At 35.3% G+C, this 461373-nt stretch carries 401 protein-coding genes, 8 tRNA genes, 4 rRNA genes and 1 pseudogene (1 of these 414 cut by a window edge); 175 read left to right on the top strand and 239 right to left on the bottom strand.

The genetic code is table 11. The annotated features are described in order from the left end of the window. Positions 1 to 166: 166 nt before the first annotated feature. Positions 167 to 367, top strand: a complete 201-nt coding sequence (locus LZQ00_RS17210; protein ID WP_234510490.1) for a hypothetical protein — start codon at positions 167 to 169, stop codon at positions 365 to 367. A gap of 60 nt (positions 368 to 427) precedes the next feature. Continuing rightward, positions 428 to 2446, top strand: coding sequence for a hypothetical protein (locus LZQ00_RS17205; protein ID WP_234510489.1), 2019 nt, complete (start codon positions 428 to 430; stop codon positions 2444 to 2446). 202 nt (positions 2447 to 2648) lie between these two features. Here the strand turns inward: LZQ00_RS17205 and LZQ00_RS17200 are convergent, their stop codons facing one another. Next, complete coding sequence (locus LZQ00_RS17200) at positions 2649 to 4385, bottom strand: RagB/SusD family nutrient uptake outer membrane protein (protein WP_234510488.1); 1737 nt, start codon at positions 4383 to 4385, stop codon at positions 2649 to 2651. A gap of 12 nt (positions 4386 to 4397) precedes the next feature. Then, positions 4398 to 7640 carry a SusC/RagA family TonB-linked outer membrane protein gene (locus LZQ00_RS17195; protein ID WP_234510487.1) on the bottom strand — a complete coding sequence of 1081 codons (3243 nt, stop codon included), beginning with the start codon at positions 7638 to 7640 and terminating at the stop codon, positions 4398 to 4400. A gap of 345 nt (positions 7641 to 7985) precedes the next feature. Between LZQ00_RS17195 and LZQ00_RS17190 the strand changes: the two genes are divergently transcribed. Further along, complete coding sequence (locus LZQ00_RS17190) at positions 7986 to 8267, top strand: hypothetical protein (RefSeq protein WP_234510486.1); 282 nt, start codon at positions 7986 to 7988, stop codon at positions 8265 to 8267. A gap of 146 nt (positions 8268 to 8413) precedes the next feature. On the opposite strand, the gene LZQ00_RS17185 is transcribed toward LZQ00_RS17190, so the two are convergent. From LZQ00_RS17185 to LZQ00_RS17155, 7 genes are all read right to left on the bottom strand, one after another. Further along, the gene (locus LZQ00_RS17185; protein ID WP_234510485.1) at positions 8414 to 9259 is read right to left on the bottom strand and encodes an SDR family oxidoreductase; all 846 of its coding nucleotides are present in this window, start codon (positions 9257 to 9259) and stop codon (positions 8414 to 8416) included. Positions 9260 to 9304: 45 nt separating this feature from the next. Beyond that, positions 9305 to 9715, bottom strand: coding sequence for an Rrf2 family transcriptional regulator (locus tag LZQ00_RS17180; RefSeq protein WP_234510484.1), 411 nt, complete (start codon positions 9713 to 9715; stop codon positions 9305 to 9307). Positions 9716 to 10168: 453 nt separating this feature from the next. Then, a complete protein-coding gene (locus LZQ00_RS17175) occupies positions 10169 to 11815 on the bottom strand; it encodes a PepSY-associated TM helix domain-containing protein (protein ID WP_234510483.1) in 1647 nt (548 codons plus the stop codon). A 9-nt stretch (positions 11816 to 11824) separates the two neighbouring features. Beyond that, complete coding sequence (locus tag LZQ00_RS17170) at positions 11825 to 12103, bottom strand: hypothetical protein (RefSeq protein WP_234510482.1); 279 nt, start codon at positions 12101 to 12103, stop codon at positions 11825 to 11827. A 9-nt stretch (positions 12104 to 12112) separates the two neighbouring features. Next, positions 12113 to 12445 carry a hypothetical protein gene (locus tag LZQ00_RS17165; protein ID WP_234510481.1) on the bottom strand — a complete coding sequence of 111 codons (333 nt, stop codon included), beginning with the start codon at positions 12443 to 12445 and terminating at the stop codon, positions 12113 to 12115. A 25-nt stretch (positions 12446 to 12470) separates the two neighbouring features. Then, a complete protein-coding gene (locus tag LZQ00_RS17160; RefSeq protein ID WP_234510480.1) occupies positions 12471 to 14888 on the bottom strand; it encodes a TonB-dependent siderophore receptor in 2418 nt (805 codons plus the stop codon). Positions 14889 to 15019: 131 nt separating this feature from the next. Next, on the bottom strand, positions 15020 to 15736 hold the full coding sequence (locus tag LZQ00_RS17155; protein ID WP_234510479.1) for a DUF4198 domain-containing protein: 717 nt from the start codon (positions 15734 to 15736) through the stop codon (positions 15020 to 15022). Positions 15737 to 16668: 932 nt separating this feature from the next. On the opposite strand from LZQ00_RS17155, the gene LZQ00_RS17150 reads away from it, so the two are divergent. Then, entirely contained in the window at positions 16669 to 16848 is a 180-nt protein-coding gene (locus LZQ00_RS17150; RefSeq protein WP_234510478.1) for a hypothetical protein, read from the top strand. Positions 16849 to 16908: 60 nt separating this feature from the next. After that, on the top strand, positions 16909 to 18651 hold the full coding sequence (locus LZQ00_RS17145) for a hypothetical protein (RefSeq protein WP_234510477.1): 1743 nt from the start codon (positions 16909 to 16911) through the stop codon (positions 18649 to 18651). 145 nt (positions 18652 to 18796) lie between these two features. Here LZQ00_RS17145 and LZQ00_RS17140 read toward each other — a convergent pair whose 3' ends face one another. The 3 genes from LZQ00_RS17140 to LZQ00_RS17130 all read right to left on the bottom strand — a co-directional run bounded on the left by LZQ00_RS17140 (position 18797) and on the right by LZQ00_RS17130 (position 22097). Next, complete coding sequence (locus tag LZQ00_RS17140) at positions 18797 to 20515, bottom strand: fimbrillin family protein (protein ID WP_234510476.1); 1719 nt, start codon at positions 20513 to 20515, stop codon at positions 18797 to 18799. Between the two features lie 34 nt (positions 20516 to 20549). After that, on the bottom strand, positions 20550 to 20735 hold the full coding sequence (locus LZQ00_RS17135) for a hypothetical protein (RefSeq protein ID WP_234510475.1): 186 nt from the start codon (positions 20733 to 20735) through the stop codon (positions 20550 to 20552). A gap of 1158 nt (positions 20736 to 21893) precedes the next feature. Then, positions 21894 to 22097 carry a sialidase family protein gene (locus LZQ00_RS17130; protein WP_234510474.1) on the bottom strand — a complete coding sequence of 68 codons (204 nt, stop codon included), beginning with the start codon at positions 22095 to 22097 and terminating at the stop codon, positions 21894 to 21896. Positions 22098 to 22549: 452 nt separating this feature from the next. Between LZQ00_RS17130 and LZQ00_RS17125 the strand changes: the two genes are divergently transcribed. Next, positions 22550 to 22720: a hypothetical protein gene (locus LZQ00_RS17125; protein WP_234510473.1), complete on the top strand. Its 171-nt coding sequence runs from the start codon at positions 22550 to 22552 to the stop codon at positions 22718 to 22720. A gap of 15 nt (positions 22721 to 22735) precedes the next feature. Beyond that, positions 22736 to 24346 carry a fimbrillin family protein gene (locus LZQ00_RS17120; protein ID WP_234510472.1) on the top strand — a complete coding sequence of 537 codons (1611 nt, stop codon included), beginning with the start codon at positions 22736 to 22738 and terminating at the stop codon, positions 24344 to 24346. Between the two features lie 77 nt (positions 24347 to 24423). Here the strand turns inward: LZQ00_RS17120 and LZQ00_RS17115 are convergent, their stop codons facing one another. The 28 genes from LZQ00_RS17115 to LZQ00_RS16980 all read right to left on the bottom strand — a co-directional run bounded on the left by LZQ00_RS17115 (position 24424) and on the right by LZQ00_RS16980 (position 51983). Further along, positions 24424 to 25224, bottom strand: coding sequence for a tyrosine-protein phosphatase (locus LZQ00_RS17115; protein ID WP_234510471.1), 801 nt, complete (start codon positions 25222 to 25224; stop codon positions 24424 to 24426). A gap of 232 nt (positions 25225 to 25456) precedes the next feature. Next, positions 25457 to 27850 carry a GumC family protein gene (locus LZQ00_RS17110; RefSeq protein ID WP_234510470.1) on the bottom strand — a complete coding sequence of 798 codons (2394 nt, stop codon included), beginning with the start codon at positions 27848 to 27850 and terminating at the stop codon, positions 25457 to 25459. A gap of 8 nt (positions 27851 to 27858) precedes the next feature. Beyond that, on the bottom strand, positions 27859 to 28641 hold the full coding sequence (locus LZQ00_RS17105; protein WP_234510469.1) for a polysaccharide biosynthesis/export family protein: 783 nt from the start codon (positions 28639 to 28641) through the stop codon (positions 27859 to 27861). A gap of 210 nt (positions 28642 to 28851) precedes the next feature. Continuing rightward, entirely contained in the window at positions 28852 to 29988 is a 1137-nt protein-coding gene (locus LZQ00_RS17100; protein WP_234510468.1) for a DegT/DnrJ/EryC1/StrS family aminotransferase, read from the bottom strand. A 192-nt stretch (positions 29989 to 30180) separates the two neighbouring features. Continuing rightward, the gene (locus tag LZQ00_RS17095) at positions 30181 to 30825 is read right to left on the bottom strand and encodes an acetyltransferase (RefSeq protein WP_234510467.1); all 645 of its coding nucleotides are present in this window, start codon (positions 30823 to 30825) and stop codon (positions 30181 to 30183) included. Then, complete coding sequence (locus LZQ00_RS17090) at positions 30803 to 31540, bottom strand: SDR family NAD(P)-dependent oxidoreductase (RefSeq protein WP_234510466.1); 738 nt, start codon at positions 31538 to 31540, stop codon at positions 30803 to 30805. Before LZQ00_RS17090 ends, LZQ00_RS17095 begins: the two co-directional genes overlap by 23 nt. 4 nt (positions 31541 to 31544) lie before the next feature. Next, positions 31545 to 31775 (bottom strand): acyl carrier protein, encoded by a 231-nt coding sequence (locus LZQ00_RS17085; protein WP_234510465.1) that lies wholly within the window; start codon positions 31773 to 31775, stop codon positions 31545 to 31547. A gap of 12 nt (positions 31776 to 31787) precedes the next feature. Beyond that, positions 31788 to 32798 carry a 3-oxoacyl-ACP synthase III family protein gene (locus LZQ00_RS17080; protein WP_234510464.1) on the bottom strand — a complete coding sequence of 337 codons (1011 nt, stop codon included), beginning with the start codon at positions 32796 to 32798 and terminating at the stop codon, positions 31788 to 31790. A gap of 1 nt (position 32799) precedes the next feature. Beyond that, entirely contained in the window at positions 32800 to 33405 is a 606-nt protein-coding gene (locus LZQ00_RS17075) for a sugar transferase (protein ID WP_234510463.1), read from the bottom strand. Beyond that, on the bottom strand, positions 33398 to 34609 hold the full coding sequence (locus tag LZQ00_RS17070) for a glycosyltransferase family 4 protein (RefSeq protein ID WP_234510462.1): 1212 nt from the start codon (positions 34607 to 34609) through the stop codon (positions 33398 to 33400). The genes LZQ00_RS17075 and LZQ00_RS17070 overlap by 8 nt, the downstream gene beginning before the upstream one ends. 2 nt (positions 34610 to 34611) lie before the next feature. Then, complete coding sequence (wecB, locus tag LZQ00_RS17065) at positions 34612 to 35751, bottom strand: non-hydrolyzing UDP-N-acetylglucosamine 2-epimerase (RefSeq protein ID WP_234510461.1); 1140 nt, start codon at positions 35749 to 35751, stop codon at positions 34612 to 34614. 14 nt (positions 35752 to 35765) lie between these two features. Beyond that, complete coding sequence (locus tag LZQ00_RS17060) at positions 35766 to 36884, bottom strand: NAD-dependent epimerase/dehydratase family protein (protein WP_234510460.1); 1119 nt, start codon at positions 36882 to 36884, stop codon at positions 35766 to 35768. Continuing rightward, the gene (locus LZQ00_RS17055) at positions 36881 to 37303 is read right to left on the bottom strand and encodes a WxcM-like domain-containing protein (protein ID WP_234510459.1); all 423 of its coding nucleotides are present in this window, start codon (positions 37301 to 37303) and stop codon (positions 36881 to 36883) included. The genes LZQ00_RS17060 and LZQ00_RS17055 overlap by 4 nt, the downstream gene beginning before the upstream one ends. Before the next feature lie 27 nt (positions 37304 to 37330). After that, positions 37331 to 38365 (bottom strand): polysaccharide biosynthesis protein, encoded by a 1035-nt coding sequence (locus LZQ00_RS17050; protein ID WP_234510458.1) that lies wholly within the window; start codon positions 38363 to 38365, stop codon positions 37331 to 37333. Then, complete coding sequence (locus LZQ00_RS17045) at positions 38362 to 39429, bottom strand: glycosyltransferase family 4 protein (RefSeq protein WP_234510457.1); 1068 nt, start codon at positions 39427 to 39429, stop codon at positions 38362 to 38364. Before LZQ00_RS17045 ends, LZQ00_RS17050 begins: the two co-directional genes overlap by 4 nt. Then, the gene (locus tag LZQ00_RS17040; protein ID WP_234510456.1) at positions 39429 to 40886 is read right to left on the bottom strand and encodes a hypothetical protein; all 1458 of its coding nucleotides are present in this window, start codon (positions 40884 to 40886) and stop codon (positions 39429 to 39431) included. The genes LZQ00_RS17045 and LZQ00_RS17040 overlap by 1 nt, the downstream gene beginning before the upstream one ends. Further along, entirely contained in the window at positions 40886 to 41212 is a 327-nt protein-coding gene (locus tag LZQ00_RS17035; protein ID WP_234510455.1) for an acyltransferase, read from the bottom strand. The genes LZQ00_RS17040 and LZQ00_RS17035 overlap by 1 nt, the downstream gene beginning before the upstream one ends. A 190-nt stretch (positions 41213 to 41402) precedes the next feature. Beyond that, positions 41403 to 42809 (bottom strand): hypothetical protein, encoded by a 1407-nt coding sequence (locus tag LZQ00_RS17030; protein WP_234510454.1) that lies wholly within the window; start codon positions 42807 to 42809, stop codon positions 41403 to 41405. After that, the gene (locus LZQ00_RS17025; protein WP_234510453.1) at positions 42809 to 43702 is read right to left on the bottom strand and encodes a hypothetical protein; all 894 of its coding nucleotides are present in this window, start codon (positions 43700 to 43702) and stop codon (positions 42809 to 42811) included. The genes LZQ00_RS17030 and LZQ00_RS17025 overlap by 1 nt, the downstream gene beginning before the upstream one ends. Then, on the bottom strand, positions 43699 to 44865 hold the full coding sequence (locus LZQ00_RS17020; RefSeq protein ID WP_234510452.1) for an EpsG family protein: 1167 nt from the start codon (positions 44863 to 44865) through the stop codon (positions 43699 to 43701). Before LZQ00_RS17020 ends, LZQ00_RS17025 begins: the two co-directional genes overlap by 4 nt. After that, entirely contained in the window at positions 44862 to 45719 is an 858-nt protein-coding gene (gene rfbA / locus LZQ00_RS17015; protein ID WP_234510451.1) for a glucose-1-phosphate thymidylyltransferase RfbA, read from the bottom strand. The genes LZQ00_RS17020 and rfbA overlap by 4 nt, the downstream gene beginning before the upstream one ends. A 30-nt stretch (positions 45720 to 45749) precedes the next feature. Next, the gene (gene rfbD, locus LZQ00_RS17010) at positions 45750 to 46601 is read right to left on the bottom strand and encodes a dTDP-4-dehydrorhamnose reductase (RefSeq protein WP_234510450.1); all 852 of its coding nucleotides are present in this window, start codon (positions 46599 to 46601) and stop codon (positions 45750 to 45752) included. Between the two features lie 11 nt (positions 46602 to 46612). Further along, complete coding sequence (rfbC, locus tag LZQ00_RS17005) at positions 46613 to 47158, bottom strand: dTDP-4-dehydrorhamnose 3,5-epimerase (RefSeq protein ID WP_234510449.1); 546 nt, start codon at positions 47156 to 47158, stop codon at positions 46613 to 46615. A 22-nt stretch (positions 47159 to 47180) separates the two neighbouring features. Continuing rightward, positions 47181 to 48230, bottom strand: a complete 1050-nt coding sequence (gene rfbB / locus LZQ00_RS17000; protein ID WP_234510448.1) for a dTDP-glucose 4,6-dehydratase — start codon at positions 48228 to 48230, stop codon at positions 47181 to 47183. Between the two features lie 5 nt (positions 48231 to 48235). Next, entirely contained in the window at positions 48236 to 49519 is a 1284-nt protein-coding gene (locus tag LZQ00_RS16995; protein WP_234510447.1) for a nucleotide sugar dehydrogenase, read from the bottom strand. Between the two features lie 57 nt (positions 49520 to 49576). Further along, positions 49577 to 50545, bottom strand: a complete 969-nt coding sequence (locus tag LZQ00_RS16990; RefSeq protein WP_234510446.1) for an SDR family oxidoreductase — start codon at positions 50543 to 50545, stop codon at positions 49577 to 49579. Between the two features lie 24 nt (positions 50546 to 50569). Beyond that, positions 50570 to 51097, bottom strand: coding sequence for an ArsR family transcriptional regulator (locus LZQ00_RS16985; RefSeq protein ID WP_234510445.1), 528 nt, complete (start codon positions 51095 to 51097; stop codon positions 50570 to 50572). A gap of 418 nt (positions 51098 to 51515) precedes the next feature. After that, a complete protein-coding gene (locus tag LZQ00_RS16980; protein WP_234510444.1) occupies positions 51516 to 51983 on the bottom strand; it encodes a hypothetical protein in 468 nt (155 codons plus the stop codon). Between the two features lie 309 nt (positions 51984 to 52292). Here LZQ00_RS16980 and LZQ00_RS16975 point away from each other — a divergent pair, with 309 nt between their 5' ends. Then, entirely contained in the window at positions 52293 to 52676 is a 384-nt protein-coding gene (locus tag LZQ00_RS16975; protein ID WP_234510443.1) for a transposase, read from the top strand. Further along, on the top strand, positions 52673 to 53548 hold the full coding sequence (locus tag LZQ00_RS16970) for an IS3 family transposase (protein ID WP_234509244.1): 876 nt from the start codon (positions 52673 to 52675) through the stop codon (positions 53546 to 53548). The genes LZQ00_RS16975 and LZQ00_RS16970 overlap by 4 nt, the downstream gene beginning before the upstream one ends. Before the next feature lie 529 nt (positions 53549 to 54077). On the opposite strand, the gene LZQ00_RS16965 is transcribed toward LZQ00_RS16970, so the two are convergent. From LZQ00_RS16965 to LZQ00_RS16945, 5 genes are all read right to left on the bottom strand, one after another. Continuing rightward, entirely contained in the window at positions 54078 to 55076 is a 999-nt protein-coding gene (locus LZQ00_RS16965) for a mannose-1-phosphate guanylyltransferase (RefSeq protein WP_234510442.1), read from the bottom strand. 72 nt (positions 55077 to 55148) lie between these two features. Continuing rightward, positions 55149 to 55577, bottom strand: a complete 429-nt coding sequence (locus tag LZQ00_RS16960; RefSeq protein ID WP_234510441.1) for an adenylyltransferase/cytidyltransferase family protein — start codon at positions 55575 to 55577, stop codon at positions 55149 to 55151. A gap of 30 nt (positions 55578 to 55607) precedes the next feature. Next, positions 55608 to 56054, bottom strand: coding sequence for an adenylyltransferase/cytidyltransferase family protein (locus LZQ00_RS16955; RefSeq protein WP_234510440.1), 447 nt, complete (start codon positions 56052 to 56054; stop codon positions 55608 to 55610). A gap of 135 nt (positions 56055 to 56189) precedes the next feature. Then, a complete protein-coding gene (locus tag LZQ00_RS16950) occupies positions 56190 to 56717 on the bottom strand; it encodes a 3'-5' exonuclease (RefSeq protein ID WP_234510439.1) in 528 nt (175 codons plus the stop codon). A 297-nt stretch (positions 56718 to 57014) separates the two neighbouring features. Next, positions 57015 to 58295, bottom strand: coding sequence for a replication-associated recombination protein A (locus LZQ00_RS16945; protein ID WP_234510438.1), 1281 nt, complete (start codon positions 58293 to 58295; stop codon positions 57015 to 57017). Between the two features lie 169 nt (positions 58296 to 58464). On the opposite strand from LZQ00_RS16945, the gene LZQ00_RS16940 reads away from it, so the two are divergent. After that, positions 58465 to 60048, top strand: a complete 1584-nt coding sequence (locus tag LZQ00_RS16940) for a DUF3843 family protein (RefSeq protein WP_234510437.1) — start codon at positions 58465 to 58467, stop codon at positions 60046 to 60048. Positions 60049 to 60093: 45 nt separating this feature from the next. Here the strand turns inward: LZQ00_RS16940 and LZQ00_RS16935 are convergent, their stop codons facing one another. Both LZQ00_RS16935 and LZQ00_RS16930 read right to left on the bottom strand, forming a co-directional pair. After that, positions 60094 to 60285 (bottom strand): hypothetical protein, encoded by a 192-nt coding sequence (locus LZQ00_RS16935; RefSeq protein ID WP_234510436.1) that lies wholly within the window; start codon positions 60283 to 60285, stop codon positions 60094 to 60096. Positions 60286 to 60357: 72 nt separating this feature from the next. After that, positions 60358 to 60567, bottom strand: a complete 210-nt coding sequence (locus LZQ00_RS16930) for a sulfatase-like hydrolase/transferase (RefSeq protein ID WP_234510435.1) — start codon at positions 60565 to 60567, stop codon at positions 60358 to 60360. A gap of 228 nt (positions 60568 to 60795) precedes the next feature. Between LZQ00_RS16930 and LZQ00_RS16925 the strand changes: the two genes are divergently transcribed. Next, positions 60796 to 61899 (top strand): tetratricopeptide repeat protein, encoded by a 1104-nt coding sequence (locus tag LZQ00_RS16925; RefSeq protein WP_234510434.1) that lies wholly within the window; start codon positions 60796 to 60798, stop codon positions 61897 to 61899. 58 nt (positions 61900 to 61957) lie between these two features. Here the strand turns inward: LZQ00_RS16925 and LZQ00_RS16920 are convergent, their stop codons facing one another. Beyond that, positions 61958 to 62695 carry a dienelactone hydrolase family protein gene (locus tag LZQ00_RS16920; protein WP_234510433.1) on the bottom strand — a complete coding sequence of 246 codons (738 nt, stop codon included), beginning with the start codon at positions 62693 to 62695 and terminating at the stop codon, positions 61958 to 61960. 196 nt (positions 62696 to 62891) lie between these two features. Between LZQ00_RS16920 and LZQ00_RS16915 the strand changes: the two genes are divergently transcribed. After that, positions 62892 to 65036, top strand: a complete 2145-nt coding sequence (locus LZQ00_RS16915; RefSeq protein WP_234510432.1) for a carboxy terminal-processing peptidase — start codon at positions 62892 to 62894, stop codon at positions 65034 to 65036. Between the two features lie 111 nt (positions 65037 to 65147). Here the strand turns inward: LZQ00_RS16915 and LZQ00_RS16910 are convergent, their stop codons facing one another. The 5 genes from LZQ00_RS16910 to LZQ00_RS16890 all read right to left on the bottom strand — a co-directional run bounded on the left by LZQ00_RS16910 (position 65148) and on the right by LZQ00_RS16890 (position 70498). Further along, a complete protein-coding gene (locus LZQ00_RS16910) occupies positions 65148 to 66854 on the bottom strand; it encodes a glycoside hydrolase family 3 protein (protein ID WP_234510431.1) in 1707 nt (568 codons plus the stop codon). A gap of 123 nt (positions 66855 to 66977) precedes the next feature. Next, the gene (locus LZQ00_RS16905; RefSeq protein WP_234510430.1) at positions 66978 to 67520 is read right to left on the bottom strand and encodes a TetR/AcrR family transcriptional regulator; all 543 of its coding nucleotides are present in this window, start codon (positions 67518 to 67520) and stop codon (positions 66978 to 66980) included. Between the two features lie 267 nt (positions 67521 to 67787). Beyond that, positions 67788 to 68378: a bifunctional nicotinamidase/pyrazinamidase gene (gene pncA / locus LZQ00_RS16900; protein ID WP_234510429.1), complete on the bottom strand. Its 591-nt coding sequence runs from the start codon at positions 68376 to 68378 to the stop codon at positions 67788 to 67790. Positions 68379 to 68387: 9 nt separating this feature from the next. Then, entirely contained in the window at positions 68388 to 69062 is a 675-nt protein-coding gene (locus tag LZQ00_RS16895; protein ID WP_234510428.1) for a response regulator transcription factor, read from the bottom strand. A gap of 5 nt (positions 69063 to 69067) precedes the next feature. Further along, positions 69068 to 70498, bottom strand: coding sequence for a sensor histidine kinase (locus LZQ00_RS16890; protein WP_234510427.1), 1431 nt, complete (start codon positions 70496 to 70498; stop codon positions 69068 to 69070). A 121-nt stretch (positions 70499 to 70619) separates the two neighbouring features. Here LZQ00_RS16890 and LZQ00_RS16885 point away from each other — a divergent pair, with 121 nt between their 5' ends. Further along, entirely contained in the window at positions 70620 to 71987 is a 1368-nt protein-coding gene (locus LZQ00_RS16885; RefSeq protein WP_234510426.1) for a DUF4270 family protein, read from the top strand. A gap of 6 nt (positions 71988 to 71993) precedes the next feature. Next, positions 71994 to 72998 carry a Kelch repeat-containing protein gene (locus LZQ00_RS16880; protein WP_234510425.1) on the top strand — a complete coding sequence of 335 codons (1005 nt, stop codon included), beginning with the start codon at positions 71994 to 71996 and terminating at the stop codon, positions 72996 to 72998. Between the two features lie 263 nt (positions 72999 to 73261). Here LZQ00_RS16880 and LZQ00_RS16875 read toward each other — a convergent pair whose 3' ends face one another. The 8 genes from LZQ00_RS16875 to LZQ00_RS16840 form a co-directional block, all read right to left on the bottom strand. After that, entirely contained in the window at positions 73262 to 74254 is a 993-nt protein-coding gene (locus LZQ00_RS16875) for an aspartate-semialdehyde dehydrogenase (protein ID WP_234510424.1), read from the bottom strand. A gap of 268 nt (positions 74255 to 74522) precedes the next feature. Continuing rightward, positions 74523 to 74954, bottom strand: coding sequence for a hypothetical protein (locus LZQ00_RS16870; protein WP_234510423.1), 432 nt, complete (start codon positions 74952 to 74954; stop codon positions 74523 to 74525). A gap of 169 nt (positions 74955 to 75123) precedes the next feature. Further along, complete coding sequence (locus tag LZQ00_RS16865) at positions 75124 to 75474, bottom strand: hypothetical protein (RefSeq protein WP_234510422.1); 351 nt, start codon at positions 75472 to 75474, stop codon at positions 75124 to 75126. A gap of 137 nt (positions 75475 to 75611) precedes the next feature. Beyond that, the gene (locus tag LZQ00_RS16860) at positions 75612 to 75965 is read right to left on the bottom strand and encodes a hypothetical protein (protein ID WP_234510421.1); all 354 of its coding nucleotides are present in this window, start codon (positions 75963 to 75965) and stop codon (positions 75612 to 75614) included. A gap of 721 nt (positions 75966 to 76686) precedes the next feature. Beyond that, complete coding sequence (locus LZQ00_RS16855) at positions 76687 to 77079, bottom strand: hypothetical protein (protein ID WP_234510420.1); 393 nt, start codon at positions 77077 to 77079, stop codon at positions 76687 to 76689. 36 nt (positions 77080 to 77115) lie between these two features. Next, on the bottom strand, positions 77116 to 77454 hold the full coding sequence (locus LZQ00_RS16850; protein WP_234510419.1) for a hypothetical protein: 339 nt from the start codon (positions 77452 to 77454) through the stop codon (positions 77116 to 77118). 120 nt (positions 77455 to 77574) lie between these two features. Beyond that, the gene (locus LZQ00_RS16845; RefSeq protein WP_234510418.1) at positions 77575 to 82266 is read right to left on the bottom strand and encodes a DUF6443 domain-containing protein; all 4692 of its coding nucleotides are present in this window, start codon (positions 82264 to 82266) and stop codon (positions 77575 to 77577) included. Positions 82267 to 82280: 14 nt separating this feature from the next. Continuing rightward, positions 82281 to 85376 (bottom strand): hypothetical protein, encoded by a 3096-nt coding sequence (locus LZQ00_RS16840; protein ID WP_234510417.1) that lies wholly within the window; start codon positions 85374 to 85376, stop codon positions 82281 to 82283. An 870-nt stretch (positions 85377 to 86246) separates the two neighbouring features. On the opposite strand from LZQ00_RS16840, the gene LZQ00_RS16835 reads away from it, so the two are divergent. The 10 genes from LZQ00_RS16835 (at position 86247) to LZQ00_RS16790 (ending at position 95157) form a co-directional block, all read left to right on the top strand. After that, on the top strand, positions 86247 to 87197 hold the full coding sequence (locus LZQ00_RS16835) for an NAD-dependent epimerase/dehydratase family protein (protein WP_234510416.1): 951 nt from the start codon (positions 86247 to 86249) through the stop codon (positions 87195 to 87197). A gap of 2 nt (positions 87198 to 87199) precedes the next feature. Beyond that, positions 87200 to 87925, top strand: coding sequence for a YebC/PmpR family DNA-binding transcriptional regulator (locus LZQ00_RS16830; protein WP_234510415.1), 726 nt, complete (start codon positions 87200 to 87202; stop codon positions 87923 to 87925). Positions 87926 to 88060: 135 nt separating this feature from the next. Further along, entirely contained in the window at positions 88061 to 88933 is an 873-nt protein-coding gene (locus tag LZQ00_RS16825; RefSeq protein WP_234510414.1) for a hypothetical protein, read from the top strand. Positions 88934 to 89005: 72 nt separating this feature from the next. Next, on the top strand, positions 89006 to 89749 hold the full coding sequence (locus LZQ00_RS16820) for a DeoR/GlpR family DNA-binding transcription regulator (protein WP_234510413.1): 744 nt from the start codon (positions 89006 to 89008) through the stop codon (positions 89747 to 89749). 19 nt (positions 89750 to 89768) lie between these two features. Continuing rightward, a complete protein-coding gene (locus LZQ00_RS16815) occupies positions 89769 to 91229 on the top strand; it encodes a lipopolysaccharide biosynthesis protein (protein WP_234510412.1) in 1461 nt (486 codons plus the stop codon). Continuing rightward, entirely contained in the window at positions 91216 to 92115 is a 900-nt protein-coding gene (locus tag LZQ00_RS16810) for a glycosyltransferase (RefSeq protein WP_234510411.1), read from the top strand. The genes LZQ00_RS16815 and LZQ00_RS16810 overlap by 14 nt, the downstream gene beginning before the upstream one ends. After that, positions 92115 to 93029 (top strand): glycosyltransferase, encoded by a 915-nt coding sequence (locus LZQ00_RS16805; protein WP_234510410.1) that lies wholly within the window; start codon positions 92115 to 92117, stop codon positions 93027 to 93029. The genes LZQ00_RS16810 and LZQ00_RS16805 overlap by 1 nt, the downstream gene beginning before the upstream one ends. A 1-nt stretch (position 93030) precedes the next feature. Further along, positions 93031 to 93786: a glycosyltransferase family 2 protein gene (locus LZQ00_RS16800; RefSeq protein WP_234510409.1), complete on the top strand. Its 756-nt coding sequence runs from the start codon at positions 93031 to 93033 to the stop codon at positions 93784 to 93786. Between the two features lie 2 nt (positions 93787 to 93788). Continuing rightward, positions 93789 to 94001, top strand: a complete 213-nt coding sequence (locus LZQ00_RS16795; protein ID WP_234510408.1) for a DUF3820 family protein — start codon at positions 93789 to 93791, stop codon at positions 93999 to 94001. Positions 94002 to 94170: 169 nt separating this feature from the next. After that, positions 94171 to 95157 carry a rhodanese-related sulfurtransferase gene (locus LZQ00_RS16790; RefSeq protein WP_234510407.1) on the top strand — a complete coding sequence of 329 codons (987 nt, stop codon included), beginning with the start codon at positions 94171 to 94173 and terminating at the stop codon, positions 95155 to 95157. Positions 95158 to 95229: 72 nt separating this feature from the next. Here LZQ00_RS16790 and LZQ00_RS16785 read toward each other — a convergent pair whose 3' ends face one another. The 7 genes from LZQ00_RS16785 to LZQ00_RS16755 form a co-directional block, all read right to left on the bottom strand. Continuing rightward, positions 95230 to 96750 (bottom strand): DUF5689 domain-containing protein, encoded by a 1521-nt coding sequence (locus tag LZQ00_RS16785; protein WP_234510406.1) that lies wholly within the window; start codon positions 96748 to 96750, stop codon positions 95230 to 95232. Between the two features lie 23 nt (positions 96751 to 96773). Further along, a complete protein-coding gene (locus LZQ00_RS16780) occupies positions 96774 to 98303 on the bottom strand; it encodes a SusD/RagB family nutrient-binding outer membrane lipoprotein (protein ID WP_234510405.1) in 1530 nt (509 codons plus the stop codon). An 11-nt stretch (positions 98304 to 98314) separates the two neighbouring features. Further along, a complete protein-coding gene (locus tag LZQ00_RS16775; protein WP_234510404.1) occupies positions 98315 to 101563 on the bottom strand; it encodes a SusC/RagA family TonB-linked outer membrane protein in 3249 nt (1082 codons plus the stop codon). 188 nt (positions 101564 to 101751) lie between these two features. Further along, positions 101752 to 102408, bottom strand: a complete 657-nt coding sequence (gene trmB / locus LZQ00_RS16770) for a tRNA (guanosine(46)-N7)-methyltransferase TrmB (RefSeq protein WP_234510403.1) — start codon at positions 102406 to 102408, stop codon at positions 101752 to 101754. Between the two features lie 261 nt (positions 102409 to 102669). Further along, complete coding sequence (locus LZQ00_RS16765; protein WP_234510402.1) at positions 102670 to 103176, bottom strand: hypothetical protein; 507 nt, start codon at positions 103174 to 103176, stop codon at positions 102670 to 102672. Next, positions 103151 to 103585 (bottom strand): phage holin family protein, encoded by a 435-nt coding sequence (locus LZQ00_RS16760; RefSeq protein ID WP_234510401.1) that lies wholly within the window; start codon positions 103583 to 103585, stop codon positions 103151 to 103153. The genes LZQ00_RS16765 and LZQ00_RS16760 overlap by 26 nt, the downstream gene beginning before the upstream one ends. A 90-nt stretch (positions 103586 to 103675) precedes the next feature. Further along, entirely contained in the window at positions 103676 to 103945 is a 270-nt protein-coding gene (locus LZQ00_RS16755; RefSeq protein ID WP_234510400.1) for a YtxH domain-containing protein, read from the bottom strand. 229 nt (positions 103946 to 104174) lie between these two features. Here LZQ00_RS16755 and LZQ00_RS16750 point away from each other — a divergent pair, with 229 nt between their 5' ends. After that, complete coding sequence (locus tag LZQ00_RS16750; protein WP_234510399.1) at positions 104175 to 105713, top strand: YifB family Mg chelatase-like AAA ATPase; 1539 nt, start codon at positions 104175 to 104177, stop codon at positions 105711 to 105713. A 1-nt stretch (position 105714) separates the two neighbouring features. Here LZQ00_RS16750 and LZQ00_RS16745 read toward each other — a convergent pair whose 3' ends face one another. The 4 genes from LZQ00_RS16745 to rsfS all read right to left on the bottom strand — a co-directional run bounded on the left by LZQ00_RS16745 (position 105715) and on the right by rsfS (position 109545). After that, positions 105715 to 106338, bottom strand: a complete 624-nt coding sequence (locus tag LZQ00_RS16745; protein ID WP_234510398.1) for a rhomboid family intramembrane serine protease — start codon at positions 106336 to 106338, stop codon at positions 105715 to 105717. 3 nt (positions 106339 to 106341) lie between these two features. Further along, on the bottom strand, positions 106342 to 106989 hold the full coding sequence (locus tag LZQ00_RS16740; protein WP_234510397.1) for a lactate utilization protein C: 648 nt from the start codon (positions 106987 to 106989) through the stop codon (positions 106342 to 106344). Positions 106990 to 107051: 62 nt separating this feature from the next. Continuing rightward, positions 107052 to 109127 carry an ATP-dependent zinc metalloprotease FtsH gene (gene ftsH / locus LZQ00_RS16735; protein WP_234510396.1) on the bottom strand — a complete coding sequence of 692 codons (2076 nt, stop codon included), beginning with the start codon at positions 109125 to 109127 and terminating at the stop codon, positions 107052 to 107054. Between the two features lie 43 nt (positions 109128 to 109170). Further along, a complete protein-coding gene (gene rsfS / locus LZQ00_RS16730) occupies positions 109171 to 109545 on the bottom strand; it encodes a ribosome silencing factor (protein WP_234510395.1) in 375 nt (124 codons plus the stop codon). Between the two features lie 50 nt (positions 109546 to 109595). On the opposite strand from rsfS, the gene LZQ00_RS16725 reads away from it, so the two are divergent. From LZQ00_RS16725 to pfkA, 4 genes are all read left to right on the top strand, one after another. Continuing rightward, entirely contained in the window at positions 109596 to 110366 is a 771-nt protein-coding gene (locus LZQ00_RS16725; protein WP_234510394.1) for a biotin--[acetyl-CoA-carboxylase] ligase, read from the top strand. 217 nt (positions 110367 to 110583) lie between these two features. Beyond that, complete coding sequence (locus LZQ00_RS16720; RefSeq protein WP_234510393.1) at positions 110584 to 111033, top strand: protein-disulfide reductase DsbD domain-containing protein; 450 nt, start codon at positions 110584 to 110586, stop codon at positions 111031 to 111033. A gap of 494 nt (positions 111034 to 111527) precedes the next feature. Continuing rightward, the gene (locus tag LZQ00_RS16715; RefSeq protein ID WP_234510392.1) at positions 111528 to 113219 is read left to right on the top strand and encodes a protein-disulfide reductase DsbD family protein; all 1692 of its coding nucleotides are present in this window, start codon (positions 111528 to 111530) and stop codon (positions 113217 to 113219) included. A gap of 25 nt (positions 113220 to 113244) precedes the next feature. Beyond that, positions 113245 to 114219, top strand: a complete 975-nt coding sequence (pfkA, locus tag LZQ00_RS16710; RefSeq protein ID WP_234510391.1) for a 6-phosphofructokinase — start codon at positions 113245 to 113247, stop codon at positions 114217 to 114219. 76 nt (positions 114220 to 114295) lie between these two features. On the opposite strand, the gene pgi is transcribed toward pfkA, so the two are convergent. Continuing rightward, positions 114296 to 115945, bottom strand: a complete 1650-nt coding sequence (pgi, locus tag LZQ00_RS16705) for a glucose-6-phosphate isomerase (protein WP_234510390.1) — start codon at positions 115943 to 115945, stop codon at positions 114296 to 114298. Positions 115946 to 116046: 101 nt separating this feature from the next. Between pgi and prfB the strand changes: the two genes are divergently transcribed. Then, a protein-coding gene (prfB, locus tag LZQ00_RS16700) for a peptide chain release factor 2 (protein ID WP_234510389.1) occupies positions 116047 to 117130 on the top strand; the annotation gives its coding sequence in 2 pieces (ribosomal slippage) (positions 116047 to 116106 and positions 116108 to 117130; 1083 coding nt in all). Between the two features lie 114 nt (positions 117131 to 117244). Here prfB and dcd read toward each other — a convergent pair. Continuing rightward, the gene (gene dcd / locus LZQ00_RS16695; protein ID WP_234510388.1) at positions 117245 to 117781 is read right to left on the bottom strand and encodes a dCTP deaminase; all 537 of its coding nucleotides are present in this window, start codon (positions 117779 to 117781) and stop codon (positions 117245 to 117247) included. Positions 117782 to 117917: 136 nt separating this feature from the next. Here dcd and LZQ00_RS16690 point away from each other — a divergent pair, with 136 nt between their 5' ends. Together LZQ00_RS16690 and LZQ00_RS16685 are read left to right on the top strand one after the other, a co-directional pair. Next, positions 117918 to 118559: a 4'-phosphopantetheinyl transferase family protein gene (locus tag LZQ00_RS16690; RefSeq protein WP_234510387.1), complete on the top strand. Its 642-nt coding sequence runs from the start codon at positions 117918 to 117920 to the stop codon at positions 118557 to 118559. Between the two features lie 134 nt (positions 118560 to 118693). Beyond that, positions 118694 to 118765, top strand: a tRNA-Glu gene (locus LZQ00_RS16685). Between the two features lie 779 nt (positions 118766 to 119544). Here LZQ00_RS16685 and LZQ00_RS16680 read toward each other — a convergent pair. From LZQ00_RS16680 to LZQ00_RS16540, 29 genes are all read right to left on the bottom strand, one after another. Continuing rightward, positions 119545 to 121302: a RagB/SusD family nutrient uptake outer membrane protein gene (locus tag LZQ00_RS16680; protein ID WP_234510386.1), complete on the bottom strand. Its 1758-nt coding sequence runs from the start codon at positions 121300 to 121302 to the stop codon at positions 119545 to 119547. Positions 121303 to 121321: 19 nt separating this feature from the next. Beyond that, positions 121322 to 124528, bottom strand: coding sequence for a SusC/RagA family TonB-linked outer membrane protein (locus tag LZQ00_RS16675; protein ID WP_234510385.1), 3207 nt, complete (start codon positions 124526 to 124528; stop codon positions 121322 to 121324). Between the two features lie 217 nt (positions 124529 to 124745). After that, positions 124746 to 126128: an alpha-L-fucosidase gene (locus tag LZQ00_RS16670; RefSeq protein WP_234510384.1), complete on the bottom strand. Its 1383-nt coding sequence runs from the start codon at positions 126126 to 126128 to the stop codon at positions 124746 to 124748. 650 nt (positions 126129 to 126778) lie between these two features. Continuing rightward, positions 126779 to 128854, bottom strand: a complete 2076-nt coding sequence (locus LZQ00_RS16665; protein ID WP_234510383.1) for a hypothetical protein — start codon at positions 128852 to 128854, stop codon at positions 126779 to 126781. 58 nt (positions 128855 to 128912) lie between these two features. Continuing rightward, entirely contained in the window at positions 128913 to 129095 is a 183-nt protein-coding gene (locus tag LZQ00_RS16660) for a hypothetical protein (protein ID WP_234510382.1), read from the bottom strand. A 624-nt stretch (positions 129096 to 129719) separates the two neighbouring features. Then, positions 129720 to 130493, bottom strand: a complete 774-nt coding sequence (locus LZQ00_RS16655) for an enoyl-CoA hydratase/isomerase family protein (protein ID WP_234510381.1) — start codon at positions 130491 to 130493, stop codon at positions 129720 to 129722. Positions 130494 to 130500: 7 nt separating this feature from the next. Continuing rightward, on the bottom strand, positions 130501 to 133035 hold the full coding sequence (locus LZQ00_RS16650) for a DUF5686 and carboxypeptidase-like regulatory domain-containing protein (protein WP_234510380.1): 2535 nt from the start codon (positions 133033 to 133035) through the stop codon (positions 130501 to 130503). A 131-nt stretch (positions 133036 to 133166) separates the two neighbouring features. After that, positions 133167 to 134546 carry an NADH-quinone oxidoreductase subunit N gene (locus LZQ00_RS16645; RefSeq protein WP_234510379.1) on the bottom strand — a complete coding sequence of 460 codons (1380 nt, stop codon included), beginning with the start codon at positions 134544 to 134546 and terminating at the stop codon, positions 133167 to 133169. Positions 134547 to 134582: 36 nt separating this feature from the next. Beyond that, positions 134583 to 136028 (bottom strand): NuoM family protein, encoded by a 1446-nt coding sequence (locus tag LZQ00_RS16640; RefSeq protein ID WP_234510378.1) that lies wholly within the window; start codon positions 136026 to 136028, stop codon positions 134583 to 134585. A 25-nt stretch (positions 136029 to 136053) separates the two neighbouring features. Continuing rightward, the gene (gene nuoL, locus LZQ00_RS16635; RefSeq protein WP_234510377.1) at positions 136054 to 137973 is read right to left on the bottom strand and encodes an NADH-quinone oxidoreductase subunit L; all 1920 of its coding nucleotides are present in this window, start codon (positions 137971 to 137973) and stop codon (positions 136054 to 136056) included. A gap of 31 nt (positions 137974 to 138004) precedes the next feature. Beyond that, complete coding sequence (gene nuoK, locus LZQ00_RS16630) at positions 138005 to 138334, bottom strand: NADH-quinone oxidoreductase subunit NuoK (RefSeq protein ID WP_234510376.1); 330 nt, start codon at positions 138332 to 138334, stop codon at positions 138005 to 138007. Continuing rightward, positions 138334 to 138831: an NADH-quinone oxidoreductase subunit J gene (locus tag LZQ00_RS16625; protein ID WP_234510375.1), complete on the bottom strand. Its 498-nt coding sequence runs from the start codon at positions 138829 to 138831 to the stop codon at positions 138334 to 138336. Before LZQ00_RS16625 ends, nuoK begins: the two co-directional genes overlap by 1 nt. 10 nt (positions 138832 to 138841) lie before the next feature. Next, positions 138842 to 139354 (bottom strand): NuoI/complex I 23 kDa subunit family protein, encoded by a 513-nt coding sequence (locus LZQ00_RS16620; RefSeq protein ID WP_234510374.1) that lies wholly within the window; start codon positions 139352 to 139354, stop codon positions 138842 to 138844. Between the two features lie 12 nt (positions 139355 to 139366). Continuing rightward, a complete protein-coding gene (gene nuoH / locus LZQ00_RS16615; RefSeq protein WP_234510373.1) occupies positions 139367 to 140407 on the bottom strand; it encodes an NADH-quinone oxidoreductase subunit NuoH in 1041 nt (346 codons plus the stop codon). A gap of 1 nt (position 140408) precedes the next feature. After that, positions 140409 to 141422: a 2Fe-2S iron-sulfur cluster-binding protein gene (locus tag LZQ00_RS16610; protein WP_234510372.1), complete on the bottom strand. Its 1014-nt coding sequence runs from the start codon at positions 141420 to 141422 to the stop codon at positions 140409 to 140411. A gap of 27 nt (positions 141423 to 141449) precedes the next feature. Then, positions 141450 to 142805: an NADH-quinone oxidoreductase subunit NuoF gene (gene nuoF, locus LZQ00_RS16605; protein ID WP_234510371.1), complete on the bottom strand. Its 1356-nt coding sequence runs from the start codon at positions 142803 to 142805 to the stop codon at positions 141450 to 141452. Between the two features lies 1 nt (position 142806). After that, positions 142807 to 143325 carry a complex I 24 kDa subunit family protein gene (gene nuoE / locus LZQ00_RS16600; RefSeq protein WP_234510370.1) on the bottom strand — a complete coding sequence of 173 codons (519 nt, stop codon included), beginning with the start codon at positions 143323 to 143325 and terminating at the stop codon, positions 142807 to 142809. Beyond that, a complete protein-coding gene (locus LZQ00_RS16595; protein ID WP_234510369.1) occupies positions 143318 to 144553 on the bottom strand; it encodes an NADH-quinone oxidoreductase subunit D in 1236 nt (411 codons plus the stop codon). Before LZQ00_RS16595 ends, nuoE begins: the two co-directional genes overlap by 8 nt. 20 nt (positions 144554 to 144573) lie before the next feature. Next, positions 144574 to 145077: an NADH-quinone oxidoreductase subunit C gene (locus LZQ00_RS16590; protein ID WP_234510368.1), complete on the bottom strand. Its 504-nt coding sequence runs from the start codon at positions 145075 to 145077 to the stop codon at positions 144574 to 144576. Further along, positions 145070 to 145621, bottom strand: a complete 552-nt coding sequence (locus LZQ00_RS16585) for an NADH-quinone oxidoreductase subunit B (RefSeq protein WP_234510367.1) — start codon at positions 145619 to 145621, stop codon at positions 145070 to 145072. The genes LZQ00_RS16590 and LZQ00_RS16585 overlap by 8 nt, the downstream gene beginning before the upstream one ends. A gap of 101 nt (positions 145622 to 145722) precedes the next feature. After that, positions 145723 to 146100: an NADH-quinone oxidoreductase subunit A gene (locus LZQ00_RS16580; RefSeq protein ID WP_234510366.1), complete on the bottom strand. Its 378-nt coding sequence runs from the start codon at positions 146098 to 146100 to the stop codon at positions 145723 to 145725. A gap of 119 nt (positions 146101 to 146219) precedes the next feature. Beyond that, positions 146220 to 147938, bottom strand: coding sequence for a tetratricopeptide repeat protein (locus tag LZQ00_RS16575; RefSeq protein ID WP_234510365.1), 1719 nt, complete (start codon positions 147936 to 147938; stop codon positions 146220 to 146222). A 26-nt stretch (positions 147939 to 147964) separates the two neighbouring features. Then, complete coding sequence (locus LZQ00_RS16570; protein ID WP_234510364.1) at positions 147965 to 148906, bottom strand: PstS family phosphate ABC transporter substrate-binding protein; 942 nt, start codon at positions 148904 to 148906, stop codon at positions 147965 to 147967. Positions 148907 to 149210: 304 nt separating this feature from the next. Beyond that, positions 149211 to 150098: a TonB family protein gene (locus LZQ00_RS16565; protein WP_234510363.1), complete on the bottom strand. Its 888-nt coding sequence runs from the start codon at positions 150096 to 150098 to the stop codon at positions 149211 to 149213. A 37-nt stretch (positions 150099 to 150135) separates the two neighbouring features. Then, a complete protein-coding gene (locus tag LZQ00_RS16560) occupies positions 150136 to 150690 on the bottom strand; it encodes an ExbD/TolR family protein (protein ID WP_234510362.1) in 555 nt (184 codons plus the stop codon). A gap of 24 nt (positions 150691 to 150714) precedes the next feature. Next, positions 150715 to 151374 carry an ExbD/TolR family protein gene (locus tag LZQ00_RS16555; RefSeq protein WP_234510361.1) on the bottom strand — a complete coding sequence of 220 codons (660 nt, stop codon included), beginning with the start codon at positions 151372 to 151374 and terminating at the stop codon, positions 150715 to 150717. Positions 151375 to 151471: 97 nt separating this feature from the next. Beyond that, on the bottom strand, positions 151472 to 152302 hold the full coding sequence (locus LZQ00_RS16550) for a MotA/TolQ/ExbB proton channel family protein (protein WP_234510360.1): 831 nt from the start codon (positions 152300 to 152302) through the stop codon (positions 151472 to 151474). Positions 152303 to 152765: 463 nt separating this feature from the next. Next, positions 152766 to 153116: a translation initiation factor gene (locus tag LZQ00_RS16545; RefSeq protein WP_234510359.1), complete on the bottom strand. Its 351-nt coding sequence runs from the start codon at positions 153114 to 153116 to the stop codon at positions 152766 to 152768. Positions 153117 to 153124: 8 nt separating this feature from the next. Further along, positions 153125 to 154003: a diacylglycerol/lipid kinase family protein gene (locus tag LZQ00_RS16540; protein ID WP_234510358.1), complete on the bottom strand. Its 879-nt coding sequence runs from the start codon at positions 154001 to 154003 to the stop codon at positions 153125 to 153127. 316 nt (positions 154004 to 154319) lie between these two features. On the opposite strand from LZQ00_RS16540, the gene metK reads away from it, so the two are divergent. After that, on the top strand, positions 154320 to 155573 hold the full coding sequence (metK, locus tag LZQ00_RS16535) for a methionine adenosyltransferase (RefSeq protein WP_234510357.1): 1254 nt from the start codon (positions 154320 to 154322) through the stop codon (positions 155571 to 155573). 115 nt (positions 155574 to 155688) lie between these two features. On the opposite strand, the gene LZQ00_RS16530 is transcribed toward metK, so the two are convergent. Genes LZQ00_RS16530 through LZQ00_RS16505 form a run of 6 tightly spaced genes read right to left on the bottom strand, consistent with a single transcriptional unit; the run spans position 155689 to position 161860 of the window. Continuing rightward, positions 155689 to 157017: a DUF58 domain-containing protein gene (locus LZQ00_RS16530; protein ID WP_234510356.1), complete on the bottom strand. Its 1329-nt coding sequence runs from the start codon at positions 157015 to 157017 to the stop codon at positions 155689 to 155691. Beyond that, positions 157017 to 158006 carry an AAA family ATPase gene (locus tag LZQ00_RS16525; RefSeq protein ID WP_234510355.1) on the bottom strand — a complete coding sequence of 330 codons (990 nt, stop codon included), beginning with the start codon at positions 158004 to 158006 and terminating at the stop codon, positions 157017 to 157019. Before LZQ00_RS16525 ends, LZQ00_RS16530 begins: the two co-directional genes overlap by 1 nt. Next, complete coding sequence (locus LZQ00_RS16520; protein WP_234510354.1) at positions 158006 to 159211, bottom strand: DUF4350 domain-containing protein; 1206 nt, start codon at positions 159209 to 159211, stop codon at positions 158006 to 158008. The genes LZQ00_RS16525 and LZQ00_RS16520 overlap by 1 nt, the downstream gene beginning before the upstream one ends. Next, positions 159208 to 160002, bottom strand: coding sequence for a DUF4129 domain-containing protein (locus LZQ00_RS16515; protein ID WP_234510353.1), 795 nt, complete (start codon positions 160000 to 160002; stop codon positions 159208 to 159210). The genes LZQ00_RS16520 and LZQ00_RS16515 overlap by 4 nt, the downstream gene beginning before the upstream one ends. Continuing rightward, positions 159999 to 160907 (bottom strand): ABC transporter permease, encoded by a 909-nt coding sequence (locus LZQ00_RS16510; RefSeq protein ID WP_234510352.1) that lies wholly within the window; start codon positions 160905 to 160907, stop codon positions 159999 to 160001. The genes LZQ00_RS16515 and LZQ00_RS16510 overlap by 4 nt, the downstream gene beginning before the upstream one ends. Beyond that, the gene (locus LZQ00_RS16505; protein WP_234510351.1) at positions 160898 to 161860 is read right to left on the bottom strand and encodes a stage II sporulation protein M; all 963 of its coding nucleotides are present in this window, start codon (positions 161858 to 161860) and stop codon (positions 160898 to 160900) included. The genes LZQ00_RS16510 and LZQ00_RS16505 overlap by 10 nt, the downstream gene beginning before the upstream one ends. A gap of 33 nt (positions 161861 to 161893) precedes the next feature. Here LZQ00_RS16505 and LZQ00_RS16500 point away from each other — a divergent pair, with 33 nt between their 5' ends. Next, on the top strand, positions 161894 to 162619 hold the full coding sequence (locus LZQ00_RS16500) for an RDD family protein (RefSeq protein ID WP_234510350.1): 726 nt from the start codon (positions 161894 to 161896) through the stop codon (positions 162617 to 162619). 46 nt (positions 162620 to 162665) lie between these two features. Here LZQ00_RS16500 and fabD read toward each other — a convergent pair whose 3' ends face one another. The 4 genes from fabD to LZQ00_RS16480 all read right to left on the bottom strand — a co-directional run bounded on the left by fabD (position 162666) and on the right by LZQ00_RS16480 (position 168324). Further along, positions 162666 to 163556 carry an ACP S-malonyltransferase gene (gene fabD / locus LZQ00_RS16495; protein WP_234510349.1) on the bottom strand — a complete coding sequence of 297 codons (891 nt, stop codon included), beginning with the start codon at positions 163554 to 163556 and terminating at the stop codon, positions 162666 to 162668. A gap of 50 nt (positions 163557 to 163606) precedes the next feature. Beyond that, positions 163607 to 164836: a M16 family metallopeptidase gene (locus tag LZQ00_RS16490; RefSeq protein ID WP_234510348.1), complete on the bottom strand. Its 1230-nt coding sequence runs from the start codon at positions 164834 to 164836 to the stop codon at positions 163607 to 163609. Between the two features lie 18 nt (positions 164837 to 164854). Beyond that, entirely contained in the window at positions 164855 to 165310 is a 456-nt protein-coding gene (locus LZQ00_RS16485; RefSeq protein ID WP_234510347.1) for a GNAT family N-acetyltransferase, read from the bottom strand. 170 nt (positions 165311 to 165480) lie between these two features. Further along, entirely contained in the window at positions 165481 to 168324 is a 2844-nt protein-coding gene (locus LZQ00_RS16480) for an outer membrane beta-barrel protein (protein WP_234510346.1), read from the bottom strand. A 419-nt stretch (positions 168325 to 168743) separates the two neighbouring features. Between LZQ00_RS16480 and LZQ00_RS16475 the strand changes: the two genes are divergently transcribed. The 3 genes from LZQ00_RS16475 to LZQ00_RS16465 all read left to right on the top strand — a co-directional run bounded on the left by LZQ00_RS16475 (position 168744) and on the right by LZQ00_RS16465 (position 170969). Further along, positions 168744 to 169127 carry a transposase gene (locus LZQ00_RS16475; protein WP_234509243.1) on the top strand — a complete coding sequence of 128 codons (384 nt, stop codon included), beginning with the start codon at positions 168744 to 168746 and terminating at the stop codon, positions 169125 to 169127. After that, positions 169124 to 169999: an IS3 family transposase gene (locus tag LZQ00_RS16470; RefSeq protein ID WP_234510345.1), complete on the top strand. Its 876-nt coding sequence runs from the start codon at positions 169124 to 169126 to the stop codon at positions 169997 to 169999. Before LZQ00_RS16475 ends, LZQ00_RS16470 begins: the two co-directional genes overlap by 4 nt. A gap of 373 nt (positions 170000 to 170372) precedes the next feature. After that, on the top strand, positions 170373 to 170969 hold the full coding sequence (locus LZQ00_RS16465) for a ribonuclease HII (RefSeq protein ID WP_234510344.1): 597 nt from the start codon (positions 170373 to 170375) through the stop codon (positions 170967 to 170969). Positions 170970 to 171005: 36 nt separating this feature from the next. Here LZQ00_RS16465 and LZQ00_RS16460 read toward each other — a convergent pair whose 3' ends face one another. The 4 genes from LZQ00_RS16460 to LZQ00_RS16445 form a co-directional block, all read right to left on the bottom strand. Next, positions 171006 to 173489: a YfhO family protein gene (locus tag LZQ00_RS16460; RefSeq protein ID WP_234510343.1), complete on the bottom strand. Its 2484-nt coding sequence runs from the start codon at positions 173487 to 173489 to the stop codon at positions 171006 to 171008. 125 nt (positions 173490 to 173614) lie between these two features. Continuing rightward, entirely contained in the window at positions 173615 to 174301 is a 687-nt protein-coding gene (locus LZQ00_RS16455) for a potassium channel family protein (protein ID WP_262910916.1), read from the bottom strand. A gap of 10 nt (positions 174302 to 174311) precedes the next feature. Next, a complete protein-coding gene (locus LZQ00_RS16450; RefSeq protein WP_234510341.1) occupies positions 174312 to 176099 on the bottom strand; it encodes a TrkH family potassium uptake protein in 1788 nt (595 codons plus the stop codon). A gap of 69 nt (positions 176100 to 176168) precedes the next feature. Beyond that, positions 176169 to 178049, bottom strand: coding sequence for a hypothetical protein (locus LZQ00_RS16445; RefSeq protein ID WP_234510340.1), 1881 nt, complete (start codon positions 178047 to 178049; stop codon positions 176169 to 176171). A gap of 129 nt (positions 178050 to 178178) precedes the next feature. Here LZQ00_RS16445 and LZQ00_RS16440 point away from each other — a divergent pair, with 129 nt between their 5' ends. Together LZQ00_RS16440 and LZQ00_RS16435 are read left to right on the top strand one after the other, a co-directional pair. Further along, positions 178179 to 179213, top strand: a complete 1035-nt coding sequence (locus LZQ00_RS16440; RefSeq protein WP_234510339.1) for a hypothetical protein — start codon at positions 178179 to 178181, stop codon at positions 179211 to 179213. Next, the gene (locus LZQ00_RS16435; protein WP_234510338.1) at positions 179179 to 181593 is read left to right on the top strand and encodes a hypothetical protein; all 2415 of its coding nucleotides are present in this window, start codon (positions 179179 to 179181) and stop codon (positions 181591 to 181593) included. Before LZQ00_RS16440 ends, LZQ00_RS16435 begins: the two co-directional genes overlap by 35 nt. A 1-nt stretch (position 181594) precedes the next feature. On the opposite strand, the gene rsgA is transcribed toward LZQ00_RS16435, so the two are convergent. Then, positions 181595 to 182515 carry a ribosome small subunit-dependent GTPase A gene (gene rsgA, locus LZQ00_RS16430; RefSeq protein WP_234510337.1) on the bottom strand — a complete coding sequence of 307 codons (921 nt, stop codon included), beginning with the start codon at positions 182513 to 182515 and terminating at the stop codon, positions 181595 to 181597. 109 nt (positions 182516 to 182624) lie between these two features. Between rsgA and polA the strand changes: the two genes are divergently transcribed. The 11 genes from polA (at position 182625) to LZQ00_RS16375 (ending at position 196064) form a co-directional block, all read left to right on the top strand. Further along, entirely contained in the window at positions 182625 to 185411 is a 2787-nt protein-coding gene (gene polA, locus LZQ00_RS16425) for a DNA polymerase I (protein ID WP_234510336.1), read from the top strand. 25 nt (positions 185412 to 185436) lie between these two features. After that, complete coding sequence (locus LZQ00_RS16420; RefSeq protein ID WP_234510335.1) at positions 185437 to 186540, top strand: toxin-antitoxin system YwqK family antitoxin; 1104 nt, start codon at positions 185437 to 185439, stop codon at positions 186538 to 186540. Positions 186541 to 186576: 36 nt separating this feature from the next. Further along, positions 186577 to 187230: a phosphatidylserine decarboxylase family protein gene (locus LZQ00_RS16415; protein ID WP_234510334.1), complete on the top strand. Its 654-nt coding sequence runs from the start codon at positions 186577 to 186579 to the stop codon at positions 187228 to 187230. Between the two features lie 69 nt (positions 187231 to 187299). Then, on the top strand, positions 187300 to 188334 hold the full coding sequence (locus LZQ00_RS16410; protein WP_234510333.1) for a sensor histidine kinase: 1035 nt from the start codon (positions 187300 to 187302) through the stop codon (positions 188332 to 188334). Between the two features lie 88 nt (positions 188335 to 188422). Next, positions 188423 to 189070: a DUF47 domain-containing protein gene (locus LZQ00_RS16405; protein WP_234510332.1), complete on the top strand. Its 648-nt coding sequence runs from the start codon at positions 188423 to 188425 to the stop codon at positions 189068 to 189070. A 32-nt stretch (positions 189071 to 189102) separates the two neighbouring features. Next, complete coding sequence (locus LZQ00_RS16400) at positions 189103 to 190113, top strand: inorganic phosphate transporter (protein WP_234510331.1); 1011 nt, start codon at positions 189103 to 189105, stop codon at positions 190111 to 190113. 248 nt (positions 190114 to 190361) lie between these two features. Further along, on the top strand, positions 190362 to 191738 hold the full coding sequence (locus LZQ00_RS16395; protein WP_234510330.1) for an OmpA family protein: 1377 nt from the start codon (positions 190362 to 190364) through the stop codon (positions 191736 to 191738). 179 nt (positions 191739 to 191917) lie between these two features. Further along, positions 191918 to 193324 (top strand): tetratricopeptide repeat protein, encoded by a 1407-nt coding sequence (locus LZQ00_RS16390; protein WP_234510329.1) that lies wholly within the window; start codon positions 191918 to 191920, stop codon positions 193322 to 193324. A gap of 4 nt (positions 193325 to 193328) precedes the next feature. Then, complete coding sequence (locus LZQ00_RS16385) at positions 193329 to 194081, top strand: shikimate dehydrogenase family protein (RefSeq protein ID WP_234510328.1); 753 nt, start codon at positions 193329 to 193331, stop codon at positions 194079 to 194081. A 106-nt stretch (positions 194082 to 194187) separates the two neighbouring features. Next, on the top strand, positions 194188 to 194829 hold the full coding sequence (locus LZQ00_RS16380) for an MBL fold metallo-hydrolase (protein ID WP_234510327.1): 642 nt from the start codon (positions 194188 to 194190) through the stop codon (positions 194827 to 194829). Positions 194830 to 194834: 5 nt separating this feature from the next. Then, a complete protein-coding gene (locus LZQ00_RS16375) occupies positions 194835 to 196064 on the top strand; it encodes an ABC transporter permease (protein WP_234510326.1) in 1230 nt (409 codons plus the stop codon). A 3-nt stretch (positions 196065 to 196067) separates the two neighbouring features. Here LZQ00_RS16375 and LZQ00_RS16370 read toward each other — a convergent pair whose 3' ends face one another. Continuing rightward, a complete protein-coding gene (locus tag LZQ00_RS16370; RefSeq protein ID WP_234510325.1) occupies positions 196068 to 196715 on the bottom strand; it encodes a hypothetical protein in 648 nt (215 codons plus the stop codon). 62 nt (positions 196716 to 196777) lie between these two features. After that, a complete protein-coding gene (locus LZQ00_RS16365; RefSeq protein ID WP_234510324.1) occupies positions 196778 to 197059 on the bottom strand; it encodes a NifU family protein in 282 nt (93 codons plus the stop codon). A gap of 238 nt (positions 197060 to 197297) precedes the next feature. Here LZQ00_RS16365 and LZQ00_RS16360 point away from each other — a divergent pair, with 238 nt between their 5' ends. The 4 genes from LZQ00_RS16360 (at position 197298) to LZQ00_RS16345 (ending at position 200449) form a co-directional block, all read left to right on the top strand. Next, complete coding sequence (locus tag LZQ00_RS16360) at positions 197298 to 198230, top strand: outer membrane protein assembly factor BamD (RefSeq protein ID WP_234510323.1); 933 nt, start codon at positions 197298 to 197300, stop codon at positions 198228 to 198230. Then, positions 198214 to 198543 carry a DNA-directed RNA polymerase subunit omega gene (locus LZQ00_RS16355; protein WP_234510322.1) on the top strand — a complete coding sequence of 110 codons (330 nt, stop codon included), beginning with the start codon at positions 198214 to 198216 and terminating at the stop codon, positions 198541 to 198543. The genes LZQ00_RS16360 and LZQ00_RS16355 overlap by 17 nt, the downstream gene beginning before the upstream one ends. Positions 198544 to 198564: 21 nt before the next feature. Further along, positions 198565 to 199776 (top strand): bifunctional phosphopantothenoylcysteine decarboxylase/phosphopantothenate--cysteine ligase CoaBC, encoded by a 1212-nt coding sequence (coaBC, locus tag LZQ00_RS16350; RefSeq protein WP_234510321.1) that lies wholly within the window; start codon positions 198565 to 198567, stop codon positions 199774 to 199776. A gap of 283 nt (positions 199777 to 200059) precedes the next feature. After that, positions 200060 to 200449: an SRPBCC domain-containing protein gene (locus LZQ00_RS16345; RefSeq protein WP_234510320.1), complete on the top strand. Its 390-nt coding sequence runs from the start codon at positions 200060 to 200062 to the stop codon at positions 200447 to 200449. A 35-nt stretch (positions 200450 to 200484) separates the two neighbouring features. Here LZQ00_RS16345 and LZQ00_RS16340 read toward each other — a convergent pair whose 3' ends face one another. The 9 genes from LZQ00_RS16340 to LZQ00_RS16300 form a co-directional block, all read right to left on the bottom strand. After that, complete coding sequence (locus LZQ00_RS16340) at positions 200485 to 201792, bottom strand: TolC family protein (protein ID WP_234510319.1); 1308 nt, start codon at positions 201790 to 201792, stop codon at positions 200485 to 200487. A gap of 1 nt (position 201793) precedes the next feature. Further along, positions 201794 to 204871: an efflux RND transporter permease subunit gene (locus tag LZQ00_RS16335; protein WP_234510318.1), complete on the bottom strand. Its 3078-nt coding sequence runs from the start codon at positions 204869 to 204871 to the stop codon at positions 201794 to 201796. A 9-nt stretch (positions 204872 to 204880) separates the two neighbouring features. Then, positions 204881 to 205939: an efflux RND transporter periplasmic adaptor subunit gene (locus LZQ00_RS16330; protein ID WP_234510317.1), complete on the bottom strand. Its 1059-nt coding sequence runs from the start codon at positions 205937 to 205939 to the stop codon at positions 204881 to 204883. Positions 205940 to 206121: 182 nt separating this feature from the next. Further along, positions 206122 to 206233, bottom strand: a 5S ribosomal RNA gene (gene rrf, locus LZQ00_RS16325). 81 nt (positions 206234 to 206314) lie between these two features. Further along, a 5S ribosomal RNA gene (gene rrf, locus LZQ00_RS16320) occupies positions 206315 to 206426 on the bottom strand. 210 nt (positions 206427 to 206636) lie between these two features. Continuing rightward, positions 206637 to 209524, bottom strand: a 23S ribosomal RNA gene (locus LZQ00_RS16315). Positions 209525 to 209798: 274 nt separating this feature from the next. Then, positions 209799 to 209872 (bottom strand) — tRNA-Ala (locus LZQ00_RS16310). Positions 209873 to 209957: 85 nt separating this feature from the next. Then, positions 209958 to 210034, bottom strand: a tRNA-Ile gene (locus LZQ00_RS16305). A gap of 128 nt (positions 210035 to 210162) precedes the next feature. Beyond that, positions 210163 to 211692: ribosomal RNA gene (locus LZQ00_RS16300) — 16S ribosomal RNA — on the bottom strand. Together the 16S, 23S and 5S rRNA genes with 2 tRNA genes alongside form the textbook arrangement of a ribosomal RNA operon. 856 nt (positions 211693 to 212548) lie before the next feature. On the opposite strand from LZQ00_RS16300, the gene LZQ00_RS16295 reads away from it, so the two are divergent. Together LZQ00_RS16295 and LZQ00_RS16290 are read left to right on the top strand one after the other, a co-directional pair. Then, entirely contained in the window at positions 212549 to 213517 is a 969-nt protein-coding gene (locus LZQ00_RS16295) for an SdiA-regulated domain-containing protein (RefSeq protein ID WP_234510316.1), read from the top strand. Between the two features lie 79 nt (positions 213518 to 213596). Continuing rightward, the gene (locus tag LZQ00_RS16290; RefSeq protein ID WP_234510315.1) at positions 213597 to 214208 is read left to right on the top strand and encodes a trimeric intracellular cation channel family protein; all 612 of its coding nucleotides are present in this window, start codon (positions 213597 to 213599) and stop codon (positions 214206 to 214208) included. Between the two features lie 19 nt (positions 214209 to 214227). Here the strand turns inward: LZQ00_RS16290 and def are convergent, their stop codons facing one another. Beyond that, on the bottom strand, positions 214228 to 214809 hold the full coding sequence (gene def / locus LZQ00_RS16285) for a peptide deformylase (protein ID WP_234510314.1): 582 nt from the start codon (positions 214807 to 214809) through the stop codon (positions 214228 to 214230). Between the two features lie 94 nt (positions 214810 to 214903). Between def and LZQ00_RS16280 the strand changes: the two genes are divergently transcribed. Genes LZQ00_RS16280 through miaA form a run of 3 tightly spaced genes read left to right on the top strand, consistent with a single transcriptional unit; the run spans position 214904 to position 217819 of the window. Further along, positions 214904 to 215692 carry a hypothetical protein gene (locus LZQ00_RS16280; RefSeq protein WP_234510313.1) on the top strand — a complete coding sequence of 263 codons (789 nt, stop codon included), beginning with the start codon at positions 214904 to 214906 and terminating at the stop codon, positions 215690 to 215692. A gap of 55 nt (positions 215693 to 215747) precedes the next feature. Then, positions 215748 to 216920: a Gfo/Idh/MocA family protein gene (locus LZQ00_RS16275; protein ID WP_234510312.1), complete on the top strand. Its 1173-nt coding sequence runs from the start codon at positions 215748 to 215750 to the stop codon at positions 216918 to 216920. Next, positions 216917 to 217819, top strand: a complete 903-nt coding sequence (miaA, locus tag LZQ00_RS16270) for a tRNA (adenosine(37)-N6)-dimethylallyltransferase MiaA (protein ID WP_234510311.1) — start codon at positions 216917 to 216919, stop codon at positions 217817 to 217819. The genes LZQ00_RS16275 and miaA overlap by 4 nt, the downstream gene beginning before the upstream one ends. Positions 217820 to 217887: 68 nt before the next feature. Here the strand turns inward: miaA and LZQ00_RS16265 are convergent, their stop codons facing one another. From LZQ00_RS16265 to LZQ00_RS16225, 9 genes are all read right to left on the bottom strand, one after another. After that, positions 217888 to 219441 carry a ribonuclease E/G gene (locus tag LZQ00_RS16265; RefSeq protein ID WP_234510310.1) on the bottom strand — a complete coding sequence of 518 codons (1554 nt, stop codon included), beginning with the start codon at positions 219439 to 219441 and terminating at the stop codon, positions 217888 to 217890. Between the two features lie 319 nt (positions 219442 to 219760). Further along, positions 219761 to 220591 (bottom strand): tetratricopeptide repeat protein, encoded by an 831-nt coding sequence (locus LZQ00_RS16255; protein WP_234510309.1) that lies wholly within the window; start codon positions 220589 to 220591, stop codon positions 219761 to 219763. 18 nt (positions 220592 to 220609) lie between these two features. After that, positions 220610 to 220894, bottom strand: coding sequence for an HU family DNA-binding protein (locus LZQ00_RS16250; RefSeq protein ID WP_021189241.1), 285 nt, complete (start codon positions 220892 to 220894; stop codon positions 220610 to 220612). 278 nt (positions 220895 to 221172) lie between these two features. Continuing rightward, positions 221173 to 222216, bottom strand: coding sequence for an aminotransferase class I/II-fold pyridoxal phosphate-dependent enzyme (locus LZQ00_RS16245; RefSeq protein WP_234510308.1), 1044 nt, complete (start codon positions 222214 to 222216; stop codon positions 221173 to 221175). A 148-nt stretch (positions 222217 to 222364) separates the two neighbouring features. After that, complete coding sequence (locus tag LZQ00_RS16240; protein ID WP_234510307.1) at positions 222365 to 222826, bottom strand: hypothetical protein; 462 nt, start codon at positions 222824 to 222826, stop codon at positions 222365 to 222367. 10 nt (positions 222827 to 222836) lie between these two features. After that, entirely contained in the window at positions 222837 to 223313 is a 477-nt protein-coding gene (locus tag LZQ00_RS16235; protein ID WP_234510306.1) for a hypothetical protein, read from the bottom strand. A gap of 52 nt (positions 223314 to 223365) precedes the next feature. After that, the gene (locus tag LZQ00_RS18475; protein WP_262910915.1) at positions 223366 to 223494 is read right to left on the bottom strand and encodes a hypothetical protein; all 129 of its coding nucleotides are present in this window, start codon (positions 223492 to 223494) and stop codon (positions 223366 to 223368) included. A gap of 53 nt (positions 223495 to 223547) precedes the next feature. Then, on the bottom strand, positions 223548 to 224195 hold the full coding sequence (locus LZQ00_RS16230; RefSeq protein WP_234510305.1) for an HAD family hydrolase: 648 nt from the start codon (positions 224193 to 224195) through the stop codon (positions 223548 to 223550). Between the two features lie 134 nt (positions 224196 to 224329). Continuing rightward, positions 224330 to 224402 (bottom strand) — tRNA-Lys (locus LZQ00_RS16225). A gap of 234 nt (positions 224403 to 224636) precedes the next feature. Here LZQ00_RS16225 and LZQ00_RS16220 point away from each other — a divergent pair. From LZQ00_RS16220 to LZQ00_RS16205, 4 genes are all read left to right on the top strand, one after another. Further along, positions 224637 to 226781: a TonB-dependent receptor gene (locus LZQ00_RS16220; protein ID WP_234510304.1), complete on the top strand. Its 2145-nt coding sequence runs from the start codon at positions 224637 to 224639 to the stop codon at positions 226779 to 226781. Between the two features lie 94 nt (positions 226782 to 226875). Next, the gene (locus tag LZQ00_RS16215; RefSeq protein WP_234510303.1) at positions 226876 to 227493 is read left to right on the top strand and encodes a hypothetical protein; all 618 of its coding nucleotides are present in this window, start codon (positions 226876 to 226878) and stop codon (positions 227491 to 227493) included. A 10-nt stretch (positions 227494 to 227503) separates the two neighbouring features. Then, positions 227504 to 228550: a sensor histidine kinase gene (locus tag LZQ00_RS16210; protein ID WP_234510302.1), complete on the top strand. Its 1047-nt coding sequence runs from the start codon at positions 227504 to 227506 to the stop codon at positions 228548 to 228550. Next, entirely contained in the window at positions 228547 to 229296 is a 750-nt protein-coding gene (locus LZQ00_RS16205; RefSeq protein ID WP_234510301.1) for a LytR/AlgR family response regulator transcription factor, read from the top strand. Before LZQ00_RS16210 ends, LZQ00_RS16205 begins: the two co-directional genes overlap by 4 nt. A 134-nt stretch (positions 229297 to 229430) precedes the next feature. Here LZQ00_RS16205 and LZQ00_RS16200 read toward each other — a convergent pair whose 3' ends face one another. Then, positions 229431 to 229904 carry a helix-turn-helix domain-containing protein gene (locus LZQ00_RS16200; protein WP_234510300.1) on the bottom strand — a complete coding sequence of 158 codons (474 nt, stop codon included), beginning with the start codon at positions 229902 to 229904 and terminating at the stop codon, positions 229431 to 229433. A gap of 1570 nt (positions 229905 to 231474) precedes the next feature. On the opposite strand from LZQ00_RS16200, the gene LZQ00_RS16195 reads away from it, so the two are divergent. Then, a complete protein-coding gene (locus LZQ00_RS16195) occupies positions 231475 to 232554 on the top strand; it encodes a hypothetical protein (RefSeq protein WP_234510299.1) in 1080 nt (359 codons plus the stop codon). A 143-nt stretch (positions 232555 to 232697) separates the two neighbouring features. Then, on the top strand, positions 232698 to 233879 hold the full coding sequence (locus tag LZQ00_RS16190) for an MFS transporter (protein ID WP_234510298.1): 1182 nt from the start codon (positions 232698 to 232700) through the stop codon (positions 233877 to 233879). A gap of 204 nt (positions 233880 to 234083) precedes the next feature. Here the strand turns inward: LZQ00_RS16190 and LZQ00_RS16185 are convergent, their stop codons facing one another. Next, positions 234084 to 234284 carry a PepSY-like domain-containing protein gene (locus tag LZQ00_RS16185; protein ID WP_234510297.1) on the bottom strand — a complete coding sequence of 67 codons (201 nt, stop codon included), beginning with the start codon at positions 234282 to 234284 and terminating at the stop codon, positions 234084 to 234086. A 254-nt stretch (positions 234285 to 234538) separates the two neighbouring features. Between LZQ00_RS16185 and LZQ00_RS16180 the strand changes: the two genes are divergently transcribed. From LZQ00_RS16180 to LZQ00_RS16120, 13 genes and pseudogenes are all read left to right on the top strand, one after another. Next, positions 234539 to 234904 carry a hypothetical protein gene (locus tag LZQ00_RS16180; RefSeq protein WP_234510296.1) on the top strand — a complete coding sequence of 122 codons (366 nt, stop codon included), beginning with the start codon at positions 234539 to 234541 and terminating at the stop codon, positions 234902 to 234904. Between the two features lie 154 nt (positions 234905 to 235058). Beyond that, a complete protein-coding gene (gene ureA / locus LZQ00_RS16175) occupies positions 235059 to 235361 on the top strand; it encodes an urease subunit gamma (protein ID WP_034714126.1) in 303 nt (100 codons plus the stop codon). Between the two features lie 14 nt (positions 235362 to 235375). After that, positions 235376 to 235681, top strand: a pseudogene (ureB, locus tag LZQ00_RS16170) (urease subunit beta); the annotation flags it as partial. Between the two features lie 64 nt (positions 235682 to 235745). After that, the gene (gene ureC, locus LZQ00_RS16165; protein ID WP_234510294.1) at positions 235746 to 237467 is read left to right on the top strand and encodes an urease subunit alpha; all 1722 of its coding nucleotides are present in this window, start codon (positions 235746 to 235748) and stop codon (positions 237465 to 237467) included. Positions 237468 to 237534: 67 nt separating this feature from the next. Then, on the top strand, positions 237535 to 238191 hold the full coding sequence (locus LZQ00_RS16160) for a hypothetical protein (protein ID WP_234510293.1): 657 nt from the start codon (positions 237535 to 237537) through the stop codon (positions 238189 to 238191). After that, a complete protein-coding gene (ureE, locus tag LZQ00_RS16155) occupies positions 238191 to 238703 on the top strand; it encodes an urease accessory protein UreE (protein ID WP_234510292.1) in 513 nt (170 codons plus the stop codon). The genes LZQ00_RS16160 and ureE overlap by 1 nt, the downstream gene beginning before the upstream one ends. A 1-nt stretch (position 238704) precedes the next feature. Next, a complete protein-coding gene (locus tag LZQ00_RS16150) occupies positions 238705 to 239394 on the top strand; it encodes an urease accessory protein UreF (protein WP_234510291.1) in 690 nt (229 codons plus the stop codon). A 30-nt stretch (positions 239395 to 239424) separates the two neighbouring features. After that, the gene (ureG, locus tag LZQ00_RS16145) at positions 239425 to 240063 is read left to right on the top strand and encodes an urease accessory protein UreG (protein ID WP_234510290.1); all 639 of its coding nucleotides are present in this window, start codon (positions 239425 to 239427) and stop codon (positions 240061 to 240063) included. Then, positions 240064 to 240852 carry an urease accessory protein UreD gene (locus LZQ00_RS16140; protein ID WP_234510289.1) on the top strand — a complete coding sequence of 263 codons (789 nt, stop codon included), beginning with the start codon at positions 240064 to 240066 and terminating at the stop codon, positions 240850 to 240852. It abuts the gene before it with no gap. Between the two features lie 77 nt (positions 240853 to 240929). Further along, entirely contained in the window at positions 240930 to 241631 is a 702-nt protein-coding gene (locus LZQ00_RS16135; protein ID WP_234510288.1) for a hypothetical protein, read from the top strand. A gap of 20 nt (positions 241632 to 241651) precedes the next feature. Continuing rightward, positions 241652 to 242563, top strand: a complete 912-nt coding sequence (locus LZQ00_RS16130) for an urea transporter (protein WP_234510287.1) — start codon at positions 241652 to 241654, stop codon at positions 242561 to 242563. A gap of 14 nt (positions 242564 to 242577) precedes the next feature. After that, positions 242578 to 244800, top strand: a complete 2223-nt coding sequence (locus LZQ00_RS16125; protein WP_234510286.1) for a TonB-dependent receptor — start codon at positions 242578 to 242580, stop codon at positions 244798 to 244800. A 67-nt stretch (positions 244801 to 244867) separates the two neighbouring features. Continuing rightward, the gene (locus LZQ00_RS16120) at positions 244868 to 245743 is read left to right on the top strand and encodes a helix-turn-helix domain-containing protein (protein ID WP_234510285.1); all 876 of its coding nucleotides are present in this window, start codon (positions 244868 to 244870) and stop codon (positions 245741 to 245743) included. A gap of 560 nt (positions 245744 to 246303) precedes the next feature. On the opposite strand, the gene LZQ00_RS16115 is transcribed toward LZQ00_RS16120, so the two are convergent. Together LZQ00_RS16115 and LZQ00_RS16110 are read right to left on the bottom strand one after the other, a co-directional pair. Then, positions 246304 to 246375 (bottom strand) — tRNA-Arg (locus LZQ00_RS16115). Between the two features lie 89 nt (positions 246376 to 246464). Continuing rightward, positions 246465 to 246545 (bottom strand) — tRNA-Tyr (locus LZQ00_RS16110). 239 nt (positions 246546 to 246784) lie between these two features. On the opposite strand from LZQ00_RS16110, the gene LZQ00_RS16105 reads away from it, so the two are divergent. The 6 genes from LZQ00_RS16105 (at position 246785) to LZQ00_RS16080 (ending at position 253193) form a co-directional block, all read left to right on the top strand. Beyond that, on the top strand, positions 246785 to 247420 hold the full coding sequence (locus LZQ00_RS16105) for a peroxiredoxin (protein ID WP_234510284.1): 636 nt from the start codon (positions 246785 to 246787) through the stop codon (positions 247418 to 247420). A gap of 92 nt (positions 247421 to 247512) precedes the next feature. Continuing rightward, positions 247513 to 247827 (top strand): thioredoxin family protein, encoded by a 315-nt coding sequence (locus tag LZQ00_RS16100; RefSeq protein WP_234510283.1) that lies wholly within the window; start codon positions 247513 to 247515, stop codon positions 247825 to 247827. Beyond that, positions 247808 to 248062, top strand: a complete 255-nt coding sequence (locus LZQ00_RS16095; protein WP_234510282.1) for a DUF6952 family protein — start codon at positions 247808 to 247810, stop codon at positions 248060 to 248062. Before LZQ00_RS16100 ends, LZQ00_RS16095 begins: the two co-directional genes overlap by 20 nt. 646 nt (positions 248063 to 248708) lie before the next feature. Continuing rightward, positions 248709 to 251162 (top strand): PIG-L family deacetylase, encoded by a 2454-nt coding sequence (locus tag LZQ00_RS16090; protein WP_234510281.1) that lies wholly within the window; start codon positions 248709 to 248711, stop codon positions 251160 to 251162. 24 nt (positions 251163 to 251186) lie between these two features. After that, complete coding sequence (locus tag LZQ00_RS16085; RefSeq protein WP_234510280.1) at positions 251187 to 251387, top strand: hypothetical protein; 201 nt, start codon at positions 251187 to 251189, stop codon at positions 251385 to 251387. A 105-nt stretch (positions 251388 to 251492) separates the two neighbouring features. Beyond that, on the top strand, positions 251493 to 253193 hold the full coding sequence (locus tag LZQ00_RS16080; protein WP_234510279.1) for a sodium:solute symporter: 1701 nt from the start codon (positions 251493 to 251495) through the stop codon (positions 253191 to 253193). A gap of 2 nt (positions 253194 to 253195) precedes the next feature. On the opposite strand, the gene LZQ00_RS16075 is transcribed toward LZQ00_RS16080, so the two are convergent. The 8 genes from LZQ00_RS16075 to LZQ00_RS16040 form a co-directional block, all read right to left on the bottom strand. Next, complete coding sequence (locus LZQ00_RS16075; protein ID WP_234510278.1) at positions 253196 to 253981, bottom strand: N-acetylmuramoyl-L-alanine amidase; 786 nt, start codon at positions 253979 to 253981, stop codon at positions 253196 to 253198. 92 nt (positions 253982 to 254073) lie between these two features. Further along, positions 254074 to 255102 (bottom strand): DUF3078 domain-containing protein, encoded by a 1029-nt coding sequence (locus LZQ00_RS16070; RefSeq protein WP_234510277.1) that lies wholly within the window; start codon positions 255100 to 255102, stop codon positions 254074 to 254076. 28 nt (positions 255103 to 255130) lie between these two features. Then, a complete protein-coding gene (locus LZQ00_RS16065; protein ID WP_234510276.1) occupies positions 255131 to 255844 on the bottom strand; it encodes a hypothetical protein in 714 nt (237 codons plus the stop codon). Between the two features lie 102 nt (positions 255845 to 255946). Next, a complete protein-coding gene (locus LZQ00_RS16060; protein WP_234510275.1) occupies positions 255947 to 256777 on the bottom strand; it encodes a glucosaminidase domain-containing protein in 831 nt (276 codons plus the stop codon). Between the two features lie 14 nt (positions 256778 to 256791). Beyond that, complete coding sequence (locus tag LZQ00_RS16055) at positions 256792 to 257319, bottom strand: glucosaminidase domain-containing protein (RefSeq protein ID WP_234510274.1); 528 nt, start codon at positions 257317 to 257319, stop codon at positions 256792 to 256794. A 22-nt stretch (positions 257320 to 257341) separates the two neighbouring features. Further along, on the bottom strand, positions 257342 to 257977 hold the full coding sequence (locus LZQ00_RS16050; RefSeq protein WP_234514826.1) for an O-methyltransferase: 636 nt from the start codon (positions 257975 to 257977) through the stop codon (positions 257342 to 257344). Between the two features lie 232 nt (positions 257978 to 258209). Next, the gene (gene folE, locus LZQ00_RS16045; protein WP_234510273.1) at positions 258210 to 258839 is read right to left on the bottom strand and encodes a GTP cyclohydrolase I FolE; all 630 of its coding nucleotides are present in this window, start codon (positions 258837 to 258839) and stop codon (positions 258210 to 258212) included. A 27-nt stretch (positions 258840 to 258866) separates the two neighbouring features. Beyond that, positions 258867 to 259280: a 6-pyruvoyl trahydropterin synthase family protein gene (locus LZQ00_RS16040; protein WP_234510272.1), complete on the bottom strand. Its 414-nt coding sequence runs from the start codon at positions 259278 to 259280 to the stop codon at positions 258867 to 258869. Positions 259281 to 259386: 106 nt separating this feature from the next. Here LZQ00_RS16040 and mqnB point away from each other — a divergent pair, with 106 nt between their 5' ends. From mqnB to LZQ00_RS16025, 3 genes are all read left to right on the top strand, one after another. Further along, complete coding sequence (gene mqnB / locus LZQ00_RS16035) at positions 259387 to 260016, top strand: futalosine hydrolase (RefSeq protein WP_234510271.1); 630 nt, start codon at positions 259387 to 259389, stop codon at positions 260014 to 260016. Positions 260017 to 260156: 140 nt separating this feature from the next. Then, positions 260157 to 261143: a pyruvate dehydrogenase complex E1 component subunit beta gene (locus tag LZQ00_RS16030; RefSeq protein ID WP_234510270.1), complete on the top strand. Its 987-nt coding sequence runs from the start codon at positions 260157 to 260159 to the stop codon at positions 261141 to 261143. Positions 261144 to 261229: 86 nt separating this feature from the next. Then, the gene (locus LZQ00_RS16025; protein WP_234510269.1) at positions 261230 to 261973 is read left to right on the top strand and encodes a DUF6263 family protein; all 744 of its coding nucleotides are present in this window, start codon (positions 261230 to 261232) and stop codon (positions 261971 to 261973) included. 62 nt (positions 261974 to 262035) lie between these two features. Here the strand turns inward: LZQ00_RS16025 and gcvH are convergent, their stop codons facing one another. After that, on the bottom strand, positions 262036 to 262416 hold the full coding sequence (gcvH, locus tag LZQ00_RS16020; RefSeq protein WP_234510268.1) for a glycine cleavage system protein GcvH: 381 nt from the start codon (positions 262414 to 262416) through the stop codon (positions 262036 to 262038). Between the two features lie 115 nt (positions 262417 to 262531). Here gcvH and LZQ00_RS16015 point away from each other — a divergent pair, with 115 nt between their 5' ends. Continuing rightward, positions 262532 to 263719 (top strand): anhydro-N-acetylmuramic acid kinase, encoded by a 1188-nt coding sequence (locus LZQ00_RS16015; RefSeq protein ID WP_317259284.1) that lies wholly within the window; start codon positions 262532 to 262534, stop codon positions 263717 to 263719. Positions 263720 to 263721: 2 nt separating this feature from the next. Here LZQ00_RS16015 and LZQ00_RS16010 read toward each other — a convergent pair whose 3' ends face one another. The 9 genes from LZQ00_RS16010 to LZQ00_RS15970 all read right to left on the bottom strand — a co-directional run bounded on the left by LZQ00_RS16010 (position 263722) and on the right by LZQ00_RS15970 (position 273482). Further along, a complete protein-coding gene (locus LZQ00_RS16010; protein WP_234510266.1) occupies positions 263722 to 264393 on the bottom strand; it encodes a DUF2461 domain-containing protein in 672 nt (223 codons plus the stop codon). 10 nt (positions 264394 to 264403) lie between these two features. Next, positions 264404 to 265204 carry a phosphatidate cytidylyltransferase gene (locus LZQ00_RS16005; protein WP_234510265.1) on the bottom strand — a complete coding sequence of 267 codons (801 nt, stop codon included), beginning with the start codon at positions 265202 to 265204 and terminating at the stop codon, positions 264404 to 264406. Then, the gene (locus LZQ00_RS16000) at positions 265194 to 265421 is read right to left on the bottom strand and encodes a DUF2007 domain-containing protein (RefSeq protein WP_234510264.1); all 228 of its coding nucleotides are present in this window, start codon (positions 265419 to 265421) and stop codon (positions 265194 to 265196) included. Before LZQ00_RS16000 ends, LZQ00_RS16005 begins: the two co-directional genes overlap by 11 nt. After that, positions 265396 to 266325, bottom strand: a complete 930-nt coding sequence (locus LZQ00_RS15995) for a CPBP family intramembrane glutamic endopeptidase (protein ID WP_234510263.1) — start codon at positions 266323 to 266325, stop codon at positions 265396 to 265398. The genes LZQ00_RS16000 and LZQ00_RS15995 overlap by 26 nt, the downstream gene beginning before the upstream one ends. 230 nt (positions 266326 to 266555) lie before the next feature. Then, positions 266556 to 269855 carry a S41 family peptidase gene (locus LZQ00_RS15990; RefSeq protein ID WP_234510262.1) on the bottom strand — a complete coding sequence of 1100 codons (3300 nt, stop codon included), beginning with the start codon at positions 269853 to 269855 and terminating at the stop codon, positions 266556 to 266558. Positions 269856 to 269996: 141 nt separating this feature from the next. After that, positions 269997 to 270749, bottom strand: coding sequence for a zinc ribbon domain-containing protein (locus LZQ00_RS15985; RefSeq protein ID WP_234510261.1), 753 nt, complete (start codon positions 270747 to 270749; stop codon positions 269997 to 269999). Beyond that, on the bottom strand, positions 270749 to 271849 hold the full coding sequence (locus LZQ00_RS15980; RefSeq protein ID WP_234510260.1) for a Nif3-like dinuclear metal center hexameric protein: 1101 nt from the start codon (positions 271847 to 271849) through the stop codon (positions 270749 to 270751). The genes LZQ00_RS15985 and LZQ00_RS15980 overlap by 1 nt, the downstream gene beginning before the upstream one ends. Then, positions 271839 to 272342: a hypothetical protein gene (locus LZQ00_RS15975; protein WP_234510259.1), complete on the bottom strand. Its 504-nt coding sequence runs from the start codon at positions 272340 to 272342 to the stop codon at positions 271839 to 271841. Before LZQ00_RS15975 ends, LZQ00_RS15980 begins: the two co-directional genes overlap by 11 nt. Before the next feature lie 432 nt (positions 272343 to 272774). Then, on the bottom strand, positions 272775 to 273482 hold the full coding sequence (locus LZQ00_RS15970) for an SAM-dependent methyltransferase (RefSeq protein ID WP_234514825.1): 708 nt from the start codon (positions 273480 to 273482) through the stop codon (positions 272775 to 272777). Positions 273483 to 273618: 136 nt separating this feature from the next. Between LZQ00_RS15970 and apaG the strand changes: the two genes are divergently transcribed. From apaG to LZQ00_RS15950, 4 genes are all read left to right on the top strand, one after another. Then, on the top strand, positions 273619 to 274005 hold the full coding sequence (apaG, locus tag LZQ00_RS15965; RefSeq protein WP_234510258.1) for a Co2+/Mg2+ efflux protein ApaG: 387 nt from the start codon (positions 273619 to 273621) through the stop codon (positions 274003 to 274005). 480 nt (positions 274006 to 274485) lie between these two features. Continuing rightward, positions 274486 to 276345 (top strand): ABC-F family ATP-binding cassette domain-containing protein, encoded by a 1860-nt coding sequence (locus tag LZQ00_RS15960; protein ID WP_234510257.1) that lies wholly within the window; start codon positions 274486 to 274488, stop codon positions 276343 to 276345. A gap of 101 nt (positions 276346 to 276446) precedes the next feature. Then, a complete protein-coding gene (gene mnmG, locus LZQ00_RS15955; protein ID WP_234510256.1) occupies positions 276447 to 278306 on the top strand; it encodes a tRNA uridine-5-carboxymethylaminomethyl(34) synthesis enzyme MnmG in 1860 nt (619 codons plus the stop codon). A gap of 78 nt (positions 278307 to 278384) precedes the next feature. Continuing rightward, complete coding sequence (locus LZQ00_RS15950; RefSeq protein WP_234510255.1) at positions 278385 to 280067, top strand: Ig-like domain-containing domain; 1683 nt, start codon at positions 278385 to 278387, stop codon at positions 280065 to 280067. On the opposite strand, the gene LZQ00_RS15945 is transcribed toward LZQ00_RS15950, so the two are convergent. Next, on the bottom strand, positions 280064 to 280573 hold the full coding sequence (locus LZQ00_RS15945; protein WP_234510254.1) for a gamma carbonic anhydrase family protein: 510 nt from the start codon (positions 280571 to 280573) through the stop codon (positions 280064 to 280066). The two genes, LZQ00_RS15950 and LZQ00_RS15945, sit on opposite strands and share 4 nt — an antisense overlap. A gap of 5 nt (positions 280574 to 280578) precedes the next feature. Continuing rightward, positions 280579 to 282171 (bottom strand): L-aspartate oxidase, encoded by a 1593-nt coding sequence (gene nadB, locus LZQ00_RS15940; RefSeq protein ID WP_234510253.1) that lies wholly within the window; start codon positions 282169 to 282171, stop codon positions 280579 to 280581. Positions 282172 to 283899: 1728 nt separating this feature from the next. Between nadB and nadA the strand changes: the two genes are divergently transcribed. Both nadA and thiL read left to right on the top strand, forming a co-directional pair. Continuing rightward, positions 283900 to 284895 (top strand): quinolinate synthase NadA, encoded by a 996-nt coding sequence (gene nadA, locus LZQ00_RS15935; RefSeq protein WP_234510252.1) that lies wholly within the window; start codon positions 283900 to 283902, stop codon positions 284893 to 284895. A gap of 18 nt (positions 284896 to 284913) precedes the next feature. Further along, positions 284914 to 285960 (top strand): thiamine-phosphate kinase, encoded by a 1047-nt coding sequence (gene thiL / locus LZQ00_RS15930; protein WP_234510251.1) that lies wholly within the window; start codon positions 284914 to 284916, stop codon positions 285958 to 285960. Positions 285961 to 286010: 50 nt separating this feature from the next. Here thiL and LZQ00_RS15925 read toward each other — a convergent pair whose 3' ends face one another. Next, the gene (locus tag LZQ00_RS15925) at positions 286011 to 286805 is read right to left on the bottom strand and encodes a segregation and condensation protein A (protein ID WP_234510250.1); all 795 of its coding nucleotides are present in this window, start codon (positions 286803 to 286805) and stop codon (positions 286011 to 286013) included. Positions 286806 to 286971: 166 nt separating this feature from the next. Here LZQ00_RS15925 and dxs point away from each other — a divergent pair, with 166 nt between their 5' ends. Further along, entirely contained in the window at positions 286972 to 288900 is a 1929-nt protein-coding gene (gene dxs / locus LZQ00_RS15920; protein WP_234510249.1) for a 1-deoxy-D-xylulose-5-phosphate synthase, read from the top strand. A 405-nt stretch (positions 288901 to 289305) separates the two neighbouring features. Beyond that, positions 289306 to 290730, top strand: coding sequence for a chromosomal replication initiator protein DnaA (dnaA, locus tag LZQ00_RS15915; RefSeq protein WP_234510248.1), 1425 nt, complete (start codon positions 289306 to 289308; stop codon positions 290728 to 290730). Positions 290731 to 290894: 164 nt separating this feature from the next. On the opposite strand, the gene LZQ00_RS15910 is transcribed toward dnaA, so the two are convergent. From LZQ00_RS15910 to LZQ00_RS15885, 6 genes are all read right to left on the bottom strand, one after another. After that, positions 290895 to 291314 (bottom strand): hypothetical protein, encoded by a 420-nt coding sequence (locus LZQ00_RS15910; protein WP_234510247.1) that lies wholly within the window; start codon positions 291312 to 291314, stop codon positions 290895 to 290897. Positions 291315 to 291516: 202 nt separating this feature from the next. Next, a complete protein-coding gene (locus LZQ00_RS15905; RefSeq protein WP_234510246.1) occupies positions 291517 to 291909 on the bottom strand; it encodes a hypothetical protein in 393 nt (130 codons plus the stop codon). A gap of 105 nt (positions 291910 to 292014) precedes the next feature. Then, on the bottom strand, positions 292015 to 293070 hold the full coding sequence (gene lpxK, locus LZQ00_RS15900) for a tetraacyldisaccharide 4'-kinase (protein WP_234510245.1): 1056 nt from the start codon (positions 293068 to 293070) through the stop codon (positions 292015 to 292017). Position 293071: 1 nt separating this feature from the next. Then, positions 293072 to 293536: a gliding motility lipoprotein GldH gene (locus LZQ00_RS15895; protein WP_262910914.1), complete on the bottom strand. Its 465-nt coding sequence runs from the start codon at positions 293534 to 293536 to the stop codon at positions 293072 to 293074. A 73-nt stretch (positions 293537 to 293609) separates the two neighbouring features. Further along, positions 293610 to 295001: a stage 0 sporulation family protein gene (locus tag LZQ00_RS15890; RefSeq protein ID WP_234510243.1), complete on the bottom strand. Its 1392-nt coding sequence runs from the start codon at positions 294999 to 295001 to the stop codon at positions 293610 to 293612. A gap of 6 nt (positions 295002 to 295007) precedes the next feature. Continuing rightward, entirely contained in the window at positions 295008 to 296150 is a 1143-nt protein-coding gene (locus tag LZQ00_RS15885) for an ATP-binding protein (protein ID WP_234510242.1), read from the bottom strand. Positions 296151 to 296374: 224 nt separating this feature from the next. Here LZQ00_RS15885 and dnaN point away from each other — a divergent pair, with 224 nt between their 5' ends. From dnaN to nadD, 6 genes are all read left to right on the top strand, one after another. Further along, complete coding sequence (gene dnaN, locus LZQ00_RS15880) at positions 296375 to 297499, top strand: DNA polymerase III subunit beta (RefSeq protein WP_234510241.1); 1125 nt, start codon at positions 296375 to 296377, stop codon at positions 297497 to 297499. An 11-nt stretch (positions 297500 to 297510) separates the two neighbouring features. Then, entirely contained in the window at positions 297511 to 298170 is a 660-nt protein-coding gene (locus tag LZQ00_RS15875; RefSeq protein ID WP_234510240.1) for a DedA family protein, read from the top strand. Positions 298171 to 298370: 200 nt separating this feature from the next. Then, positions 298371 to 298940: a CAP domain-containing protein gene (locus LZQ00_RS15870; protein ID WP_234510239.1), complete on the top strand. Its 570-nt coding sequence runs from the start codon at positions 298371 to 298373 to the stop codon at positions 298938 to 298940. Between the two features lie 58 nt (positions 298941 to 298998). After that, positions 298999 to 299874, top strand: a complete 876-nt coding sequence (locus LZQ00_RS15865) for a YicC/YloC family endoribonuclease (RefSeq protein ID WP_234510238.1) — start codon at positions 298999 to 299001, stop codon at positions 299872 to 299874. A gap of 2 nt (positions 299875 to 299876) precedes the next feature. After that, complete coding sequence (gmk, locus tag LZQ00_RS15860) at positions 299877 to 300446, top strand: guanylate kinase (protein WP_234510237.1); 570 nt, start codon at positions 299877 to 299879, stop codon at positions 300444 to 300446. Positions 300447 to 300448: 2 nt separating this feature from the next. Further along, positions 300449 to 301024, top strand: a complete 576-nt coding sequence (nadD, locus tag LZQ00_RS15855; RefSeq protein WP_234510236.1) for a nicotinate (nicotinamide) nucleotide adenylyltransferase — start codon at positions 300449 to 300451, stop codon at positions 301022 to 301024. Positions 301025 to 301478: 454 nt separating this feature from the next. Here the strand turns inward: nadD and LZQ00_RS15850 are convergent, their stop codons facing one another. Together LZQ00_RS15850 and LZQ00_RS15845 are read right to left on the bottom strand one after the other, a co-directional pair. Continuing rightward, on the bottom strand, positions 301479 to 302354 hold the full coding sequence (locus tag LZQ00_RS15850; RefSeq protein ID WP_234509244.1) for an IS3 family transposase: 876 nt from the start codon (positions 302352 to 302354) through the stop codon (positions 301479 to 301481). Beyond that, complete coding sequence (locus LZQ00_RS15845; RefSeq protein ID WP_234509243.1) at positions 302351 to 302734, bottom strand: transposase; 384 nt, start codon at positions 302732 to 302734, stop codon at positions 302351 to 302353. The genes LZQ00_RS15850 and LZQ00_RS15845 overlap by 4 nt, the downstream gene beginning before the upstream one ends. Before the next feature lie 152 nt (positions 302735 to 302886). Between LZQ00_RS15845 and LZQ00_RS15840 the strand changes: the two genes are divergently transcribed. From LZQ00_RS15840 to LZQ00_RS15830, 3 genes are read left to right on the top strand one after another with little or no spacing between them, the layout of a single operon-like run. Next, positions 302887 to 303645, top strand: coding sequence for a hypothetical protein (locus LZQ00_RS15840; protein WP_234510235.1), 759 nt, complete (start codon positions 302887 to 302889; stop codon positions 303643 to 303645). Position 303646: 1 nt separating this feature from the next. Continuing rightward, entirely contained in the window at positions 303647 to 304411 is a 765-nt protein-coding gene (locus LZQ00_RS15835) for a hypothetical protein (protein WP_234510234.1), read from the top strand. A gap of 7 nt (positions 304412 to 304418) precedes the next feature. Further along, positions 304419 to 305237 carry a formylglycine-generating enzyme family protein gene (locus tag LZQ00_RS15830; RefSeq protein ID WP_234510233.1) on the top strand — a complete coding sequence of 273 codons (819 nt, stop codon included), beginning with the start codon at positions 304419 to 304421 and terminating at the stop codon, positions 305235 to 305237. 40 nt (positions 305238 to 305277) lie between these two features. Here LZQ00_RS15830 and LZQ00_RS15825 read toward each other — a convergent pair whose 3' ends face one another. The 4 genes from LZQ00_RS15825 to LZQ00_RS15810 form a co-directional block, all read right to left on the bottom strand. Beyond that, a complete protein-coding gene (locus tag LZQ00_RS15825; RefSeq protein WP_317259283.1) occupies positions 305278 to 306048 on the bottom strand; it encodes an SDR family oxidoreductase in 771 nt (256 codons plus the stop codon). Then, positions 306048 to 307172, bottom strand: coding sequence for a DUF4861 family protein (locus tag LZQ00_RS15820; RefSeq protein WP_234510232.1), 1125 nt, complete (start codon positions 307170 to 307172; stop codon positions 306048 to 306050). The genes LZQ00_RS15825 and LZQ00_RS15820 overlap by 1 nt, the downstream gene beginning before the upstream one ends. 7 nt (positions 307173 to 307179) lie before the next feature. Then, the gene (gene kduI / locus LZQ00_RS15815; RefSeq protein WP_234510231.1) at positions 307180 to 308025 is read right to left on the bottom strand and encodes a 5-dehydro-4-deoxy-D-glucuronate isomerase; all 846 of its coding nucleotides are present in this window, start codon (positions 308023 to 308025) and stop codon (positions 307180 to 307182) included. 94 nt (positions 308026 to 308119) lie between these two features. Further along, on the bottom strand, positions 308120 to 309031 hold the full coding sequence (locus tag LZQ00_RS15810) for an AEC family transporter (RefSeq protein WP_234510230.1): 912 nt from the start codon (positions 309029 to 309031) through the stop codon (positions 308120 to 308122). Positions 309032 to 309183: 152 nt separating this feature from the next. Between LZQ00_RS15810 and LZQ00_RS15805 the strand changes: the two genes are divergently transcribed. From LZQ00_RS15805 to LZQ00_RS15750, 12 genes are all read left to right on the top strand, one after another. Beyond that, complete coding sequence (locus LZQ00_RS15805; RefSeq protein ID WP_234510229.1) at positions 309184 to 309372, top strand: CsbD family protein; 189 nt, start codon at positions 309184 to 309186, stop codon at positions 309370 to 309372. A 76-nt stretch (positions 309373 to 309448) separates the two neighbouring features. Next, the gene (gene surE, locus LZQ00_RS15800; RefSeq protein ID WP_234510228.1) at positions 309449 to 310222 is read left to right on the top strand and encodes a 5'/3'-nucleotidase SurE; all 774 of its coding nucleotides are present in this window, start codon (positions 309449 to 309451) and stop codon (positions 310220 to 310222) included. A gap of 1 nt (position 310223) precedes the next feature. Further along, on the top strand, positions 310224 to 310484 hold the full coding sequence (locus tag LZQ00_RS15795) for a hypothetical protein (RefSeq protein ID WP_234510227.1): 261 nt from the start codon (positions 310224 to 310226) through the stop codon (positions 310482 to 310484). Next, on the top strand, positions 310481 to 311353 hold the full coding sequence (locus LZQ00_RS15790; RefSeq protein ID WP_234510226.1) for a 1,4-dihydroxy-6-naphthoate synthase: 873 nt from the start codon (positions 310481 to 310483) through the stop codon (positions 311351 to 311353). Before LZQ00_RS15795 ends, LZQ00_RS15790 begins: the two co-directional genes overlap by 4 nt. 142 nt (positions 311354 to 311495) lie before the next feature. After that, entirely contained in the window at positions 311496 to 314795 is a 3300-nt protein-coding gene (gene secA / locus LZQ00_RS15785; RefSeq protein ID WP_234510225.1) for a preprotein translocase subunit SecA, read from the top strand. A gap of 24 nt (positions 314796 to 314819) precedes the next feature. Continuing rightward, positions 314820 to 315278 carry an SPOR domain-containing protein gene (locus LZQ00_RS15780; RefSeq protein ID WP_234510224.1) on the top strand — a complete coding sequence of 153 codons (459 nt, stop codon included), beginning with the start codon at positions 314820 to 314822 and terminating at the stop codon, positions 315276 to 315278. Between the two features lie 11 nt (positions 315279 to 315289). Then, a complete protein-coding gene (locus tag LZQ00_RS15775) occupies positions 315290 to 316480 on the top strand; it encodes a M20 family metallopeptidase (protein WP_234510223.1) in 1191 nt (396 codons plus the stop codon). Positions 316481 to 316488: 8 nt separating this feature from the next. Next, positions 316489 to 317058: a thiamine diphosphokinase gene (locus LZQ00_RS15770; protein ID WP_234510222.1), complete on the top strand. Its 570-nt coding sequence runs from the start codon at positions 316489 to 316491 to the stop codon at positions 317056 to 317058. Continuing rightward, the gene (locus tag LZQ00_RS15765) at positions 317055 to 317552 is read left to right on the top strand and encodes a GNAT family N-acetyltransferase (protein WP_234510221.1); all 498 of its coding nucleotides are present in this window, start codon (positions 317055 to 317057) and stop codon (positions 317550 to 317552) included. Before LZQ00_RS15770 ends, LZQ00_RS15765 begins: the two co-directional genes overlap by 4 nt. A gap of 149 nt (positions 317553 to 317701) precedes the next feature. Beyond that, positions 317702 to 318016: a rhodanese-like domain-containing protein gene (locus LZQ00_RS15760; protein ID WP_234510220.1), complete on the top strand. Its 315-nt coding sequence runs from the start codon at positions 317702 to 317704 to the stop codon at positions 318014 to 318016. 141 nt (positions 318017 to 318157) lie between these two features. Further along, on the top strand, positions 318158 to 318448 hold the full coding sequence (locus tag LZQ00_RS15755) for a hypothetical protein (protein ID WP_234510219.1): 291 nt from the start codon (positions 318158 to 318160) through the stop codon (positions 318446 to 318448). Between the two features lie 4 nt (positions 318449 to 318452). Continuing rightward, positions 318453 to 318674: a DUF6358 family protein gene (locus tag LZQ00_RS15750; protein WP_234510218.1), complete on the top strand. Its 222-nt coding sequence runs from the start codon at positions 318453 to 318455 to the stop codon at positions 318672 to 318674. A 39-nt stretch (positions 318675 to 318713) separates the two neighbouring features. Here LZQ00_RS15750 and gcvT read toward each other — a convergent pair whose 3' ends face one another. From gcvT to LZQ00_RS15720, 6 genes are all read right to left on the bottom strand, one after another. Continuing rightward, entirely contained in the window at positions 318714 to 319793 is a 1080-nt protein-coding gene (gcvT, locus tag LZQ00_RS15745) for a glycine cleavage system aminomethyltransferase GcvT (protein WP_234514823.1), read from the bottom strand. A gap of 85 nt (positions 319794 to 319878) precedes the next feature. Then, the gene (locus LZQ00_RS15740; protein WP_234510217.1) at positions 319879 to 320697 is read right to left on the bottom strand and encodes a DUF6929 family protein; all 819 of its coding nucleotides are present in this window, start codon (positions 320695 to 320697) and stop codon (positions 319879 to 319881) included. Then, entirely contained in the window at positions 320694 to 321383 is a 690-nt protein-coding gene (locus LZQ00_RS15735) for a pseudouridine synthase (RefSeq protein ID WP_234510216.1), read from the bottom strand. The genes LZQ00_RS15740 and LZQ00_RS15735 overlap by 4 nt, the downstream gene beginning before the upstream one ends. Position 321384: 1 nt before the next feature. Next, complete coding sequence (locus LZQ00_RS15730; RefSeq protein WP_234510215.1) at positions 321385 to 321756, bottom strand: DUF4359 domain-containing protein; 372 nt, start codon at positions 321754 to 321756, stop codon at positions 321385 to 321387. A gap of 72 nt (positions 321757 to 321828) precedes the next feature. After that, positions 321829 to 322314 (bottom strand): DUF4112 domain-containing protein, encoded by a 486-nt coding sequence (locus LZQ00_RS15725; protein ID WP_234510214.1) that lies wholly within the window; start codon positions 322312 to 322314, stop codon positions 321829 to 321831. Then, positions 322314 to 323027 (bottom strand): SIMPL domain-containing protein, encoded by a 714-nt coding sequence (locus LZQ00_RS15720; protein WP_234510213.1) that lies wholly within the window; start codon positions 323025 to 323027, stop codon positions 322314 to 322316. The genes LZQ00_RS15725 and LZQ00_RS15720 overlap by 1 nt, the downstream gene beginning before the upstream one ends. A 156-nt stretch (positions 323028 to 323183) precedes the next feature. Here LZQ00_RS15720 and LZQ00_RS15715 point away from each other — a divergent pair, with 156 nt between their 5' ends. Next, the gene (locus tag LZQ00_RS15715; protein WP_234510212.1) at positions 323184 to 323375 is read left to right on the top strand and encodes a cold-shock protein; all 192 of its coding nucleotides are present in this window, start codon (positions 323184 to 323186) and stop codon (positions 323373 to 323375) included. Between the two features lie 367 nt (positions 323376 to 323742). Beyond that, a complete protein-coding gene (locus LZQ00_RS15710; RefSeq protein WP_234510211.1) occupies positions 323743 to 323928 on the top strand; it encodes a quinol oxidase subunit 4 in 186 nt (61 codons plus the stop codon). Positions 323929 to 324004: 76 nt separating this feature from the next. Here the strand turns inward: LZQ00_RS15710 and LZQ00_RS15705 are convergent, their stop codons facing one another. The 3 genes from LZQ00_RS15705 to LZQ00_RS15695 all read right to left on the bottom strand — a co-directional run bounded on the left by LZQ00_RS15705 (position 324005) and on the right by LZQ00_RS15695 (position 325518). Next, positions 324005 to 324496, bottom strand: a complete 492-nt coding sequence (locus LZQ00_RS15705; RefSeq protein ID WP_234510210.1) for a DUF805 domain-containing protein — start codon at positions 324494 to 324496, stop codon at positions 324005 to 324007. Between the two features lie 72 nt (positions 324497 to 324568). Beyond that, the gene (gene recO, locus LZQ00_RS15700; protein WP_234510209.1) at positions 324569 to 325291 is read right to left on the bottom strand and encodes a DNA repair protein RecO; all 723 of its coding nucleotides are present in this window, start codon (positions 325289 to 325291) and stop codon (positions 324569 to 324571) included. 2 nt (positions 325292 to 325293) lie between these two features. Further along, a complete protein-coding gene (locus LZQ00_RS15695) occupies positions 325294 to 325518 on the bottom strand; it encodes a signal peptidase (RefSeq protein ID WP_234510208.1) in 225 nt (74 codons plus the stop codon). A 215-nt stretch (positions 325519 to 325733) separates the two neighbouring features. Between LZQ00_RS15695 and rpmB the strand changes: the two genes are divergently transcribed. From rpmB to LZQ00_RS15650, 9 genes are all read left to right on the top strand, one after another. Continuing rightward, entirely contained in the window at positions 325734 to 325967 is a 234-nt protein-coding gene (gene rpmB, locus LZQ00_RS15690; protein ID WP_038695079.1) for a 50S ribosomal protein L28, read from the top strand. 81 nt (positions 325968 to 326048) lie between these two features. After that, positions 326049 to 326231, top strand: coding sequence for a 50S ribosomal protein L33 (gene rpmG / locus LZQ00_RS15685; protein WP_002998409.1), 183 nt, complete (start codon positions 326049 to 326051; stop codon positions 326229 to 326231). Positions 326232 to 326281: 50 nt separating this feature from the next. Next, the gene (locus LZQ00_RS15680; RefSeq protein ID WP_234510207.1) at positions 326282 to 326449 is read left to right on the top strand and encodes a DUF4295 domain-containing protein; all 168 of its coding nucleotides are present in this window, start codon (positions 326282 to 326284) and stop codon (positions 326447 to 326449) included. Between the two features lie 165 nt (positions 326450 to 326614). Then, positions 326615 to 327577 carry a signal recognition particle-docking protein FtsY gene (gene ftsY / locus LZQ00_RS15675; RefSeq protein ID WP_234510206.1) on the top strand — a complete coding sequence of 321 codons (963 nt, stop codon included), beginning with the start codon at positions 326615 to 326617 and terminating at the stop codon, positions 327575 to 327577. A gap of 14 nt (positions 327578 to 327591) precedes the next feature. Next, positions 327592 to 328926: a 30S ribosomal protein S12 methylthiotransferase RimO gene (rimO, locus tag LZQ00_RS15670; RefSeq protein ID WP_234510205.1), complete on the top strand. Its 1335-nt coding sequence runs from the start codon at positions 327592 to 327594 to the stop codon at positions 328924 to 328926. Between the two features lie 185 nt (positions 328927 to 329111). After that, the gene (bshC, locus tag LZQ00_RS15665) at positions 329112 to 330701 is read left to right on the top strand and encodes a bacillithiol biosynthesis cysteine-adding enzyme BshC (protein WP_234510204.1); all 1590 of its coding nucleotides are present in this window, start codon (positions 329112 to 329114) and stop codon (positions 330699 to 330701) included. A gap of 264 nt (positions 330702 to 330965) precedes the next feature. Then, positions 330966 to 334157, top strand: a complete 3192-nt coding sequence (locus tag LZQ00_RS15660) for a TonB-dependent receptor (protein ID WP_234510203.1) — start codon at positions 330966 to 330968, stop codon at positions 334155 to 334157. Positions 334158 to 334481: 324 nt separating this feature from the next. After that, positions 334482 to 337355 carry an aminomethyl-transferring glycine dehydrogenase gene (gene gcvP / locus LZQ00_RS15655; RefSeq protein ID WP_234510202.1) on the top strand — a complete coding sequence of 958 codons (2874 nt, stop codon included), beginning with the start codon at positions 334482 to 334484 and terminating at the stop codon, positions 337353 to 337355. Positions 337356 to 337507: 152 nt separating this feature from the next. Continuing rightward, on the top strand, positions 337508 to 338338 hold the full coding sequence (locus tag LZQ00_RS15650) for an N-acetylmuramoyl-L-alanine amidase (protein WP_234510201.1): 831 nt from the start codon (positions 337508 to 337510) through the stop codon (positions 338336 to 338338). A gap of 39 nt (positions 338339 to 338377) precedes the next feature. Here the strand turns inward: LZQ00_RS15650 and LZQ00_RS15645 are convergent, their stop codons facing one another. From LZQ00_RS15645 to LZQ00_RS15620, 6 genes are all read right to left on the bottom strand, one after another. After that, the gene (locus LZQ00_RS15645) at positions 338378 to 339691 is read right to left on the bottom strand and encodes a nicotinamide mononucleotide adenylyltransferase (RefSeq protein WP_234510200.1); all 1314 of its coding nucleotides are present in this window, start codon (positions 339689 to 339691) and stop codon (positions 338378 to 338380) included. Between the two features lie 143 nt (positions 339692 to 339834). After that, on the bottom strand, positions 339835 to 340377 hold the full coding sequence (locus tag LZQ00_RS15640; RefSeq protein WP_234510199.1) for an NUDIX hydrolase: 543 nt from the start codon (positions 340375 to 340377) through the stop codon (positions 339835 to 339837). A 9-nt stretch (positions 340378 to 340386) separates the two neighbouring features. Continuing rightward, positions 340387 to 342120, bottom strand: a complete 1734-nt coding sequence (locus LZQ00_RS15635; protein WP_234510198.1) for a phospho-sugar mutase — start codon at positions 342118 to 342120, stop codon at positions 340387 to 340389. An 82-nt stretch (positions 342121 to 342202) separates the two neighbouring features. Next, positions 342203 to 342883, bottom strand: a complete 681-nt coding sequence (locus LZQ00_RS15630) for a hypothetical protein (RefSeq protein ID WP_234510197.1) — start codon at positions 342881 to 342883, stop codon at positions 342203 to 342205. Positions 342884 to 342979: 96 nt separating this feature from the next. Beyond that, positions 342980 to 343750 (bottom strand): enoyl-CoA hydratase/isomerase family protein, encoded by a 771-nt coding sequence (locus LZQ00_RS15625; RefSeq protein ID WP_234510196.1) that lies wholly within the window; start codon positions 343748 to 343750, stop codon positions 342980 to 342982. A gap of 14 nt (positions 343751 to 343764) precedes the next feature. Then, a complete protein-coding gene (locus LZQ00_RS15620; RefSeq protein ID WP_234510195.1) occupies positions 343765 to 346431 on the bottom strand; it encodes a TonB-dependent receptor plug domain-containing protein in 2667 nt (888 codons plus the stop codon). A 126-nt stretch (positions 346432 to 346557) separates the two neighbouring features. On the opposite strand from LZQ00_RS15620, the gene purD reads away from it, so the two are divergent. The 3 genes from purD to LZQ00_RS15605 all read left to right on the top strand — a co-directional run bounded on the left by purD (position 346558) and on the right by LZQ00_RS15605 (position 348871). After that, a complete protein-coding gene (gene purD, locus LZQ00_RS15615; RefSeq protein WP_234510194.1) occupies positions 346558 to 347832 on the top strand; it encodes a phosphoribosylamine--glycine ligase in 1275 nt (424 codons plus the stop codon). A gap of 89 nt (positions 347833 to 347921) precedes the next feature. Next, a tRNA-Glu gene (locus tag LZQ00_RS15610) sits at positions 347922 to 347993 on the top strand. Positions 347994 to 348349: 356 nt separating this feature from the next. Continuing rightward, positions 348350 to 348871: an STM3941 family protein gene (locus tag LZQ00_RS15605; protein ID WP_234510193.1), complete on the top strand. Its 522-nt coding sequence runs from the start codon at positions 348350 to 348352 to the stop codon at positions 348869 to 348871. A gap of 693 nt (positions 348872 to 349564) precedes the next feature. Here the strand turns inward: LZQ00_RS15605 and LZQ00_RS15600 are convergent. From LZQ00_RS15600 to LZQ00_RS15545, 12 genes are all read right to left on the bottom strand, one after another. Beyond that, positions 349565 to 350989 (bottom strand): TlpA family protein disulfide reductase, encoded by a 1425-nt coding sequence (locus LZQ00_RS15600; protein WP_234510192.1) that lies wholly within the window; start codon positions 350987 to 350989, stop codon positions 349565 to 349567. Positions 350990 to 351019: 30 nt separating this feature from the next. After that, positions 351020 to 352468: a RagB/SusD family nutrient uptake outer membrane protein gene (locus tag LZQ00_RS15595; protein WP_234510191.1), complete on the bottom strand. Its 1449-nt coding sequence runs from the start codon at positions 352466 to 352468 to the stop codon at positions 351020 to 351022. 11 nt (positions 352469 to 352479) lie between these two features. After that, positions 352480 to 356088 (bottom strand): SusC/RagA family TonB-linked outer membrane protein, encoded by a 3609-nt coding sequence (locus LZQ00_RS15590; RefSeq protein ID WP_234510190.1) that lies wholly within the window; start codon positions 356086 to 356088, stop codon positions 352480 to 352482. Between the two features lie 206 nt (positions 356089 to 356294). Then, the gene (locus tag LZQ00_RS15585; RefSeq protein ID WP_234510189.1) at positions 356295 to 357467 is read right to left on the bottom strand and encodes a FecR family protein; all 1173 of its coding nucleotides are present in this window, start codon (positions 357465 to 357467) and stop codon (positions 356295 to 356297) included. 86 nt (positions 357468 to 357553) lie between these two features. After that, entirely contained in the window at positions 357554 to 358147 is a 594-nt protein-coding gene (locus LZQ00_RS15580) for an RNA polymerase sigma-70 factor (RefSeq protein ID WP_234510188.1), read from the bottom strand. Positions 358148 to 358856: 709 nt separating this feature from the next. After that, positions 358857 to 359630: a GLPGLI family protein gene (locus tag LZQ00_RS15575; RefSeq protein ID WP_234510187.1), complete on the bottom strand. Its 774-nt coding sequence runs from the start codon at positions 359628 to 359630 to the stop codon at positions 358857 to 358859. A gap of 4 nt (positions 359631 to 359634) precedes the next feature. Continuing rightward, a complete protein-coding gene (locus LZQ00_RS15570; RefSeq protein WP_234510186.1) occupies positions 359635 to 362451 on the bottom strand; it encodes an outer membrane beta-barrel protein in 2817 nt (938 codons plus the stop codon). Positions 362452 to 362480: 29 nt separating this feature from the next. Further along, positions 362481 to 363191 carry a LytR/AlgR family response regulator transcription factor gene (locus tag LZQ00_RS15565; RefSeq protein WP_234510185.1) on the bottom strand — a complete coding sequence of 237 codons (711 nt, stop codon included), beginning with the start codon at positions 363189 to 363191 and terminating at the stop codon, positions 362481 to 362483. Beyond that, positions 363188 to 364747 carry a sensor histidine kinase gene (locus LZQ00_RS15560; protein WP_234510184.1) on the bottom strand — a complete coding sequence of 520 codons (1560 nt, stop codon included), beginning with the start codon at positions 364745 to 364747 and terminating at the stop codon, positions 363188 to 363190. Before LZQ00_RS15560 ends, LZQ00_RS15565 begins: the two co-directional genes overlap by 4 nt. A 220-nt stretch (positions 364748 to 364967) precedes the next feature. Beyond that, a complete protein-coding gene (locus LZQ00_RS15555; RefSeq protein WP_234510183.1) occupies positions 364968 to 365471 on the bottom strand; it encodes a hypothetical protein in 504 nt (167 codons plus the stop codon). Between the two features lie 383 nt (positions 365472 to 365854). Continuing rightward, positions 365855 to 366298 (bottom strand): hypothetical protein, encoded by a 444-nt coding sequence (locus tag LZQ00_RS15550; RefSeq protein WP_234510182.1) that lies wholly within the window; start codon positions 366296 to 366298, stop codon positions 365855 to 365857. A 17-nt stretch (positions 366299 to 366315) separates the two neighbouring features. Next, positions 366316 to 367308 carry an ankyrin repeat domain-containing protein gene (locus LZQ00_RS15545; protein ID WP_234510181.1) on the bottom strand — a complete coding sequence of 331 codons (993 nt, stop codon included), beginning with the start codon at positions 367306 to 367308 and terminating at the stop codon, positions 366316 to 366318. A 448-nt stretch (positions 367309 to 367756) separates the two neighbouring features. Between LZQ00_RS15545 and LZQ00_RS15540 the strand changes: the two genes are divergently transcribed. Both LZQ00_RS15540 and LZQ00_RS15535 read left to right on the top strand, forming a co-directional pair. After that, complete coding sequence (locus LZQ00_RS15540) at positions 367757 to 368497, top strand: aspartate/glutamate racemase family protein (protein WP_234510180.1); 741 nt, start codon at positions 367757 to 367759, stop codon at positions 368495 to 368497. Positions 368498 to 368645: 148 nt separating this feature from the next. Beyond that, positions 368646 to 369359: a pirin family protein gene (locus LZQ00_RS15535; protein ID WP_234510179.1), complete on the top strand. Its 714-nt coding sequence runs from the start codon at positions 368646 to 368648 to the stop codon at positions 369357 to 369359. Positions 369360 to 369638: 279 nt separating this feature from the next. Here LZQ00_RS15535 and xseB read toward each other — a convergent pair whose 3' ends face one another. Both xseB and xseA read right to left on the bottom strand, forming a co-directional pair. Continuing rightward, complete coding sequence (gene xseB, locus LZQ00_RS15530) at positions 369639 to 369854, bottom strand: exodeoxyribonuclease VII small subunit (RefSeq protein ID WP_234510178.1); 216 nt, start codon at positions 369852 to 369854, stop codon at positions 369639 to 369641. Continuing rightward, a complete protein-coding gene (gene xseA / locus LZQ00_RS15525) occupies positions 369844 to 371112 on the bottom strand; it encodes an exodeoxyribonuclease VII large subunit (RefSeq protein WP_234510177.1) in 1269 nt (422 codons plus the stop codon). Before xseA ends, xseB begins: the two co-directional genes overlap by 11 nt. Before the next feature lie 104 nt (positions 371113 to 371216). Between xseA and LZQ00_RS15520 the strand changes: the two genes are divergently transcribed. Beyond that, a complete protein-coding gene (locus LZQ00_RS15520) occupies positions 371217 to 372986 on the top strand; it encodes a serine hydrolase domain-containing protein (protein ID WP_234510176.1) in 1770 nt (589 codons plus the stop codon). Positions 372987 to 372991: 5 nt separating this feature from the next. Beyond that, on the top strand, positions 372992 to 374155 hold the full coding sequence (locus tag LZQ00_RS15515; protein WP_234510175.1) for a dipeptidase: 1164 nt from the start codon (positions 372992 to 372994) through the stop codon (positions 374153 to 374155). Here LZQ00_RS15515 and LZQ00_RS15510 read toward each other — a convergent pair. Genes LZQ00_RS15510 through LZQ00_RS15500 form a run of 3 tightly spaced genes read right to left on the bottom strand, consistent with a single transcriptional unit; the run spans position 374152 to position 375582 of the window. Continuing rightward, positions 374152 to 374433, bottom strand: a complete 282-nt coding sequence (locus tag LZQ00_RS15510; protein ID WP_234510174.1) for a DUF1294 domain-containing protein — start codon at positions 374431 to 374433, stop codon at positions 374152 to 374154. The genes LZQ00_RS15515 and LZQ00_RS15510 overlap by 4 nt on opposite strands. A gap of 37 nt (positions 374434 to 374470) precedes the next feature. Further along, positions 374471 to 375082 (bottom strand): hypothetical protein, encoded by a 612-nt coding sequence (locus LZQ00_RS15505; RefSeq protein ID WP_234510173.1) that lies wholly within the window; start codon positions 375080 to 375082, stop codon positions 374471 to 374473. Then, a complete protein-coding gene (locus LZQ00_RS15500) occupies positions 375082 to 375582 on the bottom strand; it encodes an RNA polymerase sigma factor (RefSeq protein ID WP_234510172.1) in 501 nt (166 codons plus the stop codon). The genes LZQ00_RS15505 and LZQ00_RS15500 overlap by 1 nt, the downstream gene beginning before the upstream one ends. Before the next feature lie 96 nt (positions 375583 to 375678). Between LZQ00_RS15500 and radA the strand changes: the two genes are divergently transcribed. Next, positions 375679 to 377064 (top strand): DNA repair protein RadA, encoded by a 1386-nt coding sequence (gene radA, locus LZQ00_RS15495; protein ID WP_234510171.1) that lies wholly within the window; start codon positions 375679 to 375681, stop codon positions 377062 to 377064. Between the two features lie 52 nt (positions 377065 to 377116). Here radA and LZQ00_RS15490 read toward each other — a convergent pair whose 3' ends face one another. Further along, on the bottom strand, positions 377117 to 377797 hold the full coding sequence (locus LZQ00_RS15490; protein ID WP_234510170.1) for a peroxiredoxin family protein: 681 nt from the start codon (positions 377795 to 377797) through the stop codon (positions 377117 to 377119). Positions 377798 to 377997: 200 nt separating this feature from the next. Between LZQ00_RS15490 and LZQ00_RS15485 the strand changes: the two genes are divergently transcribed. The 3 genes from LZQ00_RS15485 to nagB all read left to right on the top strand — a co-directional run bounded on the left by LZQ00_RS15485 (position 377998) and on the right by nagB (position 383671). Continuing rightward, on the top strand, positions 377998 to 380451 hold the full coding sequence (locus tag LZQ00_RS15485) for a DUF5686 and carboxypeptidase regulatory-like domain-containing protein (RefSeq protein WP_234510169.1): 2454 nt from the start codon (positions 377998 to 378000) through the stop codon (positions 380449 to 380451). Positions 380452 to 380467: 16 nt separating this feature from the next. After that, positions 380468 to 381610 (top strand): methionine aminotransferase, encoded by a 1143-nt coding sequence (locus tag LZQ00_RS15480; protein ID WP_234510168.1) that lies wholly within the window; start codon positions 380468 to 380470, stop codon positions 381608 to 381610. Between the two features lie 141 nt (positions 381611 to 381751). Then, positions 381752 to 383671 (top strand): glucosamine-6-phosphate deaminase, encoded by a 1920-nt coding sequence (nagB, locus tag LZQ00_RS15475; RefSeq protein ID WP_234510167.1) that lies wholly within the window; start codon positions 381752 to 381754, stop codon positions 383669 to 383671. A gap of 104 nt (positions 383672 to 383775) precedes the next feature. On the opposite strand, the gene LZQ00_RS15470 is transcribed toward nagB, so the two are convergent. Both LZQ00_RS15470 and LZQ00_RS15465 read right to left on the bottom strand, forming a co-directional pair. Then, positions 383776 to 385680: a heavy metal translocating P-type ATPase gene (locus LZQ00_RS15470; RefSeq protein ID WP_234510166.1), complete on the bottom strand. Its 1905-nt coding sequence runs from the start codon at positions 385678 to 385680 to the stop codon at positions 383776 to 383778. Positions 385681 to 385798: 118 nt separating this feature from the next. Continuing rightward, a complete protein-coding gene (locus LZQ00_RS15465; protein WP_234510165.1) occupies positions 385799 to 386149 on the bottom strand; it encodes a phage holin family protein in 351 nt (116 codons plus the stop codon). A 197-nt stretch (positions 386150 to 386346) separates the two neighbouring features. Between LZQ00_RS15465 and LZQ00_RS15460 the strand changes: the two genes are divergently transcribed. The 8 genes from LZQ00_RS15460 (at position 386347) to LZQ00_RS15425 (ending at position 398346) form a co-directional block, all read left to right on the top strand. After that, on the top strand, positions 386347 to 386775 hold the full coding sequence (locus LZQ00_RS15460) for a DUF2147 domain-containing protein (protein WP_234510164.1): 429 nt from the start codon (positions 386347 to 386349) through the stop codon (positions 386773 to 386775). 139 nt (positions 386776 to 386914) lie between these two features. Further along, positions 386915 to 388162: an ABC transporter permease gene (locus tag LZQ00_RS15455; RefSeq protein WP_234510163.1), complete on the top strand. Its 1248-nt coding sequence runs from the start codon at positions 386915 to 386917 to the stop codon at positions 388160 to 388162. Positions 388163 to 388278: 116 nt separating this feature from the next. Continuing rightward, the gene (kbl, locus tag LZQ00_RS15450) at positions 388279 to 389469 is read left to right on the top strand and encodes a glycine C-acetyltransferase (protein ID WP_234510162.1); all 1191 of its coding nucleotides are present in this window, start codon (positions 388279 to 388281) and stop codon (positions 389467 to 389469) included. 78 nt (positions 389470 to 389547) lie between these two features. After that, positions 389548 to 391353 (top strand): translational GTPase TypA, encoded by a 1806-nt coding sequence (gene typA / locus LZQ00_RS15445; RefSeq protein WP_234510161.1) that lies wholly within the window; start codon positions 389548 to 389550, stop codon positions 391351 to 391353. 265 nt (positions 391354 to 391618) lie between these two features. Next, a complete protein-coding gene (locus LZQ00_RS15440) occupies positions 391619 to 393223 on the top strand; it encodes a M20/M25/M40 family metallo-hydrolase (protein ID WP_234510160.1) in 1605 nt (534 codons plus the stop codon). A gap of 130 nt (positions 393224 to 393353) precedes the next feature. After that, positions 393354 to 396155: an excinuclease ABC subunit UvrA gene (gene uvrA, locus LZQ00_RS15435; RefSeq protein WP_234510159.1), complete on the top strand. Its 2802-nt coding sequence runs from the start codon at positions 393354 to 393356 to the stop codon at positions 396153 to 396155. A gap of 34 nt (positions 396156 to 396189) precedes the next feature. Continuing rightward, positions 396190 to 397830, top strand: a complete 1641-nt coding sequence (gene pafA / locus LZQ00_RS15430) for an alkaline phosphatase PafA (protein WP_234510158.1) — start codon at positions 396190 to 396192, stop codon at positions 397828 to 397830. A 66-nt stretch (positions 397831 to 397896) separates the two neighbouring features. Beyond that, complete coding sequence (locus tag LZQ00_RS15425; protein WP_234510157.1) at positions 397897 to 398346, top strand: RrF2 family transcriptional regulator; 450 nt, start codon at positions 397897 to 397899, stop codon at positions 398344 to 398346. A 78-nt stretch (positions 398347 to 398424) separates the two neighbouring features. On the opposite strand, the gene metG is transcribed toward LZQ00_RS15425, so the two are convergent. Beyond that, positions 398425 to 400494, bottom strand: a complete 2070-nt coding sequence (gene metG, locus LZQ00_RS15420) for a methionine--tRNA ligase (RefSeq protein WP_234510156.1) — start codon at positions 400492 to 400494, stop codon at positions 398425 to 398427. Positions 400495 to 400593: 99 nt separating this feature from the next. Here metG and LZQ00_RS15415 point away from each other — a divergent pair, with 99 nt between their 5' ends. Together LZQ00_RS15415 and LZQ00_RS15410 are read left to right on the top strand one after the other, a co-directional pair. Further along, the gene (locus LZQ00_RS15415) at positions 400594 to 401499 is read left to right on the top strand and encodes an LD-carboxypeptidase (RefSeq protein WP_234510155.1); all 906 of its coding nucleotides are present in this window, start codon (positions 400594 to 400596) and stop codon (positions 401497 to 401499) included. 4 nt (positions 401500 to 401503) lie between these two features. Further along, entirely contained in the window at positions 401504 to 401911 is a 408-nt protein-coding gene (locus tag LZQ00_RS15410; protein ID WP_234510154.1) for a DoxX family protein, read from the top strand. A gap of 65 nt (positions 401912 to 401976) precedes the next feature. On the opposite strand, the gene LZQ00_RS15405 is transcribed toward LZQ00_RS15410, so the two are convergent. Beyond that, the gene (locus LZQ00_RS15405) at positions 401977 to 404487 is read right to left on the bottom strand and encodes a family 20 glycosylhydrolase (protein WP_234510153.1); all 2511 of its coding nucleotides are present in this window, start codon (positions 404485 to 404487) and stop codon (positions 401977 to 401979) included. Between the two features lie 125 nt (positions 404488 to 404612). On the opposite strand from LZQ00_RS15405, the gene LZQ00_RS15400 reads away from it, so the two are divergent. Next, a tRNA-Glu gene (locus LZQ00_RS15400) sits at positions 404613 to 404684 on the top strand. Between the two features lie 555 nt (positions 404685 to 405239). Next, the gene (locus LZQ00_RS15395) at positions 405240 to 406352 is read left to right on the top strand and encodes an acyltransferase family protein (protein WP_234510152.1); all 1113 of its coding nucleotides are present in this window, start codon (positions 405240 to 405242) and stop codon (positions 406350 to 406352) included. Positions 406353 to 406743: 391 nt separating this feature from the next. Here the strand turns inward: LZQ00_RS15395 and LZQ00_RS15390 are convergent, their stop codons facing one another. Together LZQ00_RS15390 and LZQ00_RS15385 are read right to left on the bottom strand one after the other, a co-directional pair. Continuing rightward, positions 406744 to 408564 carry a histidine kinase gene (locus LZQ00_RS15390; protein ID WP_234510151.1) on the bottom strand — a complete coding sequence of 607 codons (1821 nt, stop codon included), beginning with the start codon at positions 408562 to 408564 and terminating at the stop codon, positions 406744 to 406746. 2 nt (positions 408565 to 408566) lie between these two features. Further along, a complete protein-coding gene (locus LZQ00_RS15385; RefSeq protein WP_234510150.1) occupies positions 408567 to 408884 on the bottom strand; it encodes a hypothetical protein in 318 nt (105 codons plus the stop codon). Between the two features lie 706 nt (positions 408885 to 409590). On the opposite strand from LZQ00_RS15385, the gene LZQ00_RS15380 reads away from it, so the two are divergent. The 6 genes from LZQ00_RS15380 (at position 409591) to LZQ00_RS15355 (ending at position 414341) form a co-directional block, all read left to right on the top strand. Beyond that, complete coding sequence (locus LZQ00_RS15380) at positions 409591 to 410346, top strand: hypothetical protein (RefSeq protein WP_234510149.1); 756 nt, start codon at positions 409591 to 409593, stop codon at positions 410344 to 410346. A 37-nt stretch (positions 410347 to 410383) separates the two neighbouring features. Then, positions 410384 to 410857, top strand: a complete 474-nt coding sequence (locus LZQ00_RS15375; RefSeq protein WP_234510148.1) for a hypothetical protein — start codon at positions 410384 to 410386, stop codon at positions 410855 to 410857. 37 nt (positions 410858 to 410894) lie between these two features. Next, positions 410895 to 411635 carry a hypothetical protein gene (locus LZQ00_RS15370; RefSeq protein WP_234510147.1) on the top strand — a complete coding sequence of 247 codons (741 nt, stop codon included), beginning with the start codon at positions 410895 to 410897 and terminating at the stop codon, positions 411633 to 411635. Between the two features lie 51 nt (positions 411636 to 411686). Beyond that, complete coding sequence (locus tag LZQ00_RS15365) at positions 411687 to 412742, top strand: cellulase family glycosylhydrolase (RefSeq protein ID WP_234510146.1); 1056 nt, start codon at positions 411687 to 411689, stop codon at positions 412740 to 412742. A 49-nt stretch (positions 412743 to 412791) separates the two neighbouring features. Further along, on the top strand, positions 412792 to 413451 hold the full coding sequence (locus LZQ00_RS15360; RefSeq protein ID WP_234510145.1) for a porin family protein: 660 nt from the start codon (positions 412792 to 412794) through the stop codon (positions 413449 to 413451). Positions 413452 to 413618: 167 nt separating this feature from the next. After that, a complete protein-coding gene (locus tag LZQ00_RS15355) occupies positions 413619 to 414341 on the top strand; it encodes a LytR/AlgR family response regulator transcription factor (RefSeq protein WP_234510144.1) in 723 nt (240 codons plus the stop codon). 207 nt (positions 414342 to 414548) lie between these two features. Here the strand turns inward: LZQ00_RS15355 and LZQ00_RS15350 are convergent, their stop codons facing one another. From LZQ00_RS15350 to LZQ00_RS15335, 4 genes are read right to left on the bottom strand one after another with little or no spacing between them, the layout of a single operon-like run. Further along, a complete protein-coding gene (locus LZQ00_RS15350; protein ID WP_234510143.1) occupies positions 414549 to 415529 on the bottom strand; it encodes a DUF5777 family beta-barrel protein in 981 nt (326 codons plus the stop codon). Next, entirely contained in the window at positions 415501 to 416061 is a 561-nt protein-coding gene (locus tag LZQ00_RS15345; RefSeq protein WP_234510142.1) for a YceI family protein, read from the bottom strand. The genes LZQ00_RS15350 and LZQ00_RS15345 overlap by 29 nt, the downstream gene beginning before the upstream one ends. Before the next feature lie 9 nt (positions 416062 to 416070). Further along, positions 416071 to 416481: a hypothetical protein gene (locus LZQ00_RS15340; protein WP_234510141.1), complete on the bottom strand. Its 411-nt coding sequence runs from the start codon at positions 416479 to 416481 to the stop codon at positions 416071 to 416073. Positions 416482 to 416520: 39 nt separating this feature from the next. Beyond that, entirely contained in the window at positions 416521 to 417369 is an 849-nt protein-coding gene (locus LZQ00_RS15335; RefSeq protein WP_234510140.1) for a hypothetical protein, read from the bottom strand. 149 nt (positions 417370 to 417518) lie between these two features. Between LZQ00_RS15335 and LZQ00_RS15330 the strand changes: the two genes are divergently transcribed. Both LZQ00_RS15330 and LZQ00_RS15325 read left to right on the top strand, forming a co-directional pair. Beyond that, entirely contained in the window at positions 417519 to 418094 is a 576-nt protein-coding gene (locus LZQ00_RS15330; protein WP_234510139.1) for an RNA polymerase sigma factor, read from the top strand. After that, a complete protein-coding gene (locus tag LZQ00_RS15325; RefSeq protein ID WP_234510138.1) occupies positions 418094 to 419293 on the top strand; it encodes an outer membrane beta-barrel protein in 1200 nt (399 codons plus the stop codon). The genes LZQ00_RS15330 and LZQ00_RS15325 overlap by 1 nt, the downstream gene beginning before the upstream one ends. Before the next feature lie 64 nt (positions 419294 to 419357). Here LZQ00_RS15325 and LZQ00_RS15320 read toward each other — a convergent pair whose 3' ends face one another. Then, positions 419358 to 420665 (bottom strand): hypothetical protein, encoded by a 1308-nt coding sequence (locus LZQ00_RS15320; protein WP_234510137.1) that lies wholly within the window; start codon positions 420663 to 420665, stop codon positions 419358 to 419360. A gap of 509 nt (positions 420666 to 421174) precedes the next feature. Between LZQ00_RS15320 and LZQ00_RS15315 the strand changes: the two genes are divergently transcribed. Then, positions 421175 to 421711, top strand: a complete 537-nt coding sequence (locus LZQ00_RS15315; RefSeq protein ID WP_234510136.1) for a toxin-antitoxin system YwqK family antitoxin — start codon at positions 421175 to 421177, stop codon at positions 421709 to 421711. Between the two features lie 183 nt (positions 421712 to 421894). Here the strand turns inward: LZQ00_RS15315 and LZQ00_RS15310 are convergent, their stop codons facing one another. Beyond that, complete coding sequence (locus LZQ00_RS15310; protein ID WP_234510135.1) at positions 421895 to 423256, bottom strand: Gfo/Idh/MocA family protein; 1362 nt, start codon at positions 423254 to 423256, stop codon at positions 421895 to 421897. 97 nt (positions 423257 to 423353) lie between these two features. Here LZQ00_RS15310 and LZQ00_RS15305 point away from each other — a divergent pair, with 97 nt between their 5' ends. Next, a complete protein-coding gene (locus tag LZQ00_RS15305; protein WP_234510134.1) occupies positions 423354 to 423500 on the top strand; it encodes a hypothetical protein in 147 nt (48 codons plus the stop codon). 295 nt (positions 423501 to 423795) lie between these two features. Here LZQ00_RS15305 and LZQ00_RS15300 read toward each other — a convergent pair whose 3' ends face one another. From LZQ00_RS15300 to LZQ00_RS15275, 6 genes are all read right to left on the bottom strand, one after another. Beyond that, the gene (locus tag LZQ00_RS15300; protein WP_234510133.1) at positions 423796 to 424761 is read right to left on the bottom strand and encodes a transporter; all 966 of its coding nucleotides are present in this window, start codon (positions 424759 to 424761) and stop codon (positions 423796 to 423798) included. Positions 424762 to 424770: 9 nt separating this feature from the next. Then, on the bottom strand, positions 424771 to 426495 hold the full coding sequence (locus LZQ00_RS15295; protein WP_234510132.1) for an amidohydrolase: 1725 nt from the start codon (positions 426493 to 426495) through the stop codon (positions 424771 to 424773). 308 nt (positions 426496 to 426803) lie between these two features. After that, a complete protein-coding gene (locus LZQ00_RS15290; protein ID WP_234510131.1) occupies positions 426804 to 428252 on the bottom strand; it encodes a TolC family protein in 1449 nt (482 codons plus the stop codon). Continuing rightward, positions 428245 to 431412: an efflux RND transporter permease subunit gene (locus LZQ00_RS15285; RefSeq protein WP_234510130.1), complete on the bottom strand. Its 3168-nt coding sequence runs from the start codon at positions 431410 to 431412 to the stop codon at positions 428245 to 428247. The genes LZQ00_RS15290 and LZQ00_RS15285 overlap by 8 nt, the downstream gene beginning before the upstream one ends. Positions 431413 to 431432: 20 nt before the next feature. Then, positions 431433 to 432521 (bottom strand): efflux RND transporter periplasmic adaptor subunit, encoded by a 1089-nt coding sequence (locus LZQ00_RS15280; protein ID WP_234510129.1) that lies wholly within the window; start codon positions 432519 to 432521, stop codon positions 431433 to 431435. Positions 432522 to 432694: 173 nt separating this feature from the next. After that, on the bottom strand, positions 432695 to 433090 hold the full coding sequence (locus LZQ00_RS15275; RefSeq protein ID WP_234510128.1) for a hypothetical protein: 396 nt from the start codon (positions 433088 to 433090) through the stop codon (positions 432695 to 432697). Between the two features lie 450 nt (positions 433091 to 433540). Between LZQ00_RS15275 and LZQ00_RS15270 the strand changes: the two genes are divergently transcribed. After that, complete coding sequence (locus LZQ00_RS15270) at positions 433541 to 434596, top strand: MBL fold metallo-hydrolase (protein ID WP_234510127.1); 1056 nt, start codon at positions 433541 to 433543, stop codon at positions 434594 to 434596. A 2-nt stretch (positions 434597 to 434598) separates the two neighbouring features. Here the strand turns inward: LZQ00_RS15270 and LZQ00_RS15265 are convergent, their stop codons facing one another. Continuing rightward, positions 434599 to 435837, bottom strand: a complete 1239-nt coding sequence (locus LZQ00_RS15265; protein WP_234510126.1) for a glycosyltransferase — start codon at positions 435835 to 435837, stop codon at positions 434599 to 434601. 156 nt (positions 435838 to 435993) lie between these two features. On the opposite strand from LZQ00_RS15265, the gene LZQ00_RS15260 reads away from it, so the two are divergent. From LZQ00_RS15260 to LZQ00_RS15245, 4 genes are all read left to right on the top strand, one after another. Beyond that, positions 435994 to 438585: a phosphatidylglycerol lysyltransferase domain-containing protein gene (locus LZQ00_RS15260; protein ID WP_234510125.1), complete on the top strand. Its 2592-nt coding sequence runs from the start codon at positions 435994 to 435996 to the stop codon at positions 438583 to 438585. 10 nt (positions 438586 to 438595) lie between these two features. Beyond that, positions 438596 to 439270: an AcvB/VirJ family lysyl-phosphatidylglycerol hydrolase gene (locus tag LZQ00_RS15255; protein ID WP_234510124.1), complete on the top strand. Its 675-nt coding sequence runs from the start codon at positions 438596 to 438598 to the stop codon at positions 439268 to 439270. A gap of 91 nt (positions 439271 to 439361) precedes the next feature. Further along, positions 439362 to 440402 carry an LLM class flavin-dependent oxidoreductase gene (locus LZQ00_RS15250; RefSeq protein ID WP_234510123.1) on the top strand — a complete coding sequence of 347 codons (1041 nt, stop codon included), beginning with the start codon at positions 439362 to 439364 and terminating at the stop codon, positions 440400 to 440402. 79 nt (positions 440403 to 440481) lie between these two features. Continuing rightward, on the top strand, positions 440482 to 441063 hold the full coding sequence (locus tag LZQ00_RS15245; RefSeq protein ID WP_234510122.1) for a tRNA-(ms[2]io[6]A)-hydroxylase: 582 nt from the start codon (positions 440482 to 440484) through the stop codon (positions 441061 to 441063). Positions 441064 to 441129: 66 nt separating this feature from the next. Here LZQ00_RS15245 and LZQ00_RS15240 read toward each other — a convergent pair whose 3' ends face one another. Next, positions 441130 to 441612, bottom strand: coding sequence for a GNAT family N-acetyltransferase (locus tag LZQ00_RS15240; protein WP_234510121.1), 483 nt, complete (start codon positions 441610 to 441612; stop codon positions 441130 to 441132). Between the two features lie 341 nt (positions 441613 to 441953). Between LZQ00_RS15240 and rlmN the strand changes: the two genes are divergently transcribed. Then, positions 441954 to 443018, top strand: coding sequence for a 23S rRNA (adenine(2503)-C(2))-methyltransferase RlmN (gene rlmN, locus LZQ00_RS15235; protein ID WP_234510120.1), 1065 nt, complete (start codon positions 441954 to 441956; stop codon positions 443016 to 443018). Positions 443019 to 443055: 37 nt separating this feature from the next. Beyond that, complete coding sequence (locus LZQ00_RS15230) at positions 443056 to 443754, top strand: ComF family protein (RefSeq protein WP_234510119.1); 699 nt, start codon at positions 443056 to 443058, stop codon at positions 443752 to 443754. Between the two features lie 103 nt (positions 443755 to 443857). Here LZQ00_RS15230 and LZQ00_RS15225 read toward each other — a convergent pair whose 3' ends face one another. Further along, entirely contained in the window at positions 443858 to 444238 is a 381-nt protein-coding gene (locus tag LZQ00_RS15225) for a VanZ family protein (RefSeq protein WP_234510118.1), read from the bottom strand. Positions 444239 to 444416: 178 nt separating this feature from the next. On the opposite strand from LZQ00_RS15225, the gene LZQ00_RS15220 reads away from it, so the two are divergent. The 4 genes from LZQ00_RS15220 (at position 444417) to LZQ00_RS15205 (ending at position 449670) form a co-directional block, all read left to right on the top strand. Beyond that, positions 444417 to 444770, top strand: a complete 354-nt coding sequence (locus LZQ00_RS15220; protein WP_234510117.1) for a PadR family transcriptional regulator — start codon at positions 444417 to 444419, stop codon at positions 444768 to 444770. Between the two features lie 12 nt (positions 444771 to 444782). Continuing rightward, complete coding sequence (locus LZQ00_RS15215) at positions 444783 to 446450, top strand: PspC domain-containing protein (RefSeq protein WP_234510116.1); 1668 nt, start codon at positions 444783 to 444785, stop codon at positions 446448 to 446450. 124 nt (positions 446451 to 446574) lie between these two features. Continuing rightward, entirely contained in the window at positions 446575 to 448983 is a 2409-nt protein-coding gene (locus LZQ00_RS15210) for a TonB-dependent receptor domain-containing protein (protein WP_234510115.1), read from the top strand. A 105-nt stretch (positions 448984 to 449088) separates the two neighbouring features. After that, positions 449089 to 449670 carry a TIGR00730 family Rossman fold protein gene (locus LZQ00_RS15205; RefSeq protein ID WP_234510114.1) on the top strand — a complete coding sequence of 194 codons (582 nt, stop codon included), beginning with the start codon at positions 449089 to 449091 and terminating at the stop codon, positions 449668 to 449670. An 82-nt stretch (positions 449671 to 449752) separates the two neighbouring features. On the opposite strand, the gene LZQ00_RS15200 is transcribed toward LZQ00_RS15205, so the two are convergent. Together LZQ00_RS15200 and LZQ00_RS15195 are read right to left on the bottom strand one after the other, a co-directional pair. Further along, a complete protein-coding gene (locus LZQ00_RS15200; RefSeq protein ID WP_234510113.1) occupies positions 449753 to 451372 on the bottom strand; it encodes an NADP-dependent glyceraldehyde-3-phosphate dehydrogenase in 1620 nt (539 codons plus the stop codon). A 39-nt stretch (positions 451373 to 451411) separates the two neighbouring features. After that, the gene (locus tag LZQ00_RS15195; RefSeq protein ID WP_234510112.1) at positions 451412 to 452848 is read right to left on the bottom strand and encodes an MFS transporter; all 1437 of its coding nucleotides are present in this window, start codon (positions 452846 to 452848) and stop codon (positions 451412 to 451414) included. Positions 452849 to 453414: 566 nt separating this feature from the next. On the opposite strand from LZQ00_RS15195, the gene LZQ00_RS15190 reads away from it, so the two are divergent. Both LZQ00_RS15190 and LZQ00_RS15185 read left to right on the top strand, forming a co-directional pair. After that, positions 453415 to 454317: an alpha/beta hydrolase gene (locus tag LZQ00_RS15190; protein WP_234510111.1), complete on the top strand. Its 903-nt coding sequence runs from the start codon at positions 453415 to 453417 to the stop codon at positions 454315 to 454317. A gap of 224 nt (positions 454318 to 454541) precedes the next feature. Further along, a complete protein-coding gene (locus LZQ00_RS15185; RefSeq protein WP_234510110.1) occupies positions 454542 to 455843 on the top strand; it encodes a UDP-N-acetylmuramoyl-tripeptide--D-alanyl-D-alanine ligase in 1302 nt (433 codons plus the stop codon). Positions 455844 to 455918: 75 nt separating this feature from the next. On the opposite strand, the gene folP is transcribed toward LZQ00_RS15185, so the two are convergent. From folP to LZQ00_RS15170, 3 genes are all read right to left on the bottom strand, one after another. After that, complete coding sequence (gene folP / locus LZQ00_RS15180) at positions 455919 to 456761, bottom strand: dihydropteroate synthase (protein ID WP_234510109.1); 843 nt, start codon at positions 456759 to 456761, stop codon at positions 455919 to 455921. A 193-nt stretch (positions 456762 to 456954) separates the two neighbouring features. After that, positions 456955 to 457533, bottom strand: a complete 579-nt coding sequence (locus LZQ00_RS15175) for an L-threonylcarbamoyladenylate synthase (RefSeq protein WP_234510108.1) — start codon at positions 457531 to 457533, stop codon at positions 456955 to 456957. Between the two features lie 26 nt (positions 457534 to 457559). After that, a complete protein-coding gene (locus LZQ00_RS15170; RefSeq protein WP_234510107.1) occupies positions 457560 to 458378 on the bottom strand; it encodes a 2,3,4,5-tetrahydropyridine-2,6-dicarboxylate N-succinyltransferase in 819 nt (272 codons plus the stop codon). A 97-nt stretch (positions 458379 to 458475) separates the two neighbouring features. On the opposite strand from LZQ00_RS15170, the gene LZQ00_RS15165 reads away from it, so the two are divergent. Further along, positions 458476 to 458898: an RNA-binding S4 domain-containing protein gene (locus tag LZQ00_RS15165; protein ID WP_234510106.1), complete on the top strand. Its 423-nt coding sequence runs from the start codon at positions 458476 to 458478 to the stop codon at positions 458896 to 458898. An 87-nt stretch (positions 458899 to 458985) separates the two neighbouring features. Here the strand turns inward: LZQ00_RS15165 and ytxJ are convergent, their stop codons facing one another. The 4 genes from ytxJ to LZQ00_RS15145 form a co-directional block, all read right to left on the bottom strand. Further along, positions 458986 to 459318, bottom strand: a complete 333-nt coding sequence (ytxJ, locus tag LZQ00_RS15160; RefSeq protein WP_234510105.1) for a bacillithiol system redox-active protein YtxJ — start codon at positions 459316 to 459318, stop codon at positions 458986 to 458988. Between the two features lies 1 nt (position 459319). After that, positions 459320 to 460063, bottom strand: a complete 744-nt coding sequence (locus LZQ00_RS15155; protein ID WP_234510104.1) for a hypothetical protein — start codon at positions 460061 to 460063, stop codon at positions 459320 to 459322. Positions 460064 to 460254: 191 nt separating this feature from the next. After that, positions 460255 to 460743 carry a 6,7-dimethyl-8-ribityllumazine synthase gene (ribH, locus tag LZQ00_RS15150; protein WP_234510103.1) on the bottom strand — a complete coding sequence of 163 codons (489 nt, stop codon included), beginning with the start codon at positions 460741 to 460743 and terminating at the stop codon, positions 460255 to 460257. Positions 460744 to 460813: 70 nt separating this feature from the next. Continuing rightward, a protein-coding gene (locus LZQ00_RS15145; RefSeq protein WP_234510102.1) for a tetratricopeptide repeat protein crosses the window boundary here: on the bottom strand, positions 460814 to 461373 show its 3' portion. The gene runs 118 nt beyond the window's last position; 560 of the gene's 678 nt are visible here — the last part of the coding sequence; its start codon lies beyond the right edge, outside the window; its stop codon occupies positions 460814 to 460816.

The following is a 461373-nucleotide window of genomic DNA, read 5'->3' as shown; positions in this document are numbered from 1 at the left end:
CAACCATGTAGACGTACAACTACTTTATGTAGCATGTTTTCTACAAAAAATTATATAATTAAGCGTAACTATAATAACAACAAGCATTTATGAAACATATTTAATATTTTCGCAAATCGGTTTTGTTAACCTTATTTAAAACTGCTTAACTATACAATATTTAAATATGAATAAAAATAATAATAATCTCTCCAGAGGATATGTCGCTCCTAAAGTAGAGATTTTGTTCTTGGAGATGGAACACAGCCTGGCAACAGGGTCTGGCACCGTTACATTTGTTGGCCCTGCAGCCACAGAAAATACACCTCAGGTAGATGCTTGGGTATTCGATGGTACGAATTCAGGGGGAGATGTTTTCGATTGGTAAGATCTACATATCTTTATCATTTTACCCAATTTTTATATATTAATTTTTGAATTATAAGTTATGGAACTGTTAATTGTTCGACGAATAAAAAATATACTCTTAGGACTTCTATTTATAGGAGCCTTAATTACTAACCAAAGTTGCTCAAAAGATGAACAAGATTTGGGATCTGCCGGTGTTTCGGAGATGTCCTTTGTCGTAGATTCAGAGATAGGCTTTGATGGAGGAAGTGCAAATACCACGCAATCTACCTCAAATATGAATACATCCAGTTTAAAAACTGTCCTTGCAAAACAAATATTCGATAGCAAAGACAATATGATGTATCAAGTTTCACAGCAAGAGCTGGTTACTAATAATTTAAAAGCCACCGTCTCTGCTTCAAATAGTAATGCATCTGAAAATTCTTCAGCACTCAAAGCTGTGGCTCCTGTCTACCCAAATAATTATGCTCCTGCTGGCTTTCCATCAGGAAGAGCGATGACAAAAGATGTTACGTTTCGTGTTTTGATCTACGATGCAAACGGAAATTACGTGAATGCCATTGACGGTGTTGTTGGAAGTGCTACTTTACCAAAACTCGTGATTGATCAAGGGAAGTCGTATACCTGGTATGCCTATTCTTATTATTCGACAGATCCACTACCAGCTATACCTGTTAGTGAACGCAACAATCCAAAACTTGCTGTTGAAAATGAAGACTTTCTCTTTGCTACAGGTAATTTTACTGCAGCTCAGGGAACGGGTATTGTGGATAATAAAGTGACCGTAAAGTTTAAGCACACAATGGCAATGATTGAATTGACCACATATACTACAGGATTTAATGCTAAAGCTGACCTGACGAAATTTGTGGGAACAGGTGCCAGCAGACCTTTTATCCAAACGCAGGCAAATATGTTGCAAGGTGGTAAATTTAGTCTAAAAACTGGCGCTTTCGATCCAGCTTCCACCTATACAATCAATACAGCTGTTGATGTCAATCGTCGCGATAACTATGCTTTCAGCACAAGTTATAATAATACCTCTTATCATGGTTTTCTGTTTACAGTGCCTGGCGCGGACAATGATGTGATTAGTAATTTTAAATTCAATATTTCAAATTTTTTAACATTGGATTATTCTGCTACTCCAAAAGTAATGAACAAAAATGATTTCACCTTTACAGTCAGTAAAGGAAAAGGTAAATTTACGCGTTTTAGTGTTATGCCTATTGATGCTGGAATTGTGGTTCCATTGACGGGTTCAGCAGTTGGTACTGGTCCCACCAATTGGGCTCGAGGAGATCTATATTATGACGACACTGCATTTGGATTTTTGGCTGCTGAAGGATTTACAAGATATCAGCATAGACCGAAATTGGCCAGTACTTATATGTATCCGAGTACCTATAAGCCCAATGGCGTAACAACCCCAATAACTACGGCGAATTATGGTGCTACTTATTACATTCCTAATTACAAACAACCGGTTGGTTCTGGATCAACATCATTAGGGAATCCTTGTACCGATATTATGCCAAATTTGACGTGGCCAGATCAACCAACAGGAACCAGCACCACGCTAAATTCTACTTGGGTACGAGCAACGGTTCAGAATGCGATGAGCTTAGCAAACCTTATTAATACTTTTCCATCTCGTGTATCGTATAATTTCAACGCTGCGACAAAATCTATAGTGGTAAACGTTGTTCCAAATGGCGGTACAGTAACGGACGACTGGTCTCAGGTGCTTACTTTTGAATTAAAAGGATATGCGCAGCCGATTAACGCAACAGTGAATAATAATTATGCTATGGTAGCGGCAAGTATACCTTATACTACTTCTAGTACGGTAACAGGATACGGTTATTTTTGGTTAGATATAGGAGGTTCTTATACCAACCCAAGTGGTCAAACTGTTCCAAGTGTAAACTATTATTTAAAACTAGCACTAGATAATACAGGTAAAGTTACCGCTTCTGTACATACAGATTATCAAGGAACTCCACAAAGTGGTATTCAAGCTTTTGAGGCTGGTATCACGACTCGTACAGCTATGCCGATTCGCTGTGTACGTTCTAGACTATATGGTAGTTAATATTATCCTTGGATAGAAGTTATATATTTTAATTGTTGAATAGCAATAGTGAAATAAAATGGGAGCCTAAGTAGCTCCCATTTTTTGGTTGGAATTAACGGACTGCCCTACTTCTTGAGGTGAGCAAAGCTGACAAGCCTATATACAAAGGGAGTATGTGTAAATACACATACTCCCTTTGTATGATCCTATTTGAAAATTGTTACCAATTTGGATTTTGTTCCAATTTTGGATTTTTGGCAATTTCAGTCGTTGGTAATGGCCAAAGATAGTCTTTACTTGGATCAAACTTTCGCAAGGAGGCATTCTGCAAAATGATATAGTTTTTATCATTTACTGGAGTCTTGGAAGCATCCCATTTTTGCCCAGGATCTGTTAAATATTCGCTAAACAAATAGCTCCCCAGTAAAGTCTTCGGCAATTCGATTTCAGCGGTTTTCCAGCGAATCAGATCCCAATACGCTAATCCTTCAAAAGATAGTTCTACTTTACGTTCTCTTCTGATTTCATTTCGCATATTCAACCCATTGGCATTAACAAATGCATTCGTTAATTTAGCCATCGATACAAAATTAGGATTTGCATCTGTACCGATATTGATCTGCGGTAATCTATTTCTTAACGCATTGATCGTCTTATCCAAATCTGCGTCGGAGATGTTTTCATTCAATTCGAAAACAGCCTCCGCATAATTCAATAAAACTTCAGCATAACGGAGTACCGGACGGTCTATATAAGATGCTTGTAAATTCCAAAAATTCTTATTGGCGTATTTACGTATGCCATACCCACTTCTTTGTTGTGACGCATTCGGAATAGTATAATTACTACTTGAAATAAACTCATCTCCTCTTTTAAATAAAGTAAAACTCATCCGCGGATCTTTCTTATTAAAATACTGGGCATGCGTCATCGATTTATCAGGTGCTTGATACAAGGGTGATTTATCAATAGGAAGACCATCAGCCATCAAATAATAATCGACAAAGTTCTGTGTAGGAACGATCGAATTTCCTTCATAATAACGTTGAACAGGGGTTGAAATCACACTATTTTCTCTACTGATTCCATAAACTTTTGCGATGATATTCTCTTTATTAGCTCGACCATCACCTGCTTCTTGAAAAAGATTGAAATAAGCATCATTCATTATATTTCCATTCGTACCCGTTGTTTGTTGGGTAAACAATGTATGTACTCCCGAATTGATAACCGCCTCAGCTGCTTCTTTAGCCATTGTCAGATGTTTTTTATAATTTCCATACTGATGAAATTTCTCACGGGTACCCTCAAATAATGCCACACGCGATTTAAAAGCTAAGGCTCCTGTTTTTGATATACGGCCATACTCTTTAGCGGTATTCAATTCGTCTGCCGTACGTAAAACACTCGCTGCGTAATCAATATCATCAAAAATTAATTGTAGTACTTCATCACGACTCGCCCGTGGTAAATAAACATCTGGATCGTTAACTTCCATTGTTTTCGTAATCAACGGTACACCGCCAAATCGCTTCAACATTTCAAAATAATACATCGCTCTAAAGAATCGAGCTTCTCCAACATACCAATTCACCTGAGTGACATCTCCTCCCTTGTCAAGTATCTGTTGTGATTTTTCAATCAATTTATTTGCTTGATATATCTTGTAATAATCATAATCATCACTAGTTGCTGGTGTCACTCGAGATCCATCACTAATACTATTACCTGTTGTATTGGGGTAGGCATCTGCAGACCAATTGTCCATGGAAACTTCACTAGAGGTCAATCCTGGTAAAGTGCTGTAAAAATAATTTGCGGCCATACGGAGATCTGTTACCGTATTCCAAAAATTGGCATCACTCATCGATGTTTCTGGAATCTCATCTATTTTACAAGAAACAATCGAACTAAATGACATCGATACCAATAATATATATATAAATCTTTTCTTCATGATTATACTTATTTAAAAATCAATATTTAAACCAAATGAAATAGAGGTCGTAAATGGATATGGATTTGAGATTGTTCTGGTACTATCATACTTATCCGTTGTTTTCATTTCGGGGTCGATGACACCTTTGAATACACCCATATTAGAAAAGGTTAGCAAATCTTCACCTGAAGCATATAATCTTAACCTAGAAAATGGTAGTTTTGGCATCTTCTCTTTTGTTAAAGAGTAACCAATCTGAATATTTTTCAATCGTGCATATGCTCCGTTCAAGAACCATTTGTCTGAATTTTGAAAATTTTGATTTCCCTCCAAATAAGGCCTTGGAAACGCGGCATTAGGATTCTCTGGAGTCCAATAATCTGCATGAAAACTTACCGGAAGATAATATGAATATAACTGTGGTTGAATCAATTCATTGCTTGGTTTAAATTTACGTTTTCCAATTCCTTGGATAAACATGCTAAAATCAAAATTCTTGTAACCTAAATTGACATTGAAACCATATTGATATCTCGGATTGATATCTCCCAAATATACAAGATCTCCCTTATTACCTATCCTGTTTTCTCCCGCACTAATCACACCATCACCATCTGTATCTATATAACGAATATCGCCTAATCCTGGTACTCCGGTTTTGTTTAACAGTTTAGCATAACTAGGTGCATTTTTCAAATCGTCTTCATTTTGAAAGTAACCATCTGTTTTATAAGCCCAAATCGAATTTAAAGCATATCCCTCAACTTTATCATTTACCCCGGAGTAAACAATATCATTCGCTCCCCCATACTTAACAAGTCTATTTTGATTGTCAGCTAAATTAAAGGATACTCCGTATGTAAAATCTGTTCCAATTTTATCATTGTAGGCCAAAGCAGCTTCCCATCCCCAAGTTTTCAACTTTCCTTCATTGGATTTTGGAACTCGGATACCAAGTGTCTCAGGTAAACTCACTTCAACCAACATATTTTTATTATACTTGTTGTAATAGTCGAATGATCCTTTTAATTTGCGGTTTAACAAACTAAAATCTAATCCAAAATTTTGAGTTTCAACAGTTTCCCAAGACAATCCTTTGGCAAGTAACATATCTTGATAGAGATATGTCTGTCTTGCGTCTCCTAAAACGACATCTGTTTTTGTCAGCAATTGCGCAATATAATCATAGTAGCCGATTCCTTGTTTGGATCCCACTTTACCCCAAGAAATGCGTGGTTTCAATTCATTGACCACATTCGAAATACCATCAAACCAAGTTTCTTTTGACATGTTCCAACCAGCAGAAAATGAAGGGAAAACTTTTACACGATCACCTGCAGATAAACGGGAACTCTCATCACTTCGTACTGTTGCTTCAAAAAGATATTTTTCTTTGTAATTGTAATTAAAACGTCCAAAATAAGACTGCATTTTTTCTCTAGCTGCATATTGATTGTTGGATTTATTAACCGGATCTGAAGTAAAATTCAAACTTGGGTTATCATTCACATAGAGATTTTTCGTACTCGCTGTGATATACTGATAATCGTAGGAATAAAACTGATATCCCCCCATGACATGAAAGTTATGATCTGAAGCAAGCTTAAAATCATAATCTACTATCGCTTGATAATTTTGAGATAGTGTTTTATAATCTGTGATCGAATAGTTATTTGGATTATTCAACTGACTGGCTGTATTAAGAGTCGGACCAGAATAATACGTCACCGTTCTTCTAAAGTTTCTATTTTGATTGGTAATATCTTCACGACTATACATCAATTTCGCACTCAATCCTTTCACAAAGTTGTTAATCGTTGCTGTTGCTGTATTAAAATACGTATTGCTACGATCACGATTAAATCCACCATCTTTTAATAAAGCATAACCAAAGGCAGAAGAAGTTCCGCTTCTGTAATACGTCCCATCTTCATTGTAGATTGGAAAGCGCATACGGGATGAGAAAAACTGTCTCAAAATCCCGTTACCTCCTCCATCTATTCCATAACCTCCATCTTGTGGATTGTCCGTCGCTTGATTAATAAAAGTACTACCAAAATCTAATTTTAGGTATTTATTAACTTGAGCAGATAAGTTTATACGCGCATTCCAACGTTCAAAATGATCTTCTCCTACCTTGAACATTCCTTGCTGTGTCATATTTCCTAAGGATGCCAAGTAGGTGATGTTATCGCTACCTCCAGAAAATTGCAGATTATGATTATACAGGTTATATGTTTTCTTTACCACCTGATCGATTAGGCTCTCTTGATTGTACGTTCTCCATTGTCCATTGGAACCCAATACGAATGTTGGTCCATTGACAGCATAATTTAGATCTTCATCGTTGTATTCAGGTGCAATTCCTGCATTTGCCCGAGCGACATTCACGTACTTCATCTCATCAATCAAGGACATTCTTTCAGGTATATTCGCGGGTCGTTGCCAAGCCATATTACTTATCAGGGAGATCCGAGATTTTCCTTTTTCACCTTTTTTAGTCGTTACCAATAATACACCACCTGCAGACTGTGCTCCATAGATTGCCGTTGCGCCACCATCTTTCAGCACGCTAATACTCTCGATATCATTTGGGTTTAATGCGGTGAAAGTACCTTCTGAACTAATCACTCCATCGATTACAATCAAAGGGGATACACTACCATTAGCAGAAGTAGCACCACGTACCTGAATATCTAACCCCTGTGCACCAGGTCTACCTGACTGTCTAGAAATAACCAATCCAGGAGCTGCACCTTGTAACATATTGACAACTGTTGGAGCAGGTCGATTCTGTAATGTTTTTGCATCAATCTGTGAGACGGCACTGGTCAGATTGGTCTTCTTTTGGTTACCATATCCCACGACAACAACTTCATCCAACATGTCTTCGGTCGCTCTCAGCGTAATTGTGCTCGCGTTGGAAGCGGATAATTCCTGCGTGATATAGCCAATCGAACTAATCACCAAAATTGAATTTGGGGATGTTACATGGAGGATATATTTTCCATCTGCATCTGTTGAGGTAGAATTTTTTCCTCCTTTTTCTTTTACCGTCACTCCACTTATTGCCTTGCCTTCTGCATCTGTAATTTTACCAGAAATGGTTTGTTGCGCTTGCCTATCCGCGAACACAATAACCTTATTTTTAGCATTATACAGCGGATGAGCAACTGCTGGATTTAGAAAAATAAAGGAAACGGGAGTTAAAAATGCTAGCTGACAGTATAATCGTGACCAGCTCTTTTGTTTCAAGTAATTGATTTTACCCATATCGTAATTATTAGGTTTTGAAAGTATAATTCGTTAGTATGAACTAGGGCAAGTTTAAAGAAAAAAAAAGCAGATGATCTATTTTGAAATACGCACAATCGATTGCACGGAATACGAAAACGATGTAGAATTTTTGTTAATATTTTATTAAGAATTATAATCATGCATAATTAATTGCATAACAATAAACGATCAGTATTTATTTGTTTTTCTTTGATTATCTTTATTCTCACCGATAAAATCTCATCATTTACCGAAATTGCAGCTTGGTTGACCTAATTGCTATCAATCTGTCTCTAGATTCGTGCTACATTTGGACTATACAAAACATAACAAATAAACATCATGGCAACTAAAACAACATTTAACATCGATAGCAAATCAATTACTTCTGTTTTTGAAAAAGCTTTTAAAACAATTCAGGATTCTAAATTGAAGGTGGGAACTCCGTCAGGAAAAGTGTATATACATATTTCTTTAATCCTTGCAATCATCATTGCTGTTATCTTTCCTGTAGCGCTGATCTTACTTCTTGTATCAACTTTATTTTCTAGCATCAACATCGCTATTGAAAAAGAGATGCCTGAGACAAGTATGAAAACTCAAATGATTGAATTGAATAAATAATTTTCGATTGTACTGCTGACATATATAAAATCTAAACTGTTAGTTTCGGCAGCTATATTGGAGGATAAATTTTCACTATATAAAAAACACCACGCTCCGCTTGACGAGAAACGTGGTGTTTTCTTACCATTTGTTTTCATAAAAACTTATGCGAGTGCTTCTTTTACAACTTGCGATAATGTTGTGGTAGGGTGACCAATCAGCTTCGAAAGGATATAGCTATTATCATACAGATCGCCTTTGGACGCACCGATATCAAAACTTGCAAAAGCTGTAGCCAATCCTTCTGGTAAACCGACTGTTTTTAATGCAATAGCATATTCAGATTCTGATAAATTATTGTAGGGAATGATCTTGCCAGCTTGTTTAGAAATTTCTGCTGCCAAATCTGCCAGTGTATAAGACTCGTCACCAGCAAGTTCGTATACTTTACCTTCTTGCTCTGGACTAGTCAATACAATTGCTGCCGCCTCAGCATAATCTACGCGTGCTGCAGAAGAAATTTTTCCTTCTCCTGCGCTGCCAATCAGTGCTCCTCCGGCTAATGCTCCAGGTATGGATGCGGTATAGTTTTCTGTATACCAGCCATTGCGCAAGATGGTGTAGGCAAGTCCAGATGCTTTTAATACAGCTTCAGTAGCAAGATGCTCATCTGCTAAGATCAAAGAAGAAGTGTCTGCATGAAGTAAGCTTGTATACACGATCCATTGCACTCCTGCTACTTTGGCAGCACGAATGACATTTTCATGTTGGACTTTACGTTGTCCAATCTCATTGCCCGAAATCAATAATAAATGATCAATACCTTCTAATGATTTGGTTAAAGTCTCTGGTTGGTCATAATCAAACATCCGAGATTCTATTCCTAAATCTGCTGCTTTTTGTGGATTACGAACCAAGGCAACTAAACTGTCTGCTACCCCTCTTTCTCTTAATTTTTCTACAACTAAACGTCCTAGATGTCCAGTTGTTCCTGTAATTCCTATTTTCATAAATCTATACTGTAATAAAATTTGTTACATTTAAGGCCAAAAAAACTAGCGAAATTTCTTCGCAAAATTTTCAAGTGTTTTACCTTTGAGTGAATCCATGACTACTTCCTCTGTTTCGGAGAACAATATTTCCAGTTCCTTATTGATATTTTTACCCACAGAACATTGTGAATTGGTATTTAAATTTTTCTTACCCAATACTTCTGTATTCTTTACTGCCTTATAAATATCGGCGAGTGCTATCTGATGACTGGGTATATTTAATTTGGAACCTCCTTCTTTGCCTTTACGACCAATGACAAGGCCAGCTTCTTGAAGAGCACTCAACTCTTTTCTTACCATAGCCGCATTGATATTGATGCTACCTGCTATCCAATCCGAATTCACCCATTCCTCTTGACTATCAGCTAGCATAGTTAGAATATGGATTGCTGTTGAAAATCTCGTATTGTTCATATTGACAGCAAAGATACAAAAGTATTTTTAATTGTAATAATGTTTATTACAATTAAAAACTACTATTCTTTTTTCATTTCCACGGATCCGATTATAGACCCTTGAAGATTGTTCCCTTACCTGATTTAAGTTTTTGCTCTGTCAGCGCCTATTTAAATCCACTATAAAACCGAAGACTCTATCTGAAAAAAGAGCAGAGAGATAATGGTTGAGAGCATAAATTCTGTAGTAGAAAAGGAATGGAAGTACATGTAGTACTGTATTTCGGTGTGGAGACCTTTGTTTTCAAAAGAGGATTGAAGTGATTCTTTGGCACACTTAAACCAAAAAATATAACATTGATGAGAAAAAAATTGGTCTTTATAAAAAAGGGATAGAAAGTATGTTGCTTTCTGTCCCTTTTCCTGATTCACCAGTATTTAGCTCTTTTTACAAAAGAAAAAATAACTAAAATTAAGCAACCTTTCTAAAAAACTTTTTGGTTTTAATATAGGCAAGCAAACCAATAATGGCAATACATAACCACAATAGATCAATTAACAAAATATCGGTTTTCCCTTGTTGAAAACTATTCCATATCCAGGCATTACTTTTCCATCCATTTGCAATCGGAACAAAAAAGGCCAATACACTCCCCAATAATAATGTTTCTCGATTGGTCCTATTGATGCTTTTTCGAAACGTATAATACAGTGTCAAGATTAGCCAGCTGTAAAAAAATATGGTATAGATAAATTTTTGGTCAACAGTTGTTCCAAACTTAAGCGCAATAAACGTTAATGCAGTAACAGGTAATAAGGTTAAACAAATAGCCATAAAAAAATTAGCCATCCAAAAATTGAACTTTCGCTTCCGAGGAATGACATTATTTTTATCACGAGCCACTAACCAAATCAAGATTCCAGAAGTAATGACCAAGCAGCCCATAATTCCCAAAATAAAATAGATCGCTTTTAAAGGATAACCTCCATAATCGCCATAATGCAGTCTATATAACAAACTTTTAACCTTGTCACTATAGGATGCATTTTGAATAGGGGATTTTTGAGCAATAATTTTTTGATCAGATACCCGAATATCTATGTATCCCGATCCAGCAAAACTTTTGGAGTAATGCGGTTCGGTTTCAAGAATAATATGCATATTGGAATCACCATAATTCTTCATCACAATACGAGTAAATTCACTTTCTGGCCATTTTTCTTTGGCAAGATCCAAATAGTTTGCCAAACGAATCGGTGTATCTAGTGGTTTGTAAGCATAAGGATATATTGCAGCTCCTGCATTACCAAGATCTTGATACATTTTTTCTTGATTCCCATCATACAATAGTTTACTGAATGGGATAGTCAACACAGAATTGATAATTAAAAAGATTCCTGTAACGGCAAATATAAACTGAAATGGAAACCCAATCACTCCCAAAGCAGTATGCATATCGGTCCATACGGTTTTCCATTTATTGAATGGTCGGAAGATGAAAAAGTTGGATACGATCTTATCCCAATGCAGCATCAGTCCTGTAATCAATGCAAATAGAAATAAAAAAGCAGTTAACCCTGCTATAAAATAGCCAAATGGTGCAATACCAACCCGAATAGGTACTTGGTTGAGTTGTGCAAGAAAATGCAAACGAAAGAGAAACTCTCCCATATCATAATTCTTCGTGTATTCACCTGGTTGTTTATTAACAAAGTCGTAAGTAAAATTCTTCGAATCTTCTCCTCCGCGTCTTCCCCTTCGACCTTTAGTTTTTGGAGCATTTTTATCTTCTTTTAATTTAGCCAGATTTTCTTTGTTCAATAGGGTATCATTGGAGGCACTTAAGCTGACGTAGGAAGCTGCTCCTCCATGGTGCATATAAAATGTAATATCACGACCATGTAAATTATATTCTCCTTGAAGAGAATCAATCAATTGATCATAAGTTCGATGATCTTGTTTAAAATTTTTAAAAGAGGTATTGTTTTGCCAAGCAGCAATTTCATCTCTAAAAAAAGCAAAAGAACCAGCAAAAAATATGACATATAGGATAGCGCTAATGATAATGCCACTGATTGTATGGGTATGAAAAAAGATATTATAATTCCGAATATTCATCACACAAGTTTATAATTTGAATATATAGGGTAAAGAAAACAGCAAAGTTAGCAGTAGGTAGAATCCCCAAACTTTCCATCCGTTACGTGATAAAAAAGCCAGCAGCAGCAGCATAGCCCATAAGATATACCCTGAAAAGCTAGCTGTAATGATCATATCTTTCTTATCAAAGATTGATGTTAACAATACATGAAAAGAAAGCATAACTGCATAACCCCCAATAAAACCAGCTGTAATCTTTAAAAATCGCTGTGCTGGCGTACTTAAATATTTTTTATTTGCAGGCATAATGTATGATTAGAAGATAAAAATCTCAAAGAACAGACAGATGAGATACAGTCCCAAGATATGCTGCCATTTCAAGTAAGTGTAAGGTCGAAGTAAGATAACCAAACTCATCATGGCCATCACATAGGCAAATAAAGCAAAGAATCCTGCTCCTGCACCTTGCAAATACATGCTCATATATCCCGCAAGCAGAAATAACACAATACTGATTATGCGCGCAAAAGTTTTTTGCGCGCATAATTTTTCAAGCCAGGTCGATCTATTTTTAAATTTTACTTTTTTACTCGTATGATAAAAAAGCAAACAGGCCATTAAAATGATTAATAAAAGTGAAGTATACATCTATTTGATACTTAATTTTAAATAATTAGAATTTGTACATAACACCTAAACGCATATTACGCCTCGCTTCTACAATATAAGTGTAATAATCAACCCCTCCTTTTGCAATAGTAGCTGCATTTGCTTTACTTGTTGATCCTGCAGTCAACAATTTACGATTATCAAAGAGGTTATTGATTACTAAGGAAATATTGAATTGTCCTTTTTGATAACTCAGACCTCCATCGGTACGCACATAGTTTTTAAAATTAGATTCTTTTGTGGTTCCAATCGCTCTGTCCAACATCGTTTGTACACTACCCGTTAAACCAAATCCTCGTAGCATACCTTTGTGTAAACGATAGGTCAGCCATGCATTTGCAGTATGCTTTGTCGTATTGGGAGTAATATTCCCAATAGTTGTTTCATCTGTAGCTTTTGAAATTTTTGAATCGGTAAACGCGTAGTTAGCATTCACATTCAATCCTTTAATGATTTCTCCTGTGATATCCAATTCGATGCCTTTAGTTTTGGTCTCTCCTAACTGTGCCTGAAAAGTTTTTCCATTGATCACATGATCGGGATTCGGATCCGTCACTAATGCATTTTTTCGCGTGATGTTATAAGCACTTACTGAAGATCCCCATTTACCGTTGAACCATTCTTTTTTTAATCCGACTTCCATATCATTTCCTCGAATCGGTTTGAAAGCATTTCCTTCCCAATCTGTTCCAGAAACAGGAACAAAAGATTGATCATATAATGCATAGATGCTCGACGATTTGTCTATGGAATAACTCAAGCCAACACGTGGACTGAAGACATCATCTTTAACGTCTGCGACATGGGTTGCTCCAACAATTTGAGAACTTGTAAATCTAAGTCCTAAAGAAAGACGAAGTTTATCTTCAAGAAATGCCATTTCATCATGAGCATAAAAGGACATGTAGGATAATGATGTCACATATCCCCCCGCACCTGCTCTTGTTTTCACATCTTTTGATCGGTCAATAGAGGGTAACACAGCTCCAGGGATACCGTACTTCGGATCATATACATTAAGAGGTGCTGTTGGTATCGAGTCCAATAAAGTTCTAAAATCTCCCCAAAACTTTTTAGTTCCAAAATCAGCCCCTATTAAAATACGATGTCGAACACCACCTGTCCGCTCTTCGCCTGTAAATGATAATTGTCCAAAACGATTTTCTCCAGCTTCATCTGCTATACTCAAGTATCTTGGCATATCGCCATTTGCTTTCATGTAATTTAACCAAGTGCTATTAGCAATCATATTGAAATTAAAATAAGCCAATTGCGCATGGAATTTCCAGTTTTGGTTTAATATACGATCAAAATAGACATAAGCACTATGATCTCTAAGTTTGTTCGGTTCAAACGATGGATCACCATAGAAAAAGTCATTGGCAATACCTGGGTCAGCAAATTGTTTCGGTGAAAATGTGTAGTTTCCATTGGTTAAATAAGTTGCACCTTGATAGGTGTACTCAAAAGTCAATGTTGTCATTGTATCAATAACATAAGTCAATACGGGAGCGATTACAATTCGATTGTTATAATTATATTTAGTAAAGAAATCTTTTTGCTGTGCTGCTAAATTAAGACGATATAGCAGTTTTCCATCTTTTCTAAGTTTTCCATCCAAATCTAAAGCACCACGATAGGTACTGAAACTACCGACATTGAAACTAGCAGAACCTTTGGTACGTCCTGTAGGTTTTTTTGTGACAACATTATAGAACCCTCCAGGTTCACCGTTGGCTAACATAAATCCAGCTGGCCCTTTTACAAATTCGATTCGCTCGATCATAGACGCATCCTCGGCGGTAGGTCCCCAGGAAGCTTCGATGTTCATGCCATTTCGAAATGCAGGAATCTTGGATCCACGCATCCGAATATTCGCATACTGATTATCCCAATGACCCTGACGGGTTGCTCCGCTAATATTACGTGTGATCCCATCAACAATATCGAATACCTGTTGGTCGGCCATCAAATCAGACGAAATAACTTGTATATTTTGAGGTAACTCCAAAATAGGTGTTTGTAACCTTAAAGACCCTGAGATGCTATCAAATTTATATTTTTCATAATACTTCCCGTACACGGCTACTTCCTCGATCGATTCAGATTTAGAGAATAATTTTATTTTATTTAAATGTTGATCCTGATTATTCACCATGACTTTCAATTGAAGTTTATCATAACCAATTGCCTTGATAACAAACTGATGCTCTTTTGGAGTTATATTAGAAAACACAAAATAACCTTGATCATCTGTTGATATAGCTTTTTCGGTGGATTCCAATTTAATGGTTGCACCAGATATAGGATCATTTTTTTCATTGACCAGAAAGCCATCAATTGTAAATCCTTGCTGTGCTGTGGCCTTACCGCCAACGACAGTCATGATGGTTAAAAATAGAATAGATAAAAATTTATGCATAATAGAAATATTTCAATTCATCCCTCAAGAGAAAGATTTTAAATAGTTATAAATTATATTGTTGTGAGCATTTAGTAGTCATATCAGCTTATTGAAGCTAATAATCTATCGTATAGTAGCTATTTACTTATTTAATTAACAGTCAAATAAGTCGTTGCACCTTGCCAGGTAGAGGTATAAGCTTTTCCAGCATGTTCTCCTGTTGTTTCAACAAAACGAGACACTTCTAGGACATAAGGTCCCGACCAAAGAGCATCAAATATCAATACCCCATGTTCATCTGCTTCAAATTCTTTACTCCAACCTGCAGCGGAAAAAACAGAAACTTTAGCTTTGGCAAATTTTTGACCATCAAGCAGCACGTTCACTTGAATTTTGGATCCTTTTTTATATCCTTTATTGCTTTCTAATTGGAGTTGCAAGGGGTTTTTAATTGGTGTATCATATAGATTGTTTACTTTGCCAACACGAACAGGAACTAAGGAAGAAAATTCATATTTAGTTTTACCTCCAAGATCTTTCGGCTCCTTAATGATTGCTAAATAATAAATACCTTCTACTGTTGGTGTAAAAGTGGTGGAGAAATTATTCTCAGAGGCATGAACTTCTAATTTTTTAACTTCCTTACCAGGTTCATAAAGCCAAAGTGTAAAATCCTTTACATCAGAGTACCACTTATCGATAGCCTCTCGTTCATTGTTAGCGAATTCACCATAAAAGATCTTAACTTCTTGGGGTTTATGGCGCTGTCCAGTTGCTTGAGTCTCTATCCATAAGGCATGGGCGCTACTCGTTTTACCATATAACAATAATAGGGCAAAATAAAACATAGTCATTACATTTTTCATAATATGTTGTCTGTTTTTATACATTGTTCAACTTTATTATGAAAGGATATATAAGATTTTTTTTATGAGAACCTCATTTTTACTATCTTGTACATCCTTCCATATATCACATGATCGGGAGTGGATTTTTTAGTTTGCTAAAGAATCCTCTTATGATCAGTTATAGCTGATCATAACAAATGGCCATGTAGTAGATTGCCGTCTACTGCATGGTTTTTAATTTTAATGCGTTTTATTTATTGAGCCTATTTTATTACACTTCTCAATTACATTTTGTATTTCTTATTTAGACTCATTAAAAACAATGCAAATATATAACGAATATTTTCTCTTGCAATATTTTTTTTTATTTATGTGTATTTTAGGGCCGCAAGAGATAATCTTTTACTAAAATCATATCTTGCTAATACAACAAAAGTCTCCGATCAAGATCAATTTTTAGCATTCTTTACAGTTGACTCTGATGAAGATGATGTACAGATACTATTTAGGTGTTGAATACGGAGGTTGGACCCCTGATTTATTTTTAATGCTTTGATATCCTTTTTTTGATTGATCAATATCTTTCTTTCATTGAACTATTTTAACATTGAAAGTGGATCTTCAACATAAAGGATACAGCAAGAATATATAAGCATAATAAGTAACATTAATTTTGAAACATAATTCTATTTATAATCGAAAAAATTGTTGATCAAAAAATATTTTTTTGATTCATATTATGTGCTATTTAATAGCAATTATCGCATACTTAATACTACTCAATATTACTCATCATATAGCATGTAGTACTCAAACTACAAAAAAAACTATATATGATAAATTACATATGTTAAAGATTAATAAACACTTAACTTTACATCGATAAGTAAAAACACTTAGAAAATACATCTAGCAAAAACATTATAATAAGATAGCATGTTATTATGAAAATGAACAAATTAAAAAGATATTATACTGTACCTAGCATTGTGGCTATTGGGGTAGAATTGGAACAGGGTATTGCTGCTGCATCAGCAAATATTAATCCTGGAAATTCCAGCACACCTTATACACCACAAGTGACTGATTGGACAAATGCTGGTTCTCAAAATAAAGATTTTGATTTATAGCATTTTCTTTGTTTTACGAATAAAAACAAAGAATAGATTATATTATATAAACCTAAAAAGATGAATTTATTTTTAAAAAAATATACATTAAAAATGGCTACAACATTCGTTTGTTTGGTCATTTTTGCATCATGTTCTTCAAAAAATGATCCCGTTACTCCCGCAGTAGACGGCACGGTTCTGAATGTTACCGTTAAGGGTATAGAGGAGGTTATTCTTATTAAAGACTCGGATGCATCAACAAGCAACCTCAGAGCCTCGAGCAATAACAGAATTTCAGGAGAATCTTCAACAACAACTAATGGGACTAGTTTAGTTTCATTGGGTGACGTAGACGCATTTATTGATGTAAAAGAAAATGCAGGCACGAGTAACCTCGTACAATCAGCAATTGGCACAAATACTACCATAAGTACTACAGCTAACAACAAGAGTATTGCTTCTTCCAATTCTCCCTTACGCGCTGCGAATGTGCTTATGGGAACTGGCGTCCAATATCGGCTACTTATTTACAACTCGTCTAATGTATTAATTGTCAATAAATTAGCTATTTCTGGAACGAATCCTTTGATCAAAATCGATGCTGGTAAAAACTATACTTGGTATGCAGTTTCTATTAACGAGTCAACAGGTACAATGCCGGACATCAACAGCTCAGGTATCATCGCAAAAAGTAGCTTAACTAACAAGGATGTTTTGTATGCTTCTGGCTCGATCAGTACTGTTTATGGAGAGAATTATCTGAATATCATCTTCAGACGCAATACAGCAAAGATTCAAGTAGAACTAAATGTAAGAGGCACATTTGGAACGATTGATAATGCAACAAGTATCTCCGTTGTGAAAAATAGTACCAATACCAATGTTATTCAAATTGGGGATTTAGACATTAAGACGGGCAATTATTCCAGCTTAGTCGATGTAAATCCTATCTTAGGATCAAGCATGGTTGCTGTAGCAGGCAATCCAAGCAATACAGTAAAAACAGCGACGTTTTATACCGTCAATCCAGCTGCCATAACAGCTAACAATTTTAAGATAAAACTGAACGAACTAAAAATTGCTATAGAGGATGCTCGGGTACGTTCATTTGCTTCTAATAAAATCTATACTTATCCAGCAGCTTATACTCCTACCCAAGGCTCTTCTTATGTGATCACCATGAGAGTTATCGATTCACCAGTAAAGGTGAAGGGGATATATTGGGCAAGAACTAATTTAAGGTATAATGCTGCTCATATGGATCAATATCGCTTAAAACCGAATCCTGGCGGCTCTACAAGTGCCGAAGTGAATACAGAATTTTGGAACTGGAAATCAACGACTCCAACAGGAGCAACAGGTAGCTTTGACCCTTGTGCAGCTGCATATCCAGCAGGAACTTGGCGTATGCCAACCGCAGCAGAATGGCAATTACTTGCTCAGCCAAATGAGAAAAGATCAGAGGCAGGATTCTTCTTTGGCGTGCAGTATGCTTATGTTTGGACTCGTGATAGCGATAACCCAATCAATTCAGCTTATGATGACCCTGATTTATTCGTTGCTTTAGGAGGTTACCGTACAACATCAGGGACTGTTACGGGTAGTCCTGCAGGGATTGGCCTGGGAGGTCTTGCAGCAGGAACCTTTAGCTACTGGTCAGGCACCGGTATAAATGCCACCACTGCTACTGAAGCCAGAGCATCATTTGCCATTGTTTTCTTTGTACCTGTATGGACCAATGTTACTTATCCTAGCGCACCTAAAGCAGAAGGAAAAAATATTCGATGTGTGAGACAAATTACTAACAGTACAGGGGTTTAGTTATAAAAGAGAAGACAAAATAATTCGTATAATAAGAAAGAGGTTTGACATGATGTCAAACCTCTTTCTTATTATACCTAAATAAATACAAGTCCATCAAGATCTCCTCTAGGAAAGATTCAACAGCTTTAAAGTAGCTTTTGTGTTAATTCCGAACACAACGAACATTCATAAAATTTGATTTCACTACATTTACAGCTCCCAATAGCTGTAGATCTAATATATCCGTTACTAAGCCATGGGTAGTACCCGTTGCTTCATAATGAATCGCTCCAAGACTTACAAGAGGAGGAAGGCTTATCAATGATGTACTTGTCCAAACCTCCGCATTTTGTCCATAAAATCCAAAATTAAGATCAATTAGACCTACGACTAAAGATACACCTACAGCAGAACCGTTTAGATTAAAACGTACAGCATTCGTAGGATAAGGTGAAGCTGTACCCACTGCAGCATATTCGAGATATTGTCCTGCAACCCGTGTTGGTGTCTTTGCGGATATAAAACCTCCTTCCAAGATGCTTCGTCCTACTAAACCTTGATAATCCGATCGTGTAGCTTGCCTCCAAACACCTGTAGGATATACCAATGCACATGGATCAGCCTCAGCACCTTCAGTTGCATAGGTTTGTGGATGTATAGCACCAAACGCAAAAAAGGTATTGTTATCTTGTGTCTTCTGATTAAGATGATGGAAACGATAAGGATTATGATCTCCAGAAACATAGTATAGATTGGCACGCGCCCATCTAGTTACAACAGCACCACCATTATTGGATGTGGTTGTAATAGGTGATTCAAGCAGGTCAATTCTAAATGTTTTACTTTGCCCCAATACAGGTACAAAATTAGGTGAACTGTATACAGTTGATAAGACCCCAAAGTTGCGAGTCGCTTGACTTTGCGAAACTGCATAAGCATCCAGTTTAATACTAAGACCTGTTAATTTAATATTTAGATTTGGCAATGAAGCTGGGTCTGCTGTATAAAAATAAGCAGTACTGCGATCATCAAAACCATAAGCTGTCGGGCGTGTAAAAGTAGAAGTTGAAGCTGTAGCGATCGTAGTTAGCGCTCCTGTTACAGTTCCAGTCAATAAATTAAAGTTACCTGTTTTTAATTGGTTTTCATTAACAACAGTCGCTGTATTTAGGTCTGCAAACATACCCATTGTATTCAGTTCAACCCCAATACGAGCTAATTTATGACTAAATACTATTCCTAAAGGTGTATTCAAAGAATTGACAGTAATAGTACCACTCGCATATAAGAAATCTTTATTTTGACCCATAGACACCACTGGTGCTGCTGGATCAGCCACTGCTGGTAAATCTGCGGCCACAGCTGTATTATACGAAAATGCAACCCATTTGTATTGTACTCCACCATCAACTATAATTTGAACCGCATCACCCGATCTCATTACTTGACTAGCTACAACAGAATTGTCTGACACTTTATAAACGATCAGATGATAGTAGATACCATTAGACATACTTTCCGCACGCACAGTTGTAGCTGTTCCTTCCTTATCATTATTGGAAATAGATACCATTCTATCTCCCTTGAATTCATCTTCAACGACCGAGAACCGAGAATCAAAACCTTCTATGTGGCTTACAATTTCACTTGCTATTGCAAGACCTGGTTTAACCGCAGCCTTAGTTGCTAAAGATTGTCCTTTGTTCCCAATGACACCACCTTCAACTATCCCCAAGACACTAACTGTCAACCGTGTCTTATCTCCCAACAAGAGCTCTCCTCCATTTGTAGACTTCGAACAGCCTTGCATTAATAGGACAGCATATAAAAATAACAATATGACAGCTTTATAGCTCCATATCATTTTGAATTGCTTATTCATGATTTCTTTATATTAAACTAATAAAATAATAGATTTATAAATCTCCACTGGTTGATCCACCAGGTAATTCGGCACCCCAAGCATCTACTCCAGGGTTATTTGGATCTGGGCCAATACCTCCAGTAAATGAAACAGAACCAGCAGCGACTCCTTGTTCCAATTTGACACTTACCTCCTGAATAACAGGGGTATTGTAATTCATTTTTTTTCTTGTTTTCATAGTTAATGTTGGTTAATTTTTTATACTATCCAAATCACCATTTCTATTATGCATCTGGTTTGGTTTGAGAGCATATTAGTCTATTTTTTAGATTAAAAATACACAAAAAGGATAGTGTAAAAATCTTGTTTGCAATAATTTAATTAATAATTACTACAATAGTAAGCAATATATTTTGCATTTGTAATGGAAACACTACTAATATTTTGTTTTTTAAAAAAATATTTGCTAAATAGTCTTATTACATTTACTTTTTATTAAATACTAAATTAGTATATTAAATTATTTGGTGTTTAATGCAACTTTATAAAAACATATTAATTAAAGATATTGTTTCGACAGATAAAAGAAGATTATTTACTTGCTAAATCACATTTTACTCACTAAAAAAATGATTATTAACAACTTATGTATTATTAATTCTCGCATACCTTATTTATAAATTAACTTATGAAAAATTCATAATAAATCACAAAAATTGACTATACAACTATTTAAAACAAAGGGTTGAAAAACATCTAATTCCTCTTTAGTTGCCTTTTCTTTGCGTAAAATATTCCAATCTTCTGCAATCTTATTTGTAATATTTCAGAAGATTTTTTCGCGATGTTCTTGTAAAAGATTTAAAATAGATAAAAAGCACACCTTTACCTTCGTCTACTTAATGAAAAATTAATGATTTCCTTCTTTTCAGGAAAGTACAAATCTTTGATTGACATGATCACTAAGGTTCTGATCATAAAAGATCTTATCCCATGCTACCCCCTATTGTTGGAGTAAGAAACAATGCTTGCTTTATGTTTCCCCCCTGCTGGTTACAAGTGAATTCATGTATAATCCTATAGAGGAAATCTGTGTTGCCATGGTTTCATTGACCCTTCAAAAGGCATTTGTTTATCTAACTTTAAGATTTCCCCATGATCCTCCGAATAATAGGTATGTGCAAAATAATCTTTATCATTTGGTTTTCGGTCTCCTTTAGAATGAGTAGCATGAATATAAATCCGTCTTTTATACTTGCCTGAATCGAATTACAAAACATGTCCAGGGGTACTCGCATAGCTCTCCAATTTTCTTATCATCCATGCAACTTACACATCAACACTCTCATATTCCATTTCTATTCCTTATTTCTCCTTCATGATTATTTGCAGTATTTTAGAATATCAGTAAACAACTATTTGGATACCGAGTATCTAAGAGATCGACCGCTGGAGCTAGATTGCCAACCTGCAGATTATCATTATCCACTGCGACTTGCAGTCTACACCAAGACTTGCCGTTATATCTGCTAATTTTATAGACAATATCTACATTTCCAAAATTACCAACATGGTCTACCCTAGCTTTGGCAAATGCCATCAATTGTTCTATTTTATCTTTAATAATGCGAGTATCCGATAATTTTTATAACTGACCTGACACAAATATATTTACTTCTTACCCTTTGACCCGTATGCTAGTCATTGCCACAAAAAACAAAACTCTACTTAATTTTTCATTTTGTTATATGGCTTAATATTACTCATAAATTAATGAGTAATACTGAAAACAGCTGAGTAACATTTATTATGCGGTTCTTCATCCTAATAAATCAATGACAATTCTAGTATTTTAATTTATATTTTCGAAACACCCCTTAGCAAACATACAAGCATGCAAATGTAGTTCAACAACTGCATTTACAACTTAAAGCCTTCTGATTTAAAAGAATTAATGTTATAACTTATATTTTTGTGCTGTCTTAATAAAATTTATTTGTTGCAAGATATTTAAAACTGCAACAATTCTTTATTTAATTAAATAACACAAAAATGAGTGCTCCAAAGAAAAAATATTTCCCACCTGTAATCATACTGACATATGTAGAACTTGAGGAAGCAATTGCTGCTGGATCAGCAACAGTACACACACCAAACGTTTATAATGAAATTAAAGATCAATGGATTGTAGAAGATACAGATTACAAAACCATTGATTGGTAAAGGAAGATTAAAACTATGAAAACTAGAATAAAAAAACTGCAAAACACCCTATTTATACTATTGATGATAGCACTTTTAGGCAGTATACAATCTTGTCAAAAGGAAACAAGTGATAGCACATCTTCCACTGGTGCCATCGTCAATATTAATATGCTTGCTGCTGAAACTTCTGAAGAATATGATTTACCCACCACGAATAGCACCAATCCTTCTTCCTTAAATGCACAACTGGTCCTGGATAGTACCATAGCCTTTGCTAAGGGTAATACCATTGACGTAAAATTAAATAATAATACCAGCTCTGAAAATGAGACTAAATTGTTAGCATCAACCAATAAAGCAGCTTCCCAAATCGTCAATACCGTATTGGTTAAGGGTATTCAATATAAATTATTGGTTTACGATAGTAACGGAAATTTTGTTGTCGAAAAAAATTACACCTACGGCAATGAGGCTCAAACACCAGGTGTACCCCTAGATGCTGGTAAAACCTATACTTTTGTCGTTTATTCCATCAATAGCACCACGACCGCTCCTACAACAAGTAATCAAGCTAATCTGTCAACCGCAACTATTGCCAATGTAAGTGCAGATCTGATGTACTTTAAAAATACGATTAAGCTAAATTGGGGAAACAATAACCTGAATGTTATATTAAAGCATCAGTTCAGTCAGGTTACCACGGTTCTACACATGGATCCCAATATGACAGGTAATATTAACGCCATCATTGCCGCCGTTGCCAAACCAACCAGGACAGGTGCAAATCTGAGGCTTGCCGATGGTTCCATTACCTATAATACCGTAAACACGGCAGGTGCCAATATCATCTTCCCTAGCTTGGGAACTGGAGTGCGTCAAGTCACAAGTAGCCCCACTTTATTGATCAATCCTGTTGAAAACGCAGGTACTATAAATTTGGGCAGCATTACGATAGACGGTGAGACAAAGATCAATTTTCCCATAAGTGGTTTGAAAATAAAACCAGGAAGTCGTTATACATTAGATCTTACATTCAAAACCTGCACACAAGATGTAGCGGGTGCAGATGGTTTGGACTGGAATTATCCAGAAGTTATCCTGGGTGGTAAAAAGGGGACTATGATTGATAATGTTTTCTATGTGAATGGGACAACAATAAGTAAAACCATTACTGCGCCAGGGGCAGATTATGGATTTGTATTTGACATTGTTGATATGGACAATGCTTTTAACATGGAAGTGAATGGTGTTAAGTTAGCGACTCAAGAAATACAGTTTCAAAAAGTTGGGGGATCCTCAATCCAGAACATCAAATTTGCTGACGGAAGTATTTATGAAGGTGTCAATGCAGCTGGAGGATCAAATATAGGAGCTATCTATAATTTACAGGGCACCACATTAAAGCCCTTAGTAAAAGTTGTTATCAGTAGAACAGGGGTAGTAACGATGTTTGGGAGCAAAACTTCTGGAGGTACTTTATATCCATTGGTATTAACGAATGGCAATACATTTAATACTTTTCCATGGAATAGTAGTATTGTTGGTACAAATACAGTTAAAATAACACAACTAGTGGACGGAAGAACCGTATTAAAAGGATATGGATCTGGAAAGAAAAAGATCAGCTGTTCTACAGGGGGTTAATCATTTTCTATGACAGAATATAAAAAAGGCTTTTTCATTTAAAATGAAAAAGCCTTTTTTATTATAGAATGATCAGATTAGCCTGTTGCTATAATATTATTTTGATTATTAATATGATCCACTAAAGTTGGATTTAAGATCGGGCATGTTTGTAACAGTTCTCGAATAGGATATTTTGCAACAACATTTTCCAAAGCTGTCAAATGGCGCTCATGGTGCAAATCCGTACCTACAAAATCGTACATCCCAGATTTGATCATCGTTAAAGCCGCAGATTTAACTTCTACACCATAATAACGGCTTATAGATAATAAGTTCAATTGTAATAAACAACCTGCATCTTTAATCTGTTTATAGACATTAAAATTATAATGATAATAATTATAACGCTCTGGATGAGCAAGAATAGGTTGATAACCTAAATTCTGAATATCCAAAATCGTTTGAAATAATGCTTTAGATTCTTGAAGATAAGACATCTCAATTAATACATAACCTCCAGGCATCACACAAAGCTCGTTATTCTGCACTAATCTTTCTAAATTATCATCAATCATATGCTCAGCTGCAGCAAAGAGAGTTGTCGCATCGGTTCTTTCATTTAACTCTTTTTGTAGCTTCTCTTTGGTTTGTTGAATAATCTGACGATTATTAGGATACATACCATCCATAATATGTGGTGTACAGATAAACTTATCAAAGCCCATCCGATTCAATCCTTTCAATAGATCAATAGACTGTTCTATTGATTGGCTACCATCATCAATACCAGGTAAGATATGATTGTGCATATCGACTTCTAAAAAAGCCAATTTGCCTAGTACTCTCAATTTAGAATCTTTCGGCTTACCTTTAAATATATTTGAAAAAAAACCCATTCTTGTTCATTTATTATTATCCATCCCCAAACCTTTAGATATAACGTGAAAACAGCACAGAATGCCACAATTTTTCACATTTACTTGCAATAACCAAGTAACAATTCTCTTACTTTTTATTTGAATCGTTTATTGGTGTTTAATACATCTAATAGTTAAAACATCTATAACAAGAACGATACCAAAAAAGCCAACTCGATTGAGTTGGCCTTCAATATTTGTAGCTAAAATCTTACTTCCTTGAAAATAAAGTAAAAAACTTTTTCAAATCTTTCTTCCAGCGAGACTCTTTTTTATCTTGATCTCCATAACCGTAGCCATAACCATAACCGTAACCATAGCCTCTTGCAAAATCCACGTCATTAATCACCATAGCCATATTCTTCAACTTACCCTCTTCGTACAATTCTTTCGGAACATTCAACAGGCGTTTATCAAGGTAATTCGCACGAGAGACATAGATCGTCAAATCCGCATTATGAGCAATCAATAGCGTATCTGTTACCAGACTTACGGGTGCGGTATCGACCAATACATAATCATAATGCTGACGCCCATATTCGACCACATCATCAAAATGACCATTCATCAGCAACTCTGCTGGATTAGGGGCAATGTAACCCGAATAGATGATATCAAAATTATAATTACCCGGTTTTTTAATGATCGTATTGTCAATATCCATATCGGGGTTGATCAGATATTGGGTAATTCCCACATTAGTATGTTGTAAATGAGATAATCCAAGATAATCCAATACTTTAGGGCTACGAATATCTGCCCCAATCAAAAGTACTTTTTTACCCGACATACTTAATATCTTAGCCAAATTAGTCGTCACAAACGATTTACCTTCTCCTGATGTTGTTGACGTAACAAAGATCACTTTCGATTCATTCTTTTTAACTCCTAACATAAAGGACATATTAGTCCTCAAGATACGGAAAGCCTCTGCAAGAGAAGAGCGATCATTATCTTGAATAATTGGATGCTCTGAGCTTGGCACTTCTCCTAATATAGGTGCATTCAATGCATCCTCGATATCTTTACGTGAGTGAACCTTATTATCCAACAAGAATTTCAGATAAATAATAGCAAAAGGGATAAGTAGTCCCAGTATCAGTGCTCCTAATAAAACAATACTTCTTTTAGGTGACACTGGAATATTCGAACCATAGGCCGTATCAATCACCTTTAAATTATCTGGTGTTGCTGCTGATTTGATTTCGTTTTCTTCCCGCTTTTGCAGCAATAGGAGATATAAGGATTCAACAATCTGTTGTTGTCGAGAAATCTGCTTAAAACCTTGTTCTTGATTTGGAATCCGATTAATTTTACCTTGAATTTCGTTTGATTTTCCCTGCATACTATTTAATGCCATCTCCGTTACTTTACGGTAATTTTCAAAAGATTGACGAATATTGCGATTACTTTCTTCAATACTTTCATTCAAGGCAATCACTGCAGGGTTTTCATTGGATGCTGATTTCAACAGATCATCACGTTCTAACACTAATTTATTATAAGTCTCAATAGAGGCTGTAATAGAAGCATCTTCTAAACCAATATTGGATGGTATCAAACCATTCTTTCCTTCTTTTTTTAAGAAGCTATTCATGTGGTTTACCAATTCCAATTGTGTTTTATACTCTAAAACCTTTTTATCATTATCTGTTGCCGAACTTAAATAAGTACCAGCTTCCGCTCCCATATCTACCATGGAATTCGAAGATTTATAATCAGCAACCTTTTGATCTGCACCTGATAAGTCTTTGCTAATCAGCATAAGACGATTATTAATAAAATCGGACGTCGCACGTGTCATTCTCATCTTATCATTCGTAACATCTTCATTGTAAACACCTACTAAAGAGTTTAAAATTAATTCTGCTTTCTCTTTTGTAGGAGAAACCATACTAAAATTCACAATATAAGATTGTTTTTCTTTATTCGGTGTAATATTTATTGAAGATAAAAGATCGTCAATGACAATATTTTTAGGCCGAATAATCACATCAAATTTATTTCCTTCAATTAATTTTACGCTTGTGTTTCGACGAAATACAAAATCCTTTCCTGCTATTTTAATTGGAGTTCCAAAACTACATTCTCTTTTTGTTCCAGATGACACATCCGTAACAGACAATTTATTTCCATCTAGAACAGTTATTGATAAGCTGAAGTTAATGCTATCCTGATTCGTTATTGGAGTAATATTGAAAGGAGATTTTTTTGCTACTGTTTCAGTAGTTTTCAAATTTCCCTTATTAAAATATGTGATGTATAGTTGATTCTTATCGATCACCTTACGCATCAACCGTCTAGAACCAAAAACATCTATTTGATCAGAAACAAAAGCTGGCGTACCACTAATTCCAGTTAAACCAGCTAATTCGGTCAATCCTGCTAATTCACCAGTACCTGACTTTTCATCTTTCAATAAGATTTTGGCATTAACACTATAATTTTTCTGTGCATAACGCAAATAGAAAAAGCCAGCAACAAGTGCAATTATGACACTTAAAACAAACCATTTCCAGTAATAGGCATATTGTTCAAAAAGCTGTCGAAGGTTAATTGACTCTTCGTTTTCTTCTTTAATTTGAATATTATTAGTTTTCTCCATTATATGTGTTAACGTGTCAGTACTGAAATTACGGTAATAAGAAGCCCTGCAATCGAAATTATAATATTTGTATTTGCTCCTAATTTAGAATTATTAATCTGAGATTTATTAGGTTCAATATATACCACATCATTTTGTGCTAAATAATAAAAAGGCGAATTCAGAACATCCTGTTTTGTTAAATCTAACCGATTGATAGTTTTCGTACCATTTACTTCTCTAATTACAACAACATTACTTCTTACTCCTCGAATGGTCATATCACCAGCCATTCCTAAAGCCTCTAAAATAGAAACTCGTTCAGTTGGCATAATAAATGACCCTGGACGTGCCACTTCTCCTAAAACTGATATTCTAAAATTATTAAAGTTCATATTTACACCAGGTTCATTAATATAAGTGCTTAATCTTTTTCGGAGAACTTCAATAGCTTCTAAACGAGTTAACCCTCCTATATGAACTTTGCCTAACATTGGGAAAATTATATCACCATCATTGTCAACAGTATATGTTGGTCTCAAAGCTAGATCTGTTTGTTGCGTCATATTACTGTTGGACATAGCACTTGTCAAATTGAATGGGGCAGTCACTTTGGGATCAGCAGCTGTTACAGATATCGTGAGAATATCATCGGGTTGGATTTTAGGAACAGACTGTTGATAAACGGTATTAATTATTGAAGAATCAGGTTGAAAATAGACCATATTTTTCCTACTTCCACATGAGCTCATTGACAGAATGACTCCTAGGATTAGAAAAACATTCAAAATTCGAAAATGGATGTTATTCATTATTATATTTTTTTATATCAAAAACTATTCAATTAATGGAATTTCACTCTTTTAAGCTGAATTAATAACAAAAAAATTATTTAGGCTTTCTGAAATAGAGTAAATTTCATCACATCTATGTCAAACACCGATAGATCAAATACCGAGCCACTTTCAATCTTTAAATGACAGAAACTAATACAATTTTTTCAAAAAAGCATAAATAGTAACCTATTTCTTTAAGGTATTTTGAATACTATCTGTGATTCTAGTTCGCTCATCTTCGGACAAATTAGATCCAGAAGGTAAACATAATCCATTTTCAAATAATTTCTCAGCAATTTTACCTCCATAATAAGGTGCACCTTCAAAAACAGGCTGCAGATGCATTGGTTTCCATAATGGACGGGATTCGATATTTTCAGCTAAAAGAGCCAATCTTAGATCTTCTCTAGTTATTCCAATCTTTGCTGCGTCAATCGTTATTGCAGATAGCCAATGATTGGAATAATAATCTGCATTTGGAGCTACAAAAACATCAATACCCTCCACATTTTTAAACAAGTCAACGTAAAAATCACACATTTTACGACGAGCATCCACACGCGATTTTAACACTTCCATTTGTCCACGACCAATTCCTGCACAGATGTTGGACATACGGTAATTATAGCCAATATGTGAGTGTTGATAATGAGGGGCATCATCGCGAGCTTGCGTTGATAAAAAAACTGCTTTTTCTTTATCCTCTTCAGAATGGCAGACTAATGCACCCCCTCCTGATGTTGTGATAATTTTATTTCCATTAAAACTTAATACACCGAATCTTCCAAAAGTACCACAAGATTTTCCTTTGTATGTAGAACCTAATGCTTCTGCTGCATCTTCAATAACAGGGATATCATATCGATTTGCAACAGCCATTACCTCATCTACTTTGAATGGCATTCCGTACAAATGTACAGCGATAATAGCTTTTGGTTTTTTTCCTTTAGAGATTCTATCTTTAATACCATCTTCCAAAGCAACGGGACACAAGTTCCAAGTATCTTTTTCAGAATCTATAAAAACTGGTGTGGCACCTTGATAGGCAATGGGATTTGCCGATGCAGAGAAAGTCATGGACTGACAAATTACCTCATCACCAGCTCTTACACCACATTCTATTAAAGCCAGATGTAGTGCTGCAGTGCCAGCTGAAAGTGCTGCTACTTGTACATTTTCATTTAAAAATGTTGCGAGATCTTGTTCGAGTCCATTTACATTAGGACCTAGTGGTGCTACCCAATTTGCATCAAATGCTTCATGGATGTACTTCAACTCTCCTCCTCCCATATGTGGCGAAGATAGCCATATTTTATTTTTCATGATAGTTGTATGTTTATTCAAAAAACATTTAATACTGATATTCAAATAGTTGAAAAATCAACTCTAAACTTAGTCATTAATGCAAATTTCCAATTATTAAGAACATAAATTAAATTATTTGAGGAATTTCAGTAATCACCGTTGCTCTTCCATTTATTCTAAATATGTCAATATTTTATATAAGCTTATAAATCAAAATATTTTCTTAGCAGGATTTCCAAAATAGGTTCCCTCCTTTTTTATAGATTTAATTACAACAGACCCAGCTCCAATTCTTGAATTTGATGCAATTTTAATACCTGGTAAAATTGTAGCACCAGTACCAATAAACACATTGTCACCAATGACAACCCCGCCTCCGAGATCAACATGTGGCATAATACTGACGTAATCGCCAACGATGACATCATGACCAATTTGTGTGCCTAAATTCACAAAACTACCTTTTCCAATTTGCACATCACATGATACAATCACTTTAGGAAATAAGACAACGCCTACCCCTATTTGAGACCTTAATCCAATCATAACAGATTCGTGAATATAAGATGAAATCGTAACCCCTGGGATTAATTCAAGTTTTTTATAAACTTCTTGCTTAAATTTACAGTCCATAATACCAATCAATATCAATCCTGAAATTCGTTCATCATTAAGATTTCCTAAGACTTTTTTTTCGCATCCATAATGGTCTAATGCATTCAAATTATCATCCCAAAACCCGCAAACTTCAAAGGATGTCGTACTGTCTTCAGTAATCCATGAATCTACTTCTCGAGCCAAACCGCCGGCACCAATAATGGTAACAGTTGTTTTATTGTATTGAATATCCGCCATCAACTTTGAAATTTTGACCAGTAACCCACTTCGACTGATCGGATAGTAAAAACGTTAACATACCAACAACATCATCCACTTCTCCTACACCAAGAGGATGCATTTCTTTTATTTGCTTCACATTATCCGCATCAACCTGTTCAAATAATAATTGAGTAAGCGGTGTATTGACTATTCCTGGCGATACTGCATTAACTCTAATCTTTCTCTTGGATAGCTCTAAAGCAAGAGATTTCACTAAACCTAAAATTGCTGATTTAGAGGCACAATATCCGATTTTACCAGGTTGTCCTAACTCTCCCATTACAGAAGACAATAATATAAAGCTAGCTTGATCAACACTATGTTTCTTCTTTGAAAGAAAACGTAACAATTCAATTGCCGAGAAAACATTTAACTGAAAGATCTTTTCTACTTTTTGTGGATTATAAAGTGTAATTGGTAACGTTTCTTCGATACCCGCACAATGTATAAACCCAGAAAATTTAATATCAGAAAACTTACTTTTAAATAAATTCTCAATCTCATCAATCTGGTATAAGTCAAATGTAATGAATCTAAAATTTGGGTGTCTTTGTAAAGATTCCACTTTAGTCGCATCTCTACCTATACCATAAACAATATTGTTAGAATTTTTTACCAATTCTTCAACAACTCCTTTTCCAATTCCAGATGTTGCACCAGTTACAAGAATGTTGCGATTTAATTCTTGCATGCGATTAAGAAAAATGTTGAACTCCAATTTTATCTACCAAAGATTGAACAGTAGTCAGTTCTTTAATGTCTTCTGCTGTTAACGTTTTCCCAAACTCATTAGAAACAACTCCGATTAATAACATTGCTGTCATTGAATCCCACTCATCTAATTCTTTCAGATTAGATGCTAATGTTAAGGGATTCTGTAATTCCAAATCTTCTACTAATAATTCCAAAAAAATTTCCGCTTTCATATTTTCTAAATTTTATATGTTTGTATCAATTTCAATCACCCCTCCTGCCCAAGATAATCCCACACCAAAGCCGACAATCATCACTTTAGCTTTTCCATTCCATGATGCCTTTTGAGCTAATCTCTTTAATGCAATAGGAATGGTATTGGAGACAGTATTACCACCATCTTCAAGATCAATATAAAATTTATCCTTTTCTGCTTTTACACGTTTTCTTAAAAATTCCAACATAAAAGCATTTGCTTGGTGAAACACTAGATAATCCAAATCATCAATCCGCAAATCATTCTTTTCCAATACTTTACTTGTGAAATTTGGTATATTTTCAGCTGTAAAGTTAAAAATTTCAGGTCCATTCATATAAAGATGGTTATCCGTATAATGATTATTACTTCCATAAGTTAATAAAGTAGCATCCACATTAGTCGCATATTTACCCGCACCATTCTTGATGATTAATTTTTCTGCCCCACTTCCATCTGTACCAAACGAAAATTTTTTCAAACCATCGATTGTATCTTTTGATATTAATGTGGCCGTTGCACCATCGCCAAAAATAGCTCTATTTGATTTATCGTCTGGATGCAAATATTTAGAATAAGTTTCTGCCGTCACAAGAAGAACATGTTCACTTTGCCCACTCTCGATCAAAGCTTTAGCTAAACTTACACCATAAACATATCCTGAACACCCTAAATTATAATCAAAAGCACCAACATTAGTTGGTAATCCCAGCCTTTCCTGCAAAATACATGCCGTAGTTGGTAAAAAGTACTCTGGACTTTGTGTACAATAAATCACATAGTCAATTTGATCCTTTTCGATCTTAGCGAAAAGCTTATAACACGCCTTTACAGCTAAATCTAATGCTGTTTCCTCTTCGGACACCCAATATCGATTCTTTATACCAACCTTCTTTTCAAATTTATCAAAATCATAATCTGGAAATTTCGCTAAAAGATCCTTATTACTAACTTTGTTAGTTGGTAAGTAAAACTCTATTCCTTTAATTGATGCTCCCATTTTATTTATTTCCTTTAAATGCTTCTGCAGTAACTACGCCTTCGGCAGAAATACCTTCTCGTTTTACCACTTTTACTATAGTCAAATATAATATTTTTGTATCTATAATTATTGAAAGATTATCCACATACCAAACATCGAAATCAAATTTTTGTTTCCATGAAATGGCATTCCTTCCATTAACCTGTGCCCATCCAGTAATACCAGGTCTTACTTCATGGCGTCGTGCTTGGGTTGAATTGTACAAGGGAAGATATTCCGGTAATAGAGGGCGTGGGCCAATTAAAGACATATCACCTTTCAAGACATTAATCAATTGAGGTATCTCATCTAGGGACGTTTTACGTACAAAAGCCCCAATTGAAGTCAGGCGGTCCGCGTCTGGAAGCAAATTGTTATCATTATCCTTCTTATCATTCATGGTCTTAAATTTGATGATCTTAAAGATTGTTTCATTCAACCCTGGACGCGCTTGTAAAAAGAAAGGTTTACCTTGATTGGCGAAGTACAATCCAATTGTAACGACAATAAAAATTGGCGACAAAACCAATAAGCCAACAAAAGCTATAAAAAAATCGAAAAAGCGTTTAAAAAAAATTTTATACATGATTTAATTTTTCTCTAATTAATTGATAAGACCGACTTACCGTATATTCTGTAAGTAATAACTTCTCAGCATTATTGCCAAGGAGCTTTAAATAATCCTCATCTAATAATTGATTGATTGCAACGTCCATCTCTTCTATATTTCCTGAATGAACTTTAAAGCCACAATTCCTCTGTTCAATTATATCCCCAATATCGGTATTTGGATCAGTTGCCGCAATAACGGGCATTTTCATCTCTAAATAAGACAATAAACGCGATGGGAAATTTGGTATCTGAAAATTCCTATCTAAAAAAATCAAACCAACATCACAAGATGCTAACAATTTATCATAATCTTGTTTTGGTAATTTTTGCAATAATTTAGCATTTCCGGGCTGGTATTCATCAAACCATTTTTTCATTTTTGCAAACTCAGTACCATCGCCAACAATTAAAAAGAAGATATTATCATATTTTATTTCCTTAATAGTTTGCAACAGAAAATCCAATCCTTGCGGTTTTCCTAAATTCCCTCCATAAACAAAAACTTTTTTCCATATAGGTATACCATACTTTTTACGTATCTCATTCTTCTCTTCAGTTGAATATGAAAATGAAATAGGTTCTATAGTATTTGGATTAACCTCCACTTTAGAAGCATCTATAGTTGGATTATGCTTGAGGACAAAAGCAACATTGGCAGGAGACATACAGCCAATAAAATCTGAAATTTCATATAACTTTTTCTCTTTTTTAAGAAATTGAGAATGAATCAATCCCCCTTTTTTCAACATCTTCATATCAACAGCATTTTGTGGAAAGATATCCTTCAGTAGTAGATAACTATAAGCAGCATCTTTTGCTTTAATAAACTGAATTACTTTTCCAAAAGTAATAGGAGGAGTCGAATATAAAATTAGGTCAAATTTCTTATTACTAAGATACTTCTTTATAGCAAAAAGGTATTGGTATTCGATTGCTATCGTACCAATACCTTTTTCAATAATATTAGTTTTTTGAATATTAAAAGTCTTAACTTCAAGAATAGATATTCCTTCTTTCTGCTTAAAATTAGTTGCTATTCCTTTACGACGTTCAACAGGAGTTACTATGGTAACATCATGTCCTTCATCTCGAAACTTTCGTAATAAATCTTGATAAATTCCTCTTTCTTCAACAGAATTTATCTCCACCAACGTTAAAAAAATAATATTCTTTCTCATACCTAAATTTCTTCAGACCATACAGTCCTCTTAATATAATCCGTATAGGAAATAATAATCCGAACCACTTTTTGAGAAACATTAGGCATAGAATAATCAGCCACAGATCTAAAATTTCTATGGGTTCCCACCTCTTGCTGTAACACTTGGGTTAAGCCTTGCAAAATGCGTTCTGGGGATAACCCTACCATCATAACAGAAGCCTCTTCCATTGCCTCAGGTCGTTCATGTGCTTGACGAATGTTCAAAGCTCGGAAATTCAAGATAGAAGATTCTTCAGAAATCGTTCCTGAATCGGATAATACGGCATAAGCATCTTTTTGTAGCGCATTGTAATCATGAAAACCCAAAGGTTTCAGAAATTGAATTTCTGAACGCATTTCAATTTGCATTTTATCGATCATGTTCTGTGTACGTGGGTGAGTAGATACGATGATCGGATATTGGTATTTTTCAGCAATCGCATTTAGAGAGGTCATTAATCCTCGAAAATTTTTTTCCGAATTAATATTCTCTTCTCGGTGTGAAGAAATAACAAAAAACTTTCCTTTTTCTAGGTTCAATTTTTCTAATACTTTTGAAGCATTGATCTCTGGTAAATAATGATTCAAGACTTCAAACATTGGCGAGCCTGTTTTGATAATTCGATCTGCCGGCAACCCCTCTCGCAATAAATATTCACGCGCGATATCAGAATATGTTAAATTGATATCTGAAGTATGATCGACAATCTTGCGATTGGTTTCTTCTGGAACACGCTGGTCAAAACATCTATTACCAGCTTCCATATGAAAAATTGGAATATGACGTTTTTTTGCAGGAATTGCACATAAACATGAATTGGTATCTCCTAGTACCAAGAAGGCATCTGGTTTCAATTTTTCCAATAAGGGGTCTATTTTAATCAAAATATTTCCAACAGTTTCTGTCGCTGTCTTACCTGCCGCCTCTAAAAAATAATCTGGTTTACGTAAACCTAGATCCTCGAAAAAGATTTGATTTAATTCGTAATCGTAATTTTGACCTGTATGGACAATAACATGTTCGATTGCTTCGGAAGCATCTAAAGCTGTTAATACCCGTGATAATCTGATAATTTCTGGTCGTGTACCCACGACTGTCATTACTTTTAATTTTTTCATTTTATGTTTAACGATTAGACAGTTTCAAAATAAGTATCTGCATCTTCTGGATTAAATGGTTCGTTAATCCAGAAGATCGTATAAAGTTCTTCCTCTCCTATATTTTTGATATTATGAGTATACCAAATCGGCATATCCACATAAGCAGGTTCATCACCATTTAAATAAAAATCCAATACTTCATCAGTGCCGATTTTTCTTAGTTGAATCAGTGCCTTTCCTTTTATTACAGCAAATCGCTCAATCTTACGCGTGTGATAATGATTTCCCCGTGTAATTCCCTGTACAGTAGTAGAAAAAGAACATTGGCCACCAATACCCAAACGAATAACCTCAACAAATGCTCCTCTAGGGTCTATATGCTGTGTGAACTTTACTGGAAAATGTATACTATGATCGATATAAGCACGATAGGTGTTAAATAAATTATGTTCAAAAGAATTATTGATTATAGGAATCTCACCACCATCAAAATATTTTGTTTTATAATCATTTAGCAATGTTAAAACTTCAGAAACCTTTTTAGTAGACGTAGCTTCTATAAATAATTCCGGAATACTCACGTTAGATCGAATCGCTTGAATAATCTGATCAACAAGTTCCTGTACATAAATAAGCTTTACTTCTCCATCATTAGCTATTGCCGGTGTTTCACCATGTGTTAATTGATAACAGAATGTAGCAACAAAAGAATTATAGAAAGGTTTACCAAAAGCACCGAATACATTAGGAATAATTAAACCCGTTGCCTTTCCTCCATGATCATTTGCCCAATTAACAATCGCTTGTCGACCTTCTTTTTTAGATTTCCCATATAAATTGTCACGTTCTTCTTGAGTCGAAGATGAAATTAATACATGTGTCTGCGAATTAGTCCTTTTTAAGGCATCAATTAACTTTTCAGCCAGTGCAATATTTGTATCATAAATTACTTGTTCTGATTCATGGCGATTCATAGCTGCCAAATGTACTATTACATCACATTTTGCAACAAAAGCGTCCAACTCTTGAATATTTTCAAAGAAGTCCTTTCTAAAATCAATTCTTTCAAATTCTTCTGGATACAATCCTAAAGTATTGAATAAATGTTTACCGACAAAACCATTTTGGCCTGTAATTCCAATTTTTATCATTTTCTATTTATAAAATAATCCAAGGGATAAGTGTAATCATCTTTAGGTGCATTTTCTATCCCATAATCTGAAAAAACCAATAATTCTGAATTTTCTTCTAATGCTTGAAAAGCTGTTGCATAGCCTGTAGATAAATGTAACACCTGATTTTCATCGGTTTTCAAGACCAAGCGTTCAACAGATAAATCTGCAGCGGCTGTCTCCCAATTATCAATTTTCACAATATCAATCACAAAAGAACCTGAAAGCAAGTAAAACCAACGTTGTTCAATGCGATGTGCCCTCCACCCTCTAACAAGTGTTAAGTCTACATTTTTGATGATATAAAATCTTTTGACCAAAGACATATCAAAATCATTCACGAAACGAATTTGACCTCTTGTATCCTTAGCGATTCCCCCAGTTATAAAATTTATCATTCTATTTTTAATATAAAAGCTTTAAAACTAATATGGATATTGTATAACGTCTTCACCAAATACTTCTTTCTTAATTAAGGGTAAGGTCGAAATTAATTTTTTTAAACCCTCCACACCTTGTTGTTCCGTATTATGAGAATGATAATCTTCAATTTTCGAAACATCTTGCTCTCCTTCAGAAAAATACTTCGCATAATTCAAGTCTCTATTATCTGCAGGAACACGATAGAAATCTCCCATATCCTCTGCTTTCATCATTTCTTCACGGGTACAAAGCGTTTCATACAGTTTTTCTCCATGGCGAGTTCCAATAATTTTCACGGGCACTTCTTTTCCCGTCAATTCAATTAAAGCTTTTGCTAAATCGCCAATAGAACCAGCGGGGGCTTTATTGACAAATAAATCTCCAGGGTTAGCATGTTCGAAGGCAAATAAAACCAAATCAACAGCATCTTCTAAAGACATGAAAAAGCGGGACATATTTGGATCCGTTATCGTGATCGGCTCTCCCTTTTGAATCTGATTTAAGAACAATGGAATTACGGATCCTCTTGAGGCCATTACATTACCATAACGGGTCAGGCAAACGACGGTATCTGTCAAATTACGAGCTTCAGCTACTGCTACTTTCTCCATCATTGCTTTTGAGATTCCCATCGCATTAATGGGATAAGCGGCCTTATCTGTGGATAGACAAATCACTTTTTTCACACCATTTGAAGCTGCAGCACGAATAACATTTTGTGTACCTTCTACGTTAGTTTTAACCGCTTGCATCGGAAAAAACTCGCATGAAGGAACTTGTTTTAACGCAGCGGCATGAAAAACATAATCCACTCCTCTTGTAGCTGGTTCTACTGAAGAATAATCACGTACATCTCCGATATAATATTTGATCTTATCGTTTTTATAAAGGTTGCGCATATCATCTTGCTTTTTCTCATCACGTGAGAAAATGCGAATTTCCTTAAAATGATCCGTTTGCAAAAAACGATTTAACACAGCTGTTCCAAATGAACCAGTGCCTCCTGTAATTAATAAAATTTTATCTTTAATTTTCATAACCAAATTTTTTCTAATTTTTTAACGATACTTTCCATCGAATAATTTTCCAATGCATACTTTTCTGCATTGACAGATAGTGAATTTCTCATTGCATCATTATGTAACAACACTTCAACTGATTTTGTAAGACTATCTATGTCTTTAGGAGGAATTACAAGACCTCGATTTTCACCTAACATTTCTGGAATTGCCCCAACAGACGTAGCAATTATAGCACAACCCAGTGCCATACCCTCTATAATTACATTTGGAAAACCTTCAGTATAAGATGGTAAAATCAACATCTTGGACTCAATCATCATTTTATAAACCTGATCTTTCGTTAAAGCCCCGTGGAATGTAACTTTATCTTTGGAGTTATATATTTGTTCTAATTCACTCCTTACACCTTCTTCAAAAGGTCCGACGATGTAAGTCTCACAATTAGGTTTAATTGCTTCCAAAGCATTAAAAAGTTCAAAAATACCTTTCTTACGTGTAACGTGTCCAACGAATAATAGATTGTCATTTTCTTCTTTAGTATACTTGTCCTTAAAAATCATAAGTTCAGGGGAAATCGGATTCCCAATTAATGAAATATTATCGCCATATCTCATCAATGTAGATAAACTTCGAGCATCTAATACAATTACATGATTAGCAACACGATTGATCGTTCGTAGAAGTTTCCATTCCCAATTTTTTTGCTTCTCCAAATCAGGAATACGACCAAATCTATAATGAATAACGGTTCGAATACCAAAAATCTTACATATCAATACAAACACCAAATCTTTACATAAACCTAAAGAAGCACTTGAAGTAATATGACATATATTTGGATTTTTTAGAATATTAAAAAGAAACTTAACAAAAAATATAATAAAATTCAAAATACCATACAATATCCTTGAGAAGATTGAAACAGATGTAATGCTACGAAACTTCATAGAACTATTTAAATGTAACAGTTTATATTCTGGATTTGAATATTCATTAAAATAGTTTAAAATATTAACTGTCCAACTTGCAATTCCCCCAATTGGTGGGGGTAATGGTGATATTAATAATATCTTTTTCATTAATTGACCAGTTTACATTTAATTACTTCCATATCAACATATGAGACTTTACCTGATATCAAGTTATTCATCAATATATTTGTTGCGTTATCTCCATTTTTATTTTTATACAATTTTAACCAAAACTCTTCTTCTAATGCTGAGAATAAAGCCTCGCCTCTTATACTAGAGTATAATGATTGATTTTTTCGGTAAACTAAAGAATAATCAGAACCAGGATTTGAAGGTACTATAGCCCAAGAAGGAGTTCCTTTTAATATTAAGTTTTGTTGAACAGAGGAATATGCATTTTGCACGTCACAATAATTCCACAAACCAATTCCAGAAGCATTTAATTGCGTAGCTTTCCAGCCTAGTCTTAAATAATTAACAGGAGATTGATCTCTTGATCTTCCAAATCTTGTTTCATAAATCCAGGTCTTATTTCCACTTAGTGCCCGACGAGATATTTTTGAACTCTCAAGTTGACCTGCTCCTGTATGTAATTGTCCATATTTAACCAATTCCATATTGCTTAATGCAATATTATTTTCTGCTGTTGAAAAAAAATCACTTTTTATACCTTGTGATTTACTAAAATTGATGATATCATTTAGTTTCTTAATATTATCACCTTTAGGCTCATCTATTGGATAAAGGAGAATCTGATCCTGTCGAATCCCTAGTCCATTCATTTCCGTAGTCAAATTTCGAATCCATTTGCTATAGCTTGCAAACCAATCAGTGGAACAAAAACTATTTGATTTCGCTTGAAATCCACCAAAATATATGATGTAATACTTGAATTTCTTTTCGGATCCTTTTAAATATTTAATCAAGGAATTAGGTTTTGAGACATCGCTGACATGAGGTAATACATAAGGAGGAATTAACAAAACGTCTACGCCTAAAGCTTGAAGATTTTCCATCTCGTTACTAGCTCCTTTTAACATAAAGTTGTAATCAAAATATGCCCACACATTTAAATTTAAGTTACGAGCAAATGTTTTATCACTAACTATGGCTGTATTATCAATTGTGTAAGATACTTTGTCTGTTTTAATTGTAATACTAAACCTTTGTTTCCCTTCTATTTTCCCTTTTAAGCGAATCAAAAAATATTTAGAGGAATTAGGAACCGTCTTGTCCATTTGATAATTGGATCCAATAGGTAAGACCGGATCAATGATATTTGTCCCCTTATAATTTTTGACAAGCGGTAATTCCGAGACTGAAACGTCCAATTGGCTATTACTATTTTGGATTGATTGAATTATAGATCCTTCGAATTTATCAATTCGTACGATTCTATAATTAATACCATTTTTATTCACTGGGATAAATTCACTATTATCATTTACCAACTGAGCAGGATCTGTTTCCCATGGATAAAACCATACTGATTTTTCTTGAGCCGCCGCCCCACACCAATTTATAATAAAAAAAAATATAGCAAAAACGTAGTGTTTAATTTTCATTAGTTCTTCAAATTTAATAAATCCTTATGTTGCGTCAATTCTTCATCTGTAAATCTAGGCTTCAGTTTCCGTGCTGGTACACCCCCATAAACAGCATATTCTTCTGTGCTTTTTGCAACGACACTTCCTGCTGCAATAATTGTTCCTTTCCTAATCGTTACACCTTTTAAGATTGTTACATTCGTACCAACCCATACATCGTCCTCAATAAATACATCTTGGTCATCTGTTTCCAGTTTGTCTGCATTTACATAATCAAACATATATTTACCAACAATATGTGAACCATGATTTCCTCCTCTAATGGTAACATTCGGTCCAAACATAACTTTGTTACCTATATATATGTGATTAATCGAAGCAAAAAAATATGCTCGATCTCCTATAAAAACATCATTACCAATGCTGATATTTTTATAGTTAAAGGTAGAGTTTAAGGGGAAAAATAACACATTCTTCCCACATTTTTTAAACATGACTTTAAAAACAACCATGAACAAACGATGGAATATTTTCCTAAGTAATAGGATTAAATTTGCGACTAATTTCATTTCTTAAGTATTTAAAAATAATATAAGTACATAATAAAACTGAATAACAGATAAAGCCATATATTAAATTAAGTTTTATATTTATCACAATAAAAGCAAAAGCAATAAATACTGATTCAACAATTAAATTAAATCGTCCTATTTTTAATATTTTATTTAAAACCATTTCGCTGAATACGGATCTTAACACAATAATCAAGACCAATGAATAGATAGATAAAATAATACTATCAAATAAATATAAAGACAAATATGTCAAAAGTAGACTCACTAGAAGGCTTGTGAAGTTAATAATAAAAATTGTTTTTTGCCTATTTAGAACTTTATACATTGTGTTAAATAGAATTTGAAATTTACCCTCGAATATACATATGGGTAGCATCAGGCTTAAATACTTAACACTGTCAAAATAGTTAGGAACATAATGTTGAACAAATACAACCAACGGATAATAAAATATAATAAAAGAAGCAAATAGAATAGTTAAATTATTATCAATCCAATAATAGATCTGCTTTCTGTTCTCCTCATTCATTCTTCTTAATAAAGGAAATAAAACGATTCCGATTTGAGAAACAAAAATGATAAAAAGAAAAACCAAAGAAATTGAAAAGGACAATTTACTAAAAGCAATGATACCATATTTATGTTCTGTAAGCAATCTATTGCTTCCTATAATAAGTGTACTCAAAACGTTGGAGAACATAAGTGGTATTCCAATTAGGGCATACTTACTAAGTACTTGAATGGTTTTGAATTTAAAAACAAATAAGGCTTTGAGTTCAATAATGGGATAGACAAAATAAACTAAATAAAATATGGATAATAATTTTCCAATTATATAGATATATATTAATGCATTTACATTTATTTCTTTGAATATATACAAAATAATGATGGATACAATTATAAAAATTTTCTCTATGAAAACTGAGATTGAGTAAGCTTCTATTTTATTGGTCGCTAATAGAATGTATGATAAGTATGTTTGAAGATTCGCTATTATAAGATAAGGTACAATGAAAAATAAAAGGCTTAATTTTATTGGATCAGCGGTCGTGAAAACCAATGTTCCAGCAAATAATATCGAAATAAAAATTTCAATTAATAAAAACAAGGATAATTGGTTAGTGAAGTTAAAGGTATTGACACGCTCCATGCTTCGCCCACCATGCTTTAGATATAATCCATCACAAATACCAAGATGAAAAAAACCAGCATAATTAGAATATAAGATAAACAACTGCCAATAGCCATAATGTGCAACATCTAAAACTTTAGTAATGCCCAAAGAAAAAATCAAACTAACTACGATAGAAAGTACCTGAGCTATTAGAGAAAATGATAGTTTATTTAAAAAATTTTTATCCATTAGTTCTTCGCAAAATTATTCAACCAATTTTCTACTGTATAATTTTTCAAAATATCTTTATTAATCGGAACATAATCTGTTTCCATAAATGCAAGCAATTCCTCTAAAGAATCTTTACCTATAATAAATATATTGGAGGGGTTATAAAAATCATAGCGTATAATTTCAGTATTATTTGAAATAATTTTTTTTGAAAAAAATAAGCTTTCCATTACTCTCAATGTTAAACCAGATTGTCCATTTTGTACAATATCTAATAATACATCACTAGCTTGAATGATATTCAAGATTTCATGATAGTTTAATCTACTTTTATATGCATAGTCTAAAACGGAAGTTCGATCCTGAACAACATGAAAGTAAAAAGTAATACCCAGATTCTTCAACTCTTTTTCAATAGCTAATAATAGCTTCAATCGCCCTTTATCCTGTCCAATAAAAGATACTTGATATTTTGTCTCTTGTGCTATATTAGAAATAAACTTCTCAAAATAATAAGTATTATTATATTTCAAATTATATTTTTCACAATCCTTTTTATCAAAAGACCATTTTTCCCAAGAAGCTGATATTTTAGAAGGAGAACAAATCTTGTCTACAGGATTCCAATACCAAAATATGAGTTGTTTATTTTTGAATTTATAAGAATCTATAATTTTGGATATCTTTATATTGTAAAGAGTTGCTGATAATATTATAGTATCATAATCAGCAATAGAATTCTTAAAATCTTTGATTAACCAAATTTGTTTAAATGGTAAATCAAAATCAAAAAAAAATTTTCGAACAGGTCTTAAAAATCCAGGGATATCTCGATAAATTTGATTTACATCCACAAAGTCCTTATGTTCTTTCACAAATTGGGTTACTCCTAAATATATTATTTTATTCATCGATCTACTCCCATTGAATTGTAAAATATATTTTCTCTTGTTTGATCAATCTGTTCATTAAAAATAGAATGATATGGTAAATATCTATTGAAAAAAATGCTTTTGTTCTGTGTATATTGTGACATATCTCGAGTAAGATATTGTAATTGTAATAAAACTAATATTAAGAAACAAGATAATACCTTGACTAAGGATATTGATCTTTTATTTTTAGTACGTATTAGACTGTATAAGATATCTACCGTATAAATTAACATCGGAATTGCGAGGTAATTCAGGAAGCGATATACACCAGGAATAAATGAGGCCAGTAACCCTAATATAATAAAAGGACTTACGAAAATAATTAAAGGATGGTCAAGACAAATCTTTTTCCGTTGTGCAATTATATAAATAATAAAGAAAGCAAACATTTTTAACAATGGGATCAGAATTCCCATGATACTCATTTCCTTATTCAAATAATTTCTAGATGCCCTTTGAGCGAAAGAAAATGATCCAAAAACAGATCCCAGAAGATTATCTAAGGAAATAAAGTTAATCACTGCTGCTAACATGACTAATAAAATAACTTGATATTTTATTTCCATTTTTCTTGCAAAAATTGGCAGAACGAATAAAATAAGTGCAGAACTATGAAATAGATACGCTAATAAGCAATATAAGATATATATTAACCATTTTTTTTCTAATAAATGTGGAATTGCTAATAGAAAAATAACTATAGCTAACGATTCTCTAAGAATTTCCATATTAAAATAGAAAAAGTAGAAAAATAAATAAAAAGAGACTGTTAGAAATTTATTTTTAGCATACTTCTGGATAAAATAGAATATAATAGCGTTTACAATTAATGCATGAAAAAACTGAAAAAAATAAAAACTATTACCTATTGATTTTACAGTTGCATTAAAAACAATCCAACCTAAATTATATTCTGAATTAATAAAATCATAAGAACTTAATGTTAGTAAGGTAGGATAAGAATCAAATATGTCAAAATAATATAATGAATCACCTCCTACCCTATATCGCAATGCTGAAAGAATCACTAGCATTATACATAATAGTGTATAAGGAACCCTTCCCTCTGACTTAGAAGTGGAATTTACATAACGTAAAAATAAAAAAAGTGCTATAAAAAAAATGACAAAATAAATCATACCATTTTCAACAAATATTCACCATACCCACTCTTACGTAATGGTTCCGCAACCCTGTTGAGTTGTTCTTTATTTATATAACCCATTCTATAAGCAACTTCTTCAATAGCTCCAATCTTCATCCCCTGACGTTCTTCAATAACTTGAACAAATTGCCCTGCCTGCATTAATGATTGGATAGTTCCCGTATCCAGCCAAGCTGTACCTCGATCAAAAACACCAACCTTCAACTTATCTTTCTTTAGATACTCTTTATTTATATCTGTAATTTCCAATTCTCCTCTATGAGATGGAGTTATATTTTTTGCAATCTTAACCACATCATTATCATAAAAATATAAACCTGGTACTGCATAATTTGATTTTGGAAATTTTGGCTTTTCCTCTATTGAAACGACTTTATTCTCTCCATCAAATTCAACAACACCATAACGTTCCGGATCATATACTGGATAAGCAAATACGACCCCACCATCTGGATCCGCACATGACTGTAACAACTTAGACATACCTGAACCATAAAAAATATTATCTCCTAAAATCAAGGCCACTTTATCATTTCCAATAAATTCTTCTCCTAATATAAATGCCTGAGCGAGTCCATCTGGAGAAGGTTGTTCCTTATATGAAAACTTACATCCAATTTGTGTTCCATCTCCCAACAGTTTTTGAAAATGGGGTAAATCTTGTGGTGTAGAAATAATTAGAATTTCATTTATCCCAGCCAGCATTAATGTAGACAATGGATAATATATCATGGGTTTATCATATACTGGCATCAACTGTTTACTAACAGCTAATGTCAATGGGTGGAGACGCGTGCCTGAACCACCAGCTAGTATAATTCCTTTCATTTATTTTAAATTTTAAATAGATAATAATACTTAAACTATATTATTCAGCATATGATTTAAACTATTTTTCCAATCCGGTATTGTTATCCCAAATGTAGTTTTTATTTTCATTTTATCTAAAAGAGAAAATTTGGGTCTTGCTGCTGGAGTAGGATATTGAGTTGTAGGTATAGGATTAATTTTACAATCTAAACTTTTTATTTCACGAATTGCCATGGCAAAATCATACCAAGAAATTTCTCCTTCGTTTGAATAATTATATATCCCTGCTATCCATTTTGAAGATTCTATTATGGTGAGGATGGCTTGAGCCAAATCCTTTGCATAAGTTGGAGATCCAATTTGATCGTTAATAACAGAAATTTCATCTCGTTCATTCATCAATCGCAACATGGTCTTTACAAAATTATTTCCATATGTCGAGTAAACCCAAGATGTGCGAATTATTATTGCATCAGGACACCATTTTTGTATTGCTTGTTCTCCTTTTAATTTCGTTTCTCCGTATACATTAATTGGGCTGACGGAGGCATCCTCCTTCAATGGTGTATTGGAATTACCATCAAAGACATAATCTGTTGAAATAGCTATTAAACGGATATTTTGTAAGTGACAATACTGAGCAATCTCTTCTGAGGCAAAATGATTAACTGATTCTGCCATTACTTGATCTGACTCCGCCTTATCCACAGCAGTATATGCCCCTGCATGTATGATAATATCAGGTTGATAAATAGCGAGTATATCCTGTATAATAAATTGCTGATCTAGTGGAAGTTGTGTTCGATCCAAAAAATAACACTCATAACCAATCTTGGTATGGAATACATCTTTTAGCTCACTCCCTAATTGACCGTTAGCACCAGTAACTAATACTTTCATAGCTTCCTATTTTATCCAAATATTGTTTTAAAAGAAGGTAAAATTGCATCCTTATCTGAAATAATCATATCTTCATGTGGTAATACCCAATTAATTTCTAATGCAGGATCATCGAACTTTACACCACATTCAGCTGCTTTATTGTAAAAGTTATCACATTTATAAAAGAACGTTGCTTTTTCCGATAATACGACAAATCCATGTAAAAATCCACGAGGAATAAATAGTTGAAGGTTATTTTCTTCAGACAATTCTACAGCAACATGTTGTCCAAAAGTTGGAGACCCAATGCGAGCATCAACTGCGACATCAAGTACAGTTCCCTTAAGAACTCGAACCAATTTCGCTTGAGCATACTCTCCCTCTTGCGCATGCAAACCTCGAAGTACTCCTCGACTTGAAAAGGATTGATTATCTTGAACAAAATGAGTACTAGTACCTGTTAACTGATTAAAGGTTTGTTCATTAAAACTTTCAAAAAAATAGCCCCTACTATCGCCAAATTTATTTGGCTCTAGAATAAAACATCCTTGTAGTTTTGTTTCTTTTACTTTCATTGCTTTCTTAACGACAACTTAATTAATGATATTGTTTCTTATAGTAGTTTTGATAATCACCAGACGTAACGCTATCTAACCAATCTTGATTTTGTAGAAACCAATCAATAGTAATTGAAAGTCCTTGTTCAAACGTTACAGAAGGTTGGTAACCTAATTCTTGATTAATCTTTGTCGCATCAATAGCATAACGCAAATCGTGACCAGGACGATCTTTGACAAATGTAATGAGTTGATCTGCAGTACCAGTTGCTCTATTCAATTTTTCATCGACTTGTCGACACAACTCTTTAACTAAATCAATGTTTTTCCACTCATTAAAACCTCCAACATTGTAAGAATCACCATTTTTACCTTGGTGAAAAACCAAATCAATTGCTTTTGCATGATCGATGACAAACAACCAATCTCTTGTGAATTTTCCATCACCATAGATAGGAAGTGGTCTATTATTCAATATATTATGAATACAAAGCGGAATTAATTTTTCAGGAAAATGGTTCGGGCCATAGTTATTTGAGCAATTTGTAATCACTATAGGAAGTCCATAGGTATCATGATAAGCACGAACAAAATGATCTGAACTCGCTTTTGATGCCGAGTATGGAGAGTGAGGATCATAGCTAGTCGTTTCTTTAAATAAACCCGTTTCACCTAATGTCCCATAAACCTCATCAGTCGATACGTGATGAAAACGCTTCCCTTCAAAATTATTTTTCCAAATTTCTTTTGCTGCATTTAATAAGTTTACCGTACCTATAACATTTGTCATAACAAACGCAGAAGGATCTGTTATTGAACGATCAACGTGTGATTCTGCAGCCAAATGAATGATACCATCTGGTTGATATTGTTGAAAAAGCTCTAATATTAATCCTTGGTCAGTAATGTCAGCTTTGATAAATCTATAATTTGCACACGCTTCGATATCTTTTAGATTTTCCAAATTACCAGCATAGGTTAATGCATCTAAATTAATAATTTGATATTCTGGATATTTTAGAACAAACTCACGAACAACATGTGAACCGATAAAACCTGCTCCACCGGTTATTAAAATAGTTTTACTCATACCAATTACAATCTATTGTCTGCTTTATCAGCAATAATTCCCTTAACATCATAAACTACAGCATTTTCTTTTTTAAGAGCATTAAAATTTAAATCTAAAAACTCTTTATGCGCTACGCCCAGAATAACTGCATCATACTTAAAATCAGGAAGTTTATTCTCACTTATTAACTTATACTCGTGTTCTACTTCTACAGGGTTTGCCCATGGATCATAGGTTGTCACTGTTATTCCATAATCTTCTAGTGCAGCAATCACATCAACAATCTTGGTATTACGAACATCAGGACAGTTTTCTTTGAAAGTAATACCTAACATTAATACCTCAGCTCCATTGACATTGATTCCTTTTTTAATCATTGTTTTCACAACTTGTGAGGCGACATACTCACCCATAGAATCGTTCAAACGACGACCAGCCAAGATTATCTCTGGATGATAACCATGTTCTTGTGCTTTTTGGGCTAAATAATATGGATCAACACCAATACAGTGGCCACCTACCAATCCTGGTTTGAAAGGTAAGAAATTCCATTTGGTTCCTGCGGCTTCTAATACAGCGTGGGTATCAATATTCAAAATATTGAAAATTTTAGCCAATTCATTAACAAAAGCTATGTTGATATCACGTTGTGAATTCTCAATAACTTTAGCAGCCTCAGCAACTTTAATACAAGGAGCTAAATGGGTTCCTGCAGTAATAACTTCACGATAAACACTATCTACCTCTTTTCCAATTTCAGGTGTAGAACCAGAGGTTACTTTCAATATTTTCTCTACTGTGTGTTGCTTATCTCCTGGATTAATACGTTCGGGTGAATAACCAGCAAAAAAATCTTCATTAAACTTTAATCCTGATATTTTTTCCAAGACAGGAATACATTCTTCTTCAGTTACACCTGGATATACCGTTGACTCGTAAACAACAATATCTCCTTTTTTCAGTACTTTTCCGACAGTTTCTGAAGCTTTATATAATGGCGTCAGATCTGGTCGATTATTTTTATCAACTGGCGTAGGTACAGTCACTACATAAAAATTGGCATCCTCAATATCCGCCAATTGATTAGAGCACCATAACCCATTTTTAGTAGATGAAAATGGATTTTCATCTACTAAAACACCTCGCAGTACATCATCTTCAACTTCTAGTGTCAGATCTTTACCAATACGCAACTCGTCAATACGTTTTTGATTAATGTCAAATCCTACTACTGGAAATTTAGTTGCAAACAAACGTGCTAAGGGCAATCCTACATAACCTAAGCCTATAACTGCTATTTTTTTCATTTATTAATAATTTTAGTATTCAGATTTAAAAAACTAAATATGAATATAATATAAGTTCTATTTCAAATTTTCCCAATACCATTGAACAGCTTCTTTTAAACCTTTGTCAATCGTATGGGTGGGTTCGTACCCCAATAAAGACTTTGCTTTCTCAATAGAAGCCAAAGAATGAGGAATATCACCTTGACGGTTAGGTCCATGTGAAGAGTTTACATGGGCAATTTCAGCATCGAATTCACTTAAATATTCTTTTAAATAACCAACCAATTGATTTAATGTCGTACGATCACCAACTGCAGTATTATAAACAGTATTAATGGCCATCGAATTATCTGTTGTCATTGCTAATTCATTCATTTGAATGACATTGTCGATATATGTAAAATCACGCGAATAATCTCCAGTACCATTAATTACAGGTCCTTCATGATTCATAAATTTCTTCACAAATAAAGGTATAACAGCTGCATAAGCACCATTTGGATCTTGACGACGGCCAAACACATTGAAATAACGCAGGCCGATGGTTTCTAAACCATATGTTTTTGAAAAAATATCGGCATATAGTTCATTTACATATTTTGTAATCGCATAAGGTGACAATGGTTTACCGATCACATCTTCTACTTTTGGTAAGTTTTCGGAATCTCCATAGGTAGAAGAGGATGCTGCATAAACAAAACGTTTCACTTGTGCATCGCGGGCCGCAACCAACATATTTAAAAACCCTGTTACATTGACCTCATTTGTCGTCTGTGGATCTTTGATAGAGCGAGGTACTGATCCTAGTGCTGCTTGATGCAATACATAATCAACACCTTGCACTGCCTTTTCACAGTCTGCTGCATTCCTAATATCACCTTCTATAAGTTGAAAATTAGAATTATTGGTATGTTGGGCAAGATTATGTCGATGACCTGTTGCAAAATTATCCAAAACAACAACTTGATACCCTTTACCTAAGAAATGTTCCGTTAAATTTGATCCTATGAATCCTGCTCCACCAGTGATTAATATTTTACTCATTGTTTTTATAATTATGATAGTTATTTAGTCGATTGTTGTTGCTGTTTTAGCAGAATATAGTATTATACGTTGAAAATTCTCCTTTGTACCTATGAAGTTTAAGCAGACTTCCTTGTTCAGTTTTTCACTAGCTTTGTCGGCTAACTGCAATAAATATGCCTGATTTATATCTTTTCCCAAAATTAAAACATCAATACGTCCCGAGTCTAAGCCTTTAGCATAGTCACCCAACAAACTAATCTCCTGAACATCACCAGCTTTGGTCAAAATATATTCAAGTACATGATCAATACCCAAATGAGTATGAATTAATTGTTGTAGTGGTTTAAATAAGGAGTGCTTGGAATTCGCACGATACAGAATTTTATTCTTATCTGTCTTTTTTTCTAAATAACCTGCTTCTGATAATTGGTTTAATTCTTTACGAATCGCGTTGGTTGATTCTTGAAATTCTTCCGCTAATCCCCTTAAATGACCTTGATTACTCGCTGACACAAAAAATTTGATCAGCAACTTTAACCTCGTTTTAGAAGTGATTAACGTTTCCAGCATGTCGTTCAATAGTATATGAGTAACAAAAGTACTCACTGGATTAGAAATATCCAAATTATTTTTCTCATAATAATATTAAATAAATGTTTAAGGAAAAACAATTTATTTTAAATACATTGTAAATATTCTCCATAAGCAGATTTTCGCAGTAGTTCAATAATCCTTAGCAATTTCCTGTCTTTTTCAATGATGTGTATGAACTGTTCTACTAAGATAAGTAATGATCATATTTATAAAAACTTAAGACTGTCTTCGACAGAAATAAAAAATCTATCTAAAATCCACGTGGAACATATAATAGGGTAAAATTAAGGATTTTTTTTGTAGCTATAACAAAATCATGCCTTACTGTTACAAAAAGGGAAAATATTCTTTGATAAGAAAATGTGGTTAGCCCACTAGAAAATAGTGAGCTACATTATATACCTGCTAATCCATCTATAGGGTCATAATCTTGTAGGTCTCGGTTAATTAAGGCCTGAGTTTCTTCTGGACTGGGCTCTACAGGAACGCGAAGTCGAAAGGTAATACGTTCTGCTGATTTAGCAGTCATATAACCTTTTATAAGGACAAAATGGTGATCCAGAACACGGATTTTACTTAAGGGGCCACGTATACGGAAGCGTACAGACGATTCATGAGCAATCGTGCTGTCTTGAGGAAAAGTGATCATGATCAATTGCTCTAAGCTTACTTTAAAGTTGGGGTGACTAACCTTAACGTCTTTAATAACAATATGGCGAATATCCAAATCACGACGTGTAATATGGAATAATAGACTGCCACTTTTTGAGCATTCCCCCCCCTTACTATTACGATGATCTCCAATAGGGTTAAAACGACAATGCACACTTAACGTAGCACGGCGGAGAAACTGACGTGACATGTGAAGTTGTTTTCCATAATAAAAAAAAGAAACAACTAACAGCATACACAATGTACAATAAATGTAAAGCATAATGACTAGAATAAAATAACACAAGTAGATGGCTTATAAAGAAGACGTTGGATCTTTATATAGGCAAAGCAAATATAAATTTTAGTTTTGATAAAATGCAATTTTTTTTGACATCAAAAAGAAGATGAATGCGAAATCCCTAAAAAAGAAATAAAGAGAAACAAATAAGGGATTAGAAGGTTGTCTATTCCTAAATTACCCTTACACAAATCGGAGTAATTATTAATTTTATATAATATGGAAACACCGAGAAAAGGGAAACATACAGGAGCCCCTGTTACCTACGAATCATCTTTTAAGATTGCAGTTGCCAGAGAATACCTTGAGGGCAATCTGAGCCAGTCACAGCTTGGGCGTAAACATGGACTTAAGAGTGGCGAGGTGGTTCGCTATTTTGTCAACTGGTACAAAAAGAACATCGCCCAAATCCATTCAGGCCTTATTTCACCTGACAGCGAGCTGCCGCCTTTAGCATCCAGCAGTCCTGATCAGCAGCTTCAGGAGGAACTCCGGCTTGCCAGGCTGAAGATTACCGCCCTTGAGATGATGATCCATATTGCAGAGCAGGAGCTGGATATCGATATCCGAAAAAAGTCTGGTACCAAACCGCCAGTAAAATGAAGGAGATATTTATCAATATTCCCCTGAGTACCATTTGCTCGCTGTTTGGCAGAACAAGACAGTCCTGGTATGAAATGAACGCCAGAAGGGACGTTTCGGTGATTCAGGATGGAATGATACTAGAATGGGTCCGGGAAATCAGATCAGTGCTTCCGCGTACAGGATGTGTCAAGCTTTTGCACATGCTTCAGCAGAACCTCAAAGCGCATCATATTACCATCGGAAGGGATGCTTTTTCCAGGCTGATCAGGGACAATGGCATGCTGATCTATCCCAAAAGGAGATATGTGACCACCACGATGTCCTACCATCATTACAGGAAATGGCCGGATATGATCAGCCGGGCAAAGCCCCTGATGGCCGAGCAGGTCTGGGTAAGCGATATTACCTATCTGCGGACAGGCACGGGATTTATCTACCTTTTTCTGATCACAGATGCGTATTCCAGAAAGATCGTAGGCTACCATCTCAGCCAGTCCCTAAAAGCTTCCGGATGCCTATCGGCACTCCAAAAGGCTATAAACGGCAGGGAATATAAGCAAAGGCCGCTGATCCACCACTCGGACAGGGGGATACAGTACTGCTGTGATGCCTATGTGGAACTATTGCAGAGAAACCATATCCAGATCAGTATGACTCAATCCGGATCACCCTATGATAATGCAATTGCCGAAAGGGTAAATGGTATACTGAAAACAGAATTTGAGCTCTATAACACCTTTGAGTCCTATTCAATGGCTATTGAACCGGTGTGCAGAGCGATAGAAAGATACAATAATGTCAGACCGCACATGAGCTGTAAAATGATGACACCGGCGCAAAGACATAGTCAGGAAATCACTAAAACAAGAAACAGTACAACCCGATTGTAAGGGTATACACGGACAAAGAAAAAACAATGTAAGGATATATCCGTATAACTTTTTATAATTGTAAGGATTTAACCGTTTAACTATCCGAATGCTGTAAGGATAATTCAGGATAAGACAGGTGTTCAATTTGTAAAATAGTAGGGAGCTAGTTCGTACCTCAACCGTACCTTGTTCGTACCTCGTTCGAACAAAAGCGAATTAGGTACGTACTAGGTACGATTCAAGTATGTTCAAAATTTGGTTGAAATATAGCATTGACACTAATTTGTTCTATTGTAAATAAGCATTTAGATCTATATGTTTATTTACAATAAGGGCAACAGATTGTAGTTTGTATTTGATTAAAAATTCTAAAAGAGTAAATGATGATATACTGCTGATGAGAGCTTTTTCCCCAATCTTTCGGCATAAATAGCTATTTTGACATATAAAAAAATCCCCGCCTTACAGCCGGGGATTTCCTTTTAAGAGATTTTTTAGAGGACTCTTTGTTATGATTGTTTAAGTCTTAACATATACCTTGACTTTATTAGTCAATTAATTTGGATTGGTGTCGTTCAAGCGTATTGTATATTTTTTTAACATCTTGTGATTTTTCTTTTTGTAAAACTAATAATGCATCTTTAGTATACACCAAGATTGCATTATTTAAACCGACAAAAGCAGTATAAATATCTGTTCCAATCACCATATTACCATTTTCATCGACAGGATGTCCTGTTTCTCTCAAATAGTCATACATAGATTCAAAAGAACCTAAATCTGACCAGTTAAAGTCTGTTGCTACAACACGGATTTTCTTAGACCGTTCCATAACAGCATAATCAATACTAATGGAAGGAATCTCTTTAGACAAATCTTCATCTAAGATACCATTCATTTTATGTTGCCATGCGGCTAATGCCGTTGCATAGACACGGGGTTCAAATTGTTGTAATTCATGTAATAAGGTATCTGCGCGGAAGCAGAACATGCCTGAATTCCATAAAAAATTACCTCGTTCGATAAAGTCTTCTGCAGTTTCTTTATTCGGTTTTTCACGAAAGGATAGAACTTCGTCGTCTTTGTATTCAATGTATCCATAACCTGTTTCTGGTTTTGTTGCTTGAATTCCAAATGTCACAATATAACCTTGATTTGCTTTTTCAATACCCTCTTGAATTGCCTTTTCGTACTCTGCATCTCCTACAATCACATGATCTGAAGGTGTCACCACTAAAATGTCACTAGGATCAGCTGCAAAAGCTGCAAAAGCAATAGCAGCAGCGGTATTACGAGGCGTTGACTCGACGATATCGATATAATCGACTCCAGTGTTTTCCATCACTTCTCGACTCAATTGATTATTATCTTTATTTCCGACAATGATCACCTGACTGCAAAGATTCTGATTTCGATTCACCGTCATTTCAAACAATGATCCTTCTTTAAATAAGGAAAGATATTGTTTCGGATAACTTTTTCTTGACAGTGGCCATAGACGGCTCCCAACTCCACCAGAAAGAATTACATGTATTATATTACTCATTATATCTTTATTGTTGTATTAATTAAACGTATTTCTACAGAAATAGTTCACGAATATTTTCACTCGCTCTTTTTATTTCTCTAATTTTTCAGCTTCTTTCGCAGCAACTTCTTTACGCAGCCCTGCACTAGAAAAACGATGGGTACGTTTATTATAATATATCTCGATACCTTCTTCCACACAGTATTTCTTACCCGTAAAATCCATATCACGATATTCTTCTCCGATAATCCGTACTTGGATTGGTAAAGCCTTAATCATATCGATCAAATCTTGCTCAGTTTCATAAGGAATAATCTCATCAACGTAACGACATCCTTCCAGTTGAATATAACGTTCGACAACCGTCTGAGTAGGTTTTGCTTTATCTGGAGATACTTCAGATGGATCCGTATTGAGACCTACAATTAAATAATCACAATTGCGGCGTGCCTCTTCCAGCATCATAATATGTCCTGCATGTAGAAGATCAAAAACACCAAATGTAATCCCTATTTTCATATAAATTATATCTATTCTATAATTGAATAATTAGCCTTTATCAACTTCATGTTCTGCCACAATACGGCGAAGTCCTGAACTTGAGAAACGATGATCTCGACTATTGAAATAAAGATCTATACCCGATTCTTCACAATATTGTCGTCCTGTAAAATCACGTTCGCGATACTCATCACCAACAATTCGGACATCTATTTTAAAAGATCGCAATACATCTTCCAAGTCTTGCTCAGTGGCATAGGGCACAATTTGATCGACATATTTACAGCCTTTTAACTGTAAATAGCGTTCTACAACTGTCTGGGTAGGCTTATTTTTTTCAGGTCGATCTAAAGTTGGATCCGTTTGCAATCCGCAAATCAAAAAATCGCATTGGCGTCTTGCATCTTCCAACATCTTAATATGCCCTGCATGCAATAAATCGAACGCGCTAAAGGTAATTCCAATTCGCATTTCTTTCAATGGTGAGTTCATCATGATTGATTATCAAAATTTCATATCAAAATTACAACAAATAAATACATAATCTGTTTAACATTATTTAATTTAAATGAGGAATAAATTATTTGTAGGAATTAGGCGACGAATACGGACATGTCAAAATAGACTGATTTAGCCCTCTACTAGTGATTCTACGAATGGGTGTCGCAAGTATAGTTCAGCACAAGCTCTCGCATCTGAAAGAGCCTCGTGATGATTCAAGTCAATACCTAATACTTCACAGCAAGCATTCAATCTTGTTGGCTTAAAGCCTTTTTTACGATAAATTTTATAGGTGCATTCCCACATTTCGGGAAGTCCTAGCTCCTCATATACTAAACCATAGTATAGCATGGTTTTTCGCAATACATTCCGATCGAACAACTCATTGTGAGCAATCATCAATTTATTACTCAAAAGAGGTTTGATATCTTGAAACAGTTCTTTAAAAGTAGGAGAATAGAGCGTGTCTTTAGGTTTGATACCATGAACACGAGTGGTCTGCCACATATACTCATTACGAGGGGGTTGGATTAACGAATAGAATTCATTCGTGATCACACCAGATTCGACAGTTACGATACCAACGGCGCAAGCACTATTTTGGTGACCTGTTGCTGTTTCAAAATCTATGGCTGTGAATGTTAAGTCTGATCTCATGCATGTACTCTATCCCTGCAAATGTAAACAATATCCTTTTACATTTAAAATATCAAAGGAAATACAACAAAGGTTATGGGGTAGAAGGTTAGAAAGTTAGATCACTTTCTAACTAACTAACTAACTAACTAACTAACTAACTAACTTTCTTGTATAAGCATATCTCGTCTATTTCACTAGCTATTGATTGATCAGATTTCTCAATTTAGTATCACTAGGACGGGGACTGTCTGCATTGATTAAATTTACTGCTTTATCAATCAATATATAACGTGGAATATTATTTCAGGTTCTGCATTAATACTTATACTTTTCTTTCCATTTATCGCGAAGACTTTGTCTTAATTTCTCTTCTTGTGGATTTTTACCAGGATCATATAGGGTAATCCCACTTATTTCTTCAGGTAAAAATTCTTGAATCACAAAATTGCCTGGATAAGCATGTGCATATTTATATTCTAAACCATAATTGAGTTCTTTCATCAGTTTAGTTGGAGCATTACGTAGATGCAAGGGGACAGAAAGATCTCCAGTCTGTTTCACGACACTTTGTGCTTTATTGATTGCTTCATAAGAAGCATTACTCTTGACGGAGCTTGCTAAATAAGTCACCGTCTGTGCCAATATGATTCTTGACTCAGGCCATCCGATCACGTTAACCGCTTGAAAGCAGGTGTTAGCCAATAATAAAGCATTGGGATTGGCATTGCCGATATCTTCTGATGCCAAAATCAATAATCTACGGGCGATAAAAGATGGATCCTCTCCTCCTGCTATCATACGTGCTAACCAATAGATGGCCGCATTTGGATCCGATCCTCTAATAGATTTGATAAAAGCAGAAATAATATCATAGTGTTGTTCTCCTGCTTTGTCATAAATAGCCATATTCTGTTGCACTTGCTTCAATACAAATGCATTGGTAATAGGTTCATGATGTAGCACTGCTGCATTGCTAACCAATTCCAGTACATTTAACAACTTTCGGGCATCTCCTCCCGAAAGACGTAATATAGCTTCGTACTCTTCGATTTGGATATGTAGATCTTTTAGATATTCATCTTCATGTAATGCTTTCTCAACAAGACCGACAAGATCTTCTGTACTTAAATGTTCCAAAACATAGACTTGACAACGTGATAGCAATGCCGATATAACTTCAAAAGATGGATTTTCGGTTGTTGCTCCAATCAGGGTAACTAGTCCTCTTTCGACTGCTCCTAACAATGAGTCTTGCTGTGATTTGGAAAAACGGTGAATTTCATCAATAAACAAAATGGGTTGTTCTTGATTAAAGTTCATCAACTTCTCAGCTTTATCAATGATTTCTCGAATATCTTTAACCCCCGCTTGAATAGCACTCAAAGAAAAAAAAGGTCTACCCAATTCTTTTGCCATCAATAATGCTAAACTTGTCTTTCCTACTCCTGGAGGTCCCCAAAGCAGCATGGAAGGAATATTTTTCTGTTGGATAGCATGATATAATACCGCATCTTGTCCTATAATATGTTGTTGACCAACATAATCATCCAATTTTTTTGGACGCATCCGTTCTGCTAAAGGTATTCGTGTAGCCATATATCAAAAGTAATAAGATATATGAAAGTGTCCAAGTTATTCGCGATTCTTTATGGAATTCGAAAATTTGGCTATTTTTGAAACAAGCATTTAATATAAGAAGCTATCAGGAGTAAAACGAGCTCATTTATACAAATGAAAACTTATACTCATAAATAATTTATTTTTAATGAAAAAAAATCGCATTTATATACAGGATTGGCTAGGACAACATCCTTATCAGGGAAGATCAGATTCAGATCGTTATTATTTACAAGTAGCCAATGAAATACATGATGCTTTGCGTACACTATGGTTTGAAGAAGAAGAGACAAATGAACTCATCAAACCTGAAATAATAAAGACACTAAGTATTTATTTAACCTGTTACCTAGAAGATGTAATTTCTGACACAAAGCTCTTTCATGCCTTCCGAAAGGAGCATCAAAGTCTATATGGGAAGATGTTACCCTTTTTTGAAGATCAAGATTTAGTCGACTATTTTCCAGAAGATATCAATTCTCAAGATGTATTGGTATTATCTTGGTTGTTCTTTAGTGAACGAAATCCGCATCTTTTTTTAGATAAAAATGGTCGATTATTAGAATTGGTAACAGATTTGGCTTATGCCGTTTTGGAAGAACATTATGAAGTCGCTCCAGAAAATATGTTACTAAAAAAAGAGTATACTTTGGCGGTAGATGCTAATTACCTTGAAGTTCGCAACTTTGCAGAAAAGGTAATTGCAACCAACTATATTACAGGAGGTTATTACTATAACAGTTTGATGCAACATATGGATATTGCTGACTTAGGTCGCTACCAGCATGATCCTGCTTACTTGAATCAAATGACTTTCCGCGTACGCGATAACCATTTTATTTTCTTCCGTCTACATTTATTGGCTTTGAAATCTTGTGAATTTGTTTCTTCTATGCTAGAAACGACACATCCGCAATATGAGAGCGTAAGAATAATCGGAAACCGGATCGATAGCTTTTTTGAATTTGAAAAATTGCAGGAAGAACGCCTACAACTAAAGCACTTGACAACAGGCGAAACTTTCTTGGTCAACCAAAATTCGATTCAAAACTTCCAAGAACCTTCTTCTTCACAACTGTTCTATATGGAAATCATTCCCTGGAAAGATGCTTGGAACCTATCAGGCATGATGTCTGCTGTCGAAGCAGACCAGATTGATCTGACAGCTAATCAGGAAATGGATCAAGCATATTTGGTAGAATCACTAAGGGGTAAAAGAACGCATATCGAACAAGCTGAAAAACAGATCGAAGACTTGAAAAATCTATTTGTTAAAGACCATAATGGTTTATTGGCATTTGTCGAAGAGTCGAATATGCAATCCCTTATTCATGATTTGACACAAAAATATCGTAAGAAAGTTGGTTTACCGCAGATTGATGATCAACAAAATTCGACATCCGATGTTCCAAAAAATACAATTGTCACCGCTTTCTTCAATCCAAAATTGGGTTTGGAGTTTTTTGGAGGAATTGAAAACTTATTTCCAATTCAGCATAATCCTTTTTTTGTGCAGGATGAAGATGTATTAATTCCCTATGCTCAAAATCTATTACAATTATTAGTTCAGAAATTTTTCTCTGTAGGATTAGTTTCACATTTTTATGAATTGTATCAGGCAGAAATAAATCAACAGTTTTTTTATCATTTGGATATGAAAACACTTGATTTTCTATTGCGTTTCTATAAGAGTGACACTTATCACAACCGGCCCCAATTGATTATAAGATAATAATAGAAAAGGAGCTTTAAAGCTCCTTTTCTATTATTATCTTAACTATTGCTGTATAGTCAGCAATGGAAAATTTGGGGTTTCCAAATGAGCTTGTGCAATAACCTCACGCAATTCTTCTACTTTTTTTGGATTACCCTCTGCAACATTAAACTGTTCCTGTGCATCACGCTCTAAATTGTATAATTCTACAATTGGATTTCCACTTTTGACTTTTTTTGTAGAATCAGTTTCCAATCCCCTTTTCTTACTGCTTGACGACCACCATCCTTATGGAATTCCCAGTAAAGAGAATTGTGTTGCTGTTCCTTATCCTTTCCTAAAAAGTGTTGGGACAAAAGATTTACTTAAATCATCCAAATGTTTAGTCTCGATTAATTTTTGTCCATAAGCTCCTAAATCACCATAACCGAGATCGTCCGTCATAATAAATACAATATTGGGTCGACTATGCTTTTTTTTTGCTATTGTGACATTTGTCAGCATGATAATAATCACAAATAGTACTATTTTTTTCATAAGATAAATTAAGTATAGATTTATGCGGTCTTTAAAACTATTAAATATCATCCATAACATCATATCATTTTTATTGATCTAAATGACTGTTCTTTAATTGTTTTATGATGATGCATGTCTGAGCTTATTTAAATAACCTTTTCTCAAGGCAAGTATTTACTTTAACAATATTTCACATATTTTTTATACATATTTGTAAAATTTCAATTAGCAATAGGTAAATAACAAATGGTCAATATAAAATCTCAGAAAGTAATAGGAATAATCTTTGCCTCATTATTAGGAGTAACTTCCATGTGTTTTTCCCAAGATATTCGCAAAGACTATACTGGTGCAATTAAAAAATACAACGTTGATTTTAAGGGCATAGGTCCAAAAGTTTATTTTCTTCCTCCTCCAAAGTCGAGAACAGAACAATTGATCGAAATATATAATAGCGATGATCGAAAAGATATCGGGGAAAAAATAAATAAAGAGCTACAATTTCAAAGATTACTCCTTCAACTCAGGAGCAGTTTATCTATTGGACAATATCAATATTTAATTAATCCTAAGCCGACTAATACAGATGCATGGAATAAGTTATTAGTGAAAACCAGACAGAACTATGATGAAAATACCAATTCTGCTCTTTTAAATGAGGCTGCGATATTTTCAATTAAAAATAAGGAACTTACACAAGCACAAGATTATTTTAAAAACGCAATTAAGTTGAGTAAATCCGACGAATCTATAGCTCAACATAACCTGACGAGCACTTGGTTATACTTAGGAGATTTCCAAAAGGCAGAAGAACTTGCTCAAAAGCAATATGAATATGCTGTAGGCACTAAAAATTATAAAGATCAAGCGAATGCTTGGATGCATATTGCATTAGCAAGAAGTGGTCTAAAAAACTATAAAGAAGCCGAACAAAATATCATTAGAAAAGCTATTCCTCTTTATAATAAAGCGAAGGATTACGAAGGAAAAATACGTGCTTGGGAGTATCTAGCACAACTATATTTTGACCAAAATAAATATACGGAGGCACAATGGTTCTTATTACAAGCACAGGAACTTTCGAATAAGAAGGAGTTACCAAATGAATTGGCCGAAATTGAATATTTACTTGGTTATTCAAAACTCCTTGATAAAAATTTTAAGATTGCCAAAAAAGAATTTTTAGAGGCAACTACTTTGGCCAAGAAAGAAAACAACAGACCACTCGAGCTGGCTGTATTGGATAAACTTGGGGAAGTCTACGTACACTTAAAAGATTATGATGAGGCAGAAAAGACTTATCAAGCTTTTTTAAGTTTAAAATCTGAATTAGACACAGTTAAAGATTAGTACTGATGCTACTAATCTTTAACTTTTGCCCCTTCTCAATCTTCCAAGCGGCAACCTGCTACTTAAATAATTCTTGTAAAAAGATGATTAAATGCTTCCAAGAACGTTGAGCCGCTAATGGTTGAAAATCTGGACTGGCAGGATTTGTGAATGCATGTTTTGCATCTGCATAGTAAATCATTTGCCAATCGGCATGTGCATTTTCCACCTCACTTCTAAAATTAGCAACCTCATCTGCCGAAACATGTGGATCTGCAGCTCCATGTAGTACCAATATCTTCGTTTTCAATGGTCCATTTGGTCGAGTTCCTTTTCCTAGTCCACCATGTATAGAAATGACTCCCTGTACTTCAAAACCCGCTCTCGCAGCTTCTAAAGCTCCTGTACCGCCAAAGCAGTACCCCATTACTGCCAAACGCCTTGGGCTAGCTCCTCCACGCACCAATTGCTCTAATGCTAAACGAATACGGCGTTGATATGCTTCATAATCATTTTTGTATTTACCGGCCTGTTGTCCTGCCTCTGATGCATTTGTTGGTTTGTTACCTTCACCATAAATATCAGCAACAAATGTGATATATCCTTCTTTACTCAGTTGTTCTGCAGCTTGTATAGCTTCATCATCTATGCCCATCCAAGCCGGTAATATAAGAACACCAGGAGCTCCGTCGCCTGCATCGTTATTCAATAAGCCCTTCAATAATTGATCACCATCTTGATAGTTGATCGTTTTAACTTGTCCAAAGCCACTATCCACAATACAAAAACACAAAATTGACATAATTAAATTTTTCATAACATTCTTATTACAGATTAATTTGTTTATTCTTAAAGATACTTAACTTCATTTAAATGAGTTATAATTACAACGAAATTAAATCTTATAGATTTATCAAATAAATTTTTGATTTGTTCATATTTATGAATCGAATTTATTTAAATTTAGCTCTTTGGATTTAAAGCGCTATTTTTATTGTATTACAATTATCAAAATGACTATTAAAATTATAGAAAATATGTTTAAAAAGCTAATATTTACCCTTTTTGTTATTTCCATTGTTTCCTGTGGCTCAAAACCGCGTGTTAATTTAAACGATGTAGACAATGGATTAAAACCAACTGCACAACATGAAGTCATCGCGAAAGAAGTTGCTGGTTTATTGGAATCCACCAGTTACAAAAAAGTACAATTGGATGATTCCATTTCTAAAATTATATTTGACAACTTAATTAAAAGCTTAGATCAAGGGAAAAATTATCTTTTGCAATCCGACATTGATGAATTTCAACAGTATAAGAATACAATAGCGCAAGATTTCCGTCAAGGAGATCTATCAGCGGCCTTTCATATTTTCAATGTTTATTCTCACCGATACTTAGAGCGTTTGCAATATGCTTTAAAACAAGTTGATGTTAAACAGGACTTCAAATTAGATGAATATTATGTCCCTAGTCGTGAAAAATTAAGCTGGTTCAAAAATTCATCAGAAGCAGATACACAATGGAGACAACGAGTAAAATATGATTTGTTAAGTTTAGAAATGACTGCTGCAAAAAAAACAGATAGTACAGAAACTAAACAAAAAGAAACGTTACGTAAGCGTTATAATAATTTGATATCCCAAGCGAAAAAAATAAATTCAAATGATGCTTTTCAGGTCATTATGACTGCATTGACAGATGCTGTAGATCCACATACATCTTACTTTAATCCATCTTTTGCACAGGCATTCAATGAAGGCATGGCTAATACTTTCGAGGGAATTGGCGCCCGATTGATGATTGATAATGAAATGGTAACCATTAGCGAAATCATTCCAGGAGGCCCAATATTTAAAGATAAAAGCATCGCTATTAATGATAAAATTGTTGCGGTTGCACAAGGAAAAGATGGAGAGTTTGAAGATATTATCGGATGGAGATTAGACGCTGCAGTAGCGAAAATAAAAGGTCCTGCTGGTACTGTTGTTCGGTTGAAAATCATACCTGCTGGTCAACAAATCACTGCTCATCCAAAAATTGTAGCGCTTACACGTGAACGTATAGTCGTTGCTGAAGAGTCCGCTAAGAAAGAAATCTTAAATATAAAAGGTGCTGATGGCAAAAACTACCGAGTTGGCGTTATCAACATTCCTAAGTTTTATATGGATTTTGAGGCTTACCGCAAACGTGATCCAAATTATAAAAGTACCACTCGTGATGTCCGTTTGTTATTGGATACATTGAAACAGGAAAAGGTAGATGCCGTTTTGATTGATTTGCGTTTTAATGGAGGAGGTTCCCTTCCTGAAGCGATCGATCTAACAGGTTTATTTATTGATCAAGGTCCCGTTGTACAGGTACGTGATGTCCGAAACTCAGTAGATGTAGAAGAAGATAAAAATGCAGGTGTTGCATGGAGTGGACCATTAGGTGTCATGATCAATCGCTTCTCTGCTTCAGCTTCAGAAATTTTTGCTGGGGCGATTCAAGATTACGGTCGTGGTGTCATCTTAGGATCTCAATCTTATGGTAAAGGTACTGTACAATCTGCTGTAGATATGTCTCGTGTTATCAGCCCTTCAAGCAAGCTTTTATTAAAGGCACAAGGTGAAAAGGATCCTGACACCCCTAGTGGTGCTCCAGAATTCGGACAAATTAATATAACCTTAGGTAAATTCTATCGAATAAATGGTAGTAGTACACAGCATAAAGGAGTGAGTCCAGATGTATCATTCCCAACGCAATATTCGGCAGAAAAATTTGGAGAGAGCTCTGAACCGTCTGCTTTGCCTTGGGATCAAATTAAATCAAGTAATTTTACTAAAGTAGCTGATTTGACTAATTTAAATAAAAAATTAGAACAAGAACATGAGGCGAGAATGAAAAATTCTGTAGAATACAGGTTATTATTGGAAGATATTGCTGAGTTTGAAAAACGCGATGAAGAAACAAAGATTCCTCTTGAAATAGACAAATTCAAAAAAGAACGGGATGATAATCAAAAGAAAAATAGAGACCGCGTCAATGCTTTATTAAAACAAAGAGGCTTACCATTATGGGAAGAGGGTAAACCTCAACCAAAGATGGACTTTGATTTTGTACAAGATGAAAGTGCTAAGGTTATGACAGACTTTATCATCCAAGAAAAGAAATAATAAAAACGAATGATTAAATACAAAAATGGCTTGTCTTTCCAGACAAGCCATTTTTATTATTGGACGAAAAATTCTACAGAACAGACATGGGGTTCATCTACCCACTACTGATTATTTACCATCTGCATATTTAAAGTTTTTATTAATAGTAACAGGTAGTTTACCTGTTGCAACTACTTGACCCAAAATAGTCTTTGCTACGGCTCTTTGCATAAAATCATCATTTTGATAAGCCATTATGATTGTTTTACTTTTTTGAATTCCTTTAAACCCATCGATAGCATATGGATTGGTGAAGAAGGTAACAATTGATTTTTTAGCTAGTTTTTTAACTAAGCGTTTAACAGCATCTTTTGCTGGCAATTCGGGACGAGGACGGGAGCGCGCATCGTGGATAGCTAAAATAATTTGTTTATTTTTCTTTGCCTCTTTCAAAATACGCTTTAAATCATCTTCACTCGTTTCATCCGTTACATAATATTGACTTTCGTTTGATAAAGCATTTGCCATGATGGTTTGGAATGCGGCAGGAGCTTTCAATCCGATATTAACAATTGTGGTCTTTTCAGCTGTTTGGAATGTTTTAATTTTAGCAACTGACTTCAAAACGGTAACAGATGCTTCTGCCAGTTGATCAATCAGTTGTTTTTCGGATGCACTGTTTAAATCTGCGTATAAATTTGCTGGATTGACATCTTGGTAATGATTTAATCCTAACCATAATTTAGAAGCTAATACTTTTTTTACACGTGCATCTACATCTCCTTGTTGAATTCTTCCTTCTTGAATAGCCTTCATGACTAAATCTATAGCGCGTTTACTATTTTCAGAAACTTCTAGCAAATCATGTCCAGCAATAATCGCCATCACATCTGCTTCTCCATTTGGAAAAAATTTCTTCACTCCATTCATATCCATGGCATCCGTAACAGTCAACCCTTTGAAACCTAATTCTTCACGAAGAATACCCGTCACTACTGGTTTGGAAATGGATGAAGGGATATTTGGAGTTGGATCCAAACTTGGGATATTCATATGTGCAACCATAATAGCTGGAGCACCCTTTTTAATTAATTCTTTAAATGGAAACATTTCTAAAGCTTCCAAACGTTCCTTAGAAAATTTTAACTGAGGCAAATCATGATGCGAATCTACATCTGTATCACCGTGTCCAGGGAAATGTTTTAGTGAGGATATAATTCCTCCATTCATCATTCCTTCCATATAAGCCTGTGCTTTTCTCGCAACATTTTCTTTATTATCTCCAAAAGAGCGGAAACCGATAACAGGATTTTTAGGATTATTATTAATATCGACTACGGGAGCAAAATTAAAGTGCATGCCTATTCGGTGAAAATCTTTTGCAATTTGTTGCCCCATTTGATAAATCAATTTATTGTCTTGAACGGCTCCCAAAGTCATTTGGTAAGGATACGATAAGGTTGAATCAGGTAATCGCATACCCAAACCCCATTCCCCATCATAGGTAATCAATAGGGGAACTTTTGACAATTTTTGGTATTTATTAAACATATCCACATGGCGAAGTGGTCCACCTTGGAATACAACTAATCCTCCAAGCTGCTCATCTTTAATCACTCGAGCAACGGAATCAATATATTTTTGACCTAGATTGGTATGCGCTCTCACCAAAAATAATTGAGCAATCCGCTCTTTAGGTGTTAATGTATTAAAGACAGAGTCAACCCATGTATGCGGCGAATTAATATACGTGACAAAATCCTTCTTGTCTTGTGCTTGTAAAAAAGGGATAGATGTTGCCATTGCGACAACAGCTAATGCTAGTTTTTTTAACATAAATAGTTTTTATAATTATAGTTACTAATAACGGGTATTTTTTAGACAATAGAAAACAGTTTGTGCAACAAATTTGATAAAACATGCACAAACTTGCATTAAAAGTGCAAAAAAAATCTAATGCTAGATTAAATTATACTTCTCTTCTAATAATATTGCGAGTTCCATGGCATGGTCTAATTCACCATTTGCTTCTTTTTTCCATAATGTATCAATAACGATAAGCAAAAATTCTGTTTCTAAATCTGGGTTCTTATAACCAAGTTCTTTGAATGCCCGAACAATAATCGCCTGAACAGGTTTCATAAACTGTTCATGCTGTTGTCTTGAAAATGGATGGTGAGATAGGCGTTCTTGTAATTTCCAAAAAATAGGTTCATCAGCAACCAATTTACTGGGTAAATTAATCATTTTACGCAAAAAGTCCTTTGAGTCCACGTAGGTCATCATTCCTTTATGATGTGTCAACACTTTACGATATCCTGCCTTGATTAAATAAACCAATAATGCATCTTTATTTCCAAAATGTTTAAAAATCAATGCTTCGGAAACTCCAGCATTCATAGCGATAGCTTTCGTAGAAGTATCAGCGTAGCCTTGCTCTGAAAATAAATTCAAAGCCTCTCGCATAATTTTTTCTTTTCTACTCAATACACTATCCTTCATTTTTTATTCACATTTTTTCAGTTTACAAATATATTTATTCTTTTTTGTCAAACGAGTTCAATTGTAACTAAAAATAATAATTTTTATATAAAATCCTGAAAAGCCATGGTATTGAAAGAACATGGGTTGCCTCTTACTACAAAAAACAAAAATCAGTGCTATAGTGAGAAAGGAAGTTCCATAAACTGAAATGAACTTGATTCCTCTTTTCAGCAATTTTAAAAAAGCCTTTGTAATGTTTATGAAATCCGTAAATTAAAAAGCTATTTATAAAAACTGAACTCCTCTTTCACGTAATATTTCTTGTTTTATACTATATTCATCTTGATTGATGGCTTGGGTAGCATCTTTCAAAACTAGTGTTTGGTATCCTAATGTTAAAGCATCTTCAGCAGAATAGTAAACACAATAATCAGCAGCCAATCCGCATAGATGGACTTCATCTACTGACCGACCTCTCAGATAAGCATCCAAACCTGTATTCTTCCGTTTTCCATTATCAAAAAAACAACTGTAGCTATCAATTTCAATATCCATTCCTTTTCTGAAAATAGCTTCCACCCGATTCCATACTATACGATCATCCAGCTTCGCCCCTTCTTCTCCTTGCACACAATGGTCAGGCCATAATACCTGTGGCAAACCGTTTAGATCAATAACATCATAGATCTTCTTTCCTGCATGTTGACTCGCGAAACTTTTATGATGAGCAGGGTGCCAGTCTTGTGTTGCTACAACTAAATCGTAATCTGTTTGTATACGATTAATAGCAGGAATAATAGTTTCTCCAGCAGGAACGTATAACCGCCCCTTCTCCAAGAAGTCGTGTTGCATGTCGATGATGATCAGTGCTTTCATGACTGAAATTTAATCGACCGAAAGCATATATCCTATTCCTCGAATATTTGTTATTTTTATGCGAGCATCTTTATTTAGGTATTTACGTATACGACTAATAAAAACATCAAGACTTCTTCCTGAAAAATATTTATCATAACTCCAATAGGTCTTCATGATATCCTCACGTGGAATCACTTGGTTGCGGTTCTCATACAGACTTCTTAAAAGTTCACTTTCACGATAAGATAGTTTAATAACTTCGTCCTTATAACTTAAAGATTGTTTTAGGCTATCCAATATATAGTCTCCGATCATTAAATTTTGATTAAATAACTTTTTTGGACTGTTTTTTAGTAATGATTCTATACGAACAACTAATTCTTCTATACGAAAAGGTTTTTTTAAATAATCATTCGCTCCTATGTGAAACCCCTTAACAACATCTTCTGTCTGTACACGTGCTGTTAAGAAAATAATAGGTACCTGACTATCTTTTTCTCGAATCTGTGTAGCCAAAGTAAAACCATCCATAACTGGCATCATGATGTCGATCAAGAGGATATCTGGCTTTTGTTCTTCGAATGAACGTAGGGCCTTTTGTCCATCTTGACAATGTCTAACTGAAAATCCATTGGCTTCTAAACTGTCAGAAACAATCAGTGCCAAACTGGCCTCGTCTTCTACATACAATATATCAATCATAATTCTTATAATTTGGGTAACTTCACTGTAAAAGTACTGCCTTTAGTTAAGCTGCTTTTTACTGTAATTTTTCCTCCGTGTTGCTGAACAATCTGACGTACATAGGCTAGCCCTATTCCAAATCCCTTTACCTGATGTAAATTTCCCTCTGGAACTCTAAAAAACATATTAAAAATCTCTTTATGATATGCTTGAGAGATTCCCTGACCATTATCTGAAACACTAAATTCTATATAGTCATTAAATTCACGAGCTGAAATTGTAATTTCAACCGTATCTCCCGAATATTTAATTGCATTTTCCAATAAATTATTAATGATATTTCTTAAATGAGAACCATCCGCATGTATCCATATTTCATCAACAAGAAAGTCAAATATGATATTAACATCCTTATTGACATTGATTTTAAATGTGTCTGATGCATCTTTAAATAGTTGAATTAAATCAACCTGCGCTTTATCCAATTTAACACCAGAAATTTCATCTACATCCATCTGTAGAACCCGTTCAATCATAGCGGCAAGATGATCCAATTCTTTTCTTGAAATGGCTAAGTATCGGTCCATTTTCTCACGATCATTTTTAACACCATATAGTTGTATAGCCTCTACAGCAGCCATCACGGTTGAAACAGGTGTCTTCAGCTCATGTGTCATATTGTTCACAAATGCTTTACGCATCTCGGCTAACCTATTCTGTCGGAAGATAGTTTTAAATAGATAAATAAATGATCCGATAAAAATACTGACTAAAAGGATAGAAATACCTAATTGCCACCCTAGATCAAAAAGTAAATCTTTCCAAACATGGTCAAATTTAACGACTAAAAACTTACTATTAGTTGGATCTATTAATATGGGTCGAGTCCAGGATAGTTTTTTTTCTCGGTATTCTTTACGTACCGCCATTAAACTATCTCTAGGAAAAGCCTCGATTTCGATTGTATAATTTGCGGCTATTCCTTTCGACTTCAATGCCGCATCAAATTTAGCTTTTATCTCTTTGATCATTTCTGGAGATACCTTTATTTGTAAAAATAAAAACGGAGGTATCATTTCTCCACTTGACCTGCCATTGAACAACTTTTGTCTAAATTCTTTATGAAAAAATTCTTTATTTCTTGATTTCGATAATTTATCTTCTAAATTAGGCGGTATCAGATCTTTAAACAATGTGTCGATCTCTGTATCTGTATATTTCGCTTTTAGCTCTTTTCGCAATTTCCCCAACACACCTCCTTGATTACTTTTTAGGTCATTACTATGGGCCTGATAAACATCTTGTACAACATTGAACATACTTCTCTCGGCGGAAGATAGGAATAACTCTAGACGGTTATTGTAACTTCCGTACAACCATATTGCTAGAATACTGATGATACCTATCCCGGTCAATACTGACAGAGTTATCAATAATTTAAACTTATTTGCCATAATTAAAAACAAATTTAAATTACTAGATTTGCATTTAGCTTGGTAATTAACCATATTTAACAAAATATAACACTGATTAACAATGCGCATTGATTACATTTGCATTATTCAATTTTTAAGCATGATAAAAAATTTTAAGAGACGTAGTATTCAATTTTTATTCTCAGCACTATTACTTACAGCCTTTATGGCTTGCAATAAAGATATTTCGCTCTCTTTAGACAATTCAAGAGATGAATCTATGGGAATTGTTCCTGTTGACTCCATTCAAGTGAATGTCGCTACTTATCAATTAGATGATGTACCAACATCTGCAACGGGTGTTGTTCTTGTTGGAAAAAATTCAAATGCGATAACAGGTTCTGTTAGTGCTACATCTTATATGCGTCTTGGTATTGGTGATATCACGACAGCATCTATACCAACTGCTGCTGTATATGACTCCATTACTTTCGTATTAAAGCCAAATAAATATTATTATGGTGATACAACTCAAAATCAGACAATTTCAGTTCACCGATTAACAGAGCAAATTACATTAAAAGAAGTCAATTCTGGATCCGATATTAACGAAAGACCTGTCTTTGTAAGTGGGGCAGCCATTTATAACAATCAAAAATTTGCATATGATCCAACCGCTTTAGGCACTTTATCATTCAAACCTTTCGTCAATAAATTAGATTCAATTTCTATTAAATTAAACAACAATTTAGGAAACACATTATTTTCATATATTAAAGACGGAAATATAAATATTTCTTCTAATGATAATTTTGCTGAATTTTTCAAAGGAATAGCACTAGTACCTGGAAATAACAATACAGCTGTTATCGGTTATCAAGATACGGTATTTATGCAAATCCATTATAATTTAGTGAATGATGAAGGATTTAAAGTAAATCGAGTAGCAAAATTTAATTTAGCAAGTAAGTCTTACCAATTCAATAATGTAGAAGCAGATCGCTCTGGAACTTCATTTAACGGATTAAGTCTTGTAAATCCTGAATTAAAAAGTAGTTCAACACAAGGAGATGTTTTTTTGGAAGGAAGTACTGGAACTGTAGTTAAATTAAATTTTCCGACACTTTTAGCATTAGTTAATGATCCAACTGTAGCGATTAATAAGGCAGAACTCGTTATAGAGACAGAGGGTAAATATTACAGTTCATTCTTTAAAGCACCGACAAGTTTAATCTTAATGGTAGCAAACGCTGGAGGAAATCCGGTAAGTATGGTGAATTCACCTTATACAACAACTGTACAACAAGCAGGGTATGCCGCATCAAATGACGTTGGAGCGAATGCAAAGTATACCTTTAATTTAATAGAGTATTTAAACAATATTAAAAAAGAAAGCTACTACAATACATCTTTATTCCTGAGTGTACCTACAACAGGTCTATTCTCAAAAACCGATAGACTTATTGTAGCAAAGGATTCAAATAAAAAACCCAAAATAAAATTAAACATCTTATATACTAAATTTTAACAGTTTATGAACAAGAAAAATTGGCTACTAATATTATTAGCGTGCGTCGTAACTTTCTCTACTTACTCCTGTAAATCAAGCAATGATACTTCAGACGAAGTAACAGAATGGACTAGGGGTTCTGCGTTCGATGGTGGCGCAAGAAGTGGGGCAGTATCTTTCTTAATTAACAATATTGCTTATGTAACAACGGGTATTGCAACAGAAGGTCAAGTATCTGTTCGAAAAACTGATACTTGGGCATATAGTGCTTCCGCAGGAACCTGGTCTAAAAAAGCTGATTTCCCAGGTATTGCTCGTAACAATGCAGTTGCTTTTGCAATTGGTAACAGTGGTTATGTGGGTACTGGTTTTGATGGAACAAATGCATTAACAGACTTTTATAAATATGATGCTTCAGCTAACACTTGGATGAAGATTGCTGACCTTCCTGCTGATGCAGCACGTTATGGTGCTGTTGCCTTTGCAATCGGTGGTTATGGATATGTAGGTACTGGTTCTAAAGGAAATGACAACGATACGAATGTTAAAACATTCTACAAATACAATCCTACAGCTAACACATGGACTTTAGTTGATAGCCCTTTAGAGTCTAACAGAAGATATGGATTTTCATTTGTAATCAATGATGTTGCTTATATAGGCGGCGGAATTGATAACAGTTCATATCCTGAAGATTTCTTTAAATTTGATGGTACGAAATGGACTAAATTAAATGATTTGAATCGCGATGACAATTCTTATACATACAATTTAACTCGTTCAAATACTTCTGCTTTTGTATTGAATAATTTAGCTTACGTAGTAGGTGGAAAGAAATCATCTGTTATCAACACGATCTGGGAATACAATCCTTCTACTGATGTTTGGAACTCTGATAATCAGGTTTTCCAAGGTTCAGCTAGACAAGATGCTGTTTCATTTACTATTGATAATGTGGGATATGTTACAACAGGTATGAACGGAACAAACAAATTCTATGATACTTGGAAATTTGTACCAGTAAAATAGTTTACACACAGATAATATAACTGAAAAATGTGCTGAGGGGTTAAACTTTCAGCACATTTTTTATTTATATTGAGTATCACTACTTGTTATCAAAAAAAATAGTCACCTCATGTATCAGTGTCTGATGCTATAAATCGTAAATCAAGATAAGTATTGAATATAAACATATTGATTTATCAAAGGGTGAAATACCCTGAGATTATAAAAAGATAAAGGGAAGTAATTGTTAATTACTTCCCTTTATCTTTTTATTTATAAGATGATTAAATTAATCCCTTTTCTTTTAATACTTCAGCTATTTGAACGGCATTTGTTGCTGCTCCTTTGCGCAAGTTATCTGCAACGACCCACATGTTTAACGTTTTATCCTGAGACTCATCTCGACGAATACGACCCACAAATACTTCGTCTTTACCGTGAGCATCTTTAGGCATCGGGTATTTCAAATTTGCAGGATCATCAACGACAATAACACCACTCTGTGCTGCTAATGCTGCTCGAACGTCAGCCAAATCAAAATCATTTTCAAATTCAATATTCAATGATTCGGAATGTCCCCCCATAACAGGAATACGTACCGTAGTTGCCGTAACCTTAATGGAATCATCACGCATAATCTTGTTTGTCTCCAAGATCATTTTCATTTCTTCTTTTGTATAACCGTTATCTTGGAAAACATCAATTTGCGGGATGACATTTAAATCAATTTCGTACGCATATGCTTTTTCTCCATCTTTCTTGCCAGCACGTTCATTCATCAGTTGATCAACAGCTTTCACACCTGTACCCGTTACGGATTGATAAGTAGAAACAACAACGCGTTTAATTTTATATTTATCATGAAGAGGTTTTAAAGCCACTACCATCTGTATTGTTGAACAATTTGGATTGGCAATGATTTTATCTTCAGCATTTAAAACATCTGCATTTACTTCTGGTACGACCAATTTTTTCGTTGGATCCATACGCCAAGCAGAAGAGTTATCAATAACTGTGATTCCTGCTGCTGCGAATAATGGCGCATACTCTAACGAAGTACTACCGCCTGCAGAAAACAAAGCAACATCCGGTTTTAAAGCAATAGCTTCAGATGGTGTAACCACCTTATACTTCTTTCCCTTAAAATCAATTTCCTTACCCTTACTACGCTCTGAAGCTACTGGAATTAATTCTGAAACTGGGAAATTGCGCGCTGCTAACACTGTTAACATTTCAGTACCTACTAGGCCTGTTGCGCCGACTACTGCGACTTTCATCTTGTTACTTTTTCTTTAAATTGTTATAAAATGTATTAATTATATTCAAATTTAGAATATACTAGTTTTTCAAACTTACGAAATTAGTGTTAATTATTATCAATAATTGCAAAAAATCAAGACAATTGTATTAATATCAACAAATATTAGTCTATTTTATAAAATACCACTAAAAAACAACTTCACTCAAGCCTGTCTATACTAATTCTTTGTTTATTTCTGTTTCGTAAACTTAGGTACTATTACACCCAACGGGTTAAAAGATTACTTATTGTATTACTCCGTTAACAATAGCCAAATTTTCTTTAATATCTATTTGCAGATATCCACAACTACTAGGTATTTTCCCATCTTTATAATATTTATTGACAAAACGACTTCTGGACTCATACTCATAATAATCAATTTTTCTAGTAGAATTTATAGAAACAGATTCTCCATGATCATTTGAAAGAGCATAATCAAACTCTGTCGAAAGGCTCTTTATGATAGTGATAGCATTAGAATTAGTTGTTTCGACCCAATCGCTTGGTTTGATTATTCCATAATATTTATCAAAAACAATATAACACTTACCTCCTAATCTTTTCCAAACCGTTATATAATTCCCTTCAGAAATTTCATAAAATGATCGTGTTTGATCATAACCTAATAAGCAAGATACTACTACAAAAAAAATAATAAATAATTTCAATTTCATAACACAACTATTTTTGATATCTGATCATCATTTTACGAAAGATTCCGATTCCTTTAAAGAACTCCAAGCTATTAGCTATTTCTACTCCCTATTGATTCATTCGAATAAATTATTGTCACTATTTTTACATGGTCTTCTAATGAAGTGTATCTAGATAAGTTCATGGCAATCATTTTAATAATTTTTTAAAAGTTTCTTTATGTACCCTAAAAGGTTTTATTAACCCTAAGACGATCTCACTCCTAGTGTCTAAAGTCAAAATATTCCAATTTTCCACATTTTTGATATGAAAAATGATCGCTTCTAATTTTTTAGGAAAATCTTCAATATAAAACTCTTGATTCTCATTATAACCCATTTGGTGTAAATGATTTGACAATTCCCCTCGTACTTTTAAATATAACTCTGTAGTTATGGGGCTCTGTGCCAAATAGCTTGATTCATCATTTATAATATGAAATCGAATTATATCTAATACTTTAGACAATACTATCAACTCATGTTCTTTATTAATTTCCATTTATTTAAATTTATTAGGTTTTATATAAATAAGGTGTCTGAGTATCTAAAATGATATCCTAGATCAAATATTATACAAGTATCCCAATCTGATGAAAGATTGGGATACTTGTATAATATAAATTTAACTGTTGTTTTCTATTGGGACAACCTTAAATTTTTGAGTTGAAAACCTGTATAATCACAATTCCAATCATCAGACCCATATACAAAAATCTCTATATTACTCAATTTTCCCTCATTGACATTCCCAACAAATCCTAATCCTACTTCAAGTTCACTTATTTCAATCAACTTATCAACAGATAAGACATCTTCAGAAATTAAGATAAGGTCAATTTCATTTTTATAATTTAAAAAAATATATTGTCCAACACCAGTACATTCTCTTTCTGTAACACTCAATTTATCTATATGAGTATACAAACTCGGACAATTCTCTGCAAGTGCAAAGAGAAGAGCCAATTCAAAAACAGTTAAGTTATTGATCATAATCCTTTTCTACTAAAAGATGATATTTCTATTTGATTTTCACTTATTATGCTTACTTTAACAATATTTTCACTATTGCTACTTGGAAACAGATCCAATTTACTCACATTTCACCTTTCACTCTCTGCATTCCCGATAAATCGGGACAAGCTGCGAACCTAGCGCCATAATCTATTGATATTAAAACTCGTCTTGACCATTACCTTATTTAAACTTTGTATTTTCGCGCACATAGTTTAAATTATATCCTTCGGATATCATGTATAGATCGCCTTCTTGATGACCATTTTGAAGGGTAAAAGGATAATATTAGATCATTTGAAATCACTTTTACAGAATTGCCGACTTTTATATCGTTCGAAATTGTAGTATATAATTCCGCTAAATCATTCTTAATTCTGTATGGGTAAATTCCCTTAAATTCATTATGATCAATGCTTTTATAGAAGTCATTGACATTGGATTTAAGGAGTTTTAATTCAAGTATTCCAAAAGCATGGTTATTCGACCTTTGAATTCTAACGATTATACCTTCAAATGCAACATTATTATGTAATAATCTATTAGATGTCGTAATCTCTTTCTTTGATAACTGAAAATTATGATATAGCACCCAAGAAAAAGCCATCAAACAAATAATCAATACCAAGTACTTTAAATTTTTCATTTTTATTTCTAATTATTAAGAATTCTAATTTCAATCACAGACTATCTAAAGATCTCATCGCATTATTTCCCTTAATTTAGCCTCCGTTCCAGTTGATATGGCAGAACCTATAGGGTTTATCTTATTATTGAACTTGTCCAGAAATCCTCTTTGAGCAGTAGGCTTAACATCATTAATTAACCATGTCTGAGCCCCTGTACCAACTACCCCTCCTAAATTACCACCTGCTCCTACGCCAACATTCGCCCCTATTGATACTCCTCTCCAACCAGGTACTTCAGATTTGCTTCCTCTAAAAGTACTAACACTTATACCTCCTCCTGCTATCATTTTAACATCTGCCCCAACTCCAACAGATATCGTTACTCCAGCATAACCTTGTGGAGTTATTACATCTTTGGAAGTATTATATGCAATGGAAACACTACCACACAGTTTGCGGTACACTCCAAATTTTGTTTTTATTATTTACTAAAATAGTATTTAATCATTTACGAACTCAAATACAATCTTATCAAAAGTTCCTTTATTCAATTCTACTTTCAAACTATCAATAATTCTTGTTCTATTATTTTTATCAGAAAGACTTCTCCTAACTTCATTAAACTTTTCATTAAATAACTCTTGATCATCATATCTTATAAATAAATTTTGATTTGTATTAATATATTTAACCAACAAAGTATCTAAATTATTTATTTTAATTTCTATCTCATGTTCGCCTTCTGTGATATTATTTTGTTTTAACAAAATACTTGAATTAACTCTACTATTTTTTATTACAGTATCTATTAGAATCTTTTTGTCAATTGATATTTTCATATAGTACTTATTTTTTTGACTATACGATGGATCAAAATATATTCCAATTATTTTACTTGGATGGTTAGAACATGAAAGCAAAACTATAGATATCAAGGATAACATGTAAAATTTCATACGTTATTTATTAGGGTTAGAAATTGGAAAGGGGATTACACGATCGGCACCTACATTGTTAAACGGTTTTGCATTAGTGCTAACATTATTATATTTTCCTACTTGATTTGCTGGTATTTTTGCACTATTAAAAGACTGATTTAACATACCTGCTTCAATAGGTATTAGCATAGATGAAAGTTGAATTGTTGAAAAATTTGAATTACCACCGAAATATGACATTGGATTAGATGGATTATTTAGAGATGAATTTCTTGAGGGATGTCCCAAACCCAACAAATGTCCAACTTCATGAAACCCGGTTTGAACTATGTTATCACTACCGAGTTCAACATATGCTATTTTTCCTCCTCTCTGTGCTAATCCAACAGCATTATTACCACCTAATTCTAGATCTCCTTTACCAAGAACATTATCTACCAATACAATTAAATGATCACTTTTACTAACCTCCTTCATGGAAGAAGCACCTGTAAAATTTGCTTGTATTCTATGGATATTCTTTTCACCCATTATGGTGGTAGAGCCACTTTGACTATTTAATTTCTTATTCAATGATGCAGCATATTTATTTGCTGTCATATAACTACTACCCATCTTAATTATTTTCCCTGTAATATGTATAGTATTAATATGAGTGATTTGTTTTCCATTTTTTATTGTTTCTCGAGTAACCCATATACTATCCCCATTAACATCTATGTGACTAATTGGATTTAAAAGACCATATGTATAAGGAGAATTATTGACGTACTTCTCAGCGAAACGATCCACCACATTCCACCTTCCGATTTCTGCATCATAAAACCTTGCACCATAGTCAGACTGCCCTTCCAATATATAAATACTTCCCAAGCTATGCGTACCCATATTCAGGTCACTTTGCATCTCTTTGCCATTATAAAGATACTTATTATTTACACTGTTCGCAATAGATTTAGTCTTACCAAATGGGTAGTAATCTTGTTTCTGCACAACTACTGGAACCGTAGCACTTGTTTCTCGTTTGATCACAGAACGAACATTACCCAGATGGTCGGTCAGATTGTAATGGTAAGTATAAGTTCCAGAACTGTTCAACAGAAAACCTTCTTCTGTGGCAATCCGTTCGATTGCACTTGCAGCTGTCCCAAGCTTGCTGTATTCTATTCCGTCCACATAGTTCTGCTCTGTCAGGATACCTCCTACCGTTGCTGTCTTTTTCAGTTTGGTTCCTGTCGCATCGTACAGATAGGCAATGCTCCTGCCTGTTCCTGTTGCAGTCTTCGGTATATTCAACTGATTGTAGGTAAACAGCATACCAGTACGATCCTTAGTTGCATTACCATTCAGGTCATAGGTGAACGATCCTGTTAATCCGCCCGTCAAACTCAATAACCTGTTGCTCTTATTTGCATTGTTGTAAGCGTAGTTAATCGTCGTACTATCGTCCCTAGTCAAGGTTTTGATATTACCCATATCGTCATAGGTCAAAGCTTCACTCATCACCGTACCTGTACTCCTTCCGTTCTTCAACCTATTGAGGGCATCATACGTATAGACAAAAGTACTGTTGGTGGTTGCAGCATGTCCCCATAACTGCTGGGCAATATTACCATTGTACTGTGCACCAGTTGTTAATACCGCTCCTGCACTGTTCAAATTATAGTTCAGCTCATAGGTAAACTGAGGAGCTGATGTCTTAGTTCCCCAACCACGTTCATTGTATGCATAGGTCACATTGGTCAGGAAGTTTGTACCACTGTTTTCGCTATGGATACCCTTGCTTTTGACCTGACCAATCTCATTGTAAGCAAGCTTGCTCTGGATGATTTCGGTCTGGGCATTCACCTTTTTCTTGGTCTGCACCAATCTTCCCACATGATCGTACTCGTTGGTTGTCAGGATTGTTGTTGCCGTTCCTGTAGCTGGGGTATGTACACGTTTACTGGTCAACAGTTCTCCGGGAAAATTGTAGGTATTGGTCACATAGTCCGTACCACTGATATGATTCTGTGAAGCGCTCTGGATTACACGCCCATAGTCATCATAATAATTTATCGTCAATAGAGGTGCTGTACCATCATCCTTATAAACCAAACTTCCAGTTAGTAGACTTTTGGTCAGTAGACTTTTGGTTACTCCTTGGGCAACTAAGGTTGTTGCACCAGTAAAACTGTAATCATCATAATAATTCACCGAAAGCGGACTGATCGTGATACCCGTACCTGCTGTAGGGAAAGTAGTTGATGGTGTCGGATAACTGGCTGCTCCATTACGGATTTCAAACAATGGTCCTACATGCGTATTTACATAATTTTCCATCTGCACCCTGGTCAACTGTGTTGCATTGGTATTGATATAAAGCCCTGAGGTGGTTACCCGACCAAAAGCATCATAACGTGTATAGCTCCACTCCATTCTGCCCCGTTGATTCGCATCCTGAGTGAGGATAGGCTGATCATTTTTGTTATACACAATATATTCCCAACCCTTTCCAGGAATCTTTTTCTCGATTAAACGGCGTCTACTATCATACTTATAAGCATAGATCAGTTCATTAAAATCGGCATTGTTATCTGTGACCGTGGTTGTGGTATATCCCGGAGGGATCACATACCACAAATCTCCAAAATCATCATATACATAATAAGTCTCCAATTTCTTGGTATCTGTTTCCCATACCCGCTTCAGCACAATACGATCCTCAAAATCTTTATACTCCTCAACTGTTCCTTGTTTACCCGTAGTTTTTATCCAGTTCTCATCCTTGATGGTCGTTTTATACAGCTTTCCAGTAGCATAAAATGTGGAGGCAGCTCCATTGTTTGTCGTATTGACAGTCCAAGCCTTGACATCATTTATAGTATTGACATTATCATTGGTCACAACCGTATGACCTGTGGTCGAAGTAGCAACTACTGTTTCTCTGTTGACAGCAGGCTGCCAAGCTGTTCCAGGTGCTCCTTGTTGCTGTACCCGATTTAACGGACTGTTCTCGAAAACGGTAATAGCATATGGTGTGGTTGTTTTTTTGACATGAGCATCCCAAGTATTGGTCGTTGCGTAATAGGCTAGTTGATCTGCTACTGGGGATGTTTTAAATCCTCCATCTTTTATTGAATTCTTTACATAAGGTAGGTACTTTTTGCTTTCCCTTCCAAATTTATCGTATTCAACATATTGTACAATATCGTTCTTCGATGGACTTGCTTGCCATTGTATGGACTGAGAAGCCCTACCTAGACCGTCAAAGTATCGTACAGATATATTGACATCGTCAACTGGTGTTCCTATTACAGTTGCTACAGTTTTAAGACCCGCTTTTCTTACTGTACGCTCAATCACGTAATTCTGATTGGTAGTGGGAAGCAAGCTAACTACGGGGGGACCAGCGATGGAAAAGGTGACTGTTGCAGTTGATGTTCCAATGGCATTTAAAGCCGTGACCGTATAGTTCTTCGCCGCCATTAAGGTAGCCGTTTTACCACTAATTTTCCCTGTGGAGGCATCGAAAACAAGTCCTGTAGGTAGTGCTGGACTGATGCTGTATGCTGCCTGAACCGCCACTTTCTTCATCTGGTTGGCGAGATTCTCGGTAATGTAATATTTTCCGTCCAAAGTTCTGGAGATCCCGAATGGATTGCTCAGCATCCCACTGGTTGAGATTGTTTTTACAGCTCCTGTAGGTGAAATATACCGAAGTGCATTGTTGTTCATATCCACTAGATAGATGTTGCCATCTTTGACTACAAGATTATTTAGTGCATAGAACCGTGCGGCACTTCCCTGACCGTCCACATTACCGAAAGTTCCGTTACCGGCAACCGTACTCACTGTACCACCTGAAATCTTTCGAACAGCATGGTTCTGTCTGTCTGCAATATATAGATCACCATTGCTATCAAAGGCCAATCCCATCGGACTGTTAAACTGTGCGGTTAACAGTGAACCGTCCTGAAGTCCCAAGGTTCCACTTCCGGCATAGGTACTGACCACACCTGCAGTTGTGATCTTACGGATCAAGTTGTTCATACCATCTGCAACATAGAGATTCCCCGAAGCATCAAATGCCAGTCCCATCGGATTGTTGAAGGAAGCTGCCGTTCCTGTACCGTTTGTCGCTCCTGCAGTCCCGTTTCCAGCAAAGGTACTAACCACTCCTGCTGGAGTGATCTTACGGATACGATGGTTCTGTTGATCGGTCACAAACAGGTTGCCTGCTGCATCAATCGCAATGGAACTGGGGTGTCGGAATCTGGCTGTGCTTCCTGTACCGTCAACATAATCCCAGATAGTAGAGTTTCCACCAGCAAAAACAGTTTCTATACCCGCAGAGGTTCGCTTCATGATCGAGTGGTAACCTGCATTGGCAATGTATAGTGATCCATCGGACCCCATGGCTGTATTCAACGGATTGTAATAACCTGTTATTGTTTGTTCCACCGTCACCACAAATTCAGCATCTCCACCGCTATTCGTTGGAGACCAGTCGATCTGTTCGTTGGGGGTAAACGTGCGTGCGCTACCATAACTGATCGATGGTTTATTTATTGGGGGTTGTAATACAAGAGAAGATTCTCCTGCAAGAGCCTGTATTCCCATCGGTATCTTCTGTACTCTTTTATTTGCATCCAGAGTATCTACCTGACCATACACATCATGGATATGAACCAACAGGGAGAACAATAAGAATGTTTTTGTTAATATTTTCATAATCTTAGCTTCGGTTAATTGGGACGATAATTGTAATCAAATGATTTGGTTATATCCTTAAATTGATTCAATATTGCCTTGAGGCGCTGAAAGCCATCATATTGATAATACTCCGTTACTCCTCTTGGATCGGTTTTGCTCTTCATGCCAACAAGTGGGCTGTAGGTATACGTGCTTGTTTGTGATCCCTCAGCCTGTATTGTCATATTTCTGATTATTCCTAGTGCAGAATAAATGGTTAAATACCCAGAAAGATATTTGAACCGAACCCTTCGTTTCTTCCAGGTCCCTAAAGTTGAAATTATTTCTGAAGATAAGATTTGAGCAGTCCCTAAATTCTGACCAAAATCTGAACCCAGCTCCCAGAACACCATTTCATATATGCCATTCGCTGTAAATGCAGCTTTAAATTCTAGCATACCATTTCCGGTGGTCATATCAATCGCATATCCAAAGGTTGGATCCGTCTTAATTCCAGGTACATTCGTCATGGCATCTATATGAGAAGAAGAAAGCCGGTTACCATCATTATCGACATCTAGTAGGATAAAATTTTCTGAACTGGGACTAATATTCATTCCTATGAGATTATGACCTTTTGAATCCCATACCAGGGAAATGTATTTACCTTGTGCATCTTTAATCAGTGTAGGATTTCCATATTCATCATAAAGTAGAAAGTCAGCTTGAACAAATGAACTCGCACTCACCCCTTCTTTTTTTAACTTCACATCAAAAGCCCCAGATGGTAATTTTACAAAGTCATTTCTTAAATAATAAATTTGCTTACTTCCACGCTTATTCGTCGATTCAATCATGCGATTAATGATATTTTTTGAAAGCATTTCCCTATAAATATCTGTAGCAGTCCCTGTAATTTTACTCATATCCGGAACATATTTATAATCTGAAATAACCAACATATCGCGACTGTCTCGTACAGTATCCGTTTTTTTATAAAAATATTCATTGTCATAACTAAATGATTTCGATTTTGCTAAGAGCTCAGTTCCCAATGAATCAAATTCTGAATTCTTTTCATTCATTAATTCTGATCTCCCTGAATAAGGCATAAATTCATTCATTAGAAAATAAACAGGTGATCCATCAAAATTCAGTTGGTTTCCAGTGGTTGATGATCTGAATTTAACGGGCGCTATTATTTGGTTTCTAAAATTTTCCCTTCTCGTACTATTTTGATAGAAGTAGTCATCAATATAATTATACTTTAATTCCTTTCGGGTCACTTTTCTATCTTTCGCGTCAAAAACTGTTTCATTTAGTAATAATCCTGAATTCCAAGAGAGTACAGATTTCGGAAGCTGAGGAAAATAGAATGAATTGTTTACAGATAAGGAAGAAAACTCCCGAACTATCTTGCCAATATACTGCCCAGTCTTTCCATAATTTCTTTCTACAACTCGACGGTAGTTTACCGGGCTACCATTCAGAGTCACGAGATTATCCACTGTAGAGTTAGATCTAATAATATAATTTGGAGTATAACTAGAATAATTGTGCTCCATAACTAAATATGGGTCAGCAGCTTCATAATATACTGCTTGGGAATAAAGAGGATATATACCAATCTCTCCAGAACTTTTACTTCCGTCTTCAGTTAAATAATCAAATTCTTTAATTGCTACTGGTGAGGTGGAAATTGTATCATAATCCAGCATCCGGTTTATCCTAATTCCACCCACATATCCTTGATTTTTTAAATGCCACTCGTGGTCTGCAACGTTAGGTCCAAATTCAAAATCAGTATACCCCCCGGTCGGATATTTCATCCTTTTTAAAGAACCCGCCAAACATCTGACAGGATCTACCTCACGATTTCCTCCTGGTAAACTTGTTAATCCTCCTATGCTAGAATTAAAATTTTCAGCAGGAATCAGATTATTTGTGGCATTATTGTTATAGTAACCCCAATGATCTTGTTGGAAACTTAATTTTGCTGGTAATGCACTATTATAAAGAAATTCGTATGGTCGTTCTATTACCGTAGAATTTTTAACATAAGGAAGTACCTTTTTTAAAGTCAGTCTGTTTAAAGAATAGTCCTGTTCCAGGTTAAATCCCTTTTCACCGCCGTAATTGTCTACAATTGCGATTTTAATCAATGATTTATCACCAGTTAGATCCGTTCGGTTACTTGTGTTATATAAAAAATTGACCTGTACTCCATTGGGAAATAAAATATTGGAAATTCTTTTTGCCTTGATACTCTGTGCGATCAATTCAGAAGAGGAAACCAGCCCACCTCCTGTATTGGCAAGTCTTCTTTCGGATACATTACGATAAGAATCGTATCGATCAAGATTTACATCTGTATAACTTATCAATATTTTATCTTTCAGATTTGGCGCAATAATCTGTGTCAGATACCACGAACTTGTATAGGTATTGTTAAGCGCGCCATTAAAAATTGTAGATACCTCAAATGCTTCAAAAATATACTTTCTTCCGATTTCGTCCGTAATTTCAAATTTGGAAATTAATGCCTTACCATCGATGGTTGAAATGAATTTCTCAATCTTGAGTTTCCTTTGCGGTGCAATGAGGATGTCATTATTCTTTCCTAGATAAAATGTACCACTTGAACCTCCAAATGAAAAATTGAAGACATCATTCTGAGGATCTAACCTATTTTGCTGCATTTTATTAAATGGTCTATCATATTCTTCCATAGGTCTGTTACCAAGTAATTCACTTGTTGGTAAGGGACCAGAATTTAAAAATCCATCTAATACCAGTTCATCATAAGTTCCTCTAACCATCCTAGAAATAACTCCACCTGCTCCTAAGCTCCAGCCGATTCCAATACTGGAGGATATCTCATCCACCTTTATTCCGCCAGCAGAATAATTTAATCCTATTTCCAGTTCCAACTCCTTATTTGAATAACTGAAAATTGGAACACTGATAGAAGGTAATCCCACAGAATAGTTTATTGGTAAATTTCCAAATTTTTGTATGGATGATGCCTCAGGTGAAAGTGGAGTAACATTACTAATGATATCTTTTAGATAATTTTGAGCATTTGTTATTTTACTTATAAAAAGAAATACAAAAGTTATTAGAAGGCTTTTCTTTAAAATATTCATCATAATTAACAATTGGTTATTTAATTTGGTCTGATCTCTCTCTAATATCTTATACGTTTCTATATTCCTAATGAATTCTATTCCTTCCTAGAACATGAATATGCGGCAATTGATATATCGCTATAAGATACAAATGAAAAATTAATAATAATTAGTTGGTGTCTAGGTTAAATAAAAAGAATTGTCGTTTAAACTATAATCTTTTCAAGAATAAATTTACTGTAATTTATTGAATAAAATAATATTTTTTAAAAAAATAATTCAAAATACTATAATAAAGCTTATAAATTAATAAAGAAGTTTTTAAATGAAAGTTATTGGATAATTAGCTGTAACATTTGATAAATTGATAACTATCATATAATAAATTTATTTCTCATGTTCAACGGGATAAGAAATAAAAGCATTATGCGTTTGAACGAGCTGGTTGCAACAAATTCCTAATTTGATTGAACGAAGTCATTTCAATAAGAGAGGACGAAAATTGTATCATTTTTACTGTTTATATCATCAAAAATTATTCTTGAATTTTTTTTTCAAAAAAAAATAAAATATTTTAAAAAAATCTATTTAAGAGATGAGTATCTATTTTATAACAAATTCTGAGAAATAAAGTTCAAATCAGGAACTGTTCCCCTGTATAAAAAAGAAAAAATAATCAATCGATTGATCTATAATAAAAGTCGAGAAAGTGTTATAAAAATTAAACTGACGAGCTCTATTTAAGAACGAAAAAAAACGATTTAGTCTTTCTTCAAACCACCCGAATATCATGATAATAAAGGCTTTAATGAGGCATATACAGAATTATTACGCGAATAAGCAGAGATGTGAAACATTGATTCGGATAATAAAAATACTATATTTGTGGCAATGAAAGAAAGCATTATTATCATCGGTGCAAATGGTCAAATCGGAACTGAATTGGCTATAGCTTTAAGAGAGAAATTCGGCCCTGAAAATGTCATCACTTCCGACATCAGAGAGCCTCAAAATTTAAAAGAAGGGGAGATTTTTGAACCTCTCAATGTGCTTGATAAAAGTGCTATAGCGTTTCTATTCCAAAAATATAAACCTACTCAAGTATACTTATTAGCAGCCATGTTGTCTGCAACTGGAGAAGTCTATCCGCAGAAAGCTTGGGATCTAAATATGAATGGACTGCTCAATGTACTTGATCTGGCAGTTGAGTATAAGGTTTCTAAAATCTTTTGGCCTAGTTCAATCGCCGTATTTGGTCCACATTCACCAAAAACAAATACTGATCAATATTGTATTATGGATCCCAATACAATCTATGGTATTAGTAAATTAGCTGGCGAAAGACTTGTTGAGTGGTACCAAGAACATCGTGGATTGGACATACGCAGTATACGTTATCCTGGTATTATCTCATGGAAAGCAGAACCAGGAGGTGGTACAACCGATTATGCTGTTCACATTTTTTATGATGCATTGAGAAAAGGTAGTTATGAGTGCTTCTTATCTGAAAATACAGCATTACCAATGTTGTATATGGATGACGCCATACGTGGTACTTTACAATTAATGGATGCTCCAAAAGAAAGTTTAACGATTCGTTCTAGTTATAATTTAACAGCTGTAAGTTTCACTCCGAAACAACTGGCTGAAGAAATTAAAAAAATTCTTCCTAATTTTGTGATCACTTACTCGGAGAATGATCCTAGACAAGCTATCGCAGACTCTTGGCCTGCTAGTATTGAGGATTCTCCAGCGAGAGCAGATTGGAACTGGAAGCCTGCTTTTGACTTAGCAAAGCTTACAGCCGATATGATTGAGAATCTTAAAACAAACAAAATATAAACATGGGAAGAGCTTTCGAATTTAGAAAAGAGCGTAAATTTAAACGCTGGGCCAAAATGGCGATCCAATTTACTCGCTTAGGTAAAGAAATTGCAATTGCAGTAAAGGATGGAGGACCTCACCCAGAATCTAATTCTAGATTACGTACAGCAATACACAACGCGAAAGCTGTAAACATGCCTAAGGATCGCGTAGAAGCAGCAATAAAAAGAGCTTCTGAAAAAGATTCTAAAGGATATGAAGAATATGTATATGAAGGGTATGGACCTCATGGAGTGCCTATCTTAATTGAAACGGCAACAGATAACACAAATAGAACCGTTGCTAATGTCCGCAGCTATTTCACAAAAGCTGGTGGTACATTGGGTAAAACAGGATCTTTAGATTTTGTTTTCAACCGTAAATCTATTTTTAGATTTCCTGCTACTGATGATGTGGACATTGAAGAGTTAGAATTAGAACTAATTGATGGTGGTCTTGAAGAATTGTATGTAGAAGCAGATGAAGAAGGAAATGATGTTGTTGTTGCCCAAACTTCATTTGAAGATTTCGGGAATATGCAACGTCTACTAGAAGAAAAAGGGATTGCTGTTACCTCTGCCAAATTAGAACGTATTGCGTTATCTCACACCGATATTTCAGAAGAAGATGCTGCTGATGTATTAAAATTAATCGACAAGATCGAAGAAGATGACGATGTGCAAGCAGTATACCATAACATGGCTTAATTTTTTTTGAAGAATAAAATAAGAAGAGCGCCCTTGGCGCTCTTTCTTTATATATAGAATTTAGTTAAAATAACTTTAGAGCTATTAAAGCTTAATAAAATAGTATACATTTGTAATAGATTAAATATTTTAAGGATGACTTTTGAAGAATTTTTCATTAAAAAAAAGATCGATTTAATCGCTTTAGAAAAAGCGGATATTTCTCTTTATGAAGAATTTAAAAAGCATTTCACGGCGATGGGTGAAAAGAGTTTTGATCATACAAAGAAATTTTGGTTCAATAGGCTTCGGAAAAGCTATCGATTAACAGAAGAGATTGTTGAGAAAAAAGATTTGTTGGAAACTGTGGGTAAAACCGAGCGACAAATCATTTCTCCTGAAGCAGCGATTCAAACAACTAGTTTTAAACCTCGTTTCAAAGCTGGAGTAACGAATCCTGTAACTTCTGAAATATCGGCGACTACATCACAGGAAGATCAAATAACTGATGACAAGCAAGAAGCAACGTCTTCACAAGAATCTGCGAGCAAACCTGCAGGATTTAAACCTCGTTTTAAGGCTGGAATAACGAAGCCTGCAACTAATGAAATATCGGAGACTACATCACAAGAAAATCAAGCAACTGAGGACAAGCAAGAGGTAACACCTTCACAAGAATCTGTGAGCAAACCTGCAGGATTTAAACCTCGTTTTAAGGCTGGAATAACGAAACCTGCAACCACTGAAATATCGGAGACTACATCACAGGAAAATAAAGCAACTGAGGATAAGCAAGAGGCAGCTCCTTCACAAGAACCTGTAAGCAAACCCGCAGGATTTAAACCTCGTTTCAAAGTAGGAGTAACGAAGCCTGCAACTAATGAAATATCAGAGAATACATCACAGGAAAAGCAAGCTACTGAGGACAGGCAAGAGGTAACGCCTTCACAAGAATCCGTAAGCAAACCTGCAGGATTTAAACCTCGTTTCAAGGCTGGAATAACAAAAAGTCAAAAGGATAACGATTAAAAAAATATTTACTTTATATATCTCCATTTTGTTACATTTGCAAATCAATTTTCTGTTATTAAACCATCTGTTATGTTAAAAGAAGAAAGACAAGCTTTCATTATACACCAAATAAATTTACATAATAAAGTATTATCGTCAGATTTAAGTATTCAGCTAAATGTTTCTGAAGACACCATCAGAAGAGATTTAAATGAATTGGCTGAAAATGGAAAAGTATTAAAAGTTTATGGGGGAGCACTATCCAAATCTTTTCAATTTCCGTTTCAAGATGGTAACGTCTATGCAAAAGAAGCAAAAAAAGAAATTGCAAAGAAAGCAATTGGTCTACTTCAAAATGGGATGACAATTTTAGCAGGAGGTGGCACCACGATGATCGAGTTAGCCCGCCTGGTTCCAGATAGTCTTCAATGTACAATTTTTACCATAAGCCCTTTAGTTGCTTTAGAATTAGCTGAAAAGCCAAATCTAGAAGTGATATTGATTGGAGGGAAACTATCCAGAAATACCAATATTGTATCTGGAGCACAGGTTATCAATGAGCTTGCTGACATTCGCATCGATCTTTGCTTGTTGGGAACGAATAGTTTGTCTGTTGAAGAAGGAATTACAGATTCTGATTGGGAAGTCGTACAAATAAAAAGAGCAATGATAAAATGCTCTAAAAATATCGCAATTTTAAGTATTGCTGAAAAACTAAACTCTAATCAAAAAATGAGAGTTGCTCCCCTAAAAGATGTAAAATATCTTGTTACGGATATGGATCCTCAAGACAAATCTTTATTTGATTTTGCAAATAATGTGACCGTAATCTAAATGTACTTTACAAAAAAGAATGTCCACTCAAAAGAATAACGAGTCATTAAAGTCTAAAACTGTAAAAGGTATACTTTGGGGTGGTATTTCTACTGGAGTTCAGCAATTACTTAACCTTATTTTTGGTATCTATTTAGCTCGTAAACTTTCAGCTGAAGATTATGGTCTTGTAGGTATTCTAACAATTTTCACCCTCATTGCATCGACTATCCAAGAATCGGGATTTATTAGTTCATTGGCGAATAAAAAAGATGTTGAATACAAGGATTATAATGCTGTATTTTGGACGACTATATTAATTAGTTTAGGTCTATATACGCTATTATTTTTTGCAGCCCCATTCATTAGCGCATTTTTTGGTATACCGGAGTTAACTAAGTTATCTCGATATTTATTCTCTAGTTTTGTTTTTGGTAGTTTTGGGATCGCACATAGCGCTTATCTTTTTAAAAATTTAAAAGTAAAGGAGCGCTCTCTAGCAACGACATTAAGCGTTTTGATTTCGGGTATAGTGGGTATTATTTTGGTTTATTATAATTTCTCATATTGGTCAATTGTTTTCCAGTCAGTTGCCTATAGTTTTTCCTTTTCTGCAATCTGTTTTTTCTTATCCGATTTCAGACCTTCATTGAAAGTGGATTTTAGTCCTATAAAAGGAATGTGGAAGTTTAGTAATAAAATACTAATAGCAAATATTGTCAACCACATCAATAATAATCTACTAACATTCTATTTAGGAAAAATTACAACAAAAGCAACGGTAGGGTACTATACACAAGCAAATAAATGGAGCGGAATGACTCAAGGTATTATTGCCAATATGTCTCATGGATTTGCACAGCCTCTACTTTCAAACTTGAATAATGACAATGAAAAGCAGAATAGGGTATTTTTAAAATTACTGAACTTCATTTGTTTTACCACTTTCCCTGCATTAGCACTGTTATGTATTATATCAGAAGAGTTTATTACCATTACAATTTCTTCAAAATGGTTGCCTAGTGTCCCACTACTGCAAGTATTGTGTATAAATGCTGCTTTTGCTCCTATTATTAATTTTTACGGTAATTACTTCCTGAGCAAAGGTGCTTCAAATATTTACATGCGTCACATCGTGGCCTTTGGCCTTATACAGTTATTGATTATCTTTTGTCTACATCGGCTGGACATTATTTATATTGTATGGGGTATGTCTATATTTACAGTTTTTTGGACCTTTATCTGGCAAATATCGATCGCTAAGCATTCTGGGATAAAATACCTCTATCTGGGTAAGACTATTATTAAATATGTCATTACAGTAATAGTCGGTGGACTAATTGCATATTATAGTGGTCATTACTTTATCAATATATTCGCATCTTCTTTAATAAAGATTGTCGTTTTCTCAGCAATATATCTTTCAATTCTTTATATTTTTAAATCTGCTATTCTTCACGAAATAGTGACATATATTAAGAAAAAATATGTTACAAGATAGAACAAACATGGAATATCATGGACTGAGTATCGTTATCTTAACTTACAACACAGAGGTAACATTATTGGATAATTGTATTACAGCAATCTACAGAAACAATGATATTGAGGAAAATCTGGAAGTGATTGTAGTTGATAATAATAGCAACAATCAAAATGAAGTAAATCTTTATCTTGCCCAAAACTTTCCGAATGTTCAAATCGTTAATAATACGATTAATGCAGGCTATGGTGCTGGTAATAATCTTGGCGTTGAGCATGCAAAGTATGCGTATGTTTTGTTAATCAATCCAGATGTTGAGCTCATAAAACCAGTTTTTCAATGGGGAGTGACCAACTTTATACAAAACTCCAATTTAAAGCTCCTAGGGCTACAGCAAATTGATCAAAATAATAAAAAAACGCATTCTTTTTTAGCCAGAAAACTGACTGTAAACTCATTCTTAGTTAATTTTTTCCTTCAAAAATTAAACCATTTCAACCCGAAGTATTCCGTAATAAATGGGGCATGTTTCTTCCTTCGTAAATCTTCGTTTATACAAATTGGAGGTTATGATCCAAAGATATTTTTATATGGAGAGGAAAGATATTTACATGAACATATTTTAAAATCTTTTCCAAATGCAGAAATAAAGATGGATATGTCTCAAGAATACCAGCATCCCATTTCAGATAGGCCCTTTTCATTACATATCGTCGAGTTAGGTTTAAACTCTTATTTTTATTTACAGCAAAAACTAGGATATTTGCATAAGACAACTTACCAATCTGTTGTCAAATACTATAAATTTTTAATTTTGTTTTATACTTTAAAAAACAAACAAAAATCTATTGCTGATATCAAACTCATTCTACAGCTCTTGAAATCAAAATTTTTCAAAATTTAATGAAAAAATTAGCGCCAATTATTCTTTTTGTCTACAATAGACCGCAGCATACCATACAGACATTGGAAGCTCTGGAGCAAAATGCAATAGCTGCTAATTCGGAATTATTCATCTATTCAGATGCCGCTAAAAATGAACAGGCAACAGTTGCCGTGGAGCAAGTGAGAGCAATCATCAAAAGAGATTGGAAATTCAAAAAAGTTCATCTTATTTTAAGAGATACAAACTGCGGTTTAGCGGCCAACGTAATTGATGGAGTCTCTAAAATTGTCCATCAATATGGTCGGATTATTGTCTTAGAGGATGACTTAACAACATCTCCTTTTGCTTTAGACTATTTTAATGATGCATTAGATCGTTATCAAAATGAAGATCGAGTGATGCAGATATCGGGTTATGGTTATCCTGTTAAAAACTTAGCAGCATTACCAGAAACATTCTTCTTTCGAGTTGCAAATAGCTGGGGCTGGGCCACTTGGGATCGAGCATGGAGTTTTTTCAATTCGGACATTCATGCTCTTACTGATGATTTTAGTGCTGAACAGATTCACCAGTTTAGTATAGAAGGCAAAGAGAACTTTTGGAAACAGGTTCAGGAATTCAAAGCAGGAAAAATCAACTCGTGGGCTATTCGGTGGTATGCTTCTGTTTTTAAAAATAACGGGTTAGTGCTATATCCCCGAAATTCATTGACGCAGAATATCGGTAATGATGGATCTGGAACACATACCGCAGCAGAATCTACTTATCAAGTTGTGCTTGCAGATAAAAAAATAACCGAATTCCCACAAGAAGTTCAAGAGTATACACGGGCTTATGAAGCAATTAAGTATTTTTACGCCCATAGAAAAGGTTCTCTCTTACGAAGAGGGATTCGTTTTGCAAAAAAGAAATTCAACGAATTAAAAAAATAGCATGTATAATAATCCCACATTTTCCATCATTACAGTCGTCTATAATAATGTGCGGGATATCGAACATACCCTAAAATCCGTTGTTAACCAAACTTATAAACATGTCGAATACATCATTATTGATGGATCATCGACAGATGGTACCTTGGATGTTGTAGAAAAATACAAGTCAAATATTGCAATTCTATTATCTGAAAAAGATAAGGGAATTTATGACGCAATGAATAAGGGTTTAGCCAAAGCAACCGGAGATTATGTACTTTTTTTGAATTCTGGTGATGAATTACACAATAAAGAAACTTTAGCAAACTTAGCAGAAGTAAGTGAGGGTGCTGATATCTTATATGGGGAAACCTTTTTAATAAATGAACAGCGAGAGATCATTGGAGAGCGTCGTCATAAAGTTCCTGCTCACTTTAATTGGAAAAGCTTTCGATATGGCATGAACATCTGTCATCAAGCTATTTATATCAAACGGAGTCTCGCAGAGCCTTATGATTTAACATATAAATTATGTGCGGATATTGATTGGGTAATCAAAGCCGCGAAAAAAGCGAATATATGTGTGAATGCCAATCAACATGTAGCACGCTATTTAGTGGGGGGAATGTCCAAACAAAAACATCGCGAATCTTTAAAAGAACGCTTTGAAATTTTTAAAAAATACTACGGAACGATTCCGAATCTATTTAATCATCTAGTCATCGTGACAAAAATGATTGTTTATCGTTTCAAAAATGGCAATCCAGCAGACTAATCATGAATCCTGAAATATTAACTGAACTTGTAACAGTGAAAATGCCCTTTGGCAAATATCAAGGCTATACCTTATGTAACCTCCCTGAACCTTATCTCGTTTGGTTCCATCAGAAAGGCTTTCCTACAGGTAAGCTTGGCCTTCAATTAGCAACATTATATGAAATTAAATTGAATGGTCTGGAGTACTTGTTAGAGCCCTTAAAGAAAAAGTGATGAAAATCATTTAAGAGCTTTTCATATTTTTTCTATGTTTCATCATAATATTTGTTTTTCATAGGTTGATGATAGAACGTTAAAAATTGTTTAATATTCAATTTTTAACTAAGTTTGTGCTCTAATTCATTTACATTAAACGCCGTTTGCAGCGGTATCAATGAAAACTATGGCACAATATCAAACTTTACTGTACTATTGTTACAGTCCTATCGCTGATGCAGAAAAATTTGCTGCTGATCATTTAGAATTTTGTAAATCACTTCAATTAGTCGGACGTATTATCGTCGCAGATGAAGGTTTAAATGGCACGGTATCAGGCAGTCCAGAAGCTTGTCAAGCTTATATGGATGCTATTTATGCAGATGGACGATTCAATCATACAGAGTTCAAAATTGACGATGTAGCAGAGCCTTCTTTTATCAAGATGCATTGTCGTTATAAGTCAGAAATTGTTCATTCAGGCTTACGTAATCCGAAGATTATTGATCCCACTCAAAAAACAGGTGTTCACTTGGAACCGAAAGATTTCATGGAGATGAAAGATCGTGAAGATGTTGTGGTATTAGATGTCCGCTCTAATTATGAACACAATGTGGGTCGTTTTAAAAATGCGGTCACTTTAGACATGGAAAATTTTCGAGAGTTTCCTGAAAAAGTAAAAGAACTGGAACAATATAAAGGTAAAAAAATCTTGACCTATTGTACGGGTGGTATCAAATGTGAAAAAGCTTCAGCATTATTACTGGCAGAAGGTTTTGAAGATGTCTATCAATTACATGGTGGTATTATCAAATATGGTAAAGAAGCTGGCGGTAAAGACTTTGATGGTAAATGTTATGTTTTTGATAATCGGGTTACCGTAGATGTCAACTCCATAAATCCTGTTGTGGTTTCAACCTGTAAGAACTGTGGAAAAGAAACATCAAAAATGATTAACTGTGCTAGTCCGATTTGCAATGAGCATTTTACACAATGCGACGAATGTGGAGAGAAATTGGAAGGCTGTTGTTCTACCACATGTCAAGAAGATCCTTTAAAACGCACTTATGATGGAACAGGTTATTACGTAAAAATACCTCAACCAGTTAACATCGAAAAGATAAGTAAAAGAAAACATAAAAACTTTCCTCCTAAAGAGCAAGTTGAAGCATAAATAATAAGGAAGCCCTATCATCTGATGGGGCTTCCTTATTACTGGTAAAACATTAGATCCTTTAATCCAACATTACTCTACTATTTTAGTCGCACCTTTATATTCTATATCTGTGATTAAAGACGTTTTAGTCATCTCTATATTATTTTGGCTACGAGCTACAGTCCAACGTCCAAGTGTGCGATTATACTCTCCTCCAAGACTTACAAAATAACCAACGTCTGCTGTATTATACTTTAAAAACAATTGATTGGTACCCTGTTTGAAAAAAGGCTGGGGTTGCATTGTTAAAGGGTTGATGACATCATAGAAATCACTATTGGTGATACGATAACCTTTATCTCCTTCCCAAAGGGCACCTCCACCTGAATTAAACATAACATCTATAGGTTTCGAATCCTTTGTTACACTTGTCCCCTTAAAAATCGCTATTCCAAAAGCATTTCCACTATTTGCAAGCAATCCAGAGGTTCTATTTCCAAAGTCAAATCCATTATTTTCATTATAATCATAATTTAACACCCAATTAGATGTACTCAAACTTGTTGAAGCACCACCATTGATCAGTTGATATTTTCCCCCAACATAGAAGTATGTTCCTTTAGCAGCAAAACCCTTTGTTATATTAAACTTATAAGTTCTCATTCCACCTGTTGCCCAACCATTGATAGGTGCGCCTGTTGGTGTGGAAGCATTTGCATTATTACTGACCACTACAGCATAAGGTGTTTTAGCGAAATCAATATCCTCTGTCGCCATAAACTGCATATACTCATAGTTCGTATCTGATCCTTTAACATCACTTGCAAAGCCCGTGATAACAATTGGCGCAATTTCAATTTCTGAGCTCAGCAAAAGAATATCTTCTTTAGTGCGACATTTCAAATAAGGGGTTTGTGTACCATCAGCAGCTTCTTTATTAAAAACAATACCATAATAATTACCTAACACATAGAGTGATTGTTGCGAAAAATTTGCTTTTTCATTTGTTACTAAGTTTAAATTGGCAAATCCATCATTTAATAATTTAGTACCTGACAATACTTCTCCCTCTTTTGGAATCGGATTAAATCCACCTTTCAATATAATAACCAGTGTACTTTCATATGCGTCCAGATTTTCTAAAATAGCCTTAGCGGTCACAACATTATTATTTATGGGTCTACCAGAAGCAACCTTCGTAATATGGTTTTCTTTAACATTTTTCAACTTCAAAATACCACCCTCCCGTAGTAATTGACTTCCAACAATATCAATGACCACAGAATCTCCAGGTTGATAGTTTTCTGCTGATGCTCCTAAGTCAATTGAAATACCGCGCAATTTACCTAAACGTCTTGCATCCTGAACGACCAGCAACCCTTCGGGTAAGTTGCCCCCTTTATGATCTGATACCACCAATGCGGCCAGCTTACTCGAACCATCCAGTTTTTCTGCATCGATCGTTACGACCTCACCTTTATATAAATTACGAAGATCAAAAATTCCTATATATGGACTGATTGTACCTCCTGGATAGTTGGTATCTTGACATGATACCATGGCCGACAAAACCACTATCATCGTTGTTATATTAAAAAGTAATTTTTTCATTTTAGTTTCCATTGAATGTACCATTAAGGTTTTTGCCACCATACCTTGGTATTAATTAAATCTGCTCCTTGATTAGCAATAGCTTCTTTGTAACCAGTAGGATTCGAAGATTGTACAATAACAGGATATACCATTCGTGAAGGCATTTCACCATTATTTTTCAAACCAGCGCCTTTCGGCAAAATGGGATAACCTGTTCTGCGGTATTCAAACCATTGTTGCATATCTACCATAAACAGGGCATAATATTTCTGTAAATGCAGAAGTTGCATTTTTTGAGCTAGGGTTTTATTTTCATCCCATTGGATGTCCGCATTCGCTAAATAATCTTGCACAGGCTGTGTCAAGTTTGGAACCCAGAGCTTAATATTATTTTCAACAGCACTTTTATAATACGTTTCTGCTGAACCCGAAACCCATCCCTTAATAATAGCCTCAACCTTTATAAATTCAACCTCTGCATAATTCATAATCATCCCTGTCAATGGCTCCGTCTGTAAACTATTGACCCCAGCATTTTGATCATAGGAATAGAAATAACTCATTTTAGTGTAATCCTCCGCATTTCCCGCTGCATAGCCACTTTCTACACCGACATAGTTTCCAGACACAGTGGCAATTCCCAATCGGTTAATACCAGCTGTACCATACTCAGGAATATTCAAACGAGGGTCATTCCAGTCCCTTAAATGATCAATAAAAAAAGAAGCAAGAGAAGTCGCACGGAAGTCTTGCGCGCGTGTCTCCATAAATGGTGAAACATAGGCTCCTTTTCCCGTCCATCGTAAAACAGCCACATCACTATTGCTTGACATGATTGGATATTCACTTGTATTATCTTCTAGAATTTCTTTAATCTTCTTAATTGCATCTGCACCCCCATCCTCTTTGTGAGCAATACGTAACAATAACCGCAAATACATCGAATTTGATAATTTACGCCATTTTGAGACATCACCCGCAAAAACAGGATCTGCTGTTGGATCAATTGCTTCTCCAGCTTTCAACAATGCATTGGCCTCTTCAAACTTTTGAAACATACCGTTATAAATGGTGCGCTGCTCATCAAATCTAGGTTCTAAAATGAGCGAGTCACGACCTAACAAAGCTTGAGAATAAGGAACATCGCCATAGGTATCCGTTAATATGGAGAATAACCAAGATTGACACAGCAATGCTATTCCTTGATAAGAACGATTAAAACTAACTTCTTCCGAGGCTTTAAGGTACATATCTTTGAAATTCATTAACTGTTTATAATGTTGATCCCAGAGGTAACTTGACCAACTTGGTCTGAAATCGTATCGAAATACTTTCCCATCTCCTTCACCAATAGAAACCGTCACTTGCATCAATTCATTTGTAAAGCTCCTGTTTCTATTCATATTGGTTGATACGGCATTGAGTAATCCATTAGCCATGAATTGGGAAGCGTAAGCTTCTGTTGTTTTTACGGGATCAGTATTTAAGTCTATAAAACCTTTATCACATGCTTGTAGACCTATCGATAATGCAAGAAAAGCAAAAGTTATTTTTTTTATCGTATTTTTCATTTTATTGTAGATTAAAAACCAACGACTAGATTAAATCCGATTGTTCGTGTGGATGGAAACTGAGCGATTTCAAATCCTTTGACAATATCTCCTCCGTCCAATGTTCCAAATTCAGGATCGAAAGCAGGCCATTTTGACCAAATAAATAAGTTTCTTCCGTAAAGACCGATAGTTGCCTTATCTAATCCCCATCGTTTCAAAACATCCTTTTTGAATGTATAATCCAATCTCGCCTCACGAAATTTGATAAAATCTGTAGGAAAAGTACTTCCCTCGGCATTATCTTGACCGTAATGTGAGCGATAGTATTCGTCAATATTCGTCGCTATGACATCATTCTTGCGGTAAGTACCATCTCCATTTGCAAGAACACCATTTCCAATAATTCCATTGTATCGACCTGGAAGTGTATTTTTAGTTTTACCTTGTTCCGCCAATTTATAGTGTGTCAATGAATGTCCCACAGCTCCCCATTGTGTATCAAATAATACATTTAATCTAAAATTTTTATAGCTGAATGTATTTCCTAAACTTAATTTACCCGTTGGAATGGTGTTACCCAAATAAACAACATTCTCTGTTAAGAGAGCTACACCGGTCTTCTCATTGTATATAATCTGACCATCAGGTGCACGTTGATATCCTATACCATACATATCTCCCATACTTCCTCCAGGCAGACCCACTATTTGTCCACTTCCTACAGAACGATATTGCAGCACAATCGAAGAATCTGGAATGGACATAATGTTATTGTTATTAGCACTATAAGTAAGACTAGAAGACCAATTAAACCCCTCTTTATTAACAACTTGATTCGTATTTAATGAAACTTCCACGCCTCTATTACGCACTTCTCCCATATTCATTAAATACCTAGAGGATCCTGAAGAGGGATCTATAGTACGATACAAATGCTGATTACTTGTATTTCCTTGATAAACCGCCACATCAACATTTAAACGATTTTTAAACATCCGTACATCTGTTCCAAATTCAATTGAACGCGTAGAAAGAGGTTCGATATTTGGGTTTACCAAAGTTGTAGGGTTTTGCAATGAACCTCCGATCAACGGATTACCTCCAATATATCCATATGCCGTCATATAAGGAGCCTCTACACCAGAACCTACCCAAGCAACTGAAGCTCTCAACTTTGCAAAATTAATAGCCTTAGGTAGTGTAAATAATTGAGACAAGACTAAACTACTGTTGAACGAGTTATAGAAGAAACCCACATTTTTATCAGGTACAACCGATGAAGCTAATGTACTCGTCCAATCCATTCGACCCGTAGCATCAAAGAATAGATAATCTTTAAATCCTGCAGTAACTAAACCATAAAAACTGTTAATTTGAAAGTTTCTAATATCCTGAATGCTTTTAATACCATACTTATTATTGGTATGGCTGTATACTCCTGGGAAAGTCAAGCCATCTGAGGCCAAAGAAGTCATACGATAATTGTTTCGCAATGTACTTCCTCCACCTGTTGCTGTTACTTGCCAATTCTCATGTATTTTTTTATCATATTTCAACAAGAAATCTAGATTTGTTTCTTTCGAAAATATCTCCTGTGTCCGATAACTTCCCTCTGCTAGTTTCGAACCTGCATCGTACGGTCGCAATTGTGCTCTATCTTCATTTGAAAAATCAATAGATGCCCGAACTTGTGCACTAAATTCCTTAGAAAACTGATAAGACGCTTGCGCATTACCTGTAAAAGTATTTCGGTTATTGCGATTGATAAATTCGTATGAGATTGCATATGGATTTTCAGGATACGTACTGAATGGATACATGATCTTTTTTCCCTCTTGTCCATTTACCCAATAAGTTTTCAACCAATTGACATCAGCATTAGGTTGCCAAAATATATACCAATACATCAAAGATTGGTTACCATATCCTGCTCCAGGTAAGTTGTCACTTTTGCGATTATTATAACTTACTTTAGATGTGATACTCAACTTATCACTTACCTTAGAGTTGACAGATAAAGCGATTGTATTGCGATCATAACCTGTATTCGGTACGATCCACGTATTACTTACATTTGTTGCCGAAAAACGAGCATTGGTCTTCTCGGTTCCACCATCAATAGACAGCGTATTCATAAAGGTTTTACCGACATCAAAGAAACTGTTGTTATTTTTATAGGGTCTCCAGAGTGTGCGTTCTGTCCCTACTCCTTGAAGGTTTGGATCATATTGAAAAAAATATTGACCATCAAATTTTGGCCCATATGCAGAACTTGTACCACTCGTACTACTCCCATCAATAGTAGTTCCAAAAGAATAGTAATCAGCACCCCCTATACCCTGACCATATTCGTATTGTAAATCTGGCCAACGGTTCACACTCTCAAATGAAGTATTTGAATTCAATGTGATTCCTAATGATTTTCCATTTCTTTTAGCACCAGATTTGGTTGTAATGATGACTGCACCATTTGCTGCCTTTTGACCATACAGAGCTGCCGCACCTGGCCCCTTTAAAACAGATACACTCTCAATATCTTCGGGATTGATATCATCCATACCTGAGCCATAATCTGCAGGCATATTATCACTACCTGTGCCATAAATTGCTTCGGATGCATTACCAGAGCGTCTACCAGAGCCCGTATTGATGATTACGCCATCAACGACAATCAATGCTTGATTTTCACCCGTCAAATTATTCTCTCCTCGCAATATAATCTTGGTAGATCCAACAGGTCCTGCTCCCGAGCGTACAAGATTGAGACCCGCAACTTTGCCTGATAGTGCATCCATCCAATTGCTTGAAACTGCATTTGTCAGCTCCTCACCCTTCACTGTACTCACTGAATAACCAAGAGACTTCTCTTCACGTTTAATCCCCAATGCTGTAACAACAACTTCTTCCAAAGCTCGCTCTGTTGCATGCAATTTAATCTCTACATTTAATGATTCTTTAAATACACGCTCCTCATGATTACGATGTCCCAATGACTTAAATGTCAAAACAGTTCCTTTAGGAATTGAGAGAGCAAACATTCCGTCTTTATTCGTCTTTCCAATACTTTTATTCCCATTAAAAATAGAAACATCAGCAAGAGGTGCTCCATTAGCATCAACAACTTTCCCTTTAAATAAAATTAAGTCTTGGGTTATGGACTCAGTTCGGTTGAGGAATTCAAAACCATTCGTATATGCTGATACTGGCTGATAACTACATTCAAATAAACCGATAATAAGTAACGCTTTCTTTAATTTAGGCAGATAATAATGCTTCATGCAAAAATGTTTTTTGTTTGAATTTATTTCAGCACAAAAATGCAATTGCTATATTAAGAAATGGACGGCTTAGTGTTAAGGTTATTTTATGAATCTCATTTGTATTTTAACTTAATGTTATCAAAAAGATATAAAAAAAGGAGTAAAAAATATTTTTTTACTCCTTTTCAAAATGCTTATTATTCTTATTAAATATGGTCAAAAGACCATTTTACATAATTTATATTCTTATCTACTGCCAAATATTTTTTTTCGTAGTATGTCTTTATGGATAGTACCTCGTCCACTAAATCTGAATGATAAAGATCTGTTGTTTCCGCAAGTTTGTGCAATCCTAGTATTTCAATCTGCTCTAACGTGTAATTATAGAATCCATCATTATCTGTTTTCAAGTTCATGAAACCTCCCTCTTTTAAAACAAATTTATACCTCCCTAAAAAAGTTGGATTTGTTAGCCGTTTTTTCTCACGACTATCTTGAGGTTGTGGATCAGGAAATGTAATCCAAATTTCTGAGATTTCATTTTCTTCAAAATGTTCCAATATCATTTCAATTTGAATACGTAAAAAACCAACATTGGTAATGTCTTCTTCTATGGCAGTCTTTGCACCTCTCCAGATGCGATTCCCCTTATAATCAACCCCTATAAAGTTTTTTTCTGGAAAGAGTTTAGCTAAATTGACGGTGTATTCACCTTTACCACAAGCCAATTCTACAACGATTGGATGATTATTTTTAAAATGCTTTTCAGCCCATTGACCCTTTAATTCTTTGCCAGCATCTAGTTCTACGACATTGCCAAAAGTAGCTATCTCTGCAAATTTTCTAAGTTTATCCTTACCCATTACAATAAAATATCCTGCAAAAATAGCCTTATATTTGCAGTAATCAATAACTTATCGTGGAAAAGACATTAAAATATATATTGGTGATCACTTAGTGATGATTGGAAATAACTGTTTATCCTAAATTGGCAGCTTTAGGTTAGCTATGGCATACCGCGAAAATTGATGAATGGAATTAGGCTTCAAAATCAAAGTTGAAAACATAAATTGAGTTTGAATAAGGAATAAAAACTTGCTTACCAAGATTTTAAGTAAGCAAGTTTAGTAAGTTTCACTATAAGACGGGATACCGTATTCGTTTTCTTGATCTTCAACTACAGGAAGATTTGTGTCGTCTACCTTCTCTTTTTTCTTCTTTTTAGGTTTTATGAAATCCGTTACTTTTGCAATTAGACTAATCACTTTATCTTGATTAACCTGGCCAACAGCCTTTTCTGATGCTAACAAAAGAAGAGCTTTTTTCAACACACCAGCCTTTTTAAAGAAGAATTTGTTCATCACAAAGGGAACGCCAATGCGAAGAGTCTTTGTTAGCCAATCTGAGTCTTTCGATGCACTAGCTTGAGATGAAAATAAACCTGTAAGCATATTTAAGCCTGGTACAGTCGACTTCAGCGAATTAAAAATTCGAACAGGTGTCTCAATTTTATGATTTAATAAAGACATTTGTGACTTCAGATAGGCTTCTTGCTCATTTTTTAAAACCTTAAGACGAGCAATTTCTGCCTTAAGTTCGGCAAGATTATGAATTTTGCTGTGTTTCTTCATCTTCTAATGTTTCTTCTTTCAAAATTTTATCTTCCATTATAACAGTATCTTCTTCTACTTCATCTTTCCATTTTGAAGAGAATCGACGTATAGACAAATCCATAAATTTAGACTCTAAACCCGGTTCAAATACACGAATTAATAGGAGAATAATGAAAAATATAACAGCAGTAGCTAAGAAACCTAAGGAATTACTTCCTAATACTTCTCCCAAATAAAAACCCAATGCAAGACAAAGGAAGAATACAATGAACAAAGTCAATATTAATTTTGCCCCATCCATAATCAAACTTGCAATCAAACGAGAAGATCGTTCGACGGTCTTTAACCGAATCAAATTCAATTGCAAATCTATATACTCCTTTGTTTTTTGGAATGTTCCACTAAACGAAAATTTTTCTTCTTCCATTCAACTCTATATTAAGAATCAGAAGCTATTCACCTCTAATTGCCCTGCTCTATATTATTGTTAATAATTTCTTCATGAAATTATTTCACACTATGCATGCTCTGTGATTTCATCTTCAGAGATCTCTTCTCCTTTATTTATTTTTGTTTTAAGCGTAGATACAATTTTCTCTTTAAGATCATTCAATTGATCAAATTGTTCTTCTGCACGTTCCCGAATAGCATCTCCTAAATCCGCTAATGAATCGTTGAGTTTATCTCTTGTATCTGATCCCTTATCTGGTGCAAATAAAATTCCTAAAGCGGCTCCAGCAGCTAACCCTGCTAATAATGCGACTACTACTTTGCTACTATCATTCATATTCTTAAACTTTAAATATTAATCCTTGAATCTATTTTATCAATAATAATACAATTACCTAAGCAAATCGTTTGCCAAAAGGCAATTTTTTTTTGATATATGATAAATCTTATGAACAACAATATAACGTATTCTATCTAAAAAATCGAATTATTTAAATCAAAAAAACAAAATATAATAAGCATTTAATTTATTTCATTAACTTTAATTACTAGTTATATAAAACCTTATGTTAACAAAAACTTACAGCAGTGCTGTTTATGGCATTGAAGCAACGACGATTGCCGTAGAAGTGAATATTACGGCAGGAACGAAATATTATATTGTCGGATTGCCAGATAATGCAGTTAAAGAAAGCTTACAAAGAATAGAAAGTGCCATTGTGTCTTGTAATCAACGGATGCCAAGACAAAAAATTGTCGTCAATCTTGCTCCTGCTGACATTCGCAAAGAGGGTTCCTCTTATGATTTAGCTATTGCAACAGCAATTCTTGCCTCCTCCAATCAAATTGATTCCAATAAGCTTGCAGATTATTTAATTCTTGGAGAATTATCCTTGGATGGAAAAGTCCAATCCGTTAAAGGAGCATTACCTATAGCGATTCAATCTTTGAAAGATAAGTTTAAAGGGATTATTTTACCGAACATGAACGCAAGGGAAGCTGCTATTGTCTCAGATTTAGAGATTTTTGGCGTTGAGAGCCTATTTGAAGTTATTGATTTTTTTAATGATAAGATAGATTTGAAGCCGACAATCGTAGATATCGAAAATGAGTTTTTAAATAAGATCGACAATTATGAGGCAGATTTTGGAGATGTTAAAGGTCAGGAAAACATCAAAAGAGCCTTGGAAATTGCAGCTGCTGGAGGTCATAATGTTATTCTAATAGGTCCTCCTGGATCAGGAAAAACGATGTTGGCAAAACGATTACCTACGATATTACCCCCCTTAACAATAGAAGAATCATTAGACACAACTAAAATTCATTCTGTAGCAGGGCATTTAACCGCTAAAGATTCTCTAATGACAGTAAGACCTTTTAGATCTCCTCATCATACAATTTCAGATGTTGCACTTGTTGGTGGTGGCATAAGCCCTCAACCTGGAGAAATTTCGCTATCCCATAATGGTGTCCTTTTTCTTGACGAACTTCCTGAATTTAAAAGAACAGTATTAGAAGTGATGAGGCAACCTTTGGAATCACGAAACATTACGATTTCAAGAGCGAGATTTTCAGTAGATTATCCCGCTAGCTTTATGTTGATAGCCGCCATGAATCCATGTCCTTGCGGTTACTATAATCATCCTGAGAAAGAGTGCATATGTGGAAATAGTACTGTACAACGCTATTTAAGCAAGATATCAGGGCCATTATTGGATCGGATTGATCTCCATGTAGAAGTAACTCCAGTTGCCTTCAAAGAACTTGCTTCAAAGCATAGCGCTGAGAAAAGTGCTGAAATCAGGAAACGAGTTATTGAGGCTAGAAAAATTCAACGGGAGCGCTTTAGCAACAATCATCAAGTGCATAACAACGCTCAGATGAGTGCAAAACAGGTACGTGAAATATGCCAAATTGACGCTGGTGGTATACAGTTACTTAAAATCGCAATGGAAAAATTAGGTTTATCGGCTAGAGCATATGATCGTATTTTAAAAGTTGCCCGAACGATTGCAGATATGGAGCATTCAAAGAATATAGAGAATCATCATTTGGCTGAAGCGATTCAATTTAGAAGTCTAGATCGTGAAAGTTGGGCTGGTTAACTTAAAATTTACTGATGAAATGACTGATAATCCAAGGATATAGGATAAAGGTTAAAAGCACACCTGATAATGCTCCAAATAAATGGGCATCATGGTTCACGCCATCTTTCGAATTTTTTGAAGCCCAAATACAGTACCCAAGAAAAAGTACAGCAAATAAATATGCAGGCATAGGGATAATCATAAAAACACCCAACATCATTTTGGGATCGAACAAGATATAACTAAACAATACGGCACAAATTGCCCCTGATGCTCCTAAGCTATAATATCCATCGTTATTCTTTTGTTGTATAATTGTCGGAATATCACTGAGTATCAAACTTAACACATAGATTATCCCAAATTGTAAATGTCCCCATTCGCTTACCTGAATTAATATCTTCTCTAGTCCAAACCCAAAATAGTAGAAGGTTATCATATTAAAAAGCAGATGCCCCCAATCTTTGTGTATTAATCCACTCGTTAAAATCGTGTACACTCTTCTTTTACGATAAATACTATAAGGGTGCAACATCATTTCACGCAAAACTTGAGGATTTGAAAAACTGTAAATACTAGAAGCAACAGTTAAAATAAAAATAATACTGGCGACTGGAGTCAAAAAAAGATATTCTTGTATCATGCCTTAAAAACGATCTTCCAACAATAAAACATATAATTCTTTGGGGCCATGAGCCCCCAACACTAATCGTTTCTCAATATCTGCGGTACGAGATGGTCCTGTAACAGTAGAAACCATTGTAGGCATTTGATCGCCATAACGACGTTGCATATAGGATAATGCATCTTTCAAATCCCAAACCATTTGAGAAGTCTTTGCAATAACAATATGAATGGGAGGATATATACCCAATCTTCGTCCAGAAGCATTCGCATTGCTCACCATAACACTACCATTCCGTGCAATTAAAACTTCACAAGAAGTAATACCAGCATCAGCATCATCAAAATTAGTCTCTGTCGTTTGGATCGGAAAACCATAGGGAGATAACAAATCTTGGATCCCCTTTTCCCATGCAAAAATTTTCTTAATATTATTCTCTTCTGTTAGTAGAATGAGATTTTCAATCAAATTAATTTCTCCATCACAATAGAGAAACTTTCCCCCGATTGCAGTCAATTCCCTTGCAAAAGTTACATCAACCAATTCATCTTCTTCCTTATAAAGAGTTGTTTTTTGAAAATTAGGATGCGGGTTTTCCTTTTTTTGCACTAATGCTTGTCGTATTCTTCCCAGCATTTGCTCTTTATTACTATTGTTTTTAACATTCATACAGCAAGCAACTAAATAAAAATACAGCGCTTCTAATTAAAGAAGCGCTGTAAAATTAAAATCTATGTCTTTGGATTGTCTTCTTCTTTTATATCTACCTGAGGTGATTCTGTAGCATTCGCTTCTTCAGGTAACACATCTAATGGAAGATCCGTTTGAGGAACACCGCCACCATCTCCACTATTAACAAACTCATCATAAGTTGTTTTCGTGTCAAACGGACGTTTACCTAATATTTCTTCCAAATCACTTTGGAATAAGATTTCTTTTTCCAACAATTTCTCAGCAATTGCAATTAATCCAGCTTGTTTTTCTAACAATAACTCTTTTGTTCTAGCATATACGTCAGTAATTAAATTACGTACTTCAGAATCAATTAACTCTGCCGTTTTGTCAGAATAAGGTTTTTGAAATTGTTCAGATCCATCACGGAAAGATACATTTCCAACTTTTTCATTCATCCCGTAGATAGCAATCATAGCATATGCTAATTTTGTAATCCGTTCCAAATCATTCTGAGCACCTGTAGAGATCCGTCCGAATGTAATGTCCTCAGCAACACGTCCACCCATTGTCATACATAAGCTATCTACGAGCTGCTCCGTGGTGTATAAGAACTGCTCTCTAGGCAAATACTGCGCATAACCTAATGCAGCTACTCCACGAGGCACAATAGACACCTTCACTAATGGATCTGCGTGTTCAAGGTACCAGCCAGCAATAGCATGTCCAGCTTCATGATAAGCAACGATTTTTTTCTCTTCCGGTGATATGATTTTATTTTTCTTTTCAAGACCACCAATCACACGATCCACCGCATCTTGAAAATCTTGCATATCGATCTCCGTTTTATTCTTACGAGCAGCAATCAAAGCCGCTTCGTTACAGACATTCGCAATCTCTGCCCCCGCGAAACCAGGAGTTTGTGCAGATAATTTTTTAGCGTCCACTTCTTGCGATAATTTCAATGGCTTCAAGTGCACCTTAAAAATATGTTCACGACCAATTAAATCAGGTTTATCAATAGAAACTTGTCTATCAAAACGACCTGGACGCAACAAAGCACTATCTAAAACATCAATACGGTTAGTTGCAGCTAAAATGATAACTCCAGAATCCGTTCCAAAACCATCCATTTCAACCAACAATTGATTCAATGTATTTTCACGTTCATCGTTGCCTCCCATCATGGAGTTTTTACCACGAGCTCGACCAATGGCATCAATTTCATCAATAAAAATAATACATGGTGCTTTCTCTTTCGCTTGCTTAAACAAGTCACGCACACGAGATGCTCCAACTCCAACAAACATTTCAACGAAATCTGAACCCGATAAAGAGAAAAAAGGTACTTGAGCTTCACCCGCAACAGCTTTTGCCAACAAAGTCTTACCTGTTCCTGGAGGGCCTACTAATAACGCACCTTTAGGGATTTTACCCCCCAAGTTGGTATATTTACGAGGATTCTTCAAGAAGTCAACAATTTCCATCACTTCTTGCTTCGCTTCTTCCAGACCTGCTACATCATTAAATGTAATATTTACTTGAGATTCTTTATCAAATAATTGTGCTTTAGATTTACCAATATTAAAAATAGCACCGCCACCACCGCCACTGCCACCATTCATACGACGCATTAAGAATAACCATAAGAAAACCATCACCACTAGAGGCAAAATAAAGGTTACAAAATAATTTGTCCATGGATTTGAACGATCTTCATAACTCACACTCAAACGAGGTGTTCCTGCAGGAAGATTTTCTTGAGCGGTCTTTAAATTAGCTGCCAGAATATCTGCCGAAGCTTCTGTAAAAGTATACTGAGGTCCAGTCACTGGGGTTAATGCTAAAGCATTTGCACCTGGTGCTACATCTTTATATTTTTCATCTTTTAATCGATCTTTTTTAATATAAACATCAATAACGACAAGATCATTTTTCTTCGTTCCCTCAAGCTTCTCTACATCCCCAGAAGGCAAGATTTTAGATTCAAATTCACTGTAAGTGATTTTTTTAGTGGCCGAATCACTAAAAACATATTGTAAGGCAAAAAAAACCAATATCAAAGCAAAACTAAGCCACATGATATTAAACTTGGGCGGTTTTGGGGTTATTTTACCGGTTGGTATTTTCTTCATTCTATCTTATTTATATCGTTTTAATTCTATTTTTTCTACCATTTTAAGCACTCTGAAATTCTTGTGCTTGAGCATCTCCCCACAAATCTTCTATTGCATAGAGCGCTCTCTTCTCTTTCTTAAAGATGTGAACTACCACATCTACAAAATCAAGAATCAACCATTCGCCAATACTTTGTCCCTCTTTATATTGTGGATCTTGACCAAATGCTTTATAAACTTCATCCTCTACACTTTTTGCAATAGCATTCGCTTGGATATTGGAGTCTGCATGACAAATTACAAAATAATCAGAAACAGAACTGTTAATATTTCTCAAATCCAATCGCACGATTTCATTTGCTTTCTTTTCTTGCATTCCATACACAACCACTTCTGATAGCCGAGTTGACAATTCTGAACTTTTATTTTTATCCATTAAAAAATATTATAGTTTTGACTATTATATATAATTAAACATTTATCAGTTTGCAAAATAACACATTTTCAGGACTTATCATTGGTCAAAATATAATTACTATTGACCGTGTGGCTTCCACGAATGATTATTTTAAAGAAAACTTGTCAAATTTCAAGCCACAGGACGAAGGAACTGCCATTTTAGCAGTAGAACAGTTCGCCGGCAAAGGACAAAGAGGTAATATCTGGTTGAGTGAACCCGGTAAAAATATCATTACATCTATTCTTCTTTACCCTCGTTTTCTAAAAATACAGCAACAGTTTGCTTTATCATGTGCCATAAGCCTTGGGCTATTAAAATGGCTGAAAACGAAGACTGAAAAAAAAGTTCAAATAAAATGGCCTAATGATATCTATATAGATAATGAAAAAATAGCTGGAATATTAATCGAAAATAGCATAAAAGGCAACAACCTTTCTAATAGTATTGTTGGAATAGGCATTAATATCAACCAGACAAGATTTGTGAAGGGATCTGCTATTACATCTCTAAAATCAATTGATAAATCCAATACGACTTTCGACATCCTAACTTTAGCAAAAGAATTGTATGCCTTTTTAGATAACGAATATAAGCAACTTAACTTGGCAAGACATGCTGACCAACTAATCGAATTCAATCAAAATCTTTTTAGAAAAAATGAAATCAAAAAATTTATTTTCGAGGAAAAAGAAGTCGATGGTAAAATTATTCAGGTGTTACACAATGGCTTACTACAAATACAAATACATGAAGAAATTAGAGAGTTGAATCTCAAAGAAATTCGGTATGTCTTGTAAACAACAAAATATTTACTAGTATCGAATCAAAATGTTAAATCAAAAAACTAAATTTGCTAAACATAAATTAAACTTTAGCATCTTTACTTCGTCATAAAGAAAGAACAACTATTTTAAATAAAAACAATGAAAGCATCATGAGCTAAAAAACTTAAAAACCCGCGATGAATATAGTGCTCATGATAACTTCATCGCCTTTAAAAAACAAATTATTCTGATGAAAAAATTAACATTAATAGTAGCAGTATTATTTTTTGCCATTTCAGGTGCTGTTGCTCAAATCCACAATCCAGTAAAATGGACTGTTGCTTCAAAAAAATTAAACAGCAAAGAAGCGGTAATTTTTATCAAAGCAACAATTCAAGATGGATGGCATATTTATTCCCAAAACTTGGGAGAGGGTGGTCCAATTGCGACTTCTTTCACTTATCCAACTTCAAAAGAATATTCTTTGAATGGTAAAACAGCGGAGCCAAAACCAGCTATGAAATATGAAGATGTATTCAAAATGAATGTTGGTTATTTCACAAAAGAAGTTGTTTTTCAACAAAAAGTAAAATTAAATAAAGGTACTACAACAGTCAAAGGATCAGTAGAATTCCAAGCTTGTGATAAAACACAATGTCTTCCTCCTGATGACTACGCATTTACAGTGGCGATTAAGTAGGTTGTTTTAATAAATTTTTCTAATCGGTATTCAGATGGATCAAATGAGCTATTCTGAATACCGATTTTTTTATTGTATCGAATGAAAACAATGTTATTGAAGCTCATTTTACCTCTTTAATCACGCTCTAAAAAATACAAGACTCTTTATAATAAAACATCTTCAATAAATAATCAAAAGAGCAAAGATACCAGATCAGCTATCTTCAGCCCATTATTTTCCACCTCCTAAAGAATCATTTGAGGAATAGAGCCGTAAAACTAAAGTCAGAAAATATTAAGGAAGATAGAAAAGGGTACATTTTTAATGAAAGAATGTTAAATAAGAGCTCGTAAGTGTTAAATTTCAAACATACCATAAAATGTATGTCATCAATAACGAATATTTACCGCTCATAACGATAAAATAGTAAAATTGACTTTACAACTACTAAAATATAAGGTGATTCTCATCGTCTTTATTTAATTTTACAAATTATATTTGAAATCTACAAAATGGCTAAAAAGAAACTATTTATACTTTACTTCGTTATTTTCAGTTTTTTTATTCCTTTCTTTTCTTTCGCAACAACGCAAGACTCTTTGATCAGTTCAGAAGGGATAGAATTTTCTGAATCTGCTGATACGACAACTCCTTCAACAATACCACAAGACTTGGTTTTTTCTGAAAGTCCAGATACAGTTAGTCAAGACACGACCAAAGCTGCACAAAATACAGTAATAACAGCCCCACCCTCAGAGAAAAAATCCCTTTGGGGAATTTTTCTTGCGGGTTTAATTGGAGGTTTTGCAGCCTTATTAATGCCTTGTATTTTTCCAATGCTACCTTTGACAGTTAGTTTCTTTACGAAACAAGCAGGATCCAGAACTAGTGGAATAAGTAAAGCCTTATTATATGGACTCTTTATCATTATCATTTATGTTTCCTTAGGGATGATCATTACCATTCTTTTTGGTTCTGATGCCCTTAATATTTTATCCACAGATGGTATTTTCAACTTTGTATTTTTCTTGCTTCTAGTTGTTTTTGCAGCATCTTTTTTCGGCGCTTTTGAAATAACATTACCAAGTTCATTCGTTAATAAAATGGATGCAAAATCGGATAAAGGAGGATTAGTTGGACTTTTCTTTATGGCATTCAGCCTTTGTTTGGTCTCATTTTCATGTACTGGTCCAATTATTGGAACGTTATTGGTAGAAGCAGCTTCTAAAGGAGAGCGATTGGGTCCAGCCATCGGAATGCTTGGATTTTCTATCGCTTTAGCAATTCCTTTTGGGCTATTCGCCATGTTTCCTTCCTTATTAAAATCTCTTCCAAAATCAGGTGGTTGGCTGAATAGCGTGAAAGTTGTTTTAGGATTCTTAGAATTAGCGCTAGCGCTTAAGTTTCTATCAAATGTTGACTTAGCTTATCATTGGAATTGGCTGGATCGAGAAGTGTTTTTATCCCTATGGATCGCAATTTTTGGATTAATGGGATTATACTTGATTGGAAAAATTAAATTTTCTCATGATAGCGAGTTGAAGTTTTTATCTGTTCCTCGTACCCTGTTAGCAATTGTTGTTTTTTCATTTGTTGTCTACATGATCCCAGGACTTTGGGGAGCTCCACTGAAATCTATTTCCGCCTTTTTACCTCCTTCTGCTTCACAGGATTTTGATTTGTCAGCAGGCATTGCAAGTACAAGTAGTCATACGGATGGAAAAGTGAAAAAATATGCTGAAATATTCCATGAAAGAGGAACTCCAAAAGGATTTGACCCTTATTATGATTATAATCAAGCTTTGGAAACTGCTAAGGAATTAAAAAAGCCTGTTTTAATTGATTTTACTGGATGGAACTGCGTAAACTGTCGTAAAATGGAAGCTAACGTATGGACAGATCCAACAGTTGCTAAATTATTAAAAGAAGGATTTGTAATGGCTGAACTTTTTGTGGATGACCGCACAGAATTACCTAAAGAAGAACAAATTATTTCGACTTATTCTGGTAAAAAAATTAAAAATATTGGCAACAAAAATTCAGATTTTCAAGCATCAAAATTTAATAGTAATTCGCAACCGCTATACGTTATTGTCGATACAGAAGGTAATGTTTTAGTTCCACCATCGGGGGCCAACTATGATCCTAATGCATATGCTAAATATCTTCAAAGTGGAATCGACGCTTTTAATGTTAAAAAATAATCTTTCTTTTTATTACATTTGAACCATGAGTAACATTAAAAATATAGCAGTATTAACGTCAGGTGGTGATGCCCCTGGTATGAATGCTGCCATTCGCGCAGTAGTTAGAGCAGGTATATATAATGGTTTGAATGTTTTTGGAGTAAAAAGAGGTTATGATGGTTTGGTCAATGGCGATATGTATGCTATGGACGTTAAATCCGTTGCTAACATCATTCAGAGAGGTGGTACTATTTTAAAAACAGCCAGAAGTGATGAGTTTCGTACAATAGAAGGCCGTCAAAAAGCCTACGAGAACATAAAAAAACATAATATTGATGCGCTAGTTGTCATTGGGGGTGATGGAACCTTTACAGGAGCATCCATATTCATCGATGAATTTGATGTACCTATTATTGGATTACCAGGAACCATCGATAATGACCTAGCTGGAACTGACTTTACAATTGGTTATGATACAGCCATTAATACGGTCATTCAAGCGGTTGATAAGATTCGAGATACCGCAGAATCACATGATCGTCTTTTTGTTATTGAGGTGATGGGGCGAGATTCTGGATTAATTGCCTTAAGATCAGGCATAAGCACAGGCGCAGAAGCGGTTTTAATTCCTGAATTTGATGTGGACTATGCTGCTATCATGAAGCGTCTTGATAAAACACGTAAAAATAAATCTTCCCGTATCGTTATTGTGGCCGAAGGCGACGCTGAAGGAGGTATGGTCGTTTCGGAAAAAATCAAAGAAAGTTTTCCAAATTATGACGTACGTTTGTCCATCTTAGGCCATATCCAACGTGGTGGAAGCCCAACATGTATGGATCGAGTACTAGCCAGCAGATTAGGAGTTGCAGCAGTAGAAGCGTTGTTAGCGGGTCGCAAAGGAGAGATGGCAGGTTTAATCCATGATGAAGTCGAGTTTACACCTTTTAATAAAGCAATTAAACACATTGATTCTATCAATCAAAATTTATTGAGAATCGTAGAAATCCTTTCTTTATAAGAATTAGACATTTCTTTTATAAAACAAAAAAGCTTGGTTAACTGATTAACCAAGCTTTTTTTATGGAAACTATGCACTATGAGCGCCAAGCTTTATACTGATTAATCAATCCATTGGTAGAAGAATCATGTGAAGTAATGATATCTTCTGATACTAACTCTGGAAGGATTTGACCTGCCAATTGTTTTCCTAGCTCAACTCCCCACTGATCAAAACTAAATACATTCCAGATAATACCTTGTACAAATATCTTGTGTTCATACATGGCGATTAAAGACCCCAAAGTACGTGCTGTCATCTTTTTGATTAAAATAGAATTACTAGGTCTATTTCCTTCAAATACTTTGAAGGTTTTCAATTTTTCAATTTCCTGATCTGATTTACCCGCAGCCTTTAATTCAGCGACTACCACTTCCTCTGTTTTTCCATTCATTAAAGCCTCAGTCTGGGCAAAGAAATTTGACAGTAACATTTGGTGATGGTTTCCAATCGGATTTAAACTATTTGCAGGTGCAATAAAATCACAAGGAATTAATTTTGTTCCTTGATGAATCAATTGATAAAAAGCATGCTGACCATTTGTTCCTGGTTCTCCCCAAATAATTGGACCCGTTTGATAATCAACACGATTACCATTACGATCGACATATTTACCATTACTTTCCATATCTCCTTGTTGGAAATATGCGGCAAAGCGATGTAAATATTGATCATATGGTAAAATAGCATGACTTTCCGATTCGAAAAAGTTATTGTACCAGATTCCTAATAAAGCTAATGTAACAGGAATATTTTCTTCAAATGGAGCTGATATAAAATGTTCATCAGCTTCATAAGCACCTGTCAATAATTCTTTAAAATTATCAAAACCGATTGCCAAACAAATAGACAAACCGATTGCTGACCATAACGAATAACGTCCTCCAACCCAATCCCAGAATTGAAACATGTTGTTGGTATCTATTCCAAATGCTGAAACGGCAACAAAATTAGTACTCAACGCAGCAAAATGTTTCGCTACATCTGCCTGCAGAGCTCCACTTTTCAAAAACCATTCTTTAGCAGTATTTGCATTTGCCATGGTCTCTTGTGTCGTAAAAGTCTTTGATGCGATTAAGAATAATGTAGTTTCAGGATTAAGATTTTTAATCGCTTCTGCAATATGTGTCCCATCTACATTTGAAACGAAGTGCATGTTTAGATGTGTACGGTAAGCTTTTAATGCCTCTGTCACCATTACTGGCCCTAAATCTGAACCTCCAATACCTATATTAACAACATCAGTTATTGTTTTCCCAGTATATCCTTTCCACTCACCAGAAAGAATGCGATTTGTAAATGACTTCATTTGATCCAGAACCTCATTCACATCAATCATTACATCCTTTCCATCAACCATGACGGGTTTACCAGATTGATTGCGCAAGGCAGTATGTAACACCTCACGCCCTTCCGTTTCATTGATTTTTTCCCCCTGAAACATCGCTTGAATGGCTTTATCCAAATGACACTCTTTCGCCAATTGACGCAACAATGCTAAAGTTTCGTGATTAACTCTATTTTTTGAATAGTCTAAAAGTATATCCTTAAATTCTATACTATATTTTTCAAATCTAAAAGGATCCTCATGAAATAAATCTTTTAAACTGTATTCATTTATTTTGATGTAATGATCTGCTAAATAACGATAAGCAACCGTCTCGGTAAAATCTATTTTTGGTAACATATTTTGCTAAATTTATTCAAAGATAAAAATTTATCACAATCATAAGACTTCATGTGCAAGCTTTTTGGGCAATTCTTATAGAAAGCTGTATCTTTGTGATTATGACCAAAGAACAAATTCAAGATTTGAGGGATCGTGTAACTTCCCTGAGGAGGCATCTTTGACATCGATGTCAGAAAAGAAGATTTAGAAAAAGACCAAGCCATTACTTTACAAGCTGATTTTTGGGATGACTCAAAAGCTGCTGAAAAAGTATTACAATCGATCAAACTACAGAAAGTATGGACAGATCATTTTGATGCAGTAGCATCAGCCGTAGAAGATACGGGTGTCCTATATGAATTTTTTCAAGGAGGAGATGCAACTGAAAGTGAACTCAATGAACAATATCAAATAGCGTTAGAACAAGTTGAGCAATTAGAATTCAAGAATATGCTCAGTGCTGAAGAAGATCAATTAGACGCTATTCTTCAGATTACTGCTGGAGCTGGAGGTACTGAAAGTTGTGACTGGGCGGCTATGCTCATGCGTATGTACATCATGTGGGGGGAGAAGAATGGTTACAAAGTGACTGAGCAAGACTCGCAAGAGGGTGATGTCGCAGGTATAAAAACAGTCACACTTCAAATTTCAGGTGACTTTGCATATGGCTATCTAAAAGGTGAAAATGGCGTTCATCGTTTAGTTCGTATTTCTCCATTTGACTCAAACGGCAAGAGACATACTTCATTTGCTTCTGTATATGTTTATCCTTTAATTGATAATAACATTGAAATCGAAGTAAAAGATTCTGAGATTGAGTGGGATACTTTTCGTGCTGGGGGTGCTGGAGGTCAAAATGTAAACAAAGTGGAGACTGCGGTTCGATTACACCATAAACCGACAGGTATCATCATCAAGAATCAAGAGTCGAGATCACAATTACAAAATAAAGAAAATGCGTTACGCTTATTGAAATCGCAACTTTATGAAATTGAGATGCGCAAGCGACAAGAAGCCAGTGATGCAATTGAAGGCAATAAGAAGAAAATTGAATGGGGTTCGCAAATCAGAAATTATGTCTTGCATCCTTATAAATTAATTAAGGACTTAAGAACTAATTTTGAAACTTCTAATACACAATCTGTACTAGATGGAGATCTAGACGAATTCTTAAAAGCATATTTAATGGAATTCGGAGGATAATTAACAAAAAAGAGCAAGAATTGTGATTCTTGCTCTTTTTTATGACAACATATTTCTTTATTCACTAATCAGGAAGATCCAATTTTACGATAAACCATGTTGAAGGTATTCTTTCTAAAATGAATTCTTCCACATCATAGATTCTACTGGTTTTTCCGTCCTTGTATTATATTTTGCATTTCCCTTCGTATTGTATAGCGTTTCTATCTCTCCTTCTACAACAAAATAAATAAGCTGTCCAATAGGCATTCCTGCATAAATGCGGACAGGTTGAGCGCATGAAATTTCTAACGTCCATGTGTTACAAAACCCGACATCACCTTTTCCTGCTGTGGCATGAATATCAATACCTAATCGACCAGTACTTGACTTACCTTCTAAAAAAGGAACATGCTTATGCGTTTCTGTATATTCCAATGTTACTCCCAGGTATAGCGTATTTGGCTCCAGAACAAACCCTTCTTCAGGAATTTCAAAATGAACAATCTCGTTGTGCTTTTTAGCATCAAGTACGCGATCCCTATAGGTCGCCAAATGCTTGCCTAAATGAACATCGTAAGAGTTTGTACCTAAACACTTCCGGTCATAGGGTTCAATGACAATATTGCCATTTTCAATTTCTTCTAATATACGTTTATCTGATAAAATCATGATTCTTCAATGTTGTTCAAGATTAAAGTTGACCTCAAATAATTTAGAAAGGTTCATTTCAATCATTAATTTTCAAAAATACAGTAATCGTTGATATTTTACAGCATTTTACAATATTTCTTCATTAAATTTGAGAATGAGCTTAGTATATCTACGAGAATTAGACAATCACACCAAATTTGCAATTTGGCGAATTGAAGAGGATGAATGGACATTATCCTCTCAGCTGCAATTAGATCAATTGGAAGAAAAAAAACTCATTAGTTTATCCAATGGTAAACGTAGATTACATTGGCTTGCAACGCGCGTATTACTTCGTACATTATTAAATACAACATCTTACATTGATTGCCCTTCGGATTCCAATGGGAAACCATACTTAGCTAACTTTCCTCAAAAAATATCCTTGACACATTCTTTTGATTATGCAGGAGCCATTATAAGCTCTTTAGGCAATGTGGGAATTGATATGGAACTCATCAAATCTAAAGTAGAGCGCATTGCCCATAAATTTCTAAAAGAAGAGGAATTGAGTTTTATTTCCAAAGATAAACATAGAATAGAACAATTGTATGCATGCTGGAGTGCCAAAGAAGCGGTCTATAAACTTCAGGGTAATGCTGGAGTTTCATTTTTGCATAATATGACGATATCTCCTTTCGAATATAAGGATCAAGGCACATTGTCATTGTATTTAAAAAGTGAATATTATGATCGGATTTTTAACGTCCATTATGAAAAATTTAATGACTATTTACTCGCATATGTAGTGGAATAAGCCTTATTTTGATCGTTCTGTCACTTTTTGAAAAAATAATTTTATTCAAATTCAGAGGATTACGAAAAATGACTTCATATTTTTTTGGACAATTTGAAAAAGCTATTATCTTTGCAGCACATTAATAAACAAATGGCCCGTTCGTCTAGGGGTTAGGACGTTAGATTTTCATTCTAGAAACAGGGGTTCGATTCCCCTACGGGCTACAAAATTTTACATAAAAAATCCTACGATGTAGGATTTTTTTTTGCCATTAAAATAGCATGAATTCAATTCCTGCTATTTTCGTATTATTATCTTCGGTTTTTGTATTTTTAGAGAACTAAATCCCTATACTTCCTACAAACAAAAGTCCTTAGAAGTCCATGCAAGTCCTTTAAAGTCCATAGAAGTGCCAACAATATTCGGTACTGATCCGTACATACTACGATACATCTCCAGCTATCTCTTACCCAACCTGTGATAGTTGTAAGGTATCCATTCCATATATCTTCAAGAACAAGATAAATAACACCCTCTCCCCAATCAAAGCGTAGTCAAGTCAATTCTAAAACACTTTCGGAACCAACTTAAACAATAACTGAAACCTACTTAAAAAACAATTGATTGACGGTTGTCCTAGATTCCTTTTATATACATGCCACGGATAGCCATCAAGGTACACGCGTATCGATTAAACATGCTTAACCTGCAATTTATCTGTTCAAATCATATGCTATGATGGTTCTTCTTGAAGAAACGCTTTTACCACGCCTAGCATGTGCTTTATCCCTGCTTTATCCTCACTTCACCCGCGGCTCAGGACTTTCAGACATCTATATTTTCTATCTAAAATGGAAAAAAGTATTAAGATTGTATGATTTATAAAGCTACTTGACAATACTTTGCAAACTTTATTGAGGTATCTGAAATTAGAATAGCATCTCATAGAAAATAAATAAAGATGGAACAACCTCAGCAGTTCCATCCTTATTTGTATACTAATTTACCAAAGAGGATTTTGTGTAATATTAGGATTTTTTGAAATCACATTGACAGGGATCGGGAAATAATAGTTTTTACCTTCATTAAAAGTACGGTTACCCAAATTGTCATTTCCGTAGACATCAATGTAATGTTTTCCATTGACTTCCACTGTTTTTACAGAAGCCGCAACTTTGGCATACCTCGCACTCTTACGATCACTCTCTTCAAATCGCATTCCCAGTACTTTTTTAGCCATATAGGCTCCTTTCTTCCAGCGGATCAGATCATGATATCTCAATTTTTCATAGCTTAATTCCACACGTCTCTCCCTTCTGATCTCAACTAAATTGGAGGAAATCCCTTCAGCAGCATATTTCGGATCCATCACTGGATTTAATAACATATTTGGCATTCCTGCTCTTGCTCTTATCTGATTGATAGTCGCGTCCAGAACCGATTGATCCAGTTGCCCCAGCTCTTCAGCTGCCTCGGCATAGTTGAGTAAAATCTCCGCATATCTAAATATTGGTGCGTCAGTATCCTGATTGGTTCCCTGTTGACTCTGATCAAAATCAAAGTACTTAATTAAGTGATAGCCTGTTGCACTTATGTTTCCACCCATACCTAATAATCTTGGATATCCTACATTTGATTTAAACACCGAATTTTCATTAACAGGATTTAACACTGTCTGTGAAAGACGTTTGTCTCGATTTTTAAATACATTTTCAATGCTAGAATCATCATAAGAAGTACTTAATCCAACAGGACGAGCTAAACCATCATTATCAATCACTAAAAAATCGTCTATAAAGTCTTTCGTTGCACCAGCATTCTGAGTCGCTATATATCCAGACATATTATGCGTAAGGACTCCCTTCGCATAGCTTCTACTCATAATAATCTCTGGATTGGTAGACAATTCTATTGTCTTAAATAATGTACCGTAATCCTCTGTAGGTTTGCCGTTGTTAAAGATTCTATACTTCTTACTGTCCATGATCTTCTTAGAGGCTTCCAGAGATGCCTTCAAGAATAACTCATGATCCCCTAGTCCATGGTATTTTCTAAAAGTACCTTCGTATAGACACAATCTTGATTTCAGAGCCAATGCCATGTATTTATTCAATCTGTTATTTGTCCAGGTTTCAGGTAAAAATTCGATAGCCTGATCAATGTCCTTCAGAACCGAATTCATTACTTCTTTTCTTGGTGTCCTTGCACCAAACACCTCTTCGTCCGTAACATTTAATGACTTTGTGATATAAGGTACATCTCCAAATCTCTGCACTTTGTCCAAATAGAACCATGCCCGGAAAAAGTACGCTTCTCCTGCATAACGATTCTTAACCTCTTGAGCAATATTTGCTTTATCATAGTTTTCCAGCAAAATATTAATTCGTCTTAATAGATCCCAATACCATCCACCTTGATCTGGATTGGTAGGCTGTACATTTCTACCAGCAGCTACCTCAGCAAAAGTAACGTGTTCTGAAGCTAATGAAGCATGATTGTCAGATTGCACTTCAAAAGGGACAACTGCATGTGTAGCACTTCCAAATGCTGTATTTGTAAAGCCAAGATAAAACATGTATTTGGAATTATCTGCAGCACTATTATATATACCATTTGTGTATGACTTCAAATCTTCCTCTGTATTCCAATAGGAAGTAGCATTTAGATCATGCGTTGGGTAACGCTCAAGAAAATTGTCATTGCAGGAATACAAGGTAAATACGCCCATGAGCGTAGCTAATTTTATATGTTTAAATTTCATGATTATTACAGTAATATTATTAAAATGATAAACTAAGACCTAAAGAATAAGTTTTTGAAAAAGGATAAGCTACAGCCCCATTATTTGGAGCAGACTCAGGATCATAGTTTCCTTTAATCTTAGATAGGAAAAAAAGATTCTCTCCACTCAGATAAACTTGAAGATTATTCATTTTTATCTTCTCCAATAATGATTTATTAAAATTATAACCAATTGTCAGATTCTTCAACCTCAAATAAGAAGCATCCTGTAGATATTTCGTTTGAGTACTTTGGTTCCTCGTGTTTCTAGCTGATATCTTAGGAAAGTAGGCATCTGTATTTTCTTCACTCCAAGTATTATCATATTGCCACTGTTGCACAGTAAAATACTGCGTAGATACAGGCCAAAAAGCTTGACCTGAAGGCCAATAGTCTCTCTTTCCAACTCCCTGAACGAAAAGATTCACAAAGAAACCTTTATAGTCTACGTCGGCATTAAAACCATATGTATAACGTGGAGTAGCATTACCAATTACTCTTCTGTCTCCAGGATCAGCTAACGTGTTACTTCCGTTGCTCACTTCTCCATCTCCATTCAAATCTGCGTATTTTATATCTCCTGCAGACCAATTAGATCCAAGTTTAGCCTGTGAAGCATGAGCTGTGACATCCGCAGCATCTTTGAAAAAACCAAGTGTTTCGTAACCCCATATTTCGCCAATTTTTTGACCTACATAATAATTGGTCAATGAACCTGTAGGATTGTCAAATTTTGTAATTGTACCTTGCGAATCGCCTAATACAGCAGATAGTTTATAATTCAAGCTATTAATTTTATCGGCCCAAGACAATGTAAATTCATATCCTTTTGTTTCCAGATCTGCGATATTTTGTACAGGAGAGGCTGCTCCCAACACTTCTGGATAGGCGATTGAAGTCAACATATCAGATGTCTTACGCGTATAAATATCAAAAACAGCATTTAATCTAGAATTAAATAAAGCGACATCTACACCAAAATTGAGCGTAGAGGCTTTTTCCCAGCTTAGATTTCTGTCAACCAAACCAGGAGGATTGATCACAGTACCACGATCATTGTTAAAAAGGTAGTTATTGTTACCTGACACATCATTAGACATAAATGGAATGTATGGATAGTATCCCATATTTCCTACCCAATCACTAGATGTCAGGAGCTGATTACCTAATCGACCATATGAACCTCTTAACTTTAGGTCGTTAAGAAAGGAGTTCGACCAATCCATGAATTTTTCTTCCGAAACTCGCCATCCTGCAGAAAATGAAGGAAGGAACACAAATCTGTCCTCTTTAGGAAATCTGGATGTTCCATCATATCGACCATTTACTTCAAATAGGTATTTATTATCAAAAATATAATTCAGTCTAAAAAATCCACCACGTAAAGCCCATTCGTATCCAGACTCATTAATAGTTTGTGTACCTGTACCCAATCCAAGACTTGGCATTTCTTGATTTAGTTGACCATATTTATAAATATCTGTGTACTTTGTTTGGGTTAATTCCTGATTGTATCCTACCATACCTTTCAGATAATGCTTACCCAATGTCTTTTCATATTGTGTAAAGGCATTGAATGCATAGTAATTCTTCATTGAATTATATACCCTATAGTAATTATTAGCGGTGTTTCCTTCTGTAGCGAGAAAATTAGCTCTCACCAGATCTATCTTTTTCTTATGGTAGGTATATTCACTTGTCGAATAATTATAATTGAAATCCATATGTGCCGTCCATCCATCTAAAATATTGGCATCAGCTGAAAAAGTATTCCATATTTCATTCATATTGGTTTTATCTCTTCCTCCTAAAGCAAGCAGTGAATAAGGGTTTTGATCATCAAAATACATTCCTTTGAATTGATCATACTGCGGGTATTTGCTATCACCTGTCCACATGAAAGGTCTCACAGGACTCGTAAATACGAATTGATGCCAAGTAGCATTGCCATAGGTTTGTGTAGGTTCATCGACATTATTTCGTGTATATAGGGCTTTAAGTCCCAGTTTTAACCAATTGGTCGTTTGGTTTTCTACACTCAATCTAGTGCTGATGCGCTCAAATTTGTCATTGTTGATTTTCAACATGCCATCTTGTCCTGTATAGCCTACGGAAGAATAGAATTTAGTTTTTTCACTTCCTCCAGAAGCACTTACGAAATGGCGCTGTGAAGGAGAAAAGTCCTTCAATAGCATTTTATTCCAATCATTATATCCGACATATTTGTATACGCCACCTAAGATTAGATAATCTGGATTATTCTTCGGATCGGCTGTCCAAGCTTTCATCGCATCTACTTCCTCTTCAGAATACATTACCGCTAGTCCGGCATTTAGCATGGCATTATTGATATACTCTGCATGCTCATAATTTTTTTTAACCACCTCTGGGAATACACTGGGTTGAGAAAATCCTACGTTACCTGAATACGAAAGTTGAGTTTTGTTTACCCCCTTAGCTCCTTTAGTGGTAATCAAGACTACCCCAAAAGCAGCTCGAACTCCATAAATAGCTGCAGATGCAGCATCCTTAAGAACTGTCACATTCTCAACATCATTGGGATTGACTAAATTTAGATTCATCTCAACACCATCCACCAGAACCAATGGACCACCTCCATTGATAGAAGTCGTTCCGCGAACGTTGATCGTTGGGTTTCCTTTTGGATTACCATTTGAGTTAGTAATCGTCAGATTGGGAACTGTTCCTTGAAGACCACTTGCGATATTATTGATTGGTCGATTTTTTAAGACATCTCCAGAAACTGAAGCAATTGCTCCAGTCAGATTGACTTTCTTTTGTGTTCCATAGCCCACAACTACGACCTCTTCCAATGCGCCATTACTTAAGTTCAGCTCAACACGTTTGGCATTATTAGCAGCTAATTCTAAGGATTCGTAACCGACATAGGTAAAGCTCAGGACAGAGCTTGTGGATTGAACCTGGATTATATAAGCTCCTGCATCATTCGTAGAAGTACTATTGTGGGTACCTTTCTCCTGAACGGTAACACCTACTAAAGGTTGTCCTTGTGCATCCACAACCTTACCGCTGATTGTAGTTTGCTGAACATTGCTTTCCAAAGAAACAACTTTACGCACATTAAAAGCCTGTATTGGCTCGGCGCATAAAATAATACAGGAGATTGGGAAAACTGATTTCCAATACATACTGGAGTAGAGTGATCTGGGTAATTTTCTTTTCATGTTATTTTATTCGTTTATAAAAGAGTGTTATTTCTATCACAAAAGTTGAATCTTTTGTAATTCATTGGTTTAGGTTTAGAAAAATATATGAGTCAAATAACTTTTAACACTTAAGACCACTGTTATTGCATGTGGATTCCTTAAAAGAAAATGACTATTTAATTGGTTAGCTTACAATAAGCTTTTGATAAAATATCAAGCGGTGTACGATGGTTTTCTATTTTATTGTTACTGCAAGTACATATATCGGCAAACCTGGCTTCACATTTTGCGGTATATCAAAGGACAATGCTTCACCATTTTGCTGCCATCGAATCTTCTGCTTACTTCCTAATATTCGGGCATTCTTGATTTCTACATCTTGTAATTTTCCCATACTTTTCACACGGATGTTTTTCAAAGAAGGATTCCGTACAATTACATAAACGACTTTTCCTTTAGTGGTGAATCGTATATCGGGTACGATATCCTGCGAAGTAGCATCATTGACCGCGTCTTTCAATGTTTGCTTTTCATTTCTACCAAGATTCTCTTCTTTCAACTTATCATTTCCTTCTCCTGTTATCTTCCATGCCTGTGTTCCATAAATGGCCTCACCATTAATATCCATCCAGCTCCCTATTTCCTTCAGTCGCTTTTTACTCTCTTCTGGAAATGTACCATCTCCCTTGGGACCGATATTCAGCAACAGGTTTCCACCTTTACTAGCAACCTCAGTCAGGTTTCGGATCAGGACTTCAGCAGATTTCCAGGTTGTATCATGCTTGTTATATCCCCAGTTAGCACTCATTGTAATACAAGCCTCCCAATTCTTCCGAGAACTGTTTACAAGCGACTGTTCTACAACTGTATAATCACCATATCCGTTACCGATTCGGTTATTGATAATACAGTTGGGTTGGATAGATAAGATCAGATCTCTTATTTCTTGACTTTGTTGCTTATTTACCAACTCAAATGTATCAAACCAAATGATACCGACAGGACCATAGTGTGTTAAAAGTTCTTTGAGTTGTGGTTTGACTTTACGTTCTATATATTTTGATAAATCTTTCGCATCTTCATTGGGATAATCCCAAGTGTTGCTTCTCCCTCCTTTAATGGGCCAATTTGTAGGAACATCCGGATCCTCCCAATCTCTGCCCAGCGAGTAATAAAAACAAAGTTGAAGTCCGTATTTTTTACAAGCCTTTGCTAGCTCTTTCATAGGATCCTTCGCAAAAGGCGTCCTTTTAACAATATTATAATCACTGCTTGGAGAGTCAAACATTGCAAATCCATCATGATGCTTTGCTGTAATGACAACATATTTCATTCCAGCATCCTTCGCAGCATTGACCCATTGGTCAGCTGAAAAATTAGTAGGATTAAAATCATTAGCAATTTTAGCATACTCAGTCAATGGGATCCGTTCATGCAACATAAAATGCTCTCCTCCTGTTGTTGGTCTACCTTTCCAATCTCCTGCCGTCTGGGAATACAATCCCCAATGCAAAAAGAGCCCAAAGCGCGCATCGTTAAACCACTTTGCGGGACGTTCCTGTGCCCCAACCATTAGGCTGTGAGTCAATATTAAAAATACAATGATGAATGTTCTCATTATTTCAAATTTTAATATGTAAGATTCTAAACTAAAAGCAATTTTTCCAAAACTCATTCAAATGAATAAATTAGATAAGAGAGATGCTCTATTACAGTAACTCGTTATTAATTACGTTTTTGAAACAATAATATATGAGTAGTATTTCCGAAGTTCAATAAAAAGAACTGGGTTTATTAACAATAATTTCGGTATACATAGAAATCGACTATGCGTCCTCAAATCTCGAATGATCATAATAATGTGTTATATAATTGTATTTTCAAGTATAAGAAACATTTTATCTCAAAAAGTAATTTAGCACACATGCAATCGATTGCTCCATTAACGAAAACGTTATATTAAAGAAATTAACATAAAATTCACAAGCAAATCTTCCAACTACACATTAGATGATAGCTGCAATCTTAAAATCTATATTGGAAACTTAATAGCGAGGATCAAGAATATGGCAATAATGGTTCAGGAGAACCACCTCTATTTAATACCGTAATCTTATTAAGATTATCTCAGGCTACAGCGAGTAAAAAATCTTTTAAGAAGCTCTCAAATCAGATAGCGATACACGCCAAATATTAAAGAATGTTTTTAACTAAAAATGCCCTTTATATGAGTACATATAAAGGGCATTTGCAATATAACTATTTGTATTAGTTAGTTCTTACACATCGAATATTTAATCCATCACCTTGATAAGCTTCTCGAACTTGAGGAGATGAAGGTCCTCCAGGATTACTATCTGGATATCCTCCGATAAGATTAGGATAGGCGCCAGATGCTGGTGTCACAAATGCTCCATCCTTTATTTTCATACTAAATGCCCATCCGTAAGGGAATGTACCATTAGAATTGGTATTTTGAGATCCCGCATCAGAAGTCCAAAACATCATGTATGCAGATTTGTCATTACTACTAGCATCTTCACCATACCAATAATATGAATTAGTTTTTTCATAGCCGAATCTAGGATCTCCTGTACTTCCTAACATATCTGATGGGAAACCTGGCCCCATACCTCCACTAGTCCATCCTGCAGCAGTAGTAATAGAACCATGGAATGGAAATTCTAATATATTTCCATAAACATCAGGTGTAGCTGTTGTATAAGGAAACTTTCCAACATAGTAAGCGTTAGATGCATCAGTATAAACACTCTTTGAGGTATTTGCCTGTAGCGCTGAAACCAATGCCGTTCCTTCTGCTTTTGTAGGTAGACGCCATTTTCCCGCAGGATAAACTAACGAACATGGGTCACCATCTGGAATAGACGTATAATATGTTGGTCCAGAAATACTTTCATAATAATATCCTTTTCCAATATATGGATTTACATATTCTGGTCTATCATTTTGATCTCCATAGATTTTAATTACATCATACAATTGATCACCAGCATATGGAACAACTGTTTTAAAATTCCAAAACTCAACAGGTCTCTTATTGAAATCACTATAGTTATTATTTCCAGTCCAAGGTGGGTATATCCCATTATAGTAGTAATCTGTTGGAGTGTTTGTGTAGATCCATGGGTAAACGGCACTTTCATAAGGATAAACACCACTGTGTCTAAATCTAAAACCATTATCACTCCATGTATAATGAAGATTTCCTCTCGCCCATTTAGTACCATTTATATCAACGGCTGATTCAATCAATCTAACACGAACGGTGTATCTCTTACCTGGCGATGGCACAAAGTTAAACGTATAAGGAATGTCCGTAAATAATCGACTCACATTTCCTGAGGAAGGATTCGTGCTATAATCTAATTTCAATTCCATTTTATCAAACTTAATGGAGAAAGTACTATTTCTACCATCATCTGCTGGATAAAAATTACCAACAAAAACAGAGTCTTTCGTTGTCGCTGCATCAAGTTCAGAAAAGTCAGCACTTCCTTCTAGTGTTCCAACAGTGTTTTGAGGATTTGAGTACGAGTTGCTCTTAATATCAAATATAGAACTTGTCAGGTTTGATGTTGTTACTTTTGTGCCTGCAGGAACTAATGGAGCGAAAGTACCTCTACTATCAACAATTAACTTAACCCACGACAATCTTCTTTCAAAAACAACTTGAACCTTATTGTCTCCTAATGCTGTAGGCGTAACTTCACCACTTGCATATAGTAAGCCTAAAGAGGGGGTCGCATTTATTGTAGGGTTCGCTGTATTGCCTAATGCAGGAAGTGGACTTGTATTATCAAACGAATAGGCATACCATTTATAGTTCTTATTATAAGATACATCTATTGAACCAGCTAAAGTTCCTGATGTTCCATCTACTGCGCCAACATACGTTCCTGCTTCATCATAAACTAGAACTCTATACGTTGTTCCTGTATTTACAGGTGAAGAAGCCGCTAATAAGTTTGTTTTTGCCTTTAGATTATTAGAAACCCCTTCAGATGTTCCAACTGTAGCACTTTTAGCTAATGGAGTTAATGAGCCTGATTCTGATAAAATAATTTCAGCATCAAATCCATTCAGACTTATGTTTTCTTTTGATACTATTTTTTCATCTATTTTTTTCTGTCCTACCGCCATATTCTTCGTTGAAGCGATCATTTCAGGAACATCTTCAATTTCACTCACTCCAGATATAACAAATGATAATTTGTGTTCAGCTGAATCAACTTCATTGTTGTTTTTAGTACAGGAATTAAAAAAAACTATAAACCCTATAAAAAATGAAAATTTAATTAATCTATTGTGTAATGTGTGTTTCATATATGAAAAGATATTAAAATTCGTAGTTGCCATCATGGCATTTTTAGTTAAAAATTTCTTACAAATCAAGATCATAATCCCCTTGATTAATATCTTGCCAATCATTAACTTCAACAACTTCATCACTGTTAGGCCCAATAGGAGAGATAGTCGATGATGCTGAAGCTATTCCTTCCTCCGTCTCTACTAAAAAAACAGAGATTGAAGGATTTTGATAAATCCTTTTCTTTATTTTATTCATAATTAAATTATTTATAGCTTTTTTGTTTAAAATTATTCCTCGGAGATATATTTATTTCCGTTGGCAAAAGTACATTATTATTAAATGAATAATAAGATATTTCTTTTCCAATTCAGCAATAAAAATATATTTTGTGGATAAAAATCTACAAAATATACTATAGCATCTTGAAATAGTAATAAATTTCGATTGATTATTCACTTTCTTGCGTATAAATTACTTTGAAATAATTTTAATGAAACTAACAATCACTAAAATAGATCTATCGAACGATTGGAGACAGCTTTATAATATTTTAATTATTTCTCTTTGGTTAATATTTTTTCAAAACAGATTTTACAGATCTGTTTTTCATTATCTTCAACCTAGATACACAGCTCAGATTATTTGAGATGGCAAAATTTGGTAATAGGAAGAGGAGATAATAAATCAAGAAATTCTCTTAGGCAAAACCCGTATGATTGAATCGGGATACTTTAAATCAGCTATATTGGACAGGATATTAAAAAATATAGCTACACAATGGGGTATTGCAATTTTTTTCAAATTGAATATCCCATTTTATTTATTAAAAAAATAGCCTTCAATAAAACTTGGTGCTTCGTATAAAGTAAAGAAGATTGGTTAAAAGTTAGGTTTTCTTTTCTCTAAAAAGGCCGCTACACCTTCTTTAAAATCATCTGTTAAAAATAAATGAGCAAAGTGTTCGATTTCAACTTCATAACCATCTCTTGTTTGATCATCACATGCGTTCATCGCATCAATTGCAGCTTCAACGGCAGTGCTTGATCTTGAAAAAATTCGGCTCATAACTTCAGATGCTCTTTTCAATAAATCTTCTAATGGAAGTACTTCATTAATCAAGCCAATCCTTAGTCCTTCTTCTGCATTGATCATATCTGCTGTCAGAATCATTTGTAGTGCACGGCCACGGCCGACCAATCGCGTTAATCGCTGTGTGCCTCCATAACCTGGCAGTAGCCCTAGTGAAACTTCTGGTAAACCCAATTTAGCATTTTCAGAAGCAAATCGCATATGACAGGCAAGAGCTAACTCTAATCCACCTCCAAGTGCAAAACCATTGATAGCAGCGATAACTGGTTTTTTAGAATTTTGTATCAATTCCGTAAAAATATAATGTCCCTTTTCTGAAAGCTTCTTCGCCTCAAGTTGTCCCAGCTCTACAAATTCTTTAATATCAGCACCTGCTACAAAAGCTTTGTCGCCTGTGCCCGTTATGATGACCCCCTTAACGTTAGCATCACCCTTAGCAGAAGTCAAAGAAGCTTCTAATTCCTCTAATGTCAGTTGGTTCAAAGCATTCAACTTTGACTCTCTATTAATTGTAATATAAGCAATTTGCTTATCGACATGGTACAAAATATTTTGAAATTCCATAAAATTGCTAAAAATTTAAATGAACAGATACACCAAATGTATCCCTAGATACATTTGGATAATTCAAATAGCTTAATCTTCTTTTATATTCTACTCTAAAGATTTTAAAAATATTATCAATCCCTACTATTCCTTCCATATAAGGTTGATTCCCCATTACTCTCGTTTTAAAAATGCCATCATCATCACGATCAAATTGAATCAGGCTTTTATTTAGTTCAGGGTTATTACGATCACTCAACTTTCCGTAATAAAATTTGAATCCTGTAACCTCACGCCACTTTAGTCGTTTCAACAAAGGAATTCTATTAAAAATATAACCGCCCCAATGATGATAATAAGAAAATTTCACAAAACGATCGGCTACGAATTCCATATTGGACATTAAATCAAAATTCTGCAAAGATCCCGATTTATCTGTTTGAATATCGGGTATTTCTAATAATGGGTAATATAATGACCCCCAAATTTTTCCCGCACTAAGTTCGACATCGGCAGTTCCTGCTGGAGACATGAATATTCTTTTGAACATCTTAAAACGCAAAGCATCATATCGTTGATCTGCATTCCAAAATCCATCAAGACCTTTATTATATTGTAGAGATAAAACGGGGTACCTATTTTCAATTTGCCTTCTATTTAAATTCCGATAATAGAATTGTTCTCCTGGTGCCCATCTCAACCTAATTTGAATATCGTTGGTATTAATACCAGAAATTGTATCTGGAGATGTAGAGGAGGTAACAAAAAACAGATCACCCGCAGTGCTCCGTTCATGGTGAGTGAAAGCAGTACTGATACTAAAATGATTTCCAAATTCAACTAAATGTTCTAATCTAAAAATATCATTCCTCAACCATTTATTTGGTTTATTTCTTCTAAAAGATTGAAAAAAACCATCTCCTTTTAAATAACTTAAGCCGCGTCCTGGTTCCATAACATCATGCTGAACAGTAGCTGAAAGATAATGTGCAGGAAATTGCACAATAGAGTTACCATTTAAAGAATGTGCCACATTCAGATAATATTTAAACTCTTGATCTTTGGTTCCATAAGCCGCATATCCTTCTATAAAAAACTTATTTGACAACATTTCTGTCGTTCTGCCCCCTAAACGGATTCGACTTCCTTCTATATCATTAAAACTATATGTATACTCCAAGGGTCCAAGTTCAACTTCACCCAAATTATAATAGCTTCTAGCCAAAAAATATCCAACTGCCATTAATCGATTAATCGATTTCATCTCAGACAGCGAGTCAATATTCGTATAGGTTTTTGATTCCGTTTGGGTCAGCGGAACCACACGTACATGATCCCAATTAATAGAATCTGTTTTTTCCAAATATTTCTTTTCAATAGGAACCCCTGAAAAAACTTCATCTTTTATTACATCATCATTATATTTCGTAAAATAAGTCTCCTTCTTACCATATAAGGCATTACCCTTATCCGTTCCAAATAAAATTTGTAAGTCGGAACGAGTGGGTAACATTTGGCCAGTGGGATGCTTTTCAAATTCCAACCCAATGTTTATTGCATTTATCCAATTAATGTTAGCCTCTTCTCCAAGTTGCATATCTGCATGATAAACAGCATATCGATCATCATCAGATACCCAGATTGATCCCTTAAAAAGAACATCCATTTTTGATTTTGCTTCGAAATACAATTCTATAAAACGTTCGTTGTTTTTAACCAATGTATCCCGAATAGTATATTTATAAAAAGAAGGGGCATTTCCTGCAATTGGGCTTAAAAAAGATTTGCTTATAAGCTGGATATTATTGTCGTAAAGATCGATACTTCTAAACTGATCCTGAAAATAACTTTGAATATTAGCATTGTTAATATACCGTTTGTTTAATTCGGTCACTTTATGACCAATAATTATTTCTTTATTTCTTGAAGGCTTATAAGTAGAATAAACTTCTGACAAATTTTCCTGTAAGTAAAACGGTAAAATAGAACTTCCAGGAATACTTATGGTATCTGTGTTTTCAAATAAGAATTTTAATTTTCCAGTGAGTTTATTCAGTTTGCTTTTAAAATTGACGGCTCCAAATTGGGATTTTTCATATGCCTCATATTTGATATGCTTTAATCTGGAAATATGATTTTCATCCTTATGTGCAATAATATTTTCAATCAAAGCTAGAGCTGGATCTTTATATTTTTTCGCTTTACGCTCAACAACAACTTCGTCAATCTTATTCTCTTTACTCATTAACAAAACAGTCAATACAGAATCCTTATTCACATCCAAATCGACTATTTTGGTCTCATAACCAACAGCACGGCAAGCAAGCTGATCAAACTCTGCTCTTAAAATAACATGAAAATTTCCTAATGTATCTGTGGAAGTCCCTCCATTATGACCACTCCATGAAATACTGGCTAAAGGGATCCCTTTCCCAGTTTTACTATCGATGACTTGACCTTTAATATTTCGTTGTGCAAATCCGAGGGTTGTTAAGATACTCAGCACAACAGCAATAACAAAAAGTCTTTTTATTGTAGTTATAATTAGTATCAGAAACATCATTAATATTAAGCAGTTACTTGTTTTCATTGACAATATACAATTTGTCTCCAAATTACAACGCATGAAATAAAATAAAAAATGCATAGCTTTTACAAACTATGCATCCTATATATTAATTATCCTCTAGGCTAAATTAACTCCATCAAGCAATTTGGATAAATACCAATTAAAATAGTTAAAACAGTTGTTACGATAAACAATAAAGCATAATTCAAATTTATCGAAACCAACTTACCTTCGCCTGTTCTAAAATACATGGCTACTACAACTTTTAAATAATAATATACTGCAACAGCCGCATTTAGAACAGCGATAATCAATAAAACAATATGGTAGTGATCCATAACGGAGCTAAACATCATAAATTTACCGATAAATCCAGCTGTTAATGGAATACCTGCCAAAGAAAGCATCGCTATAGTTATGACAGCCGCTAAATAAGGATTCTTTTGAGCTAAACCATTAAAAGATTCAAAATGATCTGACCCAACAGCACGTTTTACTAGAATTAATCCCGCAAAAGCTGTTAAGGTTGCTAAAGAGTATGCACATCCGTACAAGAAAATAGCATTTGCAGAATTGGCACCAACAGCTATAATGGCAAAAAGCATATACCCTGCATGTGAAATACTAGAGTAGGCCAACATTCTTTTGAATGACGATTGCATTAAAGCAGATAGGTTACCAATAAACAAAGTTATAACCGCTATTCCTAAAAAGATTGGAGTCCAAAAATCCTGTAGCGGAAGCAGTGAAAAAGTAAACAACCGTAACAAACCTGCAAATGAAGCAACTTTAACAACAGTACTCATAAAGCTTGTAATCAAAATAGGAGCTCCATCGTACACATCAGGTGTCCAAAAATGAAAAGGTGCTGCCCCTACCTTAAATGTTAATCCGATAATCATCAATAGTATCCCTCCGTAAAATAAGGGCGATATTTGATTTGGATTGTTGACGACATAGTCTTTTATTCCTTGCAGATCAAAAGTGCCTGAAGCACCATACAATAAAGTAATACCAAATAACAGAAAGCCTGTAGAGAAAGCCCCCATAATGAAATATTTTATCGAAGCCTCATTTGAAGAAGGATCATTTTTACGGATACCCACTAGAATATAAAGCGCTACAGACATAATTTCAATACCTAAAAACAATAAAGCTAAATTATGATAACTATTTACTAAAATAGCCCCTACAAGGGAAAATAAGAGTAAGGTATAATATTCGGAAATATGATCACTTGAAGAAGTAAAGTAACTTTTAGACAGTGCGAAAACTAATACGGTTACAAATACGCATAATACAGAGAATGCAATGGCATAATGATCGAATAAAATCATACCGTTATACAAAGGGACGGATTCAGATGTCCAATTACTTATCAAGAAACCAATCACAACGAGCAGTCCTATTAAAGAAACAGGCAATAATGATTTATTTGCTTTGAATAATCCTAAATAAAGTACCAATAACGCTAATATTGATAATGTAATAATCGCACCCATAATCGAATCTATTATTCGTAAAATCTAAGTCTAAAATTATCTTCCTAAAAAAGTCGCCAAAACGGATACAGATTCAGAAGAAATATGCAATAAGCTATTTGGAAAAATTCCCAAATAAATAATCAATCCGGAAATAATGACTAATGTATAAAATTCCATCCCTCTAATATCTGTGAAATTTTCAGTACGGTCGCTCGTTGTTCCCAACATTGTTTTTTGATATAATCGGAGCATATAAACAGCACCTAAGATCAAGGTTAATCCTGCAAACAGGGCAAACCAGACACCATATTCATACACACTTTTTAGCAATAAAAACTCGCCAATAAAGCCATTTGTTAGGGGCAAACCAATTGCTCCCATTACAATAATTAAAAACAATACAGCAAGTCGAGGAGCTTTGGTTGCAATTCCTCCTAGATCTTTCAAATCTCTAGAGCCTGTTCGATCTTGAATGATATCCAACACAAAAAATAATCCTATTACCGATATACCGTGGTTGATCATCTGGATCATTGCTCCACCCATACCTGTTACATTCCAAGCAAATACACCAGCACTAATCAATCCTACGTGGGCGATAGAAGAATAAGCAACGATTCGTTTGGCATCTTGTTGCTGAATTGCAATAATGGATGCATAAACAATTCCGATAACACATAAAATCATCGCAAAATGCCCATACAAAGCAACACCTTCTGGTACAACTGGTAACAGCCAGCGCATCAAACCATATATCCCCATTTTTAACATGATACCTGCTAATAACATTGTTCCAGCTGCAGGAGCATGCGTATAGGTGTTCGGTTGCCAAGTATGAAAAGGGAAAATAGGAATTTTAATAGCAAAAGCAATAAAAAAAGCCCAGAATATCCAACGCTGCGTTGAAGCATCTAAATCTAAAGAAACGAAAGAATGCCATTCAAAATCATGTGTTGGTACTTGTTGATGTAAATATAAAATCGCGATCAACATCAATAAACTTCCAAAGAATGTGTAAATGAAGAATTTCAAATTAACACGAATACGATCGCCATCACCCCATAACGCACAAATAAAATAGATAGGGATCAAAGCTACTTCCCAACCGACATAAAATGTAAAAGCGTCCATGGCAGAGAAAACTAACATCAAACCACTTTGCATGAAAAACATCAACGCGTAAAAATTACCTTTAAACGTTTTCTTAAATGTTGTCAATACAATAAGAGGCATCAACACATTCGTCAATACCAACAAAGGCAAGCTAATACCGTCAATTCCTATATGGAAATTTACTCCTAAAGCAGAAATCCATTGATAAGATTGTTCATAATTAAAGTCACCAGAAGCATTGAATTGACAAATAAAAGGAATTGTCAAACCCAATGTAATCAAAGACAGTATCAAAGTACCTCTTTTTGCCACTGTATGTTGACATACAAATAGTAAAAAGATGGCACCAATTAGAGGCGTTAAAATAAGTAAAAATAGGTTATCCATTGATTATCAAATAGCTATTACAATGTTAAAAACTCAACAAACCGTATATAAAAATGGCAATTACTCCAACAACCATTAGTAAAAGATAGAAACCTACATTTCCACTTTGTAAAAGACGAATTCCTTTTCCTGCTGCCCACGATGATTTGCCAATTCCGTTCACTAAACCGTCTATTCCTAAACCATCAACAACCCGAGCAAAAAATACAGATAACCAATTGATTGGTTTTACAATCAATTGATCATATAATTCATCCACATAAAATTTATGATAAGATAGTTTTGCAAAACCCGTTCTGACCACCTGATCATCTTGAGGAATATGCGCCTGTTTCACATATCTATTATAGGCAACAAATGCCATGATTAAAACCCCGACAACCGATACAGCCATTAGCATGTATTCCGTACTATGTTCAACCGTATGTACATGTTGTAGACTTGCGCCATCAGCAAACACAGGTGATAAAAAATTTGCTAACCATGCATTTCCACCTAACACCTCAGGAAGATTTAATATACCTCCAAGAACAGATAGAATAGCCAGCACAATTAATGGAAATGTCATCGATTTTGGTGACTCATGTACATGATGCTTTTGTTCATCTGTCCCTCTAAACTCGCCAAAGAAAGTCAAATAAATCAATCTGAACATATAAAAAGCAGTCATTAAAGCTCCAATAAATCCTAAGACCCAAAACAGCGGATGAGCGGCAAAAGCATGTGCTAAGATTTCGTCTTTAGAGAAGAATCCAGAGAAAGGAGGAATTCCTGAAATAGCGATAGTACCAATCAACATCGTCGCGAAAGTAACAGGTAATGCTTTTTTCAAGCCTCCCATTTTTCGCATATCTTGTTCATTACTCATGCCATGAATAACCGATCCTGCTCCCAAGAACAATAATGCCTTGAAAAATGCATGTGTCAATACATGAAAAAATGCACCTGTAAAAGCACCAACTCCCAATCCCAAAAACATATATCCCAATTGAGAAACTGTAGAATAGGCTAATACCTTTTTAATATCATTCTGTGTCAATGCAACTGCTGCAGCCAACAACGCGGTACAAACCCCTATTATAGCAATGATTTGCATTGTTAACGGAGAGAGAACAAATAGAATGTTGGATCTGGCAATCATATAAATACCTGCTGTCACCATTGTTGCCGCATGAATCAATGCAGAAACTGGCGTAGGTCCAGCCATCGCATCTGGCAACCAGGTAAATAAGGGAATTTGAGCAGATTTACCTGTCGCTGCTACAAAAAGTAAAAGTGTAATCGTTATGATTGTCACATCTCCTACAGGAAAGTTCTTTGCAGATTGAAAAACAGTTGAAAATTCTAACGAACCAAATGTGCCCAAAATAAAGAAAACTGCCAATAGAAATCCCAAATCTCCGATCCTGTTCATTACAAAAGCTTTCTTAGCTGCGGCAGCATATGCGCTGTTTTTGTACCAAAAGCCGATAAGTAAATAAGAGCAAAGACCAACACCTTCCCAACCAATAAACATGACTAAATAATTTGATCCTAAAACCAATAATAGCATGAAAAAGATAAAGAGATTCAGGTAAGCAAAAAATTTCGCAAAACCAGCATCGCTATGCATATAGCCAATGGAGTAAATGTGAATCAAAAAACCAATTCCAGTCACAATGAGTAACATGATGGCACTCAAAGGATCGACCAAAAAAGAGAGACTAATATCTAAATTTCCAAGCTTAATCCATTCAAAAATATGTTGTGTTATCACTCTGGCTTGCCCCATTGAACGAGCTTCATAGATCGTTGCAAAAACAGTACAGCTCAACACAAAGGAAATAAACACCGTTGCACTTCCGATAAAACCAACCAAGCTTTTCGAAAGTACTTGTTGTCCTAATCCATTAATCACAAATCCAATAAGTGGCAATAAAGGAATTAACCAAATTAAATCGCTCATAGCTAATATCTTTCTTTTTAAATGCTGTTAATTACCAACGAAGTTTATGAAGAGACTCAATATCTACCGACTTCGTGTTTCGATATACCATAATAATAATAGCTAAGCCAACCGCAACTTCAGCTGCCGCTAAAGCCATAATAAAAAATACAAACACCTGACCTGATGCATCTCCATGTTGTACTGAAAATGCAGCTAACAGCAAATTAACAGCATTCAACATCAGTTCTATTGACATCATCATAATGATGACATTTCGACGAATAAGCACTCCGATCACACCAATGGCGAAAATAACGCTACAAAAAATCAAATAATGATTAATTGGAACACCTTGTAATTGTTGAATTGCTGTTTCCATTATACTTTTCTCGTTTCTTTTTTAGCTAATAAAATAGCCCCAATCATCGCTGTCAACAGTAAAATGGAAGACAACTCAAATGGGAGTAAAAACTCTTTAAATAATACTTTCCCTAAGTTTTTTACTAAACCAATATTGGGATCTTTAACGACTAAAGGGTTTGATAAATCGAAAACTCGGAAAGCTCCAAAGACAACAACAACCAAACAACAACCTGCAACCACGCCCATCATTTTTACGAGATTTGATTTCATAGGTTCTGTATCCTTATTGAGATTCAACAACATCAATACAAAAAGGAAAAGTACCATGATCGCCCCCATATAAACAATAAAATTAACCACAGCCAAGAATTGTGCGTTCAATAAAATATAATGAATGGTAAACGTAAAAAACGTAACCACAAGATACAGTACACTATGCACAGGATTCTTCGTGAAGATGGTCATCAGCGCGAAAAAAACCGAAAGGAAAGCTACTAAATAAAAAACAGTCATAGATCTTTGGTTAACTATTTAACTTTGTAATATCAAATTTTGGTTCGACCAATTTATCTTTTCCATAAATAAAATCCTTACGAAGATAATCTGCAGTCACATGAGGTCCATCCAAATAGATCGCTTCCTTTGGACAAGCCTCTTCACATAAACCACAAAATATACAACGCAACATATTAATTTCATATACTGCGGCATATTTTTCTTCACGATATAAGTGCTCTTCTTCCTTAGTGCGTTCCGCTGCGATCATTGTTATCGCTTCTGCAGGGCATGATAAAGCACATAATCCACATGCCGTACAACGTTCGCGCCCTTCTTCATCACGCTTCAAAGAATGCTGTCCTCTAAAATTTTTAGAATACGGTCTTTGTTGCTCAGGATATTTAATGGTTGGTATTTTCTTAAAAAAATGTCTTAAAGTAATCGATAAACCTTTGATAATAGCAGGAAAATAAATTCTTTCCATGAAATTCATCGGTTTTTGCTCTAAAACTTTCTTTCTATTGCTTAATGGTTGCATAACTGATCCTTTCTATGAAAAATAAGTATCCTTAATCAAAGTAATAATTCCTGTCAAAACAATATTTGCAATTGCCAATGGAATTAGCATTTTCCATCCTAAATTCATCAATTGATCATAACGGAACCTTGGTAAAGTCCAACGCACCCACATGAAGAAAAAGATAAAAGCAAATATTTTAATAAAGAATATGCATACACCTATGATGGTAATCCAATTTTGAGAAAGACCAAAGTCGTTCATAAATGGAAAATTATAACCTCCAAAATAAAGAGCAGCCATTAAAGCTGAAGACACAAACATGTTGATATATTCAGAGAACATATATAGCCCCAATTTCATAGAGGAGTATTCCGTATGATAACCGCCAACCAACTCCGTCTCACATTCTGGTAAATCAAAAGGAACCCGATTACATTCCGCAAAAGCGCAGACCATAAATATGATAAATCCTAAAGGTTGCGACCAGATATTCCAATTCACAAAACCAGATTGCTGTCCAACGATCTCTTTCAAAGAAAGGGATTGTGTAACCATCAATAAGGCGATAATGGATAGGCCCATCGCGATTTCATAACTTATACTTTGCGAAGCAGCACGAATGGCGCCCATTAATGAGAACTTGTTATTCGAAGCCCAACCACCCAACATAATGCCATATACACCAAGTGCAACAACACCAAACATATACAAAATACCTACGTTCACATCTGCTACCTGTAGCGAGATCACGCGATCACCAATAGTCAGCGATTGTCCCCAAGGAATAACGGCAGAACTTATACATGCTGTAATGATAGCTATTGTCGGGCCTATAATAAACAATGTTTTATGTGCACCTGCAGGAATTATTTCTTCCTTAAAGAAAAACTTTCCACCGTCACACAAAGGTTGCAATAATCCAAAGATACCTGCTCGATCTGGTCCGTAACGATCTTGCATAAATCCCGCAATCTTACGCTCCGCTAATGTAGAGTACATCGCAATCACTAATGTGACAACAAATACAATAGTGACAAGAGCAAATTTTTCTATGACAAACGACCACTCCATATTATTTCAATTTTTCTGTTCTTGCCAATTGTTCTAAATTTTGTTCCTGTAATACAGGATTATTTTCAATAACAGCTGGCGGATTAAAGTGTGTATAATGATTCGATGATATCACAGATTGGTCACTAATAGGAGTTGGTTCTTCTAATTTCCAATCGCTTGTTTCTTTTTTATCAAATCGACAAGTATTACAGATGAATTCCTCTACCTCTCCGAATTCATCTTTGCGCGCTGTAACCCGAATAGCATCTTTCCCTTTATACCATAACGTAACTTTACCCGAACAAGTCGGACAATCACGGTGCGCATCCACTGGTTTTGTAAACCATACGCGATTCTTGAAGCGGAACGTTTTATCCGTTAATGCTCCTACTGGACATACATCAATGACATTTCCAGAAAAATCATTCTCCACGACATTTTGGATGTACGTTGAAATTTCGGCATGATCCCCTCGACCAATAATACCATGAGTACGTTTATCCGTAATTTGATCAGCAACAAATACACATCGATAACACAAAATGCATCGGTTCATATGCAGTTGAATTTTATCTCCGATATCAATCCGTTCAAACGTTCTTCTTTCAAATTCATAACGTGTTTGTGCAGAACCATGCTCAAACCCTAAATCCTGTAATTTACATTCTCCAGCTTGATCACAAACAGGACAGTCCAGAGGATGATTAATTAATAACATCTCCACAACAGCCTTACGAGCATCAACAACATCGGGCGACGTAATATTTTCCACTTCCATACCATCCATAACAGTTGTTCTACAGGAAGCAACTAATTTAGGCATCGGGCGAGGATCTTTCTCTGAGCCCTTCGATACTTTCACAAGACAAGTACGACATTTACCACCACTTCCTTCCAATTTTGAATAATAACACATCGCTGGAGGTACAATATCTCCCCCGATTTGACGTGCTGCATTCAAAATTGTAGTTCCTGGTGCTACTTCTACAGAAATACCATCTATCGTTACTTTCAATTTAACCTCTTCTGCCATCTTCGTATCTTCTTTATTAAAATCTAATTAAGAAACAATTGGTGTCAACGGATCAGCATAATGTGCTAATCCAAAATTATGTGTTAAAGCATCCTGAGGATGATTGATATGCCATTCGAACTCATCTCTAAAATGACGGATTGCTGCGGCTACTGGCCATGCGGCAGCATCACCCAATGGACATATCGTATTTCCTTCTATCCTTCTCTGAATATCCCAAAGTAATTCAATATCTGACAGGTCACCATGTCCCATTTCAATTTTATGCAACACTTTCTCCATCCAGCCTGTACCCTCACGACATGGTGAACATTGTCCACAACTTTCATGATGATAAAAACGCGTAAAATTCCACGTATTGCGCACAATACATTGATCTTCATCAAATGCAATAAAACCACCTGACCCCATGGATGTTCCCGTTTGGAATCCTCCATCAGCCAATGACTCATAAGTCATCAAACGATTATTTCCATTGATCGTTTTCAATATTAAATTGGTCGGTAAAATGGGTACAGATGAACCCCCGGCAACAACTGCTTTCAATCGTTTACCATTAGCAATACCGCCACAATACTCGTCAGAATAAATAAACTCTTCCACCGGTAATCCCAACTCTATCTCATAAACACCAGGCCTCACCAAGTTTCCTCCAGCAGAAATTAATTTTGTACCTGTACTTCTTTCGATACCAATCTTCGCATACTCCTCTCCTCCATCATTGATAATAGGTACTGTTGCTGCTATTGATTCGACATTATTAACAACCGTTGGACAACCATATAAACCCGCTATTGCAGGAAATGGAGGTTTTATTCTTGGGTTACCCCTTTTTCCTTCTAAAGATTCTAACAGAGCTGTTTCTTCCCCGCAGATATAGGCACCTCCTCCAGGTTGCACATAAATCTCGAGGTCATATCCAGTTCCTAATATATTTTTACCTAAAAATCCAGCGACTTTTGCTTCTTCAATGGCTTTCTCCAATATTCTGATTTGAGGCATCATTTCCCCTCTTACATAAATATAAGATGTCTTTGCCCCCAATGCATAACTTGAAACAATCATTCCTTCTAACAATGCATGAGGAATATGAGTCATTAAAAACCGGTCTTTAAATGTCCCTGGCTCTGACTCATCACCATTACAAACTAAATAACGAGGCACACCTTCTGGTTTTGCCAAGAAACTCCATTTCATACCTGTTGGAAATCCAGCACCACCGCGTCCGCGAAGACCTGATTTTTTAACCTCTTCCACAACATCGTCCGGAGACATCGTTTTAAGTGCTTTTTCCACTGCACGATAGCCTCCTTTTTGGCGATAAACCTCAAAAGTATGAATTCCAGGAACATCAATATGTGTTAACAAAAGTTTACGAGCCATGTTAATTCGTTTTTGAGCTTAAATCATTTATTAATTGATCAACACTTTCTTCTGTTAGATTTTCATAAAAAGTATACGACGGTCCAATTTGCAATACAGGACCGAAACCACAAGCAGCAAGACATTCCACTCCTCTCCAAGAAAATAATCCATCCGCTGTCACTTCGCCTTCTTTGACGCCCAATTTATTTTCCAAGTGATTCATAATACGCTCTGCTCCTACCAAGCAACATGGACCCGTACGACATACCTCTAACAAATATTTCCCCTGCGGTTGTAATAAAAACATCGTATAAAAAGTGGCCACTTCGTATACTTCAATAGGTTCAATTGTTAAATAAGCAGCAACCTTATCCATAGCATCTGGGCTCAGCCAGCCAAATTCTGCTTGTACTAAATGTAATATTGGGAGTAAACCTGACTTCTGTCTTCCTTCTGGAAAACGAGCTACGACTTCAGCAAATTGATTTAGCAATTCTGAAGAAAATTCTACGATTTCATTATGTTTGACACTAAGCATCTAATTCTCCTGCAATAACGTTAAGACTACTCATATTAAGAATTGCATCCGAAAGCAGCATTCCAGCACTCATCGGAGCGAACATTTGATAATTCACAAAAGAAGGTCTTCTAAAGTGTAGACGATAAGGACTACGTCCTCCATCATGCACTAAATAAAAACCCAACTCACCATTTGCACCTTCCACAGCATGATAAACTTCTGCTTTAGGCGTATCTACTTCACCCATCACAATTTTAAAATGATAGATCAGCGCTTCCATATTGGTATACACTTGTTCTTTGGGAGGTAAATAGAATTCTGGCACATCTGCATGAAAAACACCTTTTGGTTCTTTTTCAATTTTGGCTAATGCTTGTTCAATGATTCGGAGAGATTGCCACATTTCCGCATTTCGAACTAGATAGCGGTCGTATACATCACCTTTAGTTCCTACAGGAACATCAAAGTCAAACTCTTCATATGAACAATAAGGATTCTGAACGCGAACATCATAATCAACTCCTGTGGCACGTAAAATAGGACCTGACCAACTATAATCTAACGCTTCTTCAGGAGTAACAGCCGCTACACCAGACGTACGTTCAATAAAGATACGGTTACGATCAAATAATTCTGAAAATTCACTCAAAACAGGAGGGAATCTTTTTAAGAACTCTTCAATTTTTGCAAAAGCAATATCATTAAAATCTCTTTCAAAACCTCCAATTCTACCGATATTGGTCGTTAAACGAGCACCACAGATCTCTTCAAAAATCTCGTATATAAATTCTCGCTCTTGCATCACATACAAAAAGCCAGAAAAAGCACCTGTATCAACCCCCAAGATTCCATTACAAATAATATGGTCAGCAATACGTGCTAGCTCCATAACGATAACGCGCATGTATTGTACGCGTTTGGGGATTTCTATTTTTAATAATTTTTCAACAGTCATATGCCAGCCCATATTATTAATTGGGGCTGAACAATAATTTAATCGATCTGTTAAAGGGGTGATTTGATAAAAAGGGCGATGTTCAGCAATTTTTTCAAATGCACGGTGAATATAACCGATCGTCGAGACTCCACTTACAATACGTTCCCCATCAATTTGAACCACATTTTGAAAGACACCATGCGTCGCTGGATGCGTCGGACCGATATTTAAAGTTATTAACTCATCTTGTGGATCATTATCTTCGTACACAGAGTTATTTGGGGATATCTTGGTTATAAAATCGCTCATAATTGATTTAGGTTCTAGCTTTAACGTCCAAAATAAAGATCTTTCTTATCGACACGATTTGGATCCTCTAAAGGATATTCTTTTCGCATCGGAAATACTTCCATATCATCCACATTTAATATACGTCTTAAATCTGGATGCCCTAGAAACTGTATTCCATAAAAATCATACGTTTCTCTTTCCATCCAATTCGCTCCTTTCCAAACAGTTGTTGCAGTTGGAATTTCTGGGTTTTCCCCATCTAACTGGACTTTAACACGGATACGAATATTATTTACTAAACTGTGAATATGATAAACAACTTCAAATGCTTTCTTTTGAAGTGGAAAATGTACCGCTGTAATATCTGTTAAATGAATAAACTGTAATTCCTCATCTTGTTTCAAAAAATTCAAAACAGCTGTAATACACGCCTCTTTCGCATCCACTGTCAATAAATTATGGGCATCCGTTAGCAGCGATACTTGATCAGTAAATTTCTGCGCTAGTTTCTCCCACAAATATGTATTATCCAACTTATCCATAAGTTTCTATTCCGTATTTCTCTAATAAAGCTCTATACTCGGGCGTATTTCTCCTATTTAAGGACTCATTCTTCACAATATCTTGCAATCGCAAGACACCATCTAATATCGCCTCTGGTCTAGGAGGACAGCCTGGCACATACACATCCACAGGAATAATTTCATCAATACCTTGCAAGACAGAATATGTATCAAAAATACCACCACTGGATGCACAAGCACCAACAGCAATCACCCAACGAGGTTCTGCCATTTGAATGTATACCTGTTTTAAAACTGGAGCCATTTTCTTTGCAATTGTTCCCATGACCAACAGCATATCCGCTTGACGAGGAGAAAAACTTGGACGTTCTGCACCAAATCGAGCCAAATCATACGTAGAGCCCATGGTTGCCATAAATTCAATTCCACAGCAAGAGGTTGCGAATGGCAAAGGCCATAAAGAATTTGAACGAGCCAAACCAATCGCTTTATCTAAACTAGTAGCAAAAAAACCAGCACCTTCGACTCCCGGAGGCGCCTCCGCCAACTTAATATCGCTCATAGAAATTATAATTTAAATGGTTTATAGTTGTGTGTGTTCTCCGTATCAAAACTAACATTTTCTGACTAAAAATCAAGCAGGCAGAACAATTTAGAATTATTCTAATCCCAACTTAGTGCTTTCTTTTTAATAACATAAATAAAGCCCAAAAGCAACATGGCCATAAACACAAACATTTGAATCAAACCTTCGAATCCAAATTCTCTAAAATTGACTGCCCATGGATACATAAATATAACTTCCACATCAAAAACAACAAAGAGGATGGCGACAAGAAAATATTTAATAGAAAATGGTTGCCTCGCATTACCAATAACTTCTATTCCCGATTCGAATGATGATAATTTATTTTCGGTCCTTACTTTAGGCCCAATTAAATGCGTGATAATGATGGTTCCCACACCAAATCCTGCAGCTACAATCAGCTGGAATAAAATTGGTAAATAATCAATAGGTGCACTTGCACTAACTTGCTCCATATTAAATTTCTAAATTGGTAAAGCTTAAATCTAATGAATAATCATCAAAAATACAATTCTTAAATCAAAAAAGGGAGAGAACTTTCATTCTCTCCCTTTTCAAAAAAAAGTTTAAAATACTATTTTAAAGCATCTAAATAAGATTTAGCAGATTCATTCGCAGCATCTATTTTCAATACCTCTTGGAAATTAGCTTTTGCTTTAGGGACATCATTTTTAATGTAGTAAAATAAGCCAATGTAAGTATAAGCATCGATTAAGTACGCCTTATTTTTCTCTTGTGTTCCTTTTTCATTCACTAAAGAAATTAACTTTTGAAAAGGAGCAACGAAATCACCTTTTGGATTTTCTAAATTATCTGCACCTAAAGCTGAAAATGCTTTGTAATATAAAGCCTGCACTAAATATTTATCTATAATTTCTGGCTTTGTTGCCGCTTCAACAATAGATAGATACGCTTGTGATTTAACAAATGCAGCAATTGCTTGATCTCTTAATGCTTGATCTTTGATATTTCCTTCAGCATCTTTACTTTCTTGATCCTTTTTAAAACCGATTAAGTAATTACCTTCTCCAGCATAGTAATTTGAATCGAAATAATAATCACTGTCTGGATATTTTGCAATAATCTCAAACAAGGCAACACCCGTCGCCGTTTCTTGATCTTGATATTTAGCAAAAGCTGTTTCTGCAACTTCTGTTAACAATTCCTTATCTAAATCAATTGCTTTTTTAATGTTGACAATTCCTGATTCTACTTTATTGTTTGCAACATCTGATAAACCTGAGTACATGTAATCTAAAGGAATCACGCGTGATGGATCCATCTTCGTTAACATTTGTGTCAGATACTCTCCTGATTTAGCGTATTCCTTATTTCTAAAAGCAATATAACCTAAATAACGGTAGATTTTAGGATCTACATCTGGTGTTTTTGCTAATTCTTCAGAAACAGTTTTTAGCTCATCATATTGTCTTGCATAAACTAAGAAATCGGCGTAACGTATTTTAGCTTCTAATGAATTATCACCATTCGTCTGCAAATACTTTTTGTATTCCTCTACACCTTTTTTGTTTAGCTCTACATATTTTTCATCAGAAGTACCAGCTGCTCTTGACCACATATTATACGTTTCTGCTAACTCACGGTATGTAGGTGCATAAGTTGGGAATTCTTGTGTAATTGCTGTCAACTGTGTGATGGCTTCATCGTATGCTTGCGCACCACGAACAATAACTGCAAGACCGATTTTAGCACGAATTGAAGTTGGATCTAAATCAGTTGCTTCACTATAGCTTGAATAAGCACTACTTGCTTCTTTCAATCCTCTATAAGCATCACCTAAAGCTAATGGAATAGCTGCATCTTTTGCATTTTTTGCTTTAGCTTGTGTTAAATAATCTAAAGCTTTTGCATAATCAGGCTCTGGTGCTTTGATGTAAGCACGACCGATTTCCAACAATTCCTCGTAATCCTTTTTCTTCAAGTTTGCACTAGCTGACGCAAATTTAGCATCAGCAGAAGCTTTATCTTTTTTCAACAAATCGATATAGCCTAAACCAACATTATTAATCAATGATTTTGGATCAGCAGCTAGACCTTGATTAAACATAATCGCCGCTGAATCAGCTTTATCATTAACTAAATAAATTTGACCTAAATAGAAGTAATTATCGCCAACTTTAGCTTGTTTACTTACTAATTGTTGCAAAATTGATTTTGCTTTACCGTAGTTTTCTGTTTCAATAGCCGCTCTAGCATCCTTTAAACTTTGTGCACTTGCTGTGCCAACAGAACCTGCTAATAACAGACTAAATAATAATTTACTGTTTGTCATAATCTATTGTTGTACTTTTTTATATTCTAATTTAAACTATTTTCTTCTCTAATAATAATTTCACGTCCAGGCATTGTTGCTGGCAATAATCCAGCTTTCAATATGATCCGCTGTCCTCTATCTCCTGTTAGGAAAGAACTAAATCCTAAACCTAAACCTAAGTTTGGTTGATAGTTCAACACATAAATAGGTCTTATAAAAGGATATAATCCCAAGGACAAATTCGATTGTGATGGTTTATAAAATAATCCGTCTTTTTTGTCACCTTGCGAATTTTCAACGCTCAATGTACGAATTTTATTGGATAACTGCGATTTTTTTTGCGCTATTTCCAATATCCAATTGTAACCAACAATACCGATAGTGCCTTTATTTTCACTAACGTATTTAATTACTTCCTCATTATTCTGTAAACCTGAGATAGCAGTTGCGTCTATTTTGTCTAACGATAAATAACTTTTCAAAAATCTGAGCGTACTGGAATTTGCATTGTCAAAAACAACTTTAAGTTTACCCTTTTGCTCTCCATTTAATAATGATTTAACGTTAGAAAGTGTAATACTAGTATCTGAATCTGCAATATTATTTATTAACGCAACTGCATCACTTCCTATTTGATACTCTTTTGGTACAATGTTACGTTTTTTAAAGTACGCTCCTTCCTGGGCTGTTAACTTTCTTGTCAAAATAATTACTCCCGATGAATCCCCTAACAATGCATTAACAGCTTTAATTTCTGGTCGGGCCATCAATTGAATAGCAGCATCGGAATAAGAGCTTTGAAACACGTCCACTTGTTCTTTCAATATCGGATATACTGTTTCATCCACTAGAACATTTATCTTTCCTCTTAAAATGTCTTGACCTTGTTCTTTTGTTTCTTGTTTGATTTTATTTTGCCGATTACAACTGGTCAAAATAGAAACACTTAAAACTGTAAATAGTAATATTTTTAAACTGTTGTTCATATAACAAGCATTTAATAAAATCAGACGGTAAAAATTAAGGAAAGTTTAGTGCCTATAAAAATTGAGCTAATTAAAAATTACTTTGCCACAATCTAACAAAACGCAGAAAAGAATAAACGATAAGAACTATACCAAATAACGTTTTATATGTTGGATTAATTTCTAAAGGTAAATCCTTCCAAAAAATAACCAATAAGCCTAGTGCAAAATATAGGCCAAACATAAATAGTCCTAAAATAGACAGAAATCGCTTTATAGGCGATTTCTGTCTGTAATTTGTATTTGAATTAAAATTCGCCACTAATTACTGATTAATTGTATTTAAGCGGATAGGTAATGTATACGCCACACGTACGGGGCGACCATTTTGAATACCTGGTTTCCACTTTTTAGCTTTTTTCAACAACTTAACAGCTGCATCTCCTGTACCATATTTAAGATCTCGTTTCACATTAATATCAGTCAAACTACCATCTTTCTCAACAACAAAGGAAACTTCAACAACACCGTTAATACCATTTTCTAAAGCTGCTGAAGGATAGTCATACGCTTCTCCAACCCATTTCATAAATGCAGCCATACCACCTGGGGGTTGAGGTTGCACCTCTACAGCATTGAAAATTTGATCCCCGTTTGGATCACCATTTGGATCACCTTTAGAAGTTCCAGTAATACCACCATCTTGTTTCTTAGTACCAAATTCACCTCTTGCTACCGAAGAACCTGCAGCACTACCTTTTAAAGTAATACGAGCTGGTGCCTTTTTATCATCTTTGAATTCTTCCTGTGCTGCAACTTCTTCTTTCACCTGAGCAGCAGGAGCTACTTTAGGTTCTGGAAAACGGACCAAATCTTCTTTTGGTATATCCATTGCAACTTGTTGTGGTTTTTCTTCTTCTATTGGAAGAGGCTCTTCTTCTGGTGGTTCAGGAGGTTTAATTTCCTCTAAATCCTCTAAGGTCACTTCTGTTACAACAGGAGGAGCTTCCACAGGTTTATTTGGAAAGAGTTTCCCTCCAAATAACTTAAGAAGACTTAACAGTACCACTGCAATAACAACAACCAATAAACCAGTATTCGTTGCTTTAGGAGCAATCTTACGAAGCTCGTAAGCTCCATACTCCTTGTTTCTGCCTTGAAATACGACATCAAGCCATTCCTTTTTAAAAATATCTAATTTTGACCCAATCATATTTTATATAATTTTCGTGAATTTTATAAAGACTTGATTAGTCATTGTAAATATTATCACGTTTTAAAACATCTATTTCTTCAGGACTAATTTTTGCAATCATATAGCGTTTAATGTCTACAATTTTCATCTCATCAAGAACATCAACAAGATCTTTTTGAGTAGACATATCACTAGGTCTGATGATCACGATTACATCTTTTCCTCCAGCTACACGTGGTACATAAGCTTTTTTCGCAATTAAAGCCTTACGTAAGCCATCAGCGCCGAATCCTGTAACTGTAGGACCTTCGATTGGTGCTTTTATTTGTCCATAATACCAAGAAACTTTATTGTCAGATCCTAATAAAATTGTTACCGAACGATTATCTGCTGTTAGTACTTCAGATTGCTCATCTTTAACTTTATTTTTATCAGGCATCGCAACGTCCATTGCTTGTGGTTTATTTAAAGACGTAGTCAACATGAAGAAAGTAATCAATAAGAATGCTAGATCTACCATGGCTGTCAAATCGACTTTACCACCGTTTTTCTTTGATCTTACTTTTCCGCCTTTACCCCCCTTACCACTGTCTTGATTTAATTCTGCCATTTATGTCTATTTATTAAATCAACATTATTTATCCTCAGCACGTAAACCAGTAATGAAACTGAATTTATTTTGTTTTTGGTTACGTAATGTTTCAATTACCGCATTAATTGAAGGGTACTTTTCTGCTCCGTCAGCTTTAATCGCAATTTTAAGTGGTCCTGGATCAACAAAGTCTTTGTTGCCTTCCTTTTCCTTATTTACTTCTGCTGCAGCTAAACGCGCTGTTTGTACCCATTGGTATAATTCGTTTGATAATGCCTCTGTACTATCTACAGGAATACCATTCTGAACTCCTTTTGCAAGACGTTCACTTGGTTTCATCCCTAATACTTGCTTAATCGCTTTCATTGGAGTACCGACATTTTCCATCAACGCAAATTGGTCGTAATCTTGTTGAGAAAATTTAACGCCATATCTAGTAGACATTTTCTCTAAAGTTTTAACCCGAACATCACGATCTGTTGCGCCAAAGAATACTTTACCTTTATCACCGATGGTAATAATACCAACGTTAGAGTCTGGTAATTTATCTTTCGTCGTAGATGACGGCGTATCTACTGGAAATGCTTCCGGTTGTTTCGCCGTTGATGTCATTACGAAGAATGAAAGAAGCAAGAATGATACGTCACACATCGCGGTCATATCAATGGATGTACTGGCTCTTTTTACTTTTGCTTTACCCATTTTTAAACTTCTTTATAAATTAATTATTCAATCTCTTAACTATATGATGCATTTGAAATTAATATTCCATAAAATAATTTCAAAAATCATATAATTACTATTTATGGTTCGCAGCGTAAGTTTGTACGATTGAGAAACCAGCCTCGTCGATTGAATATGTTAATTTATCAATTTTAGCTGTTAAGATATTATACATTACAATCGCAATTGTAGATGTACCAATACCTGTAGCTGTATTAATTAAGGCCTCAGAGATACCATTTGCTAATTTTGCAGAGTCAGGAGTACCACCAGTTGCCAGTGCACTGAAGGCCTTGATCATACCTGTTACTGTACCCAATAAACCTGTTAATGTACCGATAGAAACTAATGTAGCGATCACGTTTAAGTTTTTCTCTAACATTGGCATTTCTAATGCTGTTGTTTCTTCAATTTCTTTTTGGATTGCAATTGTCGCTTTTTCTGTATCGACTGCAGTATCAACAGAAACAGCTTTGTATTTCGTTAAACCAGCTTTGATTACATTTGCAACAGAACCTTTTTGTTTGTCACACTCAGCAATAGCTGAATCTAAATTACCGCCATTGATTAACGTTTGTACTTTTCTTACGAAATTACCAACATTTCCTGTTCCAGAAGCTTTTCCGATTACGATAAAACGCTCAATAGAGAATACCCATACCATTAAGAATAAACCTAATAAAACTGGTACTACAGCACCTGCGTGATAAACCATTCCTAAGTAGTTACCTGGAAGAGGTTGATTTTCTGGATTACTATCGATAAAGTTTGAAGGACTACCCATCACAAATTTCCATAAAAGGTAACCGATAATGAAACAAATGATAATTGCAGCTTGTGCAAAGAAAGAACCTGAATTATTGCTCTCTTGGTTTGCAGCAGGACTTGTTTTAGGTGCGTTTGCCATTTTTTTAATTTTTAGTGTTTTACTGTTGTTAAATATAATATGTTTTTTTAATTATATGCTTTTGTAATGATATTCATTTAGCTTTTACCAAACAAATATAGTCTTTTATGTCATATTTAAAATCTTAAAGCCAAATATATTGGAAACATAAAAAAGAGTTTAAATTTTATTAACATTTTCTTAATATTCAGTTATGACCTCAGCGGTTCCTGCTTTTTATTTAAAACAATACCCGTTTATCAGGACAAAGCAATAAATTTTTTACAATGAAAACCATTTTTTTTTTGATATGCAAGAAAATTATCGATTTAATTTAAAATTCAAGTAACCGCTCACTCACTTTTTGAGAGTCAAAAACAGACCTATTAAAGAAGTTTAAACAAGCATTATCAATTAACTTACAACCATTTACAAGAGATAGTTTTATTGAATAAAAGTCTTTTTGGGTCAGCATAATGAAATACTAACCTCCAACCAATTTTACCTTATATCCTTCAGAAAGTAACAAGTCGGCAATTTTCTGCTTAAACTCGCCTTGTATCATAATTTCATTATCCTTAGCACTTCCACCAACACCACATTTTTGTTTTAAAAACTTGCCTAATGTCTCTAAGTCTTCAACTTTCCCTTTGAAACCAGTAACTAAGGTCACGACTTTCCCTTTTCGCATTTTACGATCTAACTGGACTTTAAGTTGCTGTTGTTGATTAGGCAATGTTTCAATATCTTGAAATAAATCTGAAAACTGATATTCAAAACTGTTGTCTGTTGAATATACAACGCCTTCATAGGGCTGTTTCTTACTTTTACTCATAACTTTATTTAACAAATAACTTTCAATGCTTTCGGAATAATACCAATATTTAAACAATCTCCTAAGTCAACTGGCTCACCATCAATATGAACAACTGATTTTTTTATCGTTTCAATTTTAATATTTCGACCTGGTATTATTTCAACATAATCCGATTGATCAGCCGATTTATTAAATAAATGAAATAACATTTTTGGTAGAATATACATTGGAAATTGATGAACAATACAAACATCCAATATACCATCATTCACAGATGCATTGGGTGCAATATAGGCGTTATTACCATATTGTGGAGAATTAGCAACAGAAATCATAAATGCCTTACGTTCATACGTTTGTCCATCAATCCATATTTTATAATCACACGGTTTATATTTACTTAAAACATTAATGGCGGACTTCATGTAGCCCAAGGTGCCACGAATATTTTCATTTGCAAAGTTTTCACTAACAGATGCATCAAAACCTAAACCTGCAATATTAAAAAATTTTCTATTATTAATAGTACCACAATCAACCTCTACAAATTCAAATCTATTGATACGACGAATTGCAGCAGTTTCATTCAAAGGGATTCCTAAATATAATGCAAGCCCATTACCCGATCCTTCTGGAACAATACCTAATGGTATTCCAGTTTCTGCTAATGCTGACCCCAACTCGTTTATTGTTCCATCACCTCCAACCGCTATCACAGCATCATATTGCTCCTTAACAGCCTGCAAACCAATTTTATAAGCATGATTTGCATATGAAGTCTCTTGAAAAGTCGGATCAAACTTCTGCAAATCAAGCACATCTAACACTTGCTTCTTAAATGACGTTTTTCTTTTTCCCCCAGAAATTGGATTGATAACAAACAGTATCCGTTTTCGTTCTCCCATAAATCAAATATACAGTAATTCACTAATTTCTTAAAACAATGTCAAAATTCTTCGATATGGATAAGTTCATTCGTTATTTTTAACATATTCTACAAAAAATCATTTTAATCTTAGCTGAAAGTATTGTAGTTTTGTCCCGACAAAAAAATGTGGACTGATTTGCGTAGTTTATTCTTAATGAGAATATAACAGGAGATTGCAACCACAGTAAAAAAGTGCTAAAACCATCACATAGCGAAGCTATTTAGCACATTTCTATTGAAACAAGCTCTCCTCTGCAAATTCCTAATTATATAATAATATTTAAAAAGGTAATATGGCTTACTTATTTACATCCGAATCTGTTTCAGAGGGACATCCAGACAAAATTGCTGATCAAATTTCAGATGCATTAATCGACAATTTTTTAGCTTGGGACGAAGATGCACGCGTAGCAATTGAAACTTTGGTAACAACGGGACAAGTTGTACTTGCTGGAGAAGTAAAATCAAAGATATATTTGGACGTTCAAAAAATAACACGATCAGTAATAGAACGTATTGGTTATACCAAGTCTGAGTATATGTTTGAAGCAAACTCATGTGGTGTTTTATCCGCAATCCATGAGCAATCAGCAGATATAAACCAAGGTGTTGATCGCAAAACGAGACAAGATCAAGGAGCTGGAGATCAAGGGATCATGTTTGGTTATGCAAGCAATGAGACTGATAACTATATGCCTTTAGCATTGGATCTCTCGCATCGATTATTGTATGAATTGGCCGCATTGCGTCGTGAAAATAAAGAAATTACGTATTTACGTCCAGATGCAAAATCTCAAGTTACTTTAGAATATACGGAGGATCATAAACCCGCTAGAATTGATACAATTGTCATATCCACGCAACACGATGATTTTTCAACAGAAGATGAAATGCGTGAGAAAATTACAGCTGATATTAAAAATATTTTAATTCCACGGGTAAAAGCACAATTAAAACCTGAATTGCAAGAATTATTTAATGATGAAATCAAATTTCACATTAACCCAACAGGAAAATTCGTCATTGGAGGACCTCATGGAGATACTGGATTAACAGGTCGTAAAATTATTGTAGATACTTATGGGGGTAAAGGTGCACATGGTGGTGGTGCATTTTCAGGTAAAGATCCATCTAAAGTAGATCGTTCTGCAGCCTATGCAACTCGTCATATCGCTAAAAACTTAGTAGCAGCAGGAATTGCTGATGAGATCCTCGTTCAAATCTCTTATGCAATTGGTGTAAAAGATCCAATGGGAATCTACGTTAATACATATGGTACAGGAAAAGTAGGATTAAATGATAGTCAAATAGCTTTAAAAATATCGGAAATTTTCGATATGACACCTTATGGTATTGAAACTCGATTGGGATTACGGAATCCTATTTATTCGGAGACAGCCGCCTATGGTCACATGGGCAGAACTTCAAAAAAGGTAACAAAAGAGTTTGAAAATTCTAATGGAGATAAAAAGGTCATTGAGGTTGAATTATTTACCTGGGAGAAATTAGACTTTGTTGATCAAGTCAAATCATCATTTGGTTTATAGTCGTTTAAACTAACGTCACGATAAAAGACAGCAGGCTCATCAATTATATTGATGAGCCTGCTGTCTTTTATTATAGAGTAGTCGTTCTCATTCTAGTCTCTGTGCGTATTTCAGACTAGATAAGACCTCTGGCTTTAATCTCTAAGTATTTATTAATCGAATTAATGGTTAGATTTTCTGGTGCTGTATAAATTGTTTGAATACCATTTCTATGCAACTCTTGAATAATGAGATTTTTTTCATATATAAATTTCTCAGCAATGATTTGATTATATATTTCAATCGTTCTGCGGGGAGAACTCTTCGCTAGTTCATCCAATTCTGTATTTTTAAACACGATAACCACCAAAATATGAGAACGATTAAGCATTCTTAAATAGGCCAATTGTCTATTTAGGGCATCCAACGTTTCAAAATTGGTGTAAATAAAGATGAGAGACCGTTTATTAATATGTTTATTCGCGTAAGTATATAAATTGCCAAATTCGGATTCTTGAAACTCTGTTTGAGTATGATAGAGTGCCTCCGAAATCCGCATCATTTGATTATTACGTTTTTCCGCAACGACCTGATTACCTATTTCTTTTGAAAAAGTAAGCATACCTGCACGATCATGTTTTAAAATCGCCGCATTGGATAAAACCAAGGTAGCATTAATGGAATAATCCAATAATGTCATTTCTTCAAAAGGCATGCGCATCGCTCGGCCAGTGTCAATGAAACTATAAATAGGTTGCGATTTTTCTTCCTCAAATTGATTCACCATCAATTTCTTTACTTTCGCAGAAGCTTTCCAATTCATCCTTCTATAATCATCTCCTTGCACATAATCACGCACATGATCAAACTCCATAGCTGCACCAATTCTTCGAATGCGCTTAACGCCCATTTCATTTAATCGATTGGTCGTAGCTAAAAGCTGATATTTACGTAATTGAATAAAAGAAGGATAACATGGAATGCTTAAGGTATCATTTGTTACAAACTTTCTTTCAAAAAAGCCTAAAAATCGAACCATAGCGAAACATTTCCCAAAAGAATAAATACCCCGACGTGTAAATTTCAGACTATACTGAATTTCCTTTTCTAGAAAAGGAGTCAATGTAATTTCAAAGTTTTTATCTCGAACCTGTAATTCTACTGGAAATTCTTCTAATATACGAACAAACACCCGTCGAGGATATCGACTTTCTGCTTTGATAACAAGTGGATTTTCATCACCATTAGAAAACTTTTCTGGATAATTCCGTAGGATAGAAACACTTCCTTTACCAGAAAATAAGAACACCAAGTCCCAGATCAACACAGCAGCTAAGATCCAAAAAAGGACAGCCACTGGAATAAACAACACTTTCACAAAGAATGAAATAACAAAAAGTGCTGCCATAATCAACAGACCATAGAAAAATCGATTTGTGAAATACAGTTGTTTAATCTTCTTCATTATCTCGGAATTTCTATACTGGCAATGATTTGATCAATGATATAATCTGTCGTAAAACCTTCCATTTCCTTTTCAGGAGTCAGCATAACGCGATGTCCTAAGACAGCAAAAGCAACTTTTTTAATGTCCTCAGGTGTTACAAAATCACGACCGTTTAATGCTGCAGATGCTTTTGCTGCTTCTAAAATAGCAATTGAAGCTCTGGGCGATGCACCCAAAGTCAAATTAGGATTGTTTCTTGTCTTGGAAATCAAATGAGCGATATAAACCAAGATTTCATCATGTACAAATATGGATTTGATCAACCGCTGAAAATCAGCAATTTCTTGTGAAGACACCACCTGTTGCACCAACGCTTCCTTATCTTGTGCTTTTTGTAGATGGTGCTCCTTTAAAATCAGTAATTCTTGTTCTTGATCAGGATAATGAACATCTATTTTAAATAGAAAACGATCTAGTTGTGCCTCTGGAAGTCGGTAAGTTCCTTCGTGCTCAATTGGATTCTGTGTCGCAAATACAATAAATGGGGTCGGTAAAAAATAAGTTTCCCCGTCAACTGTTACCTGACGTTCGGCCATAGATTCAAATAAAGATGCTTGGGTTTTAGCAGGAGCACGATTTATTTCATCAATTAAGATGATATTTGCAAATATAGGTCCTTTCTTAAAAATAAATTCATTCGTCTTTAAATCCAAAATGGAAGAACCCGTGACATCAGAGGGCATCAAATCGGGTGTAAACTGAATTCGTTTGAAATCACTCGCAATTGTTTTCGAAACCAGTTTCGCAGATAAGGTCTTTGCCACACCAGGCAATCCTTCAATCAACGAGTGGCCTGATGCTAAGATTGAAATCAATAACATATCCAAGAGTTGGTCCTGACCAACAATCACTTTCTTTACTTCAGCTTTTACTGCTGTCATTTTAGCATATAGAACCGTCAAATCTAAACGATTCTCAAAAGGCATATATTTTTCAAATTCACTCATTACATTTCTGCTTTAACTTTAAATTCTTCTATTTTAGTATTGATATTTCTTAAATCTTGTTCTGTAAAATGATTTCTTTTTTGGCACTGTATAATCAATTGAACCATTTCGGCTGTTATTTCTTTTGACACACCAGATCTTTGAGACAAGCTCTCTAAAAATTCTTCTTCATGAATAAGTAATGTATCTACATGAAATTTTTTACGAATATCATGTAAAAAATAATCAACCTTTTTCTGAACCATATTTTCTGGAGAACCATTTTCATAATATAATGTTGCAATGGTTTCACAGAATTGCTTTGACAAATTGGGTTCTGGGAGGATCGTTTTAACAGCGCGCTGTTCTCTTTTACTCTTAAAAATTAAAAACAATAGCAAACTGACTAGAAGTAAATACCACGCTTGTCTTAATCCTTTATGATTCAAAAGAACACGGAGTGGTGTATCCGATTCATTATATTTACTCTTAAAATCATACCATCCAATAGTCTGTCCATCCAAATAGCTAAAAGCTCTGGCGGCATATTGATATTGCTTTTGATTGTTCAACAAATAATAGTTGCCAAACAATTCAGGTGTAATATGAAGTATAATAGCCCCTTTACCTATTTTTAAAGAAATAAAGTTAGGCAACAAGTGTTCCTTATAGCGTAAACCGCCCAAGATCGTTGCAGACTTTGGTAGCTTGGTAAACGAATAATCCAAATTACTTTTCCCGAAAGAAATAGGTATCCCATCTTGGGTAAGCTCTACTTTTATTTCTTCCTCAATATTCTCATCATCTTCATTACCATAGAAGTACTGATAATCCACCTGTAACGTATCTAACAATTTTTGGTTGATCTGTTCGGCTGCAATAAAAACTTTCCCGCCATTTGCTGCGAATTTTAATAAGCGATTGTTAACAGCATCACCAAAATCAAACGCTTCCGAAATAAAGAGCAGTTGTTCTTTTGGAGCCTTAAGCCTATTGTCGGATTCAAAGTATGTAAATAGATCTTCTTTTATATCCGTAATTTTGGCTCTCTTTTCGAGCATATGTGGAAGCTCTTCATGGGTCACATAAAGTCCGAAAGGATTTTTATCTTTTTGATCAAATGTTCTATCCCAAATAATAGGCTTCTTACTCGTTAGATCAATAATACCGATTGCAACAAATACAATTATAAAAGCAAATAAACCAAATTTTAATGAGCCTTTCATGAGATCTTGGATTGAAAATTTTTAAAATCTTGTTGATAACGCTCAAAATCGGCAGCAGTTAAATCAAAACCACCAAACCAAACATACTCAAATACTTGGGTACATTTAATAAACTCCTCTCTTAAAATTGAATCTGAAATCTCATTTGCAAAATCATTATTTGTTTTACTATACTTCCACTTGATCACATGAGCATGTGCTAGTTTTTGAATATTTAGCAATTGCATATAACGAATAGCAAGTGTATAATTTCTGTCCTTAATTGAATCGACGAGATAGGGTTTTAGATCTGTATTCATCAAATTCTTTTCTACATACACAAGATCCGACCCTTCTTCATCTTCGCCTTCTTTATTATCCTTTCTAAAGAAACTATTTCCCGAATAAATTAATTTATAAAAGATATAAATCAATACTGCCAGACCTATTAATCCTAAGAAATAGAAAAACTCTTCATTAAAATTAAAAGAAGAATTTGGTATTAAACCACTTAACCAATGATTGAAACGGACTATTAAACGATCAAAAAAGCCAATTTTATCTTTAATATTCTCAGAATAAATAAACTCTTCGGATTGGTAGCGAGCTAAAACACTTTTATAATCTTTAATCGTTATTGTAGCAGGACGATTATCCTTCGGAATTTCTTGAAACAAATTCTTGTTCCAAATATTGATACTGTCATGCTTTAATGTATCGATGCTCGGCATCGCCATACGCGTAGAGTCAGAATTTGCATAGCTGGCAGTTGTGAAAAATAAAAGAATAACAAAAAACCATCTATTCATCATTGCCCTCCTCCTAATTTTGCAATCATCGCATAGATACGATCTCCATATTTAAAGTCCTTAGCCGTTTCATAAATAATTCCATTTGCCAAAACACTTCCCATATATAAAAAAATTGTCAGGATCGTTACAAGGAGAGCGCCCAAAGTCATCAACATCTTCCCCAGAGATCCATCGAAAAAAGAACTATCGAATTCCAAAAAATTATAAGAAATTAGCCCTATAATTAATGCTGGAATAAAAGTTAACATCATTATGACTACCTGAAAAATGAAACTAACAATATAAGTGGCAATGCCATATTGAATCACATTCTTTCGAATAACATTAAATGTCTCTGAAAAAGTCGTCGATAAAGAAAAATACCCTTCACGATAAAACAGAAACGAACAGAAAAACCACAAACCAATTATTGAAAATAAGATTCCAATACCAAAACTGCCAAACAAAGGAATAAACATGATAATAAACATAGCTATCCCCAAGGGAATTCCAATAATGATCATGACTAATAAGGACGCAAAGAAAAACTTCACATACATACCAATATGGCTTCGAAATACGGTCAATAAATCTCTACCTGTAAAGTCTGTATTCTTTTGATTCTTCAATAAAATAAAATATTCGATACAAATACCATACATGTATAAAACCAACAAAAGGACGGCAACACTCAGAACTCCCCCCCATAGATATACATTAAAATCTTCAAATGAATTACTCTCCGACGAAAAGGTAATCTTTGTAGACAAAAAATAATATAGAATTGTCGTGATACTTAAAGGTATAATAGAAATACTAAAGACTGTTCTGACAAAATGGCCTAAGATAATTTTTAACAAATCGATAAAACTTTGTAAAAAATCTCCAACTTTACGTTCTTTCTGAAATTCAAAATTTATTTCCATTGATTGGTTTTAGCTAATTGAAAAGGACGTAGAATATAATAATATAAGATCATCAAAAATGTAATGGTTATAATCAGTAGGCACATGGTCATAGAAATATGATAGTAACGTGTAACGAAGCCCTCCAATGTACCTGCAAGTATAAAAAAAGGAATTGTGCTCGCTAAAACCTTCATTGATAATTTAGCTGCTCGAATAAAGGATTCCATTCTACTATAAGATTTTGGGAATAGGAAACTATTGCCTAACATCAAACCGCAACCACCTGCTATGATAATAACAGAAATTTCTATGGTTCCGTGTATCCAAATTGCGGACATTGCTTTTTGCAGAACACCATATTCATAAAACATATAATGAAATGCTCCTAACATGATGCCGTTAGAGAAAAGAATATAACCTGTTCCCACACTAAAAAAAATACCAAACGTAAAAGCTAAAAAAGCAACTCGTACATTATTAATGGTAATCCCTAATGCAGATCCAAAATTATTACCTGATGCATAAATAGCCGCAGGGTCTCCCTTTCGAATATTATCGATAGACTCATCAACATAGGCATCACCTAGAATTAGCCTCACAAAACTCTCATCATAATGAGCAGATAAAAATCCGATAATACTCGCCAAAAGAAAAATCAGAAAAGAAAACAACAACGGTCTTCGCATTTGCCATACAGCATGTGGTATTTCATATGAAAAAAAATGCTTAAGTTTATTTTCGGAAGCTTTCTGATCTTTATATATTTTTTGATGTGCTAAAATGGCTAACTCATTTAAATAATCTTTTGTCCTACTTTCTGGATAAAAAGTTTGTGCATATGCTAGATCATTTGTGAGTTCGATATAATTTGAGGCAAGTTCATCGGGATTAACATCAACATGAATTGATAAATTATTTTCAATTGACAACCATTTTTCTTTATTTCGTTCTATGAATGAAGCTTCTCTCATTAATATAAATTTTAAACCGGCTATTTCAAATATATGAATAAACTATTAATAAATACACCACAGAACGTAAAAATAGAATATAATTTAGCTTCTTTAGGCTCTAGAATTATCGCTTTTGCGATTGACTACTTTATTATTATCGTTTATTATATCTTAATAATTACCATCCTTTACTCTTTCGATATTAATATGGGAGATTCCTGGTTATTCTTTGGTATCCTATCATTACTGACGCTTCCAGCTTTCTTTTATCCTGTTATTATGGAGACGGCTTTTTCAGGGCAAAGTCTCGGAAAGAAAATCATGAAAATAAAAGTGGTTAAGATCGATGGAACGCGCGCTAATTTCTATCAATATTTTGCCCGTTGGACATTTTCTCTGGTTGATATTTGGATGTGTATGGGAGGAATAGCGATTACCTCAATTGCCTTATCCAAGTACGGACAACGCATTGGCGATTTATCCGCAGAAACATCTGTCATTAGTTTAAAAGCAAAATTAAATTTACAACAGACAATCTTTGAAGATGTCCCATCAGAGAAAGACATCATCTTTCCACAAGTAATCAAATTAAGCGACCAAGATGCAAATAAGGTAAAAGAAATCTACGATGGTGCTGTCAAGAGGAAAGACTATAACATTCTTTTAGCCCTTACTCAAAAACTAGAGACGATTATGGATGTCAAATCAACCATGCATCCCAATGATTTCGTCAATCAGGTGATGAAAGATCATTATATCTTATTCCGTAATAAATAGAAAAAGGCGTCTATAGACGCCTTTTTCTATTTATTCTTAAAAGTAACTATTCTGCTATACTTGCTGCCGAGGTTTGTACCTGACGGTCAACTTTTTTCACCAAACCTTGCAATACATTACCAGGACCAACTTCCACAAAAGCCCCCGCATGATCTGCCAACATATTTTGAACTGTTTGCGTCCAACGAACAGCTCCTGTTAATTGTGCGATTAAGTTCTTTTTAATTGTTTCTGCATCTGTATATGCCGCTGCATCAACATTCTGATAGATCGGACAAATAGGTGATTTTATTTCAGTCGCTTCAATTGCATCTTGTAATTCAACCTTCGCTGGTTCCATCAATGGAGAATGGAACGCACCTCCAACATTTAATTTTAAAGCACGTTTTGCCCCTGCTTCAGTCAATAAAACACAAGCTTTATCTACGCCAGCAATAGATCCCGATATAACCAATTGACCGGGACAGTTATAATTGGCTGCAACAACCACATCTTCTATTTGTGCACAAATATTTTCAACAACCGCATCCTCTAAACCTAAGATTGCTGCCATAGTTGAGGGTTGTAGTTCACAAGCCTTTTGCATCGCATTTGCTCGTTGCGCCACCAACTTCAGCCCATCTTCAAAAGAGAGCGCGCCCGCAGACACTAAAGCAGAAAACTCGCCTAAAGAATGACCAGCAACCATATCTGGCTTAAATTGATCTCCCAAAGCCTTTGCTAAAATCACAGAGTGTAAGAATATTGCAGGTTGTGTTACATTCGTTTGCTTTAATTGTTCTTCTGTACCCGCAAACATAATATCCGTAATACGGAAACCTAAAATATCATTTGCCTTTTCAAATAAAGCTTTTGTTTCTTCATTCAGATTATACAAGTCTTGACCCATTCCCACGAACTGAGCTCCTTGACCAGGAAATACATATGCTGTTTTCATATTTAATTTTTTCTATTCTAATGAGCAAATATAATGAAATCCACTAAAAATTAATCTTCTGGGATGAAGCTTAAAGATAGCATACGCGATGGATCTAAAATTTCCTTTGAAATGGTTAATAGCTCTGCGGCAGATATGGTCTGTATTTTCTCAATGATCTCATCCAATTCAACAATGCGGTTATAATCCATTACGTTTTTGGCAGCAGCAATGATCATACTCATTCTATTTTCTTCTGAAAGTGCAATCTGACCAATAAATTTACGTTTTGCCTTTTGCAATTGTCCTGCTGTCATTTCCTTTTCGCATAATTTATTCAGTTCTTTAAAGACCAATTTTTTAGCCCTCTCTACTTTTTCTTCATCTGTACCCAGATAAATACTAAATAATCCCGAATCAGAAAACATGGTATAGTTGGATTCAATGGTATAAGCAATTCCATATTTCTCACGAATAGAAAGATTCAAAATAGAACTCATTCCCATTCCACCCAGCATATTATTCAACAATAAAAGACCTGTTTTCCGATCATCACGATAACTGTAAGCATGACACCCTAACATATAATGTACCTGATTGATCGGCTTAGGGCTTTCAATGTGTGTAACTGCTATTGTTGACACATCATTACGTTCACGTTCGATTTTATTTTCAGGAACGGGAGCAAAAATTTTATTGGCTAAACGCTCTACCTGTTTGATTGTATAATTACCTGTAATCGAAACGACAATCTCATTTGTATCATAATTTGATTTTATAAAATCTTGAATATCTGTTTTTGTCAAAGCTAATAATTGATCTTCAAGACCTAGTATATTATGTCCCAGACCAGAACCTGCAAATACGATATCTTCAAAATCATCAACGATCGACTCTTCAGGGCTATCCAAGTATGAAGCCATTTCATCTATAATAACGGATTTCTCTTTTTCTAACTCTTCATCTGGAAAAGTAGAGTGAAAAAAAATATCCTCAAATAAATCCAGTGCCTTATCCAAATAGGGGGTTAGAAATGAGGCATGCACACAAGTGTATTCTTTAGTGGTATAAGCATTAAGATCGCCACCAACAGCCTCTAAATGATTTAAAATTTGATTTGTACTTCTTCTTTCTGTTCTTTTGAAAAGCAAATGTTCGATAAAATGTGCGACCCCAAATTTACCTTCCTTTTCATCTCTCGACCCTGCATTGATCAACATACAAGCATGTGTGATCGGTAAATTTTGCTGTTGAAAAACCACACGTATTCCATTGGATAAGCGTATTATTTCGTATTCCATATAGTTAATTAGGAGATTCTAGTTAAAATTTTCGATGCTATAGCGCATGATTTTTCTCGGATGAAAAACAAATCCTTGACTTTCATATAATTTCTGAGCGGGAAAATTATGTTCTTCCACTTCTAACAAAACAAGTTTACAAGCAGCATCTTTTACATATTCTTGAACAAACTGTACCGCTTTTTTCCCGACGCCCTTCCCTCTAGCATCTGCATTGAGATACAATTCATCTAATAAGGCAACTCTTCCTTTAAATTCAAAGCTAAAGAAATAAACAACAATAATATAGCCCAATACTAAATCATTTTCTTTGATTAACCAGGATTGACCCAATTTATCATCTTGGAGAAAAGTTTTAAAATTATCTCTACTTGAGTTAGCATCCATATGATATCCATCAATTGCATAGAAATCTTGCATCATCGCAACTATGGTATCAATATTTTCAGGTGTTAATTTTTCAAATATGAGCATAACCGTTTTTTTTCAAACAAAACTAACTAAATAAAAACATTACCTATCAAAACAGCAAAAAAATGACGTTGATGGGATATAGAAAACTGGCGTTAAATAAAATAAAACGATCATGGTGACTACACCATGACCGTTCATTCAATTATTTTATTAATAAATTTTATCATTTATTACATACGAGGAGGTCGCATACCTCCTCGTGATTTATCGTCTCCATCAGGAGAACCCAATGCAAATTTTTGGAATTTATAGGTAAACAACAACATAAAATAGCGTCCCAAACGATTCGTGCGACTATCTGTGATCATGGATTCGCTAACAGTTCTAGATACATTTGTTTGTTCATTTAATAAATCAAAAGCTTGTAAGCGAACTGTTCCTCGTTGACCTTTTAAGAACTTCTGCTCAACATAGGTATTAATGATAAAGGGATTAGCATTAATTCCAGATCCATAACCTTGATTAAATTGTTTTGATAAGTCCGCACCAAAAATAGTTGAAGGCGTAATATTTACAGAACCAATTAAAGTCGGTGTCCAAGAAGAAATATTTGTTGTTCTATTCGTCAATGAGTTTTCAGTATGATTATACTGATATCTTACCCCAGGATTAATTTCAAAATTTTCAGAAGGATTATACCTAAACATCAAACCTTGATTAAAAACGATATTTTTTGAAATGTTTTTTAAACCGACATTATCTAAGCTATCTGTAGAAGAATACCCTATCCTTTTATTAAAGGATATTCCTCCCATCAACATAATATTATATGTTTTTTCTTTCAATGACTTACCGTAATGATAGAAAGTACTAATGCCATAAGGGTGATCATTTGTTTCATTTAAATATCGTGTTTCTGATATCAACGTGGTATCAATAGCGCCCGTATTACTGTTTCTCAATGCTCCCAAATATGATTTATTTAAACTCACAATCTTATTATTGGCTAAATTTGCATTTACAAAAGCAAAGAAATTATTTCCTTTTTGAAAATCATTTTTCCTGAATCTAATATTCATTTGATGATTAAATTCTGGATTTAAGTCTGCATTACCCATCACAATGCTTGTACGATTTGTGCTCATATCAAAAGGTAGAATCTGTGTAACGGAGGGTTCTGTTGCTGATCCTGAATAATTCACTGACAAATTACTTTGACGTGAAAATTTATATTCAAAACGAGCGATTGGCATCCAGTTTAAATTATTGCGATATATTGGTACAGATAAGTCAGAGCTAATGGCATCGCCTCTTAATTGAGAGGGTTGTGCAGCTGCACCAATGGAGTAGGTTACTTTATCTCCGCTATACAAATAGTTCGCTCCAATCCTATGTGTGGTAAAGGAGTAATCATAATTGTAATCAAAATTTAATTTTGGATCATCACTAATAGGATTATTTTCCTTATCAAAACCTTGCTGTAAATTTGAGTTGTCATATTTATTCTTATTGAAATCGTAAGTTAGCTCCAATTTTCCTTTCTCAGATAATGGCTCCGTATAATTCAATGAAGCACCTGCATTCCAACTTTTATTACTTGCTTCTTGTATTGTTCTCTCATAAATTGAATTTAAAGAAGCGTTTGCATTATTAGGATCTTCTAACAATCGTTGTAATATCGCATTCTGATCTTTATCCGTTTTAGCATTATTATAATTCATATTTAAGAAGACATTACGTCCCTTATCGTTCAGTTTACGATTATATAAACCACTAATACCATAGCGAGGTGCTGTTGAATGTGTGAACGTGTTTTGATCTTGTGAGTTATTAAATTCTTCATTTCGATAAGTAATTGAATTTGTTAACGCATTTGCATCTCCATCATCAAATCCAAATTGAGGTGATATTTTAATATAATCTCTAGTTGAAGGTTTCCATTCTAAGTTCGCTTCAAAGCGATGGCTAGCACCAATCGTATTCGAGTTTGAATGAATACTATCGTTTTGTATGATATCCCTTAATGTATTTTGTTGGAACATATCGGACAACGTGGTATTGTTGCTATGGCTATAACTATAACTACCATAAACAGTCAATTTATCCGAAAAATCTTTTCGAGCATTCAATCCTATTGAACCTAACTTAGTCAATCCATTAGAACCTCCAAACATATCCCCTCCTCGACGTCCTCCACCCCCTTGTTGACGACGAGCACCACCACCACTCGTATTAAAATCAAACAATGGTGCATTCGTATTATTTAGATTACCTAAAACTGAAATCTGCTCTCCCTCTCTCATGCCCATCCACATTCCTGTAGCCTGATAACGATCCTCTGTACCATAGCCTGCTCGCAAAGTAGTCATATGGCCTTGGTTGTATTTCGGGTCAATCTGGATATTCAAGACTTTCTCTGAATCTCCATTTTTATTACCCGTTATATTTGCCATATCACCATAGTCATCCACGATTTGCATTTTCTCAATAATATTTGCTGGTAAATTTTGTGTTGCTGTTTTAACATCACCTCCAAAGAAGTCCTTACCATTGATACGAACTCGTTTTACAGATTCTCCTTGAGCAGTCACATTACCGTCTTTGTCAACCTCTACTCCTTGTAATTTTTTCAAGGCATCTTCTGCAACAGACCCATCTCGCAACTTCAAGTCTTTCATCGTATATTCTAACGTATCGCCTTTCACAACTACAGTAGGTACACCATCAATAACAACTTCTTGTAATAGTTCGGACGATTGTTGCAAAGTGAAACTTGGAATTATATATTTTGATTCTCCAGCTGGAAAAGTAAATTCTTGTTCAAATTTTTCGAAACCCAAGTTCGAAACTGAAATTTTAAAATTAGTAGCTTTAACATTGTTAAAAATAAATATACCAGCTATCGATGAGCTGGTAACCATAGAATCTTGATCGGAGATCAATTTAACTGACGCTCCTGCGACAACACGGATTTTATCATCTTTCAGCATTCCTTGAACAGATTTTGTCTGTCCCTGAGCGACCCAGCTCAAAAGGAATATATTACAAAATAAAAGGAAGGTAATCCTCATCATATACATTTATTTTTTGTGATTATCTATTTCGATTTCTAATGATCAAGACATCTATTTTAAAAGATCGAGTTGAATAACAAGTTGACTTTTGATTACAATTCATTTTACATTACTGATAGTCAGCTTTTTAATAATCAAACAAGTTGTCATTCATACTTCTATTGACATGGAAACTGATAAGTATTAATTAAAATAATTATACAAAAAAAGAGAATATTATTGTTAATAAGTGTAAAACTTAAAGCTTAACATAATAGTTACAATAAAACATGTACTATTCTTGGACAATTAATCACTTTAAACAGCATTATATTCCTGTTTATCTATCATTGCATTTTCTTGTTGTTAATTTGATATCAACGTTGTCTATTCCTAAATTACCCTTACACAAATCGGAGTAATTATTAATTTTATATAATATGGAAACACCGAGAAAAGGGAAACATACAGGAGCCCCTGTTACCTACGAATCATCTTTTAAGATTGCAGTTGCCAGAGAATACCTTGAGGGCAATCTGAGCCAGTCACAGCTTGGGCGTAAACATGGACTTAAGAGTGGCGAGGTGGTTCGCTATTTTGTCAACTGGTACAAAAAGAACATCGCCCAAATCCATTCAGGCCTTATTTCACCTGACAGCGAGCTGCCGCCTTTAGCATCCAGCAGTCCTGATGAGCAGCTTCAGGAGGAACTCCGGCTTGCCAGGCTGAAGATTACCGCCCTTGAGATGATGATCCATATTGCAGAGCAGGAGCTGGATATCGATATCCGAAAAAAGTCTGGTACCAAACCGCCAGTAAAATGAAGGAGATATTTATCAATATTCCCCTGAGTACCATTTGCTCGCTGTTTGGCAGAACAAGACAGTCCTGGTATGAAATGAACGCCAGAAGGGACGTTTCGGTGATTCAGGATGGAATGATACTAGAATGGGTCTGGGAAATCAGATCAGTGCTTCCGCGTACAGGATGCGTAAAGCTTCTTCATATGCTGCAGCAGAACCTCAAAGCGCATCATATTACCATCGGAAGGGATGCTTTTTCCAGGCTGATCAGGGACAATGGCATGCTGATCTATCCCAAAAGGAGATATGTGACCACCACGATGTCCTACCATCATTACAGGAAATGGCCGGATATGATCAGCCGGGCAAAGCCCCTGATGGCCGAGCAGGTCTGGGTAAGCGATATTACCTATCTGCGGACAGGCACGGGATTTATCTACCTTTTTCTGATCACAGATGCCTATTCCAGAAAGATCGTAGGCTACCATCTCAGCCAGTCACTAAAAGCTTCCGGATGCCTATCGGCACTCCAAAAGGCTATAAACGGCAGGGAATATAAGCAAAGGCCGCTGATCCACCACTCGGACAGGGGGATACAGTACTGCTGTGATGCCTATGTGGAACTATTGCAGAGAAACCATATCCAGATCAGTATGACTCAATCCGGATCACCCTATGATAATGCAATTGCCGAAAGGGTAAACGGTATACTGAAAACAGAATTTGAGCTCTATAACACCTTTGAGTCCTATTCAATGGCTATTGAACCGGTGTGCAGAGCGATAGAAAGATACAATAATGTCAGACCGCACATGAGCTGTAAAATGATGACACCGGCGCAAAGACATAGTCAGGAAATCACTAAAACAAGAAACAGTACAACCCGATTGTAAGGGTATACACGGACAAAGAAAAAACAATGTAAGGATATATCCGTATAACTTTTTATAATTGTAAGGATTTAACCGTTTAACTATCCGAATGCTGTAAGGATAATTCAGGATAAGACACGTCTAATTTACATTGTATTTTAAACGGACTTTATTCGAACTTCAAACGTACCTTATTCGTTTTTGTTCGAACGAGGTACGAACAAGGTACGAATGAGGTACGAATCAGCTCCCTATTAGTTTACCAGTTAAATCCTATGTCTTATCCTATTTATGCCTATCATCTATCTCAAAAAGAAGCTACATAAATATGTAAAAAGGATCACGTATAGGCTATTGATAAAATATTGTAGTTTTGTGTTTCAAAATATATCATATGCTATTATCATACTTTCAAGATGAACTTATAGAGGCTGGTTGTGATGAAGCTGGAAGAGGCTGCTTAGCAGGTCCCGTTTTTGCGGCGGCTGTCATTTTTCCAAGAGACTATCATCATGAAGTGCTAAACGATTCAAAACAACTGAGTGCAAAAAAGAGAATGCAATTACGCAGTATCATTGAACAAGAAGCGCTTGCTTATGCAGTCGCAAGTGTATCTGCAGAAGAAATTGATAAAATCAATATACACAATGCTTCTTATGTAGCGATGCATCGTGCGCTCGATCAATTAAAATTAAAAGCGCAATATATCTTGGTGGATGGTAATCGGTTTATTCCTTATCAGGAAATTCCTCACAATTGTATTGTTAAAGGCGATGGTAAGTATTTATCTATTGCAGCTGCATCTATACTAGCCAAAACGTATCGAGATGATTATATGGATAATATAGCAAATGACTATCCAGAATATGATTGGTTAAATAATAAGGGATATCCAACGGTTAAGCATAGAAGTGCTGTTCTCTCACTTGGCATAACCCCACATCATAGAAAAACCTTTAGAATAACAGATCCTCAACTCAAGTTATTCTAAAGGTTTTATAAAGATTGATTAGATGCAACAGTTCAATTAGACTGTTGCATCTTTAGTTTTTCCGTTTTTCACAGAGAAATAAATAGCGACTGCTAACCCTAATCCTAAAATTATAGAGGCAATCAAAGTAAGTATTCCTCCAATTTTATGCGATTCTGGGTCAAAAATAAATTCAACCTTATGGTTACCTCCTGGTAACTGAAGCGCTCTCAAGATATAATCGGCACGTACAATAGGAACCTCTTTACCATCCACAAATGCTTTCCATCCTTTTTCGTAATACACTTCAGAGAATACAGCAAATGCATCTGTTGGTGTAGAATATTCATAGACCATTTTGTCTGGATGGTAGGATGTCAATTTTATGGAAGCATTTGCGGGTAGTCCTAAACGTTGACCATTAAGTTTATTTTTGAATTCTTCGTTTACAAAAGCTTCTTTTGAAGGATTAAAGCTACTGATCGCTTGCATCTCCTGTGCATTATCTTTCACAAAAGTTACTTGATCAACAAACCAAGCATTGCCTGCGGCAGAACTTCTACGTTGGATACGTTCTCCTTTTTGTGGATCGCCAGTGATGACATATCGAACATTAAACATATCCAACACATCTTCATTGACAGCTCCATTGAATTGATTTTCAATCAACTCTTGGAATCGCATCAATTTAGCCGCATGATATCCACCTAAAGATTTGTGATAATAGGATGCTCGAGCGTCTGAAAAAGGATTAGATGTTAAATCAATAACACGATAACTTAAATCCTTATCCATGCGTATCAATTGGTCTACTTCTCTTTCTTGAAATGCTTGATTTGTTACCAAACGTTTCTCTACAAAAGACTTATCATTAAGGTATCGCTTATCTATGCTCCAAAGATCGAATAGAAAAATAACGGCCAATCCAATAATTAAAACATTGGCTGAAAGTTTCTTTTTGATAAAAAACCATAGTGCCAAAAAGGTAATCAAAACAATTGCAAATGACCGATAAGCATCAGCACTAGCTACTGCAGCGCGATCCTTTACCAAATTATTTACCCATTGATTAGCTGCTGCTTGATCTCCTACTTGTTGTGTCAAGCTCTCCACTAATTGTGCATGTTCCTTGTTTTTAAAACTTAGAAAAAGGTCAGGAACAAAGGCAACAAGTAAACAAATACCACCTAAGCCAATAAAAGTATATAGTACTTTTTTATCTAATTTTTCTATTTTATCGGCTCTAGTAATTAATTCATTCAATGTCAATACAGCCATTAATGGAATCATGAGTGCGGCAATCACTAATATAGATTCCACTGCTCTGAATTTATTGTACATCGGGAAATAGTCAAAGAATAGATCCGAAACCAATGTAAAGTTTTTACCGAAAGATAGTAGTAAAATCAGAATAGTTGTTGTTAAAATCCACCATTTAAGTCTATTATTAACAATGACTAATCCCAGTACAAATAGGAACAATACCCCCGCTCCAAAATACCAAGGTCCTGAAGTAAAAGGTTTATCGCCCCAATACACGGGCATTCTACTCGCAATCTCAGCAGCTTGGACATTACTCATTCCTTGTGCTCCAAATGTTGACATTAGGAATTTGGCGACATTAGATTTTTCGTCTAATACGCCACTAGATCCACCACCATAAGCATTAGGAATCAAAAAAGTAAGAGTCTCTCCCACTCCTTGACTCCACTCATAAGCATATTGTCTATCTAAGCCTTTTTCTTTCGTTTCATCAACTTTAACAAGATTAGCATGTCCACGTGTGCTTAGTTTACTATACTCATAAGTAGGCATTAGTATGGAAGCGTTCACTAAAATAGCGACAACAACCGCAGCTAATTGTAAACCTGAGGCAATAAAAAACTCTTTTAACTTTTTATCACGAATCGCATCAACGAGAACAAAGATTACATAAACCATCAATGCAATTAGCATATAATAGGTTACCTGTAGATGGTTCACACGAATCTCTATAGCCATAAATAAGGCTAACAAAACAGGCCCCCAAAGCTTACTCCCTCGGTAACACATAATGACAGCGCCAATGACAGCAGGCATAAAGGCAATGGCATATGCTTGTGTGACGTGACCAGCTTCGATATAAATGAAATTATAAGAGGTAAAGGCAAGAGCAATGGCTCCTAACGCGGCCAACCAAGGCCGAATACGCAAGACATTTAATAAGAAATAGCCTCCTAGTAAATAAAATAGAAGAATATCCAGCGGTTGAGGGAAAACAGTTTTAACAGCCGATAAGATGTAGGTTCCGATATTATTTTCACTCGCTGACCAGATTTGATAGGTCGGCATACCTCCAAACATGGAGTTTGTCCATAATGGCGCTTTTCCATCTTGCTGCTTAAAATCAAACATTTCCTTTTGTGCGCCCTGTGCTTGAACGACATCACTCTGTGCCAGAACCTGTCCCTGCCACACTGGAGTAAAATAAAAGAATACAAGCGCTACAAAAATCGCTATAACGATGAGATGTGCTGAATTTTCTTTAAACCAATTTTTCATCTATATTATGAGGTTACCAAAATTTACGAAAATCAAAAATATACATTTGATTTTACAATTTATATTATTTTCGATTTAGAATGTCAGAAGGAATTTTATTTGCCTGTGAATATGGTCTATTTAATTTATTCTCCCTTTTGAATCAACTTATTAATGTTAGATAACTCACCAAAAAGGACTAAAATATCGCCTTCTTCTAATTTCGTCTCCGAACTCGCTATGCCAGATGCTTCTTTGATGGCTTTTGTTTCGGAATTGTCTTTAACTTCCACAATCTTTACAGTAGTAAGTACAATAACGCGATATATATTGGTCAAATTTGCTTCTCGGAGTGTCATCCCTACATATTTGGCGGGGACTTTTGTTTCAATAATACTGTACTTATCTGAAACCTTAAACGAATCCACAATGTCAATGTTATCTAGACGCATGGCGAGCCTTTCTGCCGCTTCTTCTTCTGGCATAATATATTCGCCAATCTCCATCGCCTCAAGTACTGTTTTTTGTAAGTCAGAAACAATACGCCCAATGATCCGCTTCACTTTTAACTGCTTCATCAAAGCCACAGTTAATAAAGAGGCCCCTTCGTCCTCGCCAATGGCAACAATAACGGCATGACAGTCTTTTAAAGGAAGAGAGGATACTGCTTCTTTGTCTGTTGAATCAAGGCAAACGGTATGTGTTACTTTATCTTTTAATTGTTCTACAATAAGTAGACTTTTATCTGCTCCAATTACTTCATGTCCTAATTCTGTTAAATGCACTGCCAGTGATCTCCCGAAATGTCCAAGTCCTAAAACAATATATTTCATACAATTTTATTTAATAAAGTATTTTTTCCTCTGGGAAAGTGTAATTTCTTCTTGTTATATTCTTAATAAAAGCAACCAGTAGTGTCAACGTACCAACTCGGCCAACAAACATGGTCATCATCACAATAAATTTTCCAGCAATACTTAAGGATGGTGTGATACCTAAACTCAACCCACAAGTGGTGTACGCAGAGACAACTTCAAACAATAATGCTTTAAAACTTTTATCGGGATCTGAAAATACCAACAATAGAAAGCTGATACCAATTGTAAGTAGCGATAATAGAATAATAGCAAATGCTTTATGAACCGATTCACCAGCGATACGTCTTTTAAATAGTTCAATGTGTTCTTTCCCTCTAGCTAAGGCAATAATATTCATTATAGCAACAGCAATAGTCGTTACTTTAACCCCTCCGCCAGTTGAGCCTGGGGATGCTCCAACCCACATCAATAACATAATCAATAAAATTGTAGGCATGGATACAAATGATAAATCAATACTATTGTATCCAGCAGAACGCGAAGCATTGGCCATAAAAAATGAAGTTATCCATTCTCCTACAGCACCTTTCTCAAAAGATAGTGTTTTATTTTTTTCCAACAGAAAGAAAAATATTGTGGCTAAAATGATAATAAAAGCATTACAGGCGAGTACGATTTTTGAATTAAAGCTAAAATTCCATGCTTTATGTTTATAGTTCTTTTTAGTGAAAACACGATGATACCAATAGATGGCAGAGTCTTTTATATAAGAGTAAATATTCAGTACAATACCAAAACCAAGTCCTCCCAATATAAATAATGCAGACAATGCCAATTGGAAATTATAGTTAAACTTATAGGCATCATTGGTAATTCCATCCGTTAATATTGAAAAACCAGCATTACAAAAAGAGGATATGGAATGGAAAACTGCAAAAAAAACTTGATGTCCTACCGTTGGAAAATTAGTTTCATCCAATGTACTAAAAATCAATCCTGCTCCAAGTAATTCAAAAAGCAAGGTGATAAAGATGATGGTCAACAACGTTTTGATAACAGACCCAACTTTGTTTTCTCCCAAAATTTCACCAAACATCAATTGATTCTTGAAAGAGAAGCCTCCTGAAAAGAAATAACCAAAAAAACCAGTAAAAGTCATAATTCCCAGTCCCCCAATCTGAATTAAAACCAAGATGATGGTTTGTCCAAAAAGAGAGAAATTAGTAGAAATATCCGTTACTGACAAACCTGTAATGCATACAGCACTTGTTGACATAAACAAGGCATCAGTAAAACTTAATGGCGCTTCTAGTGTAGTCCTTGGAAGCATCAATAAAATAGTGCCAATAAGAATTAATGCAAGAAAACTGATAACAAATAAAATCGTTGGATTAAAATAGAAGTTATCGAAAAATAAGGTCCTCTTGGATAATTCAGCAATGAAAACAAGATAAATACCCAAATAAATCCATTGATCTTTTCCGAATAATTCGACGGAAGAAACAGTTGTAAATCGAGCGATTATGATTAAAAAAAAATAAGCAAGAATAACTAAACCTGCATAATGCTCTACCGCAATTTTCTTCAAAGCAAAAATAGACGAAGCTGTACGAAGTCCTGTCATCACAAACAAGACGTAGAACATCGTATAAATAATTTGATTTAAAGGAGTTGCTAAATCTGGGTCTGTTACATAACCGACATGGAAGATAACTGCCAAAGCACAAATCATGCTTACATAAAGCATGATCTGGTCTACAATTCCATTTTTATATTTAAAGACAAATTTTAAAAAACTTAATATTGACCCCATCTTGCACAAACATACTGATAACTTGGTAAATCCAGAAGTCTTTAGACGCTGCTTTCATTTCACGTGAAACTACCCCATTTCTTCGCGCTCTTTCACTTTATTTTCTGCTTGTTTTTTCTCCTCTTTTGCTTTTTTCTTTAATTCTTTTTCTTTTTTCCTTTGCTCAATTGCTGCCGCATCCTTTTTGAAAATGCGTGACACAAAGCTTTTAGTCTTATTCACGACAGTATTCGCTTTCTTTATCGTATTTTGAGCATTTTCTGCTGCACGCATTAATTTTGCTTCTCTCTCCTTACTCAAACCAACACATTGTTTAATACCATCCAAGAGACTTTGCCAAATGGTTTTAAAGAACGTATGATTAGGATTCCGATGCCAATTGACTCTTCCAGTGATGTACTCTCCAAATTCATTGGGGTTGCTGGTATTAAATAACAGCTCGTTTATCAATAAAGAAACTAATCCTTTCTTTTTTAGCTTACCATCCGCATTCTTCCCTAGAATATTAACTTTTAAATTATCATAATCAAATTTAAATTGTCCCCAATTTCTTCTATCATTTGCCTCCATATCAAAAGACATTCTTTTGATATTACCCGAAGCTATTTCAACATTGAGCAACGGCTTTAGAATCTTATTAAATGCTGGGGCTTGCATTGCGCCTAAGCTACCTTTATACGTATAAAAACCTTCTTTGGAGGTCATGTCAAAACCTAACAAGACATTCAATCGACCACTATTCATCACTCTGCTCAGAAAATCAACTTTCATCCACTTGTTTTTCGCTAGAGTGGAAGAGTCATTTGTCATATTGCTTATCGTTGCATAACTCTTATCGAATGTAATCGTTCCAACCTGATTATATTTTCCACTAAGTTCAGAATAACTAATATGTGTATTTTGAAGTAATACAGTATCCAAGGATAACTTTGTATTCATTTTTAATAGCCGCTGATGAGGAGACCTTCCGATCTTATTGACAGGTTTTGATTGATAATGCTTATCAGAATAAATTTCCAATAGGCCATTTTTAAGTTGTGTCTTTGTGGCATATATTTTCTTGTCTCGAAGTAATTTTTTAAAATCAAAAGATTCAAAACGAACAGTATCAAATTTCATCACTATATAGCTCCCCCCTTTTCCTTTCTTTTTATAGAAGGCTGACTTATTTAATATTGGTTGATAAACTACTTTTGTTAATAAAATATTGCGATCTCGGGTATTAATTTTCAATTTATCGAAATCCACTTTGTAAAATCCATCTGCTGTTTTATAAGTAAATCCAGGAACTTCGATATCGATCATTTTTGTATGATAAAATCTACTTTCATCAGAAATTGATGTAGAGTCTACCAAAACATCTTGCACTTTTAAATTCACTTTTTTTATTTCAAAATCTTGATAAATATTCTTCTGCAGTTGTGAATATTTAAAATTTATTCCATTTAATTCTATTTCCTTTATTTGTATCTTTTTTAAGGTCTTTTTTATCTTTTCATATAAAGGCTTATTCACTTGTGCTGATGCGGTATCATTGTAGGAATGGTACTCATTAATCATGTGAATGCTGGGTGTATCCAATACGACATTCTTGAGATACAGTTCCTTATTCATCAGCATATCTCGAATAGAAAAGTTACGAAATTTTAATTTCGCAACTTTTATCTGAAAACGGTTATCTGGAGCTTTATTGATCTTCTCTAAACGGCGATAAATAGTACTGTCAGATGTTAGAATAAGATTGCTGACACTAACATTTCCTAAAGCCAAATTAATATCCAAGTCATCATACGTAACCGTATATAAGCTATCTGTAGAGGCTAATACCAGTTCTTTAAATTTTTGATCCAAAAGCGGCTTCCAATGTACACTAAAATACCATGCTAAGCTCCCCACGATTATTAAAAGAGTTACAATTACTCCTATAATCCATTTCCAAATTGTCTTCATTAAGATATTCGCTTTTTTAGTAAAATTATTTGGCTATTTTTAACTTAAAGAAAACAACTTATTCATACTTTTGTTTGTTTTCAATAAAATTCTTATTTATACGAATCATTTCATGAAGTACGATCCATCATGTCTCCGAAAGTAAAAAGATTACTCTTTATTTCAGTCAACATAATATTACTCTTTTCTTGTCAAAAAAAAGAACATGCTGTTGGTTTTTATTATTGGAAAACCATTTATAAAACAGACACCTTATCTCAAGAAGTGGTACAAAAGCTGAAGTCCAATACGTTATTTCTTCGTATCATGGATATTGATTTTAAAGATGGTGGTGTCGAACCTATTCCAATATCTCCCATATCTTTTGAACAAAAAGTTGATAAAAATCAGCAATTGGTACCCGTTGTGTTTATCAATCAAAAAATATTTACAGAATTAGATAGCCTTCAGATAAGAGGGCTTGCACATAAAATTGTTCCTTTTGTCACCGAAAAAATCAAACAAGGAGGACATGATCTATTTCAAGAACTACAGATAGATTGTGACTGGACTAAAACTTCTCGAGATAAGTTCTTTTATTTATTGGCATTTCTACAAACGATGCCTGAGTTAAGTCAGGTGGTTTTAACATCAACAGTTAGGCTTCATCAAATAAAGAATATTAAAACAAGTGGTATTCCTCCTGTTAAGAGAGCTACGCTCATGTGCTATAATATGGGGAACCTTCGTCAGTTTGGGGATCATAACTCCATTTTAAATCAGAAGGATTTGGATACTTATCTGAGTGGTAGTTTGAAAAATTATCCGTTAGCTTTAGATATTGCGTTACCTCTTTTTGACTGGTATGTGGCTTTTCGTGATCATGAATATATCGGTATATCTAAATACATTGACCGAAGTGATCTGGATGATAAGTCTATTTTTACGCAAAATCCTAAAACACAACTATTCCTACTCAATCAGAACTTAGAAAAGGCGAACCTTAAAAAAGGTGATGTTATTCGCCATGAATTCGTAACCAAAGAACAACTTATTCTAACTGCAAAATTTTTGAATAAGGAACTCCAAGGAAAAGAAAATAGAATTATTTTCTATCATTTAGCACCCGAAATTGTATCCCAATATACTTATGCAGATTTACAAGAAATTATTGCTGCTTTCTAGCGCAACAATAGCCCTTTATTTTAGTGAAATGGCCATCAATATTGCATGTGGACCAGAAATCGATCCGTATGACAATCAACAAACGTATTTCCTCCCAAACCTGGAAGACAATAGTTTTTCGGCTTTTCAATTTATTCCATACCAGTTTTTATATACAGAACAGGAGCCGATAAGCGAGGCTAAAGTAAATGTTAATGATTGGATCAATCATTTAGGCGCTACAGTTAAAGAAAAAGATGTTTTGGCGATGATGTATGAAGCCAACCAGGAGACCACTCTGCTTCTCCATGAAAAAACAGATCTTAAAACTTTACCAGATTCCGTCAAAGACAATAGTTTTGTTCAACGTCTTTTATTAAAAGAAAACAAAGCTGAACTTGAGTACTTCAATTTCACCAAAGATCAAGAGCCCATAACCAATATAGCGCAAGATCCGTGGAGTCCTGACGAAAGAAATTTTGATGAAATAGAAGCGTTTGCAAAGAAAGCTGAAGGAAATATCTTCAACTTCAAGAAGAATAGTTTTCTTCAAATACGATATGCATACCAGGCAGCCCGGTTATATCTATTCGCTAAGAAGTATGAAAAAAGTATCGCGATTTATGAAAAACATCTAGCGAATGCAAAATCTAAATCTCCTGTCTTGGGATGGGCACTATCCAATTATGCAGGGTCAATCAGAAAGAATGGCGATCCTGCAAAAGCAGCTTTCTTGTTTTCTAAAGTATTTACGAAATCTCCTGAAAGAAGAATATTAGCCTATGACAACTTTCACTATATTACGGTAGCGGATGCTGAAATATTTGCTTTTGCGAAATCCAAAGCAGACCAGTTCAATATCAATGCAATGATCGGATTTAACGACCCTAATAGTAATGATGAATATCTTCAAAATTGTTATCGATTGGACCCTGCCAATACGATCAATGTTGTTCTTTTAACCAGAGAAGTAAATAAAATCGAAAATTATTTTATTAAACCTCATCTATTGGGATATGGCTATTCAAGTTGGTATGAGGATGAAAACAAAGCTAATATTCAAAAGCATTTACAGGATATTAGGGCGCTTTCTCTCAAAATATATGAAGACAAAAAATATGTTCAACCTCAGTTGGGTTTAATCACAGCTTCTTACCTCAGCTGGTTAAATGGTGAAAATGATTTAGCAAAGCAATACTTGAAGATGGTGAAAACTAAATCTTTGAATGAAAATTTGAAAGATCAGTTCCGTATAACAGGTATGCTGACGCAGTTGACAGATTGGGAAAAAGATAAATCATTGGATGAGGATCAGTTAATCGCAACATTAAGATGGCTACAAGAAAAATCTCAAAAAGAACAAGTAAAAGGAAGTGATGATCGCTATTACAGTGCATTTGCAAATGGCTCTTATAGCCTTATTTCAAGAAATATTTTGCAAAATATCGTCGTCAATCAATATTTAATAAAGAAAGATACTGCCCTAGCCAGCTTAGCAGCTGTCAAAGCGGACATTTTCTACAATTATGGGTTTGTAAAGGATACACTGGAAGATAACTTGCAATACGGTACAGTAGAATTTTGGCAAAACAGTTTAACACCAAAGACATTGATACAGGTGCAAGAGTATATCGAAAAGCCTGAAAGACATTCGAAGATGGTGCAATTTTTATTGGAGGATATTAAAAAGGTAAATAAAACTTACTTGACAGAATTATTGGGAACGGCTTATCTCAGAGAATTAGATTTTACTAATGCCGTAAAAACGTTTAAGAAATTGCCTGTAACCTATAAATCAAAGGAATATAGTAACTGGTACTCAGAGGAGGTAATTGCTCCTAATCCATTTATTGTCACCATCAATGATTATCCCAAAAGATATGACCTTACTGCTATGACAAAATTAGAATATGCGGCTCGTATGCTCAAATTTCAAAATCTAATAAAGTCAGAAACGAGAAATGGGAAGAAAGCGGACTACTATTTTCAAATGGCAAACGCGCTCTATCAAACGAGCACCTATGGAAATGCTTGGTCTTTGGTTTCCTATGATTGGTCTTCATACGACAATAACACTAAACCAGAAAATTATTGGAAAAGGAATTATACGCAAACAAAGACTGCAAAAGAGTGGTATGCGAAAGCAAGAGAATTGGGTTCGGATCCAAATTTCAAGGCTAAATGTACCTTTATGTTAGCTAAATGTGAACAAAAAGACTATGAGCTGAATGATGAGAGCAGGTGGAAATATTATGCAAGTAGTGCTGAAAATCCCTTTTATCAATTTTCAATTCACAACAAGTATTTTCACCAGCTAAAAGATCAATATAGTACAACAGCTTTTTATCAAGTTGCAGCTCGTGAATGCACGTATTTACAAGATTTTATAGCGAAAAAATAAATTACATACGATTATTCTCGTTGTGATAGATGCTTAGATAACTATCATAACGGGAAGATTCGATATCCCCATCTTCTACAGCTTCCATAACGACACATCCGGGCTCGTTTATATGTCGACAATTGTCAAATCGACATTGATTCATCAATGCTCGCATCTCAGGAAAGAAATGGGATAATTCTTGTTTTTCAATATCCACAACTCCCAACTCACGAATGCCTGGTGTATCAATCAGTTTTCCACCAAGCGGAAGATCATACATTTCAGCAAACGTTGTTGTATGTTTTCCCTTATCAGACCAATCAGAAATATCTCCTGTTTTAACTTCATATTCTGGAACAATCGCATTAATTAACGTTGATTTTCCAACACCTGAATGCCCCGATATCAGGGTAGTCTTATCTTTTAATAAGTCTTTCAGTTGTTCAATATTATAGCCAGTCAATGCAGATACTTCATAGCAGGGGTAGCCTATATGCTCATAAATACTTTTATAGTCTTGTAAAATAGTAAGCCCTTCTTCACTAAAAAGATCCAACTTATTGAAAATCAAGATTGCAGGAATACTATATGCTTCTGCAGTTACTAAGAAACGATCGATAAATCCTAAGGATGTCGGTGGAGAGGCTAATGTCACAACCAAAAATGCTTGGTCTAAATTAGCCCCAATAATCTGTGTCTGTTTAGAAAGATTAACAGATTTGCGGATGATATAATTACGCCTAGGTTCCAACTCATTGATAACAGCACTTTCAAGATCTGGCTCTATCTCAAAATGAACCCAATCTCCAACTGCAACTGGATTTGTGCTTTTAATACCTTTTGTTCGAAATTTTCCCTTTATACGACAGTCATAACGTTTTCCATCTTCTCCCAACACTTGATACCAACTACCCGTAGATTTAGTCACTAATCCTCTCATATATGTTCTTTTTGCACCTCTATCATAGTGCAAAATTCGTAAAAATTTATTAAACTTATGGTTTATCGTTTTTATTACCTTTGTAAGCGTTACCTTAAAATTAGAATTCGTGAAAAAACTATTTCTTCTAGATGGCATGGCCCTTATTTATAGAGCCTATTTTGCATTAAGCAAAACACCTCGTATTACTTCTACTGGATTAAATACAGGCGCAATAATGGGATTTACAAATACGTTGCTGGAAATATTAAAAAACCAACAGCCGTCTCATTTAGCGGTAGTTTTTGATACAGCTGCACCTACAGCTCGCCATATTGAGTTTGAGGCTTATAAGGCACATCGTGAAAAAATGCCTGAAGATCTTTCAACGGCGATTCCATATATTTTCAAGTTAATAGAAGGCTTTAATATTCCTATCATTACAAAAGATGGGTATGAAGCAGATGATATTATAGGAACGCTTGCAAAAAAAGCTGAAAAAGAAGGGTTTCAAGTATACTGCATGACTCCAGATAAAGATTTTGGTCAATTGGTATCAGAAAATATCTTTATTTATAAACCTGCACGCATGGGTAATGGTGCTGAAATACAAGGGGTAAAAGAAATTCTCGAAAAATGGGAGGTAACGGACGTTAATCAGGTCATTGACATTTTGGGCCTTTGGGGTGATGCCGTAGACAATATCCCTGGAATACCTGGAATTGGTGAAAAGACAGCAAAAAAATTGATTCAAGAATTTGGATCGATGGAAAATATCATTGCAAATGCGAATCAGTTAAAAGGTAAACAACGTGAGAATATTGAGAATTTTGCTGAACAGGGATTAATTTCGAAAAAGCTCGCAACGATCTTATTGGATGTTCCTGTTGAACTTGAAGAGGAAAAATTATTAATTGAAGAGCCAAACAAGGAAGTTTTAGAGCCTCTATTTATAGAATTGGAGTTCAGAACACTCGGCAAGCGGGTGTTTGGAGAAGGTCTTAATCAGATAGATGCTCCGAAAAATAATTCTGGTCAAATGGATTTATTTTCTCTTCCTACGGATTTCAGCTTAACAGAGGAAGAGGTACCAACAGGACCAATCCATACGATTGAAAATACTGATCATGACTATATTCTGGTGAATACGAAGGAAGAACAAGAGGCATTAGCACTGCAGCTTTCCACACTTACTAGTTTTTGTTTCGATACAGAATCTACAGGCTTAGATGCGAATCTAGCAGATATCGTCGGTTTATCTTTTTCTTATGAAAAAGGGAAAGCATACTATGTCCCTACTCCTGAAACTCGTGAAGAGGCTCAACAGGTTCTTGATATTTTCAGACCTGTCTTAGAAAATGATCAAATAGAAAAAATTGGTCAGAATATTAAGTATGACATTTTATTGTTAGCTCGCTATCAAGTTTCTGTCAAAGGTCCAATTTTTGACACAATGATTGCTCATTATTTAATTGACCCAGATACGAGACATGGTATGGATGTCTTGTCTGAGAATTATCTAAACTATAAGCCTGTTTCTATTACTGAATTGATTGGTAGCAAAGGAAAGAAGCAAGGTAACATGCGTGATGTTGAGCTCGATCTAATCAAAGAGTACGCTGCAGAAGATGCTGATATTACACTACAATTAAAAGAAATCTTTAAACCTTTATTAGAAGAAACGAATACGCTTGACTTAGCAAACAAAGTAGAATTTCCATTGGTATATGTTTTAGCAGAGATAGAGAGAAATGGTGTTCGTATAGATATTAACGCATTACAACAGTTTTCTAAAACCCTAGAATTTGACATTAAAGAATTGGAATCCTGCATTTATGAAAAAGCGGGTGTCAACTTCAATATTGCTTCTCCGAAACAATTGGGAGAGGTTCTTTTTGATAAATTAAAATTAGATCCTAAAGCAAAGAAAACAAAAACTGGTCAATACAAAACGGGAGAGGATGTACTATTAACGTTAGCCTATAAGTCAGATATCGTACAAGATATATTAAATTTCAGACAGCTTCAGAAGTTAAAATCTACTTATGTAGATGCTTTACCAGAATTAATTAATCCGCATACTAGTTTGATTCATACTTCTTACAATCAAGCGGTTGCTGCTACTGGTCGCTTAAGTTCAACGAATCCCAATTTGCAAAACATCCCTATCCGAACGGAACGTGGTCGTGAAGTAAGAAAGGCGTTCATTCCTCGTCATGAGGGTAATGTGATTCTTTCTGCCGATTATTCGCAAATCGAATTACGTCTTATTGCTGAACTGAGCAAAGATCCGAATATGATGGAAGCGTTTACTTCTGGTCATGATATTCATCGTGCTACAGCAGCAAGGGTGTATGGTTTAGCATTAGACGAAGTTACTTCTGACCAACGTAGAAATGCAAAAGCGGTCAATTTTGGAATTATCTATGGTCAATCTGCTTTTGGTCTATCACAAAGTTTAGGGATTCCTCGTAAAGAAGCGGCTGAAATTATTGATCAATATTTTAATCAATATGCTGGCATTAAAAGATACATGAGTGAAGTATTAGATTTCGCAAAAGAAAATGGTTATGTTGAAACAATTCTGAAGAGAAGACGTTATTTGAGAGATATTAACTCTGCAAATATGACTGTTAGGGGCTTTGCGGAACGAAATGCAATCAATGCACCTATACAAGGGTCTGCAGCAGATTTGATTAAAATTGCAATGATCGCCATTCAAGAGGAGATCAAAAATCAAAACTTGACCGGTAAAATGATTATGCAAGTACATGATGAGCTTGTGTTTGATGTTCCTGAAAATGAAGTGGAGATTTTCAAAAAAATTATTGAAACAAAAATGACAACAGCCATCAAAACAGAGATTCCTTTGGTCGTGGAGGTCGGCCAGGGTAAAAATTGGCTTGAAGCACATTAAACAATAAACTGCAGAAACTTAAATTATGAGAAGATTTTTGTTCACATTGATGACTTGCATTTTACTTTTGAATGGTATTAGAGCACAAGAAAAACCTATTTATTATGAAAAAGTAGAGGGCAATACTTTTCGTTTCTATTTTGATAAAAATTATTATTTAGCAGAGAAGAATTGTGAATTTAAGTCTATTGAACGTGTTGTTAAATTAAATACCAAAACACAGAAATTTGATGGATCTTTCAAAGATTTTAATAATAATGGAAGACTCATTCTGGAGGGGAATTATAACAATGGAGTAAAAGAGGGATTATTCAAAGCTTACCATTCAAATGGTAAAATAAAGTGGGAAGCAACTTTTGTAAATAATATCATTACAGGTGAAGTGAACCATTATTATCCCAATAATAAGCCAGCTATGAATCTTTTGTATACAGATAGTGTTATTTTAATTAATAACTTTTGGTTACCTGAGGGTGTACAGAAAGTCATCAATGGAAATGGAACTTTTGCATTCTCCATTCCATTTGAGGGTTATAATCGATATGGGTTTGAGTTCTATATGGCAAAAGGAAAAATAAAAGATGGTAAACAGGACGGTAAATGGAGAATATCTGGGTATAATAAAGGTGAAGAAGAAACTTTAATCGCAACAGAGAGTTATCAAAATGGGGAATTAATCCTTGGTAATGATTATGTCGCCGACAATTCCTACAAGCAAACTAGATTTGGGATAATACCTTATGATCCTTTTTCCAGAGCGGAATCACTCACTTTTAAAGCCTGCAATTTTGATGATGTTTCAAACTTCAATATGATGATCAGTAAAAATCTAACAGAAGTTTTCAATTTACTTGATCTAAAAGATTTTACGGAAGATAGTTTTGAGTATTCGGTCAAATTGGACAAGTATGGAGATCCAAGTAAATTCAATTTTATAAAGCCAACATCGTTTAACCATATTAATAATCTTCTATTGAACGTATTATCGAATATCGACTTCTATTATCCTTCATTGGAAAATGGGCTGCCAATAGAGGATAAACTTACTATTGCAGGGAAAATATATAAAAATTCTGAAGGGAAAATTACATTTCTACCAATAATAATTCATCGAGAAAAAGGACAATAGGACTATTTGATTATATTTGCAAAAAACATTATAAGCATGAAATTTCACAAAGAAGGATATACAAGTTTGGCAATTACTGTTTTAGTAATATTTATTGCGAATGCTGTTGCAGACTATTATGATGCTCCTCAGTTTATCAAATGGATTATTTATATCCTGTCAGGATTTCTTTTTATTACGATTGTTCAATTCTTTCGTAGTCCAACTAAAAAAATTGTCGCACAAGAGGGTACAATCTTATGTCCTGCAGATGGAAAAGTTGTGGTTATTGAGGAAACAGTGGAAACAGAGTACTTTCATGATAAAAGGATACAAGTGTCAATTTTCATGTCGCCAATCAATGTGCATGTAAATCGCAACCCAATTAGTGGTATTGTTAGTTTTTTCAAATATCATCCAGGAAAGTTTTTAGTTGCATGGCACCCAAAATCATCAACAGATAACGAAAGAACTACTGTTGTAGTCAAAAACGCACAAGGGGTTGAGGTTCTTTTTAGACAAATTGCAGGTGCATTAGCACGTCGTATTGTATGGTATGTAAAAGAAAATGACAATGTCACACAAGGTTCGGAGTTTGGGTTTATCAAATTTGGTTCTCGTGTTGACTTATTTTTACCTCTTGGAACTCAAATCAATGTCAATATCGGAGATAAAGTTGTTGGGGGTAAAACTATCATCGGAAAGTTTTAATAATTTATTAATAAAGGAATAATTATCTTAGGCTTTGGTAAATACTAAAGCCTTTTATATTTTATATACATGAATTTTAGACAGCTTGTTTTAAACTGCTCATTAGCCGTAGGTCTTGCTATTTCTGCGGTTAGTTTTTACTATCATGCAGACTGGAAAACATTTTTACTTATTTTTATCGTTGCATCTCTCATCAGTTTTCTACTGTTCAACTTTGTATTTGAGCGTTATATCTATAAAAGAATCAATACGATGTACAAGTTGATACATAATCTGAAGTTAGGAAAAGACCTGAAAGATGCTTTAGGTGAACAGATGACAGCTGATCCCATCACAGATGCCGAAAATGAAGTGAAAGCTTGGGCTAAAGCGAAAAAAAATGAAATTGAACAATTAAAATCCCAAGAAAAATTTCGAAGAGAATTTTTATCGAATGTTTCTCACGAATTCAAAACACCACTTTTTTCTATACAAGGATATATTGAAACGCTCCAGGATGGTTTAATGGAAGAAGATTTAGAAATGGCAAAAACATTTTTAAATAAAGCTTCTAAAAATGTAGATCGCCTTAATTATCTCATTCAGGATTTGGATGAAATAGCTAAGTTAGAATCAGGAAAAATGGTTTTGAATATTGAAAAGTTTGATATCGTTGAACTCATTAAAGAAACAAAAGAATCCTTAGAGGATAAAGCAAAAACCCACAATATTCGGATCATATTAAAAATTAAACCAGGAACATCCCAGTGGGTAAAAGCGGATAAACATAAAATTAATCAAGTACTTGTAAACCTTATCGAGAATTCCATTAAATATGGAAGATCTGGTGGTACAAGCCAGATTCGTATTTTTCCTTTATTCGAACAAGTTTTAGTAGAAATAACAGATGATGGATATGGTATAGAGGAAAAATCTCTAAGTCGAGTCTTTGAGCGTTTTTACAGAATAGATAAAAGTAGATCGAGAGAAATTGGGGGATCTGGACTTGGTTTAGCTATTGTCAAACATATCATCGAAGCGCATCAACAAAATGTAAACGTCAGAAGTACAGAAGGTATTGGCACGACATTTGGATTTACGTTGGAAAAAGTTTCCCAATTGTAAACTTTATCAACCGACCATTAACATTAAGAAAGCTTAACATTAAGTTAACATTAACTTAGTACTTTCGCAAAAAATAATTAATAATGATATGTCTTTAAATAGCATTTTTCAGTATTTCGTTCCTAAGGATAAAAAGTTTTTCCCTTTATTTGAACAAGCAGGTAGCAACTTAATTGAAATGTCCAAGTTGCTTAAAGAAGCAGTTCACGCAAGTGACTCAGAGGATCGCAAGGAAATCGTTCGTAAAATCGAAGATTTAGAACATACGGGTGACAATATCACACACCAAATTCACCTTGAATTAGGTAAAAATTTTATAACTCCTTTCGATAGAGAAGATATTCATGCCTTAGCAAGTTCTTTGGATGATGTTGCCGACTTTATACATGGAGCCTCAAACAGGATGGACCTTTATAAGGTACAGCGTGCAACTGAACCGATGATCGACATGGCAGATTTAATTGTTGAAGCGACGGAACATGTTGCAAAAGCAATATTTGAATTAAAAGATCTTAAAAACATTCGGAATATCACAGATTCTTGTGTTCGTATCAATAGTGTTGAAAACAAAGCAGATTATATTTTTGATAAAGCAGTTGCTGATTTATTTGAATTTGAAAAGGATGCAATCACTTTAATCAAATACAAAGAAGTATTATCAGCGATGGAAGACGCTACAGACAAATGCGAAGATGTAGCAAATGTATTAGAAAGTATCTTAGTTAAGAACGCATAATTGCGATTCTAGCACATTAACACATTCATATTATGATGTCAACATTATTAATTGTTGTAATTATACTAGCGATTGCTTTTGACTACATTAATGGTTTCCATGATGCTGCCAACTCAATTGCTACTGTTGTCTCAACAAAAGTATTAACCCCTTTTATGGCGGTTTTATGGGCTGCGTTATTTAATTTCGCTGCTTATTTTTACTTTACTGATCATAAAGTAGCCAATACAGTTGCCAAAACTGTATTAGAACAATATATTACATTAGAAGTAATTTTTGCTGGCTTATTAGCTGCGATTGGATGGAATCTTTTCACGTGGTATTACGGTGTCCCTTCTAGCTCATCACATACGTTAATCGGCGGGTTTGCTGGTTCTGGAATGGCATATGCTTTTATTACAGGGGGAGATCCCATTCATGCCATTAACATTGATGCAACTTTAAAAATAATTGCATTTATTGTTCTTGCCCCTATAATAGGTATGGTCATATCCATTATTATTACACTCATCATTATTAATATAGCTAAAAACTCAAGACCTGCATCGGCAGAGAAATGGTTTAAAATACTACAGTTATTCTCTTCGGCAGCCTTAAGTTTTGCTCATGGTGGCAATGATGCACAGAAAGTAATGGGTATTATCTTCGTTGCAATGGTTGCAGGTGGATATTTACACAATACTGATCACATGCCAGAGTGGATTCCTTTGACTTGTTATATTGCAATTTCATTAGGAACAATGAGCGGTGGTTGGAAAATTGTAAAGACCATGGGTACAAAAATTACGAAAGTTACCCCACTAGAAGGAGTTGCAGCAGAGACAGCTGGTGCATTGACTTTAGGTATTACAGAACATTTTGGGATCCCTGCATCAACAACACACACCATTACAGGTGCAATTATAGGGGTTGGTGTCGTGAAAAGAGTATCTGCTGTAAGATGGGGTGTTACGATTAGTTTATTATGGGCTTGGGTATTGACAATTCCTGTTTCGGCATTACTAGGAGCCATCACTTTGTTCATTATACACTACATATTGTAATAATTCAGCATATTTTACAAATAAAAAATAAAGTAAAACAAAAAATTGGTACATTCGTCCGAGTTTTTTGTTTACTGCTTTACAATAAAAGAAAAAAAAGAACGTTTTTCTAATGTAAGAATTAAATTAGTAACGTGTATTTCAAATTTCGGCACGGTGTTTGATCACTTGAAATTGTTGTCGCGTTTTAACGACTGCATAATTAAAAAGAACAATTAAAATTTAATAAATAACCTTAAAACAAGAGTATGAACTATTCTACAATTAAAAAAACAGCAGTTGCTGCTTCCTTAGTTGCCGCTTTAGGCTTCGCTGATGTAGCACAAGCTCAAACTGTATTTGGTGGAAGATCACAATACAGAACTTGGTCTATCGGTGTCCAAGGTGGTATCACTACACCAAATGTATTGATCGGTGGATCTAACAATTTCGGTCAAAAAGTTGGTTACTTCCAAAATAAAGTAGGTGAGTACTACGGATTAACAGTTCGTAAACAATTCTCTCACTTATTTGGTTTAGAATTAGAAGGTAACCGTGGTTCTATCAAAACATACAATCATGATGTTTCTGGACCAGCTTCTGAAAATAGCCTTGGTGCAAAATCAGCTAAAACTGATGTAAACTGGGCTGCTAGCTTAAATGGTGTATTCCAATTGGGTACTATCGACTTCTTAAGAAGAGAAAATTCAGTTAACTTCTACGCTAAAGTAGGTTTGGGAGTATTAGCGAACAATCCTGTTCAATATGCTAACAACGATTTCACTGGTACTGAAGTTTACAACGAAAAAGGTAACTGGGGTGCTGAAATCTTCGGTGACCGTACAAACACTGGCGATAAAGATTTTAAATTAGCTGCTTACGTACCAGTTGGTGTAGGTGCTAAATTTAAATTATCTGAAGTTGTTGCATTAAACTTAGGTTACACAATGAACTTCACTGATGATAATTTATTATTCGGTCCAGGTCGTTCAGATGTTAAAGGTAAATACTCTAACGTTTATGGTGGTTTAGAATTCACTTTAGGTTCAAGAGACAAACAAAACTTGACTTTTGCTAACCCAGTTGCTACAATGTATGATGAATTGAAAGATCCTTCATTACGTAACGAAGTTGAAGCTTTAAAACAACGTGTATCTACTTTAGAAGGTACTGTTAACACATTGAATACTGATTCTGATGGTGACGGTGTTTCTGATAAATTCGATAAAGAGCCTAACACTCCTGCTGGTGCAGTAGTTGATGGATCTGGTCGTCAAATCAAATTCCCTGAGGCAGCTGCTAATGAATTCACTGATGCAAGCGGTTACACTGCTCCAATTCAATTCGAATTTGATAGCTCTGTATTAAAAACTCAATCATACGCTACTTTAGACAAATTGGCTAAAGAAGTACGTGATAACAACTCATCTGTTACTTTAGATGGTTATGCATCTGCTGAAGGTACTGAAGCATACAATGTTTCTTTATCTAAAGACCGTGCTAACGCAGTAAAACAATACTTAGTTAACGCTGGTGTTGCTTCATCTAAAATCACAGCTAACGGTTACGGAGAGGCTAATCCAGTAGCATCTAATGCAACTGAAGAAGGTCGTGTTCAAAATCGTCGTGTTGAGATCAAAAAATAATTATATTTAATATATAATTTAGAAAGCCGACTCGTAAGAGTCGGCTTTTTTATTTTGCATACTTTAATCCGTACCTTTGTTATAGAAAATTAATTTTGTTAATAAATTAATTAGACATAGTAATTAAAAATCACTATTTTCAACTATAGTTGGGTTTATAGAAAGATTATACAAGGATGATGGAAGAGGAATTTGATTTTGATTCTCCTGAGGACAGAAAAAACTCAGTTGATCGGTATGAGGAAATGATAAGAAACGAAGATCAATACTTCTTCGATTCAAAGGCATTTGAAGGTATTATTGACTATTATAGTGAAAAAAATGATCCTGTAAAAGCATTACAAGTAGCTGAATATGCAATAAATCAACACCCTTTTGATATTACATTTTTACTCAAACAAGCACAATTATATTCAGCAACACAACAATTTGATAAGGCATTAGATGCATTATCTAAAGCAGAGTTATTGGAGCCTTCTGAAGGAGATATATTCTTTATTAGAGGAGGTGTGTATGGTGCTAGAGCACAATTTACTGAGGCTAAAGAGCAACTATTTCAAGCTTTAAGCTTGTCAGATAATAAAGATGAAGTTTATTTCCACATCAGCGTGGTTTATCAAGGAGAAGGGGATTTTGAAAAGGCAATTTACTATTTAAAAAAAGCGCTTGAATTAAATATGGACAATCAAGAAGCGCTATATGAGCTGGCGTATTGTTATGACATATTGGATAAACAAGAAGAAAGTGTAGAGTTTTATAAGAAATACATCGATTCAGAACCATATTCTTATTATGCATGGTATAACCTAGGTAATGCATATCATAAGCTAACTAAATATCCTGAAGCGATAGATGCCTATGATTATGCAATTTTAATCAAAGAAAATTTTTCTTCTGCATATTTCAACAAAGGGAATGCATTAGTGAATCTTGATCGCTATCAAGAAGCTTTGGATGTCTATAAACAAACATTCGAATATGAAAACCCAAGTGCAGATACTTATTGTGCTATAGGTGAATGTTTGGAAAAGCTAGAGCAAATGGAGGAAGCTCGAGTATACTATAAAAAAGCTGTTAAAATGGATGGCGATTTAGCTGATGCCTGGTTTGGTATAGGTGTAACGCTCGATTTTGAAGAACGTTATTTTGAATCGTTACATTTTTATAAAAAAGCTTTAGAACTCGAAGATTCGAACCCAGATTATTGGTTCGCAATTGCTGATGCTCGTTATAAGTTAAAACAAATAGACCTTGCACAAGAAGCTTACGCTAAAGTTGTCGAATTAAATCCTTTGGATATCGATGCTTGGCTGGACTATTCTTCTTTGTTCTTCGAACAAGACAAGGTCGATGAAGCGATTGATATCATATCAGATGCAATAACAAATAACCCTGAAGCTGCTGAATTATATTTTAGAATGGTCGCATATTTATTTGCAAATGGAAAATATAATGATGCCATTATTTTTCTAGAGCTAGGTTTAGCTACTGACCCAGAAAAACATTACATTCTATTTGATTACCTTCCTCAATTACAAGGGAATCACATCATTTCAGAAATTATAAAAAAATATTCTCCTAAATAATCGAATGAAAAAGTTAGGACTTATTGGTTTTCCTTTAGGGCATTCTTTCTCTAAAAAATACTACTTAGAGAAATTTAAAAAAGAAAACATTACAGATATAAACTATGATCTATATAGTATAGAGCATATCCATGAGTTTGAAAAAATTTTCAATGACAAAGATTTCTATGGGGTTAATGTCACAATCCCACATAAAATCAGTGTGCTTCCCTATCTACACGAATTATCTCCAGAAGCAAAGGCAATTCAAGCTGTCAATTGTATTCAAATTAAACATAACAGTAAGGGTTCATACTTAAAAGGATATAACACGGATGTATTTGGCTTTATGGAGTCGTTGAAGCCTCTTTTAGAGCAACAGCATAACAAAGCATTGATCTTGGGAAATGGGGGTGCAGCGAAAGCGGTTGAATATGGTTTGAAAGAACTCCATATTGAATACAAGTTTGTTAGCAGAGTAAAGAAAGAAAATAATCTTACTTATGATGAAGTTACTCCTAACATCTTAGAGGAGTATTCTATTATCATCAATTGTTCTCCAGTAGGTACTTTTCCTAATATTGAAAATTCTCCAGATATTCCCTATCAACATATAACTCCAAAGCATCTATTGTATGACTTGGTTTATAACCCTGAGGAAACCGAGTTCCTTAAAAAAGGAAAACATCAAGGAGCCAAAATTAAAAATGGGCTTGAGATGCTGGAACTACAAGCGGAAAAAAATTGGGAAATCTGGAATAGCATCTCAGATCATTAAATCTATTTTTTCTTTTTTATCTTACTCATTTTAGGAAATTATTATTCAGATATTGATTATCTCTTGAATATCTTACATTGGAAATAAAATTCTATTTTTACAGCTTATGTTACAGATAAAAACTTTTACTTTTAATCCCTATCAAGAGAATACATATATCATTTATGATGAACAAAAGAACTGTGCTATTATAGATCCTGGTATGTATGGAGCCTCTGAAGAAAAGATTTTAACAAACTTTATTGAGCAGAATAATTTAATACCTCAGATCTTGCTAAATACACATTGCCATATTGATCATGTGCTGGGAAACAGATTCATATTTGACACGTATGGTCTTTATCCGCAATTTCATGAAGGAGAACTTCCTGTATTGGTAGAAGTACAAAATTATGCTCCTCAAATGGGATTTAGATATGATGTTTCACCTATAGGAGAAACATTTCTACCAGAAGAAGGAATCGTAAAAATTGGAAACTACGAGTTACAATTAATATTTGCTCCGGGTCACTCGCCTGCTCACTTATGTTTTTATAACGAGGATCAAAAATTTCTCATAGGAGGAGATGTTTTATTTAAAAACAGCATTGGTAGAACAGATCTACCAGGTGGTAATCATGATTTATTATTAAAAAATATCAAAGAAAAGATTTATACACTTCCTGATGAGGTAACTGTTTATCCTGGACATGGCCCCACGACAACGATAGGTTTTGAGAAAGTGACAAATCCATTCATTAGAAATTAAAAACAATGAACTTACCATTTCTATTTGCCAAAAGATACTTATTCTCAAAGAAAACGGTTAATGCGATAAACATTATTTCTGGTATAAGTGTCATTGGTGTTTTGGTAAGCAGTGCTGCTCTTATTATACTGTTATCCTCCTTCAATGGGATGGAAAACATTATTATATCCATGTATAGCCAGTTTGCCCCAGAACTTAAAATAGAGCCTAGGACAGGTAAATTATTTGATGCAAATATACCGAGTATCCAAAAGTTAAAGAAAGATGCCAATGTATTAAATTATACAGAGATACTCCAAGAAAAAATCTTATTGCAGTATGATAATAAACAATACATCGGTACTATAAAAGGAATAGAGGCTAACTCGATCGATCATAAAGCCAAAGATAGTCTTCTAATTAGTGGTGAATATACCCTTATGAAAGACAATGTCTCTTATGCAGTAATTGGAGCTGGAGTTCAGGCAAATTTAGGTATTTCCGTTCAAAACGCCCTTAATCAAATCGATGTATATTCTCCACGTAAAGGAGTTAAAAATTCGGCAAATCCTGCAGATGAGTTTAATATAAGATCGATTCAACCAGCAGGCGTATTAAAGTACCAACAAGATTTTGATAATCTAATTATTACTCCTATTACTTTTGCTCGAGAAGCGTTAGGAGAATATAACCGGGTATCTGCTATTGAGTTTTATGTTAAAGACAAAAGTCAGATTCAAAAATTGAAAAACGATCTCCAAACTCAATTGGGAGAAAATTTTGTGGTAAAAGATCGAGAGGAACAAAATCCTACACTCTATAAAAACGTACGTGTAGAAAGATGGGCTGTTTATTTTATCCTAACATTAATTAGTATAATCGCTTTATTTAATATTGTCGGATCATTAACAATGCTTGTTCTTGATAAAAAAGAAGATATGAACATCTTAAAAAATCTAGGAGCAAATAGTTCACTTGTTCAAAAGATATTTTTCTACGAAGGGTTAATGATTTCGATATTAGGTTGTAGTACAGGTTTAATAATTGGATATCTCTTCTGCTTTTTGCAGATTAATTACGGATTAATTAAAGTTGAAGAAGGTGCCAATATGTTAATTGATAGTTACCCCGTAGCACTTCGTTTCAGTGACTTTGTGATTGTCTTCTTTACAATTAGTATAATCTCTGGATTAATATCATACTTTTCCGCTAAAATAAGTGTTGCAGAATTAAACAAGTTGAAGTTAACAGATTAGTAATTAGTAGTCCAATTTTTTGCTTCCCTGTTTTCCTTTAGATATTTGCTGAATTAAACTTCCCCAAGCAAATGGATTTAACAGTGGATTTGCAAACCGCTGGTTAATCACTTTATTACTAAGTCCTCGATGATTTTCATTGACATTATAATTATGCATTTCCTCAGCACTTCTAGGCATAACCGCTGCCATTGCATCTATTGATTCTTTGGACATATTTCGCTTAGCACGAATGACATTATCAGAATTTACCTCCAAATTCATAAATGCGATATTAAATTCTTCTATACTTGCCCAAGGATACGGTGTAACCATAGGAAGCTCAACAATCAGATTTTTCATAACAATAGCAGTAGAAAATCGATCACCACTTATTTCTGGAACAACAAATTTATACGTTTCATAACCAACTGAAGTAAAGCGAATCGTATCTCCTACATGAGCAACGAATGAGAAGAATCCTTCATTATTGGCCATATGTGCTTCATTACGAAAACTTTCATTTGTAATTGTTGTGTATCCAACAGGAAGTCCTGAACTCACCGTTTCTACGATACCACTAAACTGCAATATTTTACGTTCTTGAGAATACGAAGAATATCCTAAAAACATAAAAAGCGTAGCAATTACAAAATGGTAGTTGAATTTCATAGAACAAATCTAATACTTTAACAGTTAGGCTGCTGTTAAATTGTGTTAATTAAAACGATCAATTACAAGACTTTAGAGATCGGTTGAGTTGCATTCGGGTCATCCATATCTGTAATATTGATAGCCTCTACAGCCGTAATTTCTGGAACTGCTTTTTTAATTGCTTGTTCCAAACCCGCCTTAAAAGTCATAATGCTCATCGAGCATGAAGCACAGGCGCCTAACAATTTTAAACGAACAACATTATCTGCAGTGATTTCTTCCACACTAACATCTCCACCATCAGTTTCCAAATAAGGTCTGATCGAATCCAATGCCTGTTCAACTCTTTCTTTTAATGTCATACTATTATAATACTAAAATTCAACTGTAAATATAATCAAAATATACTAAAAGGAGATAGCGATAAATTGATTGTCATTGTTTTTAAACAGGGAAATGACAATAAAGAATCGATTCTCTATATTAAGGTTAAAAAAAGTTAATATAAATAGATTTGATTGTACAGCATTCAATATTGAAGTATATTGCATACATAAAAATTTAATTGATTAGTATCACAAATTCACTTATCTTTGTAAAATGTTTTTAAATAGGCGTATAGCGGCTTTGTGTGCCGGAATTTTGTTATTGGTATCATTCAGTGGCTGTAAAAGTAAATTTGAGAAATTACGCGCAAGCAATAATATCGCTCAGAAGTATGAAGAAGCGGTAAAACTTTATGATAAGAAAAAATATAGCAAAGCTTTAATATTGTTCGAAGATTTGAGGAGTAAATTTAGAGGTCAGGCTGAAGCAGAAAATCTATATTATTTCACAGCTTTTGCAAACTATAGATTAAAAGATTATACATCAGCGCGTTATCACTTTAAAGATTTTGCAGATGTCTATCCAAATAGTACAAGAGCTGAAGAATGTAGATTCATGTCTGCTTATTGTTATTATTTAGACTCTCCAAGATCATCTTTAGATCAGGAGAATACAAAAAAAGCAATTGATGCTTTGCAATTATTTGTCAATTTATATCCTGAATCTGAAAGAGCAAAAGAAGCTGGGGATTTAATTCAGAAGCTACGTGACAAATTAGAGTTTAAAGCTTTTTCAAATGCAAAACTGCTCTATGATATGGGGCTAAATGATGATTATAGAGCTGCTGTAATTGCTTTGCAAAATGTCTTAAAAGAATATCCTGATACAAAATATGCTGAAGAAATTGAGTATCTAACATTAAAATCTCAATATAACTTCGCAAATCAGAGTGTGATATTTAAGCAAGCAGATCGATTTAATGACGCTATTGATTATTATCGCTCATTTGCGGTAAATTTCCCTAATAGTAAGTATATTAAGGATGCTGAATCCGTTCGTGATGATGCAGAGAAGAAAATGAAAAGCGCTTCTGCTCAAGTAGCAACCATAAATAAAGCTATAGCTGAGCAAGAAAAGGAAAGAAAAGCGCAAAAGGAAATTAAAGAAAACAAAGAAAATACCCAAAAAGATGAGTCAAAAAAATAACAGCACTGTCGCAAATTCAACTGTAACTCGTGACTTGAGACAACTAGACATAGTAACTGACAATTTATATGAGTCAATCGTAGTGATCAGCAAACGTGCTAATCAAATTTCAGTTGACATCAAAGAAGAATTGAATGGTAAACTTGCAGAATTTGCTAGCAACAATGATAACTTGGAAGAGGTATTCGAAAATCGTGAGCAAATAGAAATTTCAAAACATTATGAGCGTATGCCAAAAGCTACTCTTATTGCAATTGATGAGTTTCTACATGACAAGATTTACTTCAGAAATCCTGCAAAAGAGCAAGACTAACACAAAGCCATCTTTATTGCCATGAGCTTAGCTGGAAAAAATATTGTAATTGCTGTATGCGGTAGTATTGCCGCATACAAAATTGCACATCTAACTAGACTATTAGTCAAAGAACAAGCTAAAGTTCAAATCATTATGACAAAAGAAGCTGCGGAATTTATAACGCCGTTAACATTGTCTACTCTTTCTAATAATCCCGTATTAATCGATTACTTCGATCCAAAAACTGGGGAATGGAATAATCATGTACATATCGGATTACAAGCAGACCTAATACTTATCGCTCCAGCAACAGCAAATACCATTGGAAAAATAGCAAATGGCATATGCGATAGTTTATTGACTGCAGTTTATTTATCTGCGAAATGTCCCGTCTTTTTTGCTCCTGCAATGGACCTAGATATGTGGAAACATCCTTCTACTCAAAATAATATCCATCTACTTCAATCTTATGGAGATATATTAATTCATCCTAAAAATGGGGAATTAGCAAGTGGATTAATTGGAGAAGGTAGGCTTGCTGAACCAGAAGAAATACTGGAGTTTATAACCAATCATTTTTCTGAGCAGCTTCCATTAGCGGGTAAAAATGCTTTAGTAACTGCTGGTCCAACGCATGAAGCTATAGATCCTGTTCGATTTATTGGAAATCATTCTAGTGGTAAGATGGGCTATGCACTGGCCAAAGAACTGGAAAGATTGGGTGCACATGTAACACTAATTAGTGGTCCTACTGTACTAGAAACTCCGGATGATGTTCATCGCATCAACATAACTTCTGCTCAACAGATGCTAGAACAAGTCGAAAACTACTTCATTAAGTCTGATATTATTATTATGAGTGCCGCAGTCGCCGATTATACCCCAATAGAGGTGGCAACACAAAAGATCAAAAAGAAAGAGGATAGCTTTTCAATTGCATTAAAAAAAACAATTGATATTTTAGCCACAGTTGGTTCTGAAAAAACCGAAAAACAACTTCTGATTGGTTTTGCACTTGAGACAAACAATGAAATTGATAATGCCAAAAGTAAGTTAATTAAAAAGAACCTCGATTTCATTATCTTAAATTCAATGCAAGATAAAGGGGCTGGTTTTGCCACAGATACAAACAAAGTGACTATAATTGACCGCCATGAAAATATACAAGAGTTTTCCCTGAAATCAAAAACCGAAGTAGCAAAAGACATTTGCCAACTTATCATTCAACATCCTATTTTAAACTCCAAATAGACTTAGCCATTCTATTGCTTTTAATAAGTTCAACAATTTTATTTTATAGCCCCAACAACAGCAAGTTAAGCTCCTTAGGATTGCTCAACATGAAAAGAAATTAGACAACCTTACTATTTAAAACAATCGCTTAGAAGCCTTAATTTTCATTTCTTATCACATTCTGTATACTTTCATAAAGTTGAAACAAAAATTTATGAATAAATATAAATCAGATAGCATACTATAGAAAGATCAAAAAGATTTACACTCTCTTTCAGATTAAATGTATTTTTGTACCTATATGAAAGATTTCAAAAAATATTATATCATACCAGCAGAACCCGAAGAGATTTATTTGGCATTGACAACTGATATCACCATTCGTCTTTGGACAGGTGATTTAGTAGAAATTAGCCCTGTTGTTGATGGTGAATTCTCCATGTGGGATGGTGCTATTACTGGTAAGTTTATTGCCTTAGATCCCAATAAGAAAATTGTTCAACAATGGTATTTCGGTGAACAAGAGTCAGATTCCATCGTTACTATTAAACTACATGAGCACAAAAGGGGTACTTCGGTCGAGATAAACCATACTAATATTCCTGAAGAAGATTACGATGATATTGTAAGTGGATGGGATGATCCTTATATGAGCTCTCTCTTAGATTTTTATACAGAAGACGAACGCTAAGAATCCTTTTAAAGGCTTCTTAGCATACTAATATATTAGTGTAGATCCAGGTTTCCAACTAATTCTTTTAATCCTATTTCGGACAGTTTTGCTTGATAAGTTGCTTCTTTCAATCGGCTCATAGCATTTACATAATTTTCTTGGGCATCTCTAAACTCTACTGCACTGATTGTTCCTATTTTATACTTATCTAAGGTGATACTTAAGTTCTGTTTAGCAATTTTCTCATTCTTCTCTTCTAATCGTGCAAGACTTATATTCGTTATATAGCTTTGATATGCTTTTAAAATAGTTGCATTAATAAGCTCTTTTGATTTTTCAATTTGTATAGCAGCTTTTTCCACCAATTGCTTCGCTACTCGCTCATCTTTCCGCTGATTGAAACCATCAAAAATATTAAATGATGCTGTCAGTCCGTAAGTCAATCCTCGAGCATTTGATTGGGATACAAAGCCTAAGCTAGATTCTGATGAAGAAAAATTATACCCTGAATTAAGCCTTACAACGGGAAGTCGTCTTGATTTAACATCTTTTTGTTCCAATTCAGCCAATCTTTTATCCATCTTTATTAATTGTAGATCTAGATTTTGAGTAGCTGCTAAATCAAGTAGCTCATTTATTTTTAAGTTCTCTTCAAAACTCAACTCATCTTCAACTTGAAAATCAACATTTAAATCTCTTGCCATTAAACGATTTAATTCAGTTTTTAAATTAGTAATGGTCTCTAGTTTTTTTAATCGTAAAGATTGATCTTCATTTAAGTTTACTTGAACATTGAGCACTTCCAATTTAGAAGCCTTCCCAATTTGGAATCTATTTTCTGCAGTTCTTAAGCGATCATTAGAAATAACAATAGAAGAATCTATTGTGTTTAACAAATTCTTTTCCAAAACGATGCTGTAATACATATTCAAAACATCACCAACGGTCGTTAAAATCACTGATTTTAACTCCAGATCACCTCTGGCTTTTAATTGATTTAGTTTTTCATATCGAGCAAACATCCCAAAACCATCAAAAATTGTCCATCCTAAACTAACACCGTAGTTCATGCTATTATTTTTTGCATTAGCTAACTCTTTAATTTCTCCCGTGTTTTGTGTTTGTTTTGAGTTTTGAGTGCTATTACTTTGACTAAAATTAGCAGTCAAATTTGGTAACATCCCAGCATTACCATATGTTAGATTTTCTTGAGAGATTAATACATCTTTTTTCGTAAGCAAAATATCAAAATTATTCTGCATAGCAATAGATACGGCGTCTTGTGCAGTCAATACATTTTGCGAAAAAGCAATACTTAATGGCAAAAAAAACAATGATAATAGACAAAAAATCTTATTCATATTAATCTTCAATAGTCGAAAATTCTGGATTATGGTGTTTAACACGAGACCACATTAAATAGATAGCGGGAATAACAAATAACGTCAATACAAGGGAAAATAGTGTCCCCCCAACGATGACTACTCCCATACCAATACGACTGGTAGAGGCAGCTCCTAAAGATAGTGCAATCGGTAATGCTCCAAGCGCAATAGCCAAGGATGTCATCAAAATAGGACGTAATCTTGCTCCTGAAGCTTCAACAATTGCTTCATATTTTGTTTTACCCTCTTCGCGAAGTTGATTTGCAAACTCTACAATCAGAATTCCATTTTTAGTTACCAAACCAATTAACATAATGGTACCAATTTGACTAAATATATTCCAAGATTGACCAAATAACCACAGCGAAAATAATGCTCCTGCGACGGCCAACGGTACTGTAATAATAATAACAAATGGATCAATGAAACTCTCAAATTGCGCTGACAAAATAAGATAAATCAATAATAAGGCTAATCCAAACGCAAACATGGTATTTGAACCACTTTCTTTAAAATCTCTAGACTCACCTCCTAAATCTGTTGTGAAAGTCTCGTCTAGAACTTTTTGTTTAATACGATCCATAGCTTCAATTCCTTCACCGAGACTCTTCCCGGGTGCAAGGCCCGCAGATACTGTAGCAGACATATAACGGTTATTGTGGTACAGTTGAGGCGGACTACTTCGCTCCTCGATCTTCACAATATTATCCAACTGAATTAACTTACCTTCTGTATTTTTCACAAAAATAGAAGCAAGATCTAAGGGTGTACTGGTATCCTTCTTATCAAATTGTCCTATGACCTGATACTGACGACCATTCATCATGAAGTATCCAAATCGTTGACCAGATAGTGACATTTGTAATGTCTGCGCAACATCTAAAATAGAGACTCCTAAACTTAAAGCCTTTTCACGATCAATACTAACATAAACTTCGGGTTTATTGAATTTCAAATTCACATCACTAGTTGAAAATGTAGGATCTGCTTCTACAGCATCCATAAATTGAGGGATTTTTTCCTCTAACTTTTGAAAATTTGGGGCCTGTATAATATATTGAACCGGTAAACCCCCTCTTCGATTTACTGAAATGGTTGGTTGCTCGGTCACAGAAACTTTAGCTTCAGAAGAAGATTTAGTTAATCTTGATAGATCGCGAGCAATTTCAGCCTGTGTACGTTTCCGTTTATCTTGCGGAACTAGACCTAATCGAATCATCCCACTATTTGCTGCAGAAGATCCAAAGCTTGGAGAAGTTATGACCAAACTAACATCTTTTTCAGGAACAGAGTCATTGACAAGTGTGGTTAACTCTGTCATAAATCTATCCATATAATCATAAGAAACCCCTTCAGGAGCTGTTACCCTCATCATCAAATAACTACGATCGTCATAGGGAGCGGTTTCTTTGGGCAACAGATTAAAGAAAAGATAAATAAGACCAAAGCAGCATAAAATAATTGGAAAGCTTAACCATTTCTTTTTCAAAAACTTGACTAATGAATTCGTATAGCCATCAGTGAGTGCTATAAAATAAGGTTCTGTTTTATTATAAAATTTGGTTTTCTTTTGTTCACCGCCTTTCATCAAATATGCATTTAACATGGGTGTTAAAGTCAATGAAACGAAAGCAGAAATCAATACTGCTGCACCGATAACTATCCCAAACTCTCGAAACAAGCGCCCGACAAAGCCTTCTAAAAATACAACTGGTAAAAATACAGCTGCCAAAGTAATCGAAATAGAAATAACCGCAAAAAAGATTTCATTAGAACCCTTAATTGCTGCTTGAATAGGAGACATCCCTTCTTCCACTTTTCTAAATATATTCTCTGTCACCACAATCCCGTCATCCACAACCAAACCTGTAGCCAATACAATTGCTAATAAAGTCAAGACGTTAACCGAAAAACCACAGAGATACATAATGAAGAATGTAGCAATTAACGATACTGGAATATCGATTAAAGGGCGAAATGCTATTGCCCAATCTCTAAAAAACAGAAAAATAATTAACACCACAAGTACGACAGATATTAACAATGTTTCAGCGACTTCTAAGATAGCTTTTTTCACAAAAAGAGTATTATCCAATGCTATCTTCATTTCAATGCCTGCAGGTAAATCTTTCTTAAGCTGATCGAATTCTTTATAGAAGCTCTTTGCAATCTCCAAATAATTCGTTCCAGGTTGAGGAATAATTGCCAGACTCAACATGGGCAGACCCGAATCTGACATTTTAGTTTCAAAATTTTCTGCTTCTAGAGCAGCTTTGCCCACATCACTTAAACGGATAATGCTGTTACCTGTAGATTTGATTATGATATCATTAAATTGATCCTCAGATGCCAAATTCCCTATAGTCTTTACTGTTAGTTCCGTGTTAGATCCAGTTAATTTTCCCGAAGGCAATTCGACATTCTGCAGATTCAATGCAGATCTAACATCGAGTACAGTAACCCCATAAGAATTCAGTTTTACCGGATCCAACCAAAGACGCATCGCATACTTTTTTTGTCCCCAAATTTGAACTGAACTTATACCAGGAATGGTTTGCAGTCTTTGAGAAATTGTATTTTCAGCATAATCCGATAACTCTAAAATATTCTTTTCAGAACTTTGTATCGTCATCGTAATAATTGGTTCTGAATCGGCATCCGCTTTTGATACCACTGGGGCAGCATCAATATCTTGGGGCAAACTCCTTAAAGCCTGAGAGACTTTATCTCGCACATCATTTGCCGCTTCTTCTAAATTCTTTCCTAAATTAAATTCAACTGTAATATTACTCGTCCCTTGATTACTTGAAGAAGAGATATTCCTAATTCCATCAATAGAATTGATTGCTTTCTCTAACGGTTCTGTTATCTGTGATTCAATAATATCAGCATTCGCTCCAGCATAACTGGTCCTTACTGATATTTGAGCAGGGTCAATAGAAGGAAATTCGCGTACTCCCAAATACGTATAACCAATTATACCGAATAGTATTAACATCAAGTTCAATACAATCGTTAGTACTGGACGTTTAATACTTGTTGTAGACAAACTCATAATAGCCAATTAACGTAATGTAACCTTTACCTTTACATCATCTTTCAGAGACATAATTCCTGTTGTTAGTACGGTATCCCCACTTGTCAGACCTGATAAAACATTGACTTTATCTTTCGTTCTTCCACCTGTTTCTACAATAACCTCTCTAGCCTTTCCTTCTTTCACAATAAAAACTTTCTTTCCGTTTTGAATTGGAATTAATGCTTCTGATGGTACCATTAAAGCATCATTAATAGTTTCCAAAGGCAAAATTACATTAGCAAATATACCTGGCATAAATTTATCATGTCCGTTGTCTGCTATGGCTTTGATTAGTAATGTTCGAGTATTCAAATCAACAGCAGGATCTATTGCAAAGATTTTAGCTTCGAATGCTTCTTTAGAATCTGGAATAGTGAATGAAACCTGCTTACCTACTGCTATTCTATTTACGTACTTTTCCGGAATAGAAAAAGATAATTTGATTCTATCCGATTTCACCAATTTAGCAATATCTGTAGTCGGCATTATATAAGCTCCTCTGGATACAGATCGAAGGCCAATAGTTCCCGAAAAAGGAGCTCTAATATATGTCTTTGATAATTGCGCTTGAATATAAGCTATTTGTGATTTAGCGGTTCGATAATCCGCACTTGCAATATCATATTCTTCTTGGCTAATAGCTTCTTTTTCAAGTAATAGTTTCGCTCTTCTTTCATTCTCAGAAGTTAGTTGAGTTCTCGTTTTAGCTTGTTCCAACTGCGCTAATAAATCAGATGCAACAATCTTAACTAGGATAGCACCTTTGCTCACTTTATTTCCTTCAGAAAAGTTTAATTGTTCGATTAACCCGGAGACCTCCGAACGAATTTCGACTTGTTCATCAGGTTCTATTGTTCCTGTTAAACTCAAATTATCAGCAAATGATTCAGTACTAATGATAGCACCGTATACAGCCATTGTAGTCTCCTTACCTTTTCCCGCAGTTGGTGTACCAGCCTTTTCCTTGTTTTTTGCAATTCTTTGCCAAACCAAATACCCAAATAAAAGTATTAAGAGTGCAAAGACAATATATTTAATTTTCATAACTGAGAATAGAATACTTAAATGCGCAATATGTATGCAACAATTCAAGTTTAAAGAAATTAAATGAGTATCTATTGGGAATTTCGTAATAATGTTATGATAATGGGAAAAATAAATATCATAACAATTATATCTAACGAAAAAAGTCCTTAAGATTATAATCTTAAGAACTTTTGTATAAAAAAAGGCATCGACCTACTCTCCCACCTGTTACGGCAATACCATCGGCTCTGGCGGGCTTGACTGCTCTGTTCGGAATGGGAAGAGGTAGACACCGCCGATATAGACACCTAAAATATTTTGAATCAATTAAATTGATGTAAAACAAATCAGATTAAAAGCGAAATAGCCTTATTAAAAGGCTATTTGTATAAAAAAAGGCACCGACCTACTCTCCCACCTGTTACGGCAATACCATCGGCTCTGGCGGGCTTGACTGCTCTGTTCGGAATGGGAAGAGGTAGACACCGCCGATATAGGCACCTAAAATGTTTTTTAGATATTAGATTTGAGATGGGAGATTTGAGATAGTATATGGTCGCCCATGTATTTATCTTAAGTCTCATATTTGACATCAGATCGGAGGTCAGATCATTCCTTTCGGAAAATCTAGGTCTCTCATATCTATCGTCTCATATCTAATCTATAGACAATTGAAAGAAAAAATCAAAGAGGAAGACAACAGTGTATGCGTTGCTTGAGAAAGCTTCGGGTGATTAGTATTGCTCAGCTATGGTATCTCTACCTTTACACCTGCAACCTATCAACGTAGTCATCTGCTACGGCCCTATAAGGAAGTCTCATCTCGTGGCTAGTTTCGCACTTAGATGCTTTCAGCGCTTATCTATTCCCGACGTAGCTACCCAGCCGTACACCTGGCGGCATAACTGGTTCACCAGCGGTCAGTCCATCCCGGTCCTCTCGTACTAAGGACAGATCCACTCAAACTTCCAACGCCCACAACAGATAGGGACCGAACTGTCTCGCGACGTTCTGAACCCAGCTCGCGTGCCACTTTAATGGGCGAACAGCCCAACCCTTGGGACCTTCTCCAGCCCCAGGATGTGACGAGCCGACATCGAGGTGCCAAACCTCCCCGTCGATATGAGCTCTTGGGGGAGATCAGCCTGTTATCCCCAGCGTACCTTTTATCCTTTGAGCGATGGCCCTTCCATACAGAACCACCGGATCACTATGTCCGTCTTTCGACCCTGGTCGACTTGTCGGTCTCACAGTCAAGCAAGCTTATGCCATTGCACTCCGCGTACGGTTACCAAGCGTACTGAGCTTACCTTTGAAAGCCTCCGTTACCTTTTTGGAGGCGACCACCCCAGTCAAACTACCCACCAAACAATGTCCTCCCCATCGGGGAGTTAGAAACCGGATACAGAAAGGGCGGTATTTCAAGGTTGATTCCATGACTCCTGGCGAAGCCACTTCAACATCTCCCGCCTATCCTACACATCCTGTACCCAATTCCAATGTTAAGCTATAGTGAAGGTGCATGGGGTCTTTCCGTCCCGTTGCGGGTAATCGGCGTCTTCACCGATACCACAATTTCACCGAGCTCATGGCTGAGACAGCGCCCAGATCGTTACACCATTCGTGCAGGTCGGAACTTACCCGACAAGGAATTTCGCTACCTTAGGACCGTTATAGTTACGGCCGCCGTTTACTGGGGCTTCGATTCAATGCTTCTCTTGCGATGACATCCCCTCTTAACCTTCCAGCACCGGGCAGGTGTCAGGCCTTATACCTCATCTTTCGATTTTGCAAAGCCATATGTTTTTGTTAAACAGTCGCCTGGGCCTTTTCACTGCGGCTTCTTGTACTGCTACAAGGAAGCGCCCCTTCTCCCGAAGTTACAGGGCCATTTTGCCGAGTTCCTTAGCCATGATTCACTCGAGCACCTTAGGATTCTCTCCTCGACTACCTGTGTCGGTTTACGGTACGGGTTTTTATAACCTGAAGCTTAGCGGGTTTTCTTGGAAGTCTGTTTACCTGCTCTATCAGCGCCACCGAAGCTTTGCTGTACTATTGGGTCTCAGCAGGGTCGGCGGATTTGCCTACCGTCCCTATACCTACGCCTTTTAACGGACTATTCCGTCAGTCCGCGGCAGTGTCACTACTCCGTCACCACATCGCAGTTATAAAAAGTACTGGAATATTAACCAGTTGTCCATCGGCTTTCTCCATTCGGATGCGCCTTAGGCCCCGACTAACCCTGATCCGATTAGCGTTGATCAGGAAACCTTAGTCTTTCGGTGGGCGGGTTTCTCACCCGCCTTATCGTTACTTATGCCTACATTTGCTTTTCCATACGGTCCACGGTCCATTACCAGGCCGCTTCGCCCCACATGGAATGCTCCCCTACCAGATGCAGCTTATGCTGCAAATCCATAGCTTCGGTAATACACTTGATGCCCGTTTATTATCCACGCCCGGCCGCTCGACTAGTGAGCTGTTACGCACTCTTTAAATGAATGGCTGCTTCCAAGCCAACATCCTAGCTGTCTGGGCAACCGGACCTCGTTAGTTCAACTTAGCGTATATTTAGGGACCTTAGCTGATGGTCTGGGTTCTTTCCCTCTCGGCCTTGGACCTTAGCACCCAAAGCCTCACTGCCGGCCATATCTTATAGCATTCGGAGTTCGTCTGGATTTGGTAGGATTTGACTCCCCCGCACCCAATCGGTAGCTCTACCTCTATAAGACTCCATGCCGACGCTGTTCCTAAAAACATTTCGGGGAGTACGAGCTATTTCCCAGTTTGATTAGCCTTTCACCCCTACCCTCAGGTCATCCGGAAACTTTTCAACGTTTATCGGTTCGGTCCTCCATTACATGTTACTGCAACTTCAACCTGCCCAAGGGTAGATCACAAGGTTTCGCGTCTACCTCATCTGACTATGCGCCCTATTAAGACTCGCTTTCGCTTCGGCTGCGCGGCTGAACCGCTTAACCTTGCCAGACAAGAGTAACTCGTAGGCTCATTATGCAAAAGGCACGCCGTCACTGGACCCGCCAGCTCCGACCGCTTGTAAGCACACGGTTTCAGGTTCTTTTCACTCCTCTGTTCGAGGTTCTTTTCACCTTTCCCTCACGGTACTAGTTCACTATCGGTCTCTCAGGAGTATTTAGCCTTATCAGATGGTGCTGACAGATTCCCACAGGGCGTCTCCGACCCCGCGGTACTCAGGGTACTGCTAGGCTAGCTTTCTATACGTGTACCGGGCTATCACCGTCTATAGCTGGGCTTCCCATCCCATTCCACTTCTGTCTGCTAATGCCACATCGCAGCCCTACAACCCCGGTCATGCCGTAACATCACCGGTTTGGGCTCTTTCCCGTTCGCTCGCCACTACTTGGGAAATCATTATTATTTTCTTCTCCTACGCCTACTTAGATGTTTCAGTTCAGCGCGTTCGCGTTTTATACAGCATACCTTCAGTATGCTAGGTTGCCCCATTCGGAAATCTTCGGATCAAATCACATTTGCTAATACCCGAAGCTTATCGCAGCTTATCACGTCCTTCATCGCCTCTGAGAGCCTAGGCATCCCCCGTGTGCCCTTATTTACTTTCTTCACCTCATAGCCCTTTTGCTACTATGGGTTGCTTTTGATATATAACCATGGTGCTACGCATCGATCCGTTCGGCTTTTGACCGAGGGTCTTCTCAATACATCAAGCACACCACAGTATGGTCTCTACTGTTGTCTTCTCTTGTAATTTTTTTTCTTTCAATATGTCAAAGAACTCTTCTTCTAGATGTGAGATCAGAGATGGGAGATTTGAGATCTGGTATGGTTGCCCATAAGTGTCTCTTGTCTCATATCTATCGTCTCATATCCAGAGATGTGGAGAATATCGGAGTCGAACCGATGACCCCCTGCGTGCAAGGCAGGTGCTCTAGCCAGCTGAGCTAATTCCCCTTTGTGTAGACAGCAGAGTTCAGAGCCGAGATCCGAGACTATTTACTCTGTCTCTTGTCTCTTATCTTTCATCTCTGATCTTAGATGGTAGTCCCGAGCAGATTTGAACTGCTGACCCCTACATTATCAGTGTAGTGCTCTAACCAACTGAGCTACGGGACTAGCTTATCATTCTTCATCTCTCAATGGACCATCCTAAAGGGACGGGCACATTTCTTCAAATGTTCATCTTTGTTTTCTTAATATTAACCATGTGTATACGTAACGAGCTTCAATTCCGAATGCTCTAGAAAGGAGGTATTCCAGCCGCACCTTCCGGTACGGCTACCTTGTTACGACTTAGCCCCAATTATCGGTTTTACCCTAACACGCTCCTTGCGGTTACATGCTTTAGGTACCCCCAACTTTCATGGCTTGACGGGCGGTGTGTACAAGGCCCGGGAACGTATTCACCGCGTCATTGCTGATACGCGATTACTAGCGAATCCAACTTCATGAGGTCGAGTTGCAGACCTCAATCCGAACTGTGAATGGCTTTTAGAGATTAGCATCATATTGCTATGTAGCTGCCCGCTGTACCATCCATTGTAGCACGTGTGTAGCCCCGGACGTAAGGGCCATGATGACTTGACGTCGTCCCCACCTTCCTCGCTGTTTGCACAGGCAGTCTGTTTAGAGTCCCCACCTTGACGTGCTGGCAACTAAACATAGGGGTTGCGCTCGTTGCGGGACTTAACCCAACACCTCACGGCACGAGCTGACGACAGCCATGCAGCACCTAGTTTCGTGTCCCGAAGGACTGATCCGTCTCTGGATCATTCACTAACTTTCAAGCCCGGGTAAGGTTCCTCGCGTATCATCGAATTAAACCACATGCTCCTCCGCTTGTGCGGGCCCCCGTCAATTCCTTTGAGTTTCAATCTTGCGACCGTACTCCCCAGGTGGATAACTTAACGCTTTCGCTGGGACGCTGACTGTGTATCGCCAACATCGAGTTATCATCGTTTAGGGCGTGGACTACCAGGGTATCTAATCCTGTTTGATCCCCACGCTTTCGTGCATCAGCGTCAATCACACCTTAGTGAGCTGCCTTCGCAATCGGAGTTCTAAGACATATCTATGCATTTCACCGCTACTTGTCTTATTCCGCCCACTTCAAGTGTATTCAAGTCCTACAGTATCAAAGGCACTGCGACAGTTGAGCTGCCGTATTTCACCACTGACTTATAAGACCGCCTACGCACCCTTTAAACCCAATAAATCCGGATAACGCTTGGATCCTCCGTATTACCGCGGCTGCTGGCACGGAGTTAGCCGATCCTTATTCTTCCAGTACATTCAAGCCCCTACACGTAGAGGTGTTTATTCCTGGACAAAAGCAGTTTACAACCCATAGGGCAGTCATCCTGCACGCGGCATGGCTGGTTCAGAGTTCCCTCCATTGACCAATATTCCTTACTGCTGCCTCCCGTAGGAGTCTGGTCCGTGTCTCAGTACCAGTGTGGGGGATTCTCCTCTCAGAGCCCCTAGACATCGTAGCCTTGGTGGGCCGTTACCCCGCCAACTAGCTAATGTCACGCGAGCCCATCCATATCCTATAAATATTTGATCATTCAACGATGCCGTTAAATGATGTTATGCGGTATTAATCTCTCTTTCGAGAGGCTATCCCCCTGATATGGGCAGGTTGCTCACGCGTTACGCACCCGTGCGCCACTCTCATGGAACCAAAGCAAGCTTTGATCCCAATCCCGTCCGACTTGCATGTATTAGGCCTGCCGCTAGCGTTCATCCTGAGCCAGGATCAAACTCTCCATTGTAAAATGAAGGGTAAGATCAAGACTATTTATAATAAATAGAATTGTCTTGTATTTTTATTTCTAATTCTAAAATTGACAGGTTGATTTTTTTAACTTTCGCTGTTTCTCAACACTACTCGTTACGTTACATGATTATATTTTTAAAGAACTTGCTTCGCATCCGCTTCACGCTTCTGCTTTTATATCTTCGGCATTGCGCCCCGATCTTTTCTTGTTTTATTCCCTTCGTTTCCGTTGGGACTGCAAAGGTAGAAATCTTTTCCGAAATTCCAAAATAAATCTAAATTTATTTTTTATCGCTTCTCCTCAGATTTCTGCGTTCAAGCAAGCTTAAACCCTTCTTTTTTCAATGCCGTTCCTCTCGGAACAACCCTTCCTCCCTTGCGGAGTGGTGCAAAGATAACAACTTCTTAGCCTCACTTCCTAACCTTTTCTGACTTATTTCTTAATATTAACCTTAACTGGCTGTAACATTGAACGATTAATTTTGGCCGTGGAGCATAAAATAGACCGTTGATCCGAGATAAGGTTATTCCTGGCTGCAATATCCTACTGTGGCTTGTTTCCTTTGGATAAGGATATTATTCGCAGATACAGCAGGAACAGCCTGCAGGGTTAACGCTCGCAGAGAAAAGATACTGTAAAAAGAGGCTCTCCAAGTAGCGGGCATAACAACCTGCCCCGAAAAGTTCCCAAAGGCAACCAAAACATCAAAACAGTTCCTATTATTTATCTACAATAAAGATCTTATATATAATGTATGAATATTATATTCGTTCTCATTTTAGAACAAACAATGTTTTATAATTTGAGTTTTTTCAAAAAATAAAATACATTTATATATAATTAATTGGATATGGATCGTGAAAATTTATCAGCAAGTATTCGATTATCTACATTTTCTTATCTACAAAGAACATACAGCATGCATACATTGAAATCCATTATAGTAGTTTTAAGCTTAACAGCTAACATTTTGGCTGCATGTAACCCAAATAAAGATCCAAAAACCAATACTTCAACGTCAAATAACTCAAAAATGCCAGAAACAAATGAGGTGTTATCTGTTCCATATCGTTTGGACGCAGGGGAAGTCCTAAACTTACCTGAAGATTTAAAAGAAATATCCGGTATTACATTTTTGCCTAATGATGATCAATATATCTATGCTGTACAAGATGAGAAAGGATTGTTATTTTCATTAAATATGGAAGATCAGCAGATCAAATCGACTCCGTTTCTGAAAGATGGAGATTATGAAGACATCGTTGCAAATAACACGCATATCTATATATTAAAAAGCAATGGAACGATCTATTCTTTTCCTATTACAGAAAAAGATGATATAAAAAATGTAGCAACTCAACAAGATTTACTGCCAAAAGGAGAATATGAAAGCTTGGCTATTGATATAGAAAGCAATCTAATTTATGCACTTTGCAAAGAATGTAAAGGAGATAAAAAAGAGTCTAATACTTCGGGATATATCTTATCGATAGGTGACACAGGAACATTAACGTCAAAGGGAGTTTTCAAAATAGCGAATAAAGACCTAAATGGTTTTGATTATAAATTTTCGAAGTCATTTAAACCCTCTGCACTAACCAAAAACCCAGCTACAAATGAGTGGTATATTCTTTCTTCTGCAAATAAGGTTCTTGTCATCACAGATCAAGATTGGAAGGTAAAAGCAGTTGAACCACTAAACGCTAACTTGTTTGAACAACCAGAAGGGATAGCTTTTGACAGTCAGAATAATCTCTACATTAGCACTGAAGCAGGAAATAAAGAAAAAGCTATTCTTTATAAATTCAAACAAAATTAAAGTATGAAAAGGAAGGCTAACAATTAAATTTTCAATAAAATCATACCTTTGCTAGCAATACTTTGATCAACATAAATAAATGGCAACAGTCAATTATATCTATTACAGCGATTTATTAGGCACTATGTTTTTTGCTATTTCGGGAGCCATGGCTGCCAATCGCAGAAAAATTGACATATTTGGCGCTACCTTTACTGGATTTGTAACGGCTATTGGAGGAGGTTCACTACGGGATATTTTCTTAAACCTTCGTCCAATATGGGTCGATGATGGAAATTATTTAATCGCTATATTCGTTGGTGTTTTTCTCTCCGTAGTTCTCAATAATCAGTTAGATAAGTTTTCGAGAACATTGACACTCTTTGATGCAATAGGTATTGGTTTTTTTACTATTGTGGGTTTACAAAAATCTCTGATCTACGAAAGCTCTATTATTGCAGCAGTTATTCTAGGTATGTTCTCAGCGGTAATGGGGGGAGTTATTCGAGATACATTAATGAATGAGACACCCTTAATCTTTAGAAAAGAAATTTATGCAACAGCATGTTTATCCGGAGCGATTCTTTTTGTTACATTACGTTATTTTGGCATTGACGACAATATAAATGCATTTCTCAGTGCACTCTTAGTATTTATGGTTCGTATCTTAGCCGTAAAATTTAAGTTTTCGCTCCCCATTGTGGGTGGATAAAGAAAAAGCGTTAATGTGATTAACGCTTTTTCTTTTGCAATGGGAATTTCATTTTATAAGCAACTCGGATCATTCCTTTAGAAATTGCATCTAGTCTTCCTTTCAACATTGTTTTCTTCAACGTTGACAATTTATCTGTAAACAGTTTCCCTTCAATATGATCATACTCATGTTGTACGACGCGAGCTGCCAAACCATTTAAATCAATCTCATGCTCTTCAAAGTTCTCATCCAGATAATTAATTTTAATATTTGGATGTCTCATTACATCTTCATTAATATCAGGAATACTTAAACAGCCTTCACTAAATGCCCATTTATCTCCAGTTTCCTCAACCATAATGGGATTGATAAATACTTTTTTGAAAGAAGCTAAAACTGCTTTTTCTTCTTCAGCATCTTCAGCAAAAGGTGTTGCATCAATGACAAAAAGACGAATAGGCAGGCCTACTTGTGGGGCTGCTAAGCCAACACCATGAGCTGCATACATCGTCTCAAACATATCAGCAATCAGTTGCTTCAAATCTGGATAATCTTCATCTATTTCATCTGCTACCTTACGCAATACTGGATCACCATAAGCCACAATTGGAAGTTTCATACTATTATTTTTTTTTGAAAAACAAAGGTAAGCATTAAAATTCATTCGAAAACCAGAGTTTGTACCTAATAAATCATATTTTTGTTTTTGAAAAATGACTGATCTCTACTATCAACTACGTCAACGTTTTTGTGATTCCCTACAAAAGAATTTAACTCATGAACTTCTTGTAAATGAGGTGACACCTTCACTTACAGTAATAAAATGTGAGCAACTTCCATTTATTATTCAGCTTTATGGAAGAAATATTCCCCAACGGGTGCCGTTCGAAGGTCAAAAAACGATTCATATTGATGAAGATATACTTTACAGCAAATATGACATTATTGTCAAGAGAATTCTTGCTATTGCTCTTCATCAGAAAAAAGCTTATGCTAGGCAAACTGTTGTTGCCCGAGTAGATAAAAAAACCACCATAGATTTTTTAGCGGAAAATCACTTACAAGGAGCGATGCCAGGAAAATATCGTTATGGTTTATTTTTAGATGGTGAACTTATTTCCTTAGCCGTATTTAGTGGTGGGCGAAAAATGCCAGAATTAAATATTGAACATTATCGTTCTTTTGAGTTAATCCGATTCTGCAACAAACTTGGTTATAATGTCGTTGGGGGAATTAGCAAGCTCATTAAAGCTTTTATTGGAGATTTTCATCCTAGCGACATCATGACATATACCGATAAAGATTGGAGCCAAGATTCAGCATTGGAAAAAATTGGTTTTACTAAAAAATCAGAAATTGCACCCCTCAAATTTTGGGTACATGATGATTTCCGAACCCTCATTAGAGATGAAAATCAATATCTGGAACTGGAAAAAGAATTTCCACAGGGTTATTTAAAAGAAAATTTAGGTAGCTTGAAAATGATTCTTACTATAAAATAAAATCATTTTTTGTATATTGTGATTCATCTAAATCGAACAAATTAAAATATATCACATGAAGAGAAAACTACGAATGGGTATGGCCGGAGGTGGCAACGATGCTTTCATTGGAGCCGTACACCGTATCGCAGCAAATATGGATGGTAAAATCGAACTTGTATGTGGTTCATTCAGTATCAATCCTGAAATCAACAAACAGTCTGCAGAAGATCTATTCATTCCTGAAAATCGTTGCTACGAGAATTATGAAGAAATGATTCTAAAAGAAAGTCAGCTTCCAGAGGGAGAACGTATGGATTTTCTAACGATTGTAACGCCCAATTTTATGCATTATCCTCCTGCAAAAATGGCTTTGGAGCATGGCTTTAATGTAGTTATTGAAAAACCGATGACATTAACATTAGAAGAGGCTAAATCTCTTGAAGAGATTGTCAAATCAACGAACAAAACACTTTGCTTAACACATACCTATTCGGGTTATCCGATGGTAAAACAAGCAAAGGCGATGATAAAAGCTGGTCATTTCGGAAAAGTTCGCAAAGTTGTTGTTGAATATCCACAAGGATGGTTAAGTAAATTGACCGAACGGGAAGGGAATGCTGGTGCGGCATGGCGTGCAGACCCTAAAAAATCTGGTCGATCTTTAGCTATGGGTGACATTGGTGTTCACGCTGCTCATCTTGCAGAATACATTTCAGGATTAAAAATCACAGAATTATGCGCTGACTTGACTTCTTTTGTTGAAGGTCGGTATTTAGATGATGATGGTTCTGTTTTATTACGCTTTGAAGAGGGTGCAAAAGGAATGCTTTGGGCTTCTCAAGTTGCAGCAGGAGAAGAGAATGCATTAAGAATCCGTATTTATGGTGAAAATGGAGGTTTAGAGTGGGCTAATGAAGATCCAAATAATTTGATCATTAAAATGTTAGGCGAGCCACGTCAAGTATTCCGAACAGGAAATGCTTACAATAGCCCTAATCAGTTAAGTTCATTTGCAACTCACAATACACGTATTCCGTCTGGACATCCAGAGGGTTTATTAGAATCTTTTGGTAATATATATCGTAATTTTGCTCAAACAGTATCTGCAAAACTCGAAGGAAGAACGCCAACCGCAGAAATGCAAGATTTCCCTCAAGTACATGAAGGAGTGAGAGGGATGGCTTTTATAGAAAATGTAGTCAACAACAATAATGGTTCTGAAAAATGGACTAAATTTGTTGTGTGATAAATGAACAACAAACTTTACTTTCTTCTTTGGCACTTACCGATCTGCCAAAGGAGAAGGTTATTGTTATTTTAGGACCTACTGCTTCTGGAAAAACAGCATTAGCAGTCCAAATAGCAAAAGAACTAGATGCTGAAATCATCAGCGCAGATTCTCGTCAAGTATATCGACGAATGGATATCGGAACAGGCAAAGACTTATCCGAATATCAAAATATTTCCTATCATCTTATCAATATCTGTGAACCAGGAGAAAAGTATCATTTGGGCCAATTCATAGAAGATTTTCAGCAAGTATATCAATCTTTATTGCACAAGAAAAAACGAATCATTCTATGTGGAGGTACTGGGCTATATCTACAAAGCATTATTCAAGGTACTAAATACGCACAAATCCCCTCTCAAGCAGGCTTTAAAGAATCTTTGTATCAACTAGACAGAAACGAGCTTTTAGATCAATTGGCAAATTATCAAAAACCTGATGATCTTTATATTGATCTATCTACAAAAAAAAGAATCATTCGTGGTATAGAAATTTTAGAATGGCTTAAGCACAATCCCATGACTACAACATGCAGTGAGAATCTAAACTGTATTGTTATTGGGATAAATCCAGATGTGGCAACAAGAAGGCACAAAATATCAAAAAGATTACATCAAAGGCTTCAAGAAGGATTGATAGAAGAGGTGCAATCTTTATTAGCAGGAGGTATCTCGCATGAAGAACTCCACTATTATGGTTTAGAATATAAATATGTATCCAAATACATTTTAGGACAATTAAACTACGAAGAGTTTTATAGAAAATTAGAAACGGAAATTCATCGTTACGCTAAAAGACAAATGACCTATTTTCGAAAAATGGAAAAAGACGGTATAAAAATTAATTGGATTGTTTAGCTTTTGAGCAAGCGATTAAAAACAAAAAAGGGTTGATCACATGATCAACCCTTTCAAATTTCTTTCGATTATAACTTAATTTCCTCGTCTTTCGCATTAAAGAAACGGAATTCAGTTAAATAATATGAAGTAACTGGAATAACCTTAATCCATTTTTGATACTTCAAAAACCATTTTATTCTTTTAGAAATAAAGCCAGACTTAATAAAGGCGGCGATATAAGGATGTACACAAAGTGATATTCCTTTTTCATTCTGTTCTTGAAGAATAAAACTTAAATTATTTTCGATATCATCCATCAGGACAATACTTGATCGGATTTCCCCAGTACCAGCACAAGCGGGACATTTCTCGTTTGTAACAATATTCATTTCTGGTCTGACACGTTGACGTGTAATTTGCACTAATCCAAATTTACTTGGAGGCAATATTGTATGTCTCGCACGATCCGTTGCCATACACTCTTTTAAGAAGCTGTACAGCTCTTTTCTATGATTGGGTTTGTGCATATCGATAAAATCGATTACCACGATACCTCCCATATCTCTTAAGCGCAATTGACGCGCAATTTCTTTTGCTGCTTCCATATTGACCAAGAGCGCATTGTCTTCTTGGTTCTCTTTATTAGCAGAACGATTACCACTGTTTACATCAATCACGTGAAGTGCTTCAGTATGCTCGATTACGAGATATGCACCACCTTGAAGTGTAACAGTTTTCCCAAAGGCAGCTTTGATTTGCTTTTCAACCCCAAAATGATCAAAAATTGGTTCTTTATGTTTATAAAGCTTAACAATTTTTTCTAGATCAGGAGAGATGTCTTGAACATAAGATTTCGTCTCTTCATATATAACTGGGTCATTTACATGAATATGTGTAAATTCATCAGTCAATAAGTCGCGTAAAATGGTAGAAGCTCTATCCATTTCACCTAGTACTTTTTGAGGAGGTTCCGCTGTCCTAAGGCGCTTGGTAAATAGTTCCCACTTAGAGATTAGATCCAATAAATCTTTCTGAAGCTCATCGACACCCTTACCTTCTGATACTGTCCGGATGATCACTCCAAAATTAGGAGGTTTTATTCCTTCGACAATTTTCTTTAGGCGTGTACGTTCGTTACTTCCTTTGATTCGCTTGGATATGGAAACTGCGCTTGAAAAAGGTACCAGTACGACAAATCTACCTGCGATAGATAGATCGGAGCTCAAACGAGGTCCTTTTGTTGATATTGGTTCTTTTGCGATTTGAACTGGTAAAAGCATATTCTTGCTTAAGATATCAGATATCTTACCAGCCTTATCGATGTCCTTTTCAAGCTTTAAACTATTCAGCAGTTTCTCTTGATAACTGCCATTCTTTACTATTCGAGTAAGTTTAAGCAAAGATTGAACTTGAGGACCTAAGTCCAAATAGTGGAGGAAAGCATCTTTTTCGTATCCTACGTCTACAAATGCTGCATTTAATCCCGGCATAATTTTCTTAATCCGCCCAAGATAAATATCTCCAACTGAAAAATTATTGTTAACCGTTTCCCTATTTAGTTCAACAAGCTGCTTATCTTGTAGCAAAGCAATAGTAACTCCTTTTTCAGGAGTAGAATCGATAATTAATTCCTTTACCAACAGCTACATATTTACGATACAAATTAGCATACCCTGCTAATTTTATTGTATCTGATTAAACACTTAAAGAACGTTTTTTTATAAAAAAACAATCTACACGCAACAAATTACGTGTAGATTATCAAACTTCAGCGTTATTATTACCGTATTTTCATACTTCAATAACTTGGCGAAGCTTTATCCAAGAAAGACTATTTTTTCTTGTGTCTATTTTTTCTTAAACGTTTTTTGCGTTTGTGAGTAGCCATTTTGTGTCTTTTTCTTTTTTTTCCGCTTGGCATAGCTAATTTTTTTAAATGTTTATAAACTAATAAATTAATTACTTACTCAATTCCTCAATCTTACGATCAATAAATTGTGAGAGGGAAGGGTCTGCAGCAAGTTGTTTACTTTGTTTAAAAGCAGCAACAGCTTCGCTTTTCATCCCAATATTTTCATAGCCTGTGGCTAAATAAAAGTAAGATTCAGCATCTGGTTTCAATTCAATTACTGTTTTGAAACGATCAATCGCCTTATCAAACTGACGAGATTGTAATGAAAACAATCCCAAAGTTTTGTTTGCTTCTACATTTTTAGGGTCCGCCTGAACAACTTCACGTAGTAAAGCAATTCCTGCCATTGGGTTATTCGTACCCGATACCATAGCAGCTCCTAAGCCTGTTTTCGCTTCTAAACTAGCGGCATTTAGCTTCAAAGCAGCTTCGTAAGAACGAATTGCATTTTGCGTCAACGCTTGTGCTAATGTAGAATCTTGTAAATTTGTGTAAGCAGTACGATAAGAGTTACCTGCCTTTAACCAGTATTCATACTTTGGAGAAATTTTAGCCATTTCTTCATATATGAATCCTTGAGGAGCTGGTTTTGCCAAATCATCCCACTTTCCAGCCAACTTTTGAAGTAAAGAAATCTTTTCTTCACCGGATGACTTTGCAATTTGGGTCTCAATATCGGAAATATCTTTGATTAAATTTGCATCTAACCCTTGTTTTGTCATTAACGATACATTCTCCAAATTAATTTCAGAAGAAGATTGCTCTGTTTGAGCTGACTCTTTTTCCTTGTTTACCAAACCTTTGATAGGCTGAGCGAATAGTACCGCAACTAATGCAACAACTACGCCGACTACAATTATTTGTTTGGTTTTTGCCATTTTAATCTATTTTTAAGATTATTTATTGCCGTTTTTCACTTTCTCAACAAATACTTTTGCTGGTTTGAAGCTAGGAACGAAATGTTCAGGGATAATGATTGCTGTGTTTTTAGAAATGTTTCTAGCTGTTTTTTCAGCTCTTTTCTTCACAACAAAGCTTCCAAAACCTCTTACGTATACATTTTCACCACCCACCATTGCGTTTTTAACAACCTTGAAGAATGCCTCTACGGTTTCTTGAACATCCACTTTCTCTAAGCCAGTTTTGTTAGAGATTTCTGCAATAATTTCTGCTTTAGTCATATCAATTTTACTGTAATTATTTATTTCTCAACCTTTAACCAAATATACTTTGGGGTTGCAAAAGTATCTCTTTAAAATGAGGTTTGGAAATTATTTTACCTTTTTTTTTATTTTAAAATAATTCCAAAAGAGATCATTTACAACAGATTAGCCATATACAACCGCTAAACTTATTTTTCAAAGAGCCACAAAAATACACTTTATTACTGAATATCAAATGTTTAATTTCACTTTTTATCATTCCACGTGAAACAAATGATAAGCCTATGACTTTATTCTTAATCGTTAATTACCTCCGCTAATTTTTTCAAATCATCGGAAACATGTAAACTGCTTAAGACAATTCTGTTCAAAGGAGGGTCTGTTTCCAAAGGATATGGAAAACTGGAGATTAAAAATCCATTCTGTTCCAATTGTTGATACAATTTTGGATCTTCAGAGGTGAACACAGGAAAATGATCGATATGTTTTACGCGATTGCCAATCAAAGAAGAAAATAGTTGAATATTATGTTGCAACTTTTCAAACTGATCCAAATAGACCTTTTCTCCATAGGTGAACGCGTGTAGTCCTGCGGGTGAAGCAGGGGAGGCTCCTGTAAAAAAAGGCGATTTTCGCATTTGCCGCATGTACTTATTGGATGATAAAATAATACCTGCATCAATTCCCAATCCTTTTGCCATAGAAGCCAACACGACAACCTCAATATGCGTTTGTTCAAATATGGATACATCAGCTGAGACTTGATTTTCACGAACAATTCCTATTCCATGTGAATCATCAAGGAGTAAAACAATCTTTTTATGGGAATCAATTGCCAATAACTCTTTAAAATCATAATGGGATGGCGTCAGATTATCTAAAGCATTACTCACAATCACAAAGGAATCCTGATCCGAACTATTTATTTTAAGCACAATTTCTTTCAACCATAATTCATGATTTCCATTTACATCTGGATTCTTATCGAGCCACAATGCCGGGTGACAATTCGGTGCATATAACAACTCTCCAAATGAAGAAAGAGATTTCACGGCTAATTGCGCGGCTAAATATCCGCTTGAAATCATCATTGCATCTTCAAAACCGAAACGCTTTGCAGCAGTTTTTTCCGCAATATCAAAGATGTCCAATTGGATATTATTGTTCCTAGAAGTTCCATTATTCAATCCATATGTACGAATTCCTTCCATATAAAGATCCAGATATTTGGGATTGACTAACAAACCGAGATATGCAGTACCACCAAAAAAAAGATAGTCTTGCCCCTTAGTGTGGATGATTCGACCTGTTGGTTGCTGTAATTGAGTAAAATCTTTCATGAATAATTAAAGAATCGGATTTGCTATACAAAACAACAATTTCCATTCTACTTTTGCAAGGAGCTTAAAATTTTAAATCAATCCTATTGATTGGTTAAATAACCTAAACTTTTTATGGAAATTAATCAGATTCTTATGTAGTAGAACCTTACATATTAAGCTTAAAGTTTAAAGGAATATTAAAACGAAGAGAAGCTGCAAAACCTTTCATTGGAAGATAACCCTTTTTGTCTGCAATAGAAAATCCATATCCAAGATCTAAATCAATCAATGTTGCGAGGCTGACACCTACTTTTGGGGTAAATGTATAGGGTGTTGCTTCAGCCCTTAAGAACGGTGCCACCGCCCAGGTTTCTGGGTAAAAAGAAAGTGCTATTTCAGGGATAACGTCAAATTTATTCTGTGTCCAAGTAAAGTTGGCCGTAACATCTGTTTTCAATATATTCTCTCCTAGAAAAGCAAAGGCAAAATAACCTCCTGTCTTCACGATACTTCCTTTTTGATATTGATAACTTACAGATGGCCCATATAGCATATCCTGAGCTTTTACTTGAGAACAAAAACCAATTATAGTCCATGTAAATAAAAAAATAACGATAAAACTCTTCACTGAACGCAATTTAGTAGATATGAAAATTTAAAGGAATATTCAAACCTACTGAAAGGGTTGCTCCATCAATTGGTTTAAAATCTTTTTTGGTGTTGATATCAAATCCATAGCCAACACCTATATCCAAGATAGAAAATATACTGACTCCAACTTTAGGGGTTACTGTATATGGGGTTAATTCTGCCTTCACGAATGGAAATAATACAAAATCATTCAAATAGTAAGTAAATCCCAATTCTGGTATAACTGTTGTTTTTCCCAACATCCATGTAAAGTTAGCCCCAGCATCAATTTTCATATACTGTGTTGCATTGGGAGCAAATAATCCCCAGGCAGAAGCTTTGAGGAAATTTCCGCTTTGATATTGGTAACCAACGGATGGTCCGAATATCCAATTATTGTGCTCTCCCATTGTCTTATTTTGCGCTGTTAAGCGTAAACAAAACAATAACCCAATAAAAATGAAAGCAAATTTTTTTATATTCATGTAGCTAAAATACAAACAATAACCATTAGTTTACATGCTAAACAATTAATGATTAAAAACGTTTGGTTTCCGCATAAAAAAATGAACGAATAATCATCTCATTACTAACGGTATCTTCTTGGATGTCAAATAAGATCACTTCATCAGATATATTACTCCCAAAAAGGGTATCCTGCAGCATTCCTGATTACGTTCCTTTTATTAAGTTACTTACTCTTCTTTCCCCAATCATCATTAATCAATAATATCTAACAATTTCTGTGGTCTATGAATAATATGAACTGCTCCATGCTCCCTTAACTCAACCTCATCCCGAAAACCCCAAGTCACACCAATGGCACATGTTCCTGAATGATTAGCTGTATCCATATCTACGGATGAATCTCCTACGTAATAGCAATCTGAAGCTTGAATACCCAATATCTGAAGTGTTTCTAAAACAATATCTGGATTTGGTTTGGGTGCATGACCATCTCTATGCCCTAAAATCAAGTCAAATTCAATTTCAGGAAAGTATCTGTCTATCAACGGAAGCACTGCCTCGTGATATTTGTTAGATGCTATAGAGATCAAATACTTATTTGATTTAAGTGTTTGCAACAAAGGAATAATTCCTGGGTAGGGTTGGGTCTGTTGATTTGCATTTTTTTCATAAAATTCTTTGAATGATGTTAACAAAAGTTCAATGGTTTCGTTGGTTCGGGCTTCTATAGGCAATACACGTTCAATAAGGTTTCTTACCCCATTTCCTACAAATTTTTTATAGGAGACAATAGGATGTGCTGGATAGCCATATCGCTGAAGGATAGTATTACAGCTATCTCCCAAGTCTTGTAAAGTGTCCAATAAAGTTCCGTCTAAATCAAATATAATAAGCTTCATGCGTTAAATTTATAAAACCTATAGGAATATGATTACTTCAAGTTCCATCTATTATTTAAGGAACCCTTCGAATAGTAAATAAACAAATGTCTTTTAGCAAAAAAGCCTCTCCATTTGGAAAAGCTTTTCTGATGTGACCTCGGAGGGGCTCGAACCCTCGACCCATTGATTAAGAGTCAATTGCTCTACCAGCTGAGCTACAAAGTCGACATTGTTCCTCAAATGTAATAGACTATTTTCTTAAATCAAATAAAAAAATCAAAATAAGACATTTACATTAAAAATATTTGGAATCTATCATCATTATACAATAAAAGCAGTAACCATATAAACAGAAAATATTCAAAAAAATACAGTCCATCTCTATAATGCAACAGTTGGTCAATTCTTATTTGTAACTTCTGGCTACTCTTCTGATTTTCACAGGAAAATTAGAAGATCATGAAATTTATATTATTCTTACTCCTTTATTGTTCTCTACATGCTGTTGCCCAAACACAGATACATGGTCAGGTCATTGACAAAAATAAAAAAGCCGTCCGCTATGCCAATATCTTTATTGAAGGCACTTATGATGGAGGGACTACAGATTCACTTGGAAACTTTGTTTTCGAGACGACTGAAAGTGGCATCAAAATATTAAAATTTACCGCGATAGGAAGAGAATCTAAATCAATCACTATTGATCTTTCTCAAAATAAACCAATACTGATTCAACTCGATGAACTAGCGAAGCAATTGGATGAAGTCGTAATCCAAGCAGGTTTATTACAAGCTGGCGACAATGGGAAAAATACGGTCATGACACCCTTGGATATCGTCTCCACGGCTGGAAGTATGGGTAATATCTTTGGTGCCCTAGCGACGTTACCAGGAGCACAGGTTGCTGGTGAAAATGGTCGATTGATGGTACATGGTGGTAATGCATCTGAAACACAAACCTACATCAACGGGATTCGAGTAGCTCAACCTTACAGCTCTTCTCCGAATGACGTTCCTGTAAGGGGACGTTTTTCTCCTTTCTTATTCAAAGGTGTCAACTTTTCAACTGGAGGCTATTCAGCGGAATATGGAAATGCGCTATCCAGTGTGTTGATTCTTAATACACCGAATCAAATTGAAGAGAATAAATCGGAAATTTCCATTTCTTCAGTAGGCTTAGGCTTAAGCAATACTCAAAACTGGAAGACAAAATCATTAACATTTAATACTTCATATACCAATCTTAAGCCATACAGTAAAATCATCACACCAAATATTGATTGGACAAAGCCTTATGAAAATGCTTCTGGAGAACTCATATATCGTCAAAAGTTGAACACTGGGTTTATAAGTATGTACACGTCTTTCAATTTCGAGGATATGGGTTTATACCAAGCCAATAGCAATTACGCGAAACCAATATTAGTTAAAAAAACAGCAAAAAATATCTATTGGAATACCAACTATGAGCAACAACTTGGCAATCGATGGAATTTACAATCGGGGATAGGTCTCGGTTATTTAAACGATAAACTCTACGCAGACAGTATGGGTATGCCTCATCAGGAAACAGCACTCCATATTAAAGAAAAACTGAACAAGTCTTGGAACAATAAGCTAAAAAGCACCTTAGGTATAGACTACTTTTTCACCAATTACAAACAGGATTTTATAAATCCATCTGCAACAAAAACTTTTCAATTACAATCATCTGTTGTAGCGGCATATACAGAAACTACATATGCATTGACGAAAAAAGTCATTGCCAAATTGGGTCTTAGAGGAACTAAAAGTAACGAACAGTCCTTTATCGTTGAACCAAGGGCTTCGATAGGTTATTTGATGAATCCTCATAGCCAATTCTCTTTTGCCTATGGTGATTTTCATCAACAAGGACCACAGGAGGTTCTGATTTATGATCCGCATCTAAAATGGTCAGAAGCACAACATTACATTCTCAATTATTATTACGAGAAAAATGGTCGGACTCTTAGATTAGAAACCTATAGAAAGAACTATAACAACCTGATTAAATACACTACACGAACGATAACGAATGAAACGAATTTTAATAATCAAGGCGAGGGTTATGCACAAGGCTTAGATGTTTTTTTACGTGACAATAAATCCATCAAGAATTTACAATATTGGATATCGTATGCTTTTACGGATACTAAACGCAATGAAGGAGATGCTCCTCTATCGGTGGTACCGTCTTATGTTTTCAGACATACATTTTCCGTGGTCGCTAAATATTGGATCAACTCGCTACACTCTCAAATCAGCTTAACGGATAACTATCTATCAGGAAGAAGTTTTGACGATCGTAATCAGGCTTCTTATATGCAGGGTAAGACTAAGGGTTACAATATGCTTTCTGGGAGTTGGTCTTATTTAATCTCTCCACAGAAGATAATACATTTCTCGATTAGCAATATTTTAGGAAGTAGTCCTATATATGGATATCAATATGCAGAACAACCCAATCAACAAGGTATTTACAATCGCTTAGCGATTACACCTACAGCCAAACGATTTATTTTTGTTGGATTTTTCTGGACGATATCCTCCAACAAAAAAGAGAATCAACTGGATAATTTATAAATAACGATTCATCCTTAAAAATCGACAATTGGGTTTATTTAAATAGTAAACTTTTTTGTAAATGATCAAATTTGAAACAACTAAAAAATATAATATGAAAACTTTAATCACCGCATTGGTCTTCTTATTTTCGACCACAGCTTTTGCACAGTCAGCTTATGAAAAAGGAATGCAGCAGGGATTGACTCTTTGGAAATCGGATAAATCTACCGAAGCAGCTGCGCAATTCGAACGCGTCTCTCAAGTAGAAAAGGAAAATTGGATTCCAGTCTATTATCAAGCTCTTGTATTGACAACGTCCGCTTTTGCCACTAATGATATGGAGGAAAAGGCAACATTAATTAGTAGTGCGCAGCATCTATTAGAAAATAGTGCGCAGGAAAATAATTCGGAGTGGTTAACGTTGAAAGCAATGAACCTTATCGCCGATTTAACAACCGATCCTATGACAAAAGCAAAAACATTAAGCCCAACGATTATGGCTTTGTATGAAAAAGCAATCCAATTGGATCCCACGAACCCTCGTGCTGCAATGGGGATAGCAGAATTTCAAATGGGTAGTAAGAAATATTTTAATCAAGATATTAGTAAAGAGTGTGAAGCTGTCAAGAAAGCATTAAATTTGTTTGAAGTACAAAAATCAACTATTCCTTTTGCTCCTACTTGGGGAAAAGAAAGAGCTGAACAGATTATTCAAAATTGTGGTAAATAAATAATAAGCGATGAGATCTTTTAAAGATGCATGCATAAATGCTTTTCTGATTACTGCGGTTATTTGTACGATTATTACTGCTGTTAATTTTGCTTCTAATCCCAGTTTTAATTTTTCAACTTTTGTCTTGTCGGAAGAGATGTTATCTGGATTCTTAATTGGTTTTTTTCTTTACCTGGGAAATACTTTTCTTTATCATCAGATTAGTAAAATCTTTCCACAAAGTACCCAATATATTAAAAGAATCTTATTGTTTATTCCAGGAACAGCAGTCTTAACAATAATAGTTGTTTTTATTGTCACGTTTTCTGTACAAAAATTCACAGATAACTTATCTTTTCAAAATTTTATCGTAAAACAGCATTACGATACTTATTTTAACATGATTCTAATCAGTATCATTGTCTCTCTTTTGATATTCAGTTTTTACTTCTATAAAAGGTTTAAAGAAGGTCAACTAAAAAAACAAAAGGAACTGACTAAAACGGCTACTGCACAATTTGAATCTCTTAAAAATCAGTTAGATCCTCATTTTTTATTTAATAGTCTGAATGTGCTAACAAGCTTAATCGAAGAGGATCCTCAAAAAGCGGTCAACTTTACGACATCTTTATCCAGAATATATCGCTATGTATTGGAACAAAAAGACAAAAATTTAATAGAAGCTAGCGAAGAAATCAATTTTGCACGCATTTTTCTAACCTTATTGTCGATCCGGTTTGAAGATGCTCTTAAAATCAAAATAGAGGATCAGAATATGCTGAGTCAAGAACAGCTTGTACCACTTGCTTTGCAATTGCTGATTGAAAATGCAATCAAACACAATGCACTAAGTCCTACAAAGGTGTTGGAAATTCGAATATTCAAAGAGAATGATCGATTATACATCCAAAATAATTTACAGGAAAAAGAAAGTATAAACGGTACAGGGATTGGTCTCAAGAATATTCAAGAACGTTATGCACTTTTAACAAAAAAAGAAGTAATCATAACAAAAACGGCCACTCATTTTACCGTCTCACTACCCTTGATCACCAAAGAAGAGATCTCATCATGAATATTATTATCATCGAAGACGAATTGCCATCCGCACGTTTATTAAAGCGTAAGATCGAAAAAATGGGCTACGCAGTGCAAACGATTCTCCATGCTGTAGCGGATGCTAAGGAATGGTTTGCGACGCATGCACATCCCGATTTAATATTGTTGGATATTCAATTATCTGATGGCTTGTCTTTTGAAATATTCGAAAATCAAAAAATAAAATCATCCCTGATTTTCACAACAGCTTATGATGAATTTGTCCTAAAAGCTTTTAAATTAAACAGCATAGATTATTTACTCAAGCCCATTATTGATGAGGAGTTAGTTTTTGCATTCGATAAGTTTTTACAACATGAGCAAAGTAAGTCAGTTATTGATCTAGATAACATAAAAGCCTTATTAACAACAAAAAATCAGGGTTATAAAGAACGGTTTACCATCAAAATTGGTCAGTCGATTAAAATCATCGAGACGAGTTCTATTACTTGTTTTTATAGTGAAAACAAAGGAACTTACTGTCGTACGTCAGATCAACATGATTATTTACTTGATTTTACGATGGAACAGCTAGAAAATCTGTTGGATCCACAGCAGTTCTTTCGCATTAACCGAAGTCATATCATTCACATTAACCATATTAAGGATATTGCCATCCATTCTAATTCTAGATTACGTATTTATTTACATCATGATCGAAGTGATGATATGATCGTGAGTCGTGAAAAAGTAACTGATTTCAAAAACTGGCTGGATCAATAGATAGAATGTTAAGTCAATTAAGTGATAGCATAAGGGGAGATTATAGAAATGCCTGAATAAACAACTGTCTTATTCCTGCGTTTATTATACTATTTGGAAGAGGTAATCATTACCTAAAGGGAGGATGAGATAGCTTATCTTTTTTTACTATAACGGTTAAAATTACCTTGTTTTGTGTACTCTAGGACGTCTTCTTTGCAATAACTTGCTAAGTATACAGAAAATTTGTTACTGTCAGTTTTATCCGATTTCAATGCCGATAAAACTTCCGAGACACGTCTTGGCGTATCAAAGAAATCAGAATTGTACACCAAATCATCCAGCTTCTGTGTGATTTCTAACCTACGCTTATTTAGAGGAGGAAGTTCGTATAGAGGTGTCAGATCCATATCTTGTTCAAACAGTTGCTTTGGTTGTATACTCAAAGCACGACAAATCGACAAGAAATTGTTCAGAGTAGTTCCCTTTCCTCTTTCTACTGTAGAGACTGTATTAGTGGTAATTCCTGTCATATCAGCAATATCTTTTTGTGAAAAGTAAAGTTCCTCCCTTTTCAAACGAAATTGAACGCCAATATATTCTAGGATATTTTGATTAGTTCTTGACACAAACAAATAAAATAATTATTTGCACAATCGTACTGCAAATAAAAAATAAAAAATCTTGCACAATTAAATATTAAGTTTTATATTTGTATAACAAAGGCAGAGAATGATAGCCTATGCATTATGAACTCGCGAAGAGAACAAAAAAATGAAAAATTCTATTTGAAAAACAAGTATAATTTCTCCTGTCAATAGCAGAGAGAATTATTAAAATTACCTTAAAATCCTATGGCTCATAACCCGATTATAACCTGAGAGCAACAGCCAACAAAGCCTAGGATCAACAAAAAAAATGATTATCGAGATGTGGGATAGAATACCGCAATGGAAATTTTATGCAAATATTTTCCTTCGTTATTTCTATCATCCGTTCAATATGTTCTTTGACTTATTGGTATTGATAAAGAATTTGAGGCTGCTTGTGAAGCCATAAGGTGAGGGCAATAGCCACTCACTAAATACTTTTAATTTCATAAACATGGATTGCTCTTTCAATAGAAAGTCAATATCCATTCAAAAATCATCTGATAAGATCTTTGAATGCATATACTACCATCGGTATTGTATATACCGCAACTTATAAAGAGTAAATACGATATTAGGGTCTGTTCATATTGGTCTTGTTAAGGCTCCTGATTTGAAAGCTATACACAATTATGTTTATGTTTATTATAAAAGGGAGATAAATATCTATTTTTTTATGATAAATCAGACCCTCAGCAATATTTAACTATTCATCTACCATGAAAAGAGGTTTCTTGTGATGCCTTAGGGTGAGGGCAATAGCCACTCGCTAAATATCTTCATCATCGTTCGTTTCTTATTTATTAAGGTGACTTATTGAGAAACTCCGTTTGTAAAGATATACACAACACATGCACTATTAAAAATAGCTATACAAAAATAAACAACTACATCTCAATAAGTTCTATTGATAACCCATACAGCTTAGGCAGCCCTTGTTCCGCAAAACCCGTCAAGACCCTTGGGCTGCCTTAAGTTGTTTTAGACATTAACTCTTCTAAAGAACATGAACAGAGTTTTACTATAACAAAGTGTTGCATGCATCGGGTTTCTCTAAATCGGAGCGTACATTTCAGTATCAATATATTTTATTATAACACGACTTAGGCAGCCTTAGTTTCACAAAAAAGCCGTCAAGAGCCCTAGGGCTGTCCTAAGTTGTGTTATACGATTAACCCTTTAAAAAACTATATATGAATAAACGTGTACAAAATCATTGAAAAGCAATAGCCTTTCCTAAATCGGAACGTACACTTCAATACCAATATATGCTATTATAACACAGCTTAGGCAGCCTCATTGCCACAAAATCCGTCAAGAGCCTGGGGGTTGCCTTAAGTTGTGTTATACGATTAACCCTTTAAAAAACTATATATGAATAAACGTGTACAAAAAACATTGAAAAGCAATAGCCTTTCCTAAATCGGAACGTACACTTCAATACCAATATACGATATTATAACACAGCTTAGGCAGCCTCATTGCCACAAAATCCGTCAAGAGCCTGGGGGTTACCTTAAGTTGTGTTATACGATTAACCCTTTAAAAAATGAACAGGACTAAGACCATCATACTGACACGAAAGATCCAAGTTTTTATCGATTCTGACGATAAAGAAAAACGAGTCGCGTATTTCAAAAAACTACTCGAATGGCAGGATATTGTCTTTCGAGGTGCCAATCTTGTTCTAACACATCAATATATCCAAGAAAATTTAAAGGATCTTATTTACCTCAAAACTGATATTAAGACCAAATTGACCAATGATGAAAAGGACGATGAAGGAATATTGATAACTTCTCGGATAAATACAACCTACCTACTCCTTTCCAGTTATTTTAAAGATCAGGTTCCATCAGATATCCTTTTTCAAGTTAATACAACTTTGATCAAAAATTTTCAAACCGACCGATTGGCTTACTGGAAAGGTCAACGTTCTTTGCGGAATTATAAAAAAGATATGCCTATTCCTTTCTCCGCAAAAGCTATTCAATTAAGAAACGGTAGAAATGGGCTGGATTTTAAATTTGATTTATTTAAAATTCCTTTTCGTACTTATCTTGGTAAAGATCACTCTGACAAACGCGTATTATTACAACGTACTCTGGTGGGTCAGATAAAGGTTTGTGCAAGCTCCATTAAGATTATAAAAAATAAAATCTTTTTACTTTTATCTTTGGAGCTGCCTCAAGAAGATCATATTCTTAAAGGTCATATCACTGCAGAGGCTTCCCTTTCTCTAGAACATCCAATTTCAGTTCTTGTTAATAAAGACCGTTATCAAATCGGGACTAAGGAAGAGTTTCTATATCGACTTATGGCAATACAAGCGGCGCGACATCGTTTGCAAAAGGCTTCCCACTATAACAAAGGCGGAAACGGTAGAAAAAGAAAACTCAAAAGTTTAGAGCATTATAATGAAAAGGAAAAGAACTATGTGGATAGCCGACTTCATCTCTATAGTCGTCGATTGATCGATATCTGTGTGAAATCGCAAGCTGGAACACTGTTGTTAGTCAATGAATACAATAAAGATGAATTTCTTCTTCGCAATTGGAGTTATTATGGATTGATTGAAAAGATCAAATACAAGGCTAAAATGGCAGGAATTCAGGTTGTCATTAAGTAAAACATATAGATTCCGATCACACTCATTGAAATATCAGATACAATAAGATAGGAGGCTAAAGCTACTGGCTTTTAAACGGGAGGACAATAAATACAAGATTATTAATTTCTTACTTGTACCTTTGGCTACTCAAATAAACAAGCATGGAAGCACCCTTAACCTCCCCAGAAGAAGAACTCTATAACAAACGTAATCGTATCCGAATTGCAGTATCCTTGTTTTATTTTTGTCAAGGATTAGCTTTTGCCTCTTGGGCAAGTCGGATACCAATCATTAAGGAACGATTGCATTTAACAGAAGGTCAGCTGGGTACCATTCTATTGATGCTACCTGTTGGCCAATTGGTCACGATGGCCCTATCTGGGAGATTAGTGACAACATATGGTAGTGCCAAAGTACTTCGTATTGTGGTGATTATCTATGCAATGATCTTATGTATGATTGGATTTACGCGCAATGCCTGGGAATTAGGCGCGATCTTGTTTCTCTTTGGGGTACTTGGTAATATGTCCAATATTGCTGTAAATACACAAGGGGTGGCTGTTGAAAAGATTTTTAAGAAATCAATCATGTCCTCTTTTCATGGCGCTTGGAGTATTGCAGGTTTTACAGGTGCACTTATTGGTCTATTGACCATGAATATTTCGATAGATACGATACCTCACTTTCTGATCATCCTAGTATTAGTTATCTTGAACACGTTAGTAAATTACAAATATTTGGTTCCAGGAAAGGCACAGCAAACAAAAAAAACTTCGTTTTTCTCTAAACCAGAAAGTAGCTTAGTACAATTAGGGATTATCGGGTTCTTTAGTATGGCAACAGAAGGAGCAATGTTTGACTGGAGTGGAGTCTATTTTAAAGAGATTGTTCATGCTCCTCAGCAATTTGTTATTGTGGGTTATGCATCATTTATGATCATGATGGCTCTTGGACGATTTATAGGCGACTTTGTTATTAGCAAAATAGGCAGACGGCGCACCTTACAAATTAGTGGGGTTTTGATGTTTGTTGGTATGATGACTTCCGTTATTTTTCCTCATTTTTATATTTGTACGTTGGCCTTTATGATGGTTGGCCTTGGTGTTGCCTGCAATGTTCCTACAGTATACAGTGTTGCAGGACAAAATAAGAAAGTACCTTCTGGAGTAGCATTAGCAATGGTATCTAGTATCAGTTTCCTAGGTTTTTTAATGGGGCCTCCTTTAATCGGATATATCGCTGAGCTATCTAGTTTACGTTATTCCTATGGCTTATTTGCTTTCTTTGGTATTATGATGTTTATTATGTCGACAAAGCTTAGAATTTTTAGAGAAATTAAATAACAATATTTATCCCAAAATGAAGTGTCTTTCTATTGTAGTTCTATGATAGGAGTAAAAAAATTTATAGACAGATAATATCTTATGATATTTCTAAGAATATCAATAATAGAAGTTAAGGCAAAGTAATTAGGTGAGTAGCAAAAAAGGAATGCGCTACTCACCTAATTTATTACTTATCAATTAACCTTCAAATCAAAGTTGCTTTTAATTTGGTCTTCCTTTTTCCATTTCAACAAAATCTCCTTTTTTATTAAACATCAAATAGAAGTCATTCATTAAATTTATTCTATAAGCATCCTCTTTTTTCTCAATAGAATCTACTACCACAGATGGATAATTTCTTGTAATATAGGTTACAATATCCTTTCTGATCGTTCTGCTGTTAATTAAATTCCAATTTACCATAACGTTAAAATTTATTTATACAACAAAATTGAGATTCAATTTAGGAAAGAATTAGGAAAAATATGATAGGCTAAAAATTATTACCCCAACTTAGAAGATTTATATTTTAAATAAAAAAACTTCACAAAAAGGCCTCGAAATACTACGATTTTGTTAAACTATTCATTTTTGTCACGATTTTGAACATTTTAAATGATCTTTTTGATAGGCAGAAGTTTATGATTGATATAAATTTACTTTAATATTAAATGAGTATGAAAAATAAAATTGTCCTGTTCTTCTTTTTGCTGTTTTCTACAGCTTTGTGTGCAGGCTTGTATGCTCATATAAATAATAGCTCTTCATCTTTATCTAAAGAACCCACAAAAAATAAACATTTACAAAAATTAGATCATCAGAGCCAAACTGAACTATATAGTTTATCTGATGTCCAAGATGATTTAGATTCTGATGATCTCGAAAAAGTAAAATTTGATTATGCTATCGGTGTTCGCGAATATATCAGTTGTTTTTTCGAGACTTCTTTTCTCCATACACAGCCGCTTGCTGTTCCCAATTACAATTATACGAGTATACCAAGATATATCTTATATCATGCTTTACAGATAGCTGGTCGGTAATCCCTTCTTTTTAATTAATGGATTCATATGATTTGTATTTAGATACTTATCTGTAAGATCCATCCCCATTTTTCAATTTTTATCAATACTTCTTTATTTGCCTGTATTAGAAAGGCAAACAAGATGACGTATGTTCAATTTTAAATAAAACAATATGCATTTAACTCCCAGAGAAACAGAGAAACTCATGCTTCATATGGCAGGAGAGCTAGCTCTTAAAAGAAAGGCTAGGGGCCTTAAACTAAACTATCCTGAATCGATAGCTCTTATCAGTCATTTTTTACTGGAAGGTGCCAGAGACGGTAAAAAGGTAGCAGAACTGATGCAAGAAGGGGCACAGATTCTTACCATAGATGATGTAATGCCTGGTGTTGCTGACATGATCCATGATGTTCAAATCGAGGCTACTTTTCCAGATGGAACCAAACTTGTAACCGTACATAATCCAATTCGTTAAAATTTAAAAGTATGATGATACCAGGAGAAATTTTTGTAAAAGAAGGTACGATCATCTGCAATGAAGGCAGAGAAACTGTAACCATAAAAGTAGTAAATACAGGAGACCGTCCTATTCAGGTGGGTTCTCATTTTCATTTTTTCGAAGTGAATAAAGCTATGAGCTTTGACCGCGAAAAAGCTTTTGGTAAAAGATTGAATATTGTTGCAAGCACAGCAGTTCGTTTTGAACCAGGCGAAGAAAAAGAAGTAACGCTTGTAGAAATTGGAGGAAATAAAAAGGCTGCGGGTTTCAATAATCTTGTGGATGGACAGGTAGATTCCGAAGCACAGAAAAAAGAAAGTCTTGCTAAAGCCAAACAGTTAAATTTTAAAAACTACTAAGATGAGTTTAAAGGTAGACAGAAAACAATACGCCAATATATTAGGACCTACAGCCGGAGATAGAATCCGTCTAGGAGATACCGAATTAATTATTGAGATAGAAAAAGATTTCACTCATTATGGCGATGAAGCAGTATTCGGCGGTGGAAAAACAGTTCGTGACGGAATGGGTCAGAATGTAAGTGCAAAAAGAGACGAGGGTGTATTAGACCTTTGTATCACAGGAGCGACAATAATTGATCACTGGGGAATTGTAAAAGCGGATATTGGTATCAAAGATGGGAAAATCGTCGGTGTTGGTAAGGCAGGAAATCCTGATACTATGGATGGAGTTTCTCCCAATATGATCATTGGCGCTTCTACAGAAGTTCATGGAGGAAAAGGATATATTGTAACAGCAGGAGGAATTGATACGCACATCCATTATATCTGCCCGCAGCAGATTGATACTTCTTTATATAGTGGAATTACCACTATGATAGGAGGTGGGACAGGTCCTAATGATGGAACAAATGCGACGACTTGTACTCCAGGAAAGTTCAATATTCAAAAAATGTTGGAGGCAGCAGAAGAATATCCGATGAACTTAGGATTTTTTGGAAAAGGGAACTGTTCTGCTGAAGAACCTATTGAAGAACAGGTAGAAGCAGGGGCCTTGGGAATAAAAATTCATGAGGACTGGGGAGCAACGACTGCAACCATTGATGCTTCATTAAAAGTAGCTGATAAATATGATGTTCAAGTGGCCATCCATACCGACACGTTGAATGAAGGTGGCTTTTTGGAAGATACGATGACAGCAATAAATGGAAGAGTAATTCATACCTTCCATACAGAAGGAGCAGGAGGAGGACATGCACCCGACATTATTAAAGCGGCAATGTATCCAAATGTGCTTCCTGCCTCAACAAACCCTACACGTCCTTATACAATCAATACAATAGATGAGCATCTGGATATGCTGATGGTATGTCACCATTTAAGTAAAAATATTCCTGAAGATGTTGCTTTTGCTGATTCACGTATTCGTCCTGAAACAATTGCTGCAGAAGATATCCTGCATGATATGGGCGTATTCAGCATCATGAGTTCCGATTCTCAGGCGATGGGAAGACCAGGAGAGGTGATCACAAGAACCTGGCAGACAGCAAGCAAAATGAAGGAGCAAAGAGGATCGTTGAAAGAAGATCAAGGAGTTGAGAATGATAATTACCGCGCTAAAAGATACATTGCAAAGTATACCATAAATCCAGCGATTGCTCATGGTATTTCAGCATATGTAGGATCTATTGAGCCTGGTAAATTAGCAGACTTGGTGATCTGGAAACCTGCATTATTTGGCGTAAAACCAGAGATGATCTTAAAAGGTGGTTTTGTTGTTGCTGCAAAAATGGGCGATCCTAATGCCTCTATCCCGACACCGCAGCCTGTAATTTACAGAAATATGTTTGGTGCTCATGGTAAAGCTAAATTTGGCACCTGTGCTACTTTTGTTTCGCAAATATCGATCGATAATGGCTCTATTTCTTCATATAAGCTGGATAAAATGATTCTTCCAGTTAAAAACTGTAGAAATATTTCTAAAGCAGATCTTATTCATAACGATAAAACTCCTTCGATTGAAGTGAATCCTGAAAACTACAAAGTAACAGTAGATGGAGAATATATTACATGTGAACCAGCGGAAAAACTTCCCTTAACACAATTGTATTACTTATTCTAAATATTACCGTTTTTTAAAGGCTCGGAATTCTTGCCGAGCCTTTCTCAAAAAATAAAAAAGATATCAAATGAAATACTTTAATAAAATAGTTTTTTGCTTTGGGATAGTTGGAATGTTTTTATTCTCAACCTCAGTGAATGCCCAAGTTTTAGGAGGAATGAGACTTAAAGATACCGATGACGGGCCTAAAGGGCAGTTCATGATCTACGGTTCTTTTGATTATTCTAAAACGAATAGCCCTTCTGGCAGTAGCAGTTCTTTAGGAACCAGTAGCAATGCGGGTGTGCCAATAGGTGTTGGATATTTTATCAACAACAATGATGTAATTGGGGTCAATTATGCCTTTGCAAAAGATGCTGTCAATGATCGTATGGTTTACAAGCAGAATGAAGCGGGAGTTTGGTATAGTCCATCACTTTCATTAGGAAAATATTTTGCACTGATAGGGCAGGTCGATGCGCATTATGTCTGGGGAAAGAAATCGTCTGATGTTTCTGCTTCCATGCAAAATTTTAATGGTTATCGTCTTCGCGCTTATCCTTTATTTGCCGTATTCCTTGGCGGTGGATGGGCACTGAAATTCAAGTTTGCTGAGCTTTCTATGCTTCAGACAAAAGTGAAAGGAGAGGGATGGACCAGAGATTATGTAGCCGGAATAAGTGGTTCCACTTTCGGAGGTGGAATTTCTAAGAATTTTAATTTCAAAAAAAGATCTGACAATTAATGATTATTAATGAAACGATAGGTAATATTTCCGAATACCCTATCAATGAAAGATCAATAGATTATCTCGATCTAGAATGGTTTGAATGTACAAAGAGAATTCAGCGAAAAAAAACACGTAGTGGAGAAGATATTGCTATTAAATTTCTGAGAGAAGGGCAGCGCCTAAGGGAAGGCGATATTCTTTTCAAAAATGAACAGAAAATAATTGCAGTTAATGTTTTAGAGAGCGAAGCTATTGTTATGTCGCCTTCTTCTATGCTGGAAATGGGAACTGTCTGTTATGAAATCGGGAACAAACATATTCCCCTATTTATTCAGGAAGATAAAGTACTGCTGCCGTTTGAAATGCCGATGTACAGATGGCTGGAAGCCAGCGGATTTGCTCCTGAGAGACAACATGTAAAACTGCTTAATCTTTTAAAATCTAATGTAGAACCTCATGGGCATACAAGTTTAGGTTCCACCATATTTACTAAAATATTAAAAATGGCTTCTTCAAAAGATGAATAATATGAATTTGAATTTTCTGGCAGGTCTGTTACATCTTTCAGACCCCACACTGCCGATAGGGGGGTATACACATTCTAATGGTCTTGAAACATATGTACAGAAAAGAATTGTATATAACAGACAGACTGCTCAAGAATTTGTAGAAAATATGCTTCAGCATAATCTTAAATATAACGATGGGGCGTTCATGAGACTTGCTTATGAAGCAACGCAACAGGAAAACTTACTGGCATTGTTGGAGCTGGATAATGAAATCAATGCTTTAAAATGTCCAAAAGAAATCCGTCAGGCAAGCCAAAAACTTGGACTGCGTCTCATAAAGATATTTAAAAGGAAAGATAGTTTCCCGTTAATGGAAGCTTTCGAAAAAGCAACTTTGAATCGTGAAGCCAATTCTCATTACTGTATTGTATTTGGCATGTATGCAAGCCTGATGGGTATTCCTTTATATCAAGCTCTCTTAGGGTTTTATTACACTTCGTTAGCAGGAATGATTACCAATGCAGTAAAATTAGTCCCACTCGGGCAGTTGGATGGCCAGGATATTTTATTCTCCTTGTATGCAGTAATGGAAAAGACCGTAACAGAAACGATCGAATTGGAAAGGGATTTAGTGGGTCTTTGTAATACATCTTTTGATATCCGATGTATGCAACATGAAACGTTGTACTCAAGGCTATATATGTCCTGATCTACAATAAGTCGACTTAAAATTAAAAAAATGGAAAACAGAAAATATATAAAAATAGGAGTAGCTGGACCTGTAGGTTCAGGGAAAACAGCATTATTGGAACGTCTAAGCAGAAAACTATTCGGGACATATGATCTTGGAGTAATTACCAATGATATTTATACGAAGGAAGATGCAGAATTTATGGCTAAAAATAGCCTGTTGCCTCACGAAAGAATTATAGGAGTAGAAACAGGAGGATGTCCTCATACTGCTATTCGTGAGGATGCAAGTATGAATTTGGAAGCCGTGGATGAGTTGGCAGCACGTTTTCCAGAGATTGAATTGATTCTCATAGAAAGCGGAGGTGATAATTTATCGGCAACATTCAGTCCTGATCTTGCTGACGTAAGTATTTTTATCATTGATGTAGCAGAAGGGGAAAAGATTCCTAGAAAAGGTGGCCCTGGAATTACACGATCAGATCTATTGATCATTAATAAAATAGACCTTGCACCACATGTAGGAGCTAGTCTTGAAGTGATGGAAAGAGATGCCAGAAGAATGAGAAACGGAAGTCCTTTCGTATTCACCAACCTTAAAACGGATGAAGGGCTTGATAAAGTGATTGGTTGGATCAAAAAATATGCGCTTCTGGAGGAATGTGAAGAACCGAATCTTGTAAGATAAATGGACAGCCAACTAAATATCATTGCTGGATACAAAGAGGGTAAATCGTATGTGAAAGATCTGTACGTAACTCTTCCTTTCCGAGTAGTTTCTGTGGGACAACGTAAAAGTGATGGTAAACTTTATCAGATGATTATGAGTTCATCGCCAGGAATTCTGGATGGAGATCACTATCATTTAGATGTTTCTTTGGAAGCTGGAGCTTCACTTCAGCTACAATCACAGTCTTATCAGAGGTTGTTCAATATGAAAGATAAAGCTGTTCAGGAACTCAATGTTCATATGCAGGAGAATACTTCTTTTGCTTATGTACCCCATCCGGTAGTTCCACATGAAGATTCTAATTTCAAAAGTAAAGCTCAGATTCATATTGGCAAAAATAGCCAGATCATTATTGGTGAGATTATTACTTGCGGAAGGAAGCATTACGGTGAGGTTTTTAAATTAAAACGATTTCAAAACCTGATGGAAATTTATTATGACAATAAATTAGTTATAAAAGACAATGTACTTATCCAGCCCGATCTGATTCCGATCAGCAGTATAGGAAATCTAGAGCAGTATACGCATCAGGGAACCCTTATTTTCTTTAGCACAAAAGACAATGTGAATAAGACTGAACTGATAGAAACCATTATTAAAGCTTCAGAAAAGCATCATGAGGAAATGGAGATCGGTGTGTCGGCAATGGAAAATAATGGATTTGTACTAAGGGCTTTAGGGCATGGAGGAGAAATGATGTATAACTTTTTTCTTCACGTTCAGGAAACGCTCTGGTCATTAGAATAAAATATAAGTTTATCTTATTAGAACTGAAATTTAAATCAGCGAATAAAACGGATAGGTGTAACAAAATCAATGAATAAATGAATAGCACGATTTGGGCACTTTTATTAAGTGCAGTTTCGATAAGTTTTATACATACCGCATCTGGACCAGATCATTATCTGCCGTTTATCGTACTCTCCAAATCAAAGAAATGGAGTAGGATGAAAACAGCAGTTTTAACAATAATCTGCGGATTGGGACATGTGATGAGTTCTTTAGTATTGGGATTTATTGGTGTTTTCTTGGGTTGGCAGCTTAACAAAATTTCATGGTTTCAGGATTTGAGAGGAAATTTTTCGGGATGGGCATTACTTACTTTTGGTGGAGTATATCTTATCTATGGTCTAATTCAGGCTATTCGAAATAAACCTCATAAACATTTTGATGTATTAGGAGACGATGTTTATGTCTACCAACACAACCATGAAGAAATAGTCATGCCTCAAAAAAGAATAAAAGTTACGCCGCTTGTTCTTTTCATGATTTTTGTGATGGGTCCAAGTGAGCCTTTGATTCCGCTATTGTTCTATTCAGGAGTGAAACATTCCATGTACGAAACGATGATTTTAGTTACTTCTTTTACAATAACGACAGTTTTAACAATGCTGGGGATGGTGTTATTGGGACGTTACGGCTATTCCACGTTATTCAATACAGAAAAATTGGAACGCTACATGGGAATTGTAAGCGGAGCTGTAGTGACAGTTTGCGGAATAGGAATGGTTTTTTTAGGATGGTAAAAATTAAATAAATAATAACAATGGATAAATTTTTTGAGAAAATTCCTTTTATCGATAACATCTTAAAAGGAATCGGGCAAATCATGCTTCAGGAAAACAGATGGACTGGGCTTCTGTTTCTGATCGGTATTTTTATGGGAAGCTGGCAGGGTGGTGTTGCTGTCATAGTCGCTACAGCGACAGGAACCTATATCGCGATGAAGTTGAATTATAATAAATCTGAAATCAATGCAGGATTATATGGTTTTAGTGCGGCACTTGTAGGAGTTGCTTTATCCTTTGTCTTTCAGACGACATTATTGATCTGGGTTCTTATTGTCATAGGGGGAGCGCTAGCAAGCATTATTCAGCATTTCTTTATTCAAAAGAAAATTCCAGTATTTACTTTTCCTTTTATTCTCATAACATGGATTAGCGTTTTTGTTCTGCATCACTTTACTCAGACTCTACCTTCGGAAATGATAACGGCAAAAATAGAACCTGTAGATTATAGTGATTTTTTAACGGGTACCAATGCTTTTGGTGAAGTGATTTTTCAAGGAGGTGTTCTTTCAGGAGTTATTTTCTTTATTGCAGTTTTTATCAGTTCACCAGCTGCTGCACTATATGGTCTAGTCGGATCAATATTGGGAGCTTATATTTCACATGTCAATGGAGAGTCGATTGATGGGATCCATATGGGATTGTTCGGTTTTAACGCAGTACTTTCTGCCATTGTTTTTTCTGGTTTCAAAAAAGTAGATGGAGTATGGGTGCTGTTGTCTGTATTGATTACCGTTCTTATTGATGATTTTTTAATTGACCACAATATCCTCAGTGAAGTAGGAGGTGTGCTTACTTTTCCATTCGTAGCAGGAACATGGGCGACTCTTCTTTTACAAAAGATCTTTCTTCCTAAAGTTGTTTCTAAAGAAAAGATAGAAGAGCAATGAGAATCACCCAAATAATGTTTATTTTTCTTTCCACATCCTTGAATGGGGTGGTTGTGGCTCAAGAAAAACAATTATTAATTAAAGATGCAGATAATAAATTTCCAATTGCCGATGCGCTGATTCAGTATGATCATGGTACCAGTCATGTTCATTCTGGATCGGACGGATCTTTTAAATTTAATTCGAAATCATTTCCTGATACCTTAATTATCAATCATAAGGGATATGAAGAAGTAAAATGGGCGATTACAAGTGAAGAAGATAGAAACGAGACTATTTTTCTTCAGCATAATCCGCTTCAGATCGCTGAAGTAGCCGTCAATCACAGTTCTTTTTTATCTGCAATCACGAAAGTTGATCTCAACAAGTTTCCTGTCAATTCTGCTCAGGATCTATTAAGAAAAGTTCCAGGATTGTTTATAGCGCAACATGCAGGAGGAGGAAAGGCAGAACAGCTATTTTTAAGAGGTTTTGATGCAGACCACGGAACGGATGTAAGTGTAAATGTAGACGGAATGCCTGTCAATATTGTCTCTCATGCTCATGGACAGGGATATTCAGACTTGCACTTTGTTATTCCCGAAACGGTCAATAATATAGACTTTGGAAAAGGGGCATATTATATGGATCGCGGAGATTTTAATACCGCTGGATATGTAGATTTCCAGACTTACGACAAATTAAAAAATAGTCTAGTAAAGTTGGAGGGAGGTTCTTTCAATACAAAAAGGATACTAGGAATGTTCAATATTCTGAACGATGTTACAGGAAGAAAAGGAGCTTATGTGGCTGCAGAATACAATTATTCAGATGGTCCGTTTGCTATAAAACAAAACTTTAACAAAATAAATATCTTCGGGAAATATAACCAGTGGATTACTGTTAATGATTATTTTAATATTCAGTTTTCCACATTTAATTCTTCTTGGAATGCCTCAGGACAGATTCCCGAACGTGCGGTTGATGAAGGAATCATCGATAGGTGGGGAAGCATTGATCCGACAGAAGGAGGAAGCACTTCGCGCACCAATTTTCAAATGAATTACAAACATATCATTTCACCGTCTGACCAGATTGATGCCATGGTTTGGTATTCAAAATATGACTTTAATCTCTATTCAGATTTTACTTTCTATTTAAAAGACAAGGATCATGGAGATGAAATTCAGCAGACAGATGGAAGAAATATCTACGGAACTGAGGTGAAATATACAAAGGACATATCGGTGTCTAATGGAGATCTGAAGTTGATATCAGGAATTGGTTTTAGAAACGATGATATCAACACCCTGCAGCTTAATCATGTTTATCATAGAGATCTGTTGCTCGATAAAATATCTGATGTTACCGGAACGGAAACCAATCTTCATGCTTTTTCTGGACTGATCTGGAAAACAGGAAAATGGACGATTAATCCTGCCCTTCGAGTCGATCATTTTATTTTCAATATGCATAATTTATTGGATGTTGAGCAACTTCCTTCTGGACAGTCATCTGAAGCTATAAGAATAAGTCCCAAACTGAACTTTTCATATTCAACAAGTGATGATGTCATGTGGTTCTTAAAAACAGGAATGGGCTTCCACTCCAATGACATAAGAGTCGTTATTCAGAATATAGGAGACAAAACATTGCCATACTCGATCAGTGGAGATTTTGGAGTAAGGTTGCATCCTTTTAAATCATTGATCATTACACCGACATTATGGTATATGTCGTTACAGCAGGAATTTGTGTATGTCGGAGATGATGCGGTTGTAGAACCTTCGGGAAAATCCAGACGTTATGGAGCCGATCTGGGAATCCGTTTTCAACCTTTACAGAATTTTTATCTGAATGCTGATTTTAATTATTCACATGCAAGATTTATTGAGGCGGAGAAGGGTGAAGATTATATCCCTCTTGCTCCAGTAATAACAAGTACGGGGTCTGTAAACTGGGATTTTCTTACTGGTTTTTCCTTAGGAATGCAGTATCGTTATCTAGGATCAAGACCTGCTATAGAAGATAACAGTATAAGGACAAAAGCATACTTTGTTAATGATCTAATGCTTTCCTATAACCGTCAAAAATGGGGCGCCAATCTACAGGTTAACAACCTTTTCAATGTTAAATGGAATGAGGCGCAGTTTGCTACTGAAACTCAGTTGAGAAACGAACAGACATCTGTTACTGATCTTACCTATACAGCAGGAAATCCTTTCGGAGTGAAAATGGGCGTATATTATAAGTTTTAAAAATAATTTGGTAGGCTGTTTTTCAGCATCAAATTTGTACTCACTTTTAGTAATATTAATAAGGATCATGGAAGTTCTATCCAATTTTCAGTATAAAAAACTTTTTCTTCCCAATATAACGAAGAAAATATTAGCGAATAATGCGGATGTACAACTTTACCGGTTGGAGAATTATCTTAAAGGAATTCTCATGCCAGTAGTTCCATATCGGACTACATTCAACTTTATCATCTTTGTTACGAATGGATATATCAAACAATATCTAGAGGATAAAGAATATGCGGCGGAAAAAGGTGGCGTTATTTTTATTAAACAAGGAACGATCACGGCTACCATGGAATTATCTGACGATATTGAAGGTTTTTTTCTAGCGTATGAGAATAGCATCTTATCCGAGCAGGAATTACCAAAGCACAGGACAAGTATTTTTTTTATGACCCCATGCCTGAAGTTGGATAGCCTTACGTACAATACGATTACACAGCTCCTTTTTATAATGGAACAGGAACTTTGGCTTAACAATCTGGATGTTAATGAAGTATTGATTACCATGCTTCATCTTATTTTGTTAAAAATGCTCCACACAGATCTCGACGGAGTGCACAAATCATCTACACGACTTATGGAACTATCTCTACAGTTTCGCGATCTTTTGTTTAAATATCATGTAGATGAGAAAAGAGTTGCTTTTTATGCCGATAAGTTATCGGTTACTGAAAACTATCTCAATAAATGTGTGAAAAGTGTAACGCAGAAATCACCAAAGCAATGGATTAATGAGATTGATATCAATTACAGTAAAGCTCTTCTCCATTCGAGTAAAGATATTGCTGAAATTGCCTATGAACTCAATTTTCATACAGCTTCTCATTTTACACAACTTTTCAAAAAAATTACAGGAATTACTCCCAAAAATTATAGAGCAAATTTTTTAAAAAACTGATCTTTCTCTCAAAAGGATAAGATTAGTACGCAGCATGTAAGCAGGAATATGCTTCATGATCCAGTCCCTAGGCAGGGACTAAGCAGGGTATAAGCGTCCTAAAAGCGTTATTCAAGAGAGCACAATATTTGGAACTGGTAAGAGCGTGGTAAGTGCGTTGATAGTGCGTTTTAGGTATGCTTTTAATACTGTATGTACGCTTTATCTATGCTTTATGTACGCTTGATCCCTACTTAGGCACTACTTATGAATAGCATGGAGGGTAAAGAAAAGCTTTCTTCAGCTCTGAATTGATCCATCAAGTAGAGCTATTTATTTTCAATGGAGGCAATATAACCTAAAGTAATCTTGTCAGGCTACTTTAGTTAGATGAATTAATCTGCTCAACTATATTCCTTACTTCTTAGAAAATTAACGAAATGTAGTGATCAAATAGACTGCTATCGTAAGACTGCTTTTTATATGTTGATATCTCAGGTCGAGATAACATGAAGTAATTTGGTTTTTATTGGCACAAAAAAATCCTACGTGATAGGATTTTTTTGTTCATGTAAAATTTGTAGCCCCAAGCAGAATCGAACTGCTATCTAATGTTTAGGAAACACCTATTCTATCCGTTGAACTACAGGGCCATCATTGTATGTGCAAATATTTCAAATATATTGCGCAATCCCAAACTTATTTTAAATGTTAATGAAAAAATTGAAGAGAAAAAATACTGTGGGGGGAGAAGGATTCGAACCTTCGAAACCGAAGTAACGGATTTACAGTCCGTCCCATTTGACCGCTCTGGAACCCCCCCAGTATAATTTATTGAATCCTAAAGCATTAAGATTTACATACCTCAACCTTCTTTTGGAGTGCTGCAAAGGTATCAATTTGTCCCATATATCCAAAAATAAAATCAAGAAAAACAGCATCGATAAAATTTATTGTAGCACCAATGTAAAAATAGATTTTTACAATGTGTCATTGATAAAATCAATTCGTTTTTACCCAATTTTGCGGTATCTTTGTGCCAACAAAATAGAAAGATATATTATGAGTTTTACAGGTAAAAGTTTTCCAAGCATTACAGTAGATGCAATCGATTATTTAGGCGACAATTTACAAATCAACGTCTTCGAAAAAGCAGTTAAAGAAAGTAAAAAAGTAGTCTTATTCTGGTATCCAAAAGATTTCACTTTTGTATGTCCTACAGAATTACACGCTTTTCAAGAGGCTTTACCTGAATTCGAGAAACGTAATACAATCGTTATTGGTGCATCGTGCGATACAAATGAAGTTCACTTCGCTTGGTTAAACACAGAAAAAGATAATGGTGGTATTGAAGGTGTAACTTACCCAATTTTAGCTGATACAACACGCAATCTATCTTCTGTATTGGGTATTTTGGATATCAAAGAAATAGAGCATCCTGAATATGGTACTTTAGTAGAAGGTTCTGCAGTTTCTTATAGAGCAACTTATCTAATTGACGAAACTGGTCGTGTATTCCACGAATCTGTAAACGATATGCCTCTAGGTCGTAATGTAAAAGAATATTTACGTTTGATCGATGCATATGCACATGTTCAAAAATTCGGTGAAGTATGTCCTGCTAACTGGGAAGAAGGAAAAGACGCTATGAATGCAACTCGTGATGGTGTTGCTAGTTACTTAGCTGGTCAAAAATAAAACGATAAGGCTTACAAAAGCCTTTAACAAAGGGGGTGAATCCTTATCCCCTTTGTCTATTCATCTTTCTTAAGAAATAAACAACAAAAATCATGTTAAAAGAATTAGATAATGATAATTTACAAGAAATTGTAAATGATAATGATATTGTAATGGTTCAATATGCGGCTACTTGGTGTGGTAACTGCAAAATTATGAAACCAAAATTCAAAAAATTAGCAACAGAAAATGAAAATGTAGCTTTCGTAATTGCTGATGCAGAAAAATTTCCAGAATCTAGAAAACTAGCAAACGTAAATAACTTACCTACTTTTGCCGCTTTTAAAAACGGAAAACTAGTAAATCAAGTACAAACAAATAAATTTGACGCATTAATCGACTTATTCAATGAAGCTTCCAGTAATTAAACATATCACTGAGTTTATCGAACAAAACGACCTTGACTATGTACTGGAAACCATTGAGACGTTAGAATCTTTGGTAGAAGCTCCTTTAAAGGATGAAGAATTAGACGTTATTGGTGAATTACTTTCTAACCTGCATGGTGCTGTTGAGGTTCATAAATTAGTAAAAGAAGGAAATAGCAAAAAGGAGGCACTAAACATGTTTATGAAGCGTGTTTTAGGATCGATCGATAAATAAATCTTGCATATAAAACATTTAAAATAAATCCGTTGGGTGTAATTAAATTGTTTGTCCACCTTTTCGGGTGATTTCGCTTTTATTTGAGAATAGATGAAGTGTTATGGATGAACATCTCAATCTCGATAAACGGTTAGAGATGTCCCAGGGATCAAATTAAAACCAAATTGGGACCAACTCTGGACTGTGAGTACCTTGCCTGTAGGGTGGGAGCGCCGTGTGAGTACAGTAAAAGGTGGACTCACGGTGCACGCACCGTGCTCTCATTGTGCTCACAGGTAGGAATTGGTCCCAATTTGGTCTCCAGTTAATCCCCGTCATTACTTGGTTTGGGCGATTTATTTTACTTCAAATAATTACTCCCAACGGGTTAAAATAATTATTTTTATCATTTGGTATAAATTTTTAGCCGCAAATGTTTAAAACCCTGTTTTTGTGGAAAACTTGTTTTTAAATTAATGCTATTCTTGCATAAAGATTATACTATCTTTATGCATATTAAAGGTTACCAATAATGAGGTTGCTATCCAAACATCAAACTAAAGAAGGATAGTATTTAAAAAAATATTTTAATTGTTAAAAACGGAAATGCTTGCAAAAGGATTTCCGTTTTTTATTTAATCACAATATTAATTACCTTTAATGTATGTTAAAATCAATTCTCCTCAGCAATATGCTCCTTTTTTCGGCATTTGTTTCTCAGGCTCAAGCGCAACAATCTGCAACTAGTTGGAATAGTTCTATTATAAAATCAAAATTAGAAAAATTAGATGTACTTGGATCAGTTTTATATTTTGCAGCTCATCCAGATGATGAAAACACCAAATTGATTGCTTGGTTAGCACAAGAAAAGCATTATAGAACTGGATATTTATCTTTGACTCGAGGAGATGGTGGTCAAAATTTAATCGGTACTGAACAGGGAATAGAACTCGGGCTCATCAGAACACAGGAGCTTTTAGCTGCTCGAAGGATCGATCAAGGAGAACAGTTTTTTACATCAGCTTTTGATTTTGGCTTTTCTAAAACCTCTGAAGAAACGTTTCAATTTTGGGAGAAAGATCAAGTGTTGAGAGAAGCGGTATGGATTATTCGTAAATTCCAACCAGATGTCATTATCACTCGGTTTCCTCCAGATGCGAGAGCTGGTCATGGTCACCATCAAGCATCTGCCATATTAGCACATGAAGCATTTCTTGCAGCTGCAGATCCTACAAAATTTCCAGAACAATTAAAACTTGTCCAACCTTGGCAAGCGACTCGTCTCGTTTGGAATACATTCAACTTTGGTAATCAAAACACAACCAATGAGAATCAACTTCAGGTAGAAATTGGTCAGTATAATCCTTTAATTGGTCAATCTTATGGCGAAATAGCCGCACAAAGTCGCTCTTCGCACAAAAGTCAAGGTTTTGGTAGTGCAGCACAAGTTGGTAAAGCCAAAGAGTATTTTGAGTTTGTAGCCGGAAAACCAGCGCAGCACAACCCTTTTGAAGAAATAGATTTGACTTGGTCAAAAATACAGAATGGTCCAACCATCAGTAAAATGATAAAAGAAATAAATACTTCTTATCAACTCAATCATCCTGAGAAATCTATTTCAAAGCTATTTGAGGTATTGCGTTTAGTTAATCAGATCGATGATCCCTATTGGAAAAGTCAAAAGTCTACAGAAATTAAAGATTTAATAGTTGCTTGTGCAGGAATACGAATAGAAAGTATTGCTGATCAAAGCCATTATGCTGAAGGAGATGACATAAAAGTACTCAATCAATTGATAGTAAGATCAGACGATGTCTCTATTTTAGTTTCTAAAATAAATCAACAGCAAATAGATCAAAAACTAGATAACAATGCTTTAACAAGTTTTCAAACGGTCGATAGCGCAACCCATTTTAGTCAACCTTATTGGCTTAATGAGCCGAATAGTATTGGTCGATTTCATTTTTCTGATTTTAACAAAACAGGATATCCTGAAAATCAAGATTACCCTGCTGTCAATTTTGACTTGCTGATCAATGGTGAGTCGTTACAGTATAAAAAACCTATTCAATATAAATTTACAGATCCTGTAAGAGGTGAAATATATAATCCAATTGCTGTGTCTCCCAAAGTAACAGGAGACGCGGACCAAACTGTTTTGTTAAGTCCAAACAGTACTTCACAAAAAATAACTTTCACTTTTGAAAATCAGAGTAATTCAAAAAATATAAGTGAAACGATTACTCCTATTTTAAATGCAAATTGGAAAATCACACCCGCTGATTTTACATTGAATTTCACCGATACGCATCAACATATTACTCAAGAACTTACGATTCAAGCTTTAACAAAAGAAACCCGATTAGATACCCTTTCTTTTCAATTTTCCAATCAAGAAAAAGTCAAAATCAATCGCGAGATTAACTACAACCATATCCCTACAATTACTTGGTTTCCTGATTTAACCGTCAAAATAAGTAACCTCCAGTTACAGGTACCTATTAAAAAAGTTGGTTATTTAGCTGGTGCAGGCGATCTTATTCCAGAATCTTTAAAAGCGATAGGAATAGGGGTAGAGATGCTTACAGAAACACAAGCATTACACCAAGATCTAAAGCGATTTGATGCTATTATTGTAGGAATTAGAGCTTTTAATGTCTTAAAATCGATGTCGCAAATAAGTCCTCGACTAATGGAATACGTTAAAAATGGAGGAACTGTAATTGAACAATATAATGTTGACAGCAAATTAATTTCTAATCAATTTGGACCATACCCTTTCAGCATCGGCAGAAGCAGAGTAACAGAAGAACTCGCAGAAGTACATTTTGATCAAAAAAACCCTATATTCAATTACCCCAATAAAATTTCCTCGGCAGATTTTGACCATTGGGTACAAGAGCGGGGGCTGTACTTTGCGGAGAACATTGATAATCAATATCAAACACCGATACAAATACAGGATAAAAATGAACCTCTTCATAAAGGGTCACTCTTGATTGCTAACTATGGAAGTGGTAAATTTGTCTATACATCATTGTCATTTTTCAGACAATTGCCTGCTGGAGTTCCTGGAGCTTACAGATTATTTGTAAATTTGTTATCAAAATCAAAATAAAACATATAATAAACATATAATATAATGGAAAATCAAGTTGAAAACAGCTCATGTACACCTAATCCAAAAGGATTAATCGTATTAATCGGTGTGATATTTGGGGCTTTAATTTCATTCGCTGCAAACGAAACATTTTTAAGTATTATAGGAGGAGCTGTTATAGGATTAATTATTGCTATCTTTTTCAACAGCTTTCTTTACGCTCAAAAACCACATGACAGATAGGGATATAACTCCCTTAGACCGAAGGTGGAAACGCTTTTATATTCTTGTAGCGCTTAGCCTTATCGTGGTCATACTATTGCTCTATTTATTCACGGAATACTTTTCATGAGTACAATAGATTGGGTAGTCCTTATCCTTACTCTTTTGTTGATTGTCCTTTATGGCGTATACAAAAGTAGGGGGATTAAAAATATTGACGGATATCTACTTGGCAATCAATCTTTGCCTTGGTATCATGTCGGACTTTCGGTGATGGCTACTCAAGCAAGTGCCATCACCTTTCTTTCCGCTCCCGGACTTGCTTATAGTTCAGGGATGAGCTTTGTTCAATTCTATTTTGGCCTTCCTTTGGCCATGATTGTTCTCTGTATTACTTTTGTTCCTATCTTTCATAAACTCCGTGTTTTTACAGCTTACGAATTCCTAGAACAAAGATTTGATATTCGAACTAGAGGGCTCACGGCTTTCTTATTCCTCATTCAACGAGGAGTATCAACAGGTATCAGTATTTTTGCTCCAGCCTTGATTATTGCGAGTATCTTACACATCAATCTAACGACCACAACGCTATTAATTGGAAGTGTCGTAGTCATTTATACGACATATGGCGGTACTAAAGCGGTATCACATACACAGATGTTGCAGATGAGCATTATTTTTGGAGCCCTTTTAGTTGCAGGAATACTTGTCGTACAACTTTTACCTGCAGATATTGGTTTATATAAGGCGCTCCACATTGCTGGAAAATCAGGGAAGACGAATGCCATAGATTTTACATTTGACCTCAACAATCAATATACCGTATGGACAGGTATTATCGGTGGTTTTTTCTTACAGCTTTCTTATTTTGGAACGGATCAAAGTCAAGTTGGTCGATACTTAACTGGGTCATCCATAAAGGAAAGCAGGTTAGGTCTCTTGATGAACGGATTATTGAAGATACCCATGCAATTCTGTATCCTCTTGATTGGGGTTCTTGTTTTTGTGTATTATCAATACCACAGTCCCCCTATTTTTTTCAATCAAACTGAGCTAGACAAATTAAAACAAAGTGAATACAGCAGCTCTTATGATGCTCTAGAGCAGAAGCATCTACTGCTTACGAATGAAAAAAAGGTAACGATCAATCGACTAACTGCAGCAATTGATGCGGGTAATCAATCTACTATTGATGCAACAAAAATAGCAATCAAGCATTCGGACGATAAACTAAATGACATTAGAAGTGAAGTCATCGCATTAATCAAGAAAAATAACCCAGAAGCTGAAACGAATGATAACAACTATATATTCTTATCGTTTGTTAAGAGCACTTTTCCAAAAGGTCTAATTGGACTTCTTATTGCCGTTATCTTTCTCGCCTCTATGGGTTCAACAGCAAGCGCTCTTAATTCCTTGGCCTCTACAAGCACTGTTGATATTTATAAAAGGTTTATCAACAAGAATTCTACAGAGCAACAAGATCTTTTCTGGTCTAGAATATTGACTTTATTCTGGGGTATATTCTCTATAGCAATTGCTTTATTTGCAAGTAAACTTGGTAATTTACTCGAAGCGGTCAACATTTTAGGTTCGCTATTCTATGGTACGATCTTAGGTATTTTTATCGTAGCATTTTATATGAAAAAGATAGGCGGAAAGGCAGTCTTCTATGCGGCAATCTTAACCGAGGTCTTTATTTTTGTGATTTGGAAAATGGATCTCATAGCCTTTCTATGGCTTAATGTGATCGGCTGTGTATTCGTTATGCTACTTGCTTTTCTAATCGAAATGTTGGGACGTAAAAAAAGCCATTCCTCAGAATAGCTTTAATATTTTTGATACAGATTATATAATATGCTCTTATCATAGGGGGTTAGCGTAGGACTCACATCATTGATGATAAACTTTCTTTTAAATGCGATAATCGCGGCTTTCAAATTACTCGTATCATAACCTATAATCTTTAATGCATCAATAGCATTAAAGTTGTCCGGAGGAGTTACTAGTTCTCCAGGATTATACCAAATACCGAATCCTCTATCGGCTAATTGTTTCCATGGAAAATAACTGCTTGGATCATTTTTCCTTGCAGGAGCAACATCACCATGACCGATAAAGTTAGCTGTAGGGATACCATAATTCGTTTTCAGGGTATCTAATAAGACCATTAAAGCCTCAATTTGAACTTGAGGAAATGCTTCCTCTCCATTATTATCTAACTCAATACCAATAGAAATCGAATTCATATCTGTAAGTGTGCCCCATTTGGAGACACCTGCATGCCAGCTCCGCACATAATCATTCAACATCTGTATAGTCGTTCCATCACGCCCTATGACATAATGCGAACTCACTTTGGTGTGCTCAATCTGAAAGGTACGAATGGTTTGGTCGATACTATTTTGTGAAGTATGGTGGATAATAACATAATTTGGCTTACGAATATCATAGTGTATAGCTGTTTCCTGACGTATGCCTGCATGTATACCGGCCTTGCCCAATGTCCATACCTTACTTTCGCCGACACTTAATTTCGGAATCGTATCGTGGATGATAACCGTTTTAATGATCGTGTCCACTTTGACAGGAGCAACTATTGCTTGTTTGGTCAAATTTTTTGTCGTGTTTGATTTCGTTTTACAGGAGGTAAAAGAACCGATCCCACAAAGCACCAGTAGGCTGCAAATAAGATACTTTAAGGTCATTATCTTGGCAAACTGTATGTTATTCCCAAAGCTAAACTTTCACTTGCCTGTACGCGAGCTACGACATCTGAGTCATAAACAACGATACCATTGAGTGATACATTGACTAATGAAGTCACTTTAGCTGTTAAGGTTAAATCTAATCGATGAGCTGGATCGTTTATCTTATTATAATTAGCAAAGAGATTGTATCTACTTTTTATATTCAAATTTTTAGTAATGTTTTTATCTAAATTAGCGGTTATCTGAAAAGCTAAATCATTTTTAAACATTTTTCCTGCCTCAACTCCATATTGTTCTTGATCCTTCACTATTGGATCGCGATCTGGATATTTACGGCTATATTCTTCTATCGTCAACGGTTTGATACGGTCATCTAAAATAAATGTTTGTCTTGCAGTGCCTGTACCTAATCTTAAAGAAAACTCATTACTTGGTTTATACTCAAGACCCAGAGACTCTGTCAAATAGCCTGGAGCCATAAAAGCAGAAACAGTAGCTGATATCGTATCTCGTCCATCTTTAGCCCCATAAGTATAACCTACATCAAATTGTGATTCAAAGGTGAGAGAAGTAAATAAGGACCAATTTTTTGAAAGTTTATATGAAACCTTATTATCCCAAAATATGCGGTCATTACTCTTTTTAGCCAACTGATCTCGGTTTTTCACTTTCCCATATTTCAGATCCAACTCTGTTACGAAATTAAAATTATCTCGGGTATAGTCGGATTTATGGTAAATATTAAATCCTAATGCTAATGAATTTACTCCACCACCCGTCCAATCTTCATTGAAATACGCCTGATTGGCCATGATACCAAACCTAGTCCAATGTTTCCAATAATCAACTTCCAAATCTAATTTTGGGACAATAGGACGAATATTTTTTAATGAAATATTTTCTTGTTTACTGTCTGAAATAACAGAATCTGGTTTAACTCTTAGATCTTTCAAATTGACCTGAGCTTGGAGTGTTCCACAAGATAGGCCTAGAATTAATAAGGCAAATAAGGATTGTAACTTCATATCAAGCAACGCTTTTTTCTTTTCTTAATTAAGGTACTAATTTATGATTTATTGTTGGTAATGGCTCAATAAAATAATGAGAAGGATTCTTTTGATATTTCTGATAGCATTCTTTAATATAATTTGTCAGTTCATATTGATTACAACTGACGATAAAAAAGTAATTTGGTCTAAAAATTCTTCTAAATTTATTTAACTCGTCACCCGTTAGTCCCGTTGTGCGACTAACCAATTGTTCTGAAAACTTATAATCGACAATATTATCCTTATAATCATTCTCTATTATTTTTTTCAGTCTTTTTGCATTTTTCGCCTCCCTACTAAAAAGACTATAAATTGAATTGATGCTTAGTCCTGCCCCATTCTGTCCCACAGAGAACAAATCTCCTGGTTCTGACAACCGGAAAGCTTTTTCATAATCAATTCTCGCATTTTTCAATATTTCATCCGGATCTTTTTTAGCGACAACAGAGACTTCATCTATATAAATAGACTCCCGCCTCAAATGAAACAAAATAACATTTGTATTTTTAACAAGTAAGGTATCTGCAAAATATTCCTTCGAAGTCGCAATAAGTGTATCACCAGTTTCCGCAAAAATAGAAAATTCTCCTTTTGTATTATTAAAAACCATGGATTTGGTTCTTGTATTTCTTATTGAAACAGTAGATATTCTTTGTTTGGTATGTTGATCGGAAACAATACCCTCTATTTTCTTTTGTGCAAAAGCTATAGGAGCCATCGCAAGCAAAAGAATTAGTATAAAGATATTTTTCAGAGTTTTCACTCTCGTAAAACTACGTTTTAGGTTGTCAAAAGAGAAATATTTAACATCTTTTGATGTTTACTTCGAAATCACCAATAGCTGTCCAATGGCTAAGTTTGTGTCTGTCAACCCATTCAATTCTGTTAGTTGATCAACAGTAATACCATATAATTTACTTAAAGAGTATACCGTTTCTTTTGCCTTCACTTCATGAATACGCATGGCGACAGGACTTTTAATTTGCTCTGTCTTAACAGCAGGAGGTGTTTCCACAGTATTTTGAACAATTTCTTTTTCAACGACTACCTCTCTTTTTTCCTTCTCTACAACTGTTTCTGTACGATCATACTTGTAAAGTTCGTATCTCTCAATCATATCAATCAGTAAATCGGGATATTTCGGATTTGTTGCATAACCCGCAGCCTTCAACCCCTTTGCCCAACCTTTGTAATCGTTTTTATCTAATGAAAACAAATCAGAATAACGTTTACGAAGTAAAAACTCGGAATGATCTCGAAAAGACTGTTCTGGGTTGTCATATACTCTAAAGCAGTCATCAATCTTATCGTCTGGGCGTGTAATTGATTTCCCTTTCCAAACGCCGCCACATTTTATACCAAAATGATTATTCGCTTCAGTAGCCAGAAAACTATTTCCATTACCCGATTCTAGTAATGCTTGTGCCAATTTAATACTTGCAGGAATACCATACTTATTCATTTCTGATATAGCAATTCCTTTATACTTCTCGACATAATCATTACCAGACGCAGATGGTTTTGATTTATTGGGTTTCGTGTTGGAGTTTGAACTTTGATGTGAACTCCCTTTATTTATAGTACTTTTTTTGGAGGAGCATGAGCTAAATATAATTGTAAAAGCAAATAGTATAAAGGCAAGTTTCTTCATTTGTGGAGGAGGAGTTATTTTATAGAGGAAAGTCTTTTGGAATTGCTTGAAGAATTGTCGTCATAACTATCCAAATTGTACATTTCAATTGTTCTGATTACTTTGGCAGACCAATCTTTTGTTGTTGAATATCCAGCTTTTGCTAAAGCACCGACCCAAGCTCTGTAGCCTTCTCCTCGCTTTTCTTCGAAAAGCGAGCTGGTCGTTTTCTTTCGTTTGACTATTGATATAAAGTCATTATAAGAATCAAGAACTGATTTATAACCTTTATATGCTGAATGAATCACTTTGCTATTATTTTTTCCTTTAATACCGAAGTGATTATTTAGATTTTTTGCAATCCTGCTTTTACCATTTCCACTTTCGTGCATAGCAATCGCTAAAATTACGGAGGCAGGAACACCATGTTCATGCATCATTTCTTGTGCTACGGGGCTGTATTTTTCAATATAAAATTGATTGCTTTGAGCAAGTAAAGTAGAATAACTACTTAAGATCAAAACGAATACAACAACATAGTTTTTTAATGTTTTTAAATTCATAAAGAATCATTTAGTTCACTAATTACTTCTTGCGTAATACAAAAAGTCCATCTCGAATTGGTAATAAAACCTTTTCGATTCGCTGGTCCTGAGCTAATTGTCCATTCAAATCTATGATTTGCTTTGTTTGGTTGTCTGGATTTTCATTTAATACTTTGCCTTTCCACAAGACATTATCTATTAAAATCAGTCCCCCAGACGGGACTTTATCTAGAATCAATTCGTAATAATAATGATTCCGCTTTTTATCTGCATCTATAAAAACAAGATCAAAGTTGCCTTCAATCGTTGGAATAACTTCCGCGGCATCACCAATGTGATACTTAATTTGTGTTGCATAGTCTGATTGATCAAAGTAATCCTGAACACGTTCTTCTTGTTCAGCATTGATGTCAATTGTGTGTAACACGCCACCTTTACACAGCCCCTCTGCGAGACAAAGTGTCGCATATCCTGTAAACGTACCAATTTCCAAAATCGAACTTGGATTTACCAATTTACTCAACATTGCAAGCACTCTTCCTTGATAATGGCCAGACAACATATGTGGCATCGTTTCCCTTAGATAAGTTTCCCTATTGACACTTTTAAGCAAAGAAGATTCTTCATCACATGTGTCGACTAAGTAGGATTCTAATTGCTCATTACAAATGTCCATAACAACAAAATTACTGAACATGATTTATATTTAGAAAAAATAAAAATTAAACATCTGATATACAGACAATTAATCTTTCAACAAATATCATCAAAAAAGAGCCACCTGTCTTCATTTATCAGAAAAACACTTTTCTAAGATTACTATTTTTTAAAAAGGTTTAATCCTAAAGAAAAAAAAGTCCAACCTTTCTACAAAAGTTGGACTCAAATTTTTATTGAATTTTATTGAATTACGTTAATTTTGCTGTGATCAGTCTTAAGAATTCTGACCGTGTTACATCGTTTTGAAACGCACCTGTAAAAGCAGATGTAGTTGTGACAGAATTTTGTTTTTGAATTCCGCGCATCGCCATGCACATATGTTTACATTCCATCACTACAGCTACACCTTTCGCTCCTAAAGTTTCTTGAATACAATCCCGAATTTCATTCGTCAAACGCTCCTGTACTTGCAGCCTCCGAGCAAAAATATCAACGACACGAGGAATCTTGCTTAGTCCCACGATATGACCATTTGGAATATAGGCAATGTGTGCTTTGCCAAAGAAAGGTAACATGTGATGCTCACACATCGAATACACTTCGATATCTTTTACGACAACCATTTGGCTATAGTCTTCCTCAAACATTGCACCCTGCAATACTTTAGCTGGATCGATATCGTATCCATGCGTTAAAAATTGAAAAGCTTTTGCTACACGCTCCGGTGTTTTCAATAGCCCTTCGCGATTTGGATTTTCACCTAGACATTCTAAAATATCTGTATAATGTGCTGCTATACGATCGACCTTTTCTTTATTATATTGATCGATTTTAACGTAGCCGTCTAACTCTTCTTCTTCAAATGAGTGATTACTCATAATTATTAAATAAATTAGTGTATAAGATTAGTCGCCAAAATATTCGACGTAATTATTTTCTGTTTCGTGAAGACGAATGGAATGCAATTGCACGTGTTGCTCTTCAAATAATGGTTTCAAAACACGGAATATTTCAATTGCAATATTTTCTGTTGAAGCCATCTTATCTTTCATAAAATCGACATCGAGGTTGATATTTTTATGATCGACCTTATCTATGATATTTTCTAAAATGATGCTCTTCATCAATTTCAAGTCAATCAAGAAGCCTGTAGTCGGATTTACCTCACCTTTGACTGTTACAAATAAATCATAATTATGACCATGCCAGTTAACATTCGAACAGTTGCCAAAAACATCTTTGTTTTGTTCCAAACTCCAATCTTCTCGGTAAAGCTTATGTGCAGCGCAAAAACGCTCACGACGAGTGATATATACCATAATAACGCAAAGATACGTCTTTGCAACCATAATTATTACTTTCGTCCATAGGATTACAATCATATTTGCGTAAATAATTATTATTATTGTACAAAGCTTCTCAAACATGAAAACACTAATAGTAGCTGCTACAGATTTCGAAATTCAACCTTATATTAATCTAAAAAATAACTATCCGCATACCGATTATTTAATCACCTCTGTTGGTATGACACAGACGGCTTATCATTTAGGGAAACATCTCGCGAAAAACGACTATGAGTTAATCATAAATATAGGCATAGGTGGTTGTTTTAATCGTGCAATACCTATAGGTGCTGTGGTATCTATTGATCAAGAAGTTTTTTCAGAGCTGGGAGCTGAGGATAATGATCAATTTATATCGATAGACGAGCTTGGATTTGGAACAGCACGTTATAACGCGATACAATCACCTAAGATTCGAAAAGTGATCCAGAATTTTCCATCTGGATTAGGAATAACCGTCAATAAGGTTCACGGGAATCAATATGAAATTCAAAAATTATTGGCACAAATACCCGAAGTTCTTACAGAATCAATGGAAGGAGCCGCGGTGTTTTTAGTTGCCAAGCAAGAGAATATCCAGGCTATACAGCTAAGAGGAATCTCGAACTATGTGGAAAAACGCAATCGTGCCTTATGGAATATTCCTTTAGCAATTCAGAATAGTAACGCTGTTCTTTTGCAAATATTAGATGAAATTTATCATGTCTAGTTTTGAATTCATATTGCCGTTTTTGCCATCCTGTTATTAAAAAGTGACATAAACCCTCATATTTTGAGGTACATGAACTTCAAAATATCAATAATAAATAGTAGATTTGTAATCTAAAATTTGACACTATTTTACAACTGATGAGAGAGATACAATTCAGAGAAGCACTTCGCGAAGCAATGAACGAAGAAATGCGTAAAGACGAAAAAATATTTTTATTAGGAGAAGAAGTTGCAGAATACAATGGTGCTTACAAAGTAAGCCAAGGTATGCTGGATGAATTCGGAGCTAAACGTGTGATAGACACGCCTATTGCAGAATTGGGTTTTGCTGGTATCGCAGTAGGTGCTGCGATGAATGGTTTAAAACCAATTGTTGAATTCATGACATTCAACTTTTCTTTAGTTGCCATTGATCAGGTCATCAACGCTGCAGCTAAGATTCGTTCGATGAGTGGAGGCCAATTCTCAATTCCAATGGTTTTCCGTGGTCCAACGGGTAATGCTGGACAATTGGGAGCGCAACACTCTCAGAATTTTGAAAACTGGTACGCCAATACACCTGGATTAAAGGTTGTGGTTCCTTCAAACCCTTATGATGCTAAAGGTTTATTAAAATCAGCTATCATAGATCCAGATCCTGTAATTTTCATGGAATCAGAGGTGATGTATGGTGATAAAGGACAGGTACCAGAAGAAGAATATTACTTACCTATCGGAAAAGCGAATATCGTTAAAGAAGGTACAGATGTTACCATTGTATCTTTTGGTAAAATGGTGCCTCGCGTAGTATTACCTGCAGTTGAAGAATTAACAAAAGAAGGTATCAATGTAGAAGTAATTGACTTACGTTCTGTTCGTCCAATTGACTTCCCTGCTATTATTGAATCTGTTAAGAAAACAAATCGATTGGTAATTGTAGAAGAAGCATGGCCATTGGCTTCTATTTCTTCAGAAATAACCTATGCGGTACAACGGAATGCCTTTGATTATTTAGATGCTCCAATTGTTCGTATTACAGCAGCAGATGTACCTCTTCCATACGCAGCAACTTTAATTGAAGCAGCTCTTCCAAGTGTTGCTAAAGTTGTGAAAGCGGTAAAAGAAGTAGCATACATAAAAAAATAAAAAAGAATTTAATTCTTTCATTCATAAAAGTCCTTTGGCATTACCAAAGGACTTTTATATTTTAGTGATCTATAAACCTATTAATTATGATCAAGACATTATCAGCAGCCTTATTGACCTTTTTTATTATTTCTATCTCGGTCGCTCAACAAAAAATTTTATTAAAGCTAAAACCAGATCTCAACAATCCGGTTCCACAAAAAGTGCATATGACCATAGATGTCAATGCCGGTTCTGAAAGTTCAATCATTGAAGCAACAACAATATCGACAACAACCAATACTGCGGTAACTGATAGCACCCTAACGTATTCAACAAAATATACGGAAATGCTCCTAGAGATGAATGTCGGAATGATGACCATTAATTATGATTCTAAGCATCCAGATACTAATGAATTTTCAAAACAAATCCATGAAAAACTTAAAACTCTTTTTGAAAAACCCGTTGTGTCTATTATGAATTTAAATGGTAAAGTGACTGCTGTCGAAAATTTACCTGAAGGAAATGGCTTTTTTGATCCAAATTTCTTCAAAGAAGCTTCTGTTGAATATCCTAACTATGCGCTTAAAGTTGGAGATCAGTGGAAAGCTACAAATAATAATGAGAATTTAGGGCAAATAGAACAGACTTATACACTTAAAAGTATTGCTCCAGAAGGAATATTGATTCACTGCGAAGGGAATATAATGGCTGAAGGAAAATCTATCGGCACTGTTGCAGGCCAGTATTTTTTGAGTCCTAAGACTCATTATCTCCAATCAGCAACCATAGAAAGCAAAATCAAAAATGATACTTTTGATGTAACAACAACATTAGTCATTCAATAAAACCAAGAAGGGGCCGTCTATAGATGGCCCCTTCTTGGTTTTATTGAACGTAAGTATTAAAATTACGCGTTGATTTCTTCTTTATATTGATCAGCAGTTAATAAAGCATCAACATCTGCTGCATTATTCAATTTAATACGAATAATCCAACCTTCTCCGTAAGGATCTGAGTTTACTAATTCTGGTGACGCGTCAATTGCTTCGTTTACAGCCAATACGGTTGCTGTAACTGGAATGAATAAATCAGAAACTGTTTTTACAGCTTCGATCGTTCCAAAGATTTCGTTGGCAGCAACTTCTTCACCTATAGTATTGATATCTACAAAAACGATATCACCTAACTCACGTTGTGCGAAGTCAGTAATACCAATAACTGCCTCATTACCTTCAACACGAATCCATTCGTGGTCTTTCGTGTATTTTAATTCTGCTGGAAAATTCATTTTTACTTTTTTTATCGTATAATTAATTACGGGATGAAGTTACAAAATAAATTTATATCCCAAAAATCTTGTGTATTGTATCACATTTTGTACCTATTTTTAACAGATGAATGCGATGATCGAAAAACTTTACCAAATCTCAAAAAAAGATAGCCGATTCATTATCGGCTTAATGTCTGGAACATCTTTAGATGGACTGGATATTGCACTTTGTAAAATAAGTAAAAGTGGAAAATCTACCCAAATAAGTCTTGACCGCTTTGTAACGATGGACTATGAAGATGCGTTTAGAAGTTATGTTAGAGGTGTCTTTGCAAAAAGGAATATCGATCAACAACTCTTGTGTGGACTTCATGCGTATATAGGGAATATACATGCAGAACTCATTAATCAAGCGCTAAAAGACTGGAAAATACCCAACAGTCAAATAGATTGTATTGCCAGTCATGGACAGACCGTTTATCATGCTCCTCAAAGTCTGACAAAGGATACACGAATGCCTAACAGTACTTTGCAGATTGGAGATGCTGACCATATTGCAGTAAAAACTGGAATTATTACACTTTCTGATTTTAGACAAAAACATATCGCTGCAGGAGGAGAGGGAGCTCCATTGGCCGCTTATGGAGATTATTTGTTATTCTCTCATGCTACAGAAAATAGATTTTTATTGAATATAGGGGGTATCGCTAATTATACATTTATTCCCAATCATCAGAGCGAATTACAAGCTTTTGCAACAGATATAGGGCCTGGCAATACCATTATGAATCAATTTGCAAAAGAGAACTTTGATGTGGAAATGGATAGAGATGCCTTAATTGCGAAAAAAGGAATTATCAATCAACCCCTATTGGCACAATTATTACAAGAGCCCTTTTTACAAGATTCTTTTCCAAAGACTACCGGACCAGAGCTTTTTAATTTGACTTATTTGAAAACATGTCAAGAGCAATCGGGAGTGATCGATATTAAACCAGAAGATATCATGGCCACTTTAAATCAGTTTACCGCAACAACCATTATAGATGCGATAAAAAAACAATCCATGAGTTTGTCAAATGTTCATATCTATATCAGTGGTGGAGGCTTACATAACCCTTTATTGCTAAGTAAAATCAAAGAGGGATTACCGATGTATACTGTATCTTCATTCGAAAACCTAGGAATAGATCCTGATGCCAAAGAAGCTGTTTTATTTGCTCTTTTAGCTAATGAAACTTTAGTTGGGGACAAAGATAATGCCAGCCAAATAAAAGACTCTCCCGCAGTTTGTATGGGTAAAATAAGTCTTCCTCAATAGAACTAATCATTATCGATAGCTTCATGTAAAAACTGCTTTAAAGGAAGCATGGTTTTATAGGAAGCTATTATATTATCCATAGCATCTTTACTTGTCAATTCTTTATTTGACAAAGCTTGGTGGGTAACAAAGCTTTTTAATTTCAGAAATTCTATCGCAACATGTTCAGCATCATATCCAACAGGTGGGCGTTTTAGTTTATCTTCTGTTTCTAAAGAAAGTCCTTTATTGTCTTGCAAATCTTGTACAATGGTATTAAATCTTTCTGTATTGTAATCTATTTCCTGACGGATGGCATCCAAGTGCATTTTTTCTGGTCTCCAATAACCACACGCAATAAAAGAATTTTCTGGAGATATATGGATATAATATTCTGGACCATCTAATTTACGACCATCTACAGAAATACCAGCTCCAAACCAATTCTTATAGGGTGTTTTATCTTTTGAAAAACGTGTATCTCTATAAATTCGAAATAAGCATTTATTAGGTTGAATATCCGCCGGAATATGGGGGTCAAATTGCGATAATGCTGTAATCAGTTCTGCTACGAGTTGACGTACATCTGCTAAAGCGGCTTCATAACGATCCTTTTGCTCAGCAAACCATTCCCTACTATTGTTATCTTGCAAATCTTTTAAAAAAGTAAACGTGTTTTGATTTAAATGTCCCATAAATATGATTTTAATTCATTAACAACAAAAATAAATACACCAAAGGTGCCGCGAATAATAACCCATCAAATCGATCCAAAAAACCTCCATGACCAGGTAAAATCTGTCCAGAGTCTTTCACATTCAGACTTCTTTTTAACATCGACTCCACTAAATCACCTATCGTACCAAAAACACCTATTATAATGGCAACAACTATCCACTGCCATTGAGGAATTGTTCCAAAATATTTTTCAAAACTCATTGAAACAAGGATAGCCAAAACAACACCACCAACAAATCCTTCCCAGGTTTTCTTAGGGGAAATTCGCTCAAAGAGTTTATTTTTTCCGAGACTTCTTCCAGCTAAGTAAGCTCCGGTGTCATTCGTCCACAATAAAATCATAAAACCTAATGGTAAAAAATGATTAAAATCAGACCCAATAAATGCAAGTCTTGTAAAACAGTAGAAGGGGAGACCGACATATGCAATACCTAAAATTGTAAAACCAATATCATTAAAAGGAAAAGCTCGCTTTTGAAAAAGAGCCTGTATATAAACCGCTAAAAACAATGGAATACATAACAGGATGAATTTTGCTTCTAACCAACCTAAACTATAACATGCTGTCGTTGTAAACAGGGTGATCGTTGTCAGTATTCCTAAAAGCTTATTCGGTTTTCTTTCTTCTGAATCAACAATACCATAAAATTCAAATAAGCACCAAGCACTCAACAGCGTGAAGAAACCTAAAAATACCGTTGGACCCAAAAGCATAGATCCTACCATGACTATGATAAAGAAAAATCCGGTAATCGCTCTAGTCTTCATCTTCAGATTCGTTTTCTACTGTTGAGACAATCAGGTTTAACGCCTGATCTTCGTCTTGTTCATTGACATAGAGCTCTATTTTACCAAAAGTCAGATAAGATGAGTCTTGCTTATTCAATATAATAGCAGGTATTCCGCTCTCCTCTAACATTTGTTTGACAATTTCAGCCTCTATTGCGTTTGTGTAGACTTTAATTTTCTTCCAGCCTTGCTCCATGTGCTATTTTTTTAGTTGAATGATAATATAATACTACAAAAATAACAGTAAATATTAAGCTTGCAAGGTAAACCCAAATTGGTTCTTGTTCAAACTTATTCATTTCTTCAAAAGAAATACCTTTCCTGCTATAATAGAATGCTGTGATAGTGGCACTTGCATTATTGACAAAGTGTCCAAAAATTGGCAAATAGATATTTTTGCTCCAGACATAGAGATAACCAAAAAAAGCTCCTAAAAGCATTCTTGGAATAAAGCCAAAGAATTGTAGATGAAAAGCACTAAAAAGTATGGCCACGAGCCAAATAACTAGATGTTTATTTGCTATCCAGCGTCCAAAAATATTTTGAAGGCATCCCCTAAAAACCATTTCCTCTCCAATAGCCGGTATTATAGCTAAGATAATAAGGTTGACAATTAGTCCTGTCCAAGTAGATTCTTCGACGATTTTCTTTGTCATCACCGCAGCGCTATCTTCACTCACTCTCATCCATTCCTGTATGCTTTGTAGACTTGCTGGCAATTGCATAGATTCATTCCAATGCGCAATTAATGCCATCATTGGAATAAAACACAACATAGCCGCAAAAACATATATATAATGGATGATTGGGATGTCTTTTATTTTTTGAAAATAAGGGTTTACACGAGATTCTATCTGATATAACAACCAAGCAGGCAATATAAATGTACATATACTACTCATGAGCAACATTATCTTTAGACTAACGGAACTCTCTTGTAAAAAAGAAAAATCTGAGGGGGATTCGGGGTGCATTATTTTCATGATCAATAGGGCGATTCCCATGATTAACAGTTGGATACCCACCCCAAAAATGGCCATAAACAACAATAGTTTAATCAATGAATTTCCAGGGTTTATTCTTTCAATTGTTTCTTCCATTTCTCTTAAAACATGATTTAATTGCTAAATATATCATATTAAAAGGAAATATGGTCAATTCTTACCGATCTTCCTGATCAGGAAGATTATCTTCGAGGTTAATATATAGCCGTTAATTTTAGAAAACTAGGACTGAAAAGACGGTTTTCTTAGAAGAGATATAAATTATGTTTAAAAAAGAGTTGTGCTTCAAAATTTTGAAGCGCAACTCTTTTTTAAGATTATTCAAATTAATTCACTCGGATAGGATCCGCTGGTTTTTTCATATTCTGATATGGATATGTTTTCATCTCATCCAATAATATTTGAACTGTTTTCTCCAACTGAGGATCGCGCCCTTCCAATAAATCCTTTGGGGTTTGTTCAATAAAAACATCTGGGGCTACCCCTTCATTTTCGATAATATAATTTCCTTTTAAATCATATACACCAAAATTTGGAGAAGTAACACGACCGCCATCCAATAATGGTGGATATCCACTAATACCGACTAAAATTCCCATTGTGGTACGTCCAACCAATTTACCCAATCCTTTGAATCGGAACATATAAGGCATCATATCACCTCCAGAGCCCGCATTCTCATTAATGATCATCGCTTTTGGTCCATAAATACCGTTACCAGGCGTATTAAATCCTTTCCCATCACGTATACCCCAACCTGCGATCAAATCTCGAGACAATAAATCAATGACATAATCAGCAACCCAGCCACCACCATTATTCCGCTCATCTAGCAACAATGCTTTCTTATCCATCTGTGAGAAGTAATAGCGATTGAATGCTGTATAACCTTCAGCTCCCGTATTAGGCATGTAGATATAAGCAATTTGACCCTTACTTAATTCTTCTACTCGTTTTCTGTTTCTTTCCGTCCATTCTGTACTTCTCAAATTCATCTCATCAGAGAAAGAGATCGGTTTCACCACATATTCTTTCGCACCGATTAAACTCGGTTTCGTATTTATTTTGATTGTAATTTGTTTTCCAACCGTATTGTCAAATAGACTGTATAAATTCATATCTGCTGTAAGTGCTACGCCATCAACAGCAACTAAATACATACCGGATTTAACATCTAATCCTGGTTCAGCTAATGGTGCATTGAAAGAAGGATTCCAGTCTAATCGAGTAAAGATTTTATCAATTTTATAAAACCCTTTATCAATTGAATAATCTGCTCCCAACACGCCAACACTTACGGAAGGCGTAGTTGGTTGATCGCCTGGATAAATATAGCTATGTCCAACAACCATTTCACCCATCATCTCATTCAACAGGTAGCCTAAATCAGATCGATGACTTACGTATGGTAAGAACTTCTCATATTTCGTTTTTACGGCATTCCAATCTGCACCATGCATATTTTCCACATAGAAGTAATCTTTTTGCATTGCCCATACTTCGTCGAATATTTGCTTCCATTCTGCTACAGGGTCTACCAACTGCTTGATATTATCCAATTTCAATTGTCCAGTAGTAGGAGTGGCTACTTTCTGACCAGCTGGTACAATACTGATTCCTGCACTTGTCTGAACGATCATCTTTTTACCGTCGGCACTGATATCATAACTACGAACACCTGCAACAAGATCTTTCTCTTTTAAATCTGTAAAATCGTAAGCATAAAGAGTTCCATTTTTAACATACGTTAATTGGTTGGCCACAGTCCCATTAATTCCATAAACACCATCACCAATTGGAAGTGCAACGATGCGGTTGCTGATATTATCAAAATCAACAGCTATAGGTTTCACAGTTTCCTTTTCTGCTTCTTTTTTAGACTCTTCTTTCTTACTACCCTTTTCTTTTTTATCGGATTTAGCGACTTCTTTTGGTTTTTCCGTTTCTAACTTATCTTCCTTTATTGTTTCTTCATCACTCTCATTTTTGATAAATGACGGATTTTTACTAGAAAGAATAAATGCATAAGCTGAAAAATTAGCTCTTCGTTCAGTTGCTGACATATGAAGACCCGAATTCGTCAATCCCACATTTGTACTTGCAGTAAAGAACAGATATTTCCCATCTCTACTAAAAGCTGTAGAACGAATAGCGCTCATACCATCTGTAATTTGCTTACTTTCCTTCGTATCAACATTATATAAAAACATTGCAGAGACAGTATTTGGTAATGTTTTTATATATGAAATCCATTTGGAATCAGGAGACCAACTTGGTTCAAAATGATTGGAAACACGACCTGTTTGTCCACTTTCCAGATCTGTATCTACCTTGACTATTTTCTTTGTATCAATATCAATGTAGAATAAATTCAAGTGGGAATCATTGTAAAACAATTTTTTTGAATCTGGTGACCATGTTGGTTCAAAATAAAAGTTAGATTCTCCCAATGAATAGGTCATAGGTTCATCTTTCCCAAATTGATCACGCAATTGAAGAACATATTTACCTGTCTGACTTGAAATATAGGAAATCCATTTGCCATTTGGTGACCAGCTTGGGAATTTATCATGTGCTCCAGGCGAATTCGAAATATTGCGAGCTTCTCCTTTTTCTTTTGGTACCGAAAATATTTCTCCTCTAGCTTCTAGTAATGCACGCTGACCACTAGGGGAAATAGCCAAACTCCGGATATCATCACGCATGTTATCATAATGCGGCCGCTTGTATAGGGCATCTCCACTTACATTTATCGCTAAAGCTGATGATGATTTTGAATTGATATTAAAAATATGAACTTTACCTGCTTGTTCGAAAATTAATTCAGATCCTGTTCCGTTTAACGTTCTAACATCATAATCAGTAAAGTTTGTTAACTTATCTACCTTTTTTGATTTAATATCATAAGAATAGATGTTTACGATTTTATTACGATCAGAAAGAAAATAAATTTTATTCCCTAACCATACTGGTTTCACGTCATTACAACGCTCTCCAGGAATTGTTTCAATTTGACTTGTCTTTGTGTCAAAGATCCAAATAGAAGGCATACCGCCACCTCTATAGCGTTTAAATGCGACACGGTCACGCTCTGTAGGATCTGTATTTTTAATATATGCCCAGTAACGACCATCTTTTGATGGGCTTCCCTGAAACGCTTCTGGCATAGGCAAAGATTTATCCAATGTCAATCCTGTAATGGATGAGGAATATAACCGAGGACTCAATGCGTAATTAAATTCACGGGTAGTTGTATAATATACTTCATTGTTATTTAGCCAGCCTCTTAACACATCTGATGAAGGATGAAAAGTAACACGCTTTGGTTCCCCGCCTTCAATAGGCATCACATAGACGTCTGTATTACCATCATAATTACCCGTGAAAGCAATCTGTTTGCCATCAGGAGAGAAGATAGGGTTTTGTTCTACACCAGGATTTGTTGTTAATCTTCTTGGGTTAGCACCAGATTTATCCGATATCCAAATATCGCCACCATAAACAAAAGAGATTTTGTCCGTACTCATGCTAGGACTTCTTAATAGCAAAGTTTCTTGTGCTTCTACGGAGAAGGCTGCTGAAAAAGCCATCATTAATCCTAAAAACTTAAATTTAGGTTTTATCATATATAAAATAGGGTTTTAATTGCCCGACAAAAATAATCATTAATTTAGCATTATCCGTCCCCAAGGCATTTATATCAAATAAGTTGCAATAAAAAAGCCCCAATTTAAAAATTGGGGCTTAAATATCGTTATAGCTTGTTGTTAGAAACCGTACTCTTGTTCGATTTCCAAAACAATACCTTCATCTACTAAAACACGACCACAGTGTTCACAGATAATGATTTTTTTACGTTGGCGAATTTCTGATTGCAATTGTGCAGGAATTTTATTGTGACATCCTGAACAGCTATCACGATCGATAGAAACTACAGAAAGACCATTTTTAAAGGAATTACGCAAACGATAATATACTTTATTCAAACGTTCGTCAATATTTCCTTCTGCTTTAGCTGCTTTATCTAATAAATCGTCTTCGTCTTTTTGAGTTTCAGAAGTAATTGTTTCCAATTCTTTTTTCTTACCTTCTAACTCACCTTTGCTATATTCTAAATTAGAAACAGTTGTATCGTAGTTTTCGGTTTTGTTGCGAATTTCGAATTCATATTCTTTAATTCTTTTTTCACAAACTTGGATTTCTAATCCTTGAATTTCAATTTCTTTTGAAATAGCGTCATATTCACGATTATTTTTTACTTCGTTCAATTGGCCTTCATATTTCTTGATAGCCGCCTGAGCGTCTTTAATCATGTTCTTACGCTTAACGATAGCATCTTCCAGCTCATCTAAGTCTGTTCTGATCTTTTCGATACGTGTTTCTAAACCCGCAATTTCATCTTCAAGATCTGCAACCTCGATAGGTAATTCCCCTCTAATTTGGCGAATTTTATCTACTTTAGTATGTATGGCCTGTAATAACCATAATGCTTTCAATTTTTGTTCTACGGTTTGTTCCATCAACAATAGTGTTTTATAGGATTTGTATCTACTTCTGTTATTAGGACTGCAAAGTTAGGAAATTTTTCTGTAATTATATCGAACAATAATTCTTGCGTAAATTGTTCGCTTTCATAATGTCCAATATCTGCTATCACGATTTGATTTTCTGCATCAAAAAACTCATGGTATTTATAATCAGCAGTAACAAAAAAATCAGCACCAGATCGCTTAGCTGCATTTAACAAGAAGCCTCCCGATCCTCCACAGACAGCAACCCGTGAAACAGATTTTCCTTGTAAAGCCGTGTGCCGAATAACATTTAGGTTTAAATTGTTTTTTAAATAGGCTAGAAAATCTTGCTCTGTCATTGGGTTTTCCAAATTTCCAATGATACCTGCACCAACTTCTTGACTTTTATTTTCTAATCTTAATGTGTCATAAGCGACTTCCTCATAGGGATGTGACTCATACATAGCCAATAGTACGTTCCGTTCAATAGATTTTGTATAAATAACTTCTATACGTGTTTCTTCAACTCTTTCCTGAGTTCCAATTTCTCCTATCGTTGGTTGTGCATTAGCAAGTGCTTTAAATGTCCCATAACCTGCTGTATTGAAACTACATTCATCATATTTAGAACCTACTTTACCTGCGCCTGCTTCAAATAAAGCGGCACGCACTTGTTCAACATGACTTCTAGGTACATACACGACAAGTTTGTATTGCAGATTAGATTTCGGTTCCAGAATTGCTTGATTTTGAAGTGCTAAAAGTGTTGCAATCTTAGAGTTTACACCTCCAGTTACATTATCTAAGTTTGTATGTATAGCATATAAAGCAATATCATGTTGAATGGCCTTTATTACTGTACGTTCTACATAATTGTTCCCATTAAATCTTTTAAGTCCTTTGAAAACAATAGGATGATGGGAAACAATCAAATTACAACCTTTAGCAATTGCATCATCAACAACGGCCTCTGTACAATCCAAAGAAATCATTATTTTATGGATCTCTTGATCTGGATTACCTACAATTAAACCCGAATTGTCGTAAGACTCTTGCAGATCTAATGGCGCCAATTTTTCCAAATAAGATGTAATATCTTTAATTTTCATGTGTATTATCTAATTCTTCCGTGGATCTGAATGTGTTATGTTGTTCTAATATACGTTTATAATTATTTATATCTACCCAATAATTAATCAAAGTAACAAAATGAAATATAACAGCCAAAATAGAAATAAAACTCGGTAAGAAGGGAATATTTGTGACCAAATAAACCCATCCATATAGCGATCCTTTTTTATAAGTAGGAGCCTCATCAATAGCTATTTTACGATCAAAAAACTCATTAATTAAGGAATCTCGTAAATGTTTTGCTACTTCAAAATTCCAATAAATATTAAACAATGGAATAGCCACACCAAATACTTGATTAGGTTTTATACATTGATTTTCAGGAGCAACGAGTTTTAACGTTTTTCGCATCGTGTTCGCAAATAATAACCAAATCAGAATACGAATAGTAAAAACTGCAATTGCAGTATAAATAAATTCTGGTTTTGAAATTTCTTTCAATAGCTGTTCTTGTAATTCTGTTTGATCCATTAATTCAAATTCTCGTTATGCAGTAAAGATACCAATTCTTTTAATTTCTTTATCTGAGGATTATGATCTGCTGACATTTCTATTGTTGTTCTGTTATTTTTCTTTGCTCTTTGATAAAAAAATTACCTGTTTGTGTTCCTGATTGTTGTACTAGAAATAGTAAAACTAAAGTCGATATAAAAGTAAATATCTTATTCATAATCAATATCCTAATAAAACACATCTAAAAATATATTCTATGTTAAAATTAGTTATACAAATTTTGATAAACAAGCTGCAGCCATTTCCTGATTCTATTTATAATAAAAAAACAAGTCAATTAAATCTTTATTCATTCTTATAAACCTACAAACAATCCTAAAAAACGTATTTTTAATTATTGTTGTAGGTATGAATTGAAATAGGGTAGGGGAGAATTAAAAATAGACCTTACTAATAAAGCAAGAATATGGCAGGTCTTTTATGAAAATCATCCGTTCGCTTTTTCCATTGATCAATTGTCAAGGTTTTGATAAATTCTTGTTCATCTGTCAAATCGCAGGCAACACACAACTTTGTATTTCCTTTGCAAGATCTTAAAAGCTCTGTCATTAATTGATTGTTACGGAATGGTGTTTCTATAAAGATCTGTGTTTGCTTTTCTCTTATAGCACATTCCTCCAATTCTTTTATCCTTTTGGAACGATCAATCTTATCAATAGGTAGATATCCTTGAAAAGCAAATTTTTGTCCGCTAAAACCTGATGCCATTAAAGCAAGTAAGATCGAACTAGGTCCAACCAATGGAACAACCTTAATTCCTAAGCGATGTGCCTCCGCAACAACATCAGCGCCGGGATCAGCAACACCAGGACAACCTGCCTCAGACATTAAGCCAACATGCTTTCCTGCTAATAATCCTTTAAAAAAATCTTTAATGTTGCCTTTGTCTCTTGCGTGTTTACCATAGTCATAGATCGTCAGGTCTTTTTGCGGAATCTTTAATCCCGCTTGTTTCAAAAACTTACGAGCTGTCTTTTCATTTTCTACAATATATTCATCTAGACTATTAATGGTATCCACTAAATATGAAGTATAAGATTTCACTGATGCTTCCTCACTCAGAGGAACAGGAATCAAAAATAATGTACCTTTTTCCATATCATACAAACCTACTAAAATGTCCCCCATATCGCTTACATTTTTCAAATTAATGTAAAACCTGTTCATTTTTACTCCTTTTTATAAGTATTTAAACTCATTATTAGTAACTTAGTAAAACATCAGGAAATACAATATGATAACTCAAATTACAGAGGGAATAAAAATTTCAGTTGAATGCATTTTTCAACCTGAATATTCTAATCCAGAAAGAGATCATTTTATGTTTGCTTATCAGATAAGTATAGAAAACTTAAGTGATTACAGTATCCAGCTCATCAGCCGGTATTGGAATATTTTTGATTCTATTGGAAATTATAATGAGGTCTATGGTGATGGTGTAGTAGGTGAGCAACCAGTTATCGAACCTGGTCAGACACATCAATATACCTCAGGATGCAATCTAAAAAGTGAAATGGGATTTATGGAGGGCTATTACAAAATGATAAAATTGATAGATGATTCTGCTTTCGAAGTCGAAATACCACGTTTCAATTTAATCGCAAATTACCTATTGAACTAAATCAATATCATTCTTATTTCATCTTCTATATATCTTCTCTAAAGATTACAAACAAAAAAGAAGGAAATTACTTACTTTTGCACGATACAATAATCAAGTATAATTTTCAATAGAAAAAATCATACTTGATTATTACACAGCTATTCTTCTCCATTTATTATAGAAAATATTGGAAAATAGATCTGTCTGTTTGCAGTTGTTTGAGATCAACTTATTTAAAACTCCTAATAAATGATAGCGCATCATTTCATCTTTATAAAATAAAATGCTAGTAAATGATGCTAACTATTGCATATAGTTTATCACATCGTAGTAATTCTCTACTGTTGTAATAAATACATAAAAATAAAAATACACTAATTCGTATAATACAGAGTTAGAAAACGCATATATAATTATATATCGCTGAAAATCAATTAGTTGTATACAATTATATCGTGAATGCAATCGATTTTAATAAAGGAAAATTAGGAAATTAACGTGAGTATATTAGCAACGGAACAAGTAAGTCACTCATTTCATGACAGATGGCTTTTTAAAGATTTACATTTTGGACTTCTCAAGGGCGACAGAGTAGCCTTAGTTGGGATTAATGGTACAGGTAAATCAACTCTTCTATCCATATTAGGTGGAAAATTAGACCCCACCTCAGGAAAGGTTGTTAAAGAAAAGGGAATTAGAATCGGGTTTTTAGATCAAGATCCTAAATTTGATGGTCTTGTTTCTATTAATGATTTCATCTATTCTACAGATAACGAAGAACAAAGGCTTATCAGAGATTATGAGGAACTTTTAGCCATGCCAGAAATTGATCATGTTAAACTAGAAGAACTCACAGAAAAAATTACAGAACTTAATGCCTGGGAATATGAATACAATATTAAAACTATTTTAAATAGGCTTAATATTGTAGATTTTCATCAAGACATTAAAAGCTTATCAGGAGGTCAACGTAAACGGTTAGCACTTGCTAAACTTTTAATTGACGAACCCGATGTATATATTTTAGATGAACCAACCAATCATTTGGATATTGAAACTATTGAATGGTTAGAAAAGTTATTGACAACAGGAAATAAAACTGTTCTTTTAGTTACCCACGATCGTTATTTTTTAGATAATATTTGTACAGAAATTAGAGAATTGGATAGGGGTAAGCTTTTTAGTTATAAAGGAAATTATGCCTATTTCTTAGAAAAAAAATCTGAAAGAGAAGCGATCGATTCTGTTATGGTAGAAAGAAGCAGAAATTTACTTCGTCGTGAACTTGAATGGATGAGAAGACAACCACAAGCGCGCGGTACAAAATCTAAATCTAGAATAGATGCTTACTATGAGTTGGAAGAAAAATCTAAAGGACAAAAAGGAAACGACTCTGTTCAGTTAAGTGTTAAAATAAGTAGACAAGGTTCTAAAATATTAGAGTTGGAACATATCTCTAAAAATTATGGAGATAAGAATATCATTCATGATTTTTCTTATGTTTTCAAAAAAGGAGATCGCATTGGTTTAGCAGGAAAAAATGGAACAGGTAAGTCTACCTTTTTAAATTTGATCACACAGAATGAAACGGTAACAAGCGGAAATATTGCTGTAGGAGAAACTACTGTATATGGCTACTACAAACAAGGTGGACTAGAGGTTAATGAAAATGATCGCGTACTTGATGTTGTCAAAAATATAGCGGAATATATCCAGATGGCAAACGGAGAAGTGATTACCGCTTCTCAATTATTAACGCACTTTTTGTTTCCCCCAGAAAAACAATTTGGTTTTGTAAACAAGCTGAGTGGGGGAGAACGTAAGCGATTACAATTGATGCGGGTACTCATGTTGAATCCAAATTTCTTAATACTAGATGAGCCTTCCAATGATCTTGATATTGACACATTGAATGTGCTAGAAGATTTTCTCATGAATTACAATGGTGTGCTTATTTTGGTTTCTCACGACAGATATTTATTAGATAAATTGACAGAGCAATTATTCATCTTTGAAGGTGAGGGTAAGATTGATATTTATAATGGTAATTATGCTGATTATAAAATCGAGCAAGAATTATTATTGAAAGAACAAAAACAGAAAAAGGATTTACCTGTTCAAAAACAAGAAACGATAAAAGAAGATAAGAAAAAGATTTCTTATAAGGAGCAGTTAGAATATGAAAAACTAGAAAAAGAAATACAGGAGTTGGAAGAAAAATTAGAAGAAAAAAACAATATCCTTCTAAACACTATTGATCATGTTCAATTATCTAACATTGCAACAGAAATAGAAGATATTCAAAAACAGATTGACAAAAAATCTGAAAGATGGTTAACGCTTGCAGATTTAATGTAGATGAAAATACGAAACGTTTCACGTGAAACGTTTAAAAAGTAGCATACAAAAATAATACACTGTTCTCCCGTGTTTCACGTGAAACTTTGAAATAAAACAACATGTTCAAAAAATATAATGTTATTGTAGTAGGTGCTGGTCATGCAGGTTGTGAAGCAGCAGCAGCAGCAGCTAATCTGGGTTCATCCGTATTGCTCATTACCATGAATATGGGAGTGATTGCTCAGATGAGTTGTAACCCTGCAATAGGTGGTGTAGCAAAAGGACAAATCGTAAGAGAAATTGATGCAATGGGAGGTTATACTGGTATCATAGCAGATAAATCGACTATACAATTTAGAATGCTCAATTTATCAAAAGGTCCAGCTATGTGGAGTCCAAGAACACAAAATGATCGTATGCGTTTTGCTGAAGAGTGGAGACTTCAACTAGAAGCCTTACCCACATTAGATATGTGGCAAGATACAGTCAAAGAAGTAATCGTTAAGAATGGTAGAGCATGTGGGGTCATTACTTCATTGGGTATCGAAATTAAATCGGATGCTGTTGTTTTAACAAACGGAACATTTTTAAATGGCGTCATCCATATCGGTGAAAAAAGATTTGGAGGTGGTAGAACAGGAGAGAAGGCTGCTACAGGTCTAACAGAACAACTGGTATCTTTAGGTTTCGAATCAGGTAGAATGAAAACTGGTACACCTCCAAGAATTGATGGCAGAAGTTTAAACTATACTGTTATGGAAGAACAATGGGGTGATGAGAACAGAGGTAAATTTTCTTATACAGATGTAGCATTACCAACGGAACAACGATGCTGTTGGATTACTTATACCAACGAAAAAGTACATGAGATGTTGAAGACTGGTTTTGAAAGATCTCCAATGTTCACCGGTAGAATCAAAGGATTAGGTCCACGTTATTGCCCATCTATTGAAGATAAAATTAATAGATTTGCTGAACGAGAAAGACATCAAATATTTGTTGAACCTGAAGGATGGAATACGGTTGAAATATACGTGAATGGTTTTTCAACTTCTCTACCCGAAGATGTTCAACAAAAAGCTTTAAGACTAATCCCCGGATTTGAAAATGCAAGAATGTATAGACCAGGATATGCAATCGAATATGATTTCTTTCCACCTATGCAACTAGACCTTACTCTAGAAACACAACGCGTTAAACATCTATTTTTCGCTGGACAAATCAATGGTACTACTGGGTACGAAGAGGCGGCAGCTCAGGGTTTCATTGCAGGAATTAATGCGCATCAACGAATTAATGATGACAAAGAAGTGATACTAAAAAGATCTGAATCATATATTGGTGTACTTATTGATGATTTAGTAACAAAAGGTACAGATGAACCTTATCGTATGTTTACTTCAAGGGCCGAACATCGTTTATTACTAAGACAAGATAATGCTGATATTCGTTTAACACCCTTGGCATATAAATTAGGGCTAGTTGGAGAAGATCGTCTTGATAAAGTGAATCATAAAATTAAAAATGCGGATAACATTATTCAATATTTAAAACAAAATTCTACTACAGTTGACAAGATAAATCCTATCTTAGAAGAAGTAGGATCAAGTTTGATTTCACAAAAAACTAAACTTGCCAACTTATTAGGTAGACCACAAATCAACATTTATGATTTAACAAAAGGAGATCTTGAATTTGGTTCGTACTTAAATCAGTTTGATAAAGAGACGATAGAGCAAGCAGAAATTAAAGTTAAATACGAAAGCTATTTTGAGAAAGAAATGGAAATTGTAAATAGAATGAAAAAAATGGAGGATAGAGAAATTAATCCAGATTTTGATTATTCGGTTTTAGGTTCTCTTTCTATTGAAGCAAGACAAAAACTAACAAAAGTAAAACCTAGAACATTAGGTCAAGCATCAAGAATATCGGGTGTTTCACCTTCTGATATTAGTGTTTTAATGGTTCATATGTCTTAAATTATTGATTATCAATAATTTACATTAAATAAAGTAACAGTATAAAATAAGGCTATACAAGGAAATATTATTTCATTTATGATATTGGATTCAAAAAAACATAAAAGTGGCTTAAAAGGGCTTAAAAGTACTTTATTTTCAAAGTTAATGGTTTTAAGTTTTTTTTCATTGTTAATTCTATTAACAATACAGTGTGCGAGCATAAAGCAACCAACTGGTGGTCCTAAAGATTCAATTGCACCAAAAATATTGAATGAGTTTCCTGCTAATTTTTCTAAAAATTTCAAAGAAAAAAAAATTAGTATCACATTGGATGAATATATAAAATTAAATAATCAACAAAAGGAGATTAGCATATCACCAGATATGGATAAGCTACCTCAATTTAAAGTAAAGAAAAAAATACTTGAAATTACTTTACCCGATTCCTTAGAAAAAAATACAACCTATACGATCAATTTTGGAAAAGGACTTGTTGATTATAATGCGAGTAATCCAATTATTAATTATAGCTATGTTTTTGCTACGGGAAACCAAATTGATTCCTTATCCGTTTCTGGTAATGTAAAAAATGCATTAACAAAAGAACCTGAGAAAGAGGTTCGTGTTTTATTGATTCCAATAAGTCAAGATTCTATTTTTGGTAAAAAGAAAGCCAATATATTTGCACAAACCGATAGTTCAGGTAACTATAAAATAAATAATCTAAGAGCCAATACTTATCGCATATATGCCCTAAAAGAAGCCAACAATGATCGTATATATAATAATCCAGATGAACTGATTGGTTTTCTTAAAGACTCTGTGGTATTGGATAGAGATTTAAGCAATATTAATCTGCAGATATCAAAAGGACCAGCTGTTAAGTTTAGGGTATTAGAAAAGAAAATAGAAAATTCTGGAAGAATATACTTAGCATTTAATAGACGAGTAAAAGATCCTAATCTAACTCTATTAAATGATGAAGATAATAACAAAACTAAAATTGTTAAGTATTCGCAAGCCAATGATTCTGCTTATATCTACATGAATAATCTGGAAAGAGATTCTATAAAATTTGTACTAACAGAAAATAATACACCTTTAGATACGATACTTATTAAAAAATCTAATTTGAAATTAGATCGAACTATAGCTCCAATAATAGTACCGAGCACAGGTAAAGTTGATCGTGTAAAACATTTAACACTATCTTCTTTAACACCTATCAAAAGTATAGATAAAAGCAAGGTAAAATTTATAGAAGATAGCATTTCAAAAACTAATTTTCAATTACAATTGGATACTACTATCGGTAATCTTTATCATATCCGTTACAATTGGAGAAAAGAAAAAAACTATCAAATTGTATTAGAAGAAGGTGCAATGCAAGGTTATTTTGGGGAGAAAAATAAAGAATATAAAATCAATCTAACCTATGATGATAGCGATAACTATGGCGATATTACCTTTACCTTCACCGATATTGATAGTACGAAACAATATTTGGTAGAGCTTATTAATGAGAAAAAAGACAAAGTTTTCAGAAAAGATATTTTAAATACTTTAACAGGTAAACTAATCTATAAAGAATTTCCAGGAGGTAAGTATTCCATTAGAATTATTAGAGATGATAATAAAAATGGTATTTGGGATTCTGGAGAAGTTTATAAATTAACGCAACCAGAACCCCTTGTTTATCTCAATAAAATATTTACAATACGAGCTAATTGGGAACAAAATGAAACATTCAGTTTAAAAGAATTGAATGAACTGAATTAATCAAACCAAGAGCTGTACAAGACATAATTATGCGGTAACTGTTGTAACATCTTTCGTTGTTCATCAGTTATCGCTTTAATTTTTTTAGCTGGTACACCAGCATATAAATAACCAGACTCACAAATTGTATTTTCCAATACAACAGCTCCTGCAGCTATAATAACATTACTTTCTACGATAGCATTATCCATAACAATCGCTCCCATACCAACTAAAACATAATCATGAATAACACATCCATGTACCATAGCTTGATGACCAACATTGACATAATTTCCAATCGTTGTTCCAGCCTTTTGATAAGTACAATGGATAACCACTCCATCTTGTATATTCGTATAATTACCAATACGAATAAAATTAACATCTCCTCTTATTACAGCATTGAACCAAACAGAACAATGCTCTCCAAGCTCCACATCGCCAACAAGGGTACTATTAGGCGCTAAGAAACAAGTATCATGATATTTTGGAATTACCCCCTTTACAGCTAATATACAGGTCATGTCTTCTAAAATATAGTATCTTTTAATGTATCAGCATGTTGCGGATAATCTGTAGTAAAATGTAATCCTCTACTTTCCTTACGCAATAAGGCAGATTTAGTAACAATAAATGCTACCTGGATCACGTTTCTCAATTCGCATAATTTTATAGATAGTTTGGTATGTCTGTAAAAATCTTCTGTCTCCGCATACAGTAAATGTAATCGATTGAGTGCTCTTTCTAACCTGAAATCAGAGCGTACAATACCTACATAATCACTCATTACCTTTTGGCATTCACGTAGATTATGAGTCACTAAAATATCTTCATTTGAGAGTTTAGCTTTTGAATCATCCCAATCTGGAACACCTACTGGATAATCAGCTTTCAAAGAAATTTGAGTAGCATCTAAATAAATCCGATGTGCATACACTAGCGCCTCTAGGAGCGAATTAGAAGCTAATCGATTAGCACCATGTAAGCCTGTTGAAGAACACTCACCACAAGCATATAAATTATGTATACTACTTCGTCCATAGTTATCCACATAGATGCCTCCACACAAGTAATGTGCAGCTGGAGTAACAGGAATATAATCCTTACTCATATCTAATCCTATAGACAAACATTTCTCATAAATATTTGGAAAATGTTTAATAATATCCTCTTTTTCGCGATGCGTTATATCCAAATAAACATAATCAATACCTGACTTTTTCATTTCAGAATCTATCGCTCTGGCAACTATATCCCGAGGAGCTAATGATCCTCTTTCATCATATTCTAACATGAAATCTTCACCGTTCACACGTCTCAAAATTCCTCCAAATCCACGAACAGCTTCAGACACTAAAAAAGCTGGAGACTCACTTGGATTATATAAAGAAGTTGGATGGAACTGCATAAATTCCATATTCCTAACCTTTCCTTTTGCACGATAAACCATAGCAATTCCATCACCAGTAGCAATGGTTGGATTCGTTGTACTCGCATATACATGCCCAGCACCACCAGAAGCCATCACCGTAATTTTACTTAAAATTTTATCTACTTGATGCGAATTGGTATTAAATGCATAAATACCATAACATTTAATATCATCTCGTTGCTTATCTACAAATTCGCCCAGATGATGTTGCGTGATTAAATCAATCGCAAAATAATGTGTTAAAATTTCAATATTTGGATGTTCATGAACTTTTTGCAGCAAGGATCTTTCAATCTCATAACCAGTAATATCTTTATAATGTAGGATCCGATGTGCAGAATGGCCACCCTCTCGAGCTAGGTCATATACACCAGCATCTGATTTGTCAAATGAAGTTCCATAAGAAATAAGTTCGTTAATACGATCTGGAGCTTCTCTAACTACGTTTTCCACAATTTCAACATCACACAATCCATCTCCAGCTATCTGAGTATCAATAATATGCTGTTCAAAGCTATCAGACTTATCCACAACTGCAGCTACTCCCCCTTGTGCATATTTCGTATTTGACTCATCTTCGTTAGCCTTCGTGACTATCAACACTTTACCATGATCAGCTGCTTTTAAAGCAAAACTTAATCCGGCTATTCCTGATCCAATTACCAAGAAATCAACCTTTCTTTCTGACATAAAATAAAATTATCATGTGACAAGCACATTTTTCACTATTCAAATTAACAAAAAATGTGGAAAACGTGTAAATAAAAGGTTAAATAAAAATGATAACTTTTTTTTGTGTGTTTATAACTTCAATTTTCCTTTAAATTTCTAAAAGTTATTAGCACAAAAAACCAATATTGTCAACAATTTCTAACAGTCAAAAAATTCACAATTTTATATTGAAAATAAAATCCAACAAAAACCACAGTATTAAAAATCAAGGCTTTAAAATGAATTTTATGTTAATAAATTGTTAATAACTATATCAAATCCTTATTTCAAAATAAAAAATACAGGTTTTATCCCCATTTTCCACACACTAATAAACAATAAGACTTCTTTACTTTAAAAAAATTATTATTTATTAAAAAAAGAGAATGTGGAATACGTTTGATTTTCTTTGATTAGTTTTGTCAAAACGCATTTGAGGCTTTTAGAATCCGATGATTTAGTAACTGTTAGTCTAAACACGAAATATTCAATTCTCATGAACTTTATTTTTATTAAAAACAAGTTTAAACCCATTTAGAATGATATAAATTATAATTTTATTAAATATTTTGTGAATAATGGAATCTAAAGGCCTAAAATTCATGTTTTTAGACATTTAAATTTAAAAATTTTCACTTCTTTTGATTTTAAACTTGATAGAATTACGTTTTAATTGATTATAAATGAAATATTCATGCTAAAAGAATTTAGAATGAATTCTGTAAAGGTTTATTTGTTCAGTATAGGCTCTGAGAATTTGATATTTGAAAAGTGTTCTATTTTTTTAACGCTGATAAGACCTATATTTCTTTAATAAAAATAATAGTAGCAGACGCTTTATCCATTTCTAAATTATATCTAGATTTATAATTTTAAACTTTTAGAACTCATTTTTTAATTTAACCTCTTTAGAATGGCATATTCGTAAGTATTCAACATATTTTGATATTTATCACATTTTGATCTTGATGATTTTTAGGATTCTTTTCTCTTTAGATTGCAATAATTAAATTTTTTAAAGTTTAAAATATCCTATTGATCAATTTTAAGTGGTATGATTGCTGAAATTTAAGTCGCTTACATTTAAATATTTGAAAGTTTTGTGGATAATTTTTAGAATAAGTAATCTGTAGCGACTTTAAATAGTTTAGCTTTGTCTTATTGATTTGAGGTATGTATTCAATTTTAAATTTGCTATTCTTTAATTTCTTCTATTATCTTTCTAAAATCAACATTCATTTTCTCAAATGAATCATACGAAGTTATTTCAAAACAGAAAAGATATAACTTTAATCATTAGATTATAAAAGCCTTTATTTTTAGATTTAATCCCTTTAGAATTTCATATTTAGTTTTTTGTGGATAACTATGTTAAATACGTAACTCTCAAGCTCTTTAATTATTCGATTAATCGTTTAATAACAGGTATAATTTGACAAATATCTGTATGTTAAAAAATATGTTAAATTACTTATTTTAAGCTATTTAATATAAAAAATAACCTCTTTTTGGTTGACTTATTAACATTTATAAAAATTAGTTAAAAGTGTAATGTGGATAACTGTGTTAATTTATTGATTTACATTATATTATTTACATTTATCAAGTACTTATAAGCGTACTTATAAACATCATTTTCGATTACAAAGATTTATTGAAGAAGTATTGTTATTTTTGTGATGTAAATCAAATTAAGAAGAAGAATTAATGGATTTAGTAAATTACGATATTCAAGCTAAGGGTTATATTGATGCTCCTATTGATCCTAGTTTAGATTTGATTCAAGAGATCAAACGTCTGAAAGAAGAGAAAAACGCAGTTATTTTAGCGCATTATTACCAAGAAGCGGAGATACAAGATATCGCTGATTATATTGGGGATAGTTTGGGTTTATCACAAGAAGCTGCAAAAACAAGTGCAGATGTCATTGTTTTTGCAGGAGTGCATTTCATGGCCGAAACTGCTAAGATATTATCACCATCAAAGAAAGTATTGTTACCGGATGCTAAAGCGGGTTGCTCACTTTCGGATTCATGTCCACCGCATCTGTTTGCTAAATTTAAGGAACAGTATCCAGATCATATTGTGATTACGTATGTAAACTGTACCGCTGAATTAAAAGCATTATCAGATATCGTATGTACTTCAAGTAATGCTGTACAAATTGTTGAGAGTCTTCCTTTGGATCAAAAAATAATTTTTGGTCCTGATCGTAACCTTGGTGCATATGTGAAAAAGAAAACGGGTAGAGATCTTGTTTTATGGAATGGTGCATGTATGGTACATGAAATTTTTTCTCAGGATAAGATTGATAAATTAAGAGTAGAAAATCCAGAAGCAAAATTTATTGCACATCCAGAATGTGAAGATCATATTTTAGCAACAGCTGATTACGTAGGTTCAACTTCGGGTATGTTAAAATATACGATGAACGATGAAGCAACAACTTATATAGTTGCTACCGAGTCAGGAATCATTCATCAGATGGAAAAAGCTAGTCCACATAAAACTTTTATTCCTGCTCCTCCTAATAATGCTTGTGCGTGTAACGATTGTCCTCATATGAAATTGAATACATTGGAGAAGCTATATAATTGTTTAAAATACGAGAGCCCAGAGATTATACTGGATAACGCTATCGTTGCTCGTGCTCAGCGACCTATTGAGCGTATGTTGGAGATATCCGCGCAATTGGGATTATAATTAAAAATAGAGACAGATATGTTAGAATTTGATAATACAGAGAAAACGAATTTAGGTGAGTTGGGGGAATTTGGTTTAATTTCATATTTGACTAAAGCTGTTGAAATTACAGAAGAAAGTACGATTAAAGGTATTGGTGATGATGCTGCAGTATTAAACTTTGCTAATAAAAAGACGTTAATTTCGACAGATCTTTTATTGGAAGGAATTCATTTTGACTTACGTTATGTTCCATTAAAACATTTAGGATATAAAGCAGTTCAAGTGAATTTAAGTGATATTTATGCGATGAATGGACAAGCCTCTCAAATAACATTCTCGATTGGTCTATCTTCTAAATTTCCGTTAGAAGCTGTTGAAGAAATATATCAAGGAGCGTTGATTGCTTGTAAGAAATATCATGTTGATTTGGTTGGTGGAGATACCTCTGCATCTGTGCAAGGGCTGGTTATTTCGGTAACGAGTATTGGTTTTGCTGATGAAGATAAAATTGCATATCGTTCCGGTGCACAAGAAGGCGATTTACTATGTGTTTCAGGCGATTTGGGAGCAGCTTACATTGGTTTGCAACTATTAGAGCGTGAAAAGAATATCTTCTTGGAGAATCCAAATATTCAACCCGATTTAGAAGGTAAAGATTATATCGTAGAAAGACAGCTGAAACCAGAAGCTAGACGTGACATTATTGAGCTATTGGCAGAAAAAGGAATAAAGCCAAATGCTATGATTGATATCTCTGATGGTTTGGCCTCTGAGATCATTCATATTTGTGAAGCATCTAACAAAGGATGTAAATTGTATGAAGATAAAATACCATTGGATCCGATGACTTATGAAACAGCTCGAGAATTTGGTATTGACCCTACTGTATGTGCATTGAATGGAGGAGAAGACTATGAGTTATTATTTACGATTCCGCAGTCTGACTATGATAAAATAAAGGGATCAATGGAAATAACTATTATTGGTCATATTACAGAAGCAAATGCAGGATGTGAAATGATTGCTAAATCGGGAAAGGTTTATCCCATTACCGCTCAAGGTTGGAATGCTTTTAAAGATTAATCTTTAATTTATAAAATTGAAAAAAGAGATTAATATGATCTCTTTTTTTGTTATTCTACGACTAACTCTTCTTCGATATCAACTAAATCAAGTTCTTCCTTACTTCTTTTTCGGATATTAAAGTCATTATAACCTAAGCCAATTTCAATCTGCAATAATTTTTGTTGTAGCATTTCTAAGATGGCTAAAAAATTAAAGACAAACTGAACCTTATTCTCCGAACTTTTAAGGATATATTGAAAATCAAGTTGTTCGTTCATTTCAATTAAATCTGTTATTGCTTTTTTCTGTTGTTCGATGGTATAAGGATGTTTTACAACTGTATGTGTTACTTCTTGCGGTCTGTGTATATATTGATACATCATCCTTTCATAGACCATCATAAGCTTATAAAGATCAAAACTATTCAATTCCTCACCTGTATTATCTTGAGGTCTGGCAATTTTGATATCATAGTTGGTATTTCCTCTTTTATATAATTTGAGACGTTCATCTTCTAACAATTTTAAATCTTCACAAGTCTCTTTAAATTGCTTATATAAAATCAGCTTTTGAACCAGGCCTTCTTTCAGATCAATTTCATTATCTTCTTCATCCAATTCTGGACGAGGCAAAAGCATTTTAGCTTTTATGCGCATTAAGGTAGAAGCAACAAAAATAAATTCGCTGGCCATTTCCATATCCAATGCCTGCATCTGACTTACGTAAGAAAGAAAATCATCTGTTATTTTAGAAATAGGAATGTCATGTATATTTAATTCATCTCTTTCAATAAAAAATAAGAGCAAGTCAAATGGGCCTTCAAATTGAGGTAATTTTATTTCGTATCCTTCTTCTATTTGCATATCGAAAGCAAAAATACGTAATAATATAAACTTTTTTATTTCAAAGTATTAAAACCATATGCTTATATAACTGTTGAATGTCCTATACAAAAAATGTTATAAATACGTTACTTGTAATAAATAAGTTGTTATTTTGTATCCATATTTTAAAGTAATTAGGAATACTATGCAATTTGATGCTGGAGAATTATTAAGTAAAATCAATGATCCCTCTGATCTGAAAAAACTCAATGAAGACCAATTAGAACAGGTTAGTCAGGAGTTACGTCAATATATTATTGATTTAGTTTCTGTTAACGGTGGTCACTTTGCAGCTAGTTTGGGAGTTGTTGAACTAACAGTGGCATTACATTATGTTATGAACACTCCTTATGATCAGTTAATATGGGATGTTGGTCATCAAGCATATGGTCATAAGATATTAACAGGTCGCAGAGATTCTTTTCATACCAATAGAATTGTTAACGGTTTATCTGGTTTTCCAAAGCGTGGAGAGTCAGAATATGATGCATTCGGTGTAGGACATTCTTCTACTTCTATTTCAGCGGCATTAGGAATGGCTGTTGCATCCCATATAAAAGGTGAAAAAGATCGTCAGCACATTGCTATTATTGGTGATGGTGCTATGACTGGTGGTATGGCATTCGAAGCTTTGAATCATGCCGGAATAGAGAAATCAAACCTATTGGTTATCTTAAATGATAACTGTATGTCTATTGATCCTAATGTTGGAGCATTAAAAGAATACTTAACCAGTATTACGACTTCTAAGCGATATAATCGCTTTAGAGATGATATTGGAGCAATCTTGTCCAAGATATCTGAAATGGGACCTAATGCGTTAGGAGCGGTTAAAAAGCTGGAGAAAAGTATAAAAGGAACCCTATTAAAAAATGCGAATCTTTTCGAATCATTGAATTTTAGATATTTTGGTCCTGTCGATGGACACGATGTCAAGAAATTAGCGAAGACATTGGAAGATTTACGTCATATACCTGGCCCTAAATTATTGCATTGTGTGACCATGAAAGGAAAAGGATATGCATTGGCTGAAAAAGATCAAACGAAATGGCATGCTCCAGGCTTATTTGATAAAATAACAGGTGAAATAAAAAAATCAGCTTCTGAAAAACCAACGGCACCTAAATATCAGGATGTTTTTGGTACAACCTTAGTTGAGTTAGCCGAGATGAATGATAAAATAGTTGGGATAACACCAGCTATGCCTTCAGGTTCATCCATGAATATCATGATGAAAGCCTTTCCAGAGCGCTCATTTGATGTAGGAATAGCCGAACAGCATGCGGTTACATTTAGTGCCGGATTGGCTACACAAGGTTTGATGCCATTTTGTAATATCTATTCGTCATTCATGCAACGTGCATTTGACCAAGTTATTCATGATGTCGCTTTACAAAAACTGAATGTTGTATTTTGTCTAGACCGTGCAGGAGTTGTTGGAGCTGATGGACCGACGCATCATGGCGCTTATGATATTGCATTTATGCGCTGTATTCCAAATATGACTGTTTCTGCGCCGATGAACGAAGAAGAGCTTAGAAACTTAATGTATACTGCCCAGTTGGAAGATAAAGGACCATTTGTTATTCGTTATCCAAGAGGTAATGGTGTGATGATCGATTGGAAAAAACCGTTCAAAGAAATTGAAATAGGTAAAGGAAGATTGATTCAAGATGGTGAAGGATTAGCGATATTGAGTTTTGGTGCCATTGGTAATGAAGCGAGCAAAGCTATATTACAATTGGCAGAAGAAGGAATACATCCAGCGCACTATGATTTAAGATTTGCAAAACCATTGGATGAAGAATTGTTACATAAGGTTTTGCAAAAATTTGAAAATATCATTACCGTTGAAGATGGCTGTTTACAAGGAGGTATAGGTTCTGCAGTTCTGGAATTTATGGCGGATCATCAGTATAGTAATAAAGTTGTTCGATTAGGTATCCCAGATGCTATCATTGAGCATGCTGAACAAAAAGATCAGTGGAATGTAGCCTATTATGATGCTGAAGCTATTGCAACAGAATGTCGTAAACTAGCAAAAGGAATAAAAACAAATGCTATGGTGAGCTAACAACAGCAGCATAAAATTCATAAACAAAAAGAGGAATCATGTCATAATATGATTCCTCTTTTTGTTTATATTTGAAATACAAACAGTAAATAAGACTAATATTTTTTTCATAACAAATTTGGTTCGAAATTTGAGTTGTTTCCAACTCACGATATATGGACAAAAATTTACAAAATGTATAAAAAAAGCATAAAAAATTTGGAATGTTAATAAAATTTTTTAATCTCAAATTTAGCTAAAAAAAAAGCGTGATTTTTTTAAGTAACTACCTGGTTATTAGTTAATTTAAATTAATTTCAAATTTTAGTTTTTTAGCTGATTTTTTTTTGTCATCTTCGTCTTAAGAGAAAGTTATCAACATATTTTTGGTCGCTTATTGGAAATCAACTTATTAACAATTTTAGAATGGAAAAAACGAGTACAAGTGTTTGGAATAATTGTCTGGCAATCATTAAAGACAATATACCAGCGCAAAGTTTTAAAACCTGGTTTGAGCCTGTGAAAGCAGTACGTTTGGAGGGTGACGTTTTGACTATTCAAGTACCTAGTTTATTTTTTTACGAGTGGTTGGAGGAACACTACGTTGGTATTCTTCGCAAGACCGTAAAAAAGTTTTTAGGTGAACAAGGTAGGTTGGAATACAATATCGTGGTAGAGAAGTCATCAGCTTCTATTCCCTATACGACTAATATTCCTTCGAATGGAAATGGGGCAGAAGGGAAGAAACAATCTATTCCTGTGCCAGTATCCTTAAATAAGGATATTAAGAATCCATTTGTTATTCCAGGATTAAAAAAATTACAGGTTGATCCGCAATTGAATCAAAACTATTCGTTCGATAATTTCATTGAAGGGGAATGTAACCGTTTAGCGCGTTCTGCTGGCTTTGCAGTAGCCAACAAACCTGGAGGCACATCATTCAACCCATTGATGATTTATGGAGCTGTAGGCTTGGGAAAAACACACTTAGCGCAAGCTATCGGTAATGAAATTAAAAGAAACTTACCAGATAAGCTGGTTATTTATGTGTCATGTGAGAAATTCTGTCAACAATTTGTAGACTCACTAAAGAATAATACAATTAATGACTTCGTAAATTTTTATCAAGCAATGGATGTTATCATCATGGATGACGTGCATAATTTTGCTGGTAAAGAGAAAACACAAGATATTTTCTTCCATATTTTCAATCATTTGCACCAATCTGGTAAACAAGTAATCTTAACTTCTGATAAAGCTCCAAAGGATTTAGCAGGATTAGAAGAACGTTTATTAAGTCGTTTCAAATGGGGATTATCTGCAGATATTCAAATTCCAGATCTTGAAACAAGAATGGCAATTCTGAAAAAGAAAATGTATTCGGATGGTATAGAATTACCAGAAAATGTAGTCGAATATGTTGCGAATCAAATTGACAATAGTGTACGTGAACTAGAAGGAGCAATGGTTTCTTTATTAGCTCAATCTACATTAAACAAAAAAGAGATTGATTTAAATTTAGCTAAATCAATGCTTAAGAATTTTGTTAAAAATACGCATAAGGAAATTTCAATGGAATTTATTCAAAAACTTGTTTGCGAGTATTTTGAAGTTCCTGTGGAAATGGTTAAATCCAAAGTACGTAAAAGAGAAATTGTTCAAGCGAGACAAATTTCCATGTATTTAGCTAAAAACCATACAAAATCTTCTCTCAAAACAATTGGTTCATTCTTTGGAGGTAGAGATCATTCTACAGTCATTTACGCCTGTCAAACTGTGGAAGACTTGATCGAAACAGACAAGAAATTTAAAACATACGTAAATGATATTATGAAAAAGCTTAAGGCTTAGTATCATTTCGTTTTAAAAGGTAAAGAAGAGGTCTTGTTGTTCCAATAACAACAAGACCTCTTCTTTTTTATTGTGTTAATAAGATAAATAGCTTTCATTAAAAAAGGGATTCTAATGTTAGAATCCCTTTTTTAATCGGCTATGATTAAATTTATGAACAAATCTTATTGTTGTACTGGAGTTGTTTCTTTTTGCTCCTCTTGTTTTTGTTCACCTTGAACTGGTTTTGGAGCTACTTCTGGTAACACTTTCGCAGGTCTTTCTTCAATTACTTTTTTGAATAATCCTTTTTGATCTTCTGTTAATAAAGCATCCACTTTTGTATCTGCATCAGCTTGTAGTTTTGTGAATTGTTCGATCAAGGCCTCTTTAGTAGCTGCTGTATCTTGTAATAAAGCTGCTTCTGCTTTTGCTTGTTCTAAAGTGATGGTATAAGCTGCAGTTTTTTGTTCGTCTGTTAAACTTAATTTTTGAGTTAACTCCGTAGTTACTTTAGTAGCATTTTCTTCTGGAGTAGCTTGTTGTGCAAATGTTAAACCTAAAGCTAAGAAAAATCCGATTCCTGTTAAAACTAATTTTTTCATGATTTTCATTTTTTGATGTAAATATTCAATTGTTAAATTCTACAACTAAAACTCCATGCCGACCCTTATTATTGTATCAAACCTGTTACTTTAACATTTATTTAACAAAAATAATGTATTAACTATTTGATTATCAGTTTTTAAATAAAAAAGGTTCTATTACGAATAATAGAACCTTTTTGGTTGTTATACATACTATTTATTAGTCTTTTCTTTGTCTCTGTTGTCTTTTTTCTTGCATTTCCTTTTGCAACTGCTCATAAGATGTCGCTTGTTCGGCAGTTAAGAATGATTTTATTTTGCTATCGGTTGATTGACGTAGCGATTGCATTTTCTCAAAATTAGCCTTTCTATCATCGCTACTTTTAAATAATTCCTGCTGTTGTTTAGATGCATCTAACACATAAACATAGATAGAATCCTTTTGTTCTTGAGATAGTTTTAACTCCTTATCTAATCTTTCTACTTTATTTTTTGCTTGTTCTTCTGGAGACCGTTGCCCCATTCCTGCATTTCTACCTTGATGATCTTGCGCCATTACTGTTATTCCTAATAAAAGAAATGCGCCTATTAAACCTGATTTTAATGTATTCATGATATACTATTTAATTGTTTACAATAAATTATTATTTGTACTTCTTTATGTATTAAACGATAAGGAGACAAATAATGTATGTCGTGGTTTAAACTATATTAAAATTTAAGATTCATTAACACTTCTTACACAGGTAGATAGTAATTTATCTTGTACGCTGTGTTGAATGCGTTCATGCTCAAAAGCAATTTCAATCGGAAGGTAGGCAATGGGGATCGTATTGAAAATTTTTAAAAATTCTGGAGTACGTATTCTTTGTGCATCTTTTTCTGTTGTCAAAATTATTTTTTGATCAGATGCAATGGTCTCAAATTTCTCTTTGATGTTTTTGATATCATTTTCATCAAAAGCATGATGATCTCGAAAGGCAAGATGCTCAATACTATTTACACGCGATTTGAGATGTTGAATTAAGGGAAGTGGATTAGCGATACCCGTGAGGAGCAAGATATCCGTATGTGAGCTTATTTGTAACGATGCACCATTTATAGTAATAAGCTGACCATAAGCGATAGTGGTAAAAATAATATCTTGGACATTACTTTTTCGTATCAATTTACTTCTGATATATTCCTTTTCTCTTTCCGTAGCATTGTTTGGTGTTTTTGTCACTAAAATTAGATCAGCACGTTTACGCTCAGCAGGAAGATCTCTAAAATTTCCCATTGGTAGAACAAACATGGGATTTAAACAAGAACTATAATCGAATAGCAGAATAGAAAATTTAGGATTCAATCTACGATGTTGAAAAGCATCATCAAGAATAATAACCTCATGCGTAGACATGAGATTTTCGATACCATTGCATCGATCTTCACAGACAGATACTGTAATATCCGGAAACTTATTTTTGAATTGGAGGGGTTCATCACCAACCTCATTCGCTGTTGAAGAGGTTTGGACTAACCGAAAACCTTTTGTTTCTCGACCATAACCTCGACTCAGTGTGGCTACTTTAAATTTATCCTTTAGCAATTTGATGATAAATTCAGTCATCGGGCTTTTTCCTGTACCACCTATTGCAAGGTTTCCAACAACAATTGTAGGAATATCATAAGATTTAGATTTTAGAATTTGAAAATCAAATAATCGATTCCTCGTCCAGATAATGAGTCCATATACCATTGAAAAGGGAAACAAAAGTAATTTCAGGAACTTCATACTATTTGTTTATAATCTGCAAACCTACATCGTGAATTTCTTTCAATGGGTTGTCTCGCATATTTTGTTCGAAAGAAAACTGATAGATACCCGTGTCAGGAAACACATAATCTTTATGGATGATGGTTTGATGTGTATACAAAGAACCCGCACTTTTTCCAGTCCATTTACCATCTTCTTCGGCTAGCTTAAGTTCTTTTCTGTACGAATATTCTTTTGTTTTTAAACCTTTTTCGTGTACTAAAACAAATAAGTTTGCATAGGGATATTGCGCAGTATGACGAACATTTAATAGTACATCATACTTTTTTGTAGCATCTGAAATATGTACCTTAAAAGTTGGTTTGTTCAAATAGGTCCATTCTTTATTGTCAATATTTACATTTTCATCAATAATTGTATTTGAATCACAAGAAACAAATAATGACAATGCCATACAGCTAAAAAAAAATGTGCGTCCTCTCATTTTATTTTTTTAGGATATAAAATTGGCGAGAATACCATTCTCGCCAATTTTTTGAAATAAGGATTAAAAGTTATTATTCCGCTGAAGGAGCAGTATTATTGCCTTTATTTCTATTATTTCTGTTTTTATTAAATCTTCTTTTCGGTCTCGCATTACCATCCTTATTTGGAGCATGCTCGGCATTTTTGGTTTCCACCGTATTTGCTGGTTTTGGACCTTTCTCTTGTTTTTGTTGCGGTTTATCCACTTTAAGAGCTTGTGGTTTCTCTCCTTGCTCTGCAGTAGATTTAGGCTTGTTATTTTGCTTTACCTTATTCTTCGTGTTATTCCGTTTTCTTTTATTTTTGTCGTCTAAACGAGTTAAACTGTCTTGACCAACCACGTTTTCATAATCGTAGTTGACAATTTTTTCCTCTTTCAATTCAACTTCTACCGTTGTGATCAACTCATCGATTTTAATACCCTGTTTGTTTTTTTCAATGAGTTCTTTCACTTGATCAACAGGTAATGCAATCCAACTTTCAGCTCCAGGATACGAGAACCACATCAATTTTTTGAAAATATCTGTTTTTTGCAAATAAGCATTTCCCTTCAATGTTTCAATACGATCGATATTATTCGGGATATCTTTTAAAGCATCCATATAACTATCCAATTCGTAGTTCAAACAGCATTTTAACTTACCACACTGACCCGCTAATTTTAGCGTATTCAGCGATAAGTTTTGATATCTTGCAGCAGAAGTTGAAACCGTTTTGAAATCCGTTAACCAGGTAGAGCAACATAATTCTCGACCACAGGAACCAATACCACCTAAACGGCTTGCTTCCTGACGCATTCCTATTTGGCGCATTTCAATACGAATACGAAATGATTCTGCCATTCTTTTGATTAATTCGCGGAAATCCACGCGACCTTCTGCCGTATAGTAGAAAGTAGCTTTCGTTTTATCTCCTTGATAATCTACATCGGATATTTTCATGGAAAGACCTAGTTCTAAAGCTAAGTTTCGAGCTCTATGCATCGTTTCCCATTCCAAATCTTTAGCCGCATTGAATTTTTCAACATCTGTCTCCGTAGGTTTACGATAGATTTTTTTGGTGACACTATCCAAACTGACATTATTTTTCTTTAATTGCAAGCGAACTAATTCACCTGTTAAAGAAACGTGTCCGATATCGTATCCGCCAGTACTTGGTTCTACCGCAACCATTTCACCAATTTCAAGGTATAAATTGTCAGAATTAATAAAGAAATCTTTTCTAGATCCTTTAAAACGAACTTCTACAACATCAAAAGGTTTATAGTTGGATGGCATATCCATATCGGATAGCCAGTCATATACATCTAATTTATTACATCCGCTAGTCATGCAAGAGCCATTATTTTGGCAACCTGCCGGAGTACCACCTACTGTTGTCGTACTTCCGCAACCTCCGCCGGATGAGCAGCTGCCACATCCCATAGTTTTCTATATATATTGAGTTCCTTTCGGAAACGTTTTGTATTTAAACATTAATACTAATTGCAAAGATAAATCTAAAAATAATATTTTAGGATTTGCATTTCTTTCTACACTATAATGTGTTGTTTCAAACAAATTGATTGTCTCCTCAATTTGTTCAAGGCTATAATGAACAGCAAACTTGCTTACAAAATCAAGTTCCTGTGCTGGAAGAAAGACTAAACTAGCGAGATCTTGTTTTATTAAAACAATCTGGCGCATGATATTAATGGCATACATCAAAAAGCTTTTTTGATTTTCCCTTCCTAGCTTCGCTAATTCCTCATCACAAATGCTGATGATATTCAATCCCGAATCTTGAACGATAAGTCGTAACCAAGTTACCAATAAAGTAAAATGATCATTTGTTTCTGTATCGATCATATTTAATGCCTCTTGCATATTGCCATCAGCGATAAAGGCAATTTCATTCGCATCTTTTGGGTCAACGTGTTTGTTGTTGATTAAATATGATGCAATTTCTTGATGGCTTAACTTATTTATTTTTATAAGCTGTGTTCTCGAAATTAATGTATTCAATATTTTATCTTGATTTTCGGCAACCAGTAGAAATAATGTCTTTTCAGGAGGTTCTTCAATCAATTTTAATAAGGCATTTCCTTCCTTTTCTAGATATTCTGGTAACCACATAATCAAAACCTTATATTCAGCTTCAAAAGCCTTTAGACTTAATTTTTTGATTATTTCATGTGCTTCAGCAATATTGATATTGACTTGTTTATTTTCAGCATCCAATTGTTGACGCCAATTTTCTAAGTTCAAATATGGATTGCTTAAAAAAGCTTTACGCCAACTCTCCATAAATGTCGAGGCACTATCTTCCTTGTGTTTAGCAATAAATGGATAGGAGAAATGTAAATCTGGATGAATAAGTTTCTGATATTTTAAACAAGAGGAACAAGTCGCACAACTATCGTTTTCAAGCTTATTTTCGCAATTAATATATTGCGCATATGCTACAGCCAGAGCGAGAGATCCAGATCCTTCAGAGCCTAAAAATAATTGTGCATGACTCACACGATTTTCACGAACAGTGTTGATCAAATGAGCTTTAATTAAATCATGTCCAATTATTTCTTTAAATTGCATATACTATTGCTAATCTATACAAATGTAACAAATAATCGACAGCATTTATTTATAAACAAAATATTATTGTATAAAACAAGCATAATTTTGCTGAAAATCAATCTACTAATCCTATAAATTGTATGAATTAGTTTCCATACGTCTTTCCATTATTTGATCATCGGGCGTTAAAAAATCTAGATTCTTTTGTGTAATATTGCAGATATAATTCATAATTTTAGGAAATGAGATTTATAGTATCCACATCGATTTTATTAAAACAACTTCAAGCTATTAATGGTGCTTCAAGTAGTAGTACTGTTCTACCTATTTTAGAGAACTTTCTTTTCGAAATAAAAGACAATACGTTAACGATTTCTGCAACAGATTTGCAAACAAGTATGGTTACATCCTTGCAAATTGAGGCAAAGGAAGAAGGAAAAGTTGCGATGCCTTCTAAAATTTTAATTGAAACATTAAAAACATTACCAGATCAGCCCGTTGCCTTTTTTGTCGATAATCATACCTTAGCGATTGAAATTAGCGCTGGAGATGGAAAATATAAATTGAGCGGTGAAAATCCTGAAGATTTCCCTAAAATTCCAGTTATCGATAATGCGCATACTGTAAGTATGCCAGCTCCGATACTAGCTGAAGCAATTAGTAAAACTATTTTTGCTGTTAGTAATGATGAACTGAGACCAGCGATGTCAGGTGTTTTGGTTCAATTGGGAGATAAATCCGTTACTTTCGTATCTACAGATGCACATAAATTGGTTCGTTATAGACGTTCAGATATTGGCGTTGAGAAACCTGCATCATTGATTCTTCCTAAAAAGGCTTTATCATTATTAAAATCGTCTTTACCTTCTGAAGATGTGAATGTTTCGATTGAATATAATTCGACAAATGCATTTTTTAGTTTCGGTAATATTAATTTGATTTGCCGTTTAATAGATGAGCGTTACCCAGATTACGAAGCGGTTATTCCACAAGTAAATCCAAATAAATTAACTGTTGACCGTTTATTGTTTTTAAATACCCTACGTCGTGTTGTTATTTTTGCAAATAAAACAACACACCAGGTAAGGTTGAAAATTTCAGGTAGCGAATTGAACATTTCTGCAGAAGATTTGGATTTTTCTAATGAAGCTCACGAGCGATTGGGATGTCAATTTGAAGGAGATGATATGGAGATTGGATTCAATGCTAAATTTTTAGTGGAGATGTTGAATAACTTATCAAGTGAAGAAGTGATCATTGAAATGAGTACCGCTAATCGCGCAGGTCTATTAATTCCAGCAGTAGCAGAAGAAAATGAAGATATCTTAATGCTGGTGATGCCGGTTATGTTAAATAATATTGGTTAATTGAAACTGTTTTGGACATCATCACGCATATCATAGATTTTATTCTTCATATTGATAAGCATTTATTAGAAATAGTAAATGATTATAAGACTTGGACTTACCTCATTCTATTTCTCATTATTTTTGTGGAAACAGGTGTTGTAGTCATGCCATTTTTACCTGGAGATTCTTTGCTTTTTGCAGCAGGGATGTTAGCCGCTCAGCCGAATGAACTTAATATTGGGCTGATGATTCTTATTCTATTGGTCGCTGCTGTTGGTGGAGATTCGCTTAATTATGCTATTGGCAAGCGATTTGGAATGAGGCTTACCCAATTTAAACTTTTTGGTAAGCAAGTCATCAAAGACGAACAAATTCAAAAGACACATTCATTTTATGAAAAATATGGAAGTAAAACGATCGTAATTGCTCGTTTTGTTCCTATTGTAAGAACATTGGCACCATTTGTTGGAGGCATAGGAAAGATGAATTACGGGACTTTTATTACCTACAACATTATAGGAGGATTTCTGTGGGTCGTGGGAATTACCTTAGCGGGATACTTTTTAGGAAATATCCCAATCGTCAGAGATAATTTCTCAAAAGTGGTGTTACTCATTATTGCTGTATCGATACTACCCATTGTTTTCGAAGTGGCAAAAGAAAAATTTAAAAAGAAAAAGGAAGCCTAAAACTTCCTTTTTTTTGTTTAAAATAGATTTGTTCTTTATCGATGAGCAAAAACGCGCAATAAAATTTTATAATGATCATCTTCACGATTATTTTCGTTTGATTATTTCCTGTGCTCCTTCAGGTAGCAACAAATAAAAAATTAAAAACAACGTTAACGAATTCATCAGATCAAAGTCTTTTTACTCCAAGAGTTTTTTTTATGAAGTACCTTATTATTTTTTGCTTAAGCACCTTATTTTTATTTTCATCGGCACAAATTCGTGTAGAAAAGAAACAAGCGAAAGCGGCTTTTGAACTGCTGAATAAGATTCGGGAAAATCCGAAAAAATTTAAAAAGAAGCTCGATTTATTCGACCTGGATAAGATCACACGAAAGAATTTGGTTTGGAATAAAGATCTAGCAAAAGTTGCTGAGTTTAGAGCAAAAGATATGGCAGAGCGCGATTATTTTGATCATGTCAGTCCCGAAGGCATAGGCGTTAATTACTATATTGAACAAGCTGGATATGATTTAAATGTCAACTGGCTTAAAAACAAGAAAGCAAATAATTTCGAATCTATTGCCTGGAATTGGCCTACTGCAGAAGCAGGAATTCGAGGGTTGATTATTGGCAAAGAATCTCCTGGCTATCATCATCGAAAACATTTATTGGGCATGGATGAGTGGAATTCTTCCTTATCGGATATTGGTATTGGATTTGTAACCGTAAAGAGAAAGTCTGGTTCAGAAAGTTATTTATGTGTCATTATTGCCAAGCATGATTGGTAAATTAATCAATTTATAGCCCTGATATTATGCAATATTGGAATGTTTCTTACCTTTGCATATGATAAAATCAATGACAGGATACGGCACAGCTGTAAAAGACAATGGAAAAGTTAAATACAGTGTCGAAATAAAATCCTTGAATTCTAAATTTCTTGAACTAAATCTGCGTTTACCCAAAGCGGTTTCAGATAAAGAATCTACTTTACGTACAGCGTGTAGTAAACTCATTGAAAGAGGTAAAGTTAATCTGAGCGTCAATGTTGAATACGCCGATCAAACAGCAAAAGCTTCAACCATCAATGCCGACCTGCTAAAAAAATACTATACACAATTACAACAAATTGCTTTTGAACTAGGAGACAAACAAGTTTCTCTGTTTGAATTGGCGTTAAATATGCCAGAAGTAATTGCGAACAAAGATGAAGAGGTCGACGAAGAAGAATCTACATTATTGTTAGACGCATTCTACGCTGCGGTAGATAACTTCAATATATTTAGAGCAGATGAGGGAGCCGTACTTTCAAAAGATTTATCAGATAGAGTGGAGTTAATTTTAAGCTATATGACCGAAGTAGAGTCCGTAGAAATGGATCGTATCCCTTTAATCCGAGAACGTATCAGTCATTATCTGGATGAAGCTGTTGGCAAAAAAAATGTCGATAAGAATCGCTTTGAACAAGAACTGATTTTCTATATTGATAAATTGGATATTACCGAAGAGAAAGTAAGATTACGTTCGCATTGTAATTATTTCCAAAAAGCATTAACAGCCTCAGACTCTAACGGAAAAAAACTGGGATTTATTTCTCAAGAAATGGGAAGAGAGATCAATACGTTAGGTTCAAAAGCCAATCACGCAGGCGTTCAACAAATCGTGGTGAAGATGAAAGAAGAATTAGAAAAAATTAAAGAGCAATTGCTCAACGTATTATAAGAATGGCAGGTAAGTTAATTATATTCTCGGCACCATCAGGAGCAGGTAAAACAACAATTGTAAAACATCTATTAGGTAAACATGGTGATAAGTTGGAATTTTCTATTTCAGCAAGCACAAGAGAGCCTCGTGGAGAAGAAGTGGATGGCAAAGATTATTACTTTATCTCAAAAGAGAGCTTCTTACATAAAATAGCTAAAAAAGAGTTTATCGAATTTGAAGAAGTGTATTCTGGTACATTCTATGGTACCTTACGTTCCGAAGTAGAGCGTATTTGGGCACAGGGCAAACATGTCATTTTTGATATCGATGTTATTGGAGGATTGCGTTTACGATCTAAATTCCCAGATCAGGCTTTAGCTATTTTTGTACAACCTCCTTCTTTAGAGGTATTGAAAGAACGTCTTCGTGGTAGAGGAACCGATTCAGAAGAAAAATTGCAAGAACGATTTGCAAAAGCCGAATCGGAGTTAGCTTATGCCGATAAATTCGACGTGATATTAAAAAATTATGATTTAGATGTTGCGATTGAAGAGGCAGAGAAAATAGTAATCGTTTTTCTTAATCAATAGTAATGGCTAAAATTGGCTTATTCTTTGGATCGTTCAATCCTATACATGTAGGACATCTGATTATCGCTAATTATATGGCTAATTATACAGCACTGGACGAAGTCTGGTTTGTCGTTTCTCCACAAAATCCGCTCAAAAAGAAGGAAAGCTTAGGAAATATGTATGACCGTCTGGAGATGGTCAACTTGGCAATAGAAGATACGGAGAACCTAAAAACAAGTTCCATTGAATTTAGCTTACCACAACCATCGTATACCATTGATACGTTGACCCATTTGGCGGAAAAATATCCAACCAAAGAATTTGTTTTAATCATGGGAGAAGATATTTTGGAAACGTTTAATAAATGGAAAAACTATGAAATCATCTTACGTGATTATCATATATATGTCTATCCAAGACCAGGATTTAATGGCGGTACGATGAGAGAACATGCGTCCATAACGATGACCGAAACCCCAATGATGGAATTATCTTCCACCTTTCTTAGAAAAGCAATTAAGGAGGGAAGAAGCATCAAGTTCTATACTCCCGATAAAGTCATTGATTTTATAGAAAAAAAGGGACTATACGCATAAAAAAGGGGAAACTTCATGAAGTTTCCCCTTTTTCATGCTGACTGATCCTCCATGATAAACCCAACTTCTCCTTCACAATCTTTCATCAGATAAGACATTGTTTAATCATTTCTTTCCTGAATCTTTTTAATCAATTAAAATTTCTGATCTATTCTCTATACTTCAAACAGGAGTATGCATGTATATGCTTATTGACAACAGGATAAATTAGTAACCAATACTAATTTTAAAACGTATCTAAGTCATAGTTTATTCGTATCTCAACCGTACCTGATTCGTTTTTGTTCGAACGAGGTACGAACAAGGTACGAACAAGGTACGAGTCAGCTCCCTACTGTGTCTTATCCTGAATTATCCTTACAGCATTCGGATAGTTAAACGGTTAAATCCTTACAATTATAAAAAGTTATACGGATATATCCTTACATTGTTTTTTCTTTGTCCGTGTATACCCTTACAATCGGGTTGTACTGTTTCTTGTTTTAGTGATTTCCTGACTATGTCTTTGCGCCGGTGTCATCATTTTACAGCTCATGTGCGGTCTGACATTATTGTATCTTTCTATCGCTCTGCACACCGGTTCAATAGCCATTGAATAGGACTCAAAGGTGTTATAGAGCTCAAATTCTGTTTTCAGTATACCGTTTACCCTTTCGGCAATTGCATTATCATAGGGTGATCCGGATTGAGTCATACTGATCTGGATATGGTTTCTCTGCAATAGTTCCACATAGGCATCACAGCAGTACTGTATCCCCCTGTCCGAGTGGTGGATCAGCGGCCTTTGCTTATATTCCCTGCCGTTTATAGCCTTTTGGAGTGCCGATAGGCATCCGGAAGCTTTTAGTGACTGGCTGAGATGGTAGCCTACGATCTTTCTGGAATAGGCATCTGTGATCAGAAAAAGGTAGATAAATCCCGTGCCTGTCCGCAGATAGGTAATATCGCTTACCCAGACCTGCTCGGCCATCAGGGGCTTTGCCCGGCTGATCATATCCGGCCATTTCCTGTAATGATGGTAGGACATCGTGGTGGTCACATATCTCCTTTTGGGATAGATCAGCATGCCATTGTCCCTGATCAGCCTGGAAAAAGCATCCCTTCCGATGGTAATATGATGCGCTTTGAGGTTCTGCTGCAGCATATGAAGAAGCTTTACGCATCCTGTACGCGGAAGCACTGATCTGATTTCCCGGACCCATTCTAGTATCATTCCATCCTGAATCACCGAAACGTCCCTTCTGGCGTTCATTTCATACCAGGACTGTCTTGTTCTGCCAAACAGCGAGCAAATGGTACTCAGGGGAATATTGATAAATATCTCCTTCATTTTACTGGCGGTTTGGTACCAGACTTTTTTCGGATATCGATATCCAGCTCCTGCTCTGCAATATGGATCATCATCTCAAGGGCGGTAATCTTCAGCCTGGCAAGCCGGAGTTCCTCCTGAAGCTGCTCATCAGGACTGCTGGATGCTAAAGGCGGCAGCTCGCTGTCAGGTGAAATAAGGCCTGAATGGATTTGGGCGATGTTCTTTTTGTACCAGTTGACAAAATAGCGAACCACCTCGCCACTCTTAAGTCCATGTTTACGCCCAAGCTGTGACTGGCTCAGATTGCCCTCAAGGTATTCTCTGGCAACTGCAATCTTAAAAGATGATTCGTAGGTAACAGGGGCTCCTGTATGTTTCCCTTTTCTCGGTGTTTCCATATTATATAAAATTAATAATTACTCCGATTTGTGTAAGGGTAATTTAGGAATAGACACCAGTTGAACACTAAAATTTTACCTTGTAACAGCTTATTCATTACTTAGATAAAGATAAATTCAACTGTTTTGATTATTTTTAAAGAAAAAAGCAAATGAGACTTTACTTTTTATTACTTATCTTATTGTTTTCAGGCTTTACACAGGCCTCTGCTCAATCAACGGAAGAAGATAAAAGTCCTTACCGTATAGATGAAAAGGATTATGAATGGCGAACGAAGATGACCATTCCTCCCTATGGTTTAGAGAAAGTGAAGAAGCTTATTGCAGCGATTACATTAAAAGAAGATCCGATGGGAAGCTCTGATGGAGGAATTGAGGCTTTGACTACTGCACAGTTTAAATCGTTGAGTTTAAGAGAAAAATTTACCTATGTCATGATTCATGCAGAACTTTCAGAGCAAAATTGTGCGATTCCAGAGTATCAGAATGATATTCAAAAGAAAATTTTTGGAGCTCTTGAAACGGGATTTAATGAGGCACTTTGGAGTCAACGACAAGTAGATTTTCTAGTTGAAAATCGAGATTCTGTTATGCAACTCATTCAAGAGTCTGTGCTGCGTAGTAAAAGAATGGGTGTAAATTATAAAGAAGCAATTCTAGAGATCAATGCTTGGGAAATGATTCCTTTTATGATAACCTATATAGAAAAGACTCCTTTGGACAAAGATGCATTGACCTTACTCATGTTATTGATGAAAAGAGGAGAGTATGAGGAATTTTTAAAATCAACAGCCTTTCAAAAACTGTATGGCTCGGAAAGCAATTATTATTCTTTTTTGAATTACAATAAGGCAAATGAAGATTTAATCTGCGCTCGTGCTAATCGTTACTATAAAGAAAGGATGAAGTAATATGAAACGAACAATCAAAACGCTAATCGTTTTTAGTGTGCTCTGTTTTCTATGTACAAAATTGGCCGCACAGGAGTATGTTTATGAGGAACCAACAGCAGCAGATCGCGTTTATAGAACATACCGTGAACAGGAGACAAAGCCTACTTTTGGATTAATAAAAGTTGAAAAATTAATAAAAAAAATCAAAGAACCAGAAGGCGATATGATGATTGAAGATCATATTTCTGCACTTTCAAAAACGGACTTAAAAAAACTGAACTTAAAAGAGCAATTCACGTATGTGATGATTCATCCAGAGATGTATAGTCAAGCATGTGTGGACGATATGACAAGTAAAGGAGAAGAGCAAAAAATCTTTGGCGTATTGACTTCCGCGATTTCCGGTGTTGAATGGAGTGAAGATCAACGAAAATTTCTGAAGCAAAATCGGGATACTGTTCAAAAATTGATTTTTGAAACCATTCGTATCAAGAAGCATATGGGGGTTAATTTAAAAGCTGCTCTCATAGAAATTTCTGCTTGGGAAAGTATTCCGGCCATCATTCGTTATTATCAAGCAAATAAAAAAGATAAGGATGCTTTGACCGTGCTATCATTAATATTAAAAAAAGGAAAAGATACACCATATCTACAATCCAGGATGTATCAGAAATTATATGGTGATGATTACAGCTATACAGCTTCAGTTAATTTTAATCAGGCGAATGAACAATTTTTATTGTCGACAGCTCAAGCGTATTTTAAGCAAAAATCTTCAAAATAATCGCACGATGAAAGAAAGCTGGATCTTGTGTATGTTCATTATTTTTTGCTGTAGCAGGTCTATTGCCCAAGAACAAAAGTTTATCACTATTCAGCAGGGTACTTATATTTTGGGAGATTCGATGAGCGTAGACAACCCAAAGAGAGCTGTTAAAATTGAGGCTTTTTCAATTGCAGAAGCGGAATTAACAAATGCTGCATTTGCAAACTTTGTAGAGACGACTCATTATATCACCTTAGCAGAGCGTTTTCACAACGCCATGGTATTTGAACCAGGGCTGGAAGAATTTCGATGGATACAAGACAGCACCGCTTATTGGCGCTATCCAAATGGAGTGAGTCGAGCTGGTATTGAAGAAAAAATGAATCATCCGGTTACTTGTATTTCCTATCGGGATGCGTTAGCTTATTGTGAATGGGCAGGTGTTCGTTTGCCCTCTTTAGATGAATGGGAGGTAGCATCAAGAGCTGGTTCAGAGACGAAATATTTTGATGGGGTAAGTTTGACGAATATAAAGGAGTTTGCCAATATCTGGCATGGTAGAGACCACCTCGTTGCCGATACTGCTGATGGTTATCTATACACCTCACCTGTTAAAACCTTCAAAGCAAACCCTTGGGGGTTGTATGATGTGTATGGTAATGTCTTTGAATTTTGTGAAGGATCTTTAGCTCGTGATAAAGAGCGAAAAGTAGCCCATGCACGAGGAGGATCTTGGTGGTGCAGTAAAAATAGTTGTGCCTCCTTCAATTCGCAATTTATTGGTTCGGTCAATCCCAATGCCTCTTTTAGTAATCTCGGTTTTCGAATCGTTAAGAAAAAATAAAGAGACTTATTTTTTAATAAGTCTCCCGAATAGCTTTAATCTATCGACCCATCCAACCACCGTCTACAGTTAAAATAGTTCCATGAACATAATCCGCGGCTTTTGAAACCAAGAATAAGACAGGGCCTTTGAAGTCTTCCGGTTGTCCCCATCTGGCCGCAGGAATCCTGCCTAAAATAGCAGAAGATCTTCCTGGATCATCGCGTAAAGCCTCTGTATTATTGGTTGCAATATAACCAGGAGCAATCGCGTTAACATTGACACCTTTGGAGGCCCACTCATTTGCAAATGCTTTTGTCAAAGAAGCAATAGCACCTTTGGAGGCTGCATATCCAGGAACATTGATGCCTCCTTGAAAAGATAGTAAAGATGCCGTAAATACGATCTTTCCTGTTCCACGTGAAATCATATCTTTCCCAATTTCTCTAGTCAAAATGAATTGCGCATTCTGATTGATTTCGATAATTTCATCCCAATATTCATCAGTATGTTCTGCTGCAGGTTGGCGTAAAATATTACCAGCGTTGTTCAAAAGAATATCAATGACAGGGTGTGCAGCTTTTACATGATGGATAAAAGCATATAAGTCTTCTCTTTTTGAAAAATCACACCGATAAGCATAAAATTTTCTACCGATAGATTGAATTGATTTTTCAATATCCGAGTCCGCTAACTCCAATGTTGCGGAGACGCCAATAATATCAGCTCCAGCTTCAGCCAAAGCCTCCGCCATCGCTTTTCCGATTCCTCTTTTGCATCCTGTTACTAAAGCGATTTTACCCGTTAGATCAAATGATTGAAGTATAGACATTATTTTTTATAGCTTATGATTAAAGGTTTTTGTATCTGCTTAGCTGTTTTTTGTAAGTACTCTTTCCAAGCATCCATCGATTGTATTTTGCTCGCTTTATTGAATGCAGCACCTGTATAGTAAGTCAGACTTTGGTTGTTTTTTACAGTTGTTTTCCATAGAAACTGAGTCGGAGTATCGATGAACGTTGTAAGACCTGTCGGAAATAGTAAAGCTGTTCCTGTGCTATTTCCATTCTGTTCAGGTTCCCAATAGGCAAAATAATTTGCTTTCTTATTAATCGTCCAGTTCGGGTTCTGCTCGTTACGTTTTGCTAGACCAATAACAATGGGGGTTGAAGTGGCATTCATATTCTTTACAGATAGCGTAACTTTATTCAGTTGGCTTTCTGCATCAAGGGAAACGATCTTCTCGATGGTTATACCGTGCCCGTTTATCTCCTGGGGCTCATAAATTAATTTGAAGGTAGAGCGAATAGGGCCATTGTCTAAGACCTCATATCGACGGTAATGTTTGCTGTATTGGATTTGATCATCAAAATACAGAGCCATATCACCCACACCTAATGTTTGTCCTACCGAATAGTAATCTAATCCCTTCCCATGGTCAGCATGATAATCGCCTGTTTTGTACCATTCGTTGATAATCAATTCATCCGTACGTTTTGACCAAAAATCAAATCCCTGAGCATCTTCGGATGTTCCCTCTAATGCTTTTCCATAGGCTCGAAAAGCAACGACATTATTTTCCCATGCAAAATCATCCTTGCGCTCGGGAACGTAGCGAGCAAAAGTTTGAACAACAGCTTTTGGAGGTGAATCAGCAGAAACAGCGAGTTCTAATTTTCCTTGAGGAGCTATTTGAATAGCTATCAAAACGTTTTGTGGGATAGATTTTCCTAATTTTTCCAATTGAAAAACCAGTGGTTTCTTGGTGCCCTGATCCAAGATGGTGAAAATAGTATCTTTTAGTCCAAAATGATTTTTAAACTTTTCATAAGGAATGCTTACGACTTCCTTTCTTTCAAAAGAAGATGCGTTTTTGATAATTAAAGAATGCTTGTTTTGGGTCAACAAACTCGTTGCCATGCCCAATACCAAGGTCGCAGATAATAATATTTTCATGCTGTTTTTATTTTAAATCTGTAATAGCAGATTTATCCATATCGTCATAGTCTAAATTTTCCCCTGCCATACCCCAAATAAAAGTATAATTACTGGTGCCAGCACCGGAATGGATTGACCAAGGTGGAGAGATAACCGCTTGTTCATTTTTCATCCAAATATGACGAGTCTCGTCAACAGGTCCCATAAAATGGGAGACCGCTTGACCCTCTGGGACTTCAAAATAAAAGTAAACTTCCATCCGTCGATCGTGTGTATGCGCAGGCATGGTATTCCATACAGATCCAGGTTTTAATTCTGTCATGCCCATTTGCAATTGACAGGTATCAACAACTTTGTTTAACAACATTTGGTTGATTATTCTATGATTAGCCGTTTCTAAAGACCCTAATTCAATTTTATTTGCTTCCGCTTTTGTTACTTTCTTCGTTGGATAAGGATGATGAGCAGGAGTTGAATTTAAATAAAACTTGGCGGGATGGGAAGCATCTTTGCTGCTGAATAAAACATTTTCGGCACCCTTACCAATATATAGAGCTTCTTTGTATTGCAAATCGTAGGTCGTACCATCCACCTCTACCTGACCAGCAGCACCCACATTGATAATTCCCAGCTCTCTTCGGCTCAAGAAAAAAGGTTCTTTTAATAATGTAGGAATGGTTTCTAGTTTTATTTTTTCTGAAACGGGCATTGCACCACCTACCATATAACGATCATAGTGTGTATAGACAAAATGAACTTGATCTGCTTTGAAGATCGTTTCGATTAAAAAATTCTCTCTTAATGATTTTGTATCTAATGTTTTACATTCCTTTGGACTAATCGCATAACGCGATTCATAATTCGTTTTCATATTGATATGTATGCGTCTTTTAACAAATATCCTAAAAATAAGACTTTAAAAGATCATAAACGACCATAATCTTCGCAATCGTTATCGAAAACGGTTAGATAAAAAAAGCAATGATGTAAGACCACATAGCGGTTGTTAGTAAACTTAATATGATCCCCAATCCAATAACGAGGTTAATTAATTTGGTGTTTAATCGGAACTGTTGAACAACCATGCTTGCGGTGATTAAGGTCGGCATAGCGGCTTCCATAATGCTTACTCGAGCAATATCTCCGTGGATACCTAGGCATAGGGCGGCCAGAAGGACGAGCAAAGGAGCAAGAATCAATTTATAAAGTAAGGTCACAGAGATTTGAGAGATCTCTTGTTTAAGCCCTTTAAATTGTAATTGTAGACCGACTGAAAATAATGCTAAAGGACCAACTGTAGCCGCTATTTTGTCAAAAAATGGTTCGGATATACTTATATTGGCTAGTTGGCTGAGTATAAGTGCAGCCACGCAAGCAATAAATGGAGGAAACGTCAAGAGTCTTTTTATCAAAGCGGTTGTCTTGATACCCTCTTTATTTGAACGATCACCTTTGATCGCGCATATAATCCCAGCAGTAGCCAGCAACATAAAATTGACCTGATCACAAATGATCGCAATACTTAAGTTCTGTTCGCCATAATAGGCAATGATTAATGGAAAACCGATAAAGGAAGTGTTACTATAGGCAGCAGATAATTCTAATGTACTTCTTGAACGTTGACTATACCCCTTATATCGACAATAAATTTCCATAAATAGCCAGCTTCCGGCAAATACAATGATTGGCGATATGACGGGGAATAGGAGCTGTGTGCTCCATGTAATCTGCGGAATGTATTTAAAAGAAACGGCGGGCAGGGCAATATATAACACCCAAATATTAATACTCTTGTAGGCATTTTCGGGGATTAATTTGAAATGTTTAAACAACATTCCCGCACAGATACAGAAAATAATAAGTACAAAATTTACCATTTAATTTGGAAATTTATTTGAGCGGGCTAAGTTAATGAAAAGGGAACTGATCCTTTTTATTATTTTAAAATATTATTCCGATCCAAACAAAATAACACCAGAGTTGTTTTCGTTATATAGATAACAAGTAAATAAATTAGGAGGACATACACATGGATGAATTGAATTTGAAAGGTAAATGGAACGAAGTAAAAGGCAAAATCAAACAAGAATATGCCGATTGGACAGAGGACGATTTAGCCTATGAAGAAGGTAAAGATGATGAATTATTAGGACGTCTACAACAAAAGCTCGGAAAAGCAAGAGAAGAAGTTGTTGACTGGTTAAAAAGCTTGGGATAAGTCTTTTTATTGTATAATATGTAAAGCGTTAGATGAAAATCTAACGCTTTTCTTTTTTTCTTATTAAATTAGCATCATGACAAAGAAAAAACCAACCATATTGGTTGTAAACGATGATGGGATTACAGCTCCCGGGATCAAAGTTTTGATAGAGGAAATGCAGAAAATTGGAAACGTTGTTGTGGTGGCACCAGATAGTCCGCAATCGGGTATGGGGCATGCTATTACTATTGGTCGTCCGTTACGTCTGGATCGTGTTGATTTATACGAAGGCGTGGAAATGTACAAATGTTCTGGAACTCCTGTTGATTGTGTTAAATTGGCAGTGAATAAAATATTTAAAGGGAAAAAACCTGATGTTTGCGTATCGGGTATCAATCATGGATTGAATCATTCGATCAATGTATTATATTCAGGCACCATGTCTGCAGCGGTTGAAGGTGCGATTGAAGGCATCCCCTCTATTGGATTTTCGTTAGATAATTTTGCGTATGATGCTGATTTTTCACATTGTAGATCTTATTTAACGTCTATTACCAAGCAGGTTTTGGCAAATGGTCTTCCAAAAGGTACATTGTTGAATGTTAATTTCCCCAATGATTCCGCAATCAACGGCATCAAAATCTGTCGCCAAGCTGGGGGACATTATGTCGAAGAGTTTGATGAGCGTGTAGACCCTCGTGACCGAGATTATTATTGGATGACGGGTAAGTTTGAATTGGAAGATCGGGGTGAGGATACCGATTCATTTGCCCTGAGTCATGGTTACGTGGCGATTGTACCCACTCAGTTTGATATGACAGCACATCATGCTATTCCAGAATTAAATTCTTGGGGATTCGATCAGTAATATGAAAAACAATTTAGGCTTAGGGCTTTTGCTCGGTGCTATAGCGCCAGCAGTGGCTTATTTACTGGCGACATATACGCAGATTGTGCAAACATGGACACCTCAAAAACCGATGATGATTTACGGGGTTGCGGTATTTATTAACTTAATTGCCATGCGTTTTTTATTTAAAGGCGGAAAAGATGCTGTTGCAAAGGGAATATTAATGATAACTTTTATCGCTACCATTCTCTATATATTTACAAATAGATTATCGATATGAAATTGACATTGGGTTTTTCTCCCTGTCCAAATGATACCTTTATTTTTGATGCATTAATTCATCATAAAATAGATACGGAAGGACTTGATTTCGACGTTGAATACCAAGACGTTGAAACATTGAATCTAAAAGCTTTTAAAGGAGACTTAGCGATTACAAAATTAAGTTACCATGCGTTTGCATATGCTGTGGAAGATTATGAACTTTTGGACGCAGGCAGCGCGCTTGGTTTTGGAGTTGGTCCTATGTTAATCACAAAGGATGAAAATTTGGCTAGAAAACTTCAAGAAAAATTAAACAAAGGTGAGCCTTTAACTGCTGAACTAGAATTATTGAAAGTTGGTTATCCAGGAAAATATACAACAGCAAATTTTCTATTGGGACTGGCTTTTCCACAGTTGAAAAATAAAGAAGAGCTTGTTTTCTCCGAAATTGAAGGGGCTTTATTAGCTGGAGATATTGATTTAGGGCTGATTATCCATGAAAATCGATTCACTTATGAAGAGAAAGGATTATTTAAAGTAGTTGATTTGGGTGACTATTGGGAAAAAACGACAAATTGTCCTATCCCATTAGGAGGCATTGTTGTGAAAAGAAGTTTACCAAAAGAAATCAAGGAAAAGCTGAACCGTATATTACGTGCAAGTGTCGATTTTGCTTTTGCAAATCCTAAATCTGGATTGGCGTTTATAAAAGCTCATGCACAAGAAATGAGTGAAGAAGTGATGTATAAACATATTGAACTTTACGTTAATAAATATTCCATAGCACTGGGAAAAGAGGGGCGTGCCGCTATTGAAATGATGTTTGATAAAGCACAACAGATGGGGTTTATCCCCAAAACAGATAAGAATTTGTTTTTGGCATAAAAAAATACTAAAAAATATACATATAGTCTGTTAGATATCATATCTAATAACTAAATTTGCCCGATTAGTGTCAATTTGTCTGCAATTTTAATTTGGAGTCATTATTGAATGAAAGTCATAAATTGAGATAGAAAAGAATGTTATGTTAAAATTTTTAAGTAAATTATTTGGAAGTAAATCCGAGCGAGATATTAAGGGTATTCAACCAATTGTAGAAAAAATCAAATCGGAGTACGACCAACTTTCGGCGCTAAGTGATGATGAATTGCGTGCTAAAACGACAGATTTCAAAAATAGAATAAAAGGATATTTAGCAGATATAGATAACGAAATTTCTACTCTAAAAACAGAAGCGGATACAGACGGTGCAGATATGTCGCAAAAAACTGCGATTTATGAAAACGTTGATAAATTATCTAAAGATCGTGATAAAAAATTAGAAGAGGTTTTGATGGATATTTTACCAGAAGCATTTGCTGTGGTTAAAGAAACGTCAAGACGTCTGACAGAAAATAAACAATTGGTCGTTACGGCGACAGATTTTGATAGAGAGGTTGCTTCTCAAAAACAAAATGTTGTGATCGAAGGTAACCAAGCAATTTGGAAAAATGTTTGGTTGGCGGCTGGTACTGAAGTTACCTGGAACATGGTGCATTATGATGTGCAATTGATTGGTGGTATTGTTTTACACCAAGGTAAAATTGCACAGATGGCTACTGGTGAGGGTAAAACTTTGGTAGGTACACTTCCAACATATTTGAATGCACTTGCAGGAAATAGTGTTCATATCGTTACGGTGAATGACTACCTTGCTCGACGTGACTCGGAATGGAATGCTCCTATATTTGAATTTCACGGTTTAAGTGTTGATTGTATTGATAAACATCAACCAAATTCGCCACAACGTCGTAAAGCGTATGCTTCTGATATCGTTTATGGTACCAATAACGAGTTTGGCTTCGATTATTTACGTGATAATATGACCCAAACACCAGATGCATTGGTACAAGGAAAATTGCATTTCGCGATGGTCGATGAGGTCGATTCTGTTTTAATTGATGATGCACGTACACCTTTGATTATTTCAGGCCCTATCCCTCGTGGTGATCAACATGAGTTTTACCAATTGAAACCTCGTATTGAGCGCTTGGTAAATGCCCAAAAATCGTATATCAATACCATATTAAATGAAGCGAAAAAAGCTGTAACTGCTGGTGATATTGATCCTGAAAAAGGGGGATTAGCTTTATTCAGAGCTTACCGTGGTTTACCTAAAAATAAAGCTTTAATCAAGTTTTTAAGTGAGAATAATCACCGTCAGATCTTGCAAAAAGTAGAAAACTACTACATGCAAGAACAGAATAAGAATATGCCTAAAGCGGATGCTGAATTATTCTTTGTTATTGATGAGAAAAATAACCAAGTAGAATTAACAGAAAAAGGTATTGAGTTGATTACAGCTTCTGGAGAGGATCCTTCTTTCTTTATCTTACCAGATGTTGGTTCTGAAATAGCAGACATTGAAAAAGCGGAAATTCCTTTAGAAGATAAGGCAACAAAAAAAGAAGAGTTATTGCGCGATTATTCGATCAAAGCAGAACGTATTCACTCGATCAATCAATTACTAAAAGCATATACTTTATTTGAAAACGATGTTGAATATATCGTTGATGAAGGAAAAGTTAAAATCGTAGATGAGCAAACAGGTCGTATTATGGATGGCCGTCGTTATTCCGATGGATTGCACCAAGCGATCGAAGCGAAAGAAAATGTTAAGGTAGAAGATGCTACGCAAACCTATGCGACCATTACGCTACAGAATTACTTCCGTATGTACCACAAACTTGCGGGTATGACGGGTACTGCTTCTACAGAAGCAGGTGAGCTTTGGGAAATTTATAAATTAGATGTTGTTGAGATTCCTACAAACCGCGCAACTTTACGTGATGACCGTCAAGATTTTATTTACCGTACAGCGCGTGAGAAATATAATGCTGTAGCAGAAGAAATTCAACGACTGACAGAAGCAGGAAGACCTGTTTTAGTGGGTACAACTTCTGTTGAAATCTCCGAGTTATTAAGCCGTATGCTTCAATTGCGTAAGGTTAAACATAATGTGTTAAATGCTAAATTGCACCAAAAAGAAGCCGATATCGTTGCAGAAGCTGGTCGCCCAGGTCAAGTAACAATTGCAACAAACATGGCTGGTCGTGGTACGGATATTAAATTGACCGATGAGGTGAAAGCTGCAGGAGGTCTTGCAATCATTGGTACAGAGCGTCACGAATCTCGTCGTGTTGACCGTCAGTTACGTGGTCGTGCTGGTCGTCAGGGAGATCCAGGTTCTTCTCAGTTCTTTGTATCTTTGGAAGATAATTTAATGCGTTTATTTGCTTCTGAGCGTATCTCGAACATCATGGTAAAAATGGGTGTTGAAGAGGGCGAAGTGATGCAACATAGCATGTTGACCAAATCTATTGAAAGAGCACAACGTAAAGTAGAGGAAAATAACTTTGGTATTCGTAAACGTCTTTTGGAATATGATGACGTGATGAACTCGCAACGTACAGTAATCTATACGAAACGTAAAAACGCTTTATTTGGAGACCGTTTGGATGTTGATTTGAACAATATGATCTTTGATGTGGTTGAAGAGATTGTTATTGATGCAAAAGAAGGTGGTACTTATGAGGAATTCCAAATTGAAGTCATTCGTATATTTGCTGTTAATCCAGAAATTTCAGAGCAAGAGTTTGCTCAAACGAAAGTGGAAGGTTTAACGGATCGTTTGTTTGCACAAATCATTGATGCTTACCATGCAAAAATAAACACTGTTGCATCTCATACCATTCCTGTATTACAAAATGTATATGCAGAACGCGGATCTGTTGTTGAAAATGTTGTTATTCCTTTTTCTGATGGTCTTCGTGGTATTCAAGTTTCGACAAACTTGAAAAAAGCGATTGAAAGTGAAGGTAAAGAGGTCTTCAAATCATTCGAGAAAGGCATTGTTTTAGCTTTAATTGATGAAGCTTGGAAAGAACATTTGAGAGAAATGGACGATTTGAAACAGTCGGTACAAAATGCTGTTTACGAGCAAAAGGATCCGATCATTATTTATAAAATGGAAGCTTTTGACTTATTTAAAGCGATGTTAGCATCGATGAATAAGGATATTGTTAGCTTTATTTTCAAAGGTGAGATTCCTGGACAAAATATGCAGAGCGCTCCAGAAGGGCGTTCGGTACAAGCTGCTCCTGTGAAGGTTCAAGCAACAAAAGCAGAATTGGAATCTCCAATGGGAGTGAGTGCCGAAGATGTAGATACACGTGATTTAGGTCCTACACAACCGATTCGTAATGATAACGTAATTGGCCGCAACGATGATTGTCCTTGTGGTTCAGGTAAGAAATATAAAAACTGTCACGGCGCGAATAGCTAGACAGTATTAAAAAAATATTTAATAATGCTTAAGAAAGGATTGATAGTTGTTTTTGCTTTAATTGGCTTTGCTTATTCAAAAGTACAAGCACAAGAGAATGGAAATGTAGTTATCGTAAAGGATACATTAATTACGATTTTGCAACATTTTCGGGCAAATATGGGTATCAATCCTATCGAAAGCAAACCTGTAGCTGTTCCAAGTAAACCTGTTGTTAGAAGCGCTGCTACGCGTAGAACGGTAAGAGGGTTTCGAGTTCAGATTTTTGCAGGAAGTAATCGGAGTAATGCTTTCTCAGAGCAAGCTCGATTTAGAAGCATGTATAAAGATATCGATACCTATATCAATTACGATGAACCGAACTACCGAGTCAAAGTAGGTGATTTCAGAAGTAGATCTGAAGCAAACAATTTTATGAATTTGCTTCGTCAACAATTTAAAAACGTATTCGTATTCTCTGAAAACGTTTTTGTTTACCAATAATCTTATTTAGAATGGCAAGTATTAAAGAAAAAGTTAATGCCTTAGCCCAACAGTTTTTTAACGAAACCGTTCAAACCAGAAGACATCTTCATCAACATCCTGAACTTTCGTTTGAGGAATATAACACTTCGGCTTATGTCAAATCCATTTTACAAGAATTGGATATTCCTTTTCAGGAAATGGCAGATACAGGTATTGTCGCTCAAATTAAAGGGGACTTAGTGTCTGAAGAAGTAATTGCTTTGCGGGGTGATATGGATGCTTTGCCTATTCAAGAAGTAGAAGGCAGAAGTTATGGTTCTCAAAATCCGGGAGTCATGCATGCCTGTGGACATGACGTCCATACCTCCTCTTTGCTAGGTACTGCAAAAATATTATATGCGTTGAAGTCTGAATTTGGAGGGATTGTCAAATTGATTTTCCAACCGGGCGAAGAGCGACTACCTGGAGGGGCATCGATCATGATTAAGGAAGGTGCTTTACAGAATCCTGCTCCTGCAGCGATTATAGGCCAGCATGTCATGCCTTTTATTGAAGCTGGAAAAGTAGGATTCAGGGAAGGTAAGTATATGGCTTCTTGTGATGAGTTATTTATGACAGTGAAGGGGCGAGGTGGCCACGGTGCTCATCCGCATCAAAATATTGATCCGATTGTAATTACAGCACACATCATTACAGCTCTTCAGCAAATCGCAAGTCGATTTGCAGATCCAAGAACACCTACGGTACTTTCTTTTGGGAAGATCGTCGCGAATGGGGCTACTAATATTGTTCCTGATGAAGTTTATCTGGAAGGAACCTTTCGTACCTTTGATGAAAAATGGCGTGCTGAGGCACATGAAAAGATGCTTAAAATGGCAACGGGTATGGCAGAAAGTATGGGAGCTGTTTGTGATTTTGAAATTCGTAAAGGATACCCATTTTTAATTAACAATCCAGAATTGACAAGCGCTGTGCGTGGTTTTGCAGAAGAATATGTAGGAAAAGAAAATGTCTTGGATTTAGATCTTTGGCCAGCGGCAGAGGATTTCTCTTATTACTCACAGGAAATCAATGCTTGCTTCTATCGTTTGGGAACAGGAAATAAATCAAAAGGGATTCAGTCTGCTGTGCACACGTCTACTTTTGATGTCGATGAGGATGCATTACAACTGAGTATTGGCTTGATGGCGTATATGACGTTAAGACGCTTAGGATATTAAATAAAACTATGTCTTCCCATCATATTGTCAGAGAGAAGCAAGAGCCTGCATTAGTAATAATAGATGTTTATAGTATTGATGCTGAACTGGTAGGACAACTGCTGGAATGGAGTCCAACGCTCATTACAGATGTTGATTCCTATGAAGCTGTTACTTCCCAATCATATAAAGTCGATTTGATTTTTACGAAAGAACCGATTGTATTACCTCAGGAACATGTTAAAACCGTTCTTTTTGAAACAAATTTTATAGAGGCAGCTTTGCAATACCTGATTAATGAAGGCTATGGAGCGGTTAATATTGTCGGCGCTGGATTTGATCCAGAAATCTTAAATCAGTTTTCTGAACACATTGATATAGTCTGGCTGCATGAAGATAATCGGACGATATTTGTGCATTCAGGTTTTGAAAAATGGAAGTCAGCGGGAGAGGAGCTCTTTTTGCACCCCCTTCCAAGTGATTTAGAAACAGTAGGTTTAGAAAAAATTTCAACGAACCATTTTAGAACAGAAAAAGATGGATTTTTTAACATTAAATTTTCTATCCCTAATATATGCTTATTGACAGAAAGATTATGAGCGCAATAACGATTCAACTTGCGGAACCAAAAGAGGCAATAGTAATTAGTGAAATTGGAAAGGCCAGCTATCATGCCACCTATCCAGCTATTTTAACGGAAGAACAAATCAATTTTATGTTGGCTAAAAACTATACTGTTGAGGCTATTCATGAACTGATGCATAGTGGACAAGACTTCTATGTATTGTATGAAGATTTGGTTGCAAAGGGGTTCATTGCTGTTCAAATGAAGGAAAACTCAATTCTACGTATCGAAAAACTGTATCTTTTACCTGAAGTAAAGGGGAAAGGATATGGAAAGACATTGATTGATTTTAGTGCCGAATTGGCGATCTCAACAGGTTTGACACATTTGGAACTTAATGTTAATCGTGGAAACCCGGCTTATCATTTTTACTTAAAACAAGGCTTTTTAGTAACGGAGTCTGTTGATATTCCTTATTATGGTTATATATTGGATGATTATGTCATGCAGAAAGACGTGTTACTGTAAAGGCGTATTTTGTTAATTAAGGAGCAATTTCCGCTATAAATAAAATTTGAAAGGCAGAGGAGAGATCGAAGACTTGCTTTTATATTAAAGACGATTATAATTGCATATAAAAGCAAATTTATCTAAGTTTGAGATAAATAGTAATTACCATGAAAGAAGTAACAGTAGAAGAACTTAAATCAAAAATTGATAATAACGAAGATTTTCAATTAATCGATGTACGTGAAACATTTGAATATGAAGTTTCTAATTTAGGGGGACTAAATATTCCTTTGTCTGGTATTTTAATTGAAGTGGATAAAATTTCAAAAGATAAGCCAGTCATTATGCAGTGTCGTTCAGGAAAGCGTTCTGCTCAAGCAGTAATGATTTTAGAACAACAAGGATTCGATAATTTAGCGAATTTAAGTGGTGGTATTCTTGCTTGGAAAGCAGAGATCGATCCAGAGCTAGATGTTTATTAATAGGAGACTATCATGGGCATATCATTCGCAAACTGAAATGAATATGCTCATGATCGATTCATCATCATTAAAACCGAGTGAAACGAGCTCAATAATACAATTAGTCGCTAATTACTCATTATTAAAACAAATTATATTTTGATGAAAAATTTAGAGCATCAAACTAAGCAGGCCTTTTTGTTTAGTCTTGCTTTTTATTGCATTGCACTCGCAACAAAATTATTTCATCTCGAAATTTTCCCTATACTTTTTAGTATTTCCTTATTACTTTCGTTAATCTGGGTGGTATTATCATTACGGGAAATTATATTTTCTGGTCGAATTTCCAATACAGAGCGGATGTTAATGGCCGTATTTATTATATTTTTCAATATAATAGCAGGAATAGTTTATTTCTTCTTCTTACGGGAGAAGGTAATTGGTAAAAAATAGAGGTATGACAAAAAATTTTATTTTCAATATTGCATTAAATCTATTGATCGTAGCAGCGGTCTATTATGGATATAAAGCATATGAAGCTGGTAATATATTGATCAGTGGTCTTGCTATCGCATTGTTAGTGGTATTCATATTTTTGAAACGCGTGCTTTTTAAGAAGGTACAGCTTGATTTGAAGAAAGAGGGTGAACGGAGAAAAACGGAGCAGACTAAAAAATAAAAAAACGGCTAATTCAAAATTAGCCGTTTTTTTATTGTTCTATTTTACAAATGGGGGTTTAACCACTTTTGCTTTTATACTTTGATTACGGATACTGATAAAGATTTCAGAACCTTCTTTTGTGAAAGCGTTATCGACGTAACCTAATCCGATAGATTTTTTTAATGTTGGCGATTGTGTACCTGAAGTTACACGACCAATTTTGTTACCATCTGCATCTAAGATTTCGTAATCATGACGTGGAATACCACGGTCAATCATTTCAAAACCTACTAATTTTTTTTGAATACCCGCTTCTTTCTGTGCTTTTAGATTCGCGGAGTTAACGAAATCTTTTGTGAATTTTGTTACCCATCCTAAGCCACCTTCTAATGGTGAAGTGGTATCATCAATATCATTTCCATATAAACAGAAACCCATTTCTAAACGTAAAGTATCACGAGCGCCTAATCCGATAGGTTTGATTCCGTAAGCTGCACCAGCCTCGAAAATGGCATCCCATACTTTTTTTGCATCTTCATTCGCAACATAGATCTCAAATCCACCAGCTCCAGTATAACCTGTAGCAGACACCAACACATTATCTACCCCAGCAAATTTACCTTTCGCAAAAGAGTAGTATTCCATTGGAGCAAGATCAATATCTGTTAAAGACTGTAATGCATCAGCGGCTTTTGGCCCTTGTACTGCAAATAATGAAGTTTCATCCGAAATATTCTTCATCTCAACGCCAAAGCTGTTGTATTTAGCAATCCAATTCCAATCTTTATCGATGTTAGAAGCATTTACTACTAAAAAGTACGTGTTTTCGTCGATTCGGTAAGTTAAAAAGTCATCTACAATACCACCCGTTTCATTTGGAATATAACCGTATTGTACTTTGCCATCATATAGTTTGGAAGCATCATTAGAAGAAATCTTTTGAATAAGATCCAATGCCTTTTCTCCTTTTAGAATGAACTCGCCCATGTGGCTAACGTCAAACACACCTACACCTGTACGAACAGTTTCGTGTTCATCATTGATGCCCGAATATTGAACAGGCATATTGAAACCTGCAAAAGGGACCATTTTCGCTCCTAAGGCGATATGAGTATCCGTAAGGGCAGTATTTTTGATCATAATATGATTAAGTTTTATTTATTTACAAATTTATAAAATAAACGTGGATTTCGACCTAAAGATTGTCATTTATGCAATCGATTTAGTGATCCATTATCAACGAATAAATATTAGTTTCTGTTTTATCATCATCACGATCTTCGCAAAGAAAGAAAGAAATTGTTTTTTCTGTTTTCTCCTTTAAGGTGATTCCTTCAAATTTATGTTTCCCTGGAAGTGTTATTGTTTCTAATGAGCTGAAATCGTTCCGCTTAAATTTTCCTAAAATCGTTCCTGCAACTTCTCCATCGAGGTAGTTTGATTTGGAGTCCTCCGCTGCAGCAATAAAGTAAACGGTATCATCTACGAGAATGGCATCCGTGAAAGCTGTTTGTACATGATCAAGATGCGGTAAGGATATAGGATGAAAACTACTTTGCTCAGGATCTAGCTTATCTATTTTGAAAATACCATTTTGAGCCTTCTCAGCATTTCCTCTATTGAATAACCAAATCTCGTCGTCGGTATGAATCACGCCTTCTATATTGAAATTGTCTTGGTCAACAGCAAATCGTTGTTGCAAACGTTGGTATATGGGGGTGAAATCTTCCTGTTGAACATATTTTTGATAGCTAAGACGTAGATTTCTATTACTTGTTGATCCAGATCCGTAAATATAAAATTGATCTCGATCAAAAGTAATGGCTTCGAAATCAGGTTTTTTAGCCTTGATGATATTTTCTAATTGATCGGTATTTTGGTCAAGTTGGATTTTTGATAACAAATGTTCTGAAATAGAAAAATCATATAGGTATCGACTATTATCAGAAATCAAATAGAGGTGTTCATCTTTATAGACTAAACCAGATGCTGCGCCAATACCAGTAATGGTTAAAACCAAGTCTAAGAGTAAATTTTTCATTGGTTATTAGCTAAGTTTAAAATGGACAATACGCGATTAAATTCAGGTTGTAGGTTTGCCTTAATTACGATTGTTTCTTTTGTCTTGGGATGTACGAATGTCAATTCTGAAGCATGAAGCATCATGGTGTCCATATCAAAGGTATCTTTCCAAAATTTGTTCTGTTTGTTACATCCGTGAGGACGATCACCAATAATGGGATGGAAGATATGGGCAAAGTGTTTGCGTAATTGATGCATTCTTCCTGTTACTGGATTTGCTTCTACTAAAGTGTAACGTGAGGTTGGAAACTTTCCGAATGGAACGGCAAGCTCTGCCTTTGCGATGGTTTTAAAATTCGTTTGTGCTTCCTGAATCGTACCGTTTTCTTTTCTCAAGGGATAATCAATGTACATCTCTTCTGGAGCATGACCCCTTAAGACTGCAATATACTTTTTAGCTATGCATTGGTTTTGAAAAAGCTGCTGCAGCTCTTTATCCATCTCCTTGTTTAAAGAAAATAAGAGAATACCAGCTGTTTTACGATCTAATCGATGTGCAGGATAAACCGTTTGACCAATTTGATCTCTTAACAGTTGAAGCGCAAATTCGGAGGCATCACGAGCAATAGAAGAGCGATGAACCAACAAGCCATGGGGTTTATTAATGGCAATGATGTCTTCATCTTGATATAAAACCTCTAACATGCTAGGACATCTTTTTCATTGCAGCGACTATCTCATCTGCTTTTTCATCGATCTTGGGGCTTAACCAGATTTTTCCGAAGGCTCCTCCTCCAATAATCGTTTCTTTTCCTTGCCACTTAATTTTAGTCAACGAAAATAGATAGTAGTTATCAACAATAAGTGCCTTTGATACGAAATTATCGACGATGTTTTTTCCAAAGAGCTTCATACCCAGATTAACAAAAATCTGTTCTTTTTGTCCAACTTGTTTTTTTAATAACGACTCCGTTTTTTCTTTTACAGCAAGTTCATGCTGTTCTCTTTTAGGATTGGTAAATACTGCTCCTAGCATAAGCGCAACAATCAGAAGCGCAAAAATTCTTTTTTTAGACATATTTTAGAAATTGTATACCAAAAATAGCGTTTATACTTTCATATAAACGCTATTTGGTTATTTTTTATGAAATTATAAAAATAATCCCCAGATCCATTCTCCGATTAACCAAAGCGCATATAGGGCTGCAGAGGTGAAAACCAGTATCAACGTGAGTATGATTAATACCAACCATACTGCTGAACCTTGATGTTTATTTTCATAATAATGCTCCTTCATCAGCTTGATGTTCTTTTCATTTGCTTTACTGAAGAAGTCAAATACATTACCAATGAATGGTATTGCTCCCAATATCGCATCAATGGAAATATTGATGAGCATCTTAACAACTAATTTGGAACTAGCGCCATTTCGCCACATAACCATGACTAACACCAGGGATGTTCCAAAGCCAGCAATAGCTCCTCCAAAAGGAATAAAGTTGAGAATAGGATCTAAACCGAAGCGATAGCCAGCTATTTGGAATTTATTATCCATTAGCCAAGAAAGTCGTTCGACCCAAGTGAAATCTTGGTCTCTTCTTTTTTCTTTATCTGCTAATGATAATTCTTTTTTCATTATAATATTTCAAAAGAAGCGTTTACTTCACTTGTAATTTTAATCGATTTGATACTTAAATCTAAGTCAGGACTAGCACCAGCTGCATCAGCACTTTCAAGAGATACCGTTTTGTAGGCCATTGCTCGAGGTGAATCAAAATATAACATTTGTGGACTTTCAGATAGTAATATCGCTTTTCCAACTTTTTGATTAGCGGCTTCGGCTAGTATTTTCGCATTTTCTAGTGCATCTTGTACTGCTTTTACCTTCAAAGACTTAAGTAACTCTTTCTTTTTTGAATAATCAAGTTCGCTGATCGATGTGTTTTCAATACCTGCGGCATCAACTCCATCAAATAAGTCATTTAATTTATTCAATTGCGTCACTTTGATGCGATATTGACGAGATAATAAAATATCTGTTTCTTTTTTCTTTTTCGTTGTATAGTTTGTACTATAGATATTTTGAATGGTAAAATCTTTCTTCTCTACACCAATATTTGTTGCAGATTGAAATAATTGTTTTTCAAGATTTTCAATGGTTACTTTTTTCTTGGTATTACCATCTTGATAAAATTCTTTCAATGTAACTTGTATATAAATGATGTCGGGTGTCACCTCTTCTTCGGCTCTACCGATTGTACTAACCATGTCTTTCTGTATCATTTGTTGCGCTTGTGTTGTGTGTGTGGCTGCTAATAGCAATATTCCTAGCACTAAATTTTTCATCATGTTTTTCTTTTAATTTTATAAATTCAAAAATCGAACCATTCTATTTGTTTGATGTAGACAATATTTAAATGAAGTGGTTTAATGGAAAAAAAATAAAAAACTTAAACATTTTTAATAATTTTTAAATATCTTTAAGAAAATTTAATACAATACAAAATGCAAGAAGGAGTAGTAAAATTCTTTAATGAAACCAAAGGTTTCGGTTTCATCATCCCAAATTCAGGCGAGAGCGAAATCTTCGTTCACGTTTCAGGTTTAATAGACAAAATTCGTGAAAACGATAATGTTTCTTACGAAGTTGAACAAGGTCGTAAAGGTCTTAATGCGGTAAATGTAAAAGTTATCTAATCAGATTTTAAGATATATTTATTGTAGAAAAGCCTGATTTCAAACGAAATCAGGCTTTTTTATGTTTTACGAAGTTCGGTGCCGAAGAAGTAGGTGTACATGATACGGTGATTGTTTCCTTCGCCCTAATGTTATTATTATGAATCGCAAGTATCATTTGCTATAGGATCAGTGTGTTCTTAAAATGAGAAAAAGGAAAAGCATATTCTGTTTTGTTTACAACAGGTTTATGCTTAATGATTAGAAGGTCTTATTTTGTAGACAGATCGAAATTTGAAAAAAAGGCTCATCCAGCTCTTTTCAATTGATTTATTTTTTTTGGACTGACTTTTGTCTAGTGTTAAGAAGCACTAACATAAAAATCAAAATGAGAAAGTACATCACTATGCTTTTAGCAGCAGCTGTTTTAATTTCTTTTAACGCTTGTCATTCAACACATCAGGTTGGAAGTAACGGGAAAAGAATGCCTCCTGGTCAGGCTAAAAAATATTACGGAGAAAAATCCGCTAAAGAATTTGCTCCTGGACAGGTGAAGAAAAGACATAGAAACTAAAAGGGGCTATCCTAATTATAACAAAAGCCTATTGATATCAATAGGCTTTTGTTATATAAAATGAATTTAAAATATATTATAAGCTTGGTGGAGGTGGAGGCGTATTTTCGTTATTTTGATTACCAAATGGATTGTTGTTGCCAACCTGTCCGAATGGATTGTTGTTTGTAAATGGATTTCCAGAATTTTCACCGCCTTTTGGATCTTCGCCATATTCATTCGGTCCTCTATCTCCTTCTATAACCAATAGGTATATTACGTAAAAACCAGCAAGAGGGATCAGCGTTAACAATAAGAACCAACCAGACTTATTGGTGTCGTGAAGACGTCTTACAGCAACAGCAAGAGAAGGTACAAGAATAGCTAAACTCGCAAGGCTGAGAATACCATACACAAGACCACCTAAAGTTGAACTTATAGATGATAATATTGCGGCTACGATTATAATTGCAAGATATACAATCATATAGCTAAGAAAAAACATCCAATATTCTTTTCGTCGTGCTCTACCATCAAAATTGGCATAGTTATCACGAACAACTTTTAAAAATGCTTCTTTTAATTCCATGAAATTTAAGTTTTGTTAGTTTTTAAATATTTTCATCTAAAATAAGAAAATATTTTAACTTGTATACCTATTTTAATGAAATATTTCTTCTAAAATGTAGAGGGATTTCACTTCTTTGAAATTGGAGAGGTGTAGTCTATAGTAATCGATTATTTTTTCCAAGAGTATTTGGCGATCCTTGCTCTTCATTTTGACATTTTCTGAAAAATGGAATTCCGTGGCCATCAATTTTCTGAATAAGGAAGTGTGGGGTTCTTGCAGCACATGGGGGTGCTCAGGAAGTTGATTGGAAAAAGTCGCTGATTCTAAGTTGAAATAAGCATATTCTTTTATGCTTTCGACAGGGTAAAAACCTAAAAATCGAGTTAAGTTGATTAAGAAAACCAAGTGAAAGTTGGCCAGATTTGATTCGGACTCATCCAACCATTGAATCGCATGGTATAAGTATTCAAAAAGATAGGGATCTCCAGTTTGTTCTCTTAGGATCTTATAAAGTACTTCATTGAGAAATAGTGCTAATGAGCTTTTTACAATATCGTAAGGTATTGTTTTTAATGGAGGAATTTGATGGGCTTCATGGATGCGCTGTAGGCTATTGTTATTTTTGAAAGTGACCACCATATCCAATGGGTGCAATGCTTGTAAAAAACCGGATCTGATTTTTGCTTTTGGTTTTCGTGCACCATTCACCAGGTAAGATTGTAAGCCAAAGTGTTCTGTATAAATTTGTGCGACAACACTACTTTCAGAATAGTTTGTGCATTTTAATACAATACCTCTGGTTTTATGAAGCATAATTAATCTTGTTTTTCTTCTTTTCTTTTTTCTAACAGCGCATTCCGATCAATTTTACGGAGTAGTCTATAGATGATCCGTAAAAAACCTATTCCAAAAGAAATTACGCCCAAAATCATCAGAGGTCTGTACCAGTTGTTTTGTAGGTTCATTAAATAATATCCCACTAAAATGAGGACAATAGCAATTATAATTTCTAGAAGACCTCTGCGTAGATATTTATTCATGATGTTAAGAATTGTGAATTGTTGAAAACTATTTTCATTGTATAAGCAAATATAATATATTTAAATGCATTATTTTTGTCTTCTCGCATACCTATGTGTTTATTTTTAAAAATAAATCCTTAAAATTGTTGCAATTAATAAAAGAAATATAGATATTTGCACACTCTTTGCGAAAAGACATATTTAAATTAAGACAACAAAAATAACATAATATCATGTCAAGAATTTGTGATTTAACAGGCAAAACAGCAATGAATGGATATAATGTATCTAATTCTAATGCTAAAACAAAACGTAAATTTTATCCAAACTTACAAACAAAACGTTTCTTCATTCCAGAAGAAGATCGTTGGATTACATTAAAAGTTTCGACTTCGGCGATTAAAACTATTAACAAAATCGGTATCACTTCTGCTATCGGTAAGTTTATTAAAAAAGGATCGATTTAATTGATTGCTCGCCTGTTGCATAAAATATCATTCATGAATTTCAATCCTAGTAATTTTTAGGATTCAAAATAAAGTAAAACAATGGCTAAAAAAGGAAATAGAGTACAGGTTATCTTAGAATGTACTGAACACAAAGAAAGTGGTCTTCCGGGAATGTCTCGTTACATCACGACTAAGAACAAGAAAAATACAACTGAGCGTTTAGAATTGAAAAAATTCAACCCAGTATTGAGAAAAGTTACTGTTCACAAAGAAATTAAATAATCACATTCTTGGTTGCTGCATAAGCACTAAGTTTAAAATATTATAATACCATGGCAAAGAAAGCAGTTGCATCGTTACAAAAAGGTGGCGGTAAAGAATATACAAAGGTTATTATTACAACGAAATCAGCAAAAACTGGGGCTTATACTTTCAAAGAAAGCATGATCCACAATGATAAAGTGAAAGATACGTTAGCTGAGGCTGCAAAAAATAACTAATAATATTTCCTTTTTTAAAGTTTTTCTTTAAAAAGAATAAAAAATAGCCGTTTTGGTATCTACCTAAAGGGCTTTTTTTGTTGCGTTCAAATATCTATCTTTGAGCCACAGCATTTGAACTGGATGTATAATTATAACGTATTTTCATAAGAGAAGAACATATAAATGGGATTATTCGATTTTTTCAAGAAGAAACAAGAAACTCCTGAAGCACAAGAAGCTTTAGATAAAAGTTTGGAAAAAACCAAAGAGGGCTTCCTTTCTAAAATTACAAAGGCTGTTGTCGGTAAATCAACGATCGATGATGATGTTCTAGACAATTTGGAAGAAGTATTAGTAACCTCTGATGTTGGTGTTACGACAACTTTGAAAATTGTAGATCGTATACAAGCTCGCGTTGCACGTGACAAATATGTGTCTACTGCAGAGTTGAATACGTTATTGAAAGAAGAGATTCAAGACCTGTTAGCAGAGAATAATAGTTCAGATTTTGAAAATTTTGAATACGGAAACCATAAACCCTATGTGATTATGGTAGTGGGGGTCAATGGTGTCGGTAAAACGACGACTATTGGGAAACTTGCACACCAACTGAAATCGGCGGGTAATAAAGTTGTTTTAGGTGCTGCTGATACTTTTCGAGCGGCAGCTGTAGAACAGATTAAACTTTGGGGAGAGCGTGTTGGTGTTCGTGTAGTCGCACAGGCAATGGGATCTGATCCTGCTTCTGTTGCTTATGATGCCGTTCAATCAGCAGTATCCAATGGTGATGATGTTTGTATTATTGATACCGCAGGACGTCTTCACAATAAAGTGGGCTTGATGAATGAACTGGGTAAAATTAAAAATGTGATGCAAAAGGTAATTCCTGGAGCTCCTCATGAGATTTTATTGGTTTTAGACGCATCTACAGGTCAGAATGCAATAGAACAATGCACGCAATTTACACAAGCAACGGATGTCAATGCTTTGGCATTAACAAAATTAGATGGTACTGCAAAGGGTGGAGTGGTGATTGGTATATCAGATCAATTTAAAATACCTGTAAAATACATTGGTGTCGGTGAGAAAATCGGCGATTTACAGTTATTCAACAAAAAAGAGTTTGTGGATTCGCTGTTCAAGTAATCCACATCCAATATATGAAAACAAAATATAGTAAGGCTGTAGAGCCAAAGTTAAAACCTCGTGTCAATGTGGTTACATTGGGCTGTTCTAAAAATATTCACGATAGTGAAGTATTAATGGGACAGTTGAAGGGTAATCAAATGGAAGTGGTGCATGAGGCAACTAATATTCAAGAAAACGATATCGTTATCATTAATACTTGCGGATTTATCGATAATGCAAAACAGGAATCGATCGATACCATTTTGCAATTTTCGGAATTGAAAGAAGAAGGTAAGATCAATAAAGTGATTGTTACGGGTTGCCTATCCGAACGCTATAAGCCTGAATTGGAATCCGAAATCACAAATGTAGATGCTTATTTCGGAACAAATGATCTACCCGATTTGCTAAAAACAATTGGTGCAGATTATCGCCATGAGTTGTTAGGGGAACGTATGTTGACGACTCCGTCACATTATTCTTATTTTAAAATTGCGGAAGGCTGTAATCGTCCTTGTTCATTCTGTGCGATTCCATTGATGCGTGGAAAACACGTTTCAAAATCAATTGATGATTTAGTGAAAGAAGCAAAATTTCTAGCTTCCAATGGCACAAAAGAATTGATTTTAATTGCGCAAGATTTAACGTATTACGGTTTAGATATTTACGGGAAAAGAAATCTTTCCGATTTGATGCGTCATCTATCTGATGTAGATGGTATTGATTGGATTCGTTTGCAATATGCTTATCCTTCTGGATTCCCGATGGATATTCTAGATGCGATGAATGAGCGTTCCAATATCTGTAATTATTTAGATATGCCATTACAACATATTTCCGATAATATGTTGACTTCTATGCGACGAGGCACAAGTAAACAAAAGCAAATTGACTTGGTCAATAAAATTCGTGATAAAGTCCCTGATATTGCTTTGCGTACCACATTAATCTGTGGATACCCTGGTGAGACTGAGCAAGATTTTCAAGAAATGCTGGATTGGGTTGAAGAAACACGCTTCGATCGTTTAGGCTGTTTTACTTATTCACACGAAGAGAAAACACATGCACATTCTTTAGAAGATAATGTTCCTGAAGAGGTAAAACAGGAACGTGTTGAAGCCATCATGGAAGTACAACAAGGTATTTCTTTTGATATTAATCAGGAAAAAATAGGTAAAACGTATAAAGTGCTGATTGACCCACTTGATGGTGAGTATTTCGTTGGAAGGACAGAGTTTGATTCTCCTGAGGTGGACAATGAGGTTATATTGGAAGCAAAAACGAATTATGCACGTATTGGAGATTTTGTTCAAGTACAGGTTGATCGTGCTGAAGACTTCGATTTATACGGTACTATTTTAAAATAGCTTTATAATCGTATTCGAAAATATCTTGCATAAAGCCTTTCTACTTAAGTACGATTATCGTAACTTAAATAGAAAGGCTTTCTTGTGTTTGTCATAGAATGGCTATAATACTGGGCTTTTAATTTGCTTTTTCATAAAAATCCGTAATTTGTGTCGCATTTTATATTTTATTATTAGCGGGGTAGATGAAAGCAACTTATATAGACTATAGCGAAACCAACAGCTTTTCTAAGACACTTATTGCGTATTTAAATCAAAATCAAAATTTGGCTCCTTTCATTGGAAATTGGCCAACATTTACAGGTTTTGAAAGGCAAATCCAACAGAAAAAAAACTTCCTTCATCGTACACTTTTAGTTGATCGTCTAAAAACACAATATGGTGATCTATTGGATTCCGCTCCTCACGTATTGGAGAATATAGAGAAATTGCTTGAAAACAATGCCTTTACGATTACCACAGGACACCAGCTCAATATTTTTACCGGACCATTATATTTTATATTTAAAATCATAACCGCTATTCGTTTAGCAGATGATTTAAAAGCGCAGTTTCCTGAAAAAGAATTTATTCCTGTTTATTGGATGGCGACAGAGGATCATGATTTTGCCGAAATAAACTATACGAAGCTTTCAGGAAAGAAAATCGTTTGGGATACCCCTGCGATTTCAGCAACGGGAAGAATGGATACGAGTACGATTGTTGAAGCTGTTAAACAGTATAATGGTGTATTGGGGCTTTCGGAAAACTCGTGTAAGCTAACGAAGATGGTAGAGGAAGCCTACCTGAAACATGAAAAATTAGCGGATGCTATGCGCTACTTGGTGCATGAACTCTTTAAAAAATTTGGCTTAATTGTTCTGGATGCAGATGATAAAGAGCTTAAGGAAATTTTTAAACCGATCATTAGGGAAGATATCATTAAGGAAAGAAGTTTTAAAGCGATTGAAGAAACATCAAAATCTTTGGAAGAGGCAGGATTTGACACGCAAGTACATGCGCGTGAAATCAATTTCTTTTATTTGACTGATAACTACCGGGAACGCATTGTTTTAAATCCAGATGGAAGATATGAAGTTTTACATCAAGACTTATATTTTACTAAAACAGAGCTGGAAAAAGAAATTGATACACATCCAGAACGATTCAGTCCCAATGTGGTCATGCGTCCGATGTATCAAGAGATGATCTTACCTAATCTGGCTTACATAGGAGGTGGGGCAGAAATGGTCTATTGGATGCAGTTGAAAACTAATTTCGATCAATATGACATTGATTTCCCTATTCTTGTGCCTCGGAATTCTGCGATGATGACAGAAGACAATGTCGTTTCAAAAATTTTCAGACAGGATCTTACTTTTAAAAGTATTTTTAAGGATAGCGAGATCTTGAAAAAAGAATATGTACGGCGCCATACAAAACATCGTTTGAATCTGAGTGATGAATGGATGGAATTGAATGCGATATTTGGTAAAATAAAGCTCCGTACGCACAAAATAGATCCCAGCCTATCTCCAAGCACAGAGGCAATTAAAGCACGCTTAAAAAAGGCGATCAATAGCTTGGAGAAAAAATTAATGCGTGCCGACAAGCGTAATCACAAAGATGCCCTGTCCAATATCGATCATATTAAAGAACGTCTTTTCCCTGGTGGAGGTTTGCAAGAAAGAACAGAAAATTTTGGATTGCTCTATGTGAAATATGGGGATTCTTTATTTGAAGAACTGTATAAACATTTTATTCCTTTGGATTTCAAATTTACAATCCTCTATTAAAAAACAAAAAGACGGTCAATTGACCGTCTTTTTGTTTATGTATGTTATTATTTCTTTTGATTGAACTCTTTTCCTTGATCTCATGCGTCTGCCTATGAAAATAACAGATTGATTATCTAATGCTCACAGATAAAATATAAGTTGCTTGTTTTTTCTTATTCGGAGCAGCTGTTAAACATAATAATTTCATAATAAAGAATAAGAGTTTAGTTAATGATCGACGCATACTTTTGCAGCAGAAAATCATCAACACTAGACTAAAAAATGAGAAAATTAATTTTAACGGCTTTAGTGACCACCATTGGAGCTTCTTCTACTTCCTTAATGGCACAAACCACACAGGCAAGTATTTCCGGGAAAATAATAGACGATCAAAAAAAAACTTTACAGGGTGCATCTGTCGAGATTCGTAATGAATCGACAGGGTTTACGACTAAAACTTCGACGAATGGAAGTGGTGACTATACATTCAAAGAGCTTCCTTTAGGAGGTCCCTATACAGTTAAGGTTAAATATATTGGTTTTGGAGAGCAGGTGAGGTCGGGTTATATGCTCAATCAAGGGGACATTGTGCGTGTTGATGTGGATGTTGCCGCGACATCCAATGTGCTCGATGTCGTTGAGTTAAAAGGAATCGCATCAATGAAAAATAAAATTGAAAACCTAGGAGCCGCAACAGCGGTTACGGCGAAAGATATTGTAAAACTTCCTGTCAATGGGCGTAACTTTACTTCTTTAATGGATTTATCTCCTTTAAGTAAAGGAGATAATATTTCAGGGCAATTGGGTTCTTCGACGAATTTTACCATTGATGGAATGACAGCAAAAAATCCAACATCCGCAGGATCGACAACAAGTCGAAGTGGTGCTCCATTCTCTATTTCTATTGAGGCTGTTCGTGAATTTAAAGTTGTTACCAACCAATATGATGTAACGTATGGAAGAAGTGGCGGGGGTACTGTTAGTGCGGTAACGAAATCGGGAACCAATACAACACAGGGAAATGCATGGGTTTATTCCAGAGCAGATTGGTTGTCGAGTCAATATGATATTCGTGGAAATAAACGTTCCAATGATTTCTCGACTTATCAATATGGATTCTCCCTCGGAGGTCCGATTATTAAAGACAAACTACATTATTTCGTGGTGTGGGATCATCAACAAGATGCACGTCCATTGATTATTGCAGATATCCAATCACAAGATGATGAAAAGAGGTTTAATATTAATAAAGCTACCATCGATCAATTTGTGAGCATTGGTCGAGGAAAATATGGATTGGGAAATGAGAATCAATATGGTTCTTTTGATAAAAAGAGAGGTTCCGATGCAGTTTTTGGACGTATAGATTGGCAGATAAATGATAAAAATCTATTAACCATTAGAGATAACTATACAAATGATAGAAATAATCTGGGTCTTGAAGACAACACGAAAATCAACCTATATGAGTCTTATGGGAATGATAAAAATATAGACAATAGCTTACTTGCTACCTTAAGAACTTCGATTTCCCCAAGAGTGACGAATGAATTAAAATTACAACACTTATATACTTATCAGAAAAGTTCGCCGGGGGATATGTTGCCTTCAAGTAATATTCCGCGTGCTATTGTTGAGAATGTTGTTTCGACTATTGATGGAAAAGATTTATCAACAAATTTACAATTAGGAGGGCACCGATTTGCACAAGAATCATTTACGAATAATGTCTTGCAGTTGGTCAATAACCTATACTATAGTACAGATAAGATAAACTATACGTTTGGGATAGATCTGATGTATACTCGAGCAAAATCACTCTATGGAAGTGAAGTGAATGGTCGTTTTCAATTTAGACCTAGTGGAAACTTTACTGCCTTACAAAATTTTGAAAATAGGACGCCTTATGCGTTTTATCGCGAAGTGCCTTTAGTGGATGACCCAACAGTTAAAGGAAATATTTTTAATACCGGGGCATATGGACAATTACAAACGAAATTGGCAAAAGGACTTGATTTTATTGGAGGACTACGATTGGATTATGGAATGTATCCTAAATCACCATTGAACGAGTTATTGCTTGCTGAGGTTGGTGTAAGGACAGATCATAAGTTGAAATCTTTTGTGGTTCAACCACGTTTACAAATGACCTGGGATGTGAATGAACAACATAAGGATTTTTTGCGATTTGGAGCGGGGATTTTTGCTTCTGATATCAACAACTACATGACCATTAATAACCTGACATTTGATGGAAAGCATTTTGCTACTGTTGATGTAAGGGGAGCTGATGTGCCGACACCTGATTTTGTGAGCTATCGAAAGGATTATGCTACTGTACCAACCTTAAGTGCATTTCAGGTTCCAACAATTAATACGTATGCAGAGGATACAAAGATTCCTGTCATTTATAAGGCGAACTTGTCCTACACCCATTTTTTCTCAGCGAAGTTAAAAGCTGGAATCTCAGCCTTTATGAATTTGGGACGTAATAATTACATGTATACAGATCGGAATATGGTGAACGATCCTTTCTTTAGATTGGCAAATGAAGATAATAGAGGCGTGTATGTTCCTACTTCAGCGATTGTAAATGGTGTTCCAGATTGGAAAGCAGGACGTATTTCGAATAAATTTGGACGGGTATTGGAATTGAATAGCAAAGGAAAGGTTAACCAGTTTGCAGTTGTTTTGGACGCTAGTTATCAATATTATAAGGATGGTTCTGTCTCTGTTAGTTACACTTGGAACGATGCGAAAGATAATACCTCTTATAACGGGAATGTCGCGAATACAGCAACACTTTCCTTGGCGGTAAAAGATGATCCACGAGATATCAGTAAAATGAGTTACTCCAATAATCAATTTAGAAATAAGGTGGTTATCTATGGAACTTTACCTACATTTTATGGGGTGAGTGTAGGAGTTCGTTATTCAGGTATGGGGGGCACACGCTATAGTCTGCTTGCGGGGGGAAATATAAATGGTGATTTTGTTTCGGGAACAAATGACTTGGCGTATATTTTCGATCCTAATAATAATTCGACAGCATCCAATGTTGCTACAGGATTAAAAGCTTTACTTGATAACCCAGACGCAAGCCAAAGTCTAAAAAATTATATTCAGGACTATATGGGTAAGGTTGCAGAACGGAATGGTGGAATTAATGGTTTCTATAGTTTGGTGGATGTCAGAATCGCAAAGAAATTTAATTTTTATAAAACTCATGCTATCGAAGTGTCTGCTGATGTATTTAATGTTGGCAATTTATTGAAAAAGACTTGGGGTGTTAATAAATCATTGGCAAACCAAGATTTATACGCGGTGGGAATTCCTAAAACAGATACAACTCCTCCAATACCAGGATTTGATACGGCTAAACAAGAATTTGTCTATCGTGTTAATAATTCTGGAATTGTAACCCCTTCAGGAAATCCTTATCAATTCCAACTGGGATTAAGATACTCTTTCTAAAGGATTGATTTCGAATGGATGTAAAGAGGCATTTTCTCCAACTGAGAAAATGCTTTTTGTTTTTATGGGAGCATCAACAAAAAACCTGGGATAGAAAAAATAATTGTCTTTTTGAAATTTATTTCACGAAGCTTTTGACTTTGGAGAAGCCTGCAAACGATTGTTTTATAACGGCATTATAATAATTACTTTTACCGTAAAAATCTGCTTTTTTTAGGACTTGAAAAAATGTATCTTTGCGCATCCAAAAAGCAGCTGTTTTGCTATTGTTTTATGAAAATCAAAAAATAAAAATCTAGCAAAGGGCATTAATTTTTTGCACACATGAGTAACATACATTTTCAAGAGAAATTTGAAGATCGTCACAACGGACCTAGTTCGGTTGAAACGAAAGAAATGTTGGGATTTTTAGGCGTTGATTCGCTAGACCAACTTATTGAGCAAACTGTTCCTGCACAGATTCGTGCTAAACAAGCTTTACAATTGCCTGCTGCTTTAAGCGAAGTCGCTTATCTGAAAAGGGTAAAACAAATCGCAGAAAAAAATAAAGTTTTCAAGTCTTATATTGGACAGGGTTACTTTGATGTGATTTTACCTGGTGTTATTCAAAGAAATGTCTTTGAAAATCCAGGATGGTATACGCAGTATACACCTTATCAAGCGGAGATTGCGCAAGGTCGTTTACAAGCGTTGTTAAATTTCCAAACGGTTGTTTGTGATTTTACAGGTTTAGAAATTGCAAATGCTTCTTTATTGGATGAGGCTACAGCTGCTGCGGAAGCGATGTTCATGTTGTTTTCTGCTCGTAAAAATAAAGATGCTCATGTATTTTTAGTTTCTGAAAATGCTTATCCACAAACGATAGACGTACTAAGAACGCGTGCTATTTCCTTTGGAATCGAATTAAGAATCACAGAAATCTCTGAAGCTCAGTTAACAGATGACGTTTTTGCTGCATTTGTTCAATATCCAGCAGCAGATGGCTCAATTATAGATTATAAAGCTTTTACAGCAACTGCTCATAGTAAAGATATTACTGTATGTGCAGCTGCAGATTTGATGAGCTTAGCGTTATTGACTCCTCCAGGAGAATGGGGTGCTGATGTTGTCGTGGGTAACTCACAACGTTTTGGTGTACCAATGGGTTTCGGTGGTCCTCATGCTGCTTTCTTTGCAACAAAAGATGCTTACAAACGTAATATCCCTGGACGTATTATCGGGGTGACAACAGATGCAAATGGGAACTATGCTTTACGTATGGCTTTGCAAACGCGCGAGCAACACATTCGTCGTGATAAAGCTTCTTCGAACATTTGTACTGCTCAGGCTTTGTTAGCCATCATGGCATCATTTTATGCTGTGTACCATGGTCCTCAAGGAATTAAAAATATTGCCAACCGTATTCATGATTTAACGCAATTATTAGGTCAGGCTGTTGAAGAATTAGGTTATACGCAATTAAATAAAAACTACTTTGACACTGTTCGTTTTGACTTGGGTAATGAGGTTGCTGGTTTAAAATCAGAAGCTTTGAACCATGAGTTGAACTTTAATTATGTGGGTTCAATCGTGAGTATCGCTATCGATGAAACAACAACTGTTGAAGATATTGAAACCATTGTTAAAGTATTTGCTAAGGTTAAAGGAAAAAATGTTGCTGATGTGGATTTCGAATCAATTGAAGCATCATTGGCATCAGCCATTCCTGCTGATTTAGTTCGTACTTCCGCTTATTTAACGCATCCGATTTTCAACAGTTACCATTCAGAGCATGAGATGTTACGTTACATCAAATCTTTGGAAGCAAAGGATTTATCCTTGTGTCATTCTATGATTCCATTGGGATCATGTACAATGAAATTGAATGCAACTGCGGAGATGACTCCAGTTACTTGGTCAAGTTTTGGTGGTTTACATCCTTTTGCACCTGCAGATCAAACTTCGGGTTACATGCAATTGATAGGTGAGTTGAATGACTGGTTATCGGAGATCACTGGTTTTGCTAAAATGAGTTTCCAACCAAATTCTGGTGCTCAAGGTGAGTATGCTGGTTTGATGGTGATTCGTGCATATCATGAAAGCCGCGGAGATCATAACCGTAACATCTGTTTGATCCCTGCTTCTGCACACGGTACTAACCCAGCTTCAGCTTCTATGGCTGGATTGAAAGTTGTGGTTGTAAAATGTGATGAGCGCGGTAACATCGATGTTGAAGATTTGAGAGCGAAAGCAGCAGAGCATGCGGCTAACTTAAATTCATTCATGGTGACTTACCCGTCTACACATGGTGTATTTGAAGAGCCTATCATTGAAATCTGTGAGATTATACACGCTAACGGTGGTCAAGTATATATGGATGGTGCTAATATGAATGCGCAAGTTGGTTTAACTAGCCCAGGTCGTATCGGTGCTGACGTATGTCACTTGAACTTACATAAAACATTCTGTATCCCTCACGGTGGAGGTGGACCTGGTATGGGTCCAATTGGTGTTGCAGCACACTTAGTACCTTTCTTACCTAACCACGAAGTGGTTGAGGTTTCTGGTGCTGAGGGTATCACTGCAGTATCTGCGGCTCCATTTGGTTCTGCATCTATCTTGATTATCTCGCACGCTTATATTGCAATGATGGGTGGAGAAGGATTGACTAATGCTACTAAAACAGCTATTTTGAATGCAAACTATATCAAAGCTCGTTTAGAAAATCACTATCCAGTATTGTATTCTGGTGTGAATGGTCGTTGTGCACACGAGATGATCTTAGATTGTCGTTCATATAAAAATGTAGGTGTGGAAGTGGCAGATATCGCTAAGCGCTTAATGGATTATGGTTTCCATGCACCAACCGTTTCATTTCCTGTAGCGGGTACTTTGATGGTTGAGCCTACGGAATCTGAATCTAAAGCTGAATTAGATCGTTTCTGTGATGCTTTAATCGCTATCCGTGCAGAAGTTGCTGCAGTTGAAGCGGGTGAGGTAGATCGCGTGGAAAATGTTTTGAAACATGCTCCTCATACTGCTGCGGTAGTGACTGCAGATGAGTGGGATAAACCTTATTCTCGTCAAACAGCAGCATATCCTTTGGCATATGTGAAAGATCGTAAATTCTGGCCTTCAGTAGGACGTGTTAACGATTCACAAGGTGATCGAACGTTAATTTGTTCATGCCCTTCTATTGAAGAGTACGCAGAGGCATAATTTCTTGCTATTAAAATAAAAAGAGCCCTCATTCGTTTAGGATGAGGGCTCTTCGTTGTTTAAAAGGGTTCGTCTAATGAAATGTATCAATTTAGTTCATCGTCAATACAATTTTAAATTTAAAAGTATATTTGTGAATCAATCATCAAATAATGAATAGTAGATTTATATCCAGTATCCTTTTGATGGCGTTAGCGTTTACCTCGTGTGTAGGAGGCAAATATGCAACAACAGAAAAGGTTTATAAGAAAAAAGCGAAAGAATTTTCGAAAGAGTATGCAGCAACTCCTGCCTTAAACCAAGGAATCGTGAAGTTGCCCACGTCAATAGAGAAAGAGTGGATTGCATCGATCAATTATGGTATTCGTAAACCTAATTTTGTAGTTATTCATCATACGGCACAAGATTCGTTGGGTCAGACGATTAGAACATTTCATTCTGAAAAGGCTGGTGTAAGTGCTCATTACGTTGTCAGTCGTACAGGTAAGGTGGTACAGATGGTTAACGATTACTATCGTGCTTATCATGCAGGCGCAGGTAAATGGGGTAATGATACGGACTTGAACTCGTCTTCTATTGGTATCGAACTGGATAATAACGGAACAACAGATCCTTGGACTGATGCTCAAATCAATGCATTGGTGGAGCTGTTGTCTTATTTAAAAACTAAATATAGTATTCCTCAGGCTAATTTTATAGGGCATATGGATTTAGCGCCAACACGTAAGAATGATCCATCTCGTTTTCCGTGGAGGACTTTAGCAGATAAGGGATTTGGTTATTGGTACGATGATTTTTTAGAAATCCCTCCTGTTGATTTTAATCCCAAAATGGCCTTGCGGATTATTGGTTATGACGTTAAAAATTTGGATGCAGCTATAAAGGCTTTTAAACAGCACTATATTCAAAAGAATACGAATGTTGCGACCTTGCAGGAAGCTGATTTGAAAATTCTATATTCGATATACAAAAAGTTCTTATAGAAAAGGCTCCAATTGGAGCCTTTTCTGTTTATCATTATTTTATACCGTTTTAACGTGTTTGATATCGTAGTTTTCGATATCAATGATATAGCCATTTTTTATTAAGAAATCAAATAATGGTCTTGCTTCTTCAGAAACGGACATGTTTTTTGTCGTAATAATTTTGTTGTCCTTTTTTAACAAATATGGATAAGCGTACAATTTAATATTTTTGTTAAACATACCCGAAATATAGGAAAGAAGTTCGTTCGTATATTGCTCTTTATTGTAATTGTCTGAGTTGAAGATATTGCGTAGATTGGAAACGTTTGTGGCGATACCAATATTCATTGGTTTGAAATTATTGATAAATTCTGCTAGGTGATTGTTTCTTCTGAAATTGCTGACCATAATATTGTTTCCTGTAGAACAAAGTTCTTCTGCACGTTTCGCAAATTCTTCTAGATCACTTGCGGTAATGATATGATCCTCTTCCAGAACGTTACCCATCAATACTTCGATTAATACGACGGTATTTTCTGCAGTTGCTCCTGTGTTCTTTTTGAATTGATCAACAGCAAGATTGAATAGATCAAAGTTCGGAAGCGATTTCTGACGGTATTTTGTTCTTAAAAGAATGATGTTCTTTTTATAAAGGTAATCTTTAATCTGAGCAGCTTTTCCATCAGGTCTAAAAATAGCAGCCTTCGCAAACCCTTTTGCAATAAGATATAAATTGATTAGTCTTTCGTTGACATTTTTAAATAAGGGGCCATCTACTTTTACTAAATCAATTTCTACTGATCCTATAGATAAGTTGTCAACCAACGACTCGATCATGATCTGTGCGTTGTCGGCATAATAGTATGCCGCAAATAGTAAGTTGACACCGATGATACCCAATACTTTTTGCTGTAACTGGTTGTCACTATCAAGTAATCGAACGTGAATAATAATATCGTTTACGGGGCCATCTACCTCATGTTGAAACCGTAAACCAATCCAACCATGAGGTTCGTTTGTTTTTGTAAAATTTAATGTGGTAACGGTATCTGCAAAGGCAAAGAATTTTTTATTGTCATATTTTTCGCTGTGTAGGCGTGTCGTCAATAAATCAAATTCATGCTGTAGCATCTTCGTTAAGCGTGTACGGCTTACATAGCGACCATCTTCTTCTTCTCCATAGATGGCATCACTAAATGTCATATCATAGGCTGACATTGTTTTTGCAATTGTTCCTGATGCAGCGCCCGCGTTAAAAAAATTACGCGCTACTTCTTGACCAGCTCCAATCTCTGCAAATGTGCCATAAATCTCTGCATTTAGATTTATTTTGAGTGCCTTTCTTTTGGTTTCAAATATTTCCCTTACCATCCTGCAAAGGTACAAAAAATGCTAGGCTGAGGAAAAGGAAAGGGGGATAAGATAACAATTTGTTAATTCATAAAGAAAGGGCTATTTTGATATAAAATAGCCCTTTATCAGTTGTTTTCTGTAATATTTTAATGGGGTTTTCCTTAAAATATTTTCAATTTGTGAAAGGCATAAAATAAGGCTGAAGCCTGTAATGCCTGACCAAATTTATTTTGGAGGAGTAATTCTTTCGCTTCTTCCATGGAGACTAAAAAAACATCGATCTCTTCACTTTCATCTAAATCTTGCTCTTGTATCTTTTTACCCCCCTGCATTAAGTAGGTATGGGTAATATTTTTGCTTGTAGCAGGGTTGGCATATAGTTCTGCTATTTTTTCAATTTTTGAGAAAGAATAACCTGTTTCCTCCAACATCTCTCTTTCAGCAGCATATTGCGGCTCTTCTCCTTCTTCCATAGTCCCCGCTGGGATCTCGAGAATAACCTCCCCCGCAGCGTGGCGATATTGCTTGATAACGATCAGTTTATTATCTTCTGTAATACCGACCATATTTACCCAATTGGGATATTCTAAGACATAATAATGATCATTGATCATTCCGTTTGGAAGTTCGCAGGTATCGCGTCTTAAAGTCGCCCAAGAAGCTTTATGAATATATTCTGATGTTAGTAGTTTCCACTTATTCATGTCCTTTGTTTAAATAATATCAGCCATCATTCGGTCTACCTTAGCAGACAATTCCTGCTGAAGATCAGCATAAGCTGATTTATCCTTTAACGGGGCTTTTACTGAACAGTAGAACTTAATCTTTGGCTCAGTACCTGATGGGCGTGCAGAAATCACATCTCCATCGATGGTAATGAATTGTAACACATCAGAAATTGGTAGATCAATCGCTTTTCTCTCTCCTGAAGCAATGTCAATGGCAACGGAATTCTGGTAATCACGGACTTCTATAACATTGACATTTCCTAATGATGTAGGAAGATTAGCCCGAAGATTGCTCATCATGGTTTTGATTTCCTCAGCACCAGCTTTTCCTTTTTTAGTTAATGAAACTAATTTTTCCTGATAGCATCCAAATTCTTGATAGATACTTAAAAGGACATCGTACAATGACTTCCCTTGTGATTTATAGTAAGCGGTCATCTCGGCTAAGAAAGCACAAGCATTAGGCGCATCTTTGTCACGTACAAGGCTTCCGACTAAATATCCGTAGCTTTCTTCGCCACCAACAAGATAGGTCGCAGAATCGCCTAATTTTGTCATTAACTCGCCAATGTACTTAAAGCCTGTTAAGGTTTCGTAATAAGGAACATGAAAATGTTTAGCGATATCAGCTTGAAGATTTGTAGTTACGATTGTTTTGACAATATAGGGGTTGTTATGGAGTTTGTTTTGCTCTTTCTTAGAACTTAAAACATAATATACCAATAAACTACCAATTTGGTTTCCATTTAATAACTGAAACGCTCCTTTATCATTTTTTATCGCTATTCCTACACGATCAGCATCTGGATCTGTTGCTAATACAAGGTCTGCATCCACTTGTTCACCTTTCTTTTTCGCCAATGCCATCGCATCTTCCTCTTCCGGATTTGGATAAATGACCGTTGGAAAATTGCCATCTGGAATCGCTTGTTCTTCCACTACGATGACGTTTTCGAATCCCCAAGCTTCTAATAACTTAGGAACAATCGTGATTCCTGTTCCATGGATAGGAGAGAATACAATTTTAAGATCCTTTTGCGCTTGAACAGCTTCGGGATGAATGCTTAGTTTTTTATTTTCCTGAATATAGATGTTATCAATTTCTTCTCCAACCGCAATAATATTATTAGGATTCGATGTGAATAATATCTCAGATACGCTTTGAATAGCATTTACTTCTGTAATCACATTTTCATCATGTGGAGCTGTTAATTGGCATCCATCATTCCAATAAGCTTTATAACCATTGTATTCCTTTGGATTATGAGAGGCTGTTAGCATCACACCACTTTGACAACCAAAATGACGAATAGCGAATGAAAGCTCGGGTGTAGGACGCAGTTGATTAAATAAATAAACTTGGATCCCATTTGCGGAGAATACATCTGCAACTAATTGGCCAAAAGCTTGCGAATTATTACGACTATCGTAAGAAATAGCAACTTTGATTGTCTGATTTTGGAACTGTTTTTTTAAATAATTCGCTAAACCTTGAGTCGCTTTCCCGATCGTGTATTTATTCATCCTATTGGATCCGATGCCCATAATCCCACGTAGACCACCTGTTCCAAATTCCAAATCTTTATAGAATGAATCGGTCAATTCAGTTGTTTCGTTATTGTCAATTAATTGTTGTAAAGCAGTACGAGTTGCTTCATCATACTCTGAGCTAAGCCATTGATTAACTTTTGCTTGTATTTCTTGATCTAGATTAACCATTGTTTTTTGAATTAAAATGTCAATTTAAATATTTTTAGGATTAAAATTCTTTTTTTTATTGATAATAATAAAATTCTTTCAATTAAGCATCACAACCGCCATATGCACGATCGATAACTGTTAAAATCCATTTATCACCACTTTGTGTAATATGAAAAACAAAAGAAGCATTTTTTTCTGCTAAAATAACCCGATAACTTTTGGCTTCTAGTGCTTTCAATTTTTGCATCTCTGTCTCACTAATTTTGGATTCTAAAATTTCATTCATGTATTTGGCTGTGTGTGATAACGCAGTAGGATGTTGTTTGTTATTGCAAAACAATCCCTTTTTATTCCAACTTTCTTTTCCGCAATCATAAATGGGGAGTTGACCAAAGATCACTTTCCCTGAAAAATTTGATTTTGGGTAAGGGTAATAGTCTGGAATAGGATGATTAAAATCAATCGCTGATGCGTGAACATATATTTCCTGAACACCAGGTCGGTATATCGTATAAAAACCGATCTTATTATCGATATATTGATTTAATGTTTTAGTATCTTGTGTGTTATATGCATGTGTAATCGCTGAAATAGCCTGTTGAAGAGATTCTCCTTTTGACGTTTCCTCTGGGATACTGACAGAGTCTACAGGTTTGACTAGGGTGTCCTTGGCTATCGTATCAATGGAATCAAGCTGACGTTCTTTTTTCTCAGCGGTTCTATTACAGCTGGCTAACAGTACGACAAAAATGAGACAGAGTCCAAATATTCTTCTTAACATGCTTGATATCATTAATAGGTGAAAATGAATTCTTATTTAGTTTACAAAATTAGAATAACCAATGACTTAAATAAAATAATATTGGTCGTTAAAACGCTACTTGTTGTGTTTGTTTTTTAGGTTATCAATAATTGTTTTTAATATACTACGTGTGGATGGTTTCCACCATTGTGTTAATATCTTTTCTATCGTATCGGTTTGATTTACAGCTAATTTTTCCAATAATTCTTTTCTAAAATTTAATTTACAAGTTTGCCAAGTTTCTTTATTAAACTGGGTTACGGATTTTATTTTACGTAGGGCAGCTGTTTGAATGGCATTTGCAGCAACAACTTCGTCAATTAAACCAACTTGTAGGGCTTCTTGTGGTTTTAGCAGTTTCCCTTCTAATAAGAAACGATAAGCATTTGCTTTACCAAGCCAAAAGCTGTATAGTTGGAAAATACTATCGGGAACAATCAATCCAACCGGGATCTCGTTGAGACCAATAATAAATTCTCCTTCAGCCATAATACGATAGTCACAACAGAGTGCAATGACGCATCCTCCTGCAGGGCTATGGCCAGAAATAGCGGATACAAGTGGTTTTGGAAAGGAAGCTAATTCTTGAGTCGTATTTAAGAATAGCTCCCAAAAATCTTTGATTTCCTGTTCATTGTAATCATATAGGGTAATTAAATCCAATCCAGCACTAAAGAAGCCTTCTTTACCATGAATGATGACCCCTTCAATAACTTGATCTGATTTTAATGTTTGTATGGTGCTTTTTAACTCTTCCAATAGGACAGTGTCCATCGCATTGGATTTCCCGCGATCCAAAAATACATTTGCGATCCTGTCTTCTGTTTTAACCTGTATATGTTGCATAAAAACTTTCTAAATTATTCTGTGACGTTAATTATTATTTCTTTTCTGCCAATTCTTCCATTGAAGTCAGCACCTTCTATGATAAGCGTATATGGACCCTTTTCATCTGATGTGTAAAACTCAAAACTAGATTTCCCAGACTGATCTGTGATGATATTGGGTTCCCAATGTATTGTTGTTCTTAAATCGGAAGTTAATTTCCCTGTTTGACCTGTTTCGTAAGTAGGTTTAAAAAAGGATCTATTTACATGAAATCCTTTTGGCATAAAAGTTCGAATTCCTGTAGGCGTGTAGGTGCTTGAAAGTCCTGAACCTGTTTTTGTTGTGATAATAAGGAGCCCATTTCCCCCAAAAGAGCCATATATAGTGGCGTAATTTGCACTTCTTAATACTTCAATACTACCAATGTCTTGTATGTTTAATGAGGAAATTTGATCCCCATCAATATACATTCCATCCAGGACAACTTGCATAGGTCCATTTCCTCTTGTATTATAAGGGATACCATCTCTAAAGATGACACCAACTAATCGCCCTGCTAAACATTGGTCTAAAGTACTGCACGTGGATAAATCTTCTGCTGTCAGAATTTGATCAGCATGACCAGGGCCGTTTAAGTTACTGGAAGATGACGAAACTTTGTTTTGAGTAGTACGTGTTATTTTGACTTCCTCTAATTGTATCGATTTTTGCATTAATCCAGCTTTTTCTAATTGAGCGAAATAGGCTTGGGTATTTTTTATACTTCCTAAATATTCTGTGTTCACATTATTGATTATTTCTGGTAAGTTTTTACCGATTGAATCTGAAACTTCTGGTATCTTATCTAAGTCAATATCTAATCTATTTTTTTCTTTTTCGGTTTTGGCTGTGATAATAAATTTTACACTGTCTGCAAAGATTAAATCATCAAACATGAATTTTCCTTCATTATTGGTTAATGTATCTACGCCACCTAATAGATTTGTTGTTGGTAATAAGGTTACTGTTGCTTTGGGTACAATAGCCTTTCTTGCGAGTTTTTTTATAGTGCCAGATACTGTAATTCCTGTTTCCATGTTGAATTTTGGTTTTTCTGGCATATTGGCAAAAGTTGACCAGTCTAGTTTTCTCCAACCCTGAATAAGCATAAGGTCATCAAGTTCCGATTTTTTGAGTCCGTTTGGATCTGAGAAATAGTATTGCGGATTTTCAATGAATCCATTTATCTCTGAGCATAACAATAGAGAGGTGAATATACTTGTCTTGGAAACACTATCTTTTTTTGTCTTATTGCTGTTGACAACAGCTGCCGATAACGAGCTTACTCGAATAGAATCTTGGTGACTATCTGTTTGAATAGAAACTTTTACTTTTTGTCTTGTTCCATAGTTTATTTTATCTGTGCTTGTATTAATCGCTAAAACTTTGTCTGTTCTATAGTTGAAGATGATTCTTTCTAATAGTGGTTGTAGGTTTGCATTCATAATACTAATTTGAATGACACCCGCAGGTATGTTTTTTCGAGGAATGGAAAAAAGTATTTCTTCTTTATTTAATTTTTGTTTCGCAACATGAAAGGTGTTTCCTAGGTATTGAGCGATTAGAAAAATTTCATCATTATTAATTTGATCTGGACTCGCGTTTACTTGTACAAATATTTTATCATCAATAAGATTGGCTACAGTCATGTTTAAACCAGAAGTACTTATTTCCGGGAAAGTGGTCTTCGTTTGTGAACCATCATGAAATGTAGCAATAGCCGTATATTTTTTCTGAGCGTCTAATATAAACGGAAAGCTTGCCATACCCAATACATTGGTTTCTAAAGAAGCTATTTCTTCATTTGCATTATCTATAACCTGGATTGTTGCCTTTTCTCCTAAACCTTTATTATTAAGTGTTTTGAATCCTATTTTTGTATTTATTTGATTGATAATTGTCCCTGATTCAGGAAAGATTTGCAAACTATTGGATGATTTAGCAGGTGGAACAGTAAAGATTTTATGGACTATCCGACCATCTATAGATTTAAAAGTTAGATTTACTTTATCCACTTGTTGTTGATCTTTTAATTCAATCAATACTCTTCCTTGCGGATCTGTTTTTTCTCGACCTGACTTTTCGTTTCCATTTTTTAGTATTGCTTTGTAGCTCACACTAGTTTCTGTCAAAGGGTTTCCTGCTAATGTTTTGAGATCAATGGCATAATATGTTTTATTATTAACCATAATGATTTGATCTGCAGTCATGGTATTATCAGATCGACCATTGTATACTTGAATTGTCTTGTCAAAAAAGTATGCCGTACTGTCATTTCTCATCCATTGTGTGTAGGCACGAATACGATAAGACCCTTCTGTTGCAGAATCGGGAATGGTAAAATCGCCAATTCCTAAACCAGCGGTTAGTGGAATTTTAATAGATTTAATCGTCTTATTATTGGGAGAAAGAATGTCGATGTAAGCAATACGACTCCTATTGCTCAATACATTATCAGGAGATAACGTGCAATAGAGTTTCATCCAGATACTTTCACCTGCAGAATAGCTGTCTTTATCCGTATGAACGTGAACTTTTTCTTTTATATTCTTTGAAGCATAGTTATCTAATTTCTCTACTAAATTGTCAATTGCTGTTTGTCCAAAAGTTATAGTTGGTACGATAAATAATAAACTCAGGATAATTGACTTAAAGCTCATAAATCTATGTTCAATGTTTTTGAAAAAATACGAAAAATAATTAAACATTTCATTGTTTTTAAGCGGATAACACGACAATTGTAATTTTTCTCCTTTTATTTAGCCTAAAAGAAATATCTTTGTGCTATGAATATCCTAATCATTGGTTCTGGCGGTCGTGAATCAGCCTTCGCCTATAAACTTTCGCAAAGTAAACGTCTTCATAATTTGTTTATCGCTCCAGGTAATGCTGGTACTGGTGCTTATGGTCAGAATGTCGCTCTTAAAGTGACAGATTTTGATGGTATTGCAAATTTTGTGTTGGAGAATGATGTCAACATGGTTTTGGTAGGTCCTGAAGAACCTCTTGTAAAAGGTATTCATGATTATTTCTTGGATCGAGCAGATTTGAAACATATACCGGTTATAGGTCCACAACAAGAGGGTGCTCAGTTGGAAGGTTCAAAAGATTTTTCAAAACAGTTTATGGATCGTCATGGTATCCCAACGGCGGCTTCTCGTTCTTTTGATAAAGGAAATTTAGAAGAGGGATTAGCTTATCTGGAAACACAGAAATTACCTATTGTTTTAAAAGCTGATGGTTTAGCTGCAGGTAAGGGTGTTTTGATTTGTGAGACGCTAGAAGATGCAAAACTAGAATTAAAAGCAATGATTGCTGATTCGAAATTCGGAGCTGCTAGTGATGTTGTTGTTGTGGAAGAATTCTTAAAAGGAATTGAGCTGTCTGTTTTTGTCTTGACTGATGGTAATTCTTATAAAGTATTGCCTTCTGCTAAAGATTATAAACGGATTGGAGAGGGAGATACGGGTTTGAATACAGGAGGGATGGGATCAATATCACCTGTACCTTTTGCTGATGAGGTGTTTCTAAGTAAAGTGGAGGAACGGATTATCAAACCTACGGTTGATGGACTGAAAAAAGATGGAATACCATATAAGGGATTTATCTTCATCGGATTAATGAATGTTGAAGGAGAACCGTTAGTAATTGAATATAATGTACGCATGGGGGATCCGGAAACAGAATCTGTTTTACCTCGTATTGAATCTGATTTAGTTGATTTATTGGAAGGAGTTGCACAAGGTAACTTGGATACTCGTTCGTATACTGTGACATCAAAAACAGCTGTTACTGTCATGTTGGTGGCAGGGGGTTATCCTGGGGATTATGAATCGGGAAAAGTAATTTCAAATTTAGAGAATGTAAAAGAGTCCATCATTTTCCATGCAGGAACCAAATCTGAGGGAGAGCATGTGGTAACTGCAGGTGGTCGTGTTATCGCAGTGACGACGTTACAAGACACATTATTTGATGCTTTGCAACAGGCAACTGCCGACGCTGGACGTATTTATTTTGAAGGAAAATATTTTAGAAGAGATATCGGTTTCGATTTGATCTAATAAATTTTGAAATCTTTTTTGGAAGATTGATAAAAAGCGCTATATTTGCATCTCCAAACAAGGAAATCTCGTTAAGAGATGCAAAAAATGGCCCGTTCGTCTAGGGGTTAGGACGTTAGATTTTCATTCTAGAAACAGGGGTTCGATTCCCCTACGGGCTACTAAAGGAAACACTTTATCATAGGTGTTTCCTTTTTTTATGCCAATAAAAATATGTGTCTCAAACTCACCACCAATAGCAAATTACATCCTTCTTAACGAATTGTAAGCCAACTGCTACGAATTGTAAATGGTTTTGGCATTTGGATAGTGGATTGTTTTCTTTAACACAAATAACCAATCTGTCAATAAGCGAGTTTAAACGTTTATACACGAAACAAAATAAAAAAGAATAAAAATGGAAAACAGCTCTTATCATATCGCTACGCTAATTTTTGAAATTGAGCAATAGCCATATATTCGAGTTGTACATCAGCATATTGACTGTTTCTCCCTAAAATCAACCACAAAGTATAAAATGAAGAAAATTGAAATTGAAATAGACAAGAAAAAGACACTAATGGCTTTATCCCTTTCATTATTTTGTGTGACTTTGGGAATAATTGTCATTTTAAATCCTCATAATTTTATTTCTACATCCAAAATAAGTTCAGAATTTAGAATATTGACTGGAATTGTTTTCGTCTCAATTTATTTTACTACAAGCATTTACAGATTAAAAATATTAGTTTCAAAAAATAATTTGACAATTGACAGCAACGGAATTAATGATAACATCAGTTTAATGAGCAATGGATTAATTAAATGGAATGAGATTACAGATATAAAATCAGTGGAATTTATGTTAATGAGATTTTTGCTAATTTTTGTGAAAAATCCTGAAGAAAAGTTAGAGGAAGCAAGTGGAATGAAACGGAAGTTAATGGCAAAAAATATGAAAAAATTTGGAACACCTTTCTCAATAACTTCTACTGTTCTGAAGTGTAATTTTAACGAACTTGAAAAATTATTAAAAGATAAATTAACTGAATATAACTAACGTAATCAATGCGGAACGCACAACATTGGTTTGGCAATATGGCGGCTGAAGTGCTTCTATGAAACCCACTCTGGTTTAAGTGTTCCAAAGGATCACTTAAATCCTCATTCGAAAACTAAGGTCTCCAGACCGAAATACTGCACTATACGTAGTTCATTCCCTTTTCTGCTATATAAAATTTAAAGCTCTTAACCATTATCTCTCTGCTCTATTTCCAGACAGAGTCTTTGTTTTAATATTAAATTTAAGTGACCGCTGAAAGAGCGAACACTTAAACCAGATAGGAGTGTTTCCTTTTTTTATGCCATTTAATCCCTCACGAAACTCACCACCAATAGCAAATTGCATCCTTCTTAACGAATTGTAAGTCAACTGCTACGAATTGTCAATTGTTTTGGCTTTTGAATAGTGGATTATTAGATTTAAACTCAAAATAACCATGTATGAAGATTTTACTTAATAGTTTGTTCATCAGACGGGCTGATTACAAAACTCAACGGCAGTTTTGCAATTAAACTTTAGTAATAATATGGACTTTTTCCGAACAACAATCGGAACAAATAGTATTTACTATAAAGCTACTTTATTGAGGGATCAACTATACAGTCTCTTCAAACAAATAGCCTTTTAAGTGTCGACATCATAATTATGATACAACACTTAAAAGGCTATTTAACGGATTTATATAAAATTTTACTTAGCCTGTAAAGCTTCGTTAATCTTCGTCTGGGTTATATCCTCACTGGGTCTTGACGCATTATTATCAACTATTTTTCCATCCTTTCCGATAAGGATATAATGTGGAACGCCATTAATATTAAATGCTTTACCAACAGGACTATTAAAACCACCTGCCGAAAGTACATGAACTCCTTCAATTTTATCTTCCGCAATGGCTTTTCTCCATAAATCAGCCCGATCATCAATACTTACATAAAGAAAAACAACATCCTTATTATCTTTAAATGCTGCATGTAATTTAGGATTACCTTCTTGCATCTCGTGTCGGCATGGACTACACCAGCTGGCCCAAAAGTCCATGTACACCACCTTGCCGGTAAAATCTTTCAAGGTAACATCCTTTTCATCCAGATCCTTAAGTGTAAAGAAAGGTGGCACCTTCCCAACATTCGTTTTAGCAAAGCTATTGTAGTTACTCAATGCCAACGTAGCATCCTCATGAGTAGCATACTGACTTATATATTTATCCAGTAACGGTTTAAATACCTCTACATCTTTAGCTCTGTTAAACCCAGATTGTAGCGTTGTTCGCAAAGCCATACTACGGGTTTTTCCTGTATAGTTCTTTTCAATTAGGCTATAATCTAACTCAGTTCTTTTCTCAATAGATAAAGCACTATCCAGCATTCCCTGATCAGCAAGCGCTTTTAATCTTAAAAAGCTCACATAACTATACATCATAAGATTGGTATACCCCGTATTCGAAAGCAACTGATCATCCATTTTAAGCCCTTTATCCAAATCCCAATAGCCATCTGGTATAACCGTTGACAATTTGCGTCCTCCCCAGTTTTTTAAATAGATCGGCACATCAAACTGACGCCCCAAACGACCATACTTAAATTTAATTGATTGTTCCTTATAAAAAACAGGACTGACATGTTGCTTATTAGCTTCCAAAAATGCGATAGACTGATCGGCGATATGGGTAAATTGTTGCTGCAAATCATTTGCAGGGATTTTTTCCATTTCCATTTTCCGATCAGCATCAATATAAGCTTTTGTATCCCGAAATAGCACTTCTGCCTTCATTGCCCCTTTACCAGAAAACTTGGTGTTCGCGGCATAATCAGTTTCAATCTTTATCGCATCGCCATTTTCCAGGTCAAGCTCAATCCGCCATTTCTTAGGTGCATCAATTCCAATTTTAACCAATCGTGGAAAAACGGGTTTGAAGGTAATCACAAAACGTCCCTGAGCATCAGGTTTTACAAAAAAAGCCTTATCCTTTATCGGATCAACAACCCACATAGAGTCTGCCTTAACTGAACTTTGCTCAACCACAACAGTCGCCTCTGTTCCATTCATTTTCTTTTGTCCTAATGCCATCCAGGTGCTACCACATATGGTCAGCATGAATAATAATTTCTTAATCATTTTCTTTTGTTTATAAAGTGTATAGGTGGTTTAATAACTTGGATAACCTGGGTTTTGAATTAATTTGTTGTTACCTAATAGTACCGTCTTAGCCAGCGGCATAATGAACTTGTTCGCATTGCTAATTGTTGATTTAACAGTAGCGGCATTCAAGTCTCCTAATCGATCAAAACGTACAATATCAAACCAGGGTTCTCCATTTTCGCCAAATAATTCCAGTAATTTCTCCTGACGGATAGCAACTAGCAAAGCTGCTTTATTAGCAGGAGCAATCGGACTCAGTCCACCAGCTCTCAATCTAATTGCATTTACATCAGCAATTGCCTCAGTATCTGCTGTGTTTCCAGTCGCTAAACGTGCCTTTGCTTCTGCATGGATCAAATAGATTTCGGCCATCCTAAGCTGATAGGTTGTAAGCCCTGATATTGGAAATGTATTTGAAAAATCCCGATCAAAATAAGGGTACTTTCCATTGAATTGAGGTCCTTTCGAATTGACGGCATAAGCATAGCTGAATCGCGGATCATATCCACTGCCATTACCACTCAAGCTACCGCCACCTGCTACCTGATTATTAGCCAATTGCTCCAAATCATTTGAATAAAGCGTAAGTTGAATTCTGCTCATCGAAGGATGTTTCTCTGTATCACCATTTGCAAAAGGGGAGAATAAGGTCTCTTTAGACTCGAATCTTTTTAAGAAGATATCTTTAAAATTACCTTCAAGACCATAACTATCCGTATTATTCATCACTTTTAGGGCTTCGGATTGTGCTGCAGAAAAATTACCAGCATACAGATAAACTTTGGCTAAGAATGCACTTGCGGTAGTGCTGCTCACCTGGGTATGTACAACTCCTTTTGGCCCATTAATGGCTGCAAATTGCAAGTCGTTAATGATTGCGTCATAGGATTCCTGAACAGTCTTTCTCGCGTCTATTTGCAAACCTCTGGAAGGCTCTAGTCTGATTACAACACCATACTGAGAATTTAAATCATAAAACTGACCAAAACATCTCAATAGGTTAAAATGAGCCATTGCACGCTGACACTTGGCTTCAGCAATCATTTCATTTTTTCTTACAGCACTCATGCCAGGAGCTTTATCTGCTTCCAAGGACGCAATTAACCAATTTGCCTGGTTAATAAGGCCATAGAGCTCCGTGTAGTATCCTTGTACAAATTGGTTATCAGGCGTAACATTATTAACATCCATTCCTTCCGCTTCGTCCAATATTGCTGTTGGAATAATTTCATTACTCAAATAACCCTGATAAACAGCAGATGAACCTGTATACCAGGCACGCCATCTTACATAAACACTATTTAGCACGTACTGCGCCGTAGTTTCATCACGAATCACATTTTCTTCCGTGATCGCATTGGAAGGTTTTATATCATCAATGTTGCAAGACTGAACAATAGAAAGCGTGCTTAAAAGGAGTAATCCACTTAACTTATATATATTTAATGATCTCATTTTTTTAGAATTTAGAAGTTAACTGATAAACCGAATGATATATTTCTGGTCAGCGGGTAAGGATCTGTATTGGTACCTCTTAACGGAATATTTACTCCTGAAACTGTCTCTGGATCTGTGCCTGGCCATTTGGTTATGGTGAATACATTCGACATGGAAGTAAACAGGGCTAAATTCGAAACCATCAATTTTTTAGAAATTGTTGTAGGGAAAGTGTACCTCATGTAAAGGTTCTTTAACTTAAAATAAGAAGCATCATAAATATTACGATCGGTTACTTTTCTATTGTTTCCTGGATCGGTATACACCACCCTTGCAAATTCAGCATTGGGGTTTTCAGGTGTCCAGGTATTGTCTGCATACATAACCAAATTATTTTTTGCAGGATAACTACGTCCATTCATACGGGCATTTCTCCAGTCAGCCTCTACACCTGATACAAATTGACAAAACGCAGTCAGCTCAAAACCTTTGTAGGCAAAAGTGTTTGTCAATCCACCAAAGAAATCGGGTTCTATACTTCCAATAACAGCTCTATCGGCATCTGTAATTCGTCCATCGCCATCCACATCAATGGTTTTATAATCTCCAACACTTGTTCCTTTACGTTCGTAATAAGTACCAGCGCCATATTTTGTTGCAGCAGCTGCATTTAAAGCGTCTACTTCTGCTTGATTTTGAAAAATGCCCGCAACCTTATAACCTTTTATCGTTCCAACAGGTTCTCCAACAATATAACTATCCAGCTGATACGAAGGAATAACAGCTCCATTTAATGACTTGATTTTACTGCGATTGAAGGACCAGTTAGCAGCCACACTCCAGTTAAACCCCTGCTTGTTACGTAATATATCGACACCAAGCTCTAACTCCAATCCTTTGTTCGACATATTTACCAGATTAGAAGTAAAAACTTCAGGGCCCAACTCTAAAGGAAAAGGTGTTGGTGCCAACGCACCTTTAGTTTCCCTGTTGTAAAAGTCGATACTTCCATACACGCGTCTTGCCTTAAAACCAAAATCAAGTCCAAGATTGTATTCGGTTGTCGTTTCCCATGAAATATCAGCATTAGGTAGTGTTGATGAAAACAAAACCGCTGGTAAACCATTGTAAATACCGTTATCTCTAAATCCCTTTTCGAAGAACTGAAAATAAGAGAAATCGTCAATATTTGAAGATCCTGTCCTTCCTAAACTTCCCCTTAATTTTAAGTGTTCAACCAAATTCTGTTCTTTAAAAAAAGCCTCATTATTCATATTCCAGCCTAATGAAACAGAGGGGAAATACCCACGCTTTTTATCCGGTCCAAATTTCGAAGAAGCATCAGAACGAAAGTTAACTGTTGCCAGATACCGATTGTCGTAGTTATATAGTGCTCTGCCAAAAATAGAATTGAGACCCGATTCAATTCTGCCGTCACCATAGTCAATTACACTGGCAGCATTGTTTGCATTAATCAGCACCTCATCATCTGGAAAACCAGAGAAATATGTAAATCCTCTTCTCACAGTAGTTCTATCCACGGCATAACCCGCTACAAATTCCATATGATGCTTATCCAATGCAAGTAGATAATTTGCTGTCAAATTTATCACCTTATTGAAGTTCAATGCATCTGAAATTTGTAATGTGGCTTCCTGTAAGGGACTACCTGGATAAAAACCGTTTGTCACCGTTGGGCTAAAGAAATCTCCTTTGGTTAGAAATAATCCGGTATTAAAATCTGCCTTTATCTTCAAATTTTTCAACACAGCTACTTCTGCAAAGGCATTTCCCAATAAGGTATATCCTTTATCGGCCATTTTATACTGCAACTGTGCCACAGGATTAGGACTGAAAGCTTCATAGCCAAAATCAAAATTAGATTGCAACATAAATCCTCCCTGCTCATTAAATACAGGCAAATCTGGTCTTGCAGTTAACACAAATGAGCTTGCTTCAGATCCGGCACCAAATCTTCCTGACTTATTTAAGGTATGTCCAACACGAATAGAACTACCGACTGTAATAAACTTATTTAAGTTCATATTCAGATTGGTATAAAAATTATATTGTTTTAGAGAACTGTTGATCATGGTTCCATTCTGATCCAGATACGATCCGCCTAAACTATAAGTTGTATTGTTGGAACTTCCTCTAAAATTGAGGTTGGCCTGGTGAGTTAAGGCATTATCTCTGTAAATTTCATCAACCCAATTGGTATTCTCCTTTCCAAAATAAGTAGGATTCAACCCATTATACACATATTTATTCGTTACAAGATCCTTTTTAATATCGGCCATTTTACCATCAATAAACGGTGCAAGATTACCAGCGCTTACCTGCCCCTTATTTACTGCGTCAACTGTGTTCTTGAAGATCAGGTCGGTATAAGTTTTAAACTGATCTGTATTCATGAGCTTTAGCTGATTTGCAGGCTTACCAATTGAGGTGGTAAATGAAAAATCTACCTGAGTCTTTTCCCCTTTCTTACCTTTTTTCGTAGTGACGATAATGACACCGTTTGCACCCCTAGAACCATAAATAGCTGTAGCTGCAGCATCCTTTAAGATGTCGATGCTTTCTATATTATTCGGATCAAGTGATAACAGTGGATTCGCTTGCGGCATACTGTTTGTAAAACCTCCCGTATTGAAAGGAGCATCTAGATTAAAACTTACCCCATCAATCACAAATAGCGGCTGGTTACTTCCTCCTGAAAAAGGAGAGGTAAAACCTCTGATATTGATACTAGCGCTTGCACCAGGATCACCTGTACTTTGTGATACAAATACTCCTTTTGCCAATCCACCTAACGCACGGTCAAAACTTGCAGTGCCCACCGTATTCTGCATTAACGTTTTATCATCTATTGAAGATATTGATCCAGTTACATCTTCTTTCTTTTGACTTCCATATCCGATTACTACAGTCTCGTTCAAGACGCTGATTGCTTGCTTAAGCTTTATTGTGATCGATGGTCTTGCGCCGTAAGTGATACTCAACAGCTCACTTTGGCTCTTTCTCAAAGCAGCCAAAACATAACTGCTGGAATTTTTAATAATTTGAAAATCAATAGATTCATAACCAACACTGGTTACACGAATAACATCATTATCATGTATGTTGCGCAATAAAAAACGACCTTCTAGATCTGTACTTGCCCCTTTCCCATTTACCAATAAGCTAACGCCCGCTATGGGCTTTCCATTCTCATCAATTACTTTACCATTCAAATCAACGTATTGCTGTTGAGAAATTGTAGGATCTGTCATATAGGCTTTGCGCTCCTTCAGCTTAACACTTTTGTCATCAATACTATAAGTCAGATTTGTTCCTTGAACGAGTTGATCTAGCACTTCAGATAAGGGTGCTTTGTTAAAGTTTACATTGATTTTCTTAGACAATTGGAATTTAGTATCTGTAATTAGTACATCATATCCTGTTTGTCTGATGATCTCCCTGAATACTTTTTCAAGGGTTATATTGCTTTGCTTTAAAGTCATCCTCTGACCAAAAGTTGCTGCACTAACCTGCATTAATGAGATAATTAATATGAATGTGGTGAGCTTCATTATTAATAACAGTTTAGGTATACCTCCAGAAGGCATACAGAAAAATTTAGTATAAATTTTGTACATTTGATTGTCTGTATTAGCGTTGTGTAAGTTTTAGAAGGACGGCACAATCGCTTGATTCATAAATAATTGGTTTATCAATATTTTTGTAATCAGATTTTAAAGGCTCCGACCGCAAATCGGAGTCTTTTATATCAAACTACTTAGATTCTGGTTAAGAACTATCTTTCTGATTTTTCATATTTATTGTCTTTAGGTTAGTGAATGGTTTACTTCTTTTTTCGTTTAATTTTTATTACGTTCCCCTTTAATTCAAACTTCACGACATCTGTTCCTTCGAGCGTATTTAAGACCTTCTCCAGGTGTTCACTCCTGCTTACGCGTCCAAAGAAAGTTTCTTTCTTAAGTTGGGGATCTTCATAGAACAGCTCCGCTTTGTACCATCTGGCGATCCTATTCATGATACTTTCCAAAGGTTCACTATTGAACATAAAATACCCATTTTTCCAAGCTACGGCATCCTCAACTTCCACATTCTTAACAGACATACCCCTTTCGGACAGTTCTGACTGTTGACCAGGCTTTAAAACTTTTACACCAGTTGTTCCTGAAACTTTAACCGATCCTTCTAATAAAGTTGTCTTTGTTACCCCTTCCTCTGCATATGAATTGACATTAAAATGTGTTCCTAAAACCTCCAGTTTCTGACTATTCGTGGTAACTATAAAAGGATGTTGCTTATCTTTTGCGATTTCAAAATACGCTTCGCCACTGAGACCAACTTTGCGTAGTCCCTTTCCATCATTTAATGTCGTGGTGAATGTCAAACTGGAAGCTGCATTTAAAGTGACGAGGGAACCATCAGGTAAACGTATCCGATAAGTTTCTCCTTTTGCTGTAGAAAGTATATTGGTTTTATTCCGGGAAGGAGGGGTCTTATCACTCATTTCATATATCAATTCCCCATCTTCAGTTTTAGTAATACGCACTCCGGCTTCTTCAATCAGCTTCCCATTTAAAGAGTTAGATAATACAATCTTTTTACCATCAGCTAATGTCAAGGTAGCGGACTGTTTACCTGGTGCAATATTTGGTGATACCACAGATGCTTCCCGTTTTAATATTCCAGGCTCCCATCTGTCCAAGAAGAAAAACAAACTTCCGATTAATAATACTGCAGCTGCAGCGGATTTCCACCAGATAGCGCTGATTTTGAACATCTTTACATCAACTTCAACAGTAACCTGTTGCATCAGATTAGTATACATCCGGTCACGGATCTCCTCAAGGTTATTTGCATAATCTTCAGGTATTTCAATAAAATCTTTATTTAAACTACGATACCATTTGTTATAATGGGACAATTCCTCATCATTAATGGTTCCTGTTTTGATTTTATAGGCAAGCTCTAGGATATAAGTTTGATCAAATTGTTCTTCCATTTCAGATGCTCTTTATTATATAGTCTGATTTGGACAAAGTCTACCCTGAGTTAAGGAAAAGATTTTTTTGATATTTTTTATGAATATTAAAAACGGCTACCTATTAACCATAATATAACAGCTGGAGGTATGCAGGTAAGATCGTTTCGTAGGTGTTTAATTGCTTTAGAGATATGGGTCTCCACTGTTTTTTCTGAGATATCCAGTTCATTCGCAATTTGCTTGTAGGTTTTCCCCTCTTCCCGGTTCATGCGAAAAATAATCCTACATTTTTCTGGTAACTTATCGATGGAGGCCTCTATTTTTTGCAAGATTTCCTTTTCTAGGATCAATTCATCTGCTGCTGGAGACAGGTGATAGTTATTTTCGTTGGATGACGATTCGATGTTTTTAAGATAGCGATATTGCTTGTCCTGTTGTGAGATTACCCGGTATTTAATAGCTACAGCTAAATAATTGGCTAGCGAGTACTTTAAATCTAAGGAATGCCGACGTTTCCAAAGGCTAACGAACACATCTTGTACGGATTCTTCCGCGATATCATAATCGTGGATATGATTTCCTGCAACAACCAGTAATTTATCCCAGTAACGAAAGTATAAAGCAGACAAAGCCTGTTCTTGATTTGCTTTGAGCAGATCAATCAATTCGTTATCGGAAAGATTGTCGTGAACGTTCATATCCTTAAACTATGAGTTGGATAAAATATAGGTACTGTAGCACAATAGTAAGTATTTATTTTTGAAATTTAATAACGTTTTTACGATATCGATTTCAAATGAAAAATTACTGCACTCAAGACTCTGAATGCTTTTACAAGTATTCAGGTAGAGAAAAACCGTTCAAATCTGACTTCTTCTTTTAAAAAGATTCGCTTTTTGAAAAATGCTCGCGCTATTTAATTATAGATAAAAGTCCTTGAAAGTCCATACAAGTGCCTACAATGTTCGGTATTGATTCGTACATACTACGTTACATCCTCATCTGTTCCTTAACCAACGTGCGATATTGGTAGGATATCTATTCAACTTGTCTTCAACGGTATGACAAATAAGACGCTTTGCCCCATCAACGTTAAGTCAAATCAGTTCCGAAATATTTTCGGAACCAATTCGAACAATAATTGAATCTTATTCAAGGAACAGTTGATAGACAGTTGTCCTAGATCGGTCGCATATGCGTGTCACAGATAGCGATCAAAGTATATACGTATCGACTTAACATGTTTAACCTGCAATTTATCTGTGCGAAGTATATGCTATAATGGTGCTTCTCGAAGAAACGCTTTTACAACGCTTTATCCCTGCTTTATCCCTGCTTAGTCCCTACTTATGCACTGCTTTAAGACTACAGCTTGATTTTAAAAGCACAAAAAATCTATGGTGTCAGCTATAATAACAATGCTTTTAAATTCGTTGATTCACTTTTTGCGTCATCCTTTGTAATGCTCTTGAGTTTATCGATCAATCCTTTGTAATTAATTATCGTACCGTCTTTTGGAGGTAGAATTGAATCGGGTTGTATATTAACATCCTCAATTTTGGTGGCGATCCAGCTTACGTTTTCATGTGGTAATGCTAATTGCAAGATCATTCCTGGTAAACCATGGAATGATTCTGGTCCCCCAGAAACGGGAATCTTATCCGTATAGAATGCAACCATGTAAACAGAATCGAGTATAATACCATTAGCCCGGCGACAGGGGTAACCAGCTATGTCGCGAACCTCATCCGTAAACTTCCACTTAATATTTTGTACACGATCATTTAAAAGATAAATATCATCAAATACCTTCTTTTTACTAATGAATTGTTTAGTGTCCAGATCAGTATAGGAAACATTATTCTGCATGGATATTTGGGGATCATTAAAAAAACTCATGATTGAAGTGACATTACCAATGGGAGTAAATAAGGTTTTATTATTACGGAATGTTAACGTACTTTTCAATTCCTTAAACTGTGGATGTTGCTGTTTATATGCTTCGAATGCAGGTTTAAAAAAAGTTTCGTTTTCCTTTGTTATGCCTCGTTGTATGATGGCGTACATATTAACAGTTTTTTGATAGGTGATAATCCCTGAACGAATAAACCGTATGTTCTGCGCATACGTAGAGCAGTTGACAATTATTAGGATGCATATACTTAAAATTAGTTTTTTCATGTTGTTAATTGTTTTTTATTTTATCGCTTCCAGTTTTATTAAAGTCATAGGTCAAGGCGATCATAAAACATCGTTTTATCGTATTGTAGTTGCTTTGTGTGATCATATTACTGGTGACATTTCTATTAAATCCGGTATTCTGGTTCAGCAGATCATTCCCCAATAAAGAAAGTTTTAGCGTTTGTTCCCGAAGAAATAACTTACTTAAAGAGCTGTTCAGAATCAGCTTGGAAAAATCGGTATTAAATGTAGCTGTTTTGCTATTATACTGATAATTGATATTGGAAGATATCTGAAATTTACCCGGCAGGTAAACGGTAAAGTCGCCGTTACCAGTAAAGCCTCTTCCATTATTATTAATAGTTTTTTGCAAAGAAGAGCCGCTAACGGTGTACGTAGGGCCTAGAGAGGCATTAAATTCGTAAAGGTGCTCAACAGATTTGGAAAACCTTGTTTGTAAAGTGTAAACGTTATAATTGGTTCGGTTAAGATTGCCATTTGAAATATCGTAATAGGTGTTCCCGTTAATATTAAAGTTGATCCCTAAATTGAGATCTAGTGGTTTAATTTTACGGTCAAAAAAAACTGAAAAATTAAGGTTTTTTAAATTTTTATCATTTAGATTGATAAACCGACTAATAGTTCTGCCAGTAGCATCCGTTTTTAGATTACTTACCACAGGATTAGTAACTGATTGGTAACTCGCAAATACACCGATAAGTTGGCCATTTAGTGGATTATAAGACTGATAACGAATTAATATACGGCTGCTAAATGATGGTGTTAAATTGGGATTCCCTTGTATGATATTTAAAGGGTCATTATTGACCAAAACAGGCTGTAACTGCATTACTGTGGGCTCATTAGAATTACCTTCATAGTTCATTCCCATAGATGATTGCTGCGAAATGTGATATTGAAAGTTGACCTGTGGATTCCAAAGTGTAAAATTTCGGTTTAATACCATTTTTGAGTAATCATCCGACTCCCGAAAATTGACAGTACTTACTTTACTGCCAAAAGCTAACATTGTTTTGTTTTTAACCAGGTTGAAATTGAGACCAAATTGATTAGTCAGTTGTTTCACTTTAAAATGGTTACTATACAAACTGTCAAAATCGCTATAAGTACTATTGACTGATTGATTAAATGTTTGTTGACTAGATGTGCTATTACCTGTGGCCAATCCATAATTAACGATCATTAATAGATGCTCTGATAAAGGTTCTGAGTAATTTACAATGGCATTGGACGCATTGTTAGATATTCTATTGGTTTTCTGTTGATTGGTTAACTGCTGGCTACCAGACAGATAATTGATGTAAAGGTTGGTTTTAGAATCTAACAGTCCTGTCGTATTGACTTTATTTATCGATCCGATAAGATTTAAAGAAAAACTTCTGCCTCGTCTCTTTAATTTTTTCGTGTATAGTAGACCTGACGTAAAGTTTTGCTGATCGGTATTGGATGAACTATTTAATACATTATCATTCAATAACAAGCCTTCTCCACTGTCAGTAGTCGTAAACGAATGATTAATTTGTTTAATATTTTTGATCCCACCATTCCAAGTTATCTGAATATTGGAAGTACTATCAGGTTTGATTTGAAAAACACCATCTATTTTTTGACGAAAGATATTGTTGTGAAAACTTTGGTCAGAATTACTTAGGAGACTACCTGTTGTAATATTATTTTGGGTTTGTATGTTGTTTGTGCCATCTACGGTTAATGCTCCAATCTTATAATTGGTATTAATACTTAATGTATTATGGCTCCATTTATTATCGTAATGGATTCCTCCTATACGTGCAATAGGCAGCCCTTTGCCATTATACTGTCCATTATGCGATTCCAGCTCATCATAACCACCCAAGTCAATCATCATTCCAGGCTCGGAGATGTCAATATTAGAAGTCGCATACTTCGCATTATCCTGCCAGTTGAGACTGGTTTTGCCATCATTACCCATAATTCCATAAACTGAAAATCTTTGCTTTGCATTAAATGAATTAAACATCAACTGCCCTTGATAATAGCCATCAGTTCCAATTCCAACATCAGCTTTTCCAAAATAGCCGTTTTTTTTATCTTCCTTCAGCTTAATGTTCAGGGTCTTATCTGTTTTACCGTCATTCATACCTGTTAAGGTTGCTTGATCACTTTTTTTATCAAACAATTGTACCTTATCAACCATGTCTGCACGTAGATTTCTGGTTACCAATGTTGGATCATCACCAAAGAATTCTTCGCCGTCGACAAGTACCTTATTGATTGTTTCCCCCTGAGCAGAAATCTTACCATTTTTGTCGATTTGTATGCCGGGTAGTCGCTTTAATAAATCTTCCACTTTGGCATTTAGTTCTAATTTATAGGCCTTTGCATTATATTCCGTAGTATCTCCCTTTATGTTAATTGCAGATACAGTCTTTTTTATGATTACCTCTTTCAGTAAGTTAGTTTTTAAGACCAGTCCGATTATGTTAAAATCTTTGGTTGTGTTATTGGAGTCCAAATTGAATTTTTCAGAATAGTCGACATAACCAGGGTAAGAAACGTAAAGAAGGTAACTGCCATACTGAAGTCTATTCATCAAAAAACTGCCATCCGATTGCGTTCTTGTAAACTTCTTGATAATAGAGTCTTGGTTGTTTAATATGATTACTGTAACATCTTTAAGCTTTATATTTGTACTTGTATCAATGATTACTCCATTGATAATGTTATTGTTATATTCTATTTTTTGCTTTATCTGCTGGGAAAAAATGGGCAAAGCAAATCCTATTGACAATAAAATTGTCATTAATTTTTTGAAGATCATATATGGTTTATTTTAAGATTATACCTTATTTAGGTTTTATTTTTTAGCAGATTTTCAATTTCAGGGGCATAAGATATGCCAATTGGAACTTCCAGTTCTGTTATCCAGACGCTTCGTTTATCAATCTTAGTTATTTTTGTTTTAGAGACGATGAATGAACGATGTATCCTGACGAAGGCTTTTACTGGTAGCAAGTCTTCTGCTTCAGTCATCGTAAGACGGGAAGTAATCGTTTGATCCGTTAGGTGGAACCGAATATAATTACCAACACTCTCAATATACCGTAGATCACCCAGATCTATTCTTACTTGTTCATAGCCACTCTTTATAAATAGAGTAGGTAACGACTCCACAACTGGATGGCTAGTATCAGCTTTCAATTGATGTAATGTCATTGCTTTATTGCAAGCTTTTAGCAGGCGCGAAAAAGAAAATGGTTTTAGTAGATAATCAATAGCATCCAATTCAAAACTCTGCACCGCATGTTCACTATAAGCAGTAGTAAATATTACCATTGGAGGGTTCGAAAGGGATCTTATAAATTCAATACCTGAGAGACCAGGCATCTTAATATCCAAAAAGATAACGTCGATGGCATTTTCCTGAAGGAATGTAATGGTATCAATCGCTTTGGTGAAAGATCTCAATAATTCAACAAATGGAACTTCATCCAGTAAGTTTTTGACGACCTCTAATGCTAAAGGTTCATCGTCTATGGCTATCGCTCGTAGTTTGTTCATGACTTATGGGTTGTTGGCTCGATCATTAGTTCAACAATAAATTCGTCTTCAGTCGCAGCATAACTGAGCTGGTGCCGACCTTCATAAAACAGTATGAGTCGTTCTTTCACATTTTGAAGACCAATACCAGTATGCTTCTTTTCAGGATCGTTTGTTTCTTTTAGGTGTAAACTGTTCCTTACTTCCAGGCGAATGTTATCATGGTTGCATGTCAGATTTATTTTGACCCAAGACCTCTCATTCATGTTTATCCCATGCTTAAAAGCATTTTCTATGAAAGGAATCAACAGCATCGGAATAATTTGATGGCTAAAGTCTTCAACAGTTATATCCTCACTTATATTAATGTGATCCGAATCCTGAATGCGCAATTTTTGCAATGCGATATAATTTCTAAGATAATCTAATTCATTATCCAAAGGGATAAAGTCGAGATGATTGTCATCCAACATAAATCTCATCATATCTCCTAGCATTTGTATTGCGTTAGCCGTTCTTTTGGAACCATCTACCAGGGCAGTCGCATATATTGTGTTCAGGACATTAAACAAAAAATGCGGATTAATTTGCGAACGTAAAAACTGTAGATCAGCTGTCGATTTGGATAAGGCAATTTCGACGCCTCTTAACTCTCTTATCTTGTCCTTTCTTTGCTGGTAAAGGATCCAGGTAACTGGTGTGATAACAACAAGTTGAATTAGGGCATTAATTAGCCATAAATGAGGAGCTACACCAGCTTTGTTTAAAAGCAATTCAAAGAGGGGTAAGGAATAGAACAATGTAGAAATTACAAGCCTCCAGATAAATTGAAACGAAATTCCTGGCTTATTTGAAAAACACGTGAACAGCCAATAAGTATTGCTAAAATAGACAAATATAACAGATGGTATAAAGATAAAATAAGCACGGTATATGCTATCATCGTTAATGATATGGAAAGCGGATACCAGATTAGGCAGCAATAAGAAAATACATATTGAAACAGATATTTGATTAGCGATTAGAATCCGGTAATTACTTTTTGGACCAGAGTTCTGGATACGATAGATAACATATTCGCGGATACCAGCATAAGTTCCATATACGGATAAAAAGATCAGCGCCTTATTAAATCCTTGCCATAAATCAGTTAAGGGATTTTCATTATATCCAAATAAAGCGAATAAAGAAAATTCGCCATAGTTATTCAAGGCTGGATGCGCATAATAAGTTGCAACGTTTACCCCAATTGCGAGCAGGTAGCTCAGTAACAATAATTGAAGCAAAACCCAAAGATAAATAAAGAACGATCTATAGCTTGTTCGTCGAATTTGTGGTAAGGTGAAAAGATTGATCCAGAAATAAACAACCATCAACAATACCATTACTCCAATACGTGGCCAAAAAAGATTAGCAGTATAATCAAAATGAAGATTGGGATGGATCATATTATACTGACGAAATCCATCAGTATAAACTGGCATCAGATTTAAATACTGTAAAATATAACCCATAATTGCCATCAAACCAAGAAGGGTGACGAGCAATTGTTCATATTTTCTTACTTTAACTTTCATTGTCTTCGTGTTTGATACAATGATACAAGTTTGGAATTTACATTTTTTTAAAAATGTGATGAATATCTAATTTGTGGGATGGAGAGGCTAAATTAGGTGTTGATAATTAGGACGCTGTCCTCAAATCAAGAAGGATAGAACATATAAAGACTAAGGTGTTTTCTTACAGTTAAAAGCGACAATACTGGAAACCGTAGGTTATATAAACTTTACAGAAGTTTTAATTTCTACCTGGTGGAGTCATTGGTCTATACTGAGGATCAATTCCATCATAGGTAAGTTGATTTGTTAATGTGATATGGTTTGCACTCATAATCACCATATTTTTAATCACTTTCTTTTTAGTTCTTCTGAACTTCTCTTTATCCGCAAAATAATTCTCCAAAAAACTAGGGTCTTTTAATTCTAGTTTTTCAAACATGGTACTATAGGTATAACTTCTTTGGCGGGAAAATTTATTTGTAATATGATTGTTGAGTTTCTCGAGTAAGGTGCTAAATGATTTATCCTCATACCAAGCACCATTCAAGGGAAATCCATCATATAAAAATATACCGAAATCATTATCTTTATGATTGTAAAGTAAATCAAGATTGATAGCAATATTTACAAGGTATTTTTTGTCTTTATAGTCTATGAAATTGAGATATACACCATCTGCTAAACTCAAAACACTGGATGTATCAGCTACGAGTTTTTTTTCTGGAAGCTTGTTCTTTATCACTTCAAGCTCTTCAAATAAGCTTATCGGGATATTGTTATAGTAAAATGTATTTTTTATATACTGAAATTGATTTGATTGTTTGCTAAATAATAAAATTGCAAACTTAGGAGAGATGTAATGTGGAGAAGATAGAATATTTTGATGATAAGCAAAGATTTCTTCTGGATTATACTCTTTATTGTAATCTATCTCTAATTCTGCATAGAATTTATTTAAATGATTTTTGAACTTCTCAACGTTGCTCTCTTGACAATACAGAATTGAAGAAAAAAGTAAAGAAGTTATTAATGCTAAAAAAAAATTTCATCATTTATAGTATATTTTTAATACGAATTAAAATAAAGAATATATCATTTTCGACCAGCTATTGTTAGTACGACCAGCTATTTTAAATTATCTGTATGGAGTGGTTTCAGCTTCTTGCCCAATACTATTCCTACGATCAGTGTTGGTATACCTCCAAATAAAAGAAAGACTAAGATTACTGCCATCCAGCTTTCCATTCTTGTTATTTTGTCTCCTTCATTACTTAAATTAAAAGCGAGTACACCCACGACAATACCTATTAATAAGAGTACAAATAGGATAATAATTCCGGAAGTTAATGTATAACGAGGTTTAAGAGATGTACTTAAAAATTCTCCCAATGTGTAACCGGTTGCAAGCATAGCGATAACAGCAATTATTCCTGGGAACCAAAGGATACCCAAAAACATAATTATTTCTTGAACATTGAAAAACAAACTATAAAGAACAAAAAAAGTAAGCAGCGTACCAAAGGATTCGAGAACTACTGCATAAAGGATTTTTTTTGTGATTGATTGCATATCTTTTTTGTCTAGCTTTATTGCCAAAACTTCCACCATTTTTTAGTGTTAGTTTCAGATTCGTCATTATTCTCTTTTTTGTGAAACAGACATATTTGGTCAGTCAAATAATTGTAAACGTCGTCCTCTAAATAGGGTCTTTTGGAGTTCATCAATTGTTTAACAGCTTTTGTTATTTTTTCAGTTTCGTTGCTATTTGTCTTTGTTGATGCCGCCAGATTATCTAAAATAAATTGTGCAAAAGCCTTATGTGTTTTTGAATAATTCACATTACCATTTCTATAGGCTTCGTCTTGTAAAATATCTAACCCACGAAGCATTTCTCCTGCTATTGTTTCTGCTTCACCTCTTAATGGAATTAAATTTTTACGAATATGCTTGACAATATCAGGATATGTATAATTTGTTGGAAATTCGGGATGATCTGTATTGATGGATTTATATACAGGCTTTAGTCTTTCGCATTTTTCAGCAAGTTGCTGTACATCTTCACTAGAACGTTCTAACCATTTTCTTGGTGTCACACCAAATTTGTTCTTATGATCAAGATCCGCACCCAACATAAATATTTTTTCGAGAACCTTTAAATGCACTTGTCTTTGTTCACCCGCTGTTCTCCACGGAAAACTCTGAATGGCCCAATAGGCAACAGTTCCTCCATTACTATCTGCGGAATTTACATCTCCACCAAAATCTAAAAAAAGGTCTAATGCCTTCACTAACTTTTCTTGTTGTACAGCAATATGCAGACAATTGTATCCGGATTTACAATTCAAATTTGGATCAGCTCCCTTCTCAAGAAAGTAGCGGAGTATTTTTAAACGATCGTCTTCGTTCTTTATCCCATAAGGCGTAAGAACTTCCATTAAAATTGGCGAATAAGAATAATCATCATAAGCGTTTATGTCAATTTTGTTTTGTTCAATAATATTTTTTATACTGTCAAAATCTCCTTTTGCAATTGCACTTAATAAGGGTTGTTTATGTGCTTTTGGAATTAATTTAATCATATGGTCTATCTGTTTGGAAGATCTATCAAAAGTTGCGTAAAGCCAGTTTTAAATTTTAAATAAAAATAGGTTTACACAATTTAAGTACAAAAGTCATTTACAATTCGCGTAATTTGGTTTACAATTCGTTTTAAAAGACTTTTCAAATTACTATTTTCTTGTGTATACTTGGGTAGTAATCACCTCTATGGACAAATCTCATTCTTGAATCTATCATTCCTTTGGCACTTGGTTTGCGTATCCTAAGAAAGAAAAAAGAGTATTGCTTAGTACTTCATTAGTTAAATCTTGGATCTAGCGCTTTTCTTATCATTTTTCCAAAATCTGGAAAAGTATTCGTTTAATCATTCAGATCAGGTAATGGATACAGAGACACATTTAATAAATTATTTTAGACAATAATCAATAGTGGTTGAGCAAGTATAATTAGATTAGAAAGGAGAATATTATGATAGGTATTATTGGTGGAGTTAGTCCTCGAGCAGGATTGGATATTTATAAAAAGATTATTACAGAAACAGTTGCTGCGACAGATCAGGAACATTTGCCTGTTTTGTTATTTTCCTTTCCCAATCTGATTGGTGGACGTACCCAATATTTATTGGGAAATTCAACTGTTAACCCAGCTTTGGCATTGGCTCAAGTAGCACGACAATTGGAAGCAGCAGGAGCGACGGTTGCCGCGATTCCCTGTAACACAGCACATGCAGAACCTATTTTTTCTGTTTTTGAACAGGAATTGATTCGGACGAACCAAAAGATCAAAATTTTAAACTTAATAAAAGAAACCGTTTCTTTTATTAAAAGATCGTTTCCAAATTCAAAAGTTGGTATTTTGTCTGATTTTGGCGTTCGGAATGAAGGACTATATCGAGATCTGCTATTAAAAGAAGGTTTTGAAGTGGTTGAATCTTCTGATGAATGGCAAGAACGTGTTTATGCTGCTATTTATGATCCTGAATATGGCATTAAGGGACAATCGTTGCCTATAACAAATAAGGCTCGTCTGGATTTGCATGCTGCTATGGATGAGTTAAAAAAAGAGGGAGCAGAAGTTGTTGTATTGGCATGTACAGAATTACCGCTAGCCATTCCAGAAAGTGATCACAATGGTATGACCTTAATTGATCCTAATCGTGTTTTAGCTAGAGCGTTGATCCAGGCGGTAGCTCCTCATAAATTGAAATAAATGGGCTAATTAACAGGTTAGCAAATAGTTTTAAATTAAATTTAGAACTATTTTTTGTCATTATGTCATGCTTTCTGAGTTTTTTTATCTGATTTTAAGATTGGTATACATATTGAATGTTCAAACATGTACTATAAAATATAAATAGATGCAAAAGATAATTCATAAAGCAGAAAATCGTGGACACGTTGACTTTGGATGGTTGAAAAGTGCACACTCATTCAGTTTTGGACAATACCATGATCCGAAAAAAATCAACTTTGGAGCTTTACGTGTTTTGAATGATGATTTCGTCGAGGCAGGAAATGGTTTTGGTCGACATCCGCATGATAACATGGAGATTGTTAGTATACCTTTGGAAGGTGTGTTGGAGCATCAAGATAGTATGGGGACCAGTAAGGCTATCGAAACTGGAGATGTACAAATTATGTCTGCAGGAACTGGGGTTCAACATTCCGAATTCAATGGAAGTAAAGAAAACCCAGTTAAGTTTCTACAGATTTGGATAGTTCCAAATGAAAGACAACTCACCCCTAGCTATGATCAAAAATCATATTTGGCATTAGACCGCAAGAATAAATTCGCAACGATAGTTTCTCCTAAAAAAGAAGATACTGATGCGGTATTGATCCAACAAGATGCTTATTTTAATCTTGCTGATTTGGAAGAGCATAAAACGATCAACTACCAATTGCATGGAGAAGGTAAGGGCGTGTACGTTTTCTTGCTTGAAGGTGAAATTAATATTGCTGGTGAGACACTAAAACGTCGAGATGCTATTGGTGTTTATGAAATTGATGAAATTGCTATTGAAGCAACTCAAGATGCAAAGATTCTTTTGATTGAAGTCCCTATGTTTTAAAAGATATTATATTTTATAAAAAGTTAGTTTGCGAAAACTAACTTTTTATGTTTCAGACTAAGAGTTAAGTATAGCCTGCCCTTTATAAATTTCTTCTTAACACAACAAGTTTTTATTAGTTTCTATCCAATCACCAGTTCGTTATTTATCTCATTAAAGAGCTTGAGTACACAAACAGTCTCTTAAGTATATTTTGATGGTAATAAGCGGTATGCTATGTAGCGCTATTGCCTGTGACATAAAAACAAAGACAAATTCTTATTTGTTGAATGTGATGAACTATTCTTCTTCCGGTTGTATTGGTGCTAGATTTTGTAATAATTGATTGACCTCCTCTTCTGTAGAAGTAAGTTGAGCTCTGCATATTTGAATTAAAAGAGAGGCTCTTTTAATCTTCTCTGTAAGGATATCAATATTTGTGTTTCCAGACTCAATATCTTGAACGATTTGTTCTAATTCTCGAAAAGCTTCTGTATAGGTATAATTATTTTCCATTGTTAGTTATTTTTTGCGCAATACTAATAATTTCTCCATCCCAGACCTGGGTTGTTATTATATCATCTTCTTTTATCTGATGGATCGAGACAAGTAATTCTCCATTTACTTTAGTCATCGAAAACCCTTTTTTCAACAGTTGAATAGGATCTGCAAGTTGAATCAATTTTTCAATATGGTCCAGTGAGGTCTGTTGTTGACGAAAGATATAAGAGAGGTTCATTTTTAAATCTTTTTCAAAAGCAGATAGTTCAACTTTTGCCTGTTGAATAGCTTGCTGGGAAGACCATTTAATTTCCGAAGTGAAGGATTTTAATTTTTCATTTTCCGTTTTGAAAATTACTTGGCTCTGTTGTAAGATCCTATTTGTTAACTGATCCAAAGGGATGGCGAAATTATGAAATTTCTGAATTAAGAAATCGGCTAATTCACTTGGCGTGATGGCATTTTTATACGCGACCATTTCACTCACGGTTAGATTGGTAGAATGCCCAATACCAGTTAGCACAGGTAAAGGAAATATAGCGATTGCTTTGGCTAATAAATAATTGTTATAGCTTGACAAACCAACCTCTCCACCTCCGCCGCGGATAATAGCAACCGCATCGTAAGATGAGCATCTTTCTGCAATAACGGACAACTGTTTGATAATAGAGGGAACAGATTTATCTCCTTGTAATAAGGCTGGATAAAGTGTATGTTCGATCTTATATCCCCAAGGATTTTGATTGATGATTTTATAAAAATCGGATAATCCTTTACTTGTTTCAACCGAGATAATGGCCAATCGCTTCGGTAATGTCGGAAAGGGAAGGCTTTTATTTGCATCAAAAACCCCTTCTTCCTTCAGCGCATGGATACTTTGTAATTTCTCTTTTTCAAGTTCCCCTAAAGTAAAAGTAGGATCTATATCGACAATTCTTAAACTCAGGCCATACATAGGGTCGTAAGAGATACTTGCTTGGAAAAGCATGGTAATTCCTTCTCTAAGAGGTTCCTGAGCAATTTTTAGAAAATGATTATTGATTCTTTGATAGTCTGCTTTCCAGAGAATAGATCGAATTTCAGCGACTATTTTGCCCTCTTTTTTTTCGACCAATTCTGGATAACAATGTCCTGAATGAGAATAATGATTCAATTTATTCATCTCAGCTTTGATCCAATACAAGTTTTTATAACGCTCAGCAATAGTTTTTTGAATGCTACGTGTTACTTCCAGTAATGAAAAAATTGTTCTATTTTCTAAAACTTCGGGCATAAACCAAATATAGGATTATTAAATGTAATATTACTGATGCGTTTTTGTGCATGATTATATATCTTTTATTTGTACATTTACTTAGTAGACCTATTCTAAAACACATGATAAAAAGTAAAATAAAATTTTTAATAGTTGGGCTTTTCGCAATAAGTTCATTAACAATAACCCCATTAAAAGCGCAATACAAATCGGCGATTAAAAATGAGACAGTTCTTTTCAATAATGTCGATGGACAACTTCCATTAGGAAAATTGGATCAGTATACAATAACGGTTTCTATGCAGGACTCAAGTTTGTTTGGTGCTTTTAAGGAACAGTTATCGCGTTATGGATCTGTTAATTATGCTGGTTTTGACAATTTTGATGAACACATCAAGTATAGTAATGTCGTTATTGTAGCGATGAAGTCTGAAGAGCTGACCGCTGGATTTGTTACGCAACTGCAACAAGCGATGTTGAATAATAAAAAGGTCATTCTAGCAATTTTTGGGAAAGGAGAAGCACTGTCACTTTTGGATGGATTGAAAAGTCCTGTCTTATGGAATGAGCATGCTACTATTGAAACGCAGAAAAATGCAGCGATGACTATTTTTGGAGGACTTTCAGCAGTTAATAAACTTACAAAAACGTATTCCAATAGTTATATAAAAGGCATGGGGGAGGTCACGAACCAAACCCGCATTCAATATAGCCAAGGTAAGAACGCTGATATTAATATTGAGAAATTAACAAAACGTATTGACGCCATCGCTGAAGAAGCAATTGCAAAGGAGGCAACTCCAGGTGCAGTAGTGATGGTTGTCAAAAATGGTCAAGTAATCTTCGAAAAGGGTTATGGTTACCATACGTACGCAAAAAAGGTACCGACAACAATTAATAATATTTTTGATATGGCTTCAGTCAGTAAAATAGTGGGTACGACTCCTGTTATTATGCGATTGACAGAACAAGGAATCGTTGATCTCAATAAACCGATTGGGGCATATCTTTGGTTAGCAAAATCAACGAATAAAAAAGATATTCCGTTGCGCAGTGTGATGTTACATGAGGCCGGATTTACACCTTTTATTCCATTTTATAAATATTTAAAACCAGGAGATGTACAGCGTTACTATTCGTCAACACATAACGTAAAAGTAGCCGATAGCGCTTATTTGGTTAATCACTATTATCGAGATGTCATGTGGCCTGAGATGTTAAAATCAGAGGTAAAACCCATTGGAAATTATGTGTATAGTGATATCAGCATGTATGTGATGAAAGAGGTCGCCGAACATCAGACTGGAGAACCTATGCAAGATTATGTGCAAGAAAATTTCTATCGTCCATTAGGAATGAAAACAGCAGGATACAATCCTCGAGAACGTTTTGCTAAAGAAATGATTATCCCAACGGAAAACGATACCTCATTTCGAAAAGTCTTACTGCAAGGTTATGTACATGATCAGGGAGCTGCGATGGCAGGAGGGGTTGCGGGTCATGCCGGGTTATTTGCTAGCGCGAATGATTTAGCCATTTATGGACAATTACTGTTAAATAGAGGAGAGTATGGGGGAGAACGGTTTTTTAAAAGTGAAACCGTAGACAAGTTCACTTCAAGACAATCGACGATCAGTCGTAGAGGTTTAGGTTTTGATCGCTGGGACTCTGATCTTAAAAAAGAGTATCCTTCAAAATTAGCGAACTCCTCTGTTTTTGGACACACAGGTTATACGGGTACATGCATTTGGATTGATCCGCAAAATCAATTGGTATATATCTTTTTGTCGAATCGTGTTCATCCCCAAGTATCCACAAAGCTGTTGGATCTGAATATCCGTAGTCGCATTCAGGATGCAATTTACGAGACGATAGCGGAAAGTAAAAAATAGCGATAATGGGAAAAGATGTTTTAACATTCGGAATAATCATATTATTATCTGGAATAGGGATGACCAAGGCACAAGAGTATAAATCACTCCATCGAGAACTGAAAGTTGTTGATGGGCATAATGATGTGATCGTTAATTCTATACTAAAAGGAAAGGATATTAGTAATCGTCTGGATGTTAATCATACAGATATACCTCGATTGAAGGAAGGAGGCGTTGATGTGCAAGTTTTTGCTGTCTGGTCTGATGATAAGAAATGGAAAACAGGAGCTTTTCAACATGCGAATGATCAAATAGATGCTTTAGAAAAAGTTCTCGCGAAGAATCCTGAAAGAATTCAATTGGCGAAGAATAGTGCCGAAATAGATCAGATTACAAAGCAAGGGAAAATTGCTGCGGTGATTGGTATTGAAGGTGGAAATATGATTGAGAGTAGTATTGCTAATTTGGAAGTCCTTTATAATCGAGGTGCTCGGTATTTGACCTTAACATGGAATTATGATCTTCCTTGGGTAACTTCTGCAGCAATAGAATCAAAAACAAAATCTAATGAAGGAAAAGGTTTGTCAGCATTAGGAAAAGATATTATTAGAAAGATGAATGCATTGGGTATGATGGTTGATCTGTCTCATGCAGGAGAAAAAACTTTTTACGATGTCATGGAGACAACAACTAAACCTGTTTTGGTTTCTCATAGTAACGCTTATCATTTAACCCCTCATTTTCGTAATTTGAAAGATGCCCAACTTGTTGCTTTGAAAAAGAATGGTGGAGTTGTTGGCGTTAATTTTTACTCGGGATTCCTCGATAAAAACTATGAAAAACGTGTCAAAAAGCTTTACCGAAAACAGTTTGGAAATAAAGGAGATTATACGCTTTCTGCTTCCAGTCAATATGAAGAGCTAACGAAAGAATACAAACATGAGGCCGATGTGCCCATGTCTCATCTGTTAGATCATATCGATTACTTGGTGAAAAAGATCGGTATTGATCATGTAGCCATAGGCTCTGATTATGATGGGATCGAATCTGCCCCTCAAGGATTAGAAGATGTCAGTAAACTTCCAAATTTAACAAAATCTTTGTTGAATAGGGGCTATAAGAAGGAAGATATAGCGAAAATAATGGGCTTAAACTTTTTGCGCATTCTGAAAGAAAATGAAAATTAGATGAGGTTATTGTATTTAGCACCTATATAGATACCTATTGCTATTTGTAAGGAGACGATAAGATAAAAGGGAAGTAAAAAGCTTCTCTTTTGTGTTTTATGTCTAAATAATTGCATGGCAATAAATCCTCCCACAGAACCCCCTACAGCACATAAAGTGAGTAATGTCTTTTCTGATATTCTATAATTACCCTTTGTAGCCCTTCGCTTATCAATATAAAAAAATAAGATGGCTAGAAAATTAATAAATAAAAACGAAAATAATATAAACTGCTTCATGGGTTGTAAAGGTAAAAATACAGGATCATTTATGCAATTATTCTTGTTCTAAACGCGTCAATTCTTCGTAGTTAGTATTGAGTTTTTTGAGTAATAAGCCGTAGATTAAGTAATAATAGCCTTTTATTATTTTTATAAAAATGTATCCAAATACGATATAAAGAAAGATACCCAAAATAAAAATAAGGAATGCCATTAACCAGTTATGGGTTTCATAAACCTCCATCGTGATTTTATGTATAATTGAAAGGACAATCGTATAATGTACGCACCATAAATTAAATTTGATATAGTGATTGGCATTTTTTCGGACAGCTAAAATATTTTCCATTAACGATTTCGTGTTCTGGGTATTTTTTATGTTATTTAAAAGTGTATAAAAAATGTAAGCAAAGTAGAGAACAGCTCCAGCGGAAAGTATTTCATAAACCCAGGTGAGAATTTCGAAAATAAGAAATTCTTCTTTTTCATAAGGCAGGATGATAGAAAGAATAATGCCGATCGAAAGCTCTAAGCAGCAGATGATAAAAATCCATTTTACAATCGAAGTCGAGCTCTTTTGTAGCATCCCCTTAATATCAGATTGATTTACTTTTTTAAAAGCTTCATCTTCTTTCCATTGCCTTTTAAATTGATCTAACTCATCCATTACAACGCTCCTTTCTTTTTTAAAATCTCTTTCAACTTTGTTTTTGTACGGTTCATTTTGACGCGAGCATTTACTTCATTAATCCCTAATGTCTCTGCTATTTCCGAATAATCTTTATCCTCTAGGTAAAGGTATATAAGCGCTTTTTCAATATCATTTAATTGATATATTGCTTCATATAGATGCTTGAGCTGATCTTCTTTTTCATGATCATATTCTTCGTAGGATATCTTTTCGAACGTTTGGTTCCATGGTACAGTACTTAATTTCCTTTTTTTGCTTCTAAAAAGAGAAATTGCGGTATTTAAACCAACCCGATAAGCCCAAGTACTGAACTTGGCTTCTCCTTTGAATCTGGGGTATGAGTGCCAAAGTTGAATGGTTATTTCTTGAAAGAGATCTTTCCGCTCATCCTCTCGGTCTGTATATATCTTACAGATTTTATGAAGAATATTTTGATTCTTTTCTAAAAGGATGACAAACTCTTGTTCCAAATTCATGCACGATAAGTCGACAGATCTTCGATCTTGTTACAAAATATATTAAGAATTTTTAATAACCTCATGAAGCCGCTAAAAAAATGTTAATTTCGTACAATGGCAAAGACAAAATCAGCATATTTCTGTCAAAGTTGCGGCTTCGAATCTGCGAAATGGTTAGGGCAATGCCCTTCTTGTAAACAATGGAATTCTTTTGTAGAAGAAGTCATTGAGAAGTCAAGTTCAAAAGTTCCCGAATGGCGGAGTACAGCAGCAACTTCTTCACCTAAGCGCGCAAATAAAGCTGCGGTTATTCACGAAATCGTGTACCAAGATGAATCACGGATATTAACCCCAGATCAAGAATTTAATCGTGTATTAGGAGGAGGGATTGTTCCAGGTTCATTGGTGTTAATAGGAGGTGAACCAGGAATAGGAAAATCGACACTGATGTTACAATTGGCATTGTCGATTCCAAAGGTGAAAACCTTGTATATCTCTGGAGAGGAAAGCGAACAGCAGATTAAGATGCGAGCGGAAAGACTCTCGCAATCATCCAATGCGAACTGTTATATCTTAACAGAAACGTCTACCCAAAATATTTTTAAGCAAATAGAAGCAGTAGAGCCTAATGTTATTGTTATTGATTCGATACAAACGTTGCATTCTTCTCAAATAGAATCGGCACCAGGCTCGGTATCTCAAGTGCGAGAATGTACAGCAGAGCTGTTGCGGTTCGCAAAGGAAACAAGTACACCCGTATTGATTGTTGGTCATATTACCAAAGATGGTTCTATCGCAGGGCCCAAAGTATTGGAGCATATGGTGGATACGGTTTTACAGTTTGAAGGAGATCGACATCATGTATACCGTATCTTACGGGCGGTCAAAAATCGCTTTGGCTCAGCTTCAGAACTTGGGATCTATGAAATGCAAGGTTCAGGGCTGAGGGAAGTTTCTAACCCATCTGAAATCATGATTTCACAACGGGATGCTCCTGTAAGCGGTGTGTCGATTGCAGCGATGTTAGAAGGTGCACGTCCCATGATGATTGAAGTTCAAGCCTTGGTCAGTAATTCCGCTTTTGGTACCCCACAACGTACCTCTACGGGGTTTGATACCAAAAGATTGAGTATGTTACTGGCAGTCTTAGAGAAACGCTTTGGCTTTCGATTAAGTGCACAAGATGTATTTTTAAATATTGCAGGAGGGTTGCGCGTAGAGGATCCCGCTATTGATTTGGCGGTTATAGTCGCTCTTATTTCCTCTCAACAAGACATTCCTGTCAAAACGAGTATTACATTTGCTGGTGAAGTAGGTCTTTCAGGAGAGATTCGTGCTGTAAACCGAATTGAACAACGTATTGCTGAAGCTGAAAAATTAGGCTTTGATGGCATCTTTATTTCCAAATTTAATACAAAGGGATTAGATGCAAAGAAATATAATATTGCTATTCGTCCAGTAGCAACGCTTGAAGATGTCTTTCGAGCTTTATTTGGATAGTGTAGAAGCAAACAAAACAGGAGCGATTATCGCTCCTGTTTTGTTTGTCAAACTATTTTAAGACTTCCCTTAATTTACTGTTCAACTCTTCACCATGTAGATTTCTAGCAATGATTTTTCCTGTAGGATCAATGAGCACATTTTGTGGGATAGATTTTACACCATATAGCGTTCCGACATCATTTTGCCAGCGCTTCAAGTCGGACACATGTTTCCAATGTAATTGATCTGCGTGGATGGCTTTGATCCAAGAGGCCCTATCCTTATCAAAAGAAATTCCTAAAATCTCGAAATTTTTGTCTTTAAAAATAGCATAAGTCTTGACTAAATCAGGACTTTCTACGCGACAATCAGGACACCATGATGCCCAAAAATCTAATAAAACATATTGACCTTTAAAGTCGGATAATTTTACAGGAGTTCCAGTTGTATCATTTTGAGAGAACTCAGGAGCCTGTTTACCAACCATGACTGTTGACAAGGTTTGTAGATATGTTGCAAACTCTTTTCCTTCGTTTGATTTTTTAACCTTTTTAGTTAGTGTATTATACAAATTCTGCAATTCTGTATATTCAGGAGTATATCCACCAACCCTTCTTAAATCAACCAGAGATGAGATGGAATCTCGATTTGCTTTAACGCGCTCAATATATTCTTGTTTCGTTAGTTCCTTCTTTTGAGCAGTAGCTAAAAGAGGTAGACAGAAAAGAAGGTATAAAAATATTTTATTCATAGCTTTTATCATTTAATAAGCACAAATCTATTAAAATCTATAAAATTAGTCGATTAAATTAGTGTAATTATTTTATATTTTACATTTTATAAAGAATACTTGCCGTCTATTTATATTTTTGTCACAGACAATGAATTATTTAGACAATGATAAACAAGTTTAAGCAGGTTACTTTTTTTATTATAATTGCAACATTGATGATGGTAAACCAAACTGCGATTGCTCAGATTCGCGGAACCGTTTTGGATGTGAATGGTAAACCTATTGCTTATGCTACCGTTTCTATTCAAAATACAACAATCGCTACTGCTACAAATCCCCAAGGAGGATTTGAATTGCGAATTTCTAAAAATGGAAAACAGCGCATCAACATTCAGAATCTTGGTTATAAAACAAAAGTTATCACTGTCGATATTAATTCCCAACCTTTTGAAATGGCAAAGATTCTGCTTGAACCAGAAATTCAGAATCTGGCAGAAGTTGTCGTTCGAGCTAAACGAGAAGATCCTGCAAATCGCATCATAAAAGCGGCAATTAGAAACCGCTCATTAAATGGAGCTAAAAACGACAAATTTACTGCCGATTTTTATTCTAGAGGTCTTTTTCAGGTCAAAGATATGCCAAAGAAAATCCTGGGACAGAAAGTAGATCAAGAAGAGTTTATGCTTGATTCTACAGGATCTGGGATATTATATCTCTCAGAAACGATCTCGAAACTCGCATTTCAGAAACCAAATAAACTGAACGAAACGATTATTGCTTCTAACGTGAGCGGTGATAATAAAGGATTCAGCTATAATACAGCTATAGGTGCAAATTTTGATTTTTATGAAAATCAAGTTGATCTAGGAACAAAACTTGTTTCACCTTTGGCTAATTTTGCTTTCTCTTACTACAGATTTGTTAAAGAGAGTGGATTCGTAAACGCAGGAAAAACGATTTATAAGATAAAAGTAATTCCTTTGCGAGTACAAGAACCTGTCGTATCAGGATTTATCTATATCGTTGAAGATACTTGGGAAATCTATGCTGTCGATTTCATGATTACTGGGACTCAAATGAATAAGCCAATTATGGATAAGCTTCATCTGGTCCAACAATACAATTATAGTCAATTGGATAATCGATGGTTTAAATCTCTCCAAACAATAGATTTTGACGCAGGTGCACTTGGTTTAAAATTTTCAGGTCGATTTACACATAATTTCTCTAATTATAATTTTGTGGATCATTTCAAAGAACAGACATTTTCCAATGTGCTAACCACTATACAGGCTGACGCAAATAAAAAAGATACAACTTATTGGAAAAATAATAGACCCATACCACTTACAGAGATTGAACGCAACGATTATCATAAAAAAGATAGTATTCAGGAGATAAGAAATTCTGCACATTATTTAGATTCAATCGATGATAAACATAATAAATTCTCCCCAATGAACCTGATCACAGGTTATGAATTTCGTCATTCCAAGAAACATATTGTCTTGAACTATAATGGTATTCGAGATTTAACAAAGACAAGCTTTAACACTATTCAGGGATGGAATTTTAATTTGGGATTGTCTGCAAAAATTGGTGAAGATGAAAAAGGAAGTCTTACATCTGCGCGGTTACAGTTTAATTATGGATTAGCAGATAAAAAATTATATACATTAGGGAGTATTCAGCATTTATTTAATAGACAATCATATGATTTTTTAGAGATTACTGGAGGGGAAATCGCTTCTCAGTTTAATGAAAATGAACCCATCAGCCGTTTTGTGAATATGATTTCCTCGTTATTTTTCAAGGATAATTATATGAAGATCTATCAAAAGACCTTCATCAAAGGAACCTATTCACGAAATGTCACGAATGTTATAAAATTGTCAGGATGGTTGGAATATAATAAACGGTCACCATTGATAAATAATACCAATTATTCATTCTTTAAGAAAGATGTGCCTTATTTATCCAATGATCCGCTTAGTTTTAGGGAAGATAATTTGGAAGGATTTGAACCCCATTCAATTTATAAATTGGGCATCCAATCAAAGTTCAATTTTGGTAGAAGGGTCATTCAGCGACCAGATGAGCGGATGTTTGTTGAAAACAAATCTTACCCTACTTTAGCAATCAATTATGTGCAGGCTTTTTCTGCCTCTTTGCGCAAATACGCGTATCAATCGGTCAGTGCTGAAGTTGATCAACGTGTTGATTTTGGTAATAAAGGATTGTTATCAGCTAAATTGAGAGGAGGTAAGTTTTTCAATTCGTCAGGCATTTCATTTATAGATTACCAACATTTCAATGGTAATCAAACACACGTCGGTACAAGCAATGATTATTTGAATAATTACTTATTACTACCCTATTATACACACAGTACCAATGATGCTTATTTTGAATTACATGCAGAGCATAATTTTAACGGATTTATCATGAACAAAATCCCTCTTCTAAATAGGTTGAATTGGCATACAATAGTCGGATATCATACTTTGATAATTCCACATGAGAAACCTTATCATGAACTTACAGCAGGTTTTGATAATATAGGTTTTGGTAAGTTTAAAGGATTGCGGATCGACTATGTACGCTCATTTCAGGGATCTGTAACAAAGGACGGTATCATGATTGGATTGAAGGTGTTTAATATATTCAAATAATTAAGTTTTATAGATAATGAATTTGCAATCTAAGCTTCCTCATGTGGGAACAACTATTTTCAGTAAAATGTCTGCTTTGGCGCAACAGCATGGAGCTTTAAATCTAGCACAAGGCTTTCCTGATTATGAGACAGACCCATATTTGATTGAATTAGTAAATCGGTATATGAAAGATGGGTTTAATCAATATGCGTTTATGTCAGGGGTATTGCCATTGCGGGAAAGAATAGCAGAGAAAGTCTGGAATACGCATCAGGTGCGTGTGGATATACAAGATGAAATTACGGTTACAGCTGGTGGTACGCAAGCTATTTTTACAGCTATAGCGACAGTTGTTGAAAAAGGAGATGAGGTATTGATTTTTGAACCAGCATATGATTGCTATGCACCCACAGTTGAACTGTTTGGTGGTCGAGTTGTTCCTGTGGCACTGCTGGCTCCAGACTTTAGTATTGACTGGGAATATGTTAAAAGTTTAGTGAACGAGAAAACTAAATTAATCATCATTAACAATCCCAATAATCCAACAGGGAAACGATTAGGAAAAGAGGATATTAATGCTTTGGCAGCAATAGTAACCTCTTCTCATACATTTGTATTGAGTGATGAAGTTTATGAGCATATCGTATTTGACGGTCATCAACCCTATTCTTTATTAGCACATCCGATTTTAAGAGAAAGAAGTTTTGTTATTGCATCCTTCGGAAAATTGTTACATGTTACGGGATGGAAAGTAGGGTATTGTATTGCCCCTCCGGTATTAACGAAGGAATTTAGAAAAATTCATCAATATACTGTATTCAGTGTACATACTGCTGTACAAATGGCTATAGCTGAATATCTGGAAAACCCGGAAATCTATTTAAGTTTAGGAGACTTTTTTGAAGAAAAAAGAAATTACTTGATTGAAGGAATCCAATCTTCAAAATTTACTGTTTTACCGAGTCAAGGAACCTATTTTTTAAATATTGATTATGCTGCTATTTCGGATGAACCTGAATTGCTTTTTGCGGAACGATTGATCGTTGAAAAGAAGATCGCGTTAATCCCCATTTCTGCTTTCTATACAGAAAATCTGAATCAACATATTTTGAGAGTTTGCTTTGCAAAAAAAGCGGAAACACTCGTACAAGCCGTTGATTTACTTAATAATATATAAAAAATTTTTAGAATTTGTTTGATAACAAACGTGTGCATTTATATATTTATTAGAAAAGGGTTAAAAAGTTGTAAAATATGATAGATAAGCTACAATATTTTATAAATTTGTAATTCACCTTATCAATACTATATTCTAATAATGGCTAGATTAAATTTATTGGAAGCAACACGCTTTGAGAAAGTTCCTGTAAGTGTGTATCCTGACCCAAGTACAGCTTCCAAAGTTGTTGCAAAGCGTATTGCGGATATTATCCGTAAAAAGCAAGAAAATGGCGAAAATGCAGTTTTAGGTCTTGCGACTGGTGCTACACCCGTTAAAGTTTACGCTGAATTAATCCGTTTGCATAAAGAGGAAGGTTTAAGCTTTAAAAATGTGATCACATTTAACTTGGATGAATACTATCCCATGCAGCCAGATGCTGCACAAAGTTATGTGACCTTTATGAATAAAAACTTATTTGATCATGTCGATATTGAACGATCAAATATTAATATTCCTGATGGAACATTAGCAATAGACTTAATTCATAAGGCATGTGAAGCTTATGAACAAAAAATTACTGATTTAGGTGGTTTAGATATTCAAATTTTAGGAATTGGACGTACAGGTCACATTGGTTTTAATGAACCAGGATCTGCACCTAACTCTGGTACACGTGTTGTCACATTGGATGATTTAACTCGTCGTGATGCTTCTCGCGATTTTGGTGGTAAAGAAAATGTACCACGTAAAGCAATTACCATGGGAGTTGGTACCATTTTCAAAGCGAGAGAAATTATCTTGATGGCTTGGAGTGGAAACAAAGCAGAAATTATTAAAAAAGCAGTAGAAGGAAAGATTTCATCTGAGATCCCAGCTACTTATTTACAATTATCTGAAAATGTTGAATTCATTTTAGATACAGATTCTGCTTCTTTGTTAACAAGATTTGATTTGCCTTGGTTGGCTGAAGATATCGAATGGACACCTATTTTAATTAAAAAGGCTGTTGTTTGGTTGGCTTTGGAAGTGAAGAAACCAATATTAAAATTAACAGAAGAGGATTACAATAATCATGGTATGGCTAAGTTGGTGACCCAGAATGGTCCAGCTTATAATATCAATATTCAGATTTTTAATGAATTGCAACATACCATTACAGGGTGGCCTGGAGGTAAACCCAATGTTGATGATTCACAAAGACCTGAGCGTGCTAGTCCGGCAAAGAAAACGTCCATTGTTTTCTCTCCGCACCCAGATGATGATGTAATCTCTATGGGAGGTACTTTCATTCGTTTAGCAGATCAAGGTCACAACGTCCATGTTGCTTATCAAACTTGTGGTAACACAGCTGTTTGGGATGATGATGTTGTCCGTTATTTGGAATTTGCAGAAGATTTCGCAAATGAGATGGGTATTGATTCATCAAAAATATCAGCATTATACAAAGAGAGTCGTGAGATTTTTGATAACAAAAAACCAAACCAAATCGATACAGATATCGTTCGTAAAATAAAAGCTTTGATCCGTAAAGGAGAAGCTATTGCGGGAGCAAGATTTGTTGGTTTACCAGATACGAATATTCATTTTCAAGATTTACCTTTCTACGATAGACAAAAATTTGCGAAGGATGTTTCTTTTGAAGATGATATCCAACTAACAATGGAGTTATTGCGCAAGGTAAAACCGCATCAAGTATTTGCTGCAGGAGATTTTGCGGATCCACATGGTACACATAAAATATGTTTTAATATTATATTTGAAGCATTGAGTCGCTTGAAAGCTACTGATGAATGGACGAAAGATTGTTGGTTGTGGTTATACCGTGGTGCTTGGCATGAATACCCAATTCATGAAATTGAAATGGCTGTTCCATTGTCTCCACAGGAGGTTTATCGCAAGCGTTTAGCAATTTTTAAACATCAATCACAAAAAGATCTTCCTGTTTTCCCAGGAGATGATCCACGTGAGTTTTGGGTACGTGCAGAAGATCGTACAAGCGAAACTGCAGGACTTTATGATCAATTAGGATTAGCAAATTACGAGGCGATTGAAGCTTTTGTAAGATGGAAATTCTAACGAGACTTTAATTATAATGAAAAGGCTTTCCACAATTGGAAAGCCTTTTTTATGAGCTTTAATTATTCAGTCTGCGCGATTGCGATTCCGACTTTAATAGATTCTTAAACCTTCATGTTTTGAATACGTACGGCATTTAGAATAGCGACCAACGCCACACCGACATCTGCAATTACAGCTTCCCATAGATTCGCGATACCACCAGCACCTAAAATGAGCACGATAACTTTAACCGATAAAGCTAAGATGATGTTCTGCCAAACAATCTGACGGGTTATTTTTCCGATTTTTATGGCTGATAGTATTTTATCTGGCTCATCATTTTGGATGACGATATCAGCCGTTTCGATCGTTGCATCTGCACCAAGTCCACCCATTGCAATACCGACATGAGCTAATGCAACAACAGGAGCGTCATTAACACCATCGCCTGCAAAAGCGACTTTTCTACGAGCATCCAAAAGCTCTTGTACATGTTTTACTTTATCCTCTGGTAATAAGTTGCCATAGGCCTTGTCAATTTTTAATTGACGAGCAGCTTCGTCGACAACGGATTGTTTGTCTCCAGATAACATGACTGTATAAAGCCCCTGTTCTTTCATGCTTTGAATAACAGACCCAGCTTCTTCTTTGATCTGATCAGCAACAGTAATATAACCCACATATTGATGCTCTATGGCAAGAATAACAATGGAATCGACAATGGTATTGATTTCTGAGGGATATTTAATTTGATACTTATCTAATAGCTTGCTGTTTCCAGCTAAGATCGTTTTGTTTTGAATGATCGCCTTCAGGCCATGACCTGCTATTTCCTCCACATGATCGATTGAAAAACTGCTGTTGATATCTTGGCGATAACGTCGAATAGCACTAGCAATAGGATGTGTCGACTGCGATTCAATGGATTTAGCATACCGAATGAAATCCTCTTCAGATATAGCTGTTGCCACTACAACATCCTTCACCTCAAATACTCCTTTGGTAAGTGTACCTGTCTTATCCATAACTACTGTATCGATGGTGCTAATCGCGTCTAAAAAATTACCTCCTTTAAAAAGAATCCCATTGCGGGAAGCTAAACCAATCCCTCCAAAATATCCCAATGGAATAGAAACAACTAAAGCACATGGACAGCTGATCACTAGAAAGACAAGGCCTCTATAGAACCATTCTCTAAACGAATAATCTGCGACAAAGAAATAAGGTAATAGACAAACAGAAATGGCTAAGGCGAAAACAACAGGAACATAAATCTTAGAAAATTTAGTAATGAATAGCTGTGTCTGTGATTTTCTAGCCGTAGCATCTTGAACCATTTCGAGTATTTTGCTTAGCTTACTGTCTTTAAACAGGCTTGTTACGCGTACTTTACTCACGGTATTGAGGTTGATCATACCAGCCAGTACTTCATCTCCCTTATATTTCGTGTCAGGTTTACTCTCACCAGTCAAAGCAGCAGTATTGAAAGCAGCAGCTTCGGTTTCTAAGAGCCCATCTAAAGCGACTTTTTCTCCAGCTTTTACTAGGATGATTTCATCAATGTTAATTTCCTTAGGGTGAGTTTCCATCTCTGTATTATTCCTAATGACTGTTACAGACTCGGGTCTTATATCTAAAAGTGATTTGATATTGCCTTTAGCGCGGTCCACAGCGGTATCCTGAAACCATTCCCCGACCTGGTAGAATAGCATTACTGCAACTCCTTCTTCGTATTCTCCAATTGCAAATGCTCCAATTGTAGCAACTGTCATCAGGACAAATTCATTAAAGAAATCGCCTCGGATACTTTTTCGAAGAGCAAGTTTTAATACAGGCAGGCCTGCTAAAAAATAAGCGGCTAGACAGCAGGCAAATTTTACCTTATCGGGTAACGAAACCTTAAAAATATACGTTAGCGCAAGTAAACCCATTAAAATAAGAAAAGAAAGAATAAGGTCTATTTTCTCTCGATACCAAGGTTTGTTTTCCTGAAGGTGTTCATGATGATCAATTGAATTTTCGCACATAATAATTCTCTTTCTAGTACTAATTTACTGCGATTAACAAGATAAGAAATATAAATTAATTAAAAACAAAAGGCTTCCTGTGTTCAGTAGGAAGCCTTTTGTTTTAAAAAGTTTTATTTTAATCTTTTTTACTTGGAAATAACTTTCCAACGATCATTTCTAATACAGCAACTACGATTGCAAAAAGAGCTGCTGTCCAAAAACCAGAGACATCAAATTTTGAACCTAATAGGGAGTCTGTTAATAAAATCATTAACACCGTAATGATAAAAGAAACCAATCCAAGTGTTAGCCAATTCAGTGGAAAAGTGAATAATCTCAAAATGGATCCAACAGTTGCGTTAACAAATCCAATAACAAGACCTGTTACAATAGCCCATAGGAAGCTTTCAACATGTACTCCAGGAGATATATAAGCAGCTAATGCTATGACTATACCTGTAATAAGTAGGCTAATAATAAATTTCATGATATTATAATTTTAGTTAATTCGTAATAAAAATATATCAAATGCGATGCCAAATTACAAAGAAGAAATATGCGAAATAGGAATATAAACCGATTAAACTTTTCGTATTATTTTGAGTTTAATAGATTAAATAGTTTATATATTATGCAGGCATAATATTTTTTTGTAAATTCATCTAACAATTATAAATAAACAGTATGAAAAAAATGATCATGACGCTAATGATGTTGTTTACATCACTGGCAATTTTCGCTCAATCGGATCCTATTATTGGGAAATGGCAAAATCCTAGCGGAGAAGGAAGAATAGAAATCTACAAAAAAGGAGATAAATACTTTGGTAGATTATATTGGTTAAAAGAACCGAATGATGCACAAGGACATCCTAAAAAAGATACGAAGAACCCAGAAAAGAGTTTGCAAAGTAGACAAACTCAAGGTTTGGAGATTTTGACTAATTTCTCTAAGGATGGAGATGTTTTTAGCGATGGTAAAATCTATGACCCTAAATCAGGAAAAACATATAGCTGTAAGATGACCTTACAGGGAAATAATAAGTTGGATATTCGTGGCTATGTCGGTGTGAGTTTATTTGGACGGACTGAGACCTGGAAAAAAATTAATTAATATTTTAAGCTAGAAAAGGAAAGCGCTACTTATTTTAAGAGCGCTTTTTCTTTTTTTGAAGTCTTAATTTTTAAAAACATTGTATAATTAATTTAATAGCAGTAATTTCAGCAACAGAATTAATATCAATAGAACTGCTATGGCTGTTAAAATGTCCTATTCTGAGAATATAAAACTTGCTTTACAATCTATTGTGGGCAATAAGTTGCGTACATTTTTAACAGCACTTATTATTGCCATAGGTATTACAGCATTGATAGGCGTATTAACCTCTATTGACGCCATTAAATCCTCTTTGACAGATTCTTTTTCTTCCATGGGATCTAATTCTTTTAATATTCGAAATCGAGGTTTAAATGTACGAATTGGAAATAGTGGTGAACGATCTAAAGTTTATTCCGCTATTACGTACCGTGAAGCATCTAGCTTTAAAGAACAGTTCAATTTTGATGCGGTTACTTCGATAAGTGCGAATGTCTCTTGGGCAGCAACAGCCAAATATAAATCAGAGAAAACAAATCCAAATATTGGTGTCATTGGTACAGATGAAGCCTATTTAAAGACTTCGGGCTATAATCTAGCTTTAGGACGTAACTTTACAGCTAGAGATGTTTTTATTGGAAATTCTGTCGTCATTATTGGTGATGAGGTGTATCAAAAAATATTCAAAGGAACAGTTAATCCAATCGGAGAATTTATGACGATTGGGGGGGTACGCTATCAGGTGATAGGCGTACTAAAAAATAAAGGGTCAAGTGCTGGAATGGGAGCAGATAAAGCTTGTTTTATTCCGTTAACAAAAGCAAGGACAGTAATGGGGGGGCAGGAGCCATCCTATACCATTACGGTATCTTCTAATGATCCTATTCGTTTAGAAGCAGCTGTGGGCGAAGCGACTATTGTTTTTCGAAATATTCGGGGATTAACAGCCAAGCAAGGTTCCGATTTTGAAATTACAAAGTCTGATGCGGTGGCGCAGATCTTATTGCAGAATATGGTGATCGTGACCATGGGAGCTGTCGTTATTGCACTAATCACGTTAATAGGAGCATCTATTGGCTTGATGAATATCATGCTGGTATCCGTAACAGAACGAACACGAGAGATCGGGATTCGAAAAGCAATTGGAGCAACACCATCCGTGATTAGAAAGCAATTTTTAATAGAAGCTGTTGTCATTTGTTTGATAGGTGGTGCTGCTGGAATTTTGTTGGGTATTGTTATTGGCAATGCACTTGCTTTACAATTAGGGGCCTCCTTTATTGTACCATGGAATTGGATCTTTTTAGGATTCACAGTTTGTGTTATCGTGGGCATGATTTCAGGCTATTACCCTGCCTCAAAAGCATCAAAACTAGATCCTGTTGAAGCTTTACGTTATGAATAATAAAATTGTGCAAACGGTTTAACGCACGCTTTGTCCATTAATAACACAAACTTCATGTATTGCCTAAGAAAAATCTTCTTATAAAGTCTTATTATTGTAGAAAATTTTGAACTATTATGTATAAAACTCTTCAACCTGCATTGCAGAAAGAATTGGCAGCGATTAAAGAAGCTGGTTTGTATAAAGAAGAACGCGTAATTACTACGCCTCAAGGTGCTGACATTAAAGTGAGTACTGGTGAAGATGTCATCAATTTTTGTGCAAATAACTACTTAGGATTATCATCACATCCAAAAGTAACGGAAGCTGCAAAGAAAGCGATTGACTCACATGGCTATGGTATGTCTTCTGTACGTTTTATTTGTGGAACGCAGGATGTTCACAAAGAGTTGGAAGCAAAAATTTCTAAATTTTTAGGAACAGAAGATACGATTTTATATGCAGCAGCTTTCGATGCTAATGGAGGTGTATTTGAACCCTTATTAGGAGCTGAAGATGCTATCATTTCAGATGAATTGAATCACGCTTCCATTATCGATGGTGTTCGTTTGTGTAAGGCACAACGTTTTCGTTATAAGAATGCCGATATGGCTGATCTAGAAGCACAACTACAAGCCGCTTCAGGTGCACGTCACCGTATCATTGTAACCGACGGGGCTTTCTCTATGGATGGTTCTGTCGCTCCTTTAGATCAAATTTGTGATCTAGCAGATAAATACGAAGCTTTAGTGATGATTGATGAATCACATTGTACTGGTTTTATTGGTAAAACAGGTCGTGGTACACATGAATTGTACAATGTAATTGACCGTGTTGATATTATCACAGGAACATTGGGTAAAGCATTAGGCGGTGCATCGGGAGGTTTTACTTCTGGCCGTAAAGAAATTATTGATATGTTACGTCAACGTTCTCGTCCATATTTATTTTCGAATACTTTGGCCCCAGCTATCGCGGGCGCTTCTGTAGCGGTATTGGATATGCTAAGTGAGACCACAGATTTACGTGATAAATTAGAGTCAAACACGACTTATTTCCGTGAAAAAATGACCGCAGCAGGTTTTGATATTAAACCAGGATTCCATCCTATAGTGCCTGTTATGCTGTATGATGCCAAGTTGGCGCAAGAATTTGCGAGTAAAATGTTGGCCGAAGGTATCTATGTGATTGGCTTCTATTATCCTGTTGTTCCGCAAGGAAAAGCACGTATTCGTGTTCAAATTTCTGCAGGTCACGAGGTTAGCCATTTGGATAAAGCAATAGCTGCATTCACAAAAGTTGGAAAAGAATTAGGTGTAATCAAATAAAATACACAGAGTTATATAAATTTGTGATGCAAAATACTTATCTTTGCACCCTGAATTTAAAACAAATTTACTTGCTGGATGCAAAATATTAGAAATATAGCGATTATCGCTCACGTCGATCACGGTAAAACTACGTTGGTAGACAAAATCTTACACTTCACTAATCTTTTTAGAGACAATGATGGTACAGGTGATTTAATTCTAGATAACAATGATTTAGAACGTGAACGCGGTATTACAATCGTTGCTAAAAACGTTTCTGTTCAATATAAAGGTGTAAAAATCAACGTAATTGATACTCCTGGTCACGCCGATTTTGGTGGTGAAGTTGAGCGTGTATTGAAAATGGCTGATGGTGTTGTGTTATTGGTAGATGCTTTTGAAGGCCCAATGCCTCAAACACGTTTCGTAACGCAAAAAGCCTTAGCTTTAGGTTTGAAACCCCTAGTTGTTGTTAATAAAGTAGACAAAGAAAACTGTCGTCCTGAAGAGGTTTATGAGAATGTATTTGATCTGTTCTTTAGCTTAGATGCTACAGAAGAACAATTAGCATTCCCTGTTTTATACGGATCTTCGAAAAATGGTTGGATGTCAACAGATTGGAAAGAGCCAAAAGAAGATGTATCTGAATTATTAGATGCGATCATCTCTCATTTTCCACCATCTCCTTTTTATGAAGGTACTTTGCAAATGCAAATTACATCTTTAGATTACTCTACTTTCGTAGGTCGTATCGCAATTGGACGTGTTGCACGCGGAACAATCAAAGAAGGTCAACCCATCTCATTGATGAAACGTGATGGCAAAATCGTTAAATCTCGTGTGAAAGAATTACATACGTTCGAAGGTTTAGGTCGTCGTCGTGTTACGGAGGTTTTATGTGGTGATATTTGTGCTGTAGTTGGTATCGAAGGTTTTGATATTGGTGATACTATCGCTGATTTTGAAAACCCAGAGCAATTAGAAGTAATCCATATCGATGAGCCTACAATGAACATGTTGTTCACGATTAATAACTCTCCTTTCTTTGGTAAAGAAGGTAAATTAGTTACTTCTCGTCATATTCATGATCGTTTACAAAAAGAATTAGAGAAAAACTTAGCATTACGTGTAGTTCCTACAGAATCACCTGATGCATGGTTAGTATATGGTCGTGGTATTCTCCATTTATCCGTATTGATCGAAACAATGCGTCGTGAAGGTTACGAATTGCAAGTAGGTCAACCGCAAGTTATCTTGAAAGAAATTGATGGTAAGAAATGTGAGCCAGTAGAGGTATTGGTTGTAGATGTTCCTGCTGAAGTTTCTGGTAAAGTAATCGAATTGGTAACACAACGTAAAGGTGAGTTATTGATTATGGAAACAAAAGGTGAAATGCAACACTTAGAGTTCGAAATCCCTTCTCGTGGTATCATTGGTTTACGTAACAACGTATTGACTGCTACTGCTGGTGAAGCTGTAATGGCACACCGTTTGAAAGGTTACGAGCCTTGGAAAGGTACAATCCCTGGACGTTTGCATGGTGTATTAATCTCTTTAGATAAAGGTACTACAACAGCTTATTCTATCGATAAATTACAAGATCGTGGTAGATTCTTCGTTGATCCAGGAGTGGATATTTATGAAGGACAAATCTTAGGTGAGCATATCCGTGATAACGATTTAACCATTAACATCGTTAAAGGAAAGCAATTAACAAATATGCGTGCTTCTGGTACAGATGATAACACACGTATCGCTCCAGCAATTAAATTCTCTTTAGAGGAATCTATGGAATATATCCAAGCAGATGAGTACATCGAGGTAACACCTTTATCTACTCGTTTACGTAAGATCTACTTAACAGAGAATGAACGTAAAGTAAATGGAAAAAAATTCCAATAAGCGTATTGGATAAATGATAATAGGGAAGCCTTCGAGAAATCGGAGGCTTTTTTTGTTAAGTTTTACTTCCTCTTATAGCTATTTTGTAACATATTCACCAGCGATTGGTCAACACATAGATGCCCTCTGTTTTTATGCTATTAACGTTTATAAGTACAAATCGTTGTGAAACTTCTTTCGTAATAAAATTAGTGCAAAGTATATATTGTCAATATAATTTTCGATTTTTATTGTAACCTCTTATTAAAACACTAAAGATATTATTATGAGAAAAACTAACCTAAACTATATTTCATCAAAAAGAATCTTATTATATACCTTGTTTTTAAGCTTTTTAGCTACGGAAAATGGATTTGCACAAAGTAGATCTCCGCAAGAACTACAGGTATTAGAACCAATTGTTAAAAAAATTGTTGAGGAAGCGAATCAAAATTCTCATTTAGAATCCCTCGCTTTTGAATTATTAGACGTTGTGGGACCGCGTTTAGTGGGTACACCTGGAATGACCCGTGCGAATGAATGGGCATTAGCCAAGTTTGAAAGTTGGGGTATCGCTGCTCAGAATCAGAAGTTTGGTGAGTGGAGAGGTTGGGAACGTGGGATTTCGCATATCGATATGATGGCACCTCGTGTAAAGACATTAGCAGGGACACAGCTCGCATGGAGTCCGAGTACAAAGGGAAAAAGTATACAAGGAGAGGTGATCGCACTTCCAGACGTGAAGGACTCTTTATCTTTTAACAATTGGTTACCTTCCGTGAAAGGGAAATTCGTGATGATCTCCATGCCACAACCCACAGGTCGTCCTGATCACAATTGGGAAGAGTTTGGAACAAAGCAGTCTATTGAAAAAATGAACAAGTCGCGAGATTCTTTAACCGTTTTGTGGAACAACCGTATCAAAGCTTCGGGCATGTCTGCTAATGCTCTTCCTTCAGCTTTAGAAGATGCTGGAGCAGTAGGTATTTTGACCAGTAATTGGTCCAGAGAATTTGGGGCAAATAAAATATTTGGAGCACGATCATATAAAGCCCCATCTTTGGATATTTCGTTAGAAGACTATGCCATGTTATATCGTCTTGCAGAAAAAGGAATTAAACCGAAGGTTAGCGTAGAGACCGCTTCAAAAGACTTGGGTAATGTCCCTTCATTTAATACAATTGCAGAAATTAAGGGAAGTGAATTTCCCAATGAATATGTTATTCTTTCAGCACACCTTGATTCTTGGGAAGGTGGTTCTGGAGCAACAGACAATGGAACCGGAACGATTGCGATGATGGAAGTTGCGCGTATATTGAAAAAAATAGTACCCAATCCTAAGCGAACGATTTTGATTGGTTTGTGGGGAAGTGAAGAGCAGGGGTTAAATGGTTCTCGTTCTTTTGTATTGGATAATCCAGATATCATCGAAAAGACACAAGCCGTTTTTAATTTAGATAATGGTACAGGTCGAGTAGAAAGAATTAATGGTTCAGGCTTTGTTCATGCCTATGATTTTATCTCTCGTTGGATCTCTGCTGTACCCACAGCCGTTACGAAAGATATCAAAACTGAATTTCCCGGTCTTCCAGGAGGAGGAGGGTCAGACCATTCTTCTTTTGTGGCAGCAGGAGTACCCTCCTTTATGTTGAGCTCTTTATCATGGGGTTACTTTAATAATACTTGGCATACCAATTTAGACACCTATGACAAGCTCGTATTTGATGATCTGAAGTACAATGTTATCCTTACTGCTGTGATGGCTTATAAAGCTTCCGAAGAGCCTAAGTTAGTCGATCGAGAACAACGTGTCTTGCCATTGGGAAGCGACGGCAAACCAGGTGTTTGGCCCCCGATTAGACAACCAAGGAGAACAGGTGTTGGTTATTAAATTGCCAAATTATTAAGAATTTGTAAAATATTAGGCTTTTCTTAGTCCGTGTTATTAATAAGGATTTTAAATACCTATTTTTGTTTATATCTGTATGTCAGATTGAAGCAAATTAGACTGGAATTTATAAATGGCAAAAACACAGGATCATAGTCCGAAAAATTATATTCAAATAAAAGGAGCAAGGGTCAATAATCTAAAGAATATTGATATCGATATTCCCAAAAATAAATTGGTTGTCATTACAGGTATGTCAGGTTCAGGAAAATCTTCTTTAGCTTTTGACACGCTGTATGCCGAAGGGCAGCGTCGATATGTAGAAAGTCTATCTTCTTATGCACGACAATTCATGGGAAGAATGAATAAACCTGAAGTTGATTACATCAAAGGAATTGCACCTGCTATTGCTATTGAGCAACGTGTGATTACCAGTAACCCACGTTCAACAGTAGGAACTTCGACCGAGATCTATGATTATTTGAAGCTATTATACGCACGAATAGGTAAAACAATATCCCCGATATCAGGTCGATTAGTTACAAAAGATACCGTATCAACGATTGTTGATTTTGTCGCTAATCTGGAGGAAGGTACCTCGATAACGATCTATGCACCGCTTATCCCTGCTAATGATCGTAAGTTGAAAGAAGAATTGTCTTTATTGCTACAAAAAGGATTTGTACGGATCAAGCACAACGGCGATTTGCAGAAAATAGAGACCATTATTGATGATCGAAAAGTCGATAACAAAGCAATTAAAGAACATGAAATAGAAATTGTTATTGATCGTGTTCGTATTGAAAAAGATGACGATACCTTAAATCGACTTTCAGATTCTATTCAAACAGCCTTGTTTGAAGGAAAAGGAAATTGTTCCATAGCCGTTGGAGATGATATACATCATTTCTCAGATCGTTTCGAACTTGATGGTATTTTATTCGAAGAACCAACCCCTAACTTCTTCAGTTTTAATAACCCTTATGGTGCTTGCCGTCGTTGTGAAGGTTATGGGAAAGTAATTGGTATTGATGCAGACTTGGTGATTCCAGACAAAAGCCGATCCGTATACGATGGTGCTATTGCACCTTGGCGTGGAGAAAAAATGGGAGAATGGTTGCAGGCACTTGTAAAAGTTGCTTTAAAATTTGATTTCCCTATTCATCGTTCCTATTCCGACTTAACAGATGCGCAGAAAAAAGTGCTTTGGACTGGAAATAAATATTTTGCAGGACTCAATCAGTTTTTTGAAGAACTAGAAGAACAAACGTATAAGATTCAATATCGCGTTATGTTATCACGCTATCGCGGTAAAACAGACTGTCCAGACTGTCATGGATCACGTTTACGTAAAGATGCTACCTATGTCAAAGTTGCGGATAAGTCGATTACGGATATTGTGTTGATGCCATTGGATAAAGCATTGGCTTTCTTTAAAACCTTAACGTTAGAAGGAAATGATCTATTAATCGCAAAGCGATTATTATCAGAGATCGACAGTCGATTACAGTTTTTATGTGATGTAGGATTGAGCTATTTAACGTTAAATCGTCTCTCTAACTCCCTTTCTGGAGGAGAATCTCAACGTATCAATCTAGCAACCTCTTTAGGTAGTTCGTTAGTTGGGTCTATTTATGTATTGGATGAGCCAAGTATTGGTTTACATCCCAGAGATACCCAAAGACTGATTGGCGTTTTAAAATCATTACGAGATATCGGAAATACGGTCATTGTAGTCGAGCATGAGCAAGAAATGATGGAATCCGCCGATTATCTGATTGATATTGGCCCAGAGGCTGGTGTGAATGGAGGGGAACGGGTTTTTGCAGGAGAATATGATGCGATCCTAAAAGATACGAAAAGTTTAACCGGTCGATATTTAAGCGGGAAAGAAAAAATTGTTATTCCACAACATCGCCGTAAGTGGAACAACGCTATTACCATAAAGGGAGCACATGAAAATAATCTACAGGGAATCGATGTTACTTTTCCACTCCATAACTTTACGGTTGTTACTGGAGTTTCAGGCTCAGGAAAAACTTCCTTAGTGAAAAGAATTTTATATCCCGCCTTGCAGAAGGCAATTGGTAATTACTCTGGAGAGCAGACGGGTGTATATGATGGGATTGAGGGAGATATTGGTCAAGTAGAACAAATTGAAATGGTTGATCAGAATCCAATCGGTCGATCTTCTCGTTCTAATCCTGTTACCTATGTGAAGGCTTGGGATGAAGTTAGAGCATTGTATTCAAATTTGCCTATTGCTAAAGCAGCAGGATTGAAACCTGCAGCATTTTCATTCAATGTGGAAGGTGGCCGATGTGATATTTGCCAGGGAGAAGGAGAGGTGAAGATTGAAATGCAATTTATGGCAGATATTGTATTGCCCTGTGAAGCATGTGAAGGCAAGCGATTTAAGCAACATGTCTTAGACGTACAGTATAAACATAAATCCGTTGCTGATGTTCTTGAATTGAGTGTGGATGAAGCGATTGTTTTCTTTGCTGATCAAGCAAAAATCTTGTCAAAATTGCAACCTCTACAAGATGTGGGATTAGGATATGTCAAATTGGGACAATCTTCGAGTACGTTATCTGGTGGAGAAGCACAACGGATCAAATTGGCTTCCTTCTTAATTAAAGGGAATAATAGTAAAAAAACCTTATTCATTTTTGATGAACCGACAACAGGACTTCATTTTCATGATATTAAGAAGCTGCTGAAATCATTTGATGCATTGATGGCTTTAGGCAATAGTATTCTAGTTATCGAGCATAATATGGATATGATTAAATCGGCAGATTGGGTTATTGATATTGGTCCAGAAGGAGGAGATCGAGGAGGTAAATTGGTTTTTGCTGGTCTTCCGGAGGATTTAGTCCATTGTAAAGATTCTTATACAGGACAATATTTACAATCACATTTAAAAGATTAGTTTTTACATTTATAGCCTAAATAGAACAAAAGACATGATTAAAAAAATGTTAATAATGATGTGTGTAGGGTTTTGTAGCCTAACAAGCTTTGCACAGTCACCAGAACGTCCTAAGTTAGTCGTTGGTCTTATGGTTGACCAAATGCGATGGGATTATTTGTATCGATTTGCGGAACGTTATGGCAATGATGGGTTTAAAAGATTGTTGAATGAAGGGTTTTCTTGCGAAAACACGTTGATCAATTATATTCCTACCTATACGGCGATTGGACATAGTTCCGTGTATACAGGATCTGTACCTGCTATACATGGTATTGCGGGGAATGATTGGATTATGGAGCAGACGGGTAAAGCGATGTACTGTACGCAAGATGATAATGTACTAGGCGTAGGAACAACAGAAGCTGAAGGAAAACAATCCCCTCGTAATCTCCTTGCTTCAACGATTACCGATCAATTGAAATTAGCGACAAATTTTAAATCTAAAGTTATTGGTATTGCGATCAAAGATCGTGGTGGTATTCTTCCAGCAGGTCATTTTGCTGATGCCGCTTATTGGTTTGAATCAAAATCAGGAAATTGGATCACCAGTAATTTCTACATGGATAAACTACCAAAATGGGTAGAGGGTTTCAATAAGAAAAAACTTGCTGAAAAATATTTGAAACAAGATTGGAAACCATTACACGATTTATCAACGTATACCGCAAGTATTGCTGATGATAATGTGTATGAAGGTAAATATGCAGGAGAAGCAAGTCCGACATTGCCTCGTGAAACATCGAAGTTAATGCAAACGGAAGGGTTCGAGTTAATTAAAACAACCCCTATGGGTAATACGTTAACATTAGATCTGGCAAAAGCAGCGATTGAAAATGAAAAGCTAGGAAATAACCCAACAAAAAGTACCGACTTTCTATGTGTAAGTTTATCGGCAACAGATTATGTAGGTCACCGTTATTCACTTTCTTCTGTAGAGATCGAAGATATCTATTTGCGACTAGATCGTGAACTAGCAGATCTATTCAATTATTTGGATAAGTCTGTAGGTGCAGGAAACTATACGTTCTTTTTAACAGCAGATCATGCAGCCTCTTATAATTCACGTTATTTCATGGACATGAAAGGAAATGGTGGTTACTTCCCAAGTAGACAGATCCTCACCTCGTTAAATAAAGACTTGGAAGCTAAGTATGGACAAGAAAAGCTTGTAAAAAGCTTAATGAACTACCAGGTTCATTTGGATAACGCAAAAATAGAGCAATTCAAATTGGACGAGGAAGCGATTAAAGCCGATATTATCAAACAGTTGAAAAAAGAGGACGGAGTTGCTTTTGTATTTGATATGTCGAAAGGAGATGTTTTACAAGCACCACTTGCGATACGAGAAAAAGCAATCAATGGCTATAATTTGAAACGAAGTGGGGTGATCCAAATCGTCGTAGAGCCACAATGGTATGATGGTACACCACGATCTACTGGTACTACGCACGGAACGTGGTCGAGTTTTGACTCGCATATCCCTTTAGTGTTTATGGGTTGGGGTATCAAACACGGTGTTTCTAATAAAGCGGTCAATGTTACGGACATTGCACCTACATTAGCGGCTTTACTACATGTAATGGAACCAAATGGAAATATTGGAACCCCAATCGTAGAAGTTCTTGGGCAGTAGTATTTGTTTAATGCTATATAATCGATAGAATTTAGTAGATTTGTAGATAAATTTTTAGTATAGCCTATGCTTTCCAAAAAAACAAAATATGCCATTAAAGCCCTGATGGTTTTAGGCAGAAACTATGGTAAGGATCCCATGCAGATTGTGAAAATTGCTGAAGAAGAAAATATTCCTAAGAAATTCTTAGAACAAATTCTACTAGAAATGCGCAATGCGGGGATTTTATACAGTAAAAAAGGTGCTGGAGGTGGCTATAGCTTAAATAAAGCTCCTGAAGATGTGTTTTTATCTCAGGTGATGCGATTAATTGATGGACCTATCGCTCTTTTACCTTGCGTCAGTCTTAATTTTTATCGTTCATGTGACGAGTGTACAACGGAACATGCCTGTGGTATACGCGATACTTTTGTCGAGGTACGTAACGCAATGTTGCAAATATTGAATGATACCAGCGTGGCAAATTTAATTAATAAAGAAAAACAGTTAAACCTGGACACATCAGAAGAAGTATAATCAAAAAGATAAGCATATAGAAAAGGGTCGAATTAAAATTTTAATTCGACCCTTTTCCTTTTGATGAAGACAATAGCATTATCTTACTGTACTACCTGGTTTAATCGCCGTTGAAGGATTAACAAAGTCCAAACGACCATCAGCATCTTCAGCCATCAAAATCATCCCCTGCGATGTAATTCCTTTGATTTCGCGCGGTTCTAAATTGACCAATATAGATACTTGTTTACCAATGATCTCTTCGGGTGTGAAAAATTCTGCAATACCCGAAACGACAGTACGTTGATCTAAGCCCGTATCAATTTTAATTTTTAATAATTTCTTTGTTTTAGCGACTTTTTCAGCCTCTAATATAGTTCCTACACGAATATCTAATTTCGTAAAGTCATCAAAAGAAATATTTTCTTTAACAGGATCTGTTTTTGCATTTGCAGCAGCATTTGCTATTTTAGCTTCAACCAATTTATTTAATTGGAAATCAACCTGTTCATCAGTTATTTTTTCAAATAATAACTGCACTTCACTTAATTGATGACCTTCAGCAATTAAATCTGTTTTTCCAGCATCTTCCCAATTCAATTGCGCTAAATTAAGCATCTCGAATAGCTTAGTAGCTGTTTTTGGAAGGAATGGCTGCGCTAAAACCGCTAAATTTGCTACGATCTGAGTCGCGACATTCAAAACTGTTTTTACACGCTCTTCATCAGATTTAATAACTTTCCAAGGCTCTTCATCAGCTAAATATTTGTTTCCTAGACGAGCAACATTCATGAAGTAAGACATCGCTTCTCTAAAACGGTATTGCTGAATAGAACCCGTGATTGCGTCTGGAAATTTTGCTAATTCAGCAAAAGTATGTTGATCAACTTCGTTAAAAGGAGATCCATTTAAGACCTTTCCATCAAAATATTTATGCGATAATACCATGACACGGTTGACAAAGTTACCTAAAATAGCAACCAGCTCATTATTTACACGCGCCTGGAAATCTTTCCATGTAAATTCACTATCCGATGTCTCTGGAAGAATAGACGTCAATACATAACGCAATTCATCTTGTTTTCCAGGGAACTCTTGTAAGTATTCATGTAACCAAACAGCATGATTACGAGAAGTCGACAATTTGTCTCCCTCTAGGTTTAAGAATTCATTTGCAGGAACATTGTCTGGCAAAATATATTCACCATGTGCATGTAAGATTGCAGGGAAAATAATACAATGGAATACAATATTATCTTTTCCAATGAAGTGAATTAAACACGAGTCGTCTTCAGGATTGGCTTGTTTTTTCCAATAATCTTCCCAATTTTTACCATGATCGATTGCCCACTGTTTCGTTGCTGAAATATAACCAATAGGAGCATCTAACCATACATATAGTTTTTTACCTGCTGCTTCTTTTAAAGGAACATCTACCCCCCAATCTAAGTCACGTGTCATCGAACGAGGTTGTAAACCCGATTTTAACCAAGATTGGCATTGACCAAACACATTGGATTTCAGGACATCTTTTTTACCTTCAATCAACCATTTTTCTAACCAAGGTTGATATTTATCTAAAGGCAAGTACCAGTGTTTTGTTTTCTTTAAAATCGGCGTTTTACCACTCAATGTTGATACTGGATTAATTAAATCTGTTGGATTTAATGAAGTACCACATTTTTCACACTGATCACCATAAGCACCTTCCGATTTACAATTGGGGCAGGTACCGACAATGTAACGATCGGCCAAGAATTGATGAAAATCTTCATCATAATATTGCTCTGAAAACTTCTCTATAAATTCACCTTTTTCATATAAATTCAGAAAAAACTCTTGCGACAATTCATGATGAATAGGCTCTGAAGTACGGTGGTAGATATCGAATGCAATGCCGAATTGCTCAAAGCTTTCTTTGATTTGTGCATTGTATTTATCAATAATTTGTTGCGGTGTGATCCCTTCTTTTTTTGCACGAATTGTGATGGCAGCACCATGTTCATCAGAACCACAAACATACACCACGTCTTTGTTGTTAAGACGTAAATAACGAACAAAAATATCACCAGGAATATAGGCACCGGCCAAATGGCCAATATGTAAAGGACCATTCGCATAAGGCAATGCCGAAGTAATGGTGTAACGTTTTTTGGATATATTACTCAATGCTGTACAGTAAATTAGTAGTTGGCGAAATAAAAAAACAACACAAATGTTTGTTTCTTTCACAAAGATAATTCAATTTGCGGTATTAAAATAAAGATTATGACGAAAATACCTGAATTTCTTAAAGCAGGGGATAAAGTTGCAATTGTCAGTCCTGCAAGCTTTATTCGAGGAAATATAGATATAGCTATCAAAATATTAACATCTTGGGGCTTGGAAGTTGTTATTGGGAAAACTGTAACCGCTTCCTATCATCAATTCGCAGGCGATGATCAGCTGCGAGCAGCAGATCTACAATGGGCCCTGGATGACAAATCAATAAAAGCAGTTTTTGCTGCTCGAGGAGGATACGGCTGTGTGCGTATCATTGATCAACTTGATTTTTCAACGTTTAAAAAACATCCAAAATGGGTGATCGGTTTTAGTGATATCACCGTTTTACACAGCCATATCCAACGACAGTTTGGAATACCGACGATACATGGTCAAATGCCAAAATCATTTGAGGCAGGTACCGAAGCCTCTTTAGCAACATTGAAAGCGGCATTATTTGGCGAGTCTGTCAATTATAAATACGAACAAGAAGAAATGCCAAATCGAGTAGGGGAAGCAGAAGGTATACTTACAGGAGGAAATTTAGCTATTTTATTATCCATATTGGCGTCCAAATCTGATGTCAATTATGATCATAAGATTTTATTTATTGAAGATGTTGGCGAAACTTTCTACAGTGTAGATCGGATGCTGTGGGCGCTAAAACGTGCAGGTAAATTTGATAAAATCAAAGGGTTAATTGTCGGCGGATTCTCAGGGATGAAAGATGGAGATCCTTCCTTTGGGCAGTCAGTTGCAGAAATCGTCTTGGATAAAGTTCTTGAATATGATTTCCCTATTGCTTTTGCTTACCCAGCAGGACATATTGATGATAACCATGCCTTAGTTTTTGGAAAGAAAGTAAAATTGAAAACAACAAAAAAGAAAGTATCATTAAAATACATCGATTAATCATATGGCAATATTAGGCACATTAGGAAAATACAAAGATCTCGGGTTATTGATCATGCGTATCGGTTTAGGGGTCATGATGATTGTACATGGATTCCCTAAAATAATGGGGGGTGTAGCAATGTGGAAGGACTTAGGAGCTTCTATGAGTGTTTTAGGCATTCATTTTTTGCCAGTCTTTTGGGGCTTTATGGCCGCTATTGCTGAAGGTGTTGGAGGTTTGTTTTTAATCATAGGCCTTTGGAATAGACCTACTTTATTGTTTTTAGCCTTTACCATGTTGGTTGCAGCACTTGTGCATTTAGGAAAAGGAGATGGCCTAAGTGGGGCATCACATGCTATAGAATTATTCTTTGTTTTCATCGGACTCCTATTTGTAGGGCCTGGAAAATATGCTGTAGATAAGAAATAATGCAATAAATACTGAACAAAAAAAGAGGTTTGAATTTCAAACCTCTTTTTTTGTTCAGTATCCTTTTAGTAGGTTGAAACGATACCCAAATCACCGTTTTCTGTAATCACTCGAAATTTGTAAGTCGACTTGTTATTAAAAGGAATTCCTGCTTTAAATTCTTTAGATTTTAAAGTCGGTTCCGTATTATTCTCCGTATAATAAATTTTAAATCCAGGATAATCCGTATTCGCGAACAGTTTGCCGTTTTCCAATTTAACACCAACTGCAGGAACACGATAATGGTAACCCTTATTTACTTTGTCCAGTTTCTTCAGTTCATCATTTCCCAACTTTTGCATGAATCCTGCATAGCTGTTTTGGTAAGTTTGGACATCAAAGCTTGCACCGTTTTCCCAAGCTTGTTCTGGAGCCCAACCGCGATCAGCAATAGCCAATAAGCGTGGGAATATCATCTCCTCAAGACGCGTGTCATTACTGATTTTTTCAGACCACAGTCCACCCTTCACGCCTAAGAAATTAGATTTCCCCTTTTCTGTCAAATGCACTTTTGTTTGCGCAAAATCCTTCGGTAAATCTTTCCCTGAATTATCTTTGAAAAGATTGATGAAGTAATTTTCAGGCGCGAATGAATAGGCCTTGTTGATATCCACTAAACCGACCCAACTGTGTCCAGGTTCAGCAAAATTATGATCCCAAGTCATATCCAGATAATTATTGTAAGCAGAAGTAAATACAACTTTATAGCCTGCATTTGCTAAACGGTAAGCTAAATCTTCTTGCCCACCACCAATCAAATTATTCCAAACATTCAACTGAATTTTATGATCACCCAAATCAGGATTTACATCCATCCGTTTTCCAGAATTTTTCATACCCATCTCTTCCCAACCCGACATGATTAACCCCTTAGACTGACATATTTCATTAATCTCGTTGATATAATAAGGCCAAACATCATGAACAGATGTGATGCTTTGCTCCTTCATAAAAGCCGCAATTTTTGGTGATTTTTCCCATACACCAGCAGGAGTTTCATCTCCTCCTAAATCGATCATAGTCAACGGTACTCCCGCTTTTTCATGCATAGCTTTAACTTCATCTATGACCTTACTGATGAAATGATAGGTAGAGGGTAATGCTGGATTTAAAACATTATCATTCCAGTTCTGAGCAGAATTATAGACAGAAACATCATTCGGATCATGCAATAAGTACTCTTCTGCTGCTTTTAAATCTCCAGCTTGTTTAAATTTATGGTAACGCGCCTCCATTGATTTTATCGCTGCACGCGCATGTCCTGGAGTCTCAATTTCAGGGATCACTTCAATGTGTCTAGCCTGAGCATATTGTAAGATTTCAATATAATCTTGTGCACTTAAGAACTGTTTTTCTTTTGGAACAGCCCCTGATCCATAAGCAGGTTGCAAAGAATTTCCATTCTTAAAATTGGCAGAACGTACACTTCCAATTTCTGTTAATTCTGGTAACCCTGGGATTTCTAAACGCCAACCTTCATCATCGATAAAGTGAAAATGAAATTTGTTCAGTTTATATTGTGCCATCACATCCAATAGACGTAACACTTCGGCTTTACTGTGGAAGTTCCGTGCAACATCTAGCATCAAGCCCCTGTAAGGATAACGCGGTTGATCTTTTACTTGTGCAAAGGGAAAATTTAGTGTCTTATTAGACTTGCTCCAATTGGTTGCAGGCAATAACGATTTTAAACTTTGAATACCATAAAAGGCACCCGTTGCTGTACTTGCTTTGACTGTTATACCTTTACTATCGATGGTCAATTCATAAGCTTCATCTGCCAATCCGCTTGTCTTGATGATCTTAACTTGGGCATCTTTATCTTGTGTTTCCTGTGATTGAACACCTGTTTGATCCTTTAAAAATTGTGCAAAAAAAGTAGCCTCTCTTTTAAAATCAGCATCGCAAAAGATAAGAGCCGTATTTGATAATTTAAAGGTAGCATTTTTGTCAACTTGAGATTGGGTAGGTTGCGGTAAAATATCCTGCTGCACACCTTTTGAAAGAAGCTCGTTGTTGGTATACTTCTGTTCTAAATATGTTTTTCGCTCTTCTGGAGTAAAGGTGTTTTTTTGTGCTTCATAGTTTTTAATATTAGCGTAAGTACCCTTATCATCATAACTTACATATAAACCAATAGGACCATCCGTATAGTTAATAAGACCACCTTTGGTTGTAAAATTAATTTCAATGGTATCTTTAGGCTGTAAAACCAAATTGTTTTTAACAAACTCTAGTTGGAACAAATCACCATTTCGATGTGACAATTTAAATCTAGGATCAATCGAATTAGCATCTATTCCACGAATAAAATTAAACCACAAAGACCAGTCTTTAAGTGCAAGTTTTTGATTATTGGTGTTTTTAATAACTAATTTTGTCGTCGGGTTTTTTCTTAAATTTTTGCCAGTAGGAACTTCCCATTTCACCGCTATTTTATTTTCGATGTTCGCAGGAGATTGGGCAAAAAGATTTATAGAAAGAAGTCCTAAGGCAGTAGATAACCAAATAGATTTTTTGTAAAATGGATCATTCATATGTTTATAGTCTGTTGCGTTTGTTGACAACTAAAGATACAACATAAAAGGAAATAAATAATTTTTATGTTGATATTTTGATAATATGAATATACTTTCTATATTTGCACACCGAAACACAAAAAGGCCCGTTCGTCTAGGGGTTAGGACGTTAGATTTTCATTCTAGAAACAGGGGTTCGATTCCCCTACGGGCTACAAAAAATCACATTAACAAAAAAACAAAAAGATCCTACATTGTAGGATCTTTTTTTGCGCTTAAATTTAGCTATACCTAATAGCAAATCAGGCAACGATCTTCCATACCAAATGTTTTTAAGGCATTTTTCAGCCATAGTTTAATTATTCAAAAGCCAAATAATTCCATCCAGCTAAATCAGAAGTAAAACGATCAAATAGTTAAAGTTATTCTTTTTCTACCTCCTCTGGTTTATTGTTCCGAAGGGTCACTTCAATCTCTCTTTTGAAAACCGAGGTCTCCAGACCGAAATATGGCACTGCTCCACTTAATAATACGCTCTACTTTATTTCCAGACAGAGTCTTTGTTTTTATTGACCGCTGAAAAAGCGAACAATAAACCAAATAGGCACTGCTAGATGTGTATTGGGGTAACGACAATATGAAATGTATCACTATAACAGGTTGATTTTTAATGAATAATTTTTTTAAAACTTATTCCTAATATCATATATTTATATGTTGGCAGTAAATCGACTGAACAAAATTAACAAACAATAAATTTTACAAAATAATTGGACAAAAATATTCATCAAAAATTATACGGGCTTGACCATTTACGAGCGTTAGCAATTGTATTTGTTTTCCTTTTTCATTATTTTATTTTAAGTGGCGGACAACCCGAATGGTTGCCTGGCTTTGCAAAATTTGGTTGGACAGGAGTAGATTTATTCTTTGTTTTGAGCGGTTTTTTAATTTCGTCACAGCTTTTCGTTCAAATCAAACAAAGAAAAACAATTTCATTCAAACAATTCTTCTTGAAACGTTTTTTTAGAATTGTACCAATATTCTTGGTTACCGTGGGATTCTATTTTTTCTTTCCGTTCTTTCGTGAAAAAGAAAGTTTACCGCCATTATGGAGGTTTCTAACTTTCACACAAAATCTTGGACTAAACTTGAAAGATTTTGGAACATTCTCACACGCTTGGTCACTTTGTGTGGAAGAACATTTTTATTTATTCCTACCACTAATCTTGATTTTCTTACAATTCACTAAACTCATAAAAAAATCTTATTGGTTGTTAATTGTTTTGTTTCTATTTGGTTTTGTAATCAGAATTTACAGTTATAACCAATTATATCTTCCGAAAATTGATGACGGAAATAGTTGGCTGTTTTGGTACAAATACATTTATTACCCAACTTATAGTCGTTTAGATGGGCTTTTAGTTGGCGTTTCAATTGCAGGAATTTATCAGTTTTTGCCGACCTTTTGGAACAGAATAGCTAAATACGGAAATCTATTTATTGTTTTGAGTTTGGTAGTTTTAACAGGTGCATATTTTCTTTGTTACGACCAAATGACTTTTAACGCCTCTATTTTTGGTTTCCCATTAATAGCAATTGGTTATGGATTTATGGTTGTTGGAGCAGTTAGTCCGACAAGTTTTTTATACAAATGGAATTCAAAAACAACAACATTTATTGCGACGCTTTCTTATGCGACTTACTTGACACACAAAGGCGTAATTCATATAACACATCAATTGTTAGCAGACTTTAAAATTGACAACAATTTGATGCTTTTAATTTGTATGACAACTTGTATAAGTTTTGCCTATTTACTACACTTGACAATAGAAAAACCGTTTATGAAATTAAGAAACCGAATACTCGAAACAAAATAAAACCTACCAGCAACAATAGGCTTGACAATAATGGTGCTGACGTTTTTCAAATGCCACACCATGGACGAGGCCAACCGCTACTCGTTGGTGGGAACAACTCCTCAGGTTTATTGTTCCGAAGGACCACTTCAATCCTCTCTTTTGAATTATGGTCTCTAGGCCAAAATACAGCACAGCTCCACTTATAATACGTTCTGCTCTATTTCCAAACAGAATCTTCGGTTTTATTGACCGCGAAAGAGCAAACAATAAACCAGATAGGAGAAAAGAAAATTAAGATCAAGTATTTTTATGTAATATTCAAGTTGATGCGAATTGAAAAAAATCTCTTGTTTTTCATGACAATAAGACTGAGTAAGTCCATTTAAACAAGTCTTAGATAACTAAGATCTTAGTGTTTTGATTCAGAGTCAGGATTCCGAAAAATAGGCAAGCATATCGTAGCAATGGTTCCCTTCTGATCTACACGAGTTTTGATGGTAAAACTAGCTTTGTCATTAATCTGCAGTCTGTTAATCATATCGATCCTTTCATTGATGAAAACCAAACCTAAAGACATTTCTTTGATACTATCCTTAGTATTTTTATTGGATCTATTATCAATTCCAACCCCATTATCTTCCACGGTAATACAAATTCTATCCTCTTTTTTTTGAAGCGTTACAGATACATGTGCATCTGCCTTTGGATTTATAATCAATCCATGTAAGATGGCGTTCTCTATTAAAGGTTGGATCAACATAGGTGGGAGATATAAGGTTTTCAGCTGAATATTATCCGCCACTGTAAACGTATAGGTAAAAGCCTCATCATAACGCATCGCTTCTAACTCCGTATATAGCATTAAAGCTTTCCATTCTTTATCTCCTTTTACTAAACTTTTTGTGGAATTTTCAAGAATCAATCGGCTCAATAGGGCAAATTTTTGTATTAACCTTGACGCAGTTCTTTTTTCATTATCCATGATATAAGACTCAATCGAGTTCAATACATTAAAAATAAAGTGCGGATTCATCTGCGAACGAATAGCCTTTAATTCACTTTCAGACAATTGATATTGATGTGTTAATTGCAATGCATTTTGAGCAGCTTGCTGCTGTTGTAGTGAGTTTTTAAATCTTAATTGCCTGATGCGGTAAATGCTAATGAAAAAGAAAATAATAGCAATGAAAGCGATCAATAAAATAATAAAATTCCGCTCTTTTTCAGCTGCTTTTGCATCAGCTAATACCAGTTTTTGTTTATTGATGAATAAGCTATCTTGTTTTTGCCTAAGTTCATATTTGGCACTCATTTCAGCTATAGCATTACCTATACGCTCCATATTGATACTATCCTTAGTGATATTTTCTAAGTCTTTAAAGTAAAAAGCCTGATCAAATTTTCTTTGTTTGCTGTAGACATGAGCAAAATTGGAATAGAGCACTGCTCTATGTGTATTTGTAATATAAGGAGTAATAAATTGTTGTGCATTTTTTAAACAGATTAAACTTTCCTCAAATCTGTTTTGTCGCATTAAACAATCACCTTTATTGGCAAATGCAGTGAACAACCCTGTGCTATCATGAGCTGTTGTTAAAACTGCTATTGCTTTATCATAGTAAGCTAAAGCAATAGGGTATTTTTTTTGTAAAGAGTAAGTATCTCCGGTAAAAAGTAAGGCGTTGTTTTTTGAATGATTGTGACTTGAATTGTTCGTAGTAACTTTATTGAAATATAAGAGTGCGTTATCATATTCATTCGCACTCTTATAGGACAACCCTAGATTATTTAAACATTCAAACATACTGGTACTATCTTTTAAGATCTGTTCGTAAACCAATTGTTTTTTAAAATAGCGAATAGCACTCGTATACCTATTGGTAAAACTTAACTCTATACTCGCTAGTCGACTGAATAAAAAGGATAAGGCAGCATAATCTTTTTCACGCTCGCAAAATTTAACCGCCTCACCATAGTAGTAAATACTGGAGTCAATCTTGTTAATCGCTTCATAATTACTACCTAAATGCATATTTATTCTTTCTGAATATGCCACATCTTTCCCCTTTAAAGCTTTAGCTTTTAATAACAATTTAATAGCAGCCTCGTATTTATTTTGTTGCGTGCTATCTGCTGCTGCGTTTACTAAAGCTTTATACTGGCTTTGTGAAACCGCCAAGAAATGAATGAATGATAATGCTATAATTAAAAACAATCTTGCAGACGTCATCACTATTTTTTGAGGAGTAAATTGAAACGTAAGCGCTTTATTACATTTATAATCTCTATAGGAGTTAATGGAGGAGGAGTTGGTTTTGGCTTTACTAAAACAACCTGGTGTGCATTAAGCACGCCTTGATTTAGAAATTTAGCAATAATTTTATTCTCTTTTACCGTTATGATGATTTCCAAATCCTCAAAATTAATGTCTTTTTCTACTGAGAAATTGACAGAATGTGTAAGATTAATTTTTTTATCTGTTTTGATTTTAGCCTTATCAATTGGAGCTTTGGCAGGAGATGTTGCGGTTGTTTTTTTCGGTGATTTCATTTTTCGGAATAAATTTTAGTGTTATTAATGACTGTCCTTACAGACAAGTATGTATTGTCTCTTTTATTGAATTATTTCTTTTTGTTATTTCAAAGTAACAGATAAATATGTCCAATAGCATTAATTTAAACTAAGCTATAAGGGTCGTTCACTCATTTAAAACACCTGTTCACGCAACAGATTAAAATTATACTCAAAGATGATATCATAATTAGCATTGTACAACAGAACAAGTGTCAAAAGAGTACTTTAGATTTAGAAATTTCGAGCTATAAATTATTTGCCAGAGTGCAGTATCATTAATCATAGCAATCACCCCTATATATCTTTATTCTGTTTACTAAATATACTGATTTTTAGTTCGACAACAAATATCTTTCCCATTAAGAAACATCATTTAATGATTTTCTTAAAAGATCAATTTTATAGTCTACAGGTTTGCGCGAAAAACCTAGATTATGCGAAATGAAAAATTGGCTAATATACTTTACACTCTTATGTCTATTATACAATGTCAGTATTGCATAAATATATCTACTTGGATCGAAAAGCTGAATAAGAAGATAGATATATAATCATAGAATTTTGCTTTACTCATCCTATCATATCTTTCACGCATTAAAAAACAGCGTTCGATCATTGTCTTAAAATAGCATTCAGAAGATATATAAGTTTGGATAAGCAATTTAAAACAAAACATAAAACCATGAAAAAATTAGTATTAATTCCGATGTGCATTTTTTTTATTGTGCTATCATGTAAAAAGGACAAAGCACCTTCCGAAGGAACAGAAGTGATAAAAGGAGACATTAAACAAGTTGTAGAAACTCAGAACGGCATTACCTACAAAATTTTCACTGATAAAAATACAACGACTTTCAAAGGGATCTTGGTTGTAGGAAGTGGCAACGATGAAAACAATCCCTCTGAAGGTGGTATCAACGGAGCTGTAGAAACAGCACTATGTGAAAAAGCGGCAGCAAATGGATATGCAGCAGCCATTGTAAAGTATAGAAAAACCCCTGGGACTGAAGATTGGAATGGAAGTGCAAAAATGTTAGGTGAAGATTATGATAAATGCATAGTAGCTATTGCAGGCAAATATAATATAGATAAAAATAAATCAGTTGTTGCAGGATTTTCTTATTCGAGTTTTTTGCTCCTAACACACATCGCCTATTACGATAATTTAAGCTACTGCAAAGGTCTTCTCGCGGCGTGTGGATCAACAGATCAAGATAAAATAAACAAATTTAAAATCCCCGTCTTGAGCTTGACAGGTAAGGATGAGTTTGAAAGCTATGAAGGCAATTTTATAGGTGCGACCTTATATACTAAGATACCAGCAAATTCTCCAATTAAAGCTAAAAGCGAGGGTTTTAGCGATCCCAACAGCACTGGACATTGTAATGGTGATTGGACAGAGAAAATGTTCACTAAAATGAATGCCTGGATGCAATAGGCAATTTTATAATCAACAATATTAAAAAAATAGTATCATGAAAAATTTAAAAAACAACTTCGCAAAAATACTCATCATCATGAGTGTGTTCTTCGTATTTAGTTCTTGCAAAAAAGATAATGATAACAATCAGTCGGATACTAAATCTGGCAGTTTCACTTATCAGGGTAAAACTATGGACATCAAAACTGCTGATTATCGTGGTGGTGATGGAGATGGTGCTTGGCTTTACTTTATGACAGGTGATTATCATGCACTGCAGATTCGCTTTTCCGGCTTAGGAGATTATGTCATCCCAATTGGAACATTCACTTTCAAAAATGGTAGTGGCTATAATCCCACAACAAATTTTAAAGGAGGTGCAGTAACCATTAACAATGTAGGTGACGAGATAAACGGCGGTACAGTAGTAATCGAAAAAGAGGGCGACAAATACAAAATTAGGATCAACACAACAACGGAAAAGGGACCATTATCTGGAAATTTTGAAGGAACGTTAGAAAAAATATAATGTGAATTAGTAAAAATGTAATGTTATTAAACTTGTTATGAAAAACCTTAGAATCATATTTAAAATAACCTTGTTCACGTTGACAATGGTTATCGTAAGCTGTACAAAAGGCAGCGACCAACCCGGAGAGGTAGTGCCTCCAGAAAACAGTACTGTCAAGGTGGATGATTTATTAGATTACTACATCGTTAGCGCACAAAAAACAGGTGCTACGAAATTAGCGGTGATGTCTTTTGAGAAAGATGGTGATGTCGTTAAAGCGAGCGTTCATGGAAGGGGATACTTGCGTGTTAAAAATATAGTAGTTGAAAATTCTATTCTTAGTTTTGATACCGAAGGCTTTGGATCTTATCAATATACGTTAGAAAAAGACGCTACTGGTGTCCTTCATCTCAAATCATATAGTTATACTGGAAATACCACGATTGATTATGCAATATTAGCTAAAAAATCAACAGCATTTGCATTTACGAATACAACTTTCAAGACCAAGTCGGGTACAGAAGACTTGGTCTTCAAATTCACAAATACCAATACTTTAGAATGGGATATCAGAGTAAGACAAATTGGAACTAAAGTAATCAATGGACAACCTATCCCAATTATAGGCACAGGTCCAGATTTTACGAAGCCATTTTACAGTTTAGGTACAGTTGGTTTTAAAACCAATACAGATGAATTTATCGGTGTGGCTGTTCCAAGTTGGAAAGACGCAAATGTACCCTTGCTGTTAGTCGAAAATGGAGCGTCAGCAATTATGAAAGCTGAAAAACAATAAAAATAGAGGAAAAATCATTGATCATATCATTGAAAACTAAAATTTACTACAATGAATGCTTTACCATTATATGTGTCGATTTTGTTCTTTTGTGTGTTTACGAGCTGCAAAAAAAAGGATGAAACGAAACCAGATAAGGATGTTACTACAGGCCTGCACGTGAAAGATGGTCAATATCTCGCCGATAAATGTGGAAACAAAATTGTATTGCATGGTGTCAATATGGGCAGTGTTTATGCGGTCAACTTCGGATTAAAGGAGCTAGAAGAAATTGAAAAAACAGGTGCAAATACTGTCCGTATCATACTCACGCAAAACTACCAGGATTGGCAAAATGGGGGTAAACTGACCATAGTAACTGGCGCTAAAATAGAACCGATCATTACCTCTTGTTTAGCTAAAGGTATGATCCCGGTTTTAGAATTGCATGACTTTACTGGAACGACCAATGTGACTAACGATTTGCCAAAGGCTATACAATGGTGGACAAAACCAGATGTAAAATCAGTATTGTTGAAATATCAGCAATCAATTATTGTTAATATTGCCAATGAACCTGATAATGGCGCTGCTTCTGATGTAACTTATAGAGATGCCAATTTAACCGCAATAAAGAATTTAAGAGATGCAGGATATACTTGCCCGATAATGATCGATGCCCCATATTATGGAAAAGATTATGTGTTTTTTCTTTATCAAGGGAAAGCGCTAATCGACGCTGATCCGTTGCATAATTTGCTGTTTAGCGTACATGCCTATTGGCCTACCAATGGAGCCTTTGAGAATTATTCTGATGTTAAAATAAGGGATAATTTCAAGGCACTTAAACAGTCTGGTCTACCTATTGTATTAGGTGAGTTGGCTGCTGCAGATATTCAAAATGGTCTTGCATATAACATTAATTATAGGTTGTTAATGAAATTATGTCAAGAAAACCAGTTTGGCTACCTGGCTTGGTGGTGGGGTTTTTACAATAATCCTGACGCGAACAATCAGTTAAGTATGACCAATGATGGTTTATACAGTGGTTTACAAGGTGCCGGATTTGTAATCGCATATGATGATGTAAATTCTATCTCTCATACATCAAAGAGAGCCTGCAAATAATAGCATTTTTCTACGGAAAAATATTCACCCAAGACTTAAAACAAAAAACATGAAAAATTTATTTATTACCCTGTTATGCATACTTAGCATAGGAGGACTATCGGTTCAAGCACAAACGAAAAAACCGATTAGAAAAACAGTTAGTACGACCAAACATACAGAGACTAAAAAGGCTACTAAAACAGTCTCTACCGAATCTTCTGCAAAGCTTGGAGAAACGGCAAAAACGGAAGAACAACTTACAATTAAATCGACGAGACAATCACCAGAACAGTCCCGTAAAAATACAAGCAAAAATACTTACAAAGCAGCATTTGGTATAAAATTTATTTATGGTATTTCATTAACGGGCAAAGTTTTCATAAAAGAAAGATCTGCACTCGAAGGTATCTTAAGATACAATGGTGCAGGAGGGACAGGAAGTAATATTGCTTTTACAGGTTTATATGAATACCATACGGCGATTAAAGGTGTAGATGGTTTGCGCTGGTACGTTGGTGGAGGAGGTCATATAAATTATTTTAACTGGAAAGATGCTGACTTAGATCCAGTTATAACCTTTGGTATAGCAGGTATTGCTGGTCTCGAGTATAAGTTCGCAAATCTTCCGTTGGCAGTGAGTGTCGATTGGCAACCTGCCTATATCATTAGTAATAATGGTGGTTTCTCTGCAGAAAATGGAGGTGTTGGTCTCAAATACACGTTCTAGTCATTAATCCAGAACATTGCTGATATGAAAATTCTAAATACAGGGGTTACTCTGAAAATCTAGTCGTATATCATTCTAAAAAACGTATAGCATAGTGCTTGATTATAACCTAAATAAGAGTTGTATAAGCCAAATAAATAAACGAAATTTAGTTAGAGGAACCTATTATGTTAAAAGCAGTGATATTAGACGATGAGGTTAAGGGTAGTAAGCTGCTTAGCCAGAAGCTAGGGTTTTTTGAGGAAGAGTTACAGGTTGTCGGAATTTTCAACCAGCCGACCAAGGCATTGAACGCGTTGATTGAGCTTAAACCAGATGTACTTTTTTTAGATATTGAAATGCCAGGTATGAATGGTTTTCAGTTTTTAGAACGTTTAGGCAGTTTTGATTTCGAAGTGATTTTCACTACAGCATACGATAGCTACACCCTTGAGGCACTTCGATTAAGTGCGGTAGATTATTTGCTTAAGCCGATTGATGAGGAAGAACTGAGAACTGCGATTACTCGGTTAAGAAAACGAGTAGCAGAAAAATCCAACTATAAATCCTTAAAAAAAGAGAAGGTTAATAGCAATCGCTTAGCATTAGCTACTGCTGAAGGGGTGTATATTGTGGATAGAGCCAATATTATGAGGGTTGAAGCCATGAGTAATTATAGCGTATTCATATTGGCAGGAAATAAAAAAATAGTCGTTTCCAAAACCCTTAAGGAATTTGAAAACATATTAGATGATGAGTTTTTTACGCGCATAAGTCGTTCGGTGATTATTAATTTAACGTACGTAGTTAAATATCGGAAAGGAGACGGAGGAACTTTAGAGCTTTCTGACGGCTCAGAGGTAGAGGTGTCAGCCTATAGAAAAGATGTCCTACTTCAGAAGTTATTTTAAACATAAACCAAGACAAGATACCGTGTTAAAATAAGGTTTGTATAGCTTAGTTTATAAAGATTTTGGGATTGTCTCAAATAGAAAAAAATAGCGTGGATTCGATCCATGCTATTTCCACATATCGAACGATATTGGGAAAAGAGTCCAAGTTTTCCGATATGGATATAGATCTTTGATTGAACAAAATGACCCTGATTTATATTTCCATTATTCTTTCGTTTTTTTGTTGAAACTAAACCGTCTGGCAATACTAAAGCCCCATCTGAATTGACCCTTACCCCAAGAGCTGTTCGTTTCACTTATGAATTGAGACTCTTGTACGGCAGTTGCATTGGTAAAATTAAGATGAAATATATGACCACCAGTTTCTATTTCCAATCCCACACCTAGTGCATGATAATAACGTTGACCCGTTACATTTTCTCGATACTCTTTTTTTGATGATTGACGAAAAGGTAGAACATAATCAGCCACAAGAGCCATTCTATTACTGACTTTTACACGACCTCCAAGACCCACTGCAAATAGATTATTTTGATCGTTATAGGCTGTAAAATTACGGTGGAGGTAGGTTGGTACAATCGTGAATGAAAAGTCTGAGCTAAATTTTCGAGCTATAATCAATTGGCTGACATAATTTAAGCGATCACTAAAGCGATCAAAGTGTGCTGCTGAACTTTGATCTTCCGATGCTTCCATAGCGGACACGGTTGTACTTCCAAAAAAAGCAATGGACACCGGAATACGGTTGTCTATTGTTTGTTCTAGAAAACGATATTTAACATTAGCCTCATAAAGCTGCCGGATTTCTGTAGCTCCTTTTGCTCTTGCAATTCCAATATTGAGGTTATCGCGTATTCCATAGTCAAAACCTATCCGGATATCTGTAGAATTATCCAATCCAAAGAAATTTTTTCCTCCCCCGTTACTACCTGCAATATCTCCAAAACGATGGTCAACTCGAAAATCCAGTTCATTCCGATGAATCGTTTCTGTTGTTTTTAAATTAATCAGATTACCAGCCTTAAATGTCGCTGTGACTTTTTCACTCTTTGGGCCACTTAAATCGACTAACTTTTCCAAATCTTCTTGAGCGAAAACGGATGAGGAGATCGCAGAGAGGATGATAAATAGTATATATTTCATTTGATTATCTGAGCTATAATTGTCCATTTTTATACGTGGCATCTATTTTTACTTTTACAACCTCTGCTATATTTTTTCCAACGATAGAGGGTATCGTGATCTTATGGTCTGAAAGTCTAACATCAAAACTCGCTAAGGTTTTTATCACCGAATTTTTAACGTTAAATGCGACCAATGTAACATAGGGTTTATTAACACCATGGATTTGCAGTGTCCCTGAAACCTTCAAGGTATAATTACCATTATCATTGAGTTTTTTACTCTCTTCAATCTTACCTTTGAATTCTGAAAACGGGTATTTGTCACTTTCCATGTAATTTTCATTAAAGTGTTCCTGCATGAGTTTTTTATCGAACTCAAAAGACGTGTTTTTGACCTTAAAGATAATATCACCGGTACTGATATTTAGAGCCGATCCAGCAAGATTGCTTTTGGCTTCTATATCTTCTAGCGGTGCGCTACTAAAAAAGCTAATGGTAGCATCTTTTGAAGTAAATGTTATATTTTGCTGTGCAAATACCTCCATACTTCCGATCAAAAACCAGAGGATGAAATAGATGTTGATTTTTTTCATGAGTAATAATTAGTTTTCAGGTGTGCTACGTTGGATCCAGGCACTCACCAATTCTATTTCTTTTGCTGTCAAACTGCCACTCTTAGGCATAGCTTTCGTTACCACGACCATATTATTAATCCTAGAGGCATTATCTTTAACGGAGTTATAGCCATTAAAAGTCCAATTCCCGCTAGCGGATTGTCCACTCGCATGACATGAGCTACATTTGACTTCCAAGAGACCTTTTATAAAATTAGTATAAGACACGTTCGCTGTAGTCACTGTCTCGGTTCCAGTTGGAGGTTTAGGGGTTGGTTCCTCAGCTTGTTTTTTTGTACAACCCATAAACGTAACAAGTCCTATGGATAGGCAGATAATCGACACATAGCGATAACGAAATGTGTTCCATGACCGTTTTTTTGTTTTCGATGTATTCATAATTTTCTGATTATTAGTTTAGAATCTTATTGTAAAATTTTATTGAGCGGGAGCAATCGCTGTTGTTTCGTTTAAAATAGGCCATACACCTGGTTGAGGATAACTAATCCCTTTGTTATCACCACGTACCTGATCTTGACCGAAATAATATACTGGCCAGCCTTTATACGTTAATTGCTTTTTCCCAAAGACTGAAATAACAGCAATATCAGTCACAACGACCATAGAGGGTAAGGAGCCACTTTCTTTTTGGAAGATCGGCCAAAGGCCATCATTACTGAAATCAGAAGCGGTGTAGTTGTTCGTCTTAAATCTATCATGCTGAAACGAATAAAGTGTTCTACCCTTGTCGTCTGTTAAATAGATCGTATTCCCTTCACCTTCGGTATAATCACTCAAATATTTTTTTCCAGTATGTCCGATGAGTTGTCCATTTGCTACCATAAGTAGGTAATCTGGCTTTGCTACGTACCAAATTTTTCCTACAGCATCGCCTCTTACTTGACCAGATTGATTATCCCCAGAGAAATAATAGAGCGGCCAACCTTTATAGGTAGTCTGTTTGCTTCCATCGTTTCTTGTGATTTCTCCTAGCTGACTTTTATCAATTTTTGAATCGTTGCTTGTCTTGTTGTTATGATAAATTGGCCAAGTAGCCAAGCAATTTCCTGTACATGTAGATATACCTTTTGTATCGTTTGAAAAAAAGTAGAGTGTTTTTCCATCGGCATCAGTCAATATGGTACCGAATGTAGCATTTTCTAAGGTCTTGATCCCGGTATTGCTATTTTGTATTTCGTCTCCATCATTTTTTGAGCAAGATGAAAACATCGTTAAAAAAGCAACGGCTAAAAAAGCGATTTTTACATTTTTTTTGTAGCGTATCATATTTAAGTAGGGTTTGGTTTCTAAATGATTACGATGCTTGTATGGTATTGGTTGCCTATGGTTAAAAAAAATAATAACATTGAGACAACCTTTTTGTTATAGCTATCGTATACTACATTATTTATCTAGGAAAAGCAGTAATATCGGTGGTGATCAAAGAAATTGACGACAACAATATCCAAATTATTAAAGGGTGTATAAAAGAGGATCAGAGATCACAAAAAGATCTTTACACACGATATTATGCTTTAGCATTGGGGATATGTCTACGCTATTCCAATAACAAAGAAGACGCGATAGGAATATTAAACGATGGTTTTTTTAAAGTGTTTACCAATATAAAAAAATATGATTTTGAAAAACCCTTTTCAGCATGGATGAGCAAAATCATGAGGAATACAGGAATTGATTTCTACCGAACAAAAATTAGATTAGGTAGTGTCGTAGATATATCCTCCTATGAGCATATAATAATTGATGATGAAACAATTTCTCAAAAATTAAACTATGATGATCTTTTGATGATGGTTCATAGACTCCCCCCTGCATACCGTACTGCTTTTAATCTTTACGCAATTGATGGTTATAAACATGATGAAATTAGCGAAATGCTTGGTATTGCTGTAGGGACATCAAAATCAAATTTGCATAAAGCACGTGAACGCTTAGCAGAAATGGTAAGAAGTCAAAATTCAATACTAGGTAAAATTGAGGAGGATAACTGATGGAAAAGGATAAGAATAACATAGACGAGCTATTTAGAAAGGGTTTAAGTAATCCTCAATTCGAGTTTAACGAGGAGCATTGGAAGAATATGCAAGTACGATTAGATAAAACCCGGACTAGAAAGAAAGCCAAACAGATTTTTATTTTAATAGTAAGCGCAGCAGCTATAGCGACTTTATTTTTTATCTGGAATAGCAATAGATCAATATCTGATTCTGAGATAGATAATTCTATTCAAGAAATTGTAAAAAGTTCCCCAATAAAGAAACAAAAAGAAGAAGTTGTGAATGGAAGTAGCTCTCCTATAGAGAAGCGACAAGAAAAAGAAAATAAGCAATCACAGTTGGAGGATACTTTTACAGAGAATTTAGAGATAAAAAATAATTTAAAGACTTGGCGACAGGATGCTTTTATTGATGTTGTTGACTTAAAAAATAAGGCGATTCAGCGCTCTTTTCTGCGTACGATTTCTATTCCGAAAATGAAAGGTAATATAAAGTCTACCTATAGTTCTAACTTACAGAGTGAAAGTCTTGAAACAAATGAGCGTAAACCTGCTACAATAATCGCGGAAACCATTTTTGCACCACCCAATTTGCAAGAGAAGGAAAGATCGGTTTTAAGTGTTCTGGCAGGTCCTGATTTATCCAGTGTCAGGGGATCCGGAACTTCCTCTCTTAGCGAAAATATAGGTGTGCTTTATTCATATCCTGTGATCAAAGGGCTTAGTCTATCTTTGGGGGCAACCTATGCAAAGAAAAATTATAAATCTTCTTATAACCTCTATTCGCCAGCAAATCCACCCCAATTAACACAGCTACCTAGTCAAGTTCATGCCGAATGTGATGTCATCGATATACCATTGACAGCAAACTATACTATTTTGAAAAACAAAAAATTGAAATTTAATGTAAGCGCGGGTCTTTCCAGTTATTTTATGCTAAAAGAGAAGTATACATTTGACTATGATGGAGAAGGAAGCTATGGAAATCAGAAAAGTGCAGTTTATGAAGTCAATGGAGAAAATCAACATATATTTGGTATTGCAGATTTTTCTATATCTATTGAAAAGAAAATTAACGATAAAATCAATGTGGGTATAAAACCATTTGTTAAAATGCCTCTTACCGGAATCGGATATGGGAGAGTAGCATTAGAATCAAAAGGTGTCGCTTTTATGTTGGGGGTAAGTCTATGATACATGCATGCAGTTTGAGGAAATACTATCCTCCAGTTGATGATCGCGTAAAACTTTAGTTTCCCTACTTCCTTTGCTTTAGCATATATAAATTGTTAAAGTCTGTCGCAAATAATTTGTACTTCAATTTGGGATGTGCGTAGAAGAGATAGGATTCAAAGGGTTCATATTTACTGAAATACTCATCTTTATATTCTCTGTTCAAACTTCCGATATTTTTACCGTCAATTTCGATTTTGGAAAATTTCCACTCTTCATCCAAAACAAATGTTTCTTTAAATTTTAGGGTGTCTGGATCATTGATTAATAAAGAATACAACTCGCCCAACCAGACTTCCGAAATATTAGCACCACCATCACCTCCAGCGGATTGAACGATTCTTTTATACTTTCTTTTTGCGAAATATCGGGAAGGAATATTTGGAGATTTTATGATCTCACTTTCGAGGCGATCAACTTTTCTTACAAAAAGATCATTGGTCTTATCACCTTTTCCATAAAAATAGTCATCAGGTTTGTCAGAGATTTCATCCACATAGAAAATATTCCACACATTATTTTCCAAATAAATTATCTTGTCATACTCTTTCTGAACAGAATCTTTTGTGAAAAAGGAAGATTCAGTAAAGAATAACGGTGAATTTTTTGCAATGGATTGGAAAAACTTATCGTTCTCTTTTTCTGTCCATTTAAAATCTCTGTTGTGAGCGATTAGTGGCTTTCGGAGCGTATCCCCATCAATTGCCCAAGTTTTATAATAATCATCCTGTGCATTGAACAAATAACCTTGAAATAAAATTTCCTCATTTTTGTAGCCATTTTGCAAGTAAGTATATCTGTCCTTCAGCAACCCTGTACGATCATATTTGCAATAATCGTAAATTTTGAAGCGATTATCATCATTAACGATGGAGTTTCGTTCATTTCTTGTAATCAAATCATCATTTGTCGTTATATAACATTGAATCCTGTATTCACTCTTCGATAAAAACGTCAATTCAGAATTGCCGAATGCTATTTTTGGTTGATTAATATCTTGATAGTCTTTATATTGTGGAGGAAGCTTTTCCGAATGAAATAAATTTCGAACCCAAATATCAACATTGAAAGCCCCTGATGCATAAATTCCTGCAGAAATGATCAATAAAATAATGCAGAAAAGCCACATCAATTTCTGTTGCTTTTTGAAAAATTGAAATATGAAATAAAAAAAGAAACTGCCGATAGCAACAATAGGGGTGATATAGATGTATCCTAAGATAGCATATCCGCTCATCGGCATCATCCAAATGAAAATACCATATAAAATCAGTCCACCGACAGTAAATCCAAGCGCATGGAGAAATTGAGAAGTTTTTGATTTTTTTTCCATTTGTATTAACAGTATTGCTCTGGTTAATGTTTTCCTTTCTCAAGCTGACAGAAGCACCTTCACTGCGCCTTTAATATACCAAGTATGATGAAATAGTATTGGATATAAATTTTCTTGAACCTTTTTAGTAAAGAGCAGAATCACTTATAGTTTTATCTCTAAAACTTGTCCATCTTCTTTTATTTGTACAAATTTACTTTCTCTTTTGCCCATGTTATAGTTGTAAAAAAAGGTGCTATAAACGGGCGAACTCGCTAAAGCCTGACCATATACGTTATAAGAAGTACTTCTGTTTTGTATCTGTTCTTCCCTCAATCGTCGAATTGCCAATACTAAACATTCCTCTGCTAGTTTTTTATCAAAAAAACCTTATAGATAATACATTTTATTTTGTGCTAAAGAAGAAAATCCGACCAATAGAAAAAGAGAGAAAAAAAATTGAATTTTCATGTCAAATTAAATCTATAATTATAAAATTAATAATACTTTTGTAAAGTAAATAAATTTATATGAAAAAAATAATATTAATTCTATTGTTTTTTCCTGTTTTTCTATACGCTCAGGAGAAATGCGGTTTCGTGAATGGTTTACAAGAAGGACATTGTCTCTTTTACTATGATAATGGAAACAAAAAGTGGGATCAACATTGGAAAAAAGGAAAGCTAGATGGAGATTATATTGCTTATTTTGAAAATGGCAAAGAAAAGGCTAAAGGTGTTTATAAGAGAGATAAGAAAGTGGGAATCTGGGTATATTACGATGAAAAGGGTTTGAAAACAGGTATTGAAAAATACAAAGGTTGGAAAGGAAACACGTATATTAATGATGTAGAAACCACATACTATAAAAATGAAAAAGTAGAATCTGTTGGACGGTTTTTAAACGATGGACAAGAGGGCAAATGGCAATCCTTTTATGAAAGTGGAAAATTAAAGGGTGAATCTACTTTTGTAAATGGCAAAAGAGAAGGTGAAAGTAGATCTTACGACGAGAACGGAAATTTAACAAAAACCGAAAACTACAAAAACGGAGAATTAGTGAATTAATCAATGATCTTTCGTTATAAAAATAGGCTGTATCTCACAAACGGTGTATATAAAAAATATGGAGTCCAGTTATAATCTATAGCTGGACTCTGTATTTTAATTTAAAGCTGCCATATTCGTCTATAAAGTGAATAACGATCATTTTTCCCCTTTTTTATAGCTCTTCTTCCGAGCTTACTTAGTTTATATCCGATAAGGATGTTGCCAAGGTGCCCGATAAGATTTTCTTAACAACTTCGTTGCTTCTGGATCGTCCACACATATTTTTTTCTGCGGATCATATACCAGTGGACGATTCAATTGCATGGATAGATTAGCGAGGATACAACTTGCAGTCGATATGTATCCCTCTTCAATATCTGCAACAGGCAGATGATCATGTTCAATCGCCGATAGGAGATCCAGCATATGTCGCCGAGTGGCAGGTGCGGTATGTAGTTCAATCCTAGGCTCCTTTAAATCTTCAGGAAACTTCTCTTTCTCATAGACCACATCCTGAAGGATACGATCCCCTTTACCGATTGGAATAAACTCATACTTCATGACACTTCCCTTTAAAGTGCCTTTGTCCCCGTAGATAATAAATGCCCAAGGATATTCGGGATCAGCTGGAGTACCCCATGTCCGATGTTGCCATACACAGTTTAGATCATCATATTCGAAAATAGCCGTCTGCGTATCCGCAATAGTTGACTTTCCTTCTTTTTGAACATAAATCCCCCCAGTTGCACTGATCTTTTTCGGCCATTTTAGCTGTAGCAACCAACGCACTGCGTCAAACATATGCATACCCATATCACCCGTAATGCCATTCCCATATTCCATAAACGTGCGCCACCAACCGCCATGCGGTAAGCCATCATACGGACGGAGAGGAGCAGGGCCCGTCCATAGGTCATAATCAAGAAAATCTGGAACGCGTTCCAAAAGAGGGTTTCCATTCATTCGCATATGATAGTAGCAACACATTTCCACATGTGATATTTTACCGAGCAACCCCTGGTCTATTACACGTTTTTTAGCATCAATGAGATGGGGAGTACTTCTCCGCTGTGTGCCTACTTGTACTTTTTTATTATATTTCCGCGCTGCGCTGAGTATAGCTGCTCCCTCCAATACATCAATGCTAACAGGTTTCTGTAAATAAAGATGTGCACCTGCGCGCATGGCATCAATCGCTTGTAGCGTATGCCAATGATCTGGTGTACCAATAAGCACGAGATCCAATTGATGATTCGCAAGCATTTTCCTATAATCTTTGTAGAGCGCAGGAACCTTCCTGGAGATTTGTCGTTCACTGATCAGTTTCCCAGCCTCCTGTAGGTGGTTGCTGTCTACATCAGAAATGGCGACAACCTGGACATCGCTGACTTGCATCAGTCTAAAAAGATCACTTTTTCCGTACCAACCTGCTCCAATCAACGCGACCCGCATGTTTTTCGCTGTGCCCGTAAAGGACAACCCTTTTGCTTGTAATGCCGATAACGTTAAAACAGCGGTAGCACCTTGAATGAATTGTCTTCGGTTCAGATTAAAGTCAGCCATCATGTATGGGTTTAGTATTCTTTAGGAGAACAACAAAGAAAAGAAGATAATGTTTATTTCTCAATAAATTCTTTAACGAGTTAACGTAGAAAAGAGCATGATTATCCCAGTGGAAATAGGTGCTTATGCGATACTTGATGATAGGGAAAAAATAGTTGCTGTAAATACTGAAATACAGCAATCCATTATTCATTATTTCAGTATGGATAACTTGATAAAACATCGGGATCAACTGGTAAACTAGTAGGGAGCTGATTCGTACCTCATTCGTACCTTGTTCGTACCTCGTTCGAACAAACACGAATAAGGTACGTCTGAAGTACGAATAAAGTTCGTTTAAAATACTAAGTAAACTAGACGTTGATACCCTATTGGTAATGAAGAAATCCAAAGGTAGATCATGAGGAAAACGATCGGATTTAACGAAAATGACCTTGGTAATACTTTACCAAAGTCAACTTGTTCTGCTCTAAGGAAGTCAGTGCTCCATATGGAACTTTCTTAATGAAGAGTTATTCTTTTATAATGGCTTATCGTGATTAATGCGTACCATCCTTTGTTGGGATTAAAATATTGACCCCTGCTTGAAAGGCCATTCCGCCAAAGCGATTTTCTGTTGCAAAATTTTGGGTGATACGTGCCATTGCCCCAATCTTACGTGGCACAATCCAATAGGAAACGAAACCACCGACACCCGCTGTTTGATCAGACAAAAAACTACCCTCTGTTCCTTTATCGTCAGAAACTTGCTTGGTGTAATGACCGAATAACCCAACTTCATCACCCCGATCGTTTAACAGGTACGAGCCGCCCATATCAACAGTAAGATGACTTCCTTCTTTGAAATCTGTATTTTTCTGCCATTGGTTAATCTCTAAAGTTGGTGCCACACTTAAATTGATTTTTGGTTGAGGTTTGTACTGTAAAGCTCCTCGAATATTATGTGACCAATACCCATGTCCACCATTATCTAAACTATTGTGTTCATATTTTCCTGTAGGTGCCCAAACCCCATAGTTTAAAGCATATTTAAAATTACCTTCTTTCCATGACAACCAGATGGGCTGAATATACATGTCACCAAACCCAATGCTTTTATTGGCAAAGTTATACCTGCCCGAACTGGTCTGTTGCGAATAATAATCTAATGCGATACTGGCCGTTGGACTATTTAATGTCGGGATAATCATCATTCCCCAATCTGCATTTAGAATTTTCCCCTTACCGCCATAAATAGCCATTAAAATAAACGAATGCGTTTTGACATTCTGCTCGATATTTAAGGAAGTGGGATTGGCGGGTACAGGATTGATTAATTGATCCGATTTATTGCCCTCTTTATTATAATAATTCATGTTTGCATAGCCATACCATACAGGAATAATAAAGCCAGCATGAGGGGCAAAATAATCGTTGGGATTAAAGGAGGAGCCATTGTAATGACCCTGAGCGAAACTACTGATACTAACCAATATGAGTAGTAGTAAATGGATAATCTTTTTCATAAAATACGTTTATCTTTTAAATACTGTTTTGCCTTCTTTGATGGTTTCTAAAACCTGAATAGACCGTAGTTCTTTTGGATCTATGGTTAACGGGTCTTTATCTAGAATAACCAAGTCGGCTAGTTTACCTTCCTTTAACGAACCTTTTATATTTTCCTCCTGATATTGGTAGGCTGCATGTATGGTGATCGCTTTTAAAGCATCGATCACAGGAATACGCTGATCTGGACCTAAGACCATACCAGAGCGTGTTATTCTGTTGACTGCGGCATATACACCTGTTAATAAATCTGGAGGAGTAACAGGAGCATCGTGGTGGATGGTAAAGGTTATCCCAGCATCTTTAGCCGCTTTTGCAGGGCTTATAAATGCAGCTCTTTCTGGACCAAAAACACTGTTGTAATGCCAGTCTCCCCATAAATATACATGGGCTGAAAAATAAGAAGGAATCACCCCAATCTCTTTAATTTTCGCGATATGATCAGGTCTACTATTTTGTACATGTATTAAGGTAGCTCTGAGCGCTGGTTTGTAGATTCCCTCTGCTTTTAATTTTCCGATAACACGTAAAGCTTGATCAATAGCGGCATCTCCATTCACATGAAGTTGTGCGGTTATATTTTTCGAAAAAATGGTTTTTAAATCCGCGTAAAGCACTTCATCTGTAAAGATCGGAAATCCTTTATAGTCTTTATTTTGTCCTTCTGGAGGAACTAAGTAAGGTTTTGTCAACCAAGCTGTTTTGCCTTGAGGAGACCCGTCATCAGAAAATTTGAAACCACCAACCTTGAGTCGGTTTTTATATTTCATGTAATTGGGCAAGAAAGATTCCCAATCTTTTTTGTTCGCTTCAAAATCAGGGAAATAAATAACATCGGCTTTTAATAGGTTTTTTTCTGCAGCTTCACGAAGCAAAGAAAGTCCTACTCCCATGGTTCTACCATCACAAATCGTTGTTTGACCATAACTGAACCATTCATCCTGTGCAGCTAAAAAATCTTTAAGCGATTGGGAAAGACCCTCTGTTTTGGCAGGTTTTGGTAAAAGTTCCGTTAATTTCATGAGCGCAGTAAAACTGGCATTTTCCTCGAGCTTTCCATTTAAACGATTGGTTTTAGGGTCTCTTCCATAGTGTCCTCCTTCAGGATCTTTTACATCTTCAGGGATCTGTAGCAAGTTGAACATGGCACTATTGGCAACACTCGCATGACCTGAAGTATGAATCACGATGATCGGATGTGTTGTGCTTACGGCGTCCAATTCCTCACGAGTAGGATGTCGATGTTCCGTGATGATCGCATCATCGTATCCATTTCCCATAACAGGAGTCGTGGCATCTAATTGATGTTTGCCGATATAATCCTTTAATGTCGCTTGGAGCTCCGCGATATTATTAACAGTACCATAGGGACTTGGCGAGAGATCTACAGCTTGTGTCATGCCAGAACGTGAAGTAATATGACCATGCGCGTCAATAAAACCAGGAAGTAAGGTTTTATTTTCTAGATTGATCTGAATGGTTTTGGCACCCACTAAGGACATCGCTTGTTTTTTGTCACCAGCGAACAGAATTTTTCCGTCTTTTACGGCTAAAGCTTCAACTTGAGGTGTACGATCTTCCATCGTTAAAATAGGACCTCCGTAATATATAATATCGGCCTTTTCTTTTACGTTTTTACAGCTTGTGAGTATAAGAAGAAATAAGATGAGTTTACTATTGTAATGTTTCCACATAGCTCATTTTTTAGGTTAAGAAAATTTTTTACTCAACTTATTTAATTGAGCTTTGATAATTATTTCTTATATAAACTCTTTTTAAATTTTAAAGTTTTAATTTTTAACTTTAAAATTTTTAATCCTTCTAAATCAAGAGATTATAATCCAAAAACAAACAAATGTATTTTAATAAAACAATACATATTGGCTATTCATGTAGATAAGTCAAAATGGAGATCAGCACTTCTTCATGCGTGTGTATTGAATGGAGGGAGTATATACAAAAAGAGCTATCTGGTTTGGATAGCTCTTCTCGTTCATAGGATTTATTTCCAACCACCTCCTAGATCACGATACATGTTTGTGACCGTATTCAGTTGATCTCTTTTTGTTGTAATCAGTTCTAATTTTGCTTCTAAAGCATCTCTTTGTGTCATTAAGACTTCAAAATAATCTACCCGAGCGGATTTAAATAAATCATTTGAGATCTCATTTGATTTCGTTAAAGCATCTACTTGTTGCGATTTTAGATCATAACTTTTTTGCAGATTATTAATCTTGGAAAGATGATTGGATACGTTCGCATAGGCGCTTAAGATGGTTTGCTGATAATTATACATCGCCTGCAACTGTACCGCATTCGCTTTGCTAAATTCAGCTTTAATACCACTTTTGTTGATCAAAGGTCCTGCGAGTTCTCCAGCAAGAGAATATAACATCGACTCAGGCATTTTGACAAAATAAGAGGGTTTGAAAGCTTCTAGTCCTAACGTTGCGGAAATGTTAAAGGAAGGATAAAACTCTTTTCGGGCAATTTTTACATCTAACTTCGCCGCCGCTAATTCCAATTCCGCTTTTTTAATGTCAGGTCTGTTTGCCAATAGTTGTGAAGGCACTCCACTACGAACAGCAGGAGAAACCGTTGTCAAGAAACTGTTTTTATCTCTTGGGATTTCCTGTGCATATCGACCTAATAAGAGGTTAATCTTATTTTCCGTCTCTTTTATATCCTGTTTGATTTCATAGGCTAAGCTTTGTGAGTTTAAGACTTCAGCTTTGAATTTCTGAACCGCTAACTCTGTTGATCTTGCCGCTTCTTTTTGAATTTGAATAACTTCGAGCGCTTCTTTTTGTAATTGAATCGTCTGCTGTATCACTTCCAGCTGATTATCCAATGCCAGTAATTCATAATAAGAATTAGCAACTTCAGCAACCAAATTGGTCAAGACAAAATTCTTTCCTTCTACAGTAGAAAGATAGCGTGATATGGCAGCCTTTTTTTGATCATGCAATTTCCCCCAGATATCAACCTCCCAGTTACCTGTAATGGCTGCTTCGTAATTCATGAGCGGATCTGGCATGTTCTTGCCAGGCGTAATTTCTGTAGAAGCATCACCCGCACCTTGACTGGTATAGCGACCTACTTTTTCTACGCCAGCTCCAATACCAGCCTCTACTGTTGGGAATAATTGTCCTTGTTTGAAACGAACCTCGCTTTTGGCAATTTCTATTTCTTGCAAGGTAATCATCAGCTCTTGATTATTTTTTAAAGCCGTGTCAATAAGATTGCTGAGGTAATGATCCGAAAAGAAATCACGCCAAGGCGTAACAACCATATTTGTCGTGTCATTCGCAAGTGCTACCGAATCCTTACTGTATGTCGTTGGTAGCGCTTTATTTTCTTTAGCAATTGGAATAGCGGGTACCTTACAGCTCGCTGCAGTCAGGCAAATTATGACTATTCCAATGCATTTTTGTATCCTGATATTATCCATTGTTATCGATTTCTTCTGATAAAGGGTTTTCATCTTCATATTCCGTCAATTTGTTTTTAGAAGCTATTTTCCCAAAAATGTAGTATAGCCCAGGGATAATCAACAATCCAAATACAGTTCCAATTAACATACCTCCTGCAGCTGCGGTTCCAATTGTTTTATTTCCGATAGCTCCTGGTCCAGATGCAAATACCAACGGGATTAAACCTGCGATAAAAGCAAAGGATGTCATTAAAATCGGACGGAATCTGACTCCTGCACCTTCAATAGCTGCTGCAAGCACAGAACTACCCGAATTATGTTTCTGTACGGCAAATTCGATAATCAATACCGCATTTTTCCCCAGTAAACCAATGAGCATGACCATGGCAACCTGTGCATAAATGTTGTTTTCTAAACCTAATAACTTCAAGAGAAGGAAGGCTCCAAAAATACCTGCAGGTAAAGAAAGAATCACCGCTAGCGGAAGAATAAAGCTTTCATACTGAGCGGCTAAAATCATGTACACGAAAGTTAAACAGATCAAGAAGATATAGATGGCTTCATTTCCACGTGAAACTTCATCTTTAGATATACCTGCCCACTCAATACCGAAACCTCTAGGTAGGGTCGCGTTTGCTACTTCTGTAACAGCTTTGATCGCTTCACCACTACTATAACCCGATGCAGATGCACCGCTGATTTCGGAAGAATTGTACATGTTGTGTCGGGTGATTTCGGATAAACCATACACTTTTTCTAAACTCATAAAAGCAGCATAGGGCACCATTTCATCGCGATCATTCTTGACATATAATTTGAGGATATCATCTGGCATAGCGCGATATTGTGGCAATGCCTGTACCATGACTTTATATTGTCGATCGTATTTGATAAAGCTAGTCTCATAGTTACTACCGACTAAAGTCGAAAGTGTGTTCATCGCATTATCGATAGTGACTCCTTTTTGTTCTGCTTTTTCATTATCTATCCGAAGCATATATTGTGGAAAACTAGCACTATAAAATGTAAAAACAGAAGTGAGTTCTGGTCTTTTACTAAGTTCTTTCACAAAATCCTTACTAACGGTTTCCATTTTTTTGAAATCTCCAGATCCAGCTTTATCTAAAAGACGTAGTTCGAAACCTCCTGCAGCGCCATAACCAGGTACGGCTGGAGGGCCAAAGAATTCGATCGTAGCACCCGTGATATCTTTCGATTTTTCCTCTAGTTCATGCATGATATCTTGAACAGAACCTTTACGATCTTCCCAACTTTTCAAGTTGATCAAACAAGTTCCAGAATTGGCACCAGTACCTTCCGTTAGGATTTCATATCCAGCCAGAGAAGAAACTGATTTTACTCCATCGATTCCCTTCGCTATTTTTTGAAGTTCCTCTGCAATTTGATTTGTTCTTTCCAACGTTGATCCTGGAGGTGTTTGAATAATCGCGTAGAACATACCTTGATCTTCATTCGGGATAAAACCAGATGGAAGACTATTGTTTAAGAAAAATATGGCAGAACAGAAAGCCGCTAAGAGCACAAATGTTACGAGTCTCTTATTGACGATTTTGCTTAATAGATTTTGGTAACGATTAGCTCCCTTGGTGAAGAGATTGTTAAAACTGTCTAAGGCCTTACTTAACCACGTTTTCTTCTTTGGTTTTCCATGCTCATTTTTTAATATCATTGCACATAAAGCAGGAGTAAGTGTCAGTGCGACAACACCAGAAAGAATAATCGCGGTTGCCATGGTGATGGAGAACTGCCGATAAAATATCCCGACAGGTCCTGACATAAAGGCCACAGGAATAAATACTGCTGCCATAACGAAGGTAATCGCAATGATGGCTCCACTAATTTCATGCATCGCTTCTTCTGTTGCTTTCATTGGAGATAGATTTTTCTCCTCCATTTTAGCATGAACAGCTTCGATGACGACAATGGCATCATCGACGACGACCCCAATGGCCATGACTAATGCAAATAGGGTAATGAGATTCAGCGTAATACCAAACATAGACATCAGGGCAAAAGTTCCAATCAAAGAAACGGGAACTGCCATAGCAGGAATTAAGGTGGATCGCCAGTCTCCCAAAAATAGAAAGACAACAATACCCACGAGAATAAATGCCTCTAATAACGTATGGACAACTTTCTCAATAGAGGCATCCAGAAATTTGGAAACATCATAACTGATCTCATAATCCATTCCTTTAGGGAAAGTTGTTGATTTGATCTCTGCTAACTTGCTTTTGATGTTTTTAATGACATCACTAGCATTACTTCCATAAGATTGTTTAATGACAATCGCTGCAGAGGGTCTGCCATTCAATGTCGAATAAATATCATAGAAGGAACTTCCGAATTCAACGTTGGCAACATCCTTTACACGTAGGATCTCTCCATTAGCGGTGGATTTTAAAATGATATTTTCATACCCCTCTTTTGTACTGAAACGTCCTGGATATTTTAAAACATACTCAAAAGCTTGTGATCTTTTTCCTGAACTCTCTCCGGTTTTACCTGGAGAAGCTTCCAAACTTTGTTCGTCAAGGGCTTTGAGAACTTCATCAGCAGAAATTTTATAAGCCATCATCCGGTCGGGTTTTAACCAGATACGCATGGCATATTCTCTATTTCCTAAGATATCAGCATCGCCGACACCGTCAATACGTTTGAGTTCGGACAATATATTGATATCCCCATAATTGTAAAGGAAGTTTTGATCGGCTTTAGGATCATTACTAAACAAGTTGATATACACCAACATGCTTGATTCCTCTCTTGTGATCTTTACCCCTTCACGAACAACTAATGGCGGTAATTTATTGATAACAGATGAAACTCTGTTTTGGACATTGACTGCTGCTAAATTGGGATCGGTTCCGAGATTGAAGATAACTTGAATAGAAGCTTCTCCATCATTTCCAGCATCTGAGGTAATGTACTTCATACCAGGAACACCATTAATAGCACGTTCGAGTGGAATAAGTACAGATTTAACCATCAACTCACCATTCGCTCCTGGATATTCCGCGGTGATATTTACTTTGGGAGGAGAGATAGAAGGGAACTGCGTAACGGGTAGTTTGAGCATCGACAATATACCAAGAAAAACAATAATCAAGGATATGACGATAGACAGTACCGGTCTATGTATGAATTTATTAAACATGACTAATTTTTTATGTTGGCTTATTGCGCGTGAATTTGTAAATGAGCAAGAACTTCTTTTGGTGTTTTAAACTCAAATTTAATTTTATCATCATCTTTTACTTTTTGAATACCGTCAATTAAGATGGTGTCACTTTCAGAAAGACCTGAGGAGACAACATATAGATCGGGTAATTCATTACTGATGGTAATATTTCTGGATTTTACAACACCACTTTTGTCAATGACAAAAACGTAGGTTTTGTCTTGAATTTCATATGTTGCTTTTTGTGGGATAATTAACGCATTTTTGAGGGGAACAAGCATCTGAACACGACCTGTTTCACCATTCTTTAATAATTTATCTGGATTTGGAAAACGTGCTCTAAAAGCAATACTTCCTGTTTCATTATTGAATTCACTTTCTATCGTTTCCACTTTCCCTTTGTATTTGAGGGGTTGGTTATTGGCTAAAAGCAAACTTACATTCGTATTGCTTCTATTTTGAATATTAGTTTGATAGTCCAGATATTCGGATTCGGAAACATTAAAATAGGCGTATACCTGACTGTTGTCGGATAGACTTGTTAGGAGTTGACCTTCGTCCACAAGGCTTCCTAATTTTAATGGAATACGATCGACTGTTCCATCAAATGGAGCTCGAATTTCGGTTGCGGTTACATGTAGTTTTGCTAGAGACATTTCTGCCTTTGCTTGATCGACTTTTGCCTGAGCCAATGCGAGCTCATTCTTCGATACAATGTTCTTATCCGCTAATGCTTTCGTGTTTTGGAGTTCTATTTCTTCGGCTTTTACCTGAGCTTGTGTTTTGAGATACTCGGCCTCAAAGAATTTGGGCATTATCTTGAATAAAAGTTGCCCACTTTTGACAGATTGACCTTCATCAACATAAATCTGTTGAAGGTAACCTTTTTCTAATCCTCTGATTTCGATATTACGAACAGATTGGATTTGTGATACATAATCTTTTGAGAAGGTCGTGTCCATACGTATCGGATTGGTCACTTCGTATTGGATTTCTTCAGCTTTTTCTTCTTTTTTAGATGAACAACTTGTCTGAATTAATAGGGCACATAAATTCATGCAAACTATTATTCTAATTCTTTTCATGATTGAAATAATTATAAAATATATGGAAATAAATAGGGGAAATATTCCTGGAGTAGGGAAAAGATCTCAGTCGTTGCGGTTCACACAATAAAAATTGTGGCAGCAAAAAACTATCTTACAATAAATAAGTAATGATGTAAATAATCCTTCTAAAGACTGAAATCAGAGAAATTTCACAGTCTGAGTACGCGTTGAAAAATGTATTTGTCTGTAGAGGTGAACGATTGATTTTGAAATATCGATAAACGACTCTTTAAATTTTTAAAGATAAAAATTAGTGCGACAGCATAGCTGAATAAAGCAATCTGTTTGACTACTGAAACGGAATGGGACTCAAAAACAAGTTCGTCGTCCGTATCATCTTCTGTTAAGTCGTACCTTCTTTCATTTAATCCACTTGTAATAAATGAATTTTGATGAAGAGCCTTAAATCTGACTTCTGGTTTTTTAGTATGAAAAGAAAGAGGAGCATTTGCAAACGTGTGTATTTGCGTATTTCCCAAAACAATTCCATCTCCCTTTAACAGGAAAAAGTTAAAAATTAGGACAAGTACATATATCGCTCTCATATTTGCGGTAAAAGTAATATCAAGAATGAGATATTGCGTATTATTAACATTTTTTAACAGTCAGATTTTTGTCAAAAAGCCAGATATGTCGGGTTTCGTTTATCTATATGTAGTGATCTATTTGTCAGCATTTGCTGTGATTTGAATAAAAGATGTGAGTTTGTTGCTTTTGAGAAATCTATAAAAATACATCTTATGTAAGATAGTCATACCTGTACACATGTTGATTTGAAGGTGTTTTCCTTCCTTTATCATTTCGTCAAATGTCGTTCTAACATGGAAATAAAGCGGTTTTTATACCATCCTTTGTCCAAGGAACCAGGTTATCTCTGGAACATGTATATGTCTCGAAATAAAGTTTTGTTTAGCTTATTTTATTCTATATTTGGTTAAATGAAAATGAGTAAACGTCTATTAATAATTTTTAGTTGCATAATCGTCCTTGTTGGTATGGGAAATATATATTTAATGCGCCCCCTTTTTGGTGGTCAGATTACTGGAGATCGTTTGGATCGAGTGAAAAACTCTCCGAATTATAAGAATTCACAATTCCAAAATTTAGAATATACGCCTGCAGTAAAAGAAGGAGAAAGCTTATTGGGATCAACCTGTGATTTTTTATTTAAAGATCGTGAAATCAGAAGTCCTAAAAACCCGCTACCTGTTGTGCAACAGGATCTTAAATCTTTACCAAGTGAAGATTTGATGATTTGGTTCGGTCATTCTTCCTATCTTTTACAAATTGATGGGAAAAAGATTTTGGTAGATCCTGTTTTTTCCAACAATGCTTCTCCTGTACCAGGAAGTAATAAGCCCTTTAAGATGTCCTATGTTTATCAAGCAGCGGATTTTCCAGCGATTGATCTTTTGTTGATTAGTCATGATCACTATGATCATTTGGATTATGAAACAATAGAAAAGATGGGGCCTCAAATCAAGCGGGTGATATGTGGTCTAGGCGTTGGAGCTCATTTTGAAAGATGGGGCTTTAAAGAGGGCCAGATTACAGAACTAGACTGGTATGATGAAACTACTTTTGAAGACAAGTTTAAAATCATTTCGACTCCTGCTCGTCATTTTTCGGGAAGAAAATTTCAGCGTAACAATACCTTATGGACCTCTTTTGTTTTCCAAACGGAAAAGTATAATTTGTTTTTAGGGGGCGATAGTGGTTATGGTAAACATTTTAAAACAATTGGAGATAAATACGGTCCCTTTGACTTAGCGATATTAGAGAATGGTCAATACAATGAAACGTGGCGCTATATTCATACGATGCCCGAAGAACTGCTAAAGGAGGTTGTTGAACTGAAAGCAAAGCATTTTATTCCAGTTCATTCCGCAAAATTTGCACTCGCTTTACATGATTGGAAGGAACCTTTAGCGCTTGTTGCGAAACATGCTGAAGAAGCAAATATCCCCGTTTTAACACCTAAAATGGGTGAAATTGTTTATTTAAATAAGTTAGATCAATCTTATGAAAAATGGTGGGAGGGACTAAAATAAGTCTACTTTTTGTTTTTCTCTTCAATCCATAAGGATAGATATTTCGTGCTGAGGACAGTATGGTGAAGTAAAAGCTGTCCAATAAAATTTTGCTGACGATGTGCGTGAAGTTGTGCTTTTATGAAACAAATATTGACTAAAAAGTCATCTTCAAATTTTTCGCGCGAATAGCGTTGATTAATAATCTCTGTGCCATTGTGTTGCGCTTCTAACCATAGTTCTTTATGCTTGTACAGCTCGACGGATTTTTCTATAAATTGCTCCCGTTCATTCTCGATAAAACCATTCCAAGGTAGATCACCACGCATCGCTTCTGCTCCGATCGTTGTGGTCACTGTTGGTGTACCTGTCTGCATGGCATCTATGAATTTGCCTTTTAGTCCAGCGCCAAACTGAATAGGTGCAAGCAGCACACGATAGTTGGACATTGTTTCCTGGGCATTGTCCGCTCTTCCATGGACAAAAAACCGTTCTTGAGGATTGTTCAGTTGTAAAACTTTTTGACTGGGATAGGCGCCATAGATGTGGAGGTTTACCTTCGGGATTTCTTTTCGGAGTAAAGGCCAAATTTCAGATTTTAGATATTGTACCGTATGCCAGTTGGGCTCATGTATAAAATTGCCAATAAACATAAAATCGGCTCTTTCTTCATAGGATTTCCAATTTGAAACAGTTTCCGTAGTGATCTGCTCCTCTAGGAAGGGAAGATAATACAGGATGGAATGACTAATACCGAATTGATTGGTCAATAATTGCATCTCCAGTTCAGAGATAATAATCGAGATATCTGAACGTAATATAGCCGCTAGTTCTCTTTTTGCCGTATCGGAATACAATAACGTTTGATCAAATTGTTCTCCATTTTTAGCATTGGATTGTCTTGCGTGCCTCAAAAAGTGTAAATCTTCGGTATCTAAAATACGAATAGCATAAGGACATTCTTGAGCGACGCGCCAGCTATATTGTTCCTCCGTCATAAAACGATCAAAAAGAACAATGCCTGGATTGAGCTCTTGAACAAAATCATTGAAACTACGATCATTTAGTTTAATCTCAACTTCTTTTATCCCCATTGATTTTAAATCGGCACTATAGGGTGATTTTGTAGCAGCACTAGCAAAAGTGATGGTGTTACCATTTTTTTGAAAACTTTTTAGCAATTGTAGCATACGAAATCCTGCTGCCGACGAAGTTGGTTCGGGCCATACTAAACCTATAAAAAGTACTTCTTGTTTTTCCATCGATGGAAATTTACATAAAAAGCAGAAGAATTATTCATCCTATTTTTTATGTCACTGTTTACCACATCGTAAATATTTAAAAAAAGGTTACAATTAATTTATTTTAATGTGGTTAAATACTGTTTATATTTAACTTAGATAATATGTCTTGTAAATATGAAGGATGCGTTACTTAGAGGAATAAGAAAACTCTCTCCTAAAACTTATTGGAAAGAAATGTTAGCTATTTTCATTGTATTATTGGCTTTTGTTTTTTTTAGAAGTGAACGAAAAGAGATCACATCCATTGGGCCTCAATTGGCTTCAGCTGATTTCAATTGGTTACTTATCGGATTGAGTATTACCATAATTTATATCCTTTTACAAGGAGTTATGTATATCTATAGCTTTCGATCGATTGGGCTGAGATTGAACTTGTGGGACGCGGTTGAATTATTTTTGAAAAGAAATTTATTGAGTGTATTTCTTCCAGCAGGAGGAGTTAGTTCCTTAGCCTATACAACTTCTCAATTAAGAAAGAAGCAACTCAATTCGACACAAATTCATCAAGCTGGTGCGATATATGGCTATGTAGGACTTCTAACTGTTTTTATAATAGGTGTCCCGATTATTCTCTATACTGTTTTTGATGATAAGAATTTTGGTAATGCATGGATTTCTCTGCTTATACTGGGCTTGATATTGGGACTCTCTTTTGTTTTCTTTTGGTCAATCCGGGTTAAGAATGGACTGTATACATGGTTGGAAATTAAATTTCCGAAGTTGATCAATAACATCCATGAAATCTTTTCCGCGAATATTCATAAAGGTTATTTGTGGATGACTATTTTAATCTCGATTGGTATAGAATCATGTGGTATTGCACATGCATTTATTAGTATGTATGCGCTTCAAACGCATATTTCATTGGAGGCTGCGGCTGTTGCTTATACGATTTCCGTTGTTTTGATGATGGTGTCCCCATTTCTTCGAGGATTGGGGGCTGTTGAGTTTACCATGTTATACATCTTGACATCTTATGGTTATAGTAAGGAGGAGGGATTGGGAATTACGATTATTTATCGATCTTTTGAGTTTTGGTTGCCCTTGATTTTTGGAGTTTTCTCCTTTATTTGGAGAGGAAGACAGATTATTGCACGTATTTTGCCTGCGATAGCTATTTTCTTATTGGGGGTTATCAATATCATTTCTGTGGCCACGCCGCCATTAGCGGAACGCATGCGACTCGATAAATATTACCTACCGATAGAGGCCATACATGCTTCTAAATTGATGGTTTTGGTTTTGGGATTAGGACTCATGGTGAGTGCAGCCTATCTCATCAAGGGTTATAAATCCGCTTTTTGGATAGCCGTGTTATTTTCTTTTTTCTCCTTGATCGGGCATCTTGGAAAGGCATTGGACTATGAAGAAGCGATCGTCTCGTTGGTTATCATCTTGTTATTGGTGACGAACCGAAGACAGTATCGAATAAAGATGAATAAAAACTGGATGCGAATCGGTTTTGCAACTTTTTTTATAGCACTTGGCTGTGTTTGCTTATTTGGATTTATTAGTTTTTATGTGATTGATAAAAAGCATTTTGGAGTAGCGTTTACTTGGCAACAATCCATATACCATACCATGCAAAGCTTTTTATTGTTTGATGATGAACTACATCCCTTAACAGCATTCGGTAGAGAGTTTCTGAATATTACACACTTTTGGGGTCTTTTCTCATGGATTCTTTTGATCTATACCTGGTTATGTCCTAAGATTATTAAAGATGATGATAATGAACAAAATTCTTTTGGTAAAGCAAAAGGACTGTTGAAGCAGTATGGAAGTTCACCGATGGACTATTTTAAATTAGCGGAAGATAAACAGCTTTATTTTTCTAAGATCACGGATGGTTTTGTGTCCTTTCGTATCTGTCAACCCTTTGCGATTGTTTTGGAGGAACCTGTTTGTGCTTTTGATGATAAGGATGAACTGATTGAAGAGTTTGAGCAGTATTGCCATTCTTTAGGACTTAAATCGATCTATTATCGAGTAGATGAAAACAGTTTGCTTTATTTTAATGCGCTTCGGAAAAGAAAAATTATTATTGGACAAGAGGCCTTGATGGATGTTGCTTCTTTTTCTTTAGAGGGGAAAAGTAGAAAATCGCTTAGAAATGGGTTAAATAGTTTAGAAAAAAAGGGATATACAACGCGTATATTATTGGCTCCGCAACGAACTGAGATTGTGGAAGAATTGAAGAAAGTATCGGATGAATGGCTGACAGTGTTTGATAAAAAAGAAATGATTTTCTCACAGGGACAGTTTAATACTTTGGAAATTGAACAACAGGATGTTATCGTCGTGCAGGATGATCAAGGGAAAATCGTTTCCTTTTTAAACATCATACCTGATTTTACAGAAGGAGAATGTACCTATGATCTTATCCGCAAAGTAGAAGAAGCTCCTAGCGGATGTATGGATGCACTGGTCATCAAACTGGTTGAATATGCGCGAAATAAAAGGTATAAATATATTAATTTGGGCATGGTGCCGATGAGCGGAATAGAATCTCCAGATAATCCTGCAGAGCAAATCATGAAATTTGCTGCTGATAAAGTCGGTTCTTTTAAGCATTATCAGAGTTTGAGAGACTTTAAAGAGAAGTATGCGACTATTTGGGAAAACAAATATTTAGTTTTTGGCAATGATTTTGACTTATTACAATTGCCTCAAGCTTTGTCTAAAGTAATGAAGCCTGAAAATTAATCTTATTAAAATGAAGAGATATAAATTAGGTTTTTTCATAATGTTATTTTTAATAAAAATGTCAGGAATGGCACAATCGAAAGAAGCACCTGTCAAGATTTGGAACAATAATAACAACAGCCCAGTTGTGCTTTACCTAAGTGGAGATGGAGGGTTTAATAATTTTTCGAATAACTATTGTGAACTTTTAGGAAATCAAGGTTATACAGTAGCTGCCGTTGATTCTAAAAGTTTTTTCTGGGATAAAAAATCTCCCGACCAGATTACAAAAGAACTCAGCAACAGTCTGAGTAAGTTATTGGTAAGAAGAACAAATCAGCTTGTTTATTTTGTTGGCTATTCATTTGGAGCAGACGTCATTCCTTTTGTTGTGAATCGATTGTCTGTATCTTGGAAGCAACGATTGAAGGCTGTTGCTCTTCTAGAGCCTTCTTCTTCTACGGATTTGGAAATCCATGTTGCTGATTTATGGGGGAGAAGCAATATCAAAAGAGGTATGGATGTCGTTGCTGAGATTAATAGGATGGTCGGCACTAAAACTTCAATCTTACTTGGCGAGGATGAAACGAACTTCCCTGTTAAACAAATTCATCTGAATGATATACGCACGATATATCTTAAAGGAGATCATCATTTTGATGGTAATGCGTTGGAAGTGGTGAAAGCGACTATAAAAAGTTTCTAATCTTAAGCTATTGATATTTTTATTGTTGTAGATCAATTTTTTACAGCAACAAATTTGATAGGTTTGTTCAAACTTATAAAAATAAAACCATATGGAATTAGGAATAGGCATGTTTGGCGATTTGCATATTGATCCCAAAACAGGACATATACAATCTCCACAAGAGAAATTACATCAGATTATTGAACAAGTAAAATTGATGGATGAAGTAGGGCTTGATTTTTTTGGAATGGGGGAACATCACCGTCCAGATTATGCTGTTTCTTCTCCAGAGATTATCTTGGCAGCAGCAGCTTCCGTGACTAAGCATATAAAATTAGGAAGTGCTGTTTCGGTATTGAGTTCGGCAGATCCTGTCAAGTTATTTCAAGATTTTTCAACGGTTGATGTTTTATCAAATGGACGTGTTGAATTGATGGCGGGAAGAGGGTCTTTCATTGAGTCTTTTCCATTATTTGGATATAATCTGAATGATTATAGCGCTTTGTTTGAAGAAAAGCTTGATTTATTAGTGAAATTGAATAAACAGGAAACCATTAGTTGGACAGGGAAATTTCGACCAACATTAGTGAATCAACAGATATTTCCTCGTCCTGTTCAAAAAAACTTACCCATATGGGTCGCAGTTGGTGGTACAACATCATCGGTTATTCGTGCTGGAAAATTAGGATTACCAGTTATGTTTGCTATTATTGGAGGTACATACGAAGGATTTAAACCTTTAGTCGAAATGTATCAACAAGCCTATGAGGATAATGGTCATGATATGGAAAATTTCCAAGTTGGTGTACATATGCATGCTTTGTTTGGAGACGACTCGCAACAAGTAGCAGATGCATATTATCCAATCTATGCTGCTCAGATGAATCGTATCGGTGGAGATCGCGGTTGGCCTGCTTACCAACGTACACAATATGATTTTGGTCGTTCATCACATGGACACCTCATCATCGGTGATGCAAATTATGCGGTAGATAAAATTTTGAAAATTCAGGAATCGTTAGGTTTAACTCGTTTTTCTGCACATATGGATGTTGGTGCTCCTGCCCATTTGGATATGATGAAGGCTATCGAAGTCTTTGGTACTAAAATAGCACCTCAGGTAAGAGCAGCTCTTAAAAAGGGAGAGTAAACTCAGGGATGTAATTTTGAACATTTTTATATCCCTAAGATATGCTTAACTTTGTGATTCAAATCATAGAAACGACAAGATGTTAGGATTGAAATTGTTAACGGATCCACGATGGGCGAATATTGCAGAAGGAAATTTAGAAGAAATTCTAACGGATCATGCTTGGTGTGAGCAAAAAGCAGCTTCAAATGCTATTTCTTTAATCATGTATAATTCGGAATATGAAGAATTGGTGCATGAATTGACGGCTATTGCTATTGAGGAGATGCAACATTTTCAAATGGTCATTGATATCATCAAAGAAAGAGGGTATACGTTAGGAAAAGAACGTAAGGATGATTATGTGGGACAATTGATGAGATTCAATAAGAAAGATGGTTCTCGCAATATGGCGTTTATCGATCGTTTATTGTTTGCTGCAATGATCGAAGCTCGAAGTTGTGAACGTTTTCGGGTGTTGTCACAAAATATAAAAGATGAAGAACTTGCTAAGTTTTATCATGATTTAATGATTTCTGAGGCAAACCATTATACGACTTTTCTTAATTTTGCACGTCAATATTCGACGGATGTTGATGTTGATAAGCGTTGGAAAGAGTGGTTAGATTTTGAAGGGAAATTAATACAATCATATGGTAATAAAGAAGCCATACACGGTTAAGTTTTCTACCTATATTAAAGCAATAAACAGTGTCCCATTTTCATTTTAAAAATGGGATTTTTTATGCTAAATAATTGTTGATCTGCGTTCCAAAATACAATTATCCATCCAAATACCGTTTAGTTTTGCCGCTTTTTCTTGAGTTCCCAATAGTTTAAATCCGAATTTTTTGTGCAATTCAATACTTCTTTTATTTTCAGGAAAGATAAAAGAGAGTATCGTCCAAATACCAGCTTGCTCAGCTTGATCAATAATATAGTGCATTAATATTTTCCCGACTCCGTTACCTTGTTTATTTTCATCAATATAGATGCTTAACTCTGTGACTCCTTGGTATCCCGTACGTTGTAAAACAGGAGATAGAGCAACCCAGCCAATGACGTTTTCGTTACTGATGGCAACAAAACGCATATATGTCAAATGCTCTTTATCCCAATCTTCCCAAGAAGCTGTTTTTGTTGCCAATGTGATATTTCCTGCATCTATTGCTTGTTGATAAATTCGAGCAACATCGACATAATGTATTTTTTCTAGTTTTTTTATTTCCATTAGTAACACGATGATAATAAGAATTGTCTTATACTAAGATTATTTCATGCTATATCTTGAAATTCGTCATTCAAAACTAGGAAAACTTTATACAGAATACAGTATTGAACTATATTTTTTTTCTGTTATTTTCATCTCATATGCTATTCAGCAGGTTCTTTTTCATTCAGTTAAGTATTTTGCTTGTTTTTATATTGCCAATCATAAGAATAACGATGGAGTGAGTATGGGTTTTGTATATCTTATTTTTAGTTTAAGTAATAAATTATTATTCAGACAGTTCTATATTTTATGACATTATAACAAGAAGGTTTTTATAGAAATTACTTTACCTTTGTGCCGTGGCTGAAAAAAGTAAAATAATTGATATTCGTAGTCTGTCGATAGATCAGATTAAAGAAAAGCTTACTGAAATGGGTGAGCAAGGATTTCGTGCAAAACAAATTTACGAATGGATTTGGCAAAAGTCTTGTGTAGATTTTGATTTGATGAGCAATCTGAGTAAACCTTTGAGAGAGAAGCTAAAGGAGAATTTTGTTATTCATGCTGTCAAAGTAAAACAATCACAAATAAGTTCAGATAAAACCATTAAGAGTAGTTTTTCATTGTATGATGGCAATGTCATTGAAGGTGTTTTAATTCCTGCTCCAGAGAGAATGACGGCGTGTGTCAGTTCGCAGGTGGGCTGTAGCTTAACGTGTAAATTCTGTGCTACAGGTTATATGGATCGTAAACGTAATCTAAATGCGGACGAAATATATGATCAAGTTGTTTTAATTGCAAAACAGGCAGAGGAAAAATATAACCAACCGTTGACGAATATCGTTTATATGGGTATGGGAGAACCTTTGTTAAACTACGCAAATATGATGAAATCAGTAGAGCGAATTACTTCTCCTGATGGATTGAATATGGCTGCTAAACGCATTACCGTGTCTACAGCTGGTATTGCAAAAATGATTAAAAAACTCGGTGATGATCAGGTTCGCTTTAATTTGGCACTTTCTTTACATGCTGCAAATGATAAGAAGCGAAATGAAATCATGCCGATTAATGAACAGAATACATTAGAAGCGTTAGCAGATGCTTTGAAGTATTTTTACGCCAAAACAAAGAGTCCAATTACCTTTGAGTATATCGTTTTTGATAATTTCAATGATGATCTGGAAGATGCCAAAGAACTCGCAAGATTTTGTAAACATGTACCTTGCAAAGTAAACATCATTGAATATAATCCAATTTCATTGGCAAGTTTCCTAAATGCGGATGCCGATAAGATAGAGATATTTGCTAATTACTTAAAAAGTCAAGGTATTAATACCAATCTTCGAAGAAGTCGTGGGAAAGATATTGATGCGGCATGTGGTCAATTGGCGATAAAAGATAAAGAGGCTCAAGAAGCTTAATATAGATGATTATGGCTATATTCGTATAGCCATAATCATGATGAAGAACCAATTATTCAACTATCTAAAAGATTTTTCGACACTATTTTTTCCTATTGTCTGTGCTGGCTGTGGACATGTTTTGATGAGCCAGGAAAAACATATCTGTACAAGTTGTTTATTCCATTTACCAATTACTAATTTTCATTTGGATCCAAACAATCAAGTTGCACGTCAGCTTTGGGGTAAATTTCCTTTTGAACATGCTGCAGCAATGCTTTTGTTAAAGAAAGAATCGCGTGTTGAACGTATTTTATATCAAATAAAATATGCTAACCAACCTGAATTAGCCTATTTCTTCGGAGAACAATATGGCAAAACGTTAGTAAAGAATGACCTCTTTACCCATATCGATATCATCATTCCTATTCCGCTGCATAAGAAGAAATGGAAGAAAAGAGGATATAATCAATCTTTTTATTTTGCACAAGGATTAGGAGCATCACTTTCCAAGCCAATTTTAGAACATGGATTAATTCGAAAAGTCGAAACCGTCAGTCAAACTCAAAAATCGAGATTAGAACGCTATGAAAATGTCCTAAACGTATTTTTTTGTCCAGATGAAACAGCTGTGAAAGACAAACATATTCTTTTAGTGGACGATGTATTGACCACTGGAGCGACAATAACTGCTGCTGCCGAGCAATTAATCGCTATAGGCTGTAAAATTTCTATTTTAACTTTGGCAAGAGCTTAATTACCTTTTGTTTCCAGTATATATCCAAAGGTAATTACAATTTTTCTTCAATAAAGTAAAAATTTCAATAAGTTCCTTTGGTTAAGAACTGTAAATAATGAGCTTATTTTCGCTTCACATAAAAAAGCAGGTAAGCAAATCCTGACATCCCAATTCCAACACTGTCAGCAAAAAGATCCCACCAATCTCCAGATCTATAGGTAAAAATATAGAGCTGTAAAGCTTCTGTTAATAATCCAAATAAAATCCCGAGTATACTAACAATTAATATCGGAACCCATCTTGTTGGTCGACCTTTGAATTGTATTAAGACACCATTGTAAATCAACGTACAGAAAACGAAAAACATACCTGCGTGCACGAGCTTATCCATCCCAGGATAGGATGGTATTTTATTAAAACTTTGCCCAGGCATACAACAAAGTACAATGACCACTACAGCCCACAGCATTACCCACTTATAATCTAATAACAATCTTATCATGCGTCCTTATAATCAATTTTCGTGCTAAAGTAATTATAAATAAAATAAAAAATGAATTTTATTATTCAAATAATTGTAAAATTATATATCTGATAATCAGTTAATTGTAAAATACTTTTATTTTTTACAGTACTATGTATTGCATAGTATATAATAAAACATATATCTTTGTATTGTTATGATAGCTGAAAATACGCAAACACAAATGAGGAAAGGAATACTAGAGTATTGTATTCTTTCAATTATTTCCCGAGGGGAGATATACGCCTCTGATATCATCAGCGAACTGAAAAAAGCACAGCTCTTGGTGGTAGAGGGTACATTGTATCCACTGCTGACAAGACTTAAGAATAACGGTTTGTTGAGTTATATATGGAAGGAATCCACCTCTGGGCCTCCTCGTAAATATTATGAAATTACGGAAGAAGGACATCAGGTACTCGAAAGGTTGGATGTCACCTGGAAAGAACTTGTTTTTGCCGTAGAGACATCTCTATCAGAGAGAACTAACAGAATTGACGAATCAATATAACCTATAAATAACATGAACAAGACTATAATTATCAATATAAATAGTATCGTTTTTCATATAGAAGAGGACGCATATGATGTGTTGCGCAATTATATGATTGATATTAAAAAACATTTCGGAAATTCTGAAGATAGCAAAGAGATTTTGGATGATATCGAAAATCGTATTGCTGAAATGTTTACTGAGAAGATCCAATTAGGCATTAAAGAAGTGTTGAATATGGAGGATGTAAATGCTGTTATCGCACAGATGGGCAGTGTTAGCGACTTCGAAATCAATGATTCTGATCAACCTTACGGAGATCAAAAATCTACGAATAGCTATAATAACATTAGAGCGGAAAAAAAGCTGATGCGCGATCCGGAAGATAAAGTGATCAGTGGTGTATGTAGTGGTTTGGGACATTACTTTGGGGTAGAGTCAAGATGGGTTAGACTACTATTCGTTCTATTTGTGATCCTTTTTGGTTCAGGATTTTTAGTTTATATCATTTTGTGGATTGTAATGCCAATTGCAATAACGCGGGCAGATAGAATGGAAATGCGAGGAGAATCCCCTAATATCCAAAATTTTAAAAGAAGTTTTGAAGAGGAATTGAGTGGCCTTCGTGAAAATTTTTCAGGAGCTGGTTCCAGTTTCAATAAAGGAGTAACGTCGGCTGGAAATGCATTTGGAGAAATTCTTAAAATCGTTGCCAAGGTCATAGGTTTACTCGTTGCTTTTGCAATAGGAACAAGTTTAATTGGTTTATTAATTGCGCTTGTATTTTTTAGTCTAGGTATTGCAGGGATAACGGATCAGGGGGTTATTGAGCCTTTAGCACTAATCGATCCAACACAAGCTCCATGGGCATTAATTGCGGCATTTTTGGCAATTGCGATTCCATTTGCAGGACTATTCTATTTAATTATCAGACTTCTATTTAATAAAAGGCCGATGAATAATTATCTCACAACTTCTTTATTCTTAGTTTGGCTAGTTTCTTTGGGGGGTATCATTTATTACACAGGATCCGTAGCTAAAGATTTTAAAGAAGAAAGTAAGATCGTAGAAGAAAAAACATTGGAAAGACGATCGGTTTATCGCATTACTGAGCGTGATGTGCGTGTGATTAAATTAAATGGAAATGATTCACGTACGAACTTGAAAATTAACGGAACTAACTTGTCTGATTATTTGCAAGATAATATCCGAATTCGATTTGAAAGAATAGATTCCACACAAATGCCTTATATTAAATATGAATATTCTGCAAAAGGTGCAAACTATAATATCGCAACAAAACGCGCTTCCGCAATTAATTATAAAGCCGTTCAGGATAGTGCAAATATTATTTTTGATAGTCATTTTAAATTAGGAGAAAAAGAACTTTATCGTGATCAAGAAGTGAATGTAACAATTTATCTTCCAGTGGGTTCAAAGGTAATATTGCACAGAGAATTAGAACGTCACTATGCTGATATTTCATATTATGAATGTTTCGATCGATATGGAAACCATGATCTAAAAGAAACAGAATGGCTGATGACTAATCTGGGATTGAAGTGTGCATTGCCAGAAGTCAAAGAAGTTGATGAAGAAGAAGTTCCTGCAACGGATACAACGATCATCAAACGGGATACCATTATCAACATTACTCCAAATGCTGTTGTCGTTGAGACGAAAGAAAAGAAAAAGTAATATAAAGGTGCTTAGCACCTTTATATTACTATAAATAAACTAATCAAGCTGTAACATTATTTATAAACGAATACTAACTATTCAAAAAATATTATTTTTTGAATAAGGAAACCTTTACCGTAAAATGAAAATAAAATTATTACTAACAGTCTTTTTAGCATTAATTACCCAGTTGTTATGGGCAGCTATTGGAGTCACTGGAAAAGTTGTGAATGAAAAAAATGAGGCGATATCTGCTGCAACTGCTTATCTGATTAGTAGTAACAATAATATTGTCTTAAAAACAGCTGTTACAGATGAACAAGGGTTATATGCTTTTAATAATGTTGCACCTGGATCTTACTATGTTGAAGCACGAATGATTGGTTATGATTCGAAGAAATCAGCAACCTTTACATATAGCGATGTACTTTATAAAGCCGCGGATTTACAATTGATTCCAAGTTCGAAGACCTTGTCAGAAGTAACGGTAGAAGGAAGAAAACCGCTTGTCGAAAATAAACAAGGAAAGTTAATCTTAAATGTTGAAAATTCTTCTCTTTCAGCAGGAAATAATGGATTGGACATTGTTCAGCGTGCACCTGGAGTTAGCTTAGATAATGATAACAACCTGCAATTAATGGGGCAATCTGGTGTGACAGTTACCATTGATGGCCGTCAGACGTATATGACGGGTGAACAATTGACCACCTTATTGAAAACTACGGATGGCAGTCAGATTAAGTCTGTTGAAGTAACGAAATCTCGCAATGCAAAGGATGATGCAGAAGGTAGTGTGGGGACGATTAACATCGTGATGAAGAAGAATAGAATGGAAGGATTTAATGGTAATTTTTCTGCTACCGCTGGTTTTGGTAAAAAGTTTAAGGGAAATTCTGCTTTATCGCTTAACTATAAAAAGGAAAATACAACTTATTTTGGATCTTATTCTTATAATGATGAGGGACAATTGAACGAAATCTCGATCAAAAGAATCATTTCAAACAATGGTAAAGAAACGGCATTTGACCAAAGTACGAACATGGATATTAAGGATCGAACACATACCTATAAAATTGGTGTAGAACAAAGAACTTCCGATCGTAATATCATGACTTTGCAATTTAATGGTAGTAATAATGTTGAGCTCAATGATAATGAGAGTCAGTCTTTAATTGGGCCAAACCTTACAGAGCTGGATTCAACATTGGTATCCATGACAAACTTTAAGGAGAAATTTAATCGTTATTCCCTGAATTTTAATAATGAATTTAAAATAGATTCATCAGGTAAGAAACTTGTTTTGGATTTAGATTGGAGTAAATTTAAGAATAGCAAACAAGCAAATTATGATAATAGACTATTTGACAATCATAACGAATTAATAAGAGATCCAGAGTTGTTGCGGAGCCAGATGCCAATAGGGATTGATATCTATGTTGCTAAATTAGATTACAGTCAACCCTTAAGTAAGACTTCAAATCTAGAGACAGGCTTAAAATATTCAAATGTAAAATCAGATAACGATTTGCTGTTTGAAGAGCAGATCGATAATATCTGGACAAATATTGTGAATAGATCTAATCATTTCGTTTACAAAGAACAAATTTCTGCAGGTTATATCGACTATGCAAATGAACTAGGAAAATGGGGTATTAAAGCTGGATTAAGAGGAGAATACACGCAGTCTGATGGACATTCTATTACAGAAAACAAACAAGTAAAGCGAGATTATTTTGATTTATTTCCTTCTGCAAATTTGAGTTTTAATGCCCATGAGAATCATATTTTCTCTTTAGGTTATGCACGGAAAATAACCAGACCAAATTATCGTCAACTGAATCCATTTGATTATTTTATTGATAAGTATACTTCTGAAAAAGGAAACCCTTATTTAAACCCGCAATATTCTAATGAGCTAAATCTGAATTATACCTTATATAAAAAGTATAATATTTCCTTAGGATACAATAGACAGACAGATGCTATTGTCGAAAGTATGGGGCAAGACTCTGTTAAAAATACGACATGGGTGACACGTGAGAATCTTGGAAAGAATAATTCTGCATTTTTGAACTTGAGTATTCCGGTGCAAGTAGCGAAATTCTGGTCTACTTATAATAATATAACGGCTGTCTATATGAATTTTGATGGAACAATTTCAGGAGAGCACATCGATAACAACAGTTTTTTGTTGCAGGTAAATTCAATGAGTACATTTAAAATATCTCCTTCCGTATCTGCTGAGATGAATCTTCGCTATTTTTCTCCTTTTACCTACAATATCTATAAGCTAGAAAGTCGTTGGGATGCACAAGTTGGTTTGACAAAAAACTTCAAGGATAAGAGAAGTTCACTTAAACTAGCTGTATCTGATGTTTTCAATACGGGTAATAATAATTTATCAACTATGTTTTCGATCTTCAATACTAAAATTAGACAAGATCAAGATCGTCGAGTTTTTCGCCTGACTTATTCTTATAAGTTTGGAAACTTAAAAAATGTGATTAATAAAAAGAATACGGACAACGAAGAAAAGCAACGTGCGCAATAATAAGATGTTTCAATGTTTATTTAGTGATAACCGTAAATACGAAAGTATTTGCGGTTTTTTTCTTATAATTAAGTAAACTTGTATATACAAATAATAGTTATTTAGATGAAAAGTGTATCTGTATTTTGTGCTTCAAGTCCTGGTTTTGACCCTATTTGGATGAAGGAAGCGTATCGGGTCGGTCAAGTTTTGGCGACTCAGAAAATTAAATTGGTATATGGTGGCGGACAGGTAGGTTTGATGGGGGCTATTGCAGACGCAGTTATGGAAAATGAAGGTGAAGTTGTTGGCGTGATTCCTCATTTCTTGAACAAAAAAGAAATCGCTCATCATGGCATTACATCGTTAATCACGGTAGAAAATATGCATGAGCGTAAAATGTTGATGAATGATCTTTGTGAGGGAATCATTGCTTTACCGGGAGGTTTCGGTACAATGGAAGAGTTGTTTGAAATGATTACTTGGGGACAATTAGGATTACATAAGAAACCAGTAGGGATATTGAATACAAATGGGTTTTATGATCACTTAATTGCTTTTATTGATAATATGGTCCAATCGGGTTTATTAAAACAAAAAAATCAAGAGATGTTATTGGTTGATACCAATATTGAATCTTTATTAGATAAAATGATCAATTATGATCCACCTACTGTTGAAAAGTGGATGAGTAGTGAAGGGACTTAACCGGCAGATTGAAGATATTCGGGAGCAAAATATTAGTTCGAGAAAACAAATTAAATGAAAAAGGGGCTTTGCCCCTTTTTCATTAGAAAATGTATTTGGTACTTAAGAAATTGGAGCTGTTATTACTAACAATTTCATTAAGAATGTTTTTATTGTCATCCGTAAATTTTGCCGCAACAAGTGAACGAATTGAGAATGCGCGTAAGGCATCGACAACAGATAAGGTTCCCTCAGCACTATCTTTTCTACCTGTAAAAGGAAAGATATCTGGTCCTCTTTGGCATTGACAATTTATATTGACACGACTTACTTGATTAACCAATGGATCAATTAAAGAAGATATCACCGCGGCATTATTACTAAAAATACTTACTTGCTGACCATGTGATGAATCGATGAGGTATTCAATTGGTTCCTCCAGATCATCAAAAGGAACAACTGGGATTACTGGTCCAAACTGTTCTTCTCGGTAAAGTTTCATATTGGCATTCACAGGATACATAATCGCAGGATACACAAATGATTCTTTTACCTGTCCACCATTTGGATTGATAATTTTTGCTCCATTTGCAATAGCATCTTCAATACATTCTGTTAGATATGCTGGTTTGTTCAATTCAGGTAAAGGTGTTAAAGAAACTCCTTTTTCCCAAGGCATACCATACTGTAGTTTTTCTACTTCAGCTGATAAACGTTTTAAGAATTCTTGCGCAATACTGCGATGTACATATACAATCTTGATTGCAGTACAACGTTGACCATTGAATGAAAGTGATCCTAAAACAGTTTCTGATACGGCTAAATTAAGATCTGCATCTTTGGTAATAATCGCCGCATTCTTAGCATCCAATCCTAAAATAGCACGTAGACGGTTTACTTTTGGATGTAATTTTTTTAATTCATCGGCTACTTTACTGGATCCAATTAATGTCAACACATTAATTTTTCCAGATTGCATCAAACTAGGAACAATAGTATTACCTCTACCATAGATCGTATTCACAACTCCTTTAGGAAAGCTTGTTCTGAATGCTTCTAATAACGGGTAGTGCAATAAAGTTCCATGCTTAGGTGGTTTAAATAAAAGCGTATTTCCCATGATCAACGCAGGAATAAGCGTGGTAAAGGTTTCATTCAAGGGATAATTAAAGGGGCCCATACAAAGCACTACTCCTAGTGGGGATCGTCTAATTTGCGCGATAATACCTTGCTCTATCTCAAATCGTGAAGATTGTCTGTCAATATCTTTTAAAGCATCAATAGTTGCATAAATGTATTCTACTGTACGATCAAATTCTTTAATCGAATCGGTAAAAGATTTTCCAATTTCCCACATGATCAATTTGACAACAATGTCTTTTTTCTCGATCATCTTTTTTGTGAAATTTTCTACACAGGTAATGCGATCTGCAACACTCATTGTTGGCCATTCACCGCGACCATTATCAAAGGCTTTAACAGCAGCATCAAGTGCAGCCATTGACTCCTTTTCAGTACACACAGGGAAGCTACCGATACGTTTTCGTTGAAGACCATCCTTGGTCTTGACACATATGGGTGAAAAGACTTCATTGATTTGACCTTCCCAAGGGATCATATCTCCGTTTGAAAGGAACTCACGTTGGTCGACTTGCTCTTGAAGCGTAAATTCATGAGGAATGTTATTTTCCTCATAGAAAATGCTTTCTAAATCTAAGTTCATTTTAATTTAATTGTGGATTAGGTTGTTGAATTTGTGTTCTTATAATACTACTTGTTTCATTTTTGGAACTAATGTTTTCATGACTACCCATGCGATAAGGTAAGCGAATGCACAGAAAGAAAATATGATAAAATATCCCGCGGCTTCACCTTCAAACCCCATAAAAGTCATGTGTGTTTCTTTAGCTCTATCAAATAACGCACCAGATATTTTATTAATGAAAAAAGAACCTAATCCTCCAGCTAATCCACCGATTCCTGTTACGGTTGCAATGGCTTTTTTGGGAAACATATCACCGACAGTAGAAAAGATATTGGCCGACCAAGATTGATGAGCAGCTGCTGCAATACCGATAAAAATGACAGGAATCCAATAAGATATATGACCCAATGGTTGTGCGAATAAAACGATCAAGGGTATAAAAGCAAAAATTAACATTGCCCTCATCCTACCTTCATATGGATCCATACCTTTTTTTTCGACAAAAAATGTCGGTAGATAGCCCCCATATATGGACACTAAAGTAATCATGTACAGAACGAAAATGGCTAATTGCCCTTGTGTATCAGAAGATTTGATGTCATATACAGCACTCAAATAAGCAGGCATCCAGAATAGAAAAAACCACCAAACACCATCTGTCATAAATTTACCAAATGCAAAAGCCCAAGTTTGTTTATATTTAAAATACGCTAGGAAAGATACTTTTGATTTTTCATTTGATTTTTGTTCCTCAGTCTGATGAACAGTGTCTTGTAAAATATATTCCAATTCACTTTCATTTACTTTAGGGTGTTTTTCAGGGTTTTTATACATGAATATCCAAAACCCCATCCATACAAAACCGAGTGCTCCGATGATAATAAATGACATTTCCCAACCATAGTATTTAGCAATGACAGGGATAGTAATTGGAGCGATTAAAGCCCCAATAGTAGAACCTGCGTTAAAAATACTTGTTGCTAAAGCACGGTCTTTTTTAGGGAAATATTCGGCAGTTGCTTTAATGGCAGCGGGGAAATTCCCTGCTTCTCCTACTGCTAGTACAAATCTTGCAAAAATAAATAAGACGACGCTCGTATTGATAACCAACCCAATATCACTAATCTTCATAATGACTGATTTAGATTCCTCAAAATTGAGAAACCAATTTCCAGTCAAATATCCAGCTGTAGCAATACCACAAAAAGCATGAAGAATAGCACCGATCGACCAAATACAAATTGCCCAGATAAATCCTTTTTTTGTACCCAACCAATCAACGAAACGGCCAGCAAAAAGCAAGCTCACGGCATAAAAAATAGAAAATAATGCTGTTATATCTCCATAATCGCTGTTTGTCCAGTGAAATTCAGGACTTATAAAGTCTTTCCAAGTCAAGGACAAGACTTGTCTATCTAAATAATTAATTGTCGTGGCAAAAAATAGGAGAGCACATATGCTCCAGCGGTACTTTGTTGGTTTATTATTGTTCATGTTTTGGTTTACTTTTTTCTATATATTATCAGAAATATATAGGTAAGCTTATTTCTTTTGACTTTCTAAAAGGTATATCAATATCCATTTTCAACCTTATGCAAGGTTGAAAATGGATTATCTTATTTGACTTTTGATATATCCTAAGTTAGGGCATATAATAAGAATTTGAGGCATAATAGCTGTTTATATTTACGCAAACGTTTTCAGTAATAAGGAAGTTTTTAATCTAGCTTCTTTTGGCCCTATATTTAAAAACTAAAGTCTAATAATTTAGTGTTGTTCTTCAATAATTTTCCCAATAGGTTCCAGCGTATCTTTCTCAAATATGCCTATTTGGAGCAGAATAGCAGGCTTCTCGACTTGATTGCATCTTTTGCAAGATCCATTTTACAAAATAAATAACCACTGGAGATTTGAATTTTTATTCAGATGTTTGGTACATTAGAGGAGGATATATTTTATCAATCCATAGAAAAGGTTACGTAAAAAATAACAATGTTTCAATCTGAAGAAGCAAGAATGATTGTAGAACAGATCGTTGAAGCGCATAAAATTTTTAAATAATGAAGGTTTATTTTTGGATTATTCTTTTCCATATTTTCTGCTCAACAAGCACCGCACAAGCGCTGATAAAGATGGATACTTCTTTTACAGTACAGGGTGCTTTTATCAAAGAAAGTAAGAAAAGACCTTACATTACTGTAGCAGAACGGATTGATTCAACAGTTTTGACACTTCACCAGATTCCGTATAAAAAAACGGAGGACAGAATTCTTTCTTTAGATGCTTATGTTCCTCGGGATTTTGATTCAAAATATCCTTGTATCGTTTTGATACATGGAGGAAACTGGCAATCTGGAAATAAAGAAATGATGGCTACGATGGCAAGATCATTGGCTCATCAATTTGTGGTGTTAAGTGTTGAATATCGACTTGCTTTAGAGGCCAAATTTCCAGCTGCATATGTGGATTTAACAGATGCTATTTTGTGGGCTAAAAGCCAAAAGCAATTACCAATTGATACGAAGAGAATTGCTGTCATTGGAACTGATGCTGGTGGACAATTAGCAAGCCTTTTGGGAACGAATGCATATCAAAACAAAGAATCTATTGTTCAATCTGTCATTAATATCGACGGAGTTCTTGCTTTTCATCACTCGGAATCACAAGAAGAAGAGGCTGCTGCATTTTGGCTAGGGGGAACTTATGATCAAAATCCAATCCAATGGAAAAATGCATCTCCCTTATATCAGGTCAACTCTTCTACAGCACCAATGTTATTTTTGAACAGTTCTATTCCTCATTTTCATACAGGAAGAGCGGATATGATGAAAAAAATGAATGATTTTGGAATCCATTCTGAATTCTTCGTTTTTGATGATACGCCACATACCTTTTGGCTTTTTAACCCTTGGTTTGATCCGATGATGGATAAAATAAAGGATTTTTTAGACAGAACGCTTTAACAAAGATTCTATATTAGTTTATTACTGTGGCTCTTTCTTATCTAACGATCATACTCGTCATCGTATTTTGATATAATGTTTAGTCTTATATTGTTATTTTAGAAAATGGTATTTCGTTTAAACCTAAATCCAAAATCAAACTTTTGTAGTGAGTAATCGTTCTCTAAATAACTATCTTTGTTTAACGATTGAAATCATCAAAGTATTCAAGTAAGAGTTTAATAATGGAATTAGAAGCATTATATAGCATTTTTAAGCAATATCCTGTTATATCAACAGATACACGCAATATTTTACCAAATTCGATTTTCTTTGCTTTAAAAGGGGCAAATTTTAATGGGAATGAATTTGCAGAGCAAGCCTTATCCATGGGTGCTCAATATGTCGTCATCGATGAAGAACAGTATCAAAAAGATGAACGATTTGTATTGGTTCAAGATGTGTTGACTACACTTCAAGTCCTAGCACACCATCATCGTAAACAGCTGAATATTCCTTTTATTGGCGTTACAGGGACGAATGGCAAAACGACTACTAAAGAACTATTGAATGCTGTATTGGCTAAGAAATATAAAACGTATGCGACCAAAGGGAATCTGAATAATCACATTGGCGTTCCATTAACATTACTGTCGATTCATCAAGATATTGAAATTGCAATCATTGAAATGGGAGCGAATCATGTGGGTGAAATCGATTTTCTATGTAAGCTTGCTGAGCCAACTCACGGTTTGATTTCTAATGTAGGTAAAGCACATTTAGAAGGATTTGGATCATTTGAGGGTGTAAAGAAAACAAAAGGAGAGCTTTATGATTGGCTACAGGAAAATCAGGGAACGCTGTTTTTGCAATCGGATAATCAACATTTGAAAGAGATGGCGGGACAACGGATGATAAAAGAAGTAATCACGTATGGTTTTTCAGCATCAAATGATATTATTGGAACACTGATTAAAGCAAACCCATTATTACAAATCGAGTGGCATTTGCAACAATTGGATAAACAGTTTCATGCTGATACGCAATTAACGGGTTCTTATAATACGGAGAACTTTTTGGCAGCTATTGCCGTTGGTAATTATTTTAATGTGTCTTTGGAGTTGATTAATGATGCTATTTCGGAATACAAACCGACCAATAATCGTTCTCAAATCACGAAAACAGCTCACAATACGGTTATCTGTGATTACTATAATGCTAATGCAACAAGTATGGAAGCTGCTTTAGATAATATTCGAATAATTGAAGCAAAACATAAAGTTGTGATTTTGGGAGATATGTTTGAATTAGGAGCAGAATCTTTTGAAGAGCATAAAAAGGTTGTGGAAAATGCAAAATCTATTTTTGGAGCTCGATTAATCTTTGTTGGTCATGCATTTTATGAACAACGATATGCAGATACAGAATTTTATGAAACAACTGCAGATGCTAAATCGGCATTATCTAACCATCCGATTAAAGATTCAACGATATTACTGAAAGGGTCAAGAGGGATGACATTTGAAAAATTGATGGAAGTATTATAGGGAAGATATAAAAACAAGAGCGAGATTAATGATCATTAATCCCGCTCTTGTTTTTATATAGCCGATTTAACAGAATTATTGAAATAATAAATCAACAATCTGTTTCGCTTCTTTTACATCATGTACGCGTAAGATTTGGACACCTTTACTTAATAATAAAGTATTCAGAACTGTTGTCCCATTTAATGCTTCCTCAGGACTAATACCTAATTTTTTATAGATCATAGATTTTCTGGATATACCCCCAAGTATAGGCAAACCAAAATATTGCAATTCATCTATCCGATAAACCAGTTCATAATTTTGTTCCATTGTCTTTGCAAATCCATAACCTGGATCAAGAATAATATCCTTAACTCCGAGCTGTCTTAACTCCGCGATTTTTTCTCCTAAAAATATTGCGACATCTGTTACAATATCGTTGTATTGGGTTAATTTCTGCATATTTTCAGGAGTGCCGCGCATGTGCATTAAAATATAAGGAACCTGCAATTTCGCGACCGTAGGAAACATTTCAGGATCAATAATACCTCCCGATACATCATTGATCATATGTACACCTGCATGTACACAAGCCTCAGCGACATCTGCGCGAAAGGTGTCTATGGAAAGAATAATATCGGGAAAGGTTTTAACGATGGCTTGTACTACTGGAAGAGCTCGGTCTATTTCTTCTTGTGAAGAGATTAAAGGAGCTCCTGGTCGAGAGGAATACGCGCCAATATCGATAATGTCTGCTCCAGCGGCTAATAGTTGTTTCGTTTTTTCGAGTGCCTGTTCGATGTTATTATATTGACCCCCATCAAAAAAGGAATCTGGGGTAACGTTCAAAATACCCATAATAATAGGGTGATCAAATGTGATCAGCTGACCTTTTAGATTGATCGACTGTGCAGGTGCTGTTTTAATCATTTTCATGTAGTACAAATTTATCAAGCTTATTTAATAAATAGGCATTAAAACAAAAAAGGTTATTTCCTATTCAGAAAATAACCTTTTTAATATCTTTCTCTAGACCTATTTTACAACTAATACACCATCAGCAACGAATGTAATTTCTTTATTAGGTTCTGTCAAAGCTGCAAGTAATACTAATTTTTTCATATCAATCTTATTTTCTGATAAATTCAAATTTTCCACTGGGATCTAACTTCATAATACTTGATGACTTGCCGTCACCCTTTTCATGTTGTCCAAACTTTACGATGTAATCAACATGCTCTTTAACATCATCTGAAATATCATCAAAGCATTTCGGAGAAGGTTCGCCACTCATATTGGCAGATGTCGATACCAATGGCTTTCTAAATCGTTGTAAAAGCTGCTGACAAAAATCATGATTAACAATACGAATTCCTATTGAACCATCTTCTGCAACAACATTGGATGCTAGATTTTTAGCTGCCGAATAAACAATTGTTAATGGTTTATCGGTGTATTCAATCAATTGGTAAGCTACTTCCGGGATTTCGGAAACGTAACTTGCCAATTGATTCTCATTATGTAGAAGAACAATAAGACTTTTATCTTTAGCTCTGCCCTTTAACTGAAAAACTTTTTCTACAGCTTCAGCGTTTGTGGCATCACAGCCTATACCCCAGATCGTATCTGTTGGATATAAAATCAAACCTCCGTTTTTGAGAACTTCTAAAGCTTGATTGATATCATTTCTATCTACAAATTGACTCATTTTTTCTTTTTAACAGCTGTTCTGTATTATACAGCAACATTGTGTTCACGTAAGGCATCGTTTAAAGACGTTTTCTTATCCGTCGACTCCTTACGTTTACCAATGATTAGTGCACAAGGGACTTGGAATTCACCTGCAGGGAATTTTTTAGTGTAAGAACCAGGGATAACAACAGAACGAGCAGGTACGTAACCTTTATATTCTACTGGTTCAGGACCTGATACGTCAATGATTTTAGTCGATGCTGTTAAGACAACATTAGCACCTAAAACAGCTTCAGTTTCTACACGTATACCCTCTACAACAATTGTTCTTGAACCAACAAAAACATTATCTTCGATGATTACTGGAGCCGCTTGTACAGGTTCTAATACACCGCCAATACCTACACCACCACTTAGGTGGACATTTTTACCAATTTGTGCACATGATCCAACAGTTGCCCAGGTATCAACCATGGTTCCTTCATCTACATATGCGCCAATGTTTACATAAGAAGGCATCAAAATAACTCCTTTTGCCAAATATGCACCTAAACGAGCAGAAGCTCCAGGTACAACACGAACACCAATTTCTTTGTAGTTCGTTTTTAATTTCATTTTATCATAGTAAACAAATGGACCAGCAGTTGATTCACTCATTTCACGTATTGGGAAATATAAGATAACTGCTTTCTTAATCCAGTCATTTACATGCCATCTTGAACCAATTGGTTCAGCAACTCTTAATTCTCCTTTGTCTAGTTTTAAAATTACAGTACGGATTGCTTCTGCATATTCTTTATATTCTAGAAGCTGTCTGTCTTCCCAGGCATCTTCAATAAGTTTTTTTAATTGTTCAGGCATTTTTTATAATTCAAAAATTTTTAATTCTTTTATTTGAGGACAAATATGTTAAAATTTGTTCAATTTATCATGTATAATGAACAGATTTTAAGTCAATATGACTATTTTTGTACAAATGGCAGCAGAAACTGAAAAACTTCGAATCGATAAGTATTTATGGTCAATACGTCTTTTTAAAACACGTAGTTTGGCGACTGACGCTTGTAAAGCGGGGCGTGTAAAACTAAACGGACAAAATATTAAGGCCTCCTATGTCGTGAAAATAGGAGATATTTATCAAGTGCAAAAAGGAATTGAACGTAAAATCGTCAAAGTATTAGGACTTCTAGAGAGACGGGTAGATGCTAAAACAGCCGTGCAGTTTTATGAAGATCAAACACCTGAAGAAGAAACAACAGCTTTTAAATCCGTCTTCCAGGCGCCTATCTTAAAACGGGATCGTGGAACAGGTAGACCAACGAAAAGAGATCGTCGCGAAATTGATGACTTAAAAACTGATTGGTGGGAGGAAGAAGGATAGTGCTCGATACTATTTAATCGTATTTCTGAGAATAAAGAAAATTACAATCATATTTAAAATAGAAAAAGCTACTTTCAGTAGCTTTTTCTATTTTAAATAATTGACAATATCATCAAAATCAATCTCTCCATGAGAAGCATCGAAAAGACAGCTATTGCCCTTTACGATTAGTAACTGCGGAGATTGATGCTCTACTTGCCATATCTGAGCGATCTGATTAGAAATTTCCCGGAAAGCCAACAGATCTAAATAATAAACATCGTAAGGTTTATCGGCTAAATTAGCAAAGCGCTCCAAATTTCTTTTGGCCATCCCACTTATTCCACAACTAGTACTGTGTTTGAAAATAGCAGATACTTGTTGATTGTTTAATAATCCTTGGAGTTGATCCAAAGAAGTAAGAGGAATCCAATTAATCATATTATAAATCTGTAAATTTTGAGGCTTCTACTTGTACAAATGAAGAAACAGTTGCAAATGTACAGCTTTTCTTTTTATTCTGGCTAGCAGTAAATGATGTCGGAAGTCGTAATCCAGAGCCAGTATCTTTATATTGATCAACTTGATACGTGATTCCAGTTGTTAGGTTTTTAAATACTTTTATCTCTCCAGTTTTTTCACTTATTAATAGATTACCTAGTAGTTGATCATTGAAGAAATTGGTTTTAGATTCAACTTGTGTACTTATTAATTTTTCATTATTTACAAGCTTAGTCACTTTATCAGTAAAATTAACGCCTTTTAGGTCTGCCAGTGTTGGTAATAATAATAGACCTAAATCATCTTTAACCTGATGAATAATATCTTGATGAAATTCGTTTGTTATGTTGTTCGTTTCATCATCGCTAATAAAAAGTTTGAGGGGTTTATTACTTTTGAAATTGAATAAGTAAACCAATCTTTCATTATTCTTAGAAAGACCTTCGAAGCGACAAGCTCCAGTTGCTCTATTCCATAGTAATGAACGTACTGACTCATTTTTAAGGATATCCGAGTCATTATTTCCAGAGCAAGAAAATAATAAAATTGTTGTTTCATTCCAATTTCCTGTTCCCCCAATAGAGGACCATAATTTAGTTTGAATATTATTTTCTTGTGCTAATCCTAGTCCTATGTTCAATTGTAAGAAGATTAACGAGAAAATAATCACTATACTATTTTTCATTTTACGAATCTTTATAAAATATAAAATCGACTTAATCACCAACAAGTGCCTAAGTCGATCATTCTGTATATTGATAATTAGATTATTGTATACTTTCTTTTATTTTAGTTATATAAGCTTTATGTTTTCCAATTCGTTTACATGAGCTTATATAGCAATATCCAAACTAGAATGGCAAAAATAATACCAGTTTAGTTTTGACTGCTAATGTGTGCCATTTGAATAGCTGTTATTGCAGCTTCTTCGCCTTTATTACCATGTTTGCCACCGGCTCTATCCAATGCCTGTTGCTGATTGTCTGTTGTTAATACACCAAAAATAACGGGTTTATTATACTTCAAAGCAACATTACTAATGCCATTCGCAACAGCATCACAGATAAAATCAAAATGACGCGTTTCTCCTTGAATGACACACCCTAAACATATAATTGCATCTAGTGAATCGTCACGGAATAAAATGTCTGCTCCTGTAATTAATTCAAAACTACCAGGAACTTCAATAATCTTGATATTTTCTTCTTTTGCTCCATGCTTTTCTAAACCAGAAATTGCGCCATTTAAAAGAGCCCCAGTTATTTCTGCATTCCATTGTGCCACTACAATTCCAAATTTATATGGATTTGCGTTTGCAACTGTTATATGTGAGAAATCAGATAAATTTTTAATGCTACTTGCCATATTGGGAGCAAATGTAATAAAAAAAGGCTACTTTTTGAGTAGCCTTCTATATGATAAATAATGTTAAATACTATAAATGAGCTTGAACACGGCCAATAGGACCATCGATCATGGCTGCTTCCTGACTTTCTGGATAATCTGTTTTGATTTTTTTGTAAGTTTCTTCAGCCTGTTTGTATTCGTTTTGAGCCTCGTAAACCAATCCTAGTTTTTTAAGAAATAATGGAGTAGTATAAGAGTTTGCAGATTTTTCAGAAGCTTCTTTGTAAAAAGTAGCCGCTTTTTTATAATCCTTTAATTCAGAATATACATCTCCTTTTAATCCAATAACCAATGGATCAAGGACTGTACTACCTGTTGCAGAATAATTTTCCAAAGCCTCAAGAGCTTCATTGTATTTCCCTTGGCGTAAATACAATCCACCCAAGTAAGCATTTGCAATGTTCGCTGATTTGGTATTTGAATATTCATCTGCAATTTCCTTAAACCCTAAGAAAGAACCATCACCTTCAATTGCACGTTTTTGAAGAGAATCTATTGTGGCATATTCTTCTGCTTTAAATATTTCATTTGCAGCTTTTTCGGCTCTAGGTTGCAAATAAAGCTTTTGATATCCAAAATATAATAGTA

Source organism: Sphingobacterium sp. SRCM116780 (genome assembly GCF_021442025.1).
Lineage (GTDB): Bacteria > Bacteroidota > Bacteroidia > Sphingobacteriales > Sphingobacteriaceae > Sphingobacterium.
Note: the sequence above shows the minus strand (reverse complement) of the source record. Positions and strands in the feature narration are given on the sequence as shown.

Excerpts from the sequence above, each read along its gene's own strand:
- LZQ00_RS15595 (WP_234510191.1), bottom strand. The coding sequence starts at position 352,468 with ATGAGATCATTAAATATATATAAGTTAAGTGGATTACTCCTTTTAAGC.
- LZQ00_RS15505 (WP_234510173.1), bottom strand. The coding sequence starts at position 375,082 with ATGGATGAGTTAGATCAATTTAAAAGGCAATGGAAAGAAGATGAAGCT.
- LZQ00_RS16990 (WP_234510446.1), bottom strand. The coding sequence starts at position 50,545 with ATGAGTAAAATATTAATCACTGGTGGAGCAGGATTCATAGGATCAAAT.
- fabD (WP_234510349.1), bottom strand. The coding sequence starts at position 163,556 with ATGAAAACAGCATATGTATTTCCTGGTCAAGGAGCTCAGTTCGTGGGA.
- LZQ00_RS15230 (WP_234510119.1), top strand. The coding sequence starts at position 443,056 with ATGATGAAGAACCAATTATTCAACTATCTAAAAGATTTTTCGACACTA.
- rpmB (WP_038695079.1), top strand. The coding sequence starts at position 325,734 with ATGTCAAGAATTTGTGATTTAACAGGCAAAACAGCAATGAATGGATAT.
- LZQ00_RS17045 (WP_234510457.1), bottom strand. The coding sequence starts at position 39,429 with ATGAAAAAGATATTATTAATATCACCATTACCCCCACCAATTGGGGGA.
- LZQ00_RS15480 (WP_234510168.1), top strand. The coding sequence starts at position 380,468 with ATGAATTTGCAATCTAAGCTTCCTCATGTGGGAACAACTATTTTCAGT.
- LZQ00_RS16970 (WP_234509244.1), top strand. The coding sequence starts at position 52,673 with ATGAAGGAGATATTTATCAATATTCCCCTGAGTACCATTTGCTCGCTG.
- LZQ00_RS17165 (WP_234510481.1), bottom strand. The coding sequence starts at position 12,445 with ATGTATACTTCACTTTTATTAATCATTTTAATGGCCTGTTTGCTTTTT.
- LZQ00_RS16205 (WP_234510301.1), top strand. The coding sequence starts at position 228,547 with ATGAATATTATTATCATCGAAGACGAATTGCCATCCGCACGTTTATTA.
- LZQ00_RS16580 (WP_234510366.1), bottom strand. The coding sequence starts at position 146,100 with ATGGAGCAAGTTAGTGCAAGTGCACCTATTGATTATTTACCAATTTTA.
- LZQ00_RS17175 (WP_234510483.1), bottom strand. The coding sequence starts at position 11,815 with ATGAATATTCGGAATTATAATATCTTTTTTCATACCCATACAATCAGT.
- LZQ00_RS16625 (WP_234510375.1), bottom strand. The coding sequence starts at position 138,831 with ATGACTGTTTTTTATTTAGTAGCTTTCCTTTCGGTTTTTTTCGCGCTG.
- LZQ00_RS17170 (WP_234510482.1), bottom strand. The coding sequence starts at position 12,103 with ATGCCTGCAAATAAAAAATATTTAAGTACGCCAGCACAGCGATTTTTA.
- LZQ00_RS16015 (WP_317259284.1), top strand. The coding sequence starts at position 262,532 with ATGATCGAAAAACTTTACCAAATCTCAAAAAAAGATAGCCGATTCATT.
- LZQ00_RS15585 (WP_234510189.1), bottom strand. The coding sequence starts at position 357,467 with ATGGAAGAACAATTTGATCAAACTTATATCCTAGAGCTTGCCTATAAA.
- bshC (WP_234510204.1), top strand. The coding sequence starts at position 329,112 with ATGAAAGCAACTTATATAGACTATAGCGAAACCAACAGCTTTTCTAAG.
- LZQ00_RS15265 (WP_234510126.1), bottom strand. The coding sequence starts at position 435,837 with ATGGAAAAACAAGAAGTACTTTTTATAGGTTTAGTATGGCCCGAACCA.
- LZQ00_RS15620 (WP_234510195.1), bottom strand. The coding sequence starts at position 346,431 with ATGAGCTTTAAGTCAATTATCCTGAGTTTATTATTTATCGTACCAACT.
- rpmG (WP_002998409.1), top strand. The coding sequence starts at position 326,049 with ATGGCTAAAAAAGGAAATAGAGTACAGGTTATCTTAGAATGTACTGAA.
- LZQ00_RS15275 (WP_234510128.1), bottom strand. The coding sequence starts at position 433,090 with ATGAGAGCGATATATGTACTTGTCCTAATTTTTAACTTTTTCCTGTTA.
- LZQ00_RS16180 (WP_234510296.1), top strand. The coding sequence starts at position 234,539 with ATGAAAAATAAAATTGTCCTGTTCTTCTTTTTGCTGTTTTCTACAGCT.
- LZQ00_RS17180 (WP_234510484.1), bottom strand. The coding sequence starts at position 9,715 with ATGAACAATACGAGATTTTCAACAGCAATCCATATTCTAACTATGCTA.
- LZQ00_RS16030 (WP_234510270.1), top strand. The coding sequence starts at position 260,157 with ATGAGAGAGATACAATTCAGAGAAGCACTTCGCGAAGCAATGAACGAA.
- nadD (WP_234510236.1), top strand. The coding sequence starts at position 300,449 with ATGGCTAAAATTGGCTTATTCTTTGGATCGTTCAATCCTATACATGTA.
- LZQ00_RS15575 (WP_234510187.1), bottom strand. The coding sequence starts at position 359,630 with ATGAAAAAACTAATTTTAAGTATATGCATCCTAATAATTGTCAACTGC.
- LZQ00_RS17085 (WP_234510465.1), bottom strand. The coding sequence starts at position 31,775 with ATGAAAGCGGAAATTTTTTTGGAATTATTAGTAGAAGATTTGGAATTA.
- LZQ00_RS16375 (WP_234510326.1), top strand. The coding sequence starts at position 194,835 with ATGAACTTACCATTTCTATTTGCCAAAAGATACTTATTCTCAAAGAAA.
- LZQ00_RS16440 (WP_234510339.1), top strand. The coding sequence starts at position 178,179 with ATGTCTCCGAAAGTAAAAAGATTACTCTTTATTTCAGTCAACATAATA.
- LZQ00_RS16915 (WP_234510432.1), top strand. The coding sequence starts at position 62,892 with ATGACTATTAAAATTATAGAAAATATGTTTAAAAAGCTAATATTTACC.
- LZQ00_RS15225 (WP_234510118.1), bottom strand. The coding sequence starts at position 444,238 with ATGATAAGATTGTTATTAGATTATAAGTGGGTAATGCTGTGGGCTGTA.
- LZQ00_RS16795 (WP_234510408.1), top strand. The coding sequence starts at position 93,789 with ATGAATCCTGAAATATTAACTGAACTTGTAACAGTGAAAATGCCCTTT.
- LZQ00_RS15925 (WP_234510250.1), bottom strand. The coding sequence starts at position 286,805 with ATGCAAATAGAAGAAGGATACGAAATAAAATTACCTCAATTTGAAGGC.
- LZQ00_RS15345 (WP_234510142.1), bottom strand. The coding sequence starts at position 416,061 with ATGAAAAAAATCAACATCTATTTCATCCTCTGGTTTTTGATCGGAAGT.
- LZQ00_RS15320 (WP_234510137.1), bottom strand. The coding sequence starts at position 420,665 with ATGGAAAAAAAATCAAAAACTTCTCAATTTCTCCATGCGCTTGGATTT.
- LZQ00_RS17200 (WP_234510488.1), bottom strand. The coding sequence starts at position 4,385 with ATGAAGAAAAGATTTATATATATATTATTGGTATCGATGTCATTTAGT.
- apaG (WP_234510258.1), top strand. The coding sequence starts at position 273,619 with ATGATAACTCAAATTACAGAGGGAATAAAAATTTCAGTTGAATGCATT.
- LZQ00_RS16335 (WP_234510318.1), bottom strand. The coding sequence starts at position 204,871 with ATGAGTTTGTCTACAACAAGTATTAAACGTCCAGTACTAACGATTGTA.
- LZQ00_RS15500 (WP_234510172.1), bottom strand. The coding sequence starts at position 375,582 with ATGAATTTGGAACAAGAGTTTGTCATCCTTTTAGAAAAGAATCAAAAT.
- nuoF (WP_234510371.1), bottom strand. The coding sequence starts at position 142,805 with ATGGCTCGTAAACTTTTGTTAACACATATTGATGTTCCTGGAATTCAT.
- LZQ00_RS16360 (WP_234510323.1), top strand. The coding sequence starts at position 197,298 with ATGTTTTTAAATAGGCGTATAGCGGCTTTGTGTGCCGGAATTTTGTTA.
- LZQ00_RS16230 (WP_234510305.1), bottom strand. The coding sequence starts at position 224,195 with ATGAAGCTTATTATATTTGATTTAGACGGAACTTTATTGGACACTTTA.
- LZQ00_RS15640 (WP_234510199.1), bottom strand. The coding sequence starts at position 340,377 with ATGAATAAGTGGAAACTACTAACATCAGAATATATTCATAAAGCTTCT.
- LZQ00_RS15350 (WP_234510143.1), bottom strand. The coding sequence starts at position 415,529 with ATGCCACGTATAAAAATGGACAATTATAGCTCAGATAATCAAATGAAA.
- LZQ00_RS15205 (WP_234510114.1), top strand. The coding sequence starts at position 449,089 with ATGAAAAGTGTATCTGTATTTTGTGCTTCAAGTCCTGGTTTTGACCCT.
- LZQ00_RS16385 (WP_234510328.1), top strand. The coding sequence starts at position 193,329 with ATGAAAAAGTTAGGACTTATTGGTTTTCCTTTAGGGCATTCTTTCTCT.
- LZQ00_RS17135 (WP_234510475.1), bottom strand. The coding sequence starts at position 20,735 with ATGAAAACAAGAAAAAAAATGAATTACAATACCCCTGTTATTCAGGAG.
- LZQ00_RS16540 (WP_234510358.1), bottom strand. The coding sequence starts at position 154,003 with ATGGGAGAACGAAAACGGATACTGTTTGTTATCAATCCAATTTCTGGG.
- LZQ00_RS16050 (WP_234514826.1), bottom strand. The coding sequence starts at position 257,977 with ATGGACATTTGTAATGAGCAATTAGAATCCTACTTAGTCGACACATGT.
- LZQ00_RS16820 (WP_234510413.1), top strand. The coding sequence starts at position 89,006 with ATGTTAAAAGAAGAAAGACAAGCTTTCATTATACACCAAATAAATTTA.
- LZQ00_RS16130 (WP_234510287.1), top strand. The coding sequence starts at position 241,652 with ATGGATAAATTTTTTGAGAAAATTCCTTTTATCGATAACATCTTAAAA.
- LZQ00_RS16410 (WP_234510333.1), top strand. The coding sequence starts at position 187,300 with ATGAATTTTAGACAGCTTGTTTTAAACTGCTCATTAGCCGTAGGTCTT.
- LZQ00_RS15570 (WP_234510186.1), bottom strand. The coding sequence starts at position 362,451 with ATGATCTTCAAAAAATTAATGACAATTTTATTGTCAATAGGATTTGCT.
- LZQ00_RS15470 (WP_234510166.1), bottom strand. The coding sequence starts at position 385,680 with ATGTGCGAAAATTCAATTGATCATCATGAACACCTTCAGGAAAACAAA.
- LZQ00_RS15310 (WP_234510135.1), bottom strand. The coding sequence starts at position 423,256 with ATGGCTGACTTTAATCTGAACCGAAGACAATTCATTCAAGGTGCTACC.
- LZQ00_RS16070 (WP_234510277.1), bottom strand. The coding sequence starts at position 255,102 with ATGAAGTTACAATCCTTATTTGCCTTATTAATTCTAGGCCTATCTTGT.
- LZQ00_RS15840 (WP_234510235.1), top strand. The coding sequence starts at position 302,887 with ATGAGACTTTACTTTTTATTACTTATCTTATTGTTTTCAGGCTTTACA.
- LZQ00_RS15255 (WP_234510124.1), top strand. The coding sequence starts at position 438,596 with ATGAAGAGATATAAATTAGGTTTTTTCATAATGTTATTTTTAATAAAA.
- LZQ00_RS15605 (WP_234510193.1), top strand. The coding sequence starts at position 348,350 with ATGAAGAAAATTGAAATTGAAATAGACAAGAAAAAGACACTAATGGCT.
- LZQ00_RS17210 (WP_234510490.1), top strand. The coding sequence starts at position 167 with ATGAATAAAAATAATAATAATCTCTCCAGAGGATATGTCGCTCCTAAA.
- LZQ00_RS15210 (WP_234510115.1), top strand. The coding sequence starts at position 446,575 with ATGAAAATAAAATTATTACTAACAGTCTTTTTAGCATTAATTACCCAG.
- LZQ00_RS15410 (WP_234510154.1), top strand. The coding sequence starts at position 401,504 with ATGGCAATATTAGGCACATTAGGAAAATACAAAGATCTCGGGTTATTG.
- LZQ00_RS15705 (WP_234510210.1), bottom strand. The coding sequence starts at position 324,496 with ATGGAATTAAAAGAAGCATTTTTAAAAGTTGTTCGTGATAACTATGCC.
- LZQ00_RS16080 (WP_234510279.1), top strand. The coding sequence starts at position 251,493 with ATGAGTACAATAGATTGGGTAGTCCTTATCCTTACTCTTTTGTTGATT.
- LZQ00_RS16895 (WP_234510428.1), bottom strand. The coding sequence starts at position 69,062 with ATGATTGATATATTGTATGTAGAAGACGAGGCCAGTTTGGCACTGATT.
- dxs (WP_234510249.1), top strand. The coding sequence starts at position 286,972 with ATGCAATTTGATGCTGGAGAATTATTAAGTAAAATCAATGATCCCTCT.
- mqnB (WP_234510271.1), top strand. The coding sequence starts at position 259,387 with ATGAAAACACTAATAGTAGCTGCTACAGATTTCGAAATTCAACCTTAT.
- LZQ00_RS16825 (WP_234510414.1), top strand. The coding sequence starts at position 88,061 with ATGACTTTTGAAGAATTTTTCATTAAAAAAAAGATCGATTTAATCGCT.
- LZQ00_RS15630 (WP_234510197.1), bottom strand. The coding sequence starts at position 342,883 with ATGTTAAGAAGAATATTTGGACTCTGTCTCATTTTTGTCGTACTGTTA.
- LZQ00_RS16885 (WP_234510426.1), top strand. The coding sequence starts at position 70,620 with ATGATAAAAAATTTTAAGAGACGTAGTATTCAATTTTTATTCTCAGCA.
- LZQ00_RS16785 (WP_234510406.1), bottom strand. The coding sequence starts at position 96,750 with ATGAAAAAATTACTTTTTAATATAACAACGATGATAGTGGTTTTGTCG.
- LZQ00_RS15775 (WP_234510223.1), top strand. The coding sequence starts at position 315,290 with ATGGCAAGTATTAAAGAAAAAGTTAATGCCTTAGCCCAACAGTTTTTT.
- LZQ00_RS16380 (WP_234510327.1), top strand. The coding sequence starts at position 194,188 with ATGTTACAGATAAAAACTTTTACTTTTAATCCCTATCAAGAGAATACA.
- LZQ00_RS17125 (WP_234510473.1), top strand. The coding sequence starts at position 22,550 with ATGAGTGCTCCAAAGAAAAAATATTTCCCACCTGTAATCATACTGACA.
- pgi (WP_234510390.1), bottom strand. The coding sequence starts at position 115,945 with ATGTTACCAAAAATAGATTTTACCGAGACGGTTGCTTATCGTTATTTA.
- LZQ00_RS15795 (WP_234510227.1), top strand. The coding sequence starts at position 310,224 with ATGAAAAACAATTTAGGCTTAGGGCTTTTGCTCGGTGCTATAGCGCCA.
- LZQ00_RS15565 (WP_234510185.1), bottom strand. The coding sequence starts at position 363,191 with ATGAACAAACTACGAGCGATAGCCATAGACGATGAACCTTTAGCATTA.
- LZQ00_RS15175 (WP_234510108.1), bottom strand. The coding sequence starts at position 457,533 with ATGAGTCAATTTGTAGATAGAAATGATATCAATCAAGCTTTAGAAGTT.
- LZQ00_RS15215 (WP_234510116.1), top strand. The coding sequence starts at position 444,783 with ATGAACAAGACTATAATTATCAATATAAATAGTATCGTTTTTCATATA.
- gcvP (WP_234510202.1), top strand. The coding sequence starts at position 334,482 with ATGAGTAACATACATTTTCAAGAGAAATTTGAAGATCGTCACAACGGA.
- LZQ00_RS16715 (WP_234510392.1), top strand. The coding sequence starts at position 111,528 with ATGGCTAAAAAGAAACTATTTATACTTTACTTCGTTATTTTCAGTTTT.
- LZQ00_RS16395 (WP_234510330.1), top strand. The coding sequence starts at position 190,362 with ATGAACTATTCTACAATTAAAAAAACAGCAGTTGCTGCTTCCTTAGTT.
- LZQ00_RS17020 (WP_234510452.1), bottom strand. The coding sequence starts at position 44,865 with ATGATTTATTTTGTCATTTTTTTTATAGCACTTTTTTTATTTTTACGT.
- LZQ00_RS16295 (WP_234510316.1), top strand. The coding sequence starts at position 212,549 with ATGGATCGTGAAAATTTATCAGCAAGTATTCGATTATCTACATTTTCT.
- LZQ00_RS16190 (WP_234510298.1), top strand. The coding sequence starts at position 232,698 with ATGGAAGCACCCTTAACCTCCCCAGAAGAAGAACTCTATAACAAACGT.
- LZQ00_RS16775 (WP_234510404.1), bottom strand. The coding sequence starts at position 101,563 with ATGAAGCATTATTATCTGCCTAAATTAAAGAAAGCGTTACTTATTATC.
- LZQ00_RS16330 (WP_234510317.1), bottom strand. The coding sequence starts at position 205,939 with ATGAAAATTAAATATATTGTCTTTGCACTCTTAATACTTTTATTTGGG.
- rfbB (WP_234510448.1), bottom strand. The coding sequence starts at position 48,230 with ATGAGTAAAACTATTTTAATAACCGGTGGAGCAGGTTTTATCGGTTCA.
- LZQ00_RS16355 (WP_234510322.1), top strand. The coding sequence starts at position 198,214 with ATGAGTCAAAAAAATAACAGCACTGTCGCAAATTCAACTGTAACTCGT.
- LZQ00_RS16545 (WP_234510359.1), bottom strand. The coding sequence starts at position 153,116 with ATGAGTAAAAGTAAGAAACAGCCCTATGAAGGCGTTGTATATTCAACA.
- LZQ00_RS15650 (WP_234510201.1), top strand. The coding sequence starts at position 337,508 with ATGAATAGTAGATTTATATCCAGTATCCTTTTGATGGCGTTAGCGTTT.
- LZQ00_RS16905 (WP_234510430.1), bottom strand. The coding sequence starts at position 67,520 with ATGAAGGATAGTGTATTGAGTAGAAAAGAAAAAATTATGCGAGAGGCT.
- LZQ00_RS16665 (WP_234510383.1), bottom strand. The coding sequence starts at position 128,854 with ATGAAACACACATTACACAATAGATTAATTAAATTTTCATTTTTTATA.
- xseA (WP_234510177.1), bottom strand. The coding sequence starts at position 371,112 with ATGCCCGAAGTTTTAGAAAATAGAACAATTTTTTCATTACTGGAAGTA.
- LZQ00_RS15725 (WP_234510214.1), bottom strand. The coding sequence starts at position 322,314 with ATGAAAAAAGAATTATCATTAGCAGATAAAGAAAAAAGAAGAGACCAA.
- folP (WP_234510109.1), bottom strand. The coding sequence starts at position 456,761 with ATGAAAATGATTAAAACAGCACCTGCACAGTCGATCAATCTAAAAGGT.
- LZQ00_RS15440 (WP_234510160.1), top strand. The coding sequence starts at position 391,619 with ATGAGAAAAACTAACCTAAACTATATTTCATCAAAAAGAATCTTATTA.
- mnmG (WP_234510256.1), top strand. The coding sequence starts at position 276,447 with ATGTTCAAAAAATATAATGTTATTGTAGTAGGTGCTGGTCATGCAGGT.
- xseB (WP_234510178.1), bottom strand. The coding sequence starts at position 369,854 with ATGGAAAATAATTATACCTATACAGAAGCTTTTCGAGAATTAGAACAA.
- LZQ00_RS15765 (WP_234510221.1), top strand. The coding sequence starts at position 317,055 with ATGAGCGCAATAACGATTCAACTTGCGGAACCAAAAGAGGCAATAGTA.
- LZQ00_RS16805 (WP_234510410.1), top strand. The coding sequence starts at position 92,115 with ATGAAAAAATTAGCGCCAATTATTCTTTTTGTCTACAATAGACCGCAG.
- LZQ00_RS16800 (WP_234510409.1), top strand. The coding sequence starts at position 93,031 with ATGTATAATAATCCCACATTTTCCATCATTACAGTCGTCTATAATAAT.
- LZQ00_RS17030 (WP_234510454.1), bottom strand. The coding sequence starts at position 42,809 with ATGGATAAAAATTTTTTAAATAAACTATCATTTTCTCTAATAGCTCAG.
- LZQ00_RS16570 (WP_234510364.1), bottom strand. The coding sequence starts at position 148,906 with ATGAACAACAGTTTAAAAATATTACTATTTACAGTTTTAAGTGTTTCT.
- LZQ00_RS16140 (WP_234510289.1), top strand. The coding sequence starts at position 240,064 with ATGGACAGCCAACTAAATATCATTGCTGGATACAAAGAGGGTAAATCG.
- LZQ00_RS15820 (WP_234510232.1), bottom strand. The coding sequence starts at position 307,172 with ATGAAAATATTATTATCTGCGACCTTGGTATTGGGCATGGCAACGAGT.
- LZQ00_RS15245 (WP_234510122.1), top strand. The coding sequence starts at position 440,482 with ATGTTAGGATTGAAATTGTTAACGGATCCACGATGGGCGAATATTGCA.
- LZQ00_RS15625 (WP_234510196.1), bottom strand. The coding sequence starts at position 343,750 with ATGCAACATATACAGGTTAAAACAGAAGACAGGATCGCAAATGTATTT.
- LZQ00_RS17105 (WP_234510469.1), bottom strand. The coding sequence starts at position 28,641 with ATGAATAACATCCATTTTCGAATTTTGAATGTTTTTCTAATCCTAGGA.
- def (WP_234510314.1), bottom strand. The coding sequence starts at position 214,809 with ATGAAACTTCCAATTGTGGCTTATGGTGATCCAGTATTGCGTAAGGTA.
- LZQ00_RS17050 (WP_234510458.1), bottom strand. The coding sequence starts at position 38,365 with ATGAAAATTAAAGATAAAATTTTATTAATTACAGGAGGCACTGGTTCA.
- LZQ00_RS15545 (WP_234510181.1), bottom strand. The coding sequence starts at position 367,308 with ATGATTAAATTAATTCCAAAAGCACATAAACAACCCTTATTAAGTGCA.
- LZQ00_RS15520 (WP_234510176.1), top strand. The coding sequence starts at position 371,217 with ATGATAAAAAGTAAAATAAAATTTTTAATAGTTGGGCTTTTCGCAATA.
- LZQ00_RS17095 (WP_234510467.1), bottom strand. The coding sequence starts at position 30,825 with ATGGCGGATATTCAATACAATAAAACAACTGTTACCATTATTGGTGCC.
- LZQ00_RS16680 (WP_234510386.1), bottom strand. The coding sequence starts at position 121,302 with ATGAAATTTAAACATATAAAATTAGCTACGCTCATGGGCGTATTTACC.
- LZQ00_RS16490 (WP_234510348.1), bottom strand. The coding sequence starts at position 164,836 with ATGGAATACGAAATAATACGCTTATCCAATGGAATACGTGTGGTTTTT.
- LZQ00_RS16655 (WP_234510381.1), bottom strand. The coding sequence starts at position 130,493 with ATGGAATTTCAAAATATTTTGTACCATGTCGATAAGCAAATTGCTTAT.
- LZQ00_RS15760 (WP_234510220.1), top strand. The coding sequence starts at position 317,702 with ATGAAAGAAGTAACAGTAGAAGAACTTAAATCAAAAATTGATAATAAC.
- LZQ00_RS17160 (WP_234510480.1), bottom strand. The coding sequence starts at position 14,888 with ATGCATAAATTTTTATCTATTCTATTTTTAACCATCATGACTGTCGTT.
- LZQ00_RS16210 (WP_234510302.1), top strand. The coding sequence starts at position 227,504 with ATGAGATCTTTTAAAGATGCATGCATAAATGCTTTTCTGATTACTGCG.
- pafA (WP_234510158.1), top strand. The coding sequence starts at position 396,190 with ATGATTAAAAAAATGTTAATAATGATGTGTGTAGGGTTTTGTAGCCTA.
- LZQ00_RS16880 (WP_234510425.1), top strand. The coding sequence starts at position 71,994 with ATGAACAAGAAAAATTGGCTACTAATATTATTAGCGTGCGTCGTAACT.
- radA (WP_234510171.1), top strand. The coding sequence starts at position 375,679 with ATGGCAAAGACAAAATCAGCATATTTCTGTCAAAGTTGCGGCTTCGAA.
- LZQ00_RS16765 (WP_234510402.1), bottom strand. The coding sequence starts at position 103,176 with ATGAAGAAACACAGCAAAATTCATAATCTTGCCGAACTTAAGGCAGAA.
- LZQ00_RS15370 (WP_234510147.1), top strand. The coding sequence starts at position 410,895 with ATGAAAAACCTTAGAATCATATTTAAAATAACCTTGTTCACGTTGACA.
- LZQ00_RS16135 (WP_234510288.1), top strand. The coding sequence starts at position 240,930 with ATGAATAGCACGATTTGGGCACTTTTATTAAGTGCAGTTTCGATAAGT.
- LZQ00_RS15315 (WP_234510136.1), top strand. The coding sequence starts at position 421,175 with ATGAAAAAAATAATATTAATTCTATTGTTTTTTCCTGTTTTTCTATAC.
- ureC (WP_234510294.1), top strand. The coding sequence starts at position 235,746 with ATGAGTTTAAAGGTAGACAGAAAACAATACGCCAATATATTAGGACCT.
- nuoL (WP_234510377.1), bottom strand. The coding sequence starts at position 137,973 with ATGAGCGATTTAATTTGGTTAATTCCTTTATTGCCACTTATTGGATTT.
- LZQ00_RS15335 (WP_234510140.1), bottom strand. The coding sequence starts at position 417,369 with ATGATACGCTACAAAAAAAATGTAAAAATCGCTTTTTTAGCCGTTGCT.
- LZQ00_RS16565 (WP_234510363.1), bottom strand. The coding sequence starts at position 150,098 with ATGATTGGGTCAAAATTAGATATTTTTAAAAAGGAATGGCTTGATGTC.
- LZQ00_RS15510 (WP_234510174.1), bottom strand. The coding sequence starts at position 374,433 with ATGAAGCAGTTTATATTATTTTCGTTTTTATTTATTAATTTTCTAGCC.
- LZQ00_RS15390 (WP_234510151.1), bottom strand. The coding sequence starts at position 408,564 with ATGACGTCTGCAAGATTGTTTTTAATTATAGCATTATCATTCATTCAT.
- LZQ00_RS16095 (WP_234510282.1), top strand. The coding sequence starts at position 247,808 with ATGAAGCTTCCAGTAATTAAACATATCACTGAGTTTATCGAACAAAAC.
- ureG (WP_234510290.1), top strand. The coding sequence starts at position 239,425 with ATGGAAAACAGAAAATATATAAAAATAGGAGTAGCTGGACCTGTAGGT.
- LZQ00_RS15250 (WP_234510123.1), top strand. The coding sequence starts at position 439,362 with ATGGAATTAGGAATAGGCATGTTTGGCGATTTGCATATTGATCCCAAA.
- LZQ00_RS16995 (WP_234510447.1), bottom strand. The coding sequence starts at position 49,519 with ATGAAAAAAATAGCAGTTATAGGCTTAGGTTATGTAGGATTGCCCTTA.
- LZQ00_RS16840 (WP_234510417.1), bottom strand. The coding sequence starts at position 85,376 with ATGATGAATATTTTAAAGAAAAGCCTTCTAATAACTTTTGTATTTCTT.
- LZQ00_RS15490 (WP_234510170.1), bottom strand. The coding sequence starts at position 377,797 with ATGAATAAAATATTTTTATACCTTCTTTTCTGTCTACCTCTTTTAGCT.
- LZQ00_RS15985 (WP_234510261.1), bottom strand. The coding sequence starts at position 270,749 with ATGGAACAAACCGTAGAACAAAAATTGAAAGCATTATGGTTATTACAG.
- LZQ00_RS15885 (WP_234510242.1), bottom strand. The coding sequence starts at position 296,150 with ATGCAATTTAAAGAAATAATTGGACATGATTTAATTAAAGCTCATTTG.
- LZQ00_RS16390 (WP_234510329.1), top strand. The coding sequence starts at position 191,918 with ATGGAAGAGGAATTTGATTTTGATTCTCCTGAGGACAGAAAAAACTCA.
- LZQ00_RS16810 (WP_234510411.1), top strand. The coding sequence starts at position 91,216 with ATGTTACAAGATAGAACAAACATGGAATATCATGGACTGAGTATCGTT.
- LZQ00_RS17100 (WP_234510468.1), bottom strand. The coding sequence starts at position 29,988 with ATGAAAAATAAAATATGGCTATCTTCGCCACATATGGGAGGAGGAGAG.
- LZQ00_RS15805 (WP_234510229.1), top strand. The coding sequence starts at position 309,184 with ATGGATGAATTGAATTTGAAAGGTAAATGGAACGAAGTAAAAGGCAAA.
- nadB (WP_234510253.1), bottom strand. The coding sequence starts at position 282,171 with ATGTCAGAAAGAAAGGTTGATTTCTTGGTAATTGGATCAGGAATAGCC.
- LZQ00_RS15375 (WP_234510148.1), top strand. The coding sequence starts at position 410,384 with ATGAAAAATTTAAAAAACAACTTCGCAAAAATACTCATCATCATGAGT.
- LZQ00_RS15200 (WP_234510113.1), bottom strand. The coding sequence starts at position 451,372 with ATGAACTTAGATTTAGAAAGCATTTTCTATGAGGAAAATAACATTCCT.
- rsfS (WP_234510395.1), bottom strand. The coding sequence starts at position 109,545 with ATGGATAAAAATAAAAGTTCAGAATTGTCAACTCGGCTATCAGAAGTG.
- LZQ00_RS17185 (WP_234510485.1), bottom strand. The coding sequence starts at position 9,259 with ATGAAAATAGGAATTACAGGAACAACTGGACATCTAGGACGTTTAGTT.
- LZQ00_RS16040 (WP_234510272.1), bottom strand. The coding sequence starts at position 259,280 with ATGGTATATATCACTCGTCGTGAGCGTTTTTGCGCTGCACATAAGCTT.
- surE (WP_234510228.1), top strand. The coding sequence starts at position 309,449 with ATGACAAAGAAAAAACCAACCATATTGGTTGTAAACGATGATGGGATT.
- LZQ00_RS17025 (WP_234510453.1), bottom strand. The coding sequence starts at position 43,702 with ATGAATAAAATAATATATTTAGGAGTAACCCAATTTGTGAAAGAACAT.
- LZQ00_RS16760 (WP_234510401.1), bottom strand. The coding sequence starts at position 103,585 with ATGGAAGAAGAAAAATTTTCGTTTAGTGGAACATTCCAAAAAACAAAG.
- LZQ00_RS16125 (WP_234510286.1), top strand. The coding sequence starts at position 242,578 with ATGTTTATTTTTCTTTCCACATCCTTGAATGGGGTGGTTGTGGCTCAA.
- LZQ00_RS16120 (WP_234510285.1), top strand. The coding sequence starts at position 244,868 with ATGGAAGTTCTATCCAATTTTCAGTATAAAAAACTTTTTCTTCCCAAT.
- LZQ00_RS17055 (WP_234510459.1), bottom strand. The coding sequence starts at position 37,303 with ATGATAAATTTTATAACTGGGGGAATCGCTAAGGATACAAGAGGTCAA.
- LZQ00_RS16850 (WP_234510419.1), bottom strand. The coding sequence starts at position 77,454 with ATGAAAATATCAATTGACAAAAAGATTCTAATAGATACTGTAATAAAA.
- LZQ00_RS16750 (WP_234510399.1), top strand. The coding sequence starts at position 104,175 with ATGTTAACAAAAACTTACAGCAGTGCTGTTTATGGCATTGAAGCAACG.
- LZQ00_RS16910 (WP_234510431.1), bottom strand. The coding sequence starts at position 66,854 with ATGTTAAAAAAACTAGCATTAGCTGTTGTCGCAATGGCAACATCTATC.
- LZQ00_RS16280 (WP_234510313.1), top strand. The coding sequence starts at position 214,904 with ATGACTGATCTCTACTATCAACTACGTCAACGTTTTTGTGATTCCCTA.
- nadA (WP_234510252.1), top strand. The coding sequence starts at position 283,900 with ATGGATTTAGTAAATTACGATATTCAAGCTAAGGGTTATATTGATGCT.
- LZQ00_RS16185 (WP_234510297.1), bottom strand. The coding sequence starts at position 234,284 with ATGGTAAATTGGAATTTAATTAACAGCAGAACGATCAGAAAGGATATT.
- LZQ00_RS17190 (WP_234510486.1), top strand. The coding sequence starts at position 7,986 with ATGGCAACTAAAACAACATTTAACATCGATAGCAAATCAATTACTTCT.
- LZQ00_RS16215 (WP_234510303.1), top strand. The coding sequence starts at position 226,876 with ATGAAAACTTTAATCACCGCATTGGTCTTCTTATTTTCGACCACAGCT.
- LZQ00_RS15790 (WP_234510226.1), top strand. The coding sequence starts at position 310,481 with ATGAAATTGACATTGGGTTTTTCTCCCTGTCCAAATGATACCTTTATT.
- thiL (WP_234510251.1), top strand. The coding sequence starts at position 284,914 with ATGTTAGAATTTGATAATACAGAGAAAACGAATTTAGGTGAGTTGGGG.
- LZQ00_RS16830 (WP_234510415.1), top strand. The coding sequence starts at position 87,200 with ATGGGAAGAGCTTTCGAATTTAGAAAAGAGCGTAAATTTAAACGCTGG.
- rsgA (WP_234510337.1), bottom strand. The coding sequence starts at position 182,515 with ATGAGAGGATTAGTGACTAAATCTACGGGTAGTTGGTATCAAGTGTTG.
- pncA (WP_234510429.1), bottom strand. The coding sequence starts at position 68,378 with ATGAAAGCACTGATCATCATCGACATGCAACACGACTTCTTGGAGAAG.
- ureE (WP_234510292.1), top strand. The coding sequence starts at position 238,191 with ATGATTATTAATGAAACGATAGGTAATATTTCCGAATACCCTATCAAT.
- LZQ00_RS16930 (WP_234510435.1), bottom strand. The coding sequence starts at position 60,567 with ATGAAAAAAATAGTACTATTTGTGATTATTATCATGCTGACAAATGTC.
- LZQ00_RS16000 (WP_234510264.1), bottom strand. The coding sequence starts at position 265,421 with ATGGAGCAAGGCTGGAAGAAAATTAAAGTCTACACAAACGCAATAGAG.
- LZQ00_RS17155 (WP_234510479.1), bottom strand. The coding sequence starts at position 15,736 with ATGAAAAATGTAATGACTATGTTTTATTTTGCCCTATTATTGTTATAT.
- LZQ00_RS15195 (WP_234510112.1), bottom strand. The coding sequence starts at position 452,848 with ATGAACAATAATAAACCAACAAAGTACCGCTGGAGCATATGTGCTCTC.
- LZQ00_RS17080 (WP_234510464.1), bottom strand. The coding sequence starts at position 32,798 with ATGGGAGCATCAATTAAAGGAATAGAGTTTTACTTACCAACTAACAAA.
- LZQ00_RS15830 (WP_234510233.1), top strand. The coding sequence starts at position 304,419 with ATGAAAGAAAGCTGGATCTTGTGTATGTTCATTATTTTTTGCTGTAGC.
- LZQ00_RS16555 (WP_234510361.1), bottom strand. The coding sequence starts at position 151,374 with ATGGGTAAAGCAAAAGTAAAAAGAGCCAGTACATCCATTGATATGACC.
- LZQ00_RS16585 (WP_234510367.1), bottom strand. The coding sequence starts at position 145,621 with ATGAGCGATATTAAGTTGGCGGAGGCGCCTCCGGGAGTCGAAGGTGCT.
- LZQ00_RS15715 (WP_234510212.1), top strand. The coding sequence starts at position 323,184 with ATGCAAGAAGGAGTAGTAAAATTCTTTAATGAAACCAAAGGTTTCGGT.
- LZQ00_RS16195 (WP_234510299.1), top strand. The coding sequence starts at position 231,475 with ATGAACAGGACTAAGACCATCATACTGACACGAAAGATCCAAGTTTTT.
- gmk (WP_234510237.1), top strand. The coding sequence starts at position 299,877 with ATGGCAGGTAAGTTAATTATATTCTCGGCACCATCAGGAGCAGGTAAA.
- LZQ00_RS16150 (WP_234510291.1), top strand. The coding sequence starts at position 238,705 with ATGAATTTGAATTTTCTGGCAGGTCTGTTACATCTTTCAGACCCCACA.
- LZQ00_RS15385 (WP_234510150.1), bottom strand. The coding sequence starts at position 408,884 with ATGAAATCACCGAAAAAAACAACCGCAACATCTCCTGCCAAAGCTCCA.
- LZQ00_RS16550 (WP_234510360.1), bottom strand. The coding sequence starts at position 152,302 with ATGGCAAACGCACCTAAAACAAGTCCTGCTGCAAACCAAGAGAGCAAT.
- LZQ00_RS15270 (WP_234510127.1), top strand. The coding sequence starts at position 433,541 with ATGGGAAATATATATTTAATGCGCCCCCTTTTTGGTGGTCAGATTACT.
- LZQ00_RS15425 (WP_234510157.1), top strand. The coding sequence starts at position 397,897 with ATGCTTTCCAAAAAAACAAAATATGCCATTAAAGCCCTGATGGTTTTA.
- LZQ00_RS15220 (WP_234510117.1), top strand. The coding sequence starts at position 444,417 with ATGATAGCTGAAAATACGCAAACACAAATGAGGAAAGGAATACTAGAG.
- LZQ00_RS16370 (WP_234510325.1), bottom strand. The coding sequence starts at position 196,715 with ATGAAATTCAACTACCATTTTGTAATTGCTACGCTTTTTATGTTTTTA.
- LZQ00_RS16475 (WP_234509243.1), top strand. The coding sequence starts at position 168,744 with ATGGAAACACCGAGAAAAGGGAAACATACAGGAGCCCCTGTTACCTAC.
- LZQ00_RS18475 (WP_262910915.1), bottom strand. The coding sequence starts at position 223,494 with ATGCTGCAGGATACCCTTTTTGGGAGTAATATATCTGATGAAGTGATC.
- LZQ00_RS16485 (WP_234510347.1), bottom strand. The coding sequence starts at position 165,310 with ATGCTCATATTTGAAAAATTAACACCTGAAAATATTGATACCATAGTT.
- LZQ00_RS15825 (WP_317259283.1), bottom strand. The coding sequence starts at position 306,048 with ATGTCTATACTTCAATCATTTGATCTAACGGGTAAAATCGCTTTAGTA.
- LZQ00_RS16755 (WP_234510400.1), bottom strand. The coding sequence starts at position 103,945 with ATGAATGATAGTAGCAAAGTAGTAGTCGCATTATTAGCAGGGTTAGCT.
- LZQ00_RS16275 (WP_234510312.1), top strand. The coding sequence starts at position 215,748 with ATGAAGAGAAAACTACGAATGGGTATGGCCGGAGGTGGCAACGATGCT.
- LZQ00_RS16860 (WP_234510421.1), bottom strand. The coding sequence starts at position 75,965 with ATGATCAATAACTTAACTGTTTTTGAATTGGCTCTTCTCTTTGCACTT.
- purD (WP_234510194.1), top strand. The coding sequence starts at position 346,558 with ATGAATATCCTAATCATTGGTTCTGGCGGTCGTGAATCAGCCTTCGCC.
- LZQ00_RS16005 (WP_234510265.1), bottom strand. The coding sequence starts at position 265,204 with ATGAAGACTAGAGCGATTACCGGATTTTTCTTTATCATAGTCATGGTA.
- LZQ00_RS16940 (WP_234510437.1), top strand. The coding sequence starts at position 58,465 with ATGAAAAAAAATCGCATTTATATACAGGATTGGCTAGGACAACATCCT.
- LZQ00_RS15870 (WP_234510239.1), top strand. The coding sequence starts at position 298,371 with ATGAAGTACCTTATTATTTTTTGCTTAAGCACCTTATTTTTATTTTCA.
- recO (WP_234510209.1), bottom strand. The coding sequence starts at position 325,291 with ATGCTTCATAAAACCAGAGGTATTGTATTAAAATGCACAAACTATTCT.
- LZQ00_RS15590 (WP_234510190.1), bottom strand. The coding sequence starts at position 356,088 with ATGTACAAAATTTATACTAAATTTTTCTGTATGCCTTCTGGAGGTATA.
- LZQ00_RS16670 (WP_234510384.1), bottom strand. The coding sequence starts at position 126,128 with ATGAGAACATTCATCATTGTATTTTTAATATTGACTCACAGCCTAATG.
- LZQ00_RS16950 (WP_234510439.1), bottom strand. The coding sequence starts at position 56,717 with ATGAGATCAGACTTAACATTCACAGCCATAGATTTTGAAACAGCAACA.
- LZQ00_RS16650 (WP_234510380.1), bottom strand. The coding sequence starts at position 133,035 with ATGTTTCTGATACTAATTATAACTACAATAAAAAGACTTTTTGTTATT.
- LZQ00_RS17150 (WP_234510478.1), top strand. The coding sequence starts at position 16,669 with ATGAACAAATTAAAAAGATATTATACTGTACCTAGCATTGTGGCTATT.
- ftsY (WP_234510206.1), top strand. The coding sequence starts at position 326,615 with ATGGGATTATTCGATTTTTTCAAGAAGAAACAAGAAACTCCTGAAGCA.
- LZQ00_RS17035 (WP_234510455.1), bottom strand. The coding sequence starts at position 41,212 with ATGTTTGGACCGAATGTTACCATTAGAGGAGGAAATCATGGTTCACAT.
- LZQ00_RS16480 (WP_234510346.1), bottom strand. The coding sequence starts at position 168,324 with ATGATGAGGATTACCTTCCTTTTATTTTGTAATATATTCCTTTTGAGC.
- LZQ00_RS15155 (WP_234510104.1), bottom strand. The coding sequence starts at position 460,063 with ATGAAAAATAGTATAGTGATTATTTTCTCGTTAATCTTCTTACAATTG.
- LZQ00_RS17140 (WP_234510476.1), bottom strand. The coding sequence starts at position 20,515 with ATGAATAAGCAATTCAAAATGATATGGAGCTATAAAGCTGTCATATTG.
- LZQ00_RS15485 (WP_234510169.1), top strand. The coding sequence starts at position 377,998 with ATGGTAAACCAAACTGCGATTGCTCAGATTCGCGGAACCGTTTTGGAT.
- LZQ00_RS17205 (WP_234510489.1), top strand. The coding sequence starts at position 428 with ATGGAACTGTTAATTGTTCGACGAATAAAAAATATACTCTTAGGACTT.
- LZQ00_RS16945 (WP_234510438.1), bottom strand. The coding sequence starts at position 58,295 with ATGGCTACACGAATACCTTTAGCAGAACGGATGCGTCCAAAAAAATTG.
- wecB (WP_234510461.1), bottom strand. The coding sequence starts at position 35,751 with ATGAAAAAATTAAAAGTAATGACAGTCGTGGGTACACGACCAGAAATT.
- nagB (WP_234510167.1), top strand. The coding sequence starts at position 381,752 with ATGGCTAGATTAAATTTATTGGAAGCAACACGCTTTGAGAAAGTTCCT.
- LZQ00_RS15635 (WP_234510198.1), bottom strand. The coding sequence starts at position 342,120 with ATGGTTAATCTAGATCAAGAAATACAAGCAAAAGTTAATCAATGGCTT.
- ftsH (WP_234510396.1), bottom strand. The coding sequence starts at position 109,127 with ATGAAGAAAATACCAACCGGTAAAATAACCCCAAAACCGCCCAAGTTT.
- nuoH (WP_234510373.1), bottom strand. The coding sequence starts at position 140,407 with ATGGAGTGGTCGTTTGTCATAGAAAAATTTGCTCTTGTCACTATTGTA.
- LZQ00_RS16255 (WP_234510309.1), bottom strand. The coding sequence starts at position 220,591 with ATGGCAAAAACCAAACAAATAATTGTAGTCGGCGTAGTTGTTGCATTA.
- LZQ00_RS16980 (WP_234510444.1), bottom strand. The coding sequence starts at position 51,983 with ATGTCACGTCAGTTTCTCCGCCGTGCTACGTTAAGTGTGCATTGTCGT.
- lpxK (WP_234510245.1), bottom strand. The coding sequence starts at position 293,070 with ATGAAGTTCCTGAAATTACTTTTGTTTCCCTTTTCAATGGTATATGGA.
- LZQ00_RS16590 (WP_234510368.1), bottom strand. The coding sequence starts at position 145,077 with ATGGATAAGTTGGATAATACATATTTGTGGGAGAAACTAGCGCAGAAA.
- LZQ00_RS15295 (WP_234510132.1), bottom strand. The coding sequence starts at position 426,495 with ATGTGGAAACATTACAATAGTAAACTCATCTTATTTCTTCTTATACTC.
- LZQ00_RS15730 (WP_234510215.1), bottom strand. The coding sequence starts at position 321,756 with ATGTCTAAAAAAAGAATTTTTGCGCTTCTGATTGTTGCGCTTATGCTA.
- LZQ00_RS15780 (WP_234510224.1), top strand. The coding sequence starts at position 314,820 with ATGCTTAAGAAAGGATTGATAGTTGTTTTTGCTTTAATTGGCTTTGCT.
- rfbC (WP_234510449.1), bottom strand. The coding sequence starts at position 47,158 with ATGAAAGTAAAAGAAACAAAACTACAAGGATGTTTTATTCTAGAGCCA.
- rfbA (WP_234510451.1), bottom strand. The coding sequence starts at position 45,719 with ATGAAAGGAATTATACTAGCTGGTGGTTCAGGCACGCGTCTCCACCCA.
- LZQ00_RS16690 (WP_234510387.1), top strand. The coding sequence starts at position 117,918 with ATGAGCTTAGTATATCTACGAGAATTAGACAATCACACCAAATTTGCA.
- LZQ00_RS16085 (WP_234510280.1), top strand. The coding sequence starts at position 251,187 with ATGGAAAATCAAGTTGAAAACAGCTCATGTACACCTAATCCAAAAGGA.
- LZQ00_RS16890 (WP_234510427.1), bottom strand. The coding sequence starts at position 70,498 with ATGGCAAATAAGTTTAAATTATTGATAACTCTGTCAGTATTGACCGGG.
- pfkA (WP_234510391.1), top strand. The coding sequence starts at position 113,245 with ATGAGTAACATTAAAAATATAGCAGTATTAACGTCAGGTGGTGATGCC.
- LZQ00_RS16660 (WP_234510382.1), bottom strand. The coding sequence starts at position 129,095 with ATGAATAAAATAAAGAAAAGGATTTATCAAAATCCTTCAATCTCTGTT.
- nuoE (WP_234510370.1), bottom strand. The coding sequence starts at position 143,325 with ATGCTTAGTGTCAAACATAATGAAATCGTAGAATTTTCTTCAGAATTG.
- LZQ00_RS16875 (WP_234510424.1), bottom strand. The coding sequence starts at position 74,254 with ATGAAAGTCGCAGTAGTCGGCGCAACAGGCCTAGTAGGTACTGAAATG.
- LZQ00_RS15165 (WP_234510106.1), top strand. The coding sequence starts at position 458,476 with ATGACTATTTTTGTACAAATGGCAGCAGAAACTGAAAAACTTCGAATC.
- LZQ00_RS16745 (WP_234510398.1), bottom strand. The coding sequence starts at position 106,338 with ATGATACAAGAATATCTTTTTTTGACTCCAGTCGCCAGTATTATTTTT.
- LZQ00_RS16740 (WP_234510397.1), bottom strand. The coding sequence starts at position 106,989 with ATGAATGTTAAAAACAATAGTAATAAAGAGCAAATGCTGGGAAGAATA.
- metK (WP_234510357.1), top strand. The coding sequence starts at position 154,320 with ATGGCTTACTTATTTACATCCGAATCTGTTTCAGAGGGACATCCAGAC.
- LZQ00_RS15905 (WP_234510246.1), bottom strand. The coding sequence starts at position 291,909 with ATGAATACATTAAAATCAGGTTTAATAGGCGCATTTCTTTTATTAGGA.
- LZQ00_RS15540 (WP_234510180.1), top strand. The coding sequence starts at position 367,757 with ATGATAGGTATTATTGGTGGAGTTAGTCCTCGAGCAGGATTGGATATT.
- LZQ00_RS15185 (WP_234510110.1), top strand. The coding sequence starts at position 454,542 with ATGGAATTAGAAGCATTATATAGCATTTTTAAGCAATATCCTGTTATA.
- LZQ00_RS17195 (WP_234510487.1), bottom strand. The coding sequence starts at position 7,640 with ATGGGTAAAATCAATTACTTGAAACAAAAGAGCTGGTCACGATTATAC.
- LZQ00_RS15355 (WP_234510144.1), top strand. The coding sequence starts at position 413,619 with ATGTTAAAAGCAGTGATATTAGACGATGAGGTTAAGGGTAGTAAGCTG.
- LZQ00_RS16025 (WP_234510269.1), top strand. The coding sequence starts at position 261,230 with ATGATCAAGACATTATCAGCAGCCTTATTGACCTTTTTTATTATTTCT.
- LZQ00_RS15695 (WP_234510208.1), bottom strand. The coding sequence starts at position 325,518 with ATGAATAAATATCTACGCAGAGGTCTTCTAGAAATTATAATTGCTATT.
- LZQ00_RS16865 (WP_234510422.1), bottom strand. The coding sequence starts at position 75,474 with ATGGAAATTAATAAAGAACATGAGTTGATAGTATTGTCTAAAGTATTA.
- LZQ00_RS15950 (WP_234510255.1), top strand. The coding sequence starts at position 278,385 with ATGATATTGGATTCAAAAAAACATAAAAGTGGCTTAAAAGGGCTTAAA.
- LZQ00_RS15455 (WP_234510163.1), top strand. The coding sequence starts at position 386,915 with ATGGCTGTTAAAATGTCCTATTCTGAGAATATAAAACTTGCTTTACAA.
- LZQ00_RS16525 (WP_234510355.1), bottom strand. The coding sequence starts at position 158,006 with ATGAGTGAATTTGAAAAATATATGCCTTTTGAGAATCGTTTAGATTTG.
- LZQ00_RS16595 (WP_234510369.1), bottom strand. The coding sequence starts at position 144,553 with ATGAGCGATTTTATAACCAAGATATCCCCAAATAACTCTGTGTACGAA.
- LZQ00_RS17145 (WP_234510477.1), top strand. The coding sequence starts at position 16,909 with ATGAATTTATTTTTAAAAAAATATACATTAAAAATGGCTACAACATTC.
- LZQ00_RS16055 (WP_234510274.1), bottom strand. The coding sequence starts at position 257,319 with ATGAATTTAAAAACATTAAAAAACTATGTTGTTGTATTCGTTTTGATC.
- LZQ00_RS16790 (WP_234510407.1), top strand. The coding sequence starts at position 94,171 with ATGGCACAATATCAAACTTTACTGTACTATTGTTACAGTCCTATCGCT.
- LZQ00_RS16955 (WP_234510440.1), bottom strand. The coding sequence starts at position 56,054 with ATGATGAACTCACCATTGAAAGAAATGCGAATTGGAATTACCTTTAGC.
- LZQ00_RS16220 (WP_234510304.1), top strand. The coding sequence starts at position 224,637 with ATGAAATTTATATTATTCTTACTCCTTTATTGTTCTCTACATGCTGTT.
- LZQ00_RS16645 (WP_234510379.1), bottom strand. The coding sequence starts at position 134,546 with ATGGGTGCGATTATTACATTATCAATATTAGCGTTATTGGTACTTTAT.
- LZQ00_RS16560 (WP_234510362.1), bottom strand. The coding sequence starts at position 150,690 with ATGGCAGAATTAAATCAAGACAGTGGTAAGGGGGGTAAAGGCGGAAAA.
- LZQ00_RS16010 (WP_234510266.1), bottom strand. The coding sequence starts at position 264,393 with ATGGGACATTTAAATCAAAACACGTTTACTTTTTTAAAAGATTTGCAA.
- LZQ00_RS16420 (WP_234510335.1), top strand. The coding sequence starts at position 185,437 with ATGAGAAGATTTTTGTTCACATTGATGACTTGCATTTTACTTTTGAAT.
- LZQ00_RS15240 (WP_234510121.1), bottom strand. The coding sequence starts at position 441,612 with ATGGAAATAAAAAAACTAGAAAAAATACATTATGTCGATGTTGCTCGA.
- LZQ00_RS15740 (WP_234510217.1), bottom strand. The coding sequence starts at position 320,697 with ATGAAAAATTTACTCTTAGACTTGGTTTTAACCATTACTGGTATTGGC.
- LZQ00_RS15380 (WP_234510149.1), top strand. The coding sequence starts at position 409,591 with ATGAAAAAATTAGTATTAATTCCGATGTGCATTTTTTTTATTGTGCTA.
- LZQ00_RS16835 (WP_234510416.1), top strand. The coding sequence starts at position 86,247 with ATGAAAGAAAGCATTATTATCATCGGTGCAAATGGTCAAATCGGAACT.
- LZQ00_RS16720 (WP_234510393.1), top strand. The coding sequence starts at position 110,584 with ATGAAAAAATTAACATTAATAGTAGCAGTATTATTTTTTGCCATTTCA.
- LZQ00_RS16105 (WP_234510284.1), top strand. The coding sequence starts at position 246,785 with ATGAGTTTTACAGGTAAAAGTTTTCCAAGCATTACAGTAGATGCAATC.
- LZQ00_RS16780 (WP_234510405.1), bottom strand. The coding sequence starts at position 98,303 with ATGAAAAATACGATAAAAAAAATAACTTTTGCTTTTCTTGCATTATCG.
- rimO (WP_234510205.1), top strand. The coding sequence starts at position 327,592 with ATGAAAACAAAATATAGTAAGGCTGTAGAGCCAAAGTTAAAACCTCGT.
- LZQ00_RS15305 (WP_234510134.1), top strand. The coding sequence starts at position 423,354 with ATGATTATCCCAGTGGAAATAGGTGCTTATGCGATACTTGATGATAGG.
- LZQ00_RS15850 (WP_234509244.1), bottom strand. The coding sequence starts at position 302,354 with ATGAAGGAGATATTTATCAATATTCCCCTGAGTACCATTTGCTCGCTG.
- LZQ00_RS16465 (WP_234510344.1), top strand. The coding sequence starts at position 170,373 with ATGCTATTATCATACTTTCAAGATGAACTTATAGAGGCTGGTTGTGAT.
- LZQ00_RS15970 (WP_234514825.1), bottom strand. The coding sequence starts at position 273,482 with ATGGAAAAAGGTACATTATTTTTGATTCCTGTTCCTCTGAGTGAGGAA.
- LZQ00_RS16460 (WP_234510343.1), bottom strand. The coding sequence starts at position 173,489 with ATGAAAAATTGGTTTAAAGAAAATTCAGCACATCTCATCGTTATAGCG.
- LZQ00_RS15865 (WP_234510238.1), top strand. The coding sequence starts at position 298,999 with ATGATAAAATCAATGACAGGATACGGCACAGCTGTAAAAGACAATGGA.
- LZQ00_RS17070 (WP_234510462.1), bottom strand. The coding sequence starts at position 34,609 with ATGAGAAAGAATATTATTTTTTTAACGTTGGTGGAGATAAATTCTGTT.
- LZQ00_RS15405 (WP_234510153.1), bottom strand. The coding sequence starts at position 404,487 with ATGAATGATCCATTTTACAAAAAATCTATTTGGTTATCTACTGCCTTA.
- LZQ00_RS15465 (WP_234510165.1), bottom strand. The coding sequence starts at position 386,149 with ATGAAATTTATTATTAGCCTACTTATTACAGGTATAGTCATAGCATTA.
- LZQ00_RS16470 (WP_234510345.1), top strand. The coding sequence starts at position 169,124 with ATGAAGGAGATATTTATCAATATTCCCCTGAGTACCATTTGCTCGCTG.
- LZQ00_RS16450 (WP_234510341.1), bottom strand. The coding sequence starts at position 176,099 with ATGGGGTCAATATTAAGTTTTTTAAAATTTGTCTTTAAATATAAAAAT.
- LZQ00_RS16975 (WP_234510443.1), top strand. The coding sequence starts at position 52,293 with ATGGAAACACCGAGAAAAGGGAAACATACAGGAGCCCCTGTTACCTAC.
- LZQ00_RS15720 (WP_234510213.1), bottom strand. The coding sequence starts at position 323,027 with ATGATGAAAAATTTAGTGCTAGGAATATTGCTATTAGCAGCCACACAC.
- LZQ00_RS17115 (WP_234510471.1), bottom strand. The coding sequence starts at position 25,224 with ATGGGTTTTTTTTCAAATATATTTAAAGGTAAGCCGAAAGATTCTAAA.
- LZQ00_RS15660 (WP_234510203.1), top strand. The coding sequence starts at position 330,966 with ATGAGAAAATTAATTTTAACGGCTTTAGTGACCACCATTGGAGCTTCT.
- LZQ00_RS16515 (WP_234510353.1), bottom strand. The coding sequence starts at position 160,002 with ATGATGAATAGATGGTTTTTTGTTATTCTTTTATTTTTCACAACTGCC.
- LZQ00_RS16415 (WP_234510334.1), top strand. The coding sequence starts at position 186,577 with ATGAAATTTCACAAAGAAGGATATACAAGTTTGGCAATTACTGTTTTA.
- LZQ00_RS16365 (WP_234510324.1), bottom strand. The coding sequence starts at position 197,059 with ATGACATTAAAAGAAAGAGTTGAACAGGCATTGGATTCGATCAGACCT.
- LZQ00_RS16340 (WP_234510319.1), bottom strand. The coding sequence starts at position 201,792 with ATGAATAAGATTTTTTGTCTATTATCATTGTTTTTTTTGCCATTAAGT.
- folE (WP_234510273.1), bottom strand. The coding sequence starts at position 258,839 with ATGAGTAATCACTCATTTGAAGAAGAAGAGTTAGACGGCTACGTTAAA.
- LZQ00_RS15365 (WP_234510146.1), top strand. The coding sequence starts at position 411,687 with ATGAATGCTTTACCATTATATGTGTCGATTTTGTTCTTTTGTGTGTTT.
- LZQ00_RS16445 (WP_234510340.1), bottom strand. The coding sequence starts at position 178,049 with ATGAAGACAATTTGGAAATGGATTATAGGAGTAATTGTAACTCTTTTA.
- dnaN (WP_234510241.1), top strand. The coding sequence starts at position 296,375 with ATGAGATTTATAGTATCCACATCGATTTTATTAAAACAACTTCAAGCT.
- LZQ00_RS16610 (WP_234510372.1), bottom strand. The coding sequence starts at position 141,422 with ATGGCAGAAGAGGTTAAATTGAAAGTAACGATAGATGGTATTTCTGTA.
- LZQ00_RS15990 (WP_234510262.1), bottom strand. The coding sequence starts at position 269,855 with ATGATAAAACCTAAATTTAAGTTTTTAGGATTAATGATGGCTTTTTCA.
- LZQ00_RS16235 (WP_234510306.1), bottom strand. The coding sequence starts at position 223,313 with ATGAATATAAAAAAATTTGCTTTCATTTTTATTGGGTTATTGTTTTGT.
- LZQ00_RS17040 (WP_234510456.1), bottom strand. The coding sequence starts at position 40,886 with ATGAAAATTAAACACTACGTTTTTGCTATATTTTTTTTTATTATAAAT.
- LZQ00_RS16100 (WP_234510283.1), top strand. The coding sequence starts at position 247,513 with ATGTTAAAAGAATTAGATAATGATAATTTACAAGAAATTGTAAATGAT.
- LZQ00_RS15285 (WP_234510130.1), bottom strand. The coding sequence starts at position 431,412 with ATGTTTAATAAATTCATACATAGACCGGTACTGTCTATCGTCATATCC.
- LZQ00_RS15190 (WP_234510111.1), top strand. The coding sequence starts at position 453,415 with ATGAAGGTTTATTTTTGGATTATTCTTTTCCATATTTTCTGCTCAACA.
- gcvH (WP_234510268.1), bottom strand. The coding sequence starts at position 262,416 with ATGAATTTTCCAGCAGAATTAAAATACACGAAAGACCACGAATGGATT.
- LZQ00_RS16435 (WP_234510338.1), top strand. The coding sequence starts at position 179,179 with ATGCAGATTTACAAGAAATTATTGCTGCTTTCTAGCGCAACAATAGCC.
- LZQ00_RS15600 (WP_234510192.1), bottom strand. The coding sequence starts at position 350,989 with ATGATTAAGAAATTATTATTCATGCTGACCATATGTGGTAGCACCTGG.
- LZQ00_RS16405 (WP_234510332.1), top strand. The coding sequence starts at position 188,423 with ATGTCTTTAAATAGCATTTTTCAGTATTTCGTTCCTAAGGATAAAAAG.
- LZQ00_RS15515 (WP_234510175.1), top strand. The coding sequence starts at position 372,992 with ATGGGAAAAGATGTTTTAACATTCGGAATAATCATATTATTATCTGGA.
- LZQ00_RS15415 (WP_234510155.1), top strand. The coding sequence starts at position 400,594 with ATGACGAAAATACCTGAATTTCTTAAAGCAGGGGATAAAGTTGCAATT.
- LZQ00_RS15845 (WP_234509243.1), bottom strand. The coding sequence starts at position 302,734 with ATGGAAACACCGAGAAAAGGGAAACATACAGGAGCCCCTGTTACCTAC.
- LZQ00_RS16815 (WP_234510412.1), top strand. The coding sequence starts at position 89,769 with ATGTCCACTCAAAAGAATAACGAGTCATTAAAGTCTAAAACTGTAAAA.
- LZQ00_RS16675 (WP_234510385.1), bottom strand. The coding sequence starts at position 124,528 with ATGAAAAGAAAATTACCCAGATCACTCTACTCCAGTATGTATTGGAAA.
- LZQ00_RS16530 (WP_234510356.1), bottom strand. The coding sequence starts at position 157,017 with ATGAAGAAGATTAAACAACTGTATTTCACAAATCGATTTTTCTATGGT.
- dcd (WP_234510388.1), bottom strand. The coding sequence starts at position 117,781 with ATGATTTTATCAGATAAACGTATATTAGAAGAAATTGAAAATGGCAAT.
- LZQ00_RS16845 (WP_234510418.1), bottom strand. The coding sequence starts at position 82,266 with ATGAAAATATTAACAAAAACATTCTTATTGTTCTCCCTGTTGGTTCAT.
- LZQ00_RS15560 (WP_234510184.1), bottom strand. The coding sequence starts at position 364,747 with ATGAAAGTTAAAGTAAGAAAATATGAACAATTGCTCGTCACCCTTCTT.
- LZQ00_RS17130 (WP_234510474.1), bottom strand. The coding sequence starts at position 22,097 with ATGGCATTTGCCAAAGCTAGGGTAGACCATGTTGGTAATTTTGGAAAT.
- LZQ00_RS17075 (WP_234510463.1), bottom strand. The coding sequence starts at position 33,405 with ATGTATAAAATTTTTTTTAAACGCTTTTTCGATTTTTTTATAGCTTTT.
- LZQ00_RS15535 (WP_234510179.1), top strand. The coding sequence starts at position 368,646 with ATGCAAAAGATAATTCATAAAGCAGAAAATCGTGGACACGTTGACTTT.
- LZQ00_RS16505 (WP_234510351.1), bottom strand. The coding sequence starts at position 161,860 with ATGAGAGAAGCTTCATTCATAGAACGAAATAAAGAAAAATGGTTGTCA.
- LZQ00_RS15895 (WP_262910914.1), bottom strand. The coding sequence starts at position 293,536 with ATGAGAGGACGCACATTTTTTTTTAGCTGTATGGCATTGTCATTATTT.
- LZQ00_RS16290 (WP_234510315.1), top strand. The coding sequence starts at position 213,597 with ATGGCAACAGTCAATTATATCTATTACAGCGATTTATTAGGCACTATG.
- LZQ00_RS16620 (WP_234510374.1), bottom strand. The coding sequence starts at position 139,354 with ATGCAACCATTAAGCAATAGAAAGAAAGTTTTAGAGCAAAAACCGATG.
- LZQ00_RS15325 (WP_234510138.1), top strand. The coding sequence starts at position 418,094 with ATGGAAAAGGATAAGAATAACATAGACGAGCTATTTAGAAAGGGTTTA.
- kbl (WP_234510162.1), top strand. The coding sequence starts at position 388,279 with ATGTATAAAACTCTTCAACCTGCATTGCAGAAAGAATTGGCAGCGATT.
- LZQ00_RS15770 (WP_234510222.1), top strand. The coding sequence starts at position 316,489 with ATGTCTTCCCATCATATTGTCAGAGAGAAGCAAGAGCCTGCATTAGTA.
- LZQ00_RS15890 (WP_234510243.1), bottom strand. The coding sequence starts at position 295,001 with ATGGGATGTGGCAGCTGCTCATCCGGCGGAGGTTGCGGAAGTACGACA.
- LZQ00_RS16960 (WP_234510441.1), bottom strand. The coding sequence starts at position 55,577 with ATGAAAATAGGGATTACATTTGGTGTTTTTGATCTTCTACATGCAGGA.
- LZQ00_RS15280 (WP_234510129.1), bottom strand. The coding sequence starts at position 432,521 with ATGAAAAGAATTAGAATAATAGTTTGCATGAATTTATGTGCCCTATTA.
- LZQ00_RS16520 (WP_234510354.1), bottom strand. The coding sequence starts at position 159,211 with ATGAAAGGCTCATTAAAATTTGGTTTATTTGCTTTTATAATTGTATTT.
- LZQ00_RS17090 (WP_234510466.1), bottom strand. The coding sequence starts at position 31,540 with ATGCAAGAATTAAATCGCAACATTCTTGTAACTGGTGCAACATCTGGA.
- LZQ00_RS16510 (WP_234510352.1), bottom strand. The coding sequence starts at position 160,907 with ATGGAAATAAATTTTGAATTTCAGAAAGAACGTAAAGTTGGAGATTTT.
- LZQ00_RS16985 (WP_234510445.1), bottom strand. The coding sequence starts at position 51,097 with ATGCTGGAAACGTTAATCACTTCTAAAACGAGGTTAAAGTTGCTGATC.
- LZQ00_RS17120 (WP_234510472.1), top strand. The coding sequence starts at position 22,736 with ATGAAAACTAGAATAAAAAAACTGCAAAACACCCTATTTATACTATTG.
- LZQ00_RS15645 (WP_234510200.1), bottom strand. The coding sequence starts at position 339,691 with ATGGTAAGGGAAATATTTGAAACCAAAAGAAAGGCACTCAAAATAAAT.
- LZQ00_RS15755 (WP_234510219.1), top strand. The coding sequence starts at position 318,158 with ATGAAAAATTTAGAGCATCAAACTAAGCAGGCCTTTTTGTTTAGTCTT.
- LZQ00_RS16920 (WP_234510433.1), bottom strand. The coding sequence starts at position 62,695 with ATGAAAAATTTAATTATGTCAATTTTGTGTTTTTGTATTGTGGATAGT.
- LZQ00_RS16160 (WP_234510293.1), top strand. The coding sequence starts at position 237,535 with ATGAAATACTTTAATAAAATAGTTTTTTGCTTTGGGATAGTTGGAATG.
- LZQ00_RS16965 (WP_234510442.1), bottom strand. The coding sequence starts at position 55,076 with ATGAGTAATATAATACATGTAATTCTTTCTGGTGGAGTTGGGAGCCGT.
- LZQ00_RS16925 (WP_234510434.1), top strand. The coding sequence starts at position 60,796 with ATGGTCAATATAAAATCTCAGAAAGTAATAGGAATAATCTTTGCCTCA.
- LZQ00_RS15750 (WP_234510218.1), top strand. The coding sequence starts at position 318,453 with ATGACAAAAAATTTTATTTTCAATATTGCATTAAATCTATTGATCGTA.
- typA (WP_234510161.1), top strand. The coding sequence starts at position 389,548 with ATGCAAAATATTAGAAATATAGCGATTATCGCTCACGTCGATCACGGT.
- LZQ00_RS15945 (WP_234510254.1), bottom strand. The coding sequence starts at position 280,573 with ATGACCTGTATATTAGCTGTAAAGGGGGTAATTCCAAAATATCATGAT.
- LZQ00_RS15580 (WP_234510188.1), bottom strand. The coding sequence starts at position 358,147 with ATGAACGTTCACGACAATCTTTCCGATAACGAATTGATTGATCTGCTC.
- trmB (WP_234510403.1), bottom strand. The coding sequence starts at position 102,408 with ATGGGTAAGGATAAACTTAGAAAATTTGCAGAGATAGCTACTTTTGGC.
- LZQ00_RS15810 (WP_234510230.1), bottom strand. The coding sequence starts at position 309,031 with ATGGTAAATTTTGTACTTATTATTTTCTGTATCTGTGCGGGAATGTTG.
- ribH (WP_234510103.1), bottom strand. The coding sequence starts at position 460,743 with ATGGCAAGTAGCATTAAAAATTTATCTGATTTCTCACATATAACAGTT.
- uvrA (WP_234510159.1), top strand. The coding sequence starts at position 393,354 with ATGGCAAAAACACAGGATCATAGTCCGAAAAATTATATTCAAATAAAA.
- LZQ00_RS17110 (WP_234510470.1), bottom strand. The coding sequence starts at position 27,850 with ATGGAGAAAACTAATAATATTCAAATTAAAGAAGAAAACGAAGAGTCA.
- ureA (WP_034714126.1), top strand. The coding sequence starts at position 235,059 with ATGCATTTAACTCCCAGAGAAACAGAGAAACTCATGCTTCATATGGCA.
- dnaA (WP_234510248.1), top strand. The coding sequence starts at position 289,306 with ATGGAAAAAACGAGTACAAGTGTTTGGAATAATTGTCTGGCAATCATT.
- LZQ00_RS15290 (WP_234510131.1), bottom strand. The coding sequence starts at position 428,252 with ATGGATAATATCAGGATACAAAAATGCATTGGAATAGTCATAATTTGC.
- nuoK (WP_234510376.1), bottom strand. The coding sequence starts at position 138,334 with ATGGAAACAGCAATTCAACAATTACAAGGTGTTCCAATTAATCATTAT.
- LZQ00_RS15975 (WP_234510259.1), bottom strand. The coding sequence starts at position 272,342 with ATGGATCAAACAGAATTACAAGAACAGCTATTGAAAGAAATTTCAAAA.
- LZQ00_RS15735 (WP_234510216.1), bottom strand. The coding sequence starts at position 321,383 with ATGTTAGAGGTTTTATATCAAGATGAAGACATCATTGCCATTAATAAA.
- kduI (WP_234510231.1), bottom strand. The coding sequence starts at position 308,025 with ATGAAAACGAATTATGAATCGCGTTATGCGATTAGTCCAAAGGAATGT.
- LZQ00_RS15170 (WP_234510107.1), bottom strand. The coding sequence starts at position 458,378 with ATGCCTGAACAATTAAAAAAACTTATTGAAGATGCCTGGGAAGACAGA.
- LZQ00_RS15550 (WP_234510182.1), bottom strand. The coding sequence starts at position 366,298 with ATGCAATCAATCACAAAAAAAATCCTTTATGCAGTAGTTCTCGAATCC.
- LZQ00_RS15980 (WP_234510260.1), bottom strand. The coding sequence starts at position 271,849 with ATGAAAATTAAAGATATTACATCTTATTTGGAAAAATTGGCGCCATTA.
- LZQ00_RS15460 (WP_234510164.1), top strand. The coding sequence starts at position 386,347 with ATGAAAAAAATGATCATGACGCTAATGATGTTGTTTACATCACTGGCA.
- LZQ00_RS16250 (WP_021189241.1), bottom strand. The coding sequence starts at position 220,894 with ATGACTAAAGCAGAAATTATTGCAGAAATCTCTAACAAAACTGGCTTA.
- LZQ00_RS15260 (WP_234510125.1), top strand. The coding sequence starts at position 435,994 with ATGAAGGATGCGTTACTTAGAGGAATAAGAAAACTCTCTCCTAAAACT.
- LZQ00_RS16575 (WP_234510365.1), bottom strand. The coding sequence starts at position 147,938 with ATGACAAACAGTAAATTATTATTTAGTCTGTTATTAGCAGGTTCTGTT.
- LZQ00_RS16455 (WP_262910916.1), bottom strand. The coding sequence starts at position 174,301 with ATGAAATATATTGTTTTAGGACTTGGACATTTCGGGAGATCACTGGCA.
- coaBC (WP_234510321.1), top strand. The coding sequence starts at position 198,565 with ATGAGCTTAGCTGGAAAAAATATTGTAATTGCTGTATGCGGTAGTATT.
- LZQ00_RS15835 (WP_234510234.1), top strand. The coding sequence starts at position 303,647 with ATGAAACGAACAATCAAAACGCTAATCGTTTTTAGTGTGCTCTGTTTT.
- LZQ00_RS16870 (WP_234510423.1), bottom strand. The coding sequence starts at position 74,954 with ATGAAATTGAAATTATTTATTATTTTTTTTGTAGTAGTATCTTGCTTA.
- LZQ00_RS16640 (WP_234510378.1), bottom strand. The coding sequence starts at position 136,028 with ATGGATAACCTATTTTTACTTATTTTAACGCCTCTAATTGGTGCCATC.
- LZQ00_RS16400 (WP_234510331.1), top strand. The coding sequence starts at position 189,103 with ATGATGTCAACATTATTAATTGTTGTAATTATACTAGCGATTGCTTTT.
- LZQ00_RS16060 (WP_234510275.1), bottom strand. The coding sequence starts at position 256,777 with ATGAAGAAACTTGCCTTTATACTATTTGCTTTTACAATTATATTTAGC.
- LZQ00_RS15910 (WP_234510247.1), bottom strand. The coding sequence starts at position 291,314 with ATGAAAAAATTAGTTTTAACAGGAATCGGATTTTTCTTAGCTTTAGGT.
- rfbD (WP_234510450.1), bottom strand. The coding sequence starts at position 46,601 with ATGAAAGTATTAGTTACTGGTGCTAACGGTCAATTAGGGAGTGAGCTA.
- LZQ00_RS16345 (WP_234510320.1), top strand. The coding sequence starts at position 200,060 with ATGAAAGATTTCAAAAAATATTATATCATACCAGCAGAACCCGAAGAG.
- LZQ00_RS16500 (WP_234510350.1), top strand. The coding sequence starts at position 161,894 with ATGAATAAACTATTAATAAATACACCACAGAACGTAAAAATAGAATAT.
- LZQ00_RS15340 (WP_234510141.1), bottom strand. The coding sequence starts at position 416,481 with ATGAATACATCGAAAACAAAAAAACGGTCATGGAACACATTTCGTTAT.
- LZQ00_RS15680 (WP_234510207.1), top strand. The coding sequence starts at position 326,282 with ATGGCAAAGAAAGCAGTTGCATCGTTACAAAAAGGTGGCGGTAAAGAA.
- LZQ00_RS16065 (WP_234510276.1), bottom strand. The coding sequence starts at position 255,844 with ATGGCTCCTATAGCTTTTGCACAAAAGAAAATAGAGGGTATTGTTTCC.
- LZQ00_RS16245 (WP_234510308.1), bottom strand. The coding sequence starts at position 222,216 with ATGAAAGATTTTACTCAATTACAGCAACCAACAGGTCGAATCATCCAC.
- LZQ00_RS15300 (WP_234510133.1), bottom strand. The coding sequence starts at position 424,761 with ATGAAAAAGATTATCCATTTACTACTACTCATATTGGTTAGTATCAGT.
- LZQ00_RS16090 (WP_234510281.1), top strand. The coding sequence starts at position 248,709 with ATGTTAAAATCAATTCTCCTCAGCAATATGCTCCTTTTTTCGGCATTT.
- ytxJ (WP_234510105.1), bottom strand. The coding sequence starts at position 459,318 with ATGATTAATTGGATTCCTCTTACTTCTTTGGATCAACTCCAAGGATTA.
- LZQ00_RS15995 (WP_234510263.1), bottom strand. The coding sequence starts at position 266,325 with ATGGAAGAAACAATTGAAAGAATAAACCCTGGAAATTCATTGATTAAA.
- LZQ00_RS15710 (WP_234510211.1), top strand. The coding sequence starts at position 323,743 with ATGAGAAAGTACATCACTATGCTTTTAGCAGCAGCTGTTTTAATTTCT.
- LZQ00_RS17060 (WP_234510460.1), bottom strand. The coding sequence starts at position 36,884 with ATGATAAAAATTGGAATTACAGGCCAAAATGGTTTTGTCGGTAAACAT.
- secA (WP_234510225.1), top strand. The coding sequence starts at position 311,496 with ATGTTAAAATTTTTAAGTAAATTATTTGGAAGTAAATCCGAGCGAGAT.
- LZQ00_RS15360 (WP_234510145.1), top strand. The coding sequence starts at position 412,792 with ATGAAAAATTTATTTATTACCCTGTTATGCATACTTAGCATAGGAGGA.